General features: G+C 68.4%; 328 protein-coding genes, 6 tRNA genes and 2 pseudogenes. 150 read left to right on the plus strand and 186 right to left on the minus strand.

The window, feature by feature from the left end; all coding sequences use genetic code 11:
• Positions 1-62 precede the first annotated feature (62 nt).
• Positions 63-383: a nitronate monooxygenase gene (locus tag ACWEKS_RS00005; RefSeq protein ID WP_452338061.1), complete on the plus strand. Its 321-nt coding sequence runs from the start codon at positions 63-65 to the stop codon at positions 381-383.
• Between the two features lie 57 nt (positions 384-440).
• Entirely contained in the window at positions 441-833 is a 393-nt protein-coding gene (locus ACWEKS_RS00010) for an SCO5389 family protein (RefSeq protein ID WP_354830660.1), read from the plus strand.
• 80 nt (positions 834-913) lie between these two features.
• Here the strand turns inward: ACWEKS_RS00010 and ACWEKS_RS00015 are convergent, their stop codons facing one another.
• Together ACWEKS_RS00015 and ACWEKS_RS00020 are read right to left on the minus strand one after the other, a co-directional pair.
• A complete protein-coding gene (locus ACWEKS_RS00015; protein ID WP_452338062.1) occupies positions 914-2,413 on the minus strand; it encodes a protein kinase domain-containing protein in 1,500 nt (499 codons plus the stop codon).
• A 121-nt stretch (positions 2,414-2,534) separates the two neighbouring features.
• A complete protein-coding gene (locus ACWEKS_RS00020; RefSeq protein ID WP_452338063.1) occupies positions 2,535-4,154 on the minus strand; it encodes an acyl-CoA synthetase in 1,620 nt (539 codons plus the stop codon).
• 218 nt (positions 4,155-4,372) lie between these two features.
• Between ACWEKS_RS00020 and ACWEKS_RS00025 the strand changes: the two genes are divergently transcribed.
• Entirely contained in the window at positions 4,373-5,182 is an 810-nt protein-coding gene (locus ACWEKS_RS00025; protein ID WP_452338064.1) for a class I SAM-dependent methyltransferase, read from the plus strand.
• 20 nt (positions 5,183-5,202) lie between these two features.
• Here ACWEKS_RS00025 and ACWEKS_RS00030 read toward each other — a convergent pair whose 3' ends face one another.
• Positions 5,203-6,138 (minus strand): helix-turn-helix domain-containing protein, encoded by a 936-nt coding sequence (locus ACWEKS_RS00030; protein WP_452338065.1) that lies wholly within the window; start codon positions 6,136-6,138, stop codon positions 5,203-5,205.
• A 71-nt stretch (positions 6,139-6,209) separates the two neighbouring features.
• Here ACWEKS_RS00030 and ACWEKS_RS00035 point away from each other — a divergent pair, with 71 nt between their 5' ends.
• Positions 6,210-6,545, plus strand: coding sequence for a cupin domain-containing protein (locus ACWEKS_RS00035; RefSeq protein ID WP_452338066.1), 336 nt, complete (start codon positions 6,210-6,212; stop codon positions 6,543-6,545).
• Positions 6,546-6,657: 112 nt separating this feature from the next.
• Positions 6,658-7,038 carry a YybH family protein gene (locus ACWEKS_RS00040; protein WP_452338067.1) on the plus strand — a complete coding sequence of 127 codons (381 nt, stop codon included), beginning with the start codon at positions 6,658-6,660 and terminating at the stop codon, positions 7,036-7,038.
• Positions 7,039-7,107: 69 nt separating this feature from the next.
• Here the strand turns inward: ACWEKS_RS00040 and ACWEKS_RS00045 are convergent, their stop codons facing one another.
• Positions 7,108-8,745 (minus strand): long-chain fatty acid--CoA ligase, encoded by a 1,638-nt coding sequence (locus ACWEKS_RS00045; protein WP_452338068.1) that lies wholly within the window; start codon positions 8,743-8,745, stop codon positions 7,108-7,110.
• Positions 8,746-9,288: 543 nt separating this feature from the next.
• On the opposite strand from ACWEKS_RS00045, the gene ACWEKS_RS00050 reads away from it, so the two are divergent.
• Positions 9,289-10,758, plus strand: coding sequence for a flavin-containing monooxygenase (locus ACWEKS_RS00050; RefSeq protein ID WP_452338069.1), 1,470 nt, complete (start codon positions 9,289-9,291; stop codon positions 10,756-10,758).
• Positions 10,759-10,897: 139 nt separating this feature from the next.
• Positions 10,898-10,970: transfer RNA gene (locus tag ACWEKS_RS00055), tRNA-Arg, on the plus strand.
• 154 nt (positions 10,971-11,124) lie between these two features.
• Here ACWEKS_RS00055 and ACWEKS_RS00060 read toward each other — a convergent pair.
• Positions 11,125-12,366 (minus strand): lipase family protein, encoded by a 1,242-nt coding sequence (locus tag ACWEKS_RS00060; RefSeq protein ID WP_452338070.1) that lies wholly within the window; start codon positions 12,364-12,366, stop codon positions 11,125-11,127.
• A gap of 436 nt (positions 12,367-12,802) precedes the next feature.
• On the opposite strand from ACWEKS_RS00060, the gene ACWEKS_RS00065 reads away from it, so the two are divergent.
• Both ACWEKS_RS00065 and ACWEKS_RS00070 read left to right on the plus strand, forming a co-directional pair.
• Positions 12,803-14,080 (plus strand): alpha/beta fold hydrolase, encoded by a 1,278-nt coding sequence (locus tag ACWEKS_RS00065; RefSeq protein ID WP_452338071.1) that lies wholly within the window; start codon positions 12,803-12,805, stop codon positions 14,078-14,080.
• Between the two features lie 254 nt (positions 14,081-14,334).
• The gene (locus tag ACWEKS_RS00070) at positions 14,335-15,510 is read left to right on the plus strand and encodes an alkane 1-monooxygenase (RefSeq protein ID WP_452338072.1); all 1,176 of its coding nucleotides are present in this window, start codon (positions 14,335-14,337) and stop codon (positions 15,508-15,510) included.
• Positions 15,511-15,612: 102 nt separating this feature from the next.
• Here ACWEKS_RS00070 and ACWEKS_RS00075 read toward each other — a convergent pair whose 3' ends face one another.
• Positions 15,613-17,166: an acyl-CoA carboxylase subunit beta gene (locus ACWEKS_RS00075; RefSeq protein ID WP_452338073.1), complete on the minus strand. Its 1,554-nt coding sequence runs from the start codon at positions 17,164-17,166 to the stop codon at positions 15,613-15,615.
• A gap of 116 nt (positions 17,167-17,282) precedes the next feature.
• Positions 17,283-17,513 carry a hypothetical protein gene (locus tag ACWEKS_RS00080; RefSeq protein WP_452338074.1) on the minus strand — a complete coding sequence of 77 codons (231 nt, stop codon included), beginning with the start codon at positions 17,511-17,513 and terminating at the stop codon, positions 17,283-17,285.
• A gap of 261 nt (positions 17,514-17,774) precedes the next feature.
• Between ACWEKS_RS00080 and ACWEKS_RS00085 the strand changes: the two genes are divergently transcribed.
• The 7 genes from ACWEKS_RS00085 (at position 17,775) to ACWEKS_RS00115 (ending at position 23,859) form a co-directional block, all read left to right on the plus strand.
• Positions 17,775-18,959 (plus strand): lipid-transfer protein, encoded by a 1,185-nt coding sequence (locus ACWEKS_RS00085; protein ID WP_452338075.1) that lies wholly within the window; start codon positions 17,775-17,777, stop codon positions 18,957-18,959.
• Between the two features lie 2 nt (positions 18,960-18,961).
• A complete protein-coding gene (locus ACWEKS_RS00090) occupies positions 18,962-19,420 on the plus strand; it encodes a MaoC family dehydratase N-terminal domain-containing protein (RefSeq protein ID WP_452338076.1) in 459 nt (152 codons plus the stop codon).
• Entirely contained in the window at positions 19,417-19,854 is a 438-nt protein-coding gene (locus tag ACWEKS_RS00095; protein WP_452338077.1) for a MaoC/PaaZ C-terminal domain-containing protein, read from the plus strand. The genes ACWEKS_RS00090 and ACWEKS_RS00095 overlap by 4 nt, the downstream gene beginning before the upstream one ends.
• 30 nt (positions 19,855-19,884) lie before the next feature.
• Positions 19,885-20,715 carry an SDR family NAD(P)-dependent oxidoreductase gene (locus tag ACWEKS_RS00100; RefSeq protein ID WP_452338078.1) on the plus strand — a complete coding sequence of 277 codons (831 nt, stop codon included), beginning with the start codon at positions 19,885-19,887 and terminating at the stop codon, positions 20,713-20,715.
• Between the two features lie 93 nt (positions 20,716-20,808).
• Complete coding sequence (locus ACWEKS_RS00105) at positions 20,809-22,008, plus strand: TetR/AcrR family transcriptional regulator (RefSeq protein ID WP_452338079.1); 1,200 nt, start codon at positions 20,809-20,811, stop codon at positions 22,006-22,008.
• A gap of 100 nt (positions 22,009-22,108) precedes the next feature.
• Positions 22,109-23,053 (plus strand): ATP-binding cassette domain-containing protein, encoded by a 945-nt coding sequence (locus ACWEKS_RS00110; RefSeq protein ID WP_452338080.1) that lies wholly within the window; start codon positions 22,109-22,111, stop codon positions 23,051-23,053.
• Positions 23,050-23,859, plus strand: coding sequence for an ABC transporter permease (locus ACWEKS_RS00115; protein WP_452338081.1), 810 nt, complete (start codon positions 23,050-23,052; stop codon positions 23,857-23,859). Before ACWEKS_RS00110 ends, ACWEKS_RS00115 begins: the two co-directional genes overlap by 4 nt.
• Here the strand turns inward: ACWEKS_RS00115 and ACWEKS_RS00120 are convergent.
• Complete coding sequence (locus ACWEKS_RS00120; RefSeq protein ID WP_452338082.1) at positions 23,843-27,022, minus strand: BTAD domain-containing putative transcriptional regulator; 3,180 nt, start codon at positions 27,020-27,022, stop codon at positions 23,843-23,845. The genes ACWEKS_RS00115 and ACWEKS_RS00120 overlap by 17 nt on opposite strands.
• Positions 27,023-27,150: 128 nt before the next feature.
• Between ACWEKS_RS00120 and ACWEKS_RS00125 the strand changes: the two genes are divergently transcribed.
• The 9 genes from ACWEKS_RS00125 (at position 27,151) to ACWEKS_RS00165 (ending at position 35,248) form a co-directional block, all read left to right on the plus strand.
• Positions 27,151-27,786, plus strand: a complete 636-nt coding sequence (locus ACWEKS_RS00125; RefSeq protein WP_452338083.1) for a DUF4097 family beta strand repeat-containing protein — start codon at positions 27,151-27,153, stop codon at positions 27,784-27,786.
• A gap of 94 nt (positions 27,787-27,880) precedes the next feature.
• Entirely contained in the window at positions 27,881-28,951 is a 1,071-nt protein-coding gene (locus ACWEKS_RS00130; protein WP_452338084.1) for an FO synthase, read from the plus strand.
• A complete protein-coding gene (locus tag ACWEKS_RS00135) occupies positions 28,944-30,434 on the plus strand; it encodes a flavin-containing monooxygenase (RefSeq protein WP_452338085.1) in 1,491 nt (496 codons plus the stop codon). Before ACWEKS_RS00130 ends, ACWEKS_RS00135 begins: the two co-directional genes overlap by 8 nt.
• Before the next feature lie 119 nt (positions 30,435-30,553).
• The gene (locus ACWEKS_RS00140) at positions 30,554-31,465 is read left to right on the plus strand and encodes a dienelactone hydrolase family protein (RefSeq protein ID WP_452338086.1); all 912 of its coding nucleotides are present in this window, start codon (positions 30,554-30,556) and stop codon (positions 31,463-31,465) included.
• Positions 31,466-31,534: 69 nt separating this feature from the next.
• The gene (locus ACWEKS_RS00145; RefSeq protein WP_452338087.1) at positions 31,535-32,419 is read left to right on the plus strand and encodes a LysR substrate-binding domain-containing protein; all 885 of its coding nucleotides are present in this window, start codon (positions 31,535-31,537) and stop codon (positions 32,417-32,419) included.
• A 195-nt stretch (positions 32,420-32,614) separates the two neighbouring features.
• A complete protein-coding gene (dmpI, locus tag ACWEKS_RS00150; RefSeq protein ID WP_036545806.1) occupies positions 32,615-32,800 on the plus strand; it encodes a 4-oxalocrotonate tautomerase DmpI in 186 nt (61 codons plus the stop codon).
• Between the two features lie 153 nt (positions 32,801-32,953).
• On the plus strand, positions 32,954-33,610 hold the full coding sequence (locus ACWEKS_RS00155) for a hypothetical protein (protein ID WP_452338088.1): 657 nt from the start codon (positions 32,954-32,956) through the stop codon (positions 33,608-33,610).
• Between the two features lie 362 nt (positions 33,611-33,972).
• Positions 33,973-34,149 carry a hypothetical protein gene (locus ACWEKS_RS00160; RefSeq protein ID WP_354830724.1) on the plus strand — a complete coding sequence of 59 codons (177 nt, stop codon included), beginning with the start codon at positions 33,973-33,975 and terminating at the stop codon, positions 34,147-34,149.
• Between the two features lie 109 nt (positions 34,150-34,258).
• Positions 34,259-35,248 (plus strand): cation diffusion facilitator family transporter, encoded by a 990-nt coding sequence (locus ACWEKS_RS00165; RefSeq protein ID WP_452338089.1) that lies wholly within the window; start codon positions 34,259-34,261, stop codon positions 35,246-35,248.
• Positions 35,249-35,263: 15 nt separating this feature from the next.
• Here the strand turns inward: ACWEKS_RS00165 and ACWEKS_RS00170 are convergent, their stop codons facing one another.
• On the minus strand, positions 35,264-36,106 hold the full coding sequence (locus ACWEKS_RS00170) for a helix-turn-helix transcriptional regulator (RefSeq protein WP_452338090.1): 843 nt from the start codon (positions 36,104-36,106) through the stop codon (positions 35,264-35,266).
• A gap of 119 nt (positions 36,107-36,225) precedes the next feature.
• On the opposite strand from ACWEKS_RS00170, the gene ACWEKS_RS00175 reads away from it, so the two are divergent.
• Positions 36,226-36,987, plus strand: coding sequence for an SDR family oxidoreductase (locus ACWEKS_RS00175; RefSeq protein ID WP_452338091.1), 762 nt, complete (start codon positions 36,226-36,228; stop codon positions 36,985-36,987).
• A 204-nt stretch (positions 36,988-37,191) separates the two neighbouring features.
• On the plus strand, positions 37,192-37,680 hold the full coding sequence (locus tag ACWEKS_RS00180; RefSeq protein ID WP_452338092.1) for a MarR family winged helix-turn-helix transcriptional regulator: 489 nt from the start codon (positions 37,192-37,194) through the stop codon (positions 37,678-37,680).
• Between the two features lie 45 nt (positions 37,681-37,725).
• Here ACWEKS_RS00180 and ACWEKS_RS00185 read toward each other — a convergent pair whose 3' ends face one another.
• Both ACWEKS_RS00185 and ctaD read right to left on the minus strand, forming a co-directional pair.
• Positions 37,726-38,625, minus strand: coding sequence for a quinone oxidoreductase family protein (locus ACWEKS_RS00185; RefSeq protein WP_452338093.1), 900 nt, complete (start codon positions 38,623-38,625; stop codon positions 37,726-37,728).
• A gap of 181 nt (positions 38,626-38,806) precedes the next feature.
• Positions 38,807-40,543 carry an aa3-type cytochrome oxidase subunit I gene (ctaD, locus tag ACWEKS_RS00190; RefSeq protein ID WP_452338094.1) on the minus strand — a complete coding sequence of 579 codons (1,737 nt, stop codon included), beginning with the start codon at positions 40,541-40,543 and terminating at the stop codon, positions 38,807-38,809.
• Between the two features lie 252 nt (positions 40,544-40,795).
• Between ctaD and ACWEKS_RS00195 the strand changes: the two genes are divergently transcribed.
• Entirely contained in the window at positions 40,796-41,200 is a 405-nt protein-coding gene (locus ACWEKS_RS00195) for a hypothetical protein (protein ID WP_452338095.1), read from the plus strand.
• Between the two features lie 12 nt (positions 41,201-41,212).
• Here the strand turns inward: ACWEKS_RS00195 and ACWEKS_RS00200 are convergent, their stop codons facing one another.
• On the minus strand, positions 41,213-42,076 hold the full coding sequence (locus tag ACWEKS_RS00200) for an LLM class flavin-dependent oxidoreductase (protein ID WP_452338096.1): 864 nt from the start codon (positions 42,074-42,076) through the stop codon (positions 41,213-41,215).
• A 222-nt stretch (positions 42,077-42,298) separates the two neighbouring features.
• On the opposite strand from ACWEKS_RS00200, the gene ACWEKS_RS00205 reads away from it, so the two are divergent.
• The 4 genes from ACWEKS_RS00205 to ACWEKS_RS00220 all read left to right on the plus strand — a co-directional run bounded on the left by ACWEKS_RS00205 (position 42,299) and on the right by ACWEKS_RS00220 (position 46,292).
• A complete protein-coding gene (locus ACWEKS_RS00205) occupies positions 42,299-43,024 on the plus strand; it encodes a HalD/BesD family halogenase (RefSeq protein ID WP_452338097.1) in 726 nt (241 codons plus the stop codon).
• Between the two features lie 159 nt (positions 43,025-43,183).
• Complete coding sequence (locus ACWEKS_RS00210; RefSeq protein WP_452338098.1) at positions 43,184-44,542, plus strand: WS/DGAT/MGAT family O-acyltransferase; 1,359 nt, start codon at positions 43,184-43,186, stop codon at positions 44,540-44,542.
• 46 nt (positions 44,543-44,588) lie between these two features.
• Positions 44,589-45,377: an RluA family pseudouridine synthase gene (locus ACWEKS_RS00215; RefSeq protein WP_452338099.1), complete on the plus strand. Its 789-nt coding sequence runs from the start codon at positions 44,589-44,591 to the stop codon at positions 45,375-45,377.
• Positions 45,378-45,512: 135 nt separating this feature from the next.
• A complete protein-coding gene (locus tag ACWEKS_RS00220) occupies positions 45,513-46,292 on the plus strand; it encodes a metallophosphoesterase (RefSeq protein WP_364605831.1) in 780 nt (259 codons plus the stop codon).
• Here ACWEKS_RS00220 and ACWEKS_RS00225 read toward each other — a convergent pair.
• Entirely contained in the window at positions 46,273-47,340 is a 1,068-nt protein-coding gene (locus ACWEKS_RS00225) for an AraC family transcriptional regulator (RefSeq protein WP_452338100.1), read from the minus strand. The two genes, ACWEKS_RS00220 and ACWEKS_RS00225, sit on opposite strands and share 20 nt — an antisense overlap.
• Before the next feature lie 95 nt (positions 47,341-47,435).
• Here ACWEKS_RS00225 and ACWEKS_RS00230 point away from each other — a divergent pair, with 95 nt between their 5' ends.
• Positions 47,436-48,890: a flavin-containing monooxygenase gene (locus tag ACWEKS_RS00230; protein ID WP_452338101.1), complete on the plus strand. Its 1,455-nt coding sequence runs from the start codon at positions 47,436-47,438 to the stop codon at positions 48,888-48,890.
• Positions 48,891-49,063: 173 nt separating this feature from the next.
• On the opposite strand, the gene ACWEKS_RS00235 is transcribed toward ACWEKS_RS00230, so the two are convergent.
• The gene (locus ACWEKS_RS00235) at positions 49,064-49,444 is read right to left on the minus strand and encodes a hemophore-related protein (protein WP_452338102.1); all 381 of its coding nucleotides are present in this window, start codon (positions 49,442-49,444) and stop codon (positions 49,064-49,066) included.
• 380 nt (positions 49,445-49,824) lie between these two features.
• Between ACWEKS_RS00235 and ACWEKS_RS00240 the strand changes: the two genes are divergently transcribed.
• The gene (locus tag ACWEKS_RS00240; RefSeq protein ID WP_452338103.1) at positions 49,825-50,976 is read left to right on the plus strand and encodes a lipase family protein; all 1,152 of its coding nucleotides are present in this window, start codon (positions 49,825-49,827) and stop codon (positions 50,974-50,976) included.
• Between the two features lie 22 nt (positions 50,977-50,998).
• Here ACWEKS_RS00240 and ACWEKS_RS00245 read toward each other — a convergent pair whose 3' ends face one another.
• The 3 genes from ACWEKS_RS00245 to yczE form a co-directional block, all read right to left on the minus strand.
• Positions 50,999-51,520 (minus strand): TetR/AcrR family transcriptional regulator, encoded by a 522-nt coding sequence (locus ACWEKS_RS00245; protein ID WP_452338104.1) that lies wholly within the window; start codon positions 51,518-51,520, stop codon positions 50,999-51,001.
• Positions 51,513-51,938, minus strand: a complete 426-nt coding sequence (locus tag ACWEKS_RS00250) for a DUF4260 family protein (RefSeq protein WP_452338105.1) — start codon at positions 51,936-51,938, stop codon at positions 51,513-51,515. The genes ACWEKS_RS00245 and ACWEKS_RS00250 overlap by 8 nt, the downstream gene beginning before the upstream one ends.
• 84 nt (positions 51,939-52,022) lie before the next feature.
• Positions 52,023-52,664: a membrane protein YczE gene (yczE, locus tag ACWEKS_RS00255; protein WP_452338106.1), complete on the minus strand. Its 642-nt coding sequence runs from the start codon at positions 52,662-52,664 to the stop codon at positions 52,023-52,025.
• Between the two features lie 344 nt (positions 52,665-53,008).
• Between yczE and ACWEKS_RS00260 the strand changes: the two genes are divergently transcribed.
• Positions 53,009-54,187 carry a lipase family protein gene (locus ACWEKS_RS00260; protein ID WP_452338107.1) on the plus strand — a complete coding sequence of 393 codons (1,179 nt, stop codon included), beginning with the start codon at positions 53,009-53,011 and terminating at the stop codon, positions 54,185-54,187.
• A gap of 38 nt (positions 54,188-54,225) precedes the next feature.
• Here the strand turns inward: ACWEKS_RS00260 and ACWEKS_RS00265 are convergent, their stop codons facing one another.
• From ACWEKS_RS00265 to ACWEKS_RS00280, 4 genes are all read right to left on the minus strand, one after another.
• Positions 54,226-54,864, minus strand: a complete 639-nt coding sequence (locus ACWEKS_RS00265) for an ammonium transporter (RefSeq protein ID WP_379382889.1) — start codon at positions 54,862-54,864, stop codon at positions 54,226-54,228.
• A gap of 163 nt (positions 54,865-55,027) precedes the next feature.
• Positions 55,028-55,792 (minus strand): energy-coupling factor transporter transmembrane component T family protein, encoded by a 765-nt coding sequence (locus ACWEKS_RS00270; protein WP_452338108.1) that lies wholly within the window; start codon positions 55,790-55,792, stop codon positions 55,028-55,030.
• Complete coding sequence (locus ACWEKS_RS00275) at positions 55,789-57,915, minus strand: ATP-binding cassette domain-containing protein (RefSeq protein ID WP_452338109.1); 2,127 nt, start codon at positions 57,913-57,915, stop codon at positions 55,789-55,791. The genes ACWEKS_RS00270 and ACWEKS_RS00275 overlap by 4 nt, the downstream gene beginning before the upstream one ends.
• A 161-nt stretch (positions 57,916-58,076) precedes the next feature.
• Positions 58,077-58,700 carry a TetR/AcrR family transcriptional regulator gene (locus ACWEKS_RS00280; protein WP_452338110.1) on the minus strand — a complete coding sequence of 208 codons (624 nt, stop codon included), beginning with the start codon at positions 58,698-58,700 and terminating at the stop codon, positions 58,077-58,079.
• 87 nt (positions 58,701-58,787) lie between these two features.
• Here ACWEKS_RS00280 and ACWEKS_RS00285 point away from each other — a divergent pair, with 87 nt between their 5' ends.
• A complete protein-coding gene (locus tag ACWEKS_RS00285; RefSeq protein ID WP_452338111.1) occupies positions 58,788-59,786 on the plus strand; it encodes an SDR family oxidoreductase in 999 nt (332 codons plus the stop codon).
• Between the two features lie 123 nt (positions 59,787-59,909).
• Complete coding sequence (locus ACWEKS_RS00290; RefSeq protein ID WP_452338112.1) at positions 59,910-60,554, plus strand: isochorismatase family cysteine hydrolase; 645 nt, start codon at positions 59,910-59,912, stop codon at positions 60,552-60,554.
• Positions 60,555-60,563: 9 nt separating this feature from the next.
• Here ACWEKS_RS00290 and ACWEKS_RS00295 read toward each other — a convergent pair whose 3' ends face one another.
• The 4 genes from ACWEKS_RS00295 to ACWEKS_RS00310 form a co-directional block, all read right to left on the minus strand.
• On the minus strand, positions 60,564-62,837 hold the full coding sequence (locus ACWEKS_RS00295; protein ID WP_452338113.1) for an ATP-dependent DNA ligase: 2,274 nt from the start codon (positions 62,835-62,837) through the stop codon (positions 60,564-60,566).
• A 171-nt stretch (positions 62,838-63,008) separates the two neighbouring features.
• Complete coding sequence (locus ACWEKS_RS00300; RefSeq protein ID WP_379435866.1) at positions 63,009-63,329, minus strand: antitoxin; 321 nt, start codon at positions 63,327-63,329, stop codon at positions 63,009-63,011.
• Positions 63,330-63,364: 35 nt separating this feature from the next.
• Positions 63,365-64,486 (minus strand): MBL fold metallo-hydrolase, encoded by a 1,122-nt coding sequence (locus ACWEKS_RS00305; RefSeq protein ID WP_452338114.1) that lies wholly within the window; start codon positions 64,484-64,486, stop codon positions 63,365-63,367.
• Positions 64,487-64,527: 41 nt separating this feature from the next.
• The gene (locus tag ACWEKS_RS00310) at positions 64,528-65,253 is read right to left on the minus strand and encodes an enoyl-CoA hydratase (RefSeq protein WP_452338313.1); all 726 of its coding nucleotides are present in this window, start codon (positions 65,251-65,253) and stop codon (positions 64,528-64,530) included.
• 82 nt (positions 65,254-65,335) lie between these two features.
• Between ACWEKS_RS00310 and ACWEKS_RS00315 the strand changes: the two genes are divergently transcribed.
• The gene (locus ACWEKS_RS00315) at positions 65,336-66,466 is read left to right on the plus strand and encodes an NAD(P)-binding domain-containing protein (RefSeq protein WP_452338115.1); all 1,131 of its coding nucleotides are present in this window, start codon (positions 65,336-65,338) and stop codon (positions 66,464-66,466) included.
• A gap of 2 nt (positions 66,467-66,468) precedes the next feature.
• On the opposite strand, the gene ACWEKS_RS00320 is transcribed toward ACWEKS_RS00315, so the two are convergent.
• The 6 genes from ACWEKS_RS00320 to ACWEKS_RS00345 form a co-directional block, all read right to left on the minus strand.
• Positions 66,469-67,266 (minus strand): aldo/keto reductase, encoded by a 798-nt coding sequence (locus ACWEKS_RS00320; RefSeq protein ID WP_452338116.1) that lies wholly within the window; start codon positions 67,264-67,266, stop codon positions 66,469-66,471.
• A 179-nt stretch (positions 67,267-67,445) separates the two neighbouring features.
• On the minus strand, positions 67,446-68,996 hold the full coding sequence (locus ACWEKS_RS00325) for a carboxyl transferase domain-containing protein (protein ID WP_452338117.1): 1,551 nt from the start codon (positions 68,994-68,996) through the stop codon (positions 67,446-67,448).
• Between the two features lie 181 nt (positions 68,997-69,177).
• Positions 69,178-69,780 carry a GTP-binding protein gene (locus tag ACWEKS_RS00330; protein WP_174391578.1) on the minus strand — a complete coding sequence of 201 codons (603 nt, stop codon included), beginning with the start codon at positions 69,778-69,780 and terminating at the stop codon, positions 69,178-69,180.
• Positions 69,761-70,135 (minus strand): DUF742 domain-containing protein, encoded by a 375-nt coding sequence (locus ACWEKS_RS00335; protein WP_033085504.1) that lies wholly within the window; start codon positions 70,133-70,135, stop codon positions 69,761-69,763. Before ACWEKS_RS00335 ends, ACWEKS_RS00330 begins: the two co-directional genes overlap by 20 nt.
• A 7-nt stretch (positions 70,136-70,142) precedes the next feature.
• Entirely contained in the window at positions 70,143-70,556 is a 414-nt protein-coding gene (locus ACWEKS_RS00340; RefSeq protein WP_029930951.1) for a roadblock/LC7 domain-containing protein, read from the minus strand.
• Complete coding sequence (locus tag ACWEKS_RS00345; protein WP_452338118.1) at positions 70,553-74,644, minus strand: ATP-binding protein; 4,092 nt, start codon at positions 74,642-74,644, stop codon at positions 70,553-70,555. The genes ACWEKS_RS00340 and ACWEKS_RS00345 overlap by 4 nt, the downstream gene beginning before the upstream one ends.
• Positions 74,645-74,983: 339 nt before the next feature.
• Here ACWEKS_RS00345 and ACWEKS_RS00350 point away from each other — a divergent pair, with 339 nt between their 5' ends.
• The 7 genes from ACWEKS_RS00350 (at position 74,984) to ACWEKS_RS00380 (ending at position 82,308) form a co-directional block, all read left to right on the plus strand.
• On the plus strand, positions 74,984-77,131 hold the full coding sequence (locus ACWEKS_RS00350; RefSeq protein WP_452338119.1) for an AMP-binding protein: 2,148 nt from the start codon (positions 74,984-74,986) through the stop codon (positions 77,129-77,131).
• Between the two features lie 124 nt (positions 77,132-77,255).
• Positions 77,256-77,642, plus strand: coding sequence for a hemophore-related protein (locus tag ACWEKS_RS00355; RefSeq protein ID WP_452338120.1), 387 nt, complete (start codon positions 77,256-77,258; stop codon positions 77,640-77,642).
• A 192-nt stretch (positions 77,643-77,834) separates the two neighbouring features.
• Positions 77,835-78,533 carry a response regulator transcription factor gene (locus tag ACWEKS_RS00360; RefSeq protein WP_364605873.1) on the plus strand — a complete coding sequence of 233 codons (699 nt, stop codon included), beginning with the start codon at positions 77,835-77,837 and terminating at the stop codon, positions 78,531-78,533.
• Positions 78,530-79,930 (plus strand): HAMP domain-containing sensor histidine kinase, encoded by a 1,401-nt coding sequence (locus ACWEKS_RS00365; protein ID WP_452338121.1) that lies wholly within the window; start codon positions 78,530-78,532, stop codon positions 79,928-79,930. The genes ACWEKS_RS00360 and ACWEKS_RS00365 overlap by 4 nt, the downstream gene beginning before the upstream one ends.
• A gap of 70 nt (positions 79,931-80,000) precedes the next feature.
• A complete protein-coding gene (locus tag ACWEKS_RS00370; protein ID WP_452338122.1) occupies positions 80,001-81,161 on the plus strand; it encodes a YhgE/Pip domain-containing protein in 1,161 nt (386 codons plus the stop codon).
• Between the two features lie 146 nt (positions 81,162-81,307).
• Entirely contained in the window at positions 81,308-81,589 is a 282-nt protein-coding gene (locus tag ACWEKS_RS00375) for a hypothetical protein (RefSeq protein ID WP_364606723.1), read from the plus strand.
• 56 nt (positions 81,590-81,645) lie between these two features.
• The gene (locus ACWEKS_RS00380) at positions 81,646-82,308 is read left to right on the plus strand and encodes an RDD family protein (RefSeq protein ID WP_452338123.1); all 663 of its coding nucleotides are present in this window, start codon (positions 81,646-81,648) and stop codon (positions 82,306-82,308) included.
• Positions 82,309-82,385: 77 nt separating this feature from the next.
• Here ACWEKS_RS00380 and ACWEKS_RS00385 read toward each other — a convergent pair whose 3' ends face one another.
• The gene (locus ACWEKS_RS00385; protein WP_354830823.1) at positions 82,386-82,748 is read right to left on the minus strand and encodes an FKBP-type peptidyl-prolyl cis-trans isomerase; all 363 of its coding nucleotides are present in this window, start codon (positions 82,746-82,748) and stop codon (positions 82,386-82,388) included.
• Positions 82,749-82,838: 90 nt separating this feature from the next.
• Here ACWEKS_RS00385 and ACWEKS_RS00390 point away from each other — a divergent pair, with 90 nt between their 5' ends.
• A complete protein-coding gene (locus ACWEKS_RS00390; RefSeq protein WP_452338124.1) occupies positions 82,839-83,642 on the plus strand; it encodes a TrmH family RNA methyltransferase in 804 nt (267 codons plus the stop codon).
• The gene (locus ACWEKS_RS00395) at positions 83,639-83,932 is read left to right on the plus strand and encodes a DUF2537 domain-containing protein (protein WP_356999047.1); all 294 of its coding nucleotides are present in this window, start codon (positions 83,639-83,641) and stop codon (positions 83,930-83,932) included. Before ACWEKS_RS00390 ends, ACWEKS_RS00395 begins: the two co-directional genes overlap by 4 nt.
• A gap of 1 nt (position 83,933) precedes the next feature.
• Here ACWEKS_RS00395 and ACWEKS_RS00400 read toward each other — a convergent pair whose 3' ends face one another.
• From ACWEKS_RS00400 to serC, 3 genes are all read right to left on the minus strand, one after another.
• A complete protein-coding gene (locus tag ACWEKS_RS00400; RefSeq protein ID WP_452338125.1) occupies positions 83,934-84,674 on the minus strand; it encodes a DUF6928 family protein in 741 nt (246 codons plus the stop codon).
• Between the two features lie 244 nt (positions 84,675-84,918).
• Entirely contained in the window at positions 84,919-85,968 is a 1,050-nt protein-coding gene (gene sepH / locus ACWEKS_RS00405) for a septation protein SepH (RefSeq protein ID WP_452338126.1), read from the minus strand.
• 232 nt (positions 85,969-86,200) lie between these two features.
• Positions 86,201-87,325 carry a phosphoserine transaminase gene (serC, locus tag ACWEKS_RS00410; protein WP_354830837.1) on the minus strand — a complete coding sequence of 375 codons (1,125 nt, stop codon included), beginning with the start codon at positions 87,323-87,325 and terminating at the stop codon, positions 86,201-86,203.
• A gap of 132 nt (positions 87,326-87,457) precedes the next feature.
• On the opposite strand from serC, the gene ACWEKS_RS00415 reads away from it, so the two are divergent.
• Positions 87,458-88,213, plus strand: coding sequence for a hypothetical protein (locus ACWEKS_RS00415; protein WP_452338127.1), 756 nt, complete (start codon positions 87,458-87,460; stop codon positions 88,211-88,213).
• Between the two features lie 38 nt (positions 88,214-88,251).
• Here the strand turns inward: ACWEKS_RS00415 and ACWEKS_RS00420 are convergent, their stop codons facing one another.
• Positions 88,252-89,118 carry a polysaccharide deacetylase family protein gene (locus ACWEKS_RS00420; protein WP_452338128.1) on the minus strand — a complete coding sequence of 289 codons (867 nt, stop codon included), beginning with the start codon at positions 89,116-89,118 and terminating at the stop codon, positions 88,252-88,254.
• Positions 89,119-89,413: 295 nt separating this feature from the next.
• On the opposite strand from ACWEKS_RS00420, the gene ACWEKS_RS00425 reads away from it, so the two are divergent.
• Positions 89,414-90,217: an RDD family protein gene (locus ACWEKS_RS00425; protein ID WP_452338129.1), complete on the plus strand. Its 804-nt coding sequence runs from the start codon at positions 89,414-89,416 to the stop codon at positions 90,215-90,217.
• Positions 90,218-90,313: 96 nt separating this feature from the next.
• On the opposite strand, the gene ACWEKS_RS00430 is transcribed toward ACWEKS_RS00425, so the two are convergent.
• Complete coding sequence (locus tag ACWEKS_RS00430; RefSeq protein ID WP_452338130.1) at positions 90,314-91,456, minus strand: citrate synthase 2; 1,143 nt, start codon at positions 91,454-91,456, stop codon at positions 90,314-90,316.
• A 100-nt stretch (positions 91,457-91,556) separates the two neighbouring features.
• On the opposite strand from ACWEKS_RS00430, the gene pdxH reads away from it, so the two are divergent.
• From pdxH to ACWEKS_RS00455, 5 genes are all read left to right on the plus strand, one after another.
• Complete coding sequence (gene pdxH, locus ACWEKS_RS00435) at positions 91,557-92,282, plus strand: pyridoxamine 5'-phosphate oxidase (RefSeq protein ID WP_452338131.1); 726 nt, start codon at positions 91,557-91,559, stop codon at positions 92,280-92,282.
• A gap of 106 nt (positions 92,283-92,388) precedes the next feature.
• Positions 92,389-93,672, plus strand: a complete 1,284-nt coding sequence (locus tag ACWEKS_RS00440) for an MFS transporter (RefSeq protein ID WP_379435818.1) — start codon at positions 92,389-92,391, stop codon at positions 93,670-93,672.
• A 187-nt stretch (positions 93,673-93,859) separates the two neighbouring features.
• Positions 93,860-95,173, plus strand: coding sequence for a citrate synthase (locus ACWEKS_RS00445; protein ID WP_452338132.1), 1,314 nt, complete (start codon positions 93,860-93,862; stop codon positions 95,171-95,173).
• A 234-nt stretch (positions 95,174-95,407) separates the two neighbouring features.
• Positions 95,408-96,613: a GNAT family N-acetyltransferase gene (locus tag ACWEKS_RS00450; protein WP_452338133.1), complete on the plus strand. Its 1,206-nt coding sequence runs from the start codon at positions 95,408-95,410 to the stop codon at positions 96,611-96,613.
• A 268-nt stretch (positions 96,614-96,881) separates the two neighbouring features.
• Complete coding sequence (locus ACWEKS_RS00455; RefSeq protein ID WP_356999267.1) at positions 96,882-97,271, plus strand: YccF domain-containing protein; 390 nt, start codon at positions 96,882-96,884, stop codon at positions 97,269-97,271.
• A gap of 1 nt (position 97,272) precedes the next feature.
• Here the strand turns inward: ACWEKS_RS00455 and ACWEKS_RS00460 are convergent, their stop codons facing one another.
• Positions 97,273-97,710 carry a MarR family winged helix-turn-helix transcriptional regulator gene (locus tag ACWEKS_RS00460; RefSeq protein WP_354830859.1) on the minus strand — a complete coding sequence of 146 codons (438 nt, stop codon included), beginning with the start codon at positions 97,708-97,710 and terminating at the stop codon, positions 97,273-97,275.
• 110 nt (positions 97,711-97,820) lie between these two features.
• Here ACWEKS_RS00460 and ACWEKS_RS00465 point away from each other — a divergent pair, with 110 nt between their 5' ends.
• Together ACWEKS_RS00465 and ACWEKS_RS00470 are read left to right on the plus strand one after the other, a co-directional pair.
• A complete protein-coding gene (locus ACWEKS_RS00465; protein ID WP_452338134.1) occupies positions 97,821-98,063 on the plus strand; it encodes a DUF2530 domain-containing protein in 243 nt (80 codons plus the stop codon).
• A 133-nt stretch (positions 98,064-98,196) separates the two neighbouring features.
• Positions 98,197-98,811 carry a TetR/AcrR family transcriptional regulator gene (locus tag ACWEKS_RS00470; RefSeq protein WP_379397885.1) on the plus strand — a complete coding sequence of 205 codons (615 nt, stop codon included), beginning with the start codon at positions 98,197-98,199 and terminating at the stop codon, positions 98,809-98,811.
• 128 nt (positions 98,812-98,939) lie between these two features.
• Here ACWEKS_RS00470 and ACWEKS_RS00475 read toward each other — a convergent pair whose 3' ends face one another.
• A complete protein-coding gene (locus tag ACWEKS_RS00475; RefSeq protein ID WP_452338135.1) occupies positions 98,940-102,122 on the minus strand; it encodes a sacsin N-terminal ATP-binding-like domain-containing protein in 3,183 nt (1,060 codons plus the stop codon).
• 142 nt (positions 102,123-102,264) lie between these two features.
• A complete protein-coding gene (locus tag ACWEKS_RS00480; RefSeq protein ID WP_452338136.1) occupies positions 102,265-103,605 on the minus strand; it encodes a DUF3027 domain-containing protein in 1,341 nt (446 codons plus the stop codon).
• 17 nt (positions 103,606-103,622) lie between these two features.
• Between ACWEKS_RS00480 and ACWEKS_RS00485 the strand changes: the two genes are divergently transcribed.
• The 3 genes from ACWEKS_RS00485 (at position 103,623) to ACWEKS_RS00495 (ending at position 107,121) form a co-directional block, all read left to right on the plus strand.
• The gene (locus ACWEKS_RS00485; protein ID WP_452338137.1) at positions 103,623-104,417 is read left to right on the plus strand and encodes a glutaminyl-peptide cyclotransferase; all 795 of its coding nucleotides are present in this window, start codon (positions 103,623-103,625) and stop codon (positions 104,415-104,417) included.
• 153 nt (positions 104,418-104,570) lie between these two features.
• The gene (locus tag ACWEKS_RS00490) at positions 104,571-106,511 is read left to right on the plus strand and encodes an MFS transporter (RefSeq protein ID WP_452338138.1); all 1,941 of its coding nucleotides are present in this window, start codon (positions 104,571-104,573) and stop codon (positions 106,509-106,511) included.
• A 16-nt stretch (positions 106,512-106,527) separates the two neighbouring features.
• Positions 106,528-107,121, plus strand: coding sequence for a DUF2771 family protein (locus tag ACWEKS_RS00495; RefSeq protein WP_452338139.1), 594 nt, complete (start codon positions 106,528-106,530; stop codon positions 107,119-107,121).
• Between the two features lie 74 nt (positions 107,122-107,195).
• On the opposite strand, the gene ACWEKS_RS00500 is transcribed toward ACWEKS_RS00495, so the two are convergent.
• Complete coding sequence (locus ACWEKS_RS00500; protein WP_364606729.1) at positions 107,196-107,639, minus strand: cold-shock protein; 444 nt, start codon at positions 107,637-107,639, stop codon at positions 107,196-107,198.
• A gap of 182 nt (positions 107,640-107,821) precedes the next feature.
• Between ACWEKS_RS00500 and ACWEKS_RS00505 the strand changes: the two genes are divergently transcribed.
• The 4 genes from ACWEKS_RS00505 (at position 107,822) to ACWEKS_RS00520 (ending at position 112,033) form a co-directional block, all read left to right on the plus strand.
• On the plus strand, positions 107,822-108,052 hold the full coding sequence (locus tag ACWEKS_RS00505) for a hypothetical protein (protein WP_354830880.1): 231 nt from the start codon (positions 107,822-107,824) through the stop codon (positions 108,050-108,052).
• Positions 108,053-108,495: 443 nt separating this feature from the next.
• Positions 108,496-109,128, plus strand: coding sequence for a transglycosylase family protein (locus ACWEKS_RS00510; RefSeq protein ID WP_379382948.1), 633 nt, complete (start codon positions 108,496-108,498; stop codon positions 109,126-109,128).
• A 146-nt stretch (positions 109,129-109,274) separates the two neighbouring features.
• Positions 109,275-109,463 carry a hypothetical protein gene (locus tag ACWEKS_RS00515; RefSeq protein WP_120743826.1) on the plus strand — a complete coding sequence of 63 codons (189 nt, stop codon included), beginning with the start codon at positions 109,275-109,277 and terminating at the stop codon, positions 109,461-109,463.
• Positions 109,464-109,759: 296 nt separating this feature from the next.
• Entirely contained in the window at positions 109,760-112,033 is a 2,274-nt protein-coding gene (locus tag ACWEKS_RS00520) for a helicase-associated domain-containing protein (RefSeq protein WP_452338314.1), read from the plus strand.
• A gap of 92 nt (positions 112,034-112,125) precedes the next feature.
• On the opposite strand, the gene ACWEKS_RS00525 is transcribed toward ACWEKS_RS00520, so the two are convergent.
• A complete protein-coding gene (locus ACWEKS_RS00525) occupies positions 112,126-112,656 on the minus strand; it encodes an LppU/SCO3897 family protein (protein WP_452338140.1) in 531 nt (176 codons plus the stop codon).
• Between the two features lie 322 nt (positions 112,657-112,978).
• On the minus strand, positions 112,979-114,634 hold the full coding sequence (locus ACWEKS_RS00530; protein WP_452338141.1) for an endoglycoceramidase I: 1,656 nt from the start codon (positions 114,632-114,634) through the stop codon (positions 112,979-112,981).
• Positions 114,635-114,862: 228 nt separating this feature from the next.
• Between ACWEKS_RS00530 and ACWEKS_RS00535 the strand changes: the two genes are divergently transcribed.
• From ACWEKS_RS00535 to ACWEKS_RS00550, 4 genes are all read left to right on the plus strand, one after another.
• On the plus strand, positions 114,863-116,521 hold the full coding sequence (locus tag ACWEKS_RS00535) for a DNA repair helicase XPB (protein WP_452338142.1): 1,659 nt from the start codon (positions 114,863-114,865) through the stop codon (positions 116,519-116,521).
• Positions 116,522-116,558: 37 nt separating this feature from the next.
• Positions 116,559-117,227: a DUF3239 domain-containing protein gene (locus ACWEKS_RS00540; RefSeq protein WP_452338143.1), complete on the plus strand. Its 669-nt coding sequence runs from the start codon at positions 116,559-116,561 to the stop codon at positions 117,225-117,227.
• Positions 117,228-117,290: 63 nt separating this feature from the next.
• Positions 117,291-117,929, plus strand: coding sequence for a LysE family translocator (locus tag ACWEKS_RS00545; RefSeq protein WP_452338144.1), 639 nt, complete (start codon positions 117,291-117,293; stop codon positions 117,927-117,929).
• Positions 117,930-117,992: 63 nt separating this feature from the next.
• Positions 117,993-119,396, plus strand: a complete 1,404-nt coding sequence (locus ACWEKS_RS00550; RefSeq protein ID WP_452338145.1) for a M1 family metallopeptidase — start codon at positions 117,993-117,995, stop codon at positions 119,394-119,396.
• A gap of 57 nt (positions 119,397-119,453) precedes the next feature.
• Here the strand turns inward: ACWEKS_RS00550 and ACWEKS_RS00555 are convergent, their stop codons facing one another.
• The 3 genes from ACWEKS_RS00555 to sigJ all read right to left on the minus strand — a co-directional run bounded on the left by ACWEKS_RS00555 (position 119,454) and on the right by sigJ (position 122,422).
• On the minus strand, positions 119,454-120,098 hold the full coding sequence (locus tag ACWEKS_RS00555) for a LysE family translocator (protein ID WP_452338146.1): 645 nt from the start codon (positions 120,096-120,098) through the stop codon (positions 119,454-119,456).
• A 140-nt stretch (positions 120,099-120,238) separates the two neighbouring features.
• Complete coding sequence (locus ACWEKS_RS00560) at positions 120,239-121,423, minus strand: pyridoxal phosphate-dependent aminotransferase (protein ID WP_452338147.1); 1,185 nt, start codon at positions 121,421-121,423, stop codon at positions 120,239-120,241.
• A 69-nt stretch (positions 121,424-121,492) separates the two neighbouring features.
• Positions 121,493-122,422 (minus strand): RNA polymerase sigma factor SigJ, encoded by a 930-nt coding sequence (sigJ, locus tag ACWEKS_RS00565; RefSeq protein ID WP_452338148.1) that lies wholly within the window; start codon positions 122,420-122,422, stop codon positions 121,493-121,495.
• A 96-nt stretch (positions 122,423-122,518) separates the two neighbouring features.
• On the opposite strand from sigJ, the gene ACWEKS_RS00570 reads away from it, so the two are divergent.
• Positions 122,519-123,100 carry a GNAT family N-acetyltransferase gene (locus tag ACWEKS_RS00570; protein WP_452338149.1) on the plus strand — a complete coding sequence of 194 codons (582 nt, stop codon included), beginning with the start codon at positions 122,519-122,521 and terminating at the stop codon, positions 123,098-123,100.
• Positions 123,101-123,228: 128 nt separating this feature from the next.
• On the opposite strand, the gene ACWEKS_RS00575 is transcribed toward ACWEKS_RS00570, so the two are convergent.
• From ACWEKS_RS00575 to ACWEKS_RS00590, 4 genes are all read right to left on the minus strand, one after another.
• Positions 123,229-124,323: a 3-deoxy-7-phosphoheptulonate synthase gene (locus ACWEKS_RS00575; protein WP_379382970.1), complete on the minus strand. Its 1,095-nt coding sequence runs from the start codon at positions 124,321-124,323 to the stop codon at positions 123,229-123,231.
• Between the two features lie 250 nt (positions 124,324-124,573).
• Positions 124,574-124,936, minus strand: coding sequence for a PH domain-containing protein (locus ACWEKS_RS00580; RefSeq protein WP_354830917.1), 363 nt, complete (start codon positions 124,934-124,936; stop codon positions 124,574-124,576).
• A 19-nt stretch (positions 124,937-124,955) separates the two neighbouring features.
• Entirely contained in the window at positions 124,956-125,837 is an 882-nt protein-coding gene (locus ACWEKS_RS00585; protein ID WP_452338150.1) for an oxidoreductase, read from the minus strand.
• 314 nt (positions 125,838-126,151) lie between these two features.
• On the minus strand, positions 126,152-129,682 hold the full coding sequence (locus ACWEKS_RS00590; protein ID WP_452338151.1) for a non-ribosomal peptide synthetase: 3,531 nt from the start codon (positions 129,680-129,682) through the stop codon (positions 126,152-126,154).
• 142 nt (positions 129,683-129,824) lie between these two features.
• Between ACWEKS_RS00590 and ACWEKS_RS00595 the strand changes: the two genes are divergently transcribed.
• Both ACWEKS_RS00595 and ACWEKS_RS00600 read left to right on the plus strand, forming a co-directional pair.
• A complete protein-coding gene (locus tag ACWEKS_RS00595) occupies positions 129,825-131,462 on the plus strand; it encodes a (2,3-dihydroxybenzoyl)adenylate synthase (protein ID WP_452338152.1) in 1,638 nt (545 codons plus the stop codon).
• A 23-nt stretch (positions 131,463-131,485) separates the two neighbouring features.
• Positions 131,486-132,355 carry an oxidoreductase gene (locus ACWEKS_RS00600; protein WP_452338153.1) on the plus strand — a complete coding sequence of 290 codons (870 nt, stop codon included), beginning with the start codon at positions 131,486-131,488 and terminating at the stop codon, positions 132,353-132,355.
• A 3-nt stretch (positions 132,356-132,358) separates the two neighbouring features.
• Here ACWEKS_RS00600 and ACWEKS_RS00605 read toward each other — a convergent pair whose 3' ends face one another.
• A complete protein-coding gene (locus ACWEKS_RS00605) occupies positions 132,359-133,741 on the minus strand; it encodes a salicylate synthase (RefSeq protein ID WP_452338154.1) in 1,383 nt (460 codons plus the stop codon).
• A gap of 161 nt (positions 133,742-133,902) precedes the next feature.
• On the opposite strand from ACWEKS_RS00605, the gene ACWEKS_RS00610 reads away from it, so the two are divergent.
• Both ACWEKS_RS00610 and ACWEKS_RS00615 read left to right on the plus strand, forming a co-directional pair.
• Positions 133,903-136,272: a glycerol-3-phosphate 1-O-acyltransferase gene (locus ACWEKS_RS00610; RefSeq protein WP_452338155.1), complete on the plus strand. Its 2,370-nt coding sequence runs from the start codon at positions 133,903-133,905 to the stop codon at positions 136,270-136,272.
• Entirely contained in the window at positions 136,269-137,798 is a 1,530-nt protein-coding gene (locus tag ACWEKS_RS00615) for an HAD-IB family hydrolase (protein WP_452338156.1), read from the plus strand. Before ACWEKS_RS00610 ends, ACWEKS_RS00615 begins: the two co-directional genes overlap by 4 nt.
• Here ACWEKS_RS00615 and ACWEKS_RS00620 read toward each other — a convergent pair whose 3' ends face one another.
• The 7 genes from ACWEKS_RS00620 to ACWEKS_RS00650 all read right to left on the minus strand — a co-directional run bounded on the left by ACWEKS_RS00620 (position 137,799) and on the right by ACWEKS_RS00650 (position 141,303).
• The gene (locus tag ACWEKS_RS00620) at positions 137,799-138,500 is read right to left on the minus strand and encodes a polyprenol monophosphomannose synthase (RefSeq protein ID WP_354831630.1); all 702 of its coding nucleotides are present in this window, start codon (positions 138,498-138,500) and stop codon (positions 137,799-137,801) included.
• Positions 138,501-138,623: 123 nt separating this feature from the next.
• Positions 138,624-138,806, minus strand: a complete 183-nt coding sequence (locus ACWEKS_RS00625; RefSeq protein ID WP_379425351.1) for a hypothetical protein — start codon at positions 138,804-138,806, stop codon at positions 138,624-138,626.
• A 93-nt stretch (positions 138,807-138,899) separates the two neighbouring features.
• Positions 138,900-138,973: transfer RNA gene (locus tag ACWEKS_RS00630), tRNA-Phe, on the minus strand.
• Positions 138,974-139,030: 57 nt separating this feature from the next.
• Positions 139,031-139,104: transfer RNA gene (locus ACWEKS_RS00635), tRNA-Asp, on the minus strand.
• 35 nt (positions 139,105-139,139) lie between these two features.
• Positions 139,140-139,212: transfer RNA gene (locus ACWEKS_RS00640), tRNA-Glu, on the minus strand.
• A 92-nt stretch (positions 139,213-139,304) separates the two neighbouring features.
• Positions 139,305-139,970, minus strand: a complete 666-nt coding sequence (locus ACWEKS_RS00645) for a TetR/AcrR family transcriptional regulator (RefSeq protein ID WP_354830940.1) — start codon at positions 139,968-139,970, stop codon at positions 139,305-139,307.
• A gap of 1,260 nt (positions 139,971-141,230) precedes the next feature.
• Positions 141,231-141,303, minus strand: a tRNA-Lys gene (locus tag ACWEKS_RS00650).
• A 361-nt stretch (positions 141,304-141,664) separates the two neighbouring features.
• On the opposite strand from ACWEKS_RS00650, the gene ACWEKS_RS00655 reads away from it, so the two are divergent.
• Together ACWEKS_RS00655 and ACWEKS_RS00660 are read left to right on the plus strand one after the other, a co-directional pair.
• Positions 141,665-142,483, plus strand: coding sequence for a tyrosine-type recombinase/integrase (locus ACWEKS_RS00655; RefSeq protein WP_452338157.1), 819 nt, complete (start codon positions 141,665-141,667; stop codon positions 142,481-142,483).
• 494 nt (positions 142,484-142,977) lie between these two features.
• The gene (locus tag ACWEKS_RS00660) at positions 142,978-143,361 is read left to right on the plus strand and encodes a hypothetical protein (protein WP_452338158.1); all 384 of its coding nucleotides are present in this window, start codon (positions 142,978-142,980) and stop codon (positions 143,359-143,361) included.
• Positions 143,362-143,364: 3 nt separating this feature from the next.
• Here the strand turns inward: ACWEKS_RS00660 and ACWEKS_RS00665 are convergent, their stop codons facing one another.
• The 5 genes from ACWEKS_RS00665 to ACWEKS_RS00685 all read right to left on the minus strand — a co-directional run bounded on the left by ACWEKS_RS00665 (position 143,365) and on the right by ACWEKS_RS00685 (position 148,043).
• Positions 143,365-143,601, minus strand: a complete 237-nt coding sequence (locus ACWEKS_RS00665; RefSeq protein ID WP_452338159.1) for a hypothetical protein — start codon at positions 143,599-143,601, stop codon at positions 143,365-143,367.
• 116 nt (positions 143,602-143,717) lie between these two features.
• The gene (locus ACWEKS_RS00670; protein ID WP_452338160.1) at positions 143,718-145,571 is read right to left on the minus strand and encodes a PIN domain-containing protein; all 1,854 of its coding nucleotides are present in this window, start codon (positions 145,569-145,571) and stop codon (positions 143,718-143,720) included.
• Positions 145,572-145,684: 113 nt separating this feature from the next.
• Positions 145,685-145,858 carry a hypothetical protein gene (locus tag ACWEKS_RS00675; RefSeq protein ID WP_452338161.1) on the minus strand — a complete coding sequence of 58 codons (174 nt, stop codon included), beginning with the start codon at positions 145,856-145,858 and terminating at the stop codon, positions 145,685-145,687.
• A gap of 46 nt (positions 145,859-145,904) precedes the next feature.
• Positions 145,905-147,008: a competence protein CoiA family protein gene (locus tag ACWEKS_RS00680; RefSeq protein WP_452338162.1), complete on the minus strand. Its 1,104-nt coding sequence runs from the start codon at positions 147,006-147,008 to the stop codon at positions 145,905-145,907.
• A gap of 300 nt (positions 147,009-147,308) precedes the next feature.
• Positions 147,309-148,043 (minus strand): hypothetical protein, encoded by a 735-nt coding sequence (locus ACWEKS_RS00685; protein ID WP_452338163.1) that lies wholly within the window; start codon positions 148,041-148,043, stop codon positions 147,309-147,311.
• Positions 148,044-149,803: 1,760 nt separating this feature from the next.
• Here ACWEKS_RS00685 and ACWEKS_RS00690 point away from each other — a divergent pair.
• Positions 149,804-150,232, plus strand: coding sequence for a response regulator transcription factor (locus ACWEKS_RS00690; protein WP_452338164.1), 429 nt, complete (start codon positions 149,804-149,806; stop codon positions 150,230-150,232).
• Between the two features lie 110 nt (positions 150,233-150,342).
• Entirely contained in the window at positions 150,343-150,822 is a 480-nt protein-coding gene (locus ACWEKS_RS00695) for a hypothetical protein (RefSeq protein WP_452338165.1), read from the plus strand.
• 191 nt (positions 150,823-151,013) lie between these two features.
• On the opposite strand, the gene ACWEKS_RS00700 is transcribed toward ACWEKS_RS00695, so the two are convergent.
• From ACWEKS_RS00700 to ACWEKS_RS00770, 15 genes are all read right to left on the minus strand, one after another.
• Positions 151,014-151,226: a hypothetical protein gene (locus ACWEKS_RS00700; protein ID WP_452338166.1), complete on the minus strand. Its 213-nt coding sequence runs from the start codon at positions 151,224-151,226 to the stop codon at positions 151,014-151,016.
• Between the two features lie 153 nt (positions 151,227-151,379).
• Complete coding sequence (locus ACWEKS_RS00705) at positions 151,380-151,580, minus strand: three-helix bundle dimerization domain-containing protein (protein WP_452338167.1); 201 nt, start codon at positions 151,578-151,580, stop codon at positions 151,380-151,382.
• A gap of 279 nt (positions 151,581-151,859) precedes the next feature.
• The gene (locus tag ACWEKS_RS00710) at positions 151,860-152,309 is read right to left on the minus strand and encodes a hypothetical protein (RefSeq protein ID WP_452338168.1); all 450 of its coding nucleotides are present in this window, start codon (positions 152,307-152,309) and stop codon (positions 151,860-151,862) included.
• 196 nt (positions 152,310-152,505) lie between these two features.
• The gene (locus ACWEKS_RS00715) at positions 152,506-153,540 is read right to left on the minus strand and encodes a DUF2637 domain-containing protein (RefSeq protein WP_452338169.1); all 1,035 of its coding nucleotides are present in this window, start codon (positions 153,538-153,540) and stop codon (positions 152,506-152,508) included.
• Positions 153,537-153,968, minus strand: a complete 432-nt coding sequence (locus tag ACWEKS_RS00720; RefSeq protein ID WP_452338170.1) for a hypothetical protein — start codon at positions 153,966-153,968, stop codon at positions 153,537-153,539. Before ACWEKS_RS00720 ends, ACWEKS_RS00715 begins: the two co-directional genes overlap by 4 nt.
• Positions 153,965-155,206, minus strand: coding sequence for a hypothetical protein (locus tag ACWEKS_RS00725; RefSeq protein ID WP_452338171.1), 1,242 nt, complete (start codon positions 155,204-155,206; stop codon positions 153,965-153,967). Before ACWEKS_RS00725 ends, ACWEKS_RS00720 begins: the two co-directional genes overlap by 4 nt.
• Positions 155,203-156,810, minus strand: a complete 1,608-nt coding sequence (locus ACWEKS_RS00730; protein WP_452338172.1) for a hypothetical protein — start codon at positions 156,808-156,810, stop codon at positions 155,203-155,205. The genes ACWEKS_RS00725 and ACWEKS_RS00730 overlap by 4 nt, the downstream gene beginning before the upstream one ends.
• Positions 156,811-156,827: 17 nt before the next feature.
• Entirely contained in the window at positions 156,828-157,088 is a 261-nt protein-coding gene (locus tag ACWEKS_RS00735) for a hypothetical protein (protein ID WP_452338173.1), read from the minus strand.
• 41 nt (positions 157,089-157,129) lie between these two features.
• Positions 157,130-157,639, minus strand: a complete 510-nt coding sequence (locus ACWEKS_RS00740; RefSeq protein WP_452338174.1) for a hypothetical protein — start codon at positions 157,637-157,639, stop codon at positions 157,130-157,132.
• A gap of 29 nt (positions 157,640-157,668) precedes the next feature.
• Entirely contained in the window at positions 157,669-159,792 is a 2,124-nt protein-coding gene (locus tag ACWEKS_RS00745; protein ID WP_452338175.1) for a hypothetical protein, read from the minus strand.
• A complete protein-coding gene (locus ACWEKS_RS00750) occupies positions 159,789-160,538 on the minus strand; it encodes a hypothetical protein (RefSeq protein ID WP_452338176.1) in 750 nt (249 codons plus the stop codon). Before ACWEKS_RS00750 ends, ACWEKS_RS00745 begins: the two co-directional genes overlap by 4 nt.
• A 23-nt stretch (positions 160,539-160,561) precedes the next feature.
• Complete coding sequence (locus tag ACWEKS_RS00755; RefSeq protein WP_452338177.1) at positions 160,562-161,035, minus strand: hypothetical protein; 474 nt, start codon at positions 161,033-161,035, stop codon at positions 160,562-160,564.
• Positions 161,032-161,298, minus strand: a complete 267-nt coding sequence (locus ACWEKS_RS00760) for a hypothetical protein (protein ID WP_452338178.1) — start codon at positions 161,296-161,298, stop codon at positions 161,032-161,034. The genes ACWEKS_RS00755 and ACWEKS_RS00760 overlap by 4 nt, the downstream gene beginning before the upstream one ends.
• Entirely contained in the window at positions 161,295-161,465 is a 171-nt protein-coding gene (locus ACWEKS_RS00765; protein ID WP_452338179.1) for a hypothetical protein, read from the minus strand. Before ACWEKS_RS00765 ends, ACWEKS_RS00760 begins: the two co-directional genes overlap by 4 nt.
• Positions 161,465-161,701 (minus strand): excisionase family DNA-binding protein, encoded by a 237-nt coding sequence (locus ACWEKS_RS00770; protein ID WP_452338180.1) that lies wholly within the window; start codon positions 161,699-161,701, stop codon positions 161,465-161,467. Before ACWEKS_RS00770 ends, ACWEKS_RS00765 begins: the two co-directional genes overlap by 1 nt.
• 260 nt (positions 161,702-161,961) lie before the next feature.
• On the opposite strand from ACWEKS_RS00770, the gene ACWEKS_RS00775 reads away from it, so the two are divergent.
• Positions 161,962-162,921: a phosphotransferase family protein gene (locus ACWEKS_RS00775; protein ID WP_452338181.1), complete on the plus strand. Its 960-nt coding sequence runs from the start codon at positions 161,962-161,964 to the stop codon at positions 162,919-162,921.
• Here ACWEKS_RS00775 and ACWEKS_RS00780 read toward each other — a convergent pair.
• On the minus strand, positions 162,883-164,280 hold the full coding sequence (locus tag ACWEKS_RS00780) for a hypothetical protein (RefSeq protein WP_452338182.1): 1,398 nt from the start codon (positions 164,278-164,280) through the stop codon (positions 162,883-162,885). The two genes, ACWEKS_RS00775 and ACWEKS_RS00780, sit on opposite strands and share 39 nt — an antisense overlap.
• Positions 164,281-164,703: 423 nt before the next feature.
• Between ACWEKS_RS00780 and ACWEKS_RS00785 the strand changes: the two genes are divergently transcribed.
• The 7 genes from ACWEKS_RS00785 (at position 164,704) to phoU (ending at position 172,636) form a co-directional block, all read left to right on the plus strand.
• The gene (locus tag ACWEKS_RS00785) at positions 164,704-165,285 is read left to right on the plus strand and encodes a DUF937 domain-containing protein (protein WP_452338183.1); all 582 of its coding nucleotides are present in this window, start codon (positions 164,704-164,706) and stop codon (positions 165,283-165,285) included.
• Between the two features lie 210 nt (positions 165,286-165,495).
• A complete protein-coding gene (locus ACWEKS_RS00790; protein ID WP_452338184.1) occupies positions 165,496-166,482 on the plus strand; it encodes an acyl-ACP desaturase in 987 nt (328 codons plus the stop codon).
• 153 nt (positions 166,483-166,635) lie between these two features.
• Entirely contained in the window at positions 166,636-167,409 is a 774-nt protein-coding gene (locus tag ACWEKS_RS00795) for an alpha/beta fold hydrolase (protein ID WP_452338185.1), read from the plus strand.
• Positions 167,410-167,413: 4 nt separating this feature from the next.
• Positions 167,414-168,235 carry a hypothetical protein gene (locus ACWEKS_RS00800; protein WP_452338186.1) on the plus strand — a complete coding sequence of 274 codons (822 nt, stop codon included), beginning with the start codon at positions 167,414-167,416 and terminating at the stop codon, positions 168,233-168,235.
• A gap of 72 nt (positions 168,236-168,307) precedes the next feature.
• Positions 168,308-169,456: a tRNA dihydrouridine synthase DusB gene (dusB, locus tag ACWEKS_RS00805; protein ID WP_379435788.1), complete on the plus strand. Its 1,149-nt coding sequence runs from the start codon at positions 168,308-168,310 to the stop codon at positions 169,454-169,456.
• 244 nt (positions 169,457-169,700) lie between these two features.
• Positions 169,701-171,854, plus strand: a complete 2,154-nt coding sequence (locus ACWEKS_RS00810; protein WP_452338187.1) for an LCP family protein — start codon at positions 169,701-169,703, stop codon at positions 171,852-171,854.
• Between the two features lie 110 nt (positions 171,855-171,964).
• A complete protein-coding gene (gene phoU, locus ACWEKS_RS00815; RefSeq protein ID WP_354830957.1) occupies positions 171,965-172,636 on the plus strand; it encodes a phosphate signaling complex protein PhoU in 672 nt (223 codons plus the stop codon).
• A gap of 55 nt (positions 172,637-172,691) precedes the next feature.
• Here the strand turns inward: phoU and ACWEKS_RS00820 are convergent, their stop codons facing one another.
• From ACWEKS_RS00820 to ACWEKS_RS00850, 7 genes are all read right to left on the minus strand, one after another.
• A complete protein-coding gene (locus ACWEKS_RS00820) occupies positions 172,692-174,308 on the minus strand; it encodes an MFS transporter (RefSeq protein ID WP_452338188.1) in 1,617 nt (538 codons plus the stop codon).
• Positions 174,309-174,633: 325 nt separating this feature from the next.
• On the minus strand, positions 174,634-175,410 hold the full coding sequence (gene pstB / locus ACWEKS_RS00825) for a phosphate ABC transporter ATP-binding protein PstB (protein ID WP_040854892.1): 777 nt from the start codon (positions 175,408-175,410) through the stop codon (positions 174,634-174,636).
• A gap of 12 nt (positions 175,411-175,422) precedes the next feature.
• Positions 175,423-176,322 carry a phosphate ABC transporter permease PstA gene (pstA, locus tag ACWEKS_RS00830; protein WP_452338189.1) on the minus strand — a complete coding sequence of 300 codons (900 nt, stop codon included), beginning with the start codon at positions 176,320-176,322 and terminating at the stop codon, positions 175,423-175,425.
• Positions 176,319-177,290, minus strand: a complete 972-nt coding sequence (pstC, locus tag ACWEKS_RS00835; RefSeq protein ID WP_364606018.1) for a phosphate ABC transporter permease subunit PstC — start codon at positions 177,288-177,290, stop codon at positions 176,319-176,321. Before pstC ends, pstA begins: the two co-directional genes overlap by 4 nt.
• A gap of 114 nt (positions 177,291-177,404) precedes the next feature.
• On the minus strand, positions 177,405-178,523 hold the full coding sequence (gene pstS, locus ACWEKS_RS00840; protein WP_452338190.1) for a phosphate ABC transporter substrate-binding protein PstS: 1,119 nt from the start codon (positions 178,521-178,523) through the stop codon (positions 177,405-177,407).
• Positions 178,524-178,753: 230 nt separating this feature from the next.
• A complete protein-coding gene (gene mshD / locus ACWEKS_RS00845) occupies positions 178,754-179,650 on the minus strand; it encodes a mycothiol synthase (protein ID WP_452338191.1) in 897 nt (298 codons plus the stop codon).
• Positions 179,650-180,405, minus strand: coding sequence for a winged helix-turn-helix transcriptional regulator (locus ACWEKS_RS00850; RefSeq protein ID WP_040854884.1), 756 nt, complete (start codon positions 180,403-180,405; stop codon positions 179,650-179,652). Before ACWEKS_RS00850 ends, mshD begins: the two co-directional genes overlap by 1 nt.
• A gap of 246 nt (positions 180,406-180,651) precedes the next feature.
• On the opposite strand from ACWEKS_RS00850, the gene ACWEKS_RS00855 reads away from it, so the two are divergent.
• The 6 genes from ACWEKS_RS00855 to ACWEKS_RS00880 all read left to right on the plus strand — a co-directional run bounded on the left by ACWEKS_RS00855 (position 180,652) and on the right by ACWEKS_RS00880 (position 184,905).
• A complete protein-coding gene (locus ACWEKS_RS00855; RefSeq protein ID WP_452338192.1) occupies positions 180,652-181,527 on the plus strand; it encodes an LmeA family phospholipid-binding protein in 876 nt (291 codons plus the stop codon).
• Positions 181,524-181,982, plus strand: a complete 459-nt coding sequence (locus ACWEKS_RS00860; protein WP_452338193.1) for a thioredoxin family protein — start codon at positions 181,524-181,526, stop codon at positions 181,980-181,982. Before ACWEKS_RS00855 ends, ACWEKS_RS00860 begins: the two co-directional genes overlap by 4 nt.
• 255 nt (positions 181,983-182,237) lie before the next feature.
• A complete protein-coding gene (locus ACWEKS_RS00865) occupies positions 182,238-182,747 on the plus strand; it encodes a DUF4395 domain-containing protein (RefSeq protein WP_452338194.1) in 510 nt (169 codons plus the stop codon).
• Between the two features lie 69 nt (positions 182,748-182,816).
• Positions 182,817-183,650: a sulfurtransferase gene (locus ACWEKS_RS00870; protein ID WP_452338195.1), complete on the plus strand. Its 834-nt coding sequence runs from the start codon at positions 182,817-182,819 to the stop codon at positions 183,648-183,650.
• Between the two features lie 6 nt (positions 183,651-183,656).
• Positions 183,657-183,962 carry a DUF1416 domain-containing protein gene (locus tag ACWEKS_RS00875; protein WP_452338196.1) on the plus strand — a complete coding sequence of 102 codons (306 nt, stop codon included), beginning with the start codon at positions 183,657-183,659 and terminating at the stop codon, positions 183,960-183,962.
• 274 nt (positions 183,963-184,236) lie between these two features.
• Complete coding sequence (locus tag ACWEKS_RS00880; RefSeq protein WP_452338315.1) at positions 184,237-184,905, plus strand: FABP family protein; 669 nt, start codon at positions 184,237-184,239, stop codon at positions 184,903-184,905.
• A gap of 439 nt (positions 184,906-185,344) precedes the next feature.
• Here the strand turns inward: ACWEKS_RS00880 and ACWEKS_RS00885 are convergent, their stop codons facing one another.
• From ACWEKS_RS00885 to ACWEKS_RS00905, 5 genes and pseudogenes are all read right to left on the minus strand, one after another.
• Complete coding sequence (locus tag ACWEKS_RS00885) at positions 185,345-187,021, minus strand: ATP-binding cassette domain-containing protein (RefSeq protein WP_452338197.1); 1,677 nt, start codon at positions 187,019-187,021, stop codon at positions 185,345-185,347.
• Positions 187,022-187,356: 335 nt separating this feature from the next.
• Positions 187,357-189,081: pseudogene (gene cydD / locus ACWEKS_RS00890) on the minus strand (thiol reductant ABC exporter subunit CydD); the annotation flags it as partial.
• 66 nt (positions 189,082-189,147) lie between these two features.
• Positions 189,148-190,197: a cytochrome d ubiquinol oxidase subunit II gene (gene cydB, locus ACWEKS_RS00895; protein WP_452338198.1), complete on the minus strand. Its 1,050-nt coding sequence runs from the start codon at positions 190,195-190,197 to the stop codon at positions 189,148-189,150.
• A 9-nt stretch (positions 190,198-190,206) separates the two neighbouring features.
• Positions 190,207-191,679: a cytochrome ubiquinol oxidase subunit I gene (locus tag ACWEKS_RS00900; RefSeq protein ID WP_452338199.1), complete on the minus strand. Its 1,473-nt coding sequence runs from the start codon at positions 191,677-191,679 to the stop codon at positions 190,207-190,209.
• Between the two features lie 179 nt (positions 191,680-191,858).
• Positions 191,859-192,785, minus strand: a complete 927-nt coding sequence (locus ACWEKS_RS00905) for an aminodeoxychorismate lyase (protein WP_452338200.1) — start codon at positions 192,783-192,785, stop codon at positions 191,859-191,861.
• A 359-nt stretch (positions 192,786-193,144) separates the two neighbouring features.
• Between ACWEKS_RS00905 and ygfZ the strand changes: the two genes are divergently transcribed.
• The 4 genes from ygfZ to ACWEKS_RS00925 all read left to right on the plus strand — a co-directional run bounded on the left by ygfZ (position 193,145) and on the right by ACWEKS_RS00925 (position 196,317).
• Positions 193,145-194,260 (plus strand): CAF17-like 4Fe-4S cluster assembly/insertion protein YgfZ, encoded by a 1,116-nt coding sequence (gene ygfZ, locus ACWEKS_RS00910; RefSeq protein WP_452338201.1) that lies wholly within the window; start codon positions 193,145-193,147, stop codon positions 194,258-194,260.
• Positions 194,257-194,928 (plus strand): MOSC domain-containing protein, encoded by a 672-nt coding sequence (locus tag ACWEKS_RS00915; RefSeq protein ID WP_452338202.1) that lies wholly within the window; start codon positions 194,257-194,259, stop codon positions 194,926-194,928. The genes ygfZ and ACWEKS_RS00915 overlap by 4 nt, the downstream gene beginning before the upstream one ends.
• 26 nt (positions 194,929-194,954) lie before the next feature.
• On the plus strand, positions 194,955-195,917 hold the full coding sequence (locus tag ACWEKS_RS00920) for an asparaginase (RefSeq protein ID WP_452338203.1): 963 nt from the start codon (positions 194,955-194,957) through the stop codon (positions 195,915-195,917).
• A gap of 187 nt (positions 195,918-196,104) precedes the next feature.
• Positions 196,105-196,317, plus strand: a complete 213-nt coding sequence (locus tag ACWEKS_RS00925; protein WP_452338204.1) for a DUF3073 domain-containing protein — start codon at positions 196,105-196,107, stop codon at positions 196,315-196,317.
• Between the two features lie 343 nt (positions 196,318-196,660).
• Here the strand turns inward: ACWEKS_RS00925 and purM are convergent, their stop codons facing one another.
• From purM to purF, 6 genes are all read right to left on the minus strand, one after another.
• Positions 196,661-197,740, minus strand: a complete 1,080-nt coding sequence (gene purM, locus ACWEKS_RS00930) for a phosphoribosylformylglycinamidine cyclo-ligase (protein WP_356998884.1) — start codon at positions 197,738-197,740, stop codon at positions 196,661-196,663.
• Between the two features lie 241 nt (positions 197,741-197,981).
• Entirely contained in the window at positions 197,982-199,718 is a 1,737-nt protein-coding gene (locus ACWEKS_RS00935) for an ABC transporter ATP-binding protein (protein WP_452338205.1), read from the minus strand.
• Positions 199,711-200,733, minus strand: a complete 1,023-nt coding sequence (locus ACWEKS_RS00940; protein ID WP_452338206.1) for an ABC transporter permease — start codon at positions 200,731-200,733, stop codon at positions 199,711-199,713. The genes ACWEKS_RS00935 and ACWEKS_RS00940 overlap by 8 nt, the downstream gene beginning before the upstream one ends.
• Positions 200,733-201,857, minus strand: a complete 1,125-nt coding sequence (locus ACWEKS_RS00945; RefSeq protein ID WP_452338207.1) for an ABC transporter permease — start codon at positions 201,855-201,857, stop codon at positions 200,733-200,735. The genes ACWEKS_RS00940 and ACWEKS_RS00945 overlap by 1 nt, the downstream gene beginning before the upstream one ends.
• A 4-nt stretch (positions 201,858-201,861) precedes the next feature.
• Positions 201,862-203,448, minus strand: a complete 1,587-nt coding sequence (locus tag ACWEKS_RS00950) for an ABC transporter substrate-binding protein (protein ID WP_452338208.1) — start codon at positions 203,446-203,448, stop codon at positions 201,862-201,864.
• A gap of 292 nt (positions 203,449-203,740) precedes the next feature.
• Positions 203,741-205,306, minus strand: coding sequence for an amidophosphoribosyltransferase (purF, locus tag ACWEKS_RS00955; protein ID WP_452338209.1), 1,566 nt, complete (start codon positions 205,304-205,306; stop codon positions 203,741-203,743).
• 113 nt (positions 205,307-205,419) lie between these two features.
• Between purF and ACWEKS_RS00960 the strand changes: the two genes are divergently transcribed.
• Positions 205,420-206,778 (plus strand): YhgE/Pip domain-containing protein, encoded by a 1,359-nt coding sequence (locus tag ACWEKS_RS00960; RefSeq protein ID WP_452338210.1) that lies wholly within the window; start codon positions 205,420-205,422, stop codon positions 206,776-206,778.
• A 10-nt stretch (positions 206,779-206,788) separates the two neighbouring features.
• Here the strand turns inward: ACWEKS_RS00960 and ACWEKS_RS00965 are convergent, their stop codons facing one another.
• Genes ACWEKS_RS00965 through ACWEKS_RS00975 form a run of 3 tightly spaced genes read right to left on the minus strand, consistent with a single transcriptional unit; the run spans position 206,789 to position 209,627 of the window.
• Positions 206,789-207,175 (minus strand): sterol carrier family protein, encoded by a 387-nt coding sequence (locus ACWEKS_RS00965; RefSeq protein WP_364606083.1) that lies wholly within the window; start codon positions 207,173-207,175, stop codon positions 206,789-206,791.
• Positions 207,176-207,219: 44 nt separating this feature from the next.
• Complete coding sequence (locus ACWEKS_RS00970) at positions 207,220-207,870, minus strand: CPBP family glutamic-type intramembrane protease (protein ID WP_452338211.1); 651 nt, start codon at positions 207,868-207,870, stop codon at positions 207,220-207,222.
• A 2-nt stretch (positions 207,871-207,872) separates the two neighbouring features.
• A complete protein-coding gene (locus ACWEKS_RS00975) occupies positions 207,873-209,627 on the minus strand; it encodes an alpha/beta hydrolase (protein WP_452338212.1) in 1,755 nt (584 codons plus the stop codon).
• Between the two features lie 151 nt (positions 209,628-209,778).
• On the opposite strand from ACWEKS_RS00975, the gene ACWEKS_RS00980 reads away from it, so the two are divergent.
• Positions 209,779-210,066, plus strand: coding sequence for a YiaA/YiaB family inner membrane protein (locus ACWEKS_RS00980; RefSeq protein ID WP_452338213.1), 288 nt, complete (start codon positions 209,779-209,781; stop codon positions 210,064-210,066).
• Between the two features lie 93 nt (positions 210,067-210,159).
• Here the strand turns inward: ACWEKS_RS00980 and purL are convergent, their stop codons facing one another.
• On the minus strand, positions 210,160-212,454 hold the full coding sequence (purL, locus tag ACWEKS_RS00985; protein ID WP_452338214.1) for a phosphoribosylformylglycinamidine synthase subunit PurL: 2,295 nt from the start codon (positions 212,452-212,454) through the stop codon (positions 210,160-210,162).
• A 317-nt stretch (positions 212,455-212,771) separates the two neighbouring features.
• Between purL and ACWEKS_RS00990 the strand changes: the two genes are divergently transcribed.
• The gene (locus ACWEKS_RS00990; protein WP_452338215.1) at positions 212,772-214,028 is read left to right on the plus strand and encodes a glycosyltransferase 87 family protein; all 1,257 of its coding nucleotides are present in this window, start codon (positions 212,772-212,774) and stop codon (positions 214,026-214,028) included.
• On the opposite strand, the gene ACWEKS_RS00995 is transcribed toward ACWEKS_RS00990, so the two are convergent.
• The gene (locus ACWEKS_RS00995) at positions 214,018-215,325 is read right to left on the minus strand and encodes a M18 family aminopeptidase (protein WP_452338216.1); all 1,308 of its coding nucleotides are present in this window, start codon (positions 215,323-215,325) and stop codon (positions 214,018-214,020) included. The two genes, ACWEKS_RS00990 and ACWEKS_RS00995, sit on opposite strands and share 11 nt — an antisense overlap.
• Before the next feature lie 162 nt (positions 215,326-215,487).
• On the minus strand, positions 215,488-215,925 hold the full coding sequence (locus tag ACWEKS_RS01000) for a MarR family winged helix-turn-helix transcriptional regulator (protein WP_354831037.1): 438 nt from the start codon (positions 215,923-215,925) through the stop codon (positions 215,488-215,490).
• Positions 215,926-215,972: 47 nt separating this feature from the next.
• On the opposite strand from ACWEKS_RS01000, the gene ACWEKS_RS01005 reads away from it, so the two are divergent.
• Positions 215,973-217,040: a substrate-binding domain-containing protein gene (locus ACWEKS_RS01005; protein WP_452338217.1), complete on the plus strand. Its 1,068-nt coding sequence runs from the start codon at positions 215,973-215,975 to the stop codon at positions 217,038-217,040.
• Between the two features lie 17 nt (positions 217,041-217,057).
• Here the strand turns inward: ACWEKS_RS01005 and purQ are convergent, their stop codons facing one another.
• Together purQ and purS are read right to left on the minus strand one after the other, a co-directional pair.
• On the minus strand, positions 217,058-217,735 hold the full coding sequence (gene purQ / locus ACWEKS_RS01010) for a phosphoribosylformylglycinamidine synthase subunit PurQ (protein ID WP_452338218.1): 678 nt from the start codon (positions 217,733-217,735) through the stop codon (positions 217,058-217,060).
• The gene (purS, locus tag ACWEKS_RS01015) at positions 217,732-217,965 is read right to left on the minus strand and encodes a phosphoribosylformylglycinamidine synthase subunit PurS (RefSeq protein ID WP_040803258.1); all 234 of its coding nucleotides are present in this window, start codon (positions 217,963-217,965) and stop codon (positions 217,732-217,734) included. The genes purQ and purS overlap by 4 nt, the downstream gene beginning before the upstream one ends.
• A 153-nt stretch (positions 217,966-218,118) precedes the next feature.
• On the opposite strand from purS, the gene ACWEKS_RS01020 reads away from it, so the two are divergent.
• Positions 218,119-218,763 (plus strand): MBL fold metallo-hydrolase, encoded by a 645-nt coding sequence (locus ACWEKS_RS01020; RefSeq protein ID WP_452338219.1) that lies wholly within the window; start codon positions 218,119-218,121, stop codon positions 218,761-218,763.
• Between the two features lie 99 nt (positions 218,764-218,862).
• Here the strand turns inward: ACWEKS_RS01020 and ACWEKS_RS01025 are convergent, their stop codons facing one another.
• Together ACWEKS_RS01025 and ACWEKS_RS01030 are read right to left on the minus strand one after the other, a co-directional pair.
• A complete protein-coding gene (locus ACWEKS_RS01025; protein ID WP_452338220.1) occupies positions 218,863-220,245 on the minus strand; it encodes a M20/M25/M40 family metallo-hydrolase in 1,383 nt (460 codons plus the stop codon).
• A 13-nt stretch (positions 220,246-220,258) separates the two neighbouring features.
• Entirely contained in the window at positions 220,259-220,468 is a 210-nt protein-coding gene (locus ACWEKS_RS01030) for a hypothetical protein (RefSeq protein WP_452338221.1), read from the minus strand.
• 131 nt (positions 220,469-220,599) lie between these two features.
• Between ACWEKS_RS01030 and ACWEKS_RS01035 the strand changes: the two genes are divergently transcribed.
• Positions 220,600-222,090 (plus strand): glutamate decarboxylase, encoded by a 1,491-nt coding sequence (locus tag ACWEKS_RS01035; RefSeq protein WP_452338222.1) that lies wholly within the window; start codon positions 220,600-220,602, stop codon positions 222,088-222,090.
• 104 nt (positions 222,091-222,194) lie between these two features.
• On the opposite strand, the gene ACWEKS_RS01040 is transcribed toward ACWEKS_RS01035, so the two are convergent.
• Positions 222,195-224,351 (minus strand): S9 family peptidase, encoded by a 2,157-nt coding sequence (locus ACWEKS_RS01040; protein WP_452338223.1) that lies wholly within the window; start codon positions 224,349-224,351, stop codon positions 222,195-222,197.
• Positions 224,352-224,735: 384 nt separating this feature from the next.
• On the opposite strand from ACWEKS_RS01040, the gene ACWEKS_RS01045 reads away from it, so the two are divergent.
• Entirely contained in the window at positions 224,736-225,008 is a 273-nt protein-coding gene (locus ACWEKS_RS01045; protein WP_083868551.1) for a DUF397 domain-containing protein, read from the plus strand.
• A 42-nt stretch (positions 225,009-225,050) separates the two neighbouring features.
• Here the strand turns inward: ACWEKS_RS01045 and ACWEKS_RS01050 are convergent, their stop codons facing one another.
• The 5 genes from ACWEKS_RS01050 to ACWEKS_RS01070 all read right to left on the minus strand — a co-directional run bounded on the left by ACWEKS_RS01050 (position 225,051) and on the right by ACWEKS_RS01070 (position 230,084).
• The gene (locus ACWEKS_RS01050) at positions 225,051-226,010 is read right to left on the minus strand and encodes an alpha/beta hydrolase (protein ID WP_452338224.1); all 960 of its coding nucleotides are present in this window, start codon (positions 226,008-226,010) and stop codon (positions 225,051-225,053) included.
• 132 nt (positions 226,011-226,142) lie between these two features.
• Positions 226,143-226,577 carry an HIT family protein gene (locus ACWEKS_RS01055; RefSeq protein WP_452338225.1) on the minus strand — a complete coding sequence of 145 codons (435 nt, stop codon included), beginning with the start codon at positions 226,575-226,577 and terminating at the stop codon, positions 226,143-226,145.
• Positions 226,578-226,723: 146 nt separating this feature from the next.
• Positions 226,724-228,145 carry an adenylosuccinate lyase gene (purB, locus tag ACWEKS_RS01060; RefSeq protein WP_452338226.1) on the minus strand — a complete coding sequence of 474 codons (1,422 nt, stop codon included), beginning with the start codon at positions 228,143-228,145 and terminating at the stop codon, positions 226,724-226,726.
• A gap of 106 nt (positions 228,146-228,251) precedes the next feature.
• The gene (locus ACWEKS_RS01065) at positions 228,252-228,857 is read right to left on the minus strand and encodes a TetR/AcrR family transcriptional regulator (protein WP_452338227.1); all 606 of its coding nucleotides are present in this window, start codon (positions 228,855-228,857) and stop codon (positions 228,252-228,254) included.
• A gap of 69 nt (positions 228,858-228,926) precedes the next feature.
• The gene (locus ACWEKS_RS01070) at positions 228,927-230,084 is read right to left on the minus strand and encodes a pyridoxal phosphate-dependent aminotransferase (RefSeq protein WP_452338228.1); all 1,158 of its coding nucleotides are present in this window, start codon (positions 230,082-230,084) and stop codon (positions 228,927-228,929) included.
• Between the two features lie 71 nt (positions 230,085-230,155).
• Between ACWEKS_RS01070 and ACWEKS_RS01075 the strand changes: the two genes are divergently transcribed.
• Positions 230,156-231,253, plus strand: coding sequence for a M23 family metallopeptidase (locus ACWEKS_RS01075; RefSeq protein WP_452338229.1), 1,098 nt, complete (start codon positions 230,156-230,158; stop codon positions 231,251-231,253).
• 191 nt (positions 231,254-231,444) lie between these two features.
• On the opposite strand, the gene purD is transcribed toward ACWEKS_RS01075, so the two are convergent.
• Positions 231,445-232,728 (minus strand): phosphoribosylamine--glycine ligase, encoded by a 1,284-nt coding sequence (gene purD, locus ACWEKS_RS01080; RefSeq protein WP_452338230.1) that lies wholly within the window; start codon positions 232,726-232,728, stop codon positions 231,445-231,447.
• A 92-nt stretch (positions 232,729-232,820) separates the two neighbouring features.
• Here purD and ACWEKS_RS01085 point away from each other — a divergent pair, with 92 nt between their 5' ends.
• Positions 232,821-233,246, plus strand: a complete 426-nt coding sequence (locus ACWEKS_RS01085) for an HIT family protein (protein WP_354831079.1) — start codon at positions 232,821-232,823, stop codon at positions 233,244-233,246.
• A 37-nt stretch (positions 233,247-233,283) separates the two neighbouring features.
• Here the strand turns inward: ACWEKS_RS01085 and ACWEKS_RS01090 are convergent, their stop codons facing one another.
• Positions 233,284-234,687, minus strand: coding sequence for a sensor histidine kinase (locus ACWEKS_RS01090; RefSeq protein ID WP_452338316.1), 1,404 nt, complete (start codon positions 234,685-234,687; stop codon positions 233,284-233,286).
• A 74-nt stretch (positions 234,688-234,761) separates the two neighbouring features.
• On the minus strand, positions 234,762-235,499 hold the full coding sequence (locus tag ACWEKS_RS01095; protein WP_354831085.1) for a response regulator transcription factor: 738 nt from the start codon (positions 235,497-235,499) through the stop codon (positions 234,762-234,764).
• A 447-nt stretch (positions 235,500-235,946) separates the two neighbouring features.
• On the opposite strand from ACWEKS_RS01095, the gene ACWEKS_RS01100 reads away from it, so the two are divergent.
• Positions 235,947-236,903 carry an AraC family transcriptional regulator gene (locus tag ACWEKS_RS01100; protein ID WP_452338231.1) on the plus strand — a complete coding sequence of 319 codons (957 nt, stop codon included), beginning with the start codon at positions 235,947-235,949 and terminating at the stop codon, positions 236,901-236,903.
• A 170-nt stretch (positions 236,904-237,073) separates the two neighbouring features.
• On the opposite strand, the gene ACWEKS_RS01105 is transcribed toward ACWEKS_RS01100, so the two are convergent.
• The 3 genes from ACWEKS_RS01105 to ACWEKS_RS01115 all read right to left on the minus strand — a co-directional run bounded on the left by ACWEKS_RS01105 (position 237,074) and on the right by ACWEKS_RS01115 (position 238,525).
• A tRNA-Thr gene (locus ACWEKS_RS01105) sits at positions 237,074-237,145 on the minus strand.
• Positions 237,146-237,310: 165 nt separating this feature from the next.
• The gene (locus ACWEKS_RS01110; RefSeq protein WP_019931522.1) at positions 237,311-237,553 is read right to left on the minus strand and encodes an MbtH family protein; all 243 of its coding nucleotides are present in this window, start codon (positions 237,551-237,553) and stop codon (positions 237,311-237,313) included.
• 138 nt (positions 237,554-237,691) lie between these two features.
• Positions 237,692-238,525, minus strand: a complete 834-nt coding sequence (locus tag ACWEKS_RS01115) for an alpha/beta fold hydrolase (RefSeq protein WP_452338232.1) — start codon at positions 238,523-238,525, stop codon at positions 237,692-237,694.
• 229 nt (positions 238,526-238,754) lie between these two features.
• Between ACWEKS_RS01115 and ACWEKS_RS01120 the strand changes: the two genes are divergently transcribed.
• Together ACWEKS_RS01120 and ACWEKS_RS01125 are read left to right on the plus strand one after the other, a co-directional pair.
• The gene (locus ACWEKS_RS01120) at positions 238,755-238,922 is read left to right on the plus strand and encodes a hypothetical protein (protein ID WP_167659823.1); all 168 of its coding nucleotides are present in this window, start codon (positions 238,755-238,757) and stop codon (positions 238,920-238,922) included.
• A gap of 3 nt (positions 238,923-238,925) precedes the next feature.
• Positions 238,926-240,407: an alpha,alpha-trehalose-phosphate synthase (UDP-forming) gene (locus ACWEKS_RS01125; RefSeq protein WP_364606162.1), complete on the plus strand. Its 1,482-nt coding sequence runs from the start codon at positions 238,926-238,928 to the stop codon at positions 240,405-240,407.
• A 57-nt stretch (positions 240,408-240,464) separates the two neighbouring features.
• Here the strand turns inward: ACWEKS_RS01125 and ACWEKS_RS01130 are convergent, their stop codons facing one another.
• From ACWEKS_RS01130 to ACWEKS_RS01145, 4 genes are all read right to left on the minus strand, one after another.
• Positions 240,465-241,436 (minus strand): oxidoreductase, encoded by a 972-nt coding sequence (locus ACWEKS_RS01130; RefSeq protein ID WP_452338317.1) that lies wholly within the window; start codon positions 241,434-241,436, stop codon positions 240,465-240,467.
• Between the two features lie 195 nt (positions 241,437-241,631).
• On the minus strand, positions 241,632-242,369 hold the full coding sequence (locus tag ACWEKS_RS01135) for an SDR family NAD(P)-dependent oxidoreductase (RefSeq protein WP_452338233.1): 738 nt from the start codon (positions 242,367-242,369) through the stop codon (positions 241,632-241,634).
• 25 nt (positions 242,370-242,394) lie between these two features.
• Positions 242,395-243,048 carry a 3-oxoacyl-ACP synthase III family protein gene (locus ACWEKS_RS01140; RefSeq protein ID WP_452338234.1) on the minus strand — a complete coding sequence of 218 codons (654 nt, stop codon included), beginning with the start codon at positions 243,046-243,048 and terminating at the stop codon, positions 242,395-242,397.
• 36 nt (positions 243,049-243,084) lie between these two features.
• On the minus strand, positions 243,085-243,336 hold the full coding sequence (locus ACWEKS_RS01145; RefSeq protein ID WP_452338235.1) for a hypothetical protein: 252 nt from the start codon (positions 243,334-243,336) through the stop codon (positions 243,085-243,087).
• A gap of 393 nt (positions 243,337-243,729) precedes the next feature.
• On the opposite strand from ACWEKS_RS01145, the gene ACWEKS_RS01150 reads away from it, so the two are divergent.
• Positions 243,730-244,095 carry a hypothetical protein gene (locus tag ACWEKS_RS01150; RefSeq protein ID WP_452338236.1) on the plus strand — a complete coding sequence of 122 codons (366 nt, stop codon included), beginning with the start codon at positions 243,730-243,732 and terminating at the stop codon, positions 244,093-244,095.
• 75 nt (positions 244,096-244,170) lie between these two features.
• Here ACWEKS_RS01150 and ACWEKS_RS01155 read toward each other — a convergent pair whose 3' ends face one another.
• The 12 genes from ACWEKS_RS01155 to ACWEKS_RS01210 all read right to left on the minus strand — a co-directional run bounded on the left by ACWEKS_RS01155 (position 244,171) and on the right by ACWEKS_RS01210 (position 255,804).
• On the minus strand, positions 244,171-244,659 hold the full coding sequence (locus tag ACWEKS_RS01155) for a h domain protein (protein WP_452338237.1): 489 nt from the start codon (positions 244,657-244,659) through the stop codon (positions 244,171-244,173).
• Positions 244,656-245,489, minus strand: a complete 834-nt coding sequence (locus tag ACWEKS_RS01160) for a hypothetical protein (RefSeq protein WP_452338238.1) — start codon at positions 245,487-245,489, stop codon at positions 244,656-244,658. The genes ACWEKS_RS01155 and ACWEKS_RS01160 overlap by 4 nt, the downstream gene beginning before the upstream one ends.
• Positions 245,486-246,895 (minus strand): MCE family protein, encoded by a 1,410-nt coding sequence (locus tag ACWEKS_RS01165; RefSeq protein ID WP_452338239.1) that lies wholly within the window; start codon positions 246,893-246,895, stop codon positions 245,486-245,488. Before ACWEKS_RS01165 ends, ACWEKS_RS01160 begins: the two co-directional genes overlap by 4 nt.
• Complete coding sequence (locus ACWEKS_RS01170) at positions 246,892-248,136, minus strand: MCE family protein (RefSeq protein ID WP_452338240.1); 1,245 nt, start codon at positions 248,134-248,136, stop codon at positions 246,892-246,894. The genes ACWEKS_RS01165 and ACWEKS_RS01170 overlap by 4 nt, the downstream gene beginning before the upstream one ends.
• Positions 248,133-249,380 carry an MCE family protein gene (locus ACWEKS_RS01175; protein ID WP_452338241.1) on the minus strand — a complete coding sequence of 416 codons (1,248 nt, stop codon included), beginning with the start codon at positions 249,378-249,380 and terminating at the stop codon, positions 248,133-248,135. The genes ACWEKS_RS01170 and ACWEKS_RS01175 overlap by 4 nt, the downstream gene beginning before the upstream one ends.
• Complete coding sequence (locus tag ACWEKS_RS01180; RefSeq protein WP_452338242.1) at positions 249,377-250,438, minus strand: MCE family protein; 1,062 nt, start codon at positions 250,436-250,438, stop codon at positions 249,377-249,379. The genes ACWEKS_RS01175 and ACWEKS_RS01180 overlap by 4 nt, the downstream gene beginning before the upstream one ends.
• Positions 250,435-251,466, minus strand: coding sequence for an MCE family protein (locus tag ACWEKS_RS01185; RefSeq protein WP_452338243.1), 1,032 nt, complete (start codon positions 251,464-251,466; stop codon positions 250,435-250,437). Before ACWEKS_RS01185 ends, ACWEKS_RS01180 begins: the two co-directional genes overlap by 4 nt.
• Positions 251,463-252,707: an MCE family protein gene (locus ACWEKS_RS01190; RefSeq protein WP_452338244.1), complete on the minus strand. Its 1,245-nt coding sequence runs from the start codon at positions 252,705-252,707 to the stop codon at positions 251,463-251,465. The genes ACWEKS_RS01185 and ACWEKS_RS01190 overlap by 4 nt, the downstream gene beginning before the upstream one ends.
• 16 nt (positions 252,708-252,723) lie before the next feature.
• A complete protein-coding gene (locus ACWEKS_RS01195; protein WP_452338245.1) occupies positions 252,724-253,575 on the minus strand; it encodes an MlaE family ABC transporter permease in 852 nt (283 codons plus the stop codon).
• A 4-nt stretch (positions 253,576-253,579) separates the two neighbouring features.
• Complete coding sequence (locus ACWEKS_RS01200; protein ID WP_452338246.1) at positions 253,580-254,344, minus strand: MlaE family ABC transporter permease; 765 nt, start codon at positions 254,342-254,344, stop codon at positions 253,580-253,582.
• A 323-nt stretch (positions 254,345-254,667) separates the two neighbouring features.
• Complete coding sequence (locus ACWEKS_RS01205; RefSeq protein ID WP_364606228.1) at positions 254,668-255,570, minus strand: 3-oxoacyl-ACP reductase; 903 nt, start codon at positions 255,568-255,570, stop codon at positions 254,668-254,670.
• Between the two features lie 45 nt (positions 255,571-255,615).
• Positions 255,616-255,804 (minus strand): ferredoxin, encoded by a 189-nt coding sequence (locus ACWEKS_RS01210; RefSeq protein WP_040854753.1) that lies wholly within the window; start codon positions 255,802-255,804, stop codon positions 255,616-255,618.
• A gap of 153 nt (positions 255,805-255,957) precedes the next feature.
• On the opposite strand from ACWEKS_RS01210, the gene ACWEKS_RS01215 reads away from it, so the two are divergent.
• Together ACWEKS_RS01215 and ACWEKS_RS01220 are read left to right on the plus strand one after the other, a co-directional pair.
• Positions 255,958-257,151 carry an acyl-CoA dehydrogenase family protein gene (locus tag ACWEKS_RS01215; protein ID WP_379383118.1) on the plus strand — a complete coding sequence of 398 codons (1,194 nt, stop codon included), beginning with the start codon at positions 255,958-255,960 and terminating at the stop codon, positions 257,149-257,151.
• Positions 257,152-257,247: 96 nt separating this feature from the next.
• Positions 257,248-258,375 (plus strand): acyl-CoA dehydrogenase family protein, encoded by a 1,128-nt coding sequence (locus ACWEKS_RS01220; RefSeq protein ID WP_452338247.1) that lies wholly within the window; start codon positions 257,248-257,250, stop codon positions 258,373-258,375.
• A 123-nt stretch (positions 258,376-258,498) separates the two neighbouring features.
• Here the strand turns inward: ACWEKS_RS01220 and ACWEKS_RS01225 are convergent, their stop codons facing one another.
• Both ACWEKS_RS01225 and ACWEKS_RS01230 read right to left on the minus strand, forming a co-directional pair.
• The gene (locus ACWEKS_RS01225; protein WP_452338248.1) at positions 258,499-259,194 is read right to left on the minus strand and encodes a maleylpyruvate isomerase family mycothiol-dependent enzyme; all 696 of its coding nucleotides are present in this window, start codon (positions 259,192-259,194) and stop codon (positions 258,499-258,501) included.
• 75 nt (positions 259,195-259,269) lie between these two features.
• A complete protein-coding gene (locus tag ACWEKS_RS01230; protein WP_452338249.1) occupies positions 259,270-260,466 on the minus strand; it encodes a glycosyltransferase in 1,197 nt (398 codons plus the stop codon).
• Between the two features lie 94 nt (positions 260,467-260,560).
• On the opposite strand from ACWEKS_RS01230, the gene ACWEKS_RS01235 reads away from it, so the two are divergent.
• Both ACWEKS_RS01235 and ACWEKS_RS01240 read left to right on the plus strand, forming a co-directional pair.
• Positions 260,561-260,974, plus strand: a complete 414-nt coding sequence (locus ACWEKS_RS01235) for a VOC family protein (RefSeq protein WP_452338250.1) — start codon at positions 260,561-260,563, stop codon at positions 260,972-260,974.
• 69 nt (positions 260,975-261,043) lie between these two features.
• A complete protein-coding gene (locus ACWEKS_RS01240; protein ID WP_452338251.1) occupies positions 261,044-262,630 on the plus strand; it encodes an acyl-CoA synthetase in 1,587 nt (528 codons plus the stop codon).
• 10 nt (positions 262,631-262,640) lie between these two features.
• Here ACWEKS_RS01240 and ACWEKS_RS01245 read toward each other — a convergent pair whose 3' ends face one another.
• The 4 genes from ACWEKS_RS01245 to ACWEKS_RS01260 all read right to left on the minus strand — a co-directional run bounded on the left by ACWEKS_RS01245 (position 262,641) and on the right by ACWEKS_RS01260 (position 267,702).
• Positions 262,641-263,282 (minus strand): hypothetical protein, encoded by a 642-nt coding sequence (locus ACWEKS_RS01245; protein ID WP_452338252.1) that lies wholly within the window; start codon positions 263,280-263,282, stop codon positions 262,641-262,643.
• 389 nt (positions 263,283-263,671) lie between these two features.
• Complete coding sequence (locus ACWEKS_RS01250) at positions 263,672-264,667, minus strand: sigma-70 family RNA polymerase sigma factor (RefSeq protein ID WP_452338253.1); 996 nt, start codon at positions 264,665-264,667, stop codon at positions 263,672-263,674.
• Positions 264,668-264,772: 105 nt separating this feature from the next.
• The gene (locus ACWEKS_RS01255) at positions 264,773-266,422 is read right to left on the minus strand and encodes an acyl-CoA synthetase (RefSeq protein ID WP_452338254.1); all 1,650 of its coding nucleotides are present in this window, start codon (positions 266,420-266,422) and stop codon (positions 264,773-264,775) included.
• Between the two features lie 233 nt (positions 266,423-266,655).
• Positions 266,656-267,702 (minus strand): LLM class F420-dependent oxidoreductase, encoded by a 1,047-nt coding sequence (locus tag ACWEKS_RS01260; protein WP_452338255.1) that lies wholly within the window; start codon positions 267,700-267,702, stop codon positions 266,656-266,658.
• A gap of 92 nt (positions 267,703-267,794) precedes the next feature.
• Here ACWEKS_RS01260 and ACWEKS_RS01265 point away from each other — a divergent pair, with 92 nt between their 5' ends.
• From ACWEKS_RS01265 to ACWEKS_RS01280, 4 genes are read left to right on the plus strand one after another with little or no spacing between them, the layout of a single operon-like run.
• Positions 267,795-268,760 carry a Zn-ribbon domain-containing OB-fold protein gene (locus ACWEKS_RS01265; RefSeq protein WP_452338256.1) on the plus strand — a complete coding sequence of 322 codons (966 nt, stop codon included), beginning with the start codon at positions 267,795-267,797 and terminating at the stop codon, positions 268,758-268,760.
• A 17-nt stretch (positions 268,761-268,777) separates the two neighbouring features.
• Positions 268,778-269,812, plus strand: a complete 1,035-nt coding sequence (locus ACWEKS_RS01270) for a thiolase domain-containing protein (RefSeq protein WP_364606261.1) — start codon at positions 268,778-268,780, stop codon at positions 269,810-269,812.
• A complete protein-coding gene (locus ACWEKS_RS01275; RefSeq protein ID WP_452338257.1) occupies positions 269,809-270,975 on the plus strand; it encodes a thiolase domain-containing protein in 1,167 nt (388 codons plus the stop codon). Before ACWEKS_RS01270 ends, ACWEKS_RS01275 begins: the two co-directional genes overlap by 4 nt.
• Positions 270,972-271,388 carry a nuclear transport factor 2 family protein gene (locus ACWEKS_RS01280; protein WP_379398124.1) on the plus strand — a complete coding sequence of 139 codons (417 nt, stop codon included), beginning with the start codon at positions 270,972-270,974 and terminating at the stop codon, positions 271,386-271,388. Before ACWEKS_RS01275 ends, ACWEKS_RS01280 begins: the two co-directional genes overlap by 4 nt.
• Positions 271,389-271,505: 117 nt before the next feature.
• Here the strand turns inward: ACWEKS_RS01280 and ACWEKS_RS01285 are convergent, their stop codons facing one another.
• On the minus strand, positions 271,506-272,702 hold the full coding sequence (locus ACWEKS_RS01285) for a cytochrome P450 (protein WP_452338318.1): 1,197 nt from the start codon (positions 272,700-272,702) through the stop codon (positions 271,506-271,508).
• A 206-nt stretch (positions 272,703-272,908) separates the two neighbouring features.
• Here ACWEKS_RS01285 and ACWEKS_RS01290 point away from each other — a divergent pair, with 206 nt between their 5' ends.
• Together ACWEKS_RS01290 and ACWEKS_RS01295 are read left to right on the plus strand one after the other, a co-directional pair.
• Positions 272,909-274,075, plus strand: a complete 1,167-nt coding sequence (locus ACWEKS_RS01290) for a steroid 3-ketoacyl-CoA thiolase (protein WP_379383143.1) — start codon at positions 272,909-272,911, stop codon at positions 274,073-274,075.
• A 358-nt stretch (positions 274,076-274,433) separates the two neighbouring features.
• On the plus strand, positions 274,434-274,850 hold the full coding sequence (locus ACWEKS_RS01295; RefSeq protein WP_011207048.1) for a helix-turn-helix domain-containing protein: 417 nt from the start codon (positions 274,434-274,436) through the stop codon (positions 274,848-274,850).
• A 588-nt stretch (positions 274,851-275,438) separates the two neighbouring features.
• Here the strand turns inward: ACWEKS_RS01295 and ACWEKS_RS01300 are convergent.
• The 7 genes from ACWEKS_RS01300 to ACWEKS_RS01330 form a co-directional block, all read right to left on the minus strand.
• Positions 275,439-276,470 carry a hypothetical protein gene (locus ACWEKS_RS01300; protein ID WP_452338258.1) on the minus strand — a complete coding sequence of 344 codons (1,032 nt, stop codon included), beginning with the start codon at positions 276,468-276,470 and terminating at the stop codon, positions 275,439-275,441.
• A gap of 19 nt (positions 276,471-276,489) precedes the next feature.
• Positions 276,490-277,002 (minus strand): ImmA/IrrE family metallo-endopeptidase, encoded by a 513-nt coding sequence (locus ACWEKS_RS01305; protein ID WP_354831205.1) that lies wholly within the window; start codon positions 277,000-277,002, stop codon positions 276,490-276,492.
• Between the two features lie 10 nt (positions 277,003-277,012).
• On the minus strand, positions 277,013-278,308 hold the full coding sequence (locus ACWEKS_RS01310) for a hypothetical protein (RefSeq protein ID WP_452338259.1): 1,296 nt from the start codon (positions 278,306-278,308) through the stop codon (positions 277,013-277,015).
• Positions 278,309-278,910: 602 nt separating this feature from the next.
• The gene (locus tag ACWEKS_RS01315; protein WP_452338260.1) at positions 278,911-279,990 is read right to left on the minus strand and encodes an NAD(P)H-dependent flavin oxidoreductase; all 1,080 of its coding nucleotides are present in this window, start codon (positions 279,988-279,990) and stop codon (positions 278,911-278,913) included.
• Positions 279,987-280,745, minus strand: a complete 759-nt coding sequence (locus ACWEKS_RS01320; protein ID WP_452338261.1) for a CoA-transferase subunit beta — start codon at positions 280,743-280,745, stop codon at positions 279,987-279,989. The genes ACWEKS_RS01315 and ACWEKS_RS01320 overlap by 4 nt, the downstream gene beginning before the upstream one ends.
• Complete coding sequence (locus tag ACWEKS_RS01325; RefSeq protein WP_452338262.1) at positions 280,745-281,623, minus strand: CoA transferase subunit A; 879 nt, start codon at positions 281,621-281,623, stop codon at positions 280,745-280,747. The genes ACWEKS_RS01320 and ACWEKS_RS01325 overlap by 1 nt, the downstream gene beginning before the upstream one ends.
• A 15-nt stretch (positions 281,624-281,638) precedes the next feature.
• A complete protein-coding gene (locus ACWEKS_RS01330; protein WP_354831217.1) occupies positions 281,639-282,403 on the minus strand; it encodes an enoyl-CoA hydratase family protein in 765 nt (254 codons plus the stop codon).
• A 56-nt stretch (positions 282,404-282,459) separates the two neighbouring features.
• Here ACWEKS_RS01330 and ACWEKS_RS01335 point away from each other — a divergent pair, with 56 nt between their 5' ends.
• Positions 282,460-283,248 (plus strand): SDR family oxidoreductase, encoded by a 789-nt coding sequence (locus ACWEKS_RS01335; protein ID WP_452338319.1) that lies wholly within the window; start codon positions 282,460-282,462, stop codon positions 283,246-283,248.
• A gap of 28 nt (positions 283,249-283,276) precedes the next feature.
• Entirely contained in the window at positions 283,277-284,188 is a 912-nt protein-coding gene (locus ACWEKS_RS01340) for an SDR family oxidoreductase (RefSeq protein ID WP_452338263.1), read from the plus strand.
• Positions 284,189-284,261: 73 nt separating this feature from the next.
• On the opposite strand, the gene ACWEKS_RS01345 is transcribed toward ACWEKS_RS01340, so the two are convergent.
• The gene (locus ACWEKS_RS01345) at positions 284,262-285,095 is read right to left on the minus strand and encodes an SDR family oxidoreductase (protein WP_452338264.1); all 834 of its coding nucleotides are present in this window, start codon (positions 285,093-285,095) and stop codon (positions 284,262-284,264) included.
• 85 nt (positions 285,096-285,180) lie between these two features.
• On the opposite strand from ACWEKS_RS01345, the gene ACWEKS_RS01350 reads away from it, so the two are divergent.
• On the plus strand, positions 285,181-286,059 hold the full coding sequence (locus ACWEKS_RS01350) for a metallophosphoesterase family protein (RefSeq protein WP_452338265.1): 879 nt from the start codon (positions 285,181-285,183) through the stop codon (positions 286,057-286,059).
• Here the strand turns inward: ACWEKS_RS01350 and ACWEKS_RS01355 are convergent.
• From ACWEKS_RS01355 to ACWEKS_RS01390, 8 genes are all read right to left on the minus strand, one after another.
• Positions 286,048-287,427: a uracil-xanthine permease family protein gene (locus ACWEKS_RS01355; protein ID WP_452338266.1), complete on the minus strand. Its 1,380-nt coding sequence runs from the start codon at positions 287,425-287,427 to the stop codon at positions 286,048-286,050. The two genes, ACWEKS_RS01350 and ACWEKS_RS01355, sit on opposite strands and share 12 nt — an antisense overlap.
• A 204-nt stretch (positions 287,428-287,631) precedes the next feature.
• Complete coding sequence (locus ACWEKS_RS01360) at positions 287,632-288,039, minus strand: hypothetical protein (protein ID WP_452338267.1); 408 nt, start codon at positions 288,037-288,039, stop codon at positions 287,632-287,634.
• 66 nt (positions 288,040-288,105) lie between these two features.
• The gene (locus ACWEKS_RS01365) at positions 288,106-289,869 is read right to left on the minus strand and encodes a multicopper oxidase family protein (RefSeq protein ID WP_452338268.1); all 1,764 of its coding nucleotides are present in this window, start codon (positions 289,867-289,869) and stop codon (positions 288,106-288,108) included.
• A 214-nt stretch (positions 289,870-290,083) separates the two neighbouring features.
• The gene (locus ACWEKS_RS01370) at positions 290,084-291,235 is read right to left on the minus strand and encodes an acetyl-CoA C-acetyltransferase (RefSeq protein ID WP_364606754.1); all 1,152 of its coding nucleotides are present in this window, start codon (positions 291,233-291,235) and stop codon (positions 290,084-290,086) included.
• 80 nt (positions 291,236-291,315) lie between these two features.
• Positions 291,316-291,924, minus strand: coding sequence for a TetR/AcrR family transcriptional regulator (locus ACWEKS_RS01375; RefSeq protein ID WP_379383156.1), 609 nt, complete (start codon positions 291,922-291,924; stop codon positions 291,316-291,318).
• 47 nt (positions 291,925-291,971) lie between these two features.
• Positions 291,972-292,724 (minus strand): hypothetical protein, encoded by a 753-nt coding sequence (locus tag ACWEKS_RS01380; RefSeq protein WP_452338269.1) that lies wholly within the window; start codon positions 292,722-292,724, stop codon positions 291,972-291,974.
• A 206-nt stretch (positions 292,725-292,930) separates the two neighbouring features.
• Positions 292,931-293,725: an SDR family oxidoreductase gene (locus tag ACWEKS_RS01385; protein WP_452338270.1), complete on the minus strand. Its 795-nt coding sequence runs from the start codon at positions 293,723-293,725 to the stop codon at positions 292,931-292,933.
• Positions 293,722-294,942: an acyl-CoA dehydrogenase family protein gene (locus tag ACWEKS_RS01390; RefSeq protein WP_364606757.1), complete on the minus strand. Its 1,221-nt coding sequence runs from the start codon at positions 294,940-294,942 to the stop codon at positions 293,722-293,724. The genes ACWEKS_RS01385 and ACWEKS_RS01390 overlap by 4 nt, the downstream gene beginning before the upstream one ends.
• Positions 294,943-295,013: 71 nt before the next feature.
• On the opposite strand from ACWEKS_RS01390, the gene ACWEKS_RS01395 reads away from it, so the two are divergent.
• The 11 genes and pseudogenes from ACWEKS_RS01395 to ACWEKS_RS01445 all read left to right on the plus strand — a co-directional run bounded on the left by ACWEKS_RS01395 (position 295,014) and on the right by ACWEKS_RS01445 (position 305,767).
• Positions 295,014-296,561, plus strand: coding sequence for a FadD3 family acyl-CoA ligase (locus ACWEKS_RS01395; RefSeq protein ID WP_452338271.1), 1,548 nt, complete (start codon positions 295,014-295,016; stop codon positions 296,559-296,561).
• Positions 296,558-297,475 carry an enoyl-CoA hydratase gene (locus tag ACWEKS_RS01400; RefSeq protein WP_452338272.1) on the plus strand — a complete coding sequence of 306 codons (918 nt, stop codon included), beginning with the start codon at positions 296,558-296,560 and terminating at the stop codon, positions 297,473-297,475. The genes ACWEKS_RS01395 and ACWEKS_RS01400 overlap by 4 nt, the downstream gene beginning before the upstream one ends.
• Positions 297,476-298,606 (plus strand): acyl-CoA dehydrogenase family protein, encoded by a 1,131-nt coding sequence (locus ACWEKS_RS01405; RefSeq protein WP_452338273.1) that lies wholly within the window; start codon positions 297,476-297,478, stop codon positions 298,604-298,606.
• A gap of 19 nt (positions 298,607-298,625) precedes the next feature.
• Positions 298,626-299,669, plus strand: a complete 1,044-nt coding sequence (locus ACWEKS_RS01410) for an acyl-CoA dehydrogenase family protein (protein ID WP_452338274.1) — start codon at positions 298,626-298,628, stop codon at positions 299,667-299,669.
• Between the two features lie 82 nt (positions 299,670-299,751).
• Complete coding sequence (locus ACWEKS_RS01415) at positions 299,752-300,795, plus strand: acyl-CoA dehydrogenase family protein (protein ID WP_452338275.1); 1,044 nt, start codon at positions 299,752-299,754, stop codon at positions 300,793-300,795.
• A gap of 132 nt (positions 300,796-300,927) precedes the next feature.
• Positions 300,928-301,386, plus strand: coding sequence for a MarR family winged helix-turn-helix transcriptional regulator (locus ACWEKS_RS01420; protein ID WP_452338276.1), 459 nt, complete (start codon positions 300,928-300,930; stop codon positions 301,384-301,386).
• Between the two features lie 90 nt (positions 301,387-301,476).
• Positions 301,477-302,222, plus strand: a pseudogene (locus tag ACWEKS_RS01425) (MFS transporter); the annotation flags it as partial.
• Positions 302,223-302,354: 132 nt separating this feature from the next.
• A complete protein-coding gene (locus ACWEKS_RS01430) occupies positions 302,355-303,323 on the plus strand; it encodes an RNA polymerase subunit sigma-70 (RefSeq protein ID WP_452338277.1) in 969 nt (322 codons plus the stop codon).
• A 68-nt stretch (positions 303,324-303,391) separates the two neighbouring features.
• Positions 303,392-304,336, plus strand: coding sequence for an LLM class F420-dependent oxidoreductase (locus tag ACWEKS_RS01435; protein ID WP_452338278.1), 945 nt, complete (start codon positions 303,392-303,394; stop codon positions 304,334-304,336).
• A 9-nt stretch (positions 304,337-304,345) separates the two neighbouring features.
• The gene (locus ACWEKS_RS01440; RefSeq protein ID WP_452338279.1) at positions 304,346-305,224 is read left to right on the plus strand and encodes an NmrA family NAD(P)-binding protein; all 879 of its coding nucleotides are present in this window, start codon (positions 304,346-304,348) and stop codon (positions 305,222-305,224) included.
• A gap of 75 nt (positions 305,225-305,299) precedes the next feature.
• Complete coding sequence (locus ACWEKS_RS01445) at positions 305,300-305,767, plus strand: YbjQ family protein (RefSeq protein ID WP_452338280.1); 468 nt, start codon at positions 305,300-305,302, stop codon at positions 305,765-305,767.
• Between the two features lie 282 nt (positions 305,768-306,049).
• On the opposite strand, the gene ACWEKS_RS01450 is transcribed toward ACWEKS_RS01445, so the two are convergent.
• Positions 306,050-307,540 carry an amino acid permease gene (locus tag ACWEKS_RS01450; RefSeq protein WP_452338281.1) on the minus strand — a complete coding sequence of 497 codons (1,491 nt, stop codon included), beginning with the start codon at positions 307,538-307,540 and terminating at the stop codon, positions 306,050-306,052.
• 163 nt (positions 307,541-307,703) lie between these two features.
• Here ACWEKS_RS01450 and ACWEKS_RS01455 point away from each other — a divergent pair, with 163 nt between their 5' ends.
• Complete coding sequence (locus ACWEKS_RS01455; protein ID WP_452338282.1) at positions 307,704-308,456, plus strand: DUF427 domain-containing protein; 753 nt, start codon at positions 307,704-307,706, stop codon at positions 308,454-308,456.
• Positions 308,457-308,461: 5 nt separating this feature from the next.
• Here ACWEKS_RS01455 and ACWEKS_RS01460 read toward each other — a convergent pair whose 3' ends face one another.
• The gene (locus tag ACWEKS_RS01460; RefSeq protein ID WP_452338283.1) at positions 308,462-309,199 is read right to left on the minus strand and encodes an SIR2 family NAD-dependent protein deacylase; all 738 of its coding nucleotides are present in this window, start codon (positions 309,197-309,199) and stop codon (positions 308,462-308,464) included.
• Positions 309,200-309,274: 75 nt separating this feature from the next.
• Complete coding sequence (locus ACWEKS_RS01465) at positions 309,275-310,189, minus strand: AraC family transcriptional regulator (protein ID WP_452338284.1); 915 nt, start codon at positions 310,187-310,189, stop codon at positions 309,275-309,277.
• Between the two features lie 96 nt (positions 310,190-310,285).
• On the opposite strand from ACWEKS_RS01465, the gene ACWEKS_RS01470 reads away from it, so the two are divergent.
• Both ACWEKS_RS01470 and ACWEKS_RS01475 read left to right on the plus strand, forming a co-directional pair.
• A complete protein-coding gene (locus ACWEKS_RS01470) occupies positions 310,286-311,344 on the plus strand; it encodes a saccharopine dehydrogenase NADP-binding domain-containing protein (protein WP_452338285.1) in 1,059 nt (352 codons plus the stop codon).
• 78 nt (positions 311,345-311,422) lie between these two features.
• The gene (locus ACWEKS_RS01475) at positions 311,423-311,833 is read left to right on the plus strand and encodes a cupin domain-containing protein (protein ID WP_452338286.1); all 411 of its coding nucleotides are present in this window, start codon (positions 311,423-311,425) and stop codon (positions 311,831-311,833) included.
• A gap of 82 nt (positions 311,834-311,915) precedes the next feature.
• Here ACWEKS_RS01475 and ACWEKS_RS01480 read toward each other — a convergent pair whose 3' ends face one another.
• On the minus strand, positions 311,916-312,245 hold the full coding sequence (locus ACWEKS_RS01480; protein WP_040854414.1) for a hypothetical protein: 330 nt from the start codon (positions 312,243-312,245) through the stop codon (positions 311,916-311,918).
• Positions 312,245-313,450, minus strand: a complete 1,206-nt coding sequence (locus tag ACWEKS_RS01485) for a Rieske 2Fe-2S domain-containing protein (protein WP_364606341.1) — start codon at positions 313,448-313,450, stop codon at positions 312,245-312,247. The genes ACWEKS_RS01480 and ACWEKS_RS01485 overlap by 1 nt, the downstream gene beginning before the upstream one ends.
• A 196-nt stretch (positions 313,451-313,646) precedes the next feature.
• Between ACWEKS_RS01485 and hsaA the strand changes: the two genes are divergently transcribed.
• Genes hsaA through hsaB form a run of 4 tightly spaced genes read left to right on the plus strand, consistent with a single transcriptional unit; the run spans position 313,647 to position 317,208 of the window.
• Positions 313,647-314,816 carry a 3-hydroxy-9,10-secoandrosta-1,3,5(10)-triene-9,17-dione monooxygenase oxygenase subunit gene (gene hsaA / locus ACWEKS_RS01490; protein ID WP_354831271.1) on the plus strand — a complete coding sequence of 390 codons (1,170 nt, stop codon included), beginning with the start codon at positions 313,647-313,649 and terminating at the stop codon, positions 314,814-314,816.
• A gap of 5 nt (positions 314,817-314,821) precedes the next feature.
• The gene (gene hsaD / locus ACWEKS_RS01495) at positions 314,822-315,700 is read left to right on the plus strand and encodes a 4,5:9,10-diseco-3-hydroxy-5,9,17-trioxoandrosta-1(10),2-diene-4-oate hydrolase (protein ID WP_452338287.1); all 879 of its coding nucleotides are present in this window, start codon (positions 314,822-314,824) and stop codon (positions 315,698-315,700) included.
• Positions 315,701-315,702: 2 nt separating this feature from the next.
• Entirely contained in the window at positions 315,703-316,602 is a 900-nt protein-coding gene (hsaC, locus tag ACWEKS_RS01500) for an iron-dependent extradiol dioxygenase HsaC (RefSeq protein WP_354831276.1), read from the plus strand.
• A gap of 21 nt (positions 316,603-316,623) precedes the next feature.
• Positions 316,624-317,208, plus strand: coding sequence for a 3-hydroxy-9,10-secoandrosta-1,3,5(10)-triene-9,17-dione monooxygenase reductase subunit (gene hsaB / locus ACWEKS_RS01505; protein ID WP_354831279.1), 585 nt, complete (start codon positions 316,624-316,626; stop codon positions 317,206-317,208).
• 91 nt (positions 317,209-317,299) lie between these two features.
• Here the strand turns inward: hsaB and ACWEKS_RS01510 are convergent, their stop codons facing one another.
• Both ACWEKS_RS01510 and ACWEKS_RS01515 read right to left on the minus strand, forming a co-directional pair.
• Positions 317,300-318,232, minus strand: coding sequence for an AraC family transcriptional regulator (locus ACWEKS_RS01510; protein WP_452338288.1), 933 nt, complete (start codon positions 318,230-318,232; stop codon positions 317,300-317,302).
• Between the two features lie 69 nt (positions 318,233-318,301).
• Complete coding sequence (locus ACWEKS_RS01515; RefSeq protein WP_452338289.1) at positions 318,302-319,237, minus strand: NADP-dependent oxidoreductase; 936 nt, start codon at positions 319,235-319,237, stop codon at positions 318,302-318,304.
• Between the two features lie 344 nt (positions 319,238-319,581).
• Here ACWEKS_RS01515 and ACWEKS_RS01520 point away from each other — a divergent pair, with 344 nt between their 5' ends.
• Entirely contained in the window at positions 319,582-320,049 is a 468-nt protein-coding gene (locus ACWEKS_RS01520) for a hypothetical protein (protein WP_452338290.1), read from the plus strand.
• Between the two features lie 406 nt (positions 320,050-320,455).
• Here the strand turns inward: ACWEKS_RS01520 and dmpG are convergent, their stop codons facing one another.
• From dmpG to ACWEKS_RS01535, 3 genes are read right to left on the minus strand one after another with little or no spacing between them, the layout of a single operon-like run.
• Positions 320,456-321,544 (minus strand): 4-hydroxy-2-oxovalerate aldolase, encoded by a 1,089-nt coding sequence (gene dmpG, locus ACWEKS_RS01525; protein ID WP_452338291.1) that lies wholly within the window; start codon positions 321,542-321,544, stop codon positions 320,456-320,458.
• 12 nt (positions 321,545-321,556) lie between these two features.
• Entirely contained in the window at positions 321,557-322,465 is a 909-nt protein-coding gene (locus tag ACWEKS_RS01530; protein ID WP_354831289.1) for an acetaldehyde dehydrogenase (acetylating), read from the minus strand.
• A 58-nt stretch (positions 322,466-322,523) separates the two neighbouring features.
• A complete protein-coding gene (locus ACWEKS_RS01535; RefSeq protein ID WP_354831291.1) occupies positions 322,524-323,309 on the minus strand; it encodes a 2-keto-4-pentenoate hydratase in 786 nt (261 codons plus the stop codon).
• Between the two features lie 143 nt (positions 323,310-323,452).
• Between ACWEKS_RS01535 and kstD the strand changes: the two genes are divergently transcribed.
• The 3 genes from kstD (at position 323,453) to ACWEKS_RS01550 (ending at position 326,998) form a co-directional block, all read left to right on the plus strand.
• Positions 323,453-325,180 carry a 3-oxosteroid 1-dehydrogenase gene (gene kstD, locus ACWEKS_RS01540; RefSeq protein WP_452338292.1) on the plus strand — a complete coding sequence of 576 codons (1,728 nt, stop codon included), beginning with the start codon at positions 323,453-323,455 and terminating at the stop codon, positions 325,178-325,180.
• Between the two features lie 265 nt (positions 325,181-325,445).
• Positions 325,446-326,306 (plus strand): MaoC family dehydratase, encoded by an 861-nt coding sequence (locus ACWEKS_RS01545; protein WP_364606357.1) that lies wholly within the window; start codon positions 325,446-325,448, stop codon positions 326,304-326,306.
• A gap of 344 nt (positions 326,307-326,650) precedes the next feature.
• Complete coding sequence (locus ACWEKS_RS01550) at positions 326,651-326,998, plus strand: hypothetical protein (protein WP_379383201.1); 348 nt, start codon at positions 326,651-326,653, stop codon at positions 326,996-326,998.
• A 21-nt stretch (positions 326,999-327,019) separates the two neighbouring features.
• Here the strand turns inward: ACWEKS_RS01550 and ACWEKS_RS01555 are convergent, their stop codons facing one another.
• The 9 genes from ACWEKS_RS01555 to zapE all read right to left on the minus strand — a co-directional run bounded on the left by ACWEKS_RS01555 (position 327,020) and on the right by zapE (position 336,059).
• A complete protein-coding gene (locus ACWEKS_RS01555; RefSeq protein ID WP_452338293.1) occupies positions 327,020-327,565 on the minus strand; it encodes an RNA 2'-phosphotransferase in 546 nt (181 codons plus the stop codon).
• Positions 327,566-327,612: 47 nt separating this feature from the next.
• The gene (locus tag ACWEKS_RS01560; protein WP_452338294.1) at positions 327,613-328,068 is read right to left on the minus strand and encodes a hypothetical protein; all 456 of its coding nucleotides are present in this window, start codon (positions 328,066-328,068) and stop codon (positions 327,613-327,615) included.
• Positions 328,065-329,339, minus strand: coding sequence for a DUF58 domain-containing protein (locus tag ACWEKS_RS01565; RefSeq protein WP_452338295.1), 1,275 nt, complete (start codon positions 329,337-329,339; stop codon positions 328,065-328,067). Before ACWEKS_RS01565 ends, ACWEKS_RS01560 begins: the two co-directional genes overlap by 4 nt.
• Before the next feature lie 7 nt (positions 329,340-329,346).
• Positions 329,347-330,309: an AAA family ATPase gene (locus tag ACWEKS_RS01570; protein WP_354831310.1), complete on the minus strand. Its 963-nt coding sequence runs from the start codon at positions 330,307-330,309 to the stop codon at positions 329,347-329,349.
• Positions 330,310-330,329: 20 nt separating this feature from the next.
• A complete protein-coding gene (locus ACWEKS_RS01575) occupies positions 330,330-330,833 on the minus strand; it encodes a hypothetical protein (RefSeq protein WP_452338296.1) in 504 nt (167 codons plus the stop codon).
• A 49-nt stretch (positions 330,834-330,882) separates the two neighbouring features.
• The gene (locus ACWEKS_RS01580; protein ID WP_452338297.1) at positions 330,883-331,824 is read right to left on the minus strand and encodes a DUF4129 domain-containing protein; all 942 of its coding nucleotides are present in this window, start codon (positions 331,822-331,824) and stop codon (positions 330,883-330,885) included.
• A 409-nt stretch (positions 331,825-332,233) separates the two neighbouring features.
• Entirely contained in the window at positions 332,234-333,700 is a 1,467-nt protein-coding gene (locus tag ACWEKS_RS01585) for a UDP-glucose dehydrogenase family protein (RefSeq protein ID WP_452338298.1), read from the minus strand.
• The gene (locus tag ACWEKS_RS01590; protein ID WP_452338320.1) at positions 333,700-334,866 is read right to left on the minus strand and encodes a glycosyltransferase family 4 protein; all 1,167 of its coding nucleotides are present in this window, start codon (positions 334,864-334,866) and stop codon (positions 333,700-333,702) included. The genes ACWEKS_RS01585 and ACWEKS_RS01590 overlap by 1 nt, the downstream gene beginning before the upstream one ends.
• Positions 334,867-335,087: 221 nt before the next feature.
• A complete protein-coding gene (zapE, locus tag ACWEKS_RS01595; protein ID WP_452338299.1) occupies positions 335,088-336,059 on the minus strand; it encodes a cell division protein ZapE in 972 nt (323 codons plus the stop codon).
• A gap of 78 nt (positions 336,060-336,137) precedes the next feature.
• On the opposite strand from zapE, the gene ACWEKS_RS01600 reads away from it, so the two are divergent.
• Positions 336,138-336,755, plus strand: a complete 618-nt coding sequence (locus ACWEKS_RS01600; RefSeq protein ID WP_452338300.1) for a TetR/AcrR family transcriptional regulator — start codon at positions 336,138-336,140, stop codon at positions 336,753-336,755.
• On the opposite strand, the gene ACWEKS_RS01605 is transcribed toward ACWEKS_RS01600, so the two are convergent.
• The 8 genes from ACWEKS_RS01605 to ACWEKS_RS01640 all read right to left on the minus strand — a co-directional run bounded on the left by ACWEKS_RS01605 (position 336,748) and on the right by ACWEKS_RS01640 (position 345,217).
• Positions 336,748-337,065: a hypothetical protein gene (locus ACWEKS_RS01605; protein WP_452338301.1), complete on the minus strand. Its 318-nt coding sequence runs from the start codon at positions 337,063-337,065 to the stop codon at positions 336,748-336,750. The genes ACWEKS_RS01600 and ACWEKS_RS01605 overlap by 8 nt on opposite strands.
• Before the next feature lie 124 nt (positions 337,066-337,189).
• Positions 337,190-338,101 carry a helix-turn-helix transcriptional regulator gene (locus ACWEKS_RS01610; protein WP_452338302.1) on the minus strand — a complete coding sequence of 304 codons (912 nt, stop codon included), beginning with the start codon at positions 338,099-338,101 and terminating at the stop codon, positions 337,190-337,192.
• A gap of 19 nt (positions 338,102-338,120) precedes the next feature.
• The gene (locus ACWEKS_RS01615; RefSeq protein ID WP_364606402.1) at positions 338,121-339,296 is read right to left on the minus strand and encodes a lipid-transfer protein; all 1,176 of its coding nucleotides are present in this window, start codon (positions 339,294-339,296) and stop codon (positions 338,121-338,123) included.
• Positions 339,293-339,706, minus strand: coding sequence for a MaoC family dehydratase (locus ACWEKS_RS01620; RefSeq protein ID WP_364606405.1), 414 nt, complete (start codon positions 339,704-339,706; stop codon positions 339,293-339,295). The genes ACWEKS_RS01615 and ACWEKS_RS01620 overlap by 4 nt, the downstream gene beginning before the upstream one ends.
• On the minus strand, positions 339,703-340,668 hold the full coding sequence (locus ACWEKS_RS01625) for a bifunctional MaoC family dehydratase N-terminal/OB-fold nucleic acid binding domain-containing protein (protein WP_452338303.1): 966 nt from the start codon (positions 340,666-340,668) through the stop codon (positions 339,703-339,705). The genes ACWEKS_RS01620 and ACWEKS_RS01625 overlap by 4 nt, the downstream gene beginning before the upstream one ends.
• Before the next feature lie 120 nt (positions 340,669-340,788).
• Positions 340,789-341,958, minus strand: coding sequence for an acyl-CoA dehydrogenase family protein (locus ACWEKS_RS01630; protein ID WP_452338304.1), 1,170 nt, complete (start codon positions 341,956-341,958; stop codon positions 340,789-340,791).
• Positions 341,943-343,010 carry an acyl-CoA dehydrogenase family protein gene (locus ACWEKS_RS01635; RefSeq protein WP_452338305.1) on the minus strand — a complete coding sequence of 356 codons (1,068 nt, stop codon included), beginning with the start codon at positions 343,008-343,010 and terminating at the stop codon, positions 341,943-341,945. Before ACWEKS_RS01635 ends, ACWEKS_RS01630 begins: the two co-directional genes overlap by 16 nt.
• A gap of 26 nt (positions 343,011-343,036) precedes the next feature.
• Positions 343,037-345,217, minus strand: coding sequence for an acyl-CoA dehydrogenase family protein (locus ACWEKS_RS01640; protein ID WP_452338306.1), 2,181 nt, complete (start codon positions 345,215-345,217; stop codon positions 343,037-343,039).
• 162 nt (positions 345,218-345,379) lie between these two features.
• Here ACWEKS_RS01640 and kstR point away from each other — a divergent pair, with 162 nt between their 5' ends.
• The 5 genes from kstR (at position 345,380) to ACWEKS_RS01665 (ending at position 352,050) form a co-directional block, all read left to right on the plus strand.
• On the plus strand, positions 345,380-346,030 hold the full coding sequence (gene kstR, locus ACWEKS_RS01645; protein ID WP_040854337.1) for a cholesterol catabolism transcriptional regulator KstR: 651 nt from the start codon (positions 345,380-345,382) through the stop codon (positions 346,028-346,030).
• Positions 346,031-346,297: 267 nt separating this feature from the next.
• Positions 346,298-348,868 (plus strand): trehalose-phosphatase, encoded by a 2,571-nt coding sequence (otsB, locus tag ACWEKS_RS01650; protein ID WP_452338307.1) that lies wholly within the window; start codon positions 346,298-346,300, stop codon positions 348,866-348,868.
• 202 nt (positions 348,869-349,070) lie between these two features.
• Complete coding sequence (locus tag ACWEKS_RS01655; RefSeq protein ID WP_452338308.1) at positions 349,071-350,018, plus strand: metal ABC transporter solute-binding protein, Zn/Mn family; 948 nt, start codon at positions 349,071-349,073, stop codon at positions 350,016-350,018.
• A gap of 290 nt (positions 350,019-350,308) precedes the next feature.
• The gene (locus ACWEKS_RS01660; protein ID WP_452338321.1) at positions 350,309-351,175 is read left to right on the plus strand and encodes a metal ABC transporter ATP-binding protein; all 867 of its coding nucleotides are present in this window, start codon (positions 350,309-350,311) and stop codon (positions 351,173-351,175) included.
• Positions 351,172-352,050 carry a metal ABC transporter permease gene (locus tag ACWEKS_RS01665; protein ID WP_452338309.1) on the plus strand — a complete coding sequence of 293 codons (879 nt, stop codon included), beginning with the start codon at positions 351,172-351,174 and terminating at the stop codon, positions 352,048-352,050. Before ACWEKS_RS01660 ends, ACWEKS_RS01665 begins: the two co-directional genes overlap by 4 nt.
• A gap of 33 nt (positions 352,051-352,083) precedes the next feature.
• On the opposite strand, the gene ACWEKS_RS01670 is transcribed toward ACWEKS_RS01665, so the two are convergent.
• Positions 352,084-352,950 (minus strand): A/G-specific adenine glycosylase, encoded by an 867-nt coding sequence (locus tag ACWEKS_RS01670; protein ID WP_452338310.1) that lies wholly within the window; start codon positions 352,948-352,950, stop codon positions 352,084-352,086.
• A 194-nt stretch (positions 352,951-353,144) separates the two neighbouring features.
• Here ACWEKS_RS01670 and ACWEKS_RS01675 point away from each other — a divergent pair, with 194 nt between their 5' ends.
• Both ACWEKS_RS01675 and ACWEKS_RS01680 read left to right on the plus strand, forming a co-directional pair.
• The gene (locus ACWEKS_RS01675) at positions 353,145-353,768 is read left to right on the plus strand and encodes a carbonic anhydrase (RefSeq protein WP_452338311.1); all 624 of its coding nucleotides are present in this window, start codon (positions 353,145-353,147) and stop codon (positions 353,766-353,768) included.
• 150 nt (positions 353,769-353,918) lie between these two features.
• Positions 353,919-354,581 carry a hypothetical protein gene (locus ACWEKS_RS01680; protein WP_452338312.1) on the plus strand — a complete coding sequence of 221 codons (663 nt, stop codon included), beginning with the start codon at positions 353,919-353,921 and terminating at the stop codon, positions 354,579-354,581.
• The last annotated feature ends 49 nt before the right edge of the window (positions 354,582-354,630 follow it).

A 354,630-nucleotide genomic window follows, 5' to 3' on the forward strand; every position in this document is an offset into this window, starting at 1 on the left:
TCAACCGCCGCTGCACGTTGTTGCCGCACGGTCGCTGAGGCTGTCGATCGTCATTTCGCGACTTGCCCGCCGGGTTGACCGGGTGGGCGACACCGACCATGCTGACCCGCGCCTTCACCGGGCGGCGGGCGCGCGGGCTGCGCAACCGGTTCATGGTGGAACACCCCGACGCGCCGGTCGCCTACCCCGAGATCCATTACGCCACCGGTCCTTTGCGAGCGGCCGCGCGGGCGGCCGGCAATGCCGACGAGGTGAATCTCTGGGCCGGTCAGGCACATTCACTGGCGCCCGAGCTACCGGCGGGCGAGCTGGTGCGCACACTGTCGGCGGATGCGAAAAATGCTCTGGAACGGGTACTTTCGCTGCGAATTCAGAGTTATTGACAACGTTTTTCATCTACAATCGGCTGACACCTTCCGCCATCCCATGAGGAGAGCGATATGTCCCTCGACGTACCTACCGCACTACTCGAGCGCGCCGAACGCGGTGAAGTCAGCGACGCAGAGTTCGTCGAATGCGTCCGTAATTCGCTGCCCTACGCCTACGAGGTCGTCAGCCGGGTAGCCGCCGACCTGCGTTCCGGCACGGCGGAATACGCCGACAACACCATCCCCCCGCCGGACGAGACCGCCCGCGGCCAACTGCTGCGCGCCATGGCCTCCGACGCCATCCGCGGCGGCCTGGAACGCCACTTCGGCATCAAGCTCGCCTTCCAGAACTGTCACCGGGTGGCGGCCTTCCCACTCACCTCGGTCGGCGGCGACACCTACACCACCTTCATCTCCACCCGTGCCCAACTGCTCAACCAGAGCCCGGAACTCCGCAACTGCTGAGCGCACCACCCTGATTCGGCGCGACCGGCCAACCCGGCCGCGCCGATCCGCGTTCGTACCCGGCACACCCCGATCCGGTTTCAGCGGCGGCGCGAACGAAACCTCTTGACCTCACGCCACCCCAGCCACACGAACACCGCCAGCGGTGCGACGAATACCACCAGCGCGACGATGGTCGCGACGAAATCCGACACACCGCCCTTGGTCTCGGTGATCAGCACGTCGATACCCGCCGCCGTGAAGAGCCCGAAGAACGCGATGAGCAGCACCAGCAGGATCCACCACAACACCCGACCGGCGCTGATCGGCACGGGCCGTACCGAATTCCCCGCGCCAATGGCGGGACTCCCCGTTGCCGCGCCGTAGGCCGGCATGCCGCCATCGGGCAATCGCGCGACGACTCCCGGATGAGCCGTTGCGCCCCAGGACATTCCGGCGGAGGCGACCGGCGGCTGTCCAGCATGGGGTCGAGGCACACGGTCGGGGACCGGCCCGGCCATCGATCCCGGCATACCGCCGGGCGGCGGCGTCGCGCCCCAGACCAGGTCGCCGGAACCGCCCGGGATTCCGCGGTACGGGGTCGCGCCCGCGGACAACCCACCCGGCGGAGGCGTCAGCGCGGTCGGGATGCGGTTGCCGGGCGAGGATGTGGGAGCCCCGGGCGGCGTCGGATACTGCCGCCCGCCCGCCGCGCCATAGCTCGGAAACGGTTCCGGGCTATCCCATTTGGCAGTCGGCGGGGCCGGGCCGGTGCGCGGGGCGGGCCGGGAGTCCAGAGCGGCGTGGGCGGCCGCTGCCAGGGCTCCGGCGCTCTGGAAGCGGCGGTCCGGGTCCTTGGCCAGGCCGCGCGCGATGACCGCGTCGAGGGCGGCGGGGATCAGCGAGTTGTGGTCGCTGGCGCGGGGCGGGTCGGTGGTGAGGTGGGCGGCCATCTGCTGGACGGGATCTGCCTGGGTGAAAGGCTTGGCGCCGACCAGGATTTCGTAGAGCAGGCAGGCCAGCGAGTACACGTCGGAGCGGAGGTCCTCGGTGCCGGAGTAGCGCTCGGGGGCCATGTAGGCCCAGGTGCCCACTGCCACACCGGTACTGGTGATGGTGGCCTGGCCGACGCCGCGGGCGATGCCGAAGTCGATGAGATAGGCGAAGCCGTTGGGCAGGGTCAGGACGTTGGAGGGCTTCACATCCCGGTGCACCAGGCCCGCCCGGTGCGCGATGTCGAGGGCTTCGGCGATCTGGGTGATGAGGTCGACCGCGCGGTCGGGCGGGAGCGCGCCCGCCTCGCGCAGGGTCTTGCTCAGATCGGCGCCCTCGATCAGCTCCATGTCGATGTACAGGCGGCCGTCGAGTTCGCCGAAGGCGTGGATGGGCACCACATGCGGTCCGCGCAGTCGCGCGGCCAGCCGGGCCTCGCGTTCGAACCGCCGCCGGTAGTCCTGGTCGGTGGCGAGCTCGGCGGGGAGCAGCTTCAGCGCGACTTCCCGTTCGAGGTGTGTGTCCTCGGCCAGCCACACCTGGCCCATGCCGCCCCGCCCGATCAGCTCGACGAGTCGATAGTGGCCGAGATTGCCTGCCCCCGGCACCTGTCCTCCCCCATGCTCTGCCGCGTACTGCGAGATGCCCAGCATACGACCCCGGGCAGGGAATCACACGGTTCCGAATCCCCCGAACACACGGGGCCGAATCCCCCGAATCGCTGTCGGCTCAGGCCTCCTGGAGCTTGCGCTTGAGCACCTTGCCGGTGGGGTTGCGGGGCAGTTCGGTCAGGAAGACCACCTCGCGGGGGACCTTGTAGCGGGCCAGATTGGCCTTCACGAAGTCCTTGATCTCGAGCTCGCTGAGCTGGTGGCCGTCGTGGACGACCACGAAAGCCTTGAGGCGCGCGCCGAATTGCTCATCGGGGACGCCGAGGACGGCCGCCTCCCGTACCGACGGGTGGGTGTAGAGCAGTTCCTCGACCTCCACCGGGAAGACGTTCTCACCACCTGAGACGATCATGTCGTCGTCGCGGCCGTCGATGAAGAGCCTGCCCGCGCTGTCGAAGTGGCCGACATCGCCGGAGGACATGAGGCCGCGGATGACCTCCTTGTGGCCGCCGCCGGTGTAGCCCTCGAACTGGATGGTGTTCCCGACAAAGATGCGGCCGGTGGCCCCGGCCGGCACCCGGCGGCCCCGATCGTCGAGGATCTCCACCCGCGCCCCCAGCACCGGCCGGCCCACACAACCGGGCTCCTCGGCCAGGTCCTCGGGCGTGGCGATGGTGGCGTAGGCGACCTCCGTCGAGCCGTACAGGTTGTAGACGACCGGCCCGAAGGCCGCCGTCACCTCCCGGCACAGGTGCGCGCCCAGTTGGGAGCCCGCGACGAAAATAATGCGCAGCGCGGACAGATCGTGCCCGGTGAGCGCGCGGCCGCCCAGGTCGATCATGCGGGCCAGCATGACCGGGACGACGATCGCCGTGGTGGCCCTGTGCCGCGCCATGGAGTCGATGGCGGCCTGCGGGTCGAAGCGGCGGCGGATCACCAGGGTGGAGCCGAAGCCGAGAGTCAGCATGGCGCAGGCGAATCCGAGCGTGTGGAACATGGGGGCACAGCACTCGGTCACCTCGTTCACCCGGAACGGGACCTTGGACAGCAGACCGCCCAGCGACAGCAGCGATTTCGGCTCGGCGCGCGGCGCGCCCTTGGGGGTGCCGGTGGTGCCGCTGGTCAGCAGGATGATCTTGGGCTCCGCGCCGGGCGCGGGCGGCGCGCCGGGCGAGCCGGTCTCGATGAGGAATTCGAGGCTGTCCTCGCGTGGCTGCTCGGTCCAGGCCCGGCAGCTGCCGCGCCGCGGGCTCACCTCGTCGAGCATGGGCGCGTACTCGTCGTCGTAGACGAGCAGGTCGGTGCCCTCGCGGGTGGCGACATCACGAATCTGCGGGCCCGCGAAATCGGTATTGAGCAGGATGATCCGGGCTCCGCACTTGGCGGCGGCGAAGATCGCGTCCAGCAGGCCGCGGTGATTGCGGGCCAGGATCGCCACGCCCTCATGGGGTTTCAGGCCGCGCTCGCGCCAGGCGTTGGCGAGCCGATTCGACCGGTCCTCGAGTTCGGCGAAGGTCAGTTCGCCCAGCTCGTCGATGACCGCGACCCGCCCGCCGTACCGGGCCGCCGACAGCCGCAGCCCGGCCGCCAGCGTGCCGTAGCGCAGCATGGCCGTGGCCGCCGACAGCAGCACCGCCGGTGATTCCAGCCGGGCCAGCCCGGCCTCCAGCACCAGCCGCGCCGATTCCGCCTCCAGGTAGGCCCGCTCCCCCACCGACCTGATCAGCCCGAGCGTCATGCGCGGCCACCCCCGGCCCGCGTGATCGGCGGTACCTTCCTCGCCGTGACCGGCCGTGCAGCCTGCGCGCGTGTCGATTCCACCCGGACCTCCTCGTCCACCCCTGCAGATTGCGGGCATCTGCCCTCAAACTAACGGTACGGACCCGGAGCCGCGACCGGAACCTCTCCGCCGCAGGCTCCGGCCCTGGCGTCCGGGTCGTGCCTATAGTGGCGACCGTGACAGATCCGTTGTCGGCGAACCGGCGGAACTGGGATGCCCGGGCGGGCATTCACGCCGCCAGCAGCTTCTACCGCGACCGGGATTCCAGCTACTGGTTCGCGCCGTTCGAATGGGACGCCCTCGGCGACGTGCGCGACCTCGACGTAGTGCACCTGCAATGCCATCTCGGCACGGAGACAATCGAATTCGCGCGGCGCGGGGCCCGCGCGGTGGGCCTGGACTTCTCGGCCGAATCGGTGCGCCACGCCCGCGAACTGGCCGGGGGCGCGGTCGACTACGTCTGCGCGGACGTCTACCACGCGCGGGAAGCTTTGGGCGAGCGCACCTTCGACATCGCCTACACCGGCAAGGGCGCGCTCTGCTATCTCCCCGACCTGCCCCGCTGGGCGCGCGAAGTCGCCGGCCTGCTGCGCCCGGGCGGCCTGCTCTACCTGGTGGAATTCCACCCGCTGCTGCATGCCCTCGGCCCCACCCCGCCGCCGGGTGTCGACCCGGGACAGCTTGTGCTGCACGATGATTACCTCGCCGGCCGCGGCGCCCAGCGCCGCGACAGCGCTCACACCTATACCGACGGCCCCGACCTCAGCACCGACACCACCGCCTACGAATGGCGTCACGGCCTCGGCGAAGTCATCAACGCCCTGCTGGCGGCGGGCCTGCGCATCACCGGCCTCACCGAGACCCACACCCTCCCGTGGCCCCGCTGGCCCCAGATGATCCGGACCGAAACCGGCTGGTGGCGGCTCCCTCCCACCGACCCCATCATCCCGGTGCTCTACGCCCTGACCGCGGTCAAGGACGCCTAGCCCGCGGCGACAGCGGCCGCTCACGAGATCCGGAAGGCCCGGCGGTACGCGCCGGGAGTCGTTCCCACCTGCGCACGGAAACGACGGCGCAGGTTCACCGCCGAGACCAGGCCGACGTGAGTCGCGATGGCGTCCACCGGCAGGTCCGTGTCCTCCAGCAGCGTGCGGGCCGCCGCCACCCGGCGCGCGAGCAACCACGCACCCGGACTCGTGCCGAGCCGATCGTCGAAGCTGCGGGCCAGCGTGCGGGGCGAGACATTGAGGTGAGCGGCCATGTCGCGCACCGAGAGTGGGGATCCGAGCCGGCCCTCCACCCAGTCGAGCAGGCCATCCAGCAGGTCGGAGGGCGGGGGCGTCGGCGCGTACTGGGTCTGGCCGCCTTCACGGTGCGGCGGCATCACCATGTGCCGGGCGAGCAGTGCGGCGTGGGCGGCACCGTGATCGCGGCGGACCAGGTGCAGGCACAGATCGATGCCCGCGCCCGCACCGGCGCTGGTGGCGACGTCGCCGTGGTCGACGTAGAGGACGTCCGGCTGCACATGAATCCGGGGAAACTCCGCCTGCAGCCGGTCGGCGCGCGCCCAGTGCGTGGTGGCGGCCCTGCCGTCGAGCAACCCCGTGCGCGCCAGGGCGAATACCCCCTGGCAGATCGTGACAATTCGAGCACCGCGGTCGTGCGCCCGCAGCAGCGCGCGACGCACCGGGTCGGAGAGCGGCGCCTCCACCGGCGTCCAGCCCGGAATTATCACAGTGTCGGCGGAGGCCAGCGCCGCGAGCCCGTCCGCCACCTCCAGCGAGTACCCGGCCGTCGTGGGCACCAGTCCCGGCGTCTCGGTGCACACCCCGAATTCGTAGTAGTTCGGCACACCTTCCCGTTCGGTGCCGAATACCTCGGCGGCACAGCCGAGCTCGAAGGTCGACTGGACCGGCCGCACCAGGGCCGTCACGCGATGCATGGCAGAAAAGTACCCCATAATGTCTTTTCTGACACTGTGCCGCCCATGCCGCCTACGGCACCGTGGTCGGCATGACTTCCGAAATCCTCACCCAGCCCGGCTACACCTCGGCCTCCGTCACGGAATCGCCTGCGCGCGAGATCTTCCCGGGCATCCGGGTGCGTACCCTCTGGACGGGAACGAACGGCGCGAGCGCCAATGTCGTCGAGCTGGACCCGAACGCCTCCTGGCACGGTCGCGACATCCATCAGCCCGGTCCCGAAGAGGTGTACGTGGTTTCGGGCGTCTTCAACGACGGCGCGCGCGACTACCCCGCCGGAACCTTCCTCCACGCCCCTGCCGGTTCCTGGCACGTCCCCTCGACGGTCACCGGCTGCACCCTGTTCGTCTTCTACCCGGAGGGCTAGCCGAACCGCGATTGTCCACTTTTGACCATGACGCGTCCCCTTTCGACCTCGCCCGGGCCACCGCCGCAGACCAGCATGGAAAGCGTCGATCCGACCACGAAAGGACCAGGTCATGGCCACCCATATCACCGATCCCGCCCAGCTGCCAAGGGTTTTCGAGGAGCGCCTGAACGCGGGCGACGTGGCGGGGGTGCTCTCGCTCTTCGCCCCGGGCGCGACCATGCGGACCACCACCGGAGCCGTCATTTCCGGCTCGGACGCCCTGCGTCAGGAGATCAGCGGCACGGTCGCCGCCCGCGGACAGCTCACCAACAACAGCAAGCATCTGCTGATCGGCGGTGACGCGGCCCTGCTGGTCACCAACTGGACCCTGGAGATCGACGCGCCCGACGGCACGCGGGTCTCCCCCACCGGCACCACCGCGAATATCGCCCGGCAGCTCGAGAGCGGGGAATGGCGATTCGCCGTCCTGAATCCGCTCGGGACGGTGTGAAGCGCTGCGACACAGCGCATTCGGCTGATCGGCGGGTGCGCCCTCGCGCCGAGGGCGCACCCGGGTGGGTCAGGACAGCGTGACGACGGTCAGCGAGCCGTCGGCGTGCTGGGCACGCAGCCGCTTCTTGTCGAACTTGCCGACGCTGGTCTTGGGGACCTCGGCGATGAAGCACCAGTGCTCGGGCAGCTGCCACTTGGCGAACTTGGGGGCCAGGAAGTCGCGCAGCTCTTCGGGTTCGGCCTCGGTGCCCTCGACCAGGACGATGGCGACCAGGGGGCGCTCGTCCCACTTCGCGTCCGGGATGCCGATGACGGCGGCTTCGGCCACGGCCGGGTGGCCCATGACGGCGTTCTCCAGGTCCACCGACGAAATCCATTCGCCGCCGGACTTGATGACGTCCTTGGAGCGGTCGACCAGGGTGAGGTAGCCATTGGGGCTGATCTTGCCGACGTCCCCGGTGCGCAGCCAGCCGTCGTGGAACTTGTCGGGATCGACCTCGCCGCCCGACGGCGCGTAGTAGGCGCCGGTGATCCACGGGCCGCGAACTTCCAACTCGCCCAGGGCTTCTCCGTCGTTCGGCAGCACCGAACCATCATCGCCGACCAGGCGCGCCTGCACGCCGGCCGGGAAGCGGCCCTGGGTGTAGCGGTAGCTCCAGGCCTCCTCGCCCTCGGCGCCGGCGGGCGGATGCGCCACCGAACCCAGCGGCGAGGTCTCGGTCATGCCCCAGGCGTGCAGCAGCTTCACACCGTGCCGCTCCTCGAAGGCCCGCATCATCGACGGCGGGACCGCCGCGCCGCCGACCACACAGGTACGCAGGTGCGAGATGTCCTGCGGCTGCGCCTGCAGCCCGGCCAGCACGCCGCCCCAGATGGTCGGGACCGCGGCGGCGAAGGTCGGCTTCGCCTCGGCCATCATTGCCAGCAGCGGTGCGGGCTGCAGGAAACGGTCCGGCATCAGCACATTCGCGCCCGACATGAGCGCGGCGTACGGAATGCCCCAGGCATTGGCGTGGAACAGCGGCACGATGGCCAGCACGGTGTCGGCCGCGGTGAAGCCCATGCCGTTGGGCGAGATCACCTGCATGGCGTGCAGCCAGTTCGAGCGGTGCGAGTAGACGACGCCCTTGGGATCGCCGGTGGTGCCGGAGGTGTAGCACATGCCGGCGGCGGAACGCTCGTCGACGACCGGGTAGTCGTAGGTGTCGGGCTGGGCGTCGAGCAGCTCCCGGTACGAGTGCACGGTGACGCCCTCGGGGGCCTGCAGCGCGGCGGCATCGCCATTGGCGACGATGACGTGGCGGACCGTCTTCAGGTTCGGCAGATACTGCGCGAACATCGGCAGCAGCGAGCCGTCCACGATGACGACCTGATCCTCGGCGTGATTGGCCACATACACCAGCTGCTCGGGGAAGAGCCGGATGTTCAGCGCGTGCAGCACCGCGCCCATGGCGGGCACCGCGATGTAGGCGACCATGTGCTCGTTGTTGTTCCACATGAACGTGCCGACCCGGTCACCGACGCCGATACCCAGGTCACGCAGGGTATTGGCGAGCCGGGCCGCGTCCTGGCCGACCTCGCGATAGGTCTGGGTGCGTAAACCGTCACCGGTCCAGGTGGAGACGTGGCTGTCGCCCTGGAAGGTGGAGGCATAGCGCAGCAGTGTCGCGAGTGACAGCTGCTCGTCCTGCATGGTGCTCAACATTTCCCAACCGCTCCTTGCATGTACCTACTGGAGAGTGAACTGAGTCACTTGCGGCGAGCCTAGCCGATTCGGACATGCACGGGTCGGGGCCCGAACTGACGGCAAGGTGACCTCAGTCCGGGGCCGGTGAGCTGGCGAAATATTCGAGCTGCGGGCGGCGAACCCCACCCTCACCGCCCGCAGCCCGTAGCCGACCCGCCGCCGCCCAACACGACGACCAGCCGGCTCCGCAATCCTGATCAGCGCCACGACCTGCTGACGACGCCCCCTGCGGCGGCGCAGAATAGCCAATCACTAACCAGGACAAGTAAATTGGAGCAAGAACTTCCGTGAATATATTGAGTGTGACACCGGGCTGTCCAGTCGAGGACAGCGTCGCAGGTCAGACGGCGCTCACTGACCCGGACAGCGGGCCGTGAGGGCCGCCTTCCCATGATTGCCAGGGGTGAATCCGGACTCACCCGACCGACGTGACCGAAAATACGGATTCGCTGTCCGGCGATGTCTGCAGGACCGGCGGGAATACGCCCTACCGTTGCTGGTATGCAGCGAGAGCCCTCCATTCTGATCATCGGTGCCGGATTCGCCGGGCTGGGCATGGCGCTGGAACTGCAACGCCACGGCCTGACCAACTTCACCATCCTGGAGAAGGCCGCCGACCTCGGCGGCGTCTGGCGCGAGAACACCTACCCGGGCGCCGCCTGCGATGTGCCCTCGCCGCTGTACTCGTGGTCGTTCGAGCCGAAATCCGATTGGCCACGCCGGTTCTCGCAGCAGGCCGACATCCACGCGTACATGCGCGCCGTCGCCGAGAAACACGACCTGCCCGCCAAGATCGAGTTCGGCGCCGAGGTGGTGGACGCCGAATTCGACGAGCAGGGCGGCCGGTGGCGGGTTCGCACCGCCGACGGCGTCACCCACGTCGCCGACGTCCTCATCCCCGCCGTCGGGCAGCTCTCCCGCCCCGCGATGCCGAACCTCCCCGGCATCGACTCCTTCGCCGGCGCGGCCTTCCACTCCGCCGAGTGGGATCACTCGGTCGATCTGACGGGCAAGCGGGTCGCGTGCATCGGCACGGGAGCCAGTGCCATCCAATACATTCCGGCCATCCAGCCGAAGGTCGGACACCTCACGCTGTTCCAGCGTTCGGCCGCCTGGGTATTGCCGAAGTTCGACACCGAGTACACCCCGGTGCACCACGCGCTGTTCAAGTACGTGCCCGGGACGCGGCTGGCCGAGCGATTCGCCATCTGGACCTTCTTCGAGGTGATGGCGTTGGCGCTCACCGACATTCCCGCCATCAAGCATCCGGTGATCGCCGTCGCGGACCGGCATCGCAACCAGCAGGTGCCCGATGAGGCGCTGCGCGCCAAGCTGACTCCGGACTACGCCGCCGGCTGCAAGCGCGGCCTGTTCTCCAACGAGTACTTCCCCGCACTGACCCGGGACAATGTCACGGTCGAGACCACCGCCATCGAAGCGGTGACGCCCAACGGAATCCGCACCGCCGACGGCGTCGAGCATCCCGTCGACGTCATCGTCTACGGCACCGGCTTCAAGGGCACCGAGTTCCTCGCCCCCATGAATATCTATGGCCTGCAGGGCCGCAAACTCGCCGACGAATGGTCACCCGAGGGCGCCCGCGCCTTCCTCGGCATGTCGGTCCCCGGCTTCCCCAACCTGTTCATGATGTACGGCCCGAACACCAACGTCGGCTCCGGTTCCATCATCTACATGCTGGAGTCCCAGGCCCGCTACATCCGCCAGGTCGTCGACTACCTCTCCGCCCGCCCCGGCCACGTCCTCTCGCCCCGCCCCGACGCCGAAAAGTCCTGGGACGACTGGCTGCAGCGCCGCCTGAAGGACACCCCCTGGAACTTCTGCTCCAGCTGGTACCGCAACGCCTCCGGCCGCATCACCAACAACTGGCCCGGCGCCACCCTCCTCTTCCGCTGGAAGACAAGCAGATTCGCACCGTCGGACTACGACGAGAGCCGACCCGCGGGCCGCTAGCGGCTCCGGGCCGGGCTCGCCGCGCCCACCACCCCGCCGATCAGCCGACTCCACCACCCCGACCACGAATGCGGCCCCCGGCCCCCCGACCAGGTAGACTCCCCGACGTCCCGGCCGAGCCTCCCGCCCGGCACGTCCAGCCCTCGTAGCTCAGGGGATAGAGCACCGCTCTCCTAAAGCGGGTGTCGCAGGTTCGAATCCTGCCGAGGGCACATTTATCCAGGTCAGAGCGTCGAGCTCGGCCGACCGCTCCGCCGGGTCGGGAAGCCGGAGCCACCCGATCCCGTCTGCTCGGCCTGGTCCGGGCGACCTGCCAGGCCGCCCGGACCAGGTGAGAACGCCGGCCGTGAAGTCACGGCAACCCTGTCAACAGTTACTGGGTGCCGGCTCGCCGCGAACCCGGCCGTTGAGCCACGCCAGTACCTCGGGGGCACCCAGCACCGCTCCCGACAGATGTTCGGGTGCGGGAACGCGCAGCGTCTGCACCGGGACGCCGGCCGCGCACCAGCGGTGGTCGGTGTTGTCGATCGCTTCGACCGGAATCAGCGGATCGTCGGGTGAATGCCATTCGAACACCGGCGTTTCCGGCACTTCGCCGAAGAGTTCCAAGCTGTTCTCCTCCAGCACCGACTGGCCTTCACGGAAGTTGAAGCCCGTGGGATCGGCCATGTATGCCCGCGCGCTGCCGCCGACGCCTTCGGCGAGGATCTGATTGGTGCAGTCATTGGCCATTTCATTGCGGAGGGCCAAGCCAGTCTGGTTGAGGTACGAGCTGATCGGCAGCTCGTTCGGATATTCGCGCTCGAGGCCGATCGCCGCCGCCATGGCCAGCCCGAAGGCCGGGTGCGGGTCGTAGCCCAACGTCTGCACCATCGTCACCAGGTTCATCGGGGCACCACCGATGGCCGCACCCGCGAGTTTCAGCTCCGGCGCGTACGACGGCTGGAGCGCCGCCGCCGCCCCGGTGGCCATGCCGCCGCCGGAGTAGCCGGCCAGCACGACCGGACTGTGCTGGGCGGCGAGTTCCGGCAGCTGTTTCACCGCTCGGACACCATCCAGAACGATCCGGCCACCCAGACGCGCCGCCCCGAACGCGACGTACGGACCGAGATGATCCGGCAGCGCTATGCTCCAGCCCTGCGCCAGTGCCATATTCAGAATCGACGCCGTCGTCAGGAGATTCGGATCGTTGGAGTACAGCAGATGTGACACCGCGCAGCTGGTGCCGAGCGCGTTGATGAAGTGCTGATACGACATCAACGGGGCGTCGGGCTGGTGACCGATCGGGGTAAGGATCGTGGTGGTCGCCGCGATCGGCTCACCGTGGGAGTTGGTGGATCGGAATTGCACCAATGTAACGGTGGCGCCGGGAAATACGGCCACCGGCGGCAGTGTCTGCGTGCGGAGCACATCACCGGGCCGATGTGCCGCCAGATCCGCCGGCGCGGCGTAGAACGGATCCGGATCGGGGATCGGATATATCGGATCCGCCGCAGCAGTCGTCGTCATCGACAACCCGAGAACCACACCACCCAGCGCAGCCGCAACTTTCGCCGACCCGCTGCGGAGGAAAACAGGAAACCGACCAAGCACGTGTCTGACCTCCATGAATAGTTCACGTCGTTAGACAAGCCAGTCCGAATTCTGACCCGACTATATCGGCAAACTTTCAGCTACACACCAAAACGCACATTTGTCATCGATCAGACAACAGTCCTCCCCGCGACCGGGGATTCACCTGCTCGCCCGCCCTACGCCGGCCACCCGATCAACGAGTCCTCGCGCCTGCGCGACCCGCGGATTCGCAATCCCGTAGGGCGCGCATGTCATTCATAGACATCTCCGAATTGGCAATACCGACACGACGGGCAATCCCATAACGACACGCGGTGGGACGACGCGAGTCCGGCGTTTCTTCCACTGATTCACAAAAAACCGATAGCCCTGCGTATAGCCTCAACACCCGATTCGAGATGCCCTGGGTCCCTCACTCGCAGGAAGGATCGATAAAGTGCGGAGGCGACTGCTTGGATTGGCCGCAGCTTTGACAGGAACCCTCATCATGGTCGGCGGCGGCGCCACGAACTCGGCGCTGCTCGCCAGTGCGGAACCCGTCGCGGCGGGCGACGATTTCTACCTGCCGCCGCCGCTACCACCCACACCGGGGGCCATCGTGCGCGCCGAACCGGCACAGGTGGCCTTCTCCGCACCCGGAATGCCCGGCGTCGTTCCGGCCGCCGCGACGCGCATGATGTACGTCAGCAGCGATACCCACGATGCGCCGACGGCAGTCGTCGGCACGCTCCTGCAGCCGAGCGTGCCGTGGACCGGCCCAGGTGAGCGCCCACTGATCGCATACGCGGGCGGCACCAAGGGCCAGGGCAATCAATGTGCGCCGTCGAAATTGATGACGCAGGTCGTGCAATACCAGCCGCCGACGGACATCATTTTCGAATACGACCTGCTGGCGCTGTATTCGCTGCTCGCCCGCGGAATCGCGGTGGTGGTGACCGACTACCACGGCCTCGGCACCCCCGACGTGCACGACTACCTCAATCGCAAGGCACAGGCCTACGCGCTGCTGGATGCGGCGCGCGCCGCACTGCAATTGCCCGGCACCGGCTTCAACCCCGGCACGCCGGTCGTTCTCTACGGATACTCACAGGGCGGCATGGCTTCCGCAGGCGCGGCCGAACTGCAGTCGAGCTACGCTCCCGAGCTGAATGTACGCGGCGCCTATATCGGCGGTCCGGTGGTCGACGACGAATACTTCATCGGATACAACGACGGACGGCCCTCCATCGCACCGGCTTTCGCCTGGATCCTCAATGGCATCGCCGCCGACTACCCGGAGACTCGCCCGATACTCGACGCCGAGCTCAATGACACAGGTAAGGCTATCCTGAACGACGCTCTGGGCAAATGCGCCGTCCCGGCCAGCCTGGCCCAGGACCATCCGCGCACGTCCGAATGGACCACCAGCGGCGAACCGCTCACCGCGGTCATCGATCGGAACCCCGAGCTGAAATCAGCCTTCGATCAACAGCGCATCGGCACGCTCACTCCGTCGGTGCCCGTCCTCACCGCCTCGGCCATGAACGATGAGGGCGCGCCCTACGTGCCGGTGCGGGAGATGGCGGCCAGTTGGTGCAGTAGCGGCGTGACCGTCGAACTGGATCCGAACGCGCAGATTCCGACCGTTTCGGGTCTGGTGGGAACCCATGTGCTGGCGTTCTTTCCGTCGCTGGCGGACTCGCAGCAGTGGCTGACCGATCGGCTCGCCGGCTGGCCTGCTCCGAGCAATTGCGGGGCCCTGCCCTGACCCGCTGGCGTTCAGTCGATGATGCCCGGCAGCCGGGATCGGTCCTCGCACCGACCCTGACTGCCGGGCATCATGCACAGAGCTCGATGTCCGTAACCGAGCATGAGGTCGAATTGCCCGGTCAGTCACCATTTTTGGCAATTCATCTAGCGCAGCGGAGAAAACCGACTAATCTAAATCGACGGGTTTGAGCCAAAAGATTTCGGCCGTCTGCACTCGCGAGCGAGTGCCGCTGTTGGATCAAAGAGGCCCCTATGTCGATTTTCCAGGACTCGAACGCACGCGACCCCAAGCGATACCTCTGGATTCTGGGGTTGATCGCGCCTTCGTGCGCTGTACTTCCCTCACAATTGGTAGCCCGCACGGGCCTCACAGCATTCTGGTGGATCGGTCCGGTGTTCGTGCTGGTACTGATCCCACTGCTGGATCTGTCCGTGGGGGATGACGGGAGCAACCCACGCGAGGAAGACTACGAGGCATTATCCGAAGACAGGTTCTATCGGTGGTGCACGTATCTCTTTCTACCGCTACAGCTCATCGGGCTGCTCATCGCTGGCTATCTCTGGGCAACTCCCGAGCTGAGCGTATCCGACAAGCTCGGTCTGGCCGTGACGCTCGGGTTCGTGTCGGGCATCGGAATCAACGCCGCCCATGAACTCGGGCACCGGGCCGAACACCTGGAACGCTGGCTGGCGAAGGTCGCTCTGGCGCAGTCGGGTTACGGGCATTTCTTCGTCGAACACAATCGGGGTCATCATGCGCGTGTGGCGACGCCCGAGGATCCGGCCAGCGCCCGGTTCGGCGAGTCACTGTGGGAGTTCCTGCCGCGCAGCGCCGTCGGCGGCTTCCGCTCGGCGCTGGTCCTGGAGCGAGAACGCCTGTCTCGCAAGGAAAAGCGCTGGTTCAGCCCGCACAACCAGCTGTTGCAGGCCTGGTCGATGAGTGTCGCGTTGTGGGGCACCATGATCCTGGCCTTCGGCCTCGGGGTGATTCCGTTTCTGATGGTGCAGGCGGTGCTGGGTGCGGGGCTGCTGGAAACGGTGAATTACATCGAGCACTACGGACTGCTGCGCCAGCGCCGCGCCAACGGCAACTACGCACGGTGCTCCCCGCGCGACAGCTGGAACAGCGACCGCCTGGTCACGAACGTATTCCTGTTCCACCTGCAACGCCACAGCGACCACCACGCCAATCCCGGTCGCCGGTACCAAACCCTGCGCAGCTCACAAACGGCACCACAGCTCCCGGCCGGCTACGCCACCCTGATCCTGCTCGCCGCCATTCCCCCGCTGTGGCGTGCCGTCATGGACCACCGCGTCCTGGCCCATTACGGCGGCGACCTCTCGCTGGTGAACACCAAACCAACATCCAAGCGCCGCTTCGTGGGACCCATACGCCTGCACCGAATATCGACGACCGACAGGAGCTGATCGCGAGCAGACGTCAATGAGAACCGAACGCGCGGCTGCGGCCGGATGGCTCAGGGCCATCCGGCCGTTGTCCCGCACCGGTTTTCGCGCCGGTCGGTCACATCACATCGGGTATATCGGGTGCTTGCGCGGGTTGAACTCCGGCTTGACCGGCTTCTTGTCGCGGAGCAGGCGGAGGGCCTGGCGGATTTCCAGGCGGGTGCGGGACGGTTCGATGACGGCGTCGATGTAGCCGCGTTCGGCGGCGACCCAGGGGGTGGCGACCGTCTCGTTGTACTGGTTGATCATGAATTCGCGGGCCGCGGCGCGATGTTCCTCCGGCATCGCGGCCAACTGGCGCTTGCCGAGGAGGTCGACCGCGCTTTCGGCGCCGATCACCGCGATACGGGCTGTGGGCCAGGCGAAACTGACGTCCGCGCCGACCTGCCGGGCGGCCATCATGCCGTATGCGCCACCGTAGGACTTGCGTACCACCAGGTTGATGATCGGCACCGTCGCCTCGATGATGGCGCGCGGGACACGGCCGCCGCGGATGATGACGCCGTTGGCCTCCTCCGCGAGGCCCGGCAGCACGCCGGGAGTGTCGGCGACGAACACGAGCGGGATGTTGAAGGCGTCGCAGAGCCGGATGAAGTAGGTCGACTTGTCCGAGCAGGCGGCATCGATGGAACCGCCCAGCACCAGTGGCTGATTCGCGATCACGCCGACCGGGTAGCCGTCGACGCGGGCGAAGCCGGTGATCAGGTTCGGCGCGAACGCGGCACGGATCTCGTGGAACTCGCCGTCGTCGAAGATGCGCAGCAGGATCTCGTGCATGTCGTAGCCGGCACGATCGGAATCCGGGATGATCGTGTCGAGTTCCCGGTCACTGGCCGTGATCTCGGGCTCCAGGCCGGGATTCACGATCGGAGGCTGCTCGAGGCAGCTCGTCGGCATGAAGCCCAGGTAGTTGCGGGCCCACTCGTAGGCCTCCTGCTCGGTCTCGGCCACGTGATGCAGGGTCCCGCGTTCGGCCTGCACCTTCGCGCCGCCGAGCTCCTCGGCGGTCACGTCCTCGCCGTTGACCGCCTTGATCACCTCCGGTCCGGTGACGAACATGTAGGAGTCCTTGGTGCCGATGAGCACGTCGGTATTGATCGGCCCGTACACCGAGCCCGCGGCGCACTTGCCGAGAATGATCGACACCTGCGGCACATAGCCGGACAGCTTCTCCAGCACCCGGGAGATATCACCGAACGATGCGATGGAACCCACCGCGTCCTGGATCCGCGCACCGCCCGAATCGTTGATCGTCACCACCGGGCACGCGTTGTCGAACGCGAATTTCAGTGCCCGCATGAACTTCTGGGCGGACGTGACCCCGACCGACCCGCCGTACACGGTCTGATCGTGGGAGATCACCACCACCGGACGCCCCCCGATCAGCCCGCGACCGGTGACCAGTCCGTCACCGTAGAGCGCGTCCGGTTGACCGGGCTGGCGAGCCAGCGCGCCGGTCTCGATGAACGTCCCGCGGTCGAGCAGCATCTCCACCCGCTGCCGAACGCTCGGAATGCCTTTCGACGCCCGCTTGGCGATTCCGGCCTCACCCGCCGGTTCCGCGGCCATCTCCAGGATCTTGGCCAGTTCATCGAGCTTCGCCCGCGTACCGATCACGCTTGTTGCCACCTTCCCAAACAAACTGTTGTGCCTCGCGACGGTAAGCGGCGCCGAGACGGTACGGGTCACTGAAGCAGATAAACGTGATGAATCACAGTCCCGGCCAGCGGCTGTTAGCAGAACGGGATGCCCACGGAGCCGTTGAGGCTGGTGTGGAAGAGGACGCAGACGAGGTGGTTGGCGGCGGAGTAGGACCCGCTGGAGGAGCCGGTGGCGGTGGTGTCCACCGGCTGGGCCTGCACCGGCGCCGGCGCATCGGCCTGGGCAGGGGCGGCCAGCACGCCGGCGGGGGTGAGAAGGGCCGCGGTGACGGCGAACGCGGCGAGGGTCTTCTTCGAATTCATCTGCGGCTCCATCGTTCTCGATCTTGGCGGGAGCCAGTATCGAACCCGGGCCGCAGCCACCGACAGCCCCAACAGTTGGGGTCACCGATGCCGAGGTCAAAGTAAGTGAAAAATAAATAGCTGAAGTTGAGGATCAGGAGCTGAACACACCCGAGGATTGCGCACTGATTACCCACTGATTACGCCATCACACTTGCATCCACGCACACCCACTGCTCTACTAAGTGAATTCCAAATAGCGCAATCCTCGAGAGGTGAGACATGGGAAGTCGCGTGTTGGTGGCGGGCGTCGGGATGATCCCGTTCACCACGCCCAGCCGGACGCAGACCTACGACGTCATGGGCGAGCAGGCGGTGCGGGCCGCGTTGACCGACGCGGGCATCGAGTACACGACGGTGCAGCAGGCGTATGCGGGGTGGGTGTACGGAGATTCGACGTCGGGGCAGGCGGCGCTCTACCGCGTGGGCGCCACCGGCATTCCCGTGATCAATGTCAACAACAACTGCTCGACCGGGTCGTCGGCGCTTTTCCTGGCGCGGCAGGCGATCGAGCACGGCATCGCGGATGTGGTGCTGGCCCTGGGATTCGAGCAGATGCAGCGCGGCGCGCTCGCCGCTGCCTACACCGATCGGCCCAGCCCGTTCGACAGCTTCGACACCGTGGTCCACCGTCTCCAGGGCGAGGGCGACGCACCCTTCGCGGCCCGGTACTTCGGCGGCGCGGGTCTCGAATACGCCGACCGGTACGGCATGGACCCGGCGGTGTTCGCGCGGATCGCGGTCAAGGCGCGCCGGCACGCGGCCGGCAATCCCAATGCGGTGTTCCGCGATCCGGTGACCGTCGAGGAGGTGCTGGCCTCCCCGCAGATCTACGGACCGCTCACCCGGCTGCAGTGCTGCCCGCCCACCTGCGGCGCGGCGGCCGCCGTCCTGGTCAGCGAAAACTACGCGCGCACACACGGTTTGCGCACCGACGTGGCGATCACCGCGCAGGCCATGGTCACCGACACCGCCTCGACCTTCGACGGCGACTCGATGCTGTCGATCGTCGGCTACGACATGTCCCGGGCCGCCGCCCAGCAGGTCTATCAGCAGGCCGGCGTGGACCCCCTCGACATTCCGGTCGTGGAACTGCACGACTGCTTCACCACCAACGAGCTGCTCAGCTACGAGGCCCTCGGCCTGACCCCGGAGGGCACCGCCGAGAAGTTCATCGCCGACGGCGACAACACCTACGGCGGGCGGGTGGTCACCAACCCGTCCGGCGGGCTGCTGTCCAAGGGGCACCCGCTCGGCGCGACCGGCCTGGCGCAGTGCGCCGAGCTGGTCTGGCAGCTGCGCGGCCGCGCCGCCGCCCGGCAGGTCGAGGGCGCGCGAATCGCCCTGCAGCACAACATCGGCCTGGGCGGGGCGGCCGTCGTGACCCTCTACCAGAAGGTGGACTGAGCATGGCCCTGGATCCCGGTGTGATCGGCACCGAGCTGCCACCGATCACCATGACCCTGGACGCGGGGCGACTCCGGTTCTTCGCCAAGGCCATCGGCGAGACCAACCCGGTCTTCACCGACGAGCGCGCCGCCACCGCGGCCGGGCACCGCGCCCTGCCCGCGCCGCCGACGTTCCTGTTCGCGATCGAACTCGAGCAGCCGGACCCGTTCGGCTGGCTGGCCGGTCTCGGTGTCGATCTGCGCCGGATCCTGCACGGCGAACAGCACTTCATCTACCACGCGACCGCCTATGCCGGGGACACGCTGACCGCGTCACCCCGTATCACCGACGTCTACAGCAAGAAGGGCGGCGCGCTCGACTTCCTGGTCCGGCAGACCGCCGTCACCAGGACCGACGGCAGCCTGGTCGCCGACCTGCGCTCGGTCCTCGTCGTCCGCAATCCGGGAGCCTCCGAATGACCACCGGCACCGCCGATATCACCGTGGGCAGCGAACTGCCGCCGCTGGCCGCGGGGCCCATCACCCGCACCACCCTGGCCCTGTTCGCGGGCGCTTCGGGCGATCACAACCCGATGCACATCGACACCGACGTGGCCCGCTCCGCCGGGCTCGGCGACGTCTTCGCCCACGGCATGCTGTCCATGGCCTACCTGGGGCGGCTGCTGACCGATTGGGTTGCGCCGGAAGCGATTCGCACCTACGGGGTGCGCTTCGGCGCGATCACGCCGGTGCTGGCCGAACCGACCGCGACGGGGAAGGTCGTGGCCATCGAGGACGTCCGCGGCGAACGGCACGCCACCCTCGACATCGCCGTCACCCTGCCCGACGGCACCGTCACGCTCACCGGGACCGCGGTCGTCGCGCTCACCGGGCCCACCGTCACAGCGCTCTGACTTCTCACCTCCTCCGAAAGGTATTGCCCCATGGGAACTCTGGACAACAAGGTCGCCATCGTCTCCGGATCCGGGCGCGGCATCGGGCGCGAGATCGCCCTGAAGCTCGCCCGCGAGGGCGCGTCGGTCGTGGTCAACGATCTCGACGCCGAACCGGCCAAGGAGACCGTGGCCGCCATCGAGGCGGCCGGCGGCCGGGCGGTCGCCTGCATCGGCTCGGTCACCGACGAGGACTTCGCCGAACGCTTCGTGACCACCGCCACCGACAACTTGGGCGGACTCGACATCATCGTCAACAACGCCGGATACACCTGGGATTCGGTGATCCAGAAGATGACCGACGAGCAGTGGGACGCCATCCTCGACGTCCACCTCAAGGCCCCCTTCCGGATTCTGCGCGCCGCCCAGCCGGTGATCGCCGGACTCGCCCGGCAGGCCGCCGCGGCCGGCACGCCGGTCCCGTGCCGCAAGGTCGTGAACATCTCCTCGCTGGCCGGCACGGGAGGCAATGCGGGACAGGCGAATTACGCCGCCGCCAAGGCCGGCATCAACGGACTCACCAGGACCCTGGCCAAGGAGTGGGGGCGCTACAACGTCACCGTGAACTCGGTCGCCTTCGGGCTCATCAAGACCCGGCTCACCGAGACGCCGGCCGGCGGCGACAGCACCATCGACGTGCTGGGCCGGCAGCTGAAGGTGGGCGTCAACCCGGATGTGCTGTCGACCATGGAACGGATGATCCCGCTGGGCCGGGCCGGAACACCCGCCGAGGCGGCCGGTGCGGTGTACCTGCTGTGCAGCCCGGACTCCGACTACGTGAGCGGCCAGACCCTGGTCTGCGGCGGCGGATACATCTTCTAGCCGCGGGCGTCCGCGGCCGATCGGGCCGGGTCGCCCGCTCCCTATAGTGAGGGCGGGCGACCCACCACCGGCGAGCGAGAAGGAGCGGCGACCATGAGCGACACCGCCGAGCACGCGGCCGCCCGCCCGGCCCGCGGCACCCGCCCCGCCAATCGCCGTGATCTGATCGTCGCCGCCGCGACCGAGTTGTTCTATCGGCGCGGCTATGCCGATGTCGGCACCGGCGACATCGCCGACGCGGTCGCGGTCGGGCCGTCCGCGCTGTACCGGCATTTCCGCAACAAGAACGATCTGCTGCGCGCCGTGGTGGCCCAGCCCATCGAGATCGTCACCGAACTGCTCGACGCGGCGCGCGCCGAGCCGGACGCCGATCTCGCCCGGACACTGGCCACCGCCATGCTGGATCAGCGCGCCATCGGCGTGCTCTGGCACCGGGAGGCGCGGCACCTCGACCCCGACGCGAAAACCGAACTCCGGCACCGGGCGCGCGGCATCGGCGCACGGTTCGCCGATCTGCTGCGCACGCGGACACCGCGGCTCACGCCCGCGCAGGCCGAAATAATCGGCTGGGCCGCGCTTTCCACGGCATCCAGCATCTCGTTCCACAATCTGGAACTGCCGCGTCAGCGCTTCGTGCAGGTGCTCACCGACATGGTCGACGCGATCCTCACCGCCGACCTGCCCGTCCCGCGCCCCGCGGCCGCACCACCCGCCGGCCCGACGGCGGGATGGTCCCCCTCGCGGCGTATCGCCATTCTCACCGCGGCCACGAAACTCTTCGCCGAGCAAGGCTTTTCCGGTGTGGCGCTCGAGGACATCGGCGCGGCCGTCGGCATTGCCGGACCCAGCGTCTACAACCACTTCGACAGCAAGGCCGACATCCTGATCGCCGTTCTCGACCAGGGCAATCACGTCCTGCGGGCCGACATGTACCGCGATCTGACCCGCGCGACCGACGCCGCCGACGCACTCGACCGGTTGCTCACCAGCTACACCGAATTCGCCTTCGAGCAAACCGGTCTCATCCGGCTGCTCACCTCCGACATCGATCAGCTCCCCGCCGCCGATCGGCACCGCATGCGTGGCGTGCAGCACGAGTACATCGCCGAATGGGTGCAGCTGGTGCGCCAGGTCCACCCCGGCCAGGACGAGCTGGAAGCCCGGCTGCGAGTCCAGGCCGCCCTGAGCGTCGTCAACGATCTCGCCGCCACCCCCCGCCTCCGAGCCACCCCTGACACGCCCCGCCTGACCCGTCATCTGGCCGCCGCCCTGCTGGCTCCGCCCAACGGCTGACAGCCCTTGCCACCCCTCGTGAACAGGCAGAACACCGTGTCAGAGGGCGTATCAGGTCGGTGTCAGGCCGGTATCAGGCCGGGTCGCGACAGTAGTCCACATGAACAGCACAGCAATCGCGGCCTCGGGGCTGCGGAAGGCTTACGGGGACAAGACGATCCTCGACGGCATTGATCTGAATATCGGTGTGGGAACGATCTTCTCGTTGCTCGGGCCGAACGGCGCGGGCAAGACCACGACGGTGAACGTGCTGACCACGCTGCTGAAGGCGGACGGCGGGACGGCCCGGGTCGCCGGGCACGACATCGCCACCGAGACCAAGGCGGTGCGGGCGGCCATCGGCGTGACCGGTCAGTTCGCGGCGGTGGACGACCTGCTGACCGGCGAAGAGAACCTGCAGCTGATGGCCGATCTGCACCGGCTGCGGGGCGCGGCGCGCAAGCAGGTGGTCGACACGCTGCTGGAGCGCTTCGACCTCACCGAATCCGCGCGCAAGCAGGCGGCCACCTACTCCGGCGGCATGCGCCGCAAGCTGGACCTGGCGATGACGCTGGTCACCAAGCCGGACATCGTCTTCCTCGACGAGCCGACCACCGGACTGGACCCGCGCAGCCGGCGCACCATGTGGGAGATCGTGCGGGAGTTGACCTCCGACGGCGTGACCATCTTCCTCACCACCCAGTACCTCGAGGAGGCCGACCAGCTGGCCGACCGGATCGCGGTCCTCGACGGCGGCCGCATCGTCGCCGAAGGCACCCCGGACGAGCTCAAGCGCCGCGTCCCCGGCAGCTACCTCCAGCTGCGGTTCACCCACCTCACCGAACTGGAAGCAGCCGCGCGGATCCTGCCCGCCGCGACCATGGACAGCGAGGCGCTGACCCTGCAGGTGCCCGGCAACGGCGGCACCAAAACCCTGCGGGCCCTGCTGGATCGGCTCGCCGATCACTCGGTCGAGGCCGCGGAGGTCTCCATCCACACCCCTGATCTCGATGACGTTTTCCTTGCCCTGACCGGGCACGCCACCACGGAGGCCGACGCACAATGAGCACCATCGTTTCCACCGACAGCACCCCGAACCGGACCGTCACGGCCGGCGCCCTGGCGGCGTCGCTGGGCGACTCGGCGATCATGTTGCGCCGCAACTTCAAACACATCGCCCGCAATCCGGTCGCGATCTTCAACGCCGCGCTGATGCCGGTTGTGATGCTGCTGATCTTCGTCTACGTGTTCGGCAGCGCCTTCAATGTCGGCGAGCACTACATCGACTACGCGACACCGGGCATGATCCTGCTGGCCATCAGCTACGGGCTCTCCGGCACCGCGGTCGCGGTGAGCTCGGACATGGCCAAGGGCGTCATCAACCGGTTCAAGGTCATGGACGTCTCCCGCGGCGCCGTGCTGACCGGGCACGTGGTGGCCACCATGCTCACCAATGTGGTCGCCATAGCGGCCGTACTGGGAGTGGCGTTCGCCCTGGGCTTCCGGCCGCCGGCCACCGCGCTGGACTGGCTGGGCGCGCTCGGCATCGTCCTGGCCACCTCGTTCGGGGCGTCCTGGCTGACCGTCGCGCTGGGCATGGCCGCCAAGACCCCGGAGTCCGCGGGCATGTCCGTGGTGCCGCTGATCATGCTGCCCTTCGTGAGCAGCGCGATCGTCCCGGCCGACCAGATGGGCCAGGGCGTCCGGCAGTTCGCGCAGTACCAGCCCTTCACCCCGATCATCGAGTCCCTGCGCGGGTTCCTCACCGGGCACCCGTCGGGCGGCTACACCGCCGCGGCGCTGGCCTGGTGCGCCGGGTTCGCGATCGTCGGATACCTGTGGTCCCGCGCCACTTTCACGAAGCGAGCGTGATCTCGGCCAGTTCATGCCAGACCGCCCGCGCCCCCTCCCCCGTCGCCTCGGTGAACTTCACGTCACCGAGGCGACTTCGTGCTGTCCGCTCGATCCGGGCCGCATCCGGGTGGGAATGATCCGATACGCCACGCACCGCGGTACTGGCCGCGAGCAGCCGCACCGCCTGCTCGTCCTGCTCCGCCCGCAGCGCCAGATCCGCCAGACCGACCAGCACCTTGGCGAGCAGGGGCGCGTGTCCCGCCGCCGACGCCACCCGGAAGGCCGCGGCCCGATGGTCGCGGGCCTCGTCGAGGCCGTCCGCCAGATAGCCGAGCAGATCGTGGATCACCGCACTCATGAACGGCTGCTCCGATTCTCCCGCCAGCAGGGCCTTCGCGACGCCGATCTGCCGGTGCGCCTCTTCGGGATCCGCGTTCCAGCGCGCCAATTCCGCTCGGGCCAGGGCCATTTCGGCCAGCGCGATCGGCCAGCCGGTCTGATCCGCGTACCGCTGGGCCTCGGCCATGGCGGCCGTGCTCGCCGCCGCGTCGCCCAGCAGCCAGTACAGCTGCGCCTGCCGTGACCGCATCCGGACCAGGTCCTCGATCGCGCCGACCTCGGCGACCACCGCGATCGCCTGCTCGAGATACGCACACGCACTGGCGAATTCGCCGCGCAGGGCGAGGCTGTCGGCCAGCTCGGTCAGCGCGAACGAGATCCCCCAGCGCTCACCGACGGCCCGGAACTCCGCCAGCGCCAGCTCCAGGTGTTCGTCGGCCTCCGGCCCGCCCTGGCCGAGCACGGTCCGCAACTTGCCCAGCTGCAGCCGGGCCAGCGCCCGCACCCACGGATCGTCGTCGCCGAGCAGCGCCTCGAAGGCGGGCAGGAACTGATCCGGCCCCTGCAGCATGCGTTCCAGCGCGACCACGAACGCCAGCGTCGGATGACCGGTCCGGCCGCCGCCGGTCCGATCGCCGCCGGCCCGGTAGGCCTGGTGGATCCATTCCTCCACGTGGTGTTCGTCATTCGGGCCGGAGGTCATGAAATGCACGACGAGCCCGTAGACCGTAGCCCGGGTCTCGTCGTCGGCTTCGCCGGGCGTCCGGGCGGCCGCGGTGACCAGCTCCATGCCCTCGGCCTTGTGCCCGCTGAGCCACCAGTACCAGCCGGCGGCCGCGGCCAGCCCCATGGCCGCGGTCGCGTCCGCCGCGGCGAGCGCGCCGCGCATGGCGGCCGCGATATTGTCGTGCTCGGGTTCGAGAACGGCGAGCCATTCCAGCTGTTCGGCCCGGCGCAGATGCGGTTCCGCGGTCGCGGCCAGTCCGGTGAAATACGCCAGATGCGCGCGCCGCGCCGCGTCCGCCTCCCCCGCCTCCGCGAGCCGGTCGCGGGCGTACTGCTTGATCGTCTCGAGCATCCGGTAGCGCGGCCCGTCGTCGCCCGCGGTGAGCAGCAGCGATTTCTCGGTCAGCGCGGTCAGCAGCTCGAGCACCTCCCACTGTTCGACCGCCGCGGGCTGCCCCTCGGATTCGCTACTCGCACAGACCTGTTCGGCCGCCTCGAGGCTCGCGCCGCCGGCGAACACCGAAAGCCGGCGCAGCACAGCCTGTTCGGCCTCACTGAGCAGTTCCCAGCTCCAGTCCACGACCGCCCGCAGGGTCCGGTGCTGCGGTTGCGCGGTCCGGCTGCCCCCGGTCAGCAGCCGGAACCGATCGTCGAGACGGGTGGCGAGCTGCTCGAGGGACATGGTGCGCAGGCGGGCCGCGGCCAGTTCGATCGCCAGCGGGATCCCGTCGAGCGCACGGCACACGCGGGCCATGGTCGCCAGGGTGCGGGCATCGGCGCCGAGGTCCTGGCGCACCGCGCCGGCGCGGTCGCGCAAAAGCTGGACGGCCGGGGAGGATTCGATCGCGCCGGCGTCCGCGTCCGCGGCGGGCAGCGCCAAAGGCTCGACCTGCCAGAGCGCTTCACCGGTGATGCCGAGCGGTTCTCGGCTGGTGGCGAGAATGCGCAACCGCTGGCACTCCCCGAGCAGACGGTGGGCGAACGCCGCCGAGGACTCGATCACATGCTCGCAGTTGTCCAGGATCAGCAGCATGTCGCGCTCGCGGATGGCCGCGACGAGGCGGTCCAGGGGTTCCGCGTTCGCCCCGCCGCCCAGCAGCGCGTCCCGCAGCCCGAGCGCGGCCAGCGCCGCCTGCGCGAGGTCACCGCCCGCGCTCGCCGAGGACAGCTCCACCAGCCACGCGCCGTCCGGCAGCCCGTCGAGCAGGGCGCGCCCGGTCTCCGTGGCCAGCCTGGTCTTTCCCGAACCGCCCGGTCCGGTCACCGTGGTGAGCCGATGGCGGGCGACGAGAGCGCGCACCGCGGCGATGTCGGCCTGCTTGCCGACGTATCGGGTCAGTTCGGCGCGCAGGTTGGTCCGGCGGTCGTCCTCCCGCCCGCCCACCTCCCCACGCAGCAGGGCGACGTGCAGGGCGGACAGCTCCGGCGCGGGATCCACACCCAGCTCGTCGGCGAGGGCCTCCCGGACCCGCTGGTACACGACCAGCGCCTCGGCGCCCCGGCCCGCGGCGGCGAGCGCGCGCATCAGCGACGCGGCGAGTCGTTCCCGCACGGGGTGCTGGGCCACCAGATCATTCAGTTCGGTGACCAGTTCCGCGCCCCGGCCGAGCCGGAGTTCGGCGTCGTACCGATCCTCGAGCGCACCGATGTGCAGTCCCTCGAGCCGGGCGATCACCGCGTCGATGGCCGCGCCGTCCTGCGCCCCGATGTCCCGCATGGGCGCGCCGCGCCACAGTGCGAGGGCCTCGCGCAGCAGTTCGGCCTGGTGGACGTCGTCGCCGCCACGGGCCTGGTCGAGGAGCTGTTCGAACCGCACGGCGTCGATGTCGCCGGGCGCCACCGTCAGCCGGTAGCCGCCCGCCTGCACGTCGATCGACCCGTCCGGAAGTACCCGCCGCAATCGGGAAACCAAGGCCTGCAAGGCATTCGCCGCATCGGACGGCGGCTCCTCGCCCCAAATCCAGTCGACCAGCCGCGCTTTCGAGACCGCCCGGCCGGGTTCCAGCGCGAGCGCGATCAGCAACGACCGCAACCGGGCGCCCGGTACCTCCAGCAATCCGCCGTCGTCTGCCCGGATTTCGAGCGGCCCAAGCATTCCGATCTGCACCCGGACCATTCTGCCGTGCGCTGTCCAGCCGGGCCGAACACGTGTCAGCGGACGTGTCAGTCCGGCGTCAGGCCGCTGTCAGCCGGGCTCGCGAAAGTAGTCGCATCAGCAGCACAGACCCTCGAAGGAGAAACATCATGACCGTGTTCCAGACCCCCGAAGCCATCACCGTCGCCGTGGACGTGGCCGCCGGAAACGTCACCGTCATCGCCTCGAACCGCACCGACACCGTCGTCGAGATCCGCCCGGCCGACGCGTCCGAGAAGGCGGACGTGCGCGCCGCCGAGCAGATCCGCACCGAGTTCGCCGCGGGCACCCTGACCGTGCAGGCCCCCAGGGGCTGGCGGAAGTTCTCCCCGCTCGCGGGCCGCGGGTCGGTCGAGGTCACCATCGAGGTGCCGGCCGGCTCCCGCCTGACCGGTTCGCTCGGCATGGGCAACCTGCTGGGCGCGGGTCCGCTCGGCGAGTGCGAGCTGGAGGTCTCCGCCGGTGACATCACCGTCGAGCGCCCGCTCGGCTCGGTCACCGCGAAGGTCGCGAAGGGCGACATCCGCATCGTCGAGGCCACCCGCGGCGTGATCGACGTGGAGACCGCCACCGGCGACCTGTCGGTCGGCATCCACCCGGGCAGCGCCGCCCGGATGGAAACCAACGCGCAGAAGGGCACCATCCAGAACCAGCTGTACCCCGTCAGCCGGCCGCAGGACATCGTCGAGGTCCACGCCCGGAACTCCTACGGCAATATCACCATCGGTCACACCACCGCCGCCTGACCCGCATGGTTGTCCACATCCCGGCTCGGGGCCGCCCACCCGGCGGCACCGAGCGGGACGGGACGCCCGCAGGGGCGGCGGTATCGTGGCGATCGTGGATCGTGGTGTCGCCGAGGTTGGCTTGTCCGATGCGGGGCGGGTGCGGGAGTGGCTCGCGGAAGCGGAGCGGAATCCGGCCGGCCTGCCGGACGCCGGATACATCGCGCTGTTGCACGCGGACGGCTCCGAGCTGGAGCGGTTGTGCGAGCTGGCCGATGCGCTCCGGCAGCGGACGGTCGGCGACGCCCTCACCTATGTCGTGAACCGGAATCTGGATACCGCCGTGGTCTCCGGCTCCGCGGCGCGGGAGCGACTGGCCGCGCTGGTGTCCGAGGCGCACGCGCTGGGCGCCACCGAGATCTGCATGCAGGGCCCGCTGCCCGCCGACAGCGATGACGACTATCTGGCGCTGATCGCCGCCATCACCGAGACCGCTCCCCTGCACCTGCACGCCTTCCGCCCGGAGGAACTGCTCGACGGCGCCGCGCGCCGTGCGCTGCCCTTGGACGAGTTCCTGTCGCGGGCAAAGGATTCCGGCCTCGGATCGGTTCCCGGCACCGGTGCGCGCATCCTCGACGACGATGTGCGCGCCCGGTTGAAGGGCAGCCCGGATCTACCCGTGAGCCGCTGGGTGGAGGTGATCGAGGCCGCCCACCGCGCGGGCCTGACCTCCACCTCGACCATGGTCTACGGGCATGTGGAGACCCCCGCGCAGCAGGTGGCCCACCTGCGGCTGCTCGCCGATATCCAGGACCGCACCGGCGGCTTCACCGAATTCATCGCCATGCCCATGGTTCCCGTGACCGCGGCATCCGGCTTCCTCGATCCCGTTGTGCCCGAAGCGCTCCGGCGGCAGACGCGGGCGGTGCACGCCGTCGCGCGGCTGCTCCTGCACGGGCGCATCGACAATATTCAGGCCGCGTGGCCCCGGCTGGGGCTGGCAGTGGCGGTCGAGCTGCTGCGCGGTGGCGCGAACGATCTCGGCGGCCTGCTGCTCGACGGCCGGCTCGCGCCGGAGTCCGGTCCGGAGGCCGGGCTGAGCCTCACCGTCACCGATGTCGATCGGATCGCCGCGGAGCTGGACCGCTCGCTGCGCCGCCGCACCACCCGGTACGGCCATGCCTGAGAGCACGGATCCGGCCACCGCCGAAGGACATTCGAGCCCCGAACGGGTCGACGTGCTGATCGTCGGCGCGGGTTTCGCCGGTATCGGCATGGGCATCCAGCTCGCCCGCCGGGGCCGGGACTCCTTCGTCATCATCGAGCAGGCCGACGATGTGGGCGGCACCTGGCGCGACAACCGCTACCCGGGCGTGGCCTGCGATATCCCCGCCCACCTGTATTCCTTTTCGTTCCGGCCGAATCCGCGATGGTCGCGGGTGTTCGCCGAGGGCGCGGAGATTCACGCCTACCTGCGGTCGTGCGTCCAGCAGGAGGAGCTGGAACCGTACCTGCGGCTGAATTGCGCACTGGAACAGGCGGAGTGGGTCGAAGCCGAGGCGCGCTGGTTCGTCCGGACCTCCCGCGGCGACTTCTCGGCCGCCACCCTGATCATCGCCACCGGACGGCTGACCGAACCCCGGATCCCGCCGGTCGCGGAGCTGGCGAATTTCGGTGGCCGGCACTGGCATTCGGCGCGGTGGAATCCGAAGGTGTCGCTGGTCGGCAAGCGGGTCGGCCTGGTGGGCACCGGCGCGTCCGCGGTCCAGATCCTGCCGCGGCTCGCGGGTGAGGCCAGCGAGGTCGTGGTCTTCCAGCGTTCGGCGCCCTATGTGCTGCCGCGCGGGGACCGCTTCTACACCCCCGACGAGCTGTCGAGCTTCGCCGCCGACCCGCGGACCATCACCGAGCTGCGCGACGAGCTGTTCGCCGAGGCCGAGCTCAGCATCGCCGCCCGGCGCCGCCGCCACCCGGAGATCGATCTGCTGCACCAGCGCGCCACGGACCATCTGGCGGCCCAGGTCCGCGATCCACGTCTGCGGCAGCGGCTCACGCCCGACTACGAAATCGGCTGCAAGCGAATCCTTTTCTCCGACGACTACTACGCGGCCCTGCAGCTGGACACCGTCCAGCTGGAACCGACCGAGCTGACCCGCATCGACGACGGCCTGGCCATCGCCGCGAGCGGGCACCCCTACGATCTCGAGATCCTGGTCTTCGCCACCGGTTTCAACGCCACCCGGCCGTCGATCGCCAAGCACATCCGGGGCCGCACCTCGCTGCTGTCCGAGCGCTGGAGCAACGGCATGGTCGCGCACGCGTCGACCACCGTGGACGGCTTCCCCAATATGTATGTGCTGGACGGGCCGAACGCGGCGCTCGGCCACAACTCCGCGATCTATGTGATCGAGACCCAGATCGATTACGTACTCAGCGCGCTGGATCATCTCGCCTCCAGCGCGCACACCGTCCTGGAGGTCACGCCCGAGGCGGTCCGCTCCTCCATGCTCGATATCGAGGAGCGCGCCCGCGACACGGTGTGGACCCAGGGCCGCTGCACGAGCTGGTACCGCGACGAACAGACCGGTCGCGTCACCCTGCTCTGGCCGGACTCCGCGGTCTCGTTCCGCCAGAGCAACGGCGCCTTCGACATTTCCGCCTACCGGTGACCCCGGCCGCGGAGTTTGCGGCCGCGGCCATGGCGGCAATCAATCAGCCATCGTGGCAGACGGCAGATCCACAGCGTTTCGGCCGAGACCGGACCGGTCCCGCGGCCTAGGCTGAGGGCATGACGCCGCTGCAGCGCTATATCGCAGAGGAAATCGCCACCGATCACGCCGAGGGCCTGCTCAGCCGCCGGGAAGCGCTACGCCGGCTGGGGCTGCTCGGCATGGGGACACCGGCGGCCGTGGCGCTGCTGGCGGCCTGCGCCGACTCGGGCAAGCAGTCCGCTCCCACGACCACCGCCGCGAGCTCGTCCGCGTCCCCGCCGGCCGCACCGCCCGGCACCGCGACGGCCCTGCAGCCCACCGCGATCACCTTCGCCGGACCCGAGGGCCGCACCCTGCAGGCCGCGTGGGCCGAGGCGTCCCAGCCCATGGGCGGCGTGCTGGTCATCCACGAGAACCGGGGCCTGACCGACCACATCCGTTCGGTGACAGGGCGTTTCGCGGGCGTCGGGTATTCGGCGCTCGCGGTGGATCTGCTCTCCGAGGAGGGCGGCACCGCCACCTTCACCGATCAGGCGGCCGCCACCGCCGCGCTCGGCAAGATCCCCCAGGACCGATTCGTCGCCGATCTGCGCGCGGGCCTGACCGAGCTGCAGCGCCGCGTACCCGGAAAGAAGCTGGGCGCCACCGGTTTCTGTTTCGGCGGCGGGCTGACCTGGCTGCTGCTCACCTCGGGCACCCCCGAACTCGCGGCCGCCACCCCCTTCTACGGCCCGTTCCCCGATGGCGGCGAGGTCACCGGATCCAAGGCCGCGGTGCTGGCCGTCTACGCCGCGCTGGACAGCCGGGTCGACGCCTCCCGCCCGGCCGCCGAGGCGGCCCTGGACAAGGCGGGGCTCCCGCACGAGAGCTTCGTGGCCGACAATGCCGACCACGCCTTCTTCAACGACACCGGCCCCCGCTACCAGCCCACCGCCGCCGCCGAGGCCTGGCACCGGGTACTCGACTGGTACGGCCGCTACCTGGCCTGACCCCGCCGGTCACGTCGGCCCCGCCGCCTCGCCACGGCCCCGGGCGGGCGCTGATGGTTCCATGGGCTCGTGGAATTGCGTCAGTTGCGGTATTTCGTGACCGTCGCCGAGGAGTTGCACTTCGGGCGAGCGGCCGAGCGCTTGCACATCGCGCAGCCCGCGGTGAGCCAGCAGGTGCGGCGGCTGGAACGGGACCTGGGTGTGCAATTGCTGGACCGGTCGCCGCGGCGGGTGCGGCTGACCGAGGCCGGGTTGCGCTTCCTGCCCGCGGCGCGGGGTGTGCTGGCCGCGGCCGATCAGGCCCGGGCCAGCGTGGCCGGCCTGGCGGGTGCCCGCGCGGAGGTGTTCCGGCTGGGCACGGTGACCGGACTGGGCGAGCGCCTGGACGCGGTCCTGGATGCCTTCGCCGAGCAGGCGCCGCAGGTGCAGGTCGAGCTGGTGGCGCTGCCGGTGCGGGATCGGCTGGCCCGGGTGGCGGACGGCGGTCTGGACGCCGCCTTCGTGCGCTCGCCGGAACCCGGTGAGAGCCCGGAACTGGACTTCCTGCCCGCCTGGGACGATCCGCTGGTGGTGGCCCTGCCCGCCAAACACGCACTGGCGAACCAGGATTCGGTCCGGCTGGCGGACCTGGCCACGGTGCCGCTGCGGCTGACCGAACGGCGCAACCACCCGGCGCTGGTGGATCTGGTGCTGAACGCCTGTGTGCGCGCCGGATTCGAGCCGGTGCCCGCGCCCACCTCCACCACCCTCCAGGACACGCTGGCCGCCATCGGCGCGGGCTCGCCCATGTGGACGGTGGTCTACGAATCGAATGCGCGGCAGGTCCACAACACGCGGGTCGCCTTCCGCCCCTTCGCCGATGCGGGCCTGACCCTGCCCATCGCGCTGGCGGTGCGGGCGGATGCGGCGTCGCCGAATCTGCGCCTGCTGGGCGCTCTGCTCGCGCGCGCGTAGGGATCTCGCGGGCGCACAGGGATCTCGCGGGCGCACACGCGATAAGGATCGCTTATCGCTGCGCGAACGACCTGCTCATTGGTCGGGGTGTGGTTTTCCGGTGAACTGTTCTCAGGCCGCCGAACGGATCGGAGATCGGAACCCCCGGTTCCGAGATGGCCGGTATCCCAGCAGTTTTCGCGAAGGAGAACAGTCATGCCCATCGTCACCGTGCAGCAGGGCCCGCGCACCGTCGAGCTGAAGCGGGACCTGGTCCGCCGCATCACCGACGCCTTCGTGGACGCCTATCAGATTCCGGCCGAGGCCGTGCAGGTGTGGATCCACGAGACGCCCGCCGACAGCTGGGGCACGGCCGGTCGCCTGACCGCCGACGGCAAATAGCCGGTACACCGGCGGGTCGCCCGGGGGAGCCGAAACCAGCTGTGGCGCACCCGAACCGACCCGCCGGTACCGTTAGATGTCGGACCCGTGACAACCCGGCATCGACTATGCATGCTCCCAGGTAGACCCCCGTTTTAGTGATACAACGGCAGCATGACGGAGGATGTCGGCAGCGCGGCCGTACCGACAGCGGCGGGGCGCTCGGTGGAATTCTGGGGCTATTGCATGTGGGGCCTCGCGGGACTGGCGATCGCCACCTCGGAGCTGGCGTCGGTCTTCGGACTGGCGAGCTGGCCGACCATCTCGAACACCATCGGGCATCTGGAGACTCAGCACTCGTTCGTCCGGCTCATCGTCGTGTCGGTGATCGTGCTGCTGGCGTATTACGCTGTCCCGCAACTGGCCACCCCGCCCGAGCCCACCCCGCAGATGGTCGCCGGGCGCACCCTCACCGTGAACGGCCGTGTCACCAACCCGTATTCGCCGATCACCCTGCTGGGCGCGGGGTATCTGCTGGCCGCGGTGGGCACCTTCGTCTTCGGGGTCCTGTTCGCCGCCACCGACCGTGGCATGCACCCACAGTCCTACCTGGGCGCGTACGTCCTCTACGGACTGATCGCCCTGATGTGGGTCATCGTGCCCAGCATTCTAGCCATGTTCTTCAGCCGAGATGTGCCCTTCCCCACCCTGTTTCGCACCATCGGCTACCTGGAGCGCCGCGCCCACCCGATCGCCGCCATCCTGCTGGCCGCACTGGTGGTGCTGCTCATCCACCTGGCCTTCTACCCCTGGCCCCGAGTCCAGAGCTGAGTGCCCGGCAACGCCGAACCCGTTGTCCGCGAACTATTTACGACCGCGTAGCAGCAGAAACGCGGCATAGGCCGCGCCGGAGATGCCGATAACCACGACCACACCGATGGTTGTCAGAATTGCGTCCACCCTTGTGATTCTAGGCTTTTCGGCCCTCGGACGGGGCGCTGTCAGCCCGGAACGGTGCGGCCGCCGGCGAATCACCAGCGCGTCGTCCACCGACACCCAGCAGTGTCACGATCTCGGGTGTGTGCGCCCACCAGCGCTGCGGGACGCCCGCGGCGCAGCAATGGCGAACTGATCCCGCGCGAACCCGGCGTGCCGCGAGTGCTCGATCCCCGGAACAGGCGTATGCAGGAGCTATGGGTCGCCATCCGCAGCGGACGCCGTTCTATGGGGCGCTGATGCTGGTCGGGGTCATGCTCACTGGGCTGTGGGTCCGGGACTGGCCCTGGCTGTGGCTGCGGGCAGCCGGGTTCGTCGCATTGTTCGTGATCGCGTTCGCCGGGTTCCTCATGACGTTCCGCGACCTCTCGTGAAGAGGCCGGAGCTTTCTCCGGGCAAACCACAGAATCGGACGTGTCACAAACATTGCATACATAGCGATTCATGCATATGGTGTTCGTCGGGCACTACCGAAGGAGGGTTATGGGCGGGCACGAGCATCCACACGGGCATGACCACGCCGGACATTCACACGGCGCGACCGCCGACAGCGACAAGCGCTGGCTGGCCGGCGCGCTCGCGGTCATCGTGGCGTTCCTGCTCGGTGAGGTCGTGGTCGGCCTGGTCGCCAGGTCGCTGGCACTGCTCTCCGACGCCGCCCACATGCTCACCGACGCGGCCTCGATCGTGCTGGCGCTGTGGGCCATCCGGCTGGCGGCCCGGCCCGCCGCGGGCCGGATGACCTACGGCTGGAAGCGCGCCGAGATCCTCTCCGCCCAGGCCAACGGCCTGACCCTGCTGGGCCTGGCGGCCTGGCTCACCTACGAGGCCATCCGCCGCCTGATCAACCCGCCCGAGGTGACCGGTGGCCTGGTGCTGGCCACCGCGCTGGTCGGCATCGTGGTGAACGTGCTGGCCGGCTGGATGATCAGCCGCGCCAACCGGACCAGTCTCAATGTCGAGGGCGCGTATCAGCACATCCTCAACGACCTGTTCGCCTTCATCGCCACCGCGGTCGCCGGTCTGATCATCATGCTCACCGGCTTCGCCCGCGCCGACGGCATCGCCACCCTGATCGTGGTGGTGCTCATGGTGAAGGCCGGCGTCAGCCTGGTCCGCGCCTCGGGCCGCATCTTCCTCGAGGCCGCACCCGCCTACCTCGACCCGATCGAGATCGGCCGGGAGATGGCCGAGGTGGACTGCGTCATCGAGGTGCACGACCTGCACATCTGGGAGATCACCTCCGGTACCCCGTCGCTGTCGGCGCACATCCTGGTCGGGCCCGGCACCGACAGCCAGGCGGTGCGCGCCGCGGTCGCCGGCATGCTCTCCGACAAGCACCACATCGATCACAGCGTGCTGCAGGTCGACTACACCGACCACGCGGAATGCCCGGACACCGAGCACGACCACGTCCCGCACTGCCAGGACGCGCACGGCCCGGTGCACCGCAAATCCATTGCCACGAACTGAGAGTCGACCGCCGGTTCAGGCGGGCACGGAGTGCCGCCCGGCGAGCCGGGCCAGCGCCGCCGCGGCCGGTGACTCCGGCGCGGCGGTGTACACGACCAGCAGCTGATCGGGATCGCCCGGCAGCGCGAAGGTTTCGTAGCCGAGTTCCAGCCGCCCTGCCTCGGCATGCTGAATCAGCTTGGCGCCGCGAGTCTTCTCCTTGATCGGATGCGCGGCCCACAACCGCCGGAAGACCACGCTGCGGGCGGACAGTTCCCCGACCAGTGCCGCCACCCGCGGATCGTCGGGATGCAGTCCCGCATCGCGCCGCAGGAACGCGACGGTCTCGCCGGCCACCGTCTTCCAGTCGGGATAGAAGGTGGAGGCGGCGGGATCCAGGAACAGGTACCGCGCCTGGTTGCGTTCCGCGGCGGGTATGCGCGAGAAGCCGGACACCAAGTCGCCCAGGGTATTCCAGGCCAGCACATCCATGCGCCGCCCCAGCACGAAGGCGGGCGCGGTGAGGGCGTCGAGCACCAGCCGGACACCGGGGTGGACGGTGTCGCTGTAGACGCTGGACACGGTGGTCGGATGCGCGTCGACGGTGCCACCCGGCCGGGCCAGCGCGTACAGGTGCAGCCGCTCCTGATCACTCAGCCGCAGGGCACGGGCGACCGCGTCGAGCACGGCATCCGAAACATGTTTGCCGCGGCCCTGTTCCAGGCGGATGTAGTAGTCGACGCTCACCCCGGCCAGCTGCGCCACCTCCTCACGGCGCAGGCCGGGGACCCGGCGGCGGCCGTATTCGCGCAGCCCCGCGTCCGCGGGCTGGATGCGGGAGCGGCGCGAGCGCAGGAAGTCGCCGAGATCGTTCTGCATGGGGTCCAGCGTACGAACCCATCCTGGTACCGGCAGACCCAGGAAAACCGCAACCCTCGTTGCCGATCACGCACGCTCGCAGGATGAATGCACACGCAGAAAGCGAAGGAGCAATCGACATGAGCTACGAGAACCTGTCCGGCCGCACCGCCGTCATCGCCGGAGCCGCCAGCGGCATGGGCGAGGCCACCGCACTGCTGCTGGCCCGCAACGGGGCCCGGGTGGCACTGCTGGCGCGGCGCGCGGACCGGCTCGACACCCTGGCCGCCAAGATCGAAGCCGAGGGCGGGACCGCGCTGGCGGTGCCGGTGGATGTCACCGACTCGGCCGGCGTGACCGCCGCGGCGGACGCCGTGCACGCCACGTTCGGCCCGGTCGATCTGGTGGTGAACTCGGCGGGCGTCATGCTGCCCAACCCGATCACCGACGGCCGCGAGGACGAGTGGACCCGCATGCTGGAGACCAATGTGGCCGGGCGCCTGCGCATGATCCGCGCCTTCCTGCCGGACCTGCTGGCCGCCGCGGACGCGGGCCGGACCGCCGACCTGGTCAACATCTCCTCGATCGGCGCGCATGTGGCGTTCCCCGGCTACGCGGTGTACGGCGCCACCCAGGCCGCCATCACCCAGCTGTCGGCGACGCTGCGCACCGAGCTCGGCGCGCGCAAGGTGCGCGTCACCAATATCGAGCCCGGCCTCACCGACACCGAACTCGGCAGCCACATCGACAATGCCGAGCTCAGCGGCGAGCTGGACGGCATGTTCGGGTTCATGGAGTCGCTGCGCGCGGACGATATCGCCGATCTGATCGCCTACACCGCCAGCCGTCCGGCGCACGTGAACCTGCGCCAGCTGGTCGTCCTGCCGACCCAGCAGGCGTGAGCGGATCGGGTAGCCGCCCGGCGAAATCGGCCGGGCGGCAGCCACTTCCGTCAGATCAGCGTGCCCGCACCGCAGCAGCAAGTCCTCTGCCATTCGACTCGTGCCGCAAATGGAAGAATGATCAGGCGACGGGGCAGCAGCAGGACGGCGACCACTCTTCCCGCTGTGATAGACAGATTCCGCAGCTCGCGACGAAAGGACGGCATGGGACAGCCCGCGGACTCGTCCGGAAATCCGGTCTCGTCCGAAAAGCCCACGGCTCGGGTGGAATTCGAGACCATGCTGCTCGGCCGCTACTCCATTGCCGCCCGCTACCGCCGTGAAGGCACCCGCCTCGATCGCAGCGCCTACGTCCTGCTCAGCCGCCTCAGCGTCGAGGGACCCATGTCCATCGGCCAGCTCACCGAGGCCTTCGGCCTCGACACCTCGACCGTCAACCGGCAGACCGCCGCCCTGCTGCGCGCCGGACTGGTCGACCGCATCCCCGACCCCATCGGCGGCATCGCCCGCAAATTCCGGATCACCGACATGGGCGAACAGGCCCTGGAGGCCGAGCGTCAGGCCAATACCGAGGGCCTCGACCGCGTCATGGTGAACTGGTCCGCCGACGACGTGGCCGCCTTCGCGAGCTATCTCGAACGCTTCAACACCGATATCGAGCGCCTCGACGGGCGGCCCTGGCCTCGCCCCTGACGGAGCGCCGGGGTGCGCGCCCGCTTCCGAGGGCGCGCCCCGACTTCAGGCGATGCGCACCGCCACCCGGCCCCGATTACCGCGAGTCTCGATGAGCTCGAGTGCGGCATCCATCTCGTCGAGCGGAAGAATGGTGTGGCGCGGGCGAATTCGACCGCACGCCAGCAGGTTCCACAGTTCGGCCCGCCAGCCCTCCAGCAGATCGGCCCGAGTCCGGCTGAGCAGGCCCATCGAGAAGCCGCCGACGGTCTTCAGCTCGCCGAGCAGGCTGCCGGCGTCGATGGTTCCGCCGAAAGCGCTGAAGGCGATCAGGCGACCGTGCGCGCCGAGGATGTCCACGCAGCGCTGAGCCACGTCGCCACCGACGCCGTCGAGGACGACGTCCACCCGCTCGGTCCAGGCGTCCGCGTAGGTGACGACCTCGTCCGCGCCACAGTCGCGCAGGAACTCGGCCTTGTCCACGCTGCCGACGGCCGCGATCACCCGCACCGCCCCCAGCGCCCGGGCCAGCTGGACGGCCAGATGTCCGACCCCGCTGGCCGCGCCGGTGACCAGCACCGACTCCCCGGCGGCGAACCGCGCCGTCCGCAGCAGGCCCAGGGCGATGACGCCGCCCCGCACCAGTGTGAGCGCGTCGGCGACATCCACCCCGGCGGGGATCTCGGACATCAATTGCGGTGCGGCAAGGGCATATTCGGCGTATGCCCCCTCGAAGACCACGCCGCCGACCCGCTTGCCCACCCAGTCGGCGAGGTCCGGTCCGGCCGCCACCACCGTGCCGACGATCTCACCGCCGTCGGGCCCGCCGTCCCGCTGCAGCATGCGCACCAGCCCGAGGTGGACGCCCGCCAGCTCGGTGCGCACCAGCAGCTGACCCGGGCCGGGCACGAGCTCGGCGACGGTGACGACGGCTGGACTGCGGCCGGAGAACTGAATCTTGCGCACTGGCAGTGCCTTTCGGTGAGACCTGGCGCCTTCGCCGTATTTCTATGTTGGACATAAATTTAGTCTGCTTTTCTTCTATATGTCAAACCTAAATTCCCCGAGGCGGGATGATGCTGTTCAGCGCACAAAAAAGCGCGGCGGCCGTCCGGAGACGGCCGCCGCGCCCGACGTGCGGAACGAGCTAGCTGGGAGCCTTCTCGAACTCCTCCACCGCGTGCTGCCCCGAGCCCCACCCCACATGGGCCTCCGCACGCATGCGCTCGATCATGTGCGGGTAGTGCAGTTCGAAGGCCGGACGCTCGGAGCGGATGCGCGGCAGCTCGTAGAAGTTGTGCCGCGGCGGCGGGCAGGAGGTCGCCCATTCGAGGGAGTTGCCGTAGCCCCACGGGTCGTCCACGGTCACGACCTCGCCGTAGCGGTAGGAGCTGAAGACGTTCCACACGAACGGCAGCACCGACGCGCCCAGAATGAACGACCCGATGGTGGAAACGGTGTTCAGCGTGGTGAATCCGTCGCTGGGCAGGTAGTCGGCGTAGCGGCGCGGCATGCCCTGCGCACCCAGCCAGTGCTGGACCAGGAAGGTGGCGTGGAAGCCGAGGAAGGTGGTCCAGAAATGCCACTTGCCCAGGCGCTCGTCGAGCATGCGGCCGGTCATCTTCGGGAACCAGAAATAGATGCCGGCATAGGTGGCGAAGGCGATGGTGCCGAAGAGCACGTAGTGGAAGTGCGCGACCACGAAGTAGGTGTCGGACACGTGGAAGTCCAGCGGCGGCGAGGCCAGGATGACACCCGACAGACCACCGAAGAGGAAGGTGACGATGAACCCGACCGCGAACAGCATGGGCGTCTCGAAGGTGAGCTGACCACGCCACATGGTGCCGATCCAGTTGAAGAACTTCACGCCGGTCGGCACCGCGATGAGGAAGGTCATGAACGAGAAGTACGGCAGCAGCACCGCGCCCGTCGCGTACATGTGGTGCGCCCACACCGCGATCGACAGCGCCGCGATGGCGAAGGTCGCGTAGACCAGGGTGGTGTAACCGAAGATCGGCTTGCGCGAGAACACCGGGATGACTTCGGAGATGATCCCGAAGAACGGCAGCGCGACGATGTACACCTCGGGATGCCCGAAGTACCAGAACAAATGCTGGTAGAGGATGCTGCCGCCGTTCGACGGATCGTAGATGTGCCCGCCCAGGTGGCGGTCGAAGGCCAGCGCGAACAGGGCGGCCGTGAGGATCGGGAAGGCAATCAGGATAAGGAAACTCGTCACCAGGATGGTCCAGACGAACACCGGCATCCGGAACAGCGTCATGCCCGGGCAGCGCAGGCAGACCACGGTGGTGATCATATTGACGCCACCGAGGATGGTGCCCAGGCCGGAGACGGCCAGACCCAGAATCCACAGGTCGCCGCCCACGCCCGGGGAGTGCACGATGTCCGACAGCGGCGTGTAGGCGGTCCAGCCGAAGTCGGCCGCACCGCCCGGGGTGAGGAAGCCGGCGGTCGCCATGGTGCCGCCGAACAGATACAGCCAGTAGCTGAGCGCGTTCAGGCGCGGGAACGCCACGTCGGGCGCGCCGATCTGGAGCGGCAGCACCACATTCGCGAATCCGAACACGATGGCGGTGGCATAGAAGAGCAGCATGATCGTGCCGTGCATGGTGAACAGCTGGTTGAACTGTTCCGTCGAGAGGAACTGCATGCCCGGCCGCGCCAGCTCGGCGCGCATGAGCAGCGCCATCAGGCCACCGATCAGGAAGAAGCTGATGGCCGTGGTCAGGTACATCATCCCGAGCATCTTGGGATCGGTTGTGGTGATCACCTTGAGGACGAACGAGCCCTTGGGACCGTGTCGCGGCGGATACGGGCGGATCGCCTCGAGATTCTGTTCGGGCTTTGGAGCAACTGCAGTCACCACATCCTCCTCGGGAGGGTTCCGTCCAGCTTCTACCAATCAGGGCACATAGAACGGCGCACAGCGTACCGACAGCAAATCGATCCTCGCCGAAAACACTCCGGTCGGAATGAACAGCGATTGGAATGCAAGATACTGCAGGGCAACCCTGCGCGTCGATGGCGGTCTCGAACAGGTTTGGTGCGTTGTTCATTGGCAGTTCATCCCGCGCCATCACGAAATACTCACGAGGCAGGGTCCAATATCGGTGCTATGTCTCGATCACTGCGCACCCGCGTTCTCACCGTCGCCGTGGTCGGCAGCCTCGGCACCGTGCTCGCCGTGGGCGCCGCCACCAATGCCCATGGCGAACCCAAGGCCGTGATCCAGGGCCGCACCGAGGTGACCGCCCGGGTCACCGGCGAGAAGCCGGACAACAAGTGCCAGATCGCGGCGTCCGATATCAGCGGTCCGTGGGGCATCGTCGGCGCCGACGGCACCGTCACCCTCACGCTCGGCGCGGTGCACAGCAACGCCAAGAAGCTGCGCGTCATCTGCGAGGACCCCAGGCGCGGCGACGCCAGCCTGCACACCGTCCGCTCGGATCGGGTGACCTTCGACGGACTGCTCTCCCCCATCCGCCAGATCATGCACAACCGATTCTTCGGGGCCAGATAGCTGTCTTCGGGGCTAGACAACCGGGTGACCGGCGCGCGCCGAGGCGACCGCGGACCGGACCGCGGGCACGGTCTCGGTGGCGAAATGGTGTGTGGCGCGGTCGCCGCCGGGGTCGACGGGGAGCAGGAATTCGCTGATGCCGTGGGCCAGGGCCACTTCCGTGAGCTGGCCGGGCGTCATGGTGGGGTCGATGATGTAGGCGCGGCGGATCAGGGCCGGGACGCGACCCGCCCCACGGGCGGCGGCGTCGATGGCGGTCATCATGGCGGTCAGGGTGGCGGGCGGGGCGTAGCCGACGCTGCCGAGCCAGCCGTCGGCCAGTTCACCGGTCAGGCGCAGGGCGCGGGGACCGTAGACGCCGAGCCAGATGCCGATCGGATGGGCCGGGCGCGGACCGGGTTTCGCGCCGCGCAGCGGATAGAACTGGCCGGCCAGCTGCGAGCGTTCACCCTCACCCCACAGCGCGCGAACGACCGCGATGGCCTCGCGCAGCGCGGCGAGGGCCTGGCCGGGACTGCGGCGGGTGCCGCCCATGGTCTCGATGGCGTCCCAGAACGCGCCGGCGCCCAGGCCCAGTTCGACCCGGCCGCCGCTGAGCAGGTCCAGGCTGGCCGCGCTGCGGGCCAGCACCGCGGGCGGACGCAGCGGGAGGTTCGCGACCGCGGGCATGAGGGTGAGGTTGCGGGTGACGCCGGCCAGATAGGACAGCAGGGTCCAGGTGTCCAGGAAGGCGGGCTGATACGGATGATCCTGCACCGCCAGCACTTCCAGCCCGGACTCGTCGGCGTGCCGCACCAGGCGCAGCAGCAGACGCCCGCGCGCCGCCTCGGGCGGCACGAAGATCCCGAACCGGAGCTCATGCCCGTAATCCGCCATAGCGAATATCAAGCTACCGCGCTGCCGGGCGCGCCCGGGCGAAATCGGGCGGATTCGGCGCGTCCGGGCGGCGCCAGCCCTCTCAGATCGTGATCAACTGGCAACCCGATTCCATAGTCGTTGCCGGGCAACGGAATACAATTGAGACCGGGTCGCCCGGGTCACGACCCGGTCTTTTCGGCAGTGGGCCGTTCGCGACGGCCGGGTGAAGGGACGTGCGCGATGCCGGCTCACAGCACGGTGGACATCGCCCTACGACACCTGAGGGGAGTGGATCCCTCGGCGTTGCACCACGCGCGGAACCGGTTGGCGGAGACCGGAATCGCACGGCTGGGATTTCTGCTCCCGCACCGGGTCAAACGGGTCCTCGCCGCCGAGGCGCTGACCCTGCTCGATCATCACAAACAGTGGGGCGACCTGCTGCCCGAGGGCGAGGGCCTGGCCCGGCAGCAGGTCGAGCTGACCGAGCAGGAGGTGGCCGCCCACGCCTCCTGCATCCCGCAGCTCTACGACTGTGAACCCTTGCGGCACAGCCTTTCCGTGGTCGCCGCCGAACCGGTCCTGGCCTGCCCCGAGGCCGAGCGCTACCGCGTCAGCCGCCTGCACCACGACGACTCGGTCGACCAATGGCATTGGGACGACTACGCTTTCGCCCTCGTCCTGGTGGTGGAGTGCCCGCCGCTGGCGGACGGCGGCTTCGTGCAGACGGTGGCGCACACCCGCCGCGACTGGGACCACGCCGACATCTACCGGACCCTGACCCGCAATCCGATCCACTCGTGGGAGATACAGCCCGGCGACCTCTACCTGATGCGCGCCGACACCACCCTGCACCGTGTGCACCCCTTCGCGCACGGCCGCCGCACGATCGTCGCCATGACCTTCGCGGCGCGGACCGACACCGAGCGGGAAGTCCCGTGGCGGGCTGCCGAACTCACGCCCCGATAACGGACACGCCGTGCAGAGCTGGGAGTTTGCGCCAACAGGTCGATGTGGGCCGAATCATATAGAGTGATAGCCTGATTAACCGTTAACGCAGCGGGGGGCAGCGTCGCCGCACCGTATCCGCTCCGGGCAGTTGTGCCCCACCCGGCTAAGGCGGCTCCCATGGACCTGCTCAACCCTCTCGACGCGATCTTCCTGGCCATCGAATCCCGCGAGCATCCCATGCACGTGGGCGGTCTGCAGCTGTTCGAGCCGCCCGCCGACGCGGGCCCCGAGTTCACCCACGAGCTCTTCGAGGCGATGGCCGCGAAAACCGATGTCCGCACCCGATTCCGGCGCAAACCGAGCCGGCTGCTGGGCGGCTTCTCCAGCCTCGCCTGGTCCCATGCCGAGACCGTGGATCTGGGCTACCACCTGCGGCGTTCCGCACTGCCGGCGCCCGGCGGCATGGGTGATCTGCTGGACCTCACCGAGCGCCTGCACGGCATCCTGCTGGACCGGCACCGCCCACTGTGGGAGGCCCGGCTCATCGAGGGCCTGTCCGACGGCCGCTTCGCGGTCTACGTGAAGATGCACCACGCCCTCATCGACGGCGTCTCGGCCATGCGGCTGCTGCAGCGCACCCTCACCGACGACCCGCTCGACAGCCGGCTCACCGTCCCCTGGGGCACGGCGCCGGTGCCGCGCGACGACAGCCCCGAACCCGAAAGCCCCTGGACGCAGTTGCGCCGGGCGGTGCCGCGGATCCTGCGCGCCACCGGATCGATCGCCGCGCCGTTGCGGGGCGCCATCGACGGGCGGCTCACCCTGCCGATGACCGCCCCGCGCACCGTGCTCAACACCTCCATCGGCGGGGCCCGGCGCATCGCGGTGCGGTCCTGGCCGCTGGAGCGGATCAATGCCGTCCGGCTGGCCACCGGGGCCACCGTCAACGACATCGTGCTCGCCATGAGCGCCGCCGCGCTGCGCGCCTATCTGCTCGAGCGTGACGCACTGCCGGACGAGCCGCTGATCGCCATGGTGCCGGTCAACATTCGCAGCGCCGCCGAATCCGATACCTCCGAGGGCAATCTGGTGGCGGCCTGCCTGGCCAACCTCGGCACCCACATCGCGGATCCGGCGGTCCGGCTGGAAACCATCAGCACCTCCATGCGCGACGCCAAACGGGTGTTCACGCAATTGCCGAAGCTGGAGGCCATGCTGCTGTCGGCCGCGCTGATGACGCCGTTCGGGGTGTCGCTACTACCGGGCTTCGAAGCACTGCCGCGTATGCCGTTCAACCTGGTGATCTCGAATGTGCCCGGGCCGCGCAAACCGGTCTACATGCAGGGTGCGCGCCTGGACGCCAATTACCCGCTGTCGATTCCGTTCGAATCGCAGGCCATGAACATCACGCTGACCACCAACGGCGACAATCTGGATTTCGGCCTGGTCGGCTGCCGCCGCACCGTGCCGGATCTCGATCGCATGACCGACCATCTGGAGAACGGCCTGGCCGAGCTGGAGCGAGCCGTCGCCTGACGCCTCGTGGCACCGGGCCGCGTCGGGCCTCATTACGCTGGTCCGCGTGGAAACATCGTGGCCCGAACTGCGCACCGAGTGCCTGATCCTCGAGGACGAGGCGGTCCTGGCCCTGAACAAGCCGGCCGGGATCTCGGTGACGGGCGAACGCCACGACACCGACATCGTGGAAATGGCCGCGGCGCAGGGCGAGACGCTGTATCCGGTGCACCGGATCGACAAGGTCACCTCGGGTCTCGTCCTGCTGGCCAAGGAGCTGTCCGCGCACGGGCAGCTCACCCGGCAGTTCAACAAGCGCACGGCGGAGAAGACGTACCTGGCCGTCACCGCCTCCACGGGCCTGCCCGACCGCGGCGTCATCGATCTGCCGCTGAGTGTGGGCCGCAAGAATCGGGTGCGAATCGCCGCGCCCCGCGAGAGCATTCACCGCGCGGGCGACACCTGGCTGGTCGACGAGCAGGACGTGGCGGCGGGCAAGAGCTATCCGTCGGTTACCGAATTCACCACCCTGGCCCGCACCGATTCCCATACCGTGCTTGCACTGCGCCCGATCACCGGTCGGCGGCATCAAATTCGCGTGCACCTGGCCTGGATCGGTCACCCCATCGTCGGCGACCCGCTGTTCGACCGGACCGGCGCATTTCCCCGCACCCATCTGCATTCGTGGCGTCTGACCCTGGACGCGTCCTGGCGTCCCACCGGCACACTCGAACTGGAGGCCGAGCCGGGCGCCGACTTCTGGCGGATCGGCGACACCCCGGTCACCACCGATCCGCGGCAACTGTTGAGCAGCGCAGGCGAACTCATGACCCGCACCACATCGACCGGTCATTGATACGACTTCGCTATATTGGGTGGCGGGTCTCACCGAGACCGCATCAGGGCAGGTCAATTAGCCTGAATGGGGTGACCGCGGTGCGGCGGCACAGCCGGGCGCAATGATGCTGCCCTTCACAGAAAGCGAACGCCGATGGTTCTGCTGGCTCAGCTCAGTGACACCCATTTCAATATGGGCGCCCGCAATGTCGAACGCGCCGAACGGGTGATGGCCTTTCTCGCCGAGCTGCCGCAGCGACCCGACGTCATCATCGTCACCGGCGACATCGCCGACGAGGGCGATGTGGAGGAGTACCAGCAGGCGCGCGCGGCCCTGACCGCCGATCTGCCCGTGCTGATCCTGCCCGGCAATCACGACGACCGCGCCAATATGCGCAGCGTGCTCTTCCCCGCCACCTCGGGCACCGGACCCATCAATCAGTCCTATCGGATCGACGGCGTGACCCTGGCCCTGCTGGACTCCAGCATCCCCGGCAAACCGGAGGGCCTGCTCGAGGACGAGACCTACGACTTCCTCACCGAGGTCCTGGCAGCCGCCCCCGCCGATGAGGTGGTGCTGGTGGCCATGCATCATCCGCCGGTGCCGGTGCAGTCCACCGTCGTGGATCCCATCCGGCTCACCAATCCGGAGCGCCTGGCCGAGATCGTGGCGGGCGACGACCGCATCGCCGCCGTCCTCACCGGCCACGTGCACGCCGGGCTCATGACCCAGTTCGCGGGCAAGCCGCTGATCGTGGCGCCCAGCGTCTCCTCCACCATCGGCTGCGAATGGGAAACGGCCGCACCGGGGCACGTGCCGATCGATTTCGCGCCCGACCCGTCGATGATCTTCCACTCCATTACCGACGGCCGGCTGCTGTCGATGTTCCGGCCCATCGCCATGGGCGGCTGGCTCAGCGAACCGACGGAGTGAGCGCGCCGCGCCGGTAGGCCGAGGGTGTGGTGCCGGTCCAGCGTTTGAAGGCGTGAATGAAGGTGGACGCCTCCGCGTAGCCGAGCCGGATCGCCACATCGCTCACCGACAGCGGTGTGGCCGTGAGCATTTCCTCGGCCAGCGCGCGCCGCACCTCGTCCAGCAGCTGCCGGTAGCTGGTACCCGCCGCGTCCAGGTGGCGGCGCAGGGTGCGGGTGCCCATATTGAGATCCCTTGCCACCGAATCGATTCCGGGCGGCACCGCGAAACCGTCCAGGCCGCCGCGCGGCACCAGCAGCGCCCGCACCTCGGCGGCGATGCCGGTGCGGGCGCGGCGGCGGGAGACCAGTTCGGTGCACTGCGCCAGGCACATGGCCCAGGTGTGCTCGTTGGCCTGCGGCAGCGGCTGCTCCAGGATCGCCGGATCCATGGTGAACACATTGTGCTCGGCCTCGAAATTCGGTGTCAGTCCGTAGATTTCGGTGTAGAGGCGGAGGTCGGGCGGCGGCTCGAAATCGAAGTCGGCGCGCAGCAGTTCGACGCGGTGACCCATCAGGTCCGACAGCATCTGGAACATGGCGGTGACGTCGCGTTCCACCAGGAAGCGGCGGACGTCGGCGGGCACCCGCTCGTCGTGGATGCGGGCCATGAATTCACCCGGCCGCCAGCGGGCCGCCGGAATGCAGAAGGTGAAGCTGAGCTCCAGGTAGCGCAGAGCGAGGGAGATGGCCTCACCGAGGGTGGGACTGCTGACGCAGGCGAAGCCGAAGATGCCGAAGGTGGTGATGCGGTACCGCCGACCCACCTCCAGCCCGAGGTCGGGGCGGGCGCCCAGTTCGCGCACCAGGTTCCGGATCACCGCCAGTTCGGTGTGCGCGTCGATCTGCTCGTCCGGATTGGCCAGCTGCTTCTCGTTCAATCCGCTGCCCTGCAGCATGCGGGCGGCCGGGACACCGTGCTCGCGCGCGAATCCGACCATGAGGGCGACACTCGCCACGCCGCGCGGGAAATTCCAGTCGCGAATCCCCGCCTCCTGCACCGTGCCCATAGCCTGATTATGGCCGAAATTCTCGATCCGGTCGCCCACCAAATCGAACGCTCGCTCCTACAGTGAGAAGAGTCTTCGATGTGAGGAGCACCACAATGCCGTCCGTCATCATCATCGGCGCCGGATTCGGCGGGCTCGGCATGGCGATCGAGTTGCAGCGCAATGGCTTCCGCGAGTTCACCATCCTGGAGAAGGCGGCCGGCCTGGGCGGGGTGTGGCGGGAGAACACCTACCCCGGGGCGGCCTGCGATGTGCCGTCGCCGCTGTACTCGTTCGCGCACGAGCCCAGACCGAAGTGGCGGCAGCGGTATTCGACACGCGAGGACATCTGGGCGTACATGCGCGGGATCGCCGAGCGGCATCGGCTGCTGGACCACATCGTGTTCGGGACCGAGGTCACCGAGGCGGAGTTCGACGAGACGACCGGGCAGTGGACGGTGCGCACCGCCGACGGCGTGACGCGCACCGCGGATGTGCTGGTTCCGGCCGTCGGGCAGTTGTCGCGCCCGGCCATGCCGCCGATTCCGGGCATCGAGGTGTTCGGCGGGGAATCCTTCCATTCGGCGCGGTGGGATCACGGGGTCGAACTGGCCGGCAAGCGGGTGGCCTGCATCGGGACCGGGGCCAGCGCGATCCAGTACATTCCCGAGATCCAGCCGCGGGCCACTCATCTGACCGTCTTCCAGCGCACCGCCGCCTGGGTGCTGCCCAAATTCGACACCGACTACAAGCCGGTGCATCAGCGGATCCTCATCTCGATTCCAGGAATGCCTAAAGCCGAACGCCTTTCGTGGTGGCTGCTCGGCGAGTTCATATCGCTGGGGCTGGTCGAGTTCCCCGGCATCGTGCGCGCGATCGCGCGGATCGCGGAGAAACATCTGGAGGTGAAGGTCGCCGATCCGGAGCTGCGCGCCAAGCTCACCCCGGACTACCCCATCGGCTGCAAGCGCGGACTGTTCTCCAACGACTACTTCCCGGCCCTCACCCAGCCCAATGTGCACGTGGAGACCACCGCCATCAGCGAAATCGTCCCCGAGGGCGTCCGCACCGCCGACGGCGTGCTGCACGAGGCCGACGTCATCATCTACGGCACCGGCTTCAAGGGCACGGAATTCCTGTGGCCCATGAAGATCCGGGGCCGCGGCGGCCGCAACCTGAGCGACGTGTGGGACGGCGGCGCCCACGCCTACCTGGGCATCACGGTCCCCGAATTCCCCAATATGTTCATGGTCTACGGCCCCAACACCAACCTGGGCGTCGGATCCGTCATTTACATGATCGAATCCCAGGCGCGCTACATCCGCCACGCCCTGCAACTCCTCGCCGAACGACCGCGCACCTATCTGGAAGTCCGACCCGAAGTCGAACTGGCCTTCAACGATGCCCTTCAGCAGCGCCTGGCCCGCACCCCGTGGAACTTCTGCACCAGCTGGTATCGGACGCCCTCGGGCCGCATCACCAACAACTGGCCCGCCACCACCCACCGCTACCGCCGCCGCACCCGCGCCCTGCGCCTCCCCGACTACACCTTCACCCCGATCCGGGGCTGATCGGTAACTGGTACGCGAAATTCCTTGCCCACCAGGTCATCTCAACCTCGGTGGGGAACACGGTGCTGGCAGCGGACACCGAGTGATCTGCGTCGGCCGTCTCCCACCAGCACCGAACCTTCCCGATTCCTCGGCTTCACCGCTCAATGAGAATCAGAAGGGCAACCTGTTGGTCAGTACCGGTGGCAAATGTCGGTGACCTGGCGCAGGTGCGGACTGAAGTCCGAGTTGATGTCGGTGGGCGCGCCCATCTGCTGCTGTTCGACGAGCAGGGCCTGGAAGGCGATGCGCCGCTGCCACATCGGCTGGTCGTAGGCCATCCGGAACGCGGCCTTGCGCGTGGGTGCGGCATCGAGCTGCGCCGCGACCTCGGGTTCCACCTGATGGAAGGCGGCGTCGATCTGGTCGAACGAGCAACTCGAGCTCAGCAACGGTTCGAGATCGCTCATCGGATCGGCGCCCGCCACTCCCGCACCGGACAGCGCCGCACCGGCGGCGAATCCGGCAATCGTCACTGCAATCACGCCTGCGTACCGCGCACTGATCAACCTCATGTGAGACCAACCTTTCGTAGTAGCTGGATCTGCGGATGACAACCGGCCCTCGTCCGGGCCGGACCGAAGGGTAGCCGAGGGCATCGGGGGCCGGAGCGCTGGACTCCGCACAACACCTTTGTCTCCACGCGCGAGTCGTCGTTGACCGCGCGTACCAGGCCACATAGTTTGTTCTCCCGTGCGCCGGAATTCTTGGCGGCGCAAGCAGTGGTCCGTGGTATCTGGAGCGTCGGCCGATACACACTGGAGGCGTTTTGAAGCTCGATGCCGCACGGTTCGGGAAACGCACGAATAGATCGACCAAACTATCGCGAACAATTCGATACTGGTGGCGCGTCGGACTGATCGGCGCAGTCACACTGCTGACGACGGCGATCGCGGTGCCCAGCGCCCGCGCCGATATCCCCTTCCCCGACAACGATCCGTTCTACGCGGCGCCTGCCAACCTCGGACAATTCGCGAACGGGTCGATTCTCAACTCCCGGCCGATCTCGGTGTTCGGGCAGTCGCTGCCGGTAGCGGGCTGGCAGGTCCAATACCGGACCACCGGCTCCAATGGCGAGGCCGCCGCCGATATGGCCACGGTCTTGAAGCCCGATACCCCGTGGAACGGGCCGGGTGATCGCCCGCTGCTGGCGTTCCAGGTCGCCGAGGACAGTCTCGGAACGCGGTGCGCGCCATCGTTCGCGCTGCGCGGCGGACGCGGCTTCTCGATCATCACCACGCTGCTGGATGTCCCGTTCCTGGCGCAGGCGCTGTGGCGCGGCTGGGCGGTGGTGGTGTCCGACTACCAGGGCCCGCAGTCCCGTTTCTTCGACGGCGTCAACTCCGGCCGGGCCGTGCTGGACGGCGTGCGCGCCGCCAAATCCTTCGCCCCGCTGGGCATTACCACCAACAGCGCACTCGGCGCGTGGGGTTACTCGGGCGGCGCCTTCGCCACCCTGTGGGCCATGCAGCTGCGGTCGAGCTACGCACCCGAGCTCCGGTTCGCGGGCGTGACCTCCGGCGGCGTGCCCGTGGACATCCCCTCCATGATGCGCGGGGTGGACGGCGGTTTCCAGGCCGGGCTCGCCGTGCTCATCCTGATCGCCCTGGCGCGCAACGATTCCGGCACCGGACTGGCCAAGATCCTCAATGACAACGGCCGCACGCTGATGGCCCGAGAGGCCAGCTCGTGCGCCGGCGACCTGGTGGTCCACCACGCCATGCGGCACCTCGACGAATACTCGACCGCACCGAATCTCGTCGGCAGCCAAGCGTTCAAGGCCGCCGCCATCCGTCAGGAACTGGGCGCCCAGGCCCCCGATACCCCGCTGTACCTCTACCACAGCAATGCCGACGACGTGATCCCGGCGGGAGGCTTCAGCGCCCTCGTCGACCGCTACTGCTCCCTCGGCGCAAACCTGACCGCCATCCACTCACAGATTCCCGGCCACAACCCCGCGGCAGTCGTGGAATCCCTGGGAGCCTTGAACTTCCTGTCCGACCGCTTCGCCGGCAAACCGATGTCCCCCGGCTGCGACGTGCGCTGAGGCGTGCATGCAGGATCGGCCGCTACTCGCCGAAGGCGTCGAGGCCGGATTGCCAAGCGGCCGCGAGGTCGGCGTTGCTGGGGAAGCGGCCGTCGATTTCGAGGCTCACCATGCCGTGAGCGAAGGCCCACAGGGCGCGGGCGCGGGCCGGGTCGCCGCCGACGGCCGTGACGAGTGGTTGTGCCGTGCGCTCTTCCAGGTCGGGCGGGAGTAGGTCGCGGCGGAGTGGGCGGTAGTTCATGAGGCGGTATACGTGCGGGTGGGCCAGGGCGTAGTCGCGGTAGGCCTGCGCCACGCCCGGGAGGCCCTGGGCGGAGGCGGTTTCCAGGGCCTGCTCCACCTCGGTGAAAGCCTGGGCCACTATCAGGGTTTCGAGGGCGGTCTTGTCGGGGACGTGTTTGTAGAGGGAGGGGGCTTTGATACCCAAGGCCTCGGCCACGTTTCGCATGGTCAAGGCCTCGGGGCCCTGGGTGTCCAAGAGGGTGCGAGCGGCGGCGGCGATCTGCCGCTGCCGCTCGGTGAGTGGTCCGGTCGGGTCAGGCACGGAGGAATCCGTCCGCGCTGCGGAGGCCGTAGCCGGCCATGCGGTCGATGCCGATGTGCAGCATCCAGGCCAGCAGGAAGGTGAACAGGGCCGGGATCTGGAGGGGGGCAAAGGTGTACGCGACGGCCAGGGCCAGGGGGATCCAGGTGCGGTGGGCGGTGTTGTAGAAGGGGACGGCCCGGCGGGGCAATTGGCCCTGCTGCACAGGGTCTTCGGCGCCGATGGCGGCGAAGAAGGTGAGGTCGGGGGCGATGAGGCCGGCCGTCAGGGCCAGCCACGAGCCGGTGCCGTGGTTGACGCCCTCGAGGATGGCGAAGGCGGCGAGGAAGACGGTCCAGGAGATCCATCCGGCCTTGCGGACCAGGGCCGGGAGGCGGTGATCGGTGGTGGCCGGCAGGTTGGCGGCGATGGTGGTCATCGGACCCTCCGAGGCTTCTAACTGGGGCTAACGCTGTTAGCCACCATGTTAAGCTAACGCCGTTAGCCCGTCAACCTCGGATGGTCAGGCGGCCATCGGCTCCGCCTCCGCGGCAGGCGAACCAGCCGGTTCCGCGGGATGGAAGCCCGGCAGGAACCGATCCACGTACGGGATCATCAGCTGGATCAGCGGTCCGATGGCGAACGCGTACACGACCGTGCCCACTCCGACGCTGCCGCCGAGGATCCAACCGGCGGACAATACCGTCGCCTCCAGCCCTGTCCGGATGACCCACACCGGCTTGCCCGTACGCCGAACCAGGCCAGTCATCAGGCCATCGCGTGGACCCGGCCCCATGCCCGCACCGATATAGAGCACTGTCGCAATCGCATTGAGCACCACCGCCGCGGCCATGGCCGCGATCCGGATCGGCAACGCGTGCAACTCCGGCAGCAGCCACAGCCCCGCGTCCACCGAGACGCCGATCACCACGACATTGCTGACCGTGCCCAGACCCGGCCGCTGCCGCAGGGGAATCCAGGCCAGCAGTACCGCCGCGCCCGTAATCGCCACGACCGTACCGAAACTCAGCGGCACCTGATCGGCCACGCCCTGATGGAACACATCCCACGGATCCAGGCCGAGCGCGGCGCGAATCATCACGGCCATGGAGAAGCCGTACAACCAGAGTCCGGCATACAGGGCGATGAGGCGGCGCAACAACATTGACCGAGCATGGCGGCAACTGGCATGCAACCGGTAGAGCCAGTCGAAAAGATCTGGATACCAAGCTGGATATATCTTTTCGTACAAGAAACCGCGCAACGCCGTAGTTACGACGCGCGGAGACGCGTTGACCGCGAGGACCGGCCCGACGTAATTTTGTTTCTCCGATGCGCCGGAATTCTTGTCGGCGCGAGCAGCGGGTCCGTGATGTCTGGAGCGTCGGATGGTTCGACGCTGGAGGCGTTATGCGGCGGGACGGCACAGGGTTCGGGGTACGCACGCGCGAATTCACGGTGCGCTCACATAAGGTTCGGCACTGGTGGCGCGTCGGTCTGATCGGCGCGGTGACCCTGCTGGCGGCGGCGGTCGCGGTGCCCGGCACTCGCGCCGACATCCCCTATCCCGACAATGATCCGTTCTACGCGGCGCCGATCGACCTGGGAGAGTTCGCCAACGGGGCAATCCTCGACTCCCGGCCCATCGCCGTCTTCGGGCTGCCGCTCCCGGTGGCGGGCTGGCAGGTGCAGTACCGCACCACCGATTCCGCCGGGGAAGCCGCCGCGGATGTGGCCACCGTCATGACGCCTCTCACACCTTGGACCGGTCCCGGCGATCGCCCGCTGCTGTCGTATCAGATCGCCGAGGACAGCCTCGGAACCCGTTGCGCCCCATCGTTCGCGCTGCGCGGCGGGCGCGACTTCTCCATCGCCACCACCCTGCTGGACGTGCCCTTCCTGGCCGAGGCGTTCCGCCGCGGCTGGGCCGTGGTGGTGTCGGACTACGAGGGCCCGCAGTCCCGATTCTTCGACGGCGTGAACTCCGGCCGGGCCGTGCTGGACGGCGTACGCGCCGCCAAATCCTTTGCCCCACTCGGTATCACGGACTCCAGCCCGCTCGGAGCCTGGGGCTACTCGGGCGGCGCCTTCGCCACCCTGTGGGCCATGCAGCTGCGGGCGAGCTATGCGCCCGAGATCTGGTTCGCGGGTGTGACCTCCGGTGGCGTGCCCGCCGATATCCCCGCCATCGCGCGCGGCGTGGACGGCGGCTATCAGGCCGGGCTCGCGGTGCTGATCCTGCTCGCTCTGGCCCGCAACGACTCCGGCTCCGGACTGGCGGACACGCTCGATGACAGCGGCCGGGCGCTGCTGGCGCAGGAGGCGACCTCCTGCGGCGGCGATCTGGTGGCCCGCCACTTCTTCGGGCACGTCGACGACTACTCGAGCGTCCCGGACATCCTTGACAGCCAAGCCTTCCGGGCCGCCACCAGCCATCAGGAGCTGGGCGGCTGGGCGCCCGACGTGCCGCTGTACCTGTATCACAGCAACAACGACGACGTGATTCCGTCGGCGGGCTTCAGCGCCCTGGTGGACCGCTACTGCGCGCTGGGCGCGAACCTGACCGCCGTGCACTCGGCGATACCGGGCCACAATCCGGCCGCTGCCGGAGAAGCCTTGGGCGCCATGAACTTTCTGTCCGATCGCTTCGATGGCGACCCGGTGGACGCCGGGTGCACCGTCCGCTGACGATCGTCCGCAGCGGCCGGTGCACCCGCGCCAGAGCGTTACTGGTCGCCGGGCTGGGCCCACTTGGTGGTGCCGGGCGCCGCGTTCAGCGTGTTGATCAGGTCGATGCCGGCGATGAGCAGGGCGGGCCCGCCGACCACCAGGGTGCCGATGACCGCGCCGACCGCCGCGGCGACCGGGACCGTCGCCAGACCGAAAGCGCCACCGAGGAATCCGATCGCGCCGACCGCCGCGCCCACCGCCAGGCCCAGGAAACTGCCGATGGCCGTGCCGATGCCGAACTGGGTGCTGAACGCCTCCATGGCGTGCTGATTCTCGTTCGTCGAGGCCACCGGGTGCAGTGCCGGCGTGGCCGCGGCGACATCCTTGACCGCGGTCAGGGACAGGGTGGCGCCGTCATCGCTGACGGTGCCCGGCACCGGGTAGCTCAGGCCGTCCTGCTCGAAGGCCAGCGGCAGGCTGAGGACGGTCGCGCCCGCGGAGTCCTTGATGTTCACCGCTCGCCCGGCCAGCTCGAAGCTGCCGTTGGTGAGGGTGGTGACAACGGTATTGCCGACCAGCTGGGTCTGGTAACCGATGTCCGGCACCGCCGGATCCGCGTGTGCCACACCGGCTCCGGCGATGGCGACTGCCGTGACAACCGGCGCGGCGACAGCGGTGATCTTGCGCAGCATCATGGGTCTTCCAATCTTGATCAGGTGTTTGTGGCAACACACGGCTCAGTTGAAAGAATTCCCCCCTTTGCGACTGTGAGCCCGTGCTGCATAGGCAACGCGTTCTACTGGCAGACACGGTAGCGCGCGGCACCGACAGCCCGAATTATTTTCCGCTCGAGTGTTGCTAAAAAAGCAGTTCGATGCCGATTCCCAAGGCGCACACCAAAGCCACCACCAGCAACGCCACCACGTCCGCGCGCCCCGGCGATCCCGGGCGGGCGGTCAGCTCGCCGGTGCCGCCGCGGGTGGTGATGGCCTCGCCGAGTTCGCCCGCCCGCCGGCTCGAGACCGCCATGCTCGCGGTCAGAATATCGACCAGCGGGTTCTCCGACGCCCGGTGCAGCAGCGAATCCCTGGGCCGCAGTTTGCGAGCCGCGCGCAGGATGCGCATCTCCTCCAGCAGCAGCGGCAGGCCGCGCAGGGTGAGCGCGACCACCACCGCCCACTCGTCCACCGGAATCGCGTGCCGGACCCCATGGCGTGTCCAGCCGATGCGCTTCAGCGGCGCACCCAATCTGGCCAGCGCGGGCGCCACCTCACCCATCGGCGTGGTCCAGGCGACCAGGAACGACGCACCCAGCAGCAGGAAGCCGAACAGGATCACCTGCGCGTACCGCAGCAGCGCCGACGCGCCGACCGGCGCGTTGATGGCCGCCCCGATCAGCACGCCCGCCCAGATCCACCACGGGAGCCGGGGCAGCGTGCCCAGCGGCAGTTTCGCCAGCAGGAACACCGCCACCAGGAACAGCGACGCGACACCCAGCAGCGCCCAGGACGGGATGAACATGAGCAGCACGCTGACGGCGAAGACGCCGATCATCTTGGTACCGGCCCAGAGTCGATGCACGGGGCTGTCGACGGGGACCTCGCGGAGCACGACGCTGCTCATCGGACACCTCCGGTGAAATCCTGAATCCGGTTGTCGTGCACTGCGGCGGCACCGTTCTCGACGAGGCGGCCGTCACGCAGGTGGACGGTGCGGTCGCACACCGCGGCCATGTCGGACACGTCGTGCGAGATGACGATGAGGGTCAGGCCCGAATCCCGGAGCCGGGCAAGCAGTTCCACCACTCCGGCGCGGCCCTTCGGATCCAGTCCGGCCAGCGGCTCGTCGAGCACCACCACCTGGGGATGGCTCGCCACGATCGCCGCCAGCACCACCCGCTTGGCCTGCCCGCCACTGAGCTCCTCGACCGAGCGCGAGGCCAGCGCCCGATCCAGCCCCACGGCGTCGAGGGCGCGCGCGACCGCGTAACTGCCGCGGCCACCCCAGTCCTCGATCTCGGTGCCGACGTCCTGGCGCTGCAATTGCAGGCGGGAATGCTGGAAGGCCAGCTGCACGGCCCCGATCCGCTTGTGCACCGGACGGGTGGTCCCCATGGGTTCGCGCAGCACGCAGGTGCCGGCGGTGGGTGTGGTCAGCCCGGCCATGATCCAGGCCAGCGTGGACTTGCCGGAACCGTTGCCGCCCACGATGAGCAGGGCTTCGCCGCGGCGGACGCTCAGGTCGATGTCGTGCAGGGCGGGCGCTTCCCAGGGGGTGCCGCAGTTGTAGGTGTGGCCGACGCCCCGCAATTCGAGGACGGCGTCGCCCATGGACCGGCGGCGTGGATCGCGAACGGGGCGCGGCCAGGCGGGCAGATGGCCGACCGAGCGGCCCTGTTCCAGATGAACGACCCGGTCCGCGGCGGCCGCGTCCGCCTCGTGATGGGTCACCAGGACCACGGCCATCGGATGCCGGCGCGGCAGGTCGGCCAGCAGTGCGACCAGGTCGCGACGACCCTCGGGGTCGATCATCGAGGTCGCCTCGTCGGCGATGAGCAGCGTGGGCTGCCGGGCCAGGGCGGCGGCCACCGCGAGCCGCTGCTGCTGGCCACCCGACAGGGTCGAGGTTTCGCGGCCGCCCATCCCGGCCAGGCCGACCTCGGACAGCAATCCGTCGATATCGACGGCCGCGGCATCGGCGGTGGGCAGGCCCCACACCACGTCATCCCTGACGAGTACGCCCAGCGTCTGGCTCTCCGGTCGCTGCAACACCATCGCGGTGCCGCCACGCACGCCCAGACCGGCCGCGCCCAGCCGGGTGACCGTGCCCGCGGTCGGCGGGCGACCCGCGAGAATCCTGGTGAGCGTGGATTTTCCGGACCCGTTGTGCCCGACCACTGCCACGAATTCGCCGACGTCGACGGTCAGATCGATATTGTGCAGGGCATCGGTCTGCGCTCCCTCGTATCGGAACGCCACCTCCCGCAAGGTGACCGGCAGCGGCGCGACCGCCCGCGGATCCGCGGGCGCTTCCAGCAGGCTGTCACGGCCCGGCAGCCAGGACAGGCGATCCAGCACCCGCCCGAGCACGAACCAGGAGAACACTCCGCTGACCACCATGGCGGCGATGATGCCGCCGCCCACGAAGGCCCACCACCAGTGCAGCACGGTGTCGGTGTAGTCGGACACGGCACGGCCCAGCGGTTCCAGCGAAGACTGGCGCGCCGCAAGGTTTTCGATGCCTGCCGCGGAGTTGCGGATGCTGTCGAACAGCAGGTGCCGTGACTGGGCGAAAACCAGCAGCATGCCGACCGTCAGGGCGGCCATCGCGGATCCGGCCACCGCCGACAGCGCCACCACCGCGGGCAGACCGCCTCGCCTGCGCTTGACAGTGCCGATGATCCCACCGATCACCGCGACGCCGACCAGGTTCTCGGCGGGCAGCAGCCCCGCCGCGACGAACGTCACCAGCGCCCCCGCGATGGTGGTCGCCAGCTGCGCCCGGAACCGGTGCCGATGCGCCAGCATCCCCATGGGCACCGCCGCCACCAGCTGCAGTGCCGCGGCGAAGGGCACCAGCGACCCGAGGGTCACCAGCCCCACCGTCGCCCCGCCCAGCACGGCCGACGCGGCCAGCTCGATGGGCCGCAACGCCCCTGTGGGAAGCGTCGCCCCAGCGCTGCTCCCGGCGCGGGACACGCCAACCTGCTCGGCCAGGCCGCCGCGAATCCGGTACGAATCGGTCACGCCTACCAGTCTGCCGTGTCCGCACCCCAACCCACCGCGACCTCTCAACATCTCCACAGACTGCAGGCAGTGCCGCCACAAATATCGGCGGTCGATCAGCGGAAACACCAGCCCCTATGGCATGGCCGACCCTCCCGCAGATCGGCCCGCATTCCCGGCCGCTAGGCCGGACGCTGGTCGATGAGGTTGGCGAAGATGTGGGTGATGCGGGTCGTGAGGGCTTCGGGGGTGGTGCCGGATTGGGTTGCGCGGAGGCCGAATTTGCCGTCGACGGTGAGGGCGGCCATGCCGTGGGCCAGCGACCACCAGGCCAGGGCCAGGGTTTCGGCGTCGGTGGCGGGGAGGAAGCCGGAGTGGACGGCGTCGGCGACGGCGGATTCGAGGATGGCGTAGGCGGCGTCGCCCGCGGCCTCGGTGTCGGGGTGCTTCTCGGGCTGGGACAGCTCGGGGCGGAACATGATCCGGAAGTAGGCGGCGTGGTCGCGGGCGAAGCCGACGTACCCCTCGGCCATGGCGAGCAGGGCGGCGCGCGGATCGGGGGCAGCGACGCGGGCGGATGCCATTGCGGCGCCGAGTATTTCGAAGCCGCGGGTGGCGAGGGCGGACATCAGGGCGGCACGGTCGGCGAAGTGGTGGTAGGGCGCGCCGGAACTGACGCCGGCTTCGCGGGCGACCTTGCGCAGGCTCACCGCGGCCAGGCCCTCGGACTCGATCAGCTGCAGGGAGGCGCGCAGTAGTTCCTCGCGGAGGTCTCCGTGGTGATAGCGGTCCTTGGTCGGCGGCATGGGATGAGCGTAAGGGGTTGACGGCTCCCGGCCTCGGAATCTATACATTGTTCAGATTCTGAACACTGCTCAGATTGGAGTCAGGCAATGTCCGATCTCGTTCTCGTCACCGGCGCTTCCGGCTATGTCGCGGGCCATGTCATCCAGGAGCTGCTCGGCCAGGGCTATCGGGTGCGCGGCACCGTGCGCTCGGCCGCCCGCGCCACCGCGGTGGCCGAACTCCTGCCCGGCGTCGAGCTGGTCGAGGCCGATCTGGGCTCGGACGCGGGCTGGGCCGCGGCCGTCGCGGGTTGCCGCTACGTGCTGCACACCGCCTCACCCTTCCCCTCCGGCGTTCCCGAGCACGAGGACGAACTCGTCCGCCCCGCCGTGGACGGCACGCTGCGGGTGCTGCGGGCGGCCGCCGGGAGCGGTGTCGAACGGGTCGTCGTGACCTCCTCCATCGCGGCGGTCGAGGTCGGCAACGAAGGGCATCTGCTCACCGAGGCGGACTGGTCCGACACCGAACAGTGCGACGCCTACCAGAAGAGCAAGACCCTGGCCGAGCGCGCCGCCTGGGACTTCGCCGCGCAGCACCCGAATCTCGAACTGGCCGTGATCAATCCGGGCATGATCATCGGCCCCATCCTGCGCGCCGAGGCCGGCACCTCGGTGGACGGCATTCGCGCCCTGCTGGCCGGGGGCATGCCCGGCGTCCCCCGGCTGAACTTCGCGACCGTGGACGTCCGCGACCTCGCGGTGGCGCATCGGCTCGCCATGGAAACCCCGCAGGCCGCGGGCAATCGCTATATCTGCGCGGGCGAGGAAGTCTCCTTCCCGCAGATGGCGCAGATCCTCGCCCAGCGCTATCGGGTCGCGACCCGCGTGCTCCCCGACTGGCTCGTCCGCCTGAGCGCCCGGTTCAACCCCGACGCCCGCACCGCCGTCCGCTTCCTCGGCCGTACAGCACAGCTGAGCGCCGCCAAGGCCGAGCACGACCTGAACTGGACCATGCGCCCCGTGGCGGATTCCCTGCTCGACACCGCGGAGAGCCTCATCCACTTCGGCCTGGTGCCCGCGCCCCGCCCAGCCCGCTCCGCCGCCTGAGTCAGGGAGCTTCCACCGAGGGATGTCGCCCGATTCCCCCGCACCGCGAGGTCCCCGATGATGGTTCGCCGGCGGGGTAGGGTGACGAAAGAGGGTGGGGCAGTGGGAGATTGCGGAGGGCTTATGCGGCGCGGGAACGGGCTGGAGATTCCGGAGACGCTCGAGGACGTGTGCTCGCCGGAGAAGATGGCGGTCGTCGTGTACGACATGCAGGTCGGGGTGCTCGGGCAGCTCGACGCCGGCCCGGCGATCACCGAACGGGTCGCGCGGGTCGTCGAGGCCGCGCGGCGCGGCGGCTACCCCGTGATCTTCCTGCGGCACTTCTTCCTGCCGAAGCGCCTCATGGGAACCTTCGCATTGCGCATGGCCATGACCTGGCAGGGCGTGGACTCCGCGGACGACGTGGTGCCGATCCTGCAGCGGGACACCCCGGGATTCGAGCTGGTGCCGGAACTTCGGCCGCAGGCGGGCGAGACCGTCTTCGACAAGACCTCGATGTCGGCGTTCGAGGGCACCCCGCTGGCCTCCACCCTGCGGGACCTCGGGATCGGCGCGTACGCCATCGTCGGCGTCGCGCTCGAGATCGGCATCGCGCCGACCGTGTGCCACTCCACCGATCTGGGTTTCATCCCGGTCGTGATCCGGGACGGCGTCGGCGGGCGGGACGAGCCCGGACAGCAGCGCGCGTGGGACGATTTCGCCTTCCAGGGCCACTCCATCGTCACCGACATCGACACCATCGTGCCGCTGCTCGAGAAGTCGAGCTAGCCGAAACGGTCAGTCGGAGCTGGGAATCCAGGCCGGATGCCAGAGCCGTCCGGTCTCGGTCCAGTTCATGAAGCGCACGGTGCCGGTGAGTTTCGGCGTCACCCACACCGCGTCCTTGCGCTCGTCGGCGGTGAGTTCATTGTCGAACGGGCTGGTCTTGCGTGCCAGGCGGCGCAGCCGATCGGCGAGGTCGCTCATCTCCTGCTCGCTGAACCCGGTGCCGACCCGGCCCAGGTAGTACAGCTCCCCCTCGTGCGGAACACCGACCAGCAGCGAAGCGAACTGCCGCACCTCCGATCTCCGGTAGCCGCCGATCACCACCGACAGCGTCCGCCAGTTCCGGGTCTTGATCCACGACTGCCCGCGCCGCCCGGGCAGATATACCGAGTCCCGCCGCTTGGCGACCACTCCCTCCATGCCGTGATCCTGGCTGTACCGCAGGGCTTCCGCGCCCGGCCCGCCCAGCTGTCTCGGCACGATCAGCGAACGCGCCTGCCCGGCAAGGGCTTCCAGCACCCGCCGCCGGTCGTCGTAGCGTTTGCGGATCAGCGAGGTGCCGTCCAGATACAGCAGGTCGAAGGCCAGGAAGACCGCCCGCGTCGAATCCTCCCGCAGCAGGCCGAGATTCGCGCCGCCGTGATCGTCGAAGACCACCGCCTCGCCGTCGAGCACCGCGCTGTGCCCGGACAGTTCCGAACCCAGCACCGCCAGGCCCGGATATTTCCCGGTGACCACATGCCCGGCCCGGCTGCGCAGCGTGACCGCGCCGTCCTCGATCTCGGCGATCAGCCGGAACCCGTCCCACTTGGTCTCGAAGGCCCAGTGCTCGGCGTCCAGGGTCCCGACATCACCCGCCGTGGCCAGCATGGGTTTCAGCCCCCGCGGCATGGGCGCGGGGGTGCGCGGCGCGGCCGGAACCGGCTGCGCCCCATCGCCTTCCATCCCCGGCGGCGTCTGATCCTTCATCAGGTGCATGAGCCACTGGTTGCCGCTGGTCTGGATCAGCGCGTACCGCCCCGTCAGCCGCTGCCCGCGCAGCCAGACGATGACCTCGTCGTCACGCCACTTCTCGGTCTCGTAGGTGCCGGTATCCCAGATGGTCATCTCGCCGCCGCCGTACTCGCCCTTGGGGATGGTCCCGTGAAAGGTGAGGTACTCCATCGGATGGTCCTCGGTGTGCACGGCCAGGCGGTTCTCGCCGGTATCGGTGGGTGGGCCCTTGGGCACCGCCCAGGACACCAGCACGCCCTCGCGTTCCAGCCGGACATCCCAGTGCAGCCGCCGGGCGTGATGCTCCTGCACCACGAACCGATTCCCCGGACCGGCGTCTGGCGGGCCCGGCGGGACCGGTTCGGGTGTGCGCCGCGGGTCACGCATGGAGCGGTAGGTGTCGAGCCGGTCCGGAACCGGTTCCGGCAGTGGCTCGTCCAATCCTTCGAGCAGATCCCCCTGCTCATGCCAGCGCCGTAGCACCTCGTCGAAGCGCAAGTGCCGCAGCCGCTTCGGCTTCTCGATCTCCGGCCAGGCCCGGGGCGCGGCCACCCACGGCTCGGTGCGCCCGCGCAGCGAATACGGCGCGATGGTGGTCTTGGCCGGATTGTTCTGGCTCCAGTCCAGGAATACCTTGCCCCCGCGCGCCGATTTCGCCATGGTGGCCGTCACCAGCTCCGGCCGCAGCTGCTGCAGGTTGGTGGCGACCTGCTTGGCCACCGCCGACGCCCCGTTCGGCCCGAGTCTGCGGTCCAGCGGCACGTAGACGTGAATTCCCTTGGAGCCGCTGGTGACCGGATAGGCCTCCAGCCCCACCTCGCGCACCACGTCCCGCAGGATGAGCGCCACCTCGGCGCACTGCGCCAGCCCGGCCCCCGGCCCGGGATCCAGGTCGAACACCAGGCGGGTGATGTCCCCGACCTCGGCCCCGTCGAAACGCCATTGCGGCACATGCAGTTCCAGCGCCGCCTGCTGCCCGAGCCAGGCCATGCCCGCGAGATTGTCGATGAGCGGGTACGTGACCGGCCGGTCGGAATGCCGAACCGTCCGCCGCGCCAGCCACTTCGGCGCGTGCTCGGCCAGGTTCTTCTCGAAGAACGACTGCTCGTCCACCCCGTTCGGCCACCGCTTGCGGGTCACCGGCCGCTGCGCGATATGCGGCAGCAGGGCCGGGGCGATGGCCGTGAAATAGTCGATGGCCTCCCCCTTGGTGGTCCCGGTGGCCGGGTACAGCACCTTGTCGAGGTTGGTCAGCCCAACCTCGATACCCCCGAAATCCCTGCGGGACCCCATGACAGCAGTTTAGGTCCGGGTCCCGGCAAAAACCGGCAACCCGAAGCGCCCCGGAGGAACTCGCGCCATCCGTGAAATGCCAACGGGCCGTTCAGGTCAGCGACGGGGACCCCGCCACTCCCGAACAGCCCGTGGAACGACCGGTGCGACCACTGCGCGACGCCGCGACGATTACGCCTTGGGCTGTTCGCCCTCCGCGGCCTCCGCAGCGGGTTCCGGGGCCGGTTCGGCCGCCGCCGCGGCGGGTGCGGGCTCCGCGGCCGGTTCGGCTGCGGGAGCCTCCGCGGGGGCCGCGGCCGGCGCCTCGGCGACCGCCTCGGGCTTGATGGCCGACTTGACCGCCTCCGCGCCCTTGTCGATCTGGGCGGAGAACTTCCCCCCGGTCTTCTCGTCGATCACATGTCCGGCCTTATCGACCGCCTGCTCGATCTTCTCGGCGTTCTGGGCCGCCACCTCTTTGCCCTTGCCGACCAAGCCCTTGAGCGTGTCCATGAGACTCACAGCGCTGCTCCTTCAATCTCGGTCCGTTATTGGCGAACATCTTCCCACCACGAATCCCGTGGTGGGAGGCCAATCGGGTCGATCCGCTCGCCCGGCTTCGGCACGGCGATGCGTGTCCCCGCCGCCTCCGCCGACTCGACCAACCGGCGGACCGGCTCCGACCAGCCGTGGAAGGCGAGATTGAAGGTGGCCCAGTGGATCGGCACCAGCAGCCCGTAACCCGCATCGCCGACACACAGATCGGCGTGGGCGCGCACCGCCTCCTCGGGGTTCATGTGCACATCCGGCCAGTGCCGGTCGTAGGCGCCGATGGGCAGCAGGGTCAGGTCGAACGGGCCCAGCCGCGTACCCGCCTCCGCGAAGGCCTTGGTGTAGCCGGTGTCGCCGCCGAAGTAGACCCGGCGGGTGGGACCGGCGATCGACCAGGACGCCCACAGCGTGGTGTTGCGCACCAGCCCGCGCCCGGAGAAGTGCCGCGCCTCCGCGCAGGTGATCACCAGATCGGTGCCGTCACCGTGATCCCGCTGCAGCTCCGACAGCGAAACCGAAGCGGCCCAGTCCAATTCGACAATGCGATGCTTGGGCACCGCCCAATGCCGCAGATGCGCGCCGATGCCGATCGGCACGATGAACACGCAGTCCTGACTGTCCACCAGCTCGATCACGGTGTCGCGATCCAGATGGTCGTAGTGGTCGTGCGAGATGAGCACCGCGTCCAGCGCCGGCAGCGCCGACAGCGGCGACGGCACCGGATGCAGCCGGGCCGGACCCACCAGCGGCGACGGCGAGACCCGCTCGCTCCACACCGGATCGGCCAGCACCCGGTAGCCGTCCACCTCGATCAGGCAGGTGGCGTGCCCGTACCAGGTGACGGCCAGGTCCGCCGCCCGCTCCGGCAGCGCGGGCGTCACCAGCGGGATCGTCCCGGCCGGGCGGCCCCGGTTGCGCTGGGTGGCCAGCTGATACAGCAGCTCCAGCGGGGAACCGATGATCTGGCTGCTCGGTTCGGTGTTGTGGAACTGCCGATCCCGATAGGTGGTCGCCCCGCGCGCCGTCGTCGCGATGGCGGACATGGAGGCGCCCATGGCGGAGGGAATCCCCCACGCCGCCCGCACCAACCAGGAAAGACCGAATGCACCCGCAGACATACCCACCAGTTTCCGCGCATTCGCGGTCGCGCGCTGCCCCTTCACTTGCCCTCGAACTTCGCGGGCCGCTTCTCCTGGCGTGCCACGCGCGCCTCCTGTGCGTCGGCACTCTGCCACGCCGCGTCCAGCGCCGCGGTCTGCTCGAGGGAGTCGGTACCGCGGGTGTCGTCGTCGTTGAACACCAGTTTCAGATGCCGCAGCGACAGCGGCGCGAGTTCGGCGATCTGCTTGGCCCAGGCCTGCGCGTCGGCCAGCGTGCCGATCCGGTTGGCGAAGCCGAAGTGGTACGCGTCCGCGGCCTGCACCCGCTCGGCGCCCATCAGAATGGTGCGCGCCGGGCCGGGCCCGATCAGGTTGGACAACCGGCGCACGGTCCAACGGTCCACGGAGATACCGAGTTTCGCCGCCGGCACGGCGATGAAGGAGTCCGGCGTCATGACCCGAAGGTCCGACGCCAGGGCCAGCTGCACGCCCGCGCCCAGCGCCCCGCCGTTGATGGCCGCGATCACCGGCACCGGGATCGTCTCGATGGTGCGCAGCATGCCGAGCAGCCCCGTCAGGAACCTGTCCGAATACACACCGTCCAGATCCGCGCCCGCGCTGAAGATCGGCCCCTGGCCGGTCAGCACGATCACGCGGGCCGAGGTCGCGGCCTCCTCGAGCGCCGCGTGCAGCTGCCCGATCAGCTCCTCGTTCAGGGCGTTCCGGCGATCCGGACGCTGCAGTTCGATGGTCACTACCTCGCCATCGCGGCTGACTCCGAGCATCTGTCTCTTTCCCACTGTCCAACTCACCTGCGCTTTCGACCCATGATCGGCTTTCACTCTAGGTGCGCGTACCGTCGGGCCGGTGATCGCAACACCCGATGTCGACATCCTCGTAATCGGCGCCGGTCAGGCCGGTTTATCGGTCGGATATCACCTGCGACGGCTCGGTTTGCGGCCGGAACAGGACTTTCTCATTGTCGACCACGCTCCCGCGCCCGGCGGGGCGTGGCAGTTCCGATGGCCGTCACTGACATTGAGCAACGTCAATCGGGTGCACGATCTTCCGGGCATGTCGTTCGCGGAGGCGCTGCCCGAGGGCTCGGAGAACGCACAGGCGGCCACGGCCGTGCCGCACTACTTCGAGCTCTACGAGAAGCGCTTCGATCTGCGGGTGCACCGGCCGGTGTCGGTCGGCCTGGTGTGCGACCGGGCCACCGCGGCCACCTGCCCGGATCAGGAGGTCGACGGGCTGCTGCACGCGGAGCTGACACCGGACGCGACGCTGCGGGTGCGCGGGCTGGTGAATGCGACCGGCACCTGGGACAAGCCGTTCATTCCCTACTACCGGGGCGCGGACACCTTCGCGGGGCGTCAGCTGCACGCCCACGATTACCGCACCGCAACGGAATTCGCGGGCAAGCACGTGGTCGTGGTGGGCGGCGGGATCACCGCCGTCCAACTGCTGGACGAGATCTCGCAGGTCACCGGCACCACGTGGGTGACCCGGCGCGAACCCGTGTTCCGCTCAGGGCAATTCGCACCCGAGGACGGACGGGCGGCGGTGGCCATGGTGGAGGACCGTGTGCGGCGCGGACTCCCGCCCGGCTCGGTGGTCTCGGTCACCGGCCTGCCCGAGGACGCGCGGGTGCGGGCCATGCGCGAGCGCGGCGTGCTGGACCGGCGGCCCATGTTCGACCACCTCGAAGCCGGCGGAATCCGCTGGGCCGACGGCACTTTCCAGCACGCCGACGTGATCCTGTGGGCCACCGGATTCCGCAGCGCCCTCGACCATCTGGCCCCGCTCCGGCTGCGCGGTCCCGGCGGCGGCATCACCATGGGCGGTCGGCTCGCCACCCGGGTCGAGGCCGATCCGCGCATCCACCTGATCGGCTACGGCCCGTCCGCCAGCACCATCGGCGCGAATCGCGCGGGCCGGGCCGCCGCCGTCGAATTGACCTCGTACCTGGGCATTCCCACCCAGCACGAGCCCTGAGCTCAGGCGGGGGCGTCCATATCGAAAATGTCCGGATCCGCGCCCTGCCGCGCGCCCTTGTCGATACCGGCGATCTGCGTCATCTCCCGGCCGGACAGCTCGAAATCGAAGACCGCCAGGTTCTCCGCCATCCTCGACGGCATCGTGGACTTCGGAATGGCCACGTTCCCCAGCTGCATGTGCCAGCGCAGGATGATCTGCGCGGGCGTCCGGCCGAGCTTGTCCGCCAGCGCGATGATGACCGAGTCGTTGAACTCCGCCCCGCGCCCCAGCGGACTCCATGCCTCGGTCACGATGCCGTGCGCGGCGTGGAAGGCCCGCAGCTCCGACTGCGCGTAATACGGATGCAGCTCAACCTGATTGATGGCCGGCACCTCACCGGTCTCACCCATCACCCGTTCCAGGTGCGCCCTGGTGAAGTTCGAGACGCCGACCGAGACCACCCGGCCCTGCCGCTTGAGCGTCTGCAGCGCGCGGAAGGTGTCGACGTACAGATCGGCCGCGGGCAGCGGCCAGTGGATCAGGAAGAGGTCGATGGTGTCCAGGCCCAGTCGCTTGACGCTGGCGTCGAAGGCGCGCATGGCGGCGTCGTAGCCGTGGTCGGCGTTCCACAGCTTGGTGGTGACGCACACCTCGTCCCGCGGTAGGCCCGATTCGCGGACCGCGCGGCCGACCTCCTCCTCATTGCCGTAGAAGGCGGCGGTGTCGATGCTCCGGTAGCCGAGCTCGAGGGCCGTCGTAAGGGTGCCGACCGCCTCGTCGCCGACGACGTTGTACACACCGAACCCTAGCTTCGGCATGACCTGGCCATCATTGAGCACTATCGCTGGGATGTCGCTGGCCTCCAACCGATAAGTCACCGTTCCGAAGGTAGAAGCGCCGTTCCACCCCGTCAACCGAACACACGATAGGGAAGCAGCCGGATTGGATCCGCACACTGGCAACTTCTCAGCGTCGCCCTGGTGGGGTGTGAGGAGAACTACGACCCGAGACCCAGGCGACGGTATCGCAGCTGCCGTGCGGCCGGCAGATCCGCGGCGGACCGACTGGTGAGATCGGCCAGTTCGTCGGCAATGGCCGCCACCATGCGCAGCGCGAAATCCACCGGCTCGTCCGCGGCATCGGGATACTCGGGCACGATGCGGTCCACGATCCCGTCGGCCCGCAGATCCTGTGCGCGAATCCGCTGGGCGGCAGCCAGTTCCGGGGCGTGCCCGATGTCGCGGTAGACGATCTCGCTCGCGCCCTCCGGCGGGAGCGGAGCCAGCCAGCCGTTCGCGGCCGCCAGCACCCGGTCCGCCGGCAGCAGGGCCAGCGCGCCACCGCCGGTGCCCTGGCCGAGCAGCACCGACACCGTCGGCGTATCGAGGGTGACGAGATCGGCTATGCAGCGGGCGATTTCGGGCGCCAGGCCACGCTCCTCCGCCTCACGGGACAACGCGGCGCCCGCGGTATCGATGACCAGGACCAGGGGGACCTGAAGTTCGGCGGCCAGATGCATGCTGCGCCGGGCCTCGCGCAATGCCGCCGGACCCATGGTGTTCTCGGGCGACTGCCCCGCGCGATCGTGACCGAAGACGATGCAGGGCTGACCGCGGAAACGGGCGAGCGCGTGCACGACGGTGCGATCCAGCTCGCCCTGTCCGGTGCCGGACAACGGAACTCGATCAGTGGCGTGGCGCAGCAACTCCCGGATTCCCGGCCGATCGGCCCGCCGCGAGATGAGCACCGACTGCCAGCCGTCGATGTCGCCGGTATCGAGCAGCGCCGAGCCGCGCCGCTCCGCCGCGCCCGCCTGGAAGGAATCGACGCCCTCCTCGGAACGGCTTGGGCCGCTGTCCCTTTCGGGCAGCGGCAGCGGTCCGTCGCACAGGACGTTCAGCGCGCGGTGTGCGATCCGGCGGAAAACCGGCACCGGTACGACTCCGTCGATAACGCCATTGTGATAAAGGTTTTCGGCCGTCTGCACGCCCTCGGGGAACTGTTTCCCGTACAGCGCCTTGTAAACCCGCGGCCCGAGAAAGCCGATCAGCGCGCCCGGCTCGGCAAATGTCATGTGCCCCAATGATCCCCACGAGGCGAACACCCCGCCCATGGTCGGGTCGCGCAGATACACCAGATACGGATGCCCCGCCGCCTTGTGCGCGGCCAGGGCCCCGGCGACCTTCACCATCTGCACGAAAGCGACTGTGCCCTCCTGCATTCGGGTACCGCCGGAGGTCGGCGAGGCGAGCAGCGGCAGTCCCAGCTCGGTGGCGCGCTCCACCGCCGACACGATGCGCTCGGCCGCGGCCACCCCGATGGACCCCGCGAGAAACCCGAACTCACACGCGAGCACGGCGACCCGCCGCCCGCGCAGCAACCCCTCCCCGGTGAGCACCGCCTCATCGGTGCCCGCCGTTGCCGCAGCAGCCAGCATTTCCTCGCGATACCCGGCCGATGCCGCCACCGCAACGGGTGGCCGATCCCAGCTCACGAAGGAACCGGGATCGAGCAATGCGCCGAGCAATTCCCGCGCCGAGATCTTCATGAGGCATGAGAGTAGCTACAAATGGCACACCCTCGGTTCGCGGCCCGCCTCGGCCTGGACTGCGGCTTGATCGACCTCCGCCTTGGAGCGGAGGAGCGGAGGAGGGAAGGCCGAGGTACCGGCTCCAATAGGCCTGCGCCCTGGGCCGCGAACCGCGGCGGCGGAGCCGCCGCAATTCAACTCAGTACCCCTGCACGACCTTGCGCAGTGCGTACTCGGTGACCGCGACCAGAGCCTGCTTCACCGGCTCCCGGCGACGGGCGTCGATCGAGAGGATCGGCACGTCCGCGGGCACCGCCAGGGCCTGGCGAATGTCCTCGACCGGATACCGTGGCGCATCATCGAATTCGTTGATGGCCACCAGGAAGGGTAGGTTCCGCGCCTCGAAGTAGTCGACGGCGGCGAAACTGTCCTCCAGCCGGCGGGTGTCGACCAGCACCACCGCGCCGATGGCGCCCTTGATCAGGTCGTCCCACATGAACCAGAAGCGGTACTGGCCGGGCGTGCCGAACAGGTACAGCACCAGGTCATCGGCCAGGCTGATGCGGCCGAAGTCCATGGCCACCGTGGTGGTGGCCTTGGACGGGACCCCGGTCAGGGAGTCCACGCCGACACTGGCATTGGTCACCAAAGCCTCGGTGCGCAGCGGAACGATCTCCGACACGGCACCGACCAGGGTGGTCTTGCCGACACCGAAACCACCGGCCACGACGATCTTGGCCGACGTGGGCTTGCTGGTGCGCGTGTCGACCTGTGTCGTCGAATCAAATACGCCGGAGTCCACTGAGAACCCTTTCGATCAGCTCGCGACGTTCATCGTCGCTGGAATCGTCTTTCAATGTCGCCGATACCCGCACATGGCCGGCATCGATGAGGTCGGCGACCAGCACCCGCGCGACCCCGAGCGGGATGCCCAGACGCGCGGCTACCTCGGCAACCGACGGCGATTCTCTGCACAACTCCACGATTGACGTCTCGATATTGGTGAGTTCGAACTGCCGCTCGAGGGCGACCGGATGCGATGCGACGAGCGCCTCCAGGGCGAGCTCCACCTTCGGCCGGGTGCGACCGGCCGTCAGTGAATAAGGGCGAACCAGGCTCGGTTCGGCGCTCCCAACGCGTTCGTTGTCTATGTCCATCCCGCCATCAGGAACCCATCGTGACGCGAGGTGTGGCCTGAACCGTCTGGCCCACTCGCTCGACCAACAAGGCCATCTCGTATCCCACCTGGCCGATGTCACAGGACGTATTCGTCAGCACAGCCAGGTACGAGCCGTCGCCGACCGCCATGAGCAGCAGGTAGCCGTGTTCCATCTCGACCACCGACTGCAACACGGTGCCGCCCTCGAACAAGTTCGACACACCCACCGAGAGGCTCGCGAGCCCCGCGGTCACCGCTGACAGCTGTTCGGCACGGTCCACGGGCAGCTGCGCACTCGCGGCCATCAGCAGGCCGTCAGCCGACACCAGGACCGCGTGCGCAACGCCGGGAACCTCATTGGCGAAATTCGAAACCAGCCAATCCAGCTGACGCTTCGTACCACCTAGATCGGGGTTCATCGGTCTCCTTTATCTCCGGTTAGGTTCATAGCTTTCATCGCGCGGCCATCCCGGACGCCCTGCTGGTGACGACTCAGACTTGACCTGATGGATTCTGGGTCCCGATGGGCCGCCTTGTCAGCGTTTCCGGTGACACCACCGGGCACAAGTCGGTTACCGGGATCGCGCTGCGGCAGACCCGCGGCGGTCCGCTTGTCTGCCGAGGACTCGTTGACGCGGCGAGCAGCCTGCCAGCCCTCGTCACCCGGTGATTCGAAGGACGACGCCACCTGGGACCGGTCGGCATTCGGATCCGACAGCCACGCCGACATCATCTCCGCGAAAATCGGTGTGCCGCCCATGATCGCATCGCCACCGGAATCGGCTGGCTGCAAACGGGTCTGGAAGAACGACGCCGCTTTCTGCGGATTCGAGCGGAAGCTGTGCCGTCCCGGCTCCTTGACAGCGTCGGGGCCGTTCTGCGGCAGGCCCACACCCGGAATCGGGCTCGGGCGCTGCGGCAGCACCGCACCCGGATCACGCTGCGGCAGACCGGTCGCGCCCCGCTGCGGGAGACCCGCACCCGGATCACGCTGCGGCAGTGGACCACTCAGCGGATCACGCTGCGGCAGTGGACCGCTCAGCGGATCACGCTGAGTCAGACCACCCGACAACGGATCAGCACCGGCGGCACCACGCTGCGGCAAACCACTACCGGCGTCACGCTGCGGCAGACCATTGCCCGCGTCCCGCTGCGGCAGACCATTGCCCGCGTCACGCTGCGGCAGACCATTGCCCGCGTCACGCTGCGGCAGGCCGTTGCCACCGCGCTGGGGCAGACCACCGGCGGCGGAATCACGTTGTGGCAGAGACCCACCCAGCGGATCACGCTGAGTCAGACCACCCGACAACGGATCAGCACCGGCGGCACCACGCTGCGGCAGACCACTACCGGCGTCACGCTGCGGCAGACCGTTGCCCGCTTCGCGCTGAGGAAGACCCTTGCCCGCGTCGCGCTGGGGCAGGCCGCCGGCCGCCGCACCACGCTGCGGCAGGCCGCCGTCGCGCGGCGCGAGGCCATCCCGCTTGGGCAGACCCGGCACGTCCGAATCCTGAGCGGCGGCGAGGCCATTGCCCCCGTCCCGCTGCGGCGCGGCACCCCGCTGCGGCAGCCCCTGGCCCGGAGCACCCGGACCACGCTGCGGCGGAGCGCCATTGGCGCCCGGCTCCCGACGCGGCAGACCACCCGCAGCGGAATCACGCTGCGGCAGACCACCGGCCGAAGGATCACGCGGCGGCAGACCACCGGCCGAAGGATCACGCGGCGGCAGACCACCGGCCGAAGGGTCACGCGGCGGCAGACCACCAGCGGCGGGCTCACGACGGGTCGGACCCGAATCCGCTCCGCGCGCTTGCTGCGGCGCACCATTGCTACCCGGATCGCGCTGGGGCAGGCCGCCGGGCGCGGGGCGCGGCGGCTGGCCGAGGCCGGCCTCGCGGCCCGGCGCACCGTTGGTGCCCGGCTGACGCTGCGGCAGACCACCCGGTCCCGACGGAGCTCCACCCGGCGCGGCATCGCGCTGCGGCAGGCCGACGGAGGGATTGCGCTGCGGCATCGCACCGGACTGACCCGGCTGCAGCAAACCGCCCTGGCCCGGACCGCCCGGCGCGGCCCCCGGCTCGCCCGGTCGCGGCGGCATGCCGCCTGGGGCTCCTTGACGCTTGAGCATGTTGGCGGCGAGACCGCCCCGCGGCTGCGACGGGCTCTCGGGGCTCTGGCCGCGCTGCGGCAGATTGGCGCCCGGCTGGGCCGAGGGCGCGGACGGACCGTGCGCGCCCGGATCACGCTGGGGTAGGCCGGCGGGCTTCGACCCGCCCGGAGCCGCCAGCGTGTGCTTGACGGTGGGCCCGTTCACACCGGGCTGCCGGGTCGGCAGACCGCCCGGCACCTGGGCGCCCGGCTGCCGCGTGGGCAGTCCGGTCGAGGCGCTGGCGGCGGCGGGGGCCGGGGCAGCGCCCGGCGTCTGTCCCGCCGGAGCCGGAATCGGCCCGCTCACACCCGGATCCACGGTGACCATCACATTGCCGGTCGCCGTGCGGGTGACCGCGCGCATCTGCATGGAGGACGGCGCACCGGCCTGGTTGCCCGCACCCTGCGGCTGCACGGACGGTGTGGGAGCCGACGGCGGCGTCTGACCCTGCTGCGGCGGCACCGAGATCGGCCCGCCCGCCGAGACGATCAGCGGCTTGGGCACGTGCACGGTGACCGTCACGCCCGGGTCCCGGGCGATGTCGAAGGTCGGGCGCAGCCGCACGGTCAGGCCGTGGCGCTCGGCCAGGCGGCCGACCACGAACAGACCCATGTGGCGGGCGGTGTCCGGACCGACCTCGGCCACGGCCTCCAGTCGCCGGTTGATCTCGGCCATTTCGGCCGGGGGCATACCGATACCGCGGTCGGCGACCTCGATCAGCAGACCCTGATCGTGTGCCTGCGCGAAGGTGAACTTGACGTCCGTCTCCGGGGGCGAGGCGCGCAGCGCGTTGTCCAGGAGCTCGGCGAACAGGTGCGCGAGGTCGGAGGCGGCGGGCTCGACGAGCGCACCCCGCGGGGTGGCGCCCAGCTTGACGCGTTCGTAGTCCTCCACCTCGGAGATGGCGGCGCGCAGCACGTCGGCGATCTCGACGGGCGCGGACTTGGTCCGGCGCTGCTTGGTACCGGCCAGAATCAGCAGGTTGTCGCCGTTTCGCCGCATACGGGCGGCGAGGTGGTCGAGGCGGAAGAGGTTTTCGAGCAGGCGCGGGTCCTTCTCGTCGTACTCCATCGCCTCGATGAGCGAGAGCTGGTGATCGACAAGGGACTTGGAGCGGCGGGCCAGGGTCTCGAACATGTCGTTGACCTGGGTACGCATGGCGGCCTGGTCGGCGGCCAGGCGCAGCGCCTGACCGTGGATGTCGTCGACGGCGCGGGCCAGCTGGCCGATCTCCTCGTCGGTGTGCACCGGCATCGGTTCCAGCGGAACGTCTTCGGGATCCGCACCGTCACGCAGCGAGGTAACTTCCTGGCCGAGGTCGTATTCGGCGACGCGCAGGGCGGCCAGGCGCAGCCGGCGCAGCGGGACGATCATCGCGCGCGCGATCAGCACTGCCAGCGCGAGGGCGCCGAGGATGGTGGCGATGACGATGATCGAGTAGCGGATGGCGCCCGAGCGGGCCGCCGCGGCCAGATCGTCCACCCGGGACACGATGTCCTTGGTGGAGGCGGTCGCGATGGACTGGTAGCCGTTGATGCTGGCGACCAGCGAATCCTTCAGCTCGGCGACGGGCAGCTGCCCGGCCAGCGCCTGCGGGCCGTTGACCAGCTGTACGCGGGTGTCGGCCTGCCGATCGAGCTCCGCGATGGTGGCGTCGCCGTCCGGGAAGCGGTGCGCGAGCACGGCCAGCATCTGCCGCTCGGTATTGACGCCGATCTGGATGTCCTTGAGGCCATCCTTGGGGTTGTTGCGTAGCGCCTCGGCCATACCGGCGACCTCGTTGAACAGCATCCAACGGCTGTTCAGCGAGTCGACCAGGCGCAGCTTGGACTGGTCCACGTTCTTGTCGGCGACGCTGGACACGATGTTCTCCACCGTGCGCACGCTGTCGCCACGGATCCGTTCGACCGCGGTGACGGTGTCCGGAATCGACTTCGACGGCGCCAGGCCCTGGGCCCGGATCGCCTTGGCGCCCACGATCATCTCGTCCAGCGCCGAGCGGGCGCTGGGCATATCGCTCAAGCGCGCGGCGGCCTTCTCGGCGAACGCGATGGCCGTATCCAACTGCGCAAGCTCCGGATCCGAGGTCAGCGACTGGGTCGGGCCCAGCATGACCATCTGACCACTGGCGACCTGCGCCGCATCAGCACTGAGACCGGTGATCGCCGGGATGACCCCGACATGATCGGTCGCCGTCGAGAGCCGGCTGGAGTCGGCGAACTCGGCCGAGATCCTGGACGCTCCCAGCACAACAGCAACCAACAGCGGCACGGCGAGCACCGCCGTGACCTTCCATCGCAGGTCCCAGTTGCTCAGCGCCCAGCGCTTATTGCTGCCGGACCTAGCGGCGTCACGCATCTCCCACTCACTTTCCAAACTGGCCCCAGCCACGCGCCATCAGCGAGCCTCCGCGATCGCACGCTGGGCTCGACTGGCACAGCTGGCCGAGAACTGCGGCTGGCCGAGAAATTGCGTCCATGACGGCCGAAATATGTGACATGCGATTCTAACGGATCAATAACTTCTTGTGTGACCTCTTGGCAACCACCGGTCTCTGACCTGCCATTTGCAGGCAAAATCAAAGGTCGCGGCGTCCGCCCGGACGTCGCGTGAAGTCTGCCACAATCAGCTGGATCTATCGAGGCGGGCATCTCAGCGCATCTCAAGGACACATGGCGGAGCTAGGGAGTCACCGGGTTGAACGCGAAGCAGGAGTACCGACCGGCGTATCAGCTGAGCCTGGTCGATCCCTCGGAGTTCTGGTGCGACGCGGCCGAAGCCATCAGCTGGGATATTCCTCCCACTCAGATTCTCGAGACCGCGGCCCGTCCGACGGCGCGCTGGTTTCCCGATGCTCGCCTCAACACCTCCTACAACGCCCTGGACCGGCATGTGCGCGATATCACATCCCCGGAGGGCCCGACCGGCGGTCAGGAGGGGGGTCGCGCTGAACAACCGGCCCTAATATACGACTCCGCTATGACCGGGTCCAGAAGGATCTACACATATCGGGAGCTGCTGGACGAAGTCGCCCGATTTGCCGGATCCATGCTCCGATTGGGCGTCAAGACCGGTGATCGTGTCGTCATCTATATGCCGATGATTCCGGAAGCCGTGGTGGCGATGCTCGCCTGCGCCCGCATCGGCGCGGTGCACTCGGTGGTCTTCGGCGGATTCGCCGCTCACGAACTCGCGGCCCGCATCGACGACGCCGAGCCTGTGCTGATTATCACGGCCTCCGGCGGGCTGGAACCCGGCCGCCGCATCGAATACCCGCCGATCGTGCTGGCCGCCCTCGACCTCGCGGCGACCACCGCGCCGCGCACGGTGCTGGTCAAGCAGCGGGACGGCTTCCCCACCATTCGTTTTCCCGCCGAGCAGGCCGCCACCGAACATCTGCCCGCCTCCTCCGACACCGTCGCCGCCCGCTGGCTGGACTGGGACGAGGCGCAGATCGGCGCGGAACCGGCCGATCCGGTCTCGGTGGCCGCGACCGATCCCCTCTACATCCTCTATACCTCCGGGACCACCGGGAAGCCCAAGGGCGTGGTGCGCGACAACGGCGGGCACGCGGTCGCGCTGGCCTGGTCCATGCGCAATATCTACGAGGTCGGCCCCGGTCAGACCATGCTCACCACCTCCGATATCGGCTGGGTGGTCGGGCACTCCTACATCGTGTACGCGCCGCTGCTGGTCGGGGCGACGACCATCCTCTACGAGGGCAAGCCGATCGGGACCCCGGACGCCGGGACCTTCTGGCGACTGGTGGACGAGTACCAGGTGGACGTGATGTTCACCGCACCGACAGCCCTGCGGGCCATTCGCCGCGCCGATCCGGACGCCGCACTCGCGCATCGGCACGATCTGACCCGGCTGCGGGCGCTGTTCTGCGCAGGCGAGCGGCTGGACCCCGCCACCTACGAGTGGGCGGTGGAGACCCTGCTCGCGGACCGGCCCGACTGCCCGGTCGTGGACCACTGGTGGCAGACCGAGACCGGCTGGCCCATCTGCGCCAATCCGCTCGGGCTGCAGCAGCTGCCGATCAAACCCGGTTCGGCCTCGGTGCCGGTGCCCGGGTACCGGCTGCGGGTGCTGGATTCCGAAGGCAATGCGGTCCCACCCAATACAGAAGGAAACATCGTCATCGGGCTGCCGCTGCCGCCCGGCACGCTGACCACGCTGTGGCGCGACGACGCCCGCTACGAGCGCTCCTATCTCTCCGCGTATCCCGGCCACTATCTGACCGGGGACTCCGGCTTCTTCGACGAGGACGGTTACCTGTACGTCCTGGGCCGCAGTGACGACGTCATCAATATGGCCGGGCACCGGCTCTCGGCGGGCGGTATCGAGGCGGCCATCTCCGGGCATCCGGCCGTGGCCGAGACCGCGGTGGTCGGTATCCCGGACGAGCTGAAGGGGCAGCGGCCGATCGGGTACGTGGTGCTCAAGACCGGCATCGACATCGAGTCCGAGCGGCTGCGCGCCGAGGTCATCGAGCGGGTGCGCGAGCGGGTCGGCGCCATCGCCACCCTCTACGACGTGGTCGCGGTGACCGCGCTGCCCAAGACCCGATCCGGAAAGATCCTGCGCCGCACCATGCGTCAGATCGCGGCGGGTGAAACCTTCGAGGTGCCGCCCACCATCGACGACGCCGCCATGCTGCCCACCCTGGAGAAGCAGATCCGCGACGCGGTCACCCTCATGGAGGACAAGGAGCGCATCGCCGCCGCCGATGCCGCGGTCGCCACCTCCCCGATCAACCGCGTCGATCCGGCCGCCCTCGATACGGGCGCGTCCGGGGTGGATCCGGCCGCTCAGGCCGGGGATTCGGCCGTCTCGGGCTAGCCTCAGAGAGTTTTCATACTTCGCTCATCGGCCTCCCATGTGGGTGGTTTAGCGTCGGGCGGGCGCGAATCGCGGGATTCGCGCGCCACTTTCGCTGTGCCTGTCGAACAAGAAAGGTCGATGCATGAGCTTCGTCCGTAATAGCCGCGTCGGTGCGCTCCTCGGAGCCGGCGCGGTCGCCGCCGTGGCCCTCGCCCTCGCGCCCGCCACCGCCTCGGCCTCCCCCGCGGATCTGGTTGCGCCGCTACTGAACTCGACCTGCACCTTCACCCAGGTGGACGCGGCCCTGCACGACAAGGCTCCGGCCCTGGCCTCGTTCCTGGACCAGAACCCGGGCTACAAGTCCGAGTTGCAGGCCAAGTTCGCGCTGTCGCCCGAGCAGCGTCAGGCCGAACTCGACCAGTACCTGAAGGACAACCCGGACGCCGCCGACCAGGCCGCGGCCGACCCGCGAGCCGGTGGAATCGCCGCGGCGATCCAGCAGGTCGCCGACTCCTGCCACAACTATTGACCTCTGCCGGGCAATACTGGTGTGGTGTGCCGCTGGGGGGTGGCACACCATCAGGTTCGCGGCCCGTCTCGTTCTGGACTGCGGCTTGATCGACCTCCGCCTTGGAGCGGGGGAGCGAAGCGGAGGAGCGGAGGGAGGGAAGAACGAGACCTCCAGGGCCGCGAACCCGCCCGGAGCGAAGCGGAGGGCAAATTGGACCCAGTACCCACTGTCCTGGTCGTCGACGACGACGAGGATGTGCTCGCATCGGTCGAGCGCGGGCTCCGGCTGTCGGGGTTCCGGGTGGTCATCGCCCGGGACGGCGCGGCGGCACTGCGCAGTGTCAACGAATCTGCCCCCGATGCCGTCGTGCTCGATATGAACATGCCGGTGCTGGACGGCGCGGGCGTGGTCACCGCCCTGCGCGCCATGGGCAACGAGGTGCCGATCTGCGTGCTGTCGGCGCGCAGTTCGGTCGACGACCGGATCGCCGGGCTGGAGTCCGGGGCCGACGACTATCTGGTGAAGCCGTTCGTGCTCGCCGAACTGGTCGCCCGTATCAAGGCGCTGCTGCGGCGGCGCAGCGACGTACCCGCCTCCGCCATCCCGGGCGCGATCACGGTGGGCCCCTTGGAAGTCGACGTCGCCGGCTACCGGGCGCTGCTGCACGGCACCGAGATCGAACTCACCAAAAGGGAATTCGAGCTGCTGTCCACGCTGGCGCGCAGCGCCGGCGTGGTGCTGAGCCGGGAGCGGCTGCTGGAACTGGTGTGGGGCTACGACTTCGCGGCCGACACCAATGTGGTGGACGTCTTCGTCGGCTACCTGCGCCGCAAACTCGAGGTCGACGGCACCCCGCGCCTGCTGCACACCATTCGCGGGGTGGGATTCGTCTTACGCGCACCCAAATGAACCGGCCCGCACCCGATTCCGCGCCACCGCGCCGGCGCCGCCACTCCTATTCGCTGCGCTTCCGGGTCGCGGCGGCCGCGGCTTTGGGCGCCACCATCATCGTGGCGGTGCTCAGCTGGGTGACCGTCACCGCCATCGAGCGCAACAATCTCAGTCAGGCCGATCAGCAGCTGGCGCTGTCCTCGCGGATCGTGCTCATCGAGCCACAACTCGCGGTGACCGTCCTCGACGTGCTCGGCCCCACCAACCAGCTGGCGCTCACCGTGCGCAATGCCGACGGCTCCATGACCAGCACCTCCGTACAGCTGCCCGCCCTGTCGGTGGGTAATCACACCGTCACGGTGGACGGCAATCCCTACCGGGTGCTCACCACCACCGAGAACCAGCCCCCGGGACGCGTTGTCTCCCTGGGCATTCCGACCACGGAGACCGAGCACGCGACCGCGGAGCAGCGGCGGTTCGTATTCTTCGCGGCGCTGGCCGCGGTGGCGGCGTCGGCCGGGCTGGGCTGGCTGTTCGGCGGCCGCGCGGTGCGGCCCATCGTCCGGCTCACCGAGGCGGTCGATCAGCGCGGCCCCACCGGCGGCCCGAATGCGCAACTGCCCGTGGACGGTTCGGGGGTCAGGGAGGCCGACAAGCTGGGCGAGGCCGTCAACACCATGCTGGAGCGGCTGGACCGGGCGCAGGCCGAGATCGCCGCGGCGCTGGAGACCGCGCGCGACTTCGCCGCGGTGTCCGCGCACGAACTGCGCACCCCGCTCACCGCCATGCGCACCGATCTGGAGGTGCTGCGCACCCTCGACCTCAGCGAGGACCAGCGCCGGGAGATCCTCGGCGACCTGCAACGCGGCCAGAACCGGGTGGAGACCACCCTCGCGGCACTGGAACGGCTGGCCGCCGGTGACCTCACCAATGAACGCGACCACGTGGTCACCGATGTGGCCGAGCTCTGCGACGCCGCCGCGCACGACGCCATGCGGCACTTCCCGCAGCTGAAGGTGCGCATCGACACCGACGCCGAACTCGTCACCCGGGGCCTGCCCACCGGGCTGCGGCTGGCCGTGGACAACGCGCTCACCAATTCGGCCCGGCACGGCGGGGCCACCGAGGCGCTGGTGTCGGCGCACCGGGCGGCGAGCGGGCGCATCGTCATCTCCATCGACGACAACGGGCGCGGACTGCCGCCCGCGGAGCGCGAGGCGGTGTTCGAACGGTTCTTCCGGGGTAGCCACGCCGCCAAGGGCGGGTCCGGGCTGGGGCTGGCGCTGGTCGCACAGCAGGCCCAATTGCATGGTGGCCGAGCCTATTTCGACGACGGCATGCTGGGCGGGGTGCGTCTGGTACTGGAACTTCCGGACCGCGATGCGCCGCCGGGGCAATCGCCCGGCCGCGGGTGAACGTACCGGTCTTTACCGAACTCTCAGACAACCATCAGAGCTCGGGGCACACCGCCCCTCTACGGTCTGAATGGTGTTCGGAAAACGCGCCCGCTGGGTCCTGATCGTCCTGCTGCTCGCCGCCGCGGTCACCGCGGGCACGATCAGCGTCCTGCGGCTGCGCTCCGCGCCCACCGCGGTCGCGCTCATCAACGGCGATACCGGACCACTGGGCGCGCGCATCGCAAAGGAGCTACAGGGCAGCGGAACCCAGCACTGGGACGTGGTCGACGAGGCGAGCACCAAGGACTACGCCGCGGTGGTCACGCTGCCCACCGACCTCAGCACCGATATCACCTCCCTGCTCACCGACAAGCCGCAGCGGGCGCAGGTCACCGTCACCACCCACGATCGCGCCGACCCGAACCTGGTCAACGACGCGGTGACCGAGGTGACCAAGAAGATCAGCGCCGCCGGGCTGGACACCCTGTTCGCGACCATGAACACCGCGCGCCTGCAGGTGTCGCAGATCGCGGGCACCTCGCAGCTGCTCAGCGCGGGCGTGCAGGCGGCCGCCGACGGGGCGCAGCAGTTCTCCGGCGGCGCCGACCAGATGATGGACTTCCTGAATCAGGCGAAGTCCGGTGCGGGACAGCTGACCTCCGGCATCGAAGCGCTGAACTCCACCCTGAGCGCCGCCACCACGCAGGCGAATCAGCTTGCCGCGGCACTGGATTCGACCGGCGTCACCATGGGGCAGGTCTCCCAGGCAGCGAGCACGCTGTCCGACGGACTCGACTTCGTGGTGCCGCTGCTGCAGGCGCTGCCGTTCGCCAATGATCCGCAGCTGGCGAATGTCATCACCCAGCTGCAGGGTCTGCAGAACGTGGCGAATCAGGCCAACACCCAGCTCAGCGGCTTCGCCAAGCTGACCGGCACGCAAGTCACTCCGGATACCAAGGTCGGGCAACTACTGCGCGACGCGGCCGGCCGGCTGAACGACGCGAGCACGCAGCTGAATCAGGGCGCGTCGCTGGCACAGAGCATTCCGGCCATCGCCGATCAGGCGGGTACCCAGCTGGTGGCGGCCATGCAGGCGCTGACCGGCGGCGTCACCCAATTGCAGGCCGTGACCAAAACATTGGGCAATCAGGCCGGTCAGGCGATGGGCGCGCTCCCGCAGCTCGGGGTGCCGCAGCAAACGGCCATCGCGGCCGCCCTCACCGACCCGGTCGACATCGTTCGGAAATAACGTTCGCAAACAATCAGCAACATTCGGCGATTCGCCCGGATAGACTCTGCCCGGATTGCTCTAATCGACCCGTTTCGGAAGCTCCACAGCTCTACCGACCCTGGCTCCACCTAGCGCCCCGGTACCGGAGAGGAACGATCGTGAGCATGCTGATGGCCGCGCATGACATGTACGGCACGGTTCTCGCCCAGTTGGGCAACCCCACCGCGGAAACCCCGCCCATGGCCGACAAGATGATGAAGATGTTCCGCTACTTCACCTGGTTCACCCAGATGTCGGGCGTCGCGGCCATCACCTACGGCGGCGGGCGCTTCGCCTGGGAGAAGTGGGGCGGCGGCTCGGCCTCCCCCAAGATGGTCGCCAACGCCATGATCGGCGGCGCGACCGCGACGAGCGCCGGAACAATCATGAACGCCATCGTCGGCTAGGGATTCGGGAGACAATGCGGGGGCCCAGCCCCCGCATTCCCTCTGGGGAGGAACCGATGACCTACGGCAACGATCCCTACTCTCAGCAGCCGCAACAGCCCGGATTCGGGCAGCAGCCCGGGTTCGGCCAGCAGCCACCGCCCGGCTACGGGCAGCAGCCACCACCCGGGTACGGGCAGCCGGTGGGCGGCTACCCCGGTCAGCCCGGAGGCTATCCGCCGGGACCCGGCTACGCCGCGTATCCCCAAGCGCCCTATGCCAGTTGGGGCGCGCGGGTCGGGGCGTACCTCATCGACCGGCTGATCATCGGCGTGCCCGCGGCCATCTTCTACGGCATCGGCTTCGCGGTCGGGTCCAAGGACATGAACTGCACCACCGACTCGACCGACTCCTCCTACAGCACCTCCTGCTCGGGCGGGCTGTCCGCGGGCGGGATCGTGCTGGTGCTCATCGGCGCGGCCATCGCGATCATCGGCGGCCTGTACCTCATCTATATGGAGGGCACCAGCGGCCAGACCCCCGGTAAGAGGCTGCTGGGCATCAAGCTGATCCGCGAGGCCGACGGGCAGCCCCTGGGCTTCGGCATGGCCTTCGTCCGGCAGATCTGCCACATCGTCGATACCCTCCCCTGCTACCTCGGCTGGCTCTGGCCGCTCTGGGACGCCAAGAAGCAGACCTTCGCCGACAAGATCATCAGCAGCATCGTCGTGAAGGTGTGAGTTCCGGCAGCGCAGACAACCGTGCCCGCCGCGCTGAAAAGCACGGCGGGCACGGGTTTTTCGCCGACCGGGAGTCGTCAGTTCACGACGTCCAGGAGGTCGATGATGAAGACGAGGGTCTTGCCGGCCAGATGGTGGCCACCCGCCTCGCCGTAGGCCAGCTTCGGCGGGATGGTCAGCTGGCGGCGGCCGCCCACCTTCATGCCCGGGATGCCGTCCTGCCAGCCCTGGATCAGGCCGCGCAGCGGGAAGACGATGGACTCACCACGGTCCCAGGAGGCGTCGAACTGCTCGCCGGAGTCGTACTCGACGCCCACGTAGTGGACATCGACGGTGTCGCCGGGCTTGGCTTCGGCGCCGTCACCCACAACGAGGTCCTTGATCACGAGTTCAGCGGGGGCGGGACCATCCTGGAACTCGATTTCCGGCTTGCTGCTCATGGGCTGTCCTCTTCGATAGATCGGAATCGGGTCTTGATCACCTTATGCCCCGCGCATTCGCCCGCCGGCAGCGGAGGCGAAAATGTCCCGGTGGCCGAAGTGATCGATATCGACGACCCGGACGATCCGCGGGTCGCCGAATTCCGCGACCTCAACAATGCCGATCGACGCCCCGACCTGCCCGGCGGCAAGGGATTGGTGATCGCCGAGGGTGTGGTGGTCGTGCAGCGCATGCTGGCCTCGCGATTCACGCCCTTCGCATTGTTCGGTGTCGCGAAGAGATACGAACAGCTCGCCGAGGAGCTGACCGGAGTGGAAATTCCGTATTACCGGACCAGCGCTGAGGTGATGGCGCAGGTCGTCGGATTTCATTTGAATCGCGGCGTCCTCGCGGGCGCCTATCGGCCGCGTGAACTCACCGCCGGCGAGCTGCTCGCGGGCGCGCGCACGGTGGCGGTGCTCGAGGGCGTGAACGACCACGAGAACATCGGGTCGATCTTCCGCAATGCCGCCGGATTGGGTGCGGACGCCGTGCTGTTCGGCGACCGCTGCTCGGATCCGCTGTACCGGCGGGCCGTGCGGGTCTCCATGGGCCATGTGCTGCGGGTCCCCTTCGCCCAGCTGCCGCCCTTCCCGGCGGGGCTGGACGTGCTGCGCGACAACGGCTTCCAGATCATCGCCCTGACCCCGAACCCGAAGGCCGACACCCTCGCCACCGCCATGACCGGCGAGAAGGTGGCCCTGCTGCTCGGCGCGGAGGGCCCCGGCCTCACCGAGGAGACCATGCGGGCCAGCGACATTCGTGCCCGCATCCCCATGACGGCGGGCACCGATTCGCTTAATGTGGCGACCGCAGCCGCCATGGCCTTCTACGAGAGAGTGCGTGCCCAGTGAGCCATCCGCCCGACGGACCGTATGGATACGGCTATTCCGAACCCACCCCGTGGGCCAGCGGCATCGCCGTGGTCGTCATGGTGGCCGCGCTGACCGCCGTCGGCGTCTACGCCTTCGGCGCGGCGCTGGCCCAGATCCATCCGGTGCTGTCGGTGGCGGTCAACCTGATCGCGGTGGGCGGGGCCGCGCCGACCGCCTGGCGCTGGCGCTACGCCCCGGTGACCCGCTGGGTGATCGCGGGCCTGGGCGCGGGCGTCCTGCTGGCCTGGCTGGGCCTGCTGCTGCTCTGAATCAGGCGACCGGGTCGCGGCCGCGCAGCCAGCCCAGCAGTCCGCGTTTGCTGCCGTTGTGCTCGATGGGCGCCTCCGGCACGACCTCCACCACCATCGGCGCCTCGCCCCTGGGGAACAGCGAGAAGCCGCACACCTCGATCTCGTCGGCGGTCAGCGCCTGCTCGGGATCCCGGCCGCGATACCGGAAGCCGAGCCACTGCTGATTGGTGGCGTCGGCGAAGTCCGGCGGGTCGAAGGGCAGTAGCTGCGGGTCGGGCAGTTCGCCGGGCGCGAGGTGGATGGGATGGTCACCCGCCCAGTAGGGCCGCTCCCACACCCGCGGCATGCCCTCGTCCTCGAGGATATTGACCCGGGTCGCGCTGAAGGAGCGGCGGAATTCGCCGCGCTCCCAGTGCGCGAACGCGCCCCAGCCCAGGGACAGGTCGTAGGAGATCAGGTAGGTCTGCTCGGAGGCGAGCGGACGTACCAGCAGCTCCGGCAGTCTGGTCGGGCGCGCCAACGCGGCCTGGGTGGAGCAGACGACCGTGACGCCGGGATAGCAACCGATATAGACGGATTCGCGATCCGGCCCCGCCCACACCTTCATGGTGCCCGAGGCGGCGGGCACCACATCGCGGTCCGGGTTGAGCTGTTTGGCGAGTGCGAAGGCGGCGTCCGGGTCGGGTCCCGGGTGCGCACGCAGCACGGCCACCGGATCGGGGGCGTCGACATACCACAGGGAATAGACCGTTGATGGCACCGACGTCACCTCCCCTCAGTCACTGCACACAGGCTGGCTACTTTGGAGCAAACATCCGGCGGCCGATCACTGGCATCGACGTGGATCGACCCGGCGCTGACCGCCGACTCAATGAATCTACCCCCGCGAGGGCCGAAATATCGCCGTTGCGAACCTTGTTTCGCGGCGCGGCGCAGAGCGGACGGCCCGCGGATTCAGCAACCCACTAGCATCCGAGAAGTTCGAGCGGCCTACCCGGCAGGACTCAGTGACCGGAGGACCGCACGCCTAGGAGTACATCCTCCCAGGACGGCATCGGCGCCTTGCCACCCCGCTTGCGCCCCGCCTCCCCGGGCTTGCGATTCGGCTTCTGCGCGTTGGCCTTCGCGGCCGGCTGCGCCGGGGCGGGAACCGGTTCCGCGGGCTCGGCGGCAGCCGGCGGGGCCGGAGCGGGCGCCGGGGCAGCCGGTAGCGCCGGAGCGGGCTGCTCCTTCGCCGCCGGAGCGGGGGCCGGCGCCGGGGCGGCGGCGGTGGTCACCGGCACGGTGCCGTCGCCGACCGCGGCGCGCTGCTCGAAGTAGTCGTCCACGTTCTGCTGCTTGGCGACTCGTGCCGGCGCGGACTCGTAGTCGGGGGTCCGCTCCTCGCGCGGTGCGGGCGCGGGCGCCGGCACCTCGTCCACCACCGGGTCGGTCTGGTCCGGCAGGATGGTCGCCAGGCCGCGCAGCGCCCGGCCGAAATCGGGATCGATCAGGTCCGAGGCCGGATCATCGAGCGGCACCACCGAGCCGCCGTGCGCGTCCGGCTGGTAGCGCCAGTGCGCGGCGATCACGGAACGGCCCGCCTGCCACTGCAATTGGGCCACCCAGTAGCCCTTCTCGTCCTTCCAGGCATCCCATTCGGCGACCTCGATATTGTGGCCGCGCTCGGCGAAGGCGGCCGACACGATCTCGATGAGGGTCTCCACGGCGGGACCGTCGTTGCGGACCGGATGTGCCTTCTGCGCCAGCTCGGCGGCCCGGGCGCGTTCCAGCAGAACGGGATACGCGAAACGCTCCACCCTCGACAGCGGCATACCCGACTCTTCGGTGACCTGCTCCACCGACGCGCCGGCACGGATGCGGGCCTGGATATCGCGAGGACGCATCGTGGCTTCCGTTTCGATCTCGATTTGGCCGAATCGGGCAAGATCTCCGCGGGCAGCGGCGCGCAGTTTATCGTCGGCGGCGAGCCGGTACTTCTGGCCGCTCTCGGTATCGATGCACACGATGTGCGTGGAATCGGGCGTCAATCCGATTACTCGAAGTTCACGCACCGTTACCTCCTGTTCGCTGCGCAACTCACAGCTATAGCTAGGCTCGCGACACCGCCCACGTTCTGGAACAGTAGTGCACTTCTGAGAATCATGGGGCAAGACACGCGGCGCGGAAATCTGTTCCCAGACTTCCGCGCCGCATTAGTGTGATCGATTCGCCTCAGCGGCGAAACCGGTTTCATGATCTCCCGAAGAGCGTGAGAGAACCGTGAACCGATGTCGTTTTTACTGCTCAGGCCAGCTTTTCGACGACCCAGTCGACGCAGCGGGTCAGCTGCGAGACATCGTCGGGGTCGATGGCCGGGAACATACCGATGCGCAGCTGGTTACGGCCCAGCTTCCGGTACGGCTCGGTGTCCACGATTCCATTGGCGCGCAGCACCTTCGCCACCTGCGCGGCGTCCACGGTGTCGGCGAAGTCGATGGTGCCGACGACCTGCGAGCGCAGCGCCGGGTTCTGCACGAACGGCGTTGCGTACGCGCTGGTCTCGGCCCACGAGTACAGGCGCGAGGACGAGTCGGCGGTGCGCTTCACGGCCCAGTCCAGGCCGCCGTTGCCATTCAGCCACTCGATCTGGTTGGCGAACAGCAACAGGGTGGCAAGCGCCGGGGTGTTGTAGGTCTGGTCCTTGGTGGAGTTGTCGATCGCGATCGGCAGCGAGAGGAATTCGGGGGTCCAGCGACCCGAGTTCTTGATTTCCTCCACCCGCTCGAGCGCCTTGGGGCTCATGAGCGCGATCCACAGGCCGCCGTCGGAGGCGAAGCACTTCTGCGGGGCGAAGTAGTAGACGTCGGTGTCGGCGATGTTCACCGGCAGACCGCCCGCGCCGGAGGTGGCGTCGATGGCGACCAGCGCGTGCTCGGAGCCGGCCGGGCGTGACACCGGGATGGCGACACCGGTGGAGGTCTCGTTGTGGGCCCAGCCGATCAGGTCCGCCGACGGGTCGGAGGTCGGCTCGGGAGCGTCGCCCGGCTCCGACTTCACCACGATCGGGTCACCGATGAACGGGTTGCCCTTGGCGACGGAGGCGAACTTCGAGGAGAACTCGCCATTGCTCAGGTGCAGCGACTTCTCGCGGATCAGGCCGAAGGCGGCGGCGTCCCAGAACGCGGTGGTGCCACCGTTGCCCAGCACGACCTCGTAACCGTCGGGCAGCGAGAACAGGTCGCGCAGACCGGAGCGCACCCGCGCCACCACGTCCTTGACCGGCTTCTGCCGATGCGAGGTACCGAACACCGAGGCGCCGGTATCCACCAGGGACTGCAGCTGCTCGGGGCGGACCTTGGAGGGGCCGCAACCGAACCGTCCGTCGGCGGGCTTGAGATCGTCGGGGATGGTCGGGAACGCAGAGGTCATGGCGACAAGGGTAGAGGTGCTATCACCCGCGCTCACGCCCGGGTCCGGTCGGAAAAACATTCCCACGAGCGGGTTCGGCAAACCTCGGGTATCGCTGTGTCGGGCACCACACAGCGATTACGGTGTACCGCCATGGACATGGCCGCACACGAGCGACCGCGCAGCGCTTCCGACCAGCCGCCCGATTCCGGACCCGGCGCGCCCCCGAATTCCGGTCGGCGGCGCCGCGGTGCGCAGCTCGCGCCCGCCCCGCGCATCGGCCTGCTCGCCCGGCTGTCCTCGCAATTCGGTTCCCGCGGCCTCACCCGCCGCGGTTCCGCGCTCGACGACGCCGCGCGGCGCGAACTGCTGCTGCACGGCGTCGAGGGCGCCGCGACCGTGCTCGGTGTGCACGGCACCGCCGAGGCCGAGCCGGGACCGGAGTTCTGGGTGCGGGTCCAGCTCGAGGGCCGGCATGCCTACGAGGCGCGGGTCCGGCAACGGGTGAGCGCGGCCGATCGGCAGTGGATGCAGCCCGGCGATGTGGTCTGCTGCCGGGTCGATCCGGGCGATGACGACCGGGTGGCGCTGTATCTGCCACCGTCCGAGGAGACCTCGCGCACCAATATCGCCAAGATCCTGGCCGACGGCCGCCGCGCCCGCGCCACCGTGCTGGCCGCGACACCGGTCGCGGCCGACTACCGCGGCAGAGACGATCCGGTGCTGCGGCTGGATCTGGAACTGCATGCCTGGGACGAGCCGGGGCCGTGGCGCGTGCGGGTGGTGCAGCCGGTCCCGCTGTCCGCCCTGGAATTGGTGGATCTGGGCCGGCATCTGAAGGTCGCCTTCTTCACCGTCGACCGCGGCGAATCGGTCGCGGTGGACTGGGCGGCCTCGCTGGCCGACTGACCGCCGGGCCCGAAAGGCTGTGACACGTGCTCGAAAGGCTATGGCAGGTGCACGAATTGGAAGCCGTTGGACTTCAGGGCGGGCAGGGCGGCGAGCATGCCCGCGCCGGTGCCCGACTTGGGGCGGTGCATGTGCGCCAGGGAGATGCCGCCGGTCTTGGCGGCTGTCATGTTGTTCTGGACCTGGGCGGCGGTCGCGGTGGCACCGAAATCGGCGTTGACCGAGAAGCCGACCGGGGTCTCGCCCAGGTCCTTCACGATCGCCACGGCCACGTCGTCGTAATGTGCGGTGCCCGCGCGGAAGAAGCGGGGCGCGTGACCGGTCAGGGCGGTGATGCGCTGGTGGTTGCCCCACACCTCGTCCACGGCCGCCTGCGGGGAGGCGGTGCCCTTGATCTCGTAGGCGGCGCGGCCGTTCACCGACAGCGGGCAGTGCGCGGTGCCGTGATTGCCGATCTCGAAGAGCGGGTTGGCGGCCAGCTGCCCGGCGCGACCGGGATTCGCGTCGATCCAGCGCTTGTTCAGGAACAGGGTGGCCGGAATCTGCTGGGCCTGCAGGAAGGCCAGCAGGTTCTCGTCGATGTCGTTGTTGCCGGGGCCGCCGCAGGCGTCGAAGGTGACCGCGAACTGCTTGCCCGTGGCATTGAACCCGGTCACGATGCCGTCGAGGTCCATGCCCCAGCCCTGCGGCTGCCGACCGGCATACTTCGCGGCCACGGCGTCGGGCGACACCGTGGCGGCGGGGAGCCGCGCCGGCGCGGTGGCCGGATCGGCCCCGGCGTGCGGATCGAGGATGCGGTCGGACGAATTGCCGTTCGCCACACCGCATCCGGCGGTGACGAGGCCTGCGGCGAGCGCCGCGCCCGCGGCGAAGAAGCCGCGCCTGGACAGTCCTGCGTCGAGCACCGGTGCAGGTTATGTGAATCCGGTCGCAGTAGCCAGAACCACGATCAGGATTGTTCAAACCGTTGCGGTCCGGCAACCAATTCGCCACCGCCGTTGGTGCAGATGTAATCCATTGTTCCACTGCAGGATTCGACGCAGCAGCCCGTATCCGAGCACCTCGGGACGCCGCCGCTGGTGAGCGGATCAGCAATCGCGCAGCGCTCACGGCGTGTCGGATTTCCAGTTCATCCCGAAGGCCGGATTGCTCCAGACTGTAGCCTGCCCGACCGAAACAATCCCTTTGCAAGGAAACGCATTGACATATCCGAACAACCCGTACCCGCAGCAGCAGCCCGGATACGGCTACCCGCCCGCCGATCAGCCCGCCCCGGGCTACGGCGCTCCCCAGCCCGGCTACGGTGCTCCGCAGCAGCCCGCCTACGGCGCGCCCCAACCCGGTTACGGTGCGCCTCAGCCCGCGTACGGCACGCCGCAACCCGCGTACGGGGCTCCACAGCCCGGCTATGACGCCCAGTCCCCCTACGGCGCTCCGCAGCAGCCCGCGTACGGCGCGCCCCAACCTGCTTACGGCGCAGCGCAACCCGCGTACGGTGCGCCGCAGCCCGGCTATGCGCCGTTCGGAGGGTACGGGGCACAGTATGCGAGCTGGGGCGCGCGTGTGGGCGCGTACTTGATCGACGGCGCGATCTGGGTTCTGCCCGGGACGATCCTGCGGACCATCGCGGTCACCGCCGGCACGTCCAAGGTGCAGTGCAGCGTCACGCCCGGCACCTACCACACGTCCTGCACGGGCGGTGGGATGAACGCGGTGGGCATCATCTGCCTGCTGCTCGCCTTCGTGGTCGGCCTCGCGGGCCTGCTGTTCATCAGCCACCAGGAGGGCACCACCGGCCAGACCCCGGGCAAGCGCGTGGTCGGTATCCGGTTGGTCCGCGAATCCACCGGCCAGCCGGTCGGTTTCGGTCTCGCCATCGGCCGCCGCCTGCTGCACTTCATCGACGCCCTCCCCTGCTACCTCGGCTTCCTGTGGCCCGCCTGGGACGCCAAGAAGCAGACCTTCGCCGACAAGATCGTCAGCACCATCGTCGTGAAGGGCTGAGAGCTTCCCGGGGCTGGGGGGTGACCCGGGGACGGATGTGAAAAACGGTGGCCCGCAGCGATTCTCGCTGCGGGCCACCGTCGTGTTCGAACCGGATTACTTGTGCGACACCAGATCCCAGCCCGGGACGGCGTCGGGCGTGCGCGGGGCCGGGCCGGTGTAGATGGCGGCCGGGCGGACCAGCTTGCCCAGCTTCTTCTGCTCCAGGATGTGGGCACACCAGCCGGCGGTGCGGCCGCAGGTGAACATGGCGGGCATCATGTGCGCCGGGACCTCGGCGAAGTCCAGGATCACGGCGGCCCAGAACTCGACATTGGTCTCGATGGCGCGGTCGGGGCGGCGCTCGCGCAGCTCCGCCAGGGCGGCCTGCTCCAGGGCGGCGGCGACCTCGTAGCGCGGGGCGTCGAGGCGCTTGGCGGTGGCGCGCAGCACGCGGGCGCGCGGGTCCTCGGCCCGGTAGACCCGGTGGCCGAAGCCCATCAGCTTCTCCTTGCGGTCCAGGATGCCCTTGACCAGGGCCCGTGCGTCGCCGGTCTTCTCGACGGCTTCGATCATGGGCAGCACGCGGGCCGGGGCGCCGCCGTGCAGCGGGCCGGACATGGCGCCGATGGCGCCGGACAGCGAGGCCGCCACGTCGGCGCCGGTGGAGGCGATGACGCGGGCGGTGAAGGTGGAGGCGTTCATGCCGTGCTCGGCGGCCGACACCCAGTAGGCGTCGATGGCCTCGATGTGGCGCGGGTCCGGGTCACCCTTCCAGCGGGTCATGAACCGCTCGGTAATGGTGGCCGATTCGTCGATCTTCGCCTGCGGCACGGCCGGCTGGTAGATGCCGCGCGCCGACTGGGCGACGTAGGACAGCGCCATGACCGAGGCCCGGGCGAGGTTCTCGCGGGCGGTGTCGTCGTCGATGTCGAGCAGCGGCTCGTAGCCCCAGATCGGGGCCAGCATGGCCAGGCCGGCCTGCACGTCGACGCGCACGTCGCCGGTGTGGATGGGGAGCGGGAACGGCTCGGCGGGCGGTAGGCCGCGGCCGAATTCGCCGTCGACCAGCAGGGCCCACACGTCGCCGAAGGTGACCGAGTTGCCGACGAGGTCCTCGATGTCGACGCCGCGGTACCGGAGGGCGCCGCCGTCCTTGTCGGGTTCGGCGATATCGGTGGTGAAGGCCACCACTCCCTCGAGACCGCTCACGAAGCCGTCGGGGACGACCGAGCTTGGTACCGCAGCGCTGGCAGTCATGTTGTGACTCTCCTTGCAAAGTCGGGCGCCCGATCTTTGGGCAGCCACGCCGATCAACTGGAGCTTAACCCCCGCATTACTCCGGAGTAACGTCTGCCCCATGGTTGACCAGGAGAAATTCGCCACGCCCGACGTCGACATGGCTGCCCTGCGGGTCGAGTACGGAGTCGATCAGGGCGACAACCATCCGGGCCCGGAAACCGACCTCGACGAGACCTGGCTGTCCGACGGCTGGGAGCCGTTGCTGCGCAACTGGATCGAGGACGCGACCAGCGCGGGCATGACCGATTCGAACTCGATGGTGCTGAGCACCGTCGAGATCACCGAAACCGGTCCGCGGCCCGCGTCGCGAACTGTCCTGTGCAAGGGGCTTTCTCCCGAAGGTGTGACTTTTTACACGAATTACGAATCGTTCAAGGGCCGCCAGCTGACCCGAACCCCGTACGCCTCGGCCACTTTCGTGTGGCCCGCCATGGGCCGGCAGGTCACCGTGCGCGGGCCGGTGCGGCGGGTCCCGGCCGAGGCCACCGAGCTGTACTGGCAGTCCCGTCCGCGCGGTTCCCGGCTGGGCGCGTGGGCCTCGGAGCAGTCGCGGCCCATCGCCTCCCGCGCCGAGCTGGACCGGCAGATGGATGCGACGGCCGCCCGGTTCGCCGAGGTCGGCGACATCCCGGTGCCGCCGTTCTGGGGCGGCTTCCAGATTCAGCCGGAGACGGTGGAGTTCTGGCAGGGCCGCCGCAGCCGCATGCACAACCGCATCCGGGTCACCGTCGAACCGGGCAATACCGACGTGTCAGTCATGAAAGTCGAACGCCTGCAACCCTGACCGACTCTCGTCGGCCCGAAAGAGTTGGATATCTCACGTTCAAATGATGGGATGATCGGCCCAAAATGCCTTCCCAAGCGCTCGTCGCCGTCGCTAGGTTGGGCCGGTGAAGCTGCTCGCCGACATAACTCCATTACGGAATCCCGACTACCGGAGGCTCTGGACCACCGGCATCGTCACCGTGATCGGCGCACAGCTGTCCGTCGTAGCCGTCCCCAAGCAGCTCTACGACATCACCCACAGCTCTTCGTATGTCGGCCTGGCCGGGCTGTTCGGCCTGATCCCGCTGATCGTCTTCGGCCTCTGGGGCGGCGCGCTCGCCGACGCCATGGACCGCCGCAAGATGCTGCTCGTCACCAGTGCGGGCACCGGCCTGACCTCGCTGGCCTTCTGGGCGCAGGCCGCCGCCGGGCTGAACAATGCCTGGCTGGTGCTGATCCTGTTCTCGGTGCAGCAGGCGTTCTTCGCCATGAACCAGCCCGCGCGCAGCGCCATCTACCCGCGGCTGCTGCCGCCCGAGCAGCTGCCCGCGGCCAATTCGCTGAGCATGACGGTCATGCAGTTCGGCGCCATCGCCGGTCCGGTGCTGGCGGGCATGCTGATTCCGTTCGCGGGCCTGGCCACGCTGTACCTGATCGACTCCATCGCGCTGCTGGCCACGCTGTGGGCCACCTGGAAGCTGCCGCCCATCCCGCCGCACGGCGAGACCCGGCGCGCGGGCCTGCGCGAGGTGTTCGACGGTTTCGCCTACCTGGCCACCCAGCGCATCCTGCTGGCCTCGTTCGCGGTCGACGTGGTGGCCATGGTGTTCGGCATGCCGCGCGCCCTGTTCCCGCAGATCGCCCAGGACAGCTTCGGCGACACCGCTTCCGGCGGAACGGCACTGGGCCTGCTGTTCGCGGCCATGTCGGTGGGCGCGGTGCTGGGCGGAGTGTTCTCCGGGTGGCTGTCGCGGGTGCGGCGGCAGGGTCTGGCCGTGGTGGTCTGCATCGTGCTGTGGGGGCTGGGCATGGTCGGGTTCGGCCTGGCCGTGGGCCTGGTCGGGCACGGGCTGAGCATGACGCTCGCACTCTGGATCGCGCTGGCCTGCCTGGCTTTCGGCGGCGCGGTGGACATGTTCTCCGCGGCCCTGCGCACCACCATGCTGCAGTCGGTGGCGACCGACGAGATGCGCGGACGACTGCAAGGGGTCTTCATCGTCGTCGTGGCAGGTGGACCGCGCATCGGTGATGTTGCGCACGGTTTCGCGGCCGCGGCGGTGGGTACCGCCACGGCTGCGGCCGGTGGTGGCGTCCTGGTCGTGATCGGCATGATGATCGCGGCCGTGGCGTTTCCGGCGTTCGTCCGATACCGGGTGGCACGTGCGTATTCGGAGGTGCAGCTCGCATGATGTCACGGGGTTCATGCTCATAGCACATGACCGCCGCTCTCCTCACCTGCGAACGATGTGACTGTGAGGTAGCAAAGAGCCACCCTCATTGGTCGGGCGTAGTGGACAGCGGCTAGCGTTGACTCGAGCGCATCGCACGCCGACCGTGTCCGATGCCTACGGTTACAAGCCTGAGAGGGATCCTTCCGTGCCCGCTGAGAACATCATCAACGTCGACGACGACGCCAAGCCGGTACTGCAATACCCGGGCGGCGAGTACCCGATGACCGTCGCCAAGGCTGTCGAGGGCAATGACGGAATCGACCTGGGCAAGCTGCTCGCCAGCACCGGGTACGTCACCTATGACCCCGGTTTCATGAACACCGCCTCGACCAAGTCGGCCATCACCTATATCGACGGCGAGGCGGGCATCCTGCGCTACCGCGGGTACCCGATCGAGCAGCTGGCCGGTAAGTCGACCTTCATCGAGGTCAGCTACCTGCTGATCTACGGCGAGCTGCCGACCCAGGCCCAGCTCGACGACTTCACCGACCGGATCCGCCGGCACACCCTGCTGCACGAGGACCTGAAGCGGTTCTTCGACGGCTTCCCGCGCAACGCGCACCCGATGCCGGTGCTGTCCTCCGCGGTCAACGCGCTGTCGGCCTACTACCAGGACTCGCTGGACCCGCGCGACCCCGAGCAGGTCGAGCTGTCCACCATCCGACTGCTCGCCAAGCTGCCGACCATCGCGGCCTACGCGTACAAGAAGTCGGTCGGCCAGCCGTTCCTGTACCCGGACAACTCGCTGTCGCTGGTGGAGAACTTCCTGCGGATGACCTTCGGCTTCCCGGCCGAGCCCTACGAGGTCGACCCGGAGATCGCCGCGGCGCTGGACATGCTGCTCATCCTGCACGCCGACCACGAGCAGAACTGCTCGACTTCGACTGTGCGCCTGGTGGGTTCGTCCGACGCCAACCTGTTCACCTCCGTCTCCGGCGGCATCAACGCGCTGTGGGGCCCGCTGCACGGCGGCGCCAACCAGGCCGTGCTGGAGATGCTGGACGACATCAAGGCCAGCGGCGGCGACGTCAAGGAGTTCGTCCGCAAGGTCAAGAACAAGGAAGACGGCGTGAAGCTCATGGGCTTCGGGCACCGCGTCTACCGCAACTACGACCCGCGCGCCACCCTGGTCAAGCAGGTCGCGGACAACATCCTGGCCAAGATCGGCGGCGACGACCAGCTGCTCGACATCGCCAAGTCCCTCGAAGAGGCCGCCCTCACCGATGAGTACTTCATCGAGCGCCGCCTGTACCCGAACGTCGACTTCTACACCGGCGTCATCTACCGGGCCATGGGCTTCCCGACCCGCATGTTCACCGTGCTCTTCGCCATGGGCCGTCTGCCGGGCTGGATCGCCCACTGGCGCGAAATGCACAGCGAGCCGCTGAAGATCGGCCGTCCGCGCCAGATCTATACCGGCTACGGCGAGCGCGACTACATGCAGATCAACGGTCGCTGACCCGACGGGCCCTGTGCCCGAAGGGTTTCCGTCGAACCCCGCCGCAACGCATCGTTGCGGCGGGGTTTTTCGTTCACAAGGTCTTGTTGAGAATCTCGCTGGGGTGCGACGGCAATCTTGTTCCCGTGAGATGGAAACGATCTCAGCTCCGGTGTCACCTGCCGCGGCGGGGGCGGCAGGTGACACCGGAGAAAATCGGGTGCGCGGCCCGGTAATACGTGGGATGTTCGGGGTATGGCATCGACGAATGGCATTACCGTGCGTTCGGCGCGAGCGGACGAGCGGGCGGGGATCATCCGGCTCTCGGAGATCTGCTTCGGGATGCGGGTCGGCCCGGCCGATCTGGAATACGGCGGCGACGTCTTTCCGACCGAGCGAGCCCTGGTGGCCGCGGACGGCGATCGCATCGTCGGGCACACCAACGACCGCACCATGACCGTCACCGTGCCCGGCGCGCGCACCGTGCAGGCCTGCGGCGTCAGCAGCGTCGTGGTGGCGCCCACCCATCGGCGGCGCGGCATTCTGCGGGCGCTCTACACCGAGCAGCATCGGCGCACCGAGGCCGAGGGCATACCGCTCACCATCTTCACCGCCAGCGAGGGCACCATCTACGGCCGCTTCGGCTACGGCCCGTCCATTGTCGAGAACGAGATCTCCGTGCGCGGGCGCACCGCCGAATTCCGTTCCACCACACCGGATCCCGGAGGGGTGCAGGTCGCCGACATGGAAGAGGCGAAGCTCCGGTTGCCCGCGATCTACGACCGCTGGCGGCGGCTGGTGCCGGGCGCGCAGGCCCGGCCCGCAGCCCGCTGGCAGCAGCGGTTCTTCGCCGACGCGGTACAGAGCGAGGAGAGCTCACCGCAGTTCTTCCTGATCCATCCGGACGGCTACGCCATCCTGCGGCGCGCCTGGCACGAGGACAAGAACACCGCCACGGTCCGCGAGCTGCGGGCTGTCACAGCGGAAGCCCATGTCGCACTGTGGCGGGTGCTGCTGAGCCTGGATCTGGTGGACACCGTCGAGGCGACGCTGAGCGATAACGATCCACTCCCCTACCTGGTCACGAATCCGCGTCTGGTGCGCGTCACCGGCCGCCACGACGCGCTGTGGACCCGGGTGATGGACGTCCCCGCCGCTCTCACCGCCCGCACCTACCAGCGGGATCTGGATGTCGTGCTGTCCGTGCACGATCCGTTCCGTGACGCGGGCGGCAGCTTCGCGCTGCGGGTGCGCGACGGCATCGCCGAGTGCGCACCGACTGGCCGCACCCCGGATCTGGAACTCGGCATCGATGTACTCGGCAGCCTCTACTTCGGCGCGTACCGGGCCCGGGTCTTCGCGGCCGCCAACCGGATCCAGGCCAAGGACGCGGCCGTGCTGCGCGCATTCGACGAGGCGTTCGCCGCCGAATGCGACGCCGAACTCGGCTGGTTCTTCTGAGTCGGCAGGCGAAAACGGCTGCCGGGTCCCGCACGGCGTTGGAACCGAGGTATTTCTTTGCTAGAAATGCGCTCTGGATTCTTTCCTTGCCAGAAAAATGTGTAGAGCTGCATAAGCCTAGATAGCTCGTCATTAACAGTTGTCAACGATTCAACCCACCTTTTGGGGCATTTCACCCGATTCGGGCAAGGGCCACCCCTGGCGAGTTCAGGGTTTTCCCGGTGGTGGGTGAGCACCGGACGCTGGCATGCTGGGATACGTGAAACCCATCCAGTTGATACTCAACGTCCTGTGGCTCGTGCTGGTCGGATTCTGGATGGCCATCGGCTATGTCATCGCCGGGCTGATCTGCTGCGTGCTGATCGTGACCATCCCGTGGGGCGTCGCGTCCTTCCGCATCGCCAACTTCGTGCTCTGGCCCTTCGGCCGGGAAGCGGTGGAGAAACCGAGCGCGGGCGTGGGCTCGATGCTCGGCAACATCATCTGGATCATCGTGGCGGGCTGGTGGCTGGCACTGGGCCACCTGATGACCAGCATCGCCCTCGCCGTCACCATCATCGGGATCCCGTTCGCCTGGGCCAATCTCAAGCTGATCCCGATCTCCCTGTTCCCCCTGGGCCGCGAAATCGTCGACAGCGACCGGCGTTTCGGCTACTGAATCACTCGGATTCGTCGACGATCTGCTTCATGATCCCGACCGCCTCGGCGAGCACGCCGACCTGGGCGGGGGACAGCCGGGACAGCTGATCGGTCATCCAGGCCTCGCGGGCCTGGTTCTCGTCGGCGATCAGGGCGCGCCCGGCGTCGGACAGCGACACGATGATCTGCCGCCCGTCGGTGGGGTGCGGATTGCGTTCCACCAGATCCATTTCCGACAGCGAGGCGATGACCCGGGTCATCGACGGCGGCTGCACCCGCTCCTTGGCGGCCAGCGTGCCCGGCGTCATGGCGCCCTCCCGATTCAGCGTGGCGAGCGCGGACAGCTGGGTCAGCGAAATCTGGGCATCGGCCCGCCGGCCTCGCAGATGCCGAGTCAAGCGCACCACCGCCAGCGAAAGTTCACCGGCGAGCGCTCGAATGTCGGAAGGCGTTGTCACAGAGGCAAACGATACGGGACCGCCCGCGCGGGAGTCGGCTGTTCCGGTGCGTGGGGGCCGGCCGCCCCGGCGCGCCACCCGGACCGGCCCCCGCCCTCTAGTCTGGTGGGGTGACCACGCCACCCGTTCCGGAGATTCCCCCGCGCTTGACCGATCCGCGCCCGGTACTGGCCGTGGGCAGCCTCGGTTTCCTGATCGCGACGGTGGCGGTGTGGGCGAACGACGCGTGGGCGACCGCGCGTCCGGTCTGCCTGATGGGTCTGGCGGTGGGCCTGCTCGGCTACACGATCTTCGCGATTCAGCGCCGGAGCGCGCGGCGCGGGGACAAAGGCGCACAGCTCGGTCTGGATTAGCGGGCCCCGGGCCCGGATTAGCACTAAAAGCGACTGGTCGGCCGTCCAGACGGGTCTGACAAAACGAACTTGCGGACCGTGCGAATTGACTGCACGCGCCTCGGAGGCTTAACTCCCTGGAGTGTCCTCCCGATTGAGCGTCGAAGAACGACGGGCCCACCTTATCGAGGCAGCCATCGGCCTTGCCGAAAAAAAGGGCGTGGCAGGAGTTACCACGCGCGATGTTGCCCAGGCAGCCGGTGTTTCCCTCGGTGTGGTGCATTACTGTTTCGAAAACAAAGATCAGCTGATGACCGAGCTGGTCAAGGCACTCTCGATGGAATTGCGCGATTCCGTCGATGCCAACGAAACGGTATGGCAGGACGTCGGAACCGGAAAAGAAGCGCTGCAACAATTGGTGCGCGCCGGTCTGGAACTCATGTGGCTCAACATCGAAGCCACTCCGGAGCGCCAACTACTCACCTACGAAACCACCACCTACGCCCTACGCGAAGGCGAGCAGACCCCCGCGAAACTCGCCATCGCACGCGAGCAGTACACCTTCAACGACTCCACGGTCGCCGACGTCATCGAACACGCGCGCGAAGCCACCGGCACCTCCTGGACCGTTCCCGTCGACACGCTGTCCCGTTTCATACTGGCGGCCATCGACGGCATCGTGCTGCGCTGGCTGGTCGACAACGACAGCGCCGCTGTCCGTCAGCAATTGGACGTCCTCGCTACCACCGTGGCAGCCCACGCGGCCTGACCCGGGCCTCCCCCGCTCCGGCGCGGGCACTGTGCAGCAGCGCCCGCGCCGGACCCGAATTCGCCTGCCCGCCTGTGTATCTCGTCCAGGCCGGGCCCGCGCACGGCCGTTCGGGCCGGCACGCGTCCTCAGCGGCGGGAGAAGTTCTGCGGCTGCGCCTGCACGTGGGTGATATCGCCCTCCCGCCACCACGCGACCGTCACCGTGGCCTCGAACGCACCCGTCAGCCGGACCCGGAGTTCGTCGTGCACCACGAGATCGCCTGCGGGCAGCGGCAAGTCGAACTGCAGGCGCAGCAGCACGCCCAGCGGCTCGGCGGTCCAGCTGGTCTCCCGGCCGGTGCTCACCACCTCCGCCGTCACCGCCTCGGAGGCCAGCGGCAGATCCAGCAGCGTGGCCAGCGGGCGCGCCGACGCCAGGTCACCCACGACCAGCCGGTCGGCGGGCAGCGCCGGGCCCAGCCATGGGCGATCCAGCACCAGGGCGTCCGCGGCCGGGATCACCTCGCCGGTGAGGGCGCGCACCTGACCCGGCAGCACCAGATCCTCGGTGTCCAGGCGGCCCGCGTCGAGCGCCTCGGCCAGATACCGGTACGTCTGTGAAATCGATTCCGGGGTGGGCATTCTCGCCGGATCGGCGAGGGCGTCGAGGAGTTCCTCGGCCAGCGCGGGGGTGAGCACCTCCGGGTCGGCGAGCACGCCGCGCAGCACCGCCAGATCGTTCGCGTCGAAGCCCGGCAACTGCGGGAGCAGACCCGCGAACAGGGTGTCGTCCGGGTGGCGCAGCAGGCCCAGCGGAATGCCGTCGATGTGGGCGTGATGGCGCAGCCACCAGGCGGTGTAGCCGTCGCGGTCCGCGAGCAGCCGGCGAGTCGTCTCATCGGACAGCAACAGCCGCAGCGCCTCCGGCCATTCGGCGTCGTCCACCAGGTCCAGATCGCGGACCGCCACCAGTTCGGCCGGATCCTCGGCCAGACCCTCCCACCAGGTCTCCTCGTCGTCGAGGTGGTGGTCCGGGCCGGTCGGATCCGACTCGGCGACCAGCGTGAAGCTCCAGCCGACGCCGATGGCGCGCAGGGCCTCCGGGCCGTAGCGCTCGAGCACGCCGGCATCCACGGTGGTGAAGGGCGAATCCTCGACGAGCACGCGGGCCAGCGGCGCATCGGGCAGCAGCAGTTCGTCGGCCGGCGTCGATTCGCCGTCGACATCGGGCAATTCGACCAGGCCCAGCCAGGACGGGAGGACACCCGGCGCGGCCAGGGTGGTGGCCGCCAGCTTCAGCACCGCGTCGACGGTGTCCGGATCGCTCGGATCGTCCTCCAGCACCGCCTGCAGCCCGGCGTCATTGAGCAGATCCTCCGGCGTGGCCGGGCGCGTACCCAGCCGGCCCAGCAGCTCGTGGGCCGCCTCCGGGTGCACCAGACGCGCCCAGTGCACCGGAATCGCCTGTTCCAGACGGTCATCCAGCACCACCGTGCGCGGGCCGGTCACCAGGCGGCCGTCGGTCAGCGGCACCGCCAGCGCGCCCAGTTCCTCCACCGCCAGCGGATCCACCGCGAACGGCTCCAGGGCGTCGTAGAGCGAATACCACCACTGCGGTTCACGTTCCAGGCTGCTCGACAGCTCGGCGATCCGCGCCAGGCCGATCCGGTGCACGTCCAGTACGGCGAGGGCATCGGCGTACATGCGGCCCGACAGCTCCGGAATCACCAGGGGGCCGACCATGTCCGCCAGCAGATCGGCCAATTCCACGGTCGCACCGGTGAATACGGTGGCCCGCCGCGGCGAGGCGACATTCGCCCGCGAATCCGCGCCCGGGGTTTCGGTGGTCGCCGGTTCATTCACAACCATCATCCCCAGGTCCACTGGGGATGGTTCCTCGAACCCGGTCGAGTCGAAGGTCGCGACCACATCGTGCGGCCCGATGGCGTCGTGGGGTTCGACCGTGTCGCCGGGCGCTTCGTCCTGGGCCGGAAGATCCCATAGCGGCAGGGTTTCCTGCTCCCATGCCGCGCTCGCCTTGGCGGCCGGCGCGGCGGCCGAGTCCACGTCCGGCGCGGCGGACAGTTCGAGCGCGGCCGCGGTATCGGGATCGCCCGATGCCCGCACCTCATCGGCCTCGGTATCACCGCCGGCTGCCGTCTCGCCGAACGCGGCGTCGAATTCTGCTGGCGCCGAGGCATATTCGGCAGCGCGTTCCGGACGGCCGGTGAGGACCGGAAGCCACTCGTTGTCGCGGAGCTCGGCGATCAGGGCCTCGCGGAGCAGGCCGTCGGCCTCGCTGCGGGCGAAGCCGGGAGTGGGGACCAGGACCAGGCGGTCGCGCGGCGGCAGGGCGCGCGCGAACGCGGCGTAACCGGCGGCCAGCGCGGTCAGGTGCGCGCCGGGGAGCAGGCGGCGGCGGTCCGGCTGCATGGGGATGTCGGCGATGAGCAGAGCCGGAATGGACAGCTCCTCGTCGGAGCGGGTGGGTGCGCGCAGCACATCGGGGCGGGTGGCGATCGGGCGGCCGTCGCGCACGGGCAGCAGCCAGCGGGCACGCTCGGTGCGGTACTGCCACCACACGCGCTCATCGGAATTCGGGCCGGTGACCCGCAGTTCCGTGAGGCCGTCACCGAGTTCCCGCTCGGCACTGGCGATCTCGTCGTCACCGATCCGGATGGCGTGCAGCGCGGGCAGTTCCAGCAGCAGATCGGCCGCCTCCGAACGCATCTCCGTGAGCAGGGCGACGGTGTCCACGTGCTCGCGCAACCGCAGCACGATCTCACTGTCGAAGCCGTTCACGGGCTGCTCCGCGGTGGCCCAGGCCAGTCGCAGCGCGGGCGGCTCGAAATCGTCCGGCGTCTGCGGGATCTCGATGCCCTGCGCGCCGAGCAGCGCCCAGGTCTCGGCCCGTGAGAACCGCACCGAGCCGCCGGTCGAACGGAATTCCACCTCGTCCGACACCGTCAGCACGGCGGTGAAGCCCACCCCGAACTGCCCGACGGCCGCGGCGTCCGTCTTCCCCGAGGCCCGCAGTGCGGTGAGCGCGTGCACGCCCGAAACATCCAGCGGCGCACCGGTATTGGCCACATGCAGGGTGTGGCCGTCCAGCCACACCGCGATCCGCCCGTCGACGCCCGCCTTGGCGGCCGCGTCGGCGGCGTTCTGCGCCAGTTCGGTCAGCAACCGGTCCCGGTATCCGGCCCGGACCAGGTCCGCCTCCGTGGCGGCGTCCTCCCGCAACCGGGTGGGCGACCCGCGCCAGGCGGCCACCACCCCGGCCCGCAGTTCCGCCGTCCCGAACGGATCCCCCGCATCGGTCGCGACCACGCCCTACACCCCTTCCGCACAACCGTTGATGGCACGCCAGAGCCAAGCATCCGGGTATCTCACAGAACTCCGGCGCGGTCCATCGAAAACCGCACCCGCCGCCGGGAATCCGGCGGCGCTACAACCTATCCGGGCGAGCGCCTCAGCGCGACTCGGCCGAACCGGTCTCGGGCTCCACCCGCACCGCATTCACGGCCCACGCATCGTCGTACACCGCATCCGGATCGCCCACCTCGAACAACCCGGCCGTGCCGGAATCGTCCGCGGCCACCGACTTCTCGGACGGTCCCGCCTCGCCGTTCTCGGTCGGTCCTGCCGCCTCGCCACTCTCGGGCACCGCCGACACAGCGGCGACCTCGGCGTCCGGATCGACCACACCCGCCCGCACATCCGCGGCATCAGCCAGGCCCGTCGCCGAATCGGCCTCAGCCGCAACGCTCGTGTCCGCGGCGACCGTGTCGGTCTCCACAGTCCGACCCGCGCCAGTTTCGTCCTTCTCGCCCGATTCCAACCCGGCCACAGCGGCAAGGTCGGCTTCCGCGGCCTCGGTCGTCGTGGCAGCGTCAGCAGTCGCGGCAGGCTCAGCGGCGGCATCAGCGGTCGCGTCGGCGTCCGTCACGATGGGCGTCGAATCGGTCTCGCTCGCAGGCGCTTCCGCACCCGCTACCGTGCCGGATTCGTCTACCTCGCCGTTCTTGGTGGATTCCGCTTCCAGCGCACCGGTTTCGATGCGGAGGTCGGCGGTGGGGAACAGGTCCACGGCGGCGTCGTCGTAGGCCTCGTAGAGGGGAGAGCCACTGCCGGTGGGGAGTTCGACGTCGGAGTGGGCGCCACAGCCGTAGGCGACGTGGACCACGTGGCCGTCGGCGCCCATGGCATTGGTGCAGACGCCGAAGGCAGCGCCCAGGGCGCCGGCCATGGGAACGAAGAAGGCGCAGCGGGCGCAGGTGGACGGGGCGGCGCGGGCCATGTCGGTGTCGGGGCCGTATTCGGAGAACCAGCGGTAGGCGGCCTCCTCGCGACCCTCGCGGGAGAGCACCTGGGTGCGGCCGAGCCCGATCTCGAGGGCGACCTCGTCGACGGCCGGGTCACCGGAGGCGACATAGCCGGGCACCAGGCGCGGGTCGCCGGGCGGCGGGGCCAGCAGATCGCCGGGCGCGAGATCGCCGGGGCGGATGCGCTGATCCCACGGGATGAAGTCGGGCGCCACCAGTGCGTCCGGCCCGGGCAGCAGTGCCGACTCGCTCACCGTGGCGGTGGTCGCCCCCGGCGGCGCGGCCACCACGACCGCCCACTGCCAGCCGCGATAGCCGGGCAGCGTCGCCTCGAAGTGATGGGTGGCCGAGGATTCGTCCTCGCCGGTCACGCCCAGATGCGCGCCCACCCCGACCGGTTCCAGGTCCAGGAGCGCACGGCGGGCCAGCTCGACCGCCTCCGCCAGGATCGGCCGCATACCGGACTCCGAAACTCCAACCGCGCTCACGCCCTACATTTTGCCGTATGGAGCGCAAACGCCGTGCACCGGTAGCGGCCGCCACGATCACGCTGTCCACGGCCCTGGCCCTGGCCGCGACCGCGACCGGCTGCACCAGCAGCGACAACACGCCGAAGCTGCGGGTCGAGGTGGTCGCCACCCGGCCGCACGACCCGGGCGCGTTCACCGAGGGCTTGGAGGTCGACGGGTCGGTTCTCTACGAGAGCACCGGACTCACCGGCAATTCCTCGATCCGGGCCACCGACCTGAACACCGGCGCCGAACTCGCCCGCGCCGATCTGCCCGCGCCCCTGTTCGGCGAGGGCATCACCCGGGCCGGCGACGTGCTGTGGCAGCTCACCTACAAGAACGGCGTGGCCATCGCCCGCGACCCGGGCACGCTCGCGGAACTGCGCACCACGCATTTCGACGGCGAGGGCTGGGGCCTGTGCACCCGGGACGATCGCGTGCTCATGAGCAATGGCAGCTCGACCCTCACCTTCCGCGATCCACAGACCTTCGCGATCACCGGGAGCGTGGCGCTGACCAGCCACAAGGACGCCGAGCTCAACGAACTGGACTGCGCCCCCGACGGTTCCGTCTACGCCAACACCTGGCCGACGAACACCATCCTGCGCATCGATCCGGGCACCGGTGAGGTCCTCGCCGCGATCGACGCCTCCGGCCTGCTCCCCCGCAGCGCCCGCACCCCCGACACCGATGTCCTCAACGGCATCGCCCACCTCCCCGGCACCGACCACTTCCTCCTCACCGGCAAGAAGTGGCCGACGTCCTATGAAGTGCGTTTCGTCCCCGCCTGATCTGGTCCATCGCGACCGGTCGCTCCGAACTTGTGGTGGCCCACACCGGCCGTAGTGCAGCCACCGGCCGACGGCACTGCAAGAATTGGGTGCGTGACTCCTCCCCGTGACCCCGGTGCCGACCCAGGTCGCTGGGGCGACGAGGACTCTCCCATGATCGAACGGCACCCGGGGTACGACCGCTATCCGCCCGCCAACCGCGCGGGCCGCCGACCCGTCCCGCCGGGCGACGAGACCGAAGTGCCGGAATTCCTGGCCCGGCGCGCGCGTCCCACCGACCCGCCGTCGAGGTCGCGCGGCGAATCTCCGCGCAGCCCAGGCGGCGACCCGGAGGGCCGTACGTCGCGCTGGGCGCGCCGCCGCCACGACAAGGCCGAAACGCACGACAGGGCCGAGGACAACCCGCCGACCCGGCCATACGAGACCCAGCCGCCCGAGGGAACCGCGAACGAGCCGGAAGCGTGGCGGCAGCCGCACGACTTCGGCACCACGCGGCGGGTGCGCTACGACCCGGAATCCGCGCCGCCCGCGCACCGCGATCAGGGTTATCCGACGCGCCCCGACCACACGCGGCACCCGCACACCGAACCGCCGCACCCGGAAACGGATCGCACGCAATCGTTTTCGCGCGAAGCCGACCCGGATGCCCAGGACAGCGGCGGGCTGCACAAGCCGCCCCGCAAGCTGACCGTCACCCGGGTCGCGGCACGCCGCAGCATCGAGCTGACGCAGAGCGGCTTCGCGACCTTCCAGCGCGCCGCCAAGGCCGACGGTGCGGAGGAGTCGGGTCTCACCGCGCTCATCTACGCGACCATGGCCAACTTCGCCACCGACGCCGCGATCGCGGTGGCCCTGGCCAACACGCTGTTCTTCGCGAGCGCCACAGCGGAGTCCAAAACCAAGGTGGCGCTGTACCTCTTGATCACGATCGCCCCGTTCGCGGTGATCGCGCCGGTCATCGGCCCCATGCTGGACCGGCTGCAACGCGGTCGCCGGGTCGCGCTGGCGGGCTCGTTCGCGCTGCGTGTGTTCATCGCCGGGCTGCTCATCTTCAATATCGACAACTGGGCGCTGTACCCGCTCGCCCTGTGCATGATGATCCTCAGCAAGTCGTTCTCGGTGCTGAAGTCCGCGGTCACCCCGCGCGTGCTGCCACCGGGAATCGACCTGGTGCGCACCAACTCCCGGCTCACCGTGTTCGGTCTCGTCGGCGGCACCATGGGCGCCGGCGCGGTGGCCGCCCTGTGCGCCAAGATCGCGGGCTCCACGGGTGCGCTGCTGCTCGCCGCGGCGCTGGCGGCGGCGGGCATGATCCTGAGTCTGCGCATCCCATCCTGGGTGGAGGTCACCGAGGGCGAGGTCCCGGCCACCCTCGGCTACCACGGCAACGACGCCCGCACCGAGGTGCTGGACCCGAGCCGAGCCGAGACGGTACAGCCGAGCAAACGCCGTCAGCCCCTGGGCCGTTCGGTGGTGACCGGGCTGTGGGGCAACAGCACCGTACGAATCCTGACCGGCTTCCTCACCTTCTACGGCGCCTTCGTCGCCAAGTCCACCGAGCATCGAGCCGTGCAACAGGTGGCGATGCTGGGCGTCATCGTCGTGGCCGCGGGTGTCGGCAATTTCGCGGGCAATGCCTCCGGCGCGCGCATGAAACTCGGTCGCCCGCAGTTGATCGTGGTCAGTTGCACCGCCGCGTGCGTCGGCGTCGCGGTCGTGGCGGCGGCGATGGGCAACCTGATGGGCGCCGCGATCGCCACCCTGATCGCCTCGGGCGCGAGTGCCCTGGCCAAGGTCTCGCTCGACGCCTCCATCCAGGACGATCTCCCACCCGAATCCATCGCCTCCGGTTTCGGCCGCTCCGAGACCGTGCTGCAGCTGTCCTGGGTGATCGGCGGTGCGCTGGGCGTGATGCTGCCGCCGACCTGGTGGATCGGTTTCACCGTGGTCGCGTCGGTGATGGCGCTGGGCTTGATCCAGACCGTGGTCAGCTACCGTGGTCATTCGCTGCTGCCCGGTTTGGGCGGTAACCGACCTCAGCACGCCAAGCAGGAGATCCCCGCCGCGCACGGCGCGGGGGAAACCACCCAGTGACGGACAGGAAGCCCCGGTGAACCAACCCAAAGCCCGCACGATCATCGCTCTGCTGGCGGTTCTAGTCGTGGTGGCAGTGGCCTATTTCGCCGCGATCGTGGTCGTCGCCCGCCACACCACCAAGCCGGATCCGCAGATCACCGCGTACGCGCACGGGAAGTCGGTGTCGGTGAATCCATTCCTGTACTGCGGCCTCGAGGTGTCGAAGGACCGGCTGGCGATCGGCAAGTGCAACTCCACCCAGTCCGTCTCCGATCTCGATGTGCCCCCGGGTTCGACGGTGCAGATCTCGCTGCCCAAGGAGGTCGCCGACGCGCCGTGGGAGCTGCTGATCGGCTACCGCCTGCCGAACAACAAGGCCGACGCGGAGGTCCTGACCTACAAGCAGCCCTGGCGGCTGTCGGGCAAGCCGGAGCGGGATAAGGATCCCAAATACGACAAGCCGCTCACCCTGACCATCAAGACCCCGCCGACCGAGCACGTGCGCCTGGCCATCATGGAATTGCACCTGCCGATACCCGCCCGTGACGAGAACGGTAACGAGGGTGTCATCTCCCGCGGGATCTGGGCGCTGCACACCCCCGCGTTCGATCCCGTGCTCTTCAGCTGAGATCCCGCCTGCCGCAACAACGGAACGGGCCCCGGTGATGGAATCACCGGGGCCCGTTCGCTTCTCGTCGCGACCTAGTGGTCGAGCTCCCGCGCCACGCCGCGCACCACTTCGGCGATGCGCTGGGCGGTCTTGCGGTCGGGGTACTTGCCGCGGCGCAGATCCGGCTGCACCTTGGTCTCCAGCAGCGTGATCATGTCCTCGATGAGGCCGTGCAGCTCGTCGGGGCTCTTGCGATTGATGGGGGCGTCATTGCGCCCGCCGCCGCGACGGTCGCCGCGCTCGCCACGGCCGCCGCGCTCCTCGCGCAGAGACGGGGTCTCCAGCAGCTTCAGCGAAAGCGCCTGCGGGCCACGGCGACCCGCCGCCATTCCGAATTCGACGCGCTGGCCCGGTTTGAGGGCCTCCACGCCATCGGGCAGCGCCGACGATCGAACATAGACGTCCTCGCCCTCATCCTGGGAAAGGAAGCCGAAGCCCTTTTCGACGTCGTACCACTTCACCTTGCCGGTCGGCACTGCGCTCACCCGTTCGTCATTCAAGCCCGGGCAGCCGGGCACATTCGTGGTCGCCGGACGCATGCGCCGGCGACCTTTCCGTTTGCGAAAAGAACGCGCCCCACACAGCTATGCAGGACGCGACTGACACCGAGTCTACCCCGGTGCGAATAGCGCAAGCACATCAGTTTTACGGTTCAGAGGTGTCCGACACTTCTTCCAAGCAGGCCCCTCGCGGTTCCGCGAGCTGGCTGCTGTATATCGCCTTGGGCCTGTTCGCGATTGGATTGCTGGCCGTGTTCGCGATCTTCGGCGTGCATCTGCTGACCGATGCGAAGCCGGGTCTGTGGCTGTATCTGCTCGCCATGTGCGCGCCGCTGGGTTTTCTGCTCTCGGTGGTCTACGCGCTCTGGTCGGGCCGTCGGTCCCGCTGACCGTCCGGGTCGGGATCAGGACTCTGCCGACACGCGGGCGACGACACGGAGATTGCCCAGTTCGTTACCCGAGCATGCGTGTGATCTTCATCACATAACGAGAAGGTCACGGAGCGGTGACAGACCCCTATCGGCGGGGACTCGCCGTGACCACCTGCGCAGAAGCCATCCGGAACCCCTTGCGCCGGTTAGTGACCCGGACAGACACGTCGGTTACCAAATGGTGATTTTTGGCGGCGGTCGTCGTAGTGTCTTCCTCGCCGGGTCAGCCCGGCGCCACCGGCCCGCCGCACCGAACTTCGCCCCGCGGGTACCGGACCCCCAACTGGAGAAAAGGGGCGAAGACGAGGAACAGCGCACATCCAGTGCGCCGGGCCGGACGACCTCTCAGTTCGACCCCGGTAGTCGGCCTCGCAGGCGCGTACGAGAGGAAAGACCCGAAAATGAGTGGACGCCATCGCAAGCCGACCAACACCGGCCGCACTGTCGCCAAGGTTGCCCTGACGGGCATCGCTCTCGGCGGCGCCGGAGTGGCCATGGCGGGTAACGCCAGCGCGGCACCCGACTCCGACTGGGATCGCCTCGCACAGTGCGAAGCCGGCGGCAACTGGGGCATCAACACCGGCAACGGTTTCCAAGGTGGGCTGCAGTTCTCGCCCGGCACCTGGAACGCAGCGGGCGGCGGCGAATACGCCCCGACCGCCAACCAGGCCAGCCGCGAGCAGCAGATCGCGGTCGCCGAGAAGGTGCTCGCCACGCAGGGCTGGGGCGCCTGGCCCTCCTGCTCCTCGAGCCTCGGCCTGACCAGCGGATCCACGCCGCGGACCGCCCCCGCGCCCGCGACCTCGGACACCCCGCAGTGGAACCCGCAGCAGGCGGGCCCCGGCGCCGGCAGCGACGGCACCCAGGAAGTCTTCCAGGCCGTGGACCGCGCCATCGCGGTCGCCCAGTCGCAGGGCGTGCAGATCCCGCAGCCCGCACTGGATTTCCTCAATGCCACCAAGGCCAACGGCACCAAGCTGGACCCCAGCATCGTGAACTTCTTCGAGGCGAACAAGGGCCTGCTGCCGCAGTAGCACCCGTTCCCTCTCCGGAATGCCCCGCATCAATGCCGATGCGGGGCATTCGCGATTTCCGGGGTTGCCGGCGGAACGCCGTGGCGGGGGCAAACTTCGGGGTGCCGGAGGGGGCGGTCCCGATGGCCGCATGCCAGAATGAGCGCGTGGTGAACAAATCGAACAAACCCTATGTCGACAATGGCTGGCCGGAGATGGCCAATGGCGATCACGCGGTCACCGAACTCTCCTCGACCCGCTCCGGTGGCCTGTCCCCGTACGGTGAGGACACCGAGTTCCCGCTGCCGGCCGATCAGCTGCCCTACGTGCACCCGCACACCATCGTCAACCGCTGATCCGACGTACGACCGACAATCATGCGGTTAACGGCGCTCGTTCCCGGGCGGCCGCCGCGCATACGACCCCAGGCCCGCGGGGCGGGCACCGTGCCAACAGCCCCGCCTACCGCCTGGTCGCCGCGGCGGCCGCTGAACCGCGTCCGCACCGTGCCCGATGAACCGCGCCCGCGCATTGCCCGGCATGCCGGCTGCCCGATGGATCGGGTGAAGTGACCGACCTCCCCACCTCAGCCACGACCGCCGACGCGGCCGCCCGTCCCGCCAAGTCCGCGAAATCCGCTGCCCGCGCGGATATGACTCTGGCCGAATGGCTTTCCAAGCGCAGCGACGCGGATCTCGTGACGCTGCTGCAGTTGCGGCCCGATCTGGCCGTCCCCCTGCCCGGTTCGATGGCCGTGCTGGCCGCGCGGACCGAACAGCGCGCCTCGGTGCTGCGCGCGGGCGACGAGCTGGACACCCTCGATTTCGCCGTCATCGAAACCCTGGTGGTACAAGGGGCCGGAGACGGCGGCCGCGCTGTGCCGCTGCCCGCCAAGACCCTGCGCAAGCTGCTGTCGGACCGGGTTCCGGCGGCCACCGTCAATGCCGCGCTGCAGAAGCTGCGCGCCCGCGCCCTGGTCTGGGGCCCGGATACCGCCCTGCGCGTGACACCCGCCGCCCAGGAGGCGCTGCCGTGGCCGCTGGGCAGCACCACCGAACTGCCGGACATGCTCACCGAACCCGAGATCACCGCGGCCCTGGCCGCGTCCACCCCGCAGGAGCGGGCCCTGCTGGAGAAGCTGGCCGGCACCGGCCCGCGTGGGCGCACCCGCGATGCCGCGCCCGGCACCCCCTCCGAGCGCCCGGTGCAGCGGCTGCTGGCGCACCGGCTGCTGAACTGGATCGACGAGGAGACCGTGGAGCTGCCGGTCTCGGTCGGGCAGGTGCTGCGCAACGAGCCGGTCAGTGATCCGCATGCGCTGGTGCCGCCGCATCCGGATTCGACCAAGCACGCACCCGCCGACATCAATGCGGTGGCCGCGGGCGAGGTGGGAGAACTGCTGCGGCACAGCGCGGCCGTGCTGGAGGCGCTGGGCGGGTCGCCCGCCCCGGTGCTGCGCTCCGGCGGTCTCGGCGTCCGCGAGCTGCGTCGCGTCGCCAAGCAGACCGGCATCGACGAGAACCGGGTCGGCCTGCTGGCCGAGGTCCTCACCGAGGCCCGGCTGATCGACAAGGGCAGTCCCGAGCCCGCGCCCGACGGCGACGGCGCCGAGGACTACTGGGCGCCCACCACCACCGCCGACGCCTGGCTCGCGGTGGTGCCGCCGCGGCGCTGGACGGTGCTGGCACAGGCCTGGCTGGACCTGGACCGGTTCCCGTGGATGATCGGCCTGCGCGACGCCAATGACAAGCCCCTGGCCGCGCTGTCGGCGGAGCTGCGGTATGTGCACGCCGTCCGCGACCGGCGCGCCGTGCTGGGCGCGCTGTCCGAATTCCCGCCCGGCACCGAGGTCTCCGCCGCCGACCTGGGCCGGATCCTGGCCTGGCGGCAACCGCGCCGGCGACGGCACTACCGGCTGGAGGCGGTGGCGAACACGCTGGCCGAGGCCGAGGCGCTCGGGCTGGTGGCGCGCGGCGCCCTCAGCTCGGCGGGCTGGGCCCTGCTGCACGGCAGTCCGGAGGACGCCGAATCGGAGATGGCGATCGCGCTGCCGGAGCCGGTGGACCACGTCCTGGTGCAGGCGGATCTGACGGTCATCGCGCCCGGTCCGCTCACCCCGGAACTCCAGGACCGGGTCGCCCTGGTCGCCGATGTCGAATCCGCGGGCGCCGCAACGGTTTACCGCATCAGCGATACCTCGGTGCGCCGGGCGCTGGACGCGGGTGCGACGGCCGCGGAACTGCACAACCTGTTCACCACGCACTCCCGCACCCCGGTCCCCCAGTCGCTGACCTATCTCATCGACGATGTGGCCCGCCGCCACGGACGCCTGCGCGTGGGCATGGCACAGAGCTTCGTGCGCAGTGAGGACCCGACGCTGCTGGCGGAGGTGCTGGCCGCGCCCGTGGCCGGCGAACTCGCGCTGCGCGCGGTGGCCCCGACCGTCGCCATCTCGCAGGCGCCGCTGGGCGAGGTGCTGGAGCGGCTGCGCGCCGCCGGTTTCAGCCCGGCGGGCGAGGATTCGTCCGGCGCCATCGTCGACCTGCGGCCCCGCGGGGCCCGGCTGGCCGCGCGGGGCCGGCAGCGCCCGAACTGGCGGCCCAACCCACCGAGCACCGAACAGCTCGAATCCCTGGTCGCCGAACTCCGTGCGGGCGAACGCGCCGCCAATGTCCGCCCCGGCCAGGCGGTGCGCTCCGACGGCTCCCGCACCAGCACCGCCGCCACCCTCAACCTGCTGCAGCTGGCCGCCCGCACCCGCCGCCCCGTCCACATCGGTTACGTGGACGCCCAGGGCGTCGCCACCCAGCGTGTGGTCGAACCCCTCAAGGTCGGCGGCGGCCAGCTCGATGCGCTGGATCCGGTCACCGGCGCGGTCCGCCACTTCACGCTGCACCGCATCGCGTCGGTTGCCCTGGTCGAATAGCGGCTCGGTCGCCCTGGAACAGGAAAAGCCCGGTACCCGAACGACATTCGTCAGGTCGTCCGCGTACCGGGCCGCACGTCCCGAGCGCCGGGTTACCCCTTCGGGTTACCCAGGCAGAACGTGGTCTTCGGGTCGTGAATGATGCGGAAGCTGGTGGCGGTGTTGGCGTCACAGGCGAATTCGTCGTCCTGGCCTTCGATCCGCTTGAGCACCTTGAAGGATGCCTCGGGAGCCGTGCACGCCACGTACTTGTAGCCGGTGGACGGGCTCTCGTTGTAGCAGGCGCCCTCCTTGAAGTTCGGGCTCAGGCACAGGAACGCGGTGGTGCCGCCATTGAGGGTCTCCTCGTAGGAGGTCTCCTCTTCCTTGCAGTCGGTCTTCTTGTCGTAGACCGCCGCGACCTTGTACACCGCCTTCTGGTCGGAGCAGTCGACGGGCGCCGTCTTCGAGTCGGTGGCCGAGCCTTCGATGACGTTGATGCAGTCACCCACCTTGGCCTTGGCGGTGTCGGACTTACTGGCGTCCTTCAGCATCGAACAGCCGGAAACGGCCAGCACGGCCACGGCCACCGCCACGAGGGCGAGTACGAGGCGCACCAGCGTCCTCGTTCCTGCGAACTTCACTAGCGAAAACCTTTCTCACCGAACAATTCACGGCTGTGAACGCGGTGAGAATACCTGTGTGTGGCCCGCACGCGCATCCGACATGGGGGTTATATCAGAACCGCATGAATTTCTCAGTGCAGCATGGACAGCCCGCGCATGCCCAGCCACGAGAGGTTCACGAGGATGGTCGGGAGGGCACTGAGCAATTGCAGGCTGAAGGCGTTCACGGTCTATACCTCTCGATCGGATCAAACTGGGCGCAGGTCCAACATTGTCCCTGCGCCCTGTGTCGCTCCCCACCCTCGACTCGTTACATAAGCACATCAACGGGTTTCGCGCATCAGCGTGCCGAACCGGTCCCCGATCCGGTGCCCGCCGAGCCACTGGCCGAACCACTGTCGGCCGAGCCGCTCGCGGAACCACTGCCGGCCGAGCCGCTCGCGGAACCACTGCCGGCCGAGCCGCTCGCCGAACCGCTGTCCGCCGAACCCGTCCCGATCGGACCGCTGGGCACGGTCGCACCCTTCGACCCCGGCCGGTTGACGTAGACGGTCACCGGCGTCGACGCGTCCGCCTCCACCGTCACCACCCGGGCACCCGCCGCGGAGGTGACATGGCCGCCGTCGACCCGTACCGCGTACCCGTCCGGATAGTGCACATCCGACACATAGATCTCGGTCGGCCCACTCGCCGGGCGCGGGGTGTACCGGTAGGCGAAGTCACCGGTGTCGGGATCGAAGATCATCCGCCCCGGCGTGCCCGCGGTGGCCTGCGGATAGGTCCGCACCAGCTGCTTGCCGACATCCCCGAGGAACGGGTCCGGCTTCGGCCCGCCCGCGCCGAACCGCGAGGTGTAGGTCCAGTACTGCCAGCTGACGAAGCGCTCGTCGGCGCGGCTGAGGGTATTGCTCAGCACGGACGCGTCGCCGTCACCGAATTCGGTGACCAGGGTGGGCAACTGGGTGCGGGCGGTGAAGGCGTCGATATTGCTCCAGGTCTTGGCCTGCTGCACCGGGCACAGACCGCGCAGGAAGGTGGGCAGCCCCGAGTAGATGGCGAGCTGACTCGGGATGCAGTAGTCGTGTGGCGCGAAGGCGATGTCGGGCGCGCTGATCGGCGGATTATTGCCCAGATTCGTGGGCATGGTCTCGTTCCAGGTGACATTGGGTTCCCACAGCACCATGAGGTCGCCATTGCGGCCGCGCACGGCATCGGTCAGCTTCTGCATGGCCGCCTGGTATTTGACGTCGAAGCCCGGACAGCCGTTCGGGAAACAGGACAGGAAGGCCGAACCCGGCCACGGCTCGTTCAGCAGCTCGATGCCGAACGCGCCCGGGTGTCCGCTCACCCGCGCCGCGAGCGCCCCGAGCGCGTCACCCAGGTAGTCGAGCACTCCGTAGGTGTTGTTCCAGACCTCGTCCCAGCCGGAGTTCATGCTGGGCATCAGGTAGTAGAACGGGAAGCCGACATTGGGCTCCAGGCCGCTGGGCCGCGCGTGGATGGCCCATTCGGGAAAGCCGTTGCCGCCCCAGATGCTCGAGAGCCCGTCCTGGTGGTTGTCGAGCAGGGTGTGAATCCCATACTGCGCCAAGGTGTCGACCACGTCGGCGACGCGATCGAGGTAGGCGGTGTCGACCACGCCCTTGGTCGGCATGAGCGCGTCGAAGGAGACGCCGAGGCGCACCGTGTCGAAGCCGTGCCGCGCGAGCAGCGCCGCATCGTCGGCGGTGACGGTGAGGCCGTCGCCGGGTTCGAGGAAGGGCGGCTCCTTGTCGACATTGTTGACGCCGTGCAGCAGGACGACGCGGCCGCTGTCGTCGACGAACCGCACGCCGTCGGTGTGGATCCGCGCGAGCGCGGAGCCCGCGGGCGCGGCCTGGGCGACGGCGGCGGGTGCGATCAGCGCACCCGCCAGTGCCGCGGTGAGCAGTCCGCGGATCCAGCGTCCGGCGCGCCCGCGCCCGATCCGGGCCGTGGTGGTCCTGTGTATCGGCATCGCTGTTCAGTTCTTTCAGGTCAATCGTCCAAATGGACATCCGTCCAAGTTTGGAGTGATCGTAGCCATCGAAACTCGGGTCTTGACCGTTTTCGCGAGATCGATCGGCCGCTTCCGGGCCGGTCACGTGCGCTATGAGCGAAAAGGACGCAGGTCACGTGGCATTGTCGGTGGCTTCCTGGAGAATGGACCAGGCCCATTCGGGCTCGGACAAAGCCAGGAGGTGTCGTGACCGACGGTCCACTCATCGTGCAGAGCGACAAGACGCTGCTGCTGGAGGTCGACCACGAGTCGGCCGATGCGGCGCGGCAGGCCATCGCGCCGTTCGCGGAACTGGAGCGCGCGCCCGAGCATGTGCACACCTATCGGGTGACACCGCTCGCGCTGTGGAACGCCCGCGCGGCCGGGCACGACGCCGAGCAGGTGGTGGACGCGCTGGTCAGCCACAGCCGGTATGCGGTGCCGCAGCCACTGCTGGTGGACATCGTCGACACCATGGCCCGCTACGGGCGGCTGCAGCTGGTCAAGCATCCCGCGCACGGGCTGGTGCTGGTCAGCCTGGATCGCGCGGTGCTGGAAGAAGTGCTGCGGCACAAGAAGATTCAGCCCATGCTGGGCGCGCGCCTCGACGACGACACGGTGGTCGTGCATCCGTCCGAGCGCGGGCGCATCAAGCAGATGCTGCTCAAGATCGGCTGGCCCGCCGAGGATCTCGCCGGATACGTGGACGGCGAGGCCCACGAGATCAACCTGGACTACGAATCCAGCGACTGGCATCTGCGCGACTACCAGGAGATGGCCGCGGAATCCTTCTGGGCGGGCGGGTCCGGCGTGGTCGTGCTGCCCTGTGGCGCGGGCAAGACCATGGTGGGCGCGGCGGCCATGGCCAAGGCCAAGGCCACCACGCTGATCCTGGTCACCAATACCGTGGCCGGGCGGCAGTGGCGGCGCGAGCTGCTGGCCCGCACCTCGCTGACCGAGGACGAGATCGGCGAATACTCCGGTGAGCGCAAGGAGATCCGCCCGGTCACCATTGCCACGTACCAGGTCATCACCCGCAAGACCAAGGGCGAGTACCGGCATCTCGAGCTCTTCGACAGCCGGGACTGGGGCCTGGTCATCTACGACGAGGTGCACCTGCTGCCCGCCCCCGTCTTCCGCATGACCGCGGATCTGCAGTCGCGCCGCCGGCTCGGGCTGACCGCCACCCTGGTCCGTGAGGACGGCCGCGAGGGCGATGTGTTCTCGCTGATCGGCCCCAAGCGCTACGACGCGCCGTGGAAGGACATCGAGTCGCAGGGCTGGATCGCGCCCGCGGACTGCATCGAGGTGCGGGTCACCCTGACCGACGCCGAGCGCATGGCCTACGCGACCGCCGAGCCGGAGGAGCGCTACAAGCTGTGCTCCACCGCGCGCACGAAACTGCCTGTGGTGGAATCGATCCTGGCCCGGCACCAGGACGCGCCGAGCCTGGTGATCGGCGCCTACCTGGATCAGCTGGACGAGCTGGGCGAGCATCTGAACGCCCCGGTCATCCAGGGTTCCACCCGCACCAGGGAGCGCGAGGAGCTCTTCGACGCCTTCCGCCGCGGCGAGATCCCGGTGCTGGTGGTGTCGAAGGTGGCCAATTTCTCCATCGACCTACCGGAAGCCTCGGTGGCGGTGCAGGTTTCGGGCACGTTCGGGTCGCGGCAGGAGGAGGCGCAGCGGCTCGGGCGGCTGTTGCGCCCCAAACACGATGGCGGCCAAGCTCACTTCTATTCCGTGGTCGCACGTGACACGCTGGACGCCGAGTATGCCGCGCACCGGCAGCGTTTCCTGGCGGAGCAGGGGTATGCCTATCGCATCACCGATGCGGACGACCTGCTGGGGCCGACGATAGGATAAGTGGAGGAAGAGCCTCCATAAGGCGGGAGGGACGCACGTGCGGCGCTTCGAATTCGCGGTGGATCGCGACCATGCCCGGGCGGTCAACGAGGTCGTCGCGTACCTGCGGCGGCTTCGCATCTGGGCGTACAGCGCTGCCATCGGGCTGGGACTGGGCACGGCATTCCTGGTCTGGGTGAACCACCCCTGGTCCTGGCTGCTGGCGGTGGCGTTCCTGCTCGCCGCGGTGACCGCGCTGTTCATCGGGTACTGGACACCGCATCGGGGCCGGGTGGACAAGCTGTACGCCGCCGGCGATCTGGTGCCCGCGGTGGTGTCGGAGACGCACGGGACCGGGGCCACCCTGCTGGCCCTGGTCGATCTGGCCAAACCGAATACCGCGGGGCCACGCTACGCGCTGGTGACCCGCACGGTGCGCTCACTACCCGGGCATCGGGCCCGGGCCGGGGAGCGCGTGCCCGCGGTGACCGTGCGGGTGGACCGCGCGCCCGGCCCGGTCGGGGATCTGTGGCAGTCGGTGAGCGCCATGCCCATTGCCTGGGGCACCCGGGATCTGAACATCATCGAGCGCGCCCGCGGGGCCATCAACGAGGTGGAGTGGAAGCTGCTCACCGACAATCTGGACCTGGCCACCAAGGTGCGGGGCGCGGACGCCAAGCGCCTGCTGCTGGACCCGCAGCAGCTGCCGGAAGAACTGCGCGGCTGAACAATCCGGGCGACAGGCAACAATAAGGGCGACAGGCGCGGCCGCCGAAAATAGAATGATCGGATGATTCCCGCCGCGAATATGCTGGCGTTTCTCGTCGCATCCATCGTCATTGTCATAATCCCTGGTCCCGGTGTGCTTTTCGTGATCGGCCGGGCGCTGACCTACGGGCGGCGCGCGGCACTGCTGTCGGTGCTGGGCCACTCGGCCGGCATCATGGTGGTCCTGGGCCTGGTGGCCGCCGGGCTCGGCGCCATTCTCGCCGCCTCGGCCATCGTGCTCTCGATCGTGAAGCTGGCCGGCGCGCTGTACCTGATCTACCTGGGCATCCAGGCCGTCCGGGAACGGCGTTCACTGCGCGAGGCCTTCGAAGCGAAGGCCGAGCCCATGGAGAACGGCCGGGTGCTGCGCCAGGCGGTGCTGGTCGGGCTGACCAATCCGAAAGCCATCATCTTCTTCTCCGCGGTGCTGCCGCAGTTCGTGGCGCCGAAGGTGGGCGCGGTCCCGGTGCAGATGCTGATCCTGGGCGGGCTGTTCCTGGTGGTCGCGCTGATCTCGGACTCGGTCTACGCCCTGCTGGCGGGTACCGCGCGGAACTGGTTCGCCCGGTCGCCCAAGCGACTGGAGGTGATCGGCGGCGTGGGCGGCGTGATGATCATCGGACTGGGCGCGAGCGTCGCCGTGTCGGGCAGCGGTAACTGAGGGGTGCGCCGATTAGCATCGGGCTGGTCGGCGGTCGATCACGGAAAGGGGTCGGTGCAGCGCATGAGGCGGAACTGGCGGTACCTGGCGGTGGGGGCGGTACTGCTGGCGGGCGCGAATGCGGCTCCCGCACAGGCGGATTCGGGTGACCCGCTCGCGGGCTCGCCCGGGCTGGGCGATCCCTACTATCCGATGGACGGCAATGGCGGCTACCACGCCGACCACTACGACGTCACCATCTCCTACGATCCGCCGTCCCATCAGCTGACCGGGTCGACCCGGATCGACGCGGTGGCCACGCAGGCGCTGCGCACGTTCAACCTGGATTACAGCGGGCCGGAGATCTCCAAGGTGACGGTCAACGGGCTGCCGGCCTGGTTCGACCGCACCGATGAGCACGAACTGGTCGTCACGCCCCTGATCCCGCTGCTGCCCGGCCTGCCGTTCACCGCGCAGGTGCAGTATGCGGGCGCCGCCACCAGCACCGATGGCGACGGGTGGTGGTTCTCGCCCAGTGGCGGGGCTTTCGTTGCGGGCGAACCGCATTCGGCGAGCGCCTGGTACCCGCTCAACGACACGCCGTTGGACAAGGCGACTTTCACGCTGCACGCCACCGTGCCGCAGGAGTGGGAGGTGATGTCCAACGGCGACAAGGTGTCCGACACCGTGCAGGGCGCGGACCGCACCGTCTCCTGGGAGATGCGCCAGCCGGTGGTCGGCTATCTGACCACCATCGCCATCGACCGGTTCCAGTTCCTGGAACAGCGGCGCGCCAATGGAACTCCACTGCTGAGCGCGTTCGCGCCGGACGCGTTGAAGGCCAGGGAGGTGGAGTCACGGCTGCCGGAGATCCTGGACTTCCAGGAGCAGCTGTACGGGCCCTACCCGTTCGACACCGGGGGCGGCATCTACGTCGACACCGATCTGCAGTTCTCACTGGAGACCCAGACCCGGCCCATCTACGCGCCCTGGACCGATCTGGACACCGTGGTGCACGAGATCACCCATCAGTGGTGGGGCGACTCCATGTCGGTGAAGCAGTGGTCGGACGTCTGCCTGAACGAGTGCTTCGCCAGCTACACCGCCGACTACCTGTGGCCGGAACGCAAGGACGGCAAGGACGTCGACGCCGCGTACCGGGACACCATCGCGAAATACCATGACGATCCGAAGTTCTGGGAGATCCCGCTCCAGAACCCCGGCAAGGGCAGCGAATTCACCTCGGTCTACTACCGCGGCCCGCTGTTCCTGCACGCGCTGCGCCGCGCCATGGGTGATGACGCCTTCTTCCCGGCGGTCCGCGACTTCGTCATGGGACACAAGTACGGGAATGCCTCCATGCCCGAGTTCCGCGCGTTCATGCAGACCCGCACACCCCGCGATCTGACGGGCTTCTTCACCGCCTGGCTCGACCGCACCGACCGCCCCGCCGACGAGTTCCTCTACCCCGGCAGCCTGCGCGCGTGAGACGTTGCCCGCCACCGGAATTCGCGGCGGGCCACCGCAGCGGCGACCGTGATCCGGTCAGGCCGGAAGCGGGCGGGTACGGTCCGACAGCACCAGCGCGGCCATGGCGCCGAGCACCGAGCCGGTGACGAACCGCTGGGCCCGCAGCCAGAGCGGCCGCCGCGCCAGGAAGGTCGAGATGGCGCCCGCGCTGAGCACGATCAACCCGTTCACGGTGATGGCGATGCTGATCTGCACCGTGCCCAGGCAGAGGCTCTGCAGCCACACCCGCCCGTGCGCGGGCACCACGAACTGTGGAATGAGCGCCATGTACAGGATGGCGATCTTCGGATTCAGCAGATTGGTGACGAGACCCATGGTGAACAGTCGCCGCGTCGGATCCGCGGGCAGCTCCGTCGGCGTGAACAGCGAAACCCCGCCGGGCCGGAACGTCTTCCACGCCAGATGGAGCAGGTACACCGCCCCCGCCACCTTCAGCGTCAGGTACAGCGCCGGCACCATGGCGAACACCGCGCTGATCCCCGCGGTCGCCGCCGCCAGATACACCCCGAACCCGACCGCCACTCCCGCGAGCGACACCAGCCCGGCCCGCCGCCCCTGCGACACGGTCCGCGACACCAGATACATCATGTTCGGCCCCGGCGTGAGCACCAGCCCCAGCGCCGCCGCGGCCACCCCCAGCACCGCACTCGTCTCGATCACCCGGCCAATTCTCCGAGCCGCACCCACCCGCTGTCGCGGTCCACTCACCACCATCTGGACCTCGAACCCAGAGCCATCCGGCCCGGCCGGATCGGCGGGGTCGGTTCCCGAGGGTGAGAACGGCTTTCCGAAGTCCGGCGTCAGCGGACGACGTCGGCGGTGTGGCCCGCGCGCAGACGGCGGACACCCTCGGCGATGGTCTCCTCCTTCTTGCAGAAGGTGAAGCGCACCAGGTGGTTCCAGGCGGCCTTGTCGTCGGCGAAGACGCTCACCGGCACCGCGGCCACGCCGAGGCGTTCGGGCAGCTCCTTGCAGAAGGCGTAGGCGTCGGTCGCGCCCAGCGGCGTGATGTCGGCGCACACGAAATAGGTGCCGTCACTGCGCTTCACCCCGAACCCGGCGTCGGCGAGCGCGGCCGAGAGCCGAAGTCGCTTCTCCGACAGCGTGTCCCGCAGCGCGGCCACCCACTGCTGCTCCGTGTTCAGTGCATGCGCGACCGCGGGCTGGAACGGACCGCCGCCGACGAAGGTGAGGAACTGCTTGGCGGCGAGCACCGCGTCCAGCAGCGGCGCGGGCGCGCAGGCCCAGCCGATCTTCCAGCCGGTGACGCTGAATGTCTTGGCGGCGCTGGAGATCACGATGGTGCGCTCGAACATGCCGGGCAGCGTGGACAGGCTGATGTGCTCGTGCCCGTCGTAGTAGAGGTGCTCGTACGCCTCGTCCGACATGACGTACAGGTCGTGTTCGATGGCGATGTCCGCGATGGCGGTGAGGTCGGCGCGCGAGAGCACGGTCCCGGTCGGGTTGTGCGGCGAATTCAGCAGCAGCAGCCGGGTTTTCGGGGTGATGGCGGCGCGCAGACTGTCCAGGTCGAGGGCGAAGCCGTCGCCGTCGGGCACCAGCCGCGCGGTGCGGCGCCGCGCCCCGGCCAGCGCGATGGCGGCGGCGTAGGAGTCGTAGTAGGGCTCGATGAGCACCACGTCCTCGCCGGGTTCGACCAGTCCGAGCACGGTGGCCGCGATGGCCTCGGTGGCGCCGACGGTGACCAGCACCTGGGTGTCCGGGTCGTAGTGGGTGCCGTAGCGGCGGGCCCGGTCGGCGGCGATGGCCTGCCGCAGGACGGGCACGCCGCGGCCGGGCGGGTACTGGTTGAACCCGTCGGCGATGGCCTGCCGCGCCACCTCGAGCATGCCCGCGGGGCCGTCGCTGTCCGGGAAACCCTGACCGAGGTTGACCGCGCCGTGGCGCACGGCGAGCTCGGTCATCTCGGCGAAGATCGTCGACGCGAAGGGCTGCAGTCGGGCGACGGTGGGAATGCGCGGCATGTCCGGAGCCTAATCCATCGGCGAAAACGGCCCGCGACGGTGAGTTGCCTCACAGCGACGGGCCGCGGTTCACTGCGGCAGCCGAATACCCGTCAGCTTGGCGGGGTTCACCACGTCGTAGACGCCCCACACCCGGCCCTCGCGCACGGTGAAGGCGTACACGCGCTGCGGGTTCCCGGCGGACCCGTTCTCGGCCGGGATCGTGTGCGCGAGGATTCCCCACTGCCCGTTGACCAGCACCGGTTCGAGCTGCCGGGCGGGTCCGATGTGCTCGGCGTCGAAGAGCCCGAATCGGCGCCACAGGCCCAGCCAGAGGCGGACGTTCTTGTCCACGCCCGCAACCACATTGATGGCGGTGGACACGGCGCCGCCGCCGTCGCCCACGGTACGCACGTCCGGGTGCAGCGCGGCCACGATGGCGTCGACGTCGCCGCTGCCCAGCGCGGCGAGCAGTCGCTGCACCGCGGCATTGTGCTCGTCGTCGGTGACCGGGGCGGGCGCGGCCGCCACCGCCTTGCGGGCCCGGGTGGCCAGCTGTCGCGCGGAGTCCACGGAAATGCCCAGGATGTCGGCGATTTCGCTGAACGGCACCGAGAAGCCGTCGTGCAGCACGAATGCCACGCGCTGCGGCGGGGTCAGCGTGTCCAGCACCACGAGGGCGGCGAAGCGGAATTCCTGTTTGCGCACCACGGCCGCCAGCGGGTCCGGGGTGCTGGAAGGCGTCACCGCGCTGACCACCGGCTCCGGGAGCCATTGCCCCACATACTTTTCCCGCCGGACCGCGGCGCTGCGCAGCCGGTCCAGGCAGATGCGGCCGACCACCGTGGTGAGCCAGGCGCGCAGATCCTCGATCTCGGATTGGCGGGCCACCGCGAGCCGCAGCCAGCTCTCCTGTACCGCGTCCTCGGCGTCGCTGACGCTGCCGGTGAGCCGGTAGGCCACCGAGAGCAGATGCGGCCGATGCGTTTCGAACAAGTCGGCAAGGAGAGCGGCAACCATCGGATCGATCCTACGGCCGGGCTCCGACAGCCTCCGCACCGCCCCGGTGGCCAGAACGCGCTGTGCCCGCGCACGTTTCCGTGACAGCATGACCGCATGGACGCGGAATTCCTCTCCGACGGCGTGGTCCGGCTGTCGCCGCCCGCAGTTTCCGACATCGACGCGATCACGGCCCTGTGTCAGGAACCGTCCATCGGCGCCTGGACCACCATGCCGGTCCCCTATCACCGCGCCGACGCGGAGAAGTTCATCTACGACATCGTCGGCCCGGGCTGGGCCACCCGCAGCCCCACCTGGGCGCTGCGCCGCGCCGCGGCCGGGCCGGTGGTCGGCATGATCGGCCTGACCGTGCCCAATCGCCGCCGGGACGAGGACACCGCCGAGATCGGCTTCTGGCTCACCCCCGCCGCCCGCGGCGAGGGCCTGATGACCCGGGCGGCGCTCCTGGTCACCGCGGCGGGTCTGGATCCCGCCGGGCTGGCCTTCGAGCGGCTGGAGTGGCGCGCCTTCGTCGGCAATCACGCCTCCGCGGCGGTGGCCCGCCGCGCCGGCTACCACTACGAGGGACTGCTGCGCGGCGGCTCGCTCCAGCGCGGCGTCCGCCGCGACACCTGGGTGGCGGGCCGCCTGCGCGACGACCCCGCGACGCCCGGCCCGCACTGGCCCGAGGGCGTCTGACACACCCGGAAACAGGTTCGGCGCACACCCGCCGGACTGGGTGTGCGCCGAACACAGTGTGCACGCCGGACTCGTTCCGTGCGAGGTGAACTCGCGACGAGCGGGTGCTGGTCCGATGGCCGGGCCGGCTAGCCGCGGGCCTCGCGGCGGCGGGTGACGGCGTCGGCGAGCCGGTCGAGCTGGGCCGCGGTGGTGTCCCAGTCGATGCAGGCGTCGGTGATGGACTGCCCGTAGGTGAGCGCCTCCGGGTGACCGAGGGTGAGGTCCTGGCGGCCCGCCACGATGAAGGACTCCATCATGAGACCGACCACGGTGTGCTCGCCCGCCGCGATGCGCTCGGCGAGATCGGTGACGACGTCGATCTGCTTGTTGTGGTCCTTGTTGGAGTTGCCGTGCGAGGCGTCCACGACCAGCCGCTGCGGCAGCGACGACTTCTCCAGGCGCAGCAGGGCTTCCGCGCAGGAGGCGGCGTCGAAGTTGGGGCCGTTGCTGCCGCCGCGCAGGATGACGTGGCAGTCCGGGTTGCCCGCGGTGCGGATGAGCGCCGAACGCCCGTCCAGGTCGGTGCCGGGGAAGACGTGCGAGGCGGCCGCGGCGCGCACGCCGTCCACCGCGACCTGCACGTCGCCGTCGGTGCCGTTCTTGATGCCGACCGGCATGGACAGCGCCGAGGACAGCTGCCGGTGCACCTGGCTGGCCGCGGTCCGCGCGCCGATCGCGCCGTAGGCGACCAGGTCCGCGATGTACTGCGGGGTGATCGGGTCCAGGAACTCACACGCCACCGGCAGCCCCAGCGCGGTGATGTCGACCAGCAGGCGACGGCCCAGGTCCAGGCCGGTGTTGATGTCGAAGCTGCCGTCCAGGTGCGGGTCGTTGATGAGACCCTTCCAGCCCAGCGTGGTGCGCGGCTTCTCGAAGTAGACGCGCATCACCACGTGCAGCCGGTCGTCCAGCTCGGCGGCCTTGGCGGCGAGCCGGCGAGCGTAGTCCATGGCGGCGTCGGGATCGTGCACCGAGCACGGGCCGACGATCACCATCAGGCGGTCGTCGGAGCCGTTGAGCACGTCGACGGTGGCCTTGCGGCCGGCGCGCACGGTGTCGGCGAGGGTGTCGTCGATCGGGTGGGCGGCACGGATCTCACGGGGCGAGCGCAGCGGGCTCACACTGAGCGTGCGCTGATCGTCCAGATCGGCATGCCGTTCGAGATCGGCGGTGGTAGTCATGGGTTGGTTTCCTGTCCCAGGCCGACCCACGGAGAGTTGTTCGAAACCCCTTCGAGCCGGTCTGTTTTCGTCCGGCTCGGGGTGGAGGATGTCAGCGCAGGTTCACGCCGCGCGACCCACCCGGGGCCGGCTGGCTAAACCAGAAATACACACGCTGCATGCACCGGACTGTACCAGAGATCTCGAATCGCGCCTGTGGCGTGGAACACCATCGATGGGACCGGCATCTCACAGAATGGGACGGTCCAGGTCAGCGCAGGATGTAGTGCAGGATCACATCGTGCACGTGGCGGGTCTTCTCGTCGCCCCGGAACTCCACCTCGTAGGTGTGGTGCCCGGTGCTGATGGCGATGTGCCCGGAGGAGAAGAACTGTCCCGCGAACGACTTGTTGGTCAGGATGCTGACGCTCGAGATCCGCGCGTACGGGATGCTCGTGATGGCGATCTTCTTCCCGACGAACGAGTTGTCCTGGATGACGACCCGCCGGTCGGTGATCCCCAGGAATCCGGTGCCCACCCCGATGGCGTCGTACACGGCCAGGATCTGTTCACCCGGCAGCAGTCCCTGCTGGATCTTGTCGAGCTGGTCCCGCCGGTCGAATGGAATGCTCATCGGTGCTCCGGCCTCCGGATCAGCGGCGAACGAACGGATAGGTGACCTTGGTCAGTTGCTCGGACAGCTCCCACAGCCGCCGCGCCATCACCTCGTCCTTGGAGGCGGCGGTGGAGGTGCTGGGCCCGGGGTAGCCGCGCATGCCGCGCAGCCCGGTCGGGCCGTAGAAGCCACCCGGCTCGACCTCCGAGGTGGCGGCGAACAGCGTTGGCAGCGAGCCCATTTCGGCGCTCTGCGCGAACAGCCGGTTGCCGATGGACATGAGCGTGTCGTACAGGGATTCGGTGTGTCCCTGCAGCTCGGTGGCGGCGTAGCCGGGATGCGCGGCCACCGACACCTTGGTGGATCCGGCGGCCGTCAGGCGGCGCTGCAGTTCCCGCGCGAACATGAGATTGGCCAGCTTGGACTGCCCGTAGGCGGCCCAGCGCTGGTAGGAGCGCCGCTCCCAGTTGAGATCCTCGAGGTCGATGCGGCCGATGGCGTGCATGCCGCTGGAGAGCGTGACCACCCGGTCGCGAATCTTGTCCAGCAGCAGCCCGGTCAACGCGAAATGACCGAGATGGTTTGTGCCGATCTGCATTTCGAAGCCGTCGGCGGTGCGCTTGAACGGCACCGCCATCACGCCCGCATTGTTGATCAGTACGTCGGCGCCGTCGACGGAGTCGGCGAACTCGTGGATCGAGGTCAGGTCGGCCAGATCCAGCCGGCGCACCTGGGCATTGGGGCCGATCTCGTCGGCGACGGCCCGCGCCTTGACCTCATTGCGGCACGCCATGATCACGCGCGCCCCGGCGCCGGCGAGCGCACGCGCGGTGACCGCGCCCAGCCCGCTGTTGGCGCCGGTCACGATGACCGTCCGGCCCGCCTGATCGGGGATGTCGGAGATGTCCCAACCACTCACGGGGTCGAGTCTAGGGGCGCGGCGGCGTGCTCGTCTGATCTCGGCGCGAACCGCTCCCGGATTCGGAATTTGCCGACGCCTGCCGAGGGTGCTCCGGCGCGTCGCGTCCGCCTCGCCGTCGAACCCTGCGACCTGCCCGAGCAGTAGCGTCCGCGACCATGGACGCCCTGATACTCCCGGGTTTGCTGGGCGTTCTGGTGCCGATCCGGCATTCTGGTGCCGATCTGACATTGTGACCGCCACGGACTCCGAGACCACCGTCGCCGAGAGCGGCGGTGACGGATTCCCGGGTCGGATCCAGTACTGGCCGGCGGTCAGGACAGGGCGAGGACCTCGTCATCGGACATGGCGGCCACCGCCAGGTAGAGGCGGGCCACCTCGTCCAGCCGGCCGGCCGCGCCGGCGCGCTCCTCACGATCCCGCAGGCGGCGGGCCAATCCCGCGACCGTGCGGGCCGCGAAGAAGTCGGCGACCACGGTGTCCGGGGAATCCAGCCAATCCCGCACGCGCGCGACGACCGCGGTCGCCAGCACCGAATCGCCGCCGAGGGCGAAGAAGTCGTCGGTCACGCCGACCCGCTCGCGGCCCAGCACCGTGGCGACGATGTCGGCCACGGCGCGCTCGATATCGGTTCGGGGAGCGATGAATTCGCCGTCCCGCTCGCCCGCGGCCAGCAGGGTCGCGATGGCCTTGCGGTCCGGTTTGCCGTTCGAGGTGAAGGGCAGCTCGGCCAGCAGTTCGACCCGGGACGGAATCATGTAGGCGGGCAGTAGGTCCGCCGCGGCCGCCAGCAGGGCCGGGGCCTCGAGGGTGACGCCCTCGCCCGCCACCACGACCGCCGCGAGTTTCGGTGCGGCCGTGCCGATCACCGCCGCGATGGCGTGCCGCACGCCCGGCAGGGCGCGCAGGGCGCTCTCCACCTCGCCGAGTTCCACCCGATACCCGCGGATCTTGACCTGATGGTCGGCGCGGCCCAGGAACTCCAGGCAGCCGTCCGGCAGGTACCGCGCCAGATCGCCGGTGCGGTACCAGTTCAGGCCCTCGTGGGTGACGAACCGGTCGGCGGTCCGCTCGGCGTCGCCACGGTATCCGGCGGCCACGCCCGCCCCGCCGATCCACAGCTCGCCGGTGACCCAGTCCGGGCAGTCCTGCCCCGACGGCCCGACCACCCGGCATCGCACATTGCGGAGCGGAGTGCCGTACGGGACGGCCGACCACTCCTGCGGCACTTCGGCATTCACCACTTCACAGATGGTGGAGTGGATGGCGGTCTCGGTGGCCCCGCCCAATCCGGCGAACCGGCTGTCCGGGGCCACCGCGGCCAGCCGTCCGGGCAGCGCCACATCCACCCAGTCGCCGCCGAGAATGACCATGCGCACACTGTCCACAGGCTTCCCGGCGGCCGCCTCGAGCAGCATGTCCAGCAGGCTGGGGACACAGTTGACCACCGAAACCCGATGCCGCCGAATCATTTCGGCCCACCGTCCCGGCTCGCCGCGCTGTCCCTCATCCAGCGCGACGACCGCACCCCCGGCACTCAGCAGGCCGAAGATGTCGTAGACGGACAGGTCGAACTCCAGCGCCGACAGGGCGAGCGCCCGATCGTCGGCGCCGATCCCGAACCGCTCGTTGAGGTCGTCGATGGTGTTCATCGCCGCCCGGTGCGGCACCTCCACGCCCTTCGGCTGCCCCGTCGACCCCGACGTGAACAGCACATACGCGATGGCCTCCGGATCCGGAATCACGGCCTCGGCCAACGGTTCCGGATACCGCCGCGCCTCGGTCAGCGCCAGCGTCGGCACCCCGGTGACCTCCGCCCCGGCCGTCACCGCCGCCACCACGGCACCGATCCGCACGATCTCGTCCCGGCGCGCCGCGGGCTGATCGAACCCGATCGGCACGTACACGCCGCCGGCCGCGAGCACACCCGCGCTGGCCAGGATCTGATCGGGCCCCTTCGGCAACTGCACCGCGACCGCATCACCCGGCCGCACCCCCGCCGCACGCAACGCACCCGCCACCGCGAGCGCCTGCCCGGCCAGCGCGCCATAGGTCAGCACCCGTGCCGCGGAGGCGGACGTATCCACGAGGTCGTCCTCCCAGATGACCGCGGGCGCATCCGGATTCGCGGCGGCGAACTCGAACAGCCCACTGTGCAGCGCCCGCCCGCTCACCGGCCCATCGGTGGCATTCACCCGGGCGCGAACCACCGCCTGCTCCACCGGAATTCGCACCGCCGCCTCGGCATCCCACCCCGCGTCGCGGACCTCGACGTCGGGCTCGTCACTGCCCGCCAGGCGCAGGACGGCGTCGATGTAGCGGGTGAACATGGTCTCGACCATGGCGGGCGGGAAGGCGTCGGCGCGGACGTCCCAGTTCAGCAGCAGGCCGCCCCGGACCTCGGTGACCTGGGCATCGAGCAGCACCTGCGGGCCCTGGGAGATGATCCAGACCGGCTCGCCGAAGGTGGCGGTGACCTGGTCGGCGAAGAGTTCGCCGAGATTGATGGCGCTGGTGTAGACGATCGGGGCCAGCACCGGTTCGCCGCGCAGCCGGCCCAGGTCGCGCAGCACCTCGAGGCCGGTGTAGCCGGAATGCGCTCCGGCGGCGTGCAATTCACGCTGCAGGGCGCGGGCCCGGTCGGTGACGGTAGCCGGCTCGGTCACATCGACCTCCAGCAACACCGACGAGGTGAAGTCACCCACCACGCCTTCCACCTGCGGATGCACCGGTTCCCGATGGAACAGCGGCAGATTCAGCAGGAATCGCCGCTGCGCCGACCACCCGCCGATGGTCTCGGCGAACACCGACGCCAACGCCATCGCGGGGGTGATCCCCCGCGCATGCGCCGCCGCGAACATGCGCGCCTTGGCCTCCGGCGACAGCCACCGATGCAGCCGCACGGTGCGCGCCTGCTCCCGGACCTCGGCGGCGCCCGGCAGTTCCGGCGCACCCGGCAGATCCGCGAGCCGCTGCTGCCACCACTCGCGATCGGCGGCGTGTTCCGGTGCGGGACCGGCATGGTCGGCCAGGTACTGCCGGAACGTGTAGTGCTGTGGCGGCAGCTGCTCGCCGTGATAGAGCCGCGCCAGGTCGGCCACCAGGATCCGGTAGCTCATGGCGTCGGCCGCGAGCATGTCCACATCCAGGTGCAGCCGGGTGCGCCCGTCCGGCAGCAGGGTCAGCGCGATATCGACGACCTGACCCTCCTCCACGGCCATCAGCTGATGAGTCCGGCGCTCCCGCAACGCCGCCAGCGTCCGCTCCACCGATGCGGCGTCGGCCGCGCGTAGATCGGTGACACTCCAGACATCCCGGCCCGGCCGCTCCAGCGTCTGCTGGGTCCCGTCGGGCAGGAACCGCGTCCGCACCATCGGATGCCGCCGCACCAGCCCCTCGACCGCCGCCCGGAGCCGCTCCGGATCCACCCCGGCCCCGTCGAATTCGACATAGAGATGCGCCGCGACGGCCCCGAGCTCCTGACCCTCGCCCCGCCCGACCCAGTACGCGTGCTGCATCGGCGCCAGCCCGAACGGACTTCCGTCATCGGCCTTCTCGCTCGCGGCCGCAAGCACATCGTCCGCCGGGTCATTCGATTCCGCCCCGCCGAGCAGGCGGTGCCAGGCGGCGACGGTGGGCTCGGCGGCGAGTTGGGCGAAGTTGACGGCCAGGCCGCGTTTGCGCCAGGAACCGGCGAGTTTCATGGTGCGGATGGAGTCGAGGCCGAGCTCGATGAGGTCGGCGTGGTCGGGGACGGCGACCGGGTCGAGGCCGAGGTGGCCGGCGACGGCGGTGCGGATCTCGTCCCGGGCGATGCTCGCCGCTGACCCCTGGGGTGACTCCATTTCCGCTGGTACTCCTTGTTCGAGGGGAGGGGATGGCCGCTGCCGATCCGGAATTCGGATGTCGTTCGACAGCAGCCTAACCCATTGAGATAGGGTTGCCTAACCTATGCAAGGCCATCCTTACTAGCCAGAGGTCAGAGCTGTGACATCGACCGCATCCGCGGAGACATCGACCGCAAATCCCGCCACGGACCACCGCGCCGGCTTCGTCCCGTTCCCCGACGACCTGGCCGAGCGGTACCGGCGGGCCGGATATTGGGCGGGCCGGCCACTGGGCGAACTCCTGCGCGACGCGGCCGGGCGGTGGCCCGACCGACCGGCGCTGCTGGGCGGCACCGAGACCTCCTACGCGGCACTCGATCTGGCGGCCGACCGGATGGCGCACGGCTTCCTCGCCCTGGGCATCCGGCCCGGCGACCGGGTCGTCCTGCAGCTGCCCAATGTCCCCGAGTTCGTTCCGGTGCTGTTCGGCCTGCTGCGCGCCGGGATCATCCCCGTGCTCACCCTGCCCGCCCACCGGCGCGCCGAGATCGAGCATCTGGCAAGGCTTTCCGGCGCGGTCGCCTACGTGACAGCGGACCGGCTCGCCGACTTCGACTACCGCACCCTCGCCGCCGAGGTGAGCGCGCACGTCCCGGCCCTGCGGCACGTCCTGGTGCTGGGTGACCCCGGCCCGTTCACCGACCTGAATTCGATTCCCGCCGACGGTGATTCGCTGCCCGCGGTCGACGCCTCCGATATCGCGCTCATGCTGGTCTCCGGCGGCACCACCGGCCTGCCCAAGCTCATCGCCCGCACCCACGACGATTACGCCTACAACGCGAAGGCCAGCGCCGAGGTCTGCGAGCTCGGCCCGGACGACGTCTATCTCGCGACCCTCCCGGTCGCCCACAACTTCCCGCTGGCCTGCCCCGGCGTGCTGGGCACGGTGGCCACCGGCGGCGCCATGGCCTTCGTCACCGACCCCAGCCCGGAGAGCGCCTTCGCCGCTATCGAACGCCACCGCGTCACCGTCACCGCCGTGGTGCCGCCGCTGGCCCAGCTCTGGTGCGCGGCAGTGGAGTGGGAGGATGCCGACCTGTCCTCGCTGCGCCTGCTCCAGGTCGGCGGCGCGAAACTGGCCGAGGTGAACGCCCGCGATGTCGTCCCCGCCCTGGGCGTGCGGCTGCAACAGGTGTTCGGCATGGCGGAGGGCCTGCTCAACTACACCCGCGCCGAGGACTCCGACGAACTGGTCTGTACCACCCAGGGCCGTCCCCTCTCCCCCGCCGACGAGGTCCGCGTGGTGGACGAGCAGGGCGACGACGTCGCCGACGGCGAGGAGGGCGAGCTGCTCACCCGCGGCCCCTACACTCTGCGGGGCTACTACCGTGCCCCCGAACACAATTCGCGCGCCTTCACCCCGGACGGCTACTACCGCAGCGGCGATCTGGTGCGCCGCCTGCCCAGCGGCCACCTGATCGTGTCGGGCCGCATCAAGGACGTCATCAATCGCGGCGGCGAGAACATCTCCTGTGACGAGCTCGAGGAACACCTGCTCGCCTATCCGGGCGTCCGGCACGCGGCCGCCGTGGGCCTGCCCGATCCGGCGCTCGGCGAGAAGGTCGGCGTGGTCCTGGTGACCGCGGGCGACCTGCCGTCGCTGGCCGCGGTCAAGGCCTTCCTGACCGAACGCGGCCTGGCCACCTACAAGCTCCCGGATGTATTGCGGCAGGCCGACGTCCTGCCCGTCACCGCGGTGGGCAAAATCGACAAGAAGGCCCTCGCCGCGCGCTACTGAGCCACACGCCCTAGGGTTCAGCCATGGGCGGGTGGAACACATCGGACATTCCTGACCAGACCGGTCGGATCGTGATCGTCACCGGCGCGACCAGCGGCCTGGGCGAGGCCACCACGCGGGCCCTGGCCGCCGCCGGCGCCCAGGTGATCATGGCCTGCCGCAATGAGATCAAGGCGCAGGCCGTGGCCCGGACCATGCCCGGGACCGTGCAGATCCGCCAGCTCGACCTGGCCGACCTGGCCTCGGTGCGCGCCTTCGCCGCGGGCGTCGAGCGCGCCGATGTCCTCATCAACAACGCCGGGGTGATGGCGGTGCCGAAACAGCGCACCGCCGACGGCTTCGAATTGCAGATCGGCACCAACTATCTGGGCCACTTCGCGCTGACCGGCCTACTGCTGGACCGGATTTCGGAGCGGGTGGTGAACACCTCCAGCATCACCCACTTCATCGGCCGTATCGATCTGGAGGACCTGAACTGGGAGCGGCGCGCCTACTCCCGTTTCGGCGCGTACGCGCAGTCCAAGCTGGCGCTGCTGCTGTTCACCTACGAGCTGCAGCGGCGGCTGACGCTCACCGGCTCGCCCACGCTGTCGGTGGCCGCGCACCCGGGCTATGCCGCCACCGAGATCAGCTCGGAGACCCAGAACCTGCTGGAGCAGATCGTCGGGCTCGGCAATCGGCTGGTGGCGCAGAGCGCCGAGATGGGCGCTCTCCCAACGCTGTACGCCGCCACGGCCGCGGTCGAACCGGGCGGCTACTACGGACCGGACCGGTTCAACTGGCGCGGTCATCCCGCCGAGGTCGGCTCCAATGCCGCCTCCCACGACGAGAAGACCGCCCGGCAGCTCTGGGAGCTGTCCGAGCGGTTGACCGGGGTCGAGTTCGGCGTCTGACGCTCAGGCGCGCACCACGTACGGCGCGACGCTGCCGAGTTTCTCGCAGGTCTCCTCGAATTCGCGGTCGGGCCGGGACTGCCCGACCACACCCGCGCCCGCGCGCAGCCACGCGCCCGCACCGGCCTGGTAGACCGCGCGCAGCACCAGCGTCGCCTCCAGCGCACCGTCGGGCGAAACCGTCACCACCGCACCGGAATACAGGCCGCGCGGATCGTGGTCGAGGCGGAACACCGCATCGACGCCCGCGGCCTTGGGAATCCCGGAGGCGGTGACCGACGGGAACAGCATCTCCAGCGCGTCCCACGGGCTGCGGTCCGCCGCCAGCCGCCCGCGCACCGTGGAGGCCAGGTGCTGCACGCTGCCGCGCTCACGCACGGCCATGAAGTCCGAGACCGCGGTGGTGTCCGGCTCCGCCACGGCCGCGATCTCGGCGAACGAGGTCTGCACCGAAATGGCGTGCTCGACAATCTCCTTCGGATCCCGCACCAGGTCGGCGCGGGCGGCCAGATCGACCTCGTCGCCGCGCCCGAAGGCCCGGGTCCCGGCCAGCGGCTCGGTGGTGACCACCCGGTCCCCGTCCACGGCCGCGACGAGTTCCGGGCTGAAGCCCGCGGCCTCCAGCCCGCCCAGCCGCAGCAGGAACGAGCGCGCCGGGGTGTTGTGCACGCGGCCCAGCCGGTAGGTGGCCGGAATGTTCACCGCGAAGGGCAGTTCCACCTTCCGCGACAGAATCACCTTCTGGTACTTGCCGTCCCGGATCTCGGCGACGCCGGTGGCCACCCGGTCCCGGTAGCCCGTGGGATCCACGGTGACGTCGACGGGGTGCGCGACCGGCAGCGGCGTGTCCCGCGCGGCCGCGATCAGCGCGTGGATGTCGCCGGTCTCGGACGGCGTCGCACCCGACACCCGTACCCCCGAGGCGTCGATGCGTACCTCGATGCGCGGAATCATCAGGTGCGCCAGCGTCGCTCGCGGGTGCACGTGCGCGGTCGCGCCCAGCGACCAGGCGCAGAACTCGAATCCGATCCACCCGAACGCATTCCGGCCGTCCAGCGGCAGTGCGGCCAGCGCGCCGTCGACGGCCTGCGCCGGATTCCCCGTCCACGGCCCGGCGGTGGTGCGCCCGTCCCAGCTCACCCGCAGTTCGTTCGCGTCCAGCTCGACGCCGCCCAGCGGGTCGGCCGCGAACACCCATTCGCCGGGCCGCTCGTACACCACGTATTCACCGAAGCGATCCGCCGCCGCCAGCGCGGTGACCGCCGCGACCGGATCGGTGACGTGTTCGCCCCACCGCTGCTCCCCCTCGAGCCGTACCCGTTCGTCAGCGACCGACACCAGACCTCCAAGGTTATGCTTACCTAACTCGATGAGTGAGGTTAGCATTACCTTTCCCAGAGCGGGGATGGGTCGATCGCGACCTGCGTCACGACGCCGCCGCGCCGCCCCGAAACCCACGCCCCGACCGGGGAATTGCCCGACCTACCGACCGACGCCGCACGTTTGGGCTTCAATGGATCGCAGCGGCTCATGCGGAGGTAACCAGAATGCTCGATCATGACAGCCGGCTCCCCGAAGCCGCGCTCACCGCTCCGCAGTCCGTGGTCGCCCTGGTCGACGCCGCCTCCCCGGTAGAGCGCGCCCTCGTCGGACACTGGCTGGCCGAGGGCGGCATCACCCAGGAGTTCGGCACCGCTGCCCCCGTCACCCAGCTCGACCTCGACCCCGCGGCCGTCACCGCCCGGCTGGTCGGGCGCAGCGACGATCCGCTGGTGGTGCCGGTCCGGGTGCTGTGGCTGCCGCCCGAGCGAGACGGCGTGCGCCGCACCACCTTCAGCGACCTGCTCACCCTCACCAATCCGCGCAAACCCAACCGGCTCATGCAGCGGCGGCTGCTCAGCAAGGCCCCCGACCGGCACCTGGTGCTGACCGGGCAACCCGCCCGGCTCAGTGAGCTGCGCGCCAACAATCCCGGATCCGCCGGTGCGCCCGACGCTTTCGGGCGGGCCATCGTGCGCGCCGGCATCGTCGCCCTGGAACGCGCCGAACGCGCCGTCATCGGCGACCGGTACAAGGTGCCGCGGCTGGTGGTCGAGGAGATCCTGGACTCGCCCGAATTCCTGCGGCGGCTCGACGCCATCGCCGAGGAGACCGGTATGCCCGCGCGCGAGGTGTACCGGCGGGCCGAGAAGGGCCTGCGCGAACTCGTCGCGGCACAGAGCCGGCTGGTGTCGGACCTGTTCACCCAGGCCATGCGGCCCGTGCACGCCTCCACCTGGAAGGTCGACGCCGACGAGTCCGGGCTGGACCGGCTGCGCTCGCTCAACCGGCGCTACCCGCTGGTCTTCCTGCCCTCGCACCGGTCCTACGTGGACGCCTTCGTGCTCGGGGACATCCTGGCGCGCAACGACTTTCCGCCCAACCACGTGGTCGGCGGAGCCAATCTGAAGTTCTGGCCGATCGGGCCCATCGCGCGGCGCACCGGAACCGTGTTCATCCGCCGCAGTTTCGGCGACGACGAGGTGTACAAGGCCGTCGTCGAGGAGTACTTCGCCTACCTGCTCACCAAACGCTTCAACCTGGAGTGGTACTTCGAGGGCGGGCGCACCCGCACCGGCAAACTCCGGCCGCCCCGCTACGGACTGCTGAACTACCTTGCGGCCGCGCTGCGTTCGAAGCGCATCGACGACGTCATGCTGGTGCCGGTATCCATCACCTACGAACGGCTCAACGAGATCGGGGCCATCGCCCTCGAACAGACCGGCGGCCGTAAACAACCCGAGGGCCTGACCTGGCTGGCCCGCTACGTGCGCAACCAGCAGCACTCGGCCGGGCGCGTGTACGTGCGCTTCGGGACCCCGCTCTCGGCCCGCGACCGGCTGGCCGTGAACGGCGATCCGCTGACGGTCCACCCGAATCCGCCGTCCGAGCGGACCCTCGAACTCGAGCACCTGGCCGTGCAGCGGCTGGCCTTCGAGGTCGCCGTCGGCATCAACGACGTCACCCCGATCACCGTCAACGCCCTCACCACCCTGGTGCTGCTGGGCGTGCACGAGCGCGCCCTCACCCGCGGCGAACTGCGCGCCGCCATCGCGCCCGTGCTCGGCTACATCCAGCGCCGGAACCTGCCCAGCGGCGAACTCGACGCGCTGCGCGACGATCACGGGCTGGCCGTGGTGCTCGAGCAGCTGACCGTCGCCACCGTGGTCACCGTGTACCGCGGCGGGCTGGAACCGGTGTACGCCATCAATGCCGGGGCGCACCTGGAGGCCGCGTTCTACCGCAACAGCGCCGTGCACTGGTTCGTCAACCGCGCCATCCTCGAACTGTCCATCCTCACCGCCGTCGAGGCGCCCGAGGGCGATCAGCTCCGGGTCGGCTGGGAGGCCGCCTTCCGGCTGCGCGACCTGCTCAAGTTCGAATTCTTCTTCCCGGAGCGGGCCGAATTCACCAGCCAGCTCACCGCGGAAATGCTGCTGGTGGATCACGACTGGCATCAGCGCACCGCCGCGGGCACCGTCGGCTCCGACATCCTGGCCCGGCTGGCCGAATCCGGGTTCATGATGGCGCACCGGGTGCTGCGCTCCTTCTTCGACGCGCAACTGGTGGTGGCCGAACGGCTGGCCGCCCGCGACCCGGTCGCCGAGGTCGACAAGAAGGCCCTCATCGACGAATGCCTGCAGGTCGGCAAGCAGATGCTGCTGCAACAGCGGCTGCACAGCCCCGAATCGGTGTCCTCCGAATTGTTCGGCAGCGCGATCAAACTCGCCGACAACCACGGCCTGCTCACCCCCTCCGACGATCCCGCCGATCTGGCCGCCCGCCGCAGCAGCTTCGCCGCCGAACTGCGCGCCATCGGCCAGCGCATCTCCCGGGCCGCCACCCTCGACCCCTCCAACCGCCTGGAAGCGCTGTGACACACCGGGTCCGGGGGATCGGCGCGGGCCGGCCCGCACTGCCGCTCCGGCCCGGCGTCGGCGTCACCCAGCGCCCGGTCGGCGCACAGGATCTCGGCGCGGCCCTCGACGCCGTGCGCACCGGACCGCAAGGACCGCGCGTCGCAGCGATTTTCGACTTCGGCGGCACCGTCGTGCACGGATTCAACCCGCCGCCGCTGCCCCGGCGACTGCTGCGGCGCAGCAGCACCCAGGGCGCGCTCACCGCCACCCTGCTCGGCAGTATTCGCGGGGCGCGCAGCGAGGGCGAGTACGAGCGCTTCCTGCAATCGGTGATGTACAGCTGGGCCGGGACAGCCGAGGACGAGCTGGCCCGACTCGGGCGACAGGCGTTCGCGCGCAGCGTGTACGGGCACATCTACCCCGAGGCCTGGCGGCTGGTGCGCGAACACGAGGCGGCCGGGCACACGCTGGTGCTGATCAGCTCGGTCACCTGCTACCAGGTGCGGCCGGTGGCCGAGGAACTCGGCGTCCCGCACGTGCTGTGCACCGCCATGGCCGTCCAGGACGGCGTGCTCACCGGGCACGTGGAGGGAAAGCCGCTGTGGCGCAACGGCAAAGCCGACGCCGTTCGCCGCTTCGCCATCACCCACGACATCGACCTCACCCAGAGCTGGGCCTACGCCGACAGCGCCGCCGACCTGCCGCTGCTGCAGACCGCCGGGCACCCGGTGGCGGTGAACCCGGATCCGCGCGTCGTGCTGGAGGCGGCCGAAAAGGATTGGCCGGTACTGCATTTCCGGCCCCGACAAGCGCCCGGGGCCACCGACTACGCCCGCACCCTGGCCGGATTCACCGGTCTGCTGGGCGGGGCCCTGTTCGGCGTGGCCGCCAAGGCGCACACGAAACAGCGCCGCCAGATGGCGGATTCGATGATGACCTACGCCGCGGACACCACCCTGCGCGGCACCGGGGTGAAGGTCCGCGTGGTGGGCGCCGGGAACGCCCGCGCCCCACGCCCGGCCGTGTTCGTCTTCAACCACCAGAGTCAGTTCGACATCGTGGTGCTGGCCGAGGTGCTGGGCACCGGATTCACCGGCATCGCCAAGCGGGAGATCACCAAGAACCCGATCTTCGGTCCCCTCATGCGCTTCGTCGAGGTGACCTTCATCGACCGCGCCGACACCGCGGCCGCCAAGGCCGCGCTGGAACCGGTCGTCGACACCCTGCGCGGCGGACTGTCGGTCGTGATCGCGCCCGAGGGCACCCGATCCCTGACCCCGCGCATCGGGCCGTTCAAGAAGGGCGCGTTCCACATTGCCCGGCAGGCGGGCGTGCCGGTGATTCCGGTGGTGATCCGGAATGCCGGCGAAATAGCGTGGCGCAATTCGGCCGTGGTGCGCAAAGGCGTCGTGGACGTGGCCGTCCTACCGCCGATCGATGTCAGCGGCTGGGATCCGGCCGATATGGACGCCGAGGTGGAGCGGGTCCGGCAGTTGTTCGTGGATACGCTGCTCCACTGGCCCGAAAGCCGCCCCGGCAGTTAGTCAGACAGCGCGACCGAACAGCAGTTTCCACGGCATGGCCGCGGACTCCAGCTGCACCTTCAGGCTCATCTTGGACGCGCCCTTGGTGCGCTCCTCGAAACGGATCGGCACCTCGGCGATCGAAATGCCCTTCTTGACCGTCCGGTAGTTCATCTCGACCTGGAACGAATAGCCGTTGGACTTGATCGAGGCCACGTCGATGGCGCGCAGCGTGTCCGCCTTCCACGCCTTGAAACCGGCGGTCGCGTCCTTCACGCCCAGGCGCAGAATCATGTTCACGTAGAAGTTGGCCCAGGCCGACAGCGCCTTGCGATACCACTTCCACTCCGCCGCGGTGGAACCCCCGGGAACATAACGGGATCCGAGCACCACGCCGGCATCGGTGGACTCCAGCTTGTCCAGCATGGCCGGGATGACCTCGGCCGGGTGCGACAGGTCGGCGTCCATCTGAATGACCACGTCGGCGCCCTCGTCCAGCGCCCGGGTGATGCCGGCGATGTACGCCCGGCCCAGACCGTCCTTCTCGGTGCGGTGCAGCACGCCCACCACGTTCGGCAGGTCGGCGGCCAGCTTGTCGGCCACCTCACCCGTACCGTCGGGCGAATTGTCGTCCACCACCAGCACATGCAGGTCGGCCACCGGTAGCGCGGTCAGCCGCTCCACCGCCACCGGCAGGTTCTCCCGCTCGTTGTAGGTCGGCACCACCACGGTGACCTTCAAGGTTTACCCTCCCGCTCGGTCGTTTTCTGGCTACGAAACCGTACCTGGTCAACCTGAGTGCCTCGTGAGCGCACCGAACAGCGCGTCACCCCCGTCACTCCGGCGTCAGTCGTCCTCTTGGTCCGCGCGCCGATTTCGTTCCCGCACAATATCCAACGCCCGCTCCGCTGTCGCCTTATCCGGATAGGGCCCGATCCGATCGCCGACCCAGCAGGTCTTCCCCTGCTCCGCCTTCTGATGGGAGATGCAGTAATACCACTGGTTGTCCTCAGCCATGAGGTCCAGCATTGCACCAAGATCAGACCCTCAGGTCGAAAAACACGCGGAGAACCCGGGAATGCGGAAAGACCCCGTCCGCGGGACGGGGTCTTCCAGATCCGGTGGCCAAGGCCGGGATCGAACCGGCGACCTTCCGCTTTTCAGGCGGACGCTCGTACCAACTGAGCTACCTGGCCGTAGGCACCCGATTCGAATGCCACGCTGTACCACTTCTTGCCATGCAAGGAGTCTTGCGACCCTGACGGGACTCGAACCCGCGACCTCCGCCGTGACAGGGCGGCGCGCTAACCAACTGCGCCACAGGGCCTTGCTCTTGCTCCTACAACGATGTTGCCATCGTTGTACCCCCTACGGGATTCGAACCCGCGCTACCGCCTTGAAAGGGCGGCGTCCTAGGCCGCTAGACGAAGGGGGCCCGCCGGATCTCTCCGGACCGTTTGCTCAACGGCTTCCGTTGGGAGCGGAGATAGCTTATGACAGGCTCCGCGTGATTCCCAAATCAGCTGGTCAGAGTCCCAAGTTGAGATCTTCGAGCCGGGCGGACACCCGCCAGCCGGTGCGGCGGAACTCCTCGGTCCACTCCGGTGTCGCGGTGGCTTCCACGATCACCTCGAGCGCCTCGGCGAACCGGGCCCGCAGATCCACCGGGCCCGCCAGCACATCGGAGATATAGCGCTGGCCCGCCAGCGCCGCCGCCAGGGTGCGGGTGAACCGGTCCGGATCCGAATCCGGGCGCAGTTGTTTGTGCTCGGTCGCTTTCACCGCGAGCTGCCGGATGGCGCGCCCGAGGATGCGGCCGCCGCCGGCCTGGATGTCGCGGTAGAACTCCGGCTCGATGATGAGCCGGAACTCCGCCTGGATGATGATGTCGTTCTCCAGCCGCAGCGCGATCTCGTCGATCATGCCGTGCAGCACATCCAGCGGACCGAGATCGGTTCTGGCGAGCCATCTTTCGGTCGATGCCCGGTAGCGGTCGACCGCCGCCTCCAGCACCGCACGAGCCAGGTCCTCCTTGGAGTCGAAGTGAAAGTACATGGCCCCCTTGGTCGCCCGGGAACCTTCCAATATGCGGTTGAGCGAAGCAGCGGCATAGCCGCTCTTCCCGAACTCAACGGCGGCGGACCTGATGATCGCCGCGCGTGTCCGGCGGGCCCGCTCTTGCTGCCGTGCCATGCTCGAAACGCCTCCGAAGCTAGCTAACCGTCGCCGACCGCCGCGCGGCCTCGACGCAAAGTTACGTGTCTTTCAAATACTTCAAAACGGGCTTCGCCCGGAATTACCAAACTTTTGGTACGAAAAAGCGCGAAAAACTTGAAACACACCAACAGGTATAGTTTTTCCCGCCCGGGTGCACCACAGGGGGGTGCGCACCCGGGCGTTCACGTTGTCCTGGTCCGCCTCCCCGCAGCTTCATCGTATTGGAGCCGCGATCGGCCAGACCGGTCGCGACACGTTCGGGCACATCAACGATAAGCCGAATCCCGTGCCGCCGGGGCAATCCCGGTTCCTCGGGAATTCACCAGTCGGTCACCGTACCCGGAAAGCGTACCCAGCGTGAGGTGTACCGGAAAGTCAGTTAGCCAGCACACCCCCTATCGAATGCCGCAATTCCCCAGCAATCGTAAGGATGATTGGTTCGAATCGACGAATTCGCCCATATCCCACCGATGTTCGGCCGGCCGATCGCCGCCGCGCGCGCTGTCCACACCGACACCGCATCGCCGCCGAGCCGCCGCCCCCACGCCCGCGCCGACTCCGACCGGTTTCCCCCCCAGCTCCAAATAGCTTGCCACACATCACCATTGGATGATATTCACACTCCAGCGCAACGAAACAAACTGAGTGGCAAGGCGATTGCCGGACCCCTCGGCACCGGCAATCAGCGCCCGCTTACCGGGCCGTCCGGAACCCATCGGGCAATGGACACGGCGAAACCACACCGCCACCCCACCCCGCCCACACTCCGCGCCGACCCCGGCCCACCCCCGGGTCCACCTTCTCGCGGTGCCGCACCGACCGGTCCGCACCCTCACAGGGCCACATCGTCCCCCCAACCGACCGCCTCGGCTCCCCGAGCCCCGCCGATCGGCACGGCCCGTCACCCCAACGGCACACCGCGTCATTCCCCACCCGGACGCCACCGATCCCCGCGGTCCCCCGCCGCGCCCCCGCGCCGCACCGGCCCGGACCCCGACGGCGCATCGTGACCTGCGCAAATATCGTCTGCCAGAGCGCAATCGGATACTCGTTTAACACTTATGGGGTCGGCCCATTAAACTGACCTCCCGCACGCCCCTATAGCTCAGTTGGTAGAGCTACGGACTTTTAATCCGCAAGTGATAGCGCTTCTAGCTGCGGAAACGTTAGAATCATGGGGCATTCATGGGGCACATACGAAGAAGGGGCACCCGTAGGTGCCCCTTGACTGGCTTGTGCCCCCTGTAGGACTCGAACCTACGACCTAGAGATTAAAAGTCTCCAGCTCTACCAACTGAGCTAAAGGGGCTTGGCTGGGACAGACTACAACATGCCCCACGCTTGCCCCACATCGTTATCGACGGAGGCGTGACCAGATGGCATGGGCCGAGAAGCTTCCCAGCGGCCGCTACAGGGGCGTCTACAGGGACGCTACAGGCGAGAAACGGCGGCTTCCGGGGACATTCACCCGCAAGGACGACGCCGTGCGCTACGCGGGCAAGGAAGAGGTGAATCACCGGGAGTCACCGAGGCCTGCCGAAGCCGGGAAAGCCACATGGGGCGAATGGGAACCTCGATGGCAGACCGGTCGGATTGTGGTGAAGAGCACAGACCGATCCGACCAAGGACGGCTACGCGACCACGTCCGCCCTCGGTGGGAGAAGGTCGCGATGCGCGACATCACCACCGACGCGATCCAGAACTGGGTCACCGAGCTCACGAACGCCGGCATGGCCGCCTCGACGGTTGCAAAGTGCTACTACCTTCTCAGCGCTTCCATGAAAGCGGCCCACAAAGCCAGGGTGATCGACGCGAATCCTTGCAAGGGGATCGTGCTGCCCAAACCTGGCCCGATGCCGGAACGCTTCCTGGATGACAGCGAAATTTCAGCAATCACCGAGTCGCTGAACGATTTCGATCAACTCGTCGTCGAAGTCCTTCTCGGAACCGGGATGCGGCTAGGTGAGGCGATGGGCCTGCACTGGGAGAACGTGGATCTCAAACGCCGTGTGGTCTCAATCGAATGGTCCTACGATCCGGTAGCCCAAGAGATGAAAGCTCCGAAGGATCATGAACGCCGCGCGATCCCAATTGGGCCGAGTTTGACTCAGCGGCTGCGTAGGCACCTTTCGCATGTCGGCGTAGGCAAGCCTGCATCGCGACCGGTCGAGTACCCGCGGAACTCTCGCGTGCATTCAGGGCTTGTCCTCGCGCACACCGAGGGCCGCCCCTTCGATCCGTCCAACCTTCGGAACCGGTTCGACGCGTCTGTCCGGATCGCATACGTCGGGAAGGGAAGAAGTCGGCACCAAATCGGCCACGTGCGACTTCATGATCTACGTCATACCTATGCGAGCCATCTGCTGGAGAACGGGATTCCGATCGAGGAAGTCTCGCGGCTGCTCGGCCATGCGAGCATCACGACCACCATGCGATACGCCCACCGCGCGAAGTCGCAGTGGGACAACGTTCGCGCCGCTCTCGGCTGATCGAGCTACCCGTCACTGGCCTCGTGGGGTTTCAAAGCGCGCTGTGAACACCACTGGCGCACCTCCAACACCCCACGCCGGTTGCCGGTCACGACCACGAATGAGACGAGCCCAAGCCATGCACCCTCCCGGGTCCGCGCCCAAGCGTGTAGCAACCCGGGGACAGTGCCCCCAAGGTCCAGCCCGCCGGCGCGGACGCGCATCGGAAGCTCGTTAGCGCTGGCATCGGAAGGATGACTTGCGATGGCCAACGTCAGTTCGACCGTGACCCGCTGCGGTGGGTCGACCACGCGCCGGAGCGGCGGATCGAACTCGACAGGCCATGACTCGAACATAGTTTCGAATCTTAATACCGGCGCTCCGGCGAAACGACCGACCACTGATCGACCGGAACAACCGACCGCTGATACCAACCTCATGAGACACAGCAGATTGCTCAGAGCTGCCTGCGCGCCTGCGGTCCTGTGATCCATCGCGGCCGCAGAATCGCAGTCATGGCAACCAATCCGGGCGCTGAGCCCCGAGCCGCCCAGCCCAGCCGCCGGCACCCGGCCGACTTCCATCCGCGCCCTGGCAAGCAGTTCACTCAGGACCGGGCCACGGAACTGGATCGCCAGTGGTTCGACGCGAACCCGAGCGCCACCTGGTACGTGCGCACCGGGCTGCCAGGTGAGTTCGTCAAAGGTCGTGGCCCTATGGTCTGCCCTCCGACCCACCGCTATGTCGTATTCGTCGAACGCGGTCTGCCGCCTGAGCAGTCGCGCAGCTCGATCGGCGTGGCGCCGCTGCCACCCGATGAGAACGAACTCCCGGCCGAACTGCTGGCCTTCTTCGCCGAGAGGTTCACTCGCATCTGGCGGCGCGACCTGCTGCCGTAACAGTCAGAACAGTCGATCCGGCGGTGCCGACCGCGGAGTCGACTGCTGACGCTGGCGGATCTTCTCCTGCTCCTCCGCGCCGAGGAAATCAAGAATCGCGCCAATCTGCTCATCCAGTTCGAACACACGCTGTTCCTGCGCGGCCGTGTCCGTGTCCGGGTCGTCGGCCAATATTGCGTCCATCTCCGCATAGATGCGCGCACGTTCGGCGCGAAGCTCATCCAGCCGGTTGCCAGCCACGCGGACACCCTACGGCTCAAGCCGAACCACACGCGCAGGAATCCACGCCCATCGACGCTCGTCGCCCGGCTATGGCTGAGCCGCAGAAGAGTCCGGTATAGGCTCCCAGCGCACAGCTAGCTCGCCGGGCGTTCAGGCCGTTTCTTCTCGGTCTTCTTACCGGTGGCCTTTGTCGCGGCGCTCTTCCTAGCGGATGGCTTCGCCGGGGTGGTCTTCTTCCCAGCTGCCTTCCCAGCTGCGTCCTTCTTCGCGGCGCCCTCTTTTGCTAGGGCTTTCTCGGGAACGGCGTCAGCAGCAGATGACTTGTCTGCCAACGACTTCGCAACCGAGGTACGCGGACCACTAGCCGCCTCGGAAGCCGCCGTGTTTTTCGCGCCGGTCCGAGTCTTCGCGACATCCCATTGAGGCGCCGCCGCGGTGGCTCGTTGGTAGGCGCTCTGATTGGCGATGTCGATCCCAGCCCGTAAGCCCAGCAGGCGGTCCTGTGCCTTCAACGCCTCATAGCCAGCATTTATGGCGAAGCCATCCGTCAACTTGGACATGCCGGTAAACGCTCTCTCGGCCACGCTCTCGCGCCACATGTCCGCGCCGCTCATCGCGGTTTGGATCGCGTTCTCACGCCACTTGTCCGTGGCGCTCATCGCGGTCACGCCGACGCCGTCCAACTTGAACATGTCGGCAATCGATTTCAGACCCGGCAGGCGGTCCCCCAGTTTGTCCTTCTCGACGAGGGCATTTACATGAAGGCCATCCATCAACTTGGACATGCCTATGAGGCCCGCGTTGGCCTCCAGCCCGGACATCTGGAACGAACCGAGGAGACTGCCGAAGTCAGCCGGTCGTTGCGGATTCGCCACAGAACCTGCAGGCCCGCCCGCTGCGCTGCGGTAGCTGTTCGCGAGTTCCCAGGACTCACGCATTGGATCATCAGGAAGGGCCTCGATACCGGTAATGGTCAGGTCGCTGATGTGATCGTCGGTTCCGACGGCAATGCTGCCTGACAACCGAAGGACTTTCGCTTGCGTGCTAGCCGACGCTCCGTGGAAGACGGTGAGTTCGACTTCAGTATCGAGTACGAAGCGAGCCGTCCATCCGTCATTGCCGCGACCAGCGGCTTCAGCAAACTCCCACGGTCCGATCGAGCCGCCGGTACCGGCAACGACGGCTCCGGTGACCTCCAACGCCAGTGCAGCCTTCTCCGGGTCGAGAATGCAACCCCGAATCGTCTCGTCAAGCCGCTTGGCGAGAGCCGCGTCGTCCAGTCGTTCGAGACGCTGGTCGAGATCCTCTGCGGCGATGGGGTCGAAGCTAGCGGCGATGTGCTGCTCAAGCCTCTGCAGGTTCGTGACGTAGCGCACCCGATCCGATAGGCCGAGAGTAGACAGCTCATCAGCGAGATGCGGGTGAAACCGGATCGGACAGCTGTTCCGGTTCCCCCTGCCGTCATCGGTCCAGACGCCGTCCTCCGGGCCGAAGTCTCCGGTGTTGTTGCTTACCAGCCAGACCTGTTCGTCGGGATTGTCTTTCGCGACGGACAGCAGCGTGTGCCAGACGACGGCATCTCGGAACCCGTCCGGATTCTCCTTGGTTCCATACGGCTTCCGGCGGTAGACGGCGCGGTGCACGATGTCGGTGTAGTCGATCGCCGGCGGCGGAACCACCAATGCACCCAGCTCGCTGAGACGGTCGCGCACCGACTGCTCGTACTCGTCGATGTACGTACGGATCTTCTCGGCCATCTCCTGTTGAAGCCCGCTGAGTCCGAATTCCCCAACATGAAGTACCTCGACGGCAGCGAGGGTCTTCTCCCACTCGACCCGCATCATGTTTACCGTCTCGACCACAGCCACTTCGGGGACTACGACCTGCGTCTTCCACTCCTCACGGTGCGCGGCCAAAGAATCCCAAACGCGGGACCGGAGCATCGGTGATCCACGAAAGATGTTGGTATCGACAACAATTATGGGCACAGTGCTCCATTCTGGCCGTCGAGACCGATATACCCCGCACGCGGATCGGCGCGCCGCCGCCCGGCCTCGAACGCGTCACCACTGCCAAGCAGCCAACCAGAGCAGCGGCGCTGCTACTTGGCCGCGTCCGGCGGGATGGGGACGAAGTAGCCGTGCTCGTGGCCGTAGAAGTCGTAGAGGCAGCCGATGCAGACGATGGCGTTGCTGGTGCCGAACAGGAATCCCCCATCCGGTGCGACGAACTTGTTGCATTCGATGCAGGTGTCGCCATAGCGGTTGCGGCGCATCAGTTCTCCTTGATCGATGGTTCGGGATTACCGGGTCGGGTACCGGCTAGACCCACCCGGTGACCGCGGCAAGTGCCAGGACGAGCGCCACGAACAGCAGGATCTTGAGATAGTGGCCGCGCGCGGCGAGAGCCGCAGTGACCTCGCGCAGCTGGTTCTCTCGCTCGGTCAACTGCCGTCGGGTATCGCCCAGGTCGGTGACAGCCTGTCTCTCCATGGCGCTGATCTCGGTGATACGGCGGGTCGCGCTGGTGATGGATTCGCTGAGGCTGTCGCGCTCCCCGGCGGCGGCGTCGCGTTCGGCTGTGCGGGCCTCCAGGTCGCGCTCGTAGCGAGCGTTGGCGTCCCCGAGCGCCTTGATCTGGCTGCCCTGGACCCGGATCGCCTTGGCCTGGTCGGCGACTCGCGTGTCGGCGGTCTTGAGGTCGCTGCGCAGGGCGGCGATGTCGTCGGCCTGTTCCCTGGTGTATGTCGTCCAGTCGACCACGGTGGCCCACCCCGCCTTCTCGGTATCTCGATATGCCCACGCCAGTTCGCCGTCGATCCAGGCGTCGAAGAAGGAGCGGATCGCGATCGGCTCGACCCCGAGCACCGCACGCCGCGAATGCCGTAGGTGCCCAGTGTGGGCGAAGTAGTGCCCGCCGGCAGTCGGGGTGAAGGTCTTGACTCCGAGCGCGGGCAGTTTCTCCACCCAGGCGCACGAGCGGGTAAGCCACAACACCTCGGCGCCGGTGGCATCACGGTGGTGCTCGGTGCGCACGCGGGCGTCCTCGAAACTCAGTGACGACCATTGAATTTCCACGGCATAGCTACGGCCGTGGTCGTCGGTGCCGGACACGTCCGGGCGGCGGCCGTCCTGCCACACCTCGACCGCGGCGTCGACCCCACGCTGCCGCAGCTCGTGACAAACCCAGTGTTTAAACCGGCGGTGCAGGAACGTCTCGCCGGCGGTCTTGCGCTCGGCGGCGCTGGCGTGGGCGCCATGGCCTTTACCGTGGCGGACATAGGAGTTCTTGCGTGAGGACCGGTACACCTCGACCGGGTGCTCGCATACCAGACACCGCAACCCCGCGGTGTTGTGCCAGATGCGGAAGTTCTCGGCCGCCAGGATGTCGATGAACTCGTCGTACGGCCCCAGCGCTGCGGTCATCTCCGACGCGAAACACTGCACAGCCCTGCTGGATTCGTCCATGCCCCGACCCCGACACTCGCGAAATATCTACTCACACAAAGGTAACCGTGACCACCGACACCGAGTGTGCAATCCTGTAAGTGGATCCCCCACACCACGATTGATGCGTACGCCTCAATCAGCCGGGTTGATGAGTACGCCTCAACCCGCGAGTCACTCGAACAGCGTCAGCTGTCCCGCCCGCGGCCCCGCCGGCGCAACAGAACAGATCCAACAACCTCGGCCGCCGCCCCGCCGAGACGATTACAGGTCGAGCGTTCATCGTGCGCCCCGGATGCCAGTAGTCGGCGTGTTCTGCTGGGGTGGCGTGGATTCGGTGACGGTGAACGGGTCTCGGCAGACCCCGCACAGAATCGGACCGGCGTCGATGGTCCTCTGCCGTGCGCGCACCCGCCGCGGCGGCGTGCACCCGCACACCAACGCACGCCCGTTACGTGGGACCTTCTCCTCCTCCGCGTCGTCTTCGTCCTCGTTGTGGTCGCCGGTGCCTTCGTCGTTGACTCCGGCCGGGTCGTGTTCGGAGCGCCGGTGCGCCACCAGGACGCGCTCCAATGCCTCGATCTCGCGCACGTACTCGTCAGCGGTCGCATCCGGGACGGTGGTCAGTGACCAGCCGCTGCCGGCGCTGCGTTCGACACCCAGCCCGAACTCGGCAGCGATCTCCCGGAACTTCCCGTTGTGATAGGCACCGCCGCGGCTGGTGTCGGCCACGCCACGCGCCGACGCCGCACCGTGAACGGCTTCGTGCAGCAGGGTGCCCAGCACCTCGCGTGCACCGAACGCCAGTCCTTCCCCGCCGACGAACAACTCCGGCAGCAACTCCGGGCCGTGCTTCCAGCGTGCCGGCCCGAAGTGCCCCAACCGCACACCCTTACGGCCCGCGGAACCGGCGGCCATGGTCGCCACGACATCCGGGACATCCGGATGCCGGGCACGCAACTGGCCCCAAACCGATTCGATAGTGGTGATCAGAGAACCTGCGATGGCGGTCATACCACGCCCCTCAGAACTTGATGATTATCCATCAATTCTACCGAAACATGGTGCACACCAACAGTTTTGATCAGCACGGTTGAATGACGGATTTGAAGAGTGCTCATCAAAATCGCTGAGCTTCAACTCATTTCGAAACCTCGACGCCGTTGATGCGTATGAATCAACGCACGTTGATGACTACTCATCAATCGAGTACACCCGCCGGCGCAACGTTCGATTGGGACCGCGTATCGTTGTAGACCACTGCCGACCGGTACGGCCCAATCTGCACGCCTATCAGCGCTTTTCAGTAGGTCGAGTGGCGGACCTTTCGCCGCGAATTGGTGGCCACGTGGGCAACAATCGACAGTGCCACGAGAACCCGGCCACAGCGTTGCTGTCACGATGCTACCGGGTTGCCTTTGATCAGCGGACGTTCCGCCATAGCAACGATCGTGGCTGCCTGAACGCTGCGGTAGACCACACGGCTCGCGCGTGCGCTCCCCTCCCCTCTCTGTGAAGGCCTGCCCCCGGTGAGGGCGGGGGTCCGGTGGGCAGCGCCCCCGCGCGCAGCCGTCAGGCTGCGGACCTCCGGAGTGGAGCACGTGCCTGTCGTGGTGGGGTTCCTCTCCGCTTGGCCTGGGGCGTCTCGATCACACGGGTACCGGTCGTCAAGGGTGGCGCTTGCGCCATCGGCTTGCCGACGCCGCAGGCGCCCTTGATGGCCGGTACCCGTGTGATAGCCCCAGAACAGGCCGAGCGGTGAGGTGCCCCGCCACGACAAGCCGAGCGGAACGCACGCGCGAGCGCAGCTCGCGATTCCCCGCCTAAGAGGTAAGTCGCCGTACGAAACCGGGCTGATACGTCTGTCGCGGATCCGTAGACCGCCACGTACGCAGACGAGTCGACCAACTCGAAGCGCCGCCGAAGGCAAGGCGCTCCGTATGCCAGCGCAACCCCATCGCAAACGCACCGATACCTACCCAACGCAACCACTTCTCTTCTCTTCACCACCACACCAACCCTCCCCTACTTGATCTTTTTGATTTCTGATTGCTCCCCACCCCACCCAGTTCCACATCTCGTTGATCACGAAGTGGGCGATGAGATGTGGAACTGGGTGGGGTGGGGAGTGAGCAGAAATCATGCCCTTAACGCCCAGCTCAGGGAGGGTTGGTGTGGTGGTTCGGGGGCGCGAAAAACCCGCACCATCTTGGTGCGCGTGATGTGCGCGGGAGTCGCGGGCTTTTCGCGCCTCCGAGCTTGCGGCATCGACCGCCTGACAGCCGATGCCGCGACACGAGAGGCCCCTTCCTCGGAAGGACAGTGTGTGCCCGGCCACCGGGTTGTTCAAGGGCGCTCCTGCGTCGCGTCGCCTTCGGCGATGGCCTGCGGCCACCCTTGAGCAACCCGCCGACCGTGCACGAAGAGCCTTCGGAGGAAGGGGCCGGGGAACAGTCGGGGAAGAACAGGCAGCCGGGATCACGGACAGCCGGGAGGCTGTGAACACACAGCCGGAGCATGTCCGGCAGACATCCGCTCATCGCGAATGTCGCACATTGGCGGAGCGCGCCACCAGTAATGGGATGCCAAGGAAATACCTGGTCATGTGAACGCCATGAAAACAGTTCACAGATGCATTGCTAAAAGATTGCTGGTTGGCATAGTGTCGTGGCACGTCGATTGCGGTGCCGCCATTGCGAGCGCGGGGACGCCTTTATTCAGCTCGATGACGCTGCGGATTCGACGGTCGGGGACCCGTCTGCGAAGGATCCATCATGAGCCAATTCCCGCGCTCTGCAACAGAATTCACACTGCCGCCGATTCCAGCGGCTCGGCCCGGCAAGGTCCTTGTCGTCGAGAGCAACCCGCCGATGGCAGAGATCGAGGTACTCGTGCTGGCCAACGCTGGTCACGAGGTGATTTCTGCGCCCACCGCGCAGAGCGCTTTGACCCTGGCTCGGCGATGGCATCCGGACCTGGTGCTGCTCGAGCTGGATCTGCCGGACCTGCCGGGCGCGCATCTGTGCCGGCAGCTGCGGGATCGTTCACCGATTCCGGTCATCGCGGTCTCTCTCGATGGCGATCCCGATGCCATCGGTGACGCCTACGCGGCCGGTGCATGTGACTACCTGCCCAAACCGCTCCGAAGCGGTGAACTGCTCGACCACATCCGTGCCCATCTGACGGCACCGCGGGCGGCCTGAAACATCTACCAATCCGGCGCAGCCAACCTGGCCTGAATCCCGCTTCATCGTTCGATCGCTGGAAATTATCGGGATGTCTGCGGCAGTCCGGGGAATCGCCGGCGGAGGTTGTGGATCTGCCGGTTGACCTGCGTGAGTTCGGCCTCGACGGCCTGGTTGGGTTTGTCGTCTCGCCACTGGCTGCGCCGGCGAGCCAGCCGTTCGGCGTGATGCTCGAGTTCGGCGAGGAACACGCGTGCCTGGGCGATTTCGGGGTCCTCATTCACCGGCGGCTCGTATCAGCCGGTTGCCGAAAGCCTCCGCAGTGCGCCGCGCTCGACGAGCAGTGGAATGAAATCGCGGACCGGCCGGCCGTCGAAGCCGCGGTGGATTTCGGCGACGATGCCCTCGACGGTGTCGGCGTTGATTGTGGGGAACTGTGCGGCGAGGCGTCGGACGAGTGCCGCGATCTGCTGATCTTCGTCATTTGCTGCCATGGTTCATGGTTGTGCGCGACCCCCTGCGTCGTCAACTACCCGTATTCCCAGTTCGGGGGAGTATGCCATGTTCGATCGCGGATGGCGCGGCAATCACGTTCTGCACCACAGTGATTGATGATGCCGCCGGGCAGGGGGCTCCGGCGGCATCAGCGGCAACGACGACTGCTCGTCAAGATCGGCGTCGCCGAGAGCGGCTGCGGGCGGGTACCCCTGAGCTGCCCCATCGCAATGCTATGTCCAGGTCCGATCCAGCGCCTGTCGTGCGGCACCGACCGGGGTAGGGGCGCGGTTCAGGCGGCGGGTCAGATGGCCGAAGGTGTCATCGCGGCCTGCAGGGCCGGAAAGCGCTTGTGAAGCTGGGCGATCTGGCGGCGCACGGAAGCGAGCTCGGTGTCGTGCTGCGACGCCGCGGCCTCGGTGGGAAGGGCTTCGCGGCGGCGTACCAGCGCTTGTACGTGCTGCGTCAGCTCGCGCACGAAGGCGCGGGCCTGGGCGAGTTCGGGGTCCTCGGACATTGCTCTCGTATCGACAGGGGCAGCACGCATCGGCAGGGGCGTCACCCGGGGGCAACCATTGAACCATGGACCGTCAATCCAGAATTCGCCAACTATTCGGACAATCGACCGGAGAGTACGACCTGGCGGAATCGGCGGCGTCGCGGTGGCCGGTCAGCGGATGGCCGACACGAGCTGTCGTGCGGCGACCCGCTCGACCAGCAGCGGAACGAATTCCCGCACCGGCCGGTCATCGAAGCCGTGGTGGACCTCGTGCACGATCGTGGCGATAGTCCACACACCGATTGCCGGAAACCGCTGCGCGAGCCGATCGGTGAGTTCAGCGAGCCGCCTGACCTCCTCAGATGATGGCATGAACCATGGTTGCCCGCCGTTGCCGAGGCAGTCAATAGACGTCGATCCGCTTCGGTCGGTATGCCCCGAAATATCCTCGACCACAGCCAGAGGCGGCACTGTAGTGCCGCCTACCGTACTGACCGAACCAGCCGGCGCGGCTCGGAATGCAAACCGTGCAAGTGTTCGGAGATTTGTCCGTCCCGATGTAGCCGAGCAGCCGAGCAGCCGAGAAACTCGGACATGACAGAGCCCCCGGCCCGTTCATCACGGGTCGGGGGCTCTGGTGGGTTGGAATCGCTAGGCGGCGGGTGCGATGTAGGCGCCGAGGTCGTAGATGCGGCCGTAGCCGCCGCCCTCGACCGGGCCGACGTAGAGCAGGCCCTCGATCCGGCCGCCGATCGCCAATCCGCCAGCACGGGCGCGGCGCACACCCGCGCTGATCGCACGCTGCACATCCCGGTCCAGAGTGATCGCACGCACCCCGTCGTCCTGCTCGTCGTCGCGGGCATCGGTCTCGACGATCAGCTGCGAATCGATCACCGGATCACCGCCCGCGGCGACCATCGGTTTGCGGTTGACCCAGAACAGGGGCTGGCCCGCGCTGTTGTGGCGGTGGCGGCGCACGACCGAGACGATCTCGCCGGTCACCCCGTCGCCGGGCTGCACGTCCTTGCCGAACGGGTTACGGGCGCCGGCGCCCATCAGCTCGGCATTGATCTGGTCCAGGTCGGTCAATGCGTTGGTCATGGTGTCCTCCAAAGAGTGTGAGGTGGAAGGGAATTGAGGGGCAGGGCTTGCTGCCTGCCCCGTAGGGCTGTGCCCGTGTGGCGGTAGAGGCTCGCGGGTCCGGGGTGGCCGTGTCGGCCATCGCCGCCCGGCGACGCTGTGCGCCCTGGACGCGGGAGGGACCGCCGCACACCCTCCCGCACCACCGGGCAGCCGGTCAGCGAACGACTTTGAGCACCACCTCCTCTTCGTCGATGGCGGCCGCCTCGCTGTCGGTGACACCACGCTCGGCCTTCAATCGCTTCACCCGCTTGCCGGCGTAGCCGTAGGACAGGCCGGTCGCTGTGGCGATATCGCGCAGGCTGCTGCCGGCCGAATGCATCGCCCAGATGGTCGCGTCCCGCTCTTCGGGAGACACCTCCGTGTCCTCGCTGAGCGAGGGAGTGTGTCCTGCGCTGTGTCCTGGAGACGGCCAGGACACAGGAGCTGTGTCCTGGGTGTGTCCTGCAGCAGGCGAGGACACAGCCGGGGACACGGGGGTGTGTCCTGAGGACACAGCAGGCGACAGGGCTCGCGGAGCCTCGAAATTCGTTGCGGGCGTGGTTCGCTCGGCGATGCCTGCGGGGGTCGTGGTCTTGAGTGCCTGGCCGAGTACCTGGATCATGATCGTCAGGCCGTGCATGACGGCCATCGCCGCGAACGGGGCCGCGCCCGCCACGATCGCTGCCGCCCAGCCCTTGATGGTGCGATCAGGCGACATCCAGGCGTGTGCGCCGTTACCGACCAGGCTGACCAGCTCCGACATCGCCAGCATCCACCAGAAGAACGCACGCTGACCGGACTCGACATCCGCGCCACCCTTCTCGCGGCGCTTCAGCACGACCAGCGCAATCGCGGCCTGGATCATCGGGCCGTCCACGATGACCGGCGCACCCCACGCCAGCCACGAGGTGATGCCCGAAGCCTGCGCCAGCCCGTGCAGGGCGATAGCTGACCATCCACTCGCGGCGGTCAACACCGAAATCACCATGATCAGAGCCGCCGTCTCGACATGATCGCGCCCGGGCCGGTTCTGCCCCACTGTGTCCTCCTCTGTGTCCTCGAATCGGTTCGGTGTGTCCTCTGGTCGCCCGGATGTGTCCTGCCGGGCGATGACCGTGTCCTGCTGCGCGCCAACCGAATCGGAAGGACACGGTGCGAGGTCGAGATCCTCGCCGGAGGACACAGCGAGCGGATGGTCAGCCGTGCTCATCGCTCGTATCCCCCTCGATCGGCCGACGCGGTCCACGGGCTCCACGCCGGCGGGCGGATCAGCCGTTCCTGCTCGGCGTGCAGGGCATGCCCGGCCAGCTGATCCAGGGCGTTGTCCAGATCGCTGGCCAACTCCCGGTTACGGTCTTCCAGCTGCGCGGCCTGATGCTCGGCGGCATCACGGCCCGCGACCGCGGCGGCCAACTGCTCCTCCAACTCGGCGGTCCGCTGGTGCGCCGCGATCAACCGCGCCTCAAGATCCCCGGCGCCCAGGCCGTCCGGCGCCGGCCGGACCGTCGCCGTGGACGACGGTGCCGCCGTGCAGGCCGTGCGGACTGAGGACCGCAGGCCCGCCGGCCGCGTGGCTGCCTGGCCGGACTCGGGCACGGTCTGGGCGGGCATGGTCGCCTCGATGGCCGGGGCGCTCACCGCTCGAACCCGTCACGCTCGGAGTTCTCCAGGTGCGCGGCCAGTGCGTTGCTGGGCTGGTAGTCGGCCAGCGGCGACGGCGTGCCCGCGGCCGGTTCGCCGCGCTCCTCGACACGGGTCCCGTAGCTGTCCGACAGGGCTGCGCGGTCGGTGGAGAAGCTCAGCAGGGTATCGCCCGACAGGGCGGCGACCAGGGCCGCCCGGTTCTCGACACGGGTGACGTAGTGCGAGGACAACAGCCCGTGCTCGTCGCGCTCGATTCCGTGCTCGGCGATGTAGCGGGCCTGGGCCTCGCTGCGGCGCCGGATCGGCGACAAAGTATCGGCCTCGACGTCCCCGATCTCCGCGGTGATGTCGAGGTTCTCTCGCCAGTGCAGTGTCGCGTCTTCGAGGTAGACCCACTCCTTGATCCAGCGCTCATCACTGACCCACTGATGCGAGTACTCGGTGTAGGCGAGCTCATCGGCCGGGTCGTACCTATCCGGGTCGGCCGAATAGCTGCCCCAGGCGTGCATGAAGTCCGCGCGCATCTGCTGCTCGGTCTCGGACTCGATCCCGACGGCCTCGGGGGTCGCCGGCCGATACTCGTATTCCGGCTCCCCGGGCAAGGATTCGACAGACGGGCCGTAACCCTCGTCGGCCCAGTCCGGGGCCTCGACGGTGTGCTCGGGGTGGGTAATGTCGTTCATTGGTTCGGTGTCCTCTCGATTGGTCGTTGTGGTGATGTCGGGCCATCGGTAGTGGCCGGCCAGGTCGCGTGCCTGCGCCTGGCTGCGCCATGTCACCGGGTCCATGCCGGGCGGTGCCTCGCCCGGCATGGTCGGCAGCCCGTCTTGTCCCGACGGAGGGAAGAAGCTGGAGCCGCCGGTCTTGATCCAAAAGTTGTTCAGCTCCGCCCAGCGGGGCGCGATCTCCGGATCGGTGGCCCACTTCTGTTTGATCTCACTGGCGCTGTCCCGCAGCCAGATCGCGTCCGGATGATCAGGCCACGGTCGGTCTTCGGCCAGATCGTGGCGCATGTGGACGCGGGTGTAATCGGTGCGCCACAACGCTTCCCGCGGGTCCGGGACACGGGTGGCGCGGTAGTCGGCGATCGCGGCGTCGATCCGGTCCAGGCCGTGGTGAGACAGCGCCGTCAGCAGACTGTCCATGCACAGGTCCTCGGGGTCGATCTCCCGGGGCGAGCGGGTCGCGGTGCCCTTCGCCCACCGCTTCGCGCGGTCGTCCTCGGTACTCACCGTTCCATCCCTTCGTGCTCATGGCCGTTGCGGGCCACGGCATCGGCGAGGGCGTTGCCGGAGCGGTGTCCGGCCAGCGCGGACCCGCCCGACTCGCGCGCGGCGGCCTTGGCCTGCTCGGCTTGCCGTTCCGGGCTGCCCAGCCGCTCACTGGCCGGGGTGCGGTCGATGAGCTTGCGCACCGCCTCGTCCCGCTCACCACGCAACTCGTCACGCTCGGCGGTCAGCGCGGCCATCTGCCGGGTCAAGGCGGCGTTCTGGTCGGTCAACTCGCCGTTGTGCTCGATCGAGAGCCGATGCCTTTGAGTCAGCGAATCCATCTCGCCACGCAGCCGATCCCGTTCGGCCACCATCGATTCCCGCAGCGCCTCGCCACGCAGCAGACCAGCGTCACGCTCGGCACCCTCACGCCACTGGGCCACTTCGTCGGTGAGGAACTGCCGCCCGCCTTCGGCCTGGAAGACCGGTTCGTGGTGACCGTTGCCGTCGTGCTCGAAGGACGAGACCAGCACCACCGAGTCGGCCTTCGACCGAATCGCGCTGAGCTGCTTTTCAGTCCACACGGCGGCCGCGATCTGGCTGTCGTGGCGGGCGTGCACGTTCTGGACGCCGTTCCCACCCTCGGGCCAGTAGGTGAGGAAGCTGGTGAACCGGCCGGAATCCTGCGCCGCCGTCTCACGGGCCTGCGCCGGCGGGTCACGGTGGACCTGTCCGGCCAAGGTCCGTTCCCGCAGCATCGCCTCGCGAGCGTCGAGTTGATCGGCCACTATCTCTGGGCGGCCCGACTCGCTGTATTGCGTTGCGGCGCCGTCCCTGTCGGTGATTCGCACCGCCAGCGTGGTGCCCTCGGTCCACAGCATTCCATCGACGGTGCGGGCCATCCAGGCCGTAGCGGCATGCTCGGTCGGGAGTGCCGCGACATCACTCATGTCGATCTCGCCCCGGCTGCCGGTCCAGATCATCTCCGCGACGTAGCGGAACTGATCCGGTTGGGCCTTGTCGATCCGGTCGAGTTCTTGCTGTTCCAGGTTCGCGCGCCGCGCGGCCTCCACGCTCACGTCGAACGGTCCCCGCTCGGCGGCGGCACGTTCACGCAGGGCGGCGGTCTCGCGGGCGACGTGTGCCCGGTAGCGCAGCGCCTCGATGCCCTTGACCTTGTGGGCGCGGCGGAACAGATCCCCGGTCTCGAACTCCGGGAACACCGTGGCCGCGTCCAAACCGTCGAGGGCGATGCCCTGCTCGACGCGGGTCAGATGACCGTTGACGAGGAACTGGGCCGCCAGGTCCTGGCGGTGCTCGGCCAGTGCCGCGGCGTCGCGGGCCCGGCGGTCGTGGTCGATTCGCGGATCGGCTGCCCGGTGCGCGACCGCGGCGCTGTGGGCGCGGTAGCGGTCCACGGCCTGGCTGGTCCAGTCCAGGCTGTTGATGCGGGCCTGGTCCTGCTCGCGCCGTTCCTGGCGCACCAGGCGGCTGATCTCCTTGCGAGCCTTGCGACGTTCGAGCCAGTTGCCGGCCTGGGCGTGCCGCTTGATGGCGGCCATCATCGCGACACTGAATTTGCGTGCCTCACCGACGATTTCGTCGAGTTCGCTGTGATCGGACATGAGGTTTCTCCTTCGGATCAGAGGTTGGTGACGCTGTTGGCGGCGCGGTGGTCGGTGATGTCGACGGCGCAGTCGGCCAGGAACGCGGGCAGGCCGCCGCCCCAGCCCTGATGAACCAGCGACACCACCTGCCCGGGCGACAGGGCGGTCAGTTCATCGGCGGTGATCTCGGGCCATTCGCCGAAGTCGTTCTTGCACACCTGAAGCCATTCACGGGCCACGGCTACGACGGCGGGATCTTCTTCGGCGCTGACGAAGTCGATGCTGTTGGCGGACATAGGGTTTCCTTCCAATCGGTGCTACTGAGGGACCGGATCCGCTACTGCGGTCCGGGGTCGGTGGAGGTGCGGCGGGCCTCGTAGGCGCCGCGCCGCTCGGACAGGCGGGTCACCCGCTCGCGCAGCCCGGCGTAGGTCTCGGTGACGGTGCCCGCGAGCATGCGCACCGAGTCGACGGGTCCGGGGCGTCCGGCGCAGTGCCACCACGCGAACGCGGCCAGCGCCAGCACGTACAGCGACAGCGGGCCGGGCAGCGGCAGCGCCACAACCGCGGTGGTCGCCGCGAGCGTGGTCGCTACGGCCGGGCCCCAGATCCGCAGGCTCTCGCGGGTTTTGGTGAGCCGGGAGACGTGCGGGGCGACGGTGCGGCCGAAGTTTCCGCCGTCCGGGACGACCGGCACCATCTGCGCGGCCAGCTGGGCGGCGGGAGTGCCGGCCATGTCGGCTGAGAGGGCTTCCAGGACGTGCTTTTCGTGGGCCTGCTCGGCGGCGCTGCGTCCGCTGAGGTCTTCGCCGTGGTCGTCGGGTTCGAACGGGTTCGGGGTGGGCATGGGTGTATCTCCTTGTCGTGTAGGTGGTTTCAGGCCGGGCGGCGTTTATCGAGGTCGATCACCGGTGCCAGTGGGCCGGGGTCAGCGCCGGCGGGTTCGGTGAAGTCGGCGATGCCGGGCAGGGGACGCAGGCGTTTGAGTTCGTCGTCGTTGAGTGGGCTCACGCGACCCCAGCGGGTCCGCCCGCCCACCACGTGGACGACGTCGCCTTTCTCCATGGCGCGCACCCGATTCGGCGGCAGCACGTACTGGTCGGAGGCTTGGACGTTGCCCTCGTCGCCGTGGCGGGTACCGCCGATGAGCTTGCGTGACAGTTCGAACTTCGGTCGGGTGCCGTAGATCTTGCACAGGGTTTCCGGATTGGTGGAACGCCCCAGCAGGCTGCCACCGGAGGCCGCGCTGACCAGCGCCTCGCGGTTGTCGTCATCGTGGCCCAGGCCCTGCCAGGACTGCGCGATCCACCACGACCCGATGCCGGCCTTACGCAGCCGCTCGACCCACTTGACGGCGCGGGTCTTGCCGTCGGACACCGCGGAGAACTCGTCGACGACCATGAGCGTGGCGCGGCCGTGCTGCTTGTCGGCCAGCTGCTCCAACATCGTTCCCAGCGCACCGAACTGGCTACGCGCCCGATCCGGGGTCTTCACCCCTTCCAGGACGATGTAGAGGAAATCGAAGTCGGTCAGCTCCTTGTCCCCGTCGAACGCCGAGCCCAGCGAGCGATACAGGTTGGCGAATTCCGCACGCGCGGAGTTCATCACGGGCTGCTTGCCGTCGACCGTGGACGCCAGCTCCATGTCCACACCCACCACACCCGGCCACGGATCGGCACCCTTCGACCCGCCCCACATCTGGGCCAGCTTGTCCAGGTTGAACCGCGACAGAAACTCCAGCCACGACCGCGGCGGGTTGTGCCCGATCGGGGTCGGCACCCCGTCGATCAGCTCAACCTTGATCGGGGCGTCCACGATCAAGTGAATGAGGGTTTCGCGGATCTCATGGAAATACTTCTCGGTGTCAGTGGTCGGGGTGGAGCCGCCGGAGACCATCGCCGAGAGCACCGACCGCAGATCATCAACGACCACCCGCTGCTGCTCGGGCGTCAGCTGATCGAAGTCCTTGCCCGGCCACATGCGCAGCGACGCATCCAGGGGAAAGGTCCCCATCCGCTCGTCGAGGACACCCAACGCGGCAAACCAGGTCCGCATCCGGGCGGCGACCTTGCGCGACTCCGGACCGCCGTTGCAGTCGACGAAGATCACCAACGGTCGCCCCGGCCGGTCGCGGCGCCACCACTGCCGATGCCGCGTCCAGGTCGTGGTCAGCCACGAGATCAGCACCCGCTGCGCCAGCGTGGTCTTACCCGACCCGCTCGACATCACCGTGCTCAGGTGCTCGGCCACGTTGATCCACGGCAAGATCAGCCGAGTCTCGTTGCGGTCCATCAGCATCCGCGTCACACCCGAGGGCGGTGCCTGCCCGGTCTCCAACGCCAGCCGCCCGATCACCAGGTCCGGGTTGCGCCCGCCAGTGGTGTGAGGCAGACGCCGGCGCGACAACCGCGCCGCCGCCCGCTGCTCGCGCCGGGACTGGATGTACAGGGCGCGTTCGGTGCGGGCCGGGCTCCCGAGCCCGACCGTGGCGAGCTGTACGCGGCGGTGGGTGTAGACGATGGTCGCGATCACCCACGCGGCCGGGATCAGCAGCGGCGCCATCCCGAACATTCCGCCCACGAACTGCCCCGCAATCCACTCGTCGGCAGCGCGACCGAAATCCTTTGCGGGGGCGAAGATGTCCCACGCCCACAACGCCGCCGCCCCGGGCATGGTCAGCACGGAGGCGAACATCCAGTTGCGGAGCCGGGCCGGTTTCCAACCCAGCAGCGTCGCCGGCGCGACGATCGCGACCATGCCGATCAGGACCGTGACCAGGCAGGCGGCACCTAGCAGGGCGTGCTCGCCGACGCTGTCCCAATGCCAGGCCGAGAAGTCCGGCAGCCAGCCCAGCGGGTCGTGCTTGATCCCGATCGGCGGCATCTGCGGATGCACGTGGATTCCGGGCTGTTCCGTCGTCGGCGGCGCCGGCACGGGATCGGTAGTAGGTGTTGCGGTGGGTCCGCAGTCGTCGGGGGTGATCATCGGAGTGCAGGTCATGATCCGACCGCCTTTCCTTCGTCCGGGTTCGTGACCTGGGTGGTTTCGTGATCAGCGGCGCCGCCCGCGATCACCCGGAGCCCGGGTCGCGCAGCGGCAGAGCAGGATTCGGCTTTCTTCGCGGCGAGGAACTCGTCCAGATCGACCAGGGTCAACTTCGGACCACTGGAAAAATCCAGACCCGCCGCCGCACTGCGGACCACGGTCTTCACCGCCTCGCCGCGGCAGTAGTAGGTCAGCCCGGCACAACCAGCCCGCTCGGCGGTCAGCCGGGCCCGCACGACCGAAGACCGTGCTTCGGCAATGTTTTTCGCGGTCAGCTCGACCTCGACCGCCCACAGATCACCCGCACTGTCGTAGTAGCGGCCATCGTGGATATGCGGGCGCGGCTGCCCGGCCGCAACGATCGGGGCCTCGGCGCGCAAGGTGCGCTCGGAGATCCAGCGGTCCAGATCCATGCCGGTCAACGCCAGCCGCAACTGGAACGCCGCCTTGGTGTGGGCGGCCATCTTCGGTGTCGGCACCCAATGCCGCACCGACCGGCCCAGCAGCGCTGAAGCGGCGCCTTTCGTGGGAAACACCCACGACGGCCCCGGGACTGGGCGCACCCGCTTGCCGCTGATCATGCCCGCCGCTTCCCATTTCGCGGTGATCCGGTAGCCGCGGTTGAGGCTCACGCCCAACATCTCGGCGATCAAATCCCGTGGCCCGCCCCACTGCTCGGCAGTGATCGTCAAACCAGCCATGTCCCGCGGTAAAAGTTGAATACTCATCGGTCCATCCCGTCTCGCTCGGCACTGCGGGTCACCGCATCGGCCAGGGCATTGCCCGTGCCCGCGCGCCCCGCCAGTGTGTTTGCGCGCCGTAGACCGAGCTGTGCTGTCCGCGTTGCGGATTCGCTGCGGTCGATGTCGTCGCGCTCGCGCCATGCCTCGGCGTGGCGTGTGCACAGCCGCAGCGCCGGTCCACCGCCGACCTTTTCGCCGTTGACCGTCTTGGTCGGGAAGTGCCGGCGCTGGCGAGGCTGCATCCGGGGACCGAACTTCCCGCCTGTCTCGTGCTGCAAGTTGGCGCACTCGTCACAGAACGCCCCGCGCGCAGACGGATTGGTGATCTTCGCCCAACTCGGCTTGCGCTCGGCTGACGCCCGGTAGTCCGGATCCTTGCTGTAGCGCTGCGACAACTCCGCAGTGAGCTGGTGTTGCACCGCAAACAGGGCGGGATCAGAAGGTGTGGCGCTCATCGCTGCGCCCCCGCCTGATCGGGCACCGGGGTGAGCTGCGCTCGGGGGATGCAGTCGGTGCGGACACCCACCTCATCTGCGCGGCAGATGTTCGGCGAGGGCACGTAGTGCTGCTGCTGGATCCACGCACCAGTGCATCCGGCCATCGCTACCAGCAGCGCGCCGGCGAGCAGAATCAATCGAAAGCCTAACGGCAGCAGCGCCATCCCAAACCCGATGCCGCGCACCACCGCCACATCCGTACTAACAACCGGCTCGATCATCGCCACATCCCCCTCTGGCGGGGACGGCTGGCGGCCCGAACGAACCACCGCACACCGAACACGATCAGAAACGCACTGACCATCACGCTGAAGACGAACCCGGGCGCGACGTAGAAGGCGACCACGGCACTGACCAGAACGAACGGAAGTAAAGTCAGGCGGCTCATCAGGCCACCCCCTTGCCCGACACTGGCCTGGCGAGCTGATGCAGCTCGACGCGATCGATGCGCTTAAGCCGGGGTCCGACCTCCCAGAGGGTCAACAGCCCTCGATAGACCCAGTTGCGGATCGTGCGATCGGTGACGTTGTAGGCGAGCGCCGCTTCCTGGATCGTGATCAGGTTCGCCGGGTTCACGCCAGCCGGAGGACGCTGCCCCTTCAAAGCCCTTCGATGTGATGCCATTTGGTTCTTCTCCTTGGAGTTAGTTGCGGAAATCGTTGGTATTCAGGAGAACTCGCAGGTAGGCATGCACGGCAGCGCACTCCACGGGCGCACTTTTAGTTCGGGGGGAGCACTCGAATGGAGACGCGGGTGCGCCCTAGTGCGCCCCGTGTGCGTCCTTGGTTCAGCTCAGGGCCGGCGCCTGAGGCCGGTATGTTGGTGGTGGTGACGCACCTGCACCCCCCGACTGACTTGCACCTGTCAGCGGCGGTGGCCCGGTCATGAGGCCCGACGCGCTGGGCCAGGAAAGAACTCGCGAAGAGGGGCTTACCCCTCAGGAAGAGCCGGGAATGCAGCTCGTGAGGACGTTCGACCCTGAGACGACTGAGGCAGCTGCGCGCGAGGCTTGCGCTGCGGTGGGAATCGATTCAGCCGATTGTCGACTTATTCGATTGGGTGAGAATGCATTATTTTCACTTCCACGGGCGGAAGTAATAGCCCGAGTAAGTCGTTCAATTGACGCCACTCGCAAAGAGATTTCCGTTTCCAAATGGCTGTCAAGGGAGAATTTTCCGGGGACCGAAGTCGCTTTCCCTGAGGATCCCATTCAAATATGCTGCGGCCTGCCGGTTAGTTTCTGGAAGATCATTCGCGAGAACGAGAAACGGCCCACCGCGACAGATCTCGGCCATACATTACACCGTTTTCATGCATTGCAAACGCCAACCGATATCGACCTTCCAGGCTTCACCCTTATGCCGAAAATTGACGCTCGCTTGACTCAATATCGCGAGAAGTTCGATAGCGCCGATCTTGAATTCCTCAGGCGCCGCAAAAGGGAGATCGAATCAGATTTCAAAGAACTGACTTTCCCCCTTGGCTGGGGGGTCGTGCATGGCGATGCGCATACCGGAAATCTAATGCGCGACCTCATCGGCCAGATCCATCTGATTGATTATGGGGACGTATGCGTCGGCCCACGGGAATGGGATGTATGCGTGCTCGCCGTAGGGTACTCGGTTGGCACAATCGACGCGCATAGCTACGCCGAATTTTCCACTGCCTATGGATTTGACCCATTCAAATGGGACGGGTTCGACACAATCAAGGCAGCGCGCGAACTAAACATGACAACCTGGCTCATGCAACTCGTTGACCAGTCGCCGCAGGTCAACGATGAAATCAATAAGCGCCTGTATGACCTACGCGACGGTCGACGCCGAGACTGGAAACCCTTTTGATCCCAGCTTCTCGTATGCATAGGAGGAAAAGCGTAAGGCGCGACTGTCGTCAGACGGAGCTGCTTGACGCAGCCGAGTGTTGAAATCCGCGAGGTAACAAACAAGACGATGCGAATTGAGACCGGCCACACAGTCTACGATATCAATACCGATGTCAATAGCCTCATCCAGCTCCCGGCTCTGAATTTGCGCGGTTGCGAACACTGTCCGCACAAACAGCACGCTACGTACGTATAAGCTGCCCGCTTCTGCGATAGATGATTGCGCATAGTTCATTGCCAACTCGGGTTTTCCTAAGTCCCGAAAGCAGTGCGCGTATTCGGCATGCAACTCGGCCTCGTCGAAGTATTTTATCCATTCAGGATCTAGCTCAGAGTTACCTCGCGCCAAATACCCCTCAGCCATGGAGAGCGCTTGCGTCACACCCTTTTCATCACCAAGCGAAGCCAAACCTCGTGCCTCCATCGCGTGAAAGAGCGCCATAGCAGTAGGCGTAGCGTGCCCCAAAGAAATATGTGCGGCACCCCTGGCCAAGTGGACAGCATCTTGATAATGACCCAGGAAATTCGCCTGGTGACTCATTCCCGCCAACATCCTGCCGCACAGAGCGAAGTCTTTCGCGGCTCGCGCAAGTTTGAATCCATGAAATAAATACCGCTGAGCGAGTCCGTGCTCGCCGACGTCGTATGCGGTCCAACCCGCCAACCGAGTCAATGCTGCGGCCAGGGTGAAGTACTCCTTACCCAGCGGCGTCTCGGGGTTCGTCGACCGGAGGTTCGGCACAACCGTGGACTCAAGGTACTTCGCCACCAACGAGCGCGACTGTCCACCGCCGTAGCGGTAGTCGAAGCTCGAGAACATATCGAGGGCGTCCCGAGCTGCTTGGACCTCAATATCGTTCATTCGGCCGCCCACGGGCGATTCGGCGCCGGGCTCACGACCGAACATGGCCTTGACGAGCAAGTCCGCCCACGCAGGCGGGCATAGCAGCAGGCTCGCATGGACCGGCAACTCGACGAGACCTCCGATGGCGTCAACACTCTCGGCGAGAGAATCCGGGTACACCAGCTCCCCTGCCGGCGCCTCGACGGCTTCCTCGTACCCGATGTCAGGCAGTGACAGTGGCCTGCCGACCAACTCCCCCAGGACCGCGCACAGCGCATTGCAAGTCCGATCGTCTGGCCTTGCAGTCTCCCCCGACAAATATTTGGCGAGGTTGGTGTGGGAGGTCTTCACAGGCGCGCTGCCATCCCGCGGACGGTAGTCTTTCAGGCGTTTTGACAAGCCAGTTGGCCTCACGCCCGCCTCGTCCATGATCGCCTTTAGCCGGAGGTTCTTCTGCCACTCCTGTGCGCCCATAACGCTTCTCCCCGTAGGCATTTGGCGTTTCCGCCAATTTCCCAGATCATAGCCCCAAAAATCACCAGCGTGGGGCAAATCGGCGAACACATGGGGCAGAATCTGGGGCAGAGATGGTTCCCAGCCCTACCAAAACGTTCCTCCACGTTCCACAGGTTGCCATCTCAAAAATACCATGTAACCTGCGCATATGTACCCGGTACTTGCAGGTTGGGAGATGGAATGCTATCGGGACCGACCAACGGACTTTTAATCCGCAGGTCCCAGGTTCGAGCCCTGGTGGGGGCACTCCCATGCGAGGGGCCCGGAACAATACCTCCGGGCCCCTCGCCACATCCGCGAATCTGTAGCAATCCGTCCGGACTTCACCTACCGTGGCCGGAGCAGAGCTTTTCCCGGGAACCATCACCACAGGCGGAGTTCATGACTTCCTTCGATGACCTGCTCTCCCATGTCCCGGTCGCCCAGATCGCCGAGCGGCTCGGCGTCGACGAGGCGACCGCGAAGACGGCGATCGATGCGGCCGTCCCCGTGCTACTCGGCGGCTTCCAGGCACAGGCCGGCAACCCCGAGGTCGGACTGAATCTGGAGAACGAAGTCGCCGGCCAGCCGCACGGCCTGCTCGACGGCGGTGTCGACATGAGCCAGGTGGACATCGCCAACGGCAGCCAGATCGTCGATCAGACCTTCGGCGCCGACAAGAACACGGTGATCAGCGCTCTCGGTAATGTCGGCGGCAACAACATCAGCCAGGACCTGATGAGCAAGCTGCTCCCCATGCTCGCGCCGATCGTGCTGGCCTACCTCGGCAAGAAGGCCCTGGGCGGGGGCGACGGCACGGCCGGCCAGTCCGGCGGGATCGGTGATCTGCTCGGCAGTCTGCTCGGCGGCGCCACCGGTGGAAACAGTGGCGGCGGTCTGGGCGACATACTCGGCAAGGCGGTCGGCCAGAACGCGGGCAGCGTGCTCGGCAAGGTGCTGGGCGGGCTGCTGGGTAAGAAGTAATCGGGCATCTCGACCGGATGCGCGGCTAACGAACCACGGCCCACGGCGATACACCCGTCGCTGCGGGCCGCTTGTCATATGACATCTCTCACCTACGCCGCAATGGCGCACATGTGAGTTTCACATCACCCTACGGTCACGTAAGGTATGGGCGCGGCGGCAGGCCGGCGAGGGTACGACAGCACGACGCACGACACGAAGGGCACACGTATGGCAAAGGATCTGACTCAACTCGAGCTGCTGACGGAGTTGGAGCCGGTTGCCGAGGAGAACGTCAATCGCCACCTCTCCCTGGCCAAGGAATGGCACCCGCACGACTACGTGCCGTGGGACGAAGGTCGAAACTTCGCCGCCATGGGTGGTGTCGACTGGGATCCGGAACAGTCGAAACTGAACGAGGTCGCCAAGGCGGCCATGATCACCAACCTGCTCACCGAGGACAATCTGCCGTCCTACCACCGTGAGATCGCCGAGAACTTCTCGCAGGACGGGGCCTGGGGCACCTGGGTCGGTCGCTGGACCGCCGAGGAGAACCGGCACGGCATCGTCATGCGCGACTACCTGGTCGTGACCCGCGGCGTCGACCCGGTCGCCCTCGAGCAGGCCCGCATGATCCACATGACCAACGGGTTCGCCTCGCCCACCGAGGAACTCGAGCAGCTGTCGAACAATGCCGGATTCCTCTACTCGGTCGCGTACGTGACCTTCCAGGAGCTGGCCACCCGCGTCTCGCACCGCAACACCGGCCGCGTCTGCGACGACCCGATCGCCGACCGCATGCTGCAGCGCATCGCCGCCGACGAGAACCTGCACATGATCTTCTACCGCAACATGTGCGGTGCTGCCCTCGACCTGTCGCCCGACCAGACCCTCGAGGCCATCACCCTCATCCTGGAGAACTTCCAGATGCCCGGCGCCGGTATGCCCAACTTCCGCCGCAACGGCGTGCTGATGGCCAAGCACGGCATCTACGACCTGCGCCAGCACCTCGAAGAGGTGGTGAACCCGGTGCTCAAGAAGTGGCGGATCTTCGAGCGCGACGACTTCACCGCGCGCGGCGAGGAGATCCGGGAGCGCCTGGGCACCTTCCTCGAGAGGCTGGGCAAGGACGTCGTGAAGTTCGAGGAGCAGCGCGACCGCATGCTGGCCCGTGAGGCCGCCAAGCGCGAGAAGGAGCTGGCCGCCACCGGCAGCTAGCGACTGCGGCTGCGGCCCGGACCCTCGAGCGAATAAGCCACGGCCCCTCCGGATTTCGATCCGGAGGGGCCGTTTCGCGCCCTGCGCGCGACTCACAGCAAGCTCACCGGGATTCCGCAGCCGATCCGGGCCCGCGGGCCCGATCATGACTGCATGAGCCTCGACACCCGGGTCCGCACGGCGAATGTGGTGCTGCTGCACGGGCAACCGGGCGATCGGTCCGACTGGGACGCGGTGACCGCCCGGCTGCCGGGATCGCTCACCGCGCTGGCCTTGGACCGCCCCGGATACGGTGACAATCCGGAACCGGCGGGATCCATCGAGGACAATGCCCGCTGGCTGCTCGACCGGCTCGACCACGAGGGCATCGACAGTGCCGTCCTGGCCGGACATTCGTACGGCGGGGCGGTCGCGCTGGCGGCCGCGACGCTCGCGCCGCACCGGGTGCGCGGATTGGTACTGGTCTCCAGCGTGGGGCCGGGCTGCCTGACCGCCTGGGACGAACTGCTCGCCGCACCGTACGCCGGCACCGCACTCGCACTGACCGCGTGGTCGGTGCTGCCGTGGCTGGCGCGCAAGGGCCTCGAGCACAGCCCGGCCGGGACCGCCGCCGGGACCGCGCTCGCGCTGCTCGCCGGCGTGCACCACCGGCACGGTCCGGTGTGGCGCAGTTTCCTGACCGAACAGCGGGAAATGTTCGACACGCTGGACCGGTGGACAGCGCGGCTCGCGGACATCCGCGTGCCGGCCTTGATCCTCGCCGACCCCGCCGATAAGGTCGTGCCGATCTCCACCTCCCACGCACTGTGCGAGCAGTTGCCTTGTGCCCGAATCGATCTGATCAGTGGGGGTGGCCACCATCTGCCACGACGGCTGCCCGGCGCCGTGGCCGCCCGGATAGGTGACTTTGTCGACTCGTTGGACTGAACCGATGCGCGGCACCCTGCTGGCCGTGCGGGAACGCGCGCTCACCCAATTCCATACCGAGCGCCGGCATCCCGCCCCCAGCCCGATCGAGCCCGGACGGCCGCTGTGGCGGCAGGTCGCGGGCGAGGTGCGCTGGTCGTTCACCCCGCCCGCGCTGTGGCTCGAGGGGGTCGGCGCGAATGTGGTGCTGTCCGGGCTCTTTCTGCTGATCTCGCCGCTCACCCTGCACAAGCACGGCTGGGTGGTGCTGGTCGGCGTCTACTTCGCGACCTTCGTGCTCGCCGACGTCACCACCACGAATGTGCTCGGCGTGGACGCCGACCGGACCCGGCTGAGCCTGGCGGCCGGGGTGCCGGTGCAGCGCATCCTGGTGGTCAAGAACCTCGCGCTGCTGATCATCGTGGGACTGCCGACGCTGCTGGCCACGGCCGTCCTCACCGCCAAGACCAGCGCGTATCCGATGCAGCGTGCCGGGGTTTCGGTCGCCGATGTGGCGCTGCCGATCCTGGCCTGGCTCGGGGTGGGCAATGTCGTGTCGGCGCTGCTCGCGGTGCCGCCCCGCGCGCTCGGGCAGCGCTGGGCGGCCCGCCGGGACTGGCGCAGCACGCTGCCCTGGCTGACCCACCTGGTCCTACCGTACGGGCTCTACTACTTCGTCGCGCCGATCGACGGCGAGCAGCGCGCCATCCTCGGCTACCACCTGGGCCGCGCGATGCCGGGCGACCTGCGCAGTGCGATCCACCTCGGGGTCGGGCTCACGGTGTGGCTGGTCGGCACGGTGCTCGCGGTCGCCGTGGTGCGCCGCCGCGGCCTGCGCATGTGGTGACCCGTGTGACCGGGGGCACTGCAGGCGGTACGCGGCTCTGGCCGCGAGCGCACGGATGAGAGACTGGACGACGTGACTGCCTCGCTCGAAGCCCCCAAGACCGAGCTGCGGATCGGGCCCTACCCGCTCGATCCGCCGGTCGTGCTGGCCCCGATGGCGGGCATCACCAATGTCGCCTTCCGCACCCTGTGCCGCGAATTCGGCAGCGCCACTTCGCTGTACGTGTGCGAGATGATCACCGCCCGCGCCATCGTGGAGCGCAACGAGAAGACGCTGAACATGATGGCCTTCGGGCCGGACGAGTCGCCGCGGTCCATGCAGCTCTACGGTGTCGACCCCAAGACCCTGGGCGAGGCGGTGCGCATCGTCGTCGGCGAAGGCTGGGCCGACCACATCGACATGAACCTGGGCTGCCCGGTGCGCAAGGTCACCCGCCTCGGCGGCGGGTCGGCGCTGCCCTACAAGCGGCGGCTGTTCCGCGAGATCGTGCGCGAAATGGTCGCGGCCGCAGGCGATGTGCCGGTCACCTTCAAGTTCCGCATCGGCATCGACGACGAGCACCACACCTACCTCGACACCGGCCGCATCGCCGAAGCCGAAGGCGCCGCGGCGGTTTCGCTGCACGCCCGCACGGCCGCGCAGCTGTACTCCGGGCAGGCGGACTGGTCCGCCATCGCCCGGCTCAAGGAGACCGTGACCAGCATCCCGGTGCTGGGCAACGGCGATATCTTCACCGCCGACGACGCCCTGCGCATGATGGCCGAGACCGGCTGCGACGGCGTTGTCGTGGGCCGCGGCTGCCTGGGCCGGCCCTGGCTGTTCGCGGAGCTGAGCGCCGCCCTGCGCGGCGAGCCGATTCCGGAGGGCCCCACCCTCGGCAAGGTCGGCGAGATCCTCTACCGGCACGCCGCGCTGCTCGTCGAGCACGACGGCGAGGACAAGGCCATGCGCGATATCCGCAAGCACATGGCCTGGTACCTGATGGGCTTCCCGGTGGGGTCGGCGCTGCGCCGGCAGTTCGCCACCGTGACCAGCCTGGCGCAGATCGCGGATCTGGTCGGGCAGCTGGAGCCGGACGTGCCGTTCCCGGCCGACGCGCTCGGCCCGCGCGGGCGCCAGGGTTCCCCGCAGACCAAGGTGGCCCTGCCCGACGGCTGGCTCGACGATCCCGAGGACGCGACCGTGCCCACCGCGGCCGACGTCATGCACAGCGGCGGCTGAGTCAGCTACGGCGGCGGCTGATCGCTCCCTGTTTCGAGTTCGATCCGATCACCACCCGGCGCAGCTCCCGGGCGTTGCGGTGACTCCCTGTCACACTTTGCGAAGCGTGCCCACCCGGGTGTGCGACATACCCGACAAAGCGGAGAAAAACGGCCCCACCTGCGGTGGACATACGTTCGAGTGGTTCGTCGTGGCGAAATCGTTATCATGGCCCTCGGCATCAAGAGCAAAGTGAGGTTCGTTGGTGGGTGACGATCGGTACGGGCGTACGCCACGACCCGGAGGTCGCGCCCCCTGGGAGCGCTACCCCGCGGACGGGGACGATCCGGCGCGCACCGGCCGCCGCTCCCGGCACACCGACGACGCCGAACCCGCTGCCGCCGCACCCATTTCGGTCCAGGACCTGGTCGAGCGCGTGGACAGCGAACGCCAGACCCGCCGCCGGCGCCGCGCCGAACCGGAGACTCCGAACGAACCCGAAGCCGAGGCGAGCCGCGAAACCCCCCGGCCGAACGGCTCGGCACCCGTGCCGCCGCAACCGGCAGCCCCACCGGCTCCCGTGCCCGCCACCGGATCACAGCCGACGGCCTCGACCGGCGCGCAGCCCGCGGTGAACACCGGGTCCCGGCGCACTGTGCGCGACACCAGCCACCTACGCCGGGTCGCGAACGCACCCGGCAATCGCGGCGCGCGCCCGGCCGACCCGACCGCGGATCCGGTCACCGTCGAACTACCCCCGGTCACCGATACCGCGCCGCCACCGGCCGCACCCGGCGCGGCCGCCCGCGCCCGGGCGCTGCTCGCGCGAAAGGTCAAGTCGCCCGCCGACTATCCGACCACCGCGCTCCCGGCAGCCGTGGGACCCGCACCGGCCAAATGGGTTTCGAGCACGCGCCGCCGCCGCAACCGGCGGCTGCAGCTGGCCGGCCGCGCCACGCTCGCCCTCGTCGCCGTCATCGCGCTCATCGTGACCGGCACCGGCTGGAGCTACCTGCGCGCCAAGGACAACAATTTCCAGCAGGTTTCCGCACTCGACGACAACTCACCCGACGTCGTCGACGCCGACGGCCAGACCGGTGACGAGAATTTCCTCATCGTCGGCACCGACACCCGCGCCGGCGCCAACGGCAGCCTCGGCGCGGGCAGCGTGGACGACGCCGAGGGCGCACGCTCCGACACCGTCATGCTGGTCAACATCCCGGCCAACCGGTCCCGCGTGGTCGCCGTCTCCTTTCCCCGCGACCTGGACGTCTCCCGCCCGGTCTGCGAGGGCTGGGACAACGACAAGGCCGCCTACAGCAGCGAGAAGTTCCCCGCCGCCGACGGCGACAAGCTCAATGCCACCTACGCCCTCGGCGGGCCCAAGTGCCTGACCAAGGTGATCACCAAACTGTCCGGCCTGAAGATCAACCACTTCGTCGGCATCGACTTCTCCGGCTTCGAATCCATGGTCAACGTGGTCGGCGGCGTCGAGGTGTGCACCACCAAGCCGCTGGTCGACGAGATCCTCGGCACCGTGCTCACCACGCCGGGCAAGCAGGTCGTGAACGGCTCCACCGCACTGGACTACGTGCGCGCCCGGCACGTGTACGGCGAGGAACGCAGCGACTACGACCGCATCAACCGGCAGCAGCGGTTCCTGTCCTCGCTGCTGCGCAGTGCGCTGTCGAGCAAGGTGCTCTTCGATCCGGGCAAGCTCAACGGCTTCATCGATGCCTTCGCCAAGCACTCCTTCATGGACAACGTCACCACCAAAGACCTGCTGACACTGGGCCGTTCGATGCAGAAGATGCAGGCCGGGGCCATCACCTTCCTGACCGTCCCCACCGCGGGCACCACCTCCTACGGCAACGAGATCCCGCGCGAATCGGATATCAAGGCCATCTTCCGCGCCATCATCGACGACCAGCCGCTGCCCGGCGAGAAGCAGACCGACCCGCCGCCCAGCGCCAGCGCCGCGCCCGTGGCCAAGCCCAAGCTGGCTGCGGTGGATCCGAGCACCTTCTCGGTGCAGGTGTCCAACGGCTCGGGCCAGGCGGGCATCGCGAGCACCACGGCGACCAAGCTGGCCGCGCAGGGCTTCCAGATCTACAGCACCGGCAACTACGCCGACGGCACCTCACCCAGGACCAAGGTCCGCTATTCCAGCGGCCACGAGGCCGAGGCCGGGACGGTGGCCAGCGCCATTCCGGGCGCCATCCTGGAACCGGCGGGCGGGCTGGGCAGCATTGTCGAAGTGGTCGCCGGATCCGATTTCACCGGCACCGTGAAGGCGCCCACCGCCTTCGGGCAGCCGCTGCCCGACACACCGAGCGACTCCGGCGGACCCAGTGCGGCTCCGGTCACACTTCCGTCCGATCTCGAGCACGTCAACGCCGCCGACGACCTGTGTAAGTGACCGCGCGTCCCGCTGGCCGGAACTGCGGCATCGGCGCTGGAACCGACCGGCACCGACGGTTAACCCGCAGTTGGTGACTTGGTCAGCGGTCCGCACTAATGTCTTGAATCATGCGTGTCATCTACAACGAACAAATGGCCGAGCTCGCCGATCTGCTCGGCGGCATGGCCGGGCTCGCCGGATCGGCGATGGAGCGGGCCACCCAGTCCCTGCTCACCGCCGATCTCGAGCTCGCGGAGCAGGTGATCACCGAATACGACCGCATCGCCGAGATGATCCAGCTCGCCGAGGAGAAGGCCTTCGCGCTGCTGGCCCTGCAGGCCCCCGTCGCCGGTGATCTGCGGCAGGTGGTCAGCGCCATTCAGATCGTCGCCGATGTGAACCGGATGGGCGTGCTGGCGCTGCACGTGGCCAAGATGACCCGGCGGCGCTTCCCGGCGCACGCCGTGCCGGAGGCCGTCAACAGCTACTTCGCCGAGATGGGCCGGGTCGCGGTCAAGATGGGCGCCACCGCCAAGGAGGTGCTGGAGTCCCGCGATCCCGAGCGGGCCGCCAAGCTCACCGACGACGACGAGGCGATGGACGACCTGCGCAAGCACCTGTTCACGCTGATCATGGACCGCGACTGGCAGTTCGGCGTGGCGGCGGCCGTGGATGTGGCGCTGCTGGGCCGCTACTACGAGCGCTTCGCCGACCACGCCGTCGAAATCGGGCGTCGCGTGGTGTTCCTGGTCACCGGCGTGCTGCCGCCCGACCCGGATTCCGAGAAGGAAAGCATCTAGGACGACGAGCGAGGGAGTTACGGGGCGACCCGGAACTCCCTCGATTCGGTGCGGGTCAGTCCTCGCCGGACTCGCGCCAGCCCATCAGGATCGATCGACCCCGTTCGGGGCGCCACGGGAGCGTCGCGGCCACGATGACCGCGCACACCACCAGGGTGCCGACCGCGACATAGGACGCGGCCTCGGCGCCCTGCATGGCCGCGACCTTCATGGCGTGGATCAGGTCCGCCTTCGCCTGCGCCAGTAGCGGATTCACCGGCGCCTTCACGATCCCGATGATGCTGATGGGCGTATTGCCCGCCAGTTCCTTCTGCTGCGTGTTCATGATCTGCGCGGGAATCGCGTCGATCCGGCCGCCGATCTTCCCGGCGTAGACCGAGGTCATGATCGAGCCCAGCAGGGCCACCCCGAGCGCGCCGCCCACCTCACGCGTGGTGTCGTTGACCGCCGAGCCCGCCCCCGCCTCCTCGAGCGGCACCGCGCCCATGATCGATTCGGTCGCCGGCCCCTGCACCACCGCGAAGCCCAGGCCCATCAGGATCATGGACACCACAACCGGTCCCAGATAAGGGGTTTCGACGGTGGTCCGGCCCGCGATGTACATGGCCACCGCCAGGATCAGCAGCCCGGACACCAGCATGGCCGTGGTGCCCACCCGCTGCGCCAGCATGGTCGCGATGGGCGCGCCGAAGCCCACCGCCACCGCGAAAGGCAGTGAGTGGATGCCGAATTCGAGCGGCGAGAGCTCCTTCACGCCCTGGAAGTACTGGGTGATCAGGAACAGGAAGCCGAACGCCGAGAAGTAGGACACCGTGATGGCCAGCGACGGTAGCGCGAAGCGGCGATTGCGGAACAGCCGCATGTTCAGTACCGGTGCGGGCACCCGCAGCTCCCAGCCCACGAACGCGGCCAGCAGGGCGATCGAAAGCAGGTAGCCCGCAAGGCTTTCGGTCGCGAACCAGCCGTGCTTGGGGGCCTCGATGATGGACCGCACCAGCGCGGTCACCCCGGCCAGGGACAGCAGGATGCCGATCCGGTCGAGCCGATCCACCTGGTCGGCACGAGATTCCGGCACGGTGGCCAGCACCGCCCCGATACCCACCAGCGCCACGGGGACATTGATCCAGAACACCGAGTGCCAGGAGAAGTACTCGAGCAGCCAGCCGCCCACGGTCGGGCCGATGGCGACGGCGATGCCGGCCATGGCCGTCCACAGCGCGATGGCGGCGGCGCGTTCGCGGGCCGCGGTGAAGATATTGGTGATGAGCGCCAGCGTGGCCGGGAAGACCACGGCCGCGAACACGCCCATGCCGGCGCGCGCCGCGATGACCTGGCCGAGGCCGGAGGAGAGTGCGCCGGCCGCGGACATGACCGCGACGCCGCCGAGTCCGATGATCATGAACAGCCGTCGCCCGAACCGGTCGCCGAGGTGTCCCATGGCGAGCAGCAGGCCGGAGAAGGCCAGGGTGAACGCGTCCACGATCCATTGCAGGCCGCTCATGTCGGCCTGCAGCTGTACGGCCATGGACGGCAGGGCCACATTGACCAGCGTGTTGTCCAGGACCACCAGCAATTCCGCGAGACAGATGGCGATCAGGGCCGCCACCTTGGCCCGCTGCGGCAGTTCCGCCGCGGCCTGTCCGGATCCCGGGCTCGCCGTTGAGACGGTCATCCGACACCTCCTTACTAAACCGATCGGTTTACCAACGGGGTCAGGCTAACTGTTACCGACAGTTGCACACAATGGCACGCTCAGGAGATATGACCTACGACACGTTCCGGCCTGAGCCACGACAAAAGAAGAAGCGGCCCAGCCTGCACCAGCCGGACCGCTTCCTGACGCCGAATGGTTCGTGACAACTGATTTCATGCCGACCGGGGTAACTCCCCGGGTACCCCGTGAATTGGTTCGGCGACCAACCGGCGGCACGCGTACACGACCGCCCACGGCTCTCAGCCGTGCGCTGAAGGCACGGAGAGGCGGGCGAGTCTGTTTTCTAGCCGAAGCGACCCGAGATGTAGTCCTCGGTCTGCTTCTGCGACGGGTTGGAGAAGATCTTCTCCGTCTCGTCGATCTCGATGAGCTTGCCCGGCTTGCCCTGCGCCTCCAGATTGAAGAACGCAGTCTGGTCACTCACACGCGCGGCCTGCTGCATGTTGTGGGTGACGATGACGATGGTGAACTCCTTCTTCAGCTCGGTGATCAGATCCTCGATCGCGAGGGTGGAGATGGGGTCCAGCGCCGAACACGGCTCGTCCATGAGCAGCACGTCCGGCGACACCGCGATGGCGCGGGCGATGCACAGACGCTGCTGCTGACCACCGGACAGGCCGCCGCCCGGCTTGTCGAGGCGGTCCTTGACCTCGTTCCAGAGGTTCGCGCCGCGCAGCGACTGCTCGGCCACCTCGTCCAGCTGGGACTTGTTGCGAATGCCCTGCAGCTTCAGGCCCGCCACCACATTGTCGCGAATCGACATGGTGGGGAACGGGTTCGGCCGCTGGAACACCATGCCGATGGTGCGGCGCACGCCGACCGGATCGACCTGGGCGCCGTAGATGTCCTCGCCGTCGAGCAGCACCGCGCCCTCGACGCGGGCCTCCGGGGTCACCTCGTGCATGCGGTTGAGCGCGCGCAGCACGGTCGACTTGCCACAACCGGACGGACCGATGAACGCGGTCACGCTGCGCGGCAGCACCGTCAGCCCGACATTGGCGACCGCATGGAACTTGCCGTAGTAGATATTGAGGTCTTTGACGTCAATTCGCTTGGCCATCAGTCTTTCCTTCTATCGGTTCCGCGTCAGCAGCTTGTTGACCGCCGCGGCGGCGAGGTACAGCAGCGCGATGATCAGGATCAGGGTCAGCGCCGCACCCCAGATACGCTCGCGGCCGGCGGGCTCCGGATTCGACAGCTCCTGGTACATCAGCAGCGGAAGCGAGGCCATATTGCCGTTGAAGACATCGAAGTTGATGGCCTTCGAGTAACCGACCAGCACCAGCACCGGCGCGGTCTCACCCATGACGCGGGCGACGGCCAGCAGCATGCCCGAGATCATGCCCGGCGCGGCGGTCGGAATCACGATCCGCACAATGGTTTTCCACTTCGGAATGCCGAGAGCGTAAGAGGCTTCCCGCAATTCGTCCGGAACCAGCTTGAGCATCTCCTCGGTGCTGCGCACCACCACCGGCAGCATGAGCAGCACCAGGGCCAGCGACACCGCGAAGGCGCTCTGCGGGTTGCCGAAGGTGGCGATCCACAGCGCGAAGATGAACAGCGCGGCCACGATCGAGGGCACACCGGCCAGGATGTCCACCATGAAGGTGGTGGTCTTGGCCAGCCAGCCCCGGCCGTACTCGACCAGGAAGACGGCGGCCATGATGCCGAGCGGCACCGCGATGATCGCGGCGATGCCCGACTGCACGATGGTGCCGTAGATGGCGTGGTAGACACCGCCGGCGTGCTGATCGGGCAGCACACCGTTCTGCGACTTGGTCCACCAGTCGATATTGGCGACGGCCTTCGCGCCCTTCTGGAAGACCACGTACAGCACCCAGAGCAGCGGCACCAGGGCCAGGCCGAAGCACAGCCAGACCAGGCCGGTGGCGACATTGTTCTTGAGCCGGCGGGCGACGCTGACATGCCGGAAGGTCGGCGCCTTGATCGGCTTGTCGAGTGTGGTGGTCATCCGTTGACCTTCCCGCCGGCCGCCAGCCGAGCCAGTGCGTTGACGACGAACGTCAGAGCGAACAACACGAAACCGGCGGCGATGTAGGCGCCGGTCGGCAGCTTCGAGCTGAATTCCGAAGCGGCCGAGGCGATCTTGGAGGCGAAGGTGTAGCCGCCGTCGAACAGCGACCAGTGGCCGGCCTTGGTCGAGGTGCGCAGCACGATCAGGACCGCGATGGTCTCACCGAGCGCGCGACCCAGGCCGAGCATGGAACCGGCGATCACGCCCGAGCGGCCGAACGGCAGCACGGTCAGGCGCACCACTTCCCACTTGGTGGCGCCCAGCGCCTGCGCCGCCTCGATCTGCGAGCGCGGGGTGAGGCCGAAGACCTCACGGCTGACGGAGGTGATGATCGGCAGGATCATCACCGCCAGCACCACACCGGCGGTGAAGATGGTGCCGCCACCGGCGATGCTGACATTGCCGTCGGAGAACAGGAACAACCAGTTCAGATTCCGGTTCAGGAAGTCCTGGAAGGGCCCCAGCTTGGGGGCCACGACCAGGAGACCCCAGAGACCGAACACGATCGACGGCACGGCCGCCAGCAGATCCACGATGATCGAGAACGGCCGTGCGAGCGCCTTCGGCGAATACTGCGTCAGGAACAGCGCGATGCCCACACCGATCGGCACGGCGATCGCCAGCGCGAACACCGAGCTCAGCACCGTGACCATGAACAGGTCCTTGATGCCGAAGCGCAGGTTGTTCTCGTCCTTGACGTTGAACTCGGTGGTGGTGAAGAAGTTCGCCTTGTTCGCCATGATCGAAGGCCACGCCCGGATCAGCAGGAACAGTGCGATCAGGGCGATGGCGGCGACGATGATCCCGCCGGCGGCCGTGGCCGCCGAGCGGAACGCGAACTCCGCGCCGAACTTCGTGGGTGCGCCGCGCCCCGCGGCCGGTTTGGTGCTGGGTTCGGTCGGCATCAGCGCAGTATCCCCCGGCAGTTGGGCACGGTCATCCCTCGGGTCGGTCGAAACGGACAGACCCGAGGATGCAGCTTCGTCGTGCACGGTCATCGTGGTTTTTCGATCAGGCGATCACTGAATGGCGTTGATCGCGGTCGTCAGCTTGGTCTTGAACGCGTCCGGCAGCGGCACGTAGCCGGCGTCGGCGAGACCGGTCTGGCCGTTGCCGACCGCCGAGGTCAGGAACGCCTTGACGGCCTTGGCGGTGTCGGCGTCGCTGTACTTCGAGCAGACGATCTCGTAGGTGGCCAGCATGATCGGGTACGCGCCCGCGGTGGTGGGCTTGTAGATCGAGCTGTTGTCCAGCACCAGGTCGTTGCCCTCACCCTTGACCTTGGCGGCGTCGACGGCCTTGCCCGCGGACTCGGCGGTCAGCTCGACCGGCTTCGGGTCGTTGGAGGTGGCGGTGGTCAGCACGCGCACGGTGGACAGCTTCTGCGCCTTGGCGAAGGACCACTCGGTGTAGGTGATGGTGAACTTGGTGTTCGCGACCGCGCCCGAGGTGCCGTCCGAACCCTTGGCGCCCTCACCGACGCCACCGTTGAACGCCTTGCCCGCGCCCTTGGTGTAGCCACCGGCGGCGGTCAGGTACTTCTGGAAGTTGTCGGTGGTGCCCGACTCGTCGGAGCGGAAGATCACGCCGATCTTGTCCGACGGCAGCTTGTCGGCCTTGTTGGTGTTCAGGGCCTTGATCTGCGGGTCGTTCCAGGTGGTGATGTCACCGGAGAAGATCTTGGCGAGGGTCGGCGGGTCCAGGACCAGGTCGTCCATGCCGGGGATGTTGTAGGCGACGGCGATCGGGCCGAAGACGGCCGGCAGGTTCCAGGCCGGGCTGCCGCAGCGGGCGGCGGCCTTGTCGGTCTCACCCTTGGCGCTGTCCAGCGGCGAGTCCGAACCGGCGAAATCGGTCTGGTTGCCGATGAATTCGTTCACGCCGGCGCCGGAGCCCGAGCCGGTGTAGTCCAGCTTGGCGCCGCTGCAGTTCGCCTGGTAGGCGGCGACGAAGCGGTCCATCGCGTTCTTCTGGGCGGTCGAGCCGCTGGCCTTCAGCGAGGTCTTCCCGCCACACGCGACGTCGATCTTGGCGGCGCCGTTGGCGGTGCTGTTGTTGTCACTGCCACACGCGGACAGAGTCAGGGCACCGGCCGCGGCCAACACACCGAGCAGGGCGCTGCTGCGCTTGAGATTCACCTATTCCTCCGGGAATCACGATTGCACGTCCAACCCCTCAACGGTCGGACGGGCGCGATCTGGCGGCTGTTCGCTGCGAACTAGCGCACCGGGCAGCGGTCTGCGGCCCACTTGCAACGTAAGGGCACGTGGTTGACAGTTGGACCAGCACAGGTGAACGAGAGATGAACAACCCACCCTCTTTGTGGCACACCGGATGTGACATTAGCCGCACTGTTGCCGAAGGGATTTCAGGACCCGCTCGAGTAAGCGACGTCGATGTGGAATCGGGTGAAACCGAGCCGGGTGTAGGTGTGGACGGCCGCGGTGTTGTCGCCCTCGGTGTAGAGCAGCACCGCGCCGAGACCGCGGTCCCGCAGATAGTGCAGACCCGCCAGGGTCAGCAGCCGGCCGAGGCCGCGCCCCTGCGCATCGGGGTCGATGCCGACCACGTAGACCTCACCGATCGGCGGGGTCTCGTCGGAATGCACCTTGGTCCAGTGGAATCCGAGAACACGGTCCGGCCGCGCCGGATCCACGGCGATGAACAGGCCCTTGGGATCGAACCAGGATTCGGCGCGGCGGGCGTCGATATCGCGCTCGGTCCAGCCGCCCTGTTCGGGATGCCAGGAGAAGGCCGCGCTGTTCACACGCAGTAGTTCGGCATCGTCGGAAGGCCCTGTGTAGGTGCGCAGTTCGAGTCCGTCGGGCACCGCCAATTCCGGTAGCTCCGAATTAGCGAATTCTCTTCGCATTTGCCACAATTCACGCGAAACGGACAAGCCCAACTGGGCCGCCACGGCCCGCGCGGGCGGCAGGTCACCGTGCGCCCAGACCCGCGCACCCGGCCCGCCCGCGGCCAGTGCGGCGGCCACCAGACCTGCGCCGATCCCGTTCCCGCGGGCCGCCGGATCCACGGCGACCTCCGCCATGGCCGGATGCTCGTCATGGGCCGGAACCAGATTCGCGTACCCGGCGACCGCGCCGTCCCGGATGTCCACCAGATGTCGTGCGGGCGAATCATTTCCGAGCGAGAGCACCGCTTGTTCGGATACCGGTGCCACACCGTCGGCCGCGGTGGCGCGCTCCAGGACCGCCCGCACCTGCGCGGCGGTCTCGGCCGGCAGGCGGTCGGTCCAGGAGGTCATCAGAGAGCGCCGTTCGCCGTGGTCAATTCGGAGTCGTCGGTACCGTCGGAGTCGGGGAAGGTGACCGCGTCGCCCTTGCCGGCCGTGCGCGCCGGGCGCACCGCCTTGTAGCCGACATTGCGGACCGTGCCGATCAGCGACTCGTATTCACTGCCCAGCTTGGCGCGCAGGCGTCGTACGTGCACGTCCACGGTGCGGGTGCCGCCGAAGAAGTCGTAGCCCCAGACCTCCTGCAGCAGCTGGGCACGGGTGAACACCCGGCCGGCGTGCTGCGCCAGGTATTTGAGGAGTTCGAACTCCTTGTAGGTCAGGTCGAGCGGGCGGCCGCGCAGCCGGGCGGTGTAGGTGCCCTCGTCGATCACCAGCTCGCCGAGGGTGATCTTGCCGGTGTTCTCCGGGCTGGCGACCCCGCCGTTGCGGGCTACCAGCAGGCGCAGCCGGGCGTCGAGTTCGGCGGGCCCGGTGCCGGGCAGCAGGATGTCGTCGAGTCCCCAGTCCGCGTTCACCGCGACCAGACCGCCCTCGGTCAGCACGGCCACCACCGGCACCGACGATCCGGTGCTGCCCAGCAAACGGCACAGTCCGCGCGCAGCGGCCAGATCGGTGCGGGCATCGACCAGCGCCACATCGGCGGAACCCGCCTCGAGCAGCGATGCCACCTCGGTCGGCGCGGGTCGCACGTGGTGCGGCAGCAACGCCAGCGACGGCAACACCGACTCGGGGTTGGGGTCGGAGGTCAGCAGGAGCAGCTCCATGGGGGCCCTCCATCCCATCTGGCATGTGTGTGGCTACCGCACTGTCCGCCACTACCTCATGCAGGTCATCACAGGTAATCGCTGCCTACATTAGCGTGTCTCGGCCGACACCCTCGTATTCCGGGCAGCCGTCGCAACCGTTCGGTCCGGTCCGGTTCCGATTCACCTGTCATTCACCGGGCCGCGACCGGCCCGAGTCGGACGTCGGCGGGTGGTAACGACACACCTCCCTACTAGGGTGCAGCTATGCGTTTCCGGAGGCTGCTCATCGGACTGCTCTGCCTGGCAGGGCTGGCCGTCCTACTCGATTTCGGGGTAGCGGCGTATTCCGAGTACCGCGTCTCGCGACTGCTGCGGACCGGCTCGGACCTGAGCGCCGATCCGGAGATCACCATCCACGAGTCGCTGCGGCACCCGTTCGTCGCCCAGGCGCTGGACGGCCAGTACGGAAACATCGACGTCCGCGCCCGCGCCATGCGCCCGGACATTCCCGGCCGGATCACGGTCGAGGCCAATCTGACGGGCGTGCACCTGTCGATGCGCAATCTCATCGACGGCAATGTGGGCCAGGTCCCGGTGGACGAGGTGCAGGCCCGCATGCGCATCGAGCCGACCGAGCTGGGCCGGCTGTTCAAGATTCCGGACCTGCAGGTCTTCGGCCCGCCCGCCGACAAGTCCGACGGCTCCGGCGGTTCCGGCAGTGTCCCCACGACCAATGGGGGCACCATCATCCTGGAGGGCACCGTGCCGGTCGGCCCGGACGCCGACACCGTGGCGGTCACCGATCCGCGCGGCGACGGCGGCGAGAAGCTGACGAAGAAGAAGGTGCACGTGCTGGCCGATCTGCGGCTGGTGGGCGACGAGGTGCGGATCACCGCCACCGCCATCTCGGGCCGGGATCTGCAGGCCGACACCGATTCGGTGCTACCCGACCAGGACCGGATCGTCATTCCCGAGCAGGACCGGCCCGCGGTGCTGGCCCGCTTCACCCGTACCCTCGACACCAAGAACATGCCGTTCGGCATCGTCCCGACCCGGGTCCAGGCCAGCGGCGGGCAGATCGTGGTGGAGGGCGCCGGCCGCAATGCGATCGTCGACCTGGACAGGCTGCAGAAACAATGATCGCGATCGAGATCCTGGTGGTCATGCTGGTCCTGGCGACCGGCGTGGGAATCCTGGTGCGCCGCAACGAGGGTCGCGTGCGCGCCGCCGCCGCGGCGAATCCGCCTGAGCCCGAATCGAATCGGGCCGCACTACTGACCGCGGCCGGCGTGATCCCGGGTCGGCCCACCGTGCTGCACTTCTCGGCCGACTGGTGCGGCCCGTGCGCGGCGGTGCGCCGCGTGGTCGCGTCGGTGGTCGGCGAGCAGGAGTCGGCAGAGCTGCCGCCGCTGGATCTCGAGGTCGACATCGACGCGTATCCGGAGCTGGCGCGCGAGCTGAACGTGCTCTCGCTGCCCACCACTTTCGGATTGGATTCTCGAGGATTGGAACGCTTCCGTATCTCCGGCGTTCCGAAGGCGGCGGATCTGCGCACGTCATTGGCCCCTTTAACGGTCGCCGGCTCCGCTGAGTGATCAGCATTACGGACCCCGGGTCCAATTTCCCCCGAAAATTGGGTAAACTGCCTCTCGTGCAATCCAACCGCGAGCTGATGCTCACCCGACGCCGCACGGTAGACCTGTGCCGGCTCGGTGGTTGTTGCTGCCTGTGCCGCTAGCCGGTCGGCCTTTCGTATTCCTCTGTCGCCGACCGGATGTGTCCCGCTGTCGAGAGATCGTTTCGATCCTCCGGCGATCTGGCCAATACACCTTCAGCGCAGGAGTACTCCCATGTCGAACCCTCATCCGAGCACATCACCCGCAGGGCAGGTGGATGTTCGCGGCCCCCGCTTCGCCGCCTGGGTCACCACCGCCGTGCTCGCCCTCGTTCTGATCCTCGCCGCCGTCTCGGTTCCCGCCGCCACCGTGCTGCTCGCGGTGCAGGCCATCGTGTTCGGCCTGGGTGCGGCCCACGGTCCGCGCCGGAGCCCGTACGGCCGGGTCTACGCCGCCGTGGTCGCCCCGCGCAACGGTGCGCCGACCGAGCTGGAACCCGTTGCGCCGCTGCGGTTCGCGCAGCTGGTCGGCCTGGCCTTCGCGGTGCTGGGCGTGCTGGGCTTCGCGGCCGGCAGCCCCGTGGCGGGCGCGATCTTCACCGGATTCGCGCTGTTCGCGGCCTTCCTCAACGCGGCCTTCGGAATCTGCCTGGGCTGCAAGATCTATCCGCTGGTCGCGCGGTTCCGCTCGGCCCCGGGCAGCGCCGTCCCGACCTCGACCAGCTCCGTGAACTCCTCTGTCTGACCCCCGACCGTCCATCCCTCAACCACACGAACGCAACGCCTGTACCGGCACCGCATCGAAAGGAACAACATGGCTCGCTCCGATGTCCTGGTCTCCGCAGACTGGGTCGAAGAGAACCTCAACACCCCGGGCGTCGTCCTCGTCGAGGTCGACGAAGACACCTCGGCCTACGACCTGGGACACATCGAGGGCGCCGTGCGTCTCGACTGGAAGAAGGACCTGCAGGACCAGGTCCGCCGCGACTTCGTGAGCCAGGAGCAGTTCTCTGCCCTGCTGTCCGAGCGTGGCATCGCCAACGACGACACCGTGGTGCTGTACGGCGGCAACAACAACTGGTTCGCGGCCTACGCCTACTGGTACTTCAAGCTGTACGGCCACCAGGACGTCAAGCTGCTCGACGGCGGCCGCAAGAAGTGGGAGCTGGACGGCCGTGAGCTGACCAAGGAGATCAAGGACCGCGCTGCCACCGAGTACAAGGCCGCCGCGCAGGACCTGTCCATCCGCGCCTTCCGCGACGAGGTCATCGAGGCCATCGGCGCCAAGAACCTGGTCGACGTGCGCTCCCCCGACGAGTTCTCGGGCAAGATCCTGGCTCCCGCGCACCTGCCGCAGGAGCAGTCGCAGCGTCCGGGCCACATCCCGACCGCCATCAACGTGCCGTGGTCCAAGGCCGCGAACGAGGACGGCACCTTCAAGAGCGACGCCGAGCTGGCGGAGATCTACAAGGAGGCCGGGCTGGACGGCGACAAGCTGACCATCGCCTACTGCCGCATCGGTGAGCGTTCCTCGCACACCTGGTTCGTGCTGCAGGAGCTGCTGGGCCACCAGAACGTCAAGAACTACGACGGGTCCTGGACCGAGTACGGGTCCCTCGTCGGTGCACCGATCGAGTTGGGAGCGTAATTACCTATGTGTGCAGCACCTACCCAGGGCCAGGCCCTGCCCGCCAACGTCGACGTCGAGAAGGAGACGGTCATCACCGGCCGCGTCCTGACCACTGACGGCCAGACCGTCGGTGGCGCGTTCGTCCGCCTGCTGGACGGCAACGGCGACTTCACCGCCGAGGTCGTGGCCTCGGGCACCGGCGACTTCCGCTTCTTCGCGGCGCCGGGCACGTGGACCCTGCGCGCGCTGTCCGCGTCCGGCAACGGCACCGTCGAGGTGTCGCCGGAGGGCGCCGGCATCCACAACGTGGACGTCAGCGTCGCCAAGTAGGCGAAACATCAAGAACGGCCCCGGGATTCGTGATCCCGGGGCCGTTCTCGTGCGTGCCGGAGTTTTTCCCGGGGTCGTTTTCACGTGATCCCGGCGGTGCGATTAGACTCCGAGACGTGGTGCTTACCTTCGAGATTCTGCTGGTTCTCGTCTCCGTGCTGATCGCCTGGTTCGGTCTGTACGTCCTCTACCGGCTGTTCACCGAGTCGTGACAGATCCGGCCCACGAGAACATCGAAAACGGAGTGGCCAACGGTTCGTCGTCGTCGACGCCGATCGTTCGCCACGACGAGGGCGCGAAGCCCGCTGATGCTGCCGCCCCCCGGCGCAGCGGCGACCAGGCGGTCGCGGAAGCGGCCGAGCGTGCCAAGTCGACCGGGTCGCTGAACGTTCCGACGCTGCCCGATCTGCCGTTGCCCGTCGATACCGCGAACCTGCGGCTGGGCCCGGATCTGAGTTCCTCCATGCTCGCGCTGCTGCCGCTGGTCGGCGTGTGGCGCGGTGAGGGCGAGGGCAATGATTTCGAGACCGGCGACTACCGCTTCGGTCAGCAGATCATCGTCTCGCACGACGGCGGCGACTACCTGACCTGGGAGGCGCGCTCCTGGAAGCTGGACGCCCAGGGCGAGTACGCGGGCCCGGATCTGCGGGAGAGCGGTTTCTGGCGGGTCGGCATCGACGGTGACGACGAGGTGCTGGAGCTGCTGCTCACCCACTCCACCGGCATTGTCGAGCTGTTCTACGGCCAGGCGCTCACCCAGTCCTCCTGGGAGCTGGCCACCGACGTGGTGATCCGCAGCCAGTCCGGCATCGTGGTGGGCGGCGCGAAGCGGCTCTACGGCATTGTCGAGGGCGGCGACCTGGGCTACGTCGAGGAGCGCATCGCCGCCGACGGCGCATTGGAGCCGCGGCTCTCGGCACGGTTGCAGCGGTACATCGGCTAGCCCGCCTCCCCGAAACTTCAGCGGGCGGCTGGGAGCCGTCGACGGTGGAATTCCGTGCCTGCGCTGGGTGCCGAACCGATTTCGAGGGTGCCCCAGAAGTTACCCCGATCCTCACGAGATCAGTTGCCGAGTCGCGAAACCGTGTGCGCGGCGGCTGATCTTCTTGGTACGAAACAGGTACGGCCCCCGAGTTGTATCAGCGGAGATGCAACTTTCACGCTGATCCGGTCGGACGGACCGTAACTCGGGGGCCGGGTGACTGCCTTGGATTCGCGAGGGCTCGCGCGATCGGAATCCGATTGCAGCGGTAGCGCCTAGCTGGCAGCCACCTCACGCGTCCTAGAAATCATTCTCGAACCACCTCCTTCCTGTGTACCGACGAAATTAGTCGGATGAGACAGTGGCGGCAACGTATTTTCTCGGATCGCGAAATCGCAGGTCAGGCCGGCGTTGTGGGAATAGATCGAGCAATGGCGACGGTTCCGCCGGGCTCGACGCGAACGATGGTGTCCGCCTTCGTGTCCGGCGGCAGCTGGTGGGTGACGACGACCACGGTGCGGTCGCGCTCCACCAGGCCGCTGGATTCGTCGAGCAGGCGGCGCAGCAGCTCGGCCCCGGCTTCGGCCTCCAGGTGCTCGGTGGGTTCGTCGAGCAGCAGTACGCGGGCGGGGGCGAGCAGGGCACGGGCCAGCAGCAGGCGCCGGCGCTGACCGCCCGAGACCGCGGCCGCGCCGCCGACCAGATCGGTCTCGACGCCGTCGGGGAGGGAGTCCAGCCAGTCGCCGGCTCCGACCGCGCGCAGAGCGTATTCGGCCTCGCCCGGCGTGATGTCGCCGCGAGCCACGCGCAGGTTCTCCAGCACCGTGGTGCCGAACAGGTGCGCATCCTCGGCGAAGAAGGTGACGCCCGGGCGCGGCGTCTCGAAGAGCCCGGCCCAGGACATCAGCAGCGTGGTCTTGCCCGCGCCGCTCGGGCCGACCACGGCGATCCGGCGGCCCGGCGGCAGCGCGGGGAGATTCGGTGCGGGAGCCGCGGATTCGCCGTGCTCGAGCCGATCCAGGCGGTGCAGGGCGGCGCGGCCGGTGGTGAGGGCCTGCGCGGCGGCCGGGAGCACCGCCACGGCCTCGAAGGCGGACAGCGGGACCAGGACCAGCACCGTGAACGCCATCGGGGTGATGCCGCCCGGCGGGACCGTCTGGAAGCCCGCGGTCGGGATGGGAGAACCGCTGCCGTACAGCACGATTCCGATGAGCAGCGCGCCCAGCACACTCGCCCCGATGGACAGCGGCAGCACCGCCGCGGCCCACGCGCTGCGCGCCGCCGCCCGATCCTCCGCCGCGACCGCCCGCTGCCCCGCCGCGGCGGCGGCGCCGACCGCCTCGGAAAGCCGGCCCGCCACCCGCAATTCGGGTGCGTGGTCCAGCACGGTCAGCGCCTCGGCGGTGAACTCGGTGCGATCGGTCCGCACCGCGAGCTCCGCCTCCCGGGCCGCGCGCGCCGACAGCCACGGCGCGACGATGCCCGAAACGGCCAGCGCCACCGCCAGAATCACCGCAGCGAGCACCGAGATACGCGCCAGCAGTCCGACGGCCAGCAGCGACAGGGTCAGCGCCACCGCGATCGGGACGAACGCGCGCACCACCACGGCCCCGAGATCGTCGATATCGCTCATGACCCGGCCGAGCAGCTCGCCGCGCCGCAGATGCGTCGGATCGCCCTGCCGGGCTTCGTCTTCCGCGCCGGCCGGTCCGGCCGCATCACCGTCCGCCGACCCGGTCCGCCGCAACCGCCAGATGTCCGCACCCGCCAGCGTCCGATAGGTCGTGGTCCGCGCGGTGCTCATGGACCGCAGCGCCACATCGTGGGTGGCCAGCCGCTCCAGATACCGGCACAGCCCCCGCGAAATGCCCAGCGCCCGAACGGTCACCACGGCAATGCTCAGATCCAGCACCGGCGGCATCTGCCACGCCCGCGCAATCAGCCACGCCGCCAACGCCGCCAGCCCGAGCCCGCTCCCGAGCGCCAGCACCCCCCATCCCACCGACAGCGCCATCCGTCCCCGCGACAGCTCGAGCAGCTCCCGAATCCGCCGGAAATCGGCCAGTACCGCCCTCATCGCGCCGACACCTCCATCGAGCTCACCACGCCCGCGCTCCCGGTCGCGCCGCTCCCGGCTCGGCCGAGTACGCCCCCGACCGCTCGACGGGGACTCGGATCCGCGCGCGGACCCGATACCGACTCGGCGGCAGCGGTTTCCGGCGCGGGTCCGCAGGCGCCCGGATCCGGAGCGGCCGCTGACCCGTCGATCCCAGTTCCGGCGGATGCGCCGGAAGACCCTGGCGTGGCGTTGCCGCTGAGCTCGGCAGCCGAGTTCGTCGCCGCGTCCGATTGCCGCGGGGCAGCGGCCGTCGTATCCGACTGTGGTTCATGCTCGGACTCCGCCGTCGTCGTGGCCCGGACTTCGACCACGCGGTCTGCGATGGCGAGCACGGAGGGTCGGTGGGCGACCACGACGACGGTGGCTCCGGCGCGGGCGCGGGCGGTCAGGGCCGCGAGAACCGTTGCCTCGGAGGCGTCGTCGAGGTGGGCGGTGGGTTCGTCCAGGAGCAGGATCGAGCGTGGGGCGGCGAGGGTGCGGGTGAGGGCGAGGCGCTGGCGCTGGCCCAGGGAGAGGCCGATGCCGCCGGCGCCGAGCACGGTGTCCCAGCGGGACGGGAGCGTGGCCAGGACGGCGTCGAAACCGGTTGCGGCGCAGGCGGCGTCGACCTGGCCGGGGCCGGATGGCGGGCCCAGGAGTTCGAGATTGGCGCGGAGGGAGCCGGGGACGAGAACGGGGCGCTGGGGGAGCCAGGCGATGTGGGACCACCAGCGGTCGGGGTCCAGGTCGGAGACGGGTATGCCGTCGACGAGAACGCTTCCGGCGTCCGGGGTGAGCAGGCCCAGGATGGCTTGCAGCGCGGTCGATTTGCCGCACCCGTTCGGGCCGGTCAGGACGGTGACCGTGCCCGGCCGCAGGGCGGCGGACAGCCCTTCGGGTGCGTATCCGTCGCGGGACCGCACGGTGAGTTCGCGGATGTCGATGTGGCCGTGTGGGTTCCGGTGCCCGGGTTCGGCCGGCACGGGCGTCGGCGCCGCGGATGCCGCATCGGTGTTGGCGTCGGCTTCGGGCGCGGCGTCCGGCTCGAGGATGGCGAAAGCCTTGTCGGCGGCGGCCATTCCGTCCTGGGCGGCGTGGAAACGTTCGCCGACGGCGCGCAGCGGAAGGTAGACCTCGGGGGCGAGAATGAGGGCGAGCAGGCCCGCGTACAGGCCCATGTGGCCGAACACCAGGCGCATGCCGATACTGACCGCGACCAGGGCCACGCACAGGGTGGCGAGCATTTCCAGGACCATGGAGGACAGGAACGCCAGGCGCAGCGCCGACATGGTCCGGCGGTGCAGCACATCGCCGAGCTCGCGGACCCGGCCCGCCATGCTGCGCGGCGAATCACCGTCTCCCCCACCGCTGTCCGCGCGTCCGGTCTCGCGGCCGAGCGCGCGCAGGGTCGGCATGCCGGCGAAGAGGTCGAGGAGCTGGTCGGAGAGCCGGGTGGTGGCGGCCAGGGTGCCGGCGGATTTCCCCTGGGTGAGCAGGCCGATGAGGATCATGAAGAGCGGGATCAGCGGCAGGGTGACGAAGATGATCAGGCCGGAGACCCAGTCGTGCACCGCGATCACGGCCAGCACCACCGGTGGGACGAGCATCGCCAGCAGCAGGGCGGGCAGGTAGCCCGCGAGGTAGGCGCGCAGCCCGCTCAATCCGGAGCCGACCACGACTGCGAGTTCGGTGCGGCGGCTCTCCAATTCCCGCGGCGGGAGCTGGGCCCCGGCTGTGAGCGCGGCGGTCTCGAGTTCGGCGACCACCTGCGCCCCGGCCCGGTGCGCGAGCCGCGACTGCCACCAGGTGGCGGCCGCCCGGCACCCGACCGCGACCGCGAAGATCACCAGTTCGGCGGTCCAGGAGCCGATGCGGCGCTGATCCGGTTCGGTGATGACCCCCGCGAGCACCCGCGCCAGCGCGAGCGCCGCGATCACGATGCACCCCGTGGTGACCAGCGACAGCCCCACGCTCAGCCCGAGATACCTGCGGGCGGAGCGAGCGTGCCGCCACAGTCGCGGGTCCACCGGTCGTGCCATGGTCGATCTCCTCTGCGAACGGGCGCGCCGGGCCCGTGGACATCACGTCCGGCGCGCCCGCTCCGTTCAGCTCTTCGCGGATTCCATGGGCAGCCCGATCGAGGCCGGGATCTGCTCCACGGTGAGCCGCTTGCGGAACACCCAGTACGTCCAAGCCTGGTAGATCAGCACGATCGGGACCAGGGCCACCGCGACCCAGCTCATCACCACCAGCGTGTAGTGGGTCGAGGACGCCGCCACGGTGCCGCCGCGGCCGTCGACGGTGAGGCTGTACGCGTCATTGATGGTGGACGGCAGCACATTCGGGAACAGCGACCCGAACAGCAGCACGGTGGCCGCCGCGATGGTGACCGCGGTGCCGGTGAAGGCCCAGCCGTCCCGGCCCCGGAGGGCGGCGAGACCCGCCCCCACCAGTCCGACCACGGCCAGCACCAGCGGAATCCAGGTCCAGCCCTTACCGTGGGCGAGCTGGGTCCAGATGCCGAAGGACGCCACCACCACCACGGTGGGCGCGAAGATCAGCCGGACGATGCGGTGGGCGTCGTCGCGCACCTCGCTGCCGGTCTTCAGGGCGATGAACAACGCGCCGTGCAGCAGGAACAGCAGCAGCGTGGCCAGCCCGCCGAGAATGCCGTACGGGTTGAGCAGGTCGAGCAGCGTGCCCTGGATGTGCTTGTGCTCGTTGAGCTGCACACCGCGCACGATGTTCGCGAAGGCCAGACCCCAGGCCAGCGCCGGAATCCACGACCCGAGCGCGATGCCCACGTCACACCAGGTGCGCCAGCGCGGATCGTTGATCTTGCCGCGCCATTCGATGGCGCAGGCCCGCGCGATCAGCCCGACCAGGATGAGCAGCAGCGCCAGGTAGAACCCGGAGAACAGGCTGGCGTACCACTCCGGGAAGGCGGCGAACATGGCGCCGCCGCCGGTGAGCAGCCACACCTCGTTGCCGTCCCACACCGGGCCGATGGTGTTGAGCACGGTCCGTTTCTTCTGCTCGTCGCCGCGACCGATGATGGGCATCAGCATGCCGACGCCGAAGTCGAAGCCCTCCAGCACGAAATAGCCGGTGAACAGCACCGCGATCAGGAGAAACCAGAATTCTGGGAGACTCATCCTCGGCTCCTAGTAGGCGAAGGAAAGCTTCTCGACGGGCTCCCCGGTCATCTTCGGGCCCGTATCGGTGGACGCTTTCTCGGGTCCGGCGTTCACGTAGCGGCGCATCAGGTAGAACCACGCGATGGCCAGCAGTCCGTAGAGCGCCGTGAAGACGATCAGCGAGGTGAGCACCGTGCCCGCCGATATCCCGGAGACGCCCTGCTGCACCGTCATCCGGATGTGCTGGTCGCCGGTCGGGTTGGGTGCGACCACCCAGGGCTGACGGCCCATCTCGGTGAACACCCAGCCGGAGATATTGCCCAGGTAGGGGGTCGCGATGGCGAGCAGCGAAAGCCACTTGTACCAGGTCTGATCCGGTACCCGGCCGCGGCGGGTGACCCAGAATCCGGCCAGTGCCAACAGGATCGGGCCGGCCATGAAGCCGATCATGGCGCGGAAGGACCAGTAGGTCACGAACAGGTTGGGCCGGTAGTCGCCGACGCCGTACTTCTGGTTGTACTCGACCTGCAGGTCCTTGACGCCCTTCAGAGTGACGCCGGTGAAGTCGCCGCTGGCCAGCCACGGCAGCACGTAGGGCACCTCGATGAGGTGGTCGACGCTGTCGCAGTTGTTGTGGGTGCCGACCGTCAGGACCGAGAAGTCGGGGTCGGTCTCGGTGTGGCACAGCGATTCGGCCGAGGCCATCTTCATGGGCTGCTGCTTGAACATGAGCTTGCCCTGGATGTCACCGGTGAAGATGAGGGCGACCGAGGCCACCAGGATCACGTACAGGCCCAGGCGCGCGCTCGGCCGCCACATGGTGCGGGCCTCCTCGATCGGCGCGTCGCTGCTCTCGGCCTTGCCCTTGCGCGCGTTGCGCACCATCCACCATCCGGCGATGCCCGCGACGAAAGTGCCTGCGGTGAGGAAGGATCCGGCCACCACGTGCGGGAAGGCGGCGAGGGTGGTGTTGTTGGTCAGCACCTCCCAGATGCTGTGCAGTTCGGCGCGGCCGGTCTCCGGGTTGTACTTCGCGCCGACCGGGTGCTGCATGAACGAGTTGGCCGCGATGATGAAGTACGCGGAGGCGTTGGTGCCGATGGCGACCAGCCAGATGCAGGCCAGGTGCACCTTCTGCGGCAGCCGGGTCCAGCCGAAGATCCACAGGCCCAGGAAGGTCGATTCCATGAAGAAGGCGACCAGCGCCTCCATGGCCAGCGGGGCGCCGAACACGTCGCCGACGAAGCGGGAGTATTCGCTCCAGCCCATGCCGAACTGGAATTCCTGCACGATGCCGGTGGCGACGCCGAGGGCGAAGTTGATCAGGAACAGCTTGCCGAAAAACTTTGTGAGCCTGAGCCAATGCTCCTTCCCGGTGATCACCCAGGCGGTCTGCATGCCCGCGACGAGCGGAGCGAGGCCGATGGTGAGCGGCACCAGGATGAAGTGATAGACGGTGGTAATTCCGAATTGCCAGCGCGCCAGATCTACGACGCTCATCCGACCTCCCTGCCGATCTACGACATAACGTAGTACCAGACATTACGCCCATGGGAGCTCAGATCAACGTATGCCTCACCACAGGGTGCCAGATATTTGCCGGAATGTGATGGACACGCCGCGGCGAATCCCACCGCTCACCGCCGGAACCTGGTGACCGTCAGGGAAACCCGGGCCGATCACCAGTCGGCGAGGCTCCCGGGCAGTGCGATGCCGCGATTGACCATCTCGACGATCTCGTCCGCGTTCTCCGGCGCCGACATGCGCAGTCCGTCCAGAGAATTGACCCGCGCCGCCAGGGTGATCGAGGACAGCATCCAGATCGCGTCGGCGGTGATCAGGTCGGCGGTGAACAGCGGCTCGTACAGGCACTCCCAGCCCGCCTTCTCCGCCTGCGCGAACAACGCGCGCTGGGTGGTGCCGGGCAGCACGCCATTGCGCGCGGGCGGGGTGATGAGCTTGTCGTCGCGCTGCACAACGACCGTCGAGCGCGGACCCTCCAGCACCCGATGCTCGGTGCTGGTGAAGATGACGTCGTCGGCGCCCATCCGCTGGGCGAACCGCAGCGCGGACATATTGGTGGCGTAGGACAGGCTTTTCGCACCCAGCAGCAGCCACGGCGCGTTCTGCGCCAGGTCGATGGAGATGCCCTTCGAGAGCGTGATCACCGAAACACCTTCGGTGCGCGCCTTTTCCACGCGGTCCGGGACCGGCACCACGAAAACGTAACCGGTGGTTGCCGGTTCGGCGCCGGCCAGGTCCCCGCCCTTGTTCGCCATTCGTTCGCCGGCGGCTCCGTGATCGCTGTCACGCCCCCGGGTGAGCACCATGCGCAGCGTCCCCTCACGCTCGCTCCCCCACTGCTCGGCGGCCAGCTCCACCGCGAACCGCCACGCCTCCAGATCCGGCGCGGGCAGATCGAGCGCCTCCGCCGAGCGGCGTAGCCGGGCCAGATGCAACTCCAGCGCACAGGGCACGCCCCCGCGCACCAGCACCGTCTCGAAGATGCCGTCCCCCCGCAGCACCCCGATGTCGTCCGCATACAACAACGGCGCGTCCGGATCCCGGATCACGCCGTCGAGTGTCACCAAGACCCGTTCCACCATGGACTCGACCCTATGACAGATGGCGGACCCCGGCGGCCATACCGCGCCACCCAGCCGGTCAACCCGCCTGCCGCCACGCCGTAAACCTCTGTCCGCGGCCCATTGGCGACATCGTTCCGGACGCGACGAACCCACCCATGGCCTGATCACGCCACCAGGTCTCGTCTCCCAACGCGACAACTGATCTCGCAGCGATCCGGGTAACTCACCGGGTACGGCCGAAATCGTTTCGGCACCCAACCGCCGGCACCCGTGCACGGCCGGTGACGGCTCTCGAGCCGTGCGCTGAATATTCGGGGAGGCGGGGGAGCTCTCGAGCCGTGCGCTGAAGGCGCGGAGCGGCGGGTTAGTGTGGGTGTGTGTCCTCATCGGTTGCACCCAGTCCGATTCTGCAGGTTCCAGGGGCTGTCGCAGGGCTGCCGGAGTCACCGGATGCCGCGGTCGCGTGGCATTACGGCGATCCGTTCGGCGAGCAGCGTGCGGCGGTACAGGGGGTCGTGGTGATCGATCGCTCCCACCGATTCGTGCTGTCGATCACCGGCAAGGAACGGCTGAGCTGGCTGCACACCATCTCCAGTCAGGCGGTCGCCGATCTGGGCGACGGGGAATCCGCCGAGAATCTGGACCTGGATCTGAACGGCCGGGTGCTCAATCACTTCGTGCTCACCGACCTGGACGGCACGGTGTGGATCGACACCGAGGGCGCGCGCGGCCCCGAGCTGCTGAGCTTCCTGCAGAAGATGGTGTTCTGGGCCGACGCGAAACCCGTCGACGCGAACGACCATGCGGTGCTGAGCCTGCTGGGCCCGGGTGTGGCCGAGCTCATCGAAACCCTCGGCGCCCCAGCCCTTCCCGGCACCTATCGCGCGGTTCCCCTGCCCGGCGGCGGTTTCCTGCGCCGCATGCCCTGGCCCACCGCCGACTCCTTCGACCTGATCGTCCCGCGCGACCGGCTGGCCACCTGGTGGACGCGGCTGCGTGACGCGGGTGCGGCGGCCGCGGGCCTGTGGGCGTTCGAGGCGCTGCGGGTGGCCGCGCTGCGCCCGCGCCTGGGCGTCGACACCGACGACCGCACCATCCCGCACGAGGTGAACTGGATCGGCGGCCCCGCCGAACACGGTGCGGTGCATCTGAACAAGGGCTGCTACCGCGGTCAGGAGACGGTGGCCCGGGTGCACAACCTCGGCAAGCCGCCCCGGCACCTGGTGCTGCTGCACCTGGACGGTTCCGCGGACTCCCGCCCCGCGACGGGCGACCCGGTGACCGCGGGCGGCCGGGCCGTCGGCGTCCTGGGCACCGTGATCGACCACTACGAACTCGGCCCGATCGCCCTCGCCCTGATCAAACGCACCATCCCGGCCGACACCGCGCTGGTGGCGGGCCCGTGCGCGGCGGCCATCGACCCGGATTCGATACCCGCCCACGACGAGCCGCAGGCCGGCCGGCTCGCCGTCGACAAGCTGCGCGGCCGGTGAACGCCGTCGTTCCGGCCGGCCGGGTGCTGGCCGTCTGCGTCGTGCACGCCGAGCTGGAGGTGCCCGCCCGATCCTCCAAGGTGGGTCGCACCGCCATCGACAAACGTCCGGTGCCGCACCGGGTTCCGGTCCGGGCGCTGGGGCTGGACGGCGACCACGTGTGCGACACCAAACATCACGGCGGCGTGGACCAGGCCGTCTACGCCTATGCGGAGGAGGACGCGCGGCGCTGGGCCACCGAGCTCGGCCGGGACCTCGACGCGGGCTGGTTCGGGGAGAACCTGCGCCTGACCGGCCTGCCCGTGAGCGACGCGGTCATCGGCGAACGCTGGACCATCGGCGACACCCTGCTCGAGGTGTCCGCGCCGCGCGTCCCGTGCTCCACCTTCCAGTGGCACTCCGGCGAACCGCAGTGGGTGAAACGCTTCACCGCACAGGCGAATACGGGCGCCTATCTGCGCGTGCTCACCGAGGGCACGATCGGCGCGGGCGACGAGGTGCGGGTGGTGTACGTGCCCGAGCACCGGATCACCGTCCGCGACCTGTTCACCGGCGCCGACCCGGCCCGCCTGGAACTGCTGGCCGAGGCCGAACCCACCATCTCCGACGACGTCCGCATGCAGATCGATCGTCACCGCCGTCGTCACGCCGGGGCGGCCGCCCGATGACACCGACTTCCGAGGGGAGCCCCACCATGAGCGTCGATCTGGTCGAGGTGGTGCGGTCCGGGTTCCGGGAGTGCGTGCACCGCGGCTCGGCGGTGGTGCTGCGCCCGGACGGCGAGCCGCTGGTCGCCGTGGGCGCGGTGCACGGCCCGATCTTCCCGCGCTCCACCAACAAGCCGATGCAGGCACTCACCCTGCTGCGCAACGGTTTCGAGCCGGTGGACGACGCCGAGCTGGCCATCGCCACCGCCTCGCACTTCGGCGAGGCCGATCATGTGGAGCTGGTACAGCGTTTGCTGGACCGCTTCGGCTTCACCGAGGACGATCTCGAGTGCCCGCCCGATCTGCCGTTCGAGGAGCATGCCCGGGCCCAGGCGCTGGCCGGGCGCGACCGCGCCAAGGCGTCCCGCCGCGTCTACATGAACTGCTCCGGCAAACATGCCGCCATGCTCGCGACCTGCCGGATCAACGACTGGCCCACCCGCGGCTATCTCGAGGTCGGGCACCCGCTGCAGCGGGCCGTACTGGAGACGGTCGCCGAACTGACCGGTGAACCGGAGACCGATCTGGGCATCGACGGCTGCGGCCTGCCGATCGTGCCGGTGTCGCTGGTGAATCTGGCGCGCGCCTACGCGAGCTTCGCCACCGCGCCCGAGGACAGCCCGGAACGCCGTGTCGCGGACGCGATTCGCACGCATCCGCGAGTGATTTCCGGCACGGACGGTCCCGATTTCCGGGTGATGACCGCGACCCCCGGCCTGGTGTGCAAGATCGGTGCGGACGGGGTGCACGCCGGCGCGCTGCCGGACGGTTCGGCCTTCGCCTACAAGATCGATGACGGCGCCGATCGCGCGCGACTTCCCCTGACGCTGGCCATTCTCCAGCGTATGGGGGTGCCGTGGACCGACGAGCACGCTGAGCTGGCGGCCCCCGCGGTGCTCGGCGGCGGAACCCGGGTGGGCATCGTCCGAGCGATTCCCGGGGCGCTGTAGCCCCCGGTCGGCAACCTCTTCGCGCGGGCCCGGGGAGCGCCCGGCCCGGCCCCGGGACGTTTATCCCCCACTCCTGGAAGCGCGACCGCCGGACACACGCTAAAGTGTTCGTCAGGAAGAGTATTAATTCGAACGGGGCCGCCAAACCCACCCCAGGCCGCCCCGCAGTGACGCGAGGGGGTCAGCCATGGGCCGTGGCCGGGCTAAGGCAAAGCAGACCAAGGTTGCACGGGAGCTCAAGTACAGCTCGCCGTCTACCGACTTCACGAGCCTTCAGCGCGAGCTGTCGGGGAGTCCCTCCGACTCACAGCGGAGTGGTGTGCTTTCCGAAGAGCATGACGCGAGCGAATCGCGGTCGAGCTGGGAAGAAGAAGACAGCTACGACGACTGGCGTCGCTGACTCGGATATTTCGACGTACTGCAGGGGGAGGCCGATGGGCTTCCCCCTTTAGCACGTCGATTTACGCCGAGAAGCAGTCGATGCTGAGGGTTTGCCAGCAGCACTAGCGGCTCCCCCGCCTCCCCGCGCCTTTGGCGCACGGCTGGGGAGCCGTAGCTGGTTCTGCACATGTGCCGCCGGTTGAGTGCCGATCCGATTCTGGACGTACCCGACGAGTTACCCTCGCCGGAACGAAATCAGTTGTCGCGTTGGGAGACGGGCGATTTGGCTCGCCGCCGGATATAGCGAAAGGCCCCGGCCACTCTCCAGAGTGGCCGGGGCCTTCGTTCGTTGTGTCCGGCGCTCAGAAGCGCGGGTGGTCTCCCACCAGGACGGCGCGGGCGGCGTCGGCGTCCTTGGCCTTCTTCACCGTGCCGAGGGTCCAGCAGTCGATGTGGCGGGCGGTGAGGACGGCGAGGGCGCGGTCGGCGTCCTCGGGGGCGACGACGGCGACCATACCGACGCCCATGTTGAACGTCTTCTCCATCTCGGCCCGCTCGACGCGGCCGCGCTGGGCGATCATCTTGAAGACCGGGGCCGGGTTCCAGGTGCCGCGATCCAGCTCGGCGACCAGACCGGCGGGGAGCACGCGGGCCAGGTTGGCAGCCAGGCCGCCACCCGTCACGTGGCAGAAGGTGCGGACGTCGGTCTCGGCGATCAGGGCCAGGCAGTCCTTGGCGTAGATCTTGGTCGGCTCGAGCAGTTCCTCGCCGAGGGTGCGGCCGAATTCCTCCACGTGCCCGGTGAGGGACATGCGGTCGATGTCGAGCAGCACCTTGCGGGCCAGCGAGTAGCCGTTGGAGTGCAGGCCGGAGGCGCCCATGCCGATCACCACGTCACCGGGGCGGACGCGGTCCGGGCCGAGCACGGCGTCGGCCTCGACCACGCCGACGCCGGTGGCCGACAGGTCGTAGTCGTCGACGCCCATCAGGCCCGGGTGCTCGGCGGTCTCGCCGCCCAGCAGGGCGCAGCCGGCGATGACGCAGCCCTCGGCGATGCCGGAGACGATCTGCGCGACGCGTTCCGGGACCACCTTGCCGACGGCGATGTAGTCCTGCAGGAACAGCGGTTCGGCGCCGCAGACCACCAGGTCGTCGACGACCATGGCGACCAGGTCGAGGCCGACGGTGTCGTGCTTGTCGAGGGCCTGGGCGACCGCGATCTTGGTGCCGACGCCGTCGGTGGAGGCGGCGAGCAGGGGCTCCTTGTAGCCGCCCTTCAGTGCGAACAGTCCTGCGAAGCCGCCGAGTCCGCCCTGTACTTCGGGGCGGCTGGCCTTCTTGGCCAGGGGAGCGAACAGCTCGACTGCACGGTCACCGGCTTCGATGTCGACGCCGGCCGCCGCGTACGAGGCACCGGCACCGCTGGGGATCTGTTCAGTCATTGTCGGAGAGAGCTCCAAGCCGAATCGATGGATAGATGCCTGCTCACGCTAGCTCACCCGCCTCCCCGACAACTCAGCGGGCTCGCCCGCCTCCCCGAGAATTCAGCGGGCTCGCCCGCCTCCCCGAGAACTCAGCGGACGGCACGGAGCCGTCGGATTTCGGGACCCGTGCCGGCGGCCGGGCGCCAAATCTATTGTGGACGTACCCGGTGAGTTACCCCAAGCGGTACGAAATCTGTTGTCACGTTTCGTAACGATGCCGACGCCGTTGCTCCACCGGGTCGGGGACGGGGACGGCGGCGACCAGGCGGCGGGTGTACTCCTCGCGTGGGTTGCGCAGGATGTCGTCGTTGGTGCCCTGTTCGATGACGGTCCCGTTGCGCAGCACCACGATCCGGTCGGCCAGCTGATCCACCACGGCGAGGTCGTGGCTGATGAACAGGCAGGCCCAGCCGAACTCGCGCTGCAGGCCCGCGAACAGTTCGAGCACCCGGGCCTGGACGGAGACGTCCAGGGCGCTGGTGGGTTCGTCGGCGACCAGCAGGTCGGGATTGAGTACCAGGGCCCGGGCCAGGCTGACCCGCTGGCGCTGGCCGCCGGAAAGTTCGTGCGGGTAACGCTTTTCCACCCCGGCCGGGAGTTGCACGTCGTCGAGGAGGCGGCGGACGCGGTCGCGGGCGGCCGCGCCTTTGGCCTGTTTGTGCACCAGCAGGGGTTCGGCCACGCAGTCGCCGATGGTGAGGCGCGGGTTGAGGGAGGTTGCGGGGTCCTGGAAGACGAAGCCGAAGCGGCGGCGGATGGGCCGCAGCCGGCGTTCGGAGAGGCCCGCGATATCGGTGCCGAGCACCCGGACGCTGCCTGCGGTGGGCCGCTGCAGACCGGCCACGCAGCGGCCGATGGTGGATTTGCCGGAGCCGGATTCGCCGACCAGGCCGAGGGTTTCGCCGCGGCGCAGGGTGAGACCGACCTCGTTCACGGCCCGGAAGGCGGGGCGGCCGAGCGGGGCCGGGAACTCCACCACCAGGCCGGAGACCTCCAGCACGGTGGCGGCGTCGGCCGGGATGGGTTCGCGGACAATCGTTCTCGCCAGTGCGGCGCCCGCCACGGGCGCGGAGTCGGCTCGGGCCTCGGCCCCCGCGGCCGGTGCATTGTCACCGGGATGCTCAGCGGCTTCCCAGTTATCCGGCAGCACATGCAGTTTCGGCACCGCGGCCAACAGGGCACGGGTGTATTCGTGCTCGGGTTCGGCGAAAAGCTTTTCCACCGGCGCCTCTTCGACGATGCGCCCCTCACGCATCACCACGACGCGGTCGGCGAGGTCGGCCACGACGCCCATATTGTGGGTGATGAGCACGATGGCCGCGCCGATGCGGTCACGCAGATCCCGGAGTAGTGCCAGGATTTCGGCCTGCACGGTGACGTCGAGGGCGGTGGTGGGTTCGTCGGCGATGATCACCCGGGGTTCGCAGGCGATGGCGATGGCGATCACCACGCGCTGTTTCTGGCCGCCGGAGAGCTGGTGCGGGTAGTAGTCCGCCCGCGCCTCGGGGTCGGGCAGCCCGACCGCGCGCAGCAGTTCGATCGCCTTGGCCCGGGCCGGTTTCCGTTTCATGCCCGAGTGCGCCCGCAGCGCCTCGCCGATCTGGAAGCCGACGGTGAACAGCGGGTCCAGGGCCGCGCCGGGCTCCTGGAAGATCATCGAGACGGCTCCACCGCGCACCGCGGTCAGTTCCTTCTCGCTCATTGTGGTGATCGCCTTCGTGCCCAGCAGGACGTGCCCGCGGACGCCCGCGGTCGGCGGCAGCAGTCCCATGGCGGTGCGCGAGCTGACCGATTTGCCGGAGCCGGATTCGCCGACCACGGCCAGTACCTCGGCCGGATACACCTGGTAGGACACGTTTTTCACGGCGGTGACGGCCCCGGCGTCGGTGGCGAAGGTGACGGTGAGGGAGTCGAAGGACAGGACGGGTTCAGGCATCGGCCGCCTCCTGCGCGGGTTCGGATTCGGGGGCCGCGGGCTCGGTCTCGGTGGCCGCCGCGGTGGCGGCGCGGCGGGTCCGCAGCAGCGGGTTGAGCACCTCGTTGAGGCTCTCGCCGACCAGGGTCATGCCGAGCACCACGATCACGATGGCGGCGCCGGGGAACACGCCGGTCCACCAGATGCCGTTGGAGACGTCGGCCAGCGCCTTGTTGAGGTCGTAGCCCCATTCCGCGGCCTGGGTGGGTTCGATGCCGAAGCCGAGGAAGCCCAGCCCGGCCAGCGTGAGGATGGCCTCCGCGCCATTGAGGGTGATGAGTACCGGCAGCGACTGGGTGACATTGGCGAGGATGTGCCGGAACAGGATTCGCAGCGTGGACGCGCCGGTGACGCGCGCGGCGTCCACATACGGTTCCTGTTTCACCGAGATGGTGGCGTTGCGCACCACCCGGAAGTACTGCGGCACGAAGATGACTGTGATGGCGATGGCCGCCGACAGGATGCCGCCGAAGCTGCTGGACTGCCCGCCGGACACCACGATCGACACCACGATGGCCAGCAGCAGCGACGGGAACGCGTACATGGCGTCCATGAACAGCACCAGCACCCGGTCCACCCAGCGGCCGAGGTAGCCGGACACCAGGCCCAGCGGCACGCCGACGATGAGCGACAGCACCAGCGACACCGCGATCACCGACAGCGCGGTGCGCGCCCCGAAGAGGACGCGGGAGAGCACGTCCTCCCCGCGCACCGAGGTGCCGAACCAGTGCGCGGCCGACGGCGCCTGCTGCCGCGCGAAATCGACGCCGCCGGAGGCGTTCTGCGCGAACCCGTAGGGCGCCAGCAGGGGCGCGAAGACGGCCACCAGGATGAACCCCGCGACCAGGGCGAGCCCGAGCAGCAACGTGGCCCGCTGCAGCCCGGAGGTCATGCGCACCAGGGCCGTTCCGGGGATCCGCAGCCGGGAGCGGGTCGGCGGGACCGGCGCCCGCACGCCGGTTTCGATGACGGTCATCAGAACCTCACCCTCGGGTCGATCAGTGCCACGATCAGGTCCACCAGGAAGCTCATGACGGCCACCACGATGGCGATGAACGCGACGATGCCCTGCACCGCCACGAAGTCGCGCGCCTGCAGGTAGGTGGCGAGCTGGTAGCCCAATCCCTTCCATTCGAAGGTGGTTTCGGTGAGCACCGCGCCGCCGAGCATCATGGCGATCTGCATGCCCATGACGGTGACCACCGGAATGAGGGCATTGCGGAAGGCGTGCCGCCCGGTGACGACGCGGTCGGACAGGCCGCGCGCCCGGGCGGCCTCCACGTAGCCCGAGCGCAGGGTCTGGATCAGGTTGATCCGCACCAGTCGCAGGAACACGCCGGCGGTGAGCAGGCCCAGCGCGATCGCCGGCAGCACAGCGTGTTTCAGCACGTCGACGATGTTCCCGGTGTCGCCGTAGAGGATCGCGTCGACGATCATGATGTTGGTCTTGGGCGACACGTGCTGCAGCTGCAGCTCCACCGTGGTGCTGGCCCGCCCGGCCACGGGCAGCCAGCCCAGCTTGACCGCGAAGATCAACTTCAACAGCAGCCCCACGAAGAACACCGGGGCCGCGTACACAAGGATCGCGAACAACCGCAGGCTCACGTCGGCGGCCGAATCCCGTTTGGTGGCGGCGTATCTGCCCAGCGGCACCCCCACCGCGAAGGCCACGAGGAGCGCCCAGAACACCAGTTCCAGTGTGGCCGCGCCGTAGGTGACGATGACGTCGCTGATGGCTCGATTGTCCTGGGAGCGGCCGAAATCCCCGCGCAGCAGGCCGGAGAGGTAGTCCCGGTACTGGGTGAGGATGGGCCGGGTGAGTCCGGCGGCCTCCTTGCGCCGCTGCAACTCCTCGGGGGTGAGCCGCCCGCCCTGCGCGGCGGTGATGGGATCGCCGATCACCCGCATCAGGAAGAAGACCAGGGTCACCAGGATCCAGGTGGTGGGGATGATGAGCAGGGCTCGCACCCCGAGGTACCGTGCCAGCGCGCCGTAGCGGGTGTCGCCGCGGCGGGCCGGGAGGAACCTGCGGTGCGTTCGTGTACCCGCCGGGCGGGCCGGGATCGCCGCCCCGCCCTCGGGTTCGGTGGTCGTCACCATCCGACTACTTGCTCAGTACGCCGAAGCGGAACTTGGAGGACGGGTCCAGGGTGTTCTCCACGCCCTGGATGTTCTTGCCCGCCACCGCGATCTGGTTGCCGGTGAGCAGCGGCACGATGGGCAGGAAGTCGGCCATCAGATCGTGCTGCACGGTGGCCAGCGCGGCGGTCCGCTTGGCCGGATCGGGTTCGGTCAGTTCGGCGTTCAGCTCCGCGGTGATCTTCGGATCGCCGAAGTGGTTGCGCAGGAAGTTGTCCTCGGTGAAGAAGGGGCGCAGGTAGTCGTCGGCGTCCGGGTAGTCCGGGAACCAGCCGAACTGGAATACCGGGTAACCGTCGGTGGAGCGGGCCTTCTGGTAGGCGACCCATTCGGTGGACTGCAGGTTCACCTTGAACAGCCCGGTGGCCTCGAGCTGGCTCTTGACGGCGGCGTACTCCTCGGAGCTGACGGTCCCGTAGTGCTCGGTGGTGTACTGCAGGTTCAGTTCGACCGGCGTGGACACGCCCGCGTCGGCGAGGAACTTGGCGGCCGCGTCCTTGTTCGGCAGCGTGCCGTAGATGTCCTTCAGGGCCTCGGTGCCGCCCGGAACGCCCTTCGGCACCGGCGAATACAGCGGGGCCCAGGTGCCCTTGAAGACGCTGTTGGCCAGCGCCTCGCGGTCGACGGCGACGGCGACGGCCTTGCGCACGGCCAGCTTCTGGGCGGGATTGCCACCGGGCTGGGTGTTGAGGTTGAACACGATGTAGCGGGTGTCGCCGCCGGGCGACTGGTGCACGGTCACCTTGTCGCTGGTCTTCAGCGAGTCCAGGTCGGTCGGGGTGAGGGTGTGCCAGGCGACGTCGATATTGCCCTGCTGGACATCGAGTTTCAGGTTGGCGGCCTCGGCGTAGTACTTCACCGTGACCGCGTCGGTCTTGGGTTTGCCGAACAGGCCGTTGTAGTCCGGGTTGGACTTGTACTCGACCAGCTTGTTCTTGTCGTAGCTGGTGATGGTGTACGGACCGGAGAACGGCTTGGCCTTCACGATGTCCTCGTCGGCGAGCACCTTGTCGGCCGGGAAGACCTTCTCGTCCACGATGGCCGCCGCCTGGGTGGGCAGGATGGCCGGGAAGGTCTGATCGTTGCCCTTCTTGAGAGTGAAGGCGACGGTCTTGTCGTCGGGGGCATCGGTGTGATCGAGGTTGTCCAGCAGCGCCTTCGGGCCCTGCGGGTCATCGATCTTCACCATGCGGTCGAAGGAGAACTTCACGCTCTGCGCGGTGAGGGGATCACCGTTGGCGAATTTCAAGCCGGGTTTGAGCGTGCAGGTGTAGACGGTCGGCGAGGTGAACTCGCACTTGTCGGCGGCGTCAGGTTTCGGCACCGCCTCGCCCGCCGGGAAATTCATCAGGAACTGGTAGACCTGGGTTTCCGCCAGCAGTGAGCCGTTGTCGTAGGCCCGGGCCGGATCCAGTGAGGTGACCTTGTCGGTGGTGCCGACCAGGATTCCCGCTCCTCCGCCACTGTCCGATGTCTTTCCCGAACCGCAGCCGGCGACCGCCAGCACCGCTAGGCCCGCAAACCCTACTGCCGCAACTCTTCTCGCGCGCATACTGCCCTGCTCTCGAAGCGCAGCGCAGCGGCCGGGTCACGGTCCCGCCGCGCCGCGGTGGACATCCTTTGGCTGGGCACAGTATCGACCGGTTATAACCGGCGTGTTGCGTTTCGGAACAATCGGTACACAAATCGAGCCATCCGCCCCGAGACGCCGATGTCGCAACTGCGCCACCGAATTTCCCTGTTCAGAGCGGGAAAAGCACGGTGCCCGTCCGCGATTACGCGAACGGGCACCGTGAATGCTTGGGCCTACGGGCGACTCGAGGCTTGCGCTTCTGCGCTCGTGCTTACGGGCGACTCAGCGCCGAGGCATTGACATTGTCCGCCAGCAACTCGGTCTCGGTCGCGCCGGACAGCATGCCCTCGAGCACGTTCTTGCCGATGGCGTTCTCCGCCGGCAGCGAGATCGGATAGTCGCCGTCGAAGCAGGCGCAGCACAGCCGCGAGCGCGGCTGCTCGGTGGCGGCGACCATGCCCTCGAGCGAGATGTAGCCGAGGCTGTCCGCGCCGATGGAGCGGCGCACGCCCTCCACCATGTCGTCGAGGCTCTCGCCCTCGATGCCCTCGGGGCCCGCGCCATTGGCGATCAGCTCCGCGCGCGAGGCGAAGTCGATGCCATAGAAGCAGGGCCACTTGACCGGCGGGGAGGCGATGCGCACGTGGATCTCCAACGCGCCCGCCTCGCGGAGCATGCGGATCAGGGCCCGCTGGGTGTTGCCGCGCACGATGGAGTCGTCCACCACGACTAGCCGCTTACCGCGGATCACCTCGCGGAGCGGATTGAGCTTCAACCGGATGCCGAGCTGGCGGATGGTCTGGCTGGGCTGGATGAAGGTCCGGCCCACGTAGGCGTTCTTCATCAGGCCCTGGCCGTAGGGCACGCCGGAACCCTGTGCGTAGCCGACGGCGGCCGGGGTGCCGGATTCCGGCACCGGGATGACCAGGTCGGCCTCGATCGGGTGCTCGGCGGCCAGGCGGCGGCCGATCTCCACGCGGGTGGCGTGCACCGAACGGCCGGAGATGGTGGAGTCGGGCCGGGCCAGGTACACGAATTCGAAGACGCAACCCTTGGGTGTCGGATTGGCGAAGCGCAGCGAGCGGACGCCGTCGGCGTCGATGGCGAGCAGCTCGCCCGGCTCGATCTCGCGCACGAAGGACGCGCCGACGATGTCGAGGGCGGCGGTCTCACTGGCAACGACCCAGCCGCGGTCCAGCCGGCCCAGGCACAGCGGCCGCACCCCGTGCGGGTCGCGGGCGGCGTAGAGGGTGTGCTCATCCATGAAGGTCAGGCAGAAGGCGCCCTGCAGCGTCGGCAGCAACTCCATGGCGGCCTGCTCGATGCTCTTGTCGGCGGCCGCGTGCGCCAGCAGCGCGGTCATCACATCGGAGTCGGAGGTGGCGGCCATGGTGCCCGCCAGCCGGCCGGTGACCAGTCCGAGTTCCCGTGCCCGCGTACTCAATTCGGCGGTGTTGACCAGATTTCCATTGTGGCCCAGCGCGATTCCGGTACCGACCGCGGTGGTGCGGAAGATGGGCTGCGCGTTCTCCCAGGTGGTGGAACCCGTGGTGGAGTAACGACAGTGGCCGACGGCCACGTGGCCGGGCATGGCGGCCAGGGTCTGTTCGTCGAAGACCTGGCTGACCAGGCCGAGATCCTTGAAAACCAGCACCTGCGAGCCGTCGGCGACGGCGATGCCCGCCGCCTCCTGACCGCGGTGCTGCAATGCGTAAAGTCCGTAATACGTGAGCTTTGCCACATCTTCGCCCGGTGCCCAGACACCGAACACACCGCACTCTTCGCGCGGTTCGTTCTCGTCCTGGTCGGAGGTGGTGGCGGCGGAGGGGAGAGTCACCGTTTGCTCCCTGTTCGGCGGGCTGGGGGCGTTCGCCATTCTACGGGTAACCCCAAGGCAACCCACCGTTGGGATAACGGGGACGGCAAGCGGTTTGCTGTTAGCGTTCGACCGTGGCGAGCACCGAAAGCACCGGCAGTACGGAAACCGCTCCACGACCCAAGCATCTGAGCCCGTTCAGGTGGGCGTTTCCCATTGTGGTGGTCACGCTGCTCGCCGCGCTGCTGGGCGTCATGTACCTCGATTACGTGGTCGATCCGGAGAAGAATCTGCACGACTTTCCGATCGCCCTGGTGAATCAGGATGTCGGCGACGATATCGGCGGCAAGCACGTCAACTTCGGCGATCAGATCTCCGACGGCTTGCAGCAGGCGGTGCCGTCGGACCAGATCGATCTGCGGGTGCTCGGCATCAACGAGGCGCAGCTGCAGATGCAGTCCGCTCGGGTGTACGGCACGATCATCATTCCGTCCGACTTCTCCAAGCGGCTCGGCATTCTGGGTGTCGGCAGCGTGGTGCCCGGCGACATCACCAAGCCGGTGATCACTTTGCAGACCAATCCGCGTGCCGGCGCGTTCGCCACCGCCGTGGTGCAGAAATTCGGTGAGCGAGCTCTCACCCAGGTGAACGCTCAGGTCGGGCAGCAGCTGACCGACCAGGTGAAGGCGCAGCTGACGCCGGCTCCGGGCGCACCCCCGACGGAACTCACCGCGGCCACCCGGCTGGTGCTGGCGCAGCCGCTGAATGTCGTCGTCGACCAATTCCGGCCGCTGCCCGGCGGTTCCGGCGAAGGCCTGACCGCGTTCTTCTACAGCCTGCTGCTCCTGCTGGTCGGCATGGTCGGGGCGATGATCATCCATCAGCTCATCGATTCGGCCCTCGGGTTCCTGCCGACCGAGTGGGGGCCGTGGTACGTGCACTATCCACGCGCATCGATCTCGCGGGTGAAGACGCTGCTCATCAAATGGTCGGCGGTGGTGGTGATGGCGCTGGCGGTCTCGGGTGCGCTGATGGGCATCGCGGCCGCGCTCGGCATGCCGATCGACAGACCGCTGCTGCTGTTCATCTACGGCACCCTGGTGATCGTCGCGGTCGGCTTCACCTGCACCTCGATGCTGGCCGCGGTCGGCACCGCGGGCCTGATCATCAACCTGATCATCTTCATCATCCTGGGCCTGCCCTCCTCCGGCGGCACCATTCCGATCGAGGCGACGCCCAGGTACTTCGGCTGGCTGGCCAAGTTCGAGCCCATGCACCAGGTCTTCCTGGGCACCCGCTCGATCCTGTACTTCTACGGCAACGGCCGGGCCGGGCTCACCCGCGGCGTGTGGATGGCGGTGCTCGGCCTGATCATCGGCGTCGTCGGCGGTCTGTTCATCACCCGCTTCTACGACCGGAAGGGCTTGGAGCGCAAGCCCGTCGAGACCCCGGACACCGGCGGCGGCAAGCACACCAAGCCCGCCGACGCCTAGCGCCGCACCGTCAGACCGGCACCACCGGCAGCCACCGCGCGACCTCGCCCGCCCGGCTGCCGGAGGCGGACAGTGCACCGGATTCGCGCGCCACGTCGAAGCCGAGCAGCCCGGTGGCCAGCAGCAGCCAGGTGCGGGGGTCGGTTTCGACCACATTCGGCGGCGTCCCCCGGGTGTGCCTGGGGCCCTCGATGCACTGCACCGCCACGAACGGCGGTACTCGCACCTCCACCGAATGCCCGGGCGCATCCGCCGCCAATGCCCGCGCGGTCCCGCGCACGGCGGCCGCGAGCTCGGTGCGCGAAGGCGGCACCGTGGTCTCGTCGCGCAGCCACTCCCCCACCGCCGCTACCGCCGCCCGCACCTCCGCCGGATCCACCGCACCTCGTCGCGCCATGCCGCCGAGGCTACTGCGGCGCGCCGACATCCCGCTTTCGCGGGCTAACGCTCACCTCGGGCAAGGCGACGGGCGACCCGTGGGGCCAGGGCTCCGCCGGCATTGAGGGCCAGGTGCAGCAGGGCCGGGGCGGTGGCGCTGCCGGTGTGGCGGCGCAACCCGTCGAAGAGCAGACCCGCGGCGGTGGTGAGGGCCACCGTTGCGCGGACCGGATCGGCTGCGGCGCTCGCAGGTTGGATGTGGGACAGACCGAAGACGAACGCGCCCAACGCGTTTCCCGGACGCCCGGCGGCCCGATCCAGCAGGGGCGTCAGCGTCGAGCGGTAGACGAGCTCTTCGGTGAGGACGGTGCCGCCGGGGATGTGCAGGGCGGTCCATTCGACGGTGGAGACGCCCGGGCCGCGATCGGCGAGTCCGGCGAGGTGACGGCGGGTGGGCGGCAAGGCCAGGGTGACAGCGTAACCGGAGAGCACCATCCCAGCCGCAGCCGCGCCGGTGCGCAGCCCATGCGGTGACAACCAGTTCGGGGTGCCTCGGAAGAGCAGGGTGTACGCGGCGGCGAAGGCGGTGCTGACGGCGGTGCGGCCGCGCACGTCCAGGTCCAGGGCGGGCAGTATCCGGTTGCTCCACAGCAGCGGGAGCACCGCCGCGGCAAGGGGTTTCGGGCGCAGCAGGGCGCGGGCCGTGGCGAGCACGGCTATTTCACCGCCCGCTCGTACGCCTCCGCGAGTTCGATCTGGGTGCGGATGCGTTCGCCGAGGTCCTGGTCCCAGTCGGGTGGGGCGGCGATGGCGGCCCAGCCGTCCAGCACCAGGGAGCCGTAGTTGTGGCCGTGACCGTCGCTCACCCCCTGGGCATTGGTGAGGTCGGCGACGACCTGCCAGAAGGTGACGAGGGGCCACCAGCGCATCTGGGGCGAGACATCCGCGCCGCGCGGCTCCGAGAGCCAATCCGGCTGGGAGAAGATGAGATCCGAGGACCACCAGACGATGGGGTCGGAGGGGTGCTGGAGATAGGCGATGCGCGGCTTGCGCCAGTCGGCCGAGGGTTTGCCCAGATCGGCTGCGGTGGCGGCGAATCGGACCACCAGGCCGTCGGCGTAGATGGGTTCCACCTCGCGGGTGCCCGGATCGCGGCGCTGAACGAACTGCTGCCACAGGCGATTCGAGTTGGGCGGGCCCACCCACAGCGCGCCGTCCACCTTGGAGCGCAGGTCGGCCAGGCCGTCGAAGGCGGATTCGGAGCCCTGCGAGCCGAGGCTCTCCCCGTACACCAGCAGCTTGGGCCGATGCTCGGGCGGCCGCTGCGACCAGCGCTGGTACACCGCGTCGAACATCTTCCGCCCGTTGATCGCGACCTTCTGCCGGTCCGCCAGGAACGACAGCACGCTCGGCAGATACGAGTACTGCGAGGCCACGATGGCGGTGTCGCCGCCCCACATGTACTCGATGGCGGCCGCGGCCTCCCCGTTCACCCAGCCGGTGCCGGTGGTGGTGGCCAGCACCAGCACCTTGCGGTCGAAGGCCCCCGTGCGCTCGAGTTCGGCGACCGCCAGGTCCTCCTCGGTGGTGTCCTCGCCCGCCGACTGCAACCCGACGTACACCCGGATCGGTTCGCGCGCGGGCCTTCCCGTGACGGCGCTGATCAGCATGGGGTCCGGTCCGTGCGAGACGAACCAGCGGCCCTCCGACCCCAGCGTCTCCCATTTGGCCAGCGAGGCCGGACTGCCCGAACGCTCGGGCTTGTCCGGCTGCACCGCGTATTCGGTCACCTTGTCGTTGCGGACACTGAACGCCGAGTTGGCGACCGCGAAGAAACCGCGGGTGGCGACGCCGTTGAACAGCGTCACGATGAGCACGGTGAGCAGCAGCGCGCCGGTGGCGGGCGCGAGCGCGGGCGGCACCCGCACCCAGCGGCTGAGCAGCCGCGCCAGGAACCGCACGATCTCGCGCAGCGTGCGGTAGACCGCCACCACCAGCGCGCCGACCGCGAAACTCAGCCCGCCCGTACGCAGATACGCGGCCCGGGTGGTGCCCTCCATGCCCATGAGGGTGGTGATCTCGCGCTGCCAGTCGGCGGACAGCACCAGCATGTAGCCCGCCACCAGAATGCAGACGACCACCACGGCGACCTTGATCACGTAGCGCGCCCACTCGGGCGGAGTCGCGATCTTGATCCGCGGCCGAATCCACATGCGGAACAACCACTGCAGCACACAACCCACGCCGTAACCGATGGCGGCATTGAGGCCGGAGATCAAACCCTGGAACAGCCAGTCGCGCGGCACCAGCGACGGCGTCACCGACCACGCGAAGAAGATGGTCGCCACCACCAGTCCGGTGTGGTTGAGGTCGATGACGTCCTCGACCTTCCGCGCGACCACCGTGCCACGCCGGTACACCATCGCGCCACGTGTGCGCAGCCGGGTCAGGGCGTCGGCGGAGTCCAGCACCCGTCAAGTATGGACGCAACCGGCCGGAATCCGTGGACCGCAGCAGGTGAGAGGGACCATCCCACCGGCGTGTCGCCCGCGGCCTCTACTCGGCGCACTCGAGTAGATGTACTCGGTCGATTCGGCGGCGGGGCCGCCAGACTCACCAACCATGAGCACTCCGAGCGCACACACCAGGAGCACCACGGCGTTTCTGGCTCAGGCCACGATCGCCTTCGGAATCAGCTTCTGCGCCTTGATCATCAGCATCGTCTACCTCCCGCTGGACATCTGGCAGCGCGGATTCCTGCTGATGGCAATGCTGTTCCTGGTGAGCAGCAGTTTCACCCTCGCGAAAGTGATTCGCGATCAACACGAATCCTCGAAGGTGCATCACCGCATCGACGAGGCCCGGATGGAGAAGCTGATGGCCGAGCACGACCCGTTCAAGATCAATTGAGCTGTCCCGCACCGCGGGAATGGCGAGAGCCCGCCGGATCGAGGGAGAACCGGCGGGCTCTCGGAATATCCACGGCCCTCGGGCCGGGTCGGTTCAGTGGGCGGAGGTACCGAACAGCGCGGGGAGGGTGCCCTCGTGGGCGGCGCGCAGATCGTCGAGCTTCACACTGAACTGGCCCTGGACCTCCACCGAGTCCGCGCCGTCGTCGACCACGCCGATGCGGGCCCACGGCAGGCCGCGGGCGTCGCACATCTTGGTGAAGCGGGTCTCCTCCGAGCGCGGCACGGCCACCAGGACGCGGCCCGCGGACTCGGAGAAGAGGGTGACGAACGGGTCGGCGCCCTCGGGAATGATGATGCGGCAGGCGGTTTCGCCTGCCAGCGCGGCCTCCACCACGGTCTGGATCAGGCCGCCCTCGGAGACATCGTGGGCGGCGGAGACCATGCCGTCGCGGGAGCCCGAGACCAGGATCTCGGAGATCAACTGCTCGCGGGCCAGGTCGACCTGGGGCGGCAGACCGCCGAGGTGGTCGTGCTCGACCTGCGCCCAGATGGAGCCGTCCAGCTCGTCGCGGGTCTCGCCGAGCAGGATGAGGGTCTCGCCCGGCTCGGTGCCCAGGCCGGTCGGGATGCGGCGGTGCACGTCGTCGATGACGCCGAGCACGCCCACCACCGGGGTCGGCAGGATGGCGGTCTGGCCGGTCTGGTTGTAGAAGGACACATTGCCGCCGGTGACCGGAATGCCCAGGGCCGCACAGCCGTCCGCGAGACCGCGGACGGCCTGCTGGAACTGCCACATGACACCCGGGTCCTCCGGGGAGCCGAAGTTGAGGCAGTTGGTGACGGCCTTCGGGGTGGCGCCGGTGACGGCGACATTGCGGAAGGCCTCGGCCAGCGCCAGCTGCGCGCCGGTGTACGGGTCCAGCTTGGTGTAGCGGCCCGAGGCGTCGGTGGCCAGCGCGATGCCGCGGCCGGTCTCCTCGTCGATGCGGATGACACCGGCGTCGGCGTGCTCGGCGAGCACGGTGTTGCCGCGCACGTAGCGGTCGTACTGCTCGGTGATCCACTTGCGCGAGCACAGCTGCGGACTGGCCAGCATCTTCAGCAGGGTGTCGCGCAGCTCGTCACCGGTCTTGGGCCGGTTCAGGCGCGCGGCCGAATCCGCGTTCAGCGCATCCTGATCCGCGGGACGCTCGACCGGGCGCTCGTAGACCGGGCCCTGGTGGGCGACGGTGCGCGGCGGCACGTCCACCACGGTCTCGCCGTGCCAGGTGATGATCAGGCGCTCGCCGTCGGTGACCTCACCGATGACGGTGGCGGTGACGTCCCACTTCTTGCAGACGGCCATGAAGGCGTCCACGTTCTCGGGGGTGACGACCGCGCACATGCGCTCCTGCGACTCGCTCGAAAGGATCTCGGCGGGAGTCATATTGGCGGCGCGCAGCGGCACCTGGTCCAGTTCGATGTGCATGCCGCCGTCGCCGGCCGCCGCGAGTTCCGAGGTGGCACAGGACAGTCCGGCGCCGCCGAGGTCCTGGATGCCGACCACCAGTCCGGCGTGGTACAGCTCGAGACAGCACTCGATGAGGACCTTCTCGGCGAACGGGTCGCCGACCTGGACGCTCGGGAGCTTCTTACGGCCGGAACCGGATTCGTCGCCGGAGAAGGTGTCCGAGGCCAGCACGGACACGCCGCCGATACCGTCCAGACCGGTCCGCGCGCCGAACAGGATGATCTTGTTGCCCTGGCCGGAGGCGAAGGCCAGGTGCAGGTCCTCGACCCGCATGACGCCCGCGCACAGCGCGTTCACCAGCGGATTGCCCTGGTAGGACGAGTCGAACACGGTCTCGCCGCCCACATTCGGCAGGCCCAGCGAGTTGCCGTAGCCGCCGACGCCGCGCACCACGCCGTCCACCACGCGCCGGGTGTCCGGGTGATCGGCCGCACCGAAGCGCAGCTGGTCCATCACCGCGATCGGGCGGGCGCCCATGGCCATGATGTCGCGCACGATGCCGCCGACGCCGGTGGCCGCGCCCTGGTAGGGCTCGACATACGAGGGGTGGTTGTGCGACTCGACCTTGAAGGTCACCGCCCAGCCGCCGCCGATGTCCACCACACCCGCGTTCTCGCCGATGCCCGCGAGCATCGACTTCTTCATCTCCTCGGTGGTGGTTTCACCGAAGTAGCGCAGATGCACCTTGGAAGACTTGTAGGAGCAGTGCTCCGACCACATCACCGAGTACATGGCGAGCTCGGCGTCGGTGGGACGCCGGCCCAGGATCTCCTTGATCCGGGCATACTCGTCGTCCTTGAGGCCGAGTTCCTTGTAGGGCTGCGGGTGGTCCGAGGTGGCCGCGGCGTTGCTGACGGTATCGACGTGGCTGGTCACGGGAATACCAGAGTCCTTTCGGCCGGGCAGGTCGGAAGCGAAAGCCGGCGTTGCTGGATGTCGGCGAGATACGATCGCGAGTCTAATTGCCTGCATTCCAGCCCTTTACCCCGCCCGCCAGTGTGGCAGCGGCCACTGTCTTCGTAATGCCGACGCGACAACTGATTTGTCGCCGACCGGGGTAACTCCCCGGGTACGCCCACAATGGTTTCGGCTCCCAACCGCCGGCACGCATGCAGGTCAGGGAGCGGCACGCGAGCCGGGCGCCGAAGGCCCGGGGAGGCGGGGGAGTGGGCGGTGCCCGCTACTCTGTCCGGGTGAACGATCGATCCGGGGTCGCGGATCCGACCGAGAAACCCGTGACCACGCCTGGAGGGCTGACACGGCGGCAGGGGCAACTGCTCGCGATCGCGATCGCGCTCTTCGCGATATCCGCGCTGATCAGTTTCGAGACCCTCTGGCACGGGTTCATCGACCTGCAGGTGTATCGGAACGGCGCGCGGGCCTGGCTCGACGGCAAGGATCTCTACGGGCCGATGCCGGCGGTGTACGGGATCGGGTTGCCGTTCACGTATCCCCCGCTGGCCGCGCTGTTCTTCGCGCCGCTGGCCATCATGCCGCTGGGCGTCGCGGAGGCGGCGGTGCTCGCGGTCTCCATCGCCTCGCTGGGTGTGACGCTGTGGGTGGTGCTGGACCGGATCCGGCCGAGCCTGGCGTGGCGGACCCGGCTGGCCGTCGTCATCGGCGCGGTCGGGTTGCTGCAGCTGCTGGAGCCGATCCGCGAGACCTACGGATTCGGTCAGATCAACCTGGTGCTGATGGCCGCGGTGACGCTGGATTGCCTGGTGCGCAAGCCTTTCTGGCCGCGCGGCATGCTGATCGGCATCGCGGTGTCGGTGAAGCTGACCCCGGGCGGCTATCTCCTCTACTTCCTGCTGCGCAAGGACTGGAAGGGCGCGATCACCCTGGTGCTGTCCGCCATCGGCGCGATTGCGGTGGGATTCGTGCTGTTCCCGAAGGATTCACCGCAGTACTGGTTCCACACCCTGTCCGACACCGGCCGCATCGGCCCGCCCTGGTACGCGGGCAACCAGTCGATCAAGGGCTTCGTGTTCCGGCTCGGCTACTCGACCTCGATCTCGACGCTGATCTGGCTGGTGCTGTCGGTGGCCGCGGTGGCGCTGGCCGCGCTGTGGATGAAGCGCCTGCTCGACGCCGGCGCGACGGTCGCGGCCCTGATGGTGAATGCCGCTGCGGTGCTGCTGGTTTCCCCGGTCTCCTGGTCGCACCACTGGGTGTGGATCGCGCCCGCGCTGATCGTGGCCGCCGATGCCGTCGCCCGCGGCCGCCGCAACCCGTGGTTCCTCGGCGCGGCCGGCCTGGCGGTGGTCATGTTCGCCATCGGGCCGATGTGGCTGCTCCCCCACAACCACGACCGCGAACTCACCTGGAACTGGTGGCAGCAGATCATCGGCAACAGCTACGTCATCTTCACCTTCGCCGTCTTCGTCGTGGCGGCCCTGAGCTATCGCCCGAACCCGGACCCGGAAAGGGCCGCGCTGCTCACGGCGTAGGGGTCAAGAAGGCCGCGAGGGCCGCCGCGTAGGCGGGAACGTCTGCGACGCCCATCATTTCGCGCGCCGAGTGCATGGCCAGCTGGGCCGCACCGACATCCACGGTGGACATGCCGGTGCGGGCCGCGGTCATCGGCCCGATGGTGGAGCCGCAGGGCAGATCCGCCCGGTGCACGTAGCGCTGCAACGGGACGTTCGCCTGCGCGCAGGCCAGGGCGAAGGCGCCCGCGCCGGTGGCGTCGGTGGCGTAGCGCAGGTTCTGATTGACCTTGAGCACCGGCCCGCCGTTCACCTCGATGCGGTGCGAAGGCTCGTGCCGGTCCGGATAGTTGGGGTGTGTCGCGTGCGCCATGTCGCCGGAGGCGCACACCGAATCGGCCAGGGCCGCCAGGTATTCCGCGCGTCCGCCGCCGCGGGCGAGCACGATGCGCTCCAGCACCGTGGGCAGCAGACCGGATTGGGCGCCGCGGTCGGACTGGCTGCCGACCTCCTCGTGGTCGAACATGGCCAGCACCGGTGTCGCCGCACCGGGTTCGGCGATGGCGGCCAGGAAGGCCCGCAACCCGGCGTAGCAGGTGCCCTGATTGTCCAGCCGGGGCGCGCTGATCAGATCCAGGTCGCGCCCGATCAGGCTGGAGGGCACCAGATCATGGGTCATCAGCTCCCAGCCCAGCACCGCGCCCGGGTCGATGCCGGAGCGTTCGGCGACGAACGCCAGGAACGAGCGCGGCTCGCCGCCGATCCCCCACACCGCGTTCACGTGCCGTTGCGGATCGAGCTGCACGCCGCGCCGGTCGTCGGAGAGGTGGATGGCCAGCTGCGGCACCCGCAGAATCGGTTCGTCGATGCGAATCAGCTGCTCCCGCACCGTATTTCCGTCGCGCACCGACAGTCGCCCGGAGATGCCGAGATCGCGGTCCAGCCACGAGTTCAGCCAGGCGCCGCCATAGGGCTCCAACCCGACCATCTGCCAGCCCGCCACCGCGGTGTCCGGATGCTGTTTGACCCGCAGATTGGGGCTGTCGGTGTGGGCGCCGACCACCCGGAACGGGCCGGCCTGCCCGGAGCCGGCGGCCGCGTCCGGGCCGCCGGCGGCCCAGGCCACCAGGGAACCGGCGCGCACCACGTAATAGCGGCCCGCGCCACCCGCGGGCCAGGGCGCCGATTCGGACAGCCGGGTGAAGCCGTGCTCGTCGAGTTCGGCTGCGACAGTTCGGCAGACGTGGAACGGCGACGGGGAGGCATCGATGAATGCGCACAGGCCTGCGGCGGTCGCGGTGGTCTCGGCAACGGGCATGGGCTCGAGCTTATCCGCCTCTCCGAGACTTCAGCGGGCAGCTGAGAGCCGTTGACGGGATGGCATTCCGTGCCTGCGTTGAGTGCCGAACCGATCTTGGGGGTACCCGGGGAGTTACCCCGATCCTTGCGAGATCAGTTGTCCCGTTCGGACTGTGCCAGGCTACCCGGGCAGCGGGGCTTCGGCGACGCGGCCCAGCAACCGCACCAGCTCCAGATAGTCGTCACTTCCGAGACTGCGGCGCATTTCGGCCTCGGCGCGCGCCTCCTCGGCGCGCACCTCCTCGACCAATTCCTCACCGCGGCGGCTCAGTCCGATCAGAATGCGCCGGCGGTCGTCGGCCGCCGCGACCCGGAAGATGAGCCCGCGCTCGGCGAGCTGGTCGGCGTGCCGGGTGGCCGAGGACGGGGGTAGCTGCGCCCGCGATGCCAGCTCACTCATGGTGATGCCGATGTCAGCGGACAGATTGGTGAGCATGCACCACTGGTCGGCGGTGAGCCGCCTGGCACACAGTGCGGCGTCCAGGTGACGAAGCCAACTCCGCTCGGCCGCTCGGAGGGCTCCATGCAAGGTGGAAAATCCACCTAGAATTGTCGCCATATTTCCCGCCCGTCAGAAAACCGCTTGAACGAGGGGAAGGGTAGCCCATGTCCCCGTTCGGCGGGAATCCCGAGAACGTCATCGAGATCATCAACATAGTTCCGCAGCAGGGTCCCGGCGGTATCTTCGCGCCATCCTGTGAGGCGGCTATTTCTCTCGCGTTGGAAGAAATCAACTCCGGTTCCGGAATTCTGGGACGAGAATTGCGCGTCACCCACATTGACGGCGGGCGCGAACCCCACCTGGTGGCCGGAGAGGTGGCGGCACTGCTGGCCACCGGCATGGTGCACGCGGTCACCGGCTGGCACACCTCGGCGGTGCGCCGCGCGGTGGAGCGGGTGACGGCCGGACGGGTGCCGTATCTGTTCGCCACCGACCACGAGGGTGTGGAGTCGGTCCCGGACGGGCTGTTCATGATCGGGGCGGATCCCGAACACCAGATCGTGCCCGCGCTGGACTGGCTGCGGCGCTCCTTCGAGGCCCGGCGCTGGGCGATCATCGGCAACGACTACGTGTGGCCGCGGCGCACCGCGCAGGCCGTGCGCGCGGCGCTGCAGGATCCGGAGCTGATTCCGCTGGAGCTGTTCGTGCCCATGCGCACCCGGGATTTCGGCCGGTTCCTCGACGATCCCCGGCTCGACCTGGCCGACGGGATCATCGTGCTGCTGGTGGGCGCCGATGTCGCCCGCTTCAACCTGCAGTTCTCCCGGACGGGGCGGTCCGATCAGCAGGTGCGGGTGAGCCCGGCCGTGGACGAGAACGTGCTGCTGGCCGCGGGCGGCGGCGCGAACCACAATCTGTTCGTGCCGTCGGGCTTCTTCGTGAACGGACCGCACGATCGGGAGCGGCTGGACCGCTATCACCGGCTGCACGGCTGGTTCGCGCCCACGCTCACCAATTTCAGCAATACCAGCTACGAGGCCATCCACACCCTGCACGGCATGGCCGAGCTGGCCGGATCGCTCGAGGTGCGGTGCATCCAGGCCGCGGTGGCGGACCGGCGGGTCGTCGAAACCCCGTGGGGCGAGGTCGGTTTCGACGGGGTGCAAGCAGTCCGCCCGACCTGGCTGGCCAGGGCGGGCGGAGTCGACTTCGAGATTCTGGACGGAATCTAGTTCCGCCGCGCGTGGGACTACGCCTCGACGAGGCTGTCCAGCACCGAGAGGAACAGGCCCAGGCCGTCGTCGCTGGGGCCGGTGAGCGGCTCGGTGGCGTGCTCGGGGTGCGGCATCAGGCCGACCACCCGGCGATTGGCCGAGGTGATGCCGGCGATGTCGCGCTGCGAGCCGTTGGGGTTGCCGCCCGCGTAGCGGAACACCACGCGGCCCTCGCCCTCCAGCTGGTCGAGCACGGCGGTGGACGCCTGGTAGCGGCCCTCGGCGTTCTTGACCGGGATGAGGATCTGGGCGCCCGGCTCGTAGCGGGTGGTCCAGGCGGTGTCGGTCTGCTCGACGGTCAGCCACTGGTCGCGGCAGACGAAGTGCAGGCCCTCGTTGCGGGTCAGCGCACCCGGCAGCAGGCCCGCCTCGCAGAGGATCTGGAAGCCGTTGCAGATGCCCAGGATCGGCATGCCCTGCTCGGCGGCCTTGATGACCTCGCCCATGACAGGGGCCATGGAGGCGATGGCACCGGCGCGCAGGTAGTCGCCGTAGGAGAAGCCGCCGGGGACGACGACCGCGTCGACCTGCTTGAGGTCGGCATCGGCGTGCCACAGCGAAACAGGCTCGGAACCGGCCAGTTTCACCGCCCGGGCGGCGTCGACGTCGTCGAGCGTGCCCGGGAAGGTGATGACACCGATGCGGGCGCTCACAGCCGGACGACCTTCCAGTCCTCGATCACGACATTGGCCAGCAGCGATTCGGCGATCTGCTCCAGGTCGGCGTCGGTGACATTGTCATCGACATCGAGTTCGAATCGCTTGCCCTGCCGCACATCCGAGATGCCGGGGTGCCCGAGACGCCCCAGCGCGCCGACAATGGCTTGTCCCTGCGGATCCAGGATCTCGGCCTTCGGCATCACCTCGACCACGACACGTGCCACGCGTTGCTCCTCAGCTGGTGGGGCGGTGCCCGGCATGCATGCCTGCCGGGCGGGGGGTATCGCTGATCAGCGTAGTTGGCGGGGGCGGCGGACATACCGCCGGGTCGTGCCGTCCGTGGCCTACACCACAGCCCCGCGGGCTACCGTTGAATCATGCACATAGCCCATTTCGGACATTCCTGCATTCTCGTGGAGCTCAACGGCAGCAAGATCCTGTTCGATCCGGGCAATTTCTCGCACGGATTCGAAGGCCTCACCGGATTGGATGCCATTGCGGTGACGCATCAGCATCCCGATCACATCTGCCCGCACCGGATCGAGGCGCTGATCGAGGCGAATCCACAGGCCAGGCTACTGTCCGATCCGCAGACCGCGCTGCTGCGGGGCGAGCCGTGGGAGCCGGTGCACGCCGGAAATATTCTCGAAGTCGGTGATGTCCAAATTACCGGCGGTGGTGGCCGGCACGCGGTCATCCATCCGGAGATCCCCGTTATCGACAACACCGTCTTCCAACTCGGCACTCCGGAGGACCCCGCACAACTCGTGCATCCCGGTGATTCACTCTGGGTTCCGCCGACTCCGGTCGGTGTTCTCGCCATTCCCGCGGTCGCCCCGTGGATGCGCATCAGCGAGGCCGTGGATTACCTGCGTGCGGTAAATCCGCGGGTCGCATTCCCCATCCACTACGGCATCATCGCCCCCGAAGCACAGGGCATCTATTTCGGTCGGCTGAATGAAATGAGTCCGGCCAATACCGAATTCAAGATCATCGAACCCGAGGATCACGCCGAATTCTGATGTCGCACCGCCGGGCGGGAGCGGCCACCGCCCGGCGGCGCGAGCTGTGTAACCCACTGCGGCCGAGGCGGATTCGTGGCGAATCCGCCTCGCCCCGGGTCAGCGGTAGGAGGCCAGGAACAGCGCCTCGGCCAGGGCCATGTGCTCGATCTCCGTCGGATCGACGCTCTCATTGGGCGCGTGGATCAGGCACTTCGGTTCCTCCACGCCCATGAGCATGATCTCCGCCTGCGGATAGGTGTCGGCGAAGACATTGCACAGCGGGATCGACCCGCCCTGCCCCTCGGTGGTGGCGGGACGCCCGTAGGCCGCCTCCATGGCCGCGGACATCGCCCGCCGCGCCGGGCCGTCCGTGCTGCCGACGAACGGCGAGCCGGTGGCCTCGGTCTCGACCGTCACCCTCGCGTGCCACGGCGCGTGCGACTTCAGGTGCGCGGTCAGGGCTTTCAGCGCGTCCTCCGGATTGATGCCCGGCGGAATGCGCAGGTTGAGGCGGGCCCGGGTCCGGGGCTGGATGGCCGCCGAGGAGCCGACCACGGGCGGGACGTCCATACCGAGCACCGTGAGCGCCGGACGGACCCAGAGCATGTCGGCGACCCCGCCATTGCCCAGCAGATGGACGCCGTCGAGAACGCCCGCGTCGGAACGGAATCGGCCCACCGGGTACTCATGACCCTGCCAGACCTGGTCATTGCGCAGCCCGTCGATGGTGGTGTTGCCGTCGACGTCGCGCAGGGTGCCGAGCAGGTGGATCATGGCGGCCAGCGCGTCGGGCGCGGGACCGCCGAACATGCCGGAATGCAAGGGGCCGGAGAGGGTTTCGACGGTGACGACCACATTCACAGTGCCGCGCAGGGTCTGAGTGAAGGTGGGCACGCCGACCGCGAAGTTGCCGCAGTCGCCGATGAGCAGGGTGTCGGCGCGCAGCAGGTCGGCATTGCCGGGCACGAACTCCTCCAGGCCGCCGGTGCCCTGCTCCTCGGAGCCCTCCGAGACCAGCACCAGCCCGACCGGGTACTCGTCGCCGTACACCTTGCGCAGCGCCCGCAGCGCGGTCAGATGCATGACGATATTGCCCTTGCAGTCGGCCGCGCCGCGCCCGTACCAGCGGCCATCCTTTTCGGTGAGCTGCCAGACCGGCGTCTGCCACGCGGCGTCGTCGAGCGGCGGCTGCACGTCGTAGTGGCAGTAGAGCATGACGGTCGGCGCGCCCTGCGGCCCCCGGCTGCGGGCCACGACGGCATTGCTGCCGTCCGGGGTCTCGTGCAGCCCCACCTCGGTCAATCCCTCCGCCTCGAACGCATCGGCCACCCACTGCGCGGCCTTCTCGCACTCCTCGATCGGGAACTGCCGGGCGTCGTACACCGATTTGAACGAGACGAGCTGCGCGAGATCGCTTTTCGCACGCGGCATGAGTTCCCTGACGGCCGCGCGCAGCGCGGCCACCTTCGAATCCTCCTGCACCCCTGCGGTCGTGGTCATGACATCCTCCTGATCACTTGGCGGTATCGGGTTTCACGGTCTCACCCTTCTTCAGGTGACCGATTGTTTCCAGGGTGCGCAGGTTTCCGAAGCTCGACGTCGGATAGGAGATGGCGCGATCGCGGTCGACGGTGTCGGTCAGCAGCTGATCGGCTACCGCACCCGCCCCGAGGTGCGGCTGCGTGGCGGACATCGCCTGCGCTATGACATGCTGATAGTCCATAGTGCTGAATAGTAACCGTTCAGCAACTTTCTCTTGATTACGAAACGGTAGCTGGCCGAACCAGTTTCGATCATGGCCGGCTGGCTACCATCACCTCGGCAAACCCATGCCGAATCTCGATCGGAGGCCATATGACCGGCACCACGGAACCCGACGACGTCTACGCGATGCCCGGCATCAGACGCGCCGCTCCGCACCGTGGCTTCCCGGAGCACGAGATCTTCCCGCAGGTCGCCTACCAGATCGTCCACGACGAACTGATGCTCGACGGCGTCTCCCGGATGAACCTGGCCACCTTCTGCACCACCTGGGTCGACGACCAGGCCCGGCGGCTGATGAACGAATGCCTCGACAAGAACATCGTCGACAAGGACGAGTACCCGCAGACCGCCGAACTCGAGCAGCGCGGCGTGCACATGCTCGCCGACCTGTGGAACTCCCCCGATCCGCGGGGCACGCTGGGCACCTCCACCACCGGGTCCAGCGAGGCCGCCATGCTGGGCGGCCTGGCCGCCAAATTCCGCTGGCGCAAGCGCGGCGGCACCGGCACCCCCAACTTCGTGTGCGGCCCGGTCCAGGTGTGCTGGGAGAAGTTCGCGCGCTACTTCGACGTGGAGATCCGCCAGATTCCGCTGCGCGGCGAGCGCTACACCATTGACCCGGATGAAATCGACGCCTACTGCGACGAGAACACCATCATGGTGGTGCCCACCTTCGGCCAGACCTTCACCGGCCTCTTCGAGGACGTCGAGGGCATCAGCAAGGCGCTCGACGCGCTGCAGGCCGCGACCGGACTCGACATCCCCATCCACGTCGACGCGGCCAGCGGCGGCTTCCTCGCCCCGTTCTGCGCACCCGAAATCTGTTGGGATTTCCGGCTTCCGCGGGTCAAGTCCATCAACGCCTCCGGCCACAAGACCGGTCTCGCACCGCTGGGCGCGGGCTGGGCCATCTGGCGGACCAAGGAGGATCTGCCCGAAGAGCTCATCTTCGATGTCGACTACCTGGGCGGCAATATGCCCACCTTCAACCTGAACTTCTCCCGGCCCGGCGGGCAGGCCGTCACCCAGTACTACGAGTTCATCCGGCTGGGCCGCACCGGCTACCGCAATGTGCAGACCGCCATCTACACCGCAAGCCAGCACCTGGCCAAGGGCATTGCCGAGGCCGGGCCGTTCGAGCTCATCCACGATGCCGATCCGCGCCGCGGCATCACCGCCGTCTCGTGGAAACTGGCCGACGGCGCCGACTACAACCTCTACGACCTGTCCGATCGGCTGCGCACCCGCGGCTGGCTCATCGCCGCCTACCCGCTGCCCGCCGACCGCGAGGACGAGATCATCATGCGCGCGGTGCTGCGCCACGGCTTCACCATCGACATGGCCGACCTGCTGCTCGCCGACCTGCACCGCAGCCTGCAGGTGCTCGGCAAGCACCCGATGACGACCTCGCTCACCCGCGAGGAGGCGGGCGGCTTCCCGCACAACGCACGCGCGGTCGTCCCCACCCCCAAGGCGAAACCGGTGCGGTCCAAGGCCGGTGGCAAGGCCACGATCAACGGCAAGAAGGCCGCCGAGCACGCCAAGACCAAGCACGCCAAATCCAAGGCCGGCAAGAAGTGAGCGCGGCCGGGAGTTCGGCCGTCACCGGATAACCACGGCGGCAACCGAATACCGCGAAGCGGCGGCGGGAATCCCGCCGCCGCTTCATGTTCCGGACTCGGAGCCTAGGCGTCGGCCAGGCCCACGGTGTCGAGGAGCCAGGCGAGCTCGAAGGCCGCCTCCTTCCACTTCTCGTAGCGGCCGCTCACCCCGCCGTGGCCCGCGCTCATCTCCGTCTTGAGCAGCAGCTGCGCATCGCCGGTCTTGGTGGCGCGGAGTTTGGCCACCCACTTGGCCGGCTCCACGTACAGCACGCGGGTGTCGTTGAGCCCGGTGATGGCCAGGATCGCCGGATAGTCCTTCGCCTCGACGTTCTCGTAGGGCGCGTAGGACTTCATGTACTGGTAGACTTCCTTGTCCGCCAGGGGATTACCCCACTCGTCCCACTCGGTGACGGTCAGCGGCAGCGACTCGTCCAGGATGGACGTCAGCGGGTCCACGAAGGGCACATTGGTCAGGATGCCCGCGAACAGCTCGGGCGCGAGGTTCGCCACCGCGCCCATCAGCAGCCCGCCCGCGCTGCCGCCCTCGGCGAGCATGCGGTCCGGCGCGGTGACACCGGAATCCACCAGATGCCGTGCGCAGGCGACGAAGTCGGTGAAGGTGTTCTTCTTCTCGAGCTTCTTGCCCTCCTCGTACCAGCGCCGGCCCATCTCGCCGCCACCGCGGACATGCGCGACCGCGTAGACCATGCCGCGATCCAGCAGCGACAACCGTCCCACCGAGAAGTACGGATCCATCGGCGCCTCGTAGGAGCCATAGCCGTAGAGCAGCAACGGTTTCGGACCGGCCGGGGCATCCTTGCGCATGACCACCGAGATCGGCACCCGGGTGCCGTCCGCGGCCACCGCCCAATCCCGGTGCTGCACATAGTCGTCGGGGTTGTAGTCGCCGAGCACCACCTGCTCCTTGCGCAGCAGCAGCTCGTCGGTGTCGGGCACGTAGTCGAAGATCTTCATCGGGGTGATGTAGGAGGTGACCCCGACCCGCAGCATCGGCTGCTCCCACTCCGGGTTGGCGCCGAACCCGGAGTCGAACAGCTCGAGACCGAAATCGATCTCGTGCAGTTCGCCGTACCCGGTGTCGGTCAGCGGCCAGACCGCGGCCCGCTGCATCGCGTCGCGCCGATAGCTGACCGCCAGCTTGTCGGAGAAGGACTCCAGGCCGTTGAGGCGGACATCGTCGCGGTGCGGAATCAGGATGGTCTGGTTGGTCGGATCGTGCAGCGGCGCCTCGGCGAGCACGAAGTTCTCGGCCTTGACCCCGTCGACCACGTCGTTGTGCAGGATGAGCAGTTTGTCCTCGCCGCCCACCACCGCATGATCGACCGAGTACTCGACGCCCTCGCGCCGGGGCATGATGAGCCGGAATTCGCCCTCGGGATTGTCGGCCTCCAGGATCCAGTTCTCGGTGGTGATCTTGGATTCGACGTAGAGCAGCAGGTACTTCTCCGAATTGGTCGCCGTCACGCCCACCGAGTAGTGGGCATCCGGCTCATGGAGAACCTGGACATCGGCCGACATCGGCGTGCCCAGCTTGTGCCGCCAGACGGTGTCGGACCGCCACGCGTCGTCGTAGGTCGAGTAGAAGACGTACGCGCCGTCGAGCGACCAGGTCGCGCCCTGGGTGACGCCGGTGATCTCGTCGGACAGCAGCTCACCGGTGGTCAGGTTCTTGAAGCGCAGGACATAGCGCTCGTCACCGGAGGTGTCCTCCGAGTAGGCCAGCATGTCACCGGCGTGGCTGATGGAGAACGCGCCGAGCGCGAAGTAGTCGTGGCCCTCGGCCAGCTCATTGGAGTCCAGCAGGACCACCTCGCCGGGCATGGTGGCCGACGCCTCCAGCTTGGGCGGGGTCCAGTCGTCCGGACCGGCGATCGGGCAACGGCAGTGCACGCCGTGCTGTTTGCCCTCGAAGGTGCGCGAGTAGTACCAGAACTCGCCCATCCGGGTCGGGAGCGACAGATCGGTCTCCTGGATCCGCGACTTGATCTCCTCGAAGATCTTTTCCCGCAGCGGGCCCAGCTTCGCGGTCTGCGCGTCGGTATAGGCGTTCTCCGCCTCCAGATACGCGATGACCTCGGGATCCGTCTTCTCCCGCAGCCACTCGTACTCGTCGATGAAGACATCCCCGTGGTGCACGCGCTCCATCGGAGCCCGCTTGGCGATCGGCGCCACCACCGCGTCGTCTACTGAGATCGCGCTACCACTGTCCAAAGCCATGGGCACCACGTTAGTAGCGATCCCCCACCGCGGGCCCCCGACCCGGCAATACCGGGCGTGGTGCGGCTCCCGCGCCGGTCGAGCGCGGGATCCGCCCGGTAGCCGTCACCGTATCCGTCGCTGCCGCGTCCCGTTGGCGTGCTGATGCTGCTCGTAGAGGTAGAAGACGGCGGCCTTGCGACGAGCACATTGGTCGGTTGGGCAACTTCGGTGGATCCGAAGAATGCTGTGGGCCAATTCCGCTGTGAAACGCTCGGGAACCACCGCACAGCTGTCGGAGACCGGGGCGGCTCGTTGCGGGGACCATGGCGTGCGCACCACATACCTCCTTCCACTGACAGAAGATGGAATATCCGATCCGAAGCCCTCACAAACCCTGGCATTATGAGTGCGATCTACATCACCGACCAGTACTGCTGGTGCGCACAGGGGAGGCCGACAGTGGAAGCGAAGAACCGCGTCATCGAAGCCGATGCGGTGTGGCGGCGCGGAGACGACACCGCCGACGGCGTCGAGATCGCCTTTCTGGCCAGTGGAAACATCGGATTACGAGACTCCCGCAATCCGGACGGGCCAGTACTGATCTTCACCCCCGGCGAATGGGAAGCCTTCGTGGCCGGGGCCAAGGACGGCGAATTCAACCGGCCCGGAGCCTGATTCGGGCGTGCCCGGCTCGAAATGAGCCGGGCACAACACTGTTCAGGCCCCTATCGCCGCACCGATGGTCGGCCACGACTCGTGCAGGGTGTCCTGCCAGTACGACCACGAATGCGTGCCCACCGGCGAGTGCTCCACCCGCGCCGGAATGTTCATGGCGCGCAACCGCTGCTCGAACGCGGTGACACAGGCGTCCACCCCGAATTCGATGGGGCCGCCGAAGAAGATGTTCTCCGGCAGCTGCGGCTTGATCTCCAGCTCGTGCGGGCCGGGCAGGCCGGTGCCGGTGGACAAGAAGATGGTCTTGCCGCGCAGCGCCTCGGCCAGTACCGCCGGATTGTGCTCCGTCCACGCCGGACTGCCCGGCGCGCCCCACATATTGAGCGGGTTGCCACCGCGATTGGCCACCGAGAACATCATGGCGCCCTGCGCGATCGTGGTGTCCGGGCAGGCGCTGTAGCCCGCTACCGCCCGATACAGCTCCGGATGCCGCACCGCCAGCACGAAGGCCGCGATGCCGCCCATCGACAGACCACCGATGGCGTTCACCCCGCTACCGGCGAAGTATCCGTCGATGATGGGCGGAAGCTCTTGTGTCAGAAAGGTTTCCCACCTGTAGCGGCCGAAGCGCGGGTCGTCGGACACCCAGTCGGTGTAGTAGCTGGCCTGGCCGCCCATGGGCAGCACCACGTTCACGTCCTTACCCTGGAAGAAGGGTTCGGCGTCGGTGGCATTGGTCCAGGTGCTCTGCGTCGCACCGGGATCCAGGCCGTCGAGGAGATAGTAGCTGGGGCGGTCACCGCCCGCGGCCGGATGCAGGACCTGCACCTGGATGGTGCGGCCCATGGCCGCGGAGTCGATGAAGATCGCCGAGCGGGTGGCGCTCAGCTGGTCGACGCGGACGACCTGGCCCGCGTGCGCGATTGCCGGCGGGACGGCCAGCGGATAAAGCAAACCTGCAGCGATCGCCAAAACAGCTGCGGCAACGACTCTTCGACGCATGTCCCCACCTTCATCAGCCCACCACAATCACCATCAAACGTAACTCGAGTGGCTATTGCGACGCGTGGGAATGGGGTTATGGCGTGTCGTTGGCTAACCACGCGGTCCGGATATGGTAATGCGGGTCGACTATCAGTCGGCGGCAATTCTGGACAATGCGCCCTTGATGGATCCCGCCAGGTAATCCAGGTCCGCGCGCGCCGGACTGGTCGGCCGGGCCCGCAGCCCGAATCCGTCGCCCGGAGTGCGGGGAATCACGTGCAGATGCACGTGGAACACCTCCTGCCCCGCCGTGACCCCGTCGGCCAGGAAGAAATTCACTCCGTCACAGTGCACCTCGGACTCCCGCAGGCCCGCCGCGATGCGCTGCCCCACCTGAAACAGCTTGCCGCCCAACGCCGGATCTAGCTCCGCCAGGCTCCGGACGGGCGTCTTCGGAATCACCAGCACATGCCCGGGCGTCACCGGCCGAATATCCATGAACGCCAGGCAATCCTCGTCCTCGTACACCTTGGACGACGGTGCCCGCCCGGCAACGATGTCGGAGAAGATCGTGTAAGGGTTCATGCCCGCAGAGCCTAGAGCCCCCTACCCCGCACCCGCCCGACTCGACCCAGTGGCCGGGCGAGCGACCCCGCAATCCTTCGCCTACAACCCGTTCGCCCCCGGCTCCGTTCCGGAGCCGGGGGCGAGATTCGAGAGTCGTTGTATCCCTAGAGGATCGGCGACGGCGTGTAGCGGGCGGCCTGCGGATTCGCGTCGACCAGCTTCTGGACCTGGGCGATCACATCGGCGGTCTGCGCCTCGGCCGCGCCGATGAAGGCGGAACGGTCGGCCAGGGCCGCGTCCAGGGCGGCCCGGTCCAGCGGCATGCGGTCGTCGGCGGCCAGGCGGTCCAGCAGATCGGGTTCGCGGCCCTGCTCACGCATGGCCAGCGCCACCGCCACCGCGTGCTCCTTGATGACCTCGTGGGCGGTCTCGCGGCCCACGCCCGCGCGCACCGCCGCCATCAGGATGCGGGTGGTGGCCAGGAACGGCAGATAGCGATTGAGCTCGCGGTCGACCACGGCCGGGTACGCGCCGAATTCGGCCAGCACGGTCAGGAAGGTCTCCATCATGCCGTCGATGGCGAAGAAGGCGTCCGGCAGCGCGACCCGGCGCACCACCGAGCAGAACACGTCGCCCTCGTTCCACTGCGCGCCCGCCAGCTCGGCCGCCATCGAGCCGTAGCCGCGCAGCACCACCTGCAGGCCGTTGACGCGCTCACACGAGCGGGTGTTCATCTTGTGCGGCATGGCCGAGGAGCCCACCTGACCGGGCTGGAAGCCCTCGGTGACCAGCTCGTGGCCCGCCATCAGGCGAATGGTGTGCGCGAACGAGGACGGGCCCGCGCCCACCTGCACCAGCGCGGAGAGCACATCGTGGTCCAGCGAGCGCGGGTAGATCTGGCCCACGCTGGTGAACACGTTCGCGAAACCCAGGTGGCCGGCCACCTTCTGCTCCAGCTGCGCCAGCTTGGCCGCGTCGCCGCCGAGCAGGTCCAGCATGTCCTGCGCGGTGCCCATCGGACCCTTGATGCCGCGCAACGGGTATCGGTCGATCAGCTCCCGCAGCCGGGTCAGCGCGATGAGCAATTCGTCTGCGGCGGAAGCGAATCGCTTGCCGAGGGTGGTGGCCTGCGCCGCCACATTGTGCGAGCGGCCCGCCATCACCAGCGGCTGATACTGGGCGGCCCGCTCCGCCAGCCGGGCCGCGATGGCCACGCCGTGGCCGTACACGTGCTCGAGCGACAGCCGGATCTGCAGCTGCTCCACGTTCTCGGTGAGATCCCGCGAGGTCATGCCCTTGTGCACGTGCTCGTGTCCCGCGAGCGCGTTGAACTCCTCGATCCGGGCTTTCACGTCGTGCCGGGTGACCCGCTCGCGTTCCGCGATCGACTTCAGATCCACCCGATCGATGACCCGCTCGTAGTCCTCGACGACCCCCGCCGGAACGTCCACCCCCAACTCGGCCTGGGCCCGCAACACCTCCAGCCACAACCGCCGCTCGAGCACGATCTTGTTCTCGGGAGACCACAGATGAACCAGCTCGGGGCTGGCGTAGCGGGTGGCAAGGACGTTCGGCACAAGACTCACGTTGTCCCAGTTTACCGGTGGGTTTCCCACCGGTTTGCCCCGCCGTCACCGCGGCGGAAATTCGCTCCGGCGGAGCTTCCCGGGAGTTCCCGGGAGTCGGGCCGAGTTATGCCGGTGGGGCGACGATGTCGATGATCTCGAGCAGCGCGCCCCGCGCCATGCGCCGGGGCTGCGGGTCGAATTCACCGAGCGCGGTCACCACCGCCCCATCGACGACCGCCACCAGGCGGCGGGTCTGTTCGGTGCGCACCACGCGGTCCGAGCGGCGCAGCACGTCGGTCAGCAGCTCGTCCAGCTGGCTGCGTAGTCGCAGCTGGACCTCTCGTAGTTCCGGGTGTCGGGCGGACGCGACCGAGCGCTCGTAGCGGGCGATCAGCTGGCCCCGCGCGTCCAGGTCCTGAATCTCCGGACCCACCAACAGGTCCAGCACCAATTCCACGGTGGCCTCCGCCCCACGCCGACGGTGCGTGACCTCGCCGACGCGGCGGCGCATGGCCTCCAGTTCGGCATTGCCGGAGAACTCGACCGCGCGCGCGATCAGATCCTCGAGCGATTCGAAGTAGTAGGTGGTCGACGCGAGCGGCAGATCCGCCCGGGTTGCCACCGAGCGGTGCCGGACCGCTTCGAAGCCACCTTCGAGCAGGAGCTCGGCGGCGGCACAAACCAGCGCTTGGCGACGCCGTTCGCCTTTCGGAGTCGTCGCAGTGGTCACGGTGCAATCGTGCCAGTCATCACCGGCGCTGTGTTCATTTTGCCCACTGCGCTCAATCTCCTTGGCAGATCAGGCCAAATACCGTTCCAACCGGTCCAGTGCCGCTTCGATGTCGGCGCCGGCTCCGGCGAACGAGAAGCGAACCGTGTGATGGCCGTTGCGGGTGTCGAAATCGATGCCGGGAGCCAGCGCCACGCCGGTGGCGTCGAGCACCTCGGTGCACCAGCGCATCGAATCATCGGTCAGGTGAGCGATATCCGCGTAGGCATAGAACGCACCGTCGGCAGGGGCGAGGTCGGTGATGCCGAGCTTGGGCAGCCCCGACAGCAGCAGCTGGCGATTCGCCGCATAGCGCCGCACATGACCGTCCAGTTCGGCTTTGGCCTCCGCACCGAACGCGTGCACCGCCGCGAACTGAGAAATAGCCGGAGGGCACACGGTCATATTGGACGCCAGTCGCTGCAGCGCCGGGCGCAGCGATTCCGGCACCAGCATCCAGCCCAGCCGCCAGCCGGTCATGGAGAAGTATTTGGACACCGAGCCGATGACCACCGAATCCCGAGAGGTCTCCCAGGCCGAAGAGGTCGGCTCGGTGCCGGCATAGACGATGCCGTGGTAGATCTCGTCGGAGATGAGCAGCGTCCCGTGCTCGTCGCACCAGCGGGCCAGCGCTGCCAGCTCCGCCGGCGCGATCATGGTCCCGGTCGGATTGGCCGGGCTCGCCACGATCAGGCCCGCGGGCGGCTCCGGCAGCGCCTCCAGCATGGCCACGGTCGGCTGGAACCGGGTCTCCGGCCCGCAGTCCAGTTCGACCACATCGCAGCCCAGCGCGGTCAGCGTGTTCCGGTAGGCCGGATAGCCCGGCCGGGCCACCACCACGGTGTCGCCGGGATCGAAGGCCGCCAGGAAGATGAGGGTGAACGCGCCGGAGGAACCGGTGGTCACCACGACATCGTCCGCGTCCACGCGCACCCCGTAGGTGCTGCGGTGATGCTCCGCGATGGCCTCCCGCAGCGCCAGGGTCCCGAATGTCTCGGTATAGCCCAGCAATTCGGAATCCATGGCCGCCTTGGTGGCGCGCAAAACCGCCGCCGGAGCGGGCGTGGACGGCTGCCCCGCGGCCAGCACCAGTACATCTCCGCGTGTCCGGGCCCGTTCAGCTGCTGCTTTCCAGACGTCCATCACGTAAAAAGGTGGAATGGTCGACCGGCGAGATTCGATACGCACTCGACAGACGGTAGAGCACCGACTCCCCCGCCTGTCCGGGAACTGCCACCCGAATGCCTGAGGAGGCGGCTGTGCAGGGGGGACCAGCAGCCACCGGGACCACCCCGGAGGCCGACCCGCACCCACCCGAATCCGCGCCACCGCGGACAGCCGGCGCGACGGACAGCTATACGCCGGGTGTGCGGTCGCAGCTGGCATTCCAGGACGAGCCGTCGCGGGGTCAGGAGGCGCTGGACCGGGTCCGGCGGTCGGTGGTCCGGCTCGCGGGGCAGGCGATCGCCTGGCTGCGGCTGTACGCGCCGATCGCGCGGGAACGCGCGATCGAGCTGTGGGCCCGGCGGCCGCGCTCGTGGGCCGAGACCGTCGAGCTGGTGCGGCGGGGCCGGGCCGAAGCGCGGCGGCAGTGGCCGGTGGTGCGCGCGTGGAGCATTCGGCACCGGGTGCTGATCGCCGGTGTGGTCGCGGTGCTGGTGCTCGCGAGCGCGGACGGCGCGCTGGGCCTGCTGCCCACCGACGCCGAGGTGGGTCCCGGTGTGGCGCTGCGGGTTCCGGTGCAGTATCCGCTGCAGGTGCAGGCCTCCCCGGAGACGTCGAAACGGTATCTGGACGCCATCAACAACGGTGAGCATCTGCGCGAGCAGGCGGTGGTCTCGGCGGCCGCGGCGGCCACGCTGGAGCGGGCCAAGGCGGAGGCCGCGGCGGCCGTCGCCGGGCAGCCGCAGCCATGGATGACGCCGTCACCGGACAGTTCGCTGCCGCCCGGCTTCGTGATTCCCGGCGCCGGCGGGTTCGCGCTGCCCGCGAAGGGCGTGTTCACCTCCGGATTCGGCGCGCGCTGGGGCACCTTCCACGCGGGCATCGACATCGCCGCGCCGCTCGGCTCACCGATCTACGCGGTGGCGGCGGGCACCGTCATCGACGCGGGCCCGGCCCAGGGCTTCGGACTGTGGGTGCGCATCCGCCACGACGACGGCACCATCTCCGTCTACGGGCACATGTACGACTTCTCGGTGTCGGTCGGCGAGCGCGTCCCGGCGGGCCTGCAGATCGCGCGCATCGGCAATCGCGGCGACTCGACGGGACCGCACCTGCACTTCGAGATCATCATCAACGGCCAGCACGTGGACCCGCAGCCCTGGCTGGCCCAACACGGCATCATCGTCGGCTGAGCGCTCCCGCCTCCCCGAGACTTCAACGCACGGCTCGGGAGCCGTTGACCGTTGGCGACGCGTGCCGGCGGTTCAGGGCCGAAACAATTTCGGGGGTACCCGGGGAGTTACCCGGATCGGCGCGAAATCAGTTGTCGCGCCGGCATTCGAACTTCAGGCGCGATATTCGGATTTCGGGTCGGCATTCGCCTTCAGGCGGAGGCTGGGACGGTGATGCGCCCCTCGGTGGCCGCCAGCGCGATATCGGTGCGGAAGTGGCCGCCCGGCAGCTTGATTCCGGCCAGCCGGTCGTAGGCGTTCTTGCGGGCCTCGGCGAGATCCGCGCCCTGGCCGACGATGGCGAGCACGCGGCCGCCCGCGGACACCAGCACGCCGTCCTCACGTTGCGCGGTGCCGGCGTGCAGCACCTCGGATTCGGTTCCGGTGCCGGTGGATTCGGCCCCGGTGATGACATCGCCGCTGCGCGGGCGGGCCGGGTAGTTCTCGGCGGCCAGCACCACGGTGACGGCGGCACCGTCCTTCCAGCGCGGCGCGGGCACCTGGTCCAGGGTGCCGGTCGCGGTGGCGTACAGCAGCTCGCCCAGCGGGCTGTCCAGCATGGCCAGCACGGCCTGGGTCTCGGGATCGCCGAAGCGGCAGTTGAATTCGATGACGGCCGGCCCGGCCTGCCCGACGGCGAGACCGGCGTACAGCAGGCCGCTGAACGGCACGCCGCGGCGAACCATCTCGGCCGCAACGGGTTTCACCACATCATTGACAATGGCCTGCAGGGTCTGGTCCGGCAGCCACGGCAGCGGCGTGTACGCGCCCATGCCGCCGGTGTTCGGCCCGGTGTCGCCGTCGCCGACCCGCTTGTGGTCCTGCGCGGGCAGCAGCGGCACCACGGTCTCGCCGTCGACCAGGCAGAACAGCGACACCTCGGGGCCGTCGAGGAACGACTCCAGCAGCACCGGGTGGCCCTGCTCGAGCAGTTCGGCGCCGTGCTCGCGGGCCACCGACCGGTCCGGGGTCACCACGACGCCCTTGCCGGCGGCCAGGCCGTCGTCCTTGACCACCCAGGTCGGCCCGAAACGATCCAGCGCCGCATCCAATTCGCCCGGATGATCGACGATCTCGCTGTGCGCGGTGCGCACCCCGGCCGCGTTCATGACGTCCTTGGCGAAGGCCTTCGAGCCCTCGATCCGCGCGGCGGCGGCGGACGGGCCGAACGCCGGGATACCGGCGGCCCGCACCGCGTCGGCCACGCCGAGCACCAGCGGCACCTCGGGTCCGACCACGACCAGATCGACGCTCAGCTCCTGGGCGAGCGCGGTCACCTCCGCCCCGGAGGTGGCGTCCACCGCACGCACCTCGGCGTGCTGGGCGATGCCGGCATTGCCGGGCGCCGCATACACGGCGGACACCGCCGGGTCCTTGCGCAGTGCCAGGACGAGGGCATGTTCACGGGCTCCGGAACCGATGACGAGTACGCGCACGGCAGACAGCTTAAAGGGCTGGGCAGATGCAATCGGTAGCGGTCTGTTGTGCGTTCGCGCGGGGGTGTCCTTCCCCGCGTAAGGTCCGGGGCATGGCTTCTGTTTTCTCCGCAATCATCGACGGTCAGCTGCCGGGCCGGTTCGTCTGGGAGGACGACGAATTCGTCGGTTTCCTCACGATCGCCCCGGTGACGCAGGGGCACACGCTCGTCGTGCCGCGCAAGGAGATCGACCAGTGGCAGGACGTCGATCCGGGCACCTTCGCGCGCCTGACCGCGGTCGCCCAGAAGATCGGCCAGGCCGTGCGGGCCGCCTGGGACGCCCCGCGGGCGGGCCTGCTCATCGCGGGCCTCGAGGTGCCGCACCTGCACATGCACGTCTTCCCGGCCTTCCACCTGGGTGACTTCGACATCAGCGGGGCGGACCCGGAACCCAGCAAGGAATCCCTCGACGAGGCGCAGGCCATGATCAAGCAGGCCCTGCGCGACCTCGGTTACGGCGCGAACGTCCCCGCGTAGTGAACCCGGGTGCCCGCGTCCCGCGCGGGCACCCCGCTCAGCGCGGTTCGCGCGGCAGCCGGACGGTGAACGTGGTGCCCTCCCCCGGCTCGCTGGTCACCGACACCTTGCCGCCGTGCGCGTCGACCAGCGCATGCACGATCGACAGTCCCAGTCCCGTACCGCCGCTGTCCCGGCTGCGGGACGCATCGGTGCGATAGAAGCGTTCGAAGACCCGCTCGGCCTGCTCGGCCTCCAGTCCCGGCCCGGTGTCGGCGACCTCGATGAGCACCTCGTCGGCGGCCGGGGTGAGCCGCACCGTCACCTCCGCCTCGGGCGGGGTGTGCACCAGCGCGTTGTTGATCAGATTGGCCAGCACCTGCCGCAGTCGCGTCTCGTCGCCGAGCATCTCCAGAGTGCCGGGCCCGGGCCGGATTTCGAGGTCGATCTTGCGTTCGGGCCCCTCCGAGTGCTGAGCCGCCGCCAGGGCGCGGGCACTGTGCACGGCATCGCTGGCCATCATGAGCAGGTCCATCGGCCGCCGTTCGATCGGTCGCTGCGCGTCCAGCCGGGCCAGCATGAGCAGGTCCTCGACCAGCAGCCCCATCCGCTTGGACTCGCGTTCGATGCGGTCCATCAGCATGTCCGGATCGGTGATCGCGCCCTGCCGGTACAGCTCGGAGAAACCCTTGATGGTGGTGAGCGGGGTGCGCAGTTCGTGGCTGGCGTCGGCGACGAAGCGCCGCATCTTGGCCTCGGAGCGCCGCGCCGCCTCCTCGGAGGCCTCGGTGGCGGCGAAGGCCTGCTGGATCTGGGTCAGCATGGTGTTCAGCGACTGTGAGAGGTGGTCGACCTCGGTGTCGGTGCCGCGCACCGGAACTCGCTGATGCAGGTCGCCGCCCGCGATGGCGGCCGCGGTGCGCTCGACCTCCCGCAGCGGCCGCAGACTGCGCCGGATCACGATGCGTGCCACCGCCGCCAGCGCCGCCAGTACCAGCGCGCCGATCACCAGTTGCAGCACGATCAGCTTGTCCAGCAGCGAGTTCGTCTCGTCCATGCGCAGTGCGATGGTGCTGGTGCCGTACTCGTTGACGGTCCGCAGCACCCGCCACTCCTCGGTGGACGCGCCCACCGAGCCGACGGTCTCCGGCCGGTTGCCCAGGTCCGCGGGCACCTCGGGCTGCTGCACGCCCGCCGACAGGCTCAGCGTGACCTGGCCCGTCGCATCCTGCACCTGCACCCAGTACAGGTGCGGCGGCCGTTCCCGCCCGCGCACGGTGGGCAGCGGTTCCGGACGTTGCGCGCCGGGCGCGGCCCAGCTGTGAGCGGCGTCGTAGAGCTGCCGGTCGATGCGTTCGACCAGCACATTGCGCATCAGCGAGGTGACCGCGATACCCGAGACCAGCAGCCCGAATCCGACCAGGGACACCAGCGCGAGCACCAGGGTGGTGCGCAGCGGCACCGCGGCGAGCCGGTCGGCGAGCTTGCCCCGGAGACTGCGAGCCGTGCCTTTGCCGTCGACCGGCGGGGCAGCGTTCACGCGTTGGCCGTCTTACCGCGCGGCTCCCGCATGACGTAGCCGACCCCGCGCAGGGTGTGGATGAGCCGATCCGGTCCGGTGTCGACCTTTTTGCGCAGGTAGGACACATAGGTTTCGACCACGCCGACCTCGCCGCCGAAGTCGTAGCGCCAGACGTGGTCCAGGATCCGCGGCTTGCTCAGCACGGTGCCGGCATTGACCAGGAAGTACCGCAGCAGCGTGAACTCGGTGGGTGACAGGGCAACCGGTTCGCCCGCCTTCCACACCTCGTGGGTGTCGTCGTCGAGTTCGATATCGGCGAACCGCAGCCGCGACGTCTTGGTCTCCGGCGCCGAGCGCCCGGACCGCCGCAGAATCACCCGCAGCCGCGCGACCACCTCTTCGAGGCTGAACGGCTTGGTGACGTAGTCGTCGGCCCCGAGCGTCAGTCCGGTGATCTTGTCGTCCACGTCGTCACGCGCGGTCAGGAACAGCACCGGGGCGTCGATCCCGTCGGCCCGGAGCCGCCGCAGCAGCCCGAACCCGTCCATCCCGGGCATCATCACATCGATGATCAGGGCATCCGGCCGGAAGGTCTTGGCCTTGTCCAGCCCCTCGGTGCCGCTCGCGGCACTCGCGACCTCGAACCCTTGATACCGCAGGCTCACCGACAGTAGCTCGACGATCATGGGCTCGTCGTCAACGACGAGCACCCTCGCCTCGGGTTCGCGCGGCTGAACGGGCACACCTGTCATAAGGCCATATTCTGCGCTTCCCCCGCGAAGAACCTGACCCTTCCCTGGGAGTTTCCTGCGAGGAGCACACCAACCTGGACACCCGACGGTCGGGGAACTACCAGGAACGTGGATCGACCGTCACGGGGAATGAATTGATGGTCGCAAGGACGGGTCCCGGTTTGTTCATGCCCTCGAGGTCCAGCGGCTCTACATGCGCATAGACATCGTTCTGTGGCGATGTCGCCGGTGTAGGTCACCTCCGCGCCCTTGCAGAGATGTTGCTGATCTACCCCCTTCGTAGATCAGCAACATCGACAACGGGTCAGCCCTGCTCGCGTTCGATTTCGCCGAGCAGCGTGGCGAGCGACTCATTTAGCCAAAGGTTAAGTGCGCGTATAGATTCGGGTCGACCGGATTTGCGACGAACCTCTTCCGGGATTGCGACAACACTGAAGAGGGACGCAGGTGTCCGAGCTGGAATTGTCAAGCGACACCACATCCGAGGTGCCGAAGGACGACCGACCGGCGTACTGGCGCGAGCAGGTTTCCACCAATCAGGGCGGAGCGCGGATCGACTTCAGCGATTGGCCGAACTTCGATGGCGCGCTGCGGGTTCAGCGCCTGGCGGGCTATCAGTTGGGCGACTTCCAGAATGTGCAGTTCGAATCCACCGAGATTTCCTATGAACGCACGCCGGCCCAGGTCGAGGCGGACGGCGACCGCAGCGCCCGATTGCTGATCCCGCGCAGCGGAACCCTCGGTATCGAGCAACACGGCACACGAGTGCTGCTGCGGCCTGGTCAGATGGGCGTCGTGGATTGGGGCCAGCGCATGGTGCTCTCCCACGCCGACCACGTGCGGAGCTGGATTCTGAACGTTCCCGCCGGCACCCTGCGCTTGTCTCCCGGTGGACCGCCGCATCTGGCATTGGACGCCCACGACCCGCTGCTCGGGTCCGTGCTTGCGCTCACCGAACAGCTCGACCGCCACGGCGACACGATGACGGCGGCCCAATTCTTGAAGATCAGCACGCACTGGACCGGGCTACTGGCCGGTGCTCTGGACGAACGCTGGGCCCCGGAGAACACGAAACTGGCCGCGATATCCCGAGATGCGCGCCTGCACATTCGCAGATACTCCGATGATCCGCGGGTCACTGTGGAAACCGTCGCCGAATATCTCGGCATCACACGTCGCCAGCTCGAACGTGCCATGCGAGTGGCGGGCACTACTCCCCATAGCTACCTGCTCACCGCCCGTCTCGAACGGGCGGTGGCACGCCTCTCCGATCCACGGAATCGACGCCGAACCATCGCCGATATCGCCTACGAGAGCGGGTTTTCGGCTCTGTCGGTCTTCAACAAGGCCTGCCGGGACAGATACCACGCTTCTCCTGGCCGGCTACGGCAACGAAGCGTCTAGCCAGACGAGATGGATCGATGGCCGCCCTCGCCGGGCACCAGCAACTCGCGGCGGCCCAGATCGATAGTGTGATTGGTCTCACACCGCAGATGCGGCCCCGCGCTATCCAAGTTGCTCTCGCTCAAAAGGAAGCAGGCTCTGACCCGATTTTGCAGGTCAGAGCCTTTTTGAGCCCCCTGTCAGGATTGAACTGACGACCTTTCGCTTACAAGGCGAGTGCTCTACCACTGAGCTAAGGAGGCGGAAAGCGGTGCCATCATAACCGGGGTGGCCGGCTGCGCGGAAAAGCCGGCGTCCCAGTCGGAACGATGCTGCGTGGAGGACCGGAGCGCGGCCGGGCGACGCTCGTGGCATCGACCAGCCGCGTTCGGAAGCCGTTCGCGCAGTATCGGACTAACCGCAGGGTGTCAGGACTGAGCCGCCTGACGAGCCGCGTCGTCCGCCGCCATGGCGTCACGCAGGCTCTTCGGACGCATATCCGTCCAGTTCTTCTCGACGTACTCGACGCACGCGGCGCGGCTGTCCTCGCCGAAAACGACTCGCCAACCCGCCGGAACCTCGGCGAAGGCGGGCCACAGGGAGTGCTGTTCCTCATCGTTGACCAGGACGAAGAACCGGCCGTCTTCGTCATCGAAGGGATTGGTGCTCATTTCACCTCACTGGATACTGGCGCTGTGTACGGGAACGTAGACGGATCGTCCAGTCACCGCAGTGATGGAACGAGCCCCCGACGTTGATTCGACCCTAGCAAGGCAGGCGTTACCGCTGGGCGGTTACCTGCACTTCGTTCAGGCCGCGAAGAATTCGAGCAGGATCTTGTTGACGGCCTCCGGTTGTTCCAGATAGCCGAAGTGTCCGGCGTCGGGAACCTCCTGGTAACGGGCTCCCGGAATGATATCGGCGACCTCGCGGGAAAGGTAGGGCGGGATCATCCGATCGTCCGCGAAGCCCATGGACAGGCAGGGCACGGTGATGGCCCGGTAGGCCTCGGTGCGGTCGAAGTCGTGGTCCATGCGCCGCTGGGCGCGCACGCCGGGCGAGGCCGGGCCGCCGGTGAATTCGAACAGGTCGAGCCAGTCGCGAGCGGCGTGCGGGTCGGCCATGGTGGCCGGCGAGAGGTTCATGATGGCGGTCATGGCGGCCTCGTATTTGGCGGGCAGCCGGGTGCCGGAGGCGTCGAGTTCGTGTTCGCCGAACGAGAGCGTCTTCTGGAACTGGTCGAGCCGGGCGTGTCCGGCCATGAAGATGGCCTTGCGGACCAGGTCGGGCCGGGCCAGCGCGAGTTCCTGCGCGACCCGCGCGCCCATGGACTGACCGACCACCAGGGCCGGTCCCTCGTCGAGGAATTCGATGAGGGCGGCGGTGTCGCGCACCAGGTCCTCGATGGTGATCCCGGTGGGCGATTCGAAGGACGGTGCGATGCCGCGGTTGTCGAAGGTGCAGACCCGGAATCCGGCGGCGACCAGCGCGGGCACCTGGTGCAGTTCCCACACCCGGCCGCCGCTGCCGGTGCCCATGATCATGACGACCAGCGGCGCGGACCCCTTGACGTCGGTGCCCTTGGACCGGTCTCCCTTGACCTGGTAGTTCAGCGAGATTCCGTTCACCGTCGCCAACGGCATGCTTGCGACCCCTTCGCCACGTTTCCGATTTGCACGTTCCGTAGACCGTATAGGCATGGGGGCCCGGAACGTTTCGCCCGGTGCCGCCGACCGTGCGGTCTGGTCGGCAGGTCTCGTGACCACGACCATTGCGGTTAGGGCTCGCAATGTACGCAGCGCACGGTCTCGACTTTCCTGGCAGATACGATGGACTCCTCGCACCGAGCAGACTTCCCCGAGAGGACATGAGATGGCCGCGAAGACCGGCGCAAACGACATCGCGGACGACGATCTGGAACCGCTCGCCGACGAAACCGCTCGACAGGCCCAGCGCGTGGTGGCCGCCTACGCCACCGACGCCGACGAGTGCCGCATGCTGCTGTCCATGTTGGGCATCGCTCCGACGCGAGGCGAATGACCCGTGCACCCGGATAGCTCCGGCTCTGGTTTCGTCGTCGTCGCCAACCGGCTTCCGGTCGATCTGGAGCGACTGCCCGATGGAACCACTCGCTGGAAGCGCAGCCCCGGCGGCCTGGTGACCGCGCTGGAACCGGTACTGCGCAACAACAAAGGCGCCTGGGTCGGCTGGGCCGGCGTCCCGGATGTGGATCTGGATCCGATCGTCGAGGACGGTCTGGAACTGCATCCGGTGCCACTGTCGGGCGACGAGGTCGCCGATTACTACGAGGGCTTCTCCAACGCGACGCTGTGGCCGCTGTATCACGACGTGATCGTGCGGCCGGTCTACGACCGCCAGTGGTGGCAGGCGTACGTCCAGGTGAACCGCCGTTTCGCCGAGTACACCGCCAAGGTGGCCGCCGAGGGCGCGACAGTGTGGGTGCAGGACTACCAGTTGCAGCTGGTGCCGAAGATGCTGCGCATGCTGCGGCCCGATCTGACCATCGGATTCTTCCTGCACATTCCGTTCCCACCGGTGGAACTGTTCATGCAGATGCCGTGGCGCACCGAGATCGTCGAGGGCCTGCTGGGCGCCGACCTGATCGGCTTCCACCTGCCGGGCGGCGCGCAGAACTTCCTGTATCTGGCCAGAAGGCTGGCCGGCCAGCCGACGTCGCGCGGCAATGTGGGCGTGCGTTCGAAACTCGGTGTGGTGCAGGTGGGTTTCCGCACCGTGCGGGTGGGCGCGTTCCCGATCTCCATCACCTCCACCGAGCTGGACGAGTATTCGCGCCGCCGCGGGGTACGGGAGCGGGCCGCGAAAATCCGTGCGGAGCTGGGCAATCCGAAGACGATCCTGCTGGGTGTGGACCGCCTGGACTACACCAAGGGCATCGACATCCGGCTGGCCGCGCTGGAGGAACTGCTGCACGACGGCCGCATCGATCCGGCGGACACGGTGATGGTGCAGCTGGCCACGCCGAGCCGGGAACGGGTCGAGTCCTACAAGCAGATGCGTGGCGATATCGAACGCCAGGTGGGCCGGATCAACGGCGAGTTCTCCCGGGTGGGTTATCCGGTGGTGCACTATCTGCACCGCCCGATCCCGCGCGACGAGCTGATCGCGTTCTTCGTGGCCGCCGATGTCATGGTGGTGACGCCGCTGCGCGACGGCATGAATCTGGTCGCCAAGGAGTACGTGGCGTGTCAGGGCAGCCTCAACGGTGCGCTGGTGCTGAGCGAATTCACCGGCGCGGCAGCGGAATTGCGGCAGGCCTACCTGTGCAATCCGCACGATCTCGACAGCGTCAAGGACGCCCTGATCGGCGCGATCGACGACGACCGCGACACCCGTCGCCGCCGGATGCGCTCGATGCGGCGCCAGGTCCTCACCCATGACGTCGACCGGTGGGCGCGTGCCTTCCTCGACGCCCTGGCCACCGATCGCGTCGCCGGCAGCGCCCTGCTGACCGACGACGACGTGGATCCGGACCTGAGCCGCTGACCCGGTCGTAAGGTGAACGCCCCCTGAGGATTTCAGGGGGCGTTCGGCATATCGGGCCTAGTCCGCCTCGCCGTCGAGTTGGTCGAACCGGTAAGTGACTCCGGTGAGCCGTTCGGATTCGGCCCACAGCTGGGCCGCCAGCTCGGGATCGCGGGTGCGGTCCCCGGCCGCGTTCGGCACCGGGTAGCCCTTGGTCGAGCCGGTGGGGCCGTAGAAGTCACCGCCGCGCACGCCGGGGTCGGTGGCGGCGCGCAGGCTCGGCAGCGCACCCATCTCGACGGTCTGCATGACGATCCGGAACACCCAGCGCAGTGAGGGCCGGGACAGGAAGGCGACTGCGGGACCGAAGTTCTGGGCGAAGTCGGATTCGGCGGCGCCCGGGTGGGCCAGCACCGAGATCAGCCGGCTGCCGATGCCGTTGAGCTGCCGCTGCAGTTCGAATGCGAAGCTGGCGTTGGCCTGCTTGGACTGCGCGTAGGCGGGGTAGGCCTTGTAGGTGCGCCGCTCGTAGGTGAGGTCGTCGAGGTCGAGCCAGGTGCCCTTCTGCGCGGGGACCCCGCTGGTCACCGTGACGACGCGGGCCTGCGGCGCCGCGTGCAGCAGATCGAGCAGGAGTCCGGTGAATGCGAACGGGCCCAGATGGTTTGTGCCGAAGGTGGTTTCGAACCCGTCCTCGGTGACGGTCCGCTCCCGGCTCAGCGTGCCCGCATTGTTCACCAGCAGGTCGATCTGCCCGAAGTCGTCGTGCAGCCGTGTCGCGGCCCGGTGGACCGATTTCAGCGACGTCAGATCCAGTTCCACGAACGGCAAGTCGGCGTCCGGCGTGGTCCGGCGGATGGTTTCCGCCGCGGCCGCGGCCTTGTCGGCGTTGCGGCAGGCGAGGACCACCCGGGCGCCGTGTTCGGCGAGCCGCAGCGCGGTCTCCAACCCCAGCCCGGCACTGGCCCCCGTCACAATGGCGGTGCGCCCCTGCAGATTCGGGATGTCGGCGGCGGTCCACGGCGCCTTCTTGTTCTCCACGTGCTGCATCCTGACCGGTCGGGTTTCACTCAACTCTGTGACCTTAACCCGGTCCCCGGTGGGCCGCAGCCGCGCCGAGCCGCGGCCCCTACGCGAAAGTGAGCCGCGCGATCAGATGGCGGTGGTTCCGGACCAGCGGCAGCCTGCGCCACAGGCCGAGCATCACCGGTGAACACCAGCCGCGTCCAGGGTTGCGCGGGTCGGTCAGGCCCACATCAAACCTCCATTGACATCGAGAATCGCCCCGTTGACGTAGGAGGCGTCGTCGGAGGCCAGGAATACGGCCGCCTGCGCGGCCTCCTCGACCCGTCCGGCCCGGCCCAGGGCGAACCGCTTGCGGTAGGCGGCCCAGACCCGGTCGTTGTCAGCCAGCCGACCGCCCATGCCGGCGTCGAGAATGCCGGGCGAGAGGGCGTTGACCCGGATTCCGTACTGCCCCAGTTCGATTGCGCTGGTGCGGGTGAACATTTCGATGGCGGCCTTGGTGGCGCTGTAGCCGGCCGCGCCCTTCGCGATCTGGGTCGCCATGGACGACGACATATTGATGATCACCCCGCCCCGCTCCTTCATGTGCGACACAGCCGCGCGGGTGCACAGGAAGGTTCCCGTGAGGTTGGTGGTCACCATGGCGTTCCAGTCCTCGGGGTCGAGCTGCTCGATCAGCCCGTCCCGGCTCACCCCGGCATTGGCCACCACCACGTCCAGTCCGGACAGCGATTCCGCGGCCGCGGCCATCAGCTGCTCGACCGCCGCCGGATCGGTGACATCGGCCGGATGGAACAGGCAGCGGTCCGGGTATTCCTCCTCGAGGAGCTGGTAGTCCCCGGCCGTACGCGCCGAGCACATGACCGACGCGCCCTCCGCGAGAAACGCTTTCGTGATCGCGAAGCCGAGCCCCCGGGTGCCGCCGGTGACGACGGCGGCCTTTCCTTCGAGCCGCATCACGAGTCCTCCGATTTCGTTCGGGTCAATACCACGTCAAGACCGCCGCCCCGGCGCTCATGCCGCCGCCGACGCCGGCCAGCAGAATGCGCTCACCGCGTTGCAGCGGGCGTTCGAGATGGCTGCTGTGCAGGGTGATGGGAATGGAGGCCGCGCCGGTGTTCCCGTAGCGGGGAGCGGTCAGCGGCACCCGGCCGGGATCCATGCCGAGTTCCCGGATACAGGTCTCCAGCAGCCGAGTGTTGGCCTGGTGCAGGATGATCCGGTCCATCTCGGCGAGCGTGAAGCCGGATTCCGCCAGCGCCTCCGCGATGAGTTTGGGCAGCATGGTCAGCACGTAGTCGCGCACCGCACGGCCGTCCATCCGGAACAGCCGCTCGCCCGCGGGAACCTCGACGAGAGAACGTAATTCACCGTTGGTGACCAGACGGCTCGCGTGCAACCCGTAGCCCGGCGGCACCGGTCCGACCAGGGTCGCGCCCGCACCGTCGCCGAACAAGCTCACGGTCTTGCGATCGGCGCGGTTCATGATCCGCGAGTAGATGTCGGCCCCGACCACCAGCGCCGGGTCCGCCCGCTCCCCCTCGCGTTCCAGCAGTCCGGCGGCGACGGTCAGGGCGAAGAGGTAGCCGACGCACACCGAGTTCAGATCGAAGGCGGGTATGCCGCTGAGCCCCAATTTGTGTTGCAGCGCAGCGGCTGTCGCGGGCTGCGGCTAATCCCCGGTCGAGGTGGCGACGATGACGCTGCCGATCCGCGGCCAGGTCTCCCGGGGCCCGAGCAGGTCCAGGGCGGCTCGATGGGCCAGATCGGAGGTGGCCGTCTCCGCGCCGGCGTAGCAGCGGGTGTCGATCCCGGTACGTTCCCCCACCCACTCCGGGGTGGTGCCCGCCCACTCCGAGATGGCGGCATTGCCGATCTCGGCGGGCGGCAGGTAGGCGCCGGTGCGCAGAATACCGACCGCCATCACAGGCACACCGGTAGTTCGGCCAGCTGCCAGACCGCCGATCCGCCGTGCCAGCACACCTCCAGACCCAGTGATCTCGTTGTCTCCGAAGGGAATCGACGTACGGGACACCGCAGCATATCCATAGAACCTCTCTCATCGGCGTAGCGCGTGACTGTGCCACTCCGCCAACCAGTTTCACGGCCGACCCTCTCCGATTGCCGCTGGCCATGCGCAGATCTATTGCGTCTCAGCGACTTTCAACACCCATGAACCCGCCCCACCCACTCCGTCGCCACGGTAACTCGTTCTACAGCTTGATGCAGAGCTTGGTTCGGCAAATCCGCTGTGACCAAACACATATGGACTCACAGACATCTTTTGACTAGGTCACGTTTCGCTTCTTGGACTGCAGTGGATTTCGTCGAGAGTGCACACGCCGACGTTGCGCCGCTCGCGGACGAGCATGTCCCGAGCAGCCCCAACGGATTACGGGGCAAGGTGGTGCACGGCATATTCACGACGGCCCGCCAAAACCATACTAATGCGGAGGAATACCGCGAAGCGCTCATAGCAGCCGGCTTCGAAGATGTCGGGGTCTACTCCATCCGCCATCACGTCTTCCCGCAATATGCGGAATTTGTCAGCAATAGGTCCAGGCAGCCGGAAACGAAGCGAATCAATCCGTTGACTCGAATGTTTTTCGGTAGCAGAGGAGTCTCGTTCCGGGCCCCTTGGCTGGACTACATCGTGGCCGTCGCAGAAAAGCCGTCTGTGTGAGTCGACTTGGGGTAGAACACGAAACGCGGAACCTCTGATGCACAGAGGTTCCGCGCTTCCGCCGGTGTCGGTGGCTCAGACCGTCTTGATGTCGGAGACCAGCCAGTGGCCGTCCTTCTTCGAGAGTTGCACCTGCAGACGGTCGCTGGCGAGCGTCTCCTGTGCCGAATCCGCGCTCGAGAAGCGCTGATCCGCGATCACCAGCACGGTCGCGCCGTCGCGGGTGGAGTCGATCACGCCGGTCGCCTGCACGATGGTCTGGACGTTGAGCTTCTTCTCCTTGGCCGCGGGGATGGCCTGCTCGTTGATCACCTTCATGTAGGAATCGCGGTAGGCGCCCGACAGCCGGTCGGCGACCTTCGGCAGTTCCTTTTCGGCGGAATCGTAGTTGTAGGTGAAGAGGTCCTCGACCGTGTCCTGTGCGAAAGCGGCTGCGGAAGTGCGGTTTCGTTCAGCGGTACGGTCGGACCAGAAGCGGTCGGCGACGAGCGATCCCACCGTCACGGCGGCGACGAGGAGCACGCCGGCGACGGCGATCATGATGGAACGGGCATTGATCTTCACAGCACCAGCTCCCACGACGAGGCGGTCACGGTGCCGCCGCTGCGGTTCACGGTCACTCGGAAGCGGTAGTCCTTCTGCATCGGACCGTTGGACGCGGCATTGGACACGGTCTGCTGGGCCAGCAGCAGCACCTTGGCCGAATCGGCGCTGTCGCTCTCGATGGCGGCGGAGATGATCTTGCCGGAGGACTGCACCTTCATCTGCTCGAAGACCTTCTTGTAGCTGTCTTTATTGGCGGCGAGGTCGTCCTTGAGGCCGCCGCCCGCTACCGCGAACAGCCGGTCCAGGTCGGGCCCGGCGGTGTCGGCCTTGACGGTGACCATGTCCAGGTACGCCTGCTTGGCGACCTGGATGTATTCGGCGCGCCGCGCGCTCAGGTCGTCGGCATGCTGTTGGTGGTAGTAGAAGAGGCCGCCCGAACCGATCAGCACCAGCGTGGAGAACAGGGCGACCACCGCGGCGATCGAGCCCGCCCAGCCGAGCGAGGCCCGCGCCCGCTGGAAACTCGACTTCGGTTCGCCGCCTGCGGATTCGGCCGGCGCGTCGACGGCCGGCTTCGCGTCCTCGACCACCGCGACCACGAATTCCGGCTCGGCGGTGACGGATTCGGCGGCGGCGGACGCGGTGTCCGCGACCGCCTCGACATCCGCGACCGCCGGCTCCGGCTCGGCGGCCGGGCTCGACGCCACGGCCGCTGCCGTTTCCGGGCTCATCGCGGCGACCGAGGTCTGCTGGACCTCGATGCCCGCGCGATCATCCTCGACGGGCGGGCCCGCCTGCCGCACGACGCGTCGCCGGGTGCGGGTTCGATTTGCTGGGGTTTCGCTCATGGCGTTGGCTCCTGAAGCAGCTGTTGCCAGCTCGACGGCACCCTGGTGGAACCATCTGCATTGACGTCTCCCCGACGGTACACGTGACCATCAGGTCCGACGAAGGTACCGGTGCCCGGATCCTCGTGTGCGATGAAGGGTGCGCTCTGGTCGCCGAGCAGCTTGTCCAGCGGCTGCCCATTGTTGTCCACCTTGTTCGGCGGACCGAACGGCGGGTTGTCGCCCTCGGGCTGGTAGCCGTTGGGATCGTGGCAGAGCTCGGGGGTCGGCGCGCGCTTGCCCGGCACATCCACACACGGGGTGTTGCGGATACCGCGCACGGCCTCCTTGGCGTTCTGCGGCACCTTGCAGTACATGTTGCTCGGGGTTTCGATCTGCGAGGTATCGGCGGGCGAGCGTCGCTCCGACGCCGGCAGGAAGCCGGTGGTGCAACCCGGCGGGTCGTTCAGGCCGAGCATGAAGTCGACCATGGCGCCGTACTGCACGGGCCCGCGAATGGCGGTCAGCAGTCCCGACAGCAGCGGCGGATAGATGACCAGGACCTGCTCGAGCCCGGCGTGATAAGTGAGCCCGACCTGGCCGACGCTGAGCATATTGGCGAGCATGATCGGCAGGGTCGGCTTCAGGTCCTGGAAGGTCGAGTTGACCTTGTCCAGCGTGGACGGCGTCTTCTGCAGGATCGCCTTCAGCGACGGATCATGTTCGCGCAGTTGGTCGGTGACGGCGGCGAGATCCCTGGTCCAGGCCCGGACATCGTCCGAGGTCTGGTTCTGGGTGTCCAGCAGCGGGCCGATCTTGTCCAGCAGATCCTTGGTGGCGTCGGTGTTGTCCTTGGCCGACTGCACCAGCAGCGACGCCGAATCGATGAAGCGCTGCAGATCCGGCCCCGCGCCGTTGAAGGCCACGAAGGCGTCGTTGATGACCTCTTGCAGCTTGGTATCCGCGACGGTGGACAGCAGCCGGTCGGCCTGGTCGAGCATGGCGCCGACGTCCTGCGGCAGCTTGGTCTGCTCCACCGGGATGACCGAACCGTCGTGCAGGTTGCCGCCCTTGGGATTATCGGCCGGAACCAGATCCACGAACTGCTCACCGATGGCCGACACGCTCTTCACGTAGGCGGTCACATCGGACGGGATCTTGTAGTCGCTGTCGATGGAGAGCTTGGCGTCCACACCGGCCGAGGTGAGTTTGACGTCCTCCACCTTGCCGATATTGGTGCCGCGGTAGGCCACGTTGGCGGTCGGGTACAGGCCGCCGGTCGCGGCCAATTGCACGGTGACGCCGTACCTTCCGATACCCAGCATGGCCGGGAGCTTCACGTAGTCGCCGCCCATGACGGTCAGGCCGATCACGGTCAGCACCGAGAAGATGGCCAGCTGCACCTTGACGAACTTGGTGAGCTTCACTTCCCGTCACCCCCTTGCTGTGCGGGCACGGTCAGGCCCGGAATGGCCGGCAGACCTGGAATCGGCGGCAGCCCGGCGATACTCGGGGTCGGCGGCGGCGTGGTCGGCTGTGGCGCGGTCTTCAACGGATCGGTGAGCGGGTCGCCGATGCCCTGCGGGGTCTTCGCTCCGGTGATCCCGGTGCCGAGGGTGGCCTGGGCGCCGCCCAGGCTGCCGCCCAGCGGCGTGCCGGTGAGGAAGTTCGAGTCCAGCCGGGCGCCGGTGAGGTCGACGGTCATGAACAGGTTCATGTAGTCGCCCTTGATGACCTTGTCGATGTTCTTGATCGGGAACGGGAACGACAGCAGCCACTGCAGCGATTCGGCGAGTTTGCCGCCGGTCGAGGCCAGCGACTGCAGCGCGGGCTCCAGGTTGGACAGGTCCGCCTTGAGGTTGTCGCCGCCCTGATCGATGACCTTCTGCACGGTGTCGCTCAAACCACCCAGTGCCGTAATGGCTTTGGTGATGTTCTCGCGGCGGTCGGCGAGCACGGTCAGCGCCGGGTGGATCTGAGTGATGGCCTTGGTGACATCGTCCTTCTGCTGCGCGAACACCCCGGCGAACCGGTCCAGCCCGCTCATGGCGGCGATGATGTCGGCCGTCTGCTTGTCCAGGGTGGTGGTCAGCTGATTCAACTGCGGCAACAGATCCCGGATCGAATCGGTGCGGTTCTTGAAGGTGGCGTCGAGTTCCTTGGTGATCGTCTCCACCTGGGAGATGCCACCGCCGTTGAGCACCACCGACAGTGAGGACAGCGTCTGCTCGGTGGTCGGGTAGGCCGCGGCGCGGTCGAGCGGGATCAGGTCCCCGTCCTGCAAACGGCCTTGCGCCGGCTGATCGGCCGGTGCGGCCAGCTCCACGTGGTTGGAGCCCAGCAGACTGGTCTGCCCGATGCGCGCGATGGCGTTGGCGGGCAACGTGACTCCCTTGTCCAGGGAGAGGGTGACCAGGGCGTGCCAGTTCTCGACCTCGATCCCGGTGACCGAGCCCACCGCCACGTCGTTCACCATGACCGGCGAATTACGGGTCAGTGTGGTCACATTCGGCATCTGGACGCGCACGTGCCAGGCGCCCGCACCGGTGCCGGGCGCACCCGGCATGGACACCGAGTTCAGGCCGTCCCAGGAGCAACCGCCCACACCGAACAGCGCGACCAGGCTGATTGCCGTGCCCGCCAGGCGAATTCGTCGGCGACTGGTCATCGTCCACCTCCAGTCAGCAGATCGGCGAGGGACTTGGGCGAGGCGACCGGCGCACCGTCGGCCGCGGGGGCCCGGTTGGCCAGGTCCGGCGTGCTGTAGGTGAGCTGATTCGGGAACGCGTTCTGCTCGGTCGCCGGATTCACCAGCAGCGGAGGATAATTCATCATCAGCGACTGGATGACGGGCGCCAGGTACTGCTTGCACAGCTCGGCGCTGTGCTGGGAATCGTTGACCGGGTCGGCCTCGACGCCACCGCACAGGAATGCGGTCGGGTTCGCGAAGTTCGGTGCGCCCAGGGCGCCGGTTATCGTGCCCTGCGCGGGCTTGTAGAGCTGGTAGAAGTTCGCCAGCGCGGTCGGGGCGGAGTGCATGATACGTTCCAGTTCCGGCTTCTTGTCCGCGAGGATCTGGGTGGCGTCGGCCAGCTTCTGCACGCTCTCGGTCAGTGCGCCGCCGCGCTCGTCCAGGAACCGCTTCACATCGCCGATGGCCGAGTCGAGATTGTCCAAGCCGGAACCGAGATCGGTCGAAACATTGGCGAGCACCGAGGAGACCGAGGCCAACCGGCCGCCGAACTGCACGATCTGATCGTTGGACTTGGACAGCACATCGACGAACTTCTGCAGGTTCTGGATGGTGCCGAACAGGTCGGTGCGGCCGTCGGAGAGCGTGCTCAGCGTGCTGGACAGCTCTTTCAGGGTGTCGCGGAAGGCCTGGGCATTGCCATTGCCGAGGTTGTCGGCGGCGGTATTGATGGCCCGGCCGAAGGAGCCCTGCTTGTCCTCGCCGATCGGGCCGAGGGCGGTGGACAGCTTGGTCAGCTCGGCCTTGATGTCGTCCCATTCCACCGGAACGGCGGTGCGCTCCACGGGAATCGACGCGCCGTCGCCCATCTTCGCGCCGCCGGTGTAGGCGGGCGCGAGCTGGATGAAGCGCGCCGACACCAGCGACGGCGAGATGATGACGGCCTTGGCGTCGGAAGGAACGTCGACACCGCGGTCGACCGTCATCTTCACGGTCACCCGGTCCTTGCCGGGATCGATGGAATCGATGCGGCCGACCTTCACGCCGAGCACCCGGATCTCGTCACCGGCGTAGAGGCCGTTGGTCGAGGGGAAGTACGCGGTGATGTGCTTCTTGCCGATATCGGAGACGAGTCCGTATACCAGCCACCCGGCCAGCACGACCACCACGGCCAGGGCCGTGAGCTTGGTCCACCGCGGCAGCTTGCGAATGGCGTTCATCGCGGCGGCTCCTGGGGGTTGGTCTGAACTTGGAAGGCGCCGTTGAGCATGTTCTGCAGCGAGTCGGGCAGATGCTGCGGCCAGACCATGGAGTCGACCAGAATCTGCAGGGCCGGGCTCGCGCCATTGGACAGGTAGGCCTGGAAGTACGGTCCGGAGCCGACCTGCTCACCGAGCGCGGCCTCGAACGGGCCGAGCTCGTCGACCGCCTTGCCGATGTTTTCCTTGTTCTTGATCAGCAGCGCCAGCACCGAATTCAGCTTGTCCAGCGTCGGTTTCAGCTGGGCCTCGTTGTCGGTGACGAAGCCGGTCAGCTGCTGCGCCAGGCCGTTGATGTAGACGATGAGCTGGCTCAGTGCCGAGCGGCGGGCGTCCAGCTCGCCGAGCAGGGTATTGCCGTCGACCAGCAGCGAATTGATCTGCAGCGCACGGTCGCCCAGCACCTTGGTGACGTTCTGGGCATGCGAGAGCAGATCGGTGAGCGCCTTGTCGCGAGCGTTCAGGCTGCGGGAGAGCGCGGTGACGCCGTCCAGCGCCGAGCGCAGCGGTCCCGGGGTGTCGCTGAAGGCTTCGGACAGGGTGTCCAGGGTCTTGTTGACCTGGTCGGTGTCCATGCCCTTCACGTCGGTCGCCAGATCGCCGAGGGCGTCGGTGAGCGAGTACGGAGAAGTGGTGCGCTCCAACGGGATCGTCTGATCCTCACGTAGCGCGCCGTCACCGGTCGGCACCACCTCGAGCGACTTGCGCCCCAACACGGTGTTGGTCTTGATGGCGGCGGTGGTCTTGGTGCCGAGCACGATCGCCTCGTCGAGGCTGAACCGGACCTTGACCTTCGCGCCGTCCAGTTTCACCGACTCGACCTTGCCGGACTTCACGCCGGCCACCTGCACCTGGTCGCCGGGCAGCAGCCCGCCGGCATCGGCGAAGTAGGCGCTGAACTGCGCGCCCGAGCGGATGAACGGCAGCCGGTCGAACTGCAAGGCGGTCAAGCAGATCGAAACCACCAGCACGATGCCGACGACGCCGATATTGATCAGCGGTGAGCGTTGTTGGTTCAATTTGCCGCGCACCTTCCGGTGTTCTGACCGCCCGGCAGGGTGATCCGTGTGGTGCCGCCGCCGGGGGCGTCCACGATCAGGGCCGCGCCACAGACGAACATATTCAGGAACGAGCCGTAGGAGCCGATCCGGATCAGCTTCTTGTAGGTCTCGGGCAGCAGGTTCAGGACGTAGTTGACGTCGTCGCTCCGGTCGTCGAGATTCTGCGACAGCGTGCCGAGCTGCTGGAAGTCCGCCTTGAGATCCGGGCGGGTCTGCATCAGCAGATCCTGGAGACCGCCTGTCGCCCCGGCCAATCGGGGCAGGGCGTCACCGATCGGATCCTTGTCCGCCGCGAGCCCGCTGACCAGCCGCTGCAATTCGGTCAGCGTGGTCTGGAAGTCCGCGTTGTTCTGATCGATGGTGCCGAGCACCGTCTTCAGATTCTCGATCACGCTGCCGATCAGGGCATCCCGATCGGCGAGGGTCTTGGTGAAGGAGCCGCCGCTGTTGAGCAGCGACACCAGCGTGCCGCCCTGACCCTGGAACACCTGCAGCAGCGCACCGGTCAGATCGTTCACCTGGTCCGGATTCAGGCCGCGCAGCAGCGGTTTGAAGCCGCCGAGCAGCAAGTCCAGGTCCAATGCGGGCTTGGTCTGGCCGATCGGGATGGTGGCGCCCTTGCCCAGCGATTGCGCCGTGCCCGGGCCGTCCATCAGTTCCAGGTAGCGGTTGCCGACGAGGTCCTCGTAGCGCACCGCGGCCTGGGTGCCGGAGTAGATCCGGTACTGACGGTCGAGGTCGAAGTCGACGTGTGCCAGATGGTCCTTGCCCACGTAGACGCGGCTCACCGAGCCCACCGGAACACCGGCGATGCGCACCTTCGCGCCCGGCAGCATTCCGGACGAGCTGGCGAAGATCGCGTGGTAGCCGGTCGCGCGGGAGAAGCGCACCTCGCTGAAGACCACCCCGAGCGCGGCCAGCACCAGCACCATGATCAGGGCGAAGATACTCAGCTTCACCGTGGTGCCATGCGGTTTGAACTTCACTTGCCCACCCCCGGAACATCGCCGAACAGCAGCTGGAACACCCGCGGACCGTTGAGGCTGGTGCTCGTCGGCGGCGTCCACACCTCACCTTCGGAGGTGTCGGTGACGAGGAAGTTGGAGTGGCTGCCCGGCACCCGATCGAGAATGTTCTCGCAGTGCGGGCCACCGGTGGCATTCACCTTCGGCAGATCCTTCGGGTACGAGTACGGCGTGCCGCCACCCATGAAGCCGGCGTTCAGCGTCACGTACGGGCCGTCACCACCGAAGATGCGGTTGCCGTCCGGCAGTGCGTTGGCCGCACCGACGACCAGGCAGTACAGGGCCGGGTTGTACTCGTTGAGCAGTTCGGTGGTCGGGCGCAGCACACCGAGGGTGTCCACCAGGGCCTTCTCATTGTCGGAGAGCACGCCGCCGGTGTCGTTGGCCAGGCCCACCAGGTTCAGCAGCACCTTGTCGAAGTTGTCCTTCTCGTCGACGATGGTGCCGCCGGTGGTCGCCGCGTTTCCGGTGGTGCGCAACAGATCCGGCGCGACATCGGCGTACAGGTTGGTGACGCCGACCGAGGTCTGCAGATCGCGCTGCAGGTCGGGCAGGCTCGGATTGAGGCTCTTGAGCACGTCGTCACTGTTCACCATGAGCTGGCCCAGCTTGTCGCCGCGGCCCTGCAGGGCGGTGCCCAGCGCGGTCAGCGTGGCATTCAGCTTCTCCGGCTGCACCTTCGCCAGCAGATCGTTCAAATGCTGGAAGAGCGTGTTGAATTCGACCGTCACCGCACCGGCCTGCACCACCGCACCCGGCTCGAGGGAATCGGTGGAGGGGTTCTGCGGTTCGATGAAGTTGACGTACTTGGCGCCGAACACCGTAGTCGAGTTGATGTCGACGGAAGCGTTGGCGGGCACCATCTTCAGCTTGTCCGGATCGACCGCGAGATCGATGCGGGCGCCGTCCGGGCCGTCGGTGATCTTGGAGACCCGGCCGATCTCGACGCCGCGGATCTTCACCTTGGCGTCCTTGTCCATGACCAGGCCCGCGCGCGGGGAGGCGATGGTGACCTTGACCGTGTTGTCGAAGCCGCCCGCGAAGGCGACCAGGCAGATCGCCACCGCCGCCACGATGGTGAGCACCAGGCCGGCCCCGGCGAGCCGGATGACCCACCCCTGTTCGAGGTAGGGCTTGGGCTTCGGTTTCTGGACGAACGGTGAACCGATCGGGTTCACCACGCCGCCTTGCTGTTGGACCATGTCGTGTGTCCCGCCCCTACCCGGAGAGATGGAAATTGCCGGAGGTGCCGTAGATGGCCAGCGACATCAGCAGCGTCACCATGACGACCGCGATCAGCGAGGCCCGCACCGCATTGCCTACCGCCACACCGACACCGACCGGTCCGCCCGCGGCGTTGTAGCCGTAGTAGGTGTGGATCAGCATGACGGCCATGGCCATGAAGATCGCCTGGGCGAAGGACCAGAGGATGTCGCTGGGGATGAGGAAGGTCGAGAAGTAGTGGTCGTACACACCGGCCGACTGGCCGTAGATCACGACGGTCGAGAAGCGCGAGGCGATGAACGACGCGATGACCGCCAGCGAGTACAACGGGATGATGGCGATGATGCCCGCCAGCATGCGGGTGCCCACCAGGAAGGGGACGGGCCGGATGGCCATCACCTCCAGGGCGTCGATCTCTTCGGAGACGCGCATGGCCCCCAATTGTGCCGTGGTACCGGCCCCCAGCGTCGCCGCCAGGCCGATGCCCGAGATCACCGGCGCCGCAATGCGAACGTTGATGAAGGCGGCGAAGAAGCCGGTCAGCGCCTCGACGCCGATATTGCCGAGCGAGCTGTAGCCCTGCACGGCGATGGTGCTGCCGGCCGCCAGCGTCAGGAAGCCGACGATCACGACGGTGCCGCCGATCACGGCCAGCGCGCCTGTGCCCATGGAGATCTCGGCGATCAGGCGAATGGTCTCGGTCCGGTAGTGCACCAGGGCCTTGGGGACCGAGCCGATCGAGCGCGCGTAGAAGACCGCGTGCTTGCCGATCGAGTCGAGGGCCGCGGAGAAGCGCCGAAAACGGTTGGCTACCTTCGGGAAACGACTTTGGATCACGAAAGCCATCTGATCACCGCGCCGTGAACTTGATGCCCGCGGCGGTGACCACGACGTTAATCACGAACAACGCCATGAAGGCGAAGACGACGGTCTGGTTGACGGCGTCGCCGACGCTCTTGGGACCGCCCTTCACGTTCAGGCCCAGGTAACAGGCGACCAGTCCGGCGACGAGTCCGAACAGCATGGCCTTGATCTCGGAGAGGACGAGCTCCGGGAGGTGGGTCAGCAGGGTGAGCCCGTTGACGAACGCGCCGGGGTTCACGCCCTGCAGGAAGACCGAGAACAGGAACCCGCCCAGGATGCCGATGGCCGACACCAGACCGTTGAGCAGGAGGGCGACCAGCATGGAGGCCAGCACACGCGGAACCACAAGGCGCTGAACCGGATCGATGCCGAGCACCTTCATGGCGTCGATCTCTTCGCGAATGGTGCGCGCGCCCAGATCCGCGCAGATGGCGGTCGCGCCCGCGCCGGCCACGATGAGCACCGTGACCATCGGGCCGATCTGGGTGATGGTGCCGAACGCCGCGCCCGCGCCGGACAGGTCGGCGGCGCCGATCTCCCGGAGCAGGATATTGAGGGTGAAACTCACCAGGACGGTGAATGGAATCGCCACCATCAAGGTGGGGAACATGGACACCCTGGCGATGAACCAGGACTGATCGATGAATTCCCGTCGCTGGAACGGGGGCCGTACCGCGGCGCGAGCGACAGCACCGGCGAGTTCGAAGAACCCTCCGACCGCCCGCAGCGGTACGGCAAGGACTTCATTCATTCCCGCTATTCCTCCTGCCCCTGCCTAGCTATAGCAACCGAGATCTGAATGTGATCTCGGTCCCGCTCGAAGATTAGAACACGTTCTCATACGGTTCGGGAAGGTTTCGACGGTTTGAACAGGCAATCTTTCTGAACTTGCGTCCAGTTTTGAGAACAGGTTCACGTCAGCCTAACCACCACAGGTATGCCGCATTGTGAGGCGACACACAGAGTTGTCCCTTTTCTTACCAACGATCGATCTCGTGATCAACCGCAGCCGCCGGGGGCCGGGCCGTGTCTTCAGGAACCCACGACCCCCGGACGGGGACACCGAGGCCAGTCTCAGCCCAGATCCTTCAGCGAGGAGGCGGAAAACGTAGCGTCCGAACCGCGTTCGGAGAAATAGCCGCCCAGGGTCGCGGCCAGGCCCTCGCGGGTCCACTCGCCCTCGGCGTCGAAGCGCTGCTCCACCACCGGAGCCGCCATCAGGGCCACCATCGGGCCGTAGACGACGAACAGCTGACCGCTGATCGCCTCGGCCGCCGGCGAGGCCAGGTAGGCCACCAGCCGCGCGACGTGATCGGGCGAGAGCGGGTCCGGACCCTGGTCGGGAGCCGCGGAGAAGACCTTCTCGGTCATGGCCGTCCGCGCTCGCGGCGCGATGGCGTTGGCGCGCACGCCGACCGACTCCAGCGCCCGCGCGGCCGAGAGTGTCAGCGCGGTGATGCCGGCCTTGGCCGCACCGTAATTCGCCTGCCCGGCCGGGCCGAGCAGACCGGCCTCCGAGGAGGTGTTGATGATGCGCCCATAAACGGGAGCACCCGTCTCCTTGTACTTGCCACGCCAGAAGGCGGCCGCATTGCGGGTCAAAAGGAAATGCCCGCGCAGGTGGACCGCGACGACCGCGTCGAAATCCTCATCGGACATGTTGAACAACATCTTGTCCCGGGTGATCCCGGCATTGTTCACCACGATGTCCAGCCCGCCGAAGGTCTCCTCGGCGGTGCGGATCAATGCGTCGGCCGTCGCGCGCTCGGCAATACTGCCGCCCACGAACTCCGCCTTGACGCCCAGCGCTCGGATGTCGGCGAGGGTTGCGCTCACCGCGTCGTTCTCGGCAAGGTCGTTGACGATGACCGACGCGCCGGCCCGGGCCAGCTCGAGGGCTTCGGCCCGGCCCAGACCGGCGCCCGCGCCGGTGACGATGGCAACCCGGCCCGAAAGACTTACATCAGAATCGCTCACCGGGCCGACTCTAGAACGTGTTCCACCCGACGGGCAAGCGTGCGCTCAGACCAGCTTCAATGCCGCCTTGGGGCACTGGGCCACGGCGGACTCGATATCGCGACGGTTGGCCTCGGTGACCTCGGCCTCGTTGACGTGCAGGTTGTCGTCGTCATCGAGATCGAAGACGTCAGGGGCGATTCCGACACAGATTCCGTTGGCTTCGCACTGATCGAAATCGACGATCACCTTCATAGTTCTCTCCTTAACCACAGGTTCTTCCCGAGCCTAACAAGCGGACCGGTGGTCAGAACAGCAAAGTAGCCCTAACCGGAACGAATACTGGAACATGTTTCACTTGCGTGCGATGATCGGCTGAACCGAGAAACGAAGGCTAGAGGTACTGCTATGCGTATCGCCTACACGCCGCAACAGGAACAGCTGCGTGCCGAGCTGCGTGACTATTTCACCCGCCTCATCACTCCCGAACGGCGGCAAGCGCTTTCGGCGCAGACCGGAGAGTACGGCGAGGGCAATGTCTACCGCGAGGTGGTCGAGGAGATGGGCCGCGACGGCTGGCTCGCCCTCGGCTGGCCCAAGGAGTACGGCGGCCAGGACCGCTCCACCATGGATCAGCTGATCTTCACCGACGAGGCCGCCATCGCCGGCGCCCCGGTGCCGTTCCTGACCATCAACTCGGTGGCGCCGACGATCATGCACTACGGCACCGAGGAGCAGAAGAAGTTCTTCCTGCCCAAGATCGCCGCCGGCCGGCTGCACTTCGCCATCGGCTACTCCGAGCCGGGCGCCGGCACCGACCTGGCCTCGCTGCGCACCTCCGCGGTCCGCGACGGCGACGACTGGATCATCAACGGCCAGAAGATGTGGACCTCCCTCATCGCCTACGCCGACTACGTGTGGCTCGCCGCCCGCACCGACCCGAACGCCAAGAAGCACAAGGGCATCTCGATGTTCATCATGCCGACCACGGCAGAGGGCTTCTCCTGGACGCCGGTGCACACCATGGCCGGGCCGGACACCAGCGCCACCTACTACCAGGACGTGCGGGTCAAGCACTCCGACATGGTGGGCCCGGAGAACGGCGGCTGGGCGCTGGTCACCAACCAGCTCAACCACGAGCGGGTCGCGCTGACCTCGTCCGCGCCGCTGGCCCTGGCCGTCGCGCAAGTGACCGAGTGGGCGCGCAACACCAAGACCGCCAATGGCGCCCGGGTCATCGACCAGGAATGGGTGCAGATCAGCCTGGCCCGCATCCACGCCAAGGTCGAGTACCTGAAGCTGACCAACTGGGAGATCGCCTCGCGCGCCGACGCCGGCGGCGACGCCGCCCCGCGCCCGTGGGACGCCTCGGCCACCAAGGTGTACGGCACCGAGCTGGCCACCGAGTCCTACCGCGCGCTGATGGAGATCCTCGGCCCGCAGGCCTACCTGCGCCAGGACTCGGCGGGCTCGCAGCTGCGGGGTCGCCTGGAGCGCATGCACCGCGCCTGCCTGATCCTCACCTTCGGCGGCGGCACCAACGAGGTGCAGCGCGACATCATCGCCATGACCGCCCTCAAGCAGCCCGCCGCCGCGCGCTAGCTGTGTCCGATAGCGATGTGAGCGGGCCCTCCGTGGTTACGCAAGCCGCCTCCTCCGGGCCTGACGCTCACATCGCGCGAAACCAAGGTAACCATCATGGATTTCACCCTCACCGAGGCGCAGCAGGATCTCGCCCGCCTCACCGCCGAGGTCACCGGCAAGCTGGTCACCGCCGACCGGCTGCGTGAGCTCGACCGCAACACCGACGCGTCGGGCAACCCGACCGTGCGCTTCGACGAATCGCTGTGGAGCTCGCTCGCCGAGACCGGCGTGCTGGCCGCGGCCCTGCCGGAGACGGTGGGCGGCAGCGACTTCGGTGTGCTGGAGCAGACCGCCATCCTGCGCGAGATCGGCAAGTCCGTCGCGCCCGTGCCGTACCTGTGGTCGATCGTGCTCGGCGCCGGCGCGCTCGCGCAGTTCGGCTCCGCGGCCCAGCGCGAGCTGGCCGCCCAGGCCGCGCGGGGCGAGATCATCCTCACCGCCGCGCTGAGCGAGGAGCGCAACTGGGAGCCCACCAGCCCCGTCACCACCGCGATGGCGGGCGACGGCTGGCAGCTGACCGGTCTCAAGACCACGGTGCCCTTCGCCCGCCAGGCGGCGCGCATCCTGGTGTCCGCCAGCGTCGACGGCTCCCCGGCGGTCTTCCTGGTCGACCCGTCGCACGCCTCGGTGCGCGTCGAGGACCAGATCGTCACCGACCGCTCCCCCGAGGCCGAGGTCGAATTCGCCGGCACCCCCGCCGAACTGGTGGGCACCGTCGACCAGGGCGCCGAGATCCTGACCTGGCTGCTGGAGCGCGCCTGGCTCGGCCTGGCCGCCACCCAGCTCGGCGTGGTCGAGAAGGGCCTGGAACTGGTCGCCGACTACGCCCGCGAGCGCGAGCAGTTCAATCGCAAGATCGGCAGCTTCCAGGCCGTGGCCCAGCGCCTGGCCGACGCCTACATCGACGTCCAGGGCGTGCGCCTGGCCGTGCAGCAGGCGGCCTGGCGACTCGCCGAGGGCCTGCCCGCCGCGGCCGAGGTCCACACCGCCAAGTTCTGGGCCGCCGAGGCGGGCCACCGCGTCGCCCACACCGTGGTGCACGTGCACGGTGGCGTCGGTATCGACCGCGACCACATCGTGAACCAGTACTTCACCGCCGCCAAGCACAACGAGTTCGCCCTCGGCGGCGCCACCGACCACCTGCGCGCACTCGGGTCGCTGCTGACCGACGCTGCGCAGTAACAACTCTCGGAGACTCGGTACCAACTCCCGGAGACTCGGCCGAACCCTGCACTGCGGCCGACGGCGAGGCGGTGGCTCCCATACCGGCCACCACCTCGTCGTTTTTCTTTGTCCGGGAACGGTTTACGGCACCAGCGGACCGGCGAGCACCCGCTCCCCCGCCGCCCAGTTGCCCTGCCAGGTCAGGCCCGCGTCCTTGGCGGGCTTGCGCTGCCAGAGCGCCAGCAGCAGATCCGAAGCGGTGCCGGAGATTTCGGCGACCGGGGTGCCCGGGCCGTAGGTCCAGCTCTCGCCGGTATCGGTGGCGCGGACCCTGACCGCCACCTCGGGCTCGCTCGTCAGCCCACGCTGAATCATGCGCGGCGCGAACAGTTCGAAGACCTCCGCGATGCCGTCGGCGGCCTGCGCCGGATCGAATTCCTCCGCGATGCCGAGCGCGTTCTTGCCGTCCCACACGTGCATGAGGGTCTCCTGGGCGCGGCGGCGCTGCCAGAACCCGACCGTGCGCGGCAGCAGCTTGGTGAAGGTCCAGGCCGGGGTCTCCGGGGCGACCGCCACCGCCTCGAGCAGGGCCTGCACCGTCGCGTCGTACCAGGCCCGCAGCTCGACGGGATCCTTCGGAGCGGGTTCGCCCCGGTAGTCGCCGCGGCCCTCCCGGATACCGGTGACCACCCACAGATTGCCTTGGCCGACATGGTCGACCAGGTCGTAGAAGGTCCAATCCCCGCAGCTGGGAACCGGTGCGGCCAGATCGGCCCCCGGCGTGATCAGCTCTCCGAGCTCGCTCAATTTCTCGCGCAAAATGGCCACGAAATCCATGCGGCCCACGCTAACCAGCGAAAACTCGGCCTGCCAGCCATATGCGGCCGGTCGAACACGAAATCCGGCCGAACATCAGGATTCGACTTCACGGACGGAGGAGATGCGCTCACCCACCGGGTCGTGATGATCCGTCGACGGTTCCAGTTCGTACAGCAGGGCCTCGCCGCGCGCGTCGTCGCGGATGGCGCGGCCCAGTTCGGCCGCGGCCCGGTAGTGGGCCGGGGTGCGCAGGACGTGGCGGATCCCGCGAGCGATGCGCTGCGGGGTCGCGGTGCGCGGCACCGTGATTCCGGCATGGTGGGCGCGGACGCGCGCGGCATTGTCGGCATTGTCGCGGCCGTGCGGCAGGACCACGACCGGGAGGTCGGCGGCGAAGGACTTCATCAGGGTGCCGTGGCCGCCGTGGGTGACGACCAGGCTGGCATGCCGCATGATTTCGCGGTGCCCGGCCGAGCGCAGCACCGTCACGTTCGGCGGGGCGCGCAGTTCGTCCGGGTCGACGGCGGGGCCGGTGGTGATGACGCCGCGCACCGGGAGCTGGCCCAGGGCGTCGGAAATGCGCTGCAGGCAATCGGTTTGGCGTTGAAAGGTGGTGGACAGCGCGACCAGGACGAGCGGGTCGCCGCCGTCGGTCTGCGTCCACGTGGCGCCCTCGACCCAATCCGGCTCGTCGAGGATCGGGCCGACCCAGCGCACCCCGTCGGGCCCCTGCCCCGGGAAGTCGAACGCCGCACTGGACAACACCAGCTGCCGGCGCGCCAGCCGCGCCTGATCCTGATAGTGGGCCAGCCGCTCCAGCCCGAAATCCGCGCGCAGGACATTGAGCTTCGGGAGCAGTTCCTCGTCCCAGCGTCGCTGCACCAGCGAGCCCACCACCCGGTCGCGCAACCGGCCCAGTGGCCCGTGCGCCTGGCCGAAGCCGGAACCCGGCGGCGGGCCACCCTCCACCGGCAGCGGGTAGATGCCGGGGATGAGCACCGAGAAGGGCACCTCACAGGCCTGCGCCGCGACCATGGCCCCGAAGGCGAAGAAGGAGGCCAGCACCAGATCGGGTCGCTCGGCATCGATTTCGTCGGCGGTGTCGCGGGCGAATCCGGCCCCCGCGCGCAGGCGCAGCCGTGCGCCGGTGGCCGTCACCGCGCCGGTGAGCGATTCCTCCGCCAGCACCGTCACCCGATGGCCACGCCGCACCAGACGCCGCACCACACCCAGCTCCGGTGGAACCGTTCCGCCGCTTCCGGTGAGGGCGACCAGGTAGCTGTGAGTCATCGGGCACCTCCCCCAGTCACTCTTGCACGACCGATGAGTTTTCCGCACCCGCTTCGTCCCCATCAGTACATCGAATGAGAGGGATCGACCCGCCATGCCGAGCAAGATGATCTTCATCAATCTGCCCGTCGCCGACCTGGACCGGTCCAAGCGCTTCTACGAGGCCGTGGGCTGGAAGGTGAACCAGGACTTCACCGACGGCAATGCCGCCTGCATCGTGGTCGACGACAACATCTGCGTCATGCTGCTGACCCGCGACTTCTTCACCACCTTCGGCACCCGCCCCCTCGGCGACACTCGCGGCACCGTCAACGGCGTCTACGCCCTGGCCCTGTCCAGCCCCCACGAAGTGGACAGCCTCGTCGAAGCGGCCCTCCAGGCCGGCGGCACCGAAGAACTCAGCCCCGACCGCCACGCCCAGGAAGCCGAGGTGGGCATGTACAGCCGCACCTTCCTCGACCTCGACGGCCACCAGTGGGAGCCCTTCCACATGGCCTACCCCTCCTGACCGCCGATCGGCAGCTTCCTGCCATCCGATGAAGTGTCGGTTCACCCGGGTGCCAACCAGGGTGAACCCATGGCTTTCAACGTTGCAGACCTGTTCGAGCACGCCGTCGACGCGGTTCCGGACCGGATCTCCCTGATCTGCGCCGACCGGCAATTCACCTATCGCGAACTGGACGAGCGGGCCAACCGGCTCGCGCACCACCTGGCCGCCCGCGGCATCGGCGCGGGCGATCACGTCGGCGTGTACGCACGCAATTCGGCCGAGGCCCTGGAAACGATGCTCGCGACCTACAAACTGCGGGCGGTGTCGGTGTGCGTCAACTACCGCTATGTGGCCGACGAGGTGCGCTACATCGTCGAGAACGCGGATCTGCAGGCCCTTGTCCACGAGGCGCAGTACAGTGCCATCGTCGCCGAGGTCCAGGCTGCGGTGCCGTCCGTGACCGAGGTGCTCGCGATCGGACCCGACTACGACGCGGCGCTGGCCGCGCAGTCCCCGGACCGCGATTTCGGTCCGCGCAGCGGCGAGGACCTGTACATCCTCTACACCGGCGGCACCACCGGCATGCCCAAGGGCGTGATGTGGCGGCACGAGGACGTCTGGCGGACGCTCGGCGGGGGCATCAACTATATGACCGGCGAATATGTCTCGGACGAATGGGAATTGGCCGCCTCTGCGAAGTCCGCGCCGACCGGAATCGTCATGGCCCCGCTCTCGCCTCTCATCCACGGCGCCGCGCAGTGGGCGGCATTCATCGCCCTGAACTCCGGTGGCACCGTGGTCTTCGTGCCACAGTTCGATGCGCACGAGGTGTGGCGGGTAGTCGAGCGGCACCGGGTCAATGTGCTCACCGTGGTCGGTGATGCCATGGCCAAACCGCTGCTGGAGGCGTATCACGAAGGGCACTACGAGGTTTCGTCGCTGTGGGCGTTCAGCAGCCACGCCGCGCTGTTCTCGCATTCGCTCAAACAGCAGTACCTCGACACCTTCCCGAACCTGTTCATCACCGACGTGATCGGCTCCTCGGAGAGTGGCAGCACCGGATTGTCCGTGGTCACCAAGGATTCCGACCACACGCAGGGCCCGCGGGTGAAGTTCGGCGCACAGGCCGCCCTGCTCGACGACGACGGCAATCTCGTCGAACCCCGGCCGGGCGCGGTGGGTCGAATGGCGCGGACCGGGCACGTGCCGCTCGGGTATTACAAGGATCCCGAGAAGACGCGGTCGATCTTCGCCGAGGTGGACGGCAAACGCTATGTGGCGCCGGGCGATTACGCGCGCTACGAGGCCGACGGCACCGTCACCCTGCTCGGGCGCGGCTCGGAGTGCATCAACACCGGCGGCGAGAAGGTGTTCCCGGAGGAGGTCGAGACCGCTCTCAAATCCCATCCGGAGGTCTTCGACGCCCTGGTGATCGGCATTCCGCACGATCGCTTCGGACAGGCCGTGGCAGCGGTGGTGCAGCCGCGGCCGGGAGCCGCGCTCGCGCTCGGTGAGCTCGACGCGCACCTGCGCACCATGATCGCGGGATACAAAGCGCCCCGGGGGTATTGGCTGGTCGACCAGGTCATGCGGCAGCCCAGCGGCAAGGCGAACTATCCCGCCGCCAAACGGTATGCGGCCGAGCACGCCGAAGAGATGCGCAGTCCCCGCTGACCGGGTGCGGTCAGCGCAACAGCCCGAGGTCACGCACCCGCACCCCGAGCTGGAATCGGGTGCTGACCTCGAAGCGGGCCATCAGCTGCGCGACATAGCGGCGGTAGGTGCGTAGCGACACCCCCAGCGCCCGCGCCGCCGTCTCGTCCTTCGCTCCGGCGTGCAGCTGCTCGACCACCGCGAGCGCCACCGCGTCCAGCCCGCGCTCCCCCAGCTCCAGGTGATCGCGGAGCTGACGCGCGGAATGCCAGGTGCGGACGGCGAATTGGTGTACCACGCCGAGCAGCGCCGGTTCGGCCACCAGCAGGCCGCGCGGTTGCTGCCCGGGCGCGGCCGACCACAGCGCCGCCTGCTCGCGATCGACGATCAGCACATTGCAGAAGTCGGTGTCGGTAACCCGGATCTGCGAGCCGACCGCGAACTGCCGCAGCACCGACTGCCGTCCGCGCACGCCCACATAGGCGGCCGACAGCAGCAGCCGGACCTGCTTGCCGGCGGCGTGCAGCTGCCGGAAAACCGTGTCCTCCGAACCGTATTCGGTCTCCGGGCGGACGGGGCGGGCGATGGCCATCACGGCCTCGTGACGCACCCCCACCAGCATGCGGCGCAGATTCTCCGCCCACAGCTCGTCCGCGTGCAGCTCTACCGTCATCACGCACCTCTCGTGAACACCTGTGGGAGAGCATATTTCGTCCCGGCCGACGGGTTCCACGAACACACCGCCGTGGTCCGCGACCCGGGCACCGGCGAGATATCAGTGTTCCGGATGGACCGCATGCGCTGGGTGTCACCCAAAACGGGTGAGTCGCCGATCTTGACCGGTGGTGGCGCCGACCGTGAGGGTAGGGGAACCGGCTAGTTCGTGCGGAGCCTCCGATCAACGGCGATCAGCGACGGCCACCGATGTCCTCCGTCTTTCGACGGAGGTTGCGCGCCAAGCCGGTCCGCGGGCCGGAGTTCACCGTCGTCCGAGATGTGGACGGAGCGGGACCGGCCCGCGGAACACCACCGGAGCACGGCGACGGCCGTGACGAGCCCGCCCTAGTTCGAGCCCAGCTCCATGGGCAGGCCGAACAGCGGGAAGAGCTTCTCGGTGTCGAGGAAGAAGGTGAGACCGGAGATGCGGTCACCGTCGAGTTCGAGAGTGGTGATGGACCACGGGATCCAGCGGCCGGGCTCGTCACCCGGCTTGTAGTGGCCGAAGGCGGGTAGCCCGTTGGCGCCGGCCAGCGGGACCAGGCGGGAGTCGCGGCACGCGTGGCCGGTGCCGAGCATGAAGGCGGCCACGTTCTCGGGACCGGAGATCCACAGCGAGAACGGCGGCATGGACAGGGCCACATCGGCTTTCAGCAGGTCGGTGAGGGCGTCCATGTCGTAGGCCTCGAAGGCCTTGACGAAATCGTCGACGAGTTTGCGCTGCTGCTCGTTGCTCTCGTCGAAGGGGTCCGACACCGTGGCCGTCTCCTGCACCTTCGACATGGTGGCGCGGGCCCGCTGCAGCGCGCTGTTCACCGAGGCCGGGGAGACATTGAGCATGTCGGCGGTCTCGCCCGCCGAGAAGCGCAGCACCTCGCGCATGATCAGGATGGCGCGCTGACTGGCCGGCAGATGCTGCACCGCCGCGACGAAGGCCAGGCGCAGCGTGTCCTTCGCGCTGGCGGCCTCGGCCGGGTCGGCGCCGAAGGCGAGGGCGTTCGGAATCGGTTCCACCCACACGTAATCCGGCTCCGGCGGGGGCAGCTGCGAATCGGGGGTCGAGGGACCGTTGAGATCCATGGGTCTGGCGCGCCGTTGCGGACCGTCCAGCATGTCCAGACAGACATTGGTGGTGATCTTGTACAGCCAGGACCGCAGACTGGACCGGCCCTCGAAGGAGTCGTAGGACTTCCACGCCCGCGTGAAGGTCTCCTGCACCGCGTCCTCGGCTTCGAACGAGGACCCGAGCATTCGATACGCGTAGGCGCACAGCTCCCGCCGATACCCCTCGAAAGATCGCAGTACATCGTCGGAAACGGTGCCGCCCACCTTCTCGCTCATGCCAGACAGCGTCGCACAGCCCACCGACAAGAAACACCCGCGAAAAGGCTGGTGCCCGTCTGCGACCGCAGACGGGCACCGGCACACACCACGAGCTGAGCTGCGTTACTTGGTGTTCGAGGCCTCGGCGTGGTGGTCGGCCTCGCGGGCCTCGGTCTGCGCCTTGGCCCACTTGTAGTCCGGCTTGCCCGCGGGCGAGCGCTTGATCTCGTCCACGAACCACAGGCTGCGCGGCATCTTGTAGGAGGAGATCTCCTTGACCAGGGTCGGGCGCAGCTCCTCCAGCGTCGGGCGGGCGCCGCCGCGGCACTGCACGACCGCGACCACCCGCTGGCCCCAGCGCTCGTCCGGCACGCCGACCACGAGCGCGTCGAAGATCTCCGGGTGCGCCTTGAGCGCGCCCTCGACCTCTTCGGGGTAGATCTTCTCGCCACCGGAGTTGATGGACACCGAGCCGCGGCCCAGCATGGTGACGGTGCCGTCCTCCTCCACCCGGGCGAAGTCGCCGGGGATGGAGTAGCGAACGCCGTTGAACACCTTGAAGGTTTCGGCGGTCTTGACCGGGTCGTTGTAGTAGCCGAGCGGAATGTTGCCGGTCCGCGCCAGCATGCCGACCTGGCCGGAGCCGGGCGCGACCTCGGTGCCCTCCTCGTCGATCACCTTGGTGGAGCCGTCGATCTTCACCCGCGGTCCGCCGGTGTGCGTGGCGCCCTTGGCCGCCACGGCCAGACCGCCGAAGCCGGTCTCCGAGGAGCCGATGGAGTCGGTGATGAGCGCGTTCGGGAAGTTCTCGATGAACTGGTCCTTCAGTGCGGGCGAGAACAGCGCCGCGCTGCTGGCCAGCACCCACAGGCTCGAATGCTGGTACGCCGCACCGGTTTCCGCATTGCCCTCGGCCAGCGCGTCCAGCATCGGACGGGCCATGGCATCGCCGGTAATGAAGATCATGTTGACGCCGTGCCGCTGAATCGCCTGCCACACACCGTGTCCGCTGAACTCCGGCAGCATGACGGCCTTGCCGCCGTCGAACAGGCTGTGCAGGGTCGCGGTGAACGCGCCGCCGTGGATCAGCGGCGGAATCGGGTAGCGCACCATCGGCGAGTTGCCGCTCGCGCCGCCCTTGGACTGCTCCCACTCGTCCTGGATGAATTCACCGGTGTAGAAGTTGATGCCGCCGCCGAGGACGCGCCACCAGTCCTCCTGCCGCCACATGACGCCCTTGGGCATCCCGGTGGTGCCGCCGGTGTAGATCATCATGATGTCGTCGGAGGAGCGCTCGCCGAAATCGCGCTCGCCGCGCGAGCCGGCCAGTGCCGCTTCGTATTCCACCGCGGTCGGGGGCAGCGGCAGGTCGGTGCCGTCCTCGACGGTGACGACCGCCTTGATCTTCGGCACGTTCGGCAGCACATTGGCCACCTTGTCGCTGTACCGCCGCTCGTGAATGAGCGCGACCATATCCGAGTTCTCGAAGATGTACTGCAACTCGTTCTCGACATAGCGGTAGTTCACGTTGATCATGACTGCCCGCGCCTTGAAGATGGCCACCATGGCCTCCACGGCCTCAATGGTGTTGCGCGAGTACACGCCGACCTTGTCACCCGGCTGCACACCCTGATCCTGCAGGAAGTGCGCCAGCCGGTTGGCTCGGTCCTCGAGCTCGGCGTAGGTCACCGAACGAGCGTCGTCAACCAGCGCGACACGTTCCGGCATGAGGTCGATGGTGTGCTCGACAAGGTCCGCAATGTTGTAGCTCACTGCTTCAAAATAGAACGTGTTCTTGTGTGTGACAAGCCACAGATTCGGCTTTGGTCCAGCGACCGGATGTGCCCCCTGTCACACCCTACGGCGACTTACCCTGAATTGGAACAGATGCGAAAGGGCGCGACCCACTCACCGGGGCGCGCCCTTTCCAACCGGCCGCGAAGCACTTCTTCGAGGCCGGATTTCTGGAACTAGTTCTACGACCGACTCAGTACCCTGCGGCCGGCTCAGTGCCCCTGCGACTCGATCAGCGGACGCAGCGCCTCGAACTGCGCCACGTCACGGACACCCACGAGCATCATGGTGACGCCGGCCTGCTCCCACACCTTCAGCTGCTCACGCACCTGCGCCTCGTTGCCGATGATGGTGGTGTCGAGAATCAGCTCGTCGGGCACGACCGCCGCGGCTTCCTCCTTGCGGCCGGTGCGGAACAGCCGGGTGATCTCGTCCACCTGCTCGCCATAACCCATGCGCCGGTACACCTCGGCGTGGAAGTTGAGTTCCTCGGCGCCCATGCCGCCGATGTAGAGCGCCATGAACGGGCGCAGCCGATCCAGTTCGGCCTTGGGGTCGTCGGTCAGGATCACCTGCGCGGTGGCGGCGATCTCGAAGTCCTCGCGCGAGCGCCGCGCGCCCGGGCGCGAGAAGCCCTCGTCGAGCCATTCGTTGTACATGTCGGCCAGCCGCGGCGTGTAGTAGATGGCCAGCCAGCCGTCCGCGATCTCCGCGGTCAGTGCCACGTTCTTGGGGCCCTCCGCGCCGAGCCAGATCGGCAGGTCCGCGCGCAGCGGGTGGGTGATGGGCTTGAGCGGCTTGCCGAATCCCGTTGCGCCCGACCCGGAGTAGGGCAGCGGGTAGTGCGGGCCCGCACTGGTCACCTTGCCTTCGCGGGCCAGCACCTGCCGCACGATCGAGACGTACTCGCGGGTGCGGGCCAGCGGCTTGGCGAACGGCTGCCCGTACCAGCCCTCCACCACCTGCGGCCCCGAGACGCCGAGCCCGAGGATGTGCCGGCCGCCGCTGAGGTGGTCGAGGGTCAGCGCGGCCATGGCGGTGGCGGTCGGCGTGCGCGCCGACATCTGCACGACGGAGGTGCCCAGCCGGACCCGGCTGGTGTCCGAGCCGTACCACGCCAGGGGCGTGAAGGCGTCCGATCCCCAGGACTCCGCGGTGAAGATGGCGTCGAAGCCGGTCTCCTCCGCGGCCAGCACCAGTTCCCGGTGATTGGCGGGCGGCTGCGCGCCCCAATATCCCAGTTGCAAACCAAAGCGCATTTCCATGTCCTTCCTAGAACATCCGGGGCCGGTCGTCAGGGCCGCAGCCCGTACTCTTGCCACCGTCACTAGAACCTGTTCTACTCGATCACGTGACTCTGGGGAACACCGAAATACTGTCCGCACCGCTGCGGATGCAATTCGACTACACCCGCTCCACCGGTCCGATCATCGGTCGCTTCCTCACGGAACTGCGATCCGGCAAGGTCGTCGGGGTGCGGGGTTCCGATGGGCGCGTGATCGTGCCGCCCGCGGAATTCGATCCGGCTACCGGCGAGGCGCTGTCGGAGTTCGTCGGCGTGTCCGACGTCGGCACCGTCCAGACCTGGTCGTGGGTGGCCGAGCCGCTGCCCGGCCAGCCCTTCGACCGGCCCTTCGCCTACGCGCTGATCAAGCTGGACGGCGCGGACACCGCCATCCTGCACGCGGTGGATGTGGCCTCCCCGGCCGACATCGCCACCGGGATGCGGGTACGGGCACGCTGGGCCGCCGAGCGCACCGGCGACATCCACGACATCGCGGCCTTCGAACCGGGTGAGACCTCCACGGCCCCGGACGATTCCGCGAGCGACCTGGAACCGGTGACCGGCATCGTGACCCCGGTCGACTTCTCCATCAAGCACACCGCCGCCCCGCAGGAGGCCGTCTTCCTGAAGGCGCTCACGGAGGGCCGCCTGCTGGGCGCCCGCGCCCGGATGGACGGCAAGGTGTACTTCCCGCCGCGCGGCGCCGACCCGCGCGACGGCTCGCCGACCGACGACTACGTCGAGGTGTCCGACAAGGGCATCGTGACCACCTTCTGCATCGTGAACGTGCCGTTCATGGGCCAGCGCCTCAAGCCCCCGTACGTGGCGGCCTACGTGCTGCTCGACGGCGCCGACATCCCCTTCCTGCACCTGGTGCTCGGCGTCGACGCGAGCGAGGTCCGGATGGGTATGCGAGTGGAGGCGGTGTGGAAGCCGCGCGAGGAGTGGGGCCTGTCCATGGCCAATATCGACCACTTCCGGCCCACCGGCGAACCCGACGCCGACTACGACAGCTTCGCGCACCACCTGTAGAGAGGCGCTGAACCACCTTGAACCACAAGGCAACTGACATCGCGGTCGTGGGCTTCGCGCACGCGCCGCACGTGCCGGAGACCTTCGGCACCACCAATGGCGTCGAGATGCTCGCGCCCTGCTTCCAGGAGCTCTACGCCAAGCTCGGCATCGGGGTCTCCGACATCGGCTTCTGGTGCTCCGGTTCCTCGGACTACCTTGCCGGACGTGCCTTCTCGTTCATCTCGGCCATCGACTCCATCGGCGCGGTGCCGCCGATCAACGAGTCGCACGTGGAGATGGACGCGGCCTGGGCGCTGTACGAGGCGTGGGTGAAACTGCGCTCCGGACAGGCCGAGACGGCCCTGGTGTACGGCTTCGGCAAGGCCTCGGCCGGTACCCTGCGCCAGATCCTCACCCTGCAGACCGACCCGTACCTGGTCGCGCCGCTGTGGCCGGACTCGGTGTCCATCGCCGGCCTGCAGGCCCGCGCGGGCCTGGACGCGGGCCGCTGGACCGAGGCGGACATGGCCGCGGTGGCCGCGCGCAGCACCGGCTCCGACGCCGAAAAGCTGCTGGCCGCACCGAAGGTCGCCGATCCTTTCCGGGCCCATGACATCGCGCCCATCACCGACGGCGCGGCCGCCATCGTGCTGGCCGTGGGCGACCGCGCCCGCGAGCTGTGCGAGCGTCCGGCCTGGCTGACCGGAATGGCCCACTACATCGACACCCCGGTGCTGGGTGCGCGCGACCTGACGGTCTCGGCCTCGGCCAAGAAGGCGGCCGACGCCCTCACCGGCGGCGACGCGAGCGGCTTCGACATCGCCGAGCTGCACGCGCAGTTCAGCCACGAGGAGCTGATCCTGAAACAGGCCATCGGCCTGAACGGCACCACCCGGATCAATCCGTCCGGCGGTCCGCTGTCGGGCAATCCGATGTTCGCCGCGGGCCTCGAGCGCATCGGCTTCGCCGCCACCGAAATCATCAACGGCACCGCGAATCGCGCACTGGCCCACGCCAGTTCGGGCCCCGCGCTGCAGCAGAACCTGGTTGCCACCCTGGAGGCACGATGACTTTCCCCGCCGCGGTGCTCGGCACCGGACAGACCCATCACGTGACCAAACGGTCGGATGTATCCATGGGGGGCATGGTCCGCGAGGCCATCGACCGCGCCCTGGTGGACTCCGGCCTGACCATGGCCGATATCGACGCCGTGGTGGTCGGCAAGGCGCCCGACTTCTTCGAGGGCTCCATGATGCCGGAGCTGTTCCTCGCGGATGCCCTGGGCGCCACCGGAAAACCGCTGCTCAGGGTGCACACCGCCGGTTCGGTGGGCGGCTCGACCGCGATCGTCGCGGCCAACCAGGTGCAGGCCGGCGTGTACGGCAAGGTGCTGGCCATCGCATGGGAGAAGCAGTCGGAGTCCAACGCCATGTGGGCGCTGTCGAATCCGGTGCCGTTCACCATGCCGGTCGGCGCGGGCGCGGGCGGCTACTTCGCCCCGCACGTGCGCGCCTACATCCGCCGCTCCAACGCCCCGCTGCACGTGGGCGCCATGGTCGCGGTGAAGGACCGCCGCAACGGCGCGCGTAATCCGTTCGCGCATCTGCACCAGCCCGACATCACCCTGGAATCGGTGATGTCCTCCCAAATGCTGTGGGACCCCATTCGTTTCGACGAGACCTGCCCGTCCTCGGACGGCGCCTGTGCCATCGTGATCGGTGACGAGGCGTCCGGCAAGGCCGTGGAGGCGCAGGGCAAGAAGGTGGCCTGGGTGCACGGCACCGCCATGCGCACCGAGCCGCTCGCCTACGCCGGCCGCGACCAGGTCAACCCCAAGGCCGGTCGGGAAGCCGCCAAGGCGCTGTGGAAGCAGGCCGGGATCACCAACCCGCTCGAGGAGATCGACGCGGCCGAGATCTATGTCCCCTTCTCGTGGTTCGAGCCCATGTGGCTGGAGAACCTGGGCTTCATGCCCGAGGGCGAGGGCTGGAAGCTCACCGACGCCGGGGAGACCGCCATCGGCGGGAAGCTGCCGGTCAACCCCTCCGGCGGCGTGCTCTCCTCCAACCCGATCGGCGCCTCCGGCATGATCCGCTTCGCCGAGGCCGCCAAGCAGGTCATGGGCCGGGCCGGCGACTACCAGGTGGAGAACGCCCGCAAGGCCTACGGCCACGCGTACGGCGGTGGATCGCAGTACTTCTCGATGTGGGTCGTCGGGAGTGAGCAGCCGTGACCACCACGACCGAACACCCGGCCCGGGTAGCGGGCACGGCGTCGCAGGCCGCGGTGCGGGCGAAGAACAAGGAGGCCTGGGTGGCGCTGTTCGCCGCCGACGGGATCGTGGAGGACCCCATCGGGCCGTCCTTCTTCGATCCCGAGGGCGTCGGGCACCGCGGCGCGGAGGCCATCGCGGCCTTCTGGGACAAGGCGATTGCCCCCACCGAGTCCATCGAGTTCCTCTTCGACGACTCCTTCGCCTGCGGTCGTGAGGTGGCCTACACGGGCCGCATCCGCACCACCATGAGCGGTCATATCGTCGACGCGGAAGGCGTCTTCACCTACAAGGTCGACGAGGACGGGAAAATCCTTGCCCTGCGCGCCTTTTGGGAGACCGAGCGCGCCATGTCGACGATGAAGAAGGCCTAGGCCCTCGGCCGGCTACGAAAGACGAAGCGGGCGACTGGATTCATCCGGTCGCCCGCTTCCTTTTTCTCCGCCCCGAGGAGTGAGAGGGGGAACGGGGCGGATCAAATCATCTGCGGCTCAGTGCTTCACGGGGCAGGTCTTGTAGTCGACCTGGAATTCCTTGATGCCGTTGAGCCAGCCGGACTGCAGCCGTCGCGGATCTCCGAGCTTGGAGATGTCGGGCATGTGGTCGGCGATGGCATTGAAGATGATCTCGATCTCGAGCCGGGCCAGGTTCGCGCCGATGCAGAAGTGCGCGCCGGTGCCGCCGAAGGACAGGTGCGGGTTCGGATCACGCAGGATATTGAAGGTGTACGGATCCTCGAACACCTCCTCGTCGAAGTTGGCCGAGCGGTAGGACAGCACGACCCGCTGGCCCTTCTTGATCTGCACGCCACCGACTTCAACGTCCTCGAGCGCGGTGCGCTGGAACGAGCTGACCGGGGTGGCCCACCGGATGATCTCGTCGGCGGCGGTCTTGGGCCGCTCCTTCTTGAAGAGCTCCCACTGGTCCGGGTTCTCCATGAACGCGATCATGCCGTGCGTGGTGGCATTGCGGGTGGTCTCGTTGCCCGCGACGGCCAGCATCATGACGAAGAAGCCGAATTCCTCCGGCAGCAGCGCCTCGCCGTCCATGTCGGCATTGATGAGCTGGGTGACGATGTCATCGGCCGGGCAGGCCCGGCGGGCCTCGGCCATTTGGTACGAGTAGCCGAGGATCTCGGTGGAGGCGACCACCGGGTCGGCGTCGCTGTCCGGATCGTCGTAGCTGGTCATGTCGTTGGACCACTTGAACAGCTTCATGCGGTCTTCCTGCGGCACGCCGATCAGTTCGGCGATGGCCTGCAGCGGCAGCTCGGCGGCCACCTGCTCCACGAAGTCACCGGTACCGGAGTCGGCGGCGGCCTTCACGATGGCCTCGGCCCGGGCGGTCAGCTCGGCCCGCAGGCCGTTGATGACGCGCGGGGTGAAGCCCTTGGAGATGATCTTGCGGAGCTTGGTGTGCTCCGGGGCGTCCTTGTTCAGCAGGACGAAGCGCTGCAGATCGATCTGCTCGCGCGTGATGTCGTCCTGGAACCGCGGGATAGCGGTGTTCTCATAGGTGGAGAACACGTCGTCGCGCCGCGAGACGGTCTTCACGTCGGCGTGCTTGCTGAGCACCCAGAAGCCGTCGTCGGTGAAGCCCCCGACCTCCGGCGACTTGGGGTTCCACCAGATGGGGGCGCTGCGGCGCAGTTCGGCGAGTTCTTCGACCGGGACCCGGTGCGCCCACATTTCCGGGTCGGTGACATCGAATCCATCCGGCACATCGGGCCGGGCTGCAGTGTCGACCACCAGCAGTCTCCTTTGACCAACTGAAACACGTTCTACCGCTATTGAAGCACAGGAGGTAAAACAAGAGAAGGGACTAGGTATTGGTCCGGAACAGGCTTACGTTACTGGTTGTGAACTCGTTGCAGTTCTAATCCGGAAGGAAAGACATGGGTACTCCCGTCATCGTCGAGGCCGCCCGCACGCCCATCGGCAAGCGCAATGGCTGGCTGGCCGGCCTGCACGCCGCCGAGCTGCTGGGCGCGGCACAGCAGGGCGTGCTCGAGCGCGCGGAACTGAATCCGGCGCTGGTCGAACAGGTCGTCGGCGGCTGCGTCATGCAGGTCGGCGAGCAGGGTAACAACGTCACCCGCACCGCCTGGCTGCACGCCGGGCTGCCGTGGCAGACCGGTGCGGTCACCATCGACAACCAGTGCGGTTCGGCGCAGCAGGCCGCGGGCCTGGTGGCCGGTCTCATCTCCACCGGCGCCATCGAGGTCGGCATGGCCTGCGGCATCGAGTCGATGAGCCATGTTCCATTGGGCGCCAACGTCGGAACGCACGCCGGCCCGCGCCGGCCCGCGTCCTGGAACATCGACATGCCCAACCAGTTCGAGGCCGCCGAGCGAATCGCCAAGCGGCGCGGCATCACTCGCGACGATGTCGAGGAGCTGGGCGAGCGCTCGCAGCGACTGGCCGCGCAGGCGTGGGCGGAGGGCCGCTTCGACCGCGAGGTGCTGACCATCAAGAACGCGCCGCAGGTCGACAAGGAGGGCAACCTCACCGGCGAGTTTGCCGACATCAGCCGCGACCAGGGTCTGCGCGAGACCACCCGCGAGGGCCTGGCGAAGCTGAAGCCGGTGCTGGAGGGCGGAATTCACACCGCCGGCACCTCTTCGCAGATCTCGGACGGCGCGGCCGCGGTGCTGCTCATGGACGAAAAGGCCGCGCAGCGTGAGGGATTGCGCCCGCGCGCCCGCATCGTGGCGCAGTGCCTGGTGGGCGGCGAGCCCGAATTCCACCTGGATGGTCCGGTGCAGGCGTGCGAGCGACTGCTCGAGCGCAGCGGCATGAGCATCTCCGACATCGACTTGTTCGAGATCAACGAGGCTTTCGCGTCCGTGGTGCTGTCGTGGGCCTCGGTGCACAAGCCGGATTTCGATCGCGTCAACGTCAATGGCGGCGCCATCGCGCTCGGCCACCCGGTCGGCAGCACCGGATCCCGCTTGATCACAACGGCTTTGCACGAGCTGGAGCGCTCGGACAAGACCACCGCCATGGTCCTGATGTGCTGCGGCGGCGCCCTCGCGACGGGCACGATCATCGAACGCATCTAGTCCCTCAATGATTTTCGGCCAGGTTGAACGTTCATCCTGCTGGCCGCAAAACGTGGCGTACGCCACACGATCAGCGGCGCAGGCAGGAAGATGAGACGTCAGCTATCTTATGGCTACCCATGGCCCGTCCGGGAAGAGCCTCGCGACGGGCCAGAACCGGGGCTCTTAAGCGCTTGGCAAGAACCGTAGGGTTAGCCCGCAAACGCCCAAGCCACAGCGGGTGAAGCGGATGACCGCCTAGAAGCTTCAAGGAAATCGCGAATCAGGCGTAGGTTTTCAGTTACTGAGCCGCTAATATCAATGATACGTATCCGAGATAACGACTGTTAGTACAGCGAAGGGAATTGGGCGGCTCACAATGGCTGATTTCGCGGCGCGGCTGAACAAGCTGTTCGAAACCGTGCATCCCCCGGGGCGTAAGCCGCACACGAACGCAGAGGTGGCGGCCGCCTTGACGGCATCCGGCCATCCGATCTCGAAACCGTATCTGTCGCAGTTGCGGTCGGGACAGCGCACGAACCCGTCGGATGAGACGGTGGCAGCGTTGGCAAAGTTCTTCAAGGTCAAGCCGGACTACTTCTTCAACGACATCTATGCGGCGAAGATCGATCACGATCTCGAGCTGCTGTCCCAGCTGCAGGGCTACGGACTCCGTCGTCTGTCGAGTAGGGCGTTCGACCTGTCCGAAGAATCTCAGAACCTCCTCACCTCTATGGCGGAGAAGTTGCGGGCAAGCGAAGGACTGCCCGAAATTCCTCCGGACGGCACGGAATAGGCACTGCCACAGAGCAACACAGTGCGGCTAGCTCGGAGGCCGCACTGTGTTGGTTTGTTACAGGGCTTGCTCCGGCCTGGACATGGACGGGTCACCGGCACCGCTTGCAGGGCAGTGCCGGTGACCCGTCGAACCATTCGGTTCGAGTGAAGGATGTTGCACCGGTCTCAGCGTGCTGAGGCCATGTGGCGTAGACCCCTGCGCTGGTGCAGTATGCACAAACCTGGCATAGCACCAACTGGGCGAGTCCGGTCGGTCCAATGAGTTGTTTTGTGCACTATGTCGTTTTGTGCACTGTGGATGTTTCGGCCCCCAATGCATCATCCGCGACAAGCAAGAGTGACAACATCTACTGACAAGCAAAGTCCCGTACTGCGCACGACGGGTTCGATGAGACGAAACCTCGGATACGAAGTCTCATCGTGCAGGGCCCGCCGGAATGCCACGCCCTTGGCAATCGCGCGCGGTACGGGACTTGCGCATTTGCGACAAGATCGCAATTGAGTCGGTGATCTCCGCGTGATCAAGTTCGGAGCCCAGCGAGGGGTAATACGCGGATCCGCCCGAATAGTAATGGAAAAGTAATGACTACCGTTGCGCAGAGCCCCGAATCGTGCTCGGCGACGCGGCCGCCGTCGCGTCGTAGGCGCGGGCGATGGCCTGCACCCACCCGCGCGGACTGACCCCCGCCGGCGGCGAGATCCAGCGACCGTCGATCACCACCTCGCCGAACGGATTCCGCGACCATTCGGCCACCCGCCGCGCGCGCTCGGCCACCGAGACCGGCGGCGCCCCCGCCGCGGCCAGCTCCACCCCGCCACCGGACTGCAGATAGAGCGCGTCCATGATCTGCGCGACCTGATCGGAAGCCTTGAGCTGGGTGCCCGATCCGGTCTGCTCGTGCGCCACCACCTCCGGGAAGCGTGCGATCAGCACCCGGTGCAGGGTGTGAATCTGCTTGAGCAGCACCCGGGCTCGCCACCACAGCTCGATCACGATCCACACCGCACCGATGGCGATGAGCATGGCCGCGATCTGCCACATCGGCCAGAACCAGCCCGCGTCGCCGGGCTTCGGCAGCGGCTCGTCACCCCGCTCGCGGCGAATCGACATCGCCGTCAGCACGCCGACCACCGCGGTACCGGTCGTGTAGAGCGCGATGCCGCGGCCCAGCGCGGTCCAATCCAGATTGCGCACACCGGTAATCACGATGAACACGCACTCCAGCAGCACGATCACCCAGCCGAAGGTCAGCGACCAGAGCAGCGTGAGAATCATGGCGGTCGCGCCGCCGGCGTAGATCATCATGCCGATCTGCCGCAGATTTCGACGCGACACCACCGGCCACGCCGCGGCCGCCACCACCGAGGTGGCGGTCGCGAACATGATCCACGCCGCGGTGACCACCCGGTCGCCCAGCCACTGGCCGTGCACGCCACCTGGCGCCGAATGGTCAACGGCCAGAGCGATTTCCGGCACGCCGACGGTCACCGCCAGCGCCACCGCGGCCACCGCGATCACGATCGCGACCCGCGCGGTGGTCGCCGGTTTCACCAGCACGCGCCCGACGCGTGCACCCGAGGCCATCCACACCAGCATGGCCGTCACCCAGAAGGTCATGCCGCATCCCCTGACTCGGTCATCCCAACGCCTCATCGAATCGAAGGACCGAGACGCCCGCGCCCCGGCTGTTGAACACGCGCAGGCGGGTCATGAGCATGCTCGCGAAAGTCTCTGCCTCCCACTCGCATTGCTCGTCGTCGCCCAGATCGATGGCCTTCTGATGCGCGCGCTGGCTGAGCATGTAGGCGATGAGATCGTCGCTGGCCTCCAGCACCACCTCGGTCGCCGCCTCGCCCGGATGGTCGAAGACGATGTGCCCCAGCTCGTGCGCCAGGGTGTGCTCACGACTGGGCAGCGACTGCGCCAGCACGATCACATCCCGGTCCGGATAGCTGCGGCGCTGGCCGCACACGCCCGGACCCAGTTGGGCACTGGCGATCTCGATGATCCGCCGCCGCTCCGCCGAGATGGCGAGCACCACCTCGTCCAGGTCGGTGGCGTCGAAATCGGCGGCCACCGCGCACACCGCGTCCACCGCGGCGGCCACCCGGCGGTAGGACCCGATGCTATGAGCCTTGCTCCCGGTCATCGCGGTCCCCTCATACCCTCGGTCCGAAGAAAGCAGCGCGCGCGGCATCGACGCGCGCCTGGGCCGCGGACGCGCTCTGGAAGCTCACCGCGCCCGAGCCGGTGCCCACCAGCGCCAGGGCGATCAACCCGCCGATCACCGACAGTGGCTTCCACGGCGGCAGCGGGGTGTTGTTCGAGGTCGGCTTCACCTCCGGATTCGGCTGGGCCAGAACGGGAGCGGGTACCGGCGCGGGGACCGGCGGAGGCGGTGGCGCGGCAGGTGCGACCTCCGGCTCGGCCAGCGCGGCCGCCGGGGCCACGACGGCGGGCAACTGCGGCACGGCCGGGGGCTGCGGAATCTCCAGCGGCACCGGCGGCACCGCGGGTGCGGCAGGTGGCGGGATCAGCAACAGCAGCAGTGGCGAGGCGCAGACCGCGGCGGAACCGAGCCCCGCCGAACCGAGCCCCGCCGAACCCACCGCGGCCGATCCGAGATCGGCCGAACCCGCGGCGGCCGAACCGACACCGGAACCCGTCGCGGCCGAACCCGCACCGGAGCCGGCCGAGCCCAGGCCGGTGAGCGCACCGACCGCGGAACCCACACCGGCGGAACCGATTCCGGCAGAACCGACCGCGGCCGAACCAGTGCACAGCGCGGCCAGCCCGGCCGAACCCGTTGCGGCCGAGCCCGCCGCGGCCGAACCTGTTGCGGCCGAACCCGTGCCGAGCAGCACGCCCAGCAGCACGGAACCGGTGCCCACGCCCGCCGAGCCGACGGCCGCCGAACCCAGGCCGAGCACGCCCGCGGTCCCGAGACCGGCGGAACCGACTGCGGCGGAACCGGTTCCGAGCACGGCCGAACCGGTGGCGGCCCCGGCCGAGCCGGTGCCCGCGACGGCCGAACCCGATCCCGCACCGGCAGAACCGGTTACGGCAGACCCGATGCCCAGGGCCGCGGAGCCGGTACCGCCCAGCACGGTGCCCAGTCCGGCCGAACCGACCGCGGCCGAGCCGACACCGGCAGAACCGGCACCGGCGGATCCGGTTCCGAGCGCGAGCAGTATGGACAGCAGATCCTGCGGCCCGGCCACCGGTGTGACGTCCGCGCCGGTGAGACCGATGCCGCCACGGCCGGGCTGCGGACGAGTGGCATCGATTGGCTGAGGTTGCGTGACGGCGGGCGCCTGAGCTTGCGTGACGGCGGGCGTGGGCAGGGTCGGATCCTGGCCCGCGGGTACGGGATCGAGCGGGATGCCCCCCGGCTGCGCATCGGCAACCGCGGGCGCGAGCAGCGCCGAACCGGTGACAGCTGCGATCACTGCCACCAGGCGCATTGCACGATCGACGATCATGCGACAGCCATCCCCTCATCAGATACCGCGCGCTTGGCTTCCTCCGCACCAGGGGTACGGAATCCCGCTCCGCACCAGGCAGATCGGGACAGGTCTCGAGCTCACACTGTCGCCCCGATTGCCGGACCGTTGCGGAACGCGGCCATCGTACCGGTCACGACGGCAATCCGCGCAAGTCCCCGATTGCATTAGGGGGGCTCACAAACCGTACGCCTGCGCGACACCCCATATACCCAATATCACCAGCGGCCCAGGTTAATTGGCCCGGGCCAGGCCCTTCGAGCCGGACCTCACCGTCGAAACAGCACGACTGTGAGGTCTGAAACCTCGCACGAAAGCTGACAAATCAGGCAAAAGGCAGCTAACTCGCAAGTGCCCTGGCCGACCCGACATGGATCCACACAAAGGCGCTCCAGCGTTGCGTCATGGGTCGGCAAAACGCGCAAAGCCGCCCCCGGGCGAGAGGTTCCGGGGACGGCTCGGCACGCGCCGGATGGGCGCGCGCAAGGATCCGAGGGTTGGCCGGATCCGGGTGCGCGGTCGGGCTGTGGTGGCCGCGCACGTTCGGGGACGCGTCAGGCGGTGGTGGTGACGCGGTAGGTGTTGAGGCTGTCGATGCGCTCGATGGCCTCGGTGATGATGCGGTCGATGAGGTCCTGCACCGTGGGCAGGTCGTCGATGATGCCCGCGGCCTGGCCGGAGGCGAGCACGCCCGCGTGGGTGTTGCCCTCCACCAGACCGGCTTTCAGCAGCATCGGGGTGTTGGCGGCCATGATGACCTGGGACCAGGTGAGGCCCTTCTGCTTCCGCATGCCGATGCCGTCCTTGATCATGGTCGACCACTTCATGCCGGTCATGCTCTTGAACTTGACGGCGTTCGAGACGGCGGCGGTGAGTCCGCGCAGGCCGCTCGAATGCTCCAGCTTGTCCACCAGTTCGGTGTTCAGCACGCGGTGCGGCATGCCGTCGACCTTCTTGGAGACAACGGTGTCCTGCAGTCCGCGCTTGAGGTACTCCTGCTTGACCGAGTCCGGGACGCTCGAGTCCTGGGTGAGAAGGAAGCGGGTGCCCATGGCGACGCCGGCCGCGCCGTAGGACAGCGCGGCGGCCAGACCGCGGCCGTCGAAGAAACCGCCACCGGCGATCACCGGGATGTCGACCGCGTCGAGGACGGACGGCAGCAGCAGCGTGGTCGCGACGGAACCGGTGTGGCCACCGCCCTCACCGCCCTGCACGATCACCGCGTCCGCGCCCCAGGAGGCGACCTTGACCGCGTGCTTGGCCGCGCCGATGGACGGCATGACGACCACGCCGTTGTCCTTGAGCTTGGCGATGAGCTCCTTCTTGGGAGCCAGCGCGAAGGAGGCCACCTTCACGCCGTCGCGGATCATCATGTCGATGCGGTCGGGCGCGTCGGACAGGTCGGCGCGGATGTTCACGCCGAAGGGCTTGTCGGTCTTGGCCTTCGTCTTGGCGATGGCCACCTCGAGCTCGTCGAGGGTCATGGTCGCCGAGGCGAGGATGCCGAGGCCGCCCGCGTTCGCGGTGGCCGCGACCAGGCCCGGACCGGCGACCCAGCCCATGCCGGTCTGCACGATCGGGTGTTCGATGCCGACCAGTTCGGTCAGCGGCGTCTTGAGCCGTTGCGCGGTCATGCCGTCACTTCCTTCTCACGGAAGCCCTTGGGGTCCAGCACGGTCCGGATGATGGTGAGCTCTTCCTCGGTGGGCAAACGGGTCTCGCCCGCCTCGGCCAGCCCGGCGATCTCGAAGGAGGTGTTCTCCGCGACCTCGTCGGCGGTCACACCCGGGTGCAGCGACAGCGCGCGCAGGGTCTGGTCCGGGCCGTCGAAGTCGAACACGCCCAGGTTCGAGACCACCCGGTGCAGGTGGTGGAACCGATAGGCCGGGTTCTCGGAATCGACCTTGTCGTAACCGATTCCGGAGACGATGTCGACCTGGTCGACGAACACCCGCTTGTTGTGCTTGGGCACGAAGTAGCTGGTGGCGTGGTTGATGGTGTTGCCCGGCGCGCCGCGCACACCGAACATCTGCCGGGTCGGCTGCTGCAGCGGACCGAACGCGGACAGGTTCTGGTTGCCGTACCTGTCGATCTGGTTGGCGCCCATGACCACATGGCGGCGACCGGAATTCACCACATCGAAGACCTTCGAGAACGGAATCCAGCCCTCGATGGGCGCCTTGCCGCCGATCGGCGGGATCTCGGCGAAGAACAGCGCCTCACCGTCGGACAGCAGCAGGTCCGGCTCGAAGGTGAGCCGCGCCAGCCGCGCGCCGATGGTGGTGACGGTGGACATGGGCGAGGCCATGATCTCGCCCGCGCCCCGGAAGATCTCGGCGGCGGCGACGACGCAGATCTCTGCCCGAGTAATAGTGGTGGTGTCGCTCATTACTTCTGCTCCTCGGCGAAAGCCTTGACGGCGGCCTGGTACTCGGCCTCGGACACGTCCAGGTAGCGAGCCTTGAACTCGGCCCACGACTCGGGCGTCTTGGCGGCCTCGACGTAGTGGCGCTGGAACTTCTCGTCGCGGCCGTAGCTGCCGGAGAAGGTGAAGTGCGCGCCGCCGGGGGCCTCGACCACCCCGTCGACCATCATGCGGTTGAGGATGAGGGCCTGCGTCGGAACGGCTTTCACCAGTTCCTCGGTCTCGATGAGACGGTCCACCGACAGGTAGCGCTTCTCGGCGGAGAGCAGGTACAGGTCGTCCATGTACGGATCGACGCCGGTGTAGGCGGCATTGCCGTGCTTGTCACCCAGGTCCAGGTGCACGAAGGCGGCGTCCAGGTTCAGAGCGGGCATGGCGACGAGGGTTTCGCGGCGGCCATCGGCATCGGTGTACGGGGACTGGACGGTCTCGAGCTCGCCCTCCCAGAAATCGATGACGGCAGAACCCAATCCGGCGCGGATGGGCAGGAACGGCAGGCGGGCCGCGGCGGCCTGCAGACCGCACTTGACCATGCCCTCGTCCATCTCGCGCACGGTGATCGCACCCTCGGTGCGAGCCTTGGCGAACCACGGGTCGTAGAACGGGGCGGAGTCCAGGGACACGAAGCCGTAGTAGGCCTTGCGCACCTTGCCCGCCGAACACAGCAGGCCCAGATCCGGGCCGCCGTAGGTGACGACGGTCAGATCGGTGATGTCCGAACGCAGCAGGGCACGCACGAAGGCCATCGGCTTGCGCCGCGAACCCCAGCCACCGATGCCGATGGTCATGCCGCTGCGGAGCTCGCCGACGACCTCGTCGAGGCTCATTCGCTTGTCGCGCATAGTGTTTCGCCCCTTCTACTTTGCTTTTTTCTGAGCGGCCAGGTCGTCGTCGAAGCGCGCCCGGATCTCGTCGGCCACGCCCGCGAGGTTGAGCTCCATGGTGAAGCCCTGCTCGAAGCGGTAGGAGCGGTGCACGTCCTGCACGTCGATGCCGTTGAGCGCCTTCTTGGCGGCGCGGATGACGCGGCCGTCCTTGTTGGCGATGTTCTTGGCGACCTCCATGGCGGCGGCGTCGAGTTCGGCGCGCGGCACCACCTTGAAGACCGAGCCGTAGTGGTGCAGCTGCTGCGCGGTGAGGGTGCCCGCGGTGTAGAACATGGTCCGCATCAGGTGCTGGGGGACCAGTCGCGCCAGGTGGGTGGCCGCACCGAGCGCGCCGCGGTCGACCTCGGGGAGGCCGAAGGTCGCGTCGTCGGAGGCGACGATGACGTCGGAGTTGCCCACCAGGCCGATGCCGCCGCCGAGGCAGAAGCCGTTCACGGCGGTGACGACCGGAACCTCGCAGTCGTAGATCGCGGCGAAGGCGGCGAAGCAGCCGTGGTTGGCGCGGATCAGGGCGGTGTGCCCGGTGTCCGCGTTCATCTCCTTGATATCCACGCCCGCGTTGAAGCCGCGGCCCTCGGCGCGCAACACGACGACCCGGGTCTCGGGGTTGCGGCCGGCCTGGGTGACGGCGTCGGCCAGGGCGAACCAGCCGTCGGAAGGCAGCGCGTTGACCGGCGGGTAGTCGACAGTGACGACTTCGACGCCCTCGGTTTCGGTGTGACGGTTGATCCCCATCGAATGTCCCATCGTTGGCAAAACAAGCAAGTGCTTGGTAGGTTATCACGGTGGGAATCGAAGTAAACCTGTCCGGCTCGGTCGTCTTGGTCACCGGCGGCGTACGCGGCGTCGGCGCCGGCATCAGCCGGGTCTTCCTGGACGCGGGCGCGACCGTGGTGGCCTGCGCGCGACGGCCCGGCGACACCCCCGTCGAGAGCAATGGCCGCGGCATCGACTTCCTGCCGTGCGATGTGCGCGACCCGGACTCGGTGCGCGGACTGATCGAGGCCATCGTCGCGAAGTACGGGCGGCTCGACACCGTGGTGAACAATGCCGGTGGCGCGCCCTTCGCCCTGGCCGCCGACGCCAGCGCCAACTTCCACGCCAAGATCGTGCAGCTGAATCTGCTGGCGCCGCTGCTGGTTTCGCAGGTGGCCAACGAGGTCATGCAGAAGCAGGAGACGGGCGGATCGATCGTGATGATCTCCAGCGTCTCCGGGCATCGGCCCTCCCCGGGCACCGCGGCCTACGGTGCGGCCAAAGCCGGTGTGGACAGCCTGGTTTCGTCGCTCGCGGTGGAGTGGGCTCCGAAGGTGCGGATGAACTCCGTTATCTGCGGCCTGGTCAACACCGAGTCCTCGCACCTGCACTACGGCGACGAGGAGGGCATCGCCTCGGTGAGCCGAACGGTTCCCATGCAGCGCATGGCGACGCCCGAGGACATCGGTCGCACCGCCGCGTTCCTGGCCTCGCCCCTGGCCGCGTACGTCACCGGCAGCGCGCTGCTGGTGCACGGCGGCGGCGAGAAGCCCGCCTTCCTCGAAGCATCCACCGCAGAAGTCCCCGCCGTCTCGGGCCACTAGACCGATCGAACACGAAGAGGTAATCGATATGACCGACAACAAGATCTGCGACGGCCGCGTCGTCATCGTGACCGGCGCCGGTCGTGGCATCGGCCGTGCCCACGCCCTCGCCTTCGCCGCCGCCGGCGCGAAGGTGGTCGTGAACGACCTCGGCGCCGAGCTCGACGGCGCGCCCAGCCCGGACTCCCCGGCCGCGCAGGTCGTCGAGGAGATCAAGGCCCTCGGCGGCGAGGCCATCGTGAACGGCGACGACATCTCCGACTGGGAGGGCGCGCGCCGCCTGATCCAGACCGCCGTCGACACCTTCGGCCGCCTGGACGTGCTGGTCAACAATGCCGGCATCGTCCGCGACCGGATGCTGGTCAACCTCGGCGAGGACGAGTGGGACGCGGTCATCAAGGTGCACCTCAAGGGCCACTTCGCGCCCATGCGGCACGCCGCCGAGTACTGGCGCAACGAGGCCAAGGCCGGTCGCACCCCCGAGGCCCGCATCATCAACACCAGCTCCGGCGCGGGCCTGCTCGGCTCGGTCGGCCAGGGCAACTACTCCGCCGCCAAGTCCGGCATCGCGGGCCTGACCCTCACCGCGTCGGCCGAATTCGCGCGCTACGGCATCACCGTCAACGCCATCGCCCCGGCGGCCCGCACCCGCATGACCGAGACGGTCTTCGCCGACATGATGACCGCCCCCGAGGACGGCTTCGACGCCATGGCCCCGGAAAACGTCTCGCCGTTGGTGGTCTGGCTGGGCAGCGCCGATTCCGCCGGTGTCACCGGCCGCATGTTCGAGGTCGAGGGCGGCAAGGTGACCGTCGCCGACGGCTGGCGCCACGGCGTCTCCATCGACCGCGGCGCCCGCTGGGAGCCGGCCGAGCTGGGCCCGGTCGTGCGTGACCTGCTGTCCAAGGCCACCACCCCCGAGCCGGTCTACGGCGCGTAATCTCCCCACCTCTCCGGGCCTTCAGCGGACGGCAGAGAACGATCTGCTCCGGCACAACGCTGCGTTGTGCCGGCTACTTCTTGCGGATGCCGGAGACCAGGGCGAAAACGGTGTCCAGGATCGGGGTCGGGGTGAGTGAGGTGGCCACCACCTGGATCTTTCCGGCGAGGCCCGGGATGTAGCGGGCCCTGGGGCGCTTCGCGGTGAGAGCCTTTTCGACCTCGTCGACGACCGAGCCGACGGGGGCGGCGATCTTCGGGACCTGCTGGGACATCTTGCGCAGGCCCGCGAGGTGGGCGCTGTAGAGCTCGCGCTGGGCATCGGTGAGGTGGGCGGTGGTGGTGTCGACCATGTCGGTCGCGCCGAACCAGAGGTCGGTGGCGATCGGGCCCGGCTCGATCAGGGACGTGCGGATTCCCCAGGGGCGCAGCTCCACCCGGAGGGCGTCGACCAGGCCCTCGAGGGCGAACTTGGAGGAGTTGTAGGCGCCGGTCCCGGGGGTGGAGATGCGGCCGGACAGCGAGGAGATGAAGACCACGCGGCCGCGGGTGGCGCGCAGGCGCGGCAGGACGGCCTGGGTGACCGCGACCGCACCGAAGACATTGACCTCGAACTGGTTTCGGAGGGCGTCCAGATCGAGGAGCTCGACGGGACCGTCGGCGACGATGCCCGCATTGTTGACCACGGCCGTCAGGTCTGCGGGCAGCACCTCGTCGAGGGCGGCGATGTGGTCCGGATTCGTGACATCGAGGACGACCGGAGTGATGCGGGAGTCCGCCTCGACCAGCGCCTCACCGTCGGAGAGCTTGCGGACGCCGGCGTAGACCTGCCAGTTCTGCTGCGCCAGACGCAGGCAGACGGCCTTGCCGATGCCGCGCGCCGCGCCGGTAACCAACACAGAGTTCATGGAGGTCAGCCTAATTCGGGCCGGCCGAAAGCGGCGTCCGGGAATTGCGGATGCCGTCCGGGGACGGGGGTGCCACCATGTGGCGATGGGGAATGTCCTGATTGCCGGAGACCTGCACGGGAACACCGCGCATGCGCTGGCATTGATCCGGGTCGCGGCGCGGAATGACTGCGAGCGGGTGTTCGCGGTGGGGGACTTCGGGGCGTGGGAGCACATGCACTCGGGGCGGCGGTACTTCGACGTGGTGAACAGGGCGGCCAAGCGCGCCGGGGTCACCGTGTACTTCCTGGACGGGAATCACGACAAGAGCTCGCTGCTGCACGAGCTCTACGACGAGCATCCCGACGGCGAGGGATTCCTGATGTGCCGCAAGCACCTCCGGTACGCCCCGCGCGGGCACCGCTGGACCTGGGACGGCACCAGCTTCGCCGCCTTCGGCGGGGCCCGCTCCACCGACAAGGGCTGGCGGCTGGCCCGGGAGGCCCGCAAGGCCGAGCAGGTCGCCAAGCGGCGCGGCTACGGCTCCTCGAAACGGCCGGAGACCGCGGGCATGCTGTGGTTTCCGGAGGAGGAGATGACCGACGCCGAGCTGACCGGCCTGCTCGATGCCGACAGCTCACCGGTGGACGTCCTGCTCACCCACGACAAACCGCGGGCCGCGCAGCCGAAATGGAATCGCAAGGACAAGTCCGAGTGCTATCCCAACCAGGACCGCATCCAGCGGGTGGTGCGGACGCTGCGGCCCAGCCTGCTGTTCCACGGCCACCTGCACGTCCGCTACACCGACACCATCGCCTCCGGTGACGGGCAGTGGACCCGGATCGAGGGGCTGGCCTGCGACCCGGAAGCCTCGCAGTACCTGGAGTATTCGTCCGAACACTCCTGGTACGTGCTGCAGCTGCCCTACGCCGGAGAGCAGACGGACGGACCGGCCGAGGCCGAACCCCGTTCGCTACCTGCCTGATTCGTCGTAGGAGGAGGTGCCCTCGTCGAGCAGCGGCTCCTCCCCCTTGAAGTGCGCGGGCGCGAAGACGCGCAGCACGTGGTAGCCGGTGATGACGACCAGGGTGCCCAGGGCGATGCCGCTCAGGGTGAAGTTGCCGGTGAACTTCATGCTCACATTGCCGATGCCGATGATCAGGCCCGCGGCGGCGGGCACCAGGTTCAGCGGATTGCGGAGATCGACCCGGGCATTGGTCCAGATCTGCGCGCCCAGCAGGCCGATCATGCCGTACAGAATGACGGTGATCCCGCCCAGCACGCCGCCCGGAATGGCCGCGACGATGGCGCCGAACTTGGGACACAGGCCGAACAGCAGCGCGAAGAACGCGGCGGCCCAGTAGGCGGCCGTGGAGTACACCCGGGTGGCGGCCATGACGCCGATGTTCTCCGAGTAGGTGGTGTTGGGCGGGCCGCCGACCGCGGTGGACAGCATGGAGGCCGCGCCGTCGGCGGCGATGGCGGTGCCGAGTTTGTCGTCCAGATCGGCGCCGGTCATCTCGCCGACCGCCTTCACGTGCCCGGCGTTCTCGGCGACCAGCGCGATCACCACCGGCAGCGCCACCAGCACCGCCGACCACTGGAAGGACGGGGCGTGGAAGCTGGGCAGGCCGAGCCAATCCGCCTTGGCCACACCGGACAGATCCAGCCGCCAGTGATCGGTGACCTTGCCGCTGCCGTCGGCGGAATGGATCTGCCCGAACACCCGGTCCAGCGCCCACGAGAGCCCGTACCCGAACACCAGGCCCAGGAAGATCGCGATGCGCGCGAAGAATCCGCGCAGGCCCACCACGGCCAGCCCGGTGAACAGCATGACCAGCAGCGCGGTCCACTGATCCTGCGGCCAGTAGGTCGAGGCGGTGACCGGGGCCAGGTTGAAGCCGATGAGCATGACCACCGCGCCGGTCACCACCGGTGGCATGGCGGCGTGAATGATGCGCGCGCCGAACCGCTGTACGGCCAGGCCGATCAGGAACAGCACGGCGCCCACCACCAGGCAGGCGCCGGTCACCGTCGCGCTACTGCCGCCCTGCGCCCGGATCACCGCGGCCACACCCACGAACGACAGCGAGCAGCCCAGATAGCTGGGCACCCGGCCGCGAGTCGAGAGCAGGAACAGCACGGTCGCGACGCCCGACATCATGATGGCGAGGTTGGGATCGAGCCCCATCAGCACGGGCGCAACGAAACTCGCGCCGAACATGGCCACCACGTGCTGCGCGCCCAGCCCGAAGGTGCGCGGCCACGACAGCCGCTCGTCCGGCCGCACCACCGCCCCCGGCGCGGGCGAGCGCCCGTCGCCGTGCACCTTCCAGCGGACACCCAGATCCATGAACCGCCCGCTTTCTCCCTGAGGCCCGAAACAAGTCCGCGGCCATCCTAATCCGAGCAAACCCCCAGCTCGCGGCGCGCTCCCCGCCGGGCCCGCAGAGCCCGGCCGATGCGGTGCCAGGCCGCCTGGCCGGGCCGGTGGGCTGTCTTCACCGCTCTGGGCAACGTCCCGCAACCCGCCGGGCGCGCGGGTACACCGATCGGTTCAGGGCAGGCCGTATCGGTGCCGGACGGCGGCGGGCAGGGCGTACGGGTTCGGGGCATCCACTTGCGAAGCGGCCGAGTCATCGTGCGGCGCAGCAGTTTTCGACGACTCCGGGACCGGCCGCATCAACAGACGCCAGGCGGTCGCCACCGCGGGATCGGCGGTGAGTTCACCTCGCAGGCGATCGGCACATTCGAGCGCGTGCGCGAGCGCCTGTTCGTGAGCATGCGAAATCGCCTGTGCCATCCGCGAATCCGGTAGCTCCAGGGCGGTGATGCGGCCGTCCGGGGCGACCACGATCCGCACCCCGTCCACGTCGGCGCGAGCCCGCACGCCGTCGATGGCGTCCTGTACCCGCCGGGCCTTGCGGGCTATCTCCTCGAACCGGCCCTCCACCGATCTCGACATGCACGCAGTGTAGGAATATCGGCCGAAATGCCGTGGCATCCCGCCAACTTCGCGCGCCCTGCGGAGTCAGGGCTGGACGCGGATCTGCTGCATCATGTCGTGGTCGGCATGGTCGAGGTTGTGGCAGTGCCACACATAGCCGTGGATCTCCGGGGTGTCCGCCATCCCGCCCGCCATGCCGGCACCGGTGGGCGCCATGGCCTCCGCGCCGGGCGGCACGGGGACCACCGCATCGGGATCGAAGCCGAGCTCCTCGACCGCCGGCCACTTCACCAGGATCCGGGTGATGGTGTCGGTCGGGCACTCGATGGTGTCCTTCCACCCGGCCTCCCAGGGCGGCGGCCCCTGCTGAGGCCCGATGGCGAACCGGTCGGCCGAGGGCGCCCAGCGGGTACCGAACGCCGGCGGGTAGTTGGCGAGGAAGTAGGCCGAGGTGAGCATGGGCTGGCGGCCGATCACCCGCATCCGGGCCAGGTGCAGGTGGATGGGGTGGTCGAACGGGGTGGTGTTGACGATGTCCCACTGTTCCACCGTCCCGGCCCGCGCGGTATCGATGTCCGAGCTCAGGAAGGGCAGATTGTTCAGCGACATCATGGTCGGGAAGACCGCCGCGGCCCGGGAATCGTCATTGAGACCTAGTAGCGTCACCGTGCGCACCGAGCCCGGCCGGTGGGTGGGTTCCAGCGGTTCCGGCAGGCCGGGGCCGCCCCGCAGCAGTCGCGGGATGTCGTGGGCCGGACCGTCGCCCGCGCCGGTGAAGCGCATGATGGGCCGTAGCGCGGGGGCCATGAACACGGCATTGCCGAAATCGTTTTCGGCGGTATTGATCAGGTCGACGGCCTCGCCGTCCCCGAGGCCGCTGAAATCGATGAGCAGGTCCACCCGTTCACCGGGGCTCACCCGGATCGACGGTGTCGGCACCGGCCGGTCCAGCAGGCCCAGATCCCCGCCGATCGCGAAGAACAGCATGCCATTGGAGAACTCGAAGATGTAGGGCCGCGAGTTGGAGCCGTTGAGCAGCCGGAACCGGTATACGGTGCGCCGGACCTCGAGCCGCGGCCACACCACTCCGTTCACGCAGCACACGTCCCCCAGCTGCCCGGATTGGTTGTAGCCCTGGGGAATATAGGTGGCCACCATGGGTTGCAGGCTGCCGTCGGCATTGAAGGTCCGGTCCTGCACGATGAGCGGGATCTCGAACTCGCCGCTGGGCAGGCCGATCGGGTTGTCGTCGCGGCCGGTGTCGAATTCGTCGCGCAGGTAATACATTCCGGCCAGCCCCGCCTGGATGTTCAACCTGGTGATCCCCATGGCGTGGTCGTGGTACCAGAGAGTCGCGGCCTCCTGCCGGTTGCCGTACGCGAAGCTGGGTCCGCCGCCATTGCGCCAACCGATGAGCGGATGTCCGTCGGAGTCGGGGGAATTCGCGCCGCCGTGCAGGTGCACGGTGAAGCGCGGATCGGTGCGGTCCAACTCGGTGACGCCGTGCATGGTCAGGTCCACATGCTGGGCCAGCACATGGGTGCCCAGCTCATTGCGAAAACTGATACGCGCCACCTGATCCCGATGCGCTTCCAGATTCGGCCCGAGCACCGGCTGCCCGAAGCCCCAGCTGCGGGTCTCCGGCAGTTCCCGGTGATAGCGGTGAGTTCCCGAGATGGCCGCCAACTCCCCTGCGGCCCGCCGTGTTTCAGGAATGGGCAGGTCGTCGACGAACGGCTGCAGCGCGGGCGAATGGTAGTTGAACGGCGTGAACGTCGGCGGAGGCAGCGGGGGCAGCGGCACGGGCGGCGGGGGTAGGGGGACCGGATCGGCGGTCGCAGCAGCCATGTAGCCCATGCCCGCTAAACCGAAGGCCCCCAGGAGGAAACCTCTTCTCGGCAGGTACTCCTCCATCACAGTCCCACCCCGGACAACTACGCCTTCAACCGGTCTGTCGTCCGACGATAGCGAACATTGCCGGGCCCCGGACGCGAAAGCGGCGCGGCTCCGCCTCTCCGCGCCGCGAAACTCGGTGTGCCGCTTCCGAAAAGCCGTACCTGGATTAGCCCAGGCGCTCGATGATGGTGACGTTGGCGGTGCCGCCGCCCTCACAGATGGTGAGCAGACCGTAGCGGCCGTTCACCCGCTCCAGCTCGTTGAGCAGGGAGGCGAACAGCTTGGCGCCGGTCGCGCCCAGCGGGTGGCCCAGCGCGATGGCGCCGCCGTTGACATTGACCTTGTCGGGGTTGGCGCCGGTCTCCTTGATCCAGGCCAGCACCACCGAGGCGAAGGCCTCGTTGATCTCGATGACGTCCATGTCGTCGATGGTCAGACCGGTCTTCTCCAGGGCCCACCTGGTGGCCGGGATGGGCGCGGTCAGCATGTAGATCGGGTCCGCACCGCGCGCGCTCACGTGGTGGATGCGCGCCCGCGGGGTGAGCCCGTACTCCTGGACCGCCCAGTCCGAGGCCAGCAGGGTGGCGCTGGAGCCGTCGGAGATCTGGCTGGCCAGGGCCGCGGTGATGCGGCTGCCCTCGGCCAGCGGCTGCAGCCCGGCCATCTTCTCCAGGGTGGTCTCGCGCGGGCACTCGTCGATCCAGAAGTCGCCCACCGGCACGATCTCGCGGTCGAACTTGCCGTCCACGATGGCCTTGCGGGCGCGGTCGTTGCTGCGCAGCGCCCACTCCTCCATGTCGCGGCGGGAGATGTCCCACTTCTCCGCGATCATGGTGGCCGAATTGAACTGCGACACTTCACCGGTGCCGTAGCGGTGGTCCCAGCCCTGCGCGCCGACGAACGGCGAGTCGAAGCCGTAGGCCTGCCCGGCCAGCATGGCCGCGGAGATCGGGATGGCGCTCATGTTCTGCACGCCGCCGGCCACGATCACCTCGGCGGTGCCGGACATGATGGCCTGGGCGCCGAAGGTGATGGCCTGCTGCGAGGAACCGCACTGCCGGTCCACCGTCACGCCCGGCACCGACTCGGGGTAGCCCGCGGCCAGCCACGAGGTGCGCGCGATGTTTCCGGCCTGCGGGCCGATGGTGTCGCAGCAGCCGAACACCACGTCGTCCACCGCGGCCGGGTCCAGGCTGGTGCGCTCGATGAGCCCCTTGATGGCGGCGGCGCCCAGATCGGCCGGGTGCACGGCGGCCAGTGAGCCGCCCCGCTTGCCGACCGGCGTGCGCACGGCGTCGATCACATACGCCTCACGCATCGGCGAATACTGACGGCGGGACGGTGCTGACATGGGGAACTCCTACTGGCTGCTGCGGTGAAGTTGTCGCTGAGAGTTGGTTATGTGCGCTTCTCGGGGCTGGTGAGCCCGTCGAGCACGATGGTCAGGTACTGCTTGGCGAGGTTGTCGACGGTGATCCGGCCACCGGGCTGGTACCAGCGCACCGACACCCAGACGGTGTCGCGCAGGAACCGGTAGGCCAGTTCGATGTCCATCTCGGGCCGGAAGCTGCCGTCGGCGACGCCGTTGGTCAGCACCTGGTGCCAGAGCTCACGGAACTCGCTGTTGTATTTCGCGATGTAGTCGAATCGCGGTGTGCCGCTGAGTCGTTTGGCCTCGGCCTGGTAGATCGCGACGGCCGCGTGGAACCGGTCGAAGGATTCGTAGGAAGCGATGACCAGAGCTTCCAGCGTGTCGCGGGCGGGGACGCCGGCCGCCACGATTTCGCGGTAGCGACCGAAGAGGTCGTCGAGGAACCCGCGCAGGATTTCGTCCACCATGGCTTCTTTGGAATCGAAGTGGTGGTAGAGACTCCCGGATAGAATCCCCGCCGCGTCGGCAATGTCGCGAACCGTGGTGGCGCGCAGGCCCCGTTCCGCGAACAGATTCGCGGCCAGGCCGAGCAGCTCGGTGCGACGTGCTGATTTGGAGGGGTCAGGTTGGGTCACCCCGTCAATATACAACCAAGCATTTGCTTGGTCCACCTGCCTCCCGTTCAGCGCATCGAATACCGCAGCGGCGACGAGACCGACAGGTCGGCCAGCAGGCGATCGCAGATGACCACGGGTGACACCCCCGCCCGCGCCATCCGCGCCACCAGCGCCAACCGCCGTTCGGGACTGTCCCATTCGACGGTCAGCGGCTCCCGGCCCGGCCCGGCGTCCACGGTGGCCATGACCCGCGGCGGGATGCCGTCGCGACCGGGTTCCTCGATGAGCTTGAGGACCATCCCCCGCTGCCAGGCCCGATAGGTCTCCATATCGGCGCCCACCACCAATTTGTCCGTGGCAGCGCACAATCCCTGCGCGATACCGTCGGTGAAGGCGGCATGGTCGTAGCGCAGGCGGCGGCAGTTGCGCACCACCTCCAGCAGATCGGCCCGGACCTCGCAGAGCAGGGCCGTCCTTTTCCGGCGACGCTGATCCGCCTCGGTGTCGGAAAACCCGATCCGGGACAGGCCGATGCGGCGGGCGCGCTCCCGATCACGAACCATGTCCCGCCGCAACGCGCCCCGCGGGTCGCGTGTCACGTCGGTTTCGTCCACGGCGTGTTGTTCCAGGATCTGCGCCGCCCGCATGGCGGTGGCGCACTCGGAGTCGTGATCCAGTAATTCCGCACCCAAAGTCAGTGCGGCCAGAACGACATTGTCGAGTCTTCGGCGCGCTAGAACGACCTCACGCACCAGCTCGAGTTCCAATTCCTCGTGGGCCTGTTCTGGGGCTGCTTGTTGTCGGCGATCCGGACCCATGGGTCGTGCCCTTCGACTAGCGGTACCGGCCTAAACCAGGATTGCACAACCGCCCCCTCGACGCGCCAGCCATTTTTCGCCCCCGATAAAACGGGCACTGCCGCGCCCCCTGAGGGACGCGGCAGTCAGAAAAGCTGCGACCGTACGGCACAGCATTTCGTGCCGGCCGAACGCACGAATTCGGCCGCGCAGGCGAGTAATACGAATTACGCGCGCTGGCTGGAAATGGAGACCACCTCGCCGGTCAGGTAGGTGGTGTAGTCGCTGGCGAGCATGGCGATGGTGGCGGCCACCTCCCACGGCTCGGCGGCGCGGCCGAAGGCCTCGCCCGCGGCCAGGCGGTCGAGCAGGTCGGCCGAGGTGACCTTGTCCAGGAAGGCGTGGCGGGCGATGGAGGGGGCCACCGCGTTGATGCGCACGCCGAACTCGGCGGCCTCGACCGCGCTGCAGCGGGTCAGCGCCATGACGCCGGCCTTGGCGGCGGCGTAATGGGCCTGGCCGTGCTGGGCGCGCCAGCCCAGGACCGAGGCATTGTTGACGATGACGCCGCCGTGGCCGGCCTCGCGGAAGTACTTGAGCACCGCACGAGTTGCGCGGAAGGTCCCGTTCAGCGTGATGTCGAGGACCTTGTCCCACTGCTCGTCGGTCATGTCCACGACCGGCACCTCACCACCGAGGCCCGCATTGTTGACCATGATGTCGATCCGGCCCAGCGCCGCGACGGCACCGGCGACCAGCGCGTCCACCTGCTCGGTCGAGCTGACGTCACAGGGCACGGAAGCGATTCGGCGGTCCGGGAATTCGGCCTGCAGCGCCTGCTCGGTCTCCTTCAGGCGACGCTCGTGCCAGTCGGAGATCACCACGTCCGCGCCCTCGGAGAGCAGGCGGCGCGCGGTGGCCGATCCGATGCCGGTGCCCGCGGCGGCGGTCACCACCGCGATCTTGCCCGCGAGCAGGTTGTGGCCGGGGGTGATGTCGGGAGCGGTGGACAAATCGGTCACGGTCGAGCCTCTCGGGGAAGTCCGAGCACGCGCTCGGAGATGATATTGCGCTGCACTTCGTTCGAACCGCCGTAGATGGTGTCCGCACGGGTGAAGAGGAACATGCGCTGCCAGGCATTGAGGTCATCGCCCGGGCCGTCGGCGATCAGGCCGGGCGCGCCGAGCACGTCCATGGCCAGTTCACCCAGGCCGCGATGCCAATTGGCCCACAGCAGCTTGGTCACCGAGGCCTGCCCGGCGGCGGTGCGGGCATCCACGGAGGCTCCGTCGTGGCCGGACTCCAGGGTGCGCAGCACGTGCGCGCGCAGCACCCGCAGGCCGACCCACGCCTTGTCGAAACGGTCTGCGAGGACCGGGTTCTCGATCGCCCCGTTCTCCCGGGCCACGGCCTCGAGGTCGGCGAGTTCGCGCGCGTAGCGGATCTGCTGGCCAACGGTGGAGATGCCGCGCTCGAAGGTGAGCGTGCCCATGGCGACCTTCCAGCCGTCGCCGGGCTGTCCGACCACCAGATCGGCGGCGGTGCGGGCATTGTCGAAGAAGACCTCGTTGAATTCCGCGGTCCCGGTGAGCTGGATGATGGGCCGCACCTCGACGCCCGGCTGCTTCATGGGGACGAGCAGGTAGGACAGACCGTGGTGGCGGGTCGAGCCCTTCTCGGTGCGGGCGACCACGAAGCACCAGTCGGACAGGTGCGCCAGCGAGGTCCAGATCTTCTGGCCGTTGATCACCCATTCGTCGCCCTCGAGCTGGGCGGAGGTGGTGACGGCGGCCAGGTCCGAGCCCGCGCCCGGCTCCGAATAGCCCTGGCACCACAGCTCGGTGACATTGCGGATGCCCGGCAGGAAGCGCTTCTTCTGCTCCTCGGTGCCGAAGGCGATGACCGTGGGTCCGAGCAGTTCCTCGCCGAGGTGCGAAACCCGGCTCGGGGCATCGGCTTTGGCGTATTCCTCGTGGAAGATGACCTGCTGGCGCAGGGTGGCGTCGCGGCCGCCCCACTCCTTGGGCCAGCCCAGGCAGGTCAGGCCGGCGGCGGCGAGGGCGCGATCCCATTCGAGCCGCTCCTCGAAGGCCTCGTGCTCGCGCCCGGGACCACCCAGACCGCGCAGCTCGCGGAACTGGCCGTTCAGGTTCTCGGCCAGCCATTCGCGCACCTCAGCACGGAATTCGGCGTCCTCGGGGGGCTCAATCCCGCTGGCCGGTTCGGGGGTCTGGATCATGCTCACGTCGGTAGAGTAACCTACCAAGCACTTGCTTTGTTAGACCCATTCCCGGACAGCGAGGAAGCCCTGTGACATCTCCTCCGCAGACCACACCGCTCGCTCTGCACGCGGCCGCGCACGCCTACGGTGACGCGCCCGCTGTCGGCGACGGTGCCGTGCGACTGAGCTGGTCGCAACTGCTGGACTCGGTGCGTGAGACCGCGCGTGCGCTGCTGGCGCGCGGCATTCAGCGCGGCGACCGCATCGGCATCTGGGCGCCCAACACGCATCACTGGGTGACCGCGGTGCTGGCGAGCCACTACGTGGGTGCGGCGATCGTTCCGCTCAATACCCGGTACGTGGCCGCCGAGGCGGCGGATGTGCTGTCGCGGGTGCATGCCAAGGCGCTGTTCATCACGGGCGAATTCCTGGGGCGCGACCGGCTGACCGAACTGCGGACCGCCGCACCGGAACTGGGCATCGAGACCACCATCGTGATCCCCGTCGAGGGCGAGGCCCCCGTCGAGGACGCCATCGTCTGGTCGGAACTGGGCAAGGTGGCCGAGGCGGTGAGCCTCGAGCAGGTCATCGCCCGCGCGGAATCGGTATCGCCGAACGATCTTTCGGACATCCTGTTCACCTCCGGCACCACCGGGCGCAGCAAGGGCGTGCTCATCGCGCACCACCAGGTGCTGAGCAGCGCCCGGGCCTGGGCCGACTGCGCGACGCTGAACAACACCGACCGCTATCTGATCGTGCCGCCGTTCTTCCACAGCTTCGGGTACAAGGCGGGCATCATCACCAGCCTGGTCACCGGGGCGACCATGATTCCGCAGGCCGTGTTCGACGTGCGGGAGACCATGCGGCTCATCCAGGGCGAGCGCATCACCGTGCTGACCGGTCCGCCGACCATCCACCAGACCATCCTCGACCACCCGGAGCGTGACGGGGCGGACCTGTCCAGCCTGCGCGTCGCGGTCACCGGCGCGGCCACCGTGCCGGTCGTGCTCATCGAAAGAATGCGCAGCGAGCTCGATTTCGAGGTGGTGCTGACCGCGTACGGGCAGACCGAATCCGGCGGGTTCGGCACCATGTGCCGGCCCGAGGACTCCAGCGAGACCATCGCCAATACCTGCGGGCGCACCATCGACGGCTTCGAGATGAAGCTCGCCGACAATGGCGAACTGCTGCTGCGCAGCGACCAGGTGATGCGCGGCTACCTCGACGATCCGCAGGCCACGGCCGCGACCGTCGACGCCGACGGCTGGCTGCACACCGGTGACGTCGCCGTCATCGACGACCGCGGCTACATGAAGGTCACCGACCGGCTCAAGGACATGTACATCTCCGGCGGCTTCAATGTGTATCCCGCCGAAGTGGAACAGACCATGGCCCGGCTCGACGGTGTCGCCGAGACCGCGGTCATCGGCGTGCCGGACGAGCGCATGGGCGAGGTCGGCAAGGTGTTCGTGGTGCGCCGGTCCGGCTCGGAGCTGACCGCCGACGACGTGCAGGCCTACGCCAAGGCGCAGCTGGCCAACTTCAAGGTGCCCAGGTACGTGGAATTCCGCGACGAGCTGCCCTACAACGCCGCCGGAAAGGTTCTCAAGCGGCAACTACGTGAGGAGACCGCATGAGTCAGGAACTCGGACCCATCCCGGACGAGGGCGAGGTCGTCCGCTACGAGAAGCGGGGGCCGATCGCGGTCGTCACGCTGAACCGGCCGGATTACCGCAATGCGCAGAACTCGGTCATGACCTACGCCCTCGATGCCGCCTTCGTGCGGGCCGTCGAGGATCCGGAGGTCAAGGTGATCGTGCTGGGCGGCGCCGGAAAGCATTTCAGCGCGGGCCACGACATCGGCACGCCGGGCCGCGACCACCACATCAAGTACGAGAACAAGGCCGCGCTGTGGTGGGACCACACCGATCGCCCGGGCGGCGATCAGCGCTTCGCCCGCGAGTCCGAGGTCTACCTGGGCATGTGCCGCCGCTGGCGGGAGATCCCCAAGCCGACCATCGCCATGGTGCAGGGCGCGTGCATCGCCGGTGCGCTCATGCTGGCCTGGTCCTGCGACATGATCGTGGCCTCCGAGGACGCGTTCTTCTCCGATCCGGTTGTCCGCATGGGCATTCCGGGCGTCGAGTACTTCGCGCACCCGTGGGTGCTGGGGCCGCGCCGCGCCAAGGAGATCCTGTTCACCGGCGAACGTTTCACCGCCGCACAGGCTTACGAGTGGGGCATGGTCAATCGTGTCGTCCCGCGCTCGGATCTGGAGACCGAAACCTTCGCGCTGGCCGACAAGATCGCGGAGATGCCGCAGTTCGGGCTGGCGCTGACCAAGAAGGCCGTCAACCAGTGTGAGGACCTGATGGGCATGCGGGCCGGCATGGACTCGGTGTTCGGGCTGCACCACTTCGCGCACGCCCACAATGCCGAGGTCGGCGCGGACTCGCTGGGCGGGATGAACGCCAAGTCCATGAAGGCCGCCGCGACCGACGCCGCTGCCGGCCGCGAAACAGAATCCGCCAACAACGACGGGGCGAAATAAGTGGATCTCGAATTCGACGCCAAGACAGAGGAGTTCCGCGCCGAGGTGCGCGAGTTCCTGGCGGCCAATGTGCCCGCCACTCCCCTGCCCTCCATGGACACCAAGGAGGGCTTCGAGGCGCACCGCGCGTGGGAGGCCGAACTCGCCGAGGCCCGCCTGTCGTGTGTGGCCTGGCCCGCCGAGTACGGCGGCCGCGACGCCTCGCTGACCGAGTGGGTCATCTTCGAGGAGGAGTACTACGCCGCGGGCGCGCCGGGCCGCGTCTCGCAGAACGGCATCTTCCTGCTCGCGCCGACCCTGTTCGAGCACGGCTCGCCGGAGCAGCTGGCCCGCATCCTGCCGAGAATGGCGCGCGCCGACGACATCTGGGCGCAGGCGTGGTCCGAGCCGGAGGCCGGCTCCGACCTGGCGGGCATCCGCTCCACCGCCAAGCGCACCGAGGGCGGCTGGCTGCTCAACGGCCAGAAGACCTGGAGTTCGCGAGCCTCGTTCGCGGACTGGGGTTTCGGCCTGTTCCGCAGCGATCCGGAGGCCGAGCGCCACCGCGGCCTGACCTACCTGATGTTCCCGCTCACCGCGGAAGGCATTACGGTGCGGCCGATTCCGCAGCTGGACGGCGAGCCGGGCTTCGCGGAGATCTTCCTGGACAACGTGTTCGTGCCGGATGCGGACGTGATCGGCGAGCCGAACAACGGCTGGAAGGTCGCCATGGCCACCTCCAGCAACGAGCGCGGCCTGTCGCTGCGTTCGCCGGGCCGGTTCAATGCCACCGCCAACAAGCTCATCGAGCTGTGGCGGGGCGCGGCCGCCGAGTCCGACACCGCCCTCGCCGACCGCGTGGTCGACGCCTGGGTGGGCGCGGAGGCGTACCGCCTCAACACCTGGGCCACCGTGACCCGGCTGGCCGAGGGCGGTCAGCTCGGCGCGGAATCCTCGGTGAACAAGGTGTTCTGGTCGGATCTGGACATCGCCATGCACGAGACCGCGCTCGATCTGCACGGCGCGGCCGCGGAACAGGAATCGGCCTGGACGGACGGCTACCTGTTCTCGCTGGCGGGCCCGATCTACGCCGGTACCAACGAGATCCAGCGCAATATCATCGCCGAACGCCTGCTCGGCCTGCCGCGATAGCCACCCGGAGGACGACGACATGCGATTCGCATTGACCGCAGAACAGAACGATTTCGCCGCCAGCCTGCGCAAGATGAGCGAGGCCGCCAAGACTCCCGGCGTCGTCCGGGCATGGGGCGCGGGCGATTCCGCCGCTGGGCGCGCACTCATCGGCCAGCTGGCCGAGGCGGGCGCGCTGGGCCTGACCGTCTCCGAGGAGAACGGCGGCTTCGGCGCGGGCCCGGTCGAGATGATCGTGGCCTTCACCGAGATCGGCCGGGCCGCGGTGCCGGGCCCGCTGGTGGAGACCGCCGCCGCGATTCCCGCACTGCTGCAGGCGCTTCCGGACTCGGCGCTCGCCGCCGAGCGGCTGCCCGAGCTGGCCGAGGGCGCGAAGCTGGGCACCCTCGCGGTGACCGCCACGGCCGGCGCGAATGCGGGCCGGGCCGAGGGCGCGGCCACCGCGCTGGATGCCGACATCGCCGACCTGGTGCTGATCGCGGAGGGCGACCGCATCGCGCTGGCCACCGCCGGTGCGCTGGTGTCGTCGGTCGACGCCGCCCGCCGCCTGTTCACCGTGGCCGCCGGCGAGACCCTGGCCGAGGGCGAAGGCGTCGGTGCCGCCATCGATCTCGCCTTCGACACCGCCGCCCTGGCCGCGGCCGCGCAGCTGCTCGGCGCGGGCCGGGCGCTGCTGGACACCAGCGTCGAGTACGTCAAGCAGCGGCAGCAGTTCGGCACCCCGATCGGGCGCTACCAGGCCATCAAGCACCACGTGGCCAATGCCCACATCGGGCTGGACATGGCGCAGCCGCTGCTCTACCGGGCGGCCCTGACCCTGGAGTCCGGCGCGGACGCGCAGACCCGCGGCCGCGACATCTCCGCGGCCAAGCTGGCCTGCGGCGAGGCCGCCTACCAGGCCGCCCGCATCGCACTGCAGGTGCACGGTGCCATCGGCTACACCGCCGAATGCGATCTGTCGCTGTGGCTGACCAAGGTCACCGCGCTGCGCTCGGCCTGGGGCACCCCGGCCGAACACCGCGCCCGGATCGCCGCCGCTCTCCGCGCCGGAAACGTCGCATGAGCACCCCGGCGGCCGGGGCGCCGAGCACGCCCGGCCGCCGGGCGACACACTCGAATCACTTCTACGACATGGGAGCGAAGGCATGAGCCTCACCGCCGAACAGCAGGAACTCGCGACCACCGTGCGCGCGGTGCTGGCCAAGCACGGGGACAGCGCGGCCATGCGGCGCGGGCTGGAGAGCGAGCGCGGCTACGACGAGCAGCTGTGGAAGCTGTTGTGCGAGCAGGTCGGTGTCGCCGCGCTGGCGATTCCGGAGGAGTTCGGCGGCGTCGGGGTCGGTCTGGTCGAGTCCCTGCTGGTGGTCGAGGAGCTCGGGCGCACGCTGTCCGCGCCGCCCATGCTCGGCTCGGCCGTGCTGGGTGTGCAGGCGCTGCTGCTGGCCGGGAACGCCGAGGCCAATGAGCGGCTGCTGCCGGAGGTCGCCGAGGGTGTCCGCACGCTGGCGCTGTGCTGGGCCGGGCCGCGCGGCTGGGACTCGTTCGGGGTCACCGCCGAGGGCGAAAAGCTCTCGGGCTCGGCGCATTACGTGCTGGACGGCGTGCACGCCGACACCCTGCTGGTACTGACCGCCGCGGGCCTGTTCGAGGTGGACGGCACGGCCGCGGGCGTCACCCGCACCGCGGTCGTCACCCAGGATCCGACCCGCAAGCTGGCGCGCATCGACTTCGACTCGGTCGCGGCCCGTCCGCTGGGCGCGCCGAATGTCGCCCGTCTGCGTGAAATCGCCTGGGCGGCAGTGGTTGCCGAGCAGCTCGGCGCGGCCGAGCAGTGCCTCGACATGACCGTCGAGTACTCCAAGTCCCGTGTGCAGTTCGGTCGCCCGATCGGCAGCTTCCAGGCGCTCAAGCACCGCATGGCCGACATGTACGTGCTGGTCGAGTCGACCCGCTCCATCGCGTACCTGGCCATCGCGGGCCTGGCCGAGGGCGCGGTCGAGGCGGTCGACGTGCAGTCCGCCCGCCTGCATGCCATCGACACCTTCAACTCGGTGGTGTCCGAGACCGTCCAGATGCACGGCGGTATCGCCATCACCTGGGAGCACGACGCGCACCTGTTCTTCAAGCGCGCCCACGCCGACGCCCAGCTCTTCGGCACTCCCGCCCGACCGCTCGCCCGTCCGGCCTAGCGGCGAATCCTGTCCGGCAACGGCCCGTGCGCAGTTCGCTGCGCACGGGCCGTTTGCGTTGTGCGGCATCTCACGCGATCAAATATCGTTAGCCTATGTAATTAGATAGTTAGCTTATGCAACAATCAACGGGTGCAGCTGAGACAGGCAACCGAGCTCACCCCGGAGGACACCGGGCAGCGGCTGGTCGACATCGTCGTCGCCACCTCACGGCTCAACCGCCTGGCCGGAGTACTCGGCGGCATCGATCTTCCGCACGCCGTCATGCGGGCCCTCGGGACCCTCGACGAGTACGGCCCCCTGCGGATCAGCGAGTTCGCTCGCGTCGACCGATGCTCGCAACCGGCAGCAACGGCGCTGATCGGACGGCTGACCGACGCCGGTCTCGCCACGCGGACCAAGGATCCCGACGACTCCAGAGCCGTGGTCGTCGAACTCACGCCCGCGGGACGAGACCGGCTGGCCGCCACCCGGAACCACCTCGGAAACGCACTCGCCGCACGCCTTCCCGACCTCGATCCGGCCCTGCTCACCCGCCTGAGCCGGGACCTGAACGACCTCGCCGAGGCCTTCAAGGCCGCCGGAGCCTGAATCCGGCCCCTCGCAACTCGACCGAAAGCAGCTGCGACTCACCATCATTCGTAGATGAGGACTCTCCCGTGACCACCAGCCCGAGCACCCGTCGGCCACTTCACCTGGCGCGCACCGTTCTTCGGCGTCTCGGTCCTGATGGGGGTCGCGTTCATCGCCCTGGTGGTGCTGCTGCCGGAGTCGCCGAAGCCCGCGAAGCCGACCTCGATCGTCGCGCCGTTCAAGGCCCTCACCTACCCGGGCCTGCTGCTGGTGAGCGTGACCGCACTGCTCTACAACTACGGATTCTTCACCCTGCTCGCGTACACCCCGTTCCCGCTGAACATGGGCACCTATTCGATCGGATTCATCTTCTTCGGCTGGGGTCTGCTGCTCGCCCTGTCCTCGGCGGTCTTCGCCCCGAAACTGCAGCGCGCCTTCGGAACCGTGCCCATGATGGCGCTCGCGCTCGCCCTGTTCGCGGCGGATCTCGCGGCCATGGCGGTATTCACCGACCACAAGCCGGTCCTCATCATCGGCACCGTCCTGGCGGGCCTGTTCCTCGGCGTCAACAACACCCTGATCACCGAGGCCGTCATGGAGGCCGCCCCGTCGAACGCTCCACCACCTCGGCCGCCTACAGCTTCGTCCGCTTCGCCGGCGGCGCCGCCGCCCCCTACCTGGCAGGCAAACTCGGCGAACACCAGGCGTCCCTCCCCTTCTGGGGCGGCGCGGCCTGCACCGCCGCGGTCGCCGTCCTGTGCTCCGGCCGAAAGCTCCTGTCCCACATGGACGATCACGCCCCCGCCGCCCACACCCCGGCGGAGGCCCAGGCCATCACCTTCGGCGAAGACTGATCCGGCCATGCCGCGGACCGCATCCCAAGGGGTGCGGTCCGTTCACATATCCGCACGTCGCCACCCCTGGCGATTACTTTCGACTGTCCGGGTCGTCTGAATATCGACATCGCTACGTCCCGGGGAGCTGCCATGCCGTCGACCGTGTCCGGTGATCTCGATCGCGAGGAATTCCTGCGCGCCGCCGAGTCGTATCGCGGCGAGCTGATCGCGCACTGCTATCGGATGGTCGGCTCGGTGCACGAGGCCGAGGACCTGGTACAGGAAACATATCTGCGAGCCTGGCGGGGTTGGGAGGCATTCGAGGGGCGGGCGTCGACGCGGAACTGGCTGTATCGGATCGCCACCAACCTGTGCCTGACCGCGGTCACGAACAAGCAGCGCCGGGTACTGCCGTCCGGATTGGGGCCCGCCGCGGCGGGATCCGGGGCCAAACTGGAACAGCTGTGGCTGGAACCGTTCCCCGAGCGCTGGCCGGATACGGACCCGGCCGAGATCGTCGCCGGTCGGTCGAGTCTGCGGCTGGCGCTCGTGGCAAGCCTGCAGCATCTGCCGCCACGGCAGCGGGCCGTGTTCATCCTGCGGGAGGTGCTGGCCTACCCGGCCGCGGAGGTCGCCGGCCTGCTCGGCATGAGTCTCGCGGCGACCAAGAGCGCACTACAGCGGGCCCGCGCCAAACTCGACGAGGTATCCCCGCGAGCGGACGCAGTGATCGAACCGGATTCCCCGCACGCGCGGGCCCTGCTGGAGCGCTATATCACCGCGTTCGAGAACGCGGACGTGGCCGGGCTCACCGAGCTGCTGCGCGACGACGCCATTCTCGAATCCACCGCGACGGGCCGCTGGCTGGCGGGCAGGACACACTGCATCGAGCGGCTGCTGATCTGGGCGCGCTCCGGGGAGTACCGGCTGTATCCGGTGATCGCGAACGGGCAGCCCGCCATGGTCGCCTACCGGGGCGAGCACGCGGACCCGGCGCTCACCGCATTCGGCGTGGTGGTGCTGGCCGTCGACGACCGGCACGTCACCCACGTGACCGCCTTCATCGACCCGGGCATGGTGCGCCACTTCGGGTTTCCCGAGGTCGACCCGGGGCACTGAGGGCGGCGATTCCTTTCGCGGGCCGACGTGGTCTCTATCCCGACCACCGCACGAAAGGAATCCTCGTCATGAAACTCAGCCTGTATCTACCGACCGGCACCACCCAGGAATTCGCCGGTTACAGCGACCCGACCGCCGCCTTCGAAGCCCTGCGTGAACTCGCGGTCGCCGCCGACGACTGCGGGTTCCACACCCTGTGGGCCCCGGACCACTTCATACCCTTCGGACCACCCGGGGCCTATGTCTTCGAGGTCTGGACGACACTGTCCGCGCTGGCCCGTGAGACCCGGACCATCCGGCTCGGGCAAATGGTGACCGGCAACGGCTATCGCAATCCGGCGCTGCTCGCGAAAATGGCCTCGACCCTGGACGTCATCTCCGGCGGCCGCTCCACCTTCGGCATCGGCGCGGGCTGGTACGAGCAGGAGTATCAGGCCTTCGGCTACGACTATCCGGCCGCGCCCGAACGGTTGCGGCGGTTGGAGGAGGCGCTGCGAATCATCGCCTCGATGTGGACCGAACCCTCCACCACCTTCGACGGCGACTATTACCGCGCCGACGGTGTCGTGAATCAGCCTGCGGGAGTACAACATCCGCACATTCCGCTGATGGTCGCGGGCGGCGGTGAGAAGGTGACCCTGCGGCTGGTCGCCCGTTATGCCGACCTGTGCAACGTACAGGAGCCGCCGGATGTGGTGGCCCGCAAATTCGAGATCCTGGCCCGGCACTGCGCCGATGTCGGACGCGAATTCTCTTCCATCACAAAGACTTCGACGTCCTACTGCATCATCGCCGACACCGACGAGCAGGCGCGAGCGGCCGTGCCGCCGTGGGCGCCGCTGGTGTTTCCCGGCAACCTCGCCGACTACGGCCTGATCGGCACCCTCGACACCATCGCCGAACGGCTCACCGCCTACGAGAAGGCCGGAGTGGACGAACTCGTCGTCGGCTTCGGCAATGCCCTCGACCCGAACACCCTGCGCACCTTCGCATCCGCGTTCATACAGAAGTGAGGTAGACCCATGTTCCTGCTCACCGGAGTCACCGGCGCGGCCGGTTCCATCGTCCTGCGCGAGTTCGTGAAACAGCAGGTCCCGGTTCGCGTGCTGGTGCGCGACCCCGCCAAGGCCGTGCGGCTCGCCGCGGCGGAACCGACCATAGCGGTCGTGGTCGGCGACATGCTGCACGCCGATACGCTCGAACCCGCCATGGAGGGCGTCGACCGGGCGCTGATGATCTCCTCCCCGCGCGACCGCATGCTGGAAACCCAGTGCCGATTCATCGACGCCGCCAAACAATTCGGGGTGCGGCACATCGTGAAATTCGGCGGCAAGGAATCCGGAACCACCTTCGATCTCACGGCTTTTCGCGGCACCCGCTGGCATTTGGAGATCGAGGCCTATCTGGAGGCTTCCGGCCTCGAATGGACGCATTTGCGTCCCAGCCAGTTCATGCAGATGTACCTGCCGAACGCGCTGACCGGAGTCGACAGCGCCCGCCGCGCGCTGGTCATGCCGATCGGCGCGAGCAGACTGGCCCCGGTCGACATCCAGGACATCGCCGAAGTCTGCGTCGCCATGATGCGGGCCGAGGGCATCGAAGGCCAGGCGTTCGACATGACCGGCCCGGAGGCCCTCACCTCCACCGAGATCGTCGAACAGCTTTCCGCCGCAACGGGAACCACGTTCACCTACGAGCTCGTGACCCGCCGGCGCAAACGCGAGCTGCACGCCGAGCAGGGCCTACCCGGCCCGGTCATCGACCTGCTCGACGAGCTCTACGCCGGCCGCGCCGGATCCCCCGAAGCCCACATCGACGTGTCCACCCACGAACGCTTCGGCGTCACCCCAACCACCTTCGCCGAATTCGCCCGCCGCAACGCCCCGGCATTCACCGCCTGACCTCGGGCCAACCCGATGCGGGCCGTGCCATTCCGGTTCGGTCCGCGTTGGGTTCGACCCCGTACGATCCCGCTCATGAACCAGCCGATGCCGCCGCAACAGCCATACCAGCAGCAGTACCCGCAGCAAGGCCAACAGCCGTATCCCCCGCAGGGCCAGGCCCCCTACCCGCAGCAGGGCCAGCCGCAACCGCAGCAGCAGCCTGGCCCGCAGTTCCCGATCCTGGTCTCCACCATGAACGATGTCCCGGGCCAGGAAATCGTCAAGGTGATCGGCGAGGTCGCAGGCCTGACCGTCCGCAGCCGCGGCCTGGGCGCCAACTTCGCAGCCGGCTTCCGCGCCCTGGGCGGCGGCGAAATCCACGAATACACCCAGCTGCTCTATCAGTCCCGCCATGAGGCGATCATGCGCATGTGCCAACACGCTATCGCCTTCGGCGCCAACGCGGTGATCGCAATGCGCTTCGACTGCAATGAGATTGCCAATACCATGAGCGAAGTTGCGGCCTACGGCACTGCGGTCGTCATCAAGCCCAACCAATAGCCATGGCGTGCCGGCAGTTCACTCAGCCAACCGAGCTGCGCAGCGCCCGCCTTCAACTTGCGGACCTGGATGTACTGCACATCACCAACCCTCGCTGCCACCAGAGCAGCATCGCCGCCACGGCATCGATCTTCCGTTGATTCGCCGTGGTCGGAAGGTGATACGCACGCATCATGCTGTCGAAGACAGGTTGCTTGATCGATTGTCAGTTCGAAATCTATTGACATCTGTCGGAAATCGCCCGATTCGTTGCGAATTTCGGTGCGTCGCAACCTGTTTGCGTCAGTGGTGGAGGACCTCTACGTCGCGGACCGGCTGCTTGCGGCCGAATTTGGCGCGCAGGGGGTAGATCGCCATGACTGCCAGGAGGCTGATGGTGGAGGCGATGAGCTGGTTGCGCTGGTCGGGGTTGCGAGCCATGGCTACGAAGACGGCGAAGAGGGCGATGACGACGGCCCAGCTGATGTAGGGATAGCCCCACATGCGGTAGGTGAGGGCGGAGGGGTCCTCGCGGCGGAGGCGGGCGCGAAGTCGCAACTGGGAGAACATGATCGCCACGTAGACGAAGGCCAGGACGACACCGATGGAGTTCACCAGGAAGGTGAAGACCTGGTCGGGTGAGACGTAGGAGGCGATGACCGCACCCCAGGCGGCGACGGTGCCGAGCAGGACGGCCCGGGCGGGGACGCCGCGCTTGTTCAGCTTCACCAGGGCGGCGGGGGCGTCGCCGTCGCGGGTGAGGACGTAGAGCATGCGGGAGGAGACGTAGATGGCCGAGTTCAGCACCGACAGCACCGCGGTCAGGATGACGACCTGCATGATGGTGCCGGCGGCCGGAATCCCGATGTGCTCGAGCGCGCTCACGAACGGGCTCGTCAGCACCTTGGCGTCGTTCCACGGCAGGATGGTCACCACCAGGAAGATCGAGGCCACGTAGAACAGGCCGACCCGCCACAGCACATTGTTGGTGGCGCGGGCCACCGCCGGGCCCGGCTCCTTGGATTCCGCGGCCGCCACCGTCACGATCTCGGTGCCGCCGAACGCGAACATCACCACCACGATGGCGGAGAAGACGCCGCCGATCCCGTTGGGCGCGAAGCCGCCGTGCCGGGTCAGGTTGCCGAAGCCCGCGTCCGAGCCCGGCCACAGCCCGAACACCCAGGCCAGTCCGATGGCCAGGAAGGCCACGATCGCCACCACCTTGATGGAGGCGAACCAGAACTCGAACTCGCCGAACGACTTCACCGACACCAGGTTGACCACGGTCATGACGATCAGCAGTCCAGCGGACAGGACCCACTGGTCGAGGTCGATCCAGTTGCCGAGAATGGCCGCGCCGGCCACCGCCTCGGCCCCGACCAGGATCACGTAGAGGTACCAGTACAGCCAGCCGACGGTGAATCCGGCGAACGGTCCCATCGCCATCCGCGCGTACTCGCCCATGGACCCGGCGACCGGGCGGGCCACCACCATTTCGCCGAGCGCCCGCAGGACGCACAGCACGACGAGTCCGGCGCCCGCGTAGGACAGGATGGCGGCGGGCCCGGCGGTCTGGATGACCGAGCCGCTGCCCACGAACAGGCCCGCGCCGATCGCGCCGCCGATGGCGATCATCGTCATGTGCCGGCGCCGGAGTCCGGTACGCAGTCCCTGCTGCTCGCCGCCCGGTTCCGTCAGCTGGGTACTGCCGGGCTCCGGCTTCCCGGCACTACCGGTTTCCGGCTCGAGGGGACTGCCGGGCTCCAGCTTCTGGACACTGCCGGTTTCCGACATCTGACCGCCACCTTCTTGTGTTGCTCGAGTGTTGCCCGAACACCATATCGACCCTGGTCAGGCAGGAAAAATCGCCGGTCGGGCCACGGTTTCCCGGGCTGCCGCCGGTACGCGAATCCTGCTCCCCGACAGCGGTTTACCCACGGGCGTACCGTCAGGAGGTATGACCGAGACACAGCGTGGCCGGGTACGCGTCGAACCGAGCGCCAAGCGGGTACGCGCCTACCTGGGCGGTCACCTGGCCGCCGATACCGTCAATCCGACGCTGGTATGGGAAGGACCCCACTACCCCACCTACTATCTGCCGGCCGCCGACCTGCGGGTGAAGCTGGAGCCCAACGGCAAGACCCGCCACTCCCCCAGCCGCGGGGACGGCACCGAATTCGATGTGATCGCCGACGACGTCACCGCGGCGGGCGCGGCCGTCCGGCACCTGGACTCCCCGATTCCGGAACTGCGCGACCTGGTGAAACTGGACTTCCAGGCCATGGACGAGTGGTTCGAGGAGGACGAGCCCATCTACGTCCACCCCCGCGACCCGTACACCCGGGTGGACATCCTCGCCAGCTCCCGCCACATCCGGGTCGAACTGGACGGCGAGACGCTGGCCGATTCGCACTCCCCGCGCATCCTGTTCGAGACCGGGCTGCCCGCCCGCTACTACCTGCCGCTCACCGATATCCGCATGGACCTGCTGCGGCCGTCGGCGACCAGGACGTCGTGCCCGTACAAGGGCCACGCCGAGTACTGGAACATCCAGCTGGGCGAGACCAGCCACCCGGACCTGGTGTGGATCTACCGCACCCCGCTGCCGGAGAGCCAGAAGATCGCCGGGCTGGCCTCGTTCTACAACGAGAAGGTCGACATCTGGGTGGACGGCGAGATGATGCCGCGCCCCAAGACGCCGTTCAGCTGAAACCCTCAGTCCCCCAGTATCTCCGACACCAGCCGGGGCAGCGCCGCCCCGATCGGGTCGCGCACGATCTCGGCGGCGTAGTCGTCGTAGGGGGTCGGCTCGTCGTTCACGATGACCAGGTCGGCCCCCGCGTCCACGGCCACCGCGCACATGGACGCGGCGGGCTCGACCTGGAGTGAACTGCCCACGGCCAGAAAGATTTCGGCGTTCTCGGCGATCTGCACCGCCGCGCGAATGGCGGCGGTGTCGAGCTGCTGGCCGAACATGACGGTGGCCGCCTTCAGGATGCCGCCGCAGTCCGGGCACGCTGGATCCGGCTCGCCCGCGGCCACCCGTTCCAGGGTGGCGGCCATGGAATCGGTGAAATCGCAGTCGATGCAGACGACTTCGAACATATTGCCGTGGATCTCCACCACGCTGTCCGACCCGGCCCGCTGGTGCAGCCGGTCGATGTTCTGGGTGATGATGCCGACCTCCCGCCCCGAGGCAGCCAGCCGCACCAGGGCCCGATGTGCCGCATTGGGTGTCGCCCGCCAGGCCGGATTGTCCCGCCGCGCCAGCCACGCCCGGGTGCGCAGCTCCGGATCCGCCACATAGTTCTGATACGTCGACAGCAGCTCCGCGATCGGATCCTCGGTCCAAACCCCGCGCGGCCCACGGAAATCCGGTATTCCGGAGTCGGTCGAAATCCCCGCGCCGGTCAAGACGCCGATCGGTCCCCTGCGTGCACGCCAGTCCGTCACACTGCTCAGCCTATGCCGACCCCACCCAGCCCGCCGCCTGTCCGCCGGCTGCCGCGCGACGAGCCGGGTCCGCGTTCAGACCGCCAGAACGGCATGTTCATCGTCGATGCGGCGGTACTGGCCGGGGGCCGAGCCGTACTGGCGTTTGAAGGCCTTGGCGAAGGCGAATTCGCTCTGGTAGCCGACCTTCCTCGCCACGCCGGCCAGCGGGGTGTCGGTCTCGCGCAGCAGCCGCGCGGCGGTGAGCATGCGCCAGCGGGTCAGATAGGACAGCGGCGGCTCGCCGACCGTGGCCAGGAAGCGGCGAGCGAGGGTGGCGCGACTGACCCCGGCGACGGCGCTCAGCTCCGGGACCGTCCAACTCCGTTCCGGCGCAGCGTGAATCGCGCGCAGCGCATCGGATACGGCCGGGTCACCGAAGGCGCCGGCCCAGCCGGTCGGCGCTGTGGACTGTTCGTCGAACCAGGCGCGCAGCATGAACAGCAACAGGGTGTCGAGCAACGCGGGGATGACGGCATCGGTGCCGGGTCGCGGTTCGGCGATCTCGGCGGCGAGCAGATCGACGGCGGACCGCAGCGCCGGGTGGCGGCCGGGGCGGGCCGGAAGGTGGATGAATTCCGGCAGGTCGTCGAGCAGCGGGTGGCTGCGGTGCCGCCCGAGCTCGTACGCACCGCACACCAGCGCCGTCCGCGCGCCCGGACCCGCGATCTCGCGCGGCTCGCCCGGCGCGGCGACCTCGGTGATCGGCGTCCCCAGCGCGTCGGCCAGATCATGGTGCTCGCCGCGCGGCATGAACAGCACATCGCCGGCTCCCAGCGCGACCGGCTCCCGGCCGGGCGGCAGCACCCAGCACGAACCCTGAAGCACCACATGGAATCCCGCGCCGGGCACCGTCGGATAGCGACGGCCCCACGGCGCGTGCCGGATGAAGAGTCCCGAGGCCGGGTTGCCGGTCCGGATGGCGGCGACGGTCTCGCTGAGGATGTCCACCTCGACACCATACTGCTCACATGGTGAGCGTTTCGAGCATTGGATTGAGTAATTCAGCCATTCATATGCTCACCGCACGCGAATAGCTTCATTCGCATGACGACACACGAAACCACGCAGACCCCCACCATCGCCGTGTACGGCGCGAATGGCCACACAGGCGGCTACATCCTGTCCGAGCTGGATCGCCGCGGCCTGGCCCCGATCCTGGTGGGCCGCAATGCGGATCGGCTGCGCGCCGCTGCCGACGCGGCCGGGCTGCCGCAGGCCGAGATCCGGATCGCGGCGGTGGACGATCACGCCGCCCTGGTCGCGGCGTTCACCGGTGCGGATGTGGTGATCAGCAGCCTGCCCGCCTACGTGGACCTCGGCGAGCCCATCCTGGCCGCCGCCGTCGACGCGGGCACGCACTATGTCGACATCTCGGGCGAGCAGCTGTTTCTCCGCCGGGTCCTCGACGAGTACGGCCCGCGCGCCGAGCGTGCCGGGGTGACGGTCCTCTCCTCGGTGACCGACAGCAATCTCCCCGCCGATCTGCTCGCGGAGCTGCTCGCCGCGCGTGTCGCCGGACCGGTCGGATTCGTGATCAGCCACCACAGCCGCAGCGGCGGGGACGGCTCCCGCGGCAGCGCGAAAACCCTACTGGCCGGCCTGGATTGGTTCCGCGCGGGCGGCTGGCACTATGCCGACGGCGAGTTCCGCACCGGCCCGGCGGATCCGGCGCCCATGCTGTACCCCGGCGACACCGAGCCGACCGCGGTGGCCAAGTTCGCCTTCCCCGCGGTGCTCACCATCCCGCGTCACACCGATGCCGCGTCGGTCACCGGCGCCGTCGACAGCGTGTTCCGGGCCAACATCACCGGCCTGACCACCGAGCTGGTGGCCGGTCTGCCGGAAAAGCCCAGTGCCGCTTCGGATCTGCGCTACGACATGATCGTGGACGCCACCGCCGCGAACGGCCGGGCGTGGCGCGGCGTGGTCAGCGGGGTCGATTCCTACCGGGATTCGGGTCTGATGGCGGTCGAAGCGGCCGTGCGGCTCGCCGGCGGCGCCGTGCAGCCGGGTGTGCTCACGCCCTCGGAGGCCTTCGACGCCGCGGACTTCCTGGATTCGCTCGCGCCCCGCGGCATCACCTGGACGATCACCGGGGCATGAGACGACCGTCGATGACGCCCGGCCGAACGCGCTCGCAGTACCGGGAATTCGGTCGAGCCCCGCAATACAGTGGGGACCATGAGCGACGACCGTCCGAAGCTGGCCGCTGAACTGGATATGGTGCCGCATCCCGAGGGCGGCTGGTATCGGGAAACCTGGCGCAGCGGAGTGGAATTCGAGCCGGCAGGCTACCCGGGTCCGCGCGCGACCGGCACGGCCATCTATTTCCTGCTGCTGCCCGGTGAGAAGTCCGCGCCGCACACGGTGACGTCGGACGAGATCTGGTGCTGGCATCGGGGTGGTCCGCTGCTGCTGAACATCGGGGGTGAGGAGATCGTCCTCGGACCCGATGTCGAGCAGGGGCAACGCCCCCAGGCGGTGGTTCCCGGCGGAATCAGCCAGGCCGCCCGTCCGGCAGGTGACGACTACGTACTGGTGAGTTGTGTCGTCTCCCCCGGATTCGATTTCGCCGACTTCCGGCTCGACTGAGCCGCGAACCCACTCTTCGATTCTCGTGCCCGCCGCGCGGTGCGCGGCGGGCACGAAGCAAGGAAATCGGAGGTCCGACGACTCAGTCGTCGATCCCGAGCAGACCCTCCGCGACCGCGTGATCGATGGTCTTCTCCAGGTTCGGGCAGGAGTCCGGTTTACCGGTGGTCGGCCCGGACTCGGCCAGCTTGCGGAAGACCGGGCAGTGCGCGGCCGGATCGACCGTCCACTGCACCGTCTTCTGATTGTGGCTGTGCTTGCGCACGAGCACCTCGGTGCCGCAGGTCTGACACGCGATCGGTGTCAGCCCCGACTCCATGTAGTGCTCTTTGTCGAGGACCGTCTGGGCGCGCACCTGTGCTCGCTGTTCCGGACGGTCCGCGAAATCGGGTGCCTTCGCCCAGCTGGTCATCAGACGTTCGCCTCCTGCGCGGCGGCCTCGTCGGCCTCTCGCTTCTTCCGCAGGTTCTCCTCGACCTCGAGACCCCAGGCCTCGTTGGCCTTGGAGGTGTCGATCTCGAATTCGAAGCGCTGCACCGACTTCGGGTCGATGTCGGCGACATCGACGTAGAACTGGTCGTACCAGCGGCGCAGCTGGTAGACCGGCCCGTCCTCCTCGGTCAGCAGCGGGTTGTCGATCTTGGACTTGTGCTTCCAGATCTCGACGTCCTGCAGGAAGCCCTCGCTGACGCCCTCGGTCATCTTGGCCGCGAACATCTGCGCCTGCTCCTCGGGCAGCCCCTTCGGCTTCTCCAGCGAGACGCCCCACTGCAGCATGAAGGAGTTCTGTGTGACCGGGTAGTGGCAGTTGATGAGGACCGTCTTGACCTCGAAGCCACTGTAGATGTTGAGCAGCGGGTTGATCATGTACGACGGCCCGAAGTACGACGCCTCGGACTTGAGCAGCACGTCGATGCCGGCCTTGGCCGCGTTGCCGATGTCCGGCCGGGCCTTGGTCTCCAGGTACTGGGTGGCGACGTGACCCTCGAGCACGTTCTTGAAGAACGTGGGGAAGGCGTAGTGGATATAGAAGAAGTGCGCCATATCCACGATGTTGTCGATAATCTCGCGGCAGTTGGAGCCCTCGATCAGCAGCGAGTGCCAGGTCCAGTCGGTCCAGCCCTCGTTCAGCGTCTCCGAGGAGCTGCCGTCGGCATTGGTGTAGGGACCCTCGATGTACGGGATGGTCACCTCGTCCGGCGGCGGGTTGCCCTCGTGGTCGTGCCAGACGAACAGCTGGCCGTTGCGCTCGAGCGTGATCCACGCGCGGGTGCGGGCCAGCGGGGGCACGCGCCGCGCGTAGGGGATGCCGGTGCACTTGCCGTCGCCGCCCCAGCGCCAGTCGTGGAACGGGCACGCGATGGAGTCGCCCTTGACCTCACCCATGGAAAGGTCGCCGCCCAGGTGACGACAGTAGGAGTCCAGTACCTTCAGTTCGTTCTGGCTGTTCATGAAAACGACCAGCTTGGTACCGAATACGTTGACCGCATGCGGCTTGCCGTCACGGAAGTCCTTGGCAAGGCCGAGGCAGTGCCAACCCCGGGCGTAGCGGGTGGGCATCGAGCCCACGTCGATCTCGCGGACCTTCCCGCGGGGCCCTTGGGCGCTTGTCGCCATCGTTGATCCTCCTATGGATGTACTAGAACACGTTACAAAATCGGCTGGCGGTTGGCCAGCGATAGGTCCCACTACCTGGATAGGGGCACTCTGAGCTGCGCTTGTACTGCGTTCTCGACAGGAATAGGAACGTGTTCTACTCTCAGGGGCAAACGAAGACCGCTTCCCGTAACACCAGGCAGGAGCAACTGGCGAGATGACGCAAGAAGTAGTTGAGCGGGTCGAGGCGCTGCTGCCGACCCTGCGTGAGCGCGCCCAGGAGACCGAGGATCTGCGCCGCCTTCCCGACCAGACCGTCAAGGATCTGCAGGCGACCGGCTTCTTCAAGCTCGTGCAGCCCAAGCAGTGGGGCGGCTACGCCTGCGACCCGGTGATCTTCTACGACACCGTCCGCAAGATCGCCAGCGCGTGCGGCTCCACCGGCTGGTGCGCCGGCATCCTCGGCATCCACAACTGGCACCTGGCGCTGTTCGACCAGCGCGCGCAGGAAGAGGTGTGGGGCAACGACACCGAGGTCCGGATCTCCTCCTCCTACGCCCCGATGGGCGCGGGCGTGGTGACCGAGGACGGCGAGGGCTACATCGTCAACGGTTCGTGGGCCTGGTCCTCCGGCTCCGACCACGCCGACTGGGTGTTCGTCGGCGGACCGGTCATCAAGAACGGCAAGCCGGTCGACTTCGGCTCGTTCCTGATCCCGCGGAGCGAGTACAAGATCAACGACGTGTGGCACGTGGTCGGCCTGCGCGGCACCGGTTCCAACACCGTCGTGGTCGAGAACGTGTACGTACCCCGGCACCGCTTCCTCAGCATGCGAACCATGGGCGAACTGAAATCGCCTGGCCTGGAGCAGAATACCGACCCGCTGTACAAGATGCCGTGGGGCAGCATCCACCCGGCGACCATCACCGCGCCGATCATCGGCATGGGCTACGGCGCCTACGAGGCCCACGTGGAGCACCAGGGCAAGCGCGTCCGGGCCGCCTTCGCGGGCGAGAACACCAAGGACGACCCGTTCGCAAAGGTCCGGATCGCCGAGGCCGCCAGTGACATCGACGCCGCCTGGCGTCAACTGTCGGGCAATATCGCCGACGAGTACGCGTGCATCGTGGCGGGCAAGGACGTTCCGTTCGAGATGCGCGCCGCCGCCCGCCGTGACCAGGTGCGTGCCACCGGCCGCGTGATCGCCTCCGTCGACCGCCTGTTCGAGGCCGCCGGCGCCACCGCGCTCGTGGAAGGCACTCCGCTGCAGCGCTTCTGGCGCGACGCCCACGCCGGCCGCGTGCACGCCTCGCAGGACCCGGAGCGCGCCTACGTCATGTACGGCACCCACGCCTTCGGTCTCCCGGTCACCGACGGAATGGTGTAATCCCCATGACCGCAGTGGGAGAAATCACCTACGAGTCCACCTCGCGCTTCGCGCAGGTGCGGCCGGACCTGAAGCTGCACTACCACGAGGCCGGGGTCGGCAACGGCCCCACCATCGTGCTGCTGCACGGCGGCGGTCCGGGCGCGTCCTCGTGGTCCAACTTCGCCAAGAACATTCCGGTGCTGGCCGAGGACTTTCACGTCCTCGCCGTCGACCAGCCGGGCTTCGGACGATCCGACAAGCCGACCGAGCACCCGCAGTACTTCGTGCACTCGGCCTCGGCGCTGAAGGACCTGCTCGACACCCTCGGCATCACCGAACGCGTACACCTGCTGGGCAATTCGCTCGGCGGCGGCGCGGCCACCCGCTTCGCGCTGGACTACCCGGACCGCGCCGGCAAGCTGGTGCTGATGGGCCCGGGCGGCCTGTCCACCAACCTGTTCGCGCCGGACCCCACCGAGGGCGTGAAGCTGCTGTCCAAGTTCAACTTCGAACCCACGAAGGAGAACCTGGAGGCGTTCCTGCGGATCATGGTCTTCGACCAGAAGCTGATCACGCCGGAACTCGTCGAGGAGCGCTTCGTTTCGGCCTCGCAGCCGGAGTCGCTGGCCGCCACCCGCGCCATGGGCAAGTCCTTCGCCGGACCCGATTTCGCCAAGGGCATGATCTGGCGCGACGCGTTCAAGCTGCGGCAGCCGGTGCTCATGATCTGGGGCCGCGAGGATCGGGTCAACCCGATCGACGGCGCCCTGGTCGCCTTGAAGATGGTGCCGCGCGTGCAGTTGCATGTCTTCGGCGGTTGTGGACACTGGGCACAGCTGGAGAAGTTCGACGAATTCAACCGCCTGGCAACCGACTTCCTGCTCGGCGTCAAGGAGAAGTGAGCATGAGTATCAAGGCGCTCGGCTACATGCGCATCGAGGCCACCGATATGGCGGCCTGGCGCGAGTACGGCCTCAAGGTGCTCGGCATGATGGAGGGCGACGGGCTCAACCCCGACGCGCTCTACCTGCGCATGGACGATTTCGCCGCCCGGCTGGTGATCGTCCCCGGTGAGCAGGACCGGCTGCTGGTCTCGGGCTGGGAGGTCACCGACGCCCGCGGGCTGCAGCAGCTGCGCGAGACCCTGTCCAAGGCCGGGGTCGCCTTCACCGAGGGCACCAAGGAGGAGCTCGGCGAGCGCCGGGTCGAGGGCATGATCCGGTTCCAGGACCCGGCCGGCAACACCCTCGAGGCGTTCTACGGCGCGCAGTACCTGGGCCGCCGCTTCGTGAGCCCCTACGGCCACAAGTTCGTCACCGCCGAGCAGGGCCTGGGCCACGTGGTCCTCACCTGCACGGACGACGCTGCGGCGCAGGCGTTCTACCAGGACGTGCTGGGCTTCCGGCTGCGCGACTCCATGCGGCTGCCTCCGCAGCTGGTGGGCCGTCCCGCCGACGGCGACCCGGCCTGGCTGCGCTTCTACGGCTGCAACCCGCGCCACCACGCGCTGGCGTTCCTGCCGCTGCCGAACCCGACGGGCATCGTGCACCTCATGGTCGAGGTGGAGAACTCCGACGACGTCGGCCTCTGCCTGGACCGCGCCAACCGCAAGAAGGTGAAGATGTCGGCCACCCTCGGGCGGCACATCAACGACAAGATGCTCTCGTTCTACATGAAGACGCCGGGCGGGTTCGACATCGAATTCGGCTGTGAGGGACTGGAAGTCGACGACCACTCGTGGATCGCGCGGGAATCCACCGCGGTCAGCCTGTGGGGCCACGACTTCAGCGTCGGATTCAAGTAGCGAGACGAACAGGGGCGGCCAATGACCACCGATGCGAATCCCGTCATCGACGGGCGTCAGTTCCGGAACGTGCTGGGGCAGTTCTGTACCGGCATCACCGTCATCACCACCTTCGACGGCGTCGACGGCGCGCGGGCCCCGATCGGCTTCGCGTGCCAGTCGTTCGCCGCCCTGTCCCTCGATCCGCCGCTGGTGCTCTTCTGCCCCACCAAGGAGTCCCGCTCCTGGGCGGCGATCGAACGCAACGGCAGCTTCGCCGTGAACATGCTCGCCGAGGAGCAACAGCCGGTGTGCGCCCGCTTCGGCTCCCGCGAACCCGACAAGTTCGCCGGAATCGACTGGCACACCTCGGAACTGGACCTCCCGGTGCTGGACGGCGCGTTGGCCACGATCCAGTGCACTGTGGACAACGTGCTCGACGGCGGCGATCACTACATCGTGATCGGCCGGGTCCAGGCCCTGTCGGAGTCCACCGACTCCGGCAGGCCGCTGCTCTTCTACCGGGGCCAGTACACGGCCATCGAACCGGAGAAGACGACGCCCGCGCCCTGGCGCGCGGACCTCGAACACTTCCTCACGACCACCACCTTGGACACCTGGTTGTGAGTCGGGTTCCTCCAGAACCCTGGCGATAGAAAAGTGCCCCTGTGGAATTCATCCACAGGGGCACTTTGCATCTGTGAGTGTTGTGGATGGATCAGGCAGCGGCGCGGGCCTGCCGCCGGTATTGGCCGGGGGCCAGGCCATATTCACGCTTGAACGCCTTCCCGAACGCGAACTCCGAGCTGTATCCCGCGCGGGCCGCGACCTTTTCGATGGCCAGCTCGTCCTCGCGCAGCAGGCGGGCCGCCGTGGTGAGCCGCCAGCGGGTCAGGTACGCCAGCGGCGGTTCGCCGACCATGGCATTGAACTTGCGGGCGAACGCGGCGCGGGACAGGCCCGCGTGGTCGGCGAGGGACTGCACCGTCCAGGGCGCGGCCGGATCGCCGTGCATGGCTTCGAGCGCCGGGGCGACGGCCGGATCACGCAGCGCCGCAGCCCATCCCACCGCCTCGGATCGCGGCTGCTCCTCGATCCAGGCGCGCAGGATGTACAGCAGCAGCGAGTCGATCAGCGCCGGCACGATGCCGTGCGATCCGATGCGCGGATTGTCGAGCTCCGCGCCGAGCAGCTGGATCGCGGCATTCAACTCCGGGTGCCGGCCGTGGCGGGCGGGCAGATGGATCACCTCCGGGAGCTGCCGCAGCAACGGATGCGGCCGCTGCCCGTCGAGGTGATAGTTGCCGCAGAGCAGGCTGGTGGCCGGGCCGTCCCCGCCGATCTGCAATGCGCCCACGGGCGGACGCTGGGTGTACTGCTCGGGCCGGGGAACCTCCGGAGGGGTGTCCGGGTGGTCGGCGAGAATATGCCCCGCCCCGGCCCGGACGAAGACCACATCACCGGGCCCGAGCGCGATCGGCCGAGCACTGCTGTCCGAGGGATAGAACCAGCAGGTCCCGTGCAGCACCACATGGAATCCCGCACCCGCCGTCGGCGGCAGCTGCAGCGCCCACGGCACCCGCCCATCCGTCCGCACCGAGTTCGGCGCACCGGTCCGCATCGAAGCCAGGGCCTCACTCAGCACATCCACGATCGATCTCCTTCACCTCGAACCCGTGCCCTGCAACCCGGATCCCGCCCCGATTATTCGCCCCACCCCTCACTCGACGGTCAGCACCACTTTGCCGACCGTCTGGCCCGACGCGACGATCTCGTGCGCCTTCCCCGCCTCCTCCAGCGGCAGCGTCTCGGCGATGGTCGGCCGCAGCTTCCCCGCGTCGACCAGCTCCGCGATCTGCTCCAGCGCCCAGTAATCGGGTTCCACCGAAACACCCGCGAACCGGCGCCCGGCTTCCTTCACAGCCCGCTCCAGCTCCGGATTCACATGCTCGAGAATCGTCACCAGCACCCCACCCGGCTTCAACACCTGAAGCGACCGCGCCCCATCGGCGACAGAGTCGAAGACGATATCGACATCCTTCACGACCGCGGTGAAATCGGTTGTCCGGTAATCGATCACCTCATCGGCCCCGAGGCTCTTCACATAGTCGTGCTTCCCTGCGCTGGCCAGCGCGATCACATACGCACCCCGCGCCTTCGCAATCTGCACCGCCAGATGCCCGACCCCACCGGCCGCCCGGTGAATCAGCACCCGATCCCCCTCCTCGACACCCGCCTTGTCCACCAGCCCCTGCCACGCGGTCAGCGCCGCCAGCGGCAGCGCCGCAGCCTCAACATGACTCAGCGACTTCGGCTTCCGAGCCACCTGCCGCGAGGGCGTAGCCACATACTCCGCGTAACCCGTTGCGGCCCTGGGGAAGAACGGCATCCCATAAACCTCTTCCCCGATCTCATACCGCGCCCCCGGCCCAGCCGCCTCCACCACCCCGGAAATATCCCACCCAACCCCGAACGGCGGCTGCCCCAACAACGGGAACGCCCCCGACCGCATCGCCACATCAACAGGATTGACCGCACTGGCCTGCACCCGAACCAGCACCTCCCCCGACAGCAGCTCCGGCTTCTCGACCTCCACAACCTCCAGCACCTCAGGCCCACCAAAGCTCTTCTGGATCACCGCACGCATCGCCTTCATCTCCCTGAAGCTGTCCCTCGGCCCACCCTTCGAACCGAACAACGGCAACATTAGACAGGGAATTTGAGACTATGAATGCCCTGAAGTCTCTTGTTTTTATCCCTACATCTCAATATGGAGACTTGACCGATAGGCCACGCCTCATCGACGGTAGTTCCGCTCGTCTTCCAATATGCCCAGATCGACCGCACCGTTCGCGACCGCCTTCTGCAGCCGGGCCAACGCAACCGATCGACGTCGGATGTCGTACCGCCGACGGATCCACGCCCACAGTGATCGCATACCGCACCGCCTCCGTCGAATAAGTTCTGAACTAGTTTAGAACTCTGGCGTATCCTGGCGCTATGGCCACTCACACCTTCCCGTTCTCCACGCTGATCAACAAGCAGACAAGCGTCTTCCCCGCCTTGGACGACGCCGACGTCATCCTCGAGCGGCGAGACGCGGAAAACCTTGTGCTCATGCGCTCGGGGCGGTTCGAGGCCATGGTCAAGGGTCTGAGCCTGGCCGCACGCTCACTGGCCATCATCGCGAAGGCGAATCGGGCATTGGCCGAAGAAGCCTTCGCTGAGGAACTGCCCTGGCTGACTTGGTTGCCAGCTGACGCACGTCAGGAATGCGTCAAAGAGCTGCTGGACAACCTGCTGGCCGGGGCGGATACCGGTCTGCTACTTCCCTTCTCGCGTGCACTTCGCGAATGGCAGTCGACTGCCGAGGTGTACTCCGACCCTGAACTGACACGCCGCCTACTCGGGCCGTTCGACACAACCGACGCCGTCGATGTCGAACGTCCGGGTGGCACCGATGGCTGATCAACCTGGTAGAGGCGACGAAGTACGGAGGCCGACGGGATGGATCGTCAGATTCCTCGATCGGCAGGCAGCCCGAGGTTGGTCGGCGCTGCTCGCTCAGGCTCCAGGCAACCTCGACCGAGCTTGGGTAGCAATCACCGCCGATCCACGCTGCCTCGACGAGCCGACCCGCCAACATCGGCTCAGATGGGCCCTTGGCCACGTCGAGGTCAACGGCCTCAGATTGGAGCAGTGGCAGTACGAGGTCACTGGAGGCGGCCGAATCTGGTATGCGATCGACGATGCCGAGCACATCGTTTGGATAAGTCAGGCGGGCACTGGCCATCCCCGCCAGACGGATCGACGCCGTCATTGAACGACACTGGGCCGCAACCGGAGTCGGTTGCGGCCCAGTGAATGGGTGGGGTCAGGCGTTGGCGGCCGACTTTTCCTTTTCGCGCTGGAGTTCCAGGGCGATGTCGATGAGCTGGTCTTCCTGGCCGCCGACGAGCTTGCGCCGGCCGGCGCGGACGAGCATTTCGGCGGCGGAGACGCCGTAGCGTTCGGCCTGGCGCTCGGCGTGGCGCAGGAACGACGAGTAGACGCCCGCGTAGCCCATCATGAGTGCCTGGCGGTCGAGGAGGCATTCGCTCGGCATGGCCGGGCGGACGACATCTTCCGCGGCATCGGTGACGGCGAAGAAGTCGACGCCGGTCTTGATGCCGAGCTTGTCGCAGACGCCGATGAAGGCCTCGACGGGGAGGTTGCCCGCGCCCGCGCCGAAACGGCGTGCGCTGCCGTCGATCTGGGTGGCGCCGGCGCGCACGGCGTAGACCGAGTTGGCGACGGCCAGGCCCAGGTTCTCGTGGCCGTGGAAGCCGACCTGCGCGTCATTGCCGAGCTCGGCGACCAGGGCGGAGACGCGGTCGGTGACCTGCTCCAGCACCAGCGCACCGGCGGAGTCGACGACGTACACGCACTGGCAGCCCGCGTCGGCCATGATGCGGGCCTGCTTGGCGAGGTTCTCCGGGGTGGTGGAGTGCGCCATCATCAGGAAGCCGACGGTCTCGAGGCCGAGGTCGCGGGCCATGTTGAAGTGCTGGATCGAGACGTCGGCCTCGGTGCAGTGGGTGGCGATGCGGCAGATGCTCGCGCCATTGTCCTGCGAGATCTTGATGTCTTCCTTGACGCCGACGCCCGGCAGCATGAGGAAGGCGATCTTGGCCTGCTTGGCGGTCTCCGCCGCAGCCTTGATCAGTTCCTGCTCAGGGGTTTTCGAGAAACCGTAGTTGAACGAGGAACCGCCGAGGCCGTCACCGTGGGTGACCTCGAGGACCGGCACGCCGGCGGCGTCGAGCGCACCGACGATGTCCCGCACTTCCTGCACGGTGAACTGGTGCCGCTTGTGGTGCGAGCCGTCACGCAGGCTGGTGTCGGTGACCCGGATGTCCAGATCCGCCGAGAACGGCTTCGCCACCGCGAGCGGTGAATTGGATTCAGCGTTCGAATTGCTCACTGTCGGAACTCCTTACACCCGAGCCGAGATGATCTGGTCGGCCAGCACGTTGCCCACCTGGGTGGCGGCGGCCGTCATGATGTCGAGGTTGCCCGAGTACGGCGGCAGGAAGTCGCCCGCGCCCTCGACCTCGACGAAGATCGAAACCTTCGCCATGCCACCGGAAACCAGCGACGGCTCGTCGAACTGCGGCTCGTTGAGCAGCCGGTAGCCGGGCACGTACTCCTGGATGGACTTCTCCATCCGATGCACCGACTCGGTGATGGCGTCGCGGTCGGCGTCCTCGGGGATGGCGCAGAAGATGGTGTCGCGCATGATCATCGGCGGCTCGGCCGGGTTCAGGATGATGATCGCCTTGCCGCGCTTCGCCCCGCCGATGGTCTCGACACCGGCGGAGGTGGTCTTGGTGAACTCGTCGATGTTCGCGCGAGTGCCGGGACCGGCGGACACGGAGGACACCGACGCCACGATCTCGGCGTACTCGACGGGGACGACGCGGGACACCGCGTGCACCATCGGAATCGTCGCCTGCCCACCGCAGGTGATCATGTTGACGTTCATCTCGTCGCGCAGCGAGTCGAGGTTGACCGGCGGAATCACGGCCGGACCGACGGCGGCGGGGGTGAGGTCGATGGCGCGGATGCCGGCCTCGGCGTACTTCGGCGCGTAGGCCCGGTGCACGTACGCGGAGGTGGCCTCGAACAGCAGGTCCGGCTTCTCCGGCAGCGCCAGCAGCCAGTCCGCGCCCTCGGCGGAGGTCTCCAGGCCCAGGCCGCGGGCGCGCTTGAGGCCCTCGGACTCCGGGTCGATGCCGATCATCCAGCGCGGCTCGATCTTCTCCGAACGCAACAGCTTGTACAGCAGATCGGTGCTGATATTGCCGGACCCGACGATCGCGGCGGTGACTTTGCTTGCAGTCACGGCTTTCTCCTACTCGGTGAGGTCAGTGTCTGTGCGACGCGGCCTGATCGGCTCAGGTCTACGCGAAACCCAGATGGACGGAACCGAGTCCGGCGAACTCGGCGATGAACTCGTCGCCCGGGCGGGCGTCGATGGCGCGGGTGCAGGAGCCGGGCAGCACGATGTCGCCGGCCTTGAGGCGCACCCCGAAGGAGGCGACCTTGCGCGCCAGCCACGCCACCGCGATGGTCGGGTCGCCCAGCACGGCGTCCGAGCGGCCCTCGGCGATGACCTCGCCATTGCGGGTCAGCACGGCGTCGATGTTCTTGATATCCAGCTGGTCCGGCGAGACCCGCTGCTTGCCTAGCACGTATCCGGCGGAGGACGCATTGTCGGCGATGGTGTCGCAGAGCGCGATCTTCCAGTCCTTGATGCGGGTGTCGATCAGCTCGATGGAGGGCGCGTAGGCGACGGTGGCCTTGCGCACGTCCTCCTCGGTGCAGTCCTCGCCGGGCAGGTCGGCGCCCAGGATGAAGCCGACCTCGACCTCGACGCGGGGGTACAGGTACTTGGAGGTGTCGACCGGAACGTCTTCGAAGACTTCCATCTCCGCGAGCAGGTGCCCGTAGTCGGGTTCGTCCACGCCCATCATCTGCTGCATGGCCTTGGAGGACAGGCCCACCTTGTGGCCCACGACCTTGGCGCCGCCGTCGAAGCGCTGCCGCATATTGATGAGCTGGATCTCGTAGGCATCGACCACGTCGATCTCGGGATGCCGCACGGCCAGCGGATCGATCGGAACCCGGGTCCGCTCGGCCGCCGCCAGCTCGTCGGCCAGTTCCTTACGTAGCGCGTCGGTCAGCACGCTGTGTTCCTTCCATCGGGGGTACCGGCCGGTGGCCATCCAGTAACGAGACTAGAAACTGAAACGAGTTTTTGTGAATAACGTCGCTTCAGCAGTCCCATCTGCCAGACCAACATAGACCAAACCAGGATCGATTCTATAACGTGTTCTACATGACTGATCGGGATTACGACGTGGTGGTGGTCGGCAGCGGTGCCGCCGGTATGTCCGCCGCCCTCACCGCTGCGCACCACGGTCTGCGCACGGTGCTCATCGAAAAGGCCGCTCATTACGGCGGTTCTACCGCGCGATCGGGCGGTGGCGTCTGGATTCCCGGAAACAAGGTGCTGAAGGCCGCGGGCCGTGGGAACGACCTCGACGAGGCGCGCACCTACCTGTACAGCATCATCGGCGACGTGGTGCCCAAGGAGAAGATCGACACCTACATCGATCGCGGCGCCGAAGCCTTCGACTACGTGCTCGACCACTCCGCCCTGAAGATGACCTGGGTGCCCGGCTACTCCGACTACTACCCGGAGGCACCGGGCGGCAAGGCGGACGGCCGCAGCTGCGAGCCCAAGCCGTTCAACCTCAAAGTCCTGGGCGAGGAGCGCTTCAAGCTGGAGCCGGCCTACAGCAAGGCGCCGCTGAACGTCGTCGTCATGCAGGCGGACTACAAGAAGCTCAACCTGATTCGCCGCCACCCGGTCGGCATCGCGCGCGTGCTGCGCGTCGGCACCCGCTGGGCGTGGGGCAAGGTCACCGGCAAGGCGCTGGTCGGCATGGGCCAGGCCATCATCGCCGGCCTGCGCAAGGGCCTGCTGGACGCGAATGTGCCAGTGCTGCTGAACACCCCGCTCACCGGACTGGTCATCGACAACGGCGTGGTCACCGGCGTCGACGCCGAGGAGAACGGGCAGGCCGTCCGGTTCAACGCCAAGTACGGCGTCATCCTGGCCAGCGGCGGTTTCGAGCACAACGCCGACATGCGGCACAAGTACCAGCGCGAACCCATCACCACCGAGTGGACCACGGGCGCGGCCGCCAATACCGGCGACGGCATCCGGGCGGGCATCGCGGCGGGCGCGGACATCGACTTCATGGACGACGCCTGGTGGGGTCCGACCACCTTCCGCGGTGAAGGAAAGCCCTGGTTCTGCCTCGCGGAGCGAAATCTGCCCGGCAGCATCATGATCAATACGCAAGGTCAGCGATTCGGTAATGAGTCAGCTCCTTACGTCGAGGCTGTGCACACCATGTACGGCGGCGAATACGGGCAGGGTGAGGGTCCGGGCGAGAACGTGCCGTGCTGGCTGGTGTTCGATCAGCGCTACCGGTCCCGGTACATCTTCGCCGGATTGCAGCCTGGCCAGCGGATTCCGTCCCGGTGGATGGAAAACGACCTGATCGTCGTCGCGCCCACGGTGGCCGAGCTGGCCGAGAAGATCGGCGTCCCCGCCGACGAGCTGGCCGCCACCATCGAGCGCTTCAACGGCTTCGCCGCGACCGGAAAGGACCTCGACTACAACCGCGGCGACAGCGCCTACGACCGGTACTACGGCGACCAGACCATCAAGCCGAACCCGTGCCTGAACAAGCTCGAGGTCGGCCCGTTCTACGCGGTGAAGATGGTCCCCGGCGACCTCGGCACCAAGGGCGGCTTGGTCACCGACAACGATGCCCGCGTGCTGCGCGAGGACGGGACCGTCATCGAGGGCCTGTACGCCGCCGGCAACACCTCGTCCCCGGTCATGGGCCACACCTACGCCGGTCCCGGCGCGACCATCGGCCCCGCCATCACCTTCGGCTACCTGGCCGCCCTCGATATCGCCGCCAAGGCGAAGAACGGCGCGCCGGTGGCCGAGACGGTGTCGTCCCAAGAAGCGTCCTGAACCGTCCCAACCCGGTTCAGGATCGGGTTGGGCGCGAGTCGGGTCACGTCGAGTCCGCGCCCAACCCACCCCGCATGCCCCGCCGTACCGCTCTATCCCGGCGGGGCGCGGACAACTGAACAGCCCGCGCCCGCCGCCGCGAACGCTCTTTCCCGCGGCGGGCCGGGAACCAGACTTTCGAGCGCGACCCGGTCAGCGGGGCGGCGGCTTGCGGGGAGGCGAGCCGCGCCGGACCATCGGACGCGAGTGACGAGGAGAACCTTTCATGCCCATCGATTTGAGTGTCGCGCTCGGCGCGCAGATTCCCGCGCGCGAATTCAGCTGGTCCGCCAGTGATGTGCAGACCTACAACCTGGCGCTCGGCGCGGGCAACCGCTGGACCGACGCCGCCGAGCTGCGCTACGTCGACGATCGCGAGCCGCAGGTGCTGCCGTCCTTCGCGACCGTCGCGCCGTCCTTCCACGAGACCGAGCCGCCGAAGGTGAAGTTCGACGGCATCGACATCGATCTGGCGAAGGTCGTGCACGGCAGCCAGGAGATCATCGTGCACCGCCCGATCCCGGCCTCCGGCAAGGGCAGCATCTCCGGCCGCATCAGCGAGATCTGGGACAAGGGCTCCAATGCCGTCATCTGGCGTGAGGACACCGCCGTCGGCTCCGACGGCGAACCCCTCTGGACGTCGCGCTCCTCCATCTTCGCCAAGGGCGAGGGCGGCTTCGGCGGCGACCGCGGCCCCAGCGCGAAGACCGAACTTCCGGACCGGGCACCGGATTTCGAGGTGCTGACCCCCACTCTGCCGCAGCAGGCGCTGCTCTACCGCATGTGCGGCGACCGCAACCCGCTGCACTCGGACCCCGAATTCGCCCGCAACGCCGGCTTCCCCAACCCGATCCTGCACGGCCTGTGCACCTACGGCCTGGTCCTGAAGACCGCGACCGACACCGTCCTGGCCTCGGATGTGTCCCGCGTCAAGGGTTTCCGCGCCCGCTTCGCCGGCGTCATGTACCCCGGTGAGACCCTGCGCTCCCGAATCTGGCAGCAGGACGGGGAACTCGTCATCGCGGTCACCGTCGTCGAGCGCGACGACGCCCCCGTCCTCGCGGACGTGGTCCTCACCCACTCGTAACCCGAACAGAGCTTCGAGATCAGGGAGCTCTCACCGCGGGAAATCGGACAGATTTCCGCGGTGGGAGCTCCCTGATCTTGTTGGGCAGCCAGTGCGGAGACCGAGACCCGGTGGGTGACACGACAATCCGGCCATACGCCGCATATCGGATATCGAGATGGCTGCAAATCTTCAGCGCGACACCGGGATCGGCGACGGCGGAGTTGCTCAAAGCGGCCGAAATTCGATTGAACCTGACCCAAGACGCGCTGGAGGCGTAACGTCTTCAGGCATACGGTGAATATCTAGCTAACCAACTGAATATCTAGCTGACTACTACCGAAAGACATGGAGAAGGTGAACAAATGGCCGCCTGGCAAGTGTTCACGGCCACTCTCGCAACGCTCGTGATCATGGCTGTCACCATCATGAGCCTGCACCACCCCCATCACGATCCGGACCGACTCTCCGTAGAACGCATCCGCGATCGAATCAACAAGGAACGCAGCGTATTAGCGCTGGCAACTCCCGACACCTCCGCCTGGTCGCACCTCGCTCCGGATCACCCGCTGGGCGTCCAGGAAGCCCATCGCACCATGCAGCAGCACCGCCGCTGCCCGGTTGCGGAGTGCGCGCGCAAGGCCGCGGCATTCCGGGCGCTCATCGACGCCGGCCGCATCAAGCCGACCCGTATGCCCCCCGCCCTCCAGTAGTCGCCGCGGCGGCCGCCCCGCTCAGAGTCCGGACAGGTATCCGGGCGGGACGGCGGCCACCAGCCAGACCCCATTGGTGCTGACCCGGAATTCGTGCCCGTCGCGGTGCATCGCGCCGGCAGCCACGGTCAGTACCACGGGTCTGCCACGTCGTGCCCCGACCTTGACGGCGGTCTCGGTATCCGCCGACAGGTGAACGTCGTGGCGGCGCATGGGCTTCAACCCCTCGGCGCGAATTCCGGGCAGGGCCGCGGCAACGGTGCCGTGGTAGAGAACCGCGGGCGGTACGGTCGCCCGATACTCCAGGTCAACGTCGACACTGTGCCCCTGACTCGCGCGGATCCGGGTCCCCGTCGCATCGAATTCGAAGCGGCGCTTGTTGTTCCGCGCCACCACCTCGTCCAGTTCGGGACGCGAGAGCGCCCGCCCGTGCCGGCCCAGCGCCGCCAGCAGCGTGGCGACGTCCACCCACCCGGCCGGGTCCAGCTCGATACCGATGGCCTCGGGGGCGTGCCGTAGGTGCCTCGACAACCGTTTCGAGGTCTTGATCATCTGCTGTTCGTTCATGGCGCGAGTGAACCAGTCCCACAGCCGGATTCGAAGCGATTTCCGGCTCAGCCGCCGGGCGTGTTCTCGGCTCGGCCGACGGTCCGGTCGTCCGTCAGTCCGCGAACCAGCAAGGCGTACAACGCGATCACGGTGAACGGCGCCAGGATCGGCACCCAGCTGAGTCCGGTGGGCAGCACGGTCGCGGCCCCCGCAGCGACCGTGAACACCAGTGCGCCCGCCACCGACGGAACCGTCGTCGGCACCACGCCCACCGGAGCCGACACGGTCGCCGTGTTCAGCAGGTAGGTGGTCGCGACCAGCCCGATGCCGCCCGCCACCAGCGCCCCGGTCCCGACCCAGGCCAGCGCCACCATGGCCGCGAGCACGGCCAGCACCGCGCACACCCGCCAGCGCCAGCCGGCCACCGCCAGGATGATCACCGGTATCGCGGCCCACGGCAGCACGATGGCCACCGCGCCCGCCAGCAGCAGCCCGGACAGCACGGCGAGGAACTTGGTCATCGGCGAACCCTCACGGTGCGGCGGTGTTCGGGCAGCAGGCGCATGACCTGATCGAGGCGGGTGTCCTCGGGCCAGGGCACGATGTCGACGCCGACGGTACCCATATCGCGGTACATGGAGGTGCGTTCCAGCTGCCACATGCGCGCGAGGGTGGAGTCCAGGCCGTCGCCGAACGGCGTTCCGCGCAGTACGTCGACCACCACCACGACATGGCCGCGCTTGCGCAGATCGATGAGGGCCAGGGCGAATTGGGTGTCGAGCAGCGTGGAGAAGGCGACGATGACCGCCCCGATGGGCACCGCGGCGTGCGGCGCCAGCGTGCCCTCGGTGAGGATGTGCTCGTCGCCGACATCCAGCACGGCGTCCACGATGCGATAGAACTGGCGGCGGCCGATATCCGGTCGCAGCCAGCGTGGGGTGCGGCCCAGGCACACGACCGCCGTACGGTCGCCCGCCTGCAGCGCGGACTGGGCCACCTGGGCGGCGCCGCGCACCGACAGCTCCAGTGAGTCCGACGCGGGCCCGGGCGCCTGCATCGACGTGTCCACCAGCACAACCACATCCGCGGCCCGGTTGGTGAAGCGCTCGGTCACGAACAGCTGCCCGCGCCGCGCACTCACCGGCCAGTTCACGGTGCGCAGCTGATCCCCCGGCGTGTACGCGCGGATATCCGCGTACTCCACGCCCGGCCCGGCCCGCCGGGTGAGATGGGTGCCCATCCGCTCGGGAAGTTCGGTGCGCGGCAGGCGCATCCGCTGCGGATCGGTGATCGGATAGACGTACACCTCGCCCGCACGCAAGCGCACCGAGGCCACCGCCAGCCCGGCCGGGCTCAGCGCGGTCACCCGCATCGGCACCGGATATCGGCCCCAGCGCGGGGCCGACAGCGCCAGCCGCAGCCCGGCGGGCGCGGCGCCGGAGTCCACCGTCTCCTCGACGTGGATCTCCATGCTCTGCAAGGGTTCCGGATGCAGCCGCAGCAGCGCGTGCCCGCGTTCCACGAACGCCGCGGCGGTCAGCACCACCTCTTCGGTCTCGAAGCAGCGCAGCACCCCCGCCCCGTCCACCTGGATGCGAGTGCGGGACTGCTGCAGCGGCGCGGTGGCCAGCACCCCGAGCATGGGCGCGGCGAACACCACCAGCTGCCACTTGCCCAGTACCAGCGCCAGCACCAGGGCGGGCACGGACACCGCGGCGAGCATGAACACCAACGGTGCGGGCCGCCAGCGCAATTCGGCCTCGACCGCCGTACTCGTGTCGCGATGCTTCATACGCGCCTCAGGCCTGGGTGGCGCGTGGGACCGGCAGGCGGCGCAGCAGTTCGGAGATCACGTCCTCGCCGCGGATGCGGCGGACCCACATCTCGGGGCGCAGCGTGATGCGATGGGCCATGGCCGGCACGGCGAGCGCCTTCACGTCCTCGGGGACCACGTAGTCGCGGCCGTGCAGCAGGGCCCGGGCGCGGGCCATCTGCACCAGGTCGAGTTCGGCGCGGGGGCTCGCGCCGACCTCCACCTGCGGATGCCCGCGGGTGGCCGAGGCGAGGGAGACGACGTAGCCCACCACATCCGGGTGCACCGTCACGAACTCCACCGACTGCCGCATCTCCAGCAGGCCGTCGGCATCCACCACCTGCCCGATCTGGGCGGGTTGCGAGCCGCGTTCCAGACGGCGGCGGATCATGTTCATCTCGTCGGTCTCCGACAGGTAGCCCAGCCGCAGCTGCATGGCGAAGCGGTCGAGCTGGGCCTCGGGCAGCGGGTAGGTGCCCTCGTACTCGATCGGGTTGTCGGTGGCGAAGACGACGAAAGGCTGTGGCAGCGGGAAGGTTTCGCCGTCGATGGAGACCTGCCCCTCGGCCATGGCCTCCAGCAGGGCGGCCTGGGTCTTGGGCGGGGTGCGGTTGACCTCGTCGGCCAGCAGCATATTGGTGAAGACCGGGCCGCGCCGGAAACTGAAACGGCCCGAATGCATGTCGTAGATCGTCGACCCGATGAGGTCGGCGGGCAGCAGATCCGGGGTGAACTGCACGCGGGTGAAGTTCAGCCCGAGCGCGGTCGCAAAGGAGCGCGCGATGAGGGTCTTACCCAGTCCGGGCAGGTCCTCGATCAGGATGTGGCCCCCGGACAGCACCGCGACCATGATCAGCTGCAGTTCGTCCCGTTTGCCGACCACGACCCGGGATACTTCACGCAGCACCGCGTCGGTGCGCTTGATGGTCACGTCCATCGGTGATGTCATCGCATGTCTCGCATCTCATCTCACATGTTCTGCAGTCGGCGCAGGATTTCGTCCAGGGCCTCCCGGCCGGGAGCCTGATTGACCTGATCGCGCAGTGCCGAGTTCGCCGGGTCCACCCAGCGCCACAGCTCGGGCCCGAACTGCAGCTGTCCCGCCACTTCCAGCGCACGCCGGTTCTTGGCCATCCGGTGCCCGCTGGTCAGTTCGAATTCCTTGGCCAGCAGCGGCCGCAGGTGCCGATCCCAGTCGGCGCGCGAGCCCTCGGAGCGGTCCACCAGCATCTGGGCGCGGGCCTGCCAGCGGCGCAGCATCTCGACGGGGCCGTTGTCGATGTCGTTGTCTTCCGGTTCGGGCGGGGCGAGCCGGCGCGACCGCTCCACCAGCGACCACATCAGCAGTCCCAGCGCCGCGGCCACCGGAACGGCGGTGAGGGCGACCAGATGCTCGCGCTGATCGCCGAGGGCGAGTAGCTCGAACAGCAGGGCCAGCGCCACCGCGCCCACCACGATCGCGCTCCGATTCATCGCCGGACCCCCCTTCGGCCACTCGGGATCCGCACTGCCACACCGTCTTTCATGCCGCCTGCCCCTGTAGATCGGCCAGCACGATGCGCAGCAGCTGCTCGGCGCGCATCCGCTGCCACTCCAGCATGGAGTGCGGGCTGAACCGCGCCTCCTCGAACAGGGCCACCAGTTCCCGCGCCGACGCGTCGTGCAGGAAGCCGCGATCGAAGGCTCGCGCCAGCACCTCGGACGGGGTGTCGGAGGCCAGCGGGGCGACCTCCCGCGCCGTCGCCAGACCGCGTTCCATGGCGACGTAGCAGGCGATGATCGCGGTGCGCGGGTCCTGGCCCGGCGCGATCATGGCCGCCAGGCCCATCTCGGCGACCTTGGCCAGTGAGACCGCCTCGGTGGCCGTGGGCGGTGGCAGGGGCGTGCGCTCCAGCGAGGGCCGGCGGTTCGAGCCCACCGCCACCACGACCAGGCCGGTCATGGCGATCAGCACCAGCACGCCGGCGGTGATGCCGACCAGCAGCAGCGCGGTGCCGGTGAGGGTGGGCTCGGGGACCGCCTCCTCCGGCGGTGTCACGGTCTCCTGCGGCTGCGGGGCGGTCCCGGTGGCGGACACGCTCGGCGGCGTCCCCACCTGGGCCTGCCGCGCCGGTGTCACCAGGTACACCGACAGCACCGCGGTCACGATCAGCGCGATGGCCGCGATCCCGACCAGCAGCAGGAGCCCGAGCCGCCGCAGGCCCGGCACGCGCACCGCGGACTCGCGGTCGGGTTCTGGCATGGCGAGTGGGAGGCGATGCTGGCTGTTGATCACACCCGCCACCAGAATCACCATCGAGACCAGCAGCAGCACCGGCATCAAGGCCAGTGACACCGCCGACGACGGATGTGGCGCGGCGGGTCCTCCGGTTCCCGGAATGTACCCGCGCAGTGCGACGACAGCCAGCATCACGAGCCCGATCAATGCGATCGCGCGTGCTGCCACCGTCCCCACCCCAGTCACGAATACTCCTAACCAGAGTCCAGCGGAATCAGGCACATAGTTACATGCCGAGCGGTCCGTCAGGACCAAAATCGTGAAGCTGGAATCACATACCCGCCGCGCATAAATCCCCCACCTGCGCGGCATCCCGTGCCAGACCCGAAAACCCAGCTCATCCCGGTCGAGGCCGAGCCTGCCGCCGCAACCCCACTTATCACCATCCGTGCACGATCCGGGCAACCCGGCGCGCGGATCAAGATCGCGCGGCCATGCCAGAGGCCGGCCGGTCCCGCGAGGCAGGCGGGCCGCTCGGCCCTTCGGCACCTTCGAGGCCACGAGGACACCAGGCCGCCCGCGGCGGCGCAGCAGCCCGGCGACGCGAGGAGGCCACGTGCCGGGCGCGGCGATCGACGGTCTGGGACCCTAACGATCAGGCGGTGCGGCGGACGCGGGCGCGCAGGCGGGTCAGTGGCGAGGGCTGAGCCAGAGCGCTGGCCGGTTCGACGACCGCTTCCCGGACAGCCGGCGCCGGATAGACGGTGCCGGCGGGCGCGCCGACGCGGCCGGCCACGGTGCGCGGCTCGACCAGGCGGCCGAGGGCGCGGAAGTCCCAGCCCGCCGCCAGCCAGGGCTCGGGGTCGAGGGCATTGCGGGCGTCGATGATGACCCGGCCGCGGGCGACCGTGCGCAGGAAACCCGGATCCAGTTCCCGGAATTCGCGCCACTCGGTCAGGTGCAGGACCACATCCGCCTCGTGCAGGGCGGCCGCCGGGGTGGCGGCGAACACCAGCTGCGGGGCGACGGCGCGCGCCGGACTCGTTGCGGCAGGGTCGAATACGGTCACCTCGACCCCGGCCGCGTGCAGCTGCTGCGCGACATCGAGAGCGGGTGAATCGCGGACGTCGTCGGAGAGCGGCTTGAACGCCGCACCCAGCACCCCGACCCGGCCACGCGGCCGGTGGCCGCCCAGCAGCTCCAGGGTCTCCCGCACCACGCGCTCGCGGCGGCGCAGGTTGACCGCGTCGATGTCGCGCAGGAAGTCGACCGACTCCCCCGCACCGAGCTCGGTGGCGCGGGCGATCAGGGCGCGCACGTCCTTCGGCAGGCAGCCGCCGCCGTAGCCGAGGCCCGCGCCCAGGAACTTGCGGCCGATCCGGTCGTCATGGCCCAGCGCATCGGCCAGCAGGGTCACGTCCGCGCCGGTGAGATCGCACAGCTCGGCCATGGCGTTGATGAACGAGATCTTGGTCGCCAGAAAGGCATTCGCGGAGACCTTGATCAGCTCGGCGGTCGGCAGGTTGGTGATCACCACCGGCGAGCCCGCGGCAATGGGCGTGGCGTACACCTGCCGCAGCGCCCATTCCGCGTCCGGCGTGGTGACACCGAAGACCAGCCGGTTCGGGTGCAGCGTGTCGTAGACCGCGTGCCCCTCGCGCAGGAACTCCGGGTTCCAGGCCAGATCGACCGAAATCCCCTCCGGCGCAAGCTCGGCGATGCGCGCGGTGAGCGCCTCGGCGGTGCCCACCGGCACCGTGGACTTGCCGACGATCAGGCAGTTGCGGGTCAGGTGCGGCACCAGCCCGTCCAGCGCGGCGTAGAGCTGCGACAGGTCGGCGGCCCCGTTCACCCCGGGCGGCGTTCCGACACAAAGGAAGTGGACGTCGGCGAACTCGGCGGCCTCGACCAGCGAGGTGCCGAAACGCAGCCGCCCGCCCGCCACGTGCCCGGCCAGCAGTTCCGGCAGCCCGGGTTCGTGGAAGGGCACCCGCCCGGCGGACAGCGCGGCGGCCTTGGCCGGGTTGTTGTCCACCCCGAGCACGTCGAAGCCGAGTTCGGCCATGCCCGCGGCATGGGTGGCGCCCAGGTATCCGGTGCCGATGACGGAGATGCGGAGCATCAGGATGCCTCCTTGGTGGCCGGGAACTCGCCCCGCGTCGAATCGGACTGCAGAGTCGAATCCGCCTGCAGGCGTTCCGCGATCACCTCGCGGTAGTGACGAATGAGCAGATCGTTGACGGCCGTCCAGGACCGGTCGCGCACACTGCGCACCGCGTTCTGCGCGGTCTGCTCACGCAGTCGCGGGTCCTCGACCAGGCGGCGCACCAGTTCCGTCATCGCCTCGGCGTCGCCGGGTGGATAGAGGAAACCCGCGCCGGGCGTGACCACATCGATCGGGCCGCCCGACTTGGGCGCGACCACCGGCACACCGGAGGCCAGCGCCTCCTGCGCTGCCTGGCAATAGGTTTCGTGACGGCCGGTGTGCACGAACACATCCAGCGACGCGTAGGCCGCCGCGAGTTCCTCACCGTGCAGCACGCCGAGGAACTCCGCGTCCGGCAACAGCTTCCGCAGCCGCTTCTCCTCGGGGCCGCCGCCCACCACGACCAGCCGGACGCCCGGCAGCGGCCGCAGTGCGGCGAGCAGCTCGAGCTCCTTCTCCGGCGCCAGGCGCCCGATATAGCCGACCAGCGCTTCGCCATTGGGGGCCAGGCGCTTTCGCAGTTCCGCCGACCGCCGGAACGGGCCGAACTGCTGCAGGTCGACCCCGCGCGGCCAGCGGCCCAGTCCCGGAATGCCCATCAGTTCCAGCTGGCGCAGGCTGGCGGTGGAGGGCGCGAGGGTGCGGTTCACCCGCAGGTGGATGCGCCGGGTCAGCGCGGTCATGGCGCGGACGCCGCCGGGCAGGTCGTAGCGCAGCGCGAAACCCACCAGATCGGTCTGATAGATGGCGACGGTCGGAATCCCGAGCTCGTTCGCGACCTTGGCCGCCTGATAGCCGAGCGTCGCCGGCGAGGCGATATGCACGACATCGGGCCGGAATTCGCGCATGATCTTGCGCAGCCGGCGGCGGGTCTCCAGCCCGATCCGGAAATCCCGGTAGAAGGGCAGCCGGGCCCCGCGCACCACGTGCACGCGGAACCCGGCGTACTTGCCGGGGCCGGTCGGGGCCACCAGCGTGGCCTCGTGACCCTTGGCGGCCAGGTGATCCAGCACCCGGCGCACGGAGTTGGTGACGCCGTTGACCTGGGGAAGAAAGGACTCGGCGACGACCAGCACCCGCAGGCGGGCGCTTTTCCGGATATGGGGACTACTCGGTATGCTCGGGTTCCGCGGCGCGGAATCCCTTGCCTGCTCGCGGATTCGCATCGTTCCCCTCCGGTTCGGTGCTGCTCCTGACGCCACGGTAGGAAGCGGCCCGCAACGCCAGACCCCCTCCGCGTTGACGGCACGTGAACCGTGCACGTCGATCAAGTCGGCCAGTTCACCGGGGCTTCGCCGAACGGCTATCGAGACTCGAGGTTTGCCAATTCGCGCAGCTCCGCGAGCCGGCTCAGGGTGCGGTAGAGATCGGGGACGCGCTCGATCGCCACCCGCGAGCCGGTGCCGGCACCGCCCAGCTCCGCCAGCGGTACGTCGGCGAAGATCGACAGTTCCAGGTCGGCGTCGTAGAGCACGTCGACCAGATTCACGAAGCGCATCACCCAGTCCGGCGGGACCGTCCCCATCGGCGGCACCGCGCACACCACCCAGCGGTGGACCTCGCGGGTGAGCTCCAGGAAATCGGCCGCCGACACCGGGATACCGCACAGCTCCGTGAAATCGACGGTGAGCTCCCCGTTTTCCATCGCGCGGGCGTGCAACCGCCGATGCGCGACGGGCAGATCGACCGCGCCGATCACCGGGCAGGCCCCGACCACGTAGTGCCCGGCGGCGAAGCCGGTGCGCCGGCCCCCGAGCATGCGGTAGTCCTGCGGACCGTCCACCGCCACCACGTCCAGGTGCTCGAGGATCCGTTCGATGGTCGGCACGAACATGCCGTGCATGAGGGGGTTGGGCAGCAGGTCCTGCGGCGGATAGTTCGAAGTCACCACGAGGGTGATGCGCCGGGCGAACAGCGTGTCCAGCAGTCGTGTCACGAGCCGGGCATCGCCCGAGTCGTGCACATGGAATTCGTCGAAGCAGATCAGATCCGCGTCGCCGAGCAGCGCGTCCACCGAGGCGTCGATATTCCCGTACTCGTGGATTCCGGCATTCAACCGCGCGAAGAAGGCGTGAAAGTGGTAGCGCCGCTTGCGATTCGAGGGCACCGATGCGAAGAAGCGGTTCATGAGCATGGTCTTGCCCCGCCCCGGGCCGCCGTACAGGTACAGCCCGCGCGGCCGCCGCCATCTCCGGCCCACCCGCGCGGCAATGGCGGCCAGCTGCTCGGCGGCGTGACGCTGATCGGCATCGAGCACGATCTCCGGCGTTTCCATGGCACCTCCCGGTATCCTCTACTTCTGTAGAGCTTCCTCTATAGTTGTAGAGGATCACGGAGCCGCAGAGGAGCAAAGGTGACCACCTCCACACCCGACCGGCGCACCCTCATCGTGGACAGCGCCATCGATCTCATTGCCACCCAAGGACTCCGGGCGCTCACGCACCGCGCCCTGGACACCGCGCTGGAACTCCCCGCAGGATCGACGTCCTACTACTTCCGCACCAAACGAGCCCTCCTGGAGGGCATCGTGGACCGCATCACCATCCGCTCCCGCACCGAGTTCGCGGCCGGGCAAGCGGACCTGGCGGCGCCGACGGGAGCACCTGGAACCCGCACGGACAGCGCCCTGGACCGGCTGGCGGCAGGCATCGCGGGCTGGCTGGATCGCCTACTCGCGCAACGCCGCAACCATCTGATCGCCCGGCACGCCCTCATCATCGAACTGCTCGGCGATGCCGACATGCACGACAAACTCGCGAGCTCGCTCTTCTCGCACCGGCACGCCACCACCCTGTTCGAAACTCTCGGCGCATCCGACCCGGCCACTGCCGCAGCCGATTTCATCGCGGTCCTCGAGGGCCTGGTCTTCGACCGCTTCGCCGGCGCCCGCACCGGTCTCGCGCCGGGCACCGCGACAAGCGTGAATCAGCTGGCGGCCGTACTGGCCGCCCAATTCCGGGCCATCAGCTAGCGCGGTAGCGGATGTCCCAGATGCGCATGTTCGGCCACGGCGGCTGCTTGACCAGGGCCAAGGTGGCGAGGGTCGCGGCGATCAAGCCGGTGAGGACGCCGAGGGTCGCGATCCGGGAGCCGTCCACAGCCGGCTCCCACTTGACCTCACCGTCGCGGACGACGAATATGCCGAGCGGCCGCGACCCGCGCCAGCCGCTCACGGCTGCGACCGTAATGATCGTGGTCCCATCGGAGGTCTCGTGCGGTTCCCCGTACACCTGCGCGCTCCCTATCACCGGCAGCTCGTTCAGCCGTTCTCGTAAGGTCATCGCGATCCCTTTCCCCACAGATGAATTGCGCCCCAATCTACGCCGCCGCCGGTAACCGCCACTGAACCTTGCGCGGGCGCGAATACGATCGGCCTGTGGCTGTTTCCGCCGACCGGCTCTCGGATCAGCCGCACCGCTTGGCCTCGGAGGTGCTCTCGTCCAGCAACGAGTCCAGTGCCCGCGCGGTATCGGTGCCCGGCGCCGGGGTGTAGGCGATGAGGGCCCGTACCCCGGGATCGGCCGGAATATCCAGCAGTTCGTAATCCAGGTGCAGGTCGCCGACGAGCGGGTGGTGCACGACGTAGCGGCCGTATTGAAAGTCGCTGACCTCGTGCGTCTCCCAGTACTCCTGGAACTCGGGACTGCGTTCGTTCATGTCGCGCAACATGGCCCGCAGTTCCGGGTCGTCGGGCCGATGGCCGGCCTGCAGCCGCATATCCGCCGCGATGTGGCCCGCGACCAGCGCCACATCGGCCGTGATCGCCCGGATGTGCGGGTCGAAGAAGATCAGATGCATCCACGTGCGTTCGGATTCGGGCAGTTCCGCGAAATCGATGCCGAATACCGCCACCGCGGCGGCGTTCCACCCCAGGATGTCGGTGCGATGCCCGACGATATACGCGGGCGCGCGGGTCATGGAATCGAGCAATTGCTGCAGCCCGGGGCGCAGCGGTTCGCCCGCCCGGGAGAGCGAACGCGGTGGGCGCGCCAGATTGCGCAGGTGCCGCCGCTCGTCCTCGCTCAGCAGCAGCGCGGTGGCGATGGCATCGACGATCCCCTCCGAAACCGCCTCGGCCCGCCCCTGTTCCAGCCGCACGTAGTATTCGACACTCACCCCGGCCAGATGCGCGACCTCCTCGCGCCGCAACCCGGGCACCCGCCGCCGCCCCCACACCGGCAAGCCGATGTCCTCGGGCCGCAATCGCGACCGGCGCGACCGAAGAAACTCGCCCATTTCAGACTTGTCGGACACCAGGCCGATTCTATGGATACCAAGCGGTTCCATGTGAAAGGCCCGGACGATCTCGGCGATCATCCGGGCCTTCGCGACTCGCTCAGTTGGCGGTGAGCACCAGACCCGAGGTCGGTACGCCGGTGCCGGCGGTGACCACGATGTTCTCCAGGCCCTGGACCTGATTCACGGAGGTGCCGCGGATCTGGCGGACGCCCTCGGCGATGCCGTTCATGCCGTGGATGTAGGCCTCGCCGAGCTGGCCGCCGTGGGTGTTCAGCGGCAGGCGGCCGCCGATCTCGATGGCGCCGTCGGCGATGAAGTCCCTGGCCTCACCGCGGCCGCAGAAGCCGAGCTCCTCCAGCTGCATGAGAACGAAGGGGGTGAAGTGGTCGTAGAGGATGCCGGCCTGCATGTCCTCCGGCCGCAGCCCGCTCTGCGCCCACAGCTGGTCGCCGACCAGGCCCATTTCCGGCAGCCCGGTCATGGCGTCGCGGTAGTAGCTGGTCATGACGTACTGGTCGGCCCCGGAACCCTGTGCGGCACCGGCGATCAGCGCGGGCTTGTTGGGCAGATCCTTGGCCCGCTCGGCGCTGGTGACCACGATGGCCACACCGCCGTCGGTCTCCTGACAGCAGTCCAGCAGGTGCAGCGGCTCCGCGATCCAGCGCGAGGCCTGGTGCTCCTCCAGGGTGATGGGCTTGCCGTAGAAGTGCGCCGCCGGGTTCACGGCCGCGTGCTTGCGATCGGCGACGGCCACCCGGCCGAAATCCTCACTGCGCGCGCCATATACGTGCATGTAGCGGCGCGCCACCATGGCCACCTGCGCGGCCGGGGTGCCCAGGCCGTGGGTGTAGGAGAACGCGTTGTCCACGCCGGAGGAACTGGGGTTGCCGGTCGCGAGGTGAGTCGCGAACTGCCCGAAGCGGTTTCCGGAGCGCTCGTTGAACGCCCGGTAGGCCACCACGACATCCGCGACACCGGTCGCGACCGCCATCGCCGCCTGCTGCACGGTCGCGGCGGCCGCGCCACCGCCGAAGGGGATGTTGCTGAAGAACTTCAGGGACGGGATACCGGCGGCGCGCGCCACGGCGGCCTGGGTATTGGTGTCCATGGTGAAGGTCGTCAGGCCGTCCACATCGGCGGGCGTGAGTCCCGCGTCGGCCAGGGCGGCGGTGACGGCCTCGGCGGCCAGCCGCAGTTCGCTGCGGCCGGAGTCCTTGGAGAAGTCGGTCGCGCCGATGCCGACGATGGCGGCGCTACGGCTCAGCCCACTCACTGTGCCTCCTGCAGGGAGATGACGGCTTTCGCCGTGATGTGGTCGCCGAGCGAGTCCTTGCCGACCACGTCGATGGTGATGTCCGCGCCGTCCACGGCCGCCACGGTGCCGCTCAGGGTGAGGGTGTCACCCGCGTACAGCGGCACACCCAGCCGCAGCGCGATCGACTTGACGATGGCCCGCGGCCCCGCCCAGTCCGTCACGAACCGCTGCACCAGACCGGTGTCGGTGAGGATGTTGACGAAGATGTCCTTGGACCCGCGCTCGACCGCCTTGTCGCGGTCGTGGTGCACGTCCTGGAAGTCCCGGGTGGCCAGCGCCGTCGAGACGATGAACGTGGTGTCGGCGTGAATCACCAACTCCGGCAACACGGTTCCGACCTGCACGGCCGAGAGCTCGACTGTGGTCATTTCACGGCCTCCCAGTAGGGCACGGTGTTGTCGTCGTCGAGCTTCAGGAAGCCCACCTCGACCGGCAGGCCGACCTCGACCTCGCCCGGCTCGATGCCGCGCAGCTCGCCGAGCATGCGCACGCCCTCCTCCAGCTCGACCAGGGCGATCACGTACGGCAGCTGTCGTCCGGGCACCTTGGGCGCGTGGTGCACCACGAAGCTGAAGACGGTGCCGCGCCCCGAGGCGACCACATAGTCGGTCTGCTCCGAGTGGTCCTTCCACAGCGCCGGAACCGGCGGGTGCTGCAGCGAGCCGTCGGGCCGCTGCTGGATCCGCAGCTCACCGAGTTTGATTCCGTCCCAGAAGAACTCGGTGTCCTTGGACACGGTCGGCCGCACGCGCTTGGCCAGATCTTCCGCGGACACCTCGCCGGATTCCCTGGGAGCGGCCGTCTTTCCGGTGCCGGGCGCGAACTTCAGCATGCGGAACTTCATCTCGGTGACCAGCTCGTCACCCACGTACCAGTTGGTGAGGTAGGTGGTGAACCAGCCCTCGCCGAGCCCGGTCCGCTTGGGGCCCACGATGTCGCCGATGCTGGACCGCACCGTCACCTGCTCGCCGAGCTGCAGGTAGCGGTGGTAGACCTGCTCGCAGTTGGTGGCGACCACCGAGGTGAAGCCGGCCGCGTCGAACAGGTCGTTGGTGCGGGTCATCGGGTCGTCGTCGGCGCGGACGCCGCCCAGGCCCAGCATGGTCCACACCTGCGCCATGGCGGGCGGGGCCACGATGCCGGGGTGCCCGGCCGCCTTGGCGGCGGCCGCGTCCACGTAGATCGGGTTGGCGTCGCCGAGGGCCTCGACCCAGTTGTTGATCATGGGCTGGTTGATCGGATCGCGCCCGGCGCGCGCCGCGGACTCACCGTCCGCCTTGATCTTCTCCAGGCCCTCGCGGATCTCGTCGGCCGTGAAACTCTTCGTCACGCTCTCTCCTCTGCGATCTAGCGCGGAACCCGCGGCAGGCGCAGGCCCGTCTGGGCCATCGGGCACAGTGCGCATGATCTCGTCCGCCTGGGGTACGTCTTCTCCACGGTTCGGTGGCTCCTATCTGGGGACCCTGGGCAGGCGCAGGCCCATCTGGGCGATCAGCTCGCGCATGATCTCGTTGACGCCGCCGCCGAAGGTCACCACCAGGTTCTGCTTGGTCCGCTTGTCCAGCCAGACCAGCAGTTCCGCGGTGGCCGGGTCGGCGGGATCGCCGAAGCGGCCCACGATCTCCTCGGCCAGGCGGCCCGCCTGCTGCAGCGCCTCGGTGGAGAACACCTTGGTCGCCGAGGCGTCGGCGATGACATCGCGCGGGTCGGCGTCGGGGCGTTCCATATTGGAGGCCACCTGCCAGTTCAGCAGCTCGTTCAGCCGTGTCATGGCGTGCAGGCGGCCCAGCGAGCGCCGCACGTCGGCCTCGCCGAGCACGCCCTGGGCCTGCGCCCAGTCGTGCACGCGGTGGTAGAGCTGCTCGATCTTGCCGGACGGGCCCAGGCTCACCCGCTCGTGATTGAGCTGGGTGGTGATCAGCTTCCAGCCGCCGTTCTCCTCGCCGACCATCATGTTCGCGGGGACGCGGACATTGTCGAAGTAGGTGGCGTTGGTGTGGTGCGCGCCGTCGGCGGTGATGATCGGCGTCCACGAGTAGCCCGGATCCCTGGTGTCCACGATCAGGATCGTGATGCCCTTGTGCCGGGACTCCGCGGAACCGGTACGGCAGGCCAGCCAGACGTAGTCGGCCTCGTGCGCACCGGTGGTGAAGATCTTCTGCCCGTTGACAATCCAGTCGCCGTTGGCGTCGCGCACCGCGGAGGTGCGCAGCGCGGCCAGGTCGGTGCCGGCGTCCGGCTCGGAGTAGCCGATGGCGAAATGCACGTCGCCGGTGAGGATTCCGGGCAGGAACTTCTGCTTCTGCTCCTCGGTGCCGAACGACTGCAGCGCCGGGCCGACGGTCAGCAGCGTGACCAGCGGCACCGGCACGTCGGCGCGGACCGCCTCGTTGTAGAAGATCTGCTGTTCCAGCGGCCCGAAGCCCTGGCCGCCGTACTCCTTGGGCCAGCCGACGCCGAGCTTGCCGTCGCGGCCCATGCGCTTGACCACCGCGCGGTAGGCGTCACCGTGCCGGTTCACCAGCATCTCGGCCTCCTCTTCGGGAGTCACGAGACCGGTGAAGTACGTGCGCAGTTCGTCGCGCAGCTTGCGCTGCTCCGCGGTCAGTTCGATGAACATCTGGCTCCCAAACGGTCCAGCCGGAACGATTCGCCGCCGAGCCAGCGGGCGATGTCCTTGGCCTGTGAGTAGTAGCGGTGCAGCGGATGGGTGATATCCACCCCGAGACCACCGTGCAGGTGGTGGCACTTCTGCATGGCCGCGGGCAGTTCCGCCGCCACCGTGTACGCCAACACGTCGAGATCGTCGTCGATGCGCTCCAGGTGCTCGGCGCCCTGTTCGTCCTGAGCCAGCGCCCAGGTCGCCGAGCAGGCGGCCGCGTGCAGCGTCCGCGAGGCCACGTAGACATCCGCGATCTGCTGTGCGACAGCCTGGAATTCGGCCAGCGGGCGGCCGAACTGCTGACGGGTGCGCACGTGCTCGGCGGTCAATGAGACCACGCCGGCGAGCAGGCCGTCGGCCACCGCGCCGAGGCTCGCCAGCGCGAACCGGTGCAGTTCGGTCAGCCCGCCGGGCAGCAGCTGTTCGGCCGGGATCACGACCTGGTCGAACTGGAGCGAAAACTCCGGCACGCCATCGGAAGTGGGGCTCGCGGTGCGGGTGATGCCCGCGGCGTCACCGTCCACCACGGCGATGCCGCTGTCGGTGGGCACCAGGATCCAGCGCGCGGTGTCGGCGTAGGGCACCGCCACCTTGCGGCCGGTGACGCGCACGGTGGCGCCGTCGGTCACCGCGGTGGTCTCCGGCTTCACCGTGAACGGCGAGCCGGGCTCGTGCAGGGCGGCGGTTAGCACCGCGCCCTCGGCCACGGCCGGAAACACCTTGTCCGCCAGCGCATCCGGCAGGCCGATCGCCTTCAGCGGCAGCACGCCGAAGCCGAGGGTGACCAGTGCGGGCGCCTGCGCGGCGGCGCGGGCCAGCTCGGTGAGCATGGCCCCGACCTCGAGCAGGCCCATATCGTCGCCGCCGAAGCGTTCGGGCAGCGGCACGGCCAGCAGGCCGCTGTCCGCGATGATCGGCCACAGCGCGGCATCACGCGCGCTGTCGCGTTCCAGCAAACTTACGACAACCTCGGCGACAGCGTCCTGGCTCTCGTCCCTGGTGAAGTCCAATGCAATGCTCCCGGTTCAGGTGTGGACTAGCCGTGCGACTCGCGGGGCAACCCGAGGATCCGTTCACCGGCGACGGTCAACAGGATCTGCTCGGTACCGCCGGCAATCGACAAACAGCGTGTGAGCAGGAATTCTTTCACCGCGTCGGTTTCCAGAGCGCCCGCCGTACCAGACAGTTCGACGGCGAATTCCGCTACCGCCTGCCGGTGTCTCACACCGACCAGTTTGCGCACGCTGCTCTGCGCGGCAGGGTCCCCGCCGGACAGCAGCTTCTGCGCCGCACGAGCTTCCAACAAGGTTCCGGCAACCGATTCGGCGACGAGCCCGCCGAGCCGGTCCGCGACCAGCTCCGCGCCCGGGCCCGAGGCCGGCGCGGCGGCGATCAGCGCCTCCAGCTCGTCCCCGATTCCCTTGCCGCCCATGGCGACCCGCTCGGCCGACAGGGTGGAGCGGGCGATCTTCCAGCCATTGCCGAGTTCGCCGACCAGGCAGTCGTCCGGCACGAAGACGTCGTCGAGGAACACCTCGTTGAAGCGCGCCTCACCGGTGATCTCCACCAGCGGCCGGATGTCCAGCCCCGCGCTCTTCATATCGACCAGGAAGTAGCTGATGCCCTTGTGCTTCGGCGCGGAGGCGTCGGTGCGCGCCAGGCAGATGCCCCAGGTGGCGCGATCGGCCAGCGAGGTCCACACCTTCTGGCCACGCAGCTTCCAGCCGCCCTCGACCCGCTCCGCCACCGTGCGCAGCGCCGCCAGATCCGACCCGGCGCCGGGCTCGGAGAACAGCTGGCACCAGATGACCTCACCGGTCAGCGTCGGCATGGCGTAGCGCTCGATCTGCTCGGGGGTGCCCCACTGCAGCAGCGTCGGGATCGCCCAGTTGGCGATCGCGATGTCCGGCAGCGCGATACCCGCCTGGCGGATCTGGTCGTCGAGGCGCGTGCGCAGCAGGGGTCCGGCGCCGCGGCCGTAGGGCGCGGGCCAGTGCGAGGCCAGCAGTCCGGCTTCGGCCAGCGCCACCCGCTGCTCCGGCTCCGGCAGCGCCGCGATCTTGGCCAGGTCCGCCGCCAGCACGGCCGCTTCGGCGGCGTCCAGACCGGCTGTCTCCCAGTCGGATCCGGGCTCGCCGTCGGCACCCAGGTCGACGCCGACCGTGCGGCGCATGCCGGCCAGGGTCAGTTCCGCGACCCGGGCCCGCCAGCGCGCGGTGCCGCCCAGCAGCTGCCGCAGCGCGGTGGCCCGGCGCAGATACAGGTGCGCGTCGTGTTCCCAGGTGAAACCGATTCCGCCCAGAACCTGAATGCAATCCTTGGCATTCTCCACCGCGGCATCCAGCGACATGGACAGGGCGACGGCGGCGGCCAGCTGCAGTTCCGCACTACCACTGTCCGCCGCGGCGGCCGCATCGGCGGCGACGGCGCGAATCTGTTCGGCCCGGCACAGCATCCACGCGCAAATGTGTTTGACCGCTTGGAATTCGCCGATCTTGCGCCCGAATTGTTCGCGCACCTTCGCATATTCGGTGGCGGTCTCCAGGCACCAGCCCGCGATGCCCGCGGCCTCGGCAGCGACCAGCGTCGCGGCCAGGTCCAGCACGGAGAAGCCGGGCTCGAACAGGCGATCCGCGGCCACGGCGACGTCCGCGCACACCACGCGCGCCAGCGGCACGGTCTTGTCGATGCCGGCCAGCGGCTCCACGGTCAGCCCGGCGGCGTCCGCGCCGATCAGCGCCCACAGGTGACGGTCACCGTCACGCACCGGGACCAGCACCGCCGTACCCGGTGCGGCGCCCGGAACCGAGTCCCACTCACCGGACACCGAGGCGCCCGATTCGCCCACGGATATTGCGATTTCGCCCGCGAGCGCGACGCCGCATGGCGTAATCTCGTCGAGCGCCTCGCCGGCGACGAGTCCCGCCAACGCCGTCGAGAGCACCGGTCCGCCGACCAGGTCATGTGCCGCCTGCTCCACCAGCACGGCCAGATCCCCGACGGTCCCACCCGCGCCCCCGGCCTCCTCCGGCACCGCGACCCGGAAAATTCCGAGATCGGACAGGCGTGGCCAGTATTCGCGCCAGAAATCGGGCGCGCCGGAACGCAGTTCCGCTTGTGCTCTGGAACGCATTGTTGCAATCGGGCGCACGGCGTTTGCCCATCCGCGCATCGACTCTTGGACGGCTTTATGCTCGTCAGTGGTGGCTATGGTCACACTCCATACCGCCTTTCCGGCGTGACTTCAGCTCCTAGAACATGTTCTAATGTTCGAGCCGGGCCGAAGTCAAGCGCCGTCCCGGTCGCGGTACGAACTCGTGCCCAGTCGACGCTGGGTGAGATGAACCGAACGATTCGTGCAGGAAAGGACTCTCAACCGATGGCCAGTCCCTCCCGATCGCAGGCCGCCGACGGGGTGCCCGGTGGACGCACCGCGCCCGTCACCACCCTCAGCGAGGAGGATCTGAGCTCGGCGGCGCAGCGCGACCGACGCAAGCGCATCCTCGACGCCACGCTCGCGCTGGCGTCCAAGGGTGGCTACGACGCGGTCCAGATGCGAGCGGTCGCCGAACGCGCGGATGTCGCCGTCGGCACGCTCTACCGGTACTTCCCGTCCAAGGTGCACCTGCTGGTATCCGCCCTGGCCCGGGAGTTCGAGCAGTTCGAGGGCCGGCGCAAGCCGCTCGCCGGCGCCACCCCGCAGGAGCGCATGCACCTGCTGCTCACCCAGGTCACCCGGGCCATGCAGCGCGACCCGCTGCTCACCGAGGCCATGACCCGCGCCTTCATGTTCGCCGACGCCTCCGCGGCCGCCGAGGTCGATCGGGTCGGCAAGGTGATGGACCGGTTCTTCGCGCGGGCCCTCTCCGACGAGGTTCCCAGCGACCGCCAGCTCGCCATCGCCCGCGTCATCTCCGACGTGTGGCTGTCGAATCTGGTTGCGTGGCTGACCCGCCGCGCCTCGGCCACCGATGTGACCGAGCGCCTGGAGCTCACCGTCGATCTGCTGATCGGCAGCGGCAACGAATAGCGAGTAGCACGAACGCACACTTGCGTTCGCTCGATGCGCAACGGGCTGCCCGGTCCGGAGAACCGGGCAGCCCGTTGCGCGTTTGCTGGAACCCCGCTGGTCAGCCGGGGTGAACGCAGAGCAACCCGCGCGTGTCTCACAAAAAGCGTGAACGACCCGGAAGTGTCTCGTAAACGCTATGTATCACCGCACACACGAGTGAGCAATCAAGACCCAGTAGCATCACTCGCGCCCTGAAAAATCTCCTCCGATCACTAGGTTGGATGCGTGAGCGCACAGGATTTGTCACTGGAACTTCGCCGTGCCCTGTCGGCCATCGCCCGCGTGCCACGGTTGCTGGTCGCTTCGGACTACGACGGGACGATCGCGCCCATCGTCTCCGACCCGACCAAGGCCTATCCCCATCGGGAGTCGGTGAGCGCCTTACGCGCTCTCGCCGGACTCACCGGAACCACCGCCGCCGTGATCTCCGGTCGCGCCCTGCGCGATCTCGCGGCCCTGTCCCGGCTGCCCGTCGAGGTGCAGCTGATCGGTAGTCACGGTTCGGAATTCGATGTCGGCTTCGTGCACGCCATCGACAATGACGCGAAACAGCTGCTGCAGGAGGTCACCACGACCCTGACGCAGATCGCTCAGGACAATCCGGGCGCTTCCGTCGAGATCAAACCGGCCAGCGTGGCCCTGCACGTCCGCAATGCCAGCCCCGAAATCGGCCGTCGCGCAGTCTTTGCGGTGCGCCAGGGCCCGGCCAGCTGGGTCGGCGTACAGACCACCGAGGGCAAGGAGGTCATCGAACTCGCGGTGGTCGAGACCGACAAGGGCGCGGCACTCGATATCGTCCGGCATCAGCAGGGCGCCTCGGCGGCACTGTTCATCGGCGACGACGTCACCGACGAGAAGGCCTTCAAACGCCTCTCCGGACCGGACGTCGGCATCAAGGTCGGCGACGGCGAATCGCTGGCCGAATACCGGGTCGCCAGCACCGAGGAGGTGTCGAAGGCGCTGGCGTTCCTCCTCGAGGAACGCCGCACGTGGTTGGCAGGTGCCTCCGCCCCTCGAATCGAGCGGCTGACCATGCTGGCCAGCCCGCGCTCCAAAGCCCTTGTCACACCGGACGGCACCGTCACCTGGCTGTGCCACCCCGAACCCGATTCCGCCGCCGTCTTCGCCCATCTGCTGGGCGGACCGGGCGCGGGCCACTTCACCATTCAGCCCGAGCGCGCGAGCCTGCCGCTGTCGCAGCGCTATGTCGACGGCACCATGACCGTCGAAACCCGTTGGTCCAGTTTGCAGGTCGTCGACTACCTGCCGCACGACGTGGTACCCGAGCGCACCGACCTGACCCGCGTCATCACCGGTGACGCCAAAGCGGTCATCACCTTCGCGCCGCGCCCCGAATTCGGGCAGGTGCCGGTGCGGCTGCTGCCCGCCACCGGCGGGCTCAAGGTGGAGGGCCCCAACGATCCGATCGTGCTGCGCTCCCCCGGCGTGGAATGGGAGATCATCGACGACGGCAACCACCACACCGCCCGCGCCGTGGTCGATCCGCGACAGGGCCCGATCGTGCTCGAAATGCGCTGCGGCACCTCCGATCTCGCGCCCGCCATGCGGGCCGAGTCGGACCGCCGCCGGGAGGCCGAGCAGTACTGGGCCGAATGGGTGGGCACGCTCGAACTGCCGCCGCTCAAGCCGGATCTGATGAAGCGCTCGGCGCTCACCCTGCGCGGGCTGGTGCACTCGCCCTCCGGATCCATCCTGGCCGCGGCCACCACCTCGCTGCCCGAGGACATCGGCGGCGTGCGCAACTGGGATTACCGCTACTGCTGGTTGCGCGACGCCTCGCTCACCGCGTCCGCGCTGGTCTCGCTGGGCTCGCTCGGCGAGGCCGAGGATCTGCTGGCCTGGGTGCACCGGGTGCTCGAGACCCTGCCCGGACCCGAGCGACTGCACCCGCTGTACACGCTCTACGGCGAGACGCTGCCCCCCGAGGCCGTCATCGACCAGCTGCCCGGCTACGCCGGTTCGCGGCCGGTGCGCGTCGGCAACGCGGCGAACATGCAGGTGCAGCTGGACGTGTTCGGGCCCATCGTGGATCTCATCTCCCAGCTCGCGCACGCGCGGGAACGCAAGGGCATCAACGATCCCGCGAAGGCGTTGCCGGATGCGGACTGGGAACTGGTGCACGCCATGGTCTCCGCGGTGCAGCGCCGCTGGCGCGAAGCCGACCACGGCATCTGGGAGATCCGCGGCAATCCGCGCCACCACGTCTACTCCAAGGTCATGGGCTGGCTCACCGTGGACCGGGCGCTCACCCTGTCCCGGCAGTTCGGGCGGCCGGCGGATCCCGAGTGGGAGCCGCTGCGCGACACCATTGCCGACGAGGTCCGCACCGAGGGCTGGAACGACGAAGTCCAGTCCTACACAGCGGCTTACGACGGCACCGACCTCGACGCGGCCACGCTGCACATCGGGCTCAGCGGGCTGATCGATCCCTCGGATCCGCGGTTCGCGGCCACCGTGGTGGCCACCGAGGCCGAGCTGCGCAGCGGATCGACGGTGTACCGGTACCACCACGACGACGGGCTGCCCGGCGGTGAGGGCGGGTTCCACCTGTGCGCCGCCTGGCTGGTGGAGGCGTATCTGCTCATCGGCAAGCGGGAGGACGCCGAGGCGTTGTTCGCTCAGCTGGTGGATGTGGCGGGTCCGACCGGTCTGCTCTCCGAGGAGTACGACCCGGTCGCCGAACGCTCGCTCGGCAACCACCCGCAGGCGTACTCGCACCTCGGCCTGCTCCGCTGCGCGCAGCTGCTGAGCCTGCCGGTCGCGGCGATGACCTAGGCCGGACCACACCCGCACGACCGAAGCGGCCCCCGCGAACAGCTGTTCGCGGGGGCCGTTTTCTGCGCTGGGCCGAGGTAGGCCGCAGGTGTCGCAGGCCACATCTCCCAACCCGGGGCTAGGGACCCAACGGTCGTTTGCGCTACATTCAAATGGCAATCGTTTTCGTTACTAGTAAGCCGCAGTGCCAGGAGTGCCCCGCGTGACCACCAGCTTCGCCCGAGGATTCGCCGTGTTCGCCGCCGGACTTGCGACGGTCGCCACCGTGACCGCCTGCGGCAGTGCCAAGAGCTCCGATCAGCCGACCGTCGTCGCCTCCACCAATGTCTGGGGCGATATCACCCGGGTCGTCGCCGGGCCGGACGTGACCGTCGAATCGATCATCGACGACCCCGCGGTGGACCCGCACTCGTTCGAGGTCTCCCCCGCCGACGCCGCCAAGATCACCGACGCCAAGCTGGTCGTCTACAACGGCGGCCACTACGACGAGTTCATCGACAAGGCCATCGCGGGCCGGAACACGAAGACCGTCAACGCCTTCGACATCGCCACCGAGGGCGATCACACGCACGAGAGCGGTTCGGCCGCACCGACTTCCGCGCGGACCGAAGCCGCCGGTCACGACCACGAGGCCAATGAGCACGTCTGGTACGACCTGCACCAGGTCGGCCACATCGCCCAGCACATCGCCGACGCCCTCGGCGAGATCGATCCCGGCCACAAGCAGGCCTTCGCCGACCGCGCCGCCGCCTTCGCCGCGCAGCTGGCCCCCATCGAGGCCGTGACCGCCAAGATCGCCGCCGAGCACCCGAACCAGCCGGTCCTGCAGACCGAGCCGCTGGCCGCCTACCTGCTCACCGCCGCCAAGGCCGACGACAGGACCCCGCACGCCTTCCAGGAGGCCGTCGAACAGGGCACCGACCCCGCGCCCCAGGACGTGGCCACCGTACGGGACCTGTTGAGCGCCAAGCAGGTCCGCGCCCTCGTCTACAACATCCAGACCGAGGACAAACTCACCAAGGACCTGCGCGCCACCGCCGACAAGTCCGGCGTCACCGTCGTCGAGGTCACCGAAACCCTCCCCAAGGGCCTGGACTACGTCACCTGGATGACGAACAACGCCCAGGCCCTCGCCAAGGCCCTGTCCTGACCGACCGCCGCATCCGGAGTACCACCATGACCGCGAACCCCGCGCAGGCCGCGCAGGCACCCGACGCCGGCGTGACGACGCCCAAAGCCGGTTGCGCCCTCACCGGAGCGCGCCCCCGCACCCCCTCCGGCCGCTCGGGCTGCGCCGAGACTCCTGCTCCGTCGACCGACTCGACCCCCACCGCCGATACGAACACCATTGCGGCGCAGGTCGAAACGACGGCGAACGCTGCCGCCGGCGCACCGGCCACGGGCGCAGGCAACGCACACGGCGACCGGGGCACCCCGGCCGTGCGGCTGTCGAATGCGCGACTGTCGTTCGGGGAGCGAACGTTGTGGCAGGGGTTGGATCTCGAGGTGGCGCCGGGGGAGTTCATTGCGGTGCTGGGGCCCAACGGGTCCGGGAAGACGTCATTGATGCGGATGCTGCTGGGACAGCTGGGGCTGACCGCGGGAACCGCGGAGGTCGCGGGATCGCCGGTGCGGGTGGGGAATCCGGATATCGGGTATGTGCCGCAGCAGAAGACCATCGAGGGCGGGGCGCAGCTGCGCGGAGTCGATCTCGTCGGGCTCGGGGTGGACGGGCATCGGTGGGGGCTCGGGCTGCGCGGGCGCAGGGAACGCAAACGCAAAGTGGCGGAGGCAATCTCGGCTGTGGGGGCGGAGCGGTTCGCCTCCGCGCCGCTGGACGCGCTCTCGGGCGGCGAGCAGCAGCGGCTGCGGGTGGCGCAGGCGCTGGCCGGTGATCCCCGGGTGCTGCTGTGCGACGAACCGCTGCTGTCGCTGGATCTGGCGAATCAGCGGCTGGTCTCCGAGCTCATCGACCGGCGGCGGCGCACCCACGACACCGCGGTGCTGTTCGTGACGCACGAGATCAATCCCATTCTGCCGCTGGTGGATCGGGTGCTGTACCTGGTCGACGGGCAGTTCCGGATCGGCACGCCCGACGAGGTCATGACCTCCGAGACCCTCTCCGAGCTCTACGGCACCGAGGTGGACGTGCTGCGCGTGCGGGGCCGCCTGGTGGTCGTCGGCACCGGCGACGCCATGGACGCCCTCGGCGAATCCGGTGCGGCCCACTGCCATGGCGAAAACAGGCACGGCCATGGCGAGAACAGGAACGGCCACAGCGAGCCGGCACCGGAGGCGCGGGCATGATCGACAAGCTGTCCAAGCTGTTCTCGCAGATGTTCGACGTCTCCACCACCGCGCACCTGCTGTCCTACGACTTCGTGCAGCAGGCGGTGCTCGCCGCCGCCCTGCTCGGCCTGCTGGCCGGGGCCATCGGCCCGCTCATCATCAGCCGCCAGATGTCCTTCGCCGTGCACGGCACCAGCGAGCTCTCGCTGACCGGCGCGGCGGCCGCGCTACTGGCCGGCATCGGCGTCGGCCTGGGCGCCATCATCGGTTCGGTGGTGGCGGCCGTGCTGTTCGGCGTGCTGGGTTCCCGTGCTCGCGAACGTGATTCGGTGATCGCCGTGGTGCTGTCCTTCGGCCTCGGCCTGTCGGTGCTGTTCCTGTGGCTCGGCCCGGAACGCGCGGGCTCCAAGTTCTCACTACTGACCGGTCAGGTGGTCAGCGTCGGGAATTCCGGGCTGGGCCTGCTGGCCACCTGCACCGCCGCCGTGCTGGTGGTGCTGGCCGCCGTCTACCGCCCGCTGCTGTTCGCCAGCGCGGATCCGGAAATGGCGGTGGCGCGCGGTGTTCCGGTGCGGGCGCTGTCCATCGTGTTCGCCGTGCTACTCGGCGTGACGGCGGCCTTCGGCGTCCAGATCGTCGGCGCGCTGCTGGTGCTCTCGCTGCTGATCACTCCCGCCGCCGCGGCCGCCCAGCTCACCGCCAGCCCGGCCCGGGTGGCGATCCTGTCGATCGTGTTCGCCGAGATCGCCGCCGTCGGGGGCATTCTGCTGTCGCTGGCCCCCGGCGTTCCGATCTCGACCTTCGTCACCACCATCTCGTTCACGATCTACCTGATCTGCCGGGTGGTGGGCAGCCGCACCCGCAATCGCCGCCGAGTCCTCGTCGCCGCCTGAGTTTCGGGCCGGATCCCGCGAAACCGGCTGCGATCAGCTGCCCTCGCCCGCCAGCGCGAACAGGCCGTCGGGGGTCTGCTCGATGAGACCGTCGACCAGCAGCGAATCCAGGGCCCGATCCCGCTGGCCCGGATCGCGAGCCCAGGCCAGGTCCAGGCGAACCCGCTCCACCGGACCCGACGCGCCGCGCAGGACATCGAGCAGGCGGCCCCGCGCCTGCCGGTCGGTGCCCTCGTACTTCTGCACGCGCCGCACCACCTCGGAGGCCGGGCGGCCCGCGGTGACCCAGGCGCACACGGGAAGTGGGCAGCGCTGGCAATCCGGGGTCCGCGCGGTGCAGATCAGCGCGCCCAGTTCCATCAGGGCCGCCGACATGACGGCGGCCCGGTCGACCCGCGCGGGCAGCAGGGCCTCGGTTTCCGCGAGATCGCGGTTCGCCGGATTGCCCGCCTCGGCGCGGCCGTGCACGGCGCGGGCCACCACGCGGCGAACATTGGTGTCCACCACCGGAACTCGCTGGCCGTATGCGAAACAGGCCACGGCACGGGCGGTGTACGCCCCGATCCCGGGCAGACTCAGCAGCACGTCCACGTCGGCCGGCACCTCGTCGCCGTGCTCCTCGGCCAGCACCCGGGCGCACTCGTGCAGCCGCAGCGCGCGCCGCGGATAGCCGAGTTTGCCCCAGGCGCGCAGGACGTCGCCCTGCGGTGCGGCCGCCATGGCGGAGGGCACCGGCCAGCGGGCCACCCACTCCCGCCAGATGGGTTCGACCCGCACCACCGGCGTCTGTTGCAGCATGATCTCGCTCATGAGGATCTGCCACGCCGTGACGCCGGGCCGTCGCCACGGCAGGTCCCGCGCGGTCTCGCGATACCAGTCGATGAGCGCGTCGCTGTCCACCTTCGCCTCCTCCCGGCCGTTTCGGAGCCGGGAAATCCCGCACGCCGCCACGCGCGATGGTATCCATTTCGGCGAGGCCGGTTTCCGCCCACCCGGCGGCTCACCGGGCGCGCGGCGATCCGGTCGGCGCGTCTTTGCCCGACCGTAACGCTGAGGACTCGCCGGTAACCAGAGGGCTATGGAAAATGGGACACATGCCGCACAACAACCCGATCAGTGCCTGGAAAGCCTTGCGCGAAGGCAACGAGCGCTTCGTCAACGGCACGTTGCAGCACCCTAGCCAGGGCGCGGCCGACCGGGCCAAGCTCGTCGCCGGGCAGCAGCCCTCGGCAGTTCTGTTCGGCTGCGGCGACTCTCGCGTCGCCGCCGAGATCATCTTCGATCAGGGTCTCGGCGACATGTTCGTGGTCCGCACCGCCGGCCACGTCATCGACGCCTCGGTGCTGGGCTCCATCGAATACGGCGTCCAGGTGCTGTCGGTGCCGCTGATCGTCGTGCTCGGCCACGACAGCTGCGGCGCGGTCCGCGCCACCATCGACGCCCTCGACCACGGCAACGTCCCCGGCGGGTTCATCCGCTCGGTCGTCGAGCGTGTCACCCCGTCCATCCTCATCGGCCGGCGCGAGGGCCTGCAATCGGTCGACGAGCTCGAGGCCCGCCACGTCGAGGAGACCGCCCGCCTGCTCATGCAGCGGTCGATGATCATCTCCCAGCGGGTGGCCACCGGCGAGTGCGCCATCGCCTGTGTCACCTACAACCTCGGCGACGGCGAGATCAAGCTGCACCGCGTCATCGGCAACATCGGCGAGGTGGTCTAGCCCGCTCCGCCGGGGTGGAGCCGGTTCTGCCGGAGATGCGCGTTTCGCTCCTGCGGGCGGCGGAATTTACCGCCCCCGTGGGCGCTTTCACGTCCGACACGCCGACACCCTGCTCGGGATGACCCGGACGGTGCGCTTACCGTTGACACCGTGCTGGAACCGAACGGACCACTGCCGCCCGAAATCTACTGGCGCCGTCGCGCGGTCGCGATCGGCGCGATGGTGCTCGGCCTCGCGCTGGTGATCTGGGTGGCCTTCGCACTGTTGAAGGGCGGTGGCGACCACAAGACGGACGCCAAGGCCACCACCTCGAGCGCCGCGGCCACCACCAAACCCGCGAGCAGTTCCCCGGGCGCCCCGGAACCGAGCGCGGCCAAGCCCTCCGGCATCACCCCGAGCGCCGTCGCCCCGGCCGCGCTGGGTATGTGCCCCGACCAGTCGCTCGCCGTCAAGGTGACCGTCGGGCAGCCCACCTACAAGGTCGGCGAGCCGCCGCAGTTCGGCATCGTCATCACCAATATCTCCAGCGTCGCCTGCGCCCGCGACATGGGGTCGGGCCTGCAGCTGGTCCAGGTCCAGTCCCTGGACGGCCAGCGCAGGCTGTGGTCCAGCACCGACTGCTACCCGGACGGCACCCCCGACGTGCACACCCTGGCCCCCGGCCAGCAGGCCGCCTTCACCGTCGCCTGGTCCGGCGCCACCTCCCAGCCCAACTGCGCGGGCGACCGCGTTCCCGTCCCGGCGGGCCCCTACACCGTTGTGGCGCAACTCGGTTCGGTCCGCAGCGCCCCCGAGCCCTTCAATCTCGTCTGAATTCAGCACACCGCGGCGGAGGCCGGGATCCGATCGATCGGATCCCGGC

This window comes from Nocardia sp. NPDC004711 (genome assembly GCF_053601595.1).

Coding starts and splice junctions, on each gene's coding strand:
- hsaA (WP_354831271.1), top strand. CDS start 313,647: ATGACGCAAGAAGTAGTTGAGCGGGTCGAGGCGCTGCTGCCGACCCTG.
- ACWEKS_RS01085 (WP_354831079.1), top strand. CDS start 232,821: ATGGCTTCTGTTTTCTCCGCAATCATCGACGGTCAGCTGCCGGGCCGG.
- ACWEKS_RS01455 (WP_452338282.1), top strand. CDS start 307,704: ATGACCGAGACACAGCGTGGCCGGGTACGCGTCGAACCGAGCGCCAAG.
- ACWEKS_RS00165 (WP_452338089.1), top strand. CDS start 34,259: ATGGGCGGGCACGAGCATCCACACGGGCATGACCACGCCGGACATTCA.
- ACWEKS_RS00590 (WP_452338151.1), bottom strand. CDS start 129,682: ATGGAGTCACCCCAGGGGTCAGCGGCGAGCATCGCCCGGGACGAGATC.
- ACWEKS_RS00925 (WP_452338204.1), top strand. CDS start 196,105: ATGGGCCGTGGCCGGGCTAAGGCAAAGCAGACCAAGGTTGCACGGGAG.
- ACWEKS_RS01005 (WP_452338217.1), top strand. CDS start 215,973: ATGTCCCCGTTCGGCGGGAATCCCGAGAACGTCATCGAGATCATCAAC.
- ACWEKS_RS00095 (WP_452338077.1), top strand. CDS start 19,417: ATGACCACCGGCACCGCCGATATCACCGTGGGCAGCGAACTGCCGCCG.
- ACWEKS_RS01300 (WP_452338258.1), bottom strand. CDS start 276,470: ATGACCTTCTGGGTGACGGCCATGCTGGTGTGGATGGCCTCGGGTGCA.
- ACWEKS_RS00740 (WP_452338174.1), bottom strand. CDS start 157,639: ATGCCCACCCCGAACCCGTTCGAACCCGACGACCACGGCGAAGACCTC.
- ACWEKS_RS01215 (WP_379383118.1), top strand. CDS start 255,958: ATGCGTATCGCCTACACGCCGCAACAGGAACAGCTGCGTGCCGAGCTG.
- ACWEKS_RS01620 (WP_364606405.1), bottom strand. CDS start 339,706: ATGACCACAGTCGAGCTCTCGGCCGTGCAGGTCGGAACCGTGTTGCCG.
- ACWEKS_RS00220 (WP_364605831.1), top strand. CDS start 45,513: ATGGTTCTGCTGGCTCAGCTCAGTGACACCCATTTCAATATGGGCGCC.
- ACWEKS_RS01190 (WP_452338244.1), bottom strand. CDS start 252,707: ATGGTCCAACAGCAAGGCGGCGTGGTGAACCCGATCGGTTCACCGTTC.
- pstC (WP_364606018.1), bottom strand. CDS start 177,290: ATGCCGACCGAACCCAGCACCAAACCGGCCGCGGGGCGCGGCGCACCC.
- ACWEKS_RS00865 (WP_452338194.1), top strand. CDS start 182,238: ATGTCGAACCCTCATCCGAGCACATCACCCGCAGGGCAGGTGGATGTT.
- ACWEKS_RS01285 (WP_452338318.1), bottom strand. CDS start 272,702: ATGTGGGCGCACCGGGTCCCGGTCGAAGAACTCGCCGAACTGCGCCGC.
- ACWEKS_RS00660 (WP_452338158.1), top strand. CDS start 142,978: ATGGCAACCAATCCGGGCGCTGAGCCCCGAGCCGCCCAGCCCAGCCGC.
- ACWEKS_RS01435 (WP_452338278.1), top strand. CDS start 303,392: ATGAAACTCAGCCTGTATCTACCGACCGGCACCACCCAGGAATTCGCC.
- ACWEKS_RS00940 (WP_452338206.1), bottom strand. CDS start 200,733: ATGACCGTCATCGAAACCGGCGTGCGGGCGCCGGTCCCGCCGACCCGC.
- ACWEKS_RS00160 (WP_354830724.1), top strand. CDS start 33,973: ATGGGTCGCCATCCGCAGCGGACGCCGTTCTATGGGGCGCTGATGCTG.
- ACWEKS_RS00965 (WP_364606083.1), bottom strand. CDS start 207,175: ATGGCGCGACGAGGTGCGGTGGATCCGGCGGAGGTGCGGGCGGCGGTA.
- ACWEKS_RS00135 (WP_452338085.1), top strand. CDS start 28,944: ATGCCTGAGAGCACGGATCCGGCCACCGCCGAAGGACATTCGAGCCCC.
- ACWEKS_RS00610 (WP_452338155.1), top strand. CDS start 133,903: ATGCTCGATCATGACAGCCGGCTCCCCGAAGCCGCGCTCACCGCTCCG.
- ACWEKS_RS00745 (WP_452338175.1), bottom strand. CDS start 159,792: ATGACCTGCACTCCGATGATCACCCCCGACGACTGCGGACCCACCGCA.
- ACWEKS_RS00045 (WP_452338068.1), bottom strand. CDS start 8,745: ATGTTGAGCACCATGCAGGACGAGCAGCTGTCACTCGCGACACTGCTG.
- cydB (WP_452338198.1), bottom strand. CDS start 190,197: ATGAGTCTCCCAGAATTCTGGTTTCTCCTGATCGCGGTGCTGTTCACC.
- ACWEKS_RS00285 (WP_452338111.1), top strand. CDS start 58,788: ATGTCCGATCTCGTTCTCGTCACCGGCGCTTCCGGCTATGTCGCGGGC.
- ACWEKS_RS00765 (WP_452338179.1), bottom strand. CDS start 161,465: ATGAGCCGCCTGACTTTACTTCCGTTCGTTCTGGTCAGTGCCGTGGTC.
- ACWEKS_RS01320 (WP_452338261.1), bottom strand. CDS start 280,745: ATGAGCGACACCACCACTATTACTCGGGCAGAGATCTGCGTCGTCGCC.
- ACWEKS_RS01555 (WP_452338293.1), bottom strand. CDS start 327,565: ATGAACGAACAGCAGATGATCAAGACCTCGAAACGGTTGTCGAGGCAC.
- ACWEKS_RS00600 (WP_452338153.1), top strand. CDS start 131,486: ATGGGCGGGTGGAACACATCGGACATTCCTGACCAGACCGGTCGGATC.
- ACWEKS_RS01545 (WP_364606357.1), top strand. CDS start 325,446: ATGCCCATCGATTTGAGTGTCGCGCTCGGCGCGCAGATTCCCGCGCGC.
- ACWEKS_RS00200 (WP_452338096.1), bottom strand. CDS start 42,076: ATGGCGGATTACGGGCATGAGCTCCGGTTCGGGATCTTCGTGCCGCCC.
- ACWEKS_RS01315 (WP_452338260.1), bottom strand. CDS start 279,990: ATGACCGCGCAACGGCTCAAGACGCCGCTGACCGAACTGGTCGGCATC.
- ACWEKS_RS00680 (WP_452338162.1), bottom strand. CDS start 147,008: ATGACCGCAGCGCTGGGGCCGTACGACGAGTTCATCGACATCCTGGCG.
- ACWEKS_RS00855 (WP_452338192.1), top strand. CDS start 180,652: ATGCGTTTCCGGAGGCTGCTCATCGGACTGCTCTGCCTGGCAGGGCTG.
- ACWEKS_RS01225 (WP_452338248.1), bottom strand. CDS start 259,194: ATGGATTTCGTGGCCATTTTGCGCGAGAAATTGAGCGAGCTCGGAGAG.
- ACWEKS_RS01355 (WP_452338266.1), bottom strand. CDS start 287,427: ATGGATCTGGGTGTCCGCTGGAAGGTGCACGGCGACGGGCGCTCGCCC.
- ACWEKS_RS01040 (WP_452338223.1), bottom strand. CDS start 224,351: ATGGCTTTGGACAGTGGTAGCGCGATCTCAGTAGACGACGCGGTGGTG.
- ACWEKS_RS00700 (WP_452338166.1), bottom strand. CDS start 151,226: ATGTCCGAGGACCCCGAACTCGCCCAGGCCCGCGCCTTCGTGCGCGAG.
- ACWEKS_RS00690 (WP_452338164.1), top strand. CDS start 149,804: ATGAGCCAATTCCCGCGCTCTGCAACAGAATTCACACTGCCGCCGATT.
- ACWEKS_RS01380 (WP_452338269.1), bottom strand. CDS start 292,724: ATGGGTCCGGATCGCCGACAACAAGCAGCCCCAGAACAGGCCCACGAG.
- ACWEKS_RS01170 (WP_452338240.1), bottom strand. CDS start 248,136: ATGACCAGTCGCCGACGAATTCGCCTGGCGGGCACGGCAATCAGCCTG.
- ACWEKS_RS00485 (WP_452338137.1), top strand. CDS start 103,623: ATGGAGCGCAAACGCCGTGCACCGGTAGCGGCCGCCACGATCACGCTG.
- ACWEKS_RS01470 (WP_452338285.1), top strand. CDS start 310,286: ATGACGACACACGAAACCACGCAGACCCCCACCATCGCCGTGTACGGC.
- purM (WP_356998884.1), bottom strand. CDS start 197,740: ATGACTGAACAGATCCCCAGCGGTGCCGGTGCCTCGTACGCGGCGGCC.
- ACWEKS_RS01130 (WP_452338317.1), bottom strand. CDS start 241,436: ATGCAGCACGTGGAGAACAAGAAGGCGCCGTGGACCGCCGCCGACATC.
- ACWEKS_RS00530 (WP_452338141.1), bottom strand. CDS start 114,634: ATGCCGATACACAGGACCACCACGGCCCGGATCGGGCGCGGGCGCGCC.
- ACWEKS_RS00945 (WP_452338207.1), bottom strand. CDS start 201,857: ATGGTGACGACCACCGAACCCGAGGGCGGGGCGGCGATCCCGGCCCGC.
- ACWEKS_RS01330 (WP_354831217.1), bottom strand. CDS start 282,403: ATGGGGATCAACCGTCACACCGAAACCGAGGGCGTCGAAGTCGTCACT.
- ACWEKS_RS00180 (WP_452338092.1), top strand. CDS start 37,192: ATGGGACAGCCCGCGGACTCGTCCGGAAATCCGGTCTCGTCCGAAAAG.
- ACWEKS_RS00770 (WP_452338180.1), bottom strand. CDS start 161,701: ATGGCATCACATCGAAGGGCTTTGAAGGGGCAGCGTCCTCCGGCTGGC.
- ACWEKS_RS00270 (WP_452338108.1), bottom strand. CDS start 55,792: ATGAGCAGCGTCGTGCTCCGCGAGGTCCCCGTCGACAGCCCCGTGCAT.
- ACWEKS_RS00870 (WP_452338195.1), top strand. CDS start 182,817: ATGGCTCGCTCCGATGTCCTGGTCTCCGCAGACTGGGTCGAAGAGAAC.
- ACWEKS_RS01445 (WP_452338280.1), top strand. CDS start 305,300: ATGAACCAGCCGATGCCGCCGCAACAGCCATACCAGCAGCAGTACCCG.
- phoU (WP_354830957.1), top strand. CDS start 171,965: ATGCGTGTCATCTACAACGAACAAATGGCCGAGCTCGCCGATCTGCTC.
- ACWEKS_RS00935 (WP_452338205.1), bottom strand. CDS start 199,718: ATGCCTGAACCCGTCCTGTCCTTCGACTCCCTCACCGTCACCTTCGCC.
- ACWEKS_RS01045 (WP_083868551.1), top strand. CDS start 224,736: ATGAGTGCGATCTACATCACCGACCAGTACTGCTGGTGCGCACAGGGG.
- ACWEKS_RS00050 (WP_452338069.1), top strand. CDS start 9,289: ATGCAGCGAGAGCCCTCCATTCTGATCATCGGTGCCGGATTCGCCGGG.
- ACWEKS_RS00300 (WP_379435866.1), bottom strand. CDS start 63,329: ATGGACACGCTCAAGGGCTTGGTCGGCAAGGGCAAAGAGGTGGCGGCC.
- ACWEKS_RS00105 (WP_452338079.1), top strand. CDS start 20,809: ATGAGCGACACCGCCGAGCACGCGGCCGCCCGCCCGGCCCGCGGCACC.
- ACWEKS_RS00510 (WP_379382948.1), top strand. CDS start 108,496: ATGAGTGGACGCCATCGCAAGCCGACCAACACCGGCCGCACTGTCGCC.
- ACWEKS_RS01220 (WP_452338247.1), top strand. CDS start 257,248: ATGGATTTCACCCTCACCGAGGCGCAGCAGGATCTCGCCCGCCTCACC.
- ACWEKS_RS01115 (WP_452338232.1), bottom strand. CDS start 238,525: ATGCCGTTGGCGACGGTGAACGGAATCTCGCTGAACTACCAGGTCAAG.
- ACWEKS_RS00415 (WP_452338127.1), top strand. CDS start 87,458: ATGGACATGGCCGCACACGAGCGACCGCGCAGCGCTTCCGACCAGCCG.
- ACWEKS_RS00790 (WP_452338184.1), top strand. CDS start 165,496: ATGGCAAAGGATCTGACTCAACTCGAGCTGCTGACGGAGTTGGAGCCG.
- ACWEKS_RS00980 (WP_452338213.1), top strand. CDS start 209,779: ATGAGCACTCCGAGCGCACACACCAGGAGCACCACGGCGTTTCTGGCT.
- ACWEKS_RS01550 (WP_379383201.1), top strand. CDS start 326,651: ATGGCCGCCTGGCAAGTGTTCACGGCCACTCTCGCAACGCTCGTGATC.
- ACWEKS_RS00370 (WP_452338122.1), top strand. CDS start 80,001: ATGGTGTTCGGAAAACGCGCCCGCTGGGTCCTGATCGTCCTGCTGCTC.
- ACWEKS_RS00080 (WP_452338074.1), bottom strand. CDS start 17,513: ATGAATTCGAAGAAGACCCTCGCCGCGTTCGCCGTCACCGCGGCCCTT.
- ACWEKS_RS01050 (WP_452338224.1), bottom strand. CDS start 226,010: ATGCGTCGAAGAGTCGTTGCCGCAGCTGTTTTGGCGATCGCTGCAGGT.
- ACWEKS_RS00575 (WP_379382970.1), bottom strand. CDS start 124,323: ATGACTACCACCGCCGATCTCGAACGGCATGCCGATCTGGACGATCAG.
- ACWEKS_RS00760 (WP_452338178.1), bottom strand. CDS start 161,298: ATGATCGAGCCGGTTGTTAGTACGGATGTGGCGGTGGTGCGCGGCATC.
- ACWEKS_RS00685 (WP_452338163.1), bottom strand. CDS start 148,043: ATGACCGCCATCGCAGGTTCTCTGATCACCACTATCGAATCGGTTTGG.
- ACWEKS_RS00755 (WP_452338177.1), bottom strand. CDS start 161,035: ATGAGCGCCACACCTTCTGATCCCGCCCTGTTTGCGGTGCAACACCAG.
- ACWEKS_RS01630 (WP_452338304.1), bottom strand. CDS start 341,958: ATGTTCATCGAACTGACCGCGGAGCAGCGCAAGCTGCGCGACGAACTG.
- ACWEKS_RS00035 (WP_452338066.1), top strand. CDS start 6,210: ATGACTTCCGAAATCCTCACCCAGCCCGGCTACACCTCGGCCTCCGTC.
- ACWEKS_RS00085 (WP_452338075.1), top strand. CDS start 17,775: ATGGGAAGTCGCGTGTTGGTGGCGGGCGTCGGGATGATCCCGTTCACC.
- ACWEKS_RS00710 (WP_452338168.1), bottom strand. CDS start 152,309: ATGACCAACGCATTGACCGACCTGGACCAGATCAATGCCGAGCTGATG.
- hsaD (WP_452338287.1), top strand. CDS start 314,822: ATGACCGCAGTGGGAGAAATCACCTACGAGTCCACCTCGCGCTTCGCG.
- ACWEKS_RS00195 (WP_452338095.1), top strand. CDS start 40,796: ATGTCTCGATCACTGCGCACCCGCGTTCTCACCGTCGCCGTGGTCGGC.
- ACWEKS_RS00820 (WP_452338188.1), bottom strand. CDS start 174,308: ATGACCGTCTCAACGGCGAGCCCGGGATCCGGACAGGCCGCGGCGGAA.
- ACWEKS_RS01575 (WP_452338296.1), bottom strand. CDS start 330,833: ATGAATCGGAGCGCGATCGTGGTGGGCGCGGTGGCGCTGGCCCTGCTG.
- ACWEKS_RS01365 (WP_452338268.1), bottom strand. CDS start 289,869: ATGGCTGCTGCGACCGCCGATCCGGTCCCCCTACCCCCGCCGCCCGTG.
- ACWEKS_RS00125 (WP_452338083.1), top strand. CDS start 27,151: ATGACCGTGTTCCAGACCCCCGAAGCCATCACCGTCGCCGTGGACGTG.
- ACWEKS_RS01025 (WP_452338220.1), bottom strand. CDS start 220,245: ATGACCACGACCGCAGGGGTGCAGGAGGATTCGAAGGTGGCCGCGCTG.
- ACWEKS_RS00040 (WP_452338067.1), top strand. CDS start 6,658: ATGGCCACCCATATCACCGATCCCGCCCAGCTGCCAAGGGTTTTCGAG.
- ACWEKS_RS00900 (WP_452338199.1), bottom strand. CDS start 191,679: ATGAGCGTCGTAGATCTGGCGCGCTGGCAATTCGGAATTACCACCGTC.
- ACWEKS_RS00490 (WP_452338138.1), top strand. CDS start 104,571: ATGATCGAACGGCACCCGGGGTACGACCGCTATCCGCCCGCCAACCGC.
- ACWEKS_RS00205 (WP_452338097.1), top strand. CDS start 42,299: ATGCCGGCTCACAGCACGGTGGACATCGCCCTACGACACCTGAGGGGA.
- ACWEKS_RS01605 (WP_452338301.1), bottom strand. CDS start 337,065: ATGACCTTACGAGAACGGCTGAACGAGCTGCCGGTGATAGGGAGCGCG.
- ACWEKS_RS01290 (WP_379383143.1), top strand. CDS start 272,909: ATGGGTACTCCCGTCATCGTCGAGGCCGCCCGCACGCCCATCGGCAAG.
- ACWEKS_RS01160 (WP_452338238.1), bottom strand. CDS start 245,489: ATGAGCGAAACCCCAGCAAATCGAACCCGCACCCGGCGACGCGTCGTG.
- ACWEKS_RS01250 (WP_452338253.1), bottom strand. CDS start 264,667: ATGAGCGAGAAGGTGGGCGGCACCGTTTCCGACGATGTACTGCGATCT.
- ACWEKS_RS01450 (WP_452338281.1), bottom strand. CDS start 307,540: ATGTCGGAAACCGGCAGTGTCCAGAAGCTGGAGCCCGGCAGTCCCCTC.
- ACWEKS_RS00715 (WP_452338169.1), bottom strand. CDS start 153,540: ATGAGCACGGCTGACCATCCGCTCGCTGTGTCCTCCGGCGAGGATCTC.
- pdxH (WP_452338131.1), top strand. CDS start 91,557: ATGGTTGACCAGGAGAAATTCGCCACGCCCGACGTCGACATGGCTGCC.
- ACWEKS_RS01295 (WP_011207048.1), top strand. CDS start 274,434: ATGGCTGATTTCGCGGCGCGGCTGAACAAGCTGTTCGAAACCGTGCAT.
- ACWEKS_RS01230 (WP_452338249.1), bottom strand. CDS start 260,466: ATGACTCACAGCTACCTGGTCGCCCTCACCGGAAGCGGCGGAACGGTT.
- ACWEKS_RS00265 (WP_379382889.1), bottom strand. CDS start 54,864: ATGATGCTGCGCAAGATCACCGCTGTCGCCGCGCCGGTTGTCACGGCA.
- ACWEKS_RS01400 (WP_452338272.1), top strand. CDS start 296,558: ATGAGTCAGGAACTCGGACCCATCCCGGACGAGGGCGAGGTCGTCCGC.
- ACWEKS_RS00995 (WP_452338216.1), bottom strand. CDS start 215,325: ATGCCCGTTGCCGAGACCACCGCGACCGCCGCAGGCCTGTGCGCATTC.
- ACWEKS_RS01020 (WP_452338219.1), top strand. CDS start 218,119: ATGCACATAGCCCATTTCGGACATTCCTGCATTCTCGTGGAGCTCAAC.
- ACWEKS_RS01370 (WP_364606754.1), bottom strand. CDS start 291,235: ATGCGTGAGGCGTATGTGATCGACGCCGTGCGCACGCCGGTCGGCAAG.
- ACWEKS_RS00775 (WP_452338181.1), top strand. CDS start 161,962: ATGAGGCCCGACGCGCTGGGCCAGGAAAGAACTCGCGAAGAGGGGCTT.
- ACWEKS_RS00090 (WP_452338076.1), top strand. CDS start 18,962: ATGGCCCTGGATCCCGGTGTGATCGGCACCGAGCTGCCACCGATCACC.
- dmpI (WP_036545806.1), top strand. CDS start 32,615: ATGCCCATCGTCACCGTGCAGCAGGGCCCGCGCACCGTCGAGCTGAAG.
- ACWEKS_RS01210 (WP_040854753.1), bottom strand. CDS start 255,804: ATGAAGGTGATCGTCGATTTCGATCAGTGCGAAGCCAACGGAATCTGT.
- ACWEKS_RS01480 (WP_040854414.1), bottom strand. CDS start 312,245: ATGACCAGCTGGGCGAAGGCACCCGATTTCGCGGACCGTCCGGAACAG.
- ACWEKS_RS01275 (WP_452338257.1), top strand. CDS start 269,809: ATGACTTTCCCCGCCGCGGTGCTCGGCACCGGACAGACCCATCACGTG.
- ACWEKS_RS01035 (WP_452338222.1), top strand. CDS start 220,600: ATGACCGGCACCACGGAACCCGACGACGTCTACGCGATGCCCGGCATC.
- ACWEKS_RS00310 (WP_452338313.1), bottom strand. CDS start 65,253: ATGCTCGGAGTCAGCCGCGATGGCGAGGTAGTGACCATCGAACTGCAG.
- ACWEKS_RS00545 (WP_452338144.1), top strand. CDS start 117,291: ATGATTCCCGCCGCGAATATGCTGGCGTTTCTCGTCGCATCCATCGTC.
- ACWEKS_RS00100 (WP_452338078.1), top strand. CDS start 19,885: ATGGGAACTCTGGACAACAAGGTCGCCATCGTCTCCGGATCCGGGCGC.
- hsaC (WP_354831276.1), top strand. CDS start 315,703: ATGAGTATCAAGGCGCTCGGCTACATGCGCATCGAGGCCACCGATATG.
- ACWEKS_RS00115 (WP_452338081.1), top strand. CDS start 23,050: ATGAGCACCATCGTTTCCACCGACAGCACCCCGAACCGGACCGTCACG.
- ACWEKS_RS01095 (WP_354831085.1), bottom strand. CDS start 235,499: ATGACAGGTGTGCCCGTTCAGCCGCGCGAACCCGAGGCGAGGGTGCTC.
- ACWEKS_RS00860 (WP_452338193.1), top strand. CDS start 181,524: ATGATCGCGATCGAGATCCTGGTGGTCATGCTGGTCCTGGCGACCGGC.
- ACWEKS_RS00950 (WP_452338208.1), bottom strand. CDS start 203,448: ATGCGCGCGAGAAGAGTTGCGGCAGTAGGGTTTGCGGGCCTAGCGGTG.
- serC (WP_354830837.1), bottom strand. CDS start 87,325: ATGACCTCTGCGTTCCCGACCATCCCCGACGATCTCAAGCCCGCCGAC.
- ACWEKS_RS00780 (WP_452338182.1), bottom strand. CDS start 164,280: ATGGGCGCACAGGAGTGGCAGAAGAACCTCCGGCTAAAGGCGATCATG.
- ACWEKS_RS01570 (WP_354831310.1), bottom strand. CDS start 330,309: ATGACATCACCGATGGACGTGACCATCAAGCGCACCGACGCGGTGCTG.
- ACWEKS_RS01610 (WP_452338302.1), bottom strand. CDS start 338,101: ATGATCGCCGAGATCGTCCGGGCCTTTCACATGGAACCGCTTGGTATC.
- ACWEKS_RS00290 (WP_452338112.1), top strand. CDS start 59,910: ATGCGGCGCGGGAACGGGCTGGAGATTCCGGAGACGCTCGAGGACGTG.
- ACWEKS_RS01430 (WP_452338277.1), top strand. CDS start 302,355: ATGCCGTCGACCGTGTCCGGTGATCTCGATCGCGAGGAATTCCTGCGC.
- ACWEKS_RS01175 (WP_452338241.1), bottom strand. CDS start 249,380: ATGAACGCCATTCGCAAGCTGCCGCGGTGGACCAAGCTCACGGCCCTG.
- ACWEKS_RS00750 (WP_452338176.1), bottom strand. CDS start 160,538: ATGGCTGGTTTGACGATCACTGCCGAGCAGTGGGGCGGGCCACGGGAT.
- ACWEKS_RS00905 (WP_452338200.1), bottom strand. CDS start 192,785: ATGGTGGAACGGGTCTTGGTGACACTCGACGGCGTGATCCGGGATCCG.
- ACWEKS_RS01410 (WP_452338274.1), top strand. CDS start 298,626: ATGCGATTCGCATTGACCGCAGAACAGAACGATTTCGCCGCCAGCCTG.
- ACWEKS_RS00385 (WP_354830823.1), bottom strand. CDS start 82,748: ATGAGCAGCAAGCCGGAAATCGAGTTCCAGGATGGTCCCGCCCCCGCT.
- ACWEKS_RS00430 (WP_452338130.1), bottom strand. CDS start 91,456: ATGACTGCCAGCGCTGCGGTACCAAGCTCGGTCGTCCCCGACGGCTTC.
- ACWEKS_RS00885 (WP_452338197.1), bottom strand. CDS start 187,021: ATGAGGGCGGTACTGGCCGATTTCCGGCGGATTCGGGAGCTGCTCGAG.
- ACWEKS_RS01260 (WP_452338255.1), bottom strand. CDS start 267,702: ATGCGCTTTGGTTTGCAACTGGGATATTGGGGCGCGCAGCCGCCCGCC.
- ACWEKS_RS00250 (WP_452338105.1), bottom strand. CDS start 51,938: ATGACCACCATCGCCGCCAACCTGCCGGCCACCACCGATCACCGCCTC.
- ACWEKS_RS01350 (WP_452338265.1), top strand. CDS start 285,181: ATGGGGAATGTCCTGATTGCCGGAGACCTGCACGGGAACACCGCGCAT.
- ACWEKS_RS00355 (WP_452338120.1), top strand. CDS start 77,256: ATGAGCTTCGTCCGTAATAGCCGCGTCGGTGCGCTCCTCGGAGCCGGC.
- kstR (WP_040854337.1), top strand. CDS start 345,380: ATGGCCAGTCCCTCCCGATCGCAGGCCGCCGACGGGGTGCCCGGTGGA.
- ACWEKS_RS00230 (WP_452338101.1), top strand. CDS start 47,436: ATGCCGTCCGTCATCATCATCGGCGCCGGATTCGGCGGGCTCGGCATG.
- ACWEKS_RS00560 (WP_452338147.1), bottom strand. CDS start 121,423: ATGCCGCGCATTCCCACCGTCGCCCGACTGCAGCCCTTCGCGTCGACG.
- ACWEKS_RS00550 (WP_452338145.1), top strand. CDS start 117,993: ATGAGGCGGAACTGGCGGTACCTGGCGGTGGGGGCGGTACTGCTGGCG.
- ACWEKS_RS00335 (WP_033085504.1), bottom strand. CDS start 70,135: ATGGACATAGACAACGAACGCGTTGGGAGCGCCGAACCGAGCCTGGTT.
- hsaB (WP_354831279.1), top strand. CDS start 316,624: ATGACCACCGATGCGAATCCCGTCATCGACGGGCGTCAGTTCCGGAAC.
- ACWEKS_RS01475 (WP_452338286.1), top strand. CDS start 311,423: ATGAGCGACGACCGTCCGAAGCTGGCCGCTGAACTGGATATGGTGCCG.
- ACWEKS_RS00225 (WP_452338100.1), bottom strand. CDS start 47,340: ATGGGCACGGTGCAGGAGGCGGGGATTCGCGACTGGAATTTCCCGCGC.
- ACWEKS_RS00305 (WP_452338114.1), bottom strand. CDS start 64,486: ATGTCTGCGGGTGCATTCGGTCTTTCCTGGTTGGTGCGGGCGGCGTGG.
- pstB (WP_040854892.1), bottom strand. CDS start 175,410: ATGGCCAAGCGAATTGACGTCAAAGACCTCAATATCTACTACGGCAAG.
- ACWEKS_RS00175 (WP_452338091.1), top strand. CDS start 36,226: ATGAGCTACGAGAACCTGTCCGGCCGCACCGCCGTCATCGCCGGAGCC.
- ACWEKS_RS01000 (WP_354831037.1), bottom strand. CDS start 215,925: ATGGCGACAATTCTAGGTGGATTTTCCACCTTGCATGGAGCCCTCCGA.
- ACWEKS_RS01560 (WP_452338294.1), bottom strand. CDS start 328,068: ATGACCAAGTTCCTCGCCGTGCTGTCCGGGCTGCTGCTGGCGGGCGCG.
- ACWEKS_RS01515 (WP_452338289.1), bottom strand. CDS start 319,237: ATGAAGGCGATGCGTGCGGTGATCCAGAAGAGCTTTGGTGGGCCTGAG.
- ACWEKS_RS01665 (WP_452338309.1), top strand. CDS start 351,172: ATGATCGACAAGCTGTCCAAGCTGTTCTCGCAGATGTTCGACGTCTCC.
- ACWEKS_RS00010 (WP_354830660.1), top strand. CDS start 441: ATGTCCCTCGACGTACCTACCGCACTACTCGAGCGCGCCGAACGCGGT.
- ACWEKS_RS00030 (WP_452338065.1), bottom strand. CDS start 6,138: ATGCATCGCGTGACGGCCCTGGTGCGGCCGGTCCAGTCGACCTTCGAG.
- ACWEKS_RS00170 (WP_452338090.1), bottom strand. CDS start 36,106: ATGCAGAACGATCTCGGCGACTTCCTGCGCTCGCGCCGCTCCCGCATC.
- yczE (WP_452338106.1), bottom strand. CDS start 52,664: ATGTTGTTGCGCCGCCTCATCGCCCTGTATGCCGGACTCTGGTTGTAC.
- ACWEKS_RS00655 (WP_452338157.1), top strand. CDS start 141,665: ATGCGCGACATCACCACCGACGCGATCCAGAACTGGGTCACCGAGCTC.
- ACWEKS_RS01415 (WP_452338275.1), top strand. CDS start 299,752: ATGAGCCTCACCGCCGAACAGCAGGAACTCGCGACCACCGTGCGCGCG.
- ACWEKS_RS00295 (WP_452338113.1), bottom strand. CDS start 62,837: ATGGGGTCCCGCAGGGATTTCGGGGGTATCGAGGTTGGGCTGACCAAC.
- ACWEKS_RS01440 (WP_452338279.1), top strand. CDS start 304,346: ATGTTCCTGCTCACCGGAGTCACCGGCGCGGCCGGTTCCATCGTCCTG.
- ACWEKS_RS00625 (WP_379425351.1), bottom strand. CDS start 138,806: ATGCTGGACCTCATGGCTGAGGACAACCAGTGGTATTACTGCATCTCC.
- ACWEKS_RS00320 (WP_452338116.1), bottom strand. CDS start 67,266: ATGCCGAAGCTAGGGTTCGGTGTGTACAACGTCGTCGGCGACGAGGCG.
- ACWEKS_RS00070 (WP_452338072.1), top strand. CDS start 14,335: ATGTCGATTTTCCAGGACTCGAACGCACGCGACCCCAAGCGATACCTC.
- ACWEKS_RS00235 (WP_452338102.1), bottom strand. CDS start 49,444: ATGAGGTTGATCAGTGCGCGGTACGCAGGCGTGATTGCAGTGACGATT.
- ACWEKS_RS00605 (WP_452338154.1), bottom strand. CDS start 133,741: ATGCTAACCTCACTCATCGAGTTAGGTAAGCATAACCTTGGAGGTCTG.
- ACWEKS_RS01340 (WP_452338263.1), top strand. CDS start 283,277: ATGACCGACAACAAGATCTGCGACGGCCGCGTCGTCATCGTGACCGGC.
- ACWEKS_RS01345 (WP_452338264.1), bottom strand. CDS start 285,095: ATGAACTCTGTGTTGGTTACCGGCGCGGCGCGCGGCATCGGCAAGGCC.
- pstA (WP_452338189.1), bottom strand. CDS start 176,322: ATGACCACCACACTCGACAAGCCGATCAAGGCGCCGACCTTCCGGCAT.
- ACWEKS_RS00280 (WP_452338110.1), bottom strand. CDS start 58,700: ATGCCGCCGACCAAGGACCGCTATCACCACGGAGACCTCCGCGAGGAA.
- ACWEKS_RS00795 (WP_452338185.1), top strand. CDS start 166,636: ATGAGCCTCGACACCCGGGTCCGCACGGCGAATGTGGTGCTGCTGCAC.
- ACWEKS_RS00155 (WP_452338088.1), top strand. CDS start 32,954: ATGACGGAGGATGTCGGCAGCGCGGCCGTACCGACAGCGGCGGGGCGC.
- ACWEKS_RS00120 (WP_452338082.1), bottom strand. CDS start 27,022: ATGGTCCGGGTGCAGATCGGAATGCTTGGGCCGCTCGAAATCCGGGCA.
- ACWEKS_RS00920 (WP_452338203.1), top strand. CDS start 194,955: ATGAGCGTCGATCTGGTCGAGGTGGTGCGGTCCGGGTTCCGGGAGTGC.
- zapE (WP_452338299.1), bottom strand. CDS start 336,059: ATGGAAACGCCGGAGATCGTGCTCGATGCCGATCAGCGTCACGCCGCC.
- ACWEKS_RS01240 (WP_452338251.1), top strand. CDS start 261,044: ATGGCTTTCAACGTTGCAGACCTGTTCGAGCACGCCGTCGACGCGGTT.
- ACWEKS_RS00375 (WP_364606723.1), top strand. CDS start 81,308: ATGCTGATGGCCGCGCATGACATGTACGGCACGGTTCTCGCCCAGTTG.
- ACWEKS_RS01235 (WP_452338250.1), top strand. CDS start 260,561: ATGCCGAGCAAGATGATCTTCATCAATCTGCCCGTCGCCGACCTGGAC.
- mshD (WP_452338191.1), bottom strand. CDS start 179,650: ATGACCTCCTGGACCGACCGCCTGCCGGCCGAGACCGCCGCGCAGGTG.
- ACWEKS_RS01055 (WP_452338225.1), bottom strand. CDS start 226,577: ATGAACCCTTACACGATCTTCTCCGACATCGTTGCCGGGCGGGCACCG.
- ACWEKS_RS00705 (WP_452338167.1), bottom strand. CDS start 151,580: ATGCCATCATCTGAGGAGGTCAGGCGGCTCGCTGAACTCACCGATCGG.
- ACWEKS_RS00580 (WP_354830917.1), bottom strand. CDS start 124,936: ATGAGCATTCCATTCGACCGGCGGGACCAGCTCGACAAGATCCAGCAG.
- ACWEKS_RS01200 (WP_452338246.1), bottom strand. CDS start 254,344: ATGAATGAAGTCCTTGCCGTACCGCTGCGGGCGGTCGGAGGGTTCTTC.
- ACWEKS_RS01195 (WP_452338245.1), bottom strand. CDS start 253,575: ATGGCTTTCGTGATCCAAAGTCGTTTCCCGAAGGTAGCCAACCGTTTT.
- ACWEKS_RS00520 (WP_452338314.1), top strand. CDS start 109,760: ATGACTCTGGCCGAATGGCTTTCCAAGCGCAGCGACGCGGATCTCGTG.
- ACWEKS_RS00735 (WP_452338173.1), bottom strand. CDS start 157,088: ATGTCCGCCAACAGCATCGACTTCGTCAGCGCCGAAGAAGATCCCGCC.
- ACWEKS_RS00020 (WP_452338063.1), bottom strand. CDS start 4,154: ATGACGCTCGGGCTGATCAGGTCGGTGGGGGAGCGGGCCTACCTGGAG.
- ACWEKS_RS01120 (WP_167659823.1), top strand. CDS start 238,755: ATGGCCGCGAAGACCGGCGCAAACGACATCGCGGACGACGATCTGGAA.
- ACWEKS_RS01110 (WP_019931522.1), bottom strand. CDS start 237,553: ATGAGCACCAATCCCTTCGATGACGAAGACGGCCGGTTCTTCGTCCTG.
- ACWEKS_RS00210 (WP_452338098.1), top strand. CDS start 43,184: ATGGACCTGCTCAACCCTCTCGACGCGATCTTCCTGGCCATCGAATCC.
- ACWEKS_RS00875 (WP_452338196.1), top strand. CDS start 183,657: ATGTGTGCAGCACCTACCCAGGGCCAGGCCCTGCCCGCCAACGTCGAC.
- ACWEKS_RS00110 (WP_452338080.1), top strand. CDS start 22,109: ATGAACAGCACAGCAATCGCGGCCTCGGGGCTGCGGAAGGCTTACGGG.
- ACWEKS_RS00450 (WP_452338133.1), top strand. CDS start 95,408: ATGGCATCGACGAATGGCATTACCGTGCGTTCGGCGCGAGCGGACGAG.
- ACWEKS_RS00380 (WP_452338123.1), top strand. CDS start 81,646: ATGACCTACGGCAACGATCCCTACTCTCAGCAGCCGCAACAGCCCGGA.
- ACWEKS_RS01030 (WP_452338221.1), bottom strand. CDS start 220,468: ATGGACTATCAGCATGTCATAGCGCAGGCGATGTCCGCCACGCAGCCG.
- ACWEKS_RS00340 (WP_029930951.1), bottom strand. CDS start 70,556: ATGAACCCCGATCTAGGTGGTACGAAGCGTCAGCTGGATTGGCTGGTT.
- sigJ (WP_452338148.1), bottom strand. CDS start 122,422: ATGGTTGCCGCTCTCCTTGCCGACTTGTTCGAAACGCATCGGCCGCAT.
- ACWEKS_RS00140 (WP_452338086.1), top strand. CDS start 30,554: ATGACGCCGCTGCAGCGCTATATCGCAGAGGAAATCGCCACCGATCAC.
- ACWEKS_RS00730 (WP_452338172.1), bottom strand. CDS start 156,810: ATGTCCGATCACAGCGAACTCGACGAAATCGTCGGTGAGGCACGCAAA.
- ACWEKS_RS00060 (WP_452338070.1), bottom strand. CDS start 12,366: ATGGAGGTCAGACACGTGCTTGGTCGGTTTCCTGTTTTCCTCCGCAGC.
- ACWEKS_RS00675 (WP_452338161.1), bottom strand. CDS start 145,858: ATGCGCCGCAACCGCTATGGCGACACCTGCATCGAATGCAACAAGTTC.
- ACWEKS_RS01585 (WP_452338298.1), bottom strand. CDS start 333,700: ATGCTCCGCATCTCCGTCATCGGCACCGGATACCTGGGCGCCACCCAT.
- ACWEKS_RS01325 (WP_452338262.1), bottom strand. CDS start 281,623: ATGCGCGACAAGCGAATGAGCCTCGACGAGGTCGTCGGCGAGCTCCGC.
- ACWEKS_RS01145 (WP_452338235.1), bottom strand. CDS start 243,336: ATGGCGGTCGGTATTCTGCGCACCGGCGCCTACCTGCCGCCCGCCGAG.
- ACWEKS_RS00850 (WP_040854884.1), bottom strand. CDS start 180,405: ATGGAGCTGCTCCTGCTGACCTCCGACCCCAACCCCGAGTCGGTGTTG.
- ACWEKS_RS00365 (WP_452338121.1), top strand. CDS start 78,530: ATGAACCGGCCCGCACCCGATTCCGCGCCACCGCGCCGGCGCCGCCAC.
- ACWEKS_RS01675 (WP_452338311.1), top strand. CDS start 353,145: ATGCCGCACAACAACCCGATCAGTGCCTGGAAAGCCTTGCGCGAAGGC.
- ACWEKS_RS00800 (WP_452338186.1), top strand. CDS start 167,414: ATGCGCGGCACCCTGCTGGCCGTGCGGGAACGCGCGCTCACCCAATTC.
- ACWEKS_RS00570 (WP_452338149.1), top strand. CDS start 122,519: ATGGACGCGGAATTCCTCTCCGACGGCGTGGTCCGGCTGTCGCCGCCC.
- ACWEKS_RS01305 (WP_354831205.1), bottom strand. CDS start 277,002: ATGACCGGGAGCAAGGCTCATAGCATCGGGTCCTACCGCCGGGTGGCC.
- ACWEKS_RS00785 (WP_452338183.1), top strand. CDS start 164,704: ATGACTTCCTTCGATGACCTGCTCTCCCATGTCCCGGTCGCCCAGATC.
- ACWEKS_RS00645 (WP_354830940.1), bottom strand. CDS start 139,970: ATGGCACGGCAGCAAGAGCGGGCCCGCCGGACACGCGCGGCGATCATC.
- ACWEKS_RS01565 (WP_452338295.1), bottom strand. CDS start 329,339: ATGAAGCATCGCGACACGAGTACGGCGGTCGAGGCCGAATTGCGCTGG.
- ACWEKS_RS01390 (WP_364606757.1), bottom strand. CDS start 294,942: ATGATCCAGACCCCCGAACCGGCCAGCGGGATTGAGCCCCCCGAGGAC.
- ACWEKS_RS00345 (WP_452338118.1), bottom strand. CDS start 74,644: ATGCGTGACGCCGCTAGGTCCGGCAGCAATAAGCGCTGGGCGCTGAGC.
- ACWEKS_RS01485 (WP_364606341.1), bottom strand. CDS start 313,450: ATGGCGACAAGCGCCCAAGGGCCCCGCGGGAAGGTCCGCGAGATCGAC.
- ACWEKS_RS01135 (WP_452338233.1), bottom strand. CDS start 242,369: ATGCGGCTCGAAGGAAAGGCCGCCGTCGTCACCGGCGGCACCCGGGGG.
- ACWEKS_RS01360 (WP_452338267.1), bottom strand. CDS start 288,039: ATGTCGAGATCGGTGGAGGGCCGGTTCGAGGAGATAGCCCGCAAGGCC.
- ACWEKS_RS01520 (WP_452338290.1), top strand. CDS start 319,582: ATGGCCACTCACACCTTCCCGTTCTCCACGCTGATCAACAAGCAGACA.
- ACWEKS_RS01245 (WP_452338252.1), bottom strand. CDS start 263,282: ATGACGGTAGAGCTGCACGCGGACGAGCTGTGGGCGGAGAATCTGCGC.
- ACWEKS_RS00325 (WP_452338117.1), bottom strand. CDS start 68,996: ATGAAGATCTCGGCGCGGGAATTGCTCGGCGCATTGCTCGATCCCGGT.